This window comes from Vibrio sp. A2-1 (assembly GCF_021728355.1).
Lineage (GTDB): Bacteria > Pseudomonadota > Gammaproteobacteria > Enterobacterales > Vibrionaceae > Vibrio > Vibrio splendidus_K.
This window is the reverse complement of sequence record NZ_JAKKCO010000001.1, coordinates 173,015-634,387: the sequence shown is the minus strand read 5'-3', so window position 1 is coordinate 634,387 and position 461,373 is coordinate 173,015. Positions and strand designations below refer to the sequence as shown.

At 43.6% G+C, this 461,373-nt stretch carries 386 protein-coding genes, 11 tRNA genes, 3 pseudogenes and 1 riboswitch (1 of these 401 running past the window's edge); of the genes and pseudogenes, 161 read left to right on the top strand and 239 right to left on the bottom strand.

Annotated elements, in window-relative coordinates:
* Nucleotides 1-603 precede the first annotated feature (603 nt).
* The 3 genes from gcvP to L3V33_RS02745 all read right to left on the bottom strand — a co-directional run bounded on the left by gcvP (nt 604) and on the right by L3V33_RS02745 (nt 5,296).
* Nucleotides 604-3,483, bottom strand: a complete 2,880-nt coding sequence (gcvP, locus tag L3V33_RS02755; protein WP_237288913.1) for an aminomethyl-transferring glycine dehydrogenase — start codon at nt 3,481-3,483, stop codon at nt 604-606.
* A gap of 88 nt (nt 3,484-3,571) precedes the next feature.
* A complete protein-coding gene (gene gcvH / locus L3V33_RS02750; protein WP_004730871.1) occupies nt 3,572-3,952 on the bottom strand; it encodes a glycine cleavage system protein GcvH in 381 nt (126 codons plus the stop codon).
* A 51-nt stretch (nt 3,953-4,003) separates the two neighbouring features.
* Nucleotides 4,004-5,296 carry a serine hydroxymethyltransferase gene (locus L3V33_RS02745; RefSeq protein ID WP_171310553.1) on the bottom strand — a complete coding sequence of 431 codons (1,293 nt, stop codon included), beginning with the start codon at nt 5,294-5,296 and terminating at the stop codon, nt 4,004-4,006.
* Between the two features lie 441 nt (nt 5,297-5,737).
* On the opposite strand from L3V33_RS02745, the gene L3V33_RS02740 reads away from it, so the two are divergent.
* From L3V33_RS02740 to L3V33_RS02730, 3 genes are all read left to right on the top strand, one after another.
* The gene (locus tag L3V33_RS02740) at nt 5,738-6,361 is read left to right on the top strand and encodes an XRE family transcriptional regulator (RefSeq protein ID WP_017082298.1); all 624 of its coding nucleotides are present in this window, start codon (nt 5,738-5,740) and stop codon (nt 6,359-6,361) included.
* Between the two features lie 494 nt (nt 6,362-6,855).
* The gene (gcvT, locus tag L3V33_RS02735; RefSeq protein WP_171328528.1) at nt 6,856-7,989 is read left to right on the top strand and encodes a glycine cleavage system aminomethyltransferase GcvT; all 1,134 of its coding nucleotides are present in this window, start codon (nt 6,856-6,858) and stop codon (nt 7,987-7,989) included.
* Nucleotides 7,990-8,252: 263 nt separating this feature from the next.
* On the top strand, nt 8,253-9,317 hold the full coding sequence (locus L3V33_RS02730) for a trypsin-like serine protease (protein ID WP_171328530.1): 1,065 nt from the start codon (nt 8,253-8,255) through the stop codon (nt 9,315-9,317).
* A 100-nt stretch (nt 9,318-9,417) separates the two neighbouring features.
* On the opposite strand, the gene L3V33_RS02725 is transcribed toward L3V33_RS02730, so the two are convergent.
* Nucleotides 9,418-9,744 (bottom strand): hypothetical protein, encoded by a 327-nt coding sequence (locus L3V33_RS02725; RefSeq protein WP_054546918.1) that lies wholly within the window; start codon nt 9,742-9,744, stop codon nt 9,418-9,420.
* A gap of 201 nt (nt 9,745-9,945) precedes the next feature.
* On the opposite strand from L3V33_RS02725, the gene L3V33_RS02720 reads away from it, so the two are divergent.
* Complete coding sequence (locus tag L3V33_RS02720; protein WP_171328533.1) at nt 9,946-10,263, top strand: helix-turn-helix transcriptional regulator; 318 nt, start codon at nt 9,946-9,948, stop codon at nt 10,261-10,263.
* A 189-nt stretch (nt 10,264-10,452) separates the two neighbouring features.
* On the opposite strand, the gene arfB is transcribed toward L3V33_RS02720, so the two are convergent.
* Entirely contained in the window at nt 10,453-10,863 is a 411-nt protein-coding gene (gene arfB / locus L3V33_RS02715; protein ID WP_171328535.1) for an alternative ribosome rescue aminoacyl-tRNA hydrolase ArfB, read from the bottom strand.
* An 87-nt stretch (nt 10,864-10,950) separates the two neighbouring features.
* Here arfB and L3V33_RS02710 point away from each other — a divergent pair, with 87 nt between their 5' ends.
* Nucleotides 10,951-11,556 carry a beta-phosphoglucomutase family hydrolase gene (locus tag L3V33_RS02710; protein WP_065206072.1) on the top strand — a complete coding sequence of 202 codons (606 nt, stop codon included), beginning with the start codon at nt 10,951-10,953 and terminating at the stop codon, nt 11,554-11,556.
* Nucleotides 11,557-11,592: 36 nt separating this feature from the next.
* On the opposite strand, the gene L3V33_RS02705 is transcribed toward L3V33_RS02710, so the two are convergent.
* From L3V33_RS02705 to L3V33_RS02690, 4 genes are all read right to left on the bottom strand, one after another.
* Nucleotides 11,593-13,497: a diguanylate cyclase gene (locus L3V33_RS02705; protein ID WP_237288912.1), complete on the bottom strand. Its 1,905-nt coding sequence runs from the start codon at nt 13,495-13,497 to the stop codon at nt 11,593-11,595.
* A 237-nt stretch (nt 13,498-13,734) separates the two neighbouring features.
* Nucleotides 13,735-15,483, bottom strand: a complete 1,749-nt coding sequence (locus L3V33_RS02700) for a formate--tetrahydrofolate ligase (RefSeq protein ID WP_237288911.1) — start codon at nt 15,481-15,483, stop codon at nt 13,735-13,737.
* A 293-nt stretch (nt 15,484-15,776) separates the two neighbouring features.
* Nucleotides 15,777-17,081: an inosine/guanosine kinase gene (locus L3V33_RS02695; protein WP_054546914.1), complete on the bottom strand. Its 1,305-nt coding sequence runs from the start codon at nt 17,079-17,081 to the stop codon at nt 15,777-15,779.
* Between the two features lie 142 nt (nt 17,082-17,223).
* Nucleotides 17,224-17,700, bottom strand: coding sequence for a CreA family protein (locus L3V33_RS02690; RefSeq protein ID WP_017088239.1), 477 nt, complete (start codon nt 17,698-17,700; stop codon nt 17,224-17,226).
* A gap of 248 nt (nt 17,701-17,948) precedes the next feature.
* Between L3V33_RS02690 and L3V33_RS02685 the strand changes: the two genes are divergently transcribed.
* The 3 genes from L3V33_RS02685 (at nt 17,949) to L3V33_RS02675 (ending at nt 21,343) form a co-directional block, all read left to right on the top strand.
* The gene (locus L3V33_RS02685) at nt 17,949-18,443 is read left to right on the top strand and encodes a hypothetical protein (RefSeq protein ID WP_171308677.1); all 495 of its coding nucleotides are present in this window, start codon (nt 17,949-17,951) and stop codon (nt 18,441-18,443) included.
* A 60-nt stretch (nt 18,444-18,503) separates the two neighbouring features.
* Nucleotides 18,504-20,312: an HD domain-containing phosphohydrolase gene (locus L3V33_RS02680; protein WP_114635382.1), complete on the top strand. Its 1,809-nt coding sequence runs from the start codon at nt 18,504-18,506 to the stop codon at nt 20,310-20,312.
* Nucleotides 20,313-20,617: 305 nt separating this feature from the next.
* Nucleotides 20,618-21,343, top strand: coding sequence for an HAD-IA family hydrolase (locus L3V33_RS02675; RefSeq protein WP_237288910.1), 726 nt, complete (start codon nt 20,618-20,620; stop codon nt 21,341-21,343).
* Between the two features lie 458 nt (nt 21,344-21,801).
* On the opposite strand, the gene L3V33_RS02670 is transcribed toward L3V33_RS02675, so the two are convergent.
* Together L3V33_RS02670 and L3V33_RS02665 are read right to left on the bottom strand one after the other, a co-directional pair.
* Nucleotides 21,802-23,226, bottom strand: coding sequence for a methyl-accepting chemotaxis protein (locus L3V33_RS02670; protein ID WP_237288909.1), 1,425 nt, complete (start codon nt 23,224-23,226; stop codon nt 21,802-21,804).
* A 148-nt stretch (nt 23,227-23,374) separates the two neighbouring features.
* Entirely contained in the window at nt 23,375-24,598 is a 1,224-nt protein-coding gene (locus L3V33_RS02665; RefSeq protein WP_237288908.1) for an aromatic amino acid transport family protein, read from the bottom strand.
* A 446-nt stretch (nt 24,599-25,044) separates the two neighbouring features.
* Between L3V33_RS02665 and L3V33_RS23155 the strand changes: the two genes are divergently transcribed.
* From L3V33_RS23155 to L3V33_RS02655, 3 genes are all read left to right on the top strand, one after another.
* Nucleotides 25,045-25,173: a hypothetical protein gene (locus L3V33_RS23155; protein ID WP_004730901.1), complete on the top strand. Its 129-nt coding sequence runs from the start codon at nt 25,045-25,047 to the stop codon at nt 25,171-25,173.
* A 174-nt stretch (nt 25,174-25,347) separates the two neighbouring features.
* Nucleotides 25,348-25,959, top strand: a complete 612-nt coding sequence (locus L3V33_RS02660; protein ID WP_237288907.1) for an ACP phosphodiesterase — start codon at nt 25,348-25,350, stop codon at nt 25,957-25,959.
* Between the two features lie 57 nt (nt 25,960-26,016).
* The gene (locus tag L3V33_RS02655) at nt 26,017-27,288 is read left to right on the top strand and encodes a DEAD/DEAH box helicase (RefSeq protein WP_017088235.1); all 1,272 of its coding nucleotides are present in this window, start codon (nt 26,017-26,019) and stop codon (nt 27,286-27,288) included.
* Between the two features lie 127 nt (nt 27,289-27,415).
* Here the strand turns inward: L3V33_RS02655 and L3V33_RS02650 are convergent, their stop codons facing one another.
* Entirely contained in the window at nt 27,416-28,156 is a 741-nt protein-coding gene (locus tag L3V33_RS02650; RefSeq protein WP_114635377.1) for a TetR/AcrR family transcriptional regulator, read from the bottom strand.
* A 150-nt stretch (nt 28,157-28,306) separates the two neighbouring features.
* Here L3V33_RS02650 and L3V33_RS02645 point away from each other — a divergent pair, with 150 nt between their 5' ends.
* The 3 genes from L3V33_RS02645 to L3V33_RS02635 are packed head-to-tail and all read left to right on the top strand — an operon-like array spanning nt 28,307 to nt 33,506.
* Nucleotides 28,307-29,395: an efflux RND transporter periplasmic adaptor subunit gene (locus tag L3V33_RS02645; protein ID WP_146455685.1), complete on the top strand. Its 1,089-nt coding sequence runs from the start codon at nt 28,307-28,309 to the stop codon at nt 29,393-29,395.
* Entirely contained in the window at nt 29,395-30,450 is a 1,056-nt protein-coding gene (locus L3V33_RS02640; protein ID WP_237288906.1) for an efflux RND transporter periplasmic adaptor subunit, read from the top strand. The genes L3V33_RS02645 and L3V33_RS02640 overlap by 1 nt, the downstream gene beginning before the upstream one ends.
* Nucleotides 30,447-33,506: an efflux RND transporter permease subunit gene (locus L3V33_RS02635; RefSeq protein ID WP_237288905.1), complete on the top strand. Its 3,060-nt coding sequence runs from the start codon at nt 30,447-30,449 to the stop codon at nt 33,504-33,506. The genes L3V33_RS02640 and L3V33_RS02635 overlap by 4 nt, the downstream gene beginning before the upstream one ends.
* A gap of 208 nt (nt 33,507-33,714) precedes the next feature.
* Here L3V33_RS02635 and L3V33_RS02630 read toward each other — a convergent pair whose 3' ends face one another.
* Together L3V33_RS02630 and L3V33_RS02625 are read right to left on the bottom strand one after the other, a co-directional pair.
* On the bottom strand, nt 33,715-34,452 hold the full coding sequence (locus L3V33_RS02630) for an EAL domain-containing protein (protein ID WP_081279982.1): 738 nt from the start codon (nt 34,450-34,452) through the stop codon (nt 33,715-33,717).
* 575 nt (nt 34,453-35,027) lie between these two features.
* Entirely contained in the window at nt 35,028-35,663 is a 636-nt protein-coding gene (locus tag L3V33_RS02625; protein ID WP_114635373.1) for a hypothetical protein, read from the bottom strand.
* Nucleotides 35,664-35,948: 285 nt separating this feature from the next.
* On the opposite strand from L3V33_RS02625, the gene L3V33_RS02620 reads away from it, so the two are divergent.
* The 3 genes from L3V33_RS02620 to L3V33_RS02610 all read left to right on the top strand — a co-directional run bounded on the left by L3V33_RS02620 (nt 35,949) and on the right by L3V33_RS02610 (nt 37,485).
* Nucleotides 35,949-36,194 (top strand): DUF2164 domain-containing protein, encoded by a 246-nt coding sequence (locus tag L3V33_RS02620; protein WP_048660209.1) that lies wholly within the window; start codon nt 35,949-35,951, stop codon nt 36,192-36,194.
* A 185-nt stretch (nt 36,195-36,379) separates the two neighbouring features.
* Nucleotides 36,380-36,919: a cytochrome b gene (locus L3V33_RS02615; protein ID WP_146455689.1), complete on the top strand. Its 540-nt coding sequence runs from the start codon at nt 36,380-36,382 to the stop codon at nt 36,917-36,919.
* Nucleotides 36,916-37,485, top strand: coding sequence for a YceI family protein (locus L3V33_RS02610; protein WP_114635371.1), 570 nt, complete (start codon nt 36,916-36,918; stop codon nt 37,483-37,485). Before L3V33_RS02615 ends, L3V33_RS02610 begins: the two co-directional genes overlap by 4 nt.
* A 309-nt stretch (nt 37,486-37,794) precedes the next feature.
* Here L3V33_RS02610 and focA read toward each other — a convergent pair whose 3' ends face one another.
* Nucleotides 37,795-39,246, bottom strand: a complete 1,452-nt coding sequence (focA, locus tag L3V33_RS02605; protein ID WP_054546901.1) for a formate transporter FocA — start codon at nt 39,244-39,246, stop codon at nt 37,795-37,797.
* Between the two features lie 273 nt (nt 39,247-39,519).
* Between focA and L3V33_RS02600 the strand changes: the two genes are divergently transcribed.
* Together L3V33_RS02600 and L3V33_RS02595 are read left to right on the top strand one after the other, a co-directional pair.
* Nucleotides 39,520-40,425 carry a LysR substrate-binding domain-containing protein gene (locus L3V33_RS02600; protein ID WP_004730888.1) on the top strand — a complete coding sequence of 302 codons (906 nt, stop codon included), beginning with the start codon at nt 39,520-39,522 and terminating at the stop codon, nt 40,423-40,425.
* A gap of 204 nt (nt 40,426-40,629) precedes the next feature.
* Complete coding sequence (locus L3V33_RS02595; protein ID WP_171308667.1) at nt 40,630-41,124, top strand: DUF1097 domain-containing protein; 495 nt, start codon at nt 40,630-40,632, stop codon at nt 41,122-41,124.
* Between the two features lie 181 nt (nt 41,125-41,305).
* Here L3V33_RS02595 and L3V33_RS02590 read toward each other — a convergent pair whose 3' ends face one another.
* Entirely contained in the window at nt 41,306-43,111 is a 1,806-nt protein-coding gene (locus L3V33_RS02590; RefSeq protein WP_237288904.1) for an ATP-dependent endonuclease, read from the bottom strand.
* Nucleotides 43,112-43,349: 238 nt separating this feature from the next.
* On the opposite strand from L3V33_RS02590, the gene L3V33_RS02585 reads away from it, so the two are divergent.
* The 5 genes from L3V33_RS02585 (at nt 43,350) to L3V33_RS02565 (ending at nt 49,614) form a co-directional block, all read left to right on the top strand.
* Nucleotides 43,350-45,089 (top strand): bifunctional UDP-sugar hydrolase/5'-nucleotidase, encoded by a 1,740-nt coding sequence (locus L3V33_RS02585; protein WP_237288903.1) that lies wholly within the window; start codon nt 43,350-43,352, stop codon nt 45,087-45,089.
* A 638-nt stretch (nt 45,090-45,727) separates the two neighbouring features.
* Nucleotides 45,728-46,729, top strand: a complete 1,002-nt coding sequence (locus L3V33_RS02580) for a TerC/Alx family metal homeostasis membrane protein (RefSeq protein ID WP_029222116.1) — start codon at nt 45,728-45,730, stop codon at nt 46,727-46,729.
* Nucleotides 46,730-47,041: 312 nt separating this feature from the next.
* Nucleotides 47,042-47,230, top strand: coding sequence for a hypothetical protein (locus L3V33_RS02575; protein ID WP_017079198.1), 189 nt, complete (start codon nt 47,042-47,044; stop codon nt 47,228-47,230).
* A gap of 213 nt (nt 47,231-47,443) precedes the next feature.
* Nucleotides 47,444-48,184 (top strand): DUF1223 domain-containing protein, encoded by a 741-nt coding sequence (locus L3V33_RS02570; RefSeq protein WP_237288902.1) that lies wholly within the window; start codon nt 47,444-47,446, stop codon nt 48,182-48,184.
* A gap of 143 nt (nt 48,185-48,327) precedes the next feature.
* On the top strand, nt 48,328-49,614 hold the full coding sequence (locus L3V33_RS02565; RefSeq protein WP_237288901.1) for a DEAD/DEAH box helicase: 1,287 nt from the start codon (nt 48,328-48,330) through the stop codon (nt 49,612-49,614).
* A gap of 90 nt (nt 49,615-49,704) precedes the next feature.
* Here L3V33_RS02565 and L3V33_RS02560 read toward each other — a convergent pair whose 3' ends face one another.
* From L3V33_RS02560 to L3V33_RS02550, 3 genes are read right to left on the bottom strand one after another with little or no spacing between them, the layout of a single operon-like run.
* Nucleotides 49,705-51,060: an FUSC family protein gene (locus L3V33_RS02560; protein ID WP_237288900.1), complete on the bottom strand. Its 1,356-nt coding sequence runs from the start codon at nt 51,058-51,060 to the stop codon at nt 49,705-49,707.
* A 13-nt stretch (nt 51,061-51,073) separates the two neighbouring features.
* Nucleotides 51,074-51,934, bottom strand: coding sequence for an HlyD family secretion protein (locus L3V33_RS02555; RefSeq protein WP_237288899.1), 861 nt, complete (start codon nt 51,932-51,934; stop codon nt 51,074-51,076).
* A 10-nt stretch (nt 51,935-51,944) separates the two neighbouring features.
* Nucleotides 51,945-52,157: a DUF1656 domain-containing protein gene (locus tag L3V33_RS02550; RefSeq protein WP_054546893.1), complete on the bottom strand. Its 213-nt coding sequence runs from the start codon at nt 52,155-52,157 to the stop codon at nt 51,945-51,947.
* 237 nt (nt 52,158-52,394) lie between these two features.
* Here L3V33_RS02550 and L3V33_RS02545 point away from each other — a divergent pair, with 237 nt between their 5' ends.
* On the top strand, nt 52,395-53,309 hold the full coding sequence (locus tag L3V33_RS02545) for a LysR family transcriptional regulator (RefSeq protein ID WP_237288898.1): 915 nt from the start codon (nt 52,395-52,397) through the stop codon (nt 53,307-53,309).
* Between the two features lie 72 nt (nt 53,310-53,381).
* Here L3V33_RS02545 and L3V33_RS02540 read toward each other — a convergent pair whose 3' ends face one another.
* From L3V33_RS02540 to L3V33_RS02530, 3 genes are all read right to left on the bottom strand, one after another.
* Entirely contained in the window at nt 53,382-53,939 is a 558-nt protein-coding gene (locus L3V33_RS02540) for a PhnA domain-containing protein (RefSeq protein WP_004730927.1), read from the bottom strand.
* A gap of 224 nt (nt 53,940-54,163) precedes the next feature.
* Complete coding sequence (locus L3V33_RS02535) at nt 54,164-56,611, bottom strand: VolA/Pla-1 family phospholipase (protein ID WP_237288897.1); 2,448 nt, start codon at nt 56,609-56,611, stop codon at nt 54,164-54,166.
* 13 nt (nt 56,612-56,624) lie between these two features.
* Nucleotides 56,625-57,884, bottom strand: coding sequence for an outer membrane protein transport protein (locus tag L3V33_RS02530; protein ID WP_237288896.1), 1,260 nt, complete (start codon nt 57,882-57,884; stop codon nt 56,625-56,627).
* 356 nt (nt 57,885-58,240) lie between these two features.
* Here L3V33_RS02530 and L3V33_RS02525 point away from each other — a divergent pair, with 356 nt between their 5' ends.
* On the top strand, nt 58,241-59,323 hold the full coding sequence (locus L3V33_RS02525; protein WP_237288895.1) for a site-2 protease family protein: 1,083 nt from the start codon (nt 58,241-58,243) through the stop codon (nt 59,321-59,323).
* Nucleotides 59,324-59,408: 85 nt separating this feature from the next.
* On the opposite strand, the gene L3V33_RS02520 is transcribed toward L3V33_RS02525, so the two are convergent.
* Entirely contained in the window at nt 59,409-60,197 is a 789-nt protein-coding gene (locus L3V33_RS02520; protein ID WP_065206097.1) for a M48 family metallopeptidase, read from the bottom strand.
* Nucleotides 60,198-60,385: 188 nt separating this feature from the next.
* Between L3V33_RS02520 and L3V33_RS02515 the strand changes: the two genes are divergently transcribed.
* The 5 genes from L3V33_RS02515 to L3V33_RS02495 all read left to right on the top strand — a co-directional run bounded on the left by L3V33_RS02515 (nt 60,386) and on the right by L3V33_RS02495 (nt 64,198).
* Entirely contained in the window at nt 60,386-60,811 is a 426-nt protein-coding gene (locus tag L3V33_RS02515) for a hotdog fold thioesterase (protein WP_004730936.1), read from the top strand.
* A gap of 77 nt (nt 60,812-60,888) precedes the next feature.
* A complete protein-coding gene (locus L3V33_RS02510) occupies nt 60,889-61,122 on the top strand; it encodes a DUF3389 domain-containing protein (protein ID WP_004730938.1) in 234 nt (77 codons plus the stop codon).
* A gap of 154 nt (nt 61,123-61,276) precedes the next feature.
* Nucleotides 61,277-62,968 (top strand): SgrR family transcriptional regulator, encoded by a 1,692-nt coding sequence (locus L3V33_RS02505; protein ID WP_017079218.1) that lies wholly within the window; start codon nt 61,277-61,279, stop codon nt 62,966-62,968.
* Between the two features lie 48 nt (nt 62,969-63,016).
* On the top strand, nt 63,017-63,925 hold the full coding sequence (locus L3V33_RS02500) for a DMT family transporter (RefSeq protein WP_237288894.1): 909 nt from the start codon (nt 63,017-63,019) through the stop codon (nt 63,923-63,925).
* 21 nt (nt 63,926-63,946) lie between these two features.
* Entirely contained in the window at nt 63,947-64,198 is a 252-nt protein-coding gene (locus tag L3V33_RS02495) for a hypothetical protein (protein ID WP_017082269.1), read from the top strand.
* Between the two features lie 93 nt (nt 64,199-64,291).
* Here the strand turns inward: L3V33_RS02495 and L3V33_RS02490 are convergent, their stop codons facing one another.
* The gene (locus L3V33_RS02490) at nt 64,292-64,900 is read right to left on the bottom strand and encodes a DUF2238 domain-containing protein (RefSeq protein ID WP_171328587.1); all 609 of its coding nucleotides are present in this window, start codon (nt 64,898-64,900) and stop codon (nt 64,292-64,294) included.
* 202 nt (nt 64,901-65,102) lie between these two features.
* On the opposite strand from L3V33_RS02490, the gene L3V33_RS02485 reads away from it, so the two are divergent.
* On the top strand, nt 65,103-65,942 hold the full coding sequence (locus L3V33_RS02485) for a 2OG-Fe(II) oxygenase family protein (protein WP_004730947.1): 840 nt from the start codon (nt 65,103-65,105) through the stop codon (nt 65,940-65,942).
* Nucleotides 65,943-66,250: 308 nt separating this feature from the next.
* Nucleotides 66,251-66,871 (top strand): DNA-J related domain-containing protein, encoded by a 621-nt coding sequence (locus L3V33_RS02480; protein ID WP_171310524.1) that lies wholly within the window; start codon nt 66,251-66,253, stop codon nt 66,869-66,871.
* 241 nt (nt 66,872-67,112) lie between these two features.
* On the opposite strand, the gene mrdA is transcribed toward L3V33_RS02480, so the two are convergent.
* The 5 genes from mrdA to L3V33_RS02455 form a co-directional block, all read right to left on the bottom strand.
* Nucleotides 67,113-69,011 (bottom strand): penicillin-binding protein 2, encoded by a 1,899-nt coding sequence (mrdA, locus tag L3V33_RS02475; protein WP_237288893.1) that lies wholly within the window; start codon nt 69,009-69,011, stop codon nt 67,113-67,115.
* Between the two features lie 408 nt (nt 69,012-69,419).
* Nucleotides 69,420-71,075, bottom strand: a complete 1,656-nt coding sequence (locus L3V33_RS02470) for an ABC-ATPase domain-containing protein (RefSeq protein WP_237288892.1) — start codon at nt 71,073-71,075, stop codon at nt 69,420-69,422.
* A gap of 119 nt (nt 71,076-71,194) precedes the next feature.
* Complete coding sequence (locus L3V33_RS02465; protein ID WP_237288891.1) at nt 71,195-73,102, bottom strand: EAL domain-containing protein; 1,908 nt, start codon at nt 73,100-73,102, stop codon at nt 71,195-71,197.
* A 178-nt stretch (nt 73,103-73,280) separates the two neighbouring features.
* Entirely contained in the window at nt 73,281-74,480 is a 1,200-nt protein-coding gene (fabV, locus tag L3V33_RS02460) for an enoyl-ACP reductase FabV (protein WP_054546882.1), read from the bottom strand.
* An 81-nt stretch (nt 74,481-74,561) separates the two neighbouring features.
* On the bottom strand, nt 74,562-75,179 hold the full coding sequence (locus L3V33_RS02455; RefSeq protein ID WP_004730957.1) for an arylesterase: 618 nt from the start codon (nt 75,177-75,179) through the stop codon (nt 74,562-74,564).
* On the opposite strand from L3V33_RS02455, the gene L3V33_RS02450 reads away from it, so the two are divergent.
* The 3 genes from L3V33_RS02450 to L3V33_RS02440 all read left to right on the top strand — a co-directional run bounded on the left by L3V33_RS02450 (nt 75,178) and on the right by L3V33_RS02440 (nt 80,278).
* On the top strand, nt 75,178-75,852 hold the full coding sequence (locus L3V33_RS02450) for an ABC transporter ATP-binding protein (protein WP_004730959.1): 675 nt from the start codon (nt 75,178-75,180) through the stop codon (nt 75,850-75,852). The two genes, L3V33_RS02455 and L3V33_RS02450, sit on opposite strands and share 2 nt — an antisense overlap.
* A gap of 1 nt (nt 75,853) precedes the next feature.
* Nucleotides 75,854-78,292: an ABC transporter permease gene (locus tag L3V33_RS02445; RefSeq protein WP_237288890.1), complete on the top strand. Its 2,439-nt coding sequence runs from the start codon at nt 75,854-75,856 to the stop codon at nt 78,290-78,292.
* Nucleotides 78,293-78,823: 531 nt separating this feature from the next.
* Entirely contained in the window at nt 78,824-80,278 is a 1,455-nt protein-coding gene (locus L3V33_RS02440; protein WP_237288889.1) for an NAD(P)-binding protein, read from the top strand.
* Between the two features lie 133 nt (nt 80,279-80,411).
* Here L3V33_RS02440 and L3V33_RS02435 read toward each other — a convergent pair whose 3' ends face one another.
* The 3 genes from L3V33_RS02435 to L3V33_RS02425 form a co-directional block, all read right to left on the bottom strand.
* Nucleotides 80,412-81,371 carry a biotin-dependent carboxyltransferase family protein gene (locus L3V33_RS02435; protein WP_237288888.1) on the bottom strand — a complete coding sequence of 320 codons (960 nt, stop codon included), beginning with the start codon at nt 81,369-81,371 and terminating at the stop codon, nt 80,412-80,414.
* Complete coding sequence (locus tag L3V33_RS02430) at nt 81,355-82,122, bottom strand: allophanate hydrolase subunit 1 (protein WP_237288887.1); 768 nt, start codon at nt 82,120-82,122, stop codon at nt 81,355-81,357. Before L3V33_RS02430 ends, L3V33_RS02435 begins: the two co-directional genes overlap by 17 nt.
* A 176-nt stretch (nt 82,123-82,298) precedes the next feature.
* Nucleotides 82,299-83,042, bottom strand: a complete 744-nt coding sequence (locus tag L3V33_RS02425) for a 5-oxoprolinase subunit PxpA (protein WP_237288886.1) — start codon at nt 83,040-83,042, stop codon at nt 82,299-82,301.
* A 170-nt stretch (nt 83,043-83,212) separates the two neighbouring features.
* Between L3V33_RS02425 and L3V33_RS02420 the strand changes: the two genes are divergently transcribed.
* The 4 genes from L3V33_RS02420 to galE all read left to right on the top strand — a co-directional run bounded on the left by L3V33_RS02420 (nt 83,213) and on the right by galE (nt 88,874).
* The gene (locus L3V33_RS02420) at nt 83,213-85,276 is read left to right on the top strand and encodes a TonB-dependent receptor (RefSeq protein ID WP_237288885.1); all 2,064 of its coding nucleotides are present in this window, start codon (nt 83,213-83,215) and stop codon (nt 85,274-85,276) included.
* The gene (locus tag L3V33_RS02415; RefSeq protein WP_237288884.1) at nt 85,266-85,802 is read left to right on the top strand and encodes a YfiR family protein; all 537 of its coding nucleotides are present in this window, start codon (nt 85,266-85,268) and stop codon (nt 85,800-85,802) included. Before L3V33_RS02420 ends, L3V33_RS02415 begins: the two co-directional genes overlap by 11 nt.
* On the top strand, nt 85,802-87,775 hold the full coding sequence (locus L3V33_RS02410) for a diguanylate cyclase (RefSeq protein ID WP_237288883.1): 1,974 nt from the start codon (nt 85,802-85,804) through the stop codon (nt 87,773-87,775). Before L3V33_RS02415 ends, L3V33_RS02410 begins: the two co-directional genes overlap by 1 nt.
* A gap of 85 nt (nt 87,776-87,860) precedes the next feature.
* Complete coding sequence (gene galE / locus L3V33_RS02405) at nt 87,861-88,874, top strand: UDP-glucose 4-epimerase GalE (RefSeq protein ID WP_237288882.1); 1,014 nt, start codon at nt 87,861-87,863, stop codon at nt 88,872-88,874.
* 355 nt (nt 88,875-89,229) lie between these two features.
* Here galE and L3V33_RS02400 read toward each other — a convergent pair whose 3' ends face one another.
* Nucleotides 89,230-91,365: a TonB-dependent hemoglobin/transferrin/lactoferrin family receptor gene (locus tag L3V33_RS02400; protein ID WP_237288881.1), complete on the bottom strand. Its 2,136-nt coding sequence runs from the start codon at nt 91,363-91,365 to the stop codon at nt 89,230-89,232.
* Between the two features lie 224 nt (nt 91,366-91,589).
* On the opposite strand from L3V33_RS02400, the gene L3V33_RS02395 reads away from it, so the two are divergent.
* Nucleotides 91,590-92,477 carry a LysR family transcriptional regulator gene (locus L3V33_RS02395; RefSeq protein WP_237288880.1) on the top strand — a complete coding sequence of 296 codons (888 nt, stop codon included), beginning with the start codon at nt 91,590-91,592 and terminating at the stop codon, nt 92,475-92,477.
* Here L3V33_RS02395 and L3V33_RS02390 read toward each other — a convergent pair.
* Entirely contained in the window at nt 92,469-95,150 is a 2,682-nt protein-coding gene (locus L3V33_RS02390) for a bifunctional acetate--CoA ligase family protein/GNAT family N-acetyltransferase (RefSeq protein ID WP_237288879.1), read from the bottom strand. The genes L3V33_RS02395 and L3V33_RS02390 overlap by 9 nt on opposite strands.
* A gap of 216 nt (nt 95,151-95,366) precedes the next feature.
* Here L3V33_RS02390 and L3V33_RS02385 point away from each other — a divergent pair, with 216 nt between their 5' ends.
* Nucleotides 95,367-95,930 (top strand): SPOR domain-containing protein, encoded by a 564-nt coding sequence (locus L3V33_RS02385; RefSeq protein WP_004730988.1) that lies wholly within the window; start codon nt 95,367-95,369, stop codon nt 95,928-95,930.
* 179 nt (nt 95,931-96,109) lie between these two features.
* Nucleotides 96,110-97,105 carry a D-alanine--D-alanine ligase gene (locus tag L3V33_RS02380; protein WP_065206115.1) on the top strand — a complete coding sequence of 332 codons (996 nt, stop codon included), beginning with the start codon at nt 96,110-96,112 and terminating at the stop codon, nt 97,103-97,105.
* Between the two features lie 220 nt (nt 97,106-97,325).
* Here L3V33_RS02380 and L3V33_RS02375 read toward each other — a convergent pair whose 3' ends face one another.
* Complete coding sequence (locus tag L3V33_RS02375; RefSeq protein WP_237288878.1) at nt 97,326-98,294, bottom strand: tyrosine-type recombinase/integrase; 969 nt, start codon at nt 98,292-98,294, stop codon at nt 97,326-97,328.
* Between the two features lie 100 nt (nt 98,295-98,394).
* Between L3V33_RS02375 and L3V33_RS02370 the strand changes: the two genes are divergently transcribed.
* Both L3V33_RS02370 and yciH read left to right on the top strand, forming a co-directional pair.
* Nucleotides 98,395-98,763: a DUF3319 domain-containing protein gene (locus tag L3V33_RS02370; RefSeq protein ID WP_004730993.1), complete on the top strand. Its 369-nt coding sequence runs from the start codon at nt 98,395-98,397 to the stop codon at nt 98,761-98,763.
* 3 nt (nt 98,764-98,766) lie between these two features.
* Complete coding sequence (gene yciH, locus L3V33_RS02365) at nt 98,767-99,078, top strand: stress response translation initiation inhibitor YciH (RefSeq protein ID WP_009845368.1); 312 nt, start codon at nt 98,767-98,769, stop codon at nt 99,076-99,078.
* Nucleotides 99,079-100,221: 1,143 nt separating this feature from the next.
* Here yciH and L3V33_RS02360 read toward each other — a convergent pair.
* The 5 genes and pseudogenes from L3V33_RS02360 to L3V33_RS23230 form a co-directional block, all read right to left on the bottom strand.
* A complete protein-coding gene (locus L3V33_RS02360; protein ID WP_019822668.1) occupies nt 100,222-100,524 on the bottom strand; it encodes a type II toxin-antitoxin system RelE/ParE family toxin in 303 nt (100 codons plus the stop codon).
* A complete protein-coding gene (locus L3V33_RS02355; RefSeq protein ID WP_016787072.1) occupies nt 100,512-100,769 on the bottom strand; it encodes a type II toxin-antitoxin system Phd/YefM family antitoxin in 258 nt (85 codons plus the stop codon). The genes L3V33_RS02360 and L3V33_RS02355 overlap by 13 nt, the downstream gene beginning before the upstream one ends.
* Before the next feature lie 115 nt (nt 100,770-100,884).
* Nucleotides 100,885-102,819, bottom strand: coding sequence for an AAA family ATPase (locus L3V33_RS02350; RefSeq protein ID WP_237288877.1), 1,935 nt, complete (start codon nt 102,817-102,819; stop codon nt 100,885-100,887).
* A 591-nt stretch (nt 102,820-103,410) separates the two neighbouring features.
* Complete coding sequence (locus tag L3V33_RS23150; protein ID WP_267136818.1) at nt 103,411-103,542, bottom strand: hypothetical protein; 132 nt, start codon at nt 103,540-103,542, stop codon at nt 103,411-103,413.
* Nucleotides 103,527-103,717: pseudogene (locus tag L3V33_RS23230) on the bottom strand (hypothetical protein); the annotation flags it as partial. The pseudogene L3V33_RS23230 and the gene L3V33_RS23150, both read right to left, overlap by 16 nt.
* 394 nt (nt 103,718-104,111) lie before the next feature.
* Here L3V33_RS23230 and L3V33_RS02345 point away from each other — a divergent pair.
* A complete protein-coding gene (locus L3V33_RS02345; RefSeq protein WP_237288876.1) occupies nt 104,112-105,419 on the top strand; it encodes a GGDEF domain-containing protein in 1,308 nt (435 codons plus the stop codon).
* 814 nt (nt 105,420-106,233) lie between these two features.
* Here the strand turns inward: L3V33_RS02345 and L3V33_RS02340 are convergent.
* The 9 genes from L3V33_RS02340 to L3V33_RS02300 all read right to left on the bottom strand — a co-directional run bounded on the left by L3V33_RS02340 (nt 106,234) and on the right by L3V33_RS02300 (nt 114,888).
* Nucleotides 106,234-106,386 (bottom strand): YoaH family protein, encoded by a 153-nt coding sequence (locus L3V33_RS02340; protein WP_004731009.1) that lies wholly within the window; start codon nt 106,384-106,386, stop codon nt 106,234-106,236.
* 41 nt (nt 106,387-106,427) lie between these two features.
* Nucleotides 106,428-107,558, bottom strand: a complete 1,131-nt coding sequence (locus L3V33_RS02335) for a conjugal transfer protein TraF (RefSeq protein WP_145565385.1) — start codon at nt 107,556-107,558, stop codon at nt 106,428-106,430.
* 50 nt (nt 107,559-107,608) lie between these two features.
* The gene (locus L3V33_RS02330; RefSeq protein ID WP_017082176.1) at nt 107,609-108,496 is read right to left on the bottom strand and encodes a DUF2861 family protein; all 888 of its coding nucleotides are present in this window, start codon (nt 108,494-108,496) and stop codon (nt 107,609-107,611) included.
* Complete coding sequence (vxrB, locus tag L3V33_RS02325) at nt 108,496-109,155, bottom strand: response regulator transcription factor VxrB (protein ID WP_009845363.1); 660 nt, start codon at nt 109,153-109,155, stop codon at nt 108,496-108,498. The genes L3V33_RS02330 and vxrB overlap by 1 nt, the downstream gene beginning before the upstream one ends.
* Entirely contained in the window at nt 109,130-110,602 is a 1,473-nt protein-coding gene (gene vxrA, locus L3V33_RS02320; protein ID WP_102462008.1) for a sensor histidine kinase VxrA, read from the bottom strand. Before vxrA ends, vxrB begins: the two co-directional genes overlap by 26 nt.
* 355 nt (nt 110,603-110,957) lie before the next feature.
* Nucleotides 110,958-112,337, bottom strand: coding sequence for a Re/Si-specific NAD(P)(+) transhydrogenase subunit beta (pntB, locus tag L3V33_RS02315; RefSeq protein ID WP_017079246.1), 1,380 nt, complete (start codon nt 112,335-112,337; stop codon nt 110,958-110,960).
* A 10-nt stretch (nt 112,338-112,347) separates the two neighbouring features.
* Nucleotides 112,348-113,898, bottom strand: a complete 1,551-nt coding sequence (pntA, locus tag L3V33_RS02310; protein WP_237288875.1) for a Re/Si-specific NAD(P)(+) transhydrogenase subunit alpha — start codon at nt 113,896-113,898, stop codon at nt 112,348-112,350.
* A 300-nt stretch (nt 113,899-114,198) separates the two neighbouring features.
* Nucleotides 114,199-114,480: an HlyU family transcriptional regulator gene (locus L3V33_RS02305; RefSeq protein ID WP_004731023.1), complete on the bottom strand. Its 282-nt coding sequence runs from the start codon at nt 114,478-114,480 to the stop codon at nt 114,199-114,201.
* Between the two features lie 39 nt (nt 114,481-114,519).
* Nucleotides 114,520-114,888: a late competence development ComFB family protein gene (locus L3V33_RS02300; RefSeq protein WP_004731025.1), complete on the bottom strand. Its 369-nt coding sequence runs from the start codon at nt 114,886-114,888 to the stop codon at nt 114,520-114,522.
* A gap of 338 nt (nt 114,889-115,226) precedes the next feature.
* On the opposite strand from L3V33_RS02300, the gene L3V33_RS02295 reads away from it, so the two are divergent.
* Nucleotides 115,227-116,468 carry a GGDEF domain-containing protein gene (locus tag L3V33_RS02295; protein ID WP_171308635.1) on the top strand — a complete coding sequence of 414 codons (1,242 nt, stop codon included), beginning with the start codon at nt 115,227-115,229 and terminating at the stop codon, nt 116,466-116,468.
* A 32-nt stretch (nt 116,469-116,500) separates the two neighbouring features.
* Here the strand turns inward: L3V33_RS02295 and L3V33_RS02290 are convergent, their stop codons facing one another.
* Both L3V33_RS02290 and L3V33_RS02285 read right to left on the bottom strand, forming a co-directional pair.
* Nucleotides 116,501-117,511 carry a Solitary outer membrane autotransporter beta-barrel domain gene (locus L3V33_RS02290; protein WP_237290158.1) on the bottom strand — a complete coding sequence of 337 codons (1,011 nt, stop codon included), beginning with the start codon at nt 117,509-117,511 and terminating at the stop codon, nt 116,501-116,503.
* A gap of 77 nt (nt 117,512-117,588) precedes the next feature.
* Nucleotides 117,589-118,560: a diguanylate cyclase gene (locus L3V33_RS02285; RefSeq protein ID WP_017073502.1), complete on the bottom strand. Its 972-nt coding sequence runs from the start codon at nt 118,558-118,560 to the stop codon at nt 117,589-117,591.
* Nucleotides 118,561-118,691: 131 nt separating this feature from the next.
* Between L3V33_RS02285 and L3V33_RS02280 the strand changes: the two genes are divergently transcribed.
* A complete protein-coding gene (locus tag L3V33_RS02280) occupies nt 118,692-119,129 on the top strand; it encodes a DUF3069 domain-containing protein (protein ID WP_004731036.1) in 438 nt (145 codons plus the stop codon).
* A gap of 451 nt (nt 119,130-119,580) precedes the next feature.
* On the opposite strand, the gene modC is transcribed toward L3V33_RS02280, so the two are convergent.
* The 4 genes from modC to L3V33_RS02260 all read right to left on the bottom strand — a co-directional run bounded on the left by modC (nt 119,581) and on the right by L3V33_RS02260 (nt 123,780).
* Nucleotides 119,581-120,687 carry a molybdenum ABC transporter ATP-binding protein ModC gene (gene modC / locus L3V33_RS02275; protein WP_004731038.1) on the bottom strand — a complete coding sequence of 369 codons (1,107 nt, stop codon included), beginning with the start codon at nt 120,685-120,687 and terminating at the stop codon, nt 119,581-119,583.
* Nucleotides 120,684-121,382, bottom strand: a complete 699-nt coding sequence (gene modB / locus L3V33_RS02270; protein ID WP_004731040.1) for a molybdate ABC transporter permease subunit — start codon at nt 121,380-121,382, stop codon at nt 120,684-120,686. Before modB ends, modC begins: the two co-directional genes overlap by 4 nt.
* Complete coding sequence (gene modA, locus L3V33_RS02265; RefSeq protein WP_237288874.1) at nt 121,383-122,141, bottom strand: molybdate ABC transporter substrate-binding protein; 759 nt, start codon at nt 122,139-122,141, stop codon at nt 121,383-121,385.
* 172 nt (nt 122,142-122,313) lie between these two features.
* Nucleotides 122,314-123,780 carry a cobyric acid synthase gene (locus tag L3V33_RS02260; protein WP_171328630.1) on the bottom strand — a complete coding sequence of 489 codons (1,467 nt, stop codon included), beginning with the start codon at nt 123,778-123,780 and terminating at the stop codon, nt 122,314-122,316.
* Between the two features lie 288 nt (nt 123,781-124,068).
* Between L3V33_RS02260 and L3V33_RS02255 the strand changes: the two genes are divergently transcribed.
* Nucleotides 124,069-124,467 (top strand): NirD/YgiW/YdeI family stress tolerance protein, encoded by a 399-nt coding sequence (locus tag L3V33_RS02255; protein WP_237288873.1) that lies wholly within the window; start codon nt 124,069-124,071, stop codon nt 124,465-124,467.
* Nucleotides 124,468-124,566: 99 nt separating this feature from the next.
* A complete protein-coding gene (locus L3V33_RS02250; RefSeq protein WP_017087055.1) occupies nt 124,567-125,091 on the top strand; it encodes a hypothetical protein in 525 nt (174 codons plus the stop codon).
* Between the two features lie 205 nt (nt 125,092-125,296).
* Here L3V33_RS02250 and L3V33_RS02245 read toward each other — a convergent pair whose 3' ends face one another.
* The 4 genes from L3V33_RS02245 to L3V33_RS02230 all read right to left on the bottom strand — a co-directional run bounded on the left by L3V33_RS02245 (nt 125,297) and on the right by L3V33_RS02230 (nt 130,145).
* Complete coding sequence (locus tag L3V33_RS02245; RefSeq protein ID WP_171328635.1) at nt 125,297-126,904, bottom strand: ABC-F family ATPase; 1,608 nt, start codon at nt 126,902-126,904, stop codon at nt 125,297-125,299.
* A gap of 311 nt (nt 126,905-127,215) precedes the next feature.
* Entirely contained in the window at nt 127,216-127,902 is a 687-nt protein-coding gene (locus L3V33_RS02240; RefSeq protein ID WP_054546836.1) for a RimK/LysX family protein, read from the bottom strand.
* Nucleotides 127,903-127,913: 11 nt separating this feature from the next.
* Complete coding sequence (locus L3V33_RS02235; RefSeq protein ID WP_237288872.1) at nt 127,914-129,098, bottom strand: amino acid aminotransferase; 1,185 nt, start codon at nt 129,096-129,098, stop codon at nt 127,914-127,916.
* 210 nt (nt 129,099-129,308) lie between these two features.
* Entirely contained in the window at nt 129,309-130,145 is an 837-nt protein-coding gene (locus L3V33_RS02230) for an AraC family transcriptional regulator (RefSeq protein WP_237288871.1), read from the bottom strand.
* Between the two features lie 121 nt (nt 130,146-130,266).
* Here L3V33_RS02230 and L3V33_RS02225 point away from each other — a divergent pair, with 121 nt between their 5' ends.
* Entirely contained in the window at nt 130,267-131,694 is a 1,428-nt protein-coding gene (locus tag L3V33_RS02225; RefSeq protein ID WP_237288870.1) for an MATE family efflux transporter, read from the top strand.
* Nucleotides 131,695-131,834: 140 nt separating this feature from the next.
* On the opposite strand, the gene nrdG is transcribed toward L3V33_RS02225, so the two are convergent.
* Nucleotides 131,835-132,305 (bottom strand): anaerobic ribonucleoside-triphosphate reductase-activating protein, encoded by a 471-nt coding sequence (nrdG, locus tag L3V33_RS02220; protein ID WP_146455755.1) that lies wholly within the window; start codon nt 132,303-132,305, stop codon nt 131,835-131,837.
* A gap of 178 nt (nt 132,306-132,483) precedes the next feature.
* Nucleotides 132,484-134,604, bottom strand: a complete 2,121-nt coding sequence (gene nrdD / locus L3V33_RS02215; RefSeq protein WP_017081069.1) for an anaerobic ribonucleoside-triphosphate reductase — start codon at nt 134,602-134,604, stop codon at nt 132,484-132,486.
* 303 nt (nt 134,605-134,907) lie between these two features.
* Between nrdD and L3V33_RS02210 the strand changes: the two genes are divergently transcribed.
* On the top strand, nt 134,908-135,786 hold the full coding sequence (locus tag L3V33_RS02210; protein ID WP_237288869.1) for an endonuclease/exonuclease/phosphatase family protein: 879 nt from the start codon (nt 134,908-134,910) through the stop codon (nt 135,784-135,786).
* Nucleotides 135,787-135,942: 156 nt separating this feature from the next.
* Here L3V33_RS02210 and L3V33_RS02205 read toward each other — a convergent pair whose 3' ends face one another.
* The 5 genes from L3V33_RS02205 to L3V33_RS02185 form a co-directional block, all read right to left on the bottom strand.
* Entirely contained in the window at nt 135,943-136,374 is a 432-nt protein-coding gene (locus tag L3V33_RS02205) for a YeeE/YedE family protein (RefSeq protein ID WP_237288868.1), read from the bottom strand.
* Nucleotides 136,374-136,850 carry a YeeE/YedE family protein gene (locus L3V33_RS02200; protein ID WP_237288867.1) on the bottom strand — a complete coding sequence of 159 codons (477 nt, stop codon included), beginning with the start codon at nt 136,848-136,850 and terminating at the stop codon, nt 136,374-136,376. Before L3V33_RS02200 ends, L3V33_RS02205 begins: the two co-directional genes overlap by 1 nt.
* Before the next feature lie 226 nt (nt 136,851-137,076).
* Nucleotides 137,077-138,309: a glycosyltransferase gene (locus L3V33_RS02195; RefSeq protein ID WP_237288866.1), complete on the bottom strand. Its 1,233-nt coding sequence runs from the start codon at nt 138,307-138,309 to the stop codon at nt 137,077-137,079.
* 99 nt (nt 138,310-138,408) lie between these two features.
* Complete coding sequence (locus L3V33_RS02190; protein WP_237288865.1) at nt 138,409-138,873, bottom strand: GNAT family N-acetyltransferase; 465 nt, start codon at nt 138,871-138,873, stop codon at nt 138,409-138,411.
* Nucleotides 138,874-138,905: 32 nt separating this feature from the next.
* Nucleotides 138,906-140,003: a ketoacyl-ACP synthase III gene (locus L3V33_RS02185; protein ID WP_114635312.1), complete on the bottom strand. Its 1,098-nt coding sequence runs from the start codon at nt 140,001-140,003 to the stop codon at nt 138,906-138,908.
* A 122-nt stretch (nt 140,004-140,125) separates the two neighbouring features.
* Between L3V33_RS02185 and trxC the strand changes: the two genes are divergently transcribed.
* The gene (trxC, locus tag L3V33_RS02180) at nt 140,126-140,560 is read left to right on the top strand and encodes a thioredoxin TrxC (protein ID WP_004731082.1); all 435 of its coding nucleotides are present in this window, start codon (nt 140,126-140,128) and stop codon (nt 140,558-140,560) included.
* Between the two features lie 133 nt (nt 140,561-140,693).
* Here trxC and L3V33_RS02175 read toward each other — a convergent pair whose 3' ends face one another.
* Both L3V33_RS02175 and L3V33_RS02170 read right to left on the bottom strand, forming a co-directional pair.
* On the bottom strand, nt 140,694-142,343 hold the full coding sequence (locus L3V33_RS02175) for a GMC family oxidoreductase N-terminal domain-containing protein (protein ID WP_237288864.1): 1,650 nt from the start codon (nt 142,341-142,343) through the stop codon (nt 140,694-140,696).
* Entirely contained in the window at nt 142,336-143,940 is a 1,605-nt protein-coding gene (locus tag L3V33_RS02170) for a long-chain fatty acid--CoA ligase (RefSeq protein ID WP_237288863.1), read from the bottom strand. Before L3V33_RS02170 ends, L3V33_RS02175 begins: the two co-directional genes overlap by 8 nt.
* A 303-nt stretch (nt 143,941-144,243) precedes the next feature.
* Between L3V33_RS02170 and L3V33_RS02165 the strand changes: the two genes are divergently transcribed.
* A complete protein-coding gene (locus L3V33_RS02165) occupies nt 144,244-145,269 on the top strand; it encodes an AraC family transcriptional regulator (protein ID WP_237288862.1) in 1,026 nt (341 codons plus the stop codon).
* 270 nt (nt 145,270-145,539) lie between these two features.
* Nucleotides 145,540-146,691 (top strand): MFS transporter, encoded by a 1,152-nt coding sequence (locus L3V33_RS02160; protein ID WP_017079268.1) that lies wholly within the window; start codon nt 145,540-145,542, stop codon nt 146,689-146,691.
* A gap of 158 nt (nt 146,692-146,849) precedes the next feature.
* Here L3V33_RS02160 and L3V33_RS02155 read toward each other — a convergent pair whose 3' ends face one another.
* The 3 genes and pseudogenes from L3V33_RS02155 to L3V33_RS02145 form a co-directional block, all read right to left on the bottom strand.
* Complete coding sequence (locus tag L3V33_RS02155; RefSeq protein WP_017079269.1) at nt 146,850-147,185, bottom strand: winged helix-turn-helix domain-containing protein; 336 nt, start codon at nt 147,183-147,185, stop codon at nt 146,850-146,852.
* A 147-nt stretch (nt 147,186-147,332) separates the two neighbouring features.
* A pseudogene (locus tag L3V33_RS02150) lies at nt 147,333-147,691 on the bottom strand (winged helix-turn-helix domain-containing protein).
* A 148-nt stretch (nt 147,692-147,839) separates the two neighbouring features.
* Nucleotides 147,840-148,733 (bottom strand): AraC family transcriptional regulator, encoded by an 894-nt coding sequence (locus L3V33_RS02145; protein WP_237288861.1) that lies wholly within the window; start codon nt 148,731-148,733, stop codon nt 147,840-147,842.
* A 50-nt stretch (nt 148,734-148,783) separates the two neighbouring features.
* Between L3V33_RS02145 and L3V33_RS02140 the strand changes: the two genes are divergently transcribed.
* On the top strand, nt 148,784-150,181 hold the full coding sequence (locus L3V33_RS02140; protein ID WP_237288860.1) for an MATE family efflux transporter: 1,398 nt from the start codon (nt 148,784-148,786) through the stop codon (nt 150,179-150,181).
* Between the two features lie 142 nt (nt 150,182-150,323).
* Here the strand turns inward: L3V33_RS02140 and L3V33_RS02135 are convergent, their stop codons facing one another.
* Together L3V33_RS02135 and L3V33_RS02130 are read right to left on the bottom strand one after the other, a co-directional pair.
* Nucleotides 150,324-150,719 (bottom strand): nitrous oxide-stimulated promoter family protein, encoded by a 396-nt coding sequence (locus tag L3V33_RS02135; RefSeq protein ID WP_017079273.1) that lies wholly within the window; start codon nt 150,717-150,719, stop codon nt 150,324-150,326.
* Nucleotides 150,720-150,721: 2 nt separating this feature from the next.
* A complete protein-coding gene (locus tag L3V33_RS02130) occupies nt 150,722-151,237 on the bottom strand; it encodes a GNAT family N-acetyltransferase (protein WP_237288859.1) in 516 nt (171 codons plus the stop codon).
* Between the two features lie 96 nt (nt 151,238-151,333).
* On the opposite strand from L3V33_RS02130, the gene L3V33_RS02125 reads away from it, so the two are divergent.
* Complete coding sequence (locus tag L3V33_RS02125; RefSeq protein ID WP_065206160.1) at nt 151,334-151,564, top strand: DUF2986 domain-containing protein; 231 nt, start codon at nt 151,334-151,336, stop codon at nt 151,562-151,564.
* Nucleotides 151,565-151,715: 151 nt separating this feature from the next.
* Here the strand turns inward: L3V33_RS02125 and L3V33_RS02120 are convergent, their stop codons facing one another.
* From L3V33_RS02120 to L3V33_RS02080, 9 genes are all read right to left on the bottom strand, one after another.
* Nucleotides 151,716-152,639: an ABC transporter substrate-binding protein gene (locus L3V33_RS02120; RefSeq protein WP_171328664.1), complete on the bottom strand. Its 924-nt coding sequence runs from the start codon at nt 152,637-152,639 to the stop codon at nt 151,716-151,718.
* Between the two features lie 2 nt (nt 152,640-152,641).
* Nucleotides 152,642-153,517: a metal ABC transporter permease gene (locus L3V33_RS02115; protein WP_102314040.1), complete on the bottom strand. Its 876-nt coding sequence runs from the start codon at nt 153,515-153,517 to the stop codon at nt 152,642-152,644.
* The gene (locus tag L3V33_RS02110; RefSeq protein ID WP_237288858.1) at nt 153,517-154,251 is read right to left on the bottom strand and encodes a metal ABC transporter ATP-binding protein; all 735 of its coding nucleotides are present in this window, start codon (nt 154,249-154,251) and stop codon (nt 153,517-153,519) included. The genes L3V33_RS02115 and L3V33_RS02110 overlap by 1 nt, the downstream gene beginning before the upstream one ends.
* Nucleotides 154,251-155,186 (bottom strand): zinc ABC transporter substrate-binding protein, encoded by a 936-nt coding sequence (locus L3V33_RS02105; RefSeq protein ID WP_237288857.1) that lies wholly within the window; start codon nt 155,184-155,186, stop codon nt 154,251-154,253. The genes L3V33_RS02110 and L3V33_RS02105 overlap by 1 nt, the downstream gene beginning before the upstream one ends.
* A 49-nt stretch (nt 155,187-155,235) precedes the next feature.
* Entirely contained in the window at nt 155,236-155,814 is a 579-nt protein-coding gene (locus tag L3V33_RS02100) for a hypothetical protein (protein WP_237288856.1), read from the bottom strand.
* Nucleotides 155,811-156,146 carry a hypothetical protein gene (locus L3V33_RS02095; RefSeq protein ID WP_237288855.1) on the bottom strand — a complete coding sequence of 112 codons (336 nt, stop codon included), beginning with the start codon at nt 156,144-156,146 and terminating at the stop codon, nt 155,811-155,813. The genes L3V33_RS02100 and L3V33_RS02095 overlap by 4 nt, the downstream gene beginning before the upstream one ends.
* A gap of 115 nt (nt 156,147-156,261) precedes the next feature.
* Nucleotides 156,262-157,098, bottom strand: a complete 837-nt coding sequence (locus L3V33_RS02090) for a DUF4198 domain-containing protein (protein WP_065206166.1) — start codon at nt 157,096-157,098, stop codon at nt 156,262-156,264.
* A 100-nt stretch (nt 157,099-157,198) separates the two neighbouring features.
* Nucleotides 157,199-157,717: a DUF2271 domain-containing protein gene (locus L3V33_RS02085; protein WP_237288854.1), complete on the bottom strand. Its 519-nt coding sequence runs from the start codon at nt 157,715-157,717 to the stop codon at nt 157,199-157,201.
* Nucleotides 157,718-157,801: 84 nt separating this feature from the next.
* On the bottom strand, nt 157,802-158,431 hold the full coding sequence (locus tag L3V33_RS02080; RefSeq protein WP_237288853.1) for a PepSY-associated TM helix domain-containing protein: 630 nt from the start codon (nt 158,429-158,431) through the stop codon (nt 157,802-157,804).
* Between the two features lie 417 nt (nt 158,432-158,848).
* Here L3V33_RS02080 and L3V33_RS02075 point away from each other — a divergent pair, with 417 nt between their 5' ends.
* Entirely contained in the window at nt 158,849-159,169 is a 321-nt protein-coding gene (locus tag L3V33_RS02075; protein ID WP_237288852.1) for a hypothetical protein, read from the top strand.
* Nucleotides 159,170-159,344: 175 nt separating this feature from the next.
* Here L3V33_RS02075 and L3V33_RS02070 read toward each other — a convergent pair whose 3' ends face one another.
* From L3V33_RS02070 to L3V33_RS02040, 7 genes are all read right to left on the bottom strand, one after another.
* Nucleotides 159,345-160,523 (bottom strand): hypothetical protein, encoded by a 1,179-nt coding sequence (locus L3V33_RS02070; RefSeq protein ID WP_237288851.1) that lies wholly within the window; start codon nt 160,521-160,523, stop codon nt 159,345-159,347.
* Nucleotides 160,520-161,140: an energy transducer TonB gene (locus L3V33_RS02065; RefSeq protein WP_237288850.1), complete on the bottom strand. Its 621-nt coding sequence runs from the start codon at nt 161,138-161,140 to the stop codon at nt 160,520-160,522. Before L3V33_RS02065 ends, L3V33_RS02070 begins: the two co-directional genes overlap by 4 nt.
* Nucleotides 161,141-161,159: 19 nt before the next feature.
* The gene (locus tag L3V33_RS02060) at nt 161,160-161,564 is read right to left on the bottom strand and encodes a biopolymer transporter ExbD (RefSeq protein WP_004731145.1); all 405 of its coding nucleotides are present in this window, start codon (nt 161,562-161,564) and stop codon (nt 161,160-161,162) included.
* A complete protein-coding gene (locus L3V33_RS02055; protein WP_237288849.1) occupies nt 161,561-162,121 on the bottom strand; it encodes a MotA/TolQ/ExbB proton channel family protein in 561 nt (186 codons plus the stop codon). The genes L3V33_RS02060 and L3V33_RS02055 overlap by 4 nt, the downstream gene beginning before the upstream one ends.
* The gene (locus L3V33_RS02050) at nt 162,121-163,497 is read right to left on the bottom strand and encodes a MotA/TolQ/ExbB proton channel family protein (protein WP_237288848.1); all 1,377 of its coding nucleotides are present in this window, start codon (nt 163,495-163,497) and stop codon (nt 162,121-162,123) included. Before L3V33_RS02050 ends, L3V33_RS02055 begins: the two co-directional genes overlap by 1 nt.
* Complete coding sequence (locus tag L3V33_RS02045) at nt 163,497-164,264, bottom strand: DUF3450 domain-containing protein (protein WP_237288847.1); 768 nt, start codon at nt 164,262-164,264, stop codon at nt 163,497-163,499. Before L3V33_RS02045 ends, L3V33_RS02050 begins: the two co-directional genes overlap by 1 nt.
* 179 nt (nt 164,265-164,443) lie before the next feature.
* Nucleotides 164,444-166,540 carry a TonB-dependent siderophore receptor gene (locus L3V33_RS02040; protein WP_237288846.1) on the bottom strand — a complete coding sequence of 699 codons (2,097 nt, stop codon included), beginning with the start codon at nt 166,538-166,540 and terminating at the stop codon, nt 164,444-164,446.
* Nucleotides 166,541-167,088: 548 nt separating this feature from the next.
* On the opposite strand from L3V33_RS02040, the gene L3V33_RS02035 reads away from it, so the two are divergent.
* Nucleotides 167,089-168,393 carry a dicarboxylate/amino acid:cation symporter gene (locus L3V33_RS02035; RefSeq protein ID WP_017093555.1) on the top strand — a complete coding sequence of 435 codons (1,305 nt, stop codon included), beginning with the start codon at nt 167,089-167,091 and terminating at the stop codon, nt 168,391-168,393.
* Nucleotides 168,394-168,617: 224 nt separating this feature from the next.
* Here the strand turns inward: L3V33_RS02035 and L3V33_RS02030 are convergent, their stop codons facing one another.
* The 3 genes from L3V33_RS02030 to L3V33_RS02020 form a co-directional block, all read right to left on the bottom strand.
* Entirely contained in the window at nt 168,618-170,003 is a 1,386-nt protein-coding gene (locus L3V33_RS02030) for a sensor histidine kinase (RefSeq protein WP_237288845.1), read from the bottom strand.
* Nucleotides 170,000-170,665, bottom strand: a complete 666-nt coding sequence (locus L3V33_RS02025; RefSeq protein WP_054546803.1) for a response regulator transcription factor — start codon at nt 170,663-170,665, stop codon at nt 170,000-170,002. The genes L3V33_RS02030 and L3V33_RS02025 overlap by 4 nt, the downstream gene beginning before the upstream one ends.
* A gap of 80 nt (nt 170,666-170,745) precedes the next feature.
* Nucleotides 170,746-171,219 carry an NYN domain-containing protein gene (locus tag L3V33_RS02020; protein WP_004731130.1) on the bottom strand — a complete coding sequence of 158 codons (474 nt, stop codon included), beginning with the start codon at nt 171,217-171,219 and terminating at the stop codon, nt 170,746-170,748.
* A gap of 235 nt (nt 171,220-171,454) precedes the next feature.
* Here L3V33_RS02020 and L3V33_RS02015 point away from each other — a divergent pair, with 235 nt between their 5' ends.
* Nucleotides 171,455-172,006 carry a DUF4174 domain-containing protein gene (locus L3V33_RS02015; protein ID WP_065206174.1) on the top strand — a complete coding sequence of 184 codons (552 nt, stop codon included), beginning with the start codon at nt 171,455-171,457 and terminating at the stop codon, nt 172,004-172,006.
* 51 nt (nt 172,007-172,057) lie between these two features.
* Here the strand turns inward: L3V33_RS02015 and cobA are convergent, their stop codons facing one another.
* The 4 genes from cobA to nirB all read right to left on the bottom strand — a co-directional run bounded on the left by cobA (nt 172,058) and on the right by nirB (nt 177,130).
* Entirely contained in the window at nt 172,058-172,834 is a 777-nt protein-coding gene (gene cobA / locus L3V33_RS02010; RefSeq protein WP_017079292.1) for a uroporphyrinogen-III C-methyltransferase, read from the bottom strand.
* A 459-nt stretch (nt 172,835-173,293) separates the two neighbouring features.
* Nucleotides 173,294-174,109: a formate/nitrite transporter family protein gene (locus L3V33_RS02005; protein WP_017109568.1), complete on the bottom strand. Its 816-nt coding sequence runs from the start codon at nt 174,107-174,109 to the stop codon at nt 173,294-173,296.
* 123 nt (nt 174,110-174,232) lie between these two features.
* Nucleotides 174,233-174,556 carry a nitrite reductase small subunit NirD gene (gene nirD / locus L3V33_RS02000; RefSeq protein ID WP_004731122.1) on the bottom strand — a complete coding sequence of 108 codons (324 nt, stop codon included), beginning with the start codon at nt 174,554-174,556 and terminating at the stop codon, nt 174,233-174,235.
* 15 nt (nt 174,557-174,571) lie between these two features.
* Nucleotides 174,572-177,130: a nitrite reductase large subunit NirB gene (gene nirB, locus L3V33_RS01995; protein ID WP_237288844.1), complete on the bottom strand. Its 2,559-nt coding sequence runs from the start codon at nt 177,128-177,130 to the stop codon at nt 174,572-174,574.
* 621 nt (nt 177,131-177,751) lie between these two features.
* Between nirB and L3V33_RS01990 the strand changes: the two genes are divergently transcribed.
* A complete protein-coding gene (locus L3V33_RS01990) occupies nt 177,752-178,942 on the top strand; it encodes a hypothetical protein (protein ID WP_237288843.1) in 1,191 nt (396 codons plus the stop codon).
* Between the two features lie 157 nt (nt 178,943-179,099).
* Here L3V33_RS01990 and L3V33_RS01985 read toward each other — a convergent pair.
* The 5 genes from L3V33_RS01985 to L3V33_RS01965 all read right to left on the bottom strand — a co-directional run bounded on the left by L3V33_RS01985 (nt 179,100) and on the right by L3V33_RS01965 (nt 179,770).
* Nucleotides 179,100-179,173 (bottom strand) — tRNA-Cys (locus L3V33_RS01985).
* A gap of 66 nt (nt 179,174-179,239) precedes the next feature.
* Nucleotides 179,240-179,326, bottom strand: a tRNA-Leu gene (locus L3V33_RS01980).
* Between the two features lie 80 nt (nt 179,327-179,406).
* A tRNA-Gly gene (locus L3V33_RS01975) sits at nt 179,407-179,482 on the bottom strand.
* 44 nt (nt 179,483-179,526) lie between these two features.
* Nucleotides 179,527-179,600, bottom strand: a tRNA-Cys gene (locus L3V33_RS01970).
* Nucleotides 179,601-179,683: 83 nt separating this feature from the next.
* Nucleotides 179,684-179,770, bottom strand: a tRNA-Leu gene (locus tag L3V33_RS01965).
* Between the two features lie 349 nt (nt 179,771-180,119).
* On the opposite strand from L3V33_RS01965, the gene L3V33_RS01960 reads away from it, so the two are divergent.
* On the top strand, nt 180,120-180,908 hold the full coding sequence (locus L3V33_RS01960) for a lipase (protein ID WP_171308613.1): 789 nt from the start codon (nt 180,120-180,122) through the stop codon (nt 180,906-180,908).
* An 84-nt stretch (nt 180,909-180,992) separates the two neighbouring features.
* On the opposite strand, the gene L3V33_RS01955 is transcribed toward L3V33_RS01960, so the two are convergent.
* From L3V33_RS01955 to L3V33_RS01925, 7 genes are all read right to left on the bottom strand, one after another.
* Nucleotides 180,993-182,858 (bottom strand): methyl-accepting chemotaxis protein, encoded by a 1,866-nt coding sequence (locus L3V33_RS01955; protein ID WP_237288842.1) that lies wholly within the window; start codon nt 182,856-182,858, stop codon nt 180,993-180,995.
* 321 nt (nt 182,859-183,179) lie between these two features.
* A tRNA-Cys gene (locus L3V33_RS01950) sits at nt 183,180-183,253 on the bottom strand.
* A gap of 65 nt (nt 183,254-183,318) precedes the next feature.
* Nucleotides 183,319-183,405, bottom strand: a tRNA-Leu gene (locus L3V33_RS01945).
* Between the two features lie 80 nt (nt 183,406-183,485).
* Nucleotides 183,486-183,561: transfer RNA gene (locus L3V33_RS01940), tRNA-Gly, on the bottom strand.
* A 48-nt stretch (nt 183,562-183,609) separates the two neighbouring features.
* Nucleotides 183,610-183,683 (bottom strand) — tRNA-Cys (locus L3V33_RS01935).
* Nucleotides 183,684-183,880: 197 nt separating this feature from the next.
* A complete protein-coding gene (gene viaA, locus L3V33_RS01930) occupies nt 183,881-185,326 on the bottom strand; it encodes an ATPase RavA stimulator ViaA (protein ID WP_065105819.1) in 1,446 nt (481 codons plus the stop codon).
* Between the two features lie 11 nt (nt 185,327-185,337).
* The gene (locus L3V33_RS01925; protein ID WP_171308899.1) at nt 185,338-186,993 is read right to left on the bottom strand and encodes an ATPase RavA domain-containing protein; all 1,656 of its coding nucleotides are present in this window, start codon (nt 186,991-186,993) and stop codon (nt 185,338-185,340) included.
* Between the two features lie 287 nt (nt 186,994-187,280).
* On the opposite strand from L3V33_RS01925, the gene L3V33_RS01920 reads away from it, so the two are divergent.
* The 10 genes from L3V33_RS01920 (at nt 187,281) to L3V33_RS01875 (ending at nt 197,061) form a co-directional block, all read left to right on the top strand.
* Nucleotides 187,281-187,796 carry an NUDIX hydrolase gene (locus tag L3V33_RS01920; protein ID WP_065206181.1) on the top strand — a complete coding sequence of 172 codons (516 nt, stop codon included), beginning with the start codon at nt 187,281-187,283 and terminating at the stop codon, nt 187,794-187,796.
* 39 nt (nt 187,797-187,835) lie between these two features.
* Nucleotides 187,836-188,840, top strand: coding sequence for a low-specificity L-threonine aldolase (gene ltaE, locus L3V33_RS01915; protein ID WP_237288841.1), 1,005 nt, complete (start codon nt 187,836-187,838; stop codon nt 188,838-188,840).
* 771 nt (nt 188,841-189,611) lie between these two features.
* On the top strand, nt 189,612-190,136 hold the full coding sequence (locus L3V33_RS01910; RefSeq protein WP_339378937.1) for a hypothetical protein: 525 nt from the start codon (nt 189,612-189,614) through the stop codon (nt 190,134-190,136).
* Between the two features lie 77 nt (nt 190,137-190,213).
* Nucleotides 190,214-190,711, top strand: coding sequence for a hypothetical protein (locus L3V33_RS01905; protein ID WP_017080976.1), 498 nt, complete (start codon nt 190,214-190,216; stop codon nt 190,709-190,711).
* A 94-nt stretch (nt 190,712-190,805) separates the two neighbouring features.
* Nucleotides 190,806-191,531 (top strand): molecular chaperone, encoded by a 726-nt coding sequence (locus L3V33_RS01900; RefSeq protein WP_146457803.1) that lies wholly within the window; start codon nt 190,806-190,808, stop codon nt 191,529-191,531.
* A gap of 2 nt (nt 191,532-191,533) precedes the next feature.
* Entirely contained in the window at nt 191,534-192,220 is a 687-nt protein-coding gene (locus tag L3V33_RS01895; RefSeq protein WP_237288839.1) for a molecular chaperone, read from the top strand.
* Nucleotides 192,221-192,311: 91 nt separating this feature from the next.
* Entirely contained in the window at nt 192,312-194,696 is a 2,385-nt protein-coding gene (locus L3V33_RS01890; protein WP_237290156.1) for a fimbria/pilus outer membrane usher protein, read from the top strand.
* A complete protein-coding gene (locus L3V33_RS01885) occupies nt 194,686-195,567 on the top strand; it encodes a hypothetical protein (protein ID WP_171313564.1) in 882 nt (293 codons plus the stop codon). The genes L3V33_RS01890 and L3V33_RS01885 overlap by 11 nt, the downstream gene beginning before the upstream one ends.
* Before the next feature lie 94 nt (nt 195,568-195,661).
* Nucleotides 195,662-196,345, top strand: a complete 684-nt coding sequence (locus L3V33_RS01880) for a response regulator transcription factor (RefSeq protein ID WP_004731200.1) — start codon at nt 195,662-195,664, stop codon at nt 196,343-196,345.
* Between the two features lie 368 nt (nt 196,346-196,713).
* Nucleotides 196,714-197,061, top strand: coding sequence for a cytochrome c (locus L3V33_RS01875; protein ID WP_114635282.1), 348 nt, complete (start codon nt 196,714-196,716; stop codon nt 197,059-197,061).
* Nucleotides 197,062-197,107: 46 nt separating this feature from the next.
* Here the strand turns inward: L3V33_RS01875 and L3V33_RS01870 are convergent, their stop codons facing one another.
* The 3 genes from L3V33_RS01870 to L3V33_RS01860 form a co-directional block, all read right to left on the bottom strand.
* Nucleotides 197,108-198,553, bottom strand: coding sequence for a pyridoxal-dependent decarboxylase (locus tag L3V33_RS01870; protein ID WP_237288838.1), 1,446 nt, complete (start codon nt 198,551-198,553; stop codon nt 197,108-197,110).
* A gap of 196 nt (nt 198,554-198,749) precedes the next feature.
* Complete coding sequence (locus tag L3V33_RS01865) at nt 198,750-199,760, bottom strand: helix-turn-helix transcriptional regulator (protein WP_237288837.1); 1,011 nt, start codon at nt 199,758-199,760, stop codon at nt 198,750-198,752.
* 115 nt (nt 199,761-199,875) lie between these two features.
* Nucleotides 199,876-200,196 carry a hypothetical protein gene (locus L3V33_RS01860; RefSeq protein ID WP_237288836.1) on the bottom strand — a complete coding sequence of 107 codons (321 nt, stop codon included), beginning with the start codon at nt 200,194-200,196 and terminating at the stop codon, nt 199,876-199,878.
* 355 nt (nt 200,197-200,551) lie between these two features.
* Here L3V33_RS01860 and L3V33_RS01855 point away from each other — a divergent pair, with 355 nt between their 5' ends.
* From L3V33_RS01855 to L3V33_RS01840, 4 genes are all read left to right on the top strand, one after another.
* Nucleotides 200,552-201,658: an HlyD family secretion protein gene (locus tag L3V33_RS01855; RefSeq protein WP_114635278.1), complete on the top strand. Its 1,107-nt coding sequence runs from the start codon at nt 200,552-200,554 to the stop codon at nt 201,656-201,658.
* A complete protein-coding gene (locus tag L3V33_RS01850; RefSeq protein ID WP_237288835.1) occupies nt 201,648-202,643 on the top strand; it encodes a DUF2955 domain-containing protein in 996 nt (331 codons plus the stop codon). Before L3V33_RS01855 ends, L3V33_RS01850 begins: the two co-directional genes overlap by 11 nt.
* 216 nt (nt 202,644-202,859) lie before the next feature.
* Nucleotides 202,860-203,795: a ribosome biogenesis GTPase YlqF gene (ylqF, locus tag L3V33_RS01845; protein ID WP_054545545.1), complete on the top strand. Its 936-nt coding sequence runs from the start codon at nt 202,860-202,862 to the stop codon at nt 203,793-203,795.
* Nucleotides 203,796-204,079: 284 nt separating this feature from the next.
* Nucleotides 204,080-205,105, top strand: coding sequence for a GGDEF domain-containing protein (locus L3V33_RS01840; RefSeq protein WP_171329618.1), 1,026 nt, complete (start codon nt 204,080-204,082; stop codon nt 205,103-205,105).
* Nucleotides 205,106-205,254: 149 nt separating this feature from the next.
* Here L3V33_RS01840 and L3V33_RS01835 read toward each other — a convergent pair whose 3' ends face one another.
* Complete coding sequence (locus tag L3V33_RS01835; RefSeq protein WP_004731280.1) at nt 205,255-205,800, bottom strand: GNAT family N-acetyltransferase; 546 nt, start codon at nt 205,798-205,800, stop codon at nt 205,255-205,257.
* Nucleotides 205,801-205,966: 166 nt separating this feature from the next.
* Here L3V33_RS01835 and L3V33_RS01830 point away from each other — a divergent pair, with 166 nt between their 5' ends.
* The 6 genes and pseudogenes from L3V33_RS01830 (at nt 205,967) to L3V33_RS01805 (ending at nt 211,497) form a co-directional block, all read left to right on the top strand.
* Nucleotides 205,967-207,109 (top strand): fatty acid desaturase, encoded by a 1,143-nt coding sequence (locus L3V33_RS01830; RefSeq protein WP_171329620.1) that lies wholly within the window; start codon nt 205,967-205,969, stop codon nt 207,107-207,109.
* A gap of 259 nt (nt 207,110-207,368) precedes the next feature.
* Nucleotides 207,369-208,790: an endonuclease/exonuclease/phosphatase family protein gene (locus L3V33_RS01825; protein ID WP_186733138.1), complete on the top strand. Its 1,422-nt coding sequence runs from the start codon at nt 207,369-207,371 to the stop codon at nt 208,788-208,790.
* Nucleotides 208,791-208,972: 182 nt separating this feature from the next.
* Entirely contained in the window at nt 208,973-209,263 is a 291-nt protein-coding gene (locus L3V33_RS01820; RefSeq protein WP_146457789.1) for a putative quinol monooxygenase, read from the top strand.
* A gap of 30 nt (nt 209,264-209,293) precedes the next feature.
* Nucleotides 209,294-209,425 (top strand): annotated as a pseudogene (locus tag L3V33_RS01815) (transcriptional regulator); the annotation flags it as partial.
* 231 nt (nt 209,426-209,656) lie between these two features.
* A complete protein-coding gene (locus tag L3V33_RS01810; protein ID WP_146457787.1) occupies nt 209,657-210,553 on the top strand; it encodes a hypothetical protein in 897 nt (298 codons plus the stop codon).
* A 191-nt stretch (nt 210,554-210,744) separates the two neighbouring features.
* Nucleotides 210,745-211,497: a DUF481 domain-containing protein gene (locus L3V33_RS01805; RefSeq protein ID WP_171329719.1), complete on the top strand. Its 753-nt coding sequence runs from the start codon at nt 210,745-210,747 to the stop codon at nt 211,495-211,497.
* A gap of 100 nt (nt 211,498-211,597) precedes the next feature.
* Here L3V33_RS01805 and L3V33_RS01800 read toward each other — a convergent pair whose 3' ends face one another.
* The 4 genes from L3V33_RS01800 to L3V33_RS01785 form a co-directional block, all read right to left on the bottom strand.
* On the bottom strand, nt 211,598-214,675 hold the full coding sequence (locus L3V33_RS01800) for an efflux RND transporter permease subunit (RefSeq protein WP_237288834.1): 3,078 nt from the start codon (nt 214,673-214,675) through the stop codon (nt 211,598-211,600).
* Nucleotides 214,662-216,014 (bottom strand): efflux RND transporter periplasmic adaptor subunit, encoded by a 1,353-nt coding sequence (locus L3V33_RS01795; protein WP_237288833.1) that lies wholly within the window; start codon nt 216,012-216,014, stop codon nt 214,662-214,664. The genes L3V33_RS01800 and L3V33_RS01795 overlap by 14 nt, the downstream gene beginning before the upstream one ends.
* Before the next feature lie 194 nt (nt 216,015-216,208).
* Nucleotides 216,209-217,402: an outer membrane protein transport protein gene (locus L3V33_RS01790; protein ID WP_237288832.1), complete on the bottom strand. Its 1,194-nt coding sequence runs from the start codon at nt 217,400-217,402 to the stop codon at nt 216,209-216,211.
* On the bottom strand, nt 217,392-219,596 hold the full coding sequence (locus L3V33_RS01785; RefSeq protein WP_237288831.1) for an alpha/beta fold hydrolase: 2,205 nt from the start codon (nt 219,594-219,596) through the stop codon (nt 217,392-217,394). Before L3V33_RS01785 ends, L3V33_RS01790 begins: the two co-directional genes overlap by 11 nt.
* 357 nt (nt 219,597-219,953) lie before the next feature.
* Between L3V33_RS01785 and L3V33_RS01780 the strand changes: the two genes are divergently transcribed.
* The 3 genes from L3V33_RS01780 to dcuC all read left to right on the top strand — a co-directional run bounded on the left by L3V33_RS01780 (nt 219,954) and on the right by dcuC (nt 222,991).
* Nucleotides 219,954-220,673, top strand: coding sequence for a winged helix-turn-helix domain-containing protein (locus L3V33_RS01780; RefSeq protein ID WP_237288830.1), 720 nt, complete (start codon nt 219,954-219,956; stop codon nt 220,671-220,673).
* On the top strand, nt 220,666-221,172 hold the full coding sequence (locus L3V33_RS01775) for a hypothetical protein (RefSeq protein WP_237288829.1): 507 nt from the start codon (nt 220,666-220,668) through the stop codon (nt 221,170-221,172). Before L3V33_RS01780 ends, L3V33_RS01775 begins: the two co-directional genes overlap by 8 nt.
* 451 nt (nt 221,173-221,623) lie before the next feature.
* Nucleotides 221,624-222,991 carry an anaerobic C4-dicarboxylate transporter DcuC gene (gene dcuC, locus L3V33_RS01770; protein WP_065206214.1) on the top strand — a complete coding sequence of 456 codons (1,368 nt, stop codon included), beginning with the start codon at nt 221,624-221,626 and terminating at the stop codon, nt 222,989-222,991.
* Nucleotides 222,992-223,224: 233 nt separating this feature from the next.
* Here the strand turns inward: dcuC and L3V33_RS01765 are convergent, their stop codons facing one another.
* Together L3V33_RS01765 and narQ are read right to left on the bottom strand one after the other, a co-directional pair.
* Nucleotides 223,225-223,857: a response regulator gene (locus L3V33_RS01765; RefSeq protein ID WP_004731316.1), complete on the bottom strand. Its 633-nt coding sequence runs from the start codon at nt 223,855-223,857 to the stop codon at nt 223,225-223,227.
* Nucleotides 223,844-225,574, bottom strand: a complete 1,731-nt coding sequence (narQ, locus tag L3V33_RS01760) for a nitrate/nitrite two-component system sensor histidine kinase NarQ (protein WP_114635236.1) — start codon at nt 225,572-225,574, stop codon at nt 223,844-223,846. Before narQ ends, L3V33_RS01765 begins: the two co-directional genes overlap by 14 nt.
* Before the next feature lie 253 nt (nt 225,575-225,827).
* Here narQ and napF point away from each other — a divergent pair, with 253 nt between their 5' ends.
* The 6 genes from napF to L3V33_RS01730 all read left to right on the top strand — a co-directional run bounded on the left by napF (nt 225,828) and on the right by L3V33_RS01730 (nt 230,469).
* Entirely contained in the window at nt 225,828-226,307 is a 480-nt protein-coding gene (gene napF, locus L3V33_RS01755) for a ferredoxin-type protein NapF (protein WP_017078318.1), read from the top strand.
* A gap of 23 nt (nt 226,308-226,330) precedes the next feature.
* Nucleotides 226,331-226,636: a chaperone NapD gene (locus tag L3V33_RS01750; protein ID WP_004731320.1), complete on the top strand. Its 306-nt coding sequence runs from the start codon at nt 226,331-226,333 to the stop codon at nt 226,634-226,636.
* Nucleotides 226,633-229,122, top strand: coding sequence for a periplasmic nitrate reductase subunit alpha (napA, locus tag L3V33_RS01745; protein WP_054545564.1), 2,490 nt, complete (start codon nt 226,633-226,635; stop codon nt 229,120-229,122). Before L3V33_RS01750 ends, napA begins: the two co-directional genes overlap by 4 nt.
* Nucleotides 229,123-229,247: 125 nt before the next feature.
* Nucleotides 229,248-229,709 (top strand): nitrate reductase cytochrome c-type subunit, encoded by a 462-nt coding sequence (locus L3V33_RS01740; protein WP_004731324.1) that lies wholly within the window; start codon nt 229,248-229,250, stop codon nt 229,707-229,709.
* A gap of 29 nt (nt 229,710-229,738) precedes the next feature.
* Complete coding sequence (locus L3V33_RS01735; protein WP_017105877.1) at nt 229,739-230,320, top strand: NapC/NirT family cytochrome c; 582 nt, start codon at nt 229,739-229,741, stop codon at nt 230,318-230,320.
* Between the two features lie 11 nt (nt 230,321-230,331).
* Nucleotides 230,332-230,469, top strand: a complete 138-nt coding sequence (locus L3V33_RS01730; RefSeq protein ID WP_004731329.1) for a TIGR02808 family protein — start codon at nt 230,332-230,334, stop codon at nt 230,467-230,469.
* Between the two features lie 144 nt (nt 230,470-230,613).
* On the opposite strand, the gene phaC is transcribed toward L3V33_RS01730, so the two are convergent.
* From phaC to L3V33_RS01705, 5 genes are all read right to left on the bottom strand, one after another.
* Nucleotides 230,614-232,440, bottom strand: a complete 1,827-nt coding sequence (gene phaC / locus L3V33_RS01725; RefSeq protein WP_237288828.1) for a class I poly(R)-hydroxyalkanoic acid synthase — start codon at nt 232,438-232,440, stop codon at nt 230,614-230,616.
* Between the two features lie 75 nt (nt 232,441-232,515).
* Nucleotides 232,516-232,863 (bottom strand): phasin family protein, encoded by a 348-nt coding sequence (locus L3V33_RS01720; protein WP_054545566.1) that lies wholly within the window; start codon nt 232,861-232,863, stop codon nt 232,516-232,518.
* A 110-nt stretch (nt 232,864-232,973) separates the two neighbouring features.
* A complete protein-coding gene (locus L3V33_RS01715) occupies nt 232,974-234,185 on the bottom strand; it encodes an acetyl-CoA C-acetyltransferase (RefSeq protein ID WP_114635233.1) in 1,212 nt (403 codons plus the stop codon).
* Nucleotides 234,186-234,211: 26 nt separating this feature from the next.
* Complete coding sequence (locus L3V33_RS01710) at nt 234,212-234,952, bottom strand: SDR family oxidoreductase (protein ID WP_054545568.1); 741 nt, start codon at nt 234,950-234,952, stop codon at nt 234,212-234,214.
* Nucleotides 234,953-235,482: 530 nt separating this feature from the next.
* A complete protein-coding gene (locus L3V33_RS01705; RefSeq protein WP_146457773.1) occupies nt 235,483-236,160 on the bottom strand; it encodes an SH3 domain-containing protein in 678 nt (225 codons plus the stop codon).
* Nucleotides 236,161-236,256: 96 nt separating this feature from the next.
* Between L3V33_RS01705 and L3V33_RS01700 the strand changes: the two genes are divergently transcribed.
* Together L3V33_RS01700 and L3V33_RS01695 are read left to right on the top strand one after the other, a co-directional pair.
* The gene (locus tag L3V33_RS01700) at nt 236,257-236,832 is read left to right on the top strand and encodes a hypothetical protein (RefSeq protein WP_237288827.1); all 576 of its coding nucleotides are present in this window, start codon (nt 236,257-236,259) and stop codon (nt 236,830-236,832) included.
* A 269-nt stretch (nt 236,833-237,101) separates the two neighbouring features.
* A complete protein-coding gene (locus tag L3V33_RS01695) occupies nt 237,102-237,344 on the top strand; it encodes a hypothetical protein (protein WP_017062621.1) in 243 nt (80 codons plus the stop codon).
* A gap of 168 nt (nt 237,345-237,512) precedes the next feature.
* On the opposite strand, the gene L3V33_RS01690 is transcribed toward L3V33_RS01695, so the two are convergent.
* Nucleotides 237,513-237,971: an Lrp/AsnC family transcriptional regulator gene (locus L3V33_RS01690; protein ID WP_017078313.1), complete on the bottom strand. Its 459-nt coding sequence runs from the start codon at nt 237,969-237,971 to the stop codon at nt 237,513-237,515.
* A 149-nt stretch (nt 237,972-238,120) separates the two neighbouring features.
* On the opposite strand from L3V33_RS01690, the gene L3V33_RS01685 reads away from it, so the two are divergent.
* Together L3V33_RS01685 and L3V33_RS01680 are read left to right on the top strand one after the other, a co-directional pair.
* The gene (locus L3V33_RS01685; protein ID WP_054545572.1) at nt 238,121-239,050 is read left to right on the top strand and encodes a DMT family transporter; all 930 of its coding nucleotides are present in this window, start codon (nt 238,121-238,123) and stop codon (nt 239,048-239,050) included.
* A gap of 158 nt (nt 239,051-239,208) precedes the next feature.
* A complete protein-coding gene (locus L3V33_RS01680) occupies nt 239,209-239,664 on the top strand; it encodes a hypothetical protein (RefSeq protein WP_054545573.1) in 456 nt (151 codons plus the stop codon).
* Nucleotides 239,665-239,697: 33 nt separating this feature from the next.
* On the opposite strand, the gene L3V33_RS01675 is transcribed toward L3V33_RS01680, so the two are convergent.
* From L3V33_RS01675 to L3V33_RS01655, 5 genes are all read right to left on the bottom strand, one after another.
* Entirely contained in the window at nt 239,698-241,071 is a 1,374-nt protein-coding gene (locus L3V33_RS01675) for a HAMP domain-containing sensor histidine kinase (RefSeq protein WP_237288826.1), read from the bottom strand.
* A gap of 66 nt (nt 241,072-241,137) precedes the next feature.
* Nucleotides 241,138-241,869, bottom strand: coding sequence for a response regulator transcription factor (locus L3V33_RS01670; protein WP_146457768.1), 732 nt, complete (start codon nt 241,867-241,869; stop codon nt 241,138-241,140).
* Nucleotides 241,870-241,958: 89 nt separating this feature from the next.
* Complete coding sequence (locus L3V33_RS01665) at nt 241,959-242,639, bottom strand: spondin domain-containing protein (protein ID WP_017076070.1); 681 nt, start codon at nt 242,637-242,639, stop codon at nt 241,959-241,961.
* A 9-nt stretch (nt 242,640-242,648) separates the two neighbouring features.
* A complete protein-coding gene (locus tag L3V33_RS01660) occupies nt 242,649-243,332 on the bottom strand; it encodes a spondin domain-containing protein (RefSeq protein ID WP_237288825.1) in 684 nt (227 codons plus the stop codon).
* A 387-nt stretch (nt 243,333-243,719) separates the two neighbouring features.
* Nucleotides 243,720-244,061 (bottom strand): YggL family protein, encoded by a 342-nt coding sequence (locus L3V33_RS01655; RefSeq protein ID WP_004731398.1) that lies wholly within the window; start codon nt 244,059-244,061, stop codon nt 243,720-243,722.
* Between the two features lie 254 nt (nt 244,062-244,315).
* On the opposite strand from L3V33_RS01655, the gene L3V33_RS01650 reads away from it, so the two are divergent.
* A complete protein-coding gene (locus tag L3V33_RS01650; RefSeq protein WP_237288824.1) occupies nt 244,316-246,343 on the top strand; it encodes a PhoX family phosphatase in 2,028 nt (675 codons plus the stop codon).
* Between the two features lie 242 nt (nt 246,344-246,585).
* Here L3V33_RS01650 and L3V33_RS01645 read toward each other — a convergent pair whose 3' ends face one another.
* The 3 genes from L3V33_RS01645 to L3V33_RS01635 form a co-directional block, all read right to left on the bottom strand.
* Nucleotides 246,586-247,206, bottom strand: a complete 621-nt coding sequence (locus L3V33_RS01645; protein ID WP_004731394.1) for a LysE family translocator — start codon at nt 247,204-247,206, stop codon at nt 246,586-246,588.
* 136 nt (nt 247,207-247,342) lie between these two features.
* A complete protein-coding gene (locus L3V33_RS01640; RefSeq protein ID WP_054545580.1) occupies nt 247,343-248,629 on the bottom strand; it encodes a DEAD/DEAH box helicase in 1,287 nt (428 codons plus the stop codon).
* Nucleotides 248,630-248,810: 181 nt separating this feature from the next.
* The gene (locus L3V33_RS01635; RefSeq protein ID WP_102553565.1) at nt 248,811-249,794 is read right to left on the bottom strand and encodes a GTP-binding protein; all 984 of its coding nucleotides are present in this window, start codon (nt 249,792-249,794) and stop codon (nt 248,811-248,813) included.
* Nucleotides 249,795-250,366: 572 nt separating this feature from the next.
* Between L3V33_RS01635 and clcA the strand changes: the two genes are divergently transcribed.
* Nucleotides 250,367-251,773 (top strand): H(+)/Cl(-) exchange transporter ClcA, encoded by a 1,407-nt coding sequence (clcA, locus tag L3V33_RS01630; protein WP_171316755.1) that lies wholly within the window; start codon nt 250,367-250,369, stop codon nt 251,771-251,773.
* A 370-nt stretch (nt 251,774-252,143) separates the two neighbouring features.
* Complete coding sequence (locus L3V33_RS01625) at nt 252,144-253,091, top strand: TDT family transporter (RefSeq protein ID WP_004731381.1); 948 nt, start codon at nt 252,144-252,146, stop codon at nt 253,089-253,091.
* Nucleotides 253,092-253,224: 133 nt separating this feature from the next.
* Here L3V33_RS01625 and L3V33_RS01620 read toward each other — a convergent pair whose 3' ends face one another.
* The 7 genes from L3V33_RS01620 to hmpA all read right to left on the bottom strand — a co-directional run bounded on the left by L3V33_RS01620 (nt 253,225) and on the right by hmpA (nt 260,493).
* Entirely contained in the window at nt 253,225-254,040 is an 816-nt protein-coding gene (locus L3V33_RS01620; RefSeq protein ID WP_237288823.1) for a phosphodiesterase, read from the bottom strand.
* 4 nt (nt 254,041-254,044) lie between these two features.
* Nucleotides 254,045-255,127 (bottom strand): ABC transporter ATP-binding protein, encoded by a 1,083-nt coding sequence (locus L3V33_RS01615; RefSeq protein ID WP_237288822.1) that lies wholly within the window; start codon nt 255,125-255,127, stop codon nt 254,045-254,047.
* 13 nt (nt 255,128-255,140) lie between these two features.
* On the bottom strand, nt 255,141-255,929 hold the full coding sequence (locus L3V33_RS01610) for an ABC transporter permease subunit (protein ID WP_237288821.1): 789 nt from the start codon (nt 255,927-255,929) through the stop codon (nt 255,141-255,143).
* A 2-nt stretch (nt 255,930-255,931) separates the two neighbouring features.
* Nucleotides 255,932-256,744: an ABC transporter permease gene (locus tag L3V33_RS01605; RefSeq protein ID WP_237288820.1), complete on the bottom strand. Its 813-nt coding sequence runs from the start codon at nt 256,742-256,744 to the stop codon at nt 255,932-255,934.
* 48 nt (nt 256,745-256,792) lie between these two features.
* Nucleotides 256,793-257,830, bottom strand: a complete 1,038-nt coding sequence (locus tag L3V33_RS01600; RefSeq protein WP_237288819.1) for an ABC transporter substrate-binding protein — start codon at nt 257,828-257,830, stop codon at nt 256,793-256,795.
* 23 nt (nt 257,831-257,853) lie between these two features.
* A complete protein-coding gene (locus L3V33_RS01595) occupies nt 257,854-258,867 on the bottom strand; it encodes a substrate-binding domain-containing protein (protein ID WP_237288818.1) in 1,014 nt (337 codons plus the stop codon).
* A gap of 429 nt (nt 258,868-259,296) precedes the next feature.
* Nucleotides 259,297-260,493 (bottom strand): NO-inducible flavohemoprotein, encoded by a 1,197-nt coding sequence (hmpA, locus tag L3V33_RS01590; RefSeq protein WP_171329667.1) that lies wholly within the window; start codon nt 260,491-260,493, stop codon nt 259,297-259,299.
* 349 nt (nt 260,494-260,842) lie between these two features.
* Here hmpA and norR point away from each other — a divergent pair, with 349 nt between their 5' ends.
* Both norR and L3V33_RS01580 read left to right on the top strand, forming a co-directional pair.
* Nucleotides 260,843-262,435, top strand: coding sequence for a nitric oxide reductase transcriptional regulator NorR (gene norR, locus L3V33_RS01585; RefSeq protein WP_004731373.1), 1,593 nt, complete (start codon nt 260,843-260,845; stop codon nt 262,433-262,435).
* Between the two features lie 89 nt (nt 262,436-262,524).
* Entirely contained in the window at nt 262,525-262,884 is a 360-nt protein-coding gene (locus L3V33_RS01580; RefSeq protein ID WP_004731371.1) for a glutaredoxin, read from the top strand.
* A 112-nt stretch (nt 262,885-262,996) separates the two neighbouring features.
* On the opposite strand, the gene L3V33_RS01575 is transcribed toward L3V33_RS01580, so the two are convergent.
* Nucleotides 262,997-263,632 carry an OmpA family protein gene (locus L3V33_RS01575; RefSeq protein ID WP_029222001.1) on the bottom strand — a complete coding sequence of 212 codons (636 nt, stop codon included), beginning with the start codon at nt 263,630-263,632 and terminating at the stop codon, nt 262,997-262,999.
* 271 nt (nt 263,633-263,903) lie between these two features.
* On the opposite strand from L3V33_RS01575, the gene L3V33_RS01570 reads away from it, so the two are divergent.
* The 6 genes from L3V33_RS01570 (at nt 263,904) to L3V33_RS01545 (ending at nt 269,508) form a co-directional block, all read left to right on the top strand.
* Entirely contained in the window at nt 263,904-264,530 is a 627-nt protein-coding gene (locus tag L3V33_RS01570) for a thioredoxin domain-containing protein (protein WP_004731367.1), read from the top strand.
* Between the two features lie 95 nt (nt 264,531-264,625).
* A complete protein-coding gene (locus tag L3V33_RS01565) occupies nt 264,626-265,099 on the top strand; it encodes an FKBP-type peptidyl-prolyl cis-trans isomerase (protein ID WP_004731366.1) in 474 nt (157 codons plus the stop codon).
* 155 nt (nt 265,100-265,254) lie between these two features.
* Nucleotides 265,255-265,845, top strand: coding sequence for a TetR/AcrR family transcriptional regulator (locus L3V33_RS01560; protein WP_029222534.1), 591 nt, complete (start codon nt 265,255-265,257; stop codon nt 265,843-265,845).
* Nucleotides 265,846-265,983: 138 nt separating this feature from the next.
* On the top strand, nt 265,984-267,015 hold the full coding sequence (locus L3V33_RS01555; protein ID WP_237288817.1) for an NADP-dependent oxidoreductase: 1,032 nt from the start codon (nt 265,984-265,986) through the stop codon (nt 267,013-267,015).
* 38 nt (nt 267,016-267,053) lie between these two features.
* Entirely contained in the window at nt 267,054-267,674 is a 621-nt protein-coding gene (locus tag L3V33_RS01550) for a glutathione S-transferase (protein ID WP_237288816.1), read from the top strand.
* Between the two features lie 151 nt (nt 267,675-267,825).
* Nucleotides 267,826-269,508 (top strand): RluA family pseudouridine synthase, encoded by a 1,683-nt coding sequence (locus L3V33_RS01545; RefSeq protein WP_237288815.1) that lies wholly within the window; start codon nt 267,826-267,828, stop codon nt 269,506-269,508.
* A gap of 80 nt (nt 269,509-269,588) precedes the next feature.
* On the opposite strand, the gene L3V33_RS01540 is transcribed toward L3V33_RS01545, so the two are convergent.
* Nucleotides 269,589-269,969 (bottom strand): DoxX family protein, encoded by a 381-nt coding sequence (locus L3V33_RS01540; RefSeq protein WP_065605155.1) that lies wholly within the window; start codon nt 269,967-269,969, stop codon nt 269,589-269,591.
* A 104-nt stretch (nt 269,970-270,073) separates the two neighbouring features.
* On the opposite strand from L3V33_RS01540, the gene L3V33_RS01535 reads away from it, so the two are divergent.
* Nucleotides 270,074-270,970 carry a LysR family transcriptional regulator gene (locus L3V33_RS01535; RefSeq protein ID WP_237288814.1) on the top strand — a complete coding sequence of 299 codons (897 nt, stop codon included), beginning with the start codon at nt 270,074-270,076 and terminating at the stop codon, nt 270,968-270,970.
* A 110-nt stretch (nt 270,971-271,080) separates the two neighbouring features.
* Here L3V33_RS01535 and L3V33_RS01530 read toward each other — a convergent pair whose 3' ends face one another.
* The 3 genes from L3V33_RS01530 to L3V33_RS01520 all read right to left on the bottom strand — a co-directional run bounded on the left by L3V33_RS01530 (nt 271,081) and on the right by L3V33_RS01520 (nt 273,495).
* Nucleotides 271,081-271,374 (bottom strand): YkgJ family cysteine cluster protein, encoded by a 294-nt coding sequence (locus L3V33_RS01530; protein ID WP_017085602.1) that lies wholly within the window; start codon nt 271,372-271,374, stop codon nt 271,081-271,083.
* Nucleotides 271,375-271,541: 167 nt separating this feature from the next.
* The gene (locus tag L3V33_RS01525) at nt 271,542-272,726 is read right to left on the bottom strand and encodes a D-alanyl-D-alanine carboxypeptidase family protein (RefSeq protein ID WP_237288813.1); all 1,185 of its coding nucleotides are present in this window, start codon (nt 272,724-272,726) and stop codon (nt 271,542-271,544) included.
* Between the two features lie 178 nt (nt 272,727-272,904).
* Nucleotides 272,905-273,495: a DUF4136 domain-containing protein gene (locus tag L3V33_RS01520; RefSeq protein ID WP_102462795.1), complete on the bottom strand. Its 591-nt coding sequence runs from the start codon at nt 273,493-273,495 to the stop codon at nt 272,905-272,907.
* A 268-nt stretch (nt 273,496-273,763) separates the two neighbouring features.
* Here L3V33_RS01520 and L3V33_RS01515 point away from each other — a divergent pair, with 268 nt between their 5' ends.
* Complete coding sequence (locus L3V33_RS01515) at nt 273,764-274,018, top strand: YgjV family protein (protein ID WP_010430226.1); 255 nt, start codon at nt 273,764-273,766, stop codon at nt 274,016-274,018.
* 134 nt (nt 274,019-274,152) lie between these two features.
* Here L3V33_RS01515 and L3V33_RS01510 read toward each other — a convergent pair whose 3' ends face one another.
* Both L3V33_RS01510 and L3V33_RS01505 read right to left on the bottom strand, forming a co-directional pair.
* A complete protein-coding gene (locus L3V33_RS01510; RefSeq protein WP_017082077.1) occupies nt 274,153-275,616 on the bottom strand; it encodes a sensor domain-containing diguanylate cyclase in 1,464 nt (487 codons plus the stop codon).
* Between the two features lie 295 nt (nt 275,617-275,911).
* Entirely contained in the window at nt 275,912-279,079 is a 3,168-nt protein-coding gene (locus L3V33_RS01505; RefSeq protein ID WP_237288812.1) for a glycosyl hydrolase family 18 protein, read from the bottom strand.
* A 43-nt stretch (nt 279,080-279,122) separates the two neighbouring features.
* On the opposite strand from L3V33_RS01505, the gene L3V33_RS01500 reads away from it, so the two are divergent.
* Nucleotides 279,123-279,530 (top strand): hypothetical protein, encoded by a 408-nt coding sequence (locus tag L3V33_RS01500; protein WP_237288811.1) that lies wholly within the window; start codon nt 279,123-279,125, stop codon nt 279,528-279,530.
* Nucleotides 279,530-281,116 (top strand): BCCT family transporter, encoded by a 1,587-nt coding sequence (locus L3V33_RS01495; protein WP_054545594.1) that lies wholly within the window; start codon nt 279,530-279,532, stop codon nt 281,114-281,116. The genes L3V33_RS01500 and L3V33_RS01495 overlap by 1 nt, the downstream gene beginning before the upstream one ends.
* Nucleotides 281,117-281,236: 120 nt before the next feature.
* Here L3V33_RS01495 and L3V33_RS01490 read toward each other — a convergent pair whose 3' ends face one another.
* Nucleotides 281,237-281,599, bottom strand: coding sequence for a RidA family protein (locus L3V33_RS01490; protein ID WP_237288810.1), 363 nt, complete (start codon nt 281,597-281,599; stop codon nt 281,237-281,239).
* Between the two features lie 282 nt (nt 281,600-281,881).
* On the opposite strand from L3V33_RS01490, the gene L3V33_RS01485 reads away from it, so the two are divergent.
* The gene (locus L3V33_RS01485) at nt 281,882-282,328 is read left to right on the top strand and encodes a DUF417 family protein (RefSeq protein WP_237288809.1); all 447 of its coding nucleotides are present in this window, start codon (nt 281,882-281,884) and stop codon (nt 282,326-282,328) included.
* Between the two features lie 109 nt (nt 282,329-282,437).
* Here the strand turns inward: L3V33_RS01485 and L3V33_RS01480 are convergent, their stop codons facing one another.
* The 7 genes from L3V33_RS01480 to L3V33_RS01450 all read right to left on the bottom strand — a co-directional run bounded on the left by L3V33_RS01480 (nt 282,438) and on the right by L3V33_RS01450 (nt 287,862).
* Nucleotides 282,438-282,956: a GNAT family N-acetyltransferase gene (locus L3V33_RS01480; RefSeq protein ID WP_171329686.1), complete on the bottom strand. Its 519-nt coding sequence runs from the start codon at nt 282,954-282,956 to the stop codon at nt 282,438-282,440.
* 71 nt (nt 282,957-283,027) lie between these two features.
* A complete protein-coding gene (locus L3V33_RS01475) occupies nt 283,028-283,492 on the bottom strand; it encodes an acyltransferase (protein ID WP_237288808.1) in 465 nt (154 codons plus the stop codon).
* A 113-nt stretch (nt 283,493-283,605) separates the two neighbouring features.
* On the bottom strand, nt 283,606-283,755 hold the full coding sequence (locus L3V33_RS01470; protein WP_181258631.1) for a hypothetical protein: 150 nt from the start codon (nt 283,753-283,755) through the stop codon (nt 283,606-283,608).
* Nucleotides 283,756-283,849: 94 nt separating this feature from the next.
* Nucleotides 283,850-284,206, bottom strand: coding sequence for a hypothetical protein (locus tag L3V33_RS01465; RefSeq protein ID WP_171312947.1), 357 nt, complete (start codon nt 284,204-284,206; stop codon nt 283,850-283,852).
* A 224-nt stretch (nt 284,207-284,430) separates the two neighbouring features.
* On the bottom strand, nt 284,431-285,678 hold the full coding sequence (locus L3V33_RS01460) for a RidA family protein (RefSeq protein WP_237288807.1): 1,248 nt from the start codon (nt 285,676-285,678) through the stop codon (nt 284,431-284,433).
* Nucleotides 285,679-286,256: 578 nt separating this feature from the next.
* Complete coding sequence (locus L3V33_RS01455; protein ID WP_235451138.1) at nt 286,257-286,736, bottom strand: GNAT family N-acetyltransferase; 480 nt, start codon at nt 286,734-286,736, stop codon at nt 286,257-286,259.
* A gap of 241 nt (nt 286,737-286,977) precedes the next feature.
* Nucleotides 286,978-287,862: an AraC family transcriptional regulator gene (locus tag L3V33_RS01450; protein ID WP_237288806.1), complete on the bottom strand. Its 885-nt coding sequence runs from the start codon at nt 287,860-287,862 to the stop codon at nt 286,978-286,980.
* Nucleotides 287,863-288,055: 193 nt separating this feature from the next.
* Between L3V33_RS01450 and L3V33_RS01445 the strand changes: the two genes are divergently transcribed.
* The 6 genes from L3V33_RS01445 (at nt 288,056) to L3V33_RS01420 (ending at nt 294,001) form a co-directional block, all read left to right on the top strand.
* A complete protein-coding gene (locus tag L3V33_RS01445; RefSeq protein WP_237288805.1) occupies nt 288,056-289,204 on the top strand; it encodes an iron-containing alcohol dehydrogenase in 1,149 nt (382 codons plus the stop codon).
* Nucleotides 289,205-289,439: 235 nt separating this feature from the next.
* The gene (locus tag L3V33_RS01440; RefSeq protein WP_276573996.1) at nt 289,440-290,186 is read left to right on the top strand and encodes an amino acid ABC transporter ATP-binding protein; all 747 of its coding nucleotides are present in this window, start codon (nt 289,440-289,442) and stop codon (nt 290,184-290,186) included.
* Nucleotides 290,186-290,983 carry an amino acid ABC transporter permease gene (locus tag L3V33_RS01435; protein WP_237288804.1) on the top strand — a complete coding sequence of 266 codons (798 nt, stop codon included), beginning with the start codon at nt 290,186-290,188 and terminating at the stop codon, nt 290,981-290,983. The genes L3V33_RS01440 and L3V33_RS01435 overlap by 1 nt, the downstream gene beginning before the upstream one ends.
* A gap of 12 nt (nt 290,984-290,995) precedes the next feature.
* Nucleotides 290,996-291,805 carry a transporter substrate-binding domain-containing protein gene (locus tag L3V33_RS01430; protein WP_012600468.1) on the top strand — a complete coding sequence of 270 codons (810 nt, stop codon included), beginning with the start codon at nt 290,996-290,998 and terminating at the stop codon, nt 291,803-291,805.
* 132 nt (nt 291,806-291,937) lie between these two features.
* Entirely contained in the window at nt 291,938-292,864 is a 927-nt protein-coding gene (locus L3V33_RS01425; RefSeq protein ID WP_237288803.1) for an amino acid ABC transporter permease, read from the top strand.
* A 192-nt stretch (nt 292,865-293,056) separates the two neighbouring features.
* Entirely contained in the window at nt 293,057-294,001 is a 945-nt protein-coding gene (locus L3V33_RS01420; RefSeq protein WP_237288802.1) for an ADP-ribosylglycohydrolase family protein, read from the top strand.
* A gap of 204 nt (nt 294,002-294,205) precedes the next feature.
* Here the strand turns inward: L3V33_RS01420 and L3V33_RS01415 are convergent, their stop codons facing one another.
* Nucleotides 294,206-296,212: a TonB-dependent siderophore receptor gene (locus tag L3V33_RS01415; protein ID WP_237288801.1), complete on the bottom strand. Its 2,007-nt coding sequence runs from the start codon at nt 296,210-296,212 to the stop codon at nt 294,206-294,208.
* A 20-nt stretch (nt 296,213-296,232) separates the two neighbouring features.
* On the opposite strand from L3V33_RS01415, the gene L3V33_RS01410 reads away from it, so the two are divergent.
* Nucleotides 296,233-297,492: an AraC family transcriptional regulator gene (locus tag L3V33_RS01410; RefSeq protein WP_237288800.1), complete on the top strand. Its 1,260-nt coding sequence runs from the start codon at nt 296,233-296,235 to the stop codon at nt 297,490-297,492.
* Between the two features lie 42 nt (nt 297,493-297,534).
* Here the strand turns inward: L3V33_RS01410 and L3V33_RS01405 are convergent, their stop codons facing one another.
* A complete protein-coding gene (locus L3V33_RS01405) occupies nt 297,535-298,416 on the bottom strand; it encodes a LysR family transcriptional regulator (RefSeq protein ID WP_237288799.1) in 882 nt (293 codons plus the stop codon).
* Between the two features lie 101 nt (nt 298,417-298,517).
* Here L3V33_RS01405 and L3V33_RS01400 point away from each other — a divergent pair, with 101 nt between their 5' ends.
* On the top strand, nt 298,518-299,126 hold the full coding sequence (locus L3V33_RS01400) for a LysE family translocator (protein WP_237288798.1): 609 nt from the start codon (nt 298,518-298,520) through the stop codon (nt 299,124-299,126).
* 57 nt (nt 299,127-299,183) lie between these two features.
* On the opposite strand, the gene L3V33_RS01395 is transcribed toward L3V33_RS01400, so the two are convergent.
* The 6 genes from L3V33_RS01395 to L3V33_RS01370 form a co-directional block, all read right to left on the bottom strand.
* Entirely contained in the window at nt 299,184-299,741 is a 558-nt protein-coding gene (locus tag L3V33_RS01395; RefSeq protein ID WP_146457714.1) for a hypothetical protein, read from the bottom strand.
* 215 nt (nt 299,742-299,956) lie between these two features.
* Nucleotides 299,957-300,388 (bottom strand): GNAT family N-acetyltransferase, encoded by a 432-nt coding sequence (locus tag L3V33_RS01390; protein WP_146457712.1) that lies wholly within the window; start codon nt 300,386-300,388, stop codon nt 299,957-299,959.
* A gap of 120 nt (nt 300,389-300,508) precedes the next feature.
* Complete coding sequence (locus tag L3V33_RS01385; RefSeq protein WP_237288797.1) at nt 300,509-301,003, bottom strand: GNAT family N-acetyltransferase; 495 nt, start codon at nt 301,001-301,003, stop codon at nt 300,509-300,511.
* Nucleotides 301,004-301,050: 47 nt separating this feature from the next.
* The gene (locus tag L3V33_RS01380; RefSeq protein WP_054545607.1) at nt 301,051-301,473 is read right to left on the bottom strand and encodes an N-acetyltransferase; all 423 of its coding nucleotides are present in this window, start codon (nt 301,471-301,473) and stop codon (nt 301,051-301,053) included.
* Nucleotides 301,474-301,575: 102 nt separating this feature from the next.
* On the bottom strand, nt 301,576-301,914 hold the full coding sequence (locus tag L3V33_RS01375) for a zinc ribbon domain-containing protein YjdM (RefSeq protein WP_054545608.1): 339 nt from the start codon (nt 301,912-301,914) through the stop codon (nt 301,576-301,578).
* A gap of 179 nt (nt 301,915-302,093) precedes the next feature.
* Nucleotides 302,094-303,257, bottom strand: coding sequence for a threonine/serine exporter family protein (locus L3V33_RS01370; RefSeq protein ID WP_017058966.1), 1,164 nt, complete (start codon nt 303,255-303,257; stop codon nt 302,094-302,096).
* A gap of 526 nt (nt 303,258-303,783) precedes the next feature.
* Here L3V33_RS01370 and L3V33_RS01365 point away from each other — a divergent pair.
* Nucleotides 303,784-303,858: transfer RNA gene (locus L3V33_RS01365), tRNA-Gly, on the top strand.
* 38 nt (nt 303,859-303,896) lie between these two features.
* Nucleotides 303,897-303,971: transfer RNA gene (locus L3V33_RS01360), tRNA-Gly, on the top strand.
* A gap of 179 nt (nt 303,972-304,150) precedes the next feature.
* On the opposite strand, the gene L3V33_RS01355 is transcribed toward L3V33_RS01360, so the two are convergent.
* Entirely contained in the window at nt 304,151-306,436 is a 2,286-nt protein-coding gene (locus L3V33_RS01355; RefSeq protein ID WP_237288796.1) for a glycoside hydrolase family 9 protein, read from the bottom strand.
* 299 nt (nt 306,437-306,735) lie between these two features.
* Between L3V33_RS01355 and L3V33_RS01350 the strand changes: the two genes are divergently transcribed.
* Complete coding sequence (locus tag L3V33_RS01350; RefSeq protein WP_016788617.1) at nt 306,736-306,993, top strand: hypothetical protein; 258 nt, start codon at nt 306,736-306,738, stop codon at nt 306,991-306,993.
* A gap of 161 nt (nt 306,994-307,154) precedes the next feature.
* Here L3V33_RS01350 and L3V33_RS01345 read toward each other — a convergent pair whose 3' ends face one another.
* From L3V33_RS01345 to L3V33_RS01320, 6 genes are all read right to left on the bottom strand, one after another.
* Nucleotides 307,155-307,640, bottom strand: a complete 486-nt coding sequence (locus L3V33_RS01345) for a hypothetical protein (RefSeq protein ID WP_237288795.1) — start codon at nt 307,638-307,640, stop codon at nt 307,155-307,157.
* A 112-nt stretch (nt 307,641-307,752) separates the two neighbouring features.
* Nucleotides 307,753-308,358, bottom strand: a complete 606-nt coding sequence (locus L3V33_RS01340; RefSeq protein ID WP_016785334.1) for a cupredoxin family protein — start codon at nt 308,356-308,358, stop codon at nt 307,753-307,755.
* Nucleotides 308,359-308,465: 107 nt separating this feature from the next.
* The gene (locus tag L3V33_RS01335; protein WP_237288794.1) at nt 308,466-311,609 is read right to left on the bottom strand and encodes an efflux RND transporter permease subunit; all 3,144 of its coding nucleotides are present in this window, start codon (nt 311,607-311,609) and stop codon (nt 308,466-308,468) included.
* Entirely contained in the window at nt 311,606-313,345 is a 1,740-nt protein-coding gene (locus L3V33_RS01330; protein ID WP_237288793.1) for an efflux RND transporter periplasmic adaptor subunit, read from the bottom strand. Before L3V33_RS01330 ends, L3V33_RS01335 begins: the two co-directional genes overlap by 4 nt.
* A 3-nt stretch (nt 313,346-313,348) precedes the next feature.
* On the bottom strand, nt 313,349-314,785 hold the full coding sequence (locus tag L3V33_RS01325; RefSeq protein ID WP_237290154.1) for a TolC family protein: 1,437 nt from the start codon (nt 314,783-314,785) through the stop codon (nt 313,349-313,351).
* A gap of 99 nt (nt 314,786-314,884) precedes the next feature.
* A complete protein-coding gene (locus L3V33_RS01320; RefSeq protein WP_237288792.1) occupies nt 314,885-315,349 on the bottom strand; it encodes a hypothetical protein in 465 nt (154 codons plus the stop codon).
* A 233-nt stretch (nt 315,350-315,582) separates the two neighbouring features.
* Here L3V33_RS01320 and L3V33_RS01315 point away from each other — a divergent pair, with 233 nt between their 5' ends.
* On the top strand, nt 315,583-331,716 hold the full coding sequence (locus tag L3V33_RS01315) for a VCBS domain-containing protein (RefSeq protein ID WP_237288791.1): 16,134 nt from the start codon (nt 315,583-315,585) through the stop codon (nt 331,714-331,716).
* 96 nt (nt 331,717-331,812) lie between these two features.
* On the opposite strand, the gene L3V33_RS01310 is transcribed toward L3V33_RS01315, so the two are convergent.
* The 6 genes from L3V33_RS01310 to L3V33_RS01285 form a co-directional block, all read right to left on the bottom strand.
* Nucleotides 331,813-333,126: an HlyD family type I secretion periplasmic adaptor subunit gene (locus L3V33_RS01310; protein ID WP_048614198.1), complete on the bottom strand. Its 1,314-nt coding sequence runs from the start codon at nt 333,124-333,126 to the stop codon at nt 331,813-331,815.
* Nucleotides 333,119-335,371, bottom strand: coding sequence for an ABC transporter transmembrane domain-containing protein (locus L3V33_RS01305; protein ID WP_237288790.1), 2,253 nt, complete (start codon nt 335,369-335,371; stop codon nt 333,119-333,121). Before L3V33_RS01305 ends, L3V33_RS01310 begins: the two co-directional genes overlap by 8 nt.
* Entirely contained in the window at nt 335,368-337,014 is a 1,647-nt protein-coding gene (locus L3V33_RS01300; RefSeq protein WP_237288789.1) for an ABC transporter ATP-binding protein, read from the bottom strand. Before L3V33_RS01300 ends, L3V33_RS01305 begins: the two co-directional genes overlap by 4 nt.
* A 139-nt stretch (nt 337,015-337,153) precedes the next feature.
* Complete coding sequence (locus tag L3V33_RS01295) at nt 337,154-337,789, bottom strand: CatB-related O-acetyltransferase (protein WP_237288788.1); 636 nt, start codon at nt 337,787-337,789, stop codon at nt 337,154-337,156.
* A gap of 421 nt (nt 337,790-338,210) precedes the next feature.
* Nucleotides 338,211-339,323 (bottom strand): NADH:flavin oxidoreductase, encoded by a 1,113-nt coding sequence (locus L3V33_RS01290; protein ID WP_267136815.1) that lies wholly within the window; start codon nt 339,321-339,323, stop codon nt 338,211-338,213.
* Nucleotides 339,324-339,610: 287 nt separating this feature from the next.
* A complete protein-coding gene (locus L3V33_RS01285; protein ID WP_171317251.1) occupies nt 339,611-340,246 on the bottom strand; it encodes an SDR family oxidoreductase in 636 nt (211 codons plus the stop codon).
* 224 nt (nt 340,247-340,470) lie between these two features.
* Here L3V33_RS01285 and L3V33_RS01280 point away from each other — a divergent pair, with 224 nt between their 5' ends.
* Nucleotides 340,471-342,399, top strand: coding sequence for a winged helix-turn-helix domain-containing protein (locus tag L3V33_RS01280; protein WP_237288787.1), 1,929 nt, complete (start codon nt 340,471-340,473; stop codon nt 342,397-342,399).
* A gap of 103 nt (nt 342,400-342,502) precedes the next feature.
* Here L3V33_RS01280 and L3V33_RS01275 read toward each other — a convergent pair whose 3' ends face one another.
* A complete protein-coding gene (locus tag L3V33_RS01275) occupies nt 342,503-345,550 on the bottom strand; it encodes an efflux RND transporter permease subunit (protein WP_114635156.1) in 3,048 nt (1,015 codons plus the stop codon).
* A gap of 9 nt (nt 345,551-345,559) precedes the next feature.
* A complete protein-coding gene (locus L3V33_RS01270) occupies nt 345,560-346,783 on the bottom strand; it encodes an efflux RND transporter periplasmic adaptor subunit (protein ID WP_346730216.1) in 1,224 nt (407 codons plus the stop codon).
* Between the two features lie 172 nt (nt 346,784-346,955).
* Between L3V33_RS01270 and L3V33_RS01265 the strand changes: the two genes are divergently transcribed.
* The 3 genes from L3V33_RS01265 to L3V33_RS01255 all read left to right on the top strand — a co-directional run bounded on the left by L3V33_RS01265 (nt 346,956) and on the right by L3V33_RS01255 (nt 350,828).
* A complete protein-coding gene (locus L3V33_RS01265; RefSeq protein WP_102441451.1) occupies nt 346,956-347,216 on the top strand; it encodes a hypothetical protein in 261 nt (86 codons plus the stop codon).
* A 146-nt stretch (nt 347,217-347,362) separates the two neighbouring features.
* Nucleotides 347,363-349,081 (top strand): aspartate-alanine antiporter, encoded by a 1,719-nt coding sequence (gene aspT, locus L3V33_RS01260; protein WP_237288785.1) that lies wholly within the window; start codon nt 347,363-347,365, stop codon nt 349,079-349,081.
* Nucleotides 349,082-349,229: 148 nt separating this feature from the next.
* Nucleotides 349,230-350,828: a bifunctional aspartate transaminase/aspartate 4-decarboxylase gene (locus L3V33_RS01255; protein ID WP_171317243.1), complete on the top strand. Its 1,599-nt coding sequence runs from the start codon at nt 349,230-349,232 to the stop codon at nt 350,826-350,828.
* Between the two features lie 113 nt (nt 350,829-350,941).
* Here the strand turns inward: L3V33_RS01255 and L3V33_RS01250 are convergent, their stop codons facing one another.
* From L3V33_RS01250 to L3V33_RS01220, 7 genes are all read right to left on the bottom strand, one after another.
* The gene (locus L3V33_RS01250; RefSeq protein ID WP_114635146.1) at nt 350,942-351,631 is read right to left on the bottom strand and encodes a hypothetical protein; all 690 of its coding nucleotides are present in this window, start codon (nt 351,629-351,631) and stop codon (nt 350,942-350,944) included.
* A complete protein-coding gene (locus L3V33_RS01245; RefSeq protein WP_237288784.1) occupies nt 351,631-352,803 on the bottom strand; it encodes an outer membrane protein transport protein in 1,173 nt (390 codons plus the stop codon). Before L3V33_RS01245 ends, L3V33_RS01250 begins: the two co-directional genes overlap by 1 nt.
* Before the next feature lie 93 nt (nt 352,804-352,896).
* A complete protein-coding gene (locus L3V33_RS01240; RefSeq protein ID WP_237288783.1) occupies nt 352,897-353,709 on the bottom strand; it encodes a crotonase/enoyl-CoA hydratase family protein in 813 nt (270 codons plus the stop codon).
* 220 nt (nt 353,710-353,929) lie between these two features.
* The gene (fhuB, locus tag L3V33_RS01235; RefSeq protein WP_237288782.1) at nt 353,930-355,924 is read right to left on the bottom strand and encodes a Fe(3+)-hydroxamate ABC transporter permease FhuB; all 1,995 of its coding nucleotides are present in this window, start codon (nt 355,922-355,924) and stop codon (nt 353,930-353,932) included.
* Nucleotides 355,924-356,877 carry an iron-siderophore ABC transporter substrate-binding protein gene (locus L3V33_RS01230; RefSeq protein ID WP_237288781.1) on the bottom strand — a complete coding sequence of 318 codons (954 nt, stop codon included), beginning with the start codon at nt 356,875-356,877 and terminating at the stop codon, nt 355,924-355,926. The genes fhuB and L3V33_RS01230 overlap by 1 nt, the downstream gene beginning before the upstream one ends.
* A gap of 91 nt (nt 356,878-356,968) precedes the next feature.
* Nucleotides 356,969-359,098: a TonB-dependent siderophore receptor gene (locus L3V33_RS01225; RefSeq protein WP_102441443.1), complete on the bottom strand. Its 2,130-nt coding sequence runs from the start codon at nt 359,096-359,098 to the stop codon at nt 356,969-356,971.
* Nucleotides 359,099-359,304: 206 nt separating this feature from the next.
* Entirely contained in the window at nt 359,305-360,213 is a 909-nt protein-coding gene (locus L3V33_RS01220; RefSeq protein WP_237288780.1) for an AraC family transcriptional regulator, read from the bottom strand.
* 220 nt (nt 360,214-360,433) lie between these two features.
* On the opposite strand from L3V33_RS01220, the gene L3V33_RS01215 reads away from it, so the two are divergent.
* Together L3V33_RS01215 and L3V33_RS01210 are read left to right on the top strand one after the other, a co-directional pair.
* On the top strand, nt 360,434-361,195 hold the full coding sequence (locus tag L3V33_RS01215) for a siderophore ferric iron reductase (protein WP_171309409.1): 762 nt from the start codon (nt 360,434-360,436) through the stop codon (nt 361,193-361,195).
* A gap of 77 nt (nt 361,196-361,272) precedes the next feature.
* Nucleotides 361,273-362,058: an ABC transporter ATP-binding protein gene (locus L3V33_RS01210; protein ID WP_237288779.1), complete on the top strand. Its 786-nt coding sequence runs from the start codon at nt 361,273-361,275 to the stop codon at nt 362,056-362,058.
* A 175-nt stretch (nt 362,059-362,233) separates the two neighbouring features.
* On the opposite strand, the gene L3V33_RS01205 is transcribed toward L3V33_RS01210, so the two are convergent.
* Nucleotides 362,234-363,427, bottom strand: a complete 1,194-nt coding sequence (locus L3V33_RS01205) for a multidrug effflux MFS transporter (RefSeq protein WP_237288778.1) — start codon at nt 363,425-363,427, stop codon at nt 362,234-362,236.
* A gap of 270 nt (nt 363,428-363,697) precedes the next feature.
* Here L3V33_RS01205 and L3V33_RS01200 point away from each other — a divergent pair, with 270 nt between their 5' ends.
* The 5 genes from L3V33_RS01200 (at nt 363,698) to L3V33_RS01180 (ending at nt 368,654) form a co-directional block, all read left to right on the top strand.
* Nucleotides 363,698-364,783, top strand: coding sequence for a PQQ-dependent sugar dehydrogenase (locus L3V33_RS01200; RefSeq protein ID WP_237288777.1), 1,086 nt, complete (start codon nt 363,698-363,700; stop codon nt 364,781-364,783).
* Between the two features lie 449 nt (nt 364,784-365,232).
* Nucleotides 365,233-365,442 (top strand): cold-shock protein, encoded by a 210-nt coding sequence (locus L3V33_RS01195; RefSeq protein ID WP_004731543.1) that lies wholly within the window; start codon nt 365,233-365,235, stop codon nt 365,440-365,442.
* Between the two features lie 117 nt (nt 365,443-365,559).
* Nucleotides 365,560-366,099 (top strand): YaeQ family protein, encoded by a 540-nt coding sequence (locus L3V33_RS01190; RefSeq protein WP_004731545.1) that lies wholly within the window; start codon nt 365,560-365,562, stop codon nt 366,097-366,099.
* The gene (locus L3V33_RS01185) at nt 366,092-366,673 is read left to right on the top strand and encodes a hypothetical protein (protein WP_171309393.1); all 582 of its coding nucleotides are present in this window, start codon (nt 366,092-366,094) and stop codon (nt 366,671-366,673) included. Before L3V33_RS01190 ends, L3V33_RS01185 begins: the two co-directional genes overlap by 8 nt.
* Nucleotides 366,674-367,181: 508 nt before the next feature.
* Nucleotides 367,182-368,654, top strand: a complete 1,473-nt coding sequence (locus L3V33_RS01180; protein WP_237288776.1) for a C69 family dipeptidase — start codon at nt 367,182-367,184, stop codon at nt 368,652-368,654.
* A 66-nt stretch (nt 368,655-368,720) separates the two neighbouring features.
* On the opposite strand, the gene folE is transcribed toward L3V33_RS01180, so the two are convergent.
* The gene (folE, locus tag L3V33_RS01175; protein ID WP_004731548.1) at nt 368,721-369,374 is read right to left on the bottom strand and encodes a GTP cyclohydrolase I FolE; all 654 of its coding nucleotides are present in this window, start codon (nt 369,372-369,374) and stop codon (nt 368,721-368,723) included.
* A 216-nt stretch (nt 369,375-369,590) separates the two neighbouring features.
* On the opposite strand from folE, the gene moeA reads away from it, so the two are divergent.
* The 7 genes from moeA to L3V33_RS01140 all read left to right on the top strand — a co-directional run bounded on the left by moeA (nt 369,591) and on the right by L3V33_RS01140 (nt 378,807).
* A complete protein-coding gene (moeA, locus tag L3V33_RS01170; RefSeq protein WP_146457668.1) occupies nt 369,591-370,826 on the top strand; it encodes a molybdopterin molybdotransferase MoeA in 1,236 nt (411 codons plus the stop codon).
* 12 nt (nt 370,827-370,838) lie between these two features.
* The gene (gene moeB / locus L3V33_RS01165) at nt 370,839-371,588 is read left to right on the top strand and encodes a molybdopterin-synthase adenylyltransferase MoeB (RefSeq protein WP_146457689.1); all 750 of its coding nucleotides are present in this window, start codon (nt 370,839-370,841) and stop codon (nt 371,586-371,588) included.
* A 255-nt stretch (nt 371,589-371,843) separates the two neighbouring features.
* Nucleotides 371,844-373,979 carry an LruC domain-containing protein gene (locus L3V33_RS01160; protein WP_237288775.1) on the top strand — a complete coding sequence of 712 codons (2,136 nt, stop codon included), beginning with the start codon at nt 371,844-371,846 and terminating at the stop codon, nt 373,977-373,979.
* Between the two features lie 11 nt (nt 373,980-373,990).
* On the top strand, nt 373,991-374,608 hold the full coding sequence (locus L3V33_RS01155) for a hypothetical protein (protein WP_237288774.1): 618 nt from the start codon (nt 373,991-373,993) through the stop codon (nt 374,606-374,608).
* Nucleotides 374,609-374,833: 225 nt separating this feature from the next.
* Nucleotides 374,834-375,148, top strand: coding sequence for a hypothetical protein (locus L3V33_RS01150; protein ID WP_237288773.1), 315 nt, complete (start codon nt 374,834-374,836; stop codon nt 375,146-375,148).
* A 124-nt stretch (nt 375,149-375,272) separates the two neighbouring features.
* A complete protein-coding gene (locus L3V33_RS01145) occupies nt 375,273-376,121 on the top strand; it encodes a sulfurtransferase (RefSeq protein ID WP_237288772.1) in 849 nt (282 codons plus the stop codon).
* Between the two features lie 394 nt (nt 376,122-376,515).
* Nucleotides 376,516-378,807 (top strand): EAL domain-containing protein, encoded by a 2,292-nt coding sequence (locus L3V33_RS01140; RefSeq protein ID WP_237288771.1) that lies wholly within the window; start codon nt 376,516-376,518, stop codon nt 378,805-378,807.
* Between the two features lie 125 nt (nt 378,808-378,932).
* Here the strand turns inward: L3V33_RS01140 and L3V33_RS01135 are convergent, their stop codons facing one another.
* Genes L3V33_RS01135 through L3V33_RS01125 form a run of 3 tightly spaced genes read right to left on the bottom strand, consistent with a single transcriptional unit; the run spans nt 378,933 to nt 382,233 of the window.
* Nucleotides 378,933-380,123, bottom strand: coding sequence for a patatin-like phospholipase family protein (locus L3V33_RS01135; protein ID WP_237288770.1), 1,191 nt, complete (start codon nt 380,121-380,123; stop codon nt 378,933-378,935).
* Entirely contained in the window at nt 380,113-381,159 is a 1,047-nt protein-coding gene (locus L3V33_RS01130) for a DUF2955 domain-containing protein (RefSeq protein WP_237288769.1), read from the bottom strand. The genes L3V33_RS01135 and L3V33_RS01130 overlap by 11 nt, the downstream gene beginning before the upstream one ends.
* 9 nt (nt 381,160-381,168) lie before the next feature.
* Entirely contained in the window at nt 381,169-382,233 is a 1,065-nt protein-coding gene (locus tag L3V33_RS01125; protein WP_237288768.1) for an HlyD family secretion protein, read from the bottom strand.
* 98 nt (nt 382,234-382,331) lie between these two features.
* On the opposite strand from L3V33_RS01125, the gene L3V33_RS01120 reads away from it, so the two are divergent.
* Complete coding sequence (locus L3V33_RS01120) at nt 382,332-383,210, top strand: LysR family transcriptional regulator (RefSeq protein WP_054545651.1); 879 nt, start codon at nt 382,332-382,334, stop codon at nt 383,208-383,210.
* 171 nt (nt 383,211-383,381) lie between these two features.
* Here L3V33_RS01120 and L3V33_RS01115 read toward each other — a convergent pair whose 3' ends face one another.
* Nucleotides 383,382-384,386: a sugar-binding transcriptional regulator gene (locus L3V33_RS01115; protein WP_237288767.1), complete on the bottom strand. Its 1,005-nt coding sequence runs from the start codon at nt 384,384-384,386 to the stop codon at nt 383,382-383,384.
* 459 nt (nt 384,387-384,845) lie between these two features.
* On the opposite strand from L3V33_RS01115, the gene tal reads away from it, so the two are divergent.
* Together tal and tkt are read left to right on the top strand one after the other, a co-directional pair.
* Nucleotides 384,846-385,796: a transaldolase gene (tal, locus tag L3V33_RS01110; RefSeq protein WP_108117053.1), complete on the top strand. Its 951-nt coding sequence runs from the start codon at nt 384,846-384,848 to the stop codon at nt 385,794-385,796.
* 90 nt (nt 385,797-385,886) lie between these two features.
* A complete protein-coding gene (tkt, locus tag L3V33_RS01105; protein ID WP_065207112.1) occupies nt 385,887-387,878 on the top strand; it encodes a transketolase in 1,992 nt (663 codons plus the stop codon).
* 103 nt (nt 387,879-387,981) lie between these two features.
* On the opposite strand, the gene L3V33_RS01100 is transcribed toward tkt, so the two are convergent.
* The 3 genes from L3V33_RS01100 to L3V33_RS01090 form a co-directional block, all read right to left on the bottom strand.
* Complete coding sequence (locus tag L3V33_RS01100; RefSeq protein WP_114635096.1) at nt 387,982-388,596, bottom strand: hypothetical protein; 615 nt, start codon at nt 388,594-388,596, stop codon at nt 387,982-387,984.
* Between the two features lie 208 nt (nt 388,597-388,804).
* A complete protein-coding gene (locus L3V33_RS01095) occupies nt 388,805-390,367 on the bottom strand; it encodes a PAS domain-containing methyl-accepting chemotaxis protein (protein WP_237288766.1) in 1,563 nt (520 codons plus the stop codon).
* Between the two features lie 177 nt (nt 390,368-390,544).
* Nucleotides 390,545-391,012: an Lrp/AsnC family transcriptional regulator gene (locus L3V33_RS01090; protein WP_017086398.1), complete on the bottom strand. Its 468-nt coding sequence runs from the start codon at nt 391,010-391,012 to the stop codon at nt 390,545-390,547.
* Nucleotides 391,013-391,165: 153 nt separating this feature from the next.
* On the opposite strand from L3V33_RS01090, the gene L3V33_RS01085 reads away from it, so the two are divergent.
* From L3V33_RS01085 to L3V33_RS01075, 3 genes are all read left to right on the top strand, one after another.
* Nucleotides 391,166-392,131, top strand: a complete 966-nt coding sequence (locus tag L3V33_RS01085; RefSeq protein WP_171315853.1) for a hypothetical protein — start codon at nt 391,166-391,168, stop codon at nt 392,129-392,131.
* A 500-nt stretch (nt 392,132-392,631) separates the two neighbouring features.
* The gene (locus L3V33_RS01080; RefSeq protein ID WP_237288765.1) at nt 392,632-392,985 is read left to right on the top strand and encodes a hypothetical protein; all 354 of its coding nucleotides are present in this window, start codon (nt 392,632-392,634) and stop codon (nt 392,983-392,985) included.
* 55 nt (nt 392,986-393,040) lie between these two features.
* Nucleotides 393,041-395,797 carry an immune inhibitor A domain-containing protein gene (locus L3V33_RS01075; protein WP_237288764.1) on the top strand — a complete coding sequence of 919 codons (2,757 nt, stop codon included), beginning with the start codon at nt 393,041-393,043 and terminating at the stop codon, nt 395,795-395,797.
* Nucleotides 395,798-396,064: 267 nt separating this feature from the next.
* Here L3V33_RS01075 and L3V33_RS01070 read toward each other — a convergent pair whose 3' ends face one another.
* On the bottom strand, nt 396,065-397,240 hold the full coding sequence (locus L3V33_RS01070; protein WP_237288763.1) for an MFS transporter: 1,176 nt from the start codon (nt 397,238-397,240) through the stop codon (nt 396,065-396,067).
* 228 nt (nt 397,241-397,468) lie between these two features.
* Here L3V33_RS01070 and L3V33_RS01065 point away from each other — a divergent pair, with 228 nt between their 5' ends.
* The gene (locus L3V33_RS01065; protein WP_237288762.1) at nt 397,469-398,359 is read left to right on the top strand and encodes a LysR family transcriptional regulator; all 891 of its coding nucleotides are present in this window, start codon (nt 397,469-397,471) and stop codon (nt 398,357-398,359) included.
* Nucleotides 398,360-398,557: 198 nt separating this feature from the next.
* Here L3V33_RS01065 and L3V33_RS01060 read toward each other — a convergent pair whose 3' ends face one another.
* The 6 genes from L3V33_RS01060 to L3V33_RS01035 all read right to left on the bottom strand — a co-directional run bounded on the left by L3V33_RS01060 (nt 398,558) and on the right by L3V33_RS01035 (nt 408,514).
* On the bottom strand, nt 398,558-403,501 hold the full coding sequence (locus L3V33_RS01060; RefSeq protein ID WP_237288761.1) for a transporter substrate-binding domain-containing protein: 4,944 nt from the start codon (nt 403,499-403,501) through the stop codon (nt 398,558-398,560).
* Nucleotides 403,494-404,519 (bottom strand): two-component system response regulator, encoded by a 1,026-nt coding sequence (locus L3V33_RS01055; protein WP_237288760.1) that lies wholly within the window; start codon nt 404,517-404,519, stop codon nt 403,494-403,496. The genes L3V33_RS01060 and L3V33_RS01055 overlap by 8 nt, the downstream gene beginning before the upstream one ends.
* A gap of 289 nt (nt 404,520-404,808) precedes the next feature.
* Complete coding sequence (locus L3V33_RS01050; RefSeq protein WP_017066723.1) at nt 404,809-405,573, bottom strand: ATP-binding cassette domain-containing protein; 765 nt, start codon at nt 405,571-405,573, stop codon at nt 404,809-404,811.
* Between the two features lie 12 nt (nt 405,574-405,585).
* Nucleotides 405,586-406,536 (bottom strand): iron chelate uptake ABC transporter family permease subunit, encoded by a 951-nt coding sequence (locus tag L3V33_RS01045; RefSeq protein WP_016793444.1) that lies wholly within the window; start codon nt 406,534-406,536, stop codon nt 405,586-405,588.
* Complete coding sequence (locus L3V33_RS01040) at nt 406,529-407,482, bottom strand: iron chelate uptake ABC transporter family permease subunit (RefSeq protein WP_017094729.1); 954 nt, start codon at nt 407,480-407,482, stop codon at nt 406,529-406,531. Before L3V33_RS01040 ends, L3V33_RS01045 begins: the two co-directional genes overlap by 8 nt.
* A gap of 99 nt (nt 407,483-407,581) precedes the next feature.
* Complete coding sequence (locus L3V33_RS01035; RefSeq protein ID WP_237288759.1) at nt 407,582-408,514, bottom strand: ABC transporter substrate-binding protein; 933 nt, start codon at nt 408,512-408,514, stop codon at nt 407,582-407,584.
* Nucleotides 408,515-409,485: 971 nt separating this feature from the next.
* On the opposite strand from L3V33_RS01035, the gene L3V33_RS01030 reads away from it, so the two are divergent.
* Entirely contained in the window at nt 409,486-409,695 is a 210-nt protein-coding gene (locus L3V33_RS01030) for a hypothetical protein (RefSeq protein WP_004731601.1), read from the top strand.
* A gap of 231 nt (nt 409,696-409,926) precedes the next feature.
* On the opposite strand, the gene L3V33_RS01025 is transcribed toward L3V33_RS01030, so the two are convergent.
* Complete coding sequence (locus L3V33_RS01025; RefSeq protein ID WP_237288758.1) at nt 409,927-410,520, bottom strand: hypothetical protein; 594 nt, start codon at nt 410,518-410,520, stop codon at nt 409,927-409,929.
* Nucleotides 410,521-410,786: 266 nt separating this feature from the next.
* Here L3V33_RS01025 and L3V33_RS01020 point away from each other — a divergent pair, with 266 nt between their 5' ends.
* Together L3V33_RS01020 and L3V33_RS01015 are read left to right on the top strand one after the other, a co-directional pair.
* On the top strand, nt 410,787-410,948 hold the full coding sequence (locus tag L3V33_RS01020; RefSeq protein WP_165690356.1) for a hypothetical protein: 162 nt from the start codon (nt 410,787-410,789) through the stop codon (nt 410,946-410,948).
* A gap of 259 nt (nt 410,949-411,207) precedes the next feature.
* Nucleotides 411,208-411,747 (top strand): DUF3332 domain-containing protein, encoded by a 540-nt coding sequence (locus L3V33_RS01015; RefSeq protein WP_029222428.1) that lies wholly within the window; start codon nt 411,208-411,210, stop codon nt 411,745-411,747.
* A gap of 112 nt (nt 411,748-411,859) precedes the next feature.
* Here the strand turns inward: L3V33_RS01015 and L3V33_RS01010 are convergent, their stop codons facing one another.
* From L3V33_RS01010 to L3V33_RS00995, 4 genes are read right to left on the bottom strand one after another with little or no spacing between them, the layout of a single operon-like run.
* Complete coding sequence (locus L3V33_RS01010) at nt 411,860-412,519, bottom strand: potassium channel family protein (RefSeq protein ID WP_016796765.1); 660 nt, start codon at nt 412,517-412,519, stop codon at nt 411,860-411,862.
* Entirely contained in the window at nt 412,520-413,620 is a 1,101-nt protein-coding gene (locus L3V33_RS01005) for an AI-2E family transporter (protein ID WP_237288757.1), read from the bottom strand.
* A 22-nt stretch (nt 413,621-413,642) separates the two neighbouring features.
* A complete protein-coding gene (locus L3V33_RS01000; RefSeq protein ID WP_237288756.1) occupies nt 413,643-414,662 on the bottom strand; it encodes a DUF2955 domain-containing protein in 1,020 nt (339 codons plus the stop codon).
* Nucleotides 414,652-415,773, bottom strand: a complete 1,122-nt coding sequence (locus L3V33_RS00995) for an HlyD family secretion protein (RefSeq protein WP_054545666.1) — start codon at nt 415,771-415,773, stop codon at nt 414,652-414,654. The genes L3V33_RS01000 and L3V33_RS00995 overlap by 11 nt, the downstream gene beginning before the upstream one ends.
* 159 nt (nt 415,774-415,932) lie before the next feature.
* Here L3V33_RS00995 and L3V33_RS00990 point away from each other — a divergent pair, with 159 nt between their 5' ends.
* Nucleotides 415,933-416,928 (top strand): AraC family transcriptional regulator, encoded by a 996-nt coding sequence (locus L3V33_RS00990; RefSeq protein WP_237288755.1) that lies wholly within the window; start codon nt 415,933-415,935, stop codon nt 416,926-416,928.
* A 37-nt stretch (nt 416,929-416,965) separates the two neighbouring features.
* Here the strand turns inward: L3V33_RS00990 and L3V33_RS00985 are convergent, their stop codons facing one another.
* The gene (locus L3V33_RS00985; RefSeq protein WP_237288754.1) at nt 416,966-418,039 is read right to left on the bottom strand and encodes a sensor domain-containing diguanylate cyclase; all 1,074 of its coding nucleotides are present in this window, start codon (nt 418,037-418,039) and stop codon (nt 416,966-416,968) included.
* 118 nt (nt 418,040-418,157) lie between these two features.
* On the bottom strand, nt 418,158-419,162 hold the full coding sequence (locus L3V33_RS00980; protein ID WP_054545669.1) for a Solitary outer membrane autotransporter beta-barrel domain: 1,005 nt from the start codon (nt 419,160-419,162) through the stop codon (nt 418,158-418,160).
* Nucleotides 419,163-419,505: 343 nt separating this feature from the next.
* Here L3V33_RS00980 and L3V33_RS00975 point away from each other — a divergent pair, with 343 nt between their 5' ends.
* Nucleotides 419,506-419,973: a hypothetical protein gene (locus L3V33_RS00975; protein WP_004731619.1), complete on the top strand. Its 468-nt coding sequence runs from the start codon at nt 419,506-419,508 to the stop codon at nt 419,971-419,973.
* A 96-nt stretch (nt 419,974-420,069) separates the two neighbouring features.
* Here L3V33_RS00975 and L3V33_RS00970 read toward each other — a convergent pair whose 3' ends face one another.
* From L3V33_RS00970 to L3V33_RS00950, 5 genes are all read right to left on the bottom strand, one after another.
* Entirely contained in the window at nt 420,070-421,269 is a 1,200-nt protein-coding gene (locus L3V33_RS00970) for a carbohydrate porin (RefSeq protein WP_237290152.1), read from the bottom strand.
* 164 nt (nt 421,270-421,433) lie between these two features.
* Nucleotides 421,434-422,066 carry a DUF3299 domain-containing protein gene (locus L3V33_RS00965; RefSeq protein ID WP_267136096.1) on the bottom strand — a complete coding sequence of 211 codons (633 nt, stop codon included), beginning with the start codon at nt 422,064-422,066 and terminating at the stop codon, nt 421,434-421,436.
* A 119-nt stretch (nt 422,067-422,185) separates the two neighbouring features.
* The gene (locus tag L3V33_RS00960; RefSeq protein WP_237288753.1) at nt 422,186-423,562 is read right to left on the bottom strand and encodes an amidohydrolase family protein; all 1,377 of its coding nucleotides are present in this window, start codon (nt 423,560-423,562) and stop codon (nt 422,186-422,188) included.
* A gap of 357 nt (nt 423,563-423,919) precedes the next feature.
* Nucleotides 423,920-424,900, bottom strand: a complete 981-nt coding sequence (locus L3V33_RS00955; protein ID WP_346730222.1) for a helix-turn-helix transcriptional regulator — start codon at nt 424,898-424,900, stop codon at nt 423,920-423,922.
* 181 nt (nt 424,901-425,081) lie between these two features.
* Complete coding sequence (locus tag L3V33_RS00950; RefSeq protein ID WP_237288751.1) at nt 425,082-425,510, bottom strand: PACE efflux transporter; 429 nt, start codon at nt 425,508-425,510, stop codon at nt 425,082-425,084.
* Nucleotides 425,511-425,648: 138 nt separating this feature from the next.
* On the opposite strand from L3V33_RS00950, the gene L3V33_RS00945 reads away from it, so the two are divergent.
* Both L3V33_RS00945 and L3V33_RS00940 read left to right on the top strand, forming a co-directional pair.
* Nucleotides 425,649-426,551 (top strand): LysR family transcriptional regulator, encoded by a 903-nt coding sequence (locus L3V33_RS00945; RefSeq protein WP_237288750.1) that lies wholly within the window; start codon nt 425,649-425,651, stop codon nt 426,549-426,551.
* A gap of 418 nt (nt 426,552-426,969) precedes the next feature.
* Nucleotides 426,970-427,314, top strand: coding sequence for a thiamine-phosphate diphosphorylase (locus L3V33_RS00940; RefSeq protein ID WP_171309345.1), 345 nt, complete (start codon nt 426,970-426,972; stop codon nt 427,312-427,314).
* A gap of 182 nt (nt 427,315-427,496) precedes the next feature.
* Here L3V33_RS00940 and thiE read toward each other — a convergent pair whose 3' ends face one another.
* On the bottom strand, nt 427,497-428,114 hold the full coding sequence (gene thiE / locus L3V33_RS00935; protein WP_237288749.1) for a thiamine phosphate synthase: 618 nt from the start codon (nt 428,112-428,114) through the stop codon (nt 427,497-427,499).
* Nucleotides 428,115-428,374: 260 nt separating this feature from the next.
* Between thiE and L3V33_RS00930 the strand changes: the two genes are divergently transcribed.
* On the top strand, nt 428,375-430,318 hold the full coding sequence (locus tag L3V33_RS00930; protein ID WP_237288748.1) for a methyl-accepting chemotaxis protein: 1,944 nt from the start codon (nt 428,375-428,377) through the stop codon (nt 430,316-430,318).
* 137 nt (nt 430,319-430,455) lie between these two features.
* Here the strand turns inward: L3V33_RS00930 and thiM are convergent, their stop codons facing one another.
* The 11 genes from thiM to L3V33_RS00875 all read right to left on the bottom strand — a co-directional run bounded on the left by thiM (nt 430,456) and on the right by L3V33_RS00875 (nt 440,626).
* The gene (gene thiM / locus L3V33_RS00925; protein WP_237288747.1) at nt 430,456-431,241 is read right to left on the bottom strand and encodes a hydroxyethylthiazole kinase; all 786 of its coding nucleotides are present in this window, start codon (nt 431,239-431,241) and stop codon (nt 430,456-430,458) included.
* Nucleotides 431,242-431,269: 28 nt separating this feature from the next.
* Entirely contained in the window at nt 431,270-431,950 is a 681-nt protein-coding gene (tenA, locus tag L3V33_RS00920) for a thiaminase II (RefSeq protein ID WP_237288746.1), read from the bottom strand.
* An 8-nt stretch (nt 431,951-431,958) separates the two neighbouring features.
* Nucleotides 431,959-432,915 (bottom strand): ABC transporter substrate-binding protein, encoded by a 957-nt coding sequence (locus L3V33_RS00915; RefSeq protein WP_237288745.1) that lies wholly within the window; start codon nt 432,913-432,915, stop codon nt 431,959-431,961.
* Nucleotides 432,916-433,034: 119 nt separating this feature from the next.
* Entirely contained in the window at nt 433,035-433,775 is a 741-nt protein-coding gene (locus L3V33_RS00910) for an ABC transporter permease (RefSeq protein WP_346730221.1), read from the bottom strand.
* Nucleotides 433,776-433,842: 67 nt separating this feature from the next.
* On the bottom strand, nt 433,843-434,601 hold the full coding sequence (locus L3V33_RS00905; RefSeq protein WP_237288743.1) for an ABC transporter ATP-binding protein: 759 nt from the start codon (nt 434,599-434,601) through the stop codon (nt 433,843-433,845).
* Entirely contained in the window at nt 434,591-435,484 is an 894-nt protein-coding gene (gene thiD, locus L3V33_RS00900; protein ID WP_237288742.1) for a bifunctional hydroxymethylpyrimidine kinase/phosphomethylpyrimidine kinase, read from the bottom strand. Before thiD ends, L3V33_RS00905 begins: the two co-directional genes overlap by 11 nt.
* Nucleotides 435,485-435,580: 96 nt before the next feature.
* A riboswitch (TPP riboswitch) is annotated at nt 435,581-435,692 on the bottom strand.
* Between the two features lie 98 nt (nt 435,693-435,790).
* Complete coding sequence (locus L3V33_RS00895) at nt 435,791-436,708, bottom strand: EamA family transporter (RefSeq protein WP_237288741.1); 918 nt, start codon at nt 436,706-436,708, stop codon at nt 435,791-435,793.
* A gap of 85 nt (nt 436,709-436,793) precedes the next feature.
* Nucleotides 436,794-437,522 (bottom strand): AraC family transcriptional regulator, encoded by a 729-nt coding sequence (locus L3V33_RS00890; RefSeq protein ID WP_102487094.1) that lies wholly within the window; start codon nt 437,520-437,522, stop codon nt 436,794-436,796.
* A gap of 174 nt (nt 437,523-437,696) precedes the next feature.
* Entirely contained in the window at nt 437,697-438,725 is a 1,029-nt protein-coding gene (locus L3V33_RS00885; protein ID WP_237288740.1) for a DUF4382 domain-containing protein, read from the bottom strand.
* Between the two features lie 421 nt (nt 438,726-439,146).
* The gene (locus tag L3V33_RS00880) at nt 439,147-439,398 is read right to left on the bottom strand and encodes a DUF2999 family protein (RefSeq protein ID WP_009844829.1); all 252 of its coding nucleotides are present in this window, start codon (nt 439,396-439,398) and stop codon (nt 439,147-439,149) included.
* A 130-nt stretch (nt 439,399-439,528) separates the two neighbouring features.
* On the bottom strand, nt 439,529-440,626 hold the full coding sequence (locus L3V33_RS00875; RefSeq protein WP_146456367.1) for a YdcF family protein: 1,098 nt from the start codon (nt 440,624-440,626) through the stop codon (nt 439,529-439,531).
* A 483-nt stretch (nt 440,627-441,109) separates the two neighbouring features.
* Here L3V33_RS00875 and L3V33_RS00870 point away from each other — a divergent pair, with 483 nt between their 5' ends.
* Nucleotides 441,110-441,784: a glutathione S-transferase family protein gene (locus tag L3V33_RS00870; protein WP_237288739.1), complete on the top strand. Its 675-nt coding sequence runs from the start codon at nt 441,110-441,112 to the stop codon at nt 441,782-441,784.
* Between the two features lie 171 nt (nt 441,785-441,955).
* Here L3V33_RS00870 and L3V33_RS23225 read toward each other — a convergent pair whose 3' ends face one another.
* From L3V33_RS23225 to L3V33_RS00850, 5 genes are all read right to left on the bottom strand, one after another.
* Complete coding sequence (locus L3V33_RS23225) at nt 441,956-442,153, bottom strand: SEL1-like repeat protein (RefSeq protein WP_346730215.1); 198 nt, start codon at nt 442,151-442,153, stop codon at nt 441,956-441,958.
* Nucleotides 442,153-442,833, bottom strand: coding sequence for a hypothetical protein (locus L3V33_RS00865; RefSeq protein ID WP_237288738.1), 681 nt, complete (start codon nt 442,831-442,833; stop codon nt 442,153-442,155). Before L3V33_RS00865 ends, L3V33_RS23225 begins: the two co-directional genes overlap by 1 nt.
* Before the next feature lie 988 nt (nt 442,834-443,821).
* Nucleotides 443,822-444,865, bottom strand: a complete 1,044-nt coding sequence (locus L3V33_RS00860) for a GMP reductase (protein ID WP_004731658.1) — start codon at nt 444,863-444,865, stop codon at nt 443,822-443,824.
* A gap of 866 nt (nt 444,866-445,731) precedes the next feature.
* Nucleotides 445,732-446,169 (bottom strand): PAS domain-containing protein, encoded by a 438-nt coding sequence (locus L3V33_RS00855; protein WP_004731659.1) that lies wholly within the window; start codon nt 446,167-446,169, stop codon nt 445,732-445,734.
* 1 nt (nt 446,170) lies between these two features.
* On the bottom strand, nt 446,171-447,175 hold the full coding sequence (locus tag L3V33_RS00850) for a response regulator (RefSeq protein ID WP_004731662.1): 1,005 nt from the start codon (nt 447,173-447,175) through the stop codon (nt 446,171-446,173).
* Between the two features lie 81 nt (nt 447,176-447,256).
* On the opposite strand from L3V33_RS00850, the gene L3V33_RS00845 reads away from it, so the two are divergent.
* The gene (locus tag L3V33_RS00845) at nt 447,257-447,475 is read left to right on the top strand and encodes a hypothetical protein (protein WP_237288737.1); all 219 of its coding nucleotides are present in this window, start codon (nt 447,257-447,259) and stop codon (nt 447,473-447,475) included.
* Between the two features lie 27 nt (nt 447,476-447,502).
* Here the strand turns inward: L3V33_RS00845 and L3V33_RS00840 are convergent, their stop codons facing one another.
* On the bottom strand, nt 447,503-447,748 hold the full coding sequence (locus L3V33_RS00840; protein ID WP_004731665.1) for a hypothetical protein: 246 nt from the start codon (nt 447,746-447,748) through the stop codon (nt 447,503-447,505).
* 225 nt (nt 447,749-447,973) lie between these two features.
* Between L3V33_RS00840 and L3V33_RS00835 the strand changes: the two genes are divergently transcribed.
* Nucleotides 447,974-448,411, top strand: coding sequence for a Spy/CpxP family protein refolding chaperone (locus L3V33_RS00835; protein WP_017087288.1), 438 nt, complete (start codon nt 447,974-447,976; stop codon nt 448,409-448,411).
* Between the two features lie 183 nt (nt 448,412-448,594).
* On the opposite strand, the gene L3V33_RS00830 is transcribed toward L3V33_RS00835, so the two are convergent.
* The gene (locus L3V33_RS00830; RefSeq protein WP_237288736.1) at nt 448,595-449,947 is read right to left on the bottom strand and encodes an MATE family efflux transporter; all 1,353 of its coding nucleotides are present in this window, start codon (nt 449,945-449,947) and stop codon (nt 448,595-448,597) included.
* A 100-nt stretch (nt 449,948-450,047) separates the two neighbouring features.
* Between L3V33_RS00830 and L3V33_RS00825 the strand changes: the two genes are divergently transcribed.
* Nucleotides 450,048-451,040: a LysR family transcriptional regulator gene (locus L3V33_RS00825; protein ID WP_054545689.1), complete on the top strand. Its 993-nt coding sequence runs from the start codon at nt 450,048-450,050 to the stop codon at nt 451,038-451,040.
* 92 nt (nt 451,041-451,132) lie between these two features.
* Here L3V33_RS00825 and L3V33_RS00820 read toward each other — a convergent pair whose 3' ends face one another.
* Complete coding sequence (locus L3V33_RS00820; RefSeq protein WP_237288735.1) at nt 451,133-452,533, bottom strand: alpha-amylase family protein; 1,401 nt, start codon at nt 452,531-452,533, stop codon at nt 451,133-451,135.
* Nucleotides 452,534-452,802: 269 nt separating this feature from the next.
* On the opposite strand from L3V33_RS00820, the gene L3V33_RS00815 reads away from it, so the two are divergent.
* Nucleotides 452,803-453,702: a DMT family transporter gene (locus tag L3V33_RS00815; protein ID WP_081008954.1), complete on the top strand. Its 900-nt coding sequence runs from the start codon at nt 452,803-452,805 to the stop codon at nt 453,700-453,702.
* Nucleotides 453,703-453,878: 176 nt separating this feature from the next.
* On the opposite strand, the gene L3V33_RS00810 is transcribed toward L3V33_RS00815, so the two are convergent.
* From L3V33_RS00810 to L3V33_RS00780, 7 genes are all read right to left on the bottom strand, one after another.
* A complete protein-coding gene (locus L3V33_RS00810) occupies nt 453,879-454,295 on the bottom strand; it encodes a VOC family protein (protein ID WP_237288734.1) in 417 nt (138 codons plus the stop codon).
* Between the two features lie 356 nt (nt 454,296-454,651).
* A complete protein-coding gene (locus L3V33_RS00805; RefSeq protein ID WP_054545692.1) occupies nt 454,652-455,545 on the bottom strand; it encodes a DMT family transporter in 894 nt (297 codons plus the stop codon).
* A 155-nt stretch (nt 455,546-455,700) separates the two neighbouring features.
* Nucleotides 455,701-456,465: a Fe(3+) dicitrate ABC transporter ATP-binding protein FecE gene (gene fecE / locus L3V33_RS00800; protein ID WP_237288733.1), complete on the bottom strand. Its 765-nt coding sequence runs from the start codon at nt 456,463-456,465 to the stop codon at nt 455,701-455,703.
* A 2-nt stretch (nt 456,466-456,467) separates the two neighbouring features.
* On the bottom strand, nt 456,468-457,439 hold the full coding sequence (locus tag L3V33_RS00795) for an iron chelate uptake ABC transporter family permease subunit (RefSeq protein ID WP_016767317.1): 972 nt from the start codon (nt 457,437-457,439) through the stop codon (nt 456,468-456,470).
* Nucleotides 457,439-458,473, bottom strand: coding sequence for an iron chelate uptake ABC transporter family permease subunit (locus L3V33_RS00790; RefSeq protein ID WP_237288732.1), 1,035 nt, complete (start codon nt 458,471-458,473; stop codon nt 457,439-457,441). Before L3V33_RS00790 ends, L3V33_RS00795 begins: the two co-directional genes overlap by 1 nt.
* Complete coding sequence (locus L3V33_RS00785) at nt 458,470-459,447, bottom strand: Fe(3+) dicitrate ABC transporter substrate-binding protein (RefSeq protein ID WP_237288731.1); 978 nt, start codon at nt 459,445-459,447, stop codon at nt 458,470-458,472. Before L3V33_RS00785 ends, L3V33_RS00790 begins: the two co-directional genes overlap by 4 nt.
* Before the next feature lie 87 nt (nt 459,448-459,534).
* Nucleotides 459,535-461,373, bottom strand: the 3' portion of a protein-coding gene (locus L3V33_RS00780) for a TonB-dependent siderophore receptor (protein ID WP_237288730.1). 291 nt of this gene lie beyond the right edge of the window; only the last 1,839 of its 2,130 coding nucleotides appear in the window; its start codon lies beyond the right edge, outside the window; its stop codon occupies nt 459,535-459,537.

The following is a 461,373-nucleotide window of genomic DNA, read 5'->3' as shown; positions in this document are numbered from 1 at the left end:
TTAGTTATCCTTTTTATCATAGTGTATAACTTTCCTTTGATTTTCAGGCTATTCCCTCGTGACCACCATGAATCTATACTTATTGTGGTTATTGCTTTTTTAGTCGTTTATATATTTAGAATAATACTTAAAATATTTAAAATAAGGAGCGTAAAGATTTATATCAATGAGTCGGGGGTGTGGTGTTATTCTGGAATATTTCCGTGGAGTAAAGGTACATATGGAGTTAAGTGGTGTAATTTTGAACAGGCTGTATGTTACCAGAATTTTTTCAACTGGTTATTTAAGTCGTATACTATAAAAATTAGCCAGCGGTTTACCCAAAGTAGTGAAATCGTGTTATCGCATATGAGGCATGGAGATGTTGTCACTGCAGTTATAAATAAATATAAAAAAAATGTCTTGCATGATAGGAATGATGTGCGACGAGAACTTACGGATTAACCGTTCTATGCTAGCTTTTAGTTTATTTGTGTTTAGCAACAAAATACAACCCTATTAGTATAATTCAGCGCTAAAGTTAGATTAGTTAATAATTAAAATCTAGGATGTCAAAAAAGCGAACCAAGTGGTTCGCTTTTGTTTATCTAAAATCTACAAAAATTAGTCTTCGTAGTTGTCGATGCTTGGACAAGAACAGATTAGGTTACGGTCGCCGTATACGTTGTCTACACGGTTAACTGTTGGCCAGTACTTCGAGTTCTTCGTTGCTTTCGATGGGAAGCAAGCCAGTTCGCGAGAGTAAGGGCGATCCCATTCTGCGCCTGAAATGTCAACTTGTGTGTGCGGTGCGTTCACTAGAGGGTTGTTGTCTAGTGGCCATTCACCGGCTTTCACTGCTGCCATTTCGTGACGGATTGCGATCATCGCTTCACAGAAACGGTCTAGCTCTTCTAAATCTTCTGATTCAGTTGGTTCTACCATTAATGTGCCAGCTACTGGGAAAGACATAGTAGGCGCGTGGAAACCGAAGTCCATTAGACGCTTAGCAATATCTTCTTCGCTGATGCCTGTGTCTTCTTTAAGCGGACGAATATCGATAATACATTCGTGCGCTACGCGGCCGTTAGTGCCACGGTAAAGAACAGGGTAGTGAGGACGTAGTTTCTCCATCACGTAGTTCGCGTTCAGAATCGCTACTTTAGTTGCGTCTGTTAGGCCAGGTTCGCCCATCATCGCGATGTAAGCCCAAGAGATAGGTAGGATTGAAGCACTACCTAAATCTGCTGCTGATACCGCGTAGTCAGAACCTTGTACACCGTTTTCGATATGACCTGGTAGGAAAGGTGCTAGGTGCGATTTAACGCCGATAGGACCCATACCCGGACCGCCACCACCGTGTGGGATACAGAATGTTTTGTGTAGGTTCAAGTGAGATACATCTGAACCGATGAAGCCCGGAGACGTTAGGCCTACTTGAGCGTTCATGTTCGCGCCGTCTAGGTAAACCTGACCGCCCGCTGCGTGTACTTGTTCACACACTTCTTTCACTTGCTCTTCGTATACGCCGTGCGTAGAAGGGTAAGTGATCATGATGCTTGATAGGTTTTCTTTGTGCTTCTCGATCTTCGCTGCTAGGTCTGTCATGTCGATGTTGCCATCTTCATCACACTTAACAACCACTACCTTCATTGAAACCATTGATGCTGTAGCAGGGTTAGTACCGTGCGCAGAGCTTGGAATCAGACAAACGTTACGGTGAGCTTCACCGCGGCTTGCGTGGTAACGTTGAATCGCGATTAGACCTGCGTATTCACCAGATGCACCAGAGTTTGGCTGTAGTGAGAAATCGTCGTAACCAGTGATTTCACATAACTTCTCTTTAAGATCTTTTGCTAGTGCCGTGTAACCAGCCGCTTGCTCTAGAGGTGCGAATGGGTGAATAGAACCAAACTCAGGCCATGTTACTGGGATCATCTCAGCAGCAGCGTTCAGCTTCATCGTACAGCTTCCCAGAGGGATCATGCCGTGCGTTAGTGAGAAGTCTTTGTTCTCTAGCTGTTTTAGGTAACGCATCATTTGCGTTTCGCTGTGATGCGTATTGAATACCGGGTGAGTTAGGAACTCTGATTCACGACGGCAGTTTTCTGGAATTGCTGCAAACTCGTTTGATGCAATGTCAGAAGAGAGTGCTTGAATGTCTTCTTTCACGTCGAAGATTGCGAACAGTGCGTTCACGTCGTCGATCGTTGTTGTTTCATCTAAGCTGATACCGATTTTACCATCAAGTCGACGAAGGTTGATGTCTGCTGCTTGCGCTTTCGCGTAGAGTGCATCTGTCTTGTCTTCTGTGTTCAGCGTAATAGTATCAAAGAAGCTGTTGTTCGTTAGCTCGTAACCCGCTTTAGTCAGGCCAGCCGCTAGGATAGCTGTCATGTGGTGTGTACGACGAGCAATAGTACGTAGGCCTTCTGCACCGTGGTAAACCGCGTAGAAAGAAGCCATGTTTGCTAGAAGTGCTTGAGCTGTACAGATGTTTGATGTCGCTTTCTCGCGGCGGATGTGTTGCTCACGAGTTTGCATTGCCATACGTAGCGCTTGATTACCGTGAGTATCGATTGATACACCGATTACACGACCTGGCATTGTACGCTTATGCTTTTCACGAGTACCCATGAATGCAGCGTGTGGACCGCCGTAACCCATAGGAACGCCGAAACGTTGCGCTGAACCGATGACTACGTCTGCGCCCATTTCGCCAGCTGGCTTAAGTAGAGCAGAAGCAAGTAGGTCAGTAGCAACCGTTACCAGTGTTTTGTTAGCTTGAGCTTTCGCAATGATGTCTGTTAGGTCGCGAACTTCACCCGTTGTACTCGGGTATTGAAGAAGCGCACCAAATACGTCTTGCTCTGGAAGTGTTTCAAGAGCGCCAACCATTACTTCAAAACCGATGTACTCAGCACGAGTTTTAACAACTTCTAGTGTTTGAGGGTGAACATCGTCAGCAACGAAGAATACTTTGCTCTTGCTTTTGCCAGCACGCTTACACAGTGTCATTGCTTCGCCAGCCGCTGTCGCTTCATCAAGAAGGGATGCGTTCGCGATTTCCATACCTGTTAGATCCATTACCATTTGTTGGTAATTGAGTAGAGCTTCAAGACGACCTTGAGAAATCTCTGGTTGGTATGGTGTGTAAGCTGTGTACCAGCCTGGGTTCTCTAAAACGTTACGTAGAATAACGTTTGGAGTGAATGTGTTGTAGTAGCCTTGGCCAATGAAAGTACGTTTCACTTGGTTTAGGTTAGCGATCTCTTTAAGAGAGGTCAGCATGTCCATTTCGCTCAGTGGCGCAGCAAGTGTCATTGGTTTTTCAAGACGGATTTGTGCAGGAACCGTTTCGTCGATCAGTGCGTCTAAGCTAGTCGCGTTGATCGCATCAAGCATTTTCTGCTGGTCTGCTTTATTTGGGCCGTTATGACGAGCAACAAACTCGTTTTGAGTACCCAAGTCTTTTAGTAATTGGCTTTGAAGTAATTCAGTCATGATATGTTCTACTTTCTCTTTGGAGCCGTGAGCTAGCCCCTAAAATTAAGCTGCTCCAAAGAGCAGCTTTATCGTAATGAGGAACCTATTAGTCTTCTTCGATAGAGCTTAGGTATTCTTCCGCATCTTTAAGGTTGTTTAGTTCAGACGCATCAGACATCTTCACTTTAACAATCCAACCACCTTCATAAGATTCTTCGTTAATTAACTCTGGGCTATCTTCTAATTCTTCGTTGATTTCTACGATTTCGCCAGAGATTGGTGCGTAGATATCAGAAGCTGCTTTCACTGATTCAACTAGAGAGAAGCTTTCGCCAGCTTCGATTTCGTCTCCAGTGTCAGGCAGGTCAACAAACACAACGTCACCTAGCATCTCTTGAGCGTGCTCAGAAATACCGATAGTCACAGTACCGTCACCGTTGTCTTTTACCCACTCGTGGCTGTCTGCAAACTTTAGTGTATTGTCCATTGCTTATTCTCCAAAAATTTATGAGGTTTTAATTTAAATCTTAAAAACGGTTTAACGATAAAGAGGGAAGCGTTTGCAAAGCTCTTTAACTTGCTTGCGAACACGTTGCTCAACTTCAGCGTTGCCTTCAGGGCTTTCAACTAAGCCATCAAGTACATCGCCGATCCATTCACCGATAAGTTTGAATTCTTCAGTGCCAAAACCACGACTGGTTCCAGCTGGCGTACCTAAACGAATACCCGAAGTAATCATAGGCTTCTCTGTGTCGAATGGTATGCCATTCTTGTTACATGTGATCCCTGCACGCTCTAATGCTTCTTCAGTTACGTTACCTTTCAAGCCCTTAGGACGAAGGTCAACCAACATTAGGTGCGTGTCTGTTCCGCCAGTCACAATGTCACAACCGCGAGTTTGCAACACTTCAGCAAGAACTTTTGCGTTGTCGATCACTGAATCAATATAAGTATTAAATTCTGGGCCAAGTGCTTCGCCAAACGCCACTGCTTTAGCCGCGATAACGTGCATTAGTGGGCCGCCTTGAAGGCCAGGGAACACTGCAGAGTTGATTTTTTTGTTGATGTCTTCGTGGTTCGTAAGAATCATACCGCCGCGTGGGCCACGAAGTGTCTTGTGCGTTGTTGTAGTAACAACGTGTGCGTGTGGTAGTGGGCTAGGGTGAGCACCTGTCGCGATAAGACCCGCGATGTGTGCCATATCAACCATTAGGATAGCGCCAACTTCATCAGCGATTTCACGGAACTTAGCGAAATCAATAACGCGTGGGATAGCACTACCACCAGCAATAATCATTTTAGGTTGGCTTTCGATAGCTAAAGTACGAACTGCTTCGTAATCGATTTCTAGAGTATCGCGGTCTACGCCATATTGAACGGCATTGAACCATTTACCAGACATTGCAGGGCGTGCACCGTGTGTAAGGTGACCACCAGCGTCAAGAGACATACCCAAAATAGTGTCGCCAGGTTGAAGCAGAGCAAGTTTAACTGCACCGTTTGCTTGAGCGCCTGAGTGAGGCTGTACGTTTACGTATTCGCATTTGAATAGTTGCTTCGCACGTTCAATTGCAATCGCTTCAACTGTATCTACATGTTCACAACCACCGTAGTAACGGCGGCCTGGGTAGCCTTCTGCGTATTTGTTTGTTAGGCAAGTGCCTTGAGCTTGCATTACTGCTTTAGAAACGATGTTCTCAGAAGCAATAAGTTCGATTTGTTCATTTTGACGAGTGTTCTCTGCTTGGATGCCAGCAAATACTGCGTCGTCAGTACCAGATAGGTTCGTAGTGAAAAAACTGTCTAAGCTATGGTTTTGGTAAGCGTTCATTGTCGAGACCTTTCATTAAGCTAATGGTGATTATTTTTATAGTCCATTAGGTCTTACGTTGATTTCTGCATCGGTATCGTTTGCGCTATATAGGTATAGATAAACGTGAATTGCGTTATAAATATACTCTTACAGCGTCTAAGCGATCGTTGTAGGGTCAATGCAGCACGAATTGTTTCCCAAAAAGTTCGGGTAAAAAACAGCTCTTACAAATGTTAAATCTATCATTTGCTGCAAGCTGAAGTAGCATCTCTTCATCTAACAAGTCGATAACATAGCTCCGATAAAATCAATTTTCAACAAAAATTTCCAATAGGAAACAACTTTTCTTGTTTTGCTACGGGGAGCACGCTTTATTTCTCTGTGTGCTCTTTAATCAACAAAGCGCTTCATGCAACAATGAAATTAATAGACAGGAAGCAAGAATTTAATGAGGGACCTATGTCAGAAGACATTTATGATGAGTACCCATCTTTAACGTTGGCGAAGGAAACGTTAGACCAGAATATCGAACCACTTAGGCTTGGCCAGCGCATTAAAGATATCCGCGGCAAGCTTGGGATTACGTTAGAAGAAGCGAGCCAACGTACTGGTTTAGCTCGCTCTACGCTCAGCAAAATTGAGAACGAGCAAATCTCTCCAACCTTCCAAGCGATGCAAAAGCTAGCGATGGGCTTACAAATAAATATGCCCCAACTGTTTGAGCCACCAAGGAAAAAGGTCGCAACAGGGCGTCGTGACTTAACTAAGGCCGGTCAAGGTAAACCTCACCCAACCCCAACGTACGAGCATGAACTGCTTGCAACAGAGCTGTCTAATAAGAAGATGATGCCCTTTAAGAGTCGCGTGAGAGCGCGTACTTTTGAAGAGTATAACGATTGGGTACGTCACGACGGTGAAGAGTTTTTGATGATCATCTCTGGTGATGTGATGTTCTACTCAGAATTCTACGAACCTGTGCCAATGAGTGAAGGTGATAGCATGTATTATGATGCCAATATGGGTCACATGCTTATCTCGACCAGCGCAGAAGACGCGCTCATTTTGTGGGTGACAGCAAAATAAATTAACAAAGTTGGAATTTCTTATAGTGAATGCAACCGTTTGCTATTGTTTCTAACGTTAGCCAACAGACGCGATATTGATGTGATAATCATCAATATCGCGTTTTTGTATGCATCGAAAAATTGTTTTTAAATTGTTAAATGTCACATTTTGAACTGTTTTACTATTGTTAAGGGTGTAAAACTGACTCAGGCTTGTTTATTATAGTGAACACGGTTTACTCATGTTGATTGAAGTTTACTGAAGTGAATTCTTAGAAAGTGACTTGTAGAGCTTTTGTACAGCTAACCTGATTTATCAAGCTAACGATATAAGCCTATATAAAAGACATCACTTTTTACTATCTACTGTTTCTAAGGTTAAGACGTCAAGGTGACTAACGCGAATACGCTGAGGTGACTAGTGATGAGACTTATCGTTAGAGGCGACTCTAAATAGAGATATAAGCGGCAGGCTCGACTTTGGACAGCCTGCAACGCTTCATGGAGAAGAAAATGACTCAAGAACACGCTAATCAAGACCTACTAACAACACCACTGCATGCACTTCATGTTGAAGAGGGTGCAAAAATGGTTCCTTTCGCTGGCTACGATATGCCAGTTCAGTATCCACTAGGTGTAAAGAAAGAGCACTTACACACTCGTGATGCTGTCGGTCTTTTTGATGTTTCTCACATGGGGCAACTTCGTCTTCATGGCGCAAACGCAGCAGCTGTCTTAGAATCTTTGGTTCCTGTAGATATTATTGACCTTCCTTCTGGTAAGCAGCGCTATGCGTTCTTTACTAACGAGCAGGGCGGCATTATGGATGACCTAATGGTTGCAAACCTAGGCGATCACCTGTTTGTTGTTGTAAACGCGGCTTGTAAAACACAAGATATCGACCACCTAACTGCGCACCTTCCAGCTGACGTAGAAATGGAAGTGATTGATGATCGCGCTCTATTAGCACTTCAAGGCCCTAAAGCGTCTGAAGTTTTAGCTCGTTTCCAACCAAGTGTTGCAGACATGCTGTTTATGGATGTTCAAAAAGTCGATATCGACGGCGTAGAGTGTATCGTGAGCCGCAGTGGTTATACCGGTGAAGACGGCTACGAAATCTCAGTACCGAACGATCACGCTGAAGCACTTGCTCGTAAACTAACATCAGAAGCAGAAGTAGAGTGGATTGGCCTTGGTGCTCGTGACTCACTTCGTCTTGAGTGTGGTCTATGTTTATACGGTCACGACCTAGACACAACGACAACTCCAGTAGAAGCTAGCCTTCTATGGGGTATTCAAAAAGTTCGTCGTACTGACGGTGAGCGTGCAGGCGGTTTCCCAGGCGCTGATATCATCCTTGAGCAAATCGCAACGAAAGATGTTCAACGTAAGCGTGTTGGTCTAGTTGGTCAAACTAAAGCACCAGTACGTGAAGGTGCTGAATTGTTCGATGCTGAAGACAACAAGATTGGCGTTGTAACAAGTGGTACTGCTGGCCCTAACGCAGGCAAGCCAGTTTCTATGGCGTACGTTCGTACAGACCTAGCAGCAATTGGCACTGAAGTATTCGCTGACGTTCGTGGCAAGAAGCTACCAATGACAGTAGAAAAAATGCCTTTCGTACCTCAGCGTTACTACCGTGGCTAATCTCTTTTAAGAGAAACCACTAAGCTAAATCAAAGCCTATTGTTTACCTCTTTATACTAAGATGTTTGACGGTAGGCTTTTTTGTTTTTCGCAACGTATAAAACTTAAGATGATGAGCTGAGGTAAGTTGTTTATAAATTCGTTTATAAAATGAGATATGTGGCTGTATCGTTACAATTACTTACTATACTCAGGGTTATGCCGTGTTATGGTGCCACACATCATTTTTATAAATAAGTCGTAGTGGTTACAAGGAGTTGACTATGAATGTGAACTATACAGTGAGTCCGGTTCGTAAAGCCGTTTTAGTGCTATTGGCACCGTTCATTTATACATCTAGTGTATTGGCGACGGAAAACACGGCTGAGATCAATCCTGATATTGGTGTCACTCCTTATATTGTGAATGGTAGTAACGCTTCAGTAACGGAATTCCCTTCAATGGCTAGCTTGTTCATCGATCGAATAGATTATGATGGCGTGTATTCGACGGGCCCATACTGCGGAGCGACAATTTTAGATCCAACGCATATTTTAACGGCTGCACACTGTATTTATGGAGATGAAAACGCTCAGCTATTTACTGTCGTAGTCCCTCAACTACAAGACACTTCTCAATTCCCAAAAGGAAGCATTGAAAAAATCCGAGTCTCAGAGGTGTTCTATCCTAGCGATTATTCTAATAGCTTGAATGTTTTGTTACGTAATGACGTAGCCATTTTAAAACTTGAAAGTGCACTCAATGTCGATTCAATTAATGATATTGTTAAACGACCAATTTCTGAGGGCTATCGTAGTTCTTTAGAGACGTTTACTGCTGTGGGTCACGGTGATACACGTTCTGGTTTTGACGGTACTACCTTGCTACAAAAATCCGATCTTAATTATGTAGATAACGCGACTTGTGCAACGGCCGATTTTATTGATGATGCAGCTTTAACTAACAAACAGATCTGCTTTAACGGCAACTACAGCTCATCTACCGGACTATTCAATGGTACGTGCCAAGGTGATTCAGGTGGTCCAGTGTACTGGAGAGATGGTGTTGACTATAGGCAGGTTGGAATCACTAGCTTCGGTCCAGGCACATGTGGTGGCACCTCCACCATAACTTCTGTGTTCACAGAAATCTATGACTATAGAAATTGGATTGACAGTGTTATTGCTGGTACTGAAACCGCTAAGTTTGTTTCTACTGATGCTAAGCGAACAGCTTATGTGAATGCACGTACATCGACTGGCTCTGGTAGCAGTGGTGGTAGTGTTTCATTTGGTTTGCTAGGCATGCTGATGTTGTTCGCGGGTCTTAGAAAAGCCGTGTTACGTTAGAACTTCAATGTTTTGAACAAGTCGACGCTGTATCTAACGATAGCGTCGACTTTTTTATGTCTGCAGGTTTAGCTGTTTAGTCATTTACCCGCTTAGTTGCTTAGTTAGTCAGTTCTACAAACGTTTTTCGGCTGTACCTTTCTAGAATCTCATCCATCTCTTTTATTGCATCATTGATGCTTTTGATACCAGCTTGCGCGACATCTTTTTCATTTTGGTTCAACGCAGAAAAAGCCTGTCTTAATTCCTTATCTTCCAACATGTTCCCGTGCAACAACACTTCTTTGTAAGTGAGTAGCCTATGCTGTACCGCGATAATTTGATTGCGGGTATTTTCTGATTCTAATGCGTGCTTGATGCAAGGAAATGCCAATGTATAGCGATTCGCAATTTCCAATTTGACGCCTTCATTATTCGCAATTTGCAATTTTTCTTATTTCCCAACACTTGAATATTCAAGTTTACTAGCCAGTACGCTCACGACCGATCTAAGTGTCAAAGTTTATGAAACGTAACGTTTTTTAATAATCGAATAATATGCCTTTAATGGCGTATGTAAACCGTTGCGAGTCAATATGGTCTGCTTCTTGCTGAAATTAGGTCATAACTGTCTATTGAGGATAAGCTTATGTCACAAGAACCCATAATCATGGCGCTGATTGATCGCAGGAAGCTCGCCAATTTGTCCCAGGAAAAATTAGCCTCAAGTGCGGGAATGAGCTTAAAAACCTACCAACGAATCGAGCGTGGTGAAGCTGATATCAAAATGTCTCAGTATCGTTCGCTCACTAGGACGTTGAAAGTTACCGATTTGGATGTAGTACTGGATGTTGTTGGCGCATCACAAGCGACAGCGAAAGATGTAGCGGCGGTCAGTCGTTTACTGACCAGCGAAGAGCGCATGTTGTTAATCAAGCTGATTTTGTCGGTCAAAAAACAGCAGTAGAGTTTTGTTCCATTAGGTTATTTTGGAATACCTAGCTTGCGCATGCCTAGCGTTCGAACTAATAGGCTTCGAATCAATACTTCGAACAAATGCCCTGCGAATAAATAGCGTTGGGTATCGTTTTTGTTCAAGCAAATAGAGTTAGAACGGCTGTTTGATGGGTGACGTGTTCACTGATGAAATCAAAAATTATTCTACTCTTCCACGCAGTTGCTTGGTGGAGCTTCTTTGTTTCTTTCCTTCTAAACGTCTTTTCTGAGAGCCACGCGTCGGTTTAGTTGCTCGTCTTACTTTTTGAACTTTTGTTGCTTCCAAGATCAGTTCTTTCAAACGCACCAAAGCATCGTCTCGGTTTTGTTCTTGAGTTCTATACTGCTGCGCTTTAATGATAATTACGCCATCTTTCGTGATGCGGCTATCTTTGTGCGCTAACAGTCTTTCTTTATAGAAATCAGGTAGTGTGGAGTGATTAATATCAAAACGTAAGTGTATCGCGCTCGATACTTTATTGACGTTTTGACCGCCAGCTCCTTGTGCTCTGATCGCAGTTAACTGGATTTCCCAGTCTTGAATTGAAACAGAGTTAGATATTTGTAACATAAACATCCATTTTGAACGGTAATATGGGGCCATGATACTGAATATTGGTTATGGTATCAGTAACTTTCTCAAACAGTGGTAGTAGTGATGAAAATAGATTTAACGGCATATGATGGATTAATCTTTGATATGGATGGTACGTTGATCGATACGATGCCAGCACATGTAAAGGCGTGGCAGCAAACGGCTGAAGAATTCGGTTTTCATTTTGAAGCGTCTTGGCTGCATAGCTTAGGTGGCATGCCGAGTTATAAGATCGCCAGTGAAGTGAACAGTAAGTACGGTTTATCGCTCGACCCACAAGCGGTTTCTACGTTTAAGATGGCGTCGTTTGCGGCTATTGAAGATAAAGGGGACATTATCCCTTGTACTCATTCTCTGTTGTTAGAGCATTTAGGCAGCAAAAAGATTGCGGTTGGAACGGGCAGCCAACGTAAAAGTGCCGAACAGTTGTTGGACAAAACAGATATCTTGAGCAAGCTCGATATCCTAGTGACAGCAACAGATGTTAAGAATCACAAACCCAATCCAGATACCTTCTTAGATGCGTGTTTTGGTATGGGATTACAGCCAAAGCAGTGTGTTGTGTTTGAAGATACGAACTTAGGTAAACAAGCCGCTCATGCTGCGAAGATGGATTGCATTCTGGTGGTAGAAGGGAACAAGTTAGAGTTTTACCCGGCCCCAAGTTGATCGAGAGCCTAACAAGAGTGCTTGTACTATCTTTTGTTAGGCTATTTCACTCATTTCTTTGTCTAGGAATAAGCATACATTGTTTCTACCTGCTGCTTTAGCTTCGTATAACGCTAAATCAGCGCACTTGTAGTTCAGTGCTGGATCATTGGTGATGTTAGTAATGCCGCCACTCACAGTGACTACGTTATCGAGTTCAAGGCTGACTGCAATTCTCAGCCTGTTGAGAACGTATTCAGCTCCTTCCGTTGTGGTGTGAGGAAGAATAACACCAAACTCTTCGCCACCAATGCGAGCAACAAAATCTGTTTCACGGCATTCACGCTGAAGTACTTGAGCGACTGTTTGAATGACTCGATCACCGTAGTCGTGCCCAAATCTGTCGTTAATGCGTTTGAAGTAGTCAATATCCAAGATAGCTAAGCAAGATTGCTCGCGAGTAGGGTAACGATTAACACGAGAACATTCGTCGCGAAGTTCAAGGTCAAATTTTCTTCGATTCCAGCAACCGGCTAATGCGTCCTTTTCACTTAGATTTCTGAGCTTTTTCTCGAGTTCTTTGTGCTTACTAATATCGACAAAAGAAGCGACGTAAAACTGAATCACATCTTTCGAATCTTTGATGGTTTGGATTCGTAGTATTTCGGTAATCAATGAACCGTCTTTGCGACGATTTATCACTTCTCCCTCCCACATGCCTTTCTTCTGGATTACGCTCCACATCTTGATGTAGAACTCCTGATTATAGCGCCCAGAGGCAAACATCGATGGTTGGCGACCTTTTACTTCTTCCAGTTCGTAGCCACTGACTCGAGTAAATTCTTGGTTAACTTTAATGATTCGGTTATTTCTGTCGGTAATGACCAGTGCAGACATACCGTTCATTGCTGCTTTGGCCAGTTGGCTATCGATGCTGTTCTTTTTATGGTTACTGTTCCACAAAACAAAACCAGCAGAGATCATAGAAATTAGGAAAGATAAGGTGATGACCTGCACGAATATAGCTTGTTTTTCTTGTAGGTACTGGCTGCTGAACCGTTGGTTTTCAACATGAAGAACCAAATAAATTGGTCCTTCAAATTGCTTTATTTTAGGGCTGATATCTGAGTGGAAATACCAGTTTTTACCATCAAAGTAGCTAGAAGAGGTATTTTCTTGAATGGCTTTCCAAAGTTCAGGGTAAAGCTTCGCGTAGGTTTTATCTGAACGAGATTCAATAAGATGCCCAAACGATTCTTCGATATCCGGGCCCATGATGACATGTCCGGTCCTGTTAAGAATAACAGGGACGGCGGATGACGTACCGATTTGATAAAGAAGGCGGTCGTAGACCTCGAGCATATTCAGGTTAGCGATAAAGTAACCAATAATACGATCTTCTGATGCGACTGGTGTCATTATCCTTAGGGCTGGCATCAAAGGATGGACAACCTCACCATTTTCAATCTCTAAATCGATACCGTTGGAGCTTACGTCTCCAATCTTCAGTCGGTGGAGATCTTTAAAGTAGCTACGAGCTGATTTGTTCTGCAGTTTATTCTCAGGAACTATTGTCGCTTTATTGTTGTTGTAATTGATACGGTAAACCTCGTTACCTTCTAGGTCGAGGTAGCGAAGTTGAGAATAGTATTGTTGTCCGCGAGCTAACATCACCCACAAATCTTGCAGAGCTTGTTTATGAACAATTGATGGTTCTTCAATTGCGCGAAGCAACGTTTGAGAGTCTGCGATGGAAGGAACAGAATTAGATATTTGCTCAACAATAACGGCCAGTTCGTGGAAGCTGTATTCAATTTGGTTTTGACTTGATTGCTTAATATTTAGCGTGTGCTGAGCGTCTATCCGATCAAATTCAGAGTTAATATAGAGGGCAGGGACTAGTCCTAGGGCAAAAATGGTACATAGAAATTGGCTGACTAGTTTTTTTATACTCGTATTCATCACTGTCCTCAAAGAATCAGCGCAATACTATATATTTTATGGGGTTTTTAATGTGATCTTGACCCAGAACTTAAAACAAGCTTTGCATATAATTATGGTTTTAGTGCAACTTTTTGCAATTAAGCTTGATTGTTGAGCAATCACTTCGTTAAAAAATGATTGCTCAATATAGAACGCCGATCTGAAACTTGAGCCCAATTAATCGCGATTAATTGCCGTTTATCTAGCTATGAGCAGCTAGCTTAGGCCGATAATATTTCCATTACTATCAATATCTAATGACATGAAAGCCGGTTTGTCAGGTAAGCCTGGCATGGTCATTACGTTGCCGCACAAAGCGTAGATGAAGCCGGCACCAGCACACAGTTTCAACTCTCTAACGGGTACGTCAAACTGAGTGGGTGCACCCTTTATTTGAGCTTCTGTTGAAATCGATAATGGCGTTTTTGCCAAACAAACCGATAGATCGCCATAGCCGTGTTGGTTGAACTCAGTTAGTTGTTTTCTTGCCAGTGGTGATAGCGAAATACTTGCTGCGCCGTATCCGACTTCAGCGACTGCCATCAGTTTCTCTTCTAAGCTTTGCTTAGAGTAGTACAAAGGCTTAAATTTACTCTCTGTTTGGCATGCTTTTACCACGGCGTGAGCCAACTGAACTGCACCTTCACCACCCTGACCAAAGGCTTCACTTACTTCAACGCTGACACTTGGGTCAAAGTCGGTGATCATTTGTTTCAAAGTATCGAGCTCTTGAGCTGAATCTTGTGGGAATCGATTGATCGCAACGACAGTAGGCACTTGATATTGTTTAACGTTGTTGATGTGCCATTTAAGGTTCTCAAAGCCTGCAGTGAGCGCGTCTTGATCGTCATTAAAGATTGAATCAGGCAATGGAGTACCCGGTCTCAAATCGTATAAACCAGAGTTGGCTTTTAATCCGCGTAATGTTGCGACAACTACGGCGCAATCGGGCTTCTTGTTCGACGCTTTAACCTTGATGTTACACGCCTTCTCAAACCCCATGTCAGAGCCGAAGCCGCCTTCAGTCACAACAAAATCACTGAGTTTTAGAGCAATCTTATCGGCAATAATTGAAGAGTTACCATGTGCAATGTTTGCGAAAGGTCCTGCGTGAATCAACGTTGGCACACCTTCAAGGGTTTGCATCAATGTTGGTTCAATAGAGTCCTTCATCGTTACTGTCATAGCGCCCGCGACGTTAAAGTCTTCTGCGGTTAATGGCGAACCTTGATTGTTATATGCGAGTACGACATGGCCGATCCGCTTGCGTAGGTCTTGTAGATCATCGGCCAGCGCGAGAATAGCCATCAGCTCTGAAGCGGCTGAGATATCAAAACCATCTTCGCGTTCAAGGCCATTAATTGTTTTGTCTGCTTCGTTTTTGCCTACTGTGATCATGCGCAATGCACGGTCATTATGGTCGAGTACACGGCGCCACACGATTCTGCTTGGGTCGATGTCTAATGATTTTAAGCCAGAGCGTGTTTCAAAGGCTTCTAATCCTTCACGCTGCTCATGATACAAGCGTGCATCAATGGCTGCAGAGGCGAGGTTATGAGCGGCTGTCACAGCATGAATATCACCGGTGAGGTGCAAGTTTAATTGTTCCATAGGGGCGACTTGAGAGTAACCACCACCGGCTGCGCCACCTTTAACACCAAAAACTGGGCCCATTGAAGGCTGGCGAATGCAGGCCATCGCAGATTGGTTAATCTTTGCGAGGCCTTGTGCTAATCCAATAGTAGTGACGGTTTTGCCTTCGCCAAGAGGCGTTGGTGTGATAGCGGTCACCACGACCAATTTACCATCTTGTTGGTTGGCGAGGCGTTCAAGTGATGTCAGAGACACTTTAGATTTGTATTGCCCTAATGGCTGATGTTCGTTGTGTTGCAGGCCAGCTTGTTTGGCAACTTCACTGATGTTTTTAAGGGGAGTAGAGCGACAAATATTAATATCAGACAGCATATTTGATCCTTATATCAGAACCGAAAGGTTGTACGTAAACGTTTGCGTGGCGATAGTACTGTATAAATTTGCCAAGTAAAGGCAAACCACACGAATTATGTGCTGGAAGATAACAGATCTAAAGAGTCATTGCGCGAGATCAAATGTTAAACGAGCAAAATATTCGATGTGACTACCTTCAGCTGCAGTTATATTGGTGCTGAATACAAAAAGGGCTGCATATAGCAGCCCTTCAGGAATGGAAAATCTAGCTGGTCATCAACTTTGATGAGTTAACAACCTGGCATGGTTGATTATCGATCCCAGTATGTTTCTTCTAAGCTATCTTCGCGTTCTGGTAGTGCACGAGAAAGGCGAGGAGAGTGCTGAGTCAATACTTCGTAGCTTACGCGGTTTGCGTACTTACAAATTTGAGACAGTGACGAGTAAGTTAAGCACGCGTGCTCGTGTTTCTCTGAATTCGGTACGTTCACGTGATGGTAACTGTTCGCTGCCATGTCATGTAGAAGTGCCGAAAGCGCGCCATCACCAGCACCGTTTGTGTTTTTAATCTCAAGTGGGCCACCTAAGTAAGGGCCGATGTGAGAGTACACTTTTACTGGGTCTTTACAGTCTTGCTTACGCATCGCACGGCTGAATTCGTATTTGTTAAATTCAGGAATATTACCCGGTAACAACGGTAGTGTGGTTTCGCGTTTCGCTGGCTCGTCAGTGTAGCCTGCCATGTATAAGCCGACAGGGCCTGCAGTGCAGAGAACTAGGTCAACCCACTCAAGCGCTTTGTTCGCCGCTAGCAAAGGATCTTTTTCACCGGTTAAGGCTTCACCTTCATCTTCGTTCATTGCGACGATGGTTACGTTCTCTTTCAGGTATTCTTGCCACCATTCAGCGTTACCTTCGATCACGTACTTCGTACCAAGCGTCAGTACAACTGGCACATTGTGCGCTTTCGCGTATTCAATCGCTTTTTGTACCGCTTTTGGCATCGGATCTTCAGGCTTACCGCGCATTAAGTATGAAGACACAACCAATGCAGACGCTTTTTCAAAAATCTGTTCAGGAATACTTTCAGGGAGTAGTTGGTTCATGTGTCCTTCGTTGATCGCAAACGTACGTTCGCCATCTTCGGTAATGAGCGTGTAACAACGACCAATTGGACCATCAACGGTTTGTAGGTGGTTTAAGTTCATACGAGAAGAAGTGCGGCAAAGGTAGCGGTAACCAAATGAGCCAACTTCAATCTTCTTAGACATTACGCCAAGCAGGACAGATTTACTGTCTGCAAGTACGGAATAGTTGTGCAATGTATTGCCGATAGTATCGCCAGGGTATTGATGCGTGATCAAACCGCGTTGAACTAATTCTTCATACAGCGCATCTGCTTTACTTTCTTCCAATACTAGTGAGTGACCTTTACTCAGCTCGTATTTTTCTAGGAACGCGTTGTCAACACGGGCCTCGATATCAACAATAGTTTGACCCACACCGACAATTGTTGCGCGGTGAAGCTTAGGTGTTTGTTGAATTTGGTTGACCAACGGATCACGGGCGTGAGTTGGAAAGTAGTGCTTAGATTTACGCTGTCCAGGAAATTTCATATGACAAATACAGTGAAAAAATTTTGCCGCATGATATCACATTTTGTTTCTGTTTCTTTCATTTTTATTACATTTTGAATCACCTGCGCAATGTCTGTACAGGTGATTCAGCTTACTCTTGCTTCAGACCATTCGTGTGAGACTATTCGACTGGAACGAGTGTTGCCGGATCTACGTAAGCCTTTGTACCCCATAGCGGAACGGTTGAAAGGCTATGTTTGAAACTGCCTTCTGTTTCTTTGGTTGTGTAAGACAAGTAAAGCAGCGATTGATTCTCAGCATCGTAGATACGACGAACCTTCATCGTTTTAAAAAAGATACTTTTCGACTGCTTGAATACCACTTCACCTGATTTACTTTTGTCTATTTTAGCAATCATTTCTGGAGTGATTTCGCCCGTTTGACGACAAGAGATAGAGCTATCGCTTGGATCAGAAAGGCTAAGATTTGCTTCGATTGATGCAATGTGACAAGTCACACCTTCGATCTTATCATCATCTAAAGATGACATTTTGATATCCTTCATTGTGAAGAATCCCAAAGAGACGTCGCCAACCTCGTTGTCCGAACAGCCTGCCAACATTGTGATGATACCTGCTGCTATTAAGGCTTTTTTCATAAGAAGTCCTTTTTATTTATATAGTTCTGTTTACTATAAGGATATTGAAAGCTTGAATACGAGTGTAGAGCTTTTCACCGAGTTCTTAAAGGATGTTATGAGAGAATGAAAAATATGAAGCATTTAAAGTACTTGTTGGCGTTAGTCATGCTCTGTATCCTTTCTGCATGTAGCTCGGCTCCTACGCCGACCATATGTCTCCCAAATAACTGCGATATTTGGGGTTACTAATCTTAGGTACTAAAAGAATGAATAACGAAATACCTGAAAGCGCACATAAGAAAAACCAATGGCTGTTTAGCCAACTCGACATTGCTTATCCCGCAAAGGAGAGCTTGCTAGGTCGAGAACTTTATAAAAGCAGACTCCCATCCAAGAATTACCAACTCCTCGCTCAAGATCAAATTCCTTCCCAAATTGATGAACTGCATAAAGTCGATTTCCATAAACTGACGGTACTTTTTTCACTTAACCAAGCCAGTGTTTATCACGATGAAACCGAAAGGGCACATATGCTTGAGTTCTTGAGTCAGATTATGTTATCTAATGAGCATGTTTTATACATTGGAACTCAAAATGGTGATGTTGTGGCGAGTGCTATTGTCACAGAAGTGGAAGACTCTCTGTTGATCTCCGACGTGATTATTGAAAACGGTCAAGATATCAACGGCTTTGCCAAGCAGTTACATGATTTTTGGGCACAAGATCATGCTTCTCACGATAAAGTGTGGGTCGAGAACTAAAGATTCTTTGAGAAAGCGTTAATCTAAGTACAATACCCCATCTTTTATAAAGGGTTTTGTATGTACAAGCTATTGATATCAATCGCTGTATTGTGTGTTAGCGCTTTTTCTACAGTCAGTTTTGCTACCGACTGGGATATCAAACGCATCCTAGTTTTACACTCATACGAACCTTCTTACCAATGGACTGCTGACTTTCAGAAAGGGATAGACAGTGCGTTCAGCCAATCTCAAACCGAAGTTAAACTCTCAATCGAGTATTTGGATACAAAGCGCGTCCATAGCTCTGAGTACTACCACTCTCTCACCGATTACTTACAAGCCAAATACGCAGGTTATAAATTTGATGGTGTTATTGCGACTGACGATAACGCGGCTAATTTCCTTGAATCACTGAGTGCGTTGATTGACCGTGCGACACCTATTGTTGCGGCGGGTATCAATGACATAAGCACCGATATGTATGCGGTGTCTGATAGAGCGACTGTGCTTTATGAAAACGATCAGATAGACGTTAATATTAAGCTGATCTCTAAACTAAGACCTAATCTAAAGAACCTCTATTTCATCAATGATTACAGTGTCACTTCTGAGCTAATCCGTAAAGATATAAGCCATATTATGGCAGACTTTCCATCGATTAATTTGGTAGAAATACGCGATTTGTCGCTCAAGCAAACAAGTGAGTTCTTGAAAGGGGTCTCTGTTGACGATGCGGTCTTACTGAGCCACTACAATACTGAGTTAGATCAAGGTGTATATCATACCTATCAAGAGGTCGCGGAAACCTTATCTGCATCGAGCGCCGCACCAGTGTTTGCGTTATGGCAGTTTAATATAGTCGGTGATGTACTCGGAGGTTATGTAAACCACTCGCGAAGTATGGGCGAAGAGGCCGTTAGTGCATTGGATAAGTATGTGCCTCTTAATTTTTCTACACCTTTAGTTCCCGGTGACAACAAGCGTTTTGTTTTCAATTATCCGGCGCTTAAAAAGTTTGGTATTGGTGATAACGTACTGCCGACAGGATCTGTGATTGTTAACGAGCCTTCCTCCTTTTTACAAAAGAACTTTCAATTGTTGTTGGGCTTAATCATGGTCATTACAGGGCTGAGCGTGATTATCGTGATGCAATTTATTACCCTGCGCCAAAAGAAAGAGTTGGCAAAAAAGAACAAGCGAATCCTTGCTCTACAGAAACAAACTTTGAATGTTCAAAAGGACATGATTCATGTGTTGGGTGAAGCCATTGAAACTCGCTCTGGCGAGACGGGTAATCACGTTAAGCGTGTAGCCAAGTTATCCGCATTGCTTGCCAAGTATCGTGGCTTGAGCCATCGCGAGGTCGAGATGATTGAGATCATAAGCCCGATGCATGATGTAGGTAAGATTTCGGTTCCGGAATCTATCTTGGATAAACCAGGTAAATTGACAGACCAAGAGTGGGATGTAATGAAACTTCACACCACTGCGGGCTACAATTTACTGAAGAGCGGAGCGGGTGATATTACCAACCTCGCAGCAATCATTGCTAACGAACATCATGAGCGTTGGGATGGCACTGGATACCCTAATGGTAAGGTAGGTGAACAAATTCATTTGTTTGCTCGCATTACTGCGGTAGCCGATGTATTTGACGCATTGCTTAGTGCCCGCTGCTACAAAGAGCCATGGCCATTAGAGATGGTCGTCGATTTGTTCGATAGAGAGTGTGGCTATCAATTTGACCCTAAACTAACCAAACTGCTACTGAAACACTTGCCCGAGTTTGTCGCCATCCGAGATTCGTATCCCGATACTGGAACTGTAGAATATGCGTCTGTACCTTCGATTGAAGTTAAGGTATTAGAAGAGTCGGTTGTTAGCTAACTCTCGCTCTATCTGAATAGTCTATAAGTCTTGGTTTCTTTATCAATTCGCCATAATCCGACTAGGACGTGGCAATTTATATTTTCCACTGAAATTAAGTCGTTTATGTAAACCTTGCAGTATTTGGTTTGGCAGATTCTGGGTTAATTTGATGAAAGCTGTTGCTTATGTCGAGCCATAAGGTGATCAAGCCCATATTTCGCGAAGAGAAATAAGCCTGCGTCCGTAAACTGTTATCTTAATCATCCCACGCATTGAAAGAACACTATAGGATAAAACTTGAATTCAATGCGAGTGAGAGAGCTATGCGGTTAGAACAGACTAAATGTGTAATTTTCGATTGTGATGGAACACTCATCGATAGCGAAAAGCTTTGTTGCCAAGCCTTGGTGAATGTGTTCACCGGCTTTGGGGCGGAGCTAAACGTTAATGACTGCTATGCGCACTTTCAAGGTGGAAAGCTGGCCGACATCTTAATGGATACACAGGAACGTTTAGGGCTATCTATCTCGATTGATACGCTTGAGCCGTTATATCGTATTGAATTAGAAGCCTTGTTCCAACATCATTTAAAGCCGATGGATGGTGCTATCGAGCTCATTGAATTTCTAAAGCGACAGGACATCGAATTTTGTATCGCTTCTAACGCGCCTAAGTCTCGGGTTGAATCTTCATTGGCCATGACAGGAATGCTTGATGACTTTAAAGGTAAAGTGTTTTCAGCTTTTGATGCCAACAGCTGGAAGCCAGAACCTGACCTGATTATGTATACAGCCATGAATATGGGCTTTTTACCCAATGAGTGTATCTATGTGGACGATACTTTAAAAGGAATTGAAGCGGGTGTTCGTGCGGGTATTCAATCATTCCGATTGCGCCCAAGTATCAATGAATCAGTCGTAGATCCCGAAGCCGACTCATCAGAGGTAGCGGCTCAGGATATCTACAGTTTGGAAGAGATTTCGGTTTGGATTAATGGCAAACACTGCTCAAGTGGTGGAATACCGAACCCTGCAGCTTTGGTGGGGTAGAGCCTAGCTGAAGGCTGACTACCTTACTAAATTGTTTAGTATGAAAACCGCAAGAGGCACAAGTAAACTTTTCTCCACTTTCTGAGAGTAGATATTCGTCGTGTTGGCATAAAGGGCATGTAATGTCGTCGGTGTTTGGTGTTTCTGTTTTATTCATTATGTGTCACCTGCAGCAAGAGGGTAAGCGAAAAAAGACCCGTTTAATTAGATTACCCCTAAGCTCGAATATTAGACAGTTTTGACACTTGATAATCTCGCCTTTGCGACTTGCTTCATGGTAATGATAATCTCATCGTTAAAGACCATGTGTTTCCTGTAGTTATTAAGGGAAGTTGTTATTAGTGAAAGTTGCTATTAACGGACGCTGCTATTAACGAACGTCGATAAAAAAGGACTCATGATGAGTCCTTTTTAGTTTCGCTGAATTTAACTTGGTCAGCCTAAGTCATCACTCAAACCTAAGTGCGGTATCTTGCCAAAGTTTTAGACAAAGAAACTGATGCGTCTGTCAGTGTCGACACGCCATTTGAAGAGTTTTGAGCCACTTCTTTAATCACATCGGATTGACTGCGAATATCGTTAAGTTCAGCTGCGATGGTGTTCGCTACGTTGCTTTGCTCGTCCGCTGAGGTTGCAATCTGAATACTCATATCCATTAGCGCTTGAGCTGAGTCAGCAATCGAGTTTACATCGTCCCCAATGTTTGAAATCAGTTGGCTGCTTGTTTGCGCTTGGTCGACCGTTTGCTCGGTGATCTTAGCGATATTTTGGCTTTCTTGCTGTAAGCGTTCAATCATCGCTTGGATTTCAACCGTAGCCGACTGAGTGCGACTTGCCAGTGTTCTTACTTCATCCGCAACAACTGCGAAACCACGGCCTTGTTCGCCCGCACGAGCGGCTTCAATCGCGGCATTCAAAGCAAGCAAGTTAGTTTGCTCTGAAATAGCGTTGATCGTCGTGATCACTTCATTAATTTGGCTCGTGTTCACATTCAAGCTGGTAACTGAAGATGAGGTTTGCTCAATCAAAGAAGAGAGTGTGGTGATCTCTGAGATGGCTTGTTGAACTTTCGTATGGCTGTCGTTGATTTGCTGCGCGTCTTGTTCAGTTTGTTCAGTTGAACGTGCTGAAATGTTAGAGACTTCATTGGCTGAAGCCGTCATCTGATCCATGGCAGTAGCAACAGAGTCTAGAGACGCATTCTGGCTCATAATTTGTGTTTCACTGCGCTTCATCTCTGCTTCGAAAGAAGCCGATGTTTCGCTTAGTGTCGCTGCACTGTGGTTTACATTGTTGACTAGCTCACTAAGCGTGTCCATTGAACGGTCAAGTGCACAACCAATCGTACCAAACTCATCTCGTCCTGGGTGGAAACCAAGGCGTGATGTTAAGTCGCCATCACCAATTTTTTGAGTAGTTGAGTAAAGCACCCACAATGCACCGCCTAGAAAAGTCGCCACCCAGTAACAGAAAAGACCAAAAGGCACACACCATAAAAAACTGAGTAATAAAGAGTACAGTGCTTGCTGCTTTTGATTCTGTGTATCGATATTTGAAACGGTAAGAGAGTAGTAGTTACCATCTTGTGCAATGGCTGTTGCTGTAACTGCACCACTCTTCAATATGGTTGTTTCTTGAGGACGTGTTTGTTGGCTAACTGAACGCACGGAAGCAGGGGAATCTGACGCTGATAAGATGCCTTGCAATTGATATTCAACCTGCTGTTTTGCACTTGCGTCAATTTGTTCCATATTGTTGACGTAGTTGAGGCCAGCGAGGCTTGCCACTGCGGCAAAAAAGATCAAGAAAATGACCCAAAACTTGTCGTTGATAGACATTTTAATAAACAGTTTATCTATCGTTCGAAATTGTACTTCTTTCATAAAAACTCCACGGTAAATCCTTTACCGTGGACTCTAAATAACCGACCTCAATAAAAATGTGATGCCAATCGACTAATTGTGAAAATTAATGATACCAACATATCGTTTATGAGATATCTATCAAGTATTTTTGTTCTCTATGGGTTTATTAGCCTAGAGAAGGCAATAACCCTACTGAAATAAGGATTTGAATCGCAATGATAAAAACGCCTACGCTGCCAACTAAAAACAACGCTTTACTTCCACCGAGCACTTGGTAAGTCGCTTCTGTGCCTTGAGGTTCTACAGAGAAATCCGTGTAACGAATCTTGTATACCATCACTGTCGGCAGCAAAATTGCGAGCACTGAAAGTGCTATGGCTGCGTAGCCCAGAGCTGTAATGAAACCCTGTGGGTAGAACAAGGCAAAACCTAATGGCGGTAAGAAAGTGATAGCGGCCGTTTTAACGCGTTTTGCACTGCCTAGTTTCTTGCTCAGTGAATCCCCCATGAATTCAAATAACCCCAAGCTCACACCAATAAAAGAAGTCAGCAGTGCAAGGTCTGCGAATGCGCCAACGATCACGCTAAGGTTTGATTGATGAACGGTTTGTGACAATGAGACTAATAGTGCGCCTAAGCTTGTATCCGACAAAAGCTGCTCTTGGCTGATCACACCTAGAGTCACACTCTGCCAGAAAACATAGATGACCAAAGGCAGTGCAGAACCAACAATCATGACCTTACGTAGAGATCGAACGTCACCATCTAGGTATCGAACAATTGAAGGGATGCTGCCGTGGAAGCCAAAAGAGGTAAACACAACTGGAATTGCAGCAACAATCAGCCCTTGCTGTAAAGGCATGCTCATTAGGTATTGAGAGGTGATGTTTGGTGCTAGGAAGCTGAGTACCAGTACCATCGCAATCAGTTTAAGTCCGAATAAAACGCGGTTAACTTTATCAACACTGTGCGTACCAATCGTCACAACGCCAGCAACTAACAGTGTGAATAGAAGGGTTGTAATTTGGCCATTAAGCTCAAAGCCTGAAATATCCGAGATACGCTGATTAAACTGCGCACCACCACCTGCGATATAAGCTGCACACAGAGCGTAGAAAAGGAACATAACTGCAAAGCTAGCGATCCACTTACCTTTTGTCCCTAAAATTTTGTCAGCTAGCGTATGTAGGGTTGCGTCAGAATCAGCGAATTGATGTAGTTCTACCATTAACAATGCAGTAAAGGCCATTAGAGCCCATAAGCCAAGCATTAGAAAAAGTGAGGTTGAAAAGCCAATACCTGCAGAAGCAAGTGGAAGAGCGAGCATGCCAGCACCAATAGTGGTGCCTGCAATGATCAAAGTACTACCAAAAACCTTTGATTTATTCATTGTATATAATTCTTTACGTTAGGGTGTGTTTTCATTGTAATTCTTCTAGCTTAAGCGCATAAACCCAAAGAATATCTCGATTTTAAAGTATTCTGATTGAGTTTAATTCCAAATGCAATGTCTAATGTAATTAAAAATATCCACTGTAAATTATAATTTACGACTGGTGGGTTGGAAGCACTCAAATGCCCGAAGCAAACGTTTGACCATGATCTGCTTCAAAATTTGTAGAGTAATTTGTTGTACTTGGTGTAAGGTGACAGTACATATGTCGTTCGCGTATACCCCTTTAGCGTAAACAAGCGCTAATGATCGCGAGTAGCTTCAAGCTATAAATATGGAATGGGTAGAGTAGAGTGCGTTCATCAAAGTGACATAATATAAGTCCAAGATGGTGCACTAGTTAATCGGACATCATGTCCGCATCAAGGAATAGAGGGGGCACTATGAGTGACCAATCTTTTAATGACGAAAGTCTTGAGTTGTTAGATGCCATGGAAATTGGCATTGATTTATCTGACTACGAGCAGGCGGTTAAACAATTAGCAGAAGAACTTTTTAAGTCTTCGAACTAGGTTTTACCTGAACTAAAGGTTTCTGTAGTTCAACGTTCTCAAATTAGACAATTCTTAAACTGAGCAAATCTCATTCGCTCACACGTCATAACAAAACTATCCTCATTAAAGTTCGCGAAGATAAACGAGTACGTTTACCATGTTACTTAGTTCTCGATACTTTAATGAGGTTCAATGAACTTTCTTGCACACCTCCACATCGCTCAACACTGTAAAAGTAACTTAGCTGGTAATCTGTTAGGTGACTTCGTTAAAGGCGACCCTAATAAACACTATTCAACCTCGCTTTCAGACGGAATAAGACTTCATCGATTCGTGGATAGTTACACAGACCGCCACGATGTATCCCGATCGGCAAAATCGCTTTTTTTAGACCAAACGCGTCGCTTTGCACCTATTGCACTGGATGTATTTTGGGATCACTGCTTAGCCAATCATTGGACTCAGTTCTCGCAGCAGACGTTAGAGCATTTTTGTTTCGATAGTCATCAACAGATCTTTGAACATCAAGAGCCTGACTGGCCTGAGAACTTCATTACGATTCATCAGAAGATGGCTGAACAACGTTGGCTGGAAAGCTATCAAGACATGTCTTCCATAGAGGTGGTATTGCAACGTATGGCGTTGAGAAGGCCCAAGTTAGGCATGCTCAAAAATTGTTACGACGACCTCGAACGTCACTATGATACGTTGCAGTGTCACTTTAATGAGCTGTATCCCAACGTTTTAGAAGAAGCGAAGCAGTTTAATGCACTTCAAATGAAGAAAAATCAAAAGGAAAGGTAAACAGCGTAATGCAGGTTTGCTACAATCCGCGCCTATTTAATCTTTGAGCATCATACTATGTCTGAATCTACCCGATCTTTTAACCAACTAGGATTGTCTGAGCAACTTCTTACAACGCTATCAGAGCTAAACTTTACGGCTCCGACTAGTGTTCAAGAACAAGCTATTCCATTGGTACTGGAAGGCAAAGATGTACTGGCTGGTGCGCAAACGGGTACCGGTAAAACCGCGGCGTTTGGTTTGCCGATTATTCAAAGATTAATCGAGACTAAAGACAATGTTATTCCGAACCCTAAGCTCGTTCGTGCACTTGTGTTAGTGCCAACGCGTGAATTGGCACAACAGGTGTTTGATAACGTAACGAGTTATGCGAAAGGCACCGATATTAAAGTTGTGGTGGCTTACGGCGGCGTTAGCATGAAGGTTCAAACCGATAACTTACGTGGAGGCGCCGACATTCTTGTAGCGACACCTGGTCGTCTTATTGACCATATGTTCACCAAGAACATAATGTTGAGCCAAACGGAAGTGTTGGTATTAGATGAAGCCGACCGCATGCTAGATATGGGCTTCATGCCTGACATCAAACGCATTCTTTCTCGCATGAACGACGTACGTCAGACGCTGTTCTTCTCTGCGACGTTCGACAATAAAATTAAAGCGCTTGCACATCGAATGATGCAGTCACCAAGCGAAATTCAAGTTACGCCAAAAAACAGCACCGCTGACACCGTTACCCAGATGGTTTATCCGGTTGATAAATCGCGTAAAAGTGAACTGTTGGCCTATTTGATTGGCTCAAAAAACTGGCAACAAGTGTTGGTGTTCACGAAAACTAAGCAGGGCACTGATGCTCTAGTTAAAGAGCTTAAGTTAGACGGCATCAAAGCGGCATCAATCAATGGTGATAAGAGCCAAGGTGCGCGCCAAAAAGCACTGGACGATTTCAAATCAGGCAAGGTGAGAGCGTTGATTGCAACCGATGTGGCAGCTCGTGGTATTGATATCCAGCAGCTAGAACAAGTTGTGAACTATGACATGCCATTTAAAGCTGAAGATTACGTTCACCGCATCGGACGTACTGGCCGTGCAGGTAATACCGGTTTAGCGATTTCTTTGATGAGTCAGGATGAAGCGTACCTATTGGGTGACATTGAACGCTTACTTGATACTCGCTTACCTCAAGAGTGGTTAGAGGGCTTTGAACCAAGCCTAGAAAAAGATGTAGCCCCTGATCGCGGTGGTCGAAGTAAAAGTCGTTCATCAGAAAAACGTAAGATGAAAGCGAAGCTTAAGATTCACCAAAACCGCGGTAAAGCACGTCGCTAACAAGCTGGATAAAGCTCCAGTTTAAAGATCTATAGATATAAAAATGCGCCGTTACAGTTGGTTCTGTAACGGCGCATTTTTGTTTCAAGTAAATCAATTTATGACCAAGGAAAATAAAAACACTGGATTAATGATGTTCTTGATTGCACTTCCATACACAGGGCACTTCATAAATTAGCTCATCTAGGCTAATTGGGTTTAGCACCCATTGGTCTTCGATTCTAAACTTACTTACCATTTGTGAGTTGAATAGTTGCCAATGCTTAAGTAGGGCATCTTCGGGCGAGGTGACCATATCGCCTTCGTTCCATGTGCTTTCCATGAAGGGAGTTAGGCATACCGCTCCGTGCGCATACATGATCATTTGCCATTTAATCTCATAAATGTTGATCAAGTTCTTTGGATTCGCATCGTTATATTGTTCAGCTAACATGTTGATTTCTTTTTCGACATCGCCAACATTGTCGATAAAATAATCGACCAAGTTGTCTTTTTGACGAACAGAGTCAGTGATAAGTTGCATCGGTTTTCGTGAGTGAATCATGTTGCTAAAGAGGCGCATACTAAATAAATAGATAGTAATGTTTGGTGCGACGCCTTTTGGTAACTCTTCCACTATCTTAGCAATATAAGACTGAAAATAAGCGTGTAAACAATCACTTATCGCATGCCAAATTTTTTCTTTGCTGCCAAAGTGGTGGCGAATAAGGCTATGCGATACGCCTGCTTTTTCACTGATGTTACGAAGCGAAACGCTATCATAACCATGCTCACAGAACATATCCGCGGCAACACCCATGATCAAAAATCTCGTCTCTTCAGCGTCTTTTGCGCTTCTTCTGCCTTGTTTCTTTTCAGTCATCTTCATTTCACACATTTACCTGATTACCACATTCTACACTGTTTTTACTCAAATAAAAAATACTGCACAGGTGGAAAGTAAAGCTTGTGGATTATGGATTTTTGAATATACTGCCCACCTGTGTAATAAATCATAATAATTAAATGGAGAGACATCATGCAGTCCAATTTGTCTATCAATGCCACATCGAGCAAGCGCATGGGAGCTGTGATTGCAGCACTATTGCTCGCAGGCTCTTTGACCGGATGTAATAAGGTTCAGTCAGAAGAAACGGTTCAAGTTGTTAAGCCTGTAAAGCTGTTTGAGATTCCTTTGCAGACGGATATCGAGCTTGATAGCTTTATCGCAAAAGTGGATGCAACCGACCGTGCTGCGCTTTCCTTCCAAGTAGGAGGCGACATTGAAACCTTCGATGTTCGTATGGGACAAGAAGTGAAGAAAGGTCAGGTGCTCGCCGTATTAGATGCGACGGATTACCGTATTGCGGTTGATGCAGCACAAGCCAAATTTGATCTTGCGAATAGCCAATATAAACAAGCTTCTGAGTTGTACGCGAAAAAGTTAGTCAGTACCGATTACTACGACCAAGCCGTGAACACTTTTACTGCCGCTGACGTTGAGTTGGACCAAGCAAAAACAAACCTTGGCTACACCACCTTAGTTGCTCCATTCGATGGCGTGGTATCGATGGTGTTTGGAAAACAATATCAATTGATCGCAGAAAAGCAGCCTGTACTGAATATTTTGAATCACAGTGAAATGGACGTGACGTTCTCTATTCCAGTATCAAAGCTTGAAGATCGTTCTATTCAAGACCTAACGAGCTCAAACATGTGGGTTGTGATGGATAGCCACCGTGGTATTCGTATCCCGACTCGCTTTAAAGAAATCTCTACACAACCAGATGAAGACACCAACAGCTACCAAGCGGTTGTATCCATCGAAAAGCCGAAAGGCATCAATTTACTTTCTGGAATGACAGCGCAAGTTGAAGTTCAGAAGCATAAATCTGACTACGGTATTGGCATTGTTGATTCAGCTTGGTTAACCAAAGAAGCTGACCATGGTGAGCTATGGCGCTATAACCCTGACTCTCAATTGATTTCTAAAGTACAAGTCCTTCTTGATGAGCAAGGCAAGGTTATTGACGGATTGTCGTCTGGCGACCTTATCGTTGAAGCGGGTGTGGATGTGTTATCCGATGGACAGCAAGTAAAAGCTTGGTTACGTGAGGGCGGTATTTAATGAACCTTTCCAAATTATCAATTGTTGTCGCGTCGGCTATGTTGCTTCAAGCCTGTAACAGTGAAGCCGTACATCGTGAGCAACCCCCTCTGCTAGTTTCTACCTTTGAAGTTGGCGCGCCGCTGACTGATCAATTCAGAAGTTTTAACGGTCAGGTAATGCCCGCTGAATTGACCCCCTTGGCATTTAAGCTCGCAGGCGAAATCCAACAAGTCTTGGTAGAAGCCGGTGACAACGTCGAAAAAGGGCAGTTACTTGCGACCTTAGACAACGCAACGTATCTCCAAGATCTTACTGACGCTAACTCTCAATTCAAACTGGCGAGCAAGCAGTTAGCCCGTGGTACGGAGATGTTTGGTAGCAAGATGTTGTCGCAGTCAGAGCTAGACCAACTAACGGCTAACTATAAGCTGGCATCAGCGAATTTGGCGGCTGCAGAGCGCAAGCTAAGTTACACAGAGCTTTTAGCGCCATTTTCCGGGACCGTTTCTACCGTGGACAAGCAACGTTTCGAAAACACGACACCGGGTGAAACACTATTAAGCGTGTACCAGAACGATAAGGTGTATGTGCTAATTCAAGTGTCAGATTCGATCTTGGCATCGATCAGTCCAGACATGCGTTCAAATAGCTATCGTCCTGAGGCGACCTTTGGCGGTCATACAGGGCAATATCCATTGACGTATTTGGAGCACACTAGTGAATTGCACCCGCAATCGCGTACTTACGAATTTTGGATGCAGATGCAGCAACCTAAAAACGAAATCCTGCCGGGTACCAGCGTTACGGTGAACGTGGATATGGCGAAAGCCGGCTTGAGCGATGTTCAAGGCTACCAATTACCAATGACAACTTTAGAAGCGGGTTCTGAAGCGAATCAGTTTTATGTGTGGAAAATGGAAGACGGACTAGCATTCAAAAGCGAAGTAGAAGTCGACAAGATCAGTGGCCAAGGCGCATTAATCGCTCATGGTGTTGAGCAAGGTGATCGACTCGTAAACTCGAATCTAAGAAAACTCCGTGACGGAATTAAATTGTCAGGAAAAGCAGAATGAACATCGCAGAATATTCAATAAAGAACAAAGTAATCAGCTGGCTGTTTCTCGTCATATTGGCCATTGGTGGTGTTACGTCTTTTGGTAATCTATCCCGTTTGGAAGACCCAGCTTTTACCATTAAAGATGCAATGATTATTTCAACTTACCCTGGCGCTACGTCAATGGAAGTTGAAGAAGAGCTGACTTACCCGCTTGAAAAAGAGATAAGACAGCTGCCTTATATCGACAAGATTACCTCAACGTCGTCGAATGGTATGTCTCAAATTATGGTGAGCATGAAGATGGACTACGGTCCAGACGAGCTACCACAAATATGGGATGAAATGCGTCGCAAGATCAACGATCTACAGCCCACGCTTCCTAGTGGCGTCAACTCAGTTCAGATCATTGATGATTTCGGTGATGTGTTTGGCGTGATGATTATGCTGACGGGTGATGGATACGATTACGTCGAGCTCAAACAGTATGCTGATTACCTCACACGTGAAATCGAACTGGTTGAAGGCGTAGGCAAAGTAAGCATTGCAGGAGACCAACAAGAGCAATTGTTCGTTGAGATGTCACTTGAGCGTTTAGCGGCGTTAAACCTAGACATGTCGATGGTAACGTCACTGTTAGCACAACAAAACAGTGTGGTATCGGCAGGTGAGGTAATGCTCAATGGTCAAAGCCTAACGATCAAACCTAACGGTACGCTGAGCACAGTTGAAGAGCTAGAAAACCTAATCATTCATGGTCGTGACACTGGCAATCTGATTCGTTTGAAAGATGTTGCTGAGGTCACTCGCGGAATCCAAGAAAAACCGGGCAATGTCTTAACTTACAACGGCAAGCCAGCTATTAACCTAGGTATTGCGTTCTCTTCAGGCGTAAACGTCGTCGAAATTGGTAGCGCGTTAGATGCCGAACTGGATCGTTTAGAAAGCATTAAGCCAGCCGGTGTTGAGTTGAATTACTTCTACAACCAAGCACAAGAAGTGGACAAGTCTGTTGCTGATTTCTTGATCAGCCTAGTGGAAGCGGTCGCAATTGTTATCATCGTACTTCTGTTCGCGATGGGCTTGCGCAGTGGTTTGATCATTGGTTTGGTTCTGTTGCTGACTGTATTCGGTACGTTCATTCTTATGGACTACAACGATGTTGAACTGCACCGTATCTCGCTGGGTGCTTTGATCATCGCACTGGGTATGCTGGTGGATAACGCGATTGTTGTCGTTGAAGGTATTTTAGTTGGCTTGAAGAAAGGCAAAACCAAGCTTGAAGCAGCGAAAGACATCGTGACACAAACACAATGGCCACTATTGGGTGCAACCATTATTGCTATCACAGCCTTTGCACCTATCGGATTATCAAAAGATGCAACGGGCGAGTTCATGGGTTCATTGTTCTGGGTTCTGTGTTTCTCGCTATTCTTGAGCTGGGTAACGGCGCTAACATTAACGCCTTTCCTGGCTGAGATGTTGCTTAAAGAAGAAGACAAGGTTGATGAAAACGTAGACCCTTACAAAGGCATCTTGTTCGTTGTATTTGGTGCGTGCCTGAAAGTAGCGCTTCGATTTAGATGGCTTACTGTTGTCAGCATGGTTGCGCTATTAGCGGTTTCCGTTGTCGGCTTTGGTATGGTGAAACAGCAGTTCTTCCCGCCATCAAACACGCCAATGTTCTATGTAGACATGTGGATGCCGGAAGGTACTGATGTTCGTGAAACGATCAAGCAGACAGAAAAAGTCGAAAGCTACATTCGTCAACAAGACGACGTAGAGTTTGTAACCACAACGGTTGGGCAGGGCATGCAACGTTTCGCGCTGACATACCAACCAGAGAAAAGCTACGAAGCGTACAGTCAGTTACAAGTAAGAACCACTGACCGTGACACCATGTTCGAAGTCCTAGAAGAGTTAGACAAGGACTTAGCCAACAAATTTGAACAACCTACGTTCCAATTCAAATTGATTGAGTTTGGCCCGTCACCAGCTTCAAAAATCGAGGCTCGTATTAGTGGTGCCGACCCACAAATCTTGCGCAGTATTGCGGTTGAAGTGGAAGACATCTTGTTAGCGGACCCTGGCTCTCGAAATGTTCGTCACGACTGGCGTGAACGTACCAAAGAGTTAGTGCCACTGTTTAACGAATCAAAGGCTCGTCGTCTTGGTATTTCAAAGACGGATCTGTCCGAGACGTTACAGATGGCGTTTGGCGGTTACAACATCGGTCTACTGCGTGATGGTACTCATATGTTGCCTATTGTTGCGCGTTTACCTGAAGCAGAGCGTTTTGATTTTGAATCACTGAACAATGTGAAGATTTGGAGCCCATCGTTACAAACCTACATTCCAGTTGAACAAGTGATTGATGGTGTAGAGCTTCAATGGTCTGAACCACTGATTCAACGTCGTGATAGAAAACGTACGCTAACCGTACTGGCTGATCATGATGTATTGGGTGATGAAACGCCGGCTAGCTTGTTTGCTCGTGTTAAACCAAAGGTAGAAGCATTAGAGCTACCAGCAGGTTACAACATTAGCTGGGGTGGTGAGTACGAAAGTTCGAAAGATGCACAAGAATCTCTATTTGGTTCACTACCAATGGGTTACTTGTTGATGTTTATCATCACCATGCTTTTGTTTAATTCGCTTCGTAAGCCACTTGTGATTTGGTTTACGGTACCACTTTCTATCATTGGTGTTTCGATTGGTCTGTTAGGTACCAATATGCCATTCAGCTTCACGGCGTTCCTTGGCCTACTGAGCCTAAGCGGCATGATTTTGAAAAACGGAATCGTCCTGCTTGACCAGATCAACACCGAACTCTCAACAGGTAAAGACCCATACCTAGCGGTTGTCGACAGCGCGATTAGTCGTGTACGACCGGTATCTATGGCAGCATTGACAACTATCTTGGGTATGATTCCTTTGGTATTCGATGCATTTTTCGGCTCGATGGCGATTACCATCATGGCAGGCTTAGGCTTTGCTACCGTACTAACGCTAATAGTAGTACCAGTGATGTTCGCTATTCTATATAGAATCAAACCGTCCACTGCGGGTTATTAGGGAATGATATAAAACAGATTCTTTTAAGCCAGCCCAGTGAATTTTGACTGGGCTTTTTTATGGGTGTGATTTGGCGACTAAGGGACTATAGCGTCAGCGAACGTTGCGTTAAGAAAGAGATAGGTATTAAAAAGCCGCTAACCAATGGTAAAGCGGCTTCCTGTAGAATAGAGAATAGAGAATAGGGAATAGAGAATAGGGGGCAGTTCTAGATTGCGAGGCGGAGATCTAACTCAATCGGCTTTGGCATGGCTAAGTGATAGCCTTGATACATATCGAAGCCTAAGCTTTGCATTGCTGCGAGCTGTTGTTCGGTTTCGATACCTTCGATTACGGTCTTAGCACCAATTTGATTAGCAAGGCTAAGAACCAATTCCATCTCGCTTGTGTCGCCTTGTTCAAAATCCAACATGACAGAGCGATCTATCTTGATGATATGAGGATTAATATGACGAACGCGCTGTTCTGTTGACGCTTGTGTTCCAAAATCATCAACAGCAATTTGAAAGCCGTTCTCTGCGAGAGAGTGAGCAGCATCTTTCAAGCGTTCTTCACTTTCTGCATTTAGTTCTACCAGCTCCATGACGATTTGTTCGCATGAAAGGTTAAGTTCATGCAGGCGTTTAGCCAACAGGCTGTCACTGACTTTTTCTGCGGCAAACAGCTCACCAACGTTTGGAAGAACGTTTAGGAAGAGGTGTAAATGACGAATATTCGATTGCGCGAAGTTACGGATATGGATAGCGCGACTCAGCCTTTCTACATTGATCTTGTCAGTGCACAAGGTATCGTCGGAATGGAAGAAGTGATCAGGACGAACAACATCCCCTTTGCTATTCGAAATACGAACCAAAGCCTCAACGCCTATCTGAGTCATTGAACTGTCAAATATAGGTTGATAGACACTTCTAAGTGTTAAGTCTTGATATTTCGCAATAAACTGCATATCGGCATCCACAGATATACAGCTAATAAATTCACTTCTGTCTGATAAAATCATAGTCGCTAATAAAGGTGTTTATTTAATGACGAAAATATACGTCATGGCTGTCACAATATTGACAGGTGTAAGTAAATTGTCAATTAATAAAAATTCATTTGTAGGGTCAATATTTAAATAAATATAATTAACGAAAAATCAGCATGATAAATGACATTAGCCATTAAATTTACTTATCATTCACTATATTTGATAGTTGCAGTGAATTTAATGGCTAAGTAACGTCTCTCATATTAACCCCAGCCAATATAAGGCTAGAATGCTGATACACCAGAGAAAAGTAGGGTTAAAGGCTTAGATTGTGGGGGAATGTCAAAGTTACAAAACAGAGAGACTAAGCGAGTTACATAGAAATGGTATCTATCTCTCAAAATCGAGACGGCAAGTACAACAACTATTAATAATTAAAACAGAAGGTTCGAATAATTAATGAACAAGGAATGAGTTGTCTTTTATAAAATATTGGGATGAAGGTCTAACAATTTACTTTCAATATTGAATGAAAAAGTTGACCCGTATTATCACTGCCATTGAAGTACCGCATAAAGTTGCAGGTATTTACGAACCAATTGTTGATTTCCTGACCGTTTGAGTGGGTGGCTGAATTTAATAAAGCAAGGGCTGATTCTGAAATTGTTATTTAAATCGGAAGCGAATTGAGAATCACTCTCTCTTAGAGTGATGCCTTGCTGGCTGTATTCCGTTATCTCGTCTGGGAGTTCTCCCATCCACCAATGTAACAACTCACTACTGTTTTTACTTCGGCTTATCCAATGGTCGGAGACAATGATCAAAACGTCATTTGGCTGAATGGCAAATCCATACTCTTGCTGCCAGTTATGAATGTCTAGCATCAACTTTTTACGACAGGTTTTTCCTGCACTCACCATATGATGGCTGATCATCCAAACGGTACCGATTTCAGAAGAGATTCGGAAGTGTCGAGGGTTTTCACCAGAAGAGAGTATTTCGAGTGGGCTGATGTTGCTTGCATGGTTAAAGCTAACAAAGGTGTGTTCCATTCGTCGGGCAAAGGCTTTGCCGATGTGATGCTCACTGATTCCTTGATTGTGTACCGTAGGGTAGTGGCGTTCACATAGCTTTAGGCAATCATCTTGAAATTGATTGACGCTTTTAATCACTAGATCTAATAACAATGAAGTCCCTTATACACAGTTACTATCTTATTGATGGGCAATAGTACGGTAATTGAGGTTCCGTTACCTATCGCCAAAGTGCGAGTTCTTGATCCCTCTATCAAAATTAGCTATTGCCGAGCGATTTTATGGATAGCACTGGCACTTCAATTGTCTGTATTCTAAATTATTAGGAATTCTAATTAGTTAGAAGGATTATGCTTAGTTAGCAAAGTTACTGGTGGCTAGCTTAATCTTAGTCAGCTAATCACAATTGATCTACTTACTCTTTATTTGGAAACATTCATGACCATTCAATTAGATTCGAAGCAAAAATCTGAGCTTACCCATGCCCTTCAAAAGTACCTTCAAGATGAACTTGATGTAGAACTCGGTCAGTTCGACACAGAATTCTTGGTCGACTTCATTAGCAAAAAGTTTGGTGCGGTGTATTACAACAAGGGGATAGAAGATGCTCAGAAAGTCATGGAACGAAAAATGTTGGATATCTCAGATGAGCTCTATGAAATTGAACAAATCGTTGAAATATAGACCCAGTAAACGATTGTTCGACAAAGAAATTTGTCAATAAAGCAACTTGTTCAAAAATTTTGAATAACTTGTTTAATTTGAAATGATGTAACTAATGTAAAGCTTGGTAAATAATATGTTACACAAACTTAGTGTAGGGTACGCTTTTCAAAATTACACGACTCGTTAACATTCGGAACAGATGCATGGACAACAACGTTAAAAATTACAATCCCTTAGCAAGAGCAATGCATTGGATTTCAGCACTCGCAATATTTGGCTTATTTGGTGTAGGCCTATGGATGGTTGATCTTTCATACTACAGCGAGTGGTACAAAACAGCACCAGACTACCACCGTTCGGTAGGCATTCTTTTGGCTACAGTTACTGTTCTCCGCTTGCTTTGGAAACTAGTTACCGCGTCACCTAAGGTGGAAGGTAAAAGCTATGAAGTTGCAGCAGCGAAGATCGCTCACGGCTTTATGTACATCAACTTAGCAGTTTTATTTGTTTCAGGTTATTTGATTTCGACATCAGATGGCCGCGGGATCGAGGTTTTCAATTGGTTCACTGTACCAAGTATGGGTGAACTGTTTGCAAACCAATCTGATCTCGCAGGTACGGTTCACTACTATGCTGCATGGGTACTGATCATTATGGCATCAGTGCACGCCTTAGCGGCGATAAAACACCACGTTATCGACAAAGACGATACGCTACGAAAAATGATAGGAGCTTCAAAATGAAAAAGTCAATTATCGCTACAGGATTAGCATTTGCTATGGCAATGCCTTTCGCTGCGAACGCCGCTGATTACGTGATTGATACAAAAGGTGCGCATGCTTCAGTTAACTTTAAAGTTAGCCACCTAGGTTACAGCTTTATCCAAGGTCGTTTTAACACGTTCTCAGGTGATTTCTCATTTGATGAAAGCAACGTTGAAGCGTCTAAAATAAACGTAACGGTTGATACTACAAGTCTTGACTCAAACCACGCAGAACGTGATAAGCACATCCGTAGCGGTGATTTCATCGATGCAAGCAAGTTTTCTGATGCTACATTCAACAGCACGAAAGTGGTTGATAAAGGTGACGGCAAACTTGAAGTAATGGGTGACCTTAAACTTCATGGCGTAACTAAGCCTATCGTTATCGAAGCTGAATTTATTGGTGCTGGTCAAGACCCATGGGGCGGTGAGCGTGCTGGTTTCGTTGGTACAACTCGTCTAGAGCTTGCTGACTTCAACATTCCAGTAATGGGCGCTTCAAGCTATGTAGACATGGATCTGCACGTTGAAGGTGTAAAGAAATAATCTAGCCTTCAATATTCGCTGACAGGTATCAACATTTTTTAGAAACATCAAAAGTTTGGTCGATACTAAAGAGGTCAGCAGTTGGCTAGTTAGTCATCGGGAAAGTAGTAAAACAGCTAGAAATAGAGAAAGGCGCAAAGTTTTCACTTTGCGCCTTTTTTATTGAGGTAAATGGCCACGCGTTTAGGTCTGTTTTGTGTCAAACCTTTTACTGCGTCTTAAGCCACCATTTACTTCTGCCAGTCAACGTTGCCATGACTGAGTTATCTAATTGAACTACTAACCCCTAATAGTTCAACTTACGATTAGTTAAGCCGTTTCTAGTTCAGCCTTTGGAACCACGTTTAGTCGGTCACCGTAAATTGGACGTAGTGCTTGCATCACTTCAATGCGAGTTAACACACCGACCATTACGCCATTTTCTAACACTGGCAGCATATGTGGTTGGCTTACTTTCATCGCTTTTGCACGCTCTTCTAGAGAAAGAGAAGTCAGGCGAGTGGCGTAGCCCATGCTTGTAGTAGGGTAAAGTTGCTCTTTGTCGATACATAGGAATTCAGCAACATCGACCAACTTATCACTAGCAGAGATAGCGACTACGTCACGGCTCATTAGGTCTACGACTTTCTGACCTTTTGTCGGGATGTAATCTTGGCACCAAAGGTCAACCATTACGTCGTGAACAGAGAAGATACCCACTAGACGACCTTCAACATCGCAAACAGGAGCGCTAACAAGTTGAGCGTCTAGAAGGGAATCAATTGCTACTGATGTAGGCATTTCTACGCTCAGTGTAATTGGTTGAGTGTTCATGATTTGCTTGATAGTCGTTGCTGTGTTCATAGTGATTTCCTTAACTGACGTAATTTCTGTTGTTTGTGTAATTGCTGTAATTTTTGCTGCTTTCAGCTGCGGGCGACGGTAAATGCTCCAGTTAGCTAAGCCGACCAATACTGAACCACCTACAATGTTGCCGATTGTCACCGGTATTAAGTTTGCGGTGACAAATTTCATGATGTTTAAGTCTGCGTACTGAGCAGGCGTTGCTCCGATTTGCATCCAAAAACTCTCTGGTGCGAATGTTTGAATCGTGATGCCTAGTGGAACCATGAACATATTCGCCACACAGTGCTCAAAGCCTGAGCTAACGAACATTGCAACGGGTAATACGGTCATCATTGCTTTGGTCATGGCGTTCGCAGAGCTGAACGTTAACCAAATCGCTAAACACACCAATAAGTTACAAAGCACACCCAAAGCAAAAGCTTGAACAGGGCTGTGGTGTAGCTTGTGTTGAGCAATGTTCAGAGCGTTTAAGCCCCATTGACCGCCATCCAGTTGATATAAGCCTGCTGCGCTTACCAAAGCCAATAGGAACATGGCACCGATAAAGTTACCGACGTAGACCTTGCCCCAGATAGACAACATCTTGGTGAAGGTTATCTGCTTGTTAGCCCATGAAATGCTTGATAACACTGAACTGGTAAACAGCTCGCCACCGCAAATCACAATCAGGATTAACCCCATACTGAATGCAAGACCGCCGGCTAAACGACTCAATCCCCATCCAGCATCAGCGCTACCCGTGGTCACCGTGATGTAGAATAAAAAAGCAAGCCCGATGAATGCGCCAGCCATGATTGCCAAACTCAATGTCATGCTGCTGGTTTTATTTGCTTTGCTTAATGCAAACTTCTCGGCTTCCGCCATCATTTCTGTTGGCGAGAACAGTTGCTGATTTTCAGAAGTGCTGGTTGCCATATCCCCCCCTTGAACAATCCGTCATGTGTAATTCCTAGTGTTAACGACTTGGTTAATCCGTAATGGTTAATCAGTGATTTTTTGCAGGGCTCGTTGTGTCCTGCCATTCCAGATTAGGGGGTAGAGGGGTAGAGGTAAAATTGATAATTTTTAGAAACCACATCAAATTTATTGATATAGATTGGGTTACGCGTAGAATGAAATTGATTGCTCATCGGCTTAAGAAAAAACGAGCAACAGGACACAAGTTATTAAAAGAATTAAGGATGAATTTTGCGTTATTCATTAAAGCAACTCGCGGTATTTGATGCAGTGGCAGATTCCGGGAGTGTAAGTCAAGCAGCAGACAGATTGGCGTTGACTCAATCGGCGACAAGTATGTCTCTTGCACAGTTGGAAAAAATGCTCGGCAGGCCTTTGTTTGAAAGGCAGGGCAAGCAAATGGCCCTTACTCATTGGGGTATGTGGCTAAGGCCTAAAGCGAAGCGTTTACTGCAAGATGCGCAGCAAATTGAGATGGGTTTTTATGAGCAGCACTTACTAAGTGGAGAGCTCAAACTCGGTGCAAGCCAAACACCAGCGGAACACCTTGTTCCTGACCTCATCAGTATTATTGATAACGACTTTCCTGAGATGCGAATCTCGCTCGGCGTACAAAGTACCGATGCGGTTATTGATGGCGTATTAGATTATCAATATGACTTGGGTGTTATCGAAGGTCGTTGTGATGACAACCGAGTTCACCAAGAAGTGTGGTGTACTGACCATTTAACGGTGGTTGCATCGGCTCATCACCCGTTTGCCAAGCGTGAACGAGTAAGCTTGGCGCAATTAGAACAAGCAAAATGGGTATTACGTGAACATGGTTCGGGTACTCGCAAAGTTTTTGATAGCTCTATTCATCATTTAATTGGTGATCTTGATGTTTGGCGAGAGTATGAACACGTTCCTGTTTTAAGAAGTTTGGTTGCAAACGGCCCATATTTAACGTGTTTACCTTATCTCGATGTCGAACAGTTTGTTGAGTCTGGCCAACTGGTCACGTTAAATGTCCCTGAGCTTGAAATGGAACGTACGCTTTCGTTTATCTGGCGTGCTGATATGTCTGAGAACCCACTTGCTGAGTGTATTAAGCGAGAAGGTAAACGCATGATGAAAGGCAAACCGTCGGTTCTGTAGCGATAAATTGATAAAAGACTAATAACCATTTATGTTGAATAAGCGATTCCGGTCTCCATCTGGTGATAAATGCATGTTCGCATACATTATTAATGTGATCATGATCGGCTAAAAGAAGGCGTTCTTCCCATAATATGCTTACTTGATTTTAAGTGAGGCTAAATCCGGTTGCGATGAATTACGTAATTAGGCTTTAGAAATAGTATGAGTACATTAGTCGCGATTTCATTAACAACAGGTATTTTGTCAGGTCTATGGGGATGGATTGCTATCTTTTTCGGCTTATTGTCATGGGCAGGTTTCTTAGGTTGCACCAGTTATTTTGCTTCGCCAACAGGCGGCGTTAAAGGACTAGCCGGTAGCTTACTGACCAACATGACAGGCGTATTCTGGGCAATGGTGATTATCGAAAGCTCAACCTTCGCAGGGTTAGAGATTTTAGGCTATATGATTACCGCTATTGTGGCTTTCTTTATGTGTATCCAAGCGAAACAAGCGTGGCTAGGTTATATCCCAGGAACCTTCATTGGTTGTTGTGCGACGTTTGCTGCAGGTGGCGATTGGCAACTTGTAGTACCATCTTTACTGCTTGGTGGTGTATTTGGATACTTGATGAAAGCAACGGGGCTATGGCTTCACGAGAAATCGACTCAATCTTCGGAAGTGGTTGAACAACACACTAAGCAAGCTAAGGCCTAATTAATACGTTAAGCCGTAGTTTAGTGACTGTAAACTCTTGCAAGATAACCCCCAATTAATTTGTATATCGATTTATACAGGCACACCACTTGGTGTGCCTTTTTTGGTTCTTGGTTAAGCCAATCAGTCAAAAAATTCATCTGCAGAAGAACCAATAGCATCTATCAATTAATTAAAGCGCTTAGGTGTTGCCGTTTGCCATGGTGATGACACGTTTTAGCGTCCACCTTAATAACAAGGGAATACAGTCTTGTCCTTGATTCTCACAATGAGACACGATCGCTAAAGCCAGATCTGGTTTTGCGTGTTTCTTAAGAACTTTAGCCACGACTTTTTTCGCTGGGATAGGGTGATCGTAAGGAATCTTAACCATGTCTCTGAAAAAGTTCTCAAACCCATTCATATACAAGTAGTGCTCGATGTCCCTATCAGGCAGTTCTGTGAGGCGATGTCGCTCTTGATCGTTCCCAAGTTTAGATAGCACTGTTGCCGCATATTTTTTGCCTGCTGCATCACCATCGGTGACGACATGCCAATCGATGCCAAACTCTTGCGCGACTTTGATTAATGCCTTTAGTCCTGATTGAGCGAACTCAATAATCTGAACGCCTTCCGCAGCAAGGTTATACCCACATTGGTTGGCTAGCTCGTTAAACAACCAAACTTCAGTCTCACCTTCTACCAATAACCAACAGCGAGCATACAGAGCACCTGAACGATGGAAACGAATATGAAAACCAATTCGACGAAGCTCATCTTTGCTAAAGTGGTTCATGTTGAGTTGGTTAGCGATGGTTTTATCGGACTGACGCACCAAACGACGAATCGATTGAAGTGGTACGGCAGCAAGTAGATCGCCACTGTTGGTGGTAAGGATTTTTTGCATGGGTAACTTCTGCATTAGGCTCCAAGCCCTTGCTAGGTGCGTTGGGTGCAGTCGACCTTCTGGATCTTCAAGGATCAAAAGAGGGCGAGCGCATCGTCTTAAGTCAGTCGGCCCTTTAGCCTGTAGATATGCGTTAAGTAACCCCATGAATAACAGTCGAGTTTGCTTATTCTTGGTCTCCTCGACCAATTGATGAATGCTCTTGTCGTTCGCGCCAGCGGAGTACAGTAGCCCGTCACGTGGTTTTCTCGGATTCTTACGTGAGACACTCTTAAACGAGAAGTAGTGTTCTATTAAGCTTTGCATTGACTCAAGACTACTGCGCATTTCACCTTTATTAACATGTCCGGGTATCGCCATAAGACGGCGGCAGGTGTTGTCGATGCGCTTTTCTATTCTTGCCTGACGGCCATTGCCGTTGCCGTTGCCATTGCTGCCATTTCCATTCGAGCTATGACCATTGGTCGTGTGATTATGTCCGTTCCCATGTCCGTTATTTGGGTTGTTGTTCCCATTTCCGTTTGCATTGTTAGCGTGACCGTTATTAGCGTGAACATTAGTCGGCAGGTGAGCATTGTGGTTGAGTGAATTTCCGTTGAAAGGGCGATCAAAGTGCCTTGCGTCTCGTAAACGGATCACAGGATGTAAGGTCATTAATTCTTGAGCGAGCTTTTCTGAGTGGTGGAGTTTGAGCGGATTACCGTCTAAACCTAAAAATGCGTAGTTTGTGGTCGTTTCATATTGTTCTAATGTGGCACTTATTCGGTAATAGATACGATAGACGCCAAATTCATCTTGAACCCAGATAGGTTTGAGCTTGCGATAACGACCAGCGTTGAGTTCGCTCTTGTCATTGGCTTTTAATGCGAGAACAATTTGAAGATGTTGAGACTGTGGATGTGAAACCGAGTAATCGACATGAAAATCAGTCATTTCGAAGTGATATGGCACACCGTCAGAGGGAAGAACGACGGAAAGGGCATCCAATAATGAAGACTTACCCCAAGTATTTTCACCAATCAGCGTGGTTAGCTCATCAAACGCGAGTGACATACGCTTAATACCTCGAAAGCCAGAAATCTCGATTCTTTCTAGTTGCATAGGCTTACTCCTAACGGAAGGCTCTGCTAATTGTTTGAAAGCTAACAGATATCTTTAATCATAATCGAAAAATACCAATCCGGTATGCTCACCTGTCACAAAACCCGTTGTTTATTTATACGGATCGAAACGAGATTTTTGATCTATCTCGAGTATTTTTTTGCAGTGCAGTTTCATAAAATTCACGATTCTGTCATGATTCTCGACCTAGTATGAAGGGACAAAGAGAGAAGAAAATATGACTAAAAAGAATAAGCCGACAAAAATAGTGTTGGCACACATCAACGACACCCACTCATACTTTGAACCAACCTCGTTACAGCTATCACTTAAAATGAACAACCACATCATTGAACCTTATGTGAGTGCAGGTGGCTTTGCTCGAATTTCAACACGCTTTAAACAAATAGAACAAGATGCCCAGCGTCAGAAGGTTGGAACCCTGTTCCTACACGCTGGTGACTGCTTCCAGGGGACTTTGTACTTTTCTCTGTTCAAGGGAAAAGCCAACGCCGATTTGTTGAATGCCCTTAATATAGATGCCATGACGCTTGGCAATCACGAGCTAGATATGGGTAATGAGCCCGTTGCGATTTTCGCGAAAAGAATCAAATTCCCATTGTTGGCCGGTAACTGGAATCTATCGAATGAGGATATCAATAAAACTCATACCTTAGCGGACAACGAAATTGTTAAGCCTTATCTGACTGAAACGCGAAGTGCTTCTTTTATAACGAAAGAGTTTGATGGCGAGAAGGTTGCAATATTCGGCTTAAGCATCGACAAGATGGCAGGCATTGCTAATCCAGATATCGATACACCATTTGAAAATGCTTTAGAAACAGCAAAAGCGACCATTGAGCAGATTCATAAAGCTGGCATCAACAAGATTGTGTTACTTAGCCATCTTGGTTACGAAGCTGATTTAGAGTTAGCAGCCAACGTAACAGGTATTGGTGTCATTGTTGGTGGTCATAGTCATCGCTTACAAGGTGATTTCTCTGATATTGGCTTAGTTAAAGATGATGATTACGGCGTGAAAATCGGTGACACTTATGTTGTGCAAGCGGGTTTCCATGCAATGAGTCTAGGACACTGTGAAATCGAGTTCAATGCTGAAGGCAAAGTGACTCACTTCAACGGTAAGAACGAACTGCTGTTAGGCCGTCGACTGTTTATAGACGCGAAATTGAGTGAAGTAGGGCAAGACGATGCCCACGATATGGCGTGTGAGTTTTTGAACAACCACCCCAATATTGCGGTATGTAAAAAAGATCCGGAACTTCAGAGCATTCTTACGGATAAATATCAGCCGAGAGTTCGAAAGCTTCAGCAACAAGTTATTGCTCATGCAGATACAAAACTGCGCCACATACGCATCCCGGACGAGAAAGGCCCGAGCCAACTAGCGCCCTTAGTTGCTCAATCATTTCACTACCTAATGAACAAAAAAGGGCATCAGGTTGAATTTGCCATTCACAACGCAGGTGGTGTTAGAAATTCACTGAATAGCGGCGACGTCTCTGTTGCCGATATTGCCGGAAAACTACTACCGTTTGCCGTACCCATTGGTGTGTATGAAGTAAAAGGTGAAACGATCGCAGGCATGCTTGAAGGTGCAATCAACAATGCTTTGGATAATGGCGTTGTAGGGACTGGTTCAGGCAGCTTTCCTTATACGCATAACTTGAGGTTTTGTTACCACAAAGAAGCACCTCTAGGGCATAGGGTTCACCATTTAGAAATTCACTCTGAAGTATTGGGCTGGCAGGCTGTTTCTCGTGACCGTATTTACCGAGGCGCGTCGTCAGCCTATACCATGAAAGGAAAAGAGGGCTATAACGCCGTCTTGGATATGATAGGTGATGGCGTGGTTACGACCGACTCAATGGCAGACTGTTTCATCGAGTTTCTACAAGACCACCCAGAGTCACTGCAACACAACGAGCCGCTGAATTGTTTGGAGTGTTTTAGATAGTCACAGGTAATACTTGTGATTGTTATTATTAGTTCTGACTATTTATAAATTTGGCATTGTTTATGCTTTATTCCTGCAGGTCGCCTTCTTGTGGAGATAAGCATGGATAAGAAAGATTGGTTAGATGCGGTAGCGGTGGTTGGTTGGGTATCGGTTTGGTCTGCGTTAGTGTACTTGGTACCCGCTGCAGGTTTATAATGTAGCGTGCCTTGAAGTGAACTGTCAGACAAAGCGCGTACCAGACTCGTTCGTTATTCGCATCATTGAATAACGGATTTGTATCATGAGTAATGGTAATAGGGGTTAATCCTCTCAGTAGCATTCTCAAAATCAATACGAATGTCGTTTTGACAAGCCTATAGAAATAAATGAGGAGCGTTTTGCTCCTTTTTTATTTATTTCCGAAAATTTTTCTAGACGAAACAAAGATAGAGGAATATTATCCACGCGTTTGGGGAGTAGTTAGCGCAAGTTTACATATCGTCATCTCGTTAGGCCAAGAGTCTATCCGGTATGTAAAGGTGAAATCCCATATTTCACTTCAACGAGACCAACGCAATCACAATCAAGATCCGTCGTGGAACTTGATAGTTTTGTTTGCGGAAGGTCTTTGTACAGTTCTTCCGCCCGGAGGAATAATGAACTCAACTCAATCTCTATTATCTACGAATAGTGAATCCTTTTTTTCATCGCCAATCATGACGACTTATGCGGGCTTTTTCCTGCTGACAGTCATTCTCGTCTCTATTGATATCTATCAGACTCGTGGTGGTAGTGTAACCATCAAGAAAGCGGCAATTTGGAGCGTTTTCTGGTTTGTGCTCGCGTTTTTATTTGCTGGTTCCATTTACCTTTTTTGGGACATCTATGCGCCGAATAGTGAATACACAGCCCAAAAAGCAACCGTGTCATTTATTACCGGTTACTTGCTAGAAAAATCATTGAGCGTAGACAACTTGTTTGTTTTCGCGATGATCTTTGCTCAATACCAAGTTCCTGAGCATCTAAGACCTCGTGCGCTTCTTTGGGGCGTAATTGGTGCATTGGTGCTTCGCGCAATTATGATCGCATTAGGTGCTCAGCTATTGGCTGAATACCACTGGGTGCTTTATGTATTTGCTGCGTTCCTAATTGGTACGGGTATTAAACTGGCGCTAGACAAGGGCGAAGAGGAGAGTGTGAATACGCTACCTGAGAAGTTACTTCGTAAAGTGATGCCTGTGACAGAAGACTTCCATGGTCCCGCGTTGATGATCAAGCAAGGCACTAAATGGGTACTCACGCCAATGATGTTGGTGATTGGTGCCATTGCGGTTATGGATGTCATGTTTGCACTGGATTCTATTCCTGCAATTTTCGCCGTTACGCGAGAGCCATTCTTAGTACTGGCTGCAAACGTATTTGCATTGCTTGGCCTTCGTTCTTTGTACTTTGTTCTGCAAGGCATGATGGATAAGTTCATCTACTTGAAGCCTGCACTGGCATTCATCATGGTGTTCATTGGTGTGAAAATGCTATTGGTTGACAGTGAGTGGGCTATCCCAACGTATTGGTCGTTAGCTGTTCTAATTTCTACTATGACGATTGCGGTTATAGCGTCGATTTATGCGAAGAAGCCAGACATTGAACAAGTAAATTAAAACAAAAATAACTTATCGAAAACTCGATAATAATTAGGTGGTCAATGAAGCTTGAAATTTATTTATGTAAATTTTTTGTGATATTGACCGCTGTTGTTTGAGGGTTATTTGTACTAAATGCATGATTTAGGCACTGCTGTGAATTTTTACTCATCAAGCGTGAATATGTATTTCGAGTTGTTGTTAATGATTTGTTTTATTAGAAAAACTAATCTCAATTTCTAATTTTAGTCATTTTTTAACCTGCAAAAGATCACCTATTATTCTTGTCATCAGAACGAACCACATAAACAAATTTATAGAGAGGCAATCATGGCTCAAGCAATGCAAATGAATACTATCGCTGTTCCTAACTCTATGGATAAGAAGACCTACTCGGTTAACATCAAAGGATTGATTGCACACATTTTCGATATTCTTTTCGTAGACAACTCTCCACGTAGTTACTACGCAAGCGACCTATCTGGTCACATGCAACGCGATATCGGTATCAACCGTTAATCTCTGCGTTAACATGTAAAAATATAGAATTTTAAAAAACGCCAGCTTCTAAAGCTGGCGTTTTTGTATCTGAAATAAGCTGTGCATCTAAAACAAGCTGTGTATCTGAAATAAACTACACATCTGAAATAAACCCAGCACCTGAAAGAAATACTTAGGCATAACGGTCTTTGTTTGAGCGCCAGTAAATTCGCTTTGTACGAGGATCTCGGTATGTCACACGCCACACGCAATTCATCATTGATTAAACTTTGTTTATTTGCCTTACCGATCGGCGCCTATTCCTCTGTGTCGTTTGCACAAATCTGGAGTAACGAAGGCCAGCCTGCTCAGGTTATTGAGCTGTTTACCTCTGAAGGTTGTTCGAGTTGTCCGCCTGCTGACACGTACCTTAGTACTTTTGCAGATCATCCAAAACTTTGGACCGAGGTCATACCGCTTGCTTATCACGTAGACTACTGGGATTACTTAGGCTGGGGAGACAAGTTCGCCAGCAAGGCATTCAGTCAGAAGCAGCGTTTATACAAAGCTTATGGGGTAACAAGTGGCGTTTATACTCCGGGCTTTGTTGTCGATGGAAAAGAGTGGCGTGGTTACTTTAATTGGCTAGACAGAACGTTGCCTTCGCTCCAACAACAAACTAATCCCAAATTAACAGTGCACCATAAAGGCGATACGTTCAACGTGAGTTACGAAGGCAAAGGGGATTATGTCGCTCATATTGCCTTGTTGGCGATGAACGAAGTCACCAGCGTTAAAGCGGGCGAGAACAGAGGTAAGAAACTTGAGCACGATTTTGTCGTGGTTTACGACGGCTATCAACGTGGTGAATCCAAATGGCAATTCAATATCGACTTCTCCCCGTTAGTCGCCACGCCAGATGCTGTAGCCGTATGGTTAACTGAGCTCAACTCATACACGCCAGAGCAAACGGTAGCAGGGTGGCTTGACTAAATTTGCGATAACTTGTTATCTGGATGTGTTTTACAGGGGCTTAATCGCTGAAACACGGGAGAAAGGGGCGATTTAGTTACGTAATACTGCTGAAATACGTTAATATAGCGCGCTATTATTTTAGCTTTGAGTTCCTGCAATTAATGACTAACACCACAACACCACCCAACTTCTCTGATCTTGGCTTAATCTCTCCTTTGATGGCTCGTTTAACAGAGCTTGAATACCAACAGCCAACGCCTATCCAAGCGCAAGTTATTCCAAGTGTGTTAGCAGGACGCGACCTAATTGCAGGGGCAAATACCGGTTCAGGTAAAACAGCAGCCTTTGCATTGCCGCTGTTACAACAAATCCATGAAGATGCACCTTTAGACCGAAGAGCAGGCAAAGGTAACTTTGTGTCTGGTCTTATCTTAGTTCCTACTCGTGAGCTTGCTAAGCAAGTGGCCGATAGTGTTAAGTCTTACGCTGTGCATTTCAATGGTGCGATCAAAACGGTTTGTGTATTTGGTGGTGTATCGGTAAACACTCAGATGCAAGCGCTACGTGGCGGCACTGATATCTTGGTGGCAACACCGGGTCGTTTGTTGGATCTGATCTCAAGCAACGCTATCAAGCTAGATAAAGTAAAAACGTTAGTGCTTGATGAAGCTGACCGAATGTTAAGCCTTGGTTTTACAGAAGAACTAGACGCGATCTTGAAACTTCTGCCAAGCAAAAAACAAACCTTGTTGTTCTCTGCGACTTTCCCCGAGCAAGTTAAAACGCTGACTCACGAACTACTGAATGATCCAATTGAAGTTCAACTTCAAAGTGCCAATGCGAGCACTCTGGTTCAGCGTGTATTCGAAGTAGAAAAAGGTCGTAAGACCGCATTGCTAGCGCACCTGATTCAACAACACGAGTGGCGACAAGCACTGATCTTCGTAAACGCGAAGAACAGCTGTGAGCACCTTGCAGATAAGCTTTACAAGCGCGGTATCATCGCAGAAGTATTCCACGGCGATAAAGGGCAGGGTTCACGTACTCGTATTCTTGAAGATTTCAAATCTGGCGAGATTGACGTTCTTATCGCGACAGACATCGCTGCTCGTGGCTTGGACATTGAAAAACTTCCAGTTGTAATCAACTTTGATTTACCAAGAAGCCCATCGGATTACATGCACCGTATCGGTCGAAGTGGTCGTGCAGGTGAGGTTGGCCTTGCGCTATCTTTGATCGATCACGAAGATTACCATCACTTCAAGATCATTGAGAAGAAGAACAAAATCCGTCTTGAGCGTGAGCAAATTGAAGGTTTTGAAGTGGATGAAGAGGCAACCGCTGAACTTGTTGCTGCATTAAAACCCGTTGCGCCACCGGCTGGTACAGGCAAGAAGAAAAAGAAGAAAGCACCTAAAAACCAAGATGTTTGGTTGAGAAACAACTGATATTGAGTCAGTAAAAATAGAATTTCTAAAGGCGCTTAATTGCGCCTTTTTGTTTTCTTATTCCAAGTTTAGCGCATCCGCGTAACGAGATTAAACGACACTCTTGATTCTAAAGAGGTCAGTAAATAATTTGCCTATCATTAAAATGATGAGCAGTGTGGTTAACATCAGCAAAGGTGTTTGAATCTGATAAACCGGTGTTAGATTGAGCGCGCCAGATGTAAGGACGACCAACAGGTTAATGCCAAGTATTCGGTGTACCATCAGTTTAGGCGTTGCGAACACTTTCCATATCACCATGCTATTAATGAAATAAAACAGTGCCAATTGCCACAATTCAGTCATCATCGGCATGATAAAGATGTATTGAAGTAAAATAATGGTACCTGTGCCTATCACCCCGAAAAACGCATCTTTGATAACACTTGGTGGCATCGTCGGCAACATGGAAGAAAATACGCCTGCAATCATCGGAAAAATAAAACCACCCGGCACAGGTAGATATATCCAAACCAGTAGCGACGTTACGAACATCGAGACTCCTTGTAAGACTTTTCTCCCATCTTCATCAAGGTGTTGAACAAAGGTACGGTGCTCATGGTGCCAAGAAACGTTTTTCTTCTCACTCTTCACAAACGGCACATCATCAATCAATGATAAGTGCGGCGCCATTAACTCTAGTTTTTCCATTTTTTCTGTGAGAATTGGCCAATCAATAGGTTGAGTCAGTTCATCCGAGGCGAGTTCAAGCAGACGATCTTGAATATGAGCCATTTCACGGACTCGTAAACGCCACGCATGGATATTTTGTTTTAGGTGATAACTGCCAGTGAGCGGTAAATCCAACAGTTGATAAAGCTTCTTAATATTAGCGGTATTGGACTCCAATGCTTCTATATCTAAGTTGTTAGTGTTGCTCATTGCTGTTATCAGCGTTTCTCTGCTTGTTTCAAATCGTTGTACGAAGTTTTGTTCAGTGTTTACCGGCCAGATTAGACGATAAACAATTGAGAAGGTGATAACGCCTAGCAAAGTTTCTTGTATTCGTAGTACCGCAAAATAAAATGTAATTTGGTTATCGAATCCGCCCATGCAAGAGATGATGGAGCAGACAGCAAAGCCTATAGAAAAGACATAACAGTATTTTTCATCACTCGACATGAAGATGCATGTACCGAGAAATAAGGTGAAAAACATCAGAAACAGAAAGCGGTCCTGAGAAAACATCGCAATTAAGAAAAAGGCATAACCCGTCCCTAACAAGGTTCCCATTAATCGGTTATGGCCTTTGTTTATTGAATGGGCAAAACTCTCGTTCAATGCCATGACTGCAACCGCAATTGCCGCCCAATAGGGCTTCTCCCACTGAAACCACAACGCAAGGCAGATAGAGATAACAATCGCGAGAGAAGCCTTAATTGCTTCTTTGGTCGATGCACTGAACATAAATGCCATCCAACTATTTGATTATTTTGATTGAAGCTGTCATGCCGACACGAAGTTGCAAGTCTTCAGGCACGTTATCGAGTACTACTTTAATTGGTATACGCTGAGCGAGGCGAATCCATTGAAAATTTGGGTTCACGTTGGGAAGAAGGTCATTACCAGTACTGCCATCTTGTGTCGCAATGCCAAAACCAATACTTTTAATATGGCCTTTTAATTGAACATCATTGTGCATCATGAGCGTGACGATAGCTTTGTCGTTTGGTGCAACGTTCACAAGATCAGTTTCTTTGAAATAACCTTCAATCCAAAAACTATCCTCATCGATTAATGCCACCACAGGTGTATTAGCAACAACTTGAGAACCTTCACGTAGGTTTAAGTTCGTGATGAAGCCATTCGTTGGAGCGTACACCTTGGTGTATTTGAGATTTAAATGTGCCTCTTCAACACTGGCCTTTGCTAGTGCAACGTTAGCTGCATTTGTCTCAACCGCGTTGTTCAGATTATTCAAGGTCAGCACAGGCAGCGCGCCAGGCGTTCTTTTTTCTAAGTTCAACGCGCGTTGCTCTTCGTTTTTAGCTTTTGCTAAGAGCGCGCGTGCCTGTTTCTGTGTCGCGAGTGCTTTATTGTAGGCTGCCTGATAAATGCTTGGGTCGATCTCAAACAGTAGATCCCCTTTAACTACCTGTGAGTTGTCTTCAATGTGGACTTTAGTTACTTGCCCGGTGACTCTAGGGGTAATAGAAACGATGTATGCGCTGACCTGACCATCTCTAGTCCAAGGATTACTTGAATAGGATTGGTAATAGTTATAAGCCACAGAGCTTGCGGTAACGACCAGTAGTAGGGTGATGAGATAACGTTTAATCAAGGTGAATGCCTCAGAAAATGGTAATAAATTGGCCGATAACGCCGACGAAAATAACGATTAAGCTTATTTCGGCTATTGCAGGAAAAGCGACATATTTATGTAGCCCAAGTTTTGTCGCGATTGAGCCAGTCAATATCGTCAATACATACGCTAACGCGATAACCAAAAGCAAAGGCGGGAAGTAGATCTCACCCCACACGAGTTCATGTGGCATTGTGTTCATGGGTCTGTCTCTATCGTTTGAAGAAGGTTACGATAAAGGAACTATGGCAATGTTGATAATCGTATATAGAGGATCGGATCCATCAAACGTAGGTAGGTTTAGGTATATACTAGAAACAAGAGTTAGCAAAAGGCACAAATCATTAGCTATTTAGCTCTGTCTTTTTATCATTATTATTCTGATGCAGTAGATATTTTTCTATCTCATATGCATGACTAAGAAAGTAAGCACATCAAAATGAACTTCAGTATTGAACAACTTCTCGCGTTTGTGACCGTTTATGAACAACGGTCATTCAGCAAAGCAGCAGTAAAACTCAACAAGCACAGAACGACCGTCGGCCAGGTTATTACAAATTTGGAAGATCATCTTGCTGTGCATCTTTTTGAAAGAGTTGGCCGCTCTGTTGAACCAACGGAGGACGGGCACCTCCTTTATCACTACGCAAAACAGACGATTGAGCAAGCTCGTACTTTTGACAAAGTAGCGTTGAGCCTTTCTTATGGTGGGTTAGAGAAAATAACAATCGCGTATTCTAGTTTCGTTCCACAACGTGTTTTGGTGGATATACGTAAACGACTTAAGCACGATTTCCCAATGATGCGAGTGAACTTTCTGGTTAGGAATAAGAACGAAATTAAACAAGGAATACAAAGTGGGGAATATCACTTTGGACTTGTGAATGCTCACAATAGCCGGGCGATGCATAGTTTTGATTCTACTTTCCTTGGGCATTTTGAGTTCTACCCATTCGGACAGAAAGGTGGAGAACTCTCACATATAGATAAAGACGAAGTATTAGTCGCACTAAGGAACTCTAAACAGTTCGTATTGAAGTCTCTGATTGACGAAGGTATGTCTGAAAAGATTATCGTGAGCTCTGACTATGAAGAAATCGATCAGCTTTCGTTAGTGATCAAAATGCTTGAAGAGGGTTTTGGATGGGCACTTCTTCCTAAGGCATTTTTTACCGACTCTGAATTTTCAAAACATTCAATTGAGCCCATTCACTCTGCGCAAATGGTGGAAGGATTCAAATTTGGATTCGCGTTGTGGTGTCCGCACTCAAAACAAGTCAGTGGTATCAAAGGCTCTTTGGTGTCTGTTATTAAAGAGTACCGCGAGCAACTTATTGATAGTTTTAAGTCGTGAAAATTTGAGATATTAAAAAGGCGCTAATTATTCATTAGCGCCTTTTTAGATTTTGTTCAGCGAAAAGAAGAATTACTTCTTACGGCAGAACTCAGCGATTACGTACATTGATTGACCGCCGTTTGTTTTACCAGAAACAAGCTTAGGATCGTCACCAACGCTGATGCCACGGATAACAGTACCTTGCTTAATCACTTGGTTAGTACCTTTGATTGGCAGGTCTTTGATTACTGTTACGTCGTCACCTTTTTTAAGTTCAACGCCGTTCACATCAAGAGGCTTGTCATCAGCAGACATGCCGATTTGTGCCCAAACTGATGTTTCTTCTTCAAGGTACATCATGTCTAGCGCGTCTTGAGCCCAGCTTTCAGAGTTCAGACGAGTAAGTTGACGCCACGCCATTACTTGAACTGGCGCTTCTTGGCTCCACATGCTGTCGCTTAGGCAACGCCAGTGGTTGATATCTTTTGGATCGTCAATCTCACCCAGGCATTTGTCACATACCATGATGCCGTGATCCACTGTTACGTGGCTGTGTGGCGGTACTGCGTATGCAGTAAGAGAAGAATCAGAACCACATAGTTCACATTTAGATTGGCAGCGTTCTAGCATCGTAGCTTCAGAAGACATAATGGACTCACATTTATTAGGTATTAAATTACGGGGCTATTATCCACTTTATTTACAATAAAGAAAGAGGTCGTACGGTATTCTGTCTTGATTAATTTTAGCTGAGATCAACCATTTGTGTTTTAAGGTTCTATGCAAACGGTTAACTAGGGACGATGAGATGTCGATAGATACAAAAATGCCAGCGGTTAGGCTGGCATTTGGTGTGGATAGAAAGGTAAGTTTTATTCCAAGACAGAGCCTACGTTTGATACTGAATCCAGCTTGTTGTCAGAGAAGAAATCAACCAGTTCTCTTTGAATTTCCAAGTAGTGGTCGTAATCAGCTGGAGGAGTTCCTTTATCTTGAGGTGCAATTGCGGTTGAGTGCTTAGCTACTGCATTAAACTGAATAAACTCGCGAGTAACTGACGTAGAAGGAGTTGCAGCTGATGCACTTATACTGTTCAAAACAAGCTTGCTAGCTAACGGCTCAGTACCAGCAAATGGCGCACTCCCAATCAAAGGATTATTGATAACAGCGTTTGGTACAGTTTCATCCCCGTCAGCTTGAAGCATTAGCGTAGGCAATGTGTCACTGTAATCTCCCGCATTGGTATAAGGATCGATTACATCTAACACCGTTTGGCTGGAATAAGCGAACTGAGCGAGTAGGGCTTGGAGGCTCGCCTTATTCGCAGAGTCTAAAATAAATTCATCCACACACTGTGTCATCGTGTAGCTATTCGGTTCACATGTTGTTGTGTTGTGTGCTACATAACTTGCTAATCCTCCAAGCGCGACGTTGTGTATAACAGTGCCGCCAAATGAGTCTGACCCCAATAATAAGTTTGAAATTTGACCGCCGGAATTAGAAATTACACCAGATGAAAACGCATAAATTGCATCTCCCGTAGGGTCACCAATTGTTTTGTTAGCTTGTGCTAACGCAGTAACACCAACAATTCCACCTAGTGAATGTCCGAATAGTCTAGGGTGGTTGGTCGTTGTGTTATCTATAGTTGCTAAAGGTGTTGATGTGAACGCGCCCTGACCTTGGTTAGAGGATAATGCGACTCGTAACCCAAGCACATCCAAAACACTTTGTCGTACATTGTCACGCGCGACAGGTAAGTTAGTAAGGTTTAGGTATGCCAATAGGTTAGCATTCGCTGAACGTTCATTTGGTATTTTATCTAAGCTACGAGTTCCATGTAGTGGCATATCGATACCTATCACAGCAATACCTTGTGCAGCAAGATTCGCAGCAAATGCATAAGCGTTTTCTTTAAGACTAGTAATACCGTGTTGATAAATAACGATTGGCATTGGAGTGCTAGGAATGGCTACAGGCGTAAACAAGATAAACTCTACATCTTGCAGTGATTTAACTTGCGGTACGGGAGCATATCGAGTGATGACACGTTCGGTATCTAATGCATTGCCGTTACTCAAAGTTAGATTTGCACCAACAAGTTTAAGTTGTTCTGCGGGGTCTGTAGCAAGCTTTGTAAGATCTACACCTAAGCTTAAAAGCTGTGCAGCCATATTTGCTTTTTCATCGGTGTCTGCAATAGCTGACGACACCTTGACAAGGCTTGGCATGCCTGACTCAAATGGTTGCGAATTCCATTCGGTTGTTCCTGTTTCCAAGTAGTAGGGTAGTTTTACATTACCCTTGGTGACGTTAACTGTGCCATTTAACGCTCCTCCCGTATAACCTGCTAACATAGCGGCTTTAGTGGAAGCCTCCATAAATGTATCAACAGTAGTATCCGCGGCTAATGCAATCGCCAATTCTTGTGTAGTACCAAATGTCATTTGGTAGGCAGATGTTAGGTCTATATTATTTGGATTAGCACTGCCTTTCCATACTTGTGCCATTCCACCCTGAGCTAAAGCGGATGCGGTCGCTGCTTTTGTTGAATAGATGGAACTACCGACAGACTCTGTAGTAAACCAAGTAGAGTAAATGATGTTCTCAGTATCAAGAGTAATAGCACCTTGAGCGTTCGCTCCTGCGAAGATTTTTTCAACGCCTTGAGTTACTTGCTGCGCTTGAGCAAGGCTACCTTCGGTATAGGTTACTACACTTGATTTCAGGGCTGCATAACTTGGTGACATGCCAACAGGATCGCCATTAACATCCGTTAGTTCATTGGAAAGTGCCAATACGTATTCACTTGAAGCATCTAAGGATTCATTGAACACAATTGTGAATGTGTCAGTTGAGGCGCTAGATAGAACTTTAAAGTCAGTGCCTTGTGCCAGTATGCCAGTAACAGTTGGTGCTGTGTCTGAAGTCAGTGAACCGCTAAGCTTTAATAGGTAAACACCACCTGTAGCGAAACCATCAGCTAAACCAGTACCTTCAAAGTTCATGATGATTGGCATCGAAGTTGACCAACCATCCATTGTATTCATTGCTGCAATAGGGTTGGTTAATGAGTCATCACCACCGGTCGGCAAGCCAAGTGTACCGTCGGTAGCATCCATCAACGCGAAACTAGGAAGAGGAACAGCAATATCAGCACCCGTTAATTGAAACTTGATGCTCGTCGCTTGTGTGAGTGAATCTTGAATGTATTGCTCATATTGAATCGCTGTTGAAGCACCTGAACTCGAAGAGTCATCACCACAACCAGCAAGAAACATTGCTGAAGCGAGCAGCGAAACATTAAATAACTTTTTCATGTTTTAATTCCGTTTAGTTGAAGGTGTAGTTCATTTGAATTGCAGATAGGTAAGCGACTGCATCACCAGAGAATTGAAGTTCCTGATCAAGTTCATTGGTTTCAGTGAAATCACCTTCTTTACTTTGAACAAGAGCGAAACCAGCATCGATTGAAAGGTTAGGGCTGTACTGATAAGTCAAACCTGCGCTGTACCAGAAACGGTCGCTGTCTGGAATACTCAATGTCGCTTCACCAGCTTGCTCGTCATAAGCTAAACCCGCTCTTAAGGTCCATTCTTGGTTTAACTGGTAAGTTGCACCCAGTGAGTAACGGTTATTGTCGTCGTAGTCTTCGGTCTTTTTAAAACACTCGCCATTTGCGCAATCTGAACTCGTCGCTTTAAGCTCTTTAAAGCTACTCCATCCAGTTTGTTGCCAGCCGTAGTGAATTGCCCATTGGTCGGTCAATTGGTGGAAAGCTGAAATTTCAATAATTGAAGGCAACGTGATTTTTAGACGGCCTGTTGTTGTCGTAGCACTACCTTGCACGATGCTGCCCGTGTAATCAGTAAAGTCACCATCATCAAAGTCGAGGTCTACCTCTGAACGATAAGCGATAGAGAATCGGTTGTTTTCATTCAGTTCATATAACGCGCCTACGTTCCAACCAAATGCAAATGTTTCACCTGTCATGCTGATCAGTTTTGTAGAGGCAGAGTCACCAGTAATGTTAGAGATAGAGCCTTGGTGACGATTAAGTTCAGCTTCTGCGTAAACGAGATTTGCACCCGCACCGACACTAAATTGATCATTAATACGATAAGCGACATTAGGGTTTACGTTTACTGATATAAGTGAAGTATCACCAGCAAGATCACCCGCATAAATATCATCTGGGTAATCGGTAGCAACTCCATAGTTAGAGAACATACCGATACCCCAAGCCCATTTATCGTTGATTGGGCTGATGTAGTAAGCAGCAGGAACGACTTGCAGTGGTGCTACGTCTTTGGATACTTGGCTCTGTCCGCCTGAACCTGGAACATTGTTTTGAGTAATATCCACCTCTGGATCAACGATAGAAACCGCGCCTGAAAATTGGGCTGTATCAAATAGGGTCATTGCGGCGGGGTTTCTCGCTAGTACACTCGCGTTATCAGCTACAGCACCTTCACCTGAAAATGCACGACCAAGACCTGAGGCAGAGTGCTCAGCAACTTGGAAACCAGCCGCAAGTGAATTACATGCAAATAGCACAGAAAGTGAAACGAGAGAGCGTTGTATTGTTTTCATCCTTGACCCTCCTAGGGCATCAAATCTCATTCTTATTGTTGAAAACACACTGAGCGTTGTTGGTGTTTAAGCTCTAATGTAAATGGCATGTTAAATTCATGTTTAATATAAAGTCAAAGAATGAGTTGTCATTTTGTGAAGTAATATTTTTAAGGGGCGGCACTCTAACACTAATAATATAACTACAATCAATGATTTATGGGTGGTTGGAGGTGTGACCAGAATGTTTATGTTAGGTGCTGGTATAAATAGTGTTCAACTGCTCAATATGTAACAACTTTGTTTATGTTTACCGTTAATCGCTAAATCGGCATAATATCGGTTCATATTGATAGTCATTAAATTGGAATTAAAGTTTGGAATTACTCGCGATAGAGTTTCTTGGAAAACCACTTCGTTTAGAGGGGTCAATGGCAGGGTGGCAACAGTTGTATTGGGACAATACTTTGGTGTCCCAATTAGATGCAACCACAGATCAAGATGACGCTCGAACTCATGCATTTACTTTGCGCGCAGGTGAAGAAACGTTGCAGTGTCACGTTGAGGCGGTCGTTCAGTGGCAACCGTTTGAGATGACCTATAAAGCGACCGTGAATGGCCAAACCGTTACCGAAGGCAATCGAAACACCAAAGATATCGAGCAACAAACCCCGGTTGTCGCACCAAAACCAGAGAAGCGTTTTAGCTTAATCGGGTTAGTTTCGCTGGGAATGAAAGCCCTCAAGAGTGCCAAGTTAATCAAGGTGGTACTTGCCTCTGCGAGTTTAGCGGCTTATTCGTGGCTATTTTCAATTCAGTTCGCTTTAGCCTTGATCGCTTGTTTAATGTTCCATGAATATGGCCACATTAGAGCTATGAAATACTTTGGAATGAAGACCAAGGGTATCTATTTAATACCGTTCCTTGGTGGCTTGGCGTTATCCGACGAAAAGATCAATACGCGCTGGCAAGATGTGGTTATCTCGATCATGGGACCATTGTTTGGCTTGATATTGTCGTTGATATTTATGGTGTTGTATTGGGCGACTGGCGAGATGTTCTTTGCCGGGCTTGCGGTATTTAATGCCTTGTTAAACCTGTTCAATCTACTGCCGATTTTGCCTCTTGATGGCGGTCATGTACTAAAAAGTATCAGTTTCTCGATGAACAGTGTACTTGGTATTGTCCTGTGTGTTGCGGCAGCTATTGCTGGCGTGGTACTGAGTTATCAGTTGAATTTGACCCTGTTTGGCTTCTTATTGATTATGGGCAGCGTGGAAATACTCTTCGAATGGAAAGGGCGTCACCACAGTCACTTGTTGCCATTAGACAAATACGGTCAAGTCGTGTCGTTTGTTTGGTATGTAGGTCTAGTGAGTAGTTTGATCGGTGTTATCTGGTATTTTGCATCTACGGGTGATCAGCTATTAAGCCTACCATTGCAAATTCTTGGTACTTAACAAGAATCAAAAACAAAAAAATGCCCTAACCAATACGGATAGGGCATTTTTGTATTCGAAGTTTAGCGTCTAAACGAATGTTAGATTACGCTTTGCAATTTGGTCTTAGTGAACCCGAACTAGGTAACGTTTTTATCGTCGCCTGTAGATCTTTGATACGCGTACTGTGGGAAGGGTGCGTAGACAGCAATTCTGGCGGTTGGCTACCACCTGATGCTTTCGCCATGTTTTGCCACAAGTCGACGCTCTGTTTAGGATCGAACCCTGCCTGAGCCATATATTCTAAACCAACAACATCGGCTTCTGATTCCTGAGTTCGGCCATACGGTAGAATAACCCCGTATTGAACACCTAAACCTAGGGCAGCCATTGTCATTCCTTGGTACTGTTTGTATTCTGATGCGCCTAACGCAACACTGGTAATGGATAAACCAGTATTAGCGATTTGAGACTGAGATAGACGCTCATTACTGTGGTCAGCGAGAACGTGAGCCACTTCGTGTCCGATAACCGTTGCGAGTTGGTCTTGATTGACCGCTACCTTAAGTAACCCTGTGTACACGCCAATTTTGCCACCCGGCAAAGCAAAGGCATTCACTTGGTCACTATCAAAAACAACAACTTCCCATTCACTAAAGCCTTGTTTTGGAATATGTTGAGTAATGCTATTTGCAACGCACTGTACATAAGCGTTCGTTTTCGCGTCTTTACTTATTGGCTGTTCTTTCTTCATTTGTTCAAAAGATTGCGCCCCAAGTTGAGACATGTCTTGATCAGAAAAAAGCAGTAATTGGTTTCTTCCTGTCGGGGAAGCGCTACATGCGGTTAGGCCTGCAAGTGTGAGAAGCGAGGCAAACTTCATCCATGACGTCATACAATATCCTCTGTGTATTCGGTTTTTATGCATGTTAACATCAACTTGCGTAATAACTAAGAGCTGTAAGATAAGTATTGTATTTAAAAACATTGTTATCGTTAAGATCACTATTAACGATAATGAAGCTATTCACTTACTAATAAAGCGATTCACGCACTAATAAAGTCAATAATTAAGGAACCCATATGAGTATTTGGAAAAAGCCCGTTGACCTAGATACCTTCAACGCGACCTCAAAAAATACCTTAATTGAGCACCTCAACATTGTTTACACAGAGGTAAACGATAATTCCTTAGTGGCAACCATGCCGGTTTGTCATTTTACGCACCAACCACTAGGCATGCTTCATGGCGGCGCATCGGTTGTGCTAGCTGAAACGCTTGGCTCATTGGCGGCTAATTTCTGCGTACCAGAAGGCTACTATTGCGTTGGCTTAGATATCAACGCGAATCACGTAAGATCAATGCGTGAAGGCCATGTTATCGGTACGGCTGAACCTATTCACCTGGGTGTCTCTACCCAAGTATGGCAAATCAATATCACTGACGAGCGTCAACGCTTAGTGTGTACGAGTCGATTAACGATTGCCGTGAAGAAACATAAGCGATAATAGAGTAGGAAGCAGTTAACTGTGTACTATTTAGAATAATAGTAATTTGTATTTAAAAGAAGTAGCTAGAGAAACCGATGGTCATAACGTTTAAAAGTGGAAAAGTTATCGCAACCGCACATGAGCTGGTTGTTCGTTTAGATGGTGAACATAGAGTCACGCTGCAAGCCCAAGTTGATGCGATTCAATTAATTGGAAAAGGGGCAAATGTCATTTCGGCGAATGGCTCTGAGTGCAAGTGGTCAATTAAATTAGATAATGAACAACAGCTTCGTGACATCGCCAATGAAATCGGCTGCGATGTGATGTAACCGTATGCTGCAAAAGTACTTAGCCATTCTGTTTGAATAACATCTTGGGACGTCATACCCAATAATTCGCAATAAAAACACGTCAGTAAGATTGATTTTACGTCTTAAAATAGGGAAACTGAATTCAATGTCCTTTGAATAAGTTTTCCTCTTTATGAGCAGCCCAAGACTTCGCGTTCAATTTGAAACCCTGTTTGAATACTTCGATGGTAAAGATTCTGATGTTCAGCTCGATGACATAACAGATGTACTCTGTTGTACCCGTCGTAATGCAAGAATGGTACTCAACAAACTTGAAGAACAAGGCTGGGTAGAGTGGCTACCGGCGGCTGGCCGAGGTAAGTTATCTCAACTTATCTTTAAGCAGAATCGTTGCGATGTCAGTGAAAACTTAGCGAGGCGGTACTTACAGGAAGGTAAAATTGGTCAGGCGCTGTCAGTGCTTGACCACAATGCTGCCAAGCTTACTCAGGTTATTCAAAACTATTTGGGTGTGCAATATCAAGAAGGTGAGCAGGTCATTCGTTTGCCTTATTACCGACCGCTCTCAATGCTTAACCCGACAAAATCGATGCGACGTTCAGAGCAGCATATTGCCTGCCAAGTCTTCAGTGGGTTAACGCGATTGGATGAAAATGATCAGTTACAACCCGATCTTGCTCATTCATGGCAAAAAATCAGTGACTATCAATGGCGATTCTTCTTGAGGCCGGGTGTTCGTTTTCATAACGGGGAGCCTCTATTAACGAATCATGTTGTCGACACGCTTCTTGCGCTCGAACCACTCAATTTGTTCTCGCATATTAAAGATGTCTCTTCACCCGCAAATTGCGTGGTCGATGTCTTCTTAACACGCCCAGATAAGTATTTCCCACTCGCGCTCACGGAATCGGTCGCTAAGGTCACTTTACCGATGATTTTACGTGGCGAAGACTACGATATTCGACCAATTGGTACGGGGCCGTATCGCATTGAAAAGAACGATGAGAAGCAACTCGTACTAACGGCTTTCAACGGATACTTTGGTTTCAGGCCGTTGATTGATCGCGTTGAGGTTTGGGTGGTTGATGAAGCGTATTCCTCTATGGTTTACCCAAGCCTTTCGAAACCGGTAATGGCCGACCGTGGTGATAGTGATGAAGTAGAGCTTGATCCCGGTTGTACGTATTTACTATTGAATAGAAAGAAGGGCATCGCACAAGATCCCGCATGGGCGGAGTTTTTGTCTAACGCATTGAATGCAGCTGATCTGTTTGTTCATATCCCAAAAGAGACCGTCATCGATTTGGGCGTTCTACACGCCTATGGGATAAAACCTGGCTGGTATGACATAAAGTTAAACACGCCAGTCTGTCCACCAGCAAATGCGAAACCAACCATTAGATTGGCGTACCAATGCCAACACCCGATGTTCCCAACACTTGCCAAAGCGATTGTCACCGTGTTGAAGCAATATAATGTCGATGTTGAGCTTATCGGTTACGAAACTGATCCTCCACACGCCGATAATGTTGATATTTGGATTAATCCAATGGGTATCGCTAACAACAGAGACGATGCATTGGCCGGCTGGTTGATGGATTACAGTTTTCTTGATGAATCTAGCCCAGCTGAAGATTTCGACCAATGGTGTCACATGATTGATCGTTGGCGTTCGGGAGAATTCGAGCAATTCCCAGCACGACAGTTAGGTAAACAACTGGTGCAAAGCAATCAGTTAATTCCGATGTTCCACTGTTGGTTGGGCGTTAACAAAGATCAATGTGGTACGTTGCAGAACGCAAAGTGTAATGCATTAGGTTGGTTCGACTTTAGTCAAGTTTGGGTGAAGCCTGACGTTGATTGAAAACCAAGAACACTTATTAGGACCAAATAACTCAATTAGGACAACACGATGCAAACTGTGATGGTTACATTTATTACGCTGGTGGCCTTTGCTGCTAATTCAGTTTTGTGTCGCTGGGCTTTAATGGATCAAACGATTGATCCTTTGAGCTTTTCGATCGTGCGCATCTTGTCTGGTGCGCTTACACTTCTGATTTTATTCACTTTATCTTCCCAACCTAAGCATAAACAGGAGTTAGCAAACAACAGCACATCGGTATATACAAAGCTAAAGTCACAGTTTCAATTCACATCAATATTGTCACTGCTTGTGTATATGTTTGGCTTTTCATTCGCCTACTTAAAGCTTGGCGCAGGTCTCGGTGCGCTGGTGCTGTTTGTCGCAGTACAATTTACGATGATTGCCGCGCACTTGTTCTCTGGAAACAGAATATCATTACTTGAGTGGGGCGGATGTTTGTTATCTGTGGCAGGGCTTGTTTACTTGTTAATGCCAACTGAATCGACACAGGCACCAGACTTAGTTTCTATCATCTTGATGTCTCTGGCAGGAGTTGGGTGGGGTATTTACACATTGGCAGGAAAGAAATCTTTAAACGCACTGCAATCGACGACCGCTAACTTTGGATTTAGCTCGCTAGTTATCCTTGCAGGTTTAAGCCCTCTAGTTGTAATACCTAATGCAATGCCTCAAGTCTCTATCACTGAGCAAGGTTTGATTTACGCGGTTATATCGGGCTCAGTGGCTTCTGGTGTGGGTTATAGTTTGTGGTATTACGTGGTGAAAAAGCTGAATACAGTGGTCGCATCCATTGCACAGCTTTCTGTGCCGGTTATCGCGACACTCGGTGGTGTCTTGTTACTCTCCGAGCCGGTCACCATGCAATTTATTATCTCATCGACCGTTATTTTACTCGGGATAAGCTTGGTTCTTGTCGCACCTAAACTTAAGAAATAAAGAGTTCAATCATTAACTTCTATGGCTAAACCAAACAAGAAACAACCAACCAAAACGGTTCAGATTTTCTGTGCGAAATGCAAAACGCAACTTTTTAAGTATCGGAAAGGTGGCAAAGGTGCCCTCGTGAAGTGTTTTAAGGAACGTATTGTTGAAGATTTCACTAAAGAGCCATGTGTGTGCCCTGAATGTGGGATTGAATTCGCGCGAGATACCTTGGTTCGAGGTACGCCAGCCTACAAGTTTGTGGGTGGCAAGGTGACTATGAAGTAGAAAAGAACAAATGCCACGACACAGTTTCTGTGTCGTGGCATTTAAATCGACTTATTAGCTTATAATCAAGAAGTTGAGCGGGCTATCCACGAACTATTGAGCTCTAACTCGCCCTTGAAGTTTCAGAAGTAATAGCGAGACAATAGCACCCGTTGTATCACACAGCATGTCTTTCTGCGCATCCCAAATATCACCTTGTGAACCGAGGAATGCGATGCCTTCATCACCACCTGCAATCTCCGCGTACCACCACTCAATAATCTCATAACCTGCGGCAACACTCATGATGGCAAATAAAGCAAAGAAACAAGCTAATGCAGGTTGAGCCAATTTCTTACGAATCAAATACTCGGCGAGCGGGTAAGCGTAGAGACCAATCGAAAAGTGCGCCACGCGGTCAAAGTTATTACGCTCAGATCCAATCAGGTTATTAAACCAATCAAAGGGGACTTCAGCGAAAGTGTACTTAGCGCCAATCGTATGCAGAACCAACCAGATGAACATTAAAACGTAAGCCGTCTTTGAAAAGGTGAGCTTGGTGGATAGCCACCAGATACCTACTAATATCGCTAGAGCAGGAACAATTTCGGCAATCCATACTGCTCTTGAAGAGGGAGCAAACGCTGAAAATAGAAACACAATCAGATAAAGCGTCGTTAATGAAAGCAATGGTCGATTTTGAGCAAGTGGCGTAATTGTCATATCGAGATCTCTCGTCGAAGTTTTTAATAGTGTTACACAATACTGAACAGTGTTCAATTGAGCTCTAGTACCCATATTTGTTGAAAACTGGCGTTATCGCCCAGTATCTAGACAAACGGTTGCGAGAGTTTCACAAAAGTTTGATTTACAACAAAGCGATCCTTAAAATCGCTTTATCACTACATAACAAGAAAGAAAAGTCATGAAACTGGAAACTGTCGATTACCTTGCTGACGACGCAGCAGAACAATTTGTTCGCTCTCTACGTGAAACTGGTTTTGGTGTTCTTAAGAACCATCCAATCCCAAAAGAGCTTGTTGAGTCTATTTACGAAAACTGGTACCAATTCTTCATCTCTGAAGAGAAAGAAAACTTCCACTTTAATGTTGAAACACAAGATGGATATTTTCCACCATCAGTGTCTGAAGTTGCTAAGGGCCACACTGTAAAAGACATCAAAGAGTACTTTCACGTATACCCTTGGGGCCAAATTCCTGAGCAGCTGAAAGAACAGATTCTAGATTACTATCAACGCGCGAATGCTTTTGCTCAAGAGCTTCTAGGATGGGTTGAAGCTCATGCTCCTAAAGAAGTACAAGAGAAGTTCTCTATCGCGTTGTCTGAAATGATCAACGGCAGTGAGCAGACTCTGCTTCGTGTTCTTCACTACCCACCGATGCAAGGTGACGAAGAGCCAGGCGCTATCCGTGCAGCAGCACACGAAGACATCAACTTACTGACTGTTCTTCCTGCAGCAAACGAGCCGGGCCTTCAAGTTAAAGCTCAAAACGACGAGTGGTTAGATGTTCCATGTGACTTCGGCAACATGATCATCAACATTGGTGACATGCTTCAAGAGGCATCGGGTGGTTACTTTCCATCGACAACTCACCGTGTAATCAATCCATCAGGTGAACGCCAAGAAAAGTCTCGAATTTCTTTGCCTCTTTTCTTGCACCCGAAACCAGAAGTGGTTTTGTCTGAGAAGTACACGGCAAACGAGTACCTAATGGAACGTCTAAGAGAGCTTGGCGTTATCTAATTAGCGAAATATGTCGTGCTAAAATTGGTATAGATATCAAAGGTCAGCTAAATTGCTGACCTTTTTTGTACCTGTACTTCAGGATCACTTCTGCATTGATGGCAGTTGCACTCACTTAATGACTTTCAGTTTCATGATGAAAGGGTGCCTTTGAGCCAAGCGTTTGAAAGTTGTTGGTCCATTAGCTCGACAAATCACAGAAAATCGCTTTCAATTAAAAGAGATACGCCAATGGTTATGATGTAGGTTGCTCATTGTATCCAATGCCCTAGTCATCCATTAATACAGAAAATCTAACTGAGTCCACTATGTCGAATCATCAAGAGGTGAGAGCAAACTTTCATTGCCATATGGAGAACCCATTGCTTTGGCCGATTATGGAAGTGCTCAAGCAAAAGCCAAGCGGCTGGAAAGTACACACATTGGCGGCTCATCTTAACGACCTTGGGTTTGTGCCGGTGCTAGACCCAGCACCTGAGAAAGAGTTGTTTAAAAAGAACTTCCTCATCATGAATGCGCTTTATCAGCTTCAAGAAACCTTACACCCTGATGGTTGGCTACAAGTCCAAGCGATGGATATTGAATTGATGAATGGTCGTTATCACGGAAGCAGTCACAGCATCGATCATCAAGACCCACTGCGAGAATACTACATTAATTGGATTAACTATGAAGCGGACGAGGGCGAAGTCAAAAGGCTGCTGAACGAGTTCTGGACTCGGTACAGAAAGTTTGTCGGTGGCGATGAACTCGATATGGATAGAAGCCGAGCGTTAAACTTGTTTGAGTTACCGTTGGACGCGACTCACCATGAGATTAGAAAGCGCTGGCGACAATTGGCTTTGCGCTGGCATCCAGATCGGGACGAGGGAAATACGGCGAAATTCCAGACGCTCTGTGAAGCATGGAATGTATTACGAGGCTCGTAATCGAAAGTAACTCTTATTGCGCGGTTTATTGACTCTTAGGAGAGAAATTTAGGCCCTAATATATAAAATTGAAAAGCCCCACATTGTGAGTGGCACAAGTGGGGCTTTGTCGTCATTAAGCTATGTTCTGTAACTATATTATGTTTTGTAAATACGTTATGTGTTGCTTTTACATTATTCGCTGTTTCTACACTATGTGTTGCAACTAGATTAAGTGTCGTTACTACTTCATTTAATGGTGCTACGACTGGTCTTTGCTTTCACCACTTTTATGCTCAAATGCATAATCGAGTACTTTACGGATATATGGCGCGCCGACTTTTGAGCCACCGTTACCGTGTTCAATGACCACCGTCGCGACGTATTCAGGGTGCTCATAAGGTGCAAAGGCCGTGTAAAGCGCATGGTCGAGTAAATGCTTAGCCAACTTCTTCGAGTTGTAGACTTGATCTTTCGCAAGATCAAAGACTTGTGCCGTACCTGATTTTCCGCCGCTAGTGTAGTTGGTTCCCTTAAATGCACGCCTGCCGCTACCTCGACTGCCGTGGTTTACCAGTCTCATTGCATTGATGGGTACATCCCATATTTTGTCAGGGACTTCAGTGATAGATGGCATAGGTTCAGGTTTAACGAGTTGTTGTGTGTCAAAGTCCTCACCATGATCCAAGATTGCTCTCAGGATATGAGGTGGCATCACCTTTCCATGATTGACCAACACTGAAGTCGCTTTGGCAAGTTGCATTGGTGTCGATGTCCAATAACCCTGACCAATACCAATAGGGACTGTGTCACCTTGATACCAAGGGGTACGATAGCGCATCATCTTCCATTCTCGAGTTGGCATATTGGCGGTACTCTCTTCATAGATATCGATACCTGTAGGTTCACCAAAACCAAAGCGATTCATCCAGCTTGAGATACGGTCAATGCCCAAGTCAAAAGCGGTTTGATAGAAGAACGAATCCACTGACTCTTCAATGGCTTGAGTAACGTCGACAGGGCCGTGACCCCAGCGTTTCCAGTCTCGCCATGATTTAGAGCTACGCTTAGAACCAGGGATTTGCCATGAACCGTGATCATCACGAATCGTATCCTCAGAGATGACATGCTCTTGCAAGCCAGCTACTGCCATAAATGGTTTGATGGTAGATGCCGGAGGATAAACGCCGAGAGTAGTGCGGTTTACCAATGGGTGAGCAGGATCATTCAATAAACGCTGATAGTTCTTGCTAGAAATACCGTCGACAAAGAGGTTCGGGTCGTAGCTGGGGCTTGATGCCATTGCAAGTACACTGTTGTCTTTCGGGTCCAGAACGACTGCGCTGCCTGTTCGGTGATCAAGCTGGTCGAATACGTATTTTTGTAGTTCGAGATCGATATTTAATACGATATCTTTTCCTGCTACTGGAGCTACATACTCAATGGTGCGGACGACTCGCCCACGGCTGTTTACTTCAACTTCTTGATAACCTTTGGTGCCGTGCAAAATGTCTTCGTAATAGCGTTCGACACCAAGCTTACCGATAATGGTCGTCGCTTGATAATTCGCTTCGATGCCTTTTTCTTCTAGTCTCTTAAGATCGCTATCATTGATGTGTGCGACATATCCTAAGACATGGGTAAGTACCTCTCCATTTGGATAAAATCGTTTCAAGCTGGTATCGATCGATAAGCCGGGGAATTGGTACTGGTGCACTGAGAACTTAGCAATTTCTTCTTCGCTTAGGTTCTCTAGTATCGTGACAGATTTGAAACGGCGAGTGTTGTGATAACGCTTTTTGAAACGAGCAATCTGCTCAGCCTCTCGCGGGATGTATTTGTCCAACTTGGTAAGCATTGCATCGACATCATCAGTTTGCTCTGGAATCATCGTCAGATTAAAGACAAGTTCATTCTCGGCGAGCAACACACCATTGCGGTCGTAAATGAGCCCGCGAGTTGGGGGAATAGGTAATACTTTGATTCTGTTGCCGTCGGCACGAGTTTGATAGCTTTCAAAATTTTCGACTTGAAGTCGGTAAAGGTTGCCGACTAAGACAAGAGTGAACAGCAAGATCCCACAAAACGCAACGGTTACACGGTTTTTGAACAGATTTACTTCTTTTTTATGGTCACGCATCTTAACGCGTTTATGATTCATTGAAGCCTCAAGGGTTTGTTACATTTAGTTACACCTATCGAGTCGGAACTTTATATGAATATCGCCATAGTTTTGTAAAAGCTGTGTCATGATTTTTAGGATAAGCACAATATTGGTGGGTTTTATCGCTAAACAAGAAAAGTGAGGCAGGAGACGGTCTTAAGGCTGTATACCAATCGTAGTAAATAACTGGTCACCCTAGCTTGTTAAAAACCTCGACAATTTCGTTAGAATTTTTGATTATAGAATAACTACTTATCGAAAATCCTGCCTTGTTCTCAAGCTTTTTTCCTACGCTATTTTTGATCACTTACTTACTGTGATTGGTATTAGATATAGAGCTAGCGAATAAAAAAACGGCCCTCACAATGAGAGCCGTCCATACAATTTATGATGCTTGGATCTAACTTAGTTCGAAGGTTTGAACTGAGATTTACGCATACGGTTTAGTGCGGCCATTACATCCAATACTCTTGGTTTCGCTAAATCACCGTAGTTTGGCATATTAACGTGCCACTCATCGCTTAAGATAGCGCTAAACTCTTTAGCAGGGTTGTTTGACCAACCCGGAGTTTGTGCAAACTGGAACCATGCCCAACCAATCGCGTTCACTTCTGATGTTGACTCTAACTGCTCTAATGCAGAAAGATCAGCGAATTCCTTACCAAAACGCAGTGACTCTTTGCCTTTCGCGTTAACTCGGAATTTGCCGTCAGTAAGAATGTTCATCAGTGCAGCACGGTTTAACGAGCGAGGAACAAAAGTTTCTAATGCTGTCTCACATTCGTTAGTTCGTTGAGTAGGGTGTTGAGCGATGACTTCTTGTGCTTTTTCAGTGACGTCTACCGCTTGGTAGTCGTGCATTTGAATCACAGTGTCAGCCACATCTAAGTAATCACCAGAACCACCCATTACCACGATAGTTGAGATGTCCATCTCTTCGCGAAGTTGGCCAATACGGTCAACAAGTGGAGTGATAGGCTCAGCCCCTTTTGATACAAGCGCTTGCATACGCTCGTCACGAATCATGAAGTTAGTCGCTGACGTATCTTCATCAATAAGTAGCGTTTGAACGCCTGCTTCAATTGATTCTTGTAACCAAGCCGCTTGCGATGTCGAGCCAGACGCATCTTGTGTACTGAAATCAGACGTGTCTTTTTGCATCGGCAAATGGTTGATGTAATTTGATAGGTTCAAGTTGTGAACACAGCGGCCATCTTCAGCGCGGATCTTCATTGTATCAGTCGCTGTCACGATACCTTCACGACCGTCACCAGGAATATGGTTGTAGATAGAACGTTCAACGGCGTTCAACAGCGTAGATTTACCATGGAAACCACCACCAACGATTAGCGTGATACCTTTTGGAATGCCTAGGCCAGTCACATCACCTTTGTTCGGTGTGTTTAACGTAACACTCAACGATTCTGGAGCAGAGAAAGGCACAGCACCTTTCATTGGTAGGTCACAGTTACCAGCAATACGAGGTAATACGCTGCCATTTGCTACGAATGCCGCTAGGTTGTTTTCTTCCAATTGAGCACGCAACGCGTCTTGGTCTTCAACGGCTTCACAATGCTTAATCATCGCTTCAATGTTGAGTTCGCGTTCAAGCGTTGCACGACGAATAAACTTAGGCAAATAGAATGTAATGATGTTGATTGCTTTCTTTGCAAGAATACTACGACCATCAGCAGGTAGGTTGATACGAAAACGGATTTCGATACCGTGCTCAGTGAAAACCACTGAGGTGTTATCCAAAACAGTTTGGCCTGTTAGTGCGATAGACACAGTCGTTTCTTGCTTAGCAAATTCAGAGAAGCTACGTGCAATGAAATCACGCGCTGCTACTTGGTATTCGTAAGACTTTTCTTTCAGCCAACCTAACCCTGTTAACGACCAGGCGCGTGTTGCGCGAAAACGTGAAGAAGATGCGTACGGGTCACCTTGAACGTGGTCGATGTGTAATTCGAAATCAGCAAAGTCGTATTGACCTTTAATTTGTTGATATGCGCGGAAGTTTTGTTTTTCGAGCTTTTTAAGCTTTGCAGTCAACTGATCCATAACGAGGAATGCCTATATAAAGGGAAGATTAAAACAGAAAGGCGGCGATTATAAAAATCACCACCTTTAGAGTAAAGAGAAAGTAGGCCTAAATCCAAAACAAACTGCTCTTTTTTGCTTTAAGCGTAACGGGTTGTCCCCAAATAGTTTTGATTGATTAAACTGTGTTCGAATTCTTGGCTCGGCATTGGCCGCCCATAAAGGTAACCTTGGCCCACATCGCAGCCCTCGTTGATAATAAATTGCTCCTGAACTTCCGATTCTATCCCTTCAATCGTGACTTTTAGGTCGAGCTTCTTCGCGATTTGGACAATAGAACGAACGATTTCCGAGTCTTCGTGTGAGTTAAGCATCTGATCGATGAAGCTCTTATCAATTTTAATCGTATCGAACGGAAATTTCTTGAGATAACTGAAAGAGGCGTAGCCCGTCCCAAAGTCATCCAGTGACAATGTAACGCCAATGTCATGCAGCGATTCTAAGGTATTCTTAGCGACAACTTCATCGGCAATCAGGCCACTTTCTGTCACCTCGAGTTCCAAAAAATGAGGTTCTAGGTGATAGGTTTCGAGTAGGTGAACCACTTGTTCCGCAAAGTGCACGTTCTTGAGTTGAATTGCAGACACATTCACAGCCATCTTGAAATCTTCAACGTATTCGGACCACTCTTTCGCTTTTTCAATCGCATTACGCAGAACAAAGCTTCCGACTTCGAAAATCAAGCCGTTTTGCTCGGCCATATGTATCAAGGTTTCGTTGGAGATATCACCTAATACTGGATGGCGCCAACGTAGTAGGGCTTCAGCACCAACCCAACGATGCGTTAATGGACATACCTTAGGTTGAAAGTAAAGCATGAGGTCATCATTACGGACAGCTTGAAGCAAATAACCTTCGATCTTATTGATGTGACTTTGTTGTTCAGTATGAGATTGAGAGTAGTAAGCGAATTTTTGCCCGGAATCTTTACAGGCGAGCATGGCTTCTGATGATTTCTGGAGAATGCTCTCCGCATCATCTTCGTTATCAGTAATCGCGATCCCGATAAAGGCATGCAAATGTACTTTGTCACTGTCGATATCGAACTCTGAATGGCCGACCTTAACGAGCGTCTGGCAAAGTTCTTCTAGGCGTTGGTGCAAATCTTTTACGCTGAACGCCAGTACGAGATCGATAGAAGTAGGGCGTGCAGTTAGTACCTCGATATCAGAGACACTGTCGATACGTTTTCGGTATTCAACCAACACCTGGTCTAACGCGTCATAGCCATATCGAGCCTGTATGCGCCTTCCATTCGTAAACCCTATATGAATAACAGCAAATGAACTGTCCGTCAGCCTTTGTTGTGACGATAGTTTGTTATTTAGGCGAGACTCGAATGCGGTTCGGTTCAAAAAACCGGTGCCGATGTCATGATTCTTTTGGAAGTTTATCTTTTGTTCAGCCGCTCTTCGCTTATCAATTTCTTGGTTTAAAGAATAATTGAGGCTCGCGAGATCTTTAGTGCGAGTGTAAACCCGGTTCTTTAAGTCACGATTCATTTGGGTGAGTTTAGCGTGCTGAAACAAGGTTTTAAGCTGGGATTCTATCGAGGTACGAAAGCTTTCTAATAGCTTGATATAGGTAGGTGTATAGTGATTCTCTTTCGAGTCCAAGATACAAATGGTGCCGAATAATTCGCCGTTAGGCCAAAATAGCGGAATGCCACAATAAGAGATTAAGCCAAGTTTTGTGTCGGGGTTGTTTTCCCAATCAGGATCGGCAAGCGCATTGGGCACCACAAGCTGTTGCTGAGATTCCATCACCGTTTCGCAGTAAAGCCCATTACCTAAGGTTTCAGAATCGCCTTTGTTGTAAGGGTTATCCTCACTGCGACTGGTAGAGAAAACTTCAATGTAGTTGGTGTGAACGCGCATGATAAGTGCGGCGGGAACTTCAGTGATTTGAGCCAAGAGGTCGACAATATTCTGCCAACTGGAGGCCATATCGTCAGGGATATCTAAGTCTATCGTTTTTATCTTCTTCATATGACTCCGAGTCAATTATGCTAAATGCATCAACACATCCTGTGTTAATTAAGATGAACCAAATAAACTGTGAATCTTACTTTTACTAAGTATAAGAAATGTTGCACAAAAAAACCTCTGCAATTTTGCAGAGGTTTTCAAATGTGAATCTGGGTCTCAGTAATGAGATAAGTTTCGATTAAGGCTTTAACTTTATAAAATCATCAGTGTTAAGTTTCTCTTTATAGTCTACCGACGGTTGAGCAAAACCGTTCAACTGTAAAAACTCTTCTTTGAATCCTTGATAGTCGCCAATTGCTTGAAAGTTGTTTTCATCCATAGCTTCAAGTAGCTCAGTCACATGGGCTTGGGTTTCTGGATCGAGTTCCCATTCATCCATCCGAATTAGGCGTTCGCCGTCCAGAGGGACTTTTGATTGACCATAGAGTTTGCTACTAAACAGACGCTGCATTTGTTGGATACAGCCTTCGTGCGTCTCTTTCTCTTTCATCACTTTATATAAAGCGAGTAGGTAAGGGCTTAATCCCGGAATGAATACACTGGCTTTGGTGACAAGTGCCTTACACACAGTCGCGTAGGCATTACCGCCGAAGTTTGCTAGTTCAAGATTCAGCGCATGGCTGGTTTGGTGAAGGTCTATTTTAGCGCGTCCCAAAGTGCCGTCTAAGTAAATAGGGTGCGTGACTTCTGGACCAACATAGGAAAATGCGATGGTTTTACAACCAGGGGCAATGGATTCAGCGTTGATGAGCTCATCTATCCACTGTTCCCAATCTTCGCCGCCCATGACTTTGAGTGTACTTTCGGCTTCTTCTTCTGTCGCTGCAGCAAGTGTGTCTGTCACCCAGTTGTCGTGCTCTAGCGAGATAGTCGCGCCGGTAACGCTTTCACCAATAGGCTTAATGGCAGAACGCCAAAGCTCATCAGTATTTGGCTTAGGTCTAACGCCAGCCGCTAAGCTATAGATAATCAGATCCACTTCACCTTCGAAGTAGGTTTCAATGGCTTCGACAACTTGTGTACGTGTTTCTTGTGAAAATGCATCGCCAACGATGTTGATAGCAGTGCGTTGCTCTCGTTCGGCTTCTTTCTTGAAGTAGATGTTGTTGTACCAACCAGCACTACCGAGGGACTTTTCGTTAGGACCGCGCTCGAATGAGACGCCGATGGTGTCAGCTTTTGCACCGCCAAAGGTCACGGCAATACGAGCGGCAAGGCCGAAGCCTGAGGAAGCGCCGATAATCAGTACTCGTTTGGGGCCATCTTTGATTTGCGGCGCACTCTTAACAAACTTGATTTGTTGCTTTACAGCTTCTTGACAGCCAAGAGGGTGAGCGCTTTTGGCTACCACACCCTTGATAATAGGTTCGATCAGCATAAATAACCTTACAGTTAACGGTGATATGCACTCAGGCTAACGTAAAGCTGTGTAAAATTTATTGAGCTAGACCATTAAAACTTAAAGATACTGATATAATTCTTCGGCGACGAATTCAGCGATCCAAGGTTGAGCTTCTGGTTTTGGATGCAGTCCGTCGTTCATCATCCACTCAGGTTTAAGGATGATATGCTCTAGGAAAAACGGCAAAAGCGGCACATTTTGTTGATCAGCAAGCGCTGCAAAAACGTATTCAAATTGCTGGTTGTAACGCTTACCGTAATTCGGTGGGATTTTAATCTGCATCATAATTGGCTTGGCGCCCGCAGCTTTTATCTGCTCAATGATTTGATCAAGGTTCGCAGACATCAGCTTAGGTGGGAAGCCACGAAGGCCATCATTTGCACCGAGTTCGATAAGAACAGTGTCTGGAGCATGTTCTTCAAGTAATTGTGGCAAACGAGCTAACCCGTTGCCAGTTGTGTCACCCGAAATACTGCCGTTTACCACGGTAACTGTTTTGTCATGCTTCGCTAATGCGTTTGGCAATAGACTTGGCCAACTCTGTTTGATGTCCATGTTATAACCAGCACTCAAGCTATCACCAAGTACCAGTAACTTAGAATCTAACTCGGTATCTTGAGCCAAAGAAGCGGTTGAAAATATAATAAAGAATAAAAAGGAAATTAGTCGAGTCATGCATACATCCATCATTAAAGCTGAAGCTGTTTCGAAGACAGTGTCTACTAATCAAGAACATTTAACAATCCTAGAGCACGTCGATATTGATATTCGTGAAGGTGAAACTGTCGCGATTGTCGGCACCTCTGGCGCAGGTAAATCAACCCTAATGACATTGCTTGCAGGGCTTGATGTGCCAACGAAAGGCGAAATCAGTTTATTAGGGCAGCCGCTTTCACAGCTTGATGATGAAGCGAGGGCTAAGATCCGCAGTGAGTCTGTCGGGTTTGTATTTCAGAGCTTCTTATTAATTCCAAGCCTTTCTGCGCTGCAAAATGTCACGCTTCCTTGTCTACTTAAAGGGGAAGACGAAGACATCGAACGTGCGACGGCTTTGCTTGAATCAGTGGGCTTAAAAGACAGGCTTGATCACCTGCCATCTCAACTATCAGGCGGTGAACAACAAAGAGTCGCTTTAGCTCGAGCTTTTATGATCAAGCCAAAAATCCTTTTTGCTGACGAACCCACAGGCAACCTAGACCAACAAACTGCAGCCAAAATTGTCGAGCTGTTGTTTGAGTTGAACTCATCACATGGCACAACGCTTGTTCTAGTGACGCATGATCCTAAACTCGCACAACGTTGCCAGCGAACACTTAAGATGCATGTCGGTCAGATAGAGGAAGTCTAAATTGAATTCATCAAACGGACTGAATAAACGCCTGTTCTCATGGAGTATCGAAGAGATTCGACACGGTCAATTGTGGCCAGTTTCCATAGCATTAACACTGATCATTGCGTGTGTTTTTGCATTGTCGGCGTTGGCCGAACGTATGGAACAGGTGATTGTTAAACAGGGCAAGGATGCGCTTACTGCCGATAGCGTGTTTATCTCAGCAAACCCAATCCCGCAACCCTTGCTAGACCTCACTCAGGTTGAACAGTTAGAAAGCTCTCAGTTGACCCGTTTTTCAACGATGGCATTCAGTGATAACTCGATGCAGCTAGTGACGGTGAAAGCGGTTGAAAGTAATTACCCATTACGTGGAGAAATGATACTAGAAGGTGCGGACAATGTGTCTAGTAACCATGTTGCGCCAGGTGAACTTTGGTTAGACGAGCGTATATTTGCACAGCTTGATGTTGAAATTGGTGACAATGTCACTATTGGCGATGCCGATTTAACGATAACAGGGCGTATCACCCAAGAGCCAGGTTTGAGCTTTAACCCATTCCAACAAATGCCTGCTGTGCTAATTCATACAAGCGATATCGAGGCCACTGGAGCGATTCAACCGGGCAGTCGTGTAAGCTTTAGGCTGTTTCTTAACGGTGATGATACAAAACTGAAAGCCGCGCAAGACAGTGTAGAATTGACACCGAGCGATCGCTGGCGCACGCAAGACTCTGCGAGTCGCACTAACGACATGTTCGAGAGCACAACTCAATATCTTTCGCTAACGGTTGCTATCGTTGTGATCATGGCGGCGACCACTTTGGTGCTCACTTGCCAACATTATGTGGCGAGTCGCCGTAAAACCATCGCGATGCTTAAGAGTTTGGGCGCGAGCAAGCAATGGATCATTAAATGGTTGTTTGTACAGGTGTCTCTGTTAGTGGTCATCGGCGCTGTACTGGGAATTACAATAGGGGTCGGCTTAGAGTTTCTACTTCGTATACCATTAGGTGATTTGTTGCCAACACCACTTCCTAGCTATGGCATTGAACCTGTCATTTTGGCGATTTTATCAAGTATCCTCATTGGTGTACCTGCGCTTGGAATTCCGTTAATTGGCTTGGTCAACACTTCGGCAATCAGCGTGATTCAATCAAGTCATCAGTCCAATGAAAGCTACAAGAAATACCTGTTGTTGCTGGTACCTATTATTCCAATGATGCTGATGTACGGCGATAACCTGTTGGTATGGATAGTTCTAGCGGGTATCGCATGCCTGTTCTTAGTGCTCGCGATTGTCAGTACGTTTGTTCTGCGTTTGGTCGGCAAGCTGCCGACGTCGACATCTATGCGTTTGGCATTGAGCCGAATTAATCGCACACCATTAGCAACAGGGATTCAATTTGGTTCTTTAGCACTGTCTTTGATGCTGCTATCGATCATATGGCTAGTGAGAAGTGACTTGCTGTCGGATTGGCAGCAAACCTTACCTGAAAACGCGCCAAATGCGTTTGCGCTGAATATTGCGAGCTATGAGAAAGACAGTTATCTCGAGACGATTGATGCAAACGAAGTAGAGCGTACTCAAGCGTTTCCAATTATACGAGGAAGACTCACAACCATTAACGGCGTTGAGGCGGCAAAATACAGCGAGACCTCAGAAGAAACAGACGCACTAAGCCGCGAAATCAACTTCACTTGGGGGGATAGCCTGCCTGAGTACAATGAAGTGTTAGAAGGCAGTTGGACACAAGAGCATGGCGTATCTGTGGAATCCGATGTCGCGGAGCAGTTGAGTCTAAAGATTGGCGATGAGCTATCGTTCACAATCAACAGCCAGAATGTCTCTGCCAAGGTGAACAGCATCCGAAAAGTAGAGTGGCGAGAAATGAAGCCGAATTTCTACTTCATATTTACGCCAGATGTTTTGAGCTCTATTCCTTCTACTTGGCTCGTGAGCTTCCGACTGGAAGAACAACATAATCAGATACTTAACGAACTCTCTCGAAATCACCCAACCGTGAGTTTGATGGATATTCGTAAGATGGGTAGCAAGATCCAAGAGTTGCTCAAGCAGATTGTTTGGTCGATAACCGTACTTGCGGCTTTGGGTGTGGTAGCAGGGTTGTTGCTAATCTTTACTCTGTTGCGATTGAGCTTGTCTCAAAGACAACAAGAGATACGTTTGTACCGCACTCTAGGTGCGAGTAAGAAGCGAATTCTCAACACGATTTGGTGTGAATACGGGTTAATGGCGCTAGTGGCTGGCTCGATTGCTGCGATGGGTTCTGAGCTCAGTGTTGCAGGGGTAGTGAACTTTGGCTTCGAGTTAGAACCTTCACTCCACCCAATGCTGTGGATAGCGCTACCCGTGCTAACGTTTATCACATTGGCCGCGGTAGTGAATAGCTTAATCAAACGTTTGTTGGCACCAGTAAACAAGGATTTTGGCTAGTCTCTAGCGAGATCTCACAAATGCTTAAAACGGTCTAAAAGTGACATTATTTATATTTAGTCATGCACTATTTATAAGGCGTCGCTTTAGACCGTTTTTTATTTGACCAATTGGTAGCACAAGTAACGAATATCGCACCTTAATTTTCCAATTTTTTAGTGTTTTTTAAAACTAATCGCACAATAATGCCGATTTAATGAACAGCGGTTAGTCCCTGTAAACAAAGGGTTTGCGCAACTTAGCAAGAACGTTATCAACAGTTATCCACAAAAACGGTGGATAACTTTAGGGATAAGTTAACATCTATGTTTTAAGAGTACTGAGGCAGCCTTTATGTGGCGTCACTTAGGACAATTTTGACTGTTAGAATAACCTTTAAAACTCTATCTGGAGTTATTGAGTCAAGAGATTATTTATGTTTTTTACATAGATATTAAATCCCACTGAACTAAGACCTTGATAAAAATGTGTTTTAATTCATCGCAGAACAAAAGTAGAATAGCGGCAGTTAATCTTATTCTACAGAACACGATGAACCACAACAAAACGGATACAAATCAGCCTTCTATTGCCATTGTTGGTGGTGGTATTGCCGGAACAACGAGCGCGATTCACTTTAGTGAGTTGGGTTTTAAGGTCACTATCTTGGAAAAAGGGCCGAGTTTGGTTAATGGTCCACCAATTTGCCACCTGCACGCTGGCGGCAATTTGTATCGGGATATTTCTGTAGAGCAGTGTCTTCAGTTGCTCACTCAGTCAATTGATACTGTCCGCTTGTTTCCCCACACGATCAATATTCGTCCGACAATTATTGCTGTTCCACACAGTGATGGTGGAGAGCCGTTGGATCTACTTCCGCGTCTAAAGATAATCAAGAACGCTTATGCTGAGCTTGTTAATCAAGATAAAAGCAACCAAGTGCTTGGTAAACCGGAAGAGTATTACAAGCTGTATGGTAAAGAAGAGTTACTAGCACTTGCTACCCGAACACAGCCTCTGAAACCAACATCGCTTGATGATTGGTGTATTCCTTTTGCGAAACATACGGATCTAGAAACCCTTAAGTATCCTGTTGCTATGGTCCAAGAGTATGGCTGGAGTGTATTCCGCTTATCTGCAACTGCTCAACTGTCTTTGGGGCAACAATCGAATTGCTCAGTATTAACCAACAGCCGATTACAATCTGTTGAATCGTTAGAGCAAGGCTGGTCTTTGACTTATACAGACGCTGAGAACCAAAGCTGTCATCTAACGACCGACTACTTGATTAATGCAAGTGGCTTTGAGACGGGCATCGTGGATGACTTTGTCGGTTCTAAGCAACAAAGGCTTGTTGAGTTCAAAGCCGCATATGTTACAGAGTGGCCGTATTCGCAAGAATGTAAGGAAGAGTGGCCAGAGGTGATCTTCCATGGGCCGAGAGGCACACCGCAAGGTATGGCTCAGCTAACGCCGTACGCTGATGGTGTATTCCAACTTCACGGTATGACAGAAGGGATTACTCTGTTTGAGGGGGGGCTTGTTTCATCATCAACAGATTCATCACAACCTCAACTGCCTTCTAAGCTTCTTAAGAAAATCGTATCAGGTTGGAGTGAAGAGCAGCTTGAATTAAGAACTCGCGCTGCGATAACGCATATGTCTCAGTTCATCCCAAGTTTTAGCTCTGCACTGGTAGGTGGTAAGCCTCTATTCGGTGCACAGCAGATTCCGGGAACCGATCCGAGCTTAAGAGCTTCAGATGTTTCATTCTGTGGTGAGCGCTATGCTCGACTTGAAGTAGTCAAAGCTTCCTCAACCCTTGAGGCTGCACAAAAGGTTGCTGAGCATTGGTTTGATGTCGCAGAGTCAGTATCGATTGAAGATACGCACTCGATGACAATGTCACTTAATCTAAATGCTATTGAAAACAGAGCGATAGATTTGACACAAGAACGTGGATACCCAGAAGCGCTTGCAAAGGTGTCAGGTCAAGACCACGCTTAATACTCAGTCATAATCGACTACGCTCGGCTTACTTTGACAGGTAAGCCGAACCTTTAACTGAAACGCCTGCTAAGATACCGAAAATCATCCGAACTACATGTCTAGGCAATTACTCTTAGCTACAGAGCAAAAACTAATAGCCGAAAAACTGAGCCCATTGGCACCACACATCTTGTAATCCTAAGCGATCGCCTTTACTAAACGAGACCTCATGTCCAGGTTTGGCTTGTGCTAAGCGTGGTAAATCGATTCTGGCGACACATCCAATCTTTGGGTAGCCACCAATGGTTTGTCTGTCATTAAGCAACACGATAGGTTGCCCATCTTGGGGGATTTGAATCGCACCTAAGGCAATGCCTTCTGACAATAGCGAAATATCAGGTGAATCAACCGATTCACCACTCAGTCGATAACCCATGCGATTTGAATTTTGGTCAACGTGATACTGTGCGTTATACAAAGTCTCTTTTGCTGACTCGGAGAATAGTTCGCTTTGATAGCCTTCAATCACTCGCAGGTTCACTGGTAGGTTGTAATTAGGCGTGTATCGGAAGGTGACACTCAACGCTTTAAACGGGCGAGAGAGTTTGTGTTGGGTAAACGTAATTTGTTGCCCTTGCTGGCATGGCTCTCCATCTTGCGTTAATCCACCAATCTTTTCTCGAGTCACCGTAGAACAGCTATGAAGAGTTGATGGAACATCGAAGCCCCCCTTAATGGCTAAATACGCCCTTAGACCATTTTTAGGTAAACCAAATGAGAGAACTTGCCCTGCGAAAGCTTGAAAAGTACGCCAGTTCGACTGTGGTTTGCCATCAAGCTTCGCTTGTAAATCGCCACCACATAACGCCATCTCACAATCAAAGTCGATTCGTAACGCGCATTGCCCAAGAGTGATTTCCAACGCCGCTTGGTTGACTGGGTTTCCGAGCAGGTGATTGGCCCAGCTATATGAGTAATCATCAACAGGGCCACCTTGTGTCAACCCGAGATGAGCGACACCAAATCGTCCGAAATCTTGAATCAAACTCAACGGGCCGGGTTTAATCACTGTTAGTGTTGGTTTAGCTATTGTATTAACCATTAGCGACATCTCCACTAATCTCCATAAGCCTAAGCTCTACAAATTCTTGTTTTGAAATCGCGATGAAACGGACCGTATCACCGACATTAAGTAGAGACAGCGGCGTTTGCGTGGTATCAGCGTTCTTCAATTGGCTGTGATCAAACAGTGCGATCGGGCAATTGCCAATAATATTCCAACCGCCCGGTGAGTCCGAAGGATACACCGCCGTTTTCGTATCCGCGATGGCGATGCTGCCTTTCGGTACACTTAAACGTGGGGTTGAATGACGAGGCAAAGCAAGCTCGCTGACCACATTAGACATAAACGCAAAGCCAGGCGTAAACCCAATCGCACTGACGCTGTATGTTTGTGAGGTGTGATGTTGAATGATTTCATCCAGCGAGATGCCTTTGGCTTGATATCGGTCTAAATCGAGTGCTGTTTCTGGTGAGTAATAGGCGGGAAGCTCGATAGTGTTACGCGTGTTAATAACACTAGAGAAGGACGAAATAGCATGACTCAACAAGGCGTTGAGTTGTTCCATGAGCTGCTGTTCTGATATTCGATAAGGTAGGTAATCGACCAATATTGTTTGGTAAGCCGGCGTCACATTCATCAACACCGATGCTAAATTTTGGCGAATGGCATCGGAAAAGTGAGCCATGTACTGCGCATATTCGGCGCTAGACTGATTATTTGAAGGCGATAGCGCCAAGGTGACCAAAACACTGCATTCTGCGACTGGCGCTATATTGAATTCAATTTGATTCGTCGTCATTTCGTTTCCATACGTTTGTTTGCCTTTGATTTACTTACTGCCTTTTATTTGCGTATTTGGCGTTTCTAACTTCCGTGTCCAAACCAATACAAAGCAATTAGACCTTACGAGCAATTGGTTAAGTGCTCGTAAGGCGAGCGATAAGGCCATGCGCCATACCAATCACACGCTTCATATTAGTTAAAAGCGTTGAGGTCTTGTCTGATTTTTCTAATTAGTGCGATGGATTGGGGGTTATCACCATGAACACAGATGGTATCGGCTTCAATAGGCAGTCTTTCACCTTCAATGGTCGTGACCGAACCGTAGTTAATGATTTGCATGACTTGGTTGTAGATGTCGTCTTGATTGACGTAAACCGAGCCTTTTTGTGTTCGCGGCGATAACTGCCCATTATTCAAGTATGCACGGTCGGCAAACGCTTCAAACAAGAGGGGTAAGTCATGATCGTCAGCAATATCTAAATACTGCTGATTGTCTGACGAAGAGAGGATCATTAAGGGGATGTTAAATTCAGCGACGGCTTGGGCAACGGCATTAAACACATCAATATTCGCCATCATATCGTTGTAAAGGGCGCCATGAGGTTTCACATAGCCAACAGAGGTGTGGTGATAGCGGCAAAGCGCTTGTAGTGCACCGACTTGATAACAAACCAGTTCACTGATCTCGTCCATAGTATGAGGAATAGAACGGCGACCGAACCCAACTAAATCTTGATAACCAGGGTGAGCACCTATTTGGGTGTGATAGTGCTGTGCCAGTTTAATAGTCTTGGACATAACGTGCGGATCAGACGCGTGAAAGCCGCAAGCGATGTTTGCCATATCGACCCATTCCATGACCGACTCATCATCGCCCATCTTCCAAATGCCGAAACTTTCTCCCATGTCGCAATTAAGCAAAATCTTCGTTGTCACGTGGTGCTAATCCTTTACGTTGAGGTAAGTAATGACGGTCTTATAAATGCCATAAATAAACAGTGACCTGACTCAAACTTTCGATACCGAAAATTTACCAGTATGGCATTTCATATATAGTTGAACTATTGATTAAAGGATTAATATCTATCTGTATATTAGGTGAGCACATGATATCGCGCCAGGTTTGCTTAGGACTAGCATTAACGACACCTGTTTTTGTAGCTGCTCAAGAAAACTCTTTAGACCAACTCATGTCGATGAGCCTTGAAGAGTTGTCTATGTTAGATGTTGAGATGGAAACGGCTTCGAAAGTGACACAAAAACTTGCCGACATTCCCTCATCGGTTTATGTACTTTCTAATGAGCGAATTCAACGCAGTGGGGCGAAAACCATTGCGGAAGTGCTGACGCTAGTACCCGGCCTCAAAGTGACTAAGTTTAACGAGACCTCGTGGTTTGTTTCGACGCGCGGCTTTCATGATGGGCTGTATAACAAAATGCTCGTGATGATGGATGGACGAAGCTTATTTAGCCCAGTCTATGGCGGCACGTATTGGAGCGATGTTGACTATATACTTGCCGACATCGAACGTATCGAAGTATTAAAAGGCCCCGGTGGAACGATTTGGGGAGGCAATGCAGTTAATGGTGTGGTGAATATCATTACTAAGTCTGCCAATGATACTCAAGGGACGTATCTCTCTGGTGTCGCTTCTAATACTGATAATTACGAGTTTAGTGTTCGTCAGGGTTTAAGCTTGAATGACGATGTGAATGCGCGTGCATTCTATAAGTACCGAGAAGAACCCACGTATCGCACAAACGAATCTGAAAAATGGAAAGCGCAAACGGCTGGGATGGTGTTTCAACCAAGTAATACTGAAGAAAACTGGTCATTGCGTATCGGCGGCGAGAAAAGCTTTTACGAGTCGGAACTCTATACGTTCCAATATGATAACTCAGGCTCGTTTGTCGGTTCACAAGCCAATGATTTCGATAACAAGAGCCAATCTGTTTACGTCCAATTCAACGACTCTCGCCATTTTGATGAAAGTTCGACACTCTCATACTCGTTATGGGGGGAATATAATGAGGATAACGCGCCAGATGCTCCGGGAAGCTACTCGACCCTCGATTTTGATTCGACCTATATCAACCAGCTATCTGTAAAGCATCAGATGACACTCGGTGGTGGCCTGCGATATATGTATCTTGATTTCTCGTCTAGCCAAGTTTCGGACGTTGATTGGTACAATCCCGATAACGAAGGTCGAGCCTACAATATCCAATCTGCCAACGATTATATTGCGAACGCTTTTATACAGTCTCAAATTCAAATGACGGAAGCGCTATCTATTACTATTGGTGCCAAGGTCGAGCACTTTACACAGAATGATTCAACTGAGCTTTCACCTCAATTGCGAGGTTTATATAAGTTAACTCAACGTCATTCTGTGTGGGCGGGGCTCAGCCGTGCAGTGGTTGCACCATCATATATGGATTCAAACTCTACATACTACTTCAACAGTTATAATACCGATTCAAACGACAGTTATCTGGATGTCTATAAATCAAACTCTAACCTTGAAATAGAGGACGTCATAACGGCTGAAATGGGGTATCGTTACTCTAACAATTCAAATTTCGAGCTCGATGCAACAATCTACCTGAGTGAACATGACAATCTACGCTTCCACAGCTATGACCCGAATGATATCCCCGCGAATCATGTCTATGTCGGTGCATTATCTGATGATTATAAAGCGAAAACCTATGGCTTAGAGTTAGGCGCAAGTTATCAAATTACAGAAGATCTCACCAGTTACCTGAGTTATGCCTATTCAACGTTAGAGGGTGAAAACAAGGGTGATGACCCTAAATCTAGCCCACAAACTGGCGTCTATCATGACATTGATAATGAACATTTAGCCACGGCACAGTTGATGTGGAATATCACCGATAGCTGGCAATTCGATGTTATCGGCCAATACATTAACGTGAATTACCCAGACTATTGGATAGCAGGCGATGGCACTCAATACGAATGGCAATCTTACCCACATGAAATAACTTTTGATGCACGTCTTGCATGGAAAAAATCATCCGCAGCACCTTTAATTGAAGTGGTCGTTGAAAACATTGGTAAGAGTGACGGTTATCAAGCTGAGTTCACGTCTGAAAAAAGTGTTAACCAAGAGTCCGTATATGTGAGGGTCTCTCATGAATTCTAAGTGGCGCAAGTACCGTATTAAGCTTGGTTTTACTAAGCTCAGCCTTGCCACTTTAGCTATGTTTATTGTGCCTTTGAATACATCGGCGGCTAGCTTCAAGCCTTATGAAGTGAAAGCGGTGTACCTATTTAGAATTGCCAACTTTATTCGTTGGAACGACGAAAGCACCATGAATACGGTTAACTTCTGTGTGATTGGCGATGAGAAGGTAAGCAAAGCACTGACGTCGATTACACAAGGAAAATCTATTCGTTCTCTTGCTATTCAAGTTCATCAATTGGTGACTCCTAAGTGTGATATCACTTATCTATCTGATCTCGATAATGATGAATTTAGCCGTAAAGCCCACTCACCACATACTGTGACGATTAGCGATATCCCAAACTTTACGGACATGGGAGGAGTCATTGAGCTAACGCACATCGATAATAAGCTAAAGCCTAAGATCAACTTAGTGAATGCAAGACGCGGTGAATACGTCATCGGCTCAAACCTGTTACGAATCGCTATAGTGGAGGGCCAATAATGTTGTCTTTCATTAATAATTTATCGATTAAAAACAAGCTGATATTACCGATTGTCATCTTCATCGCGGTTACTTTTGTGACGATTCAATCAGTTAATTACACTGTCACTTTTGAGCGAGAGAAAGAGAGTCTTATTCAGCGAGTTAAAGTGTTGGCACAAGGTGTTGCTTATAACCTACAAGCTGCGATTCTATTTGAGGATAAATCTTCGGCTCAGGAGATTTTGTCAGCCTTCGTTGCGGATAAAGATATCGTCAGGGTGAAGCTCTATGACATTAATGAACAGCTTTTTGCGAGTTATCAAGTCAGTAATACGCTAGTTCCAAGACCGAATACAGATGAATTAAATGACATCGCGGATCACCAATTTGCCATCTCCGAGAATTTCATCTTTTTGCTTGTTCCGGTGACGCTGGACGACGCTGTGATCGCTAACTTGAGGGTGACAATATCAAAAGAAACGTTTAATACGATCTTAACGAATATTTTTAAGGTTGCAGCCGTCTATTTGCTGTTTCTAGTGATCTTAGGCGGGGTACTGGTCAAATTGGTTCAACGCTTGATTATCGAACCGATGTTTGACCTTAATGAGGCGATGCAAGCCTTTGTTGAACGTCGTTCAGAACAACAAAAATTAGTCGCAACGAACCACGATGAGATAGGGGATCTGGTCCGAGCTTTTAATACCATGCTCGAAAGACTTCAACATCGTGACAACCAAATCAATTTTACGCTCGATAAACTACAAGAAGAAAAGTCGTTTGCAAATGAGGTAATTGAAACTGTTCAGCACTCGTTGTTGGTAGCCGATGAAAAAGGGTTCATCGTTCATGCGAACGCTGCCACTCGTGACATTTTTAAATGTACCGAAGCGTTTCTTGAAAATTTATTGATCCAAGAGTTGATTGCGACAAAGCAAACTGGGCTCTTACAAGAGGTTATCGACGCTAATATTGAGCTCAATGACGAACTACTCGAAACCACCGATCTCTTTCACTCAAAACGCTGGCTTCGTGTGAGTAGCCGTTCGTTGTCAAAGCACGGTCGTATTCTTTATGCAATCCAAGATGTCACGGGGATAGAAACGGCCATGAGTCGCCAGCGTATAGCAGCGGGTGTTTTTGAGAACAGTAAAGACGGCTTAATCGTACTGAATTCATCCAACGTAATTACCATGGTCAACCCAGCGGTCACCCAACTTCTTGGTTATCACGCTGATCTGCTGGTGGGCAAAACACCATTTGACGTTTTTTCTTGGCAACAGTTTTCATCCCTAATGCCGACAATTCGCAGCTCATTGGAAAATTATGGCCAGTGGCAAGGCGAGGTATGGGAGAAGAGTGCATCCGGCACTTTGGTTCCAATGTTTGTAAAAGTGAATCGAGTTTCGTCAGACAACGAGAAAGACGAGTTTGATATGGTACTCACATTGTCTGATTTATCTAATGTCAAAGAGATGGAAAGGCTCGAACACTTGGCTCATCACGACGCATTAACGGGTTTGGCCAACAGAGCTCAGCTGTATAAAGTTATGGATGATGTCGTCACGTCTAGCCATTATTCTAATCAACACTTCGCGGTTATCTATTTGGATCTCGATGGCTTTAAACACGTTAATGATAACTATGGACACGATGCGGGCGACGAAATCCTCAAAGCAGTATCGAGCCGGTTGTTATCTCAAGTTCGTGCAGGAGATTTGGTAGCACGTTTGTCGGGTGATGAATTTGTTCTTATTATTAAACAAACCAACAAAGTCTTGTTAGCAAAGTTAGCGGAGCGACTGTTGGAGCTGATCGGGCAAGAAGTAACCCATAAACAGCGCTCGCTTCATGTTGGAGCGAGCTTGGGCATACACTTAGTTGATGGTTCAGAGCGTGATATAGACGTGATCCTAAAGGTTGCCGATGAGGCGATGTACCAAGCAAAACGCAAAGGAAAAGGTCAATTTGTGTTCTCTCGTGATAGTTAATAGCCGTAGGCGTTTGTGACCTCTACCTAAGTTGTTGTATCATAAGTGATAGGTTGAATATTTTTAATTAAAAGGTCTGCTAAACATGAATGTTTTAGTTACAGGTGGCATGGGTTACATCGGTAGCCATACAAGTATCCAGATGATCAACGCAGGAATGACACCTGTACTTTTTGATAGCTTGTATAACAGTAAACCAAGCGTTCTAGAGCGTATCGAAAAAGTATCTGGTGTTCGCCCTAATTTCATTGAAGGTGACGTTCGTCATAAAGCGCTTTTGACTGAAACCATGAAGCAACACAACATTGAAGCAGTTATTCATTTCGCTGGCCTAAAGGCGGTTGGTGAATCTGTGGCTAAGCCTCTTGAATACTATGACAATAACGTCAACGGCACGTTAGTCCTTGTTGATGCAATGCGTGACGCTGGTGTGAAAACCTTAGTATTCAGCTCTTCAGCAACGGTCTACGGCGATCCTGCGAGTGTGCCTATCACCGAAGATTTTCCAACAAGCGCAACCAATCCTTACGGTCGTAGTAAGCTAATGGTTGAAGAGTGCTTAACCGATTTCCAAAAAGCCAATCCAGATTGGAGCATTACGCTGCTGCGTTACTTTAACCCAGTAGGTTCACACCCAAGTGGTGAGCTAGGTGAAGACCCGCAAGGTATTCCAAATAACCTAATGCCATTTGTCTCTCAAGTAGCCGTGGGCCGCCGTGAATTCCTATCGGTATTTGGTAGCGATTATCCAACAAAAGATGGGACTGGTGTTCGTGATTACATCCACGTCATGGATCTGTCTGATGGTCATATCGCAGCGCTTGAGAAAGTAGGGCGTAAAGACGGTCTTCATATCTACAACCTTGGCACTGGTAACGGTTCGAGTGTATTAGATATGGTTAAAGCGTTCGAGAAAGCGAGCGGTAAACAAGTCCCTTATCAACTGGTCGATCGTCGCCCAGGTGATATCGCAGAATGTTGGGCAGACCCTGCTAAAGCTCAGAAAGAGCTCGGCTGGAATGCGACGCGTACATTGACTGAAATGACCGAAGATACATGGCGCTGGCAGTCAACGAATCCTAATGGTTTCCCTGGCTGATCTAGTAGTTTCATGAATGATTAATATACAAAAAGATGCTTTAGGGCATCTTTTTTGATCTAAATCGAATAAAAAGTGAATTAGTGGTTAAAAAGTATCATTCTGTATCGGTTGTTGTTATCATGCTCGCGAATTATATGTTTAATGTTAATTTTCTTTGGAGTTAATCATGGAACTAGGCCTAATTATCACTTTCATCATTGCTGCTGCAGTAATGGTTAAGAAAGAGATGGCAGAGAAGTAATTTCACTTTATCCCTTTTTTATACAATTTTTAGTGAAATAATAAAAGCCAGCGTTTAGCTGGCTTTTTAGTATCTGCTGTATACGTTTCTGTGGTTCAGCTTACTAACGAATTAGAATTCGTATTTAGCGGTGATTGACCAGTTACGACCAGCTTGCGTGTAATCTTTATCTTCTTGTGAGAATCCACGAACATCATTCCACGAATAGTACTCTTCATCCGTAACGTTGAAAAGACCAGCTCTAAGCGTAAGATCCTTCATCGGCAAGTAGTATGCAGTTAGGTCAACTACTGTTGCAGAATCAGTCGGTAGAATTTCGTCTTTTAGACCCGCGCTATTTATATCACTAGACTTCTTGCCAGCTGTATAACTAATGTTAAGTGATGTACCCCATAATGCTGAAGGAGCATCATAGTTAAATCCAACTACAGCATTCCAAGGGTTCACGCTGTTAAGAGGGTTACCTTTACCGTCTTCACCTTCTGTGTACGTAGCTGCAACACGGGTACTCACACCTTGTACCGGCATGAAGCTATTCCAAGACAACGTGTTTGAAGCCTCGATACCTTTGATTACTGCTTCATCAATGTTGATATTCTTATAGACTGTCGGATCCATAGGAGAGCCAGAACCACTAACAGGCTGAGTATCAATAAAGTTATCATAGTCGCTGTAGAAGATAGCGATTTCACTTGATGAATAATTTGTGTTGTGGCGCCAACCTAGCTCGTATGAAATACTTTCTTCAGCTTCTAAATCTGGGTTAGGGGCATTAACATAACCGTGAGCTGGATTACCAAATGAATAGTAAAGCTCTTGGAAATCAGGAGCTCTGAATCCTTGGCTAATTTGACCGAAGATCTTATTTTCGTCATTAAGCGTGTAAGTTGTACCTAAGCGTCCAGTTACAGCTGAGTCTGAATATTTTGCATAAGCTTCTTCAGGGTTTCCACTTGGGTTTTGGCTTGTATTACCAGGATCCGTTTCAAAGCCGTCAAAACGAACCCCCGGAGTAATCATCCAATTTCCGATCGTCATTTCATTTTGTGCAAAAAATCCATACTTTCTTTCTGATGCTGAAGGAATATAGAAGATAACTTGGTCTGCACTGATTGAGTTATATTCGTTATTAACGTTTTTAATATCTTTGTCCGAATATGAAGCACCATAGATAAAGTAATTTTCTACATTACCTGTCATGAAGAACTTATCGAATTGCACATCAAGCTGGTAACCTTTATCTTCGTAGATATAGTCCTTTTTCTGAACGTTGCCAGCTGGCGGTAAGAACATACTACCACCCTTAGATGTACGATTAGTTACGCCATTTTCTTCTTTGCTCAACCAGTCAGCTTGCCAAGTAACGGTGTCGGCAAACGCTAAGTTAGCATCCCAAATATGTTTGATACCAATTTGTTGTTGACTAGTCGAATCTTCGCCAGTGTAACCGGTGTAGCTTGAGCTATTTAAATCGGTATCACCTGAATTCTCGATAAAATTACCTGAGAATTCTAAACGATGTTGTTCATTTAATTGATATTGAAGCTTAACCAGTAAGTTGTTGTTTTGAGTGTCTTGCTCATTAGGTGTACCGAAGTTTTCAGTTTGCTCACCATCCCTGCGAGTATAAGCAACTAGCGTTTCAAGATCTCCAATACGATTCGCTAAGGCAACAGATTCGCTAAATGTGTTATCAGATGAAGAGTAGTTGAACTTCGCGTGCCCCCCGAAATCTTTGCCTTTTAAAAAGTCACTTGGGTCTTTTGTTTCAAACGCAGCAATACCACCAATAGCGTCTGAACCGTAAAGAGAAGAAGCCGCACCTTTAACTATCTCTACAGACTTCAACATGTCCGTATCAATATCAACGCGCGAAGAGTTGATGAAGTTATATGACTGAGTACCACTCGGGGTAAATTGGCTAGTTTGTGATACTCCATCAACGATAACCTTTACTCGGTTACCTTCCATACCACGAATATTAATACCTTGAATCCCCTGACGAGAATTCGTAGTGACGGTGACACCTGGTGTGTACTTAAATAAATCGTTTACATCCGTTACCATGTTTTTTTCGATATCTTTATCGTTAATCACAGTTACCGATGCAGCAACATCTTCAAGTTGTTGATTAGTACGAGTCGAAGATACAACAACCTCATCAAATAGGGCATAATCGTCAGCAAAGGCTGATGTTGATGAAAGCGCTAAAACGATTGAAGCAGAGAGTAGGGATTGCTTATACATCTGATAGTTACCTTAGTTCCATAGTATTATCTTGATTTGCGAAAGATAATATTGGATCTAAATGATAATTACTATTATTTGCATTTAAATAATTTTCAATCTTATCAACTAATTCATAATTAATAATCTTAAATATCTGTATTAAAAAGACTTTTACAGTTCCATTCATAGCCTGAATGCTTCTGTTTTTGTGATTCAAGTCTCATTTATAAAGTAGGAAAGCTATGCATAGTCCAATAACACTTGAAGCATTACACATATTAGATGCCATTGATCGTCGTGGGAGTTTCGCAGCTGCAGCGAATGAACTGGACCGAGCGCCTTCTTCATTGAGTTATCAAATACAGAAGTTAGAGCAAGACTTAGATATCATGATTTTTGATCGCTCAGGCCACCGTGCAAATTTCACGGAAGCGGGGCAGTTAATATTAGAGCAAGGTAGAATCATTCTTGGTGCCACTGAACAACTCGTTAACGATGCGAGTATTCTTGCTAATGGCTGGGAGCTAGATTTAACCATTGCCTTTGATGGCATCATTCCTATTGCCAATTTCTTCCCGTTGGTCGACGAACTAGGGAAAATCAGCAAAACACGTGTTCGCTTACAAGAAGAGATCTTAGCCGGATGTTGGGAATCCCTGACAGATGGCCGAGCCGATTTATTGGTATGTCCCAAGCTCGACACGATTCCAAACGATATGAAAAGTGACATCATTGGTAAGATGGAAATGGTATGGGTTGCTGCAACAAACCACTACGTTCATAAGCGCTCTGGCGATTTCGATCAAAAAGCGAGGGAAAGTTACAGGGTTATTGCAATTGCGGATACTGCACGCGATCAACCGGCATTAAGTATCAATATTCTAGAGAAACAACCCCGTTTAACCGTAACGAGCTTCCCTGCAAAGGTGGAGGCTCTAACAACTGGATTAGGGATTGGCACCTTACCGAGTGTTATTGCCGAGCCTTTGATTGAATCTGGCGTTCTACAGCAGATTTCGGGTACAGAACCACAGCCGATCGATATCGTCATGGCTTGGCGACGCAACAAAATGGGCGACGCCAAGTCTTGGTGTATCCAACATCTTAAAAAGACATGGGCGTTAAAGTAACGGTAACACCATATCTGCAGTACCATCTTCAAAACTGATATCTAGCTCGAAGCCGAGCTTTTGAGCTAGTGTCAGCATCCCTCTATTCGTTGGCATCGTCATGCCCGACATCTGTTTAGTCTGCTTCGCACGGCAGTAATCAATAACCTTAGTCATAAGAATACGACCTAAGCCGACACCTTTCAGATCGGAACGTATCAGAATCGCGAACTCGGCATCGGTGTTCTCTGGGTTAATTAGCGCTCTCGATACACCAATAATCGCAGGCACACCTTGTTCCTTACGAACCACCACAAACGCGATTTCTCTATCAAAATCAATCTGAGTAAAATTTGCCAATGCCTCATGGTTGAATTCACCAACATCACTAAAGAAACGCTTATAAAGATCCTCTTTAGAGACGCGATTAATAAAATCGGCATGAAGCGGTTCATCTTCAGGAAGAATAGGGCGTAGCAACACTTCGGTGCCGTCCTTGAGTACGATATTCTCTTCAAGCTCGACCGGATAAGGGCGAATCGCAAGACGTTCTTGTGGATCGCCTTCGTACGCTTTCAAGATGATATCGGCATCTAATATCGTGAACTTGTCACCATTGGCCAGTACTGGGTGGATATCCAAATCATGTATTTCGGGGCAATCCACTACCATTTGCGATATACGAACCAGCAACTCAGAGAGACCTTCAATGTCGATCGGGTTAGGCAGTTTTTGCAGGCGAATCTTGCCACTTTTTATCGCCCTAATGATCAAGTAACGCGCCAGTGTCATGTTAAGCGGTGGGAAAGCAGCCGCGGCATCAATTGATTCGTCCCACTCAGAGCCACCTTGGCCAAGTAAAATGATAGGGCCAAAGGTTTCATCCGTTGTAACCTTAACTCGCAGTTCTTGGCCGCCTGCAAGCTTGGCCATACCTTGAATCAACAAGCCATGGATATGAGCAGTAGGGAACGACAATTGAGATCGATCGAGAATTGCCTGAGCGGCATTCGCGACTTCACTACTGTTTCGTAAATTGAGCATCACACCTTGAACGTCCGACTTATGCGCAATGTCTGGCGAGCGAAGTTTTACGGCGACCGGGTAACCGATCGTTTCAGCAATGTGCACCGCTTCACTTGGGTCGGAAGCTATCCAAGTTGGCAACACATCAAGATTGAAGTGCTTGAAAAACTGGCTGTTTTGATGGGTATCAAGACTAACTGTTTCTTTATCCAGTAGTTGGCGCTCTATCCAATGTTTGGCATCTGCCAAGTCTTCAATGTGCACTTTTTCTGCCGTGGTCGGCGTTTCCATTAACTGACGTTGGTTGCGTCTGTACTCGACCAAGTGCATGAATGCGACCACTGAACTTTCAGGCGTTCGATAGGTTGGGAAACCCGCTTCCGTAAACAGCTTTCTCGCTGGCCTTGCGGTTAACTCCCCAGACCAATTCGTTAAGATATTAAAGCGCTTGTGGCGAGGATGCTTTTTAATCGCCTCAATAATTCGCTCTGCTGTTTTGGCTGAATGTGCGACCGCAGAAGGGCTGTGCATGATAAGAATGGCATCCGCTTCATCACCATCGAGCAAGATGTTTATGGTGTCGATATAGCGTTGATCGCCGGCATCGCCAACAATGTCGATAGGATTGCTATGAGACCAACTCGATGGCAAAACCTTACTGAGTTTATCGAGCGTATCTTCAGATAATTCTGCGAGCTTACCGCCGCGGTCAAATAGGGTGTCCACGGCCATAATTGCAGGGCCGCCACCATTGGTAACAATAGCCAAACGCTCGCCACGCAAGGGCACTGAATGAGTCAGTGTCTCTACCGCAGCAAACAGTTCATGTAAGTTCTTAACTCGTAACATACCGCTACGTCGGATCGCAGAGTCATAGATAATGTCTAAGGTATCGGCACCACCGGTATGTGCCATGGCCGCTGCTCGGCCTTTCGCGGTACGCCCGCCTTTTAGTACTAGAATTCGTCGATTGCGTGACGCTGCACGCGCTGCAGAGATAAAGCGCCTCGCATCAGTAATGCTATCGACATAAAGCAATATCGCTTCGGTGTGAGAATCGGTACTCAGATAATCCAAGAGTTCCGAGAATTCAATGTCACTGCCATTGCCTATCGAGATAAACGCTGAGAAGCCAATCTCTTTGTCGTTCGCCCAATCGAGAATCGTGGTACACACTGCAGCCGACTGAGAAACAAAGGCGATTTTACCTGGCAGCGCAGTTACCGGAGAAAAAGAGGCATTCAAATTTAACCAAGGGACAATAATCCCCAAGCTATTGGAGCCAAGCACCCGAATGTTGTGTTTTTTAGCAATCGCTAGGCATCGTGCATCATACGTTTCGCCATTATCGCTTTGTTGCTGCATGTCGGAAGAAAGCACAATGACAGAGGCTATGCCTTTCTCGGCCAGCTCTTCAAAAATGGCCACATTACGGGTCGCATTGGTACAGAGAATCGCAAGGTCAGGCACGATAGGCAGTGACAAAATGTTCTTGTATGAGAGTACGCCTGCCACCGAGTCATATTTTGGCGTAACGGGCATCACCGCACCTTTAAAATCCCCGTGCAACAAATTGTTCATGACGATATATCCCGCGCGCGTTTCTCGTTGAGAAGCACCAACAACAGCGATTGAACGGGGTTTAAGGAGGGGATCAAGATGATTCATAGACATATCCTAGCAATGCACGTAAGTTCATCGTAACTTACTTTTCACTCGCGGGTTGATGGCAAATTCACCGAATTCAGATGAATAAGCAAACACTGCATAAAGTTTGTGAAATAGGTCACCCACTAATGGTGTATAATCTCAAAGTTAACTTGATTCTAAACCGACGTATCGGCATGATTTATAGTAATTATTATTAAGGATATAGAGCTTTCCATGAAAAAATTTGCAATTGTGACTTTGCCACTGCTCTTGGCTGCATGTGTATCTGACGACTACGTTACAAATGTAACTTCAGATAGTTATCAAGAAGAGTACAAAACGGCAAAAGTTGAAGCTCCAGTTGTATCTCAATCTGAGCAAACAGGCGTTGTTGAAGAAAACGTTGTCAACGTGATCAGAACCGAACCTGTTGAGCAGAAAGTCACTCAAACGACTAAAGCTAAGCCAGTTGCAGTAGTAACAGGCCCAACGAAGAAACAACAAGATATGAACCAGCGTTTTGGTTACACGGTTCAAGTTGTTGCTGTTGGCAGCCAGAGTAAAGTCGATTCTTTCGTGAAAATGCTACCTACGACTTCTCAACCAGTTTGGGAAAACTACAAAATGGTTAACGGCACTAAGTGGTTCACCGTACTTTACGGTGATTACGCAACACGCTTAGAAGCTAAAAAGGCAATCTCAACGCTGCCAACCACTTTCCAAAACTTGAAGCCGTTTGTTAAGAGCATTGATGACATCAAGAACTCTGAATACCCAACGCTTAACAAGTTGAACTAAGTTTTAATTCAGAAAGAGGGAGCAAATGCTCCTTCTTTTGTTTTAAGACCAGCAGTTTTGTTTAATAGTTAATCGCTCGATCTTTCGAACACAATTTTAACGTTCAAAACACTGTACCTATTTCGACTTTTGTTTATCATTGAAGTCAGTATTCCTAGTTTCAAGGACCGAATTTACCCATGAACACCATTAACATCCTTCTACTTTGTGGCGGTGGATCTTCAGAGCATGAAGTCTCTTTAATTTCAGCCAATTACCTTTTTGAACAACTGAATAGCGTTGCAGATTTTAACGTTGTCAGAGTTGAAATTAAAAACGAAGGCTGGTGTCTTGATTCAGGTGAATTGGTTTATCTAGATATCAATAATCAAACCTTACGTGGCGACAACCTCGAGTCTAAAGTCGATTTCATTGCGCCTTGTATTCACGGCTTCCCGGGTGAAACCGGTGACATTCAATCATTGTTTGAAATGGCTAAGATCCCGTACTTAGGCTGTGGTTCTGAAGCGAGCAACAACAGCTTCAACAAAATCACTTCAAAGCTTTGGTACGACGCACTCGGCATCCCAAACACGCCGTATCTGTTTTTATCAGACAACAACGACCAAGCTCATTCACAAGCGACTCAAGCTTTTGAAAATTGGGGCAAAGTGTTCGTGAAGGCGGCTCGTCAAGGTTCTTCTGTAGGTTGTTACCAAGTTAACCAAGTGGAAGACTTAAGCGAAGCGATCAATAAGGCGTTTACCTTCTCTGATCAAGTGCTGGTTGAGAAATCAGTTGTGCCTAGAGAGCTAGAAGTTGCCGCTTATGAAATCGATGGTGAGCTACACATCAGCAAACCGGGCGAGGTGATTGCACCTAATGGCGCATTTTACTCTTACGAAGAGAAATACAGCTCAGACAGTCACTCAATTACCGAAGTTGAAGCAAATAACTTAACAGACGAACAACTAGAGTTAATTGCAGACAGTGCACGCAAAGTATTCACCCAAATGAAGCTTCGTCACTTGTCTCGTATCGATTTCTTCTTAACACAAGACAACGAGATCTACCTGAATGAAGTCAACACCTTCCCAGGTATGACACCAATTTCCATGTTCCCTAAAATGGTTGAACATGATGGCCACAAATTCAGCCAGTTCCTAGAGAACTGTGTGAGAACAAGCATTTCTTAGTTGTTCCAAAATATCTTAGCGAGTCTTACACCACTGGCTAAATAAAAAATAGCGCCTTGAGCTTACCCGCCAAGGCGCTATTTTTTTAAGAGTCCGAGCTTTTTTTTTAAAGCCAGTCGTTTATTGATCACACCGTTTTTTAACTAGCTGTCTATTAAAAGCTAACTATTCAAAAAGTACAGCCAAGGTACTATTGGTTTAATGCCAACAGGTAGTCAGTTTATTGCCAAGGCACTAGTGTTTTAAACTTCACCTTCTCAGTCTCAGCCGTCCCCGAGTAACCCACATATTGCGCAGGCATTGCAGGGCTGAGCCAACGACCAAAATCCTGAATCTCCCTCACCTTAAGACCTTGTTTTGACAACTCTTGTGCGGCACCCACACGAATCGAATTCCCTGAAAAATGGTGGTTTTCTGCGAGTTGAAGTAAGTCGCTTGCACTTCTTAGTATCCTATAGATCGACGAATCATCTAAAGGTTGCAGGCTGATATTCTCATGCTTGTCTATCGCTCGAAACACGGGTAACTCATCTTGTGTTCCAGTAAACGCAAACCAACGCTGAAGTGCAGCACTGGCTACTTGCGACAGCCGATACGCTGAATCTTTTACTGTAATCAGGTAATCAGTTTCAACGCACTCGACATTACCCATTGATAACGCCTTAAGTTCTGATCGTTTTAAAGCACACTCAAACATCACATTATAAATGGCGATGTCTCTGATCTCTTTTAAGCTCGATTTCTCATTTGAAAGTAACGTGTTTAACTCAGCGAGGTGTGCAGATGTCATGGCATTGGTTTGCTTAGCGTCGCCAGCCATTTGAGCTTGCAAGTGGAGCAGGGCAAAACGAACTTGTCTATGCTTGATTGGGTTGGCAAAGCTCAACACAGTATGCAACAAACTAAGCGTTGCAGTGTAACGTTTTAAAGATGCGTATTTTCTGTCACTGGATTCAGTCTCTAGAAAACGACGAACAGCAGTAATAGAGGCTGGGAGAGTGTTGATACGGTTTTTAGTACAGAACGCATGGTAGCGATTCCAATCACTGTAGATACCCAGCAGTGAGTTACGAGAGTACTGGTATCCTGTTAACTCATCTATAATTTCAATTGTCGCGTGCCTGTTCAATTTTTCAACAAATGAATTAATTGTCACAGAGTCGGTTAAAATAGGGACTTTTTTTCGCAAATTACCGTACCTCGACAGGTGTTTTTACCATATTATGCTTGATATCATTATAAGTATACTTATGATTAATACAGTGAAAACAAAAAGATGATTAATAGATATGGCTAATTCAATTTACCGTAGCGTCCATCTGCAATCGATGGATGCGAATAACACCATTTGGCGTGCTAAGTTAAAAAACAATGTGATTCAGGGCAACCTAGCTGCCGTGAAGAAGAGTATTGATTGGTGGATTGACACGGCGTCTATTATTGACCCTAAAGAGTTCACTGCATTAAATAAGTCGAGAGGAACTGGTGGCCTAACTGAAAACTTCAACGGCTATCAGATCAAGAATGACACCGGTGAGCCTAACGCGTGGTATTGCATGTTTAACGGGCGTCTTATCAAAGGCGGCAAGATTGCAATCCAGCGTCATATAGAAGCTTACTTACTCGCAAAACAAAAAGCAGAGCAACAAAAGAAGTAATTTATGAGCCTAGTATATTCAACAGAAACAGGTCGCATTAAACCTGAAGAAGAGAAAGTCCAACGTCCTAAAGGCGATGGTATCGTTCGAATCCAAAAAGAAACCAAAGGCCGTAAAGGCAAAGGCGTTTCTATCGTAACGGGCCTAGACCTAGATGACGCACCATTAAAACTAATGGCAGCGGAACTCAAAAAAGTGTGTGGCTGCGGCGGCTCAGTAAAAGATGGCAACATCGAGATTCAAGGCGACGCTCGTGACAAGCTCAAAGCGCACCTTGAAAAGAAAGGCTACAAAGTTAAATTTGCTGGCGGTTAAGCTCTAACTAATGCCAGGGGTAAAATCGAAGATTATTATCACTGGTTATTAGGTATTTTATGGTAAATAGCCAATATGGTTAAATACACAGTATAAATCAGAGAATATCGACACCAAATAAAGGCAGGGCATCACATAAAGATACCTGCCTTATAAACACCAAAACCAATTTAACATAACGTACATAATACGCACTGAGATTGTAAGCCCCAGATAGTAATGTCACTATTTTCTAAAGCTATTCTTTTCATCGTTTCCCCTTAAACCCTTAATACAACTGGTGCCTCAAGCATATTGAGTTCGCCAGCATTCTCTCAATGTTCTCTTAACCCAACCGTTATATGTGTGGCAAACATCTTCTTGTACTAATGGTTCCCCGTGCTGTGTGTAAACCTTGTGGGTATTGCTGTCGTTTCTTTTTCAGATTTTACACACGCCACCGTGTTTTTTGTTGGCTGCACACGTTGAATACTGTTTTGAGTTATCTACTTAGCCAGTTAAGTTTTCTCACACGAGCTCGTCTGTAATTTTCCATGCTGAATTTTTTTAACTCAACTTACAGCTCGCTCTAAAGTTTGTGCTTGTTGGTTAGATTATTGGATTACTCTGTATGTTCCTCAGAACTAAGTAATGTCACGAACAGATATGTTCAAATCAGTTAAGTCGCTTTACTGAAACCACAAACATTCACGCTCGCGGTTACTTAACCTTAGATCATCGTTGGAATGGATTTAGCTACACTTTGACCGTGCTACCTTGGTCACGCCTGAATGTGCGACCAAACTTAACCTAACTAATCCTCAATAGTTTTGACTGATAATCTATAAGGCTATTTAGTCTTCGACTCTTAACACGACGTTGCCCTGCTTTAGCAGAGCAGAAATCGCTTGTTGGTACGCTTCTTCGACAAGACTTTGTTCCAAACGCGCTTATAATTAGGTAAGACTTGCTGCCGAAAGATAGTCGATACGCCGACGCTCAATTCACCCTCAATACGGTGTCGTCGAATGGTGACCAATTTGGCCTCAGTCCATGAAGGCACTGGTTTGGTGGGACGTTGAGAATGAAGTGCTTTTTTCTTTTTCACCATGTCGAACCCTCGTCTGCGTAGACCATCAGCCTCCCAGAGGTGGCAAAAACGCTTTACTGTTTACTCAGCAAAAATCGACGTAAATCTCGCTCAGCGCGCATCACAAACAAGATGTAAACCTTGTTATCTTGCTGCTTGTAAAAAACACGACAAGGGTTGACCACGACTTCACGATAATTGAGGTGCTCGAGTTCGGGAGGCAGACGCCCAGATTCAGGAAAGTCGACGAGGCGTTCGACTTTGTCGAAGACGTTTTGAACGAGTTGTTTGGCCGCGACCAAATTTTCAAGAGCAATGTATTCCGCGATATCGTTCAGGTCCGATAACGCGGGCTCACTCCAAATCACTTCAGCCATTTTGACATCTTGTCTTTGGCTTCGTCATGACTCAGCGCTTTGCCTTCAGAAATGGCGCGCTCACCGCGGGCGATCCCTTCCAAGATAGCCAAACGGTTTTGCATAAACTGGTAGTCATCAACGTCAACCAAATACGCAGAAGGTTTGCCATGCTCGGTGATCAACACGGGCTCTTTGGTATCGTGTAGGTCGGCAAGGATTTTGGTCGCTTGACGCTTAAGGGAAGTAACGAGCTCGACTTTCATGAGAATGACTCCAACAGAAGACTAATAAAGTGATACTATTGTACCACTTTTAATCTTACAAGTTTATCTTGAAAAATAAGCGCGCCAAATCACATTTGAAACGCTTGTTATCAGCCTACTCCAACCAACCTTTAATTTCTTCAATCCATTCAGGAACTATATGAGTTTCATTCATTTTTTCTACGTATTTCTCAGCGAAAACAAACTTATTATTTTCATAATTAAAGAATTCATCAATTAATCCCCATTCACTGGTACGTAAATCAAGTGATATTTTAGAACTACTATGTGCTATTTCCGTTGGAAATCCAGACGCAGATAGAAAACCCAACAATTCGGGATAAGTACTTTCAAAAGTTTTTAATGTATCAAGAAACAGTTGCCCATTTAGAGCATCTTCAATTTCAGTTGCAGGAGATACAGGGTTAGACTGAATATTAACTAACTTTGTTTTTCCTGAAGCATCACAGTTAACCATACGCTTGCAAATTAAATTATTATGTTGAGCTACGTCATAACGAACTAATTCTGCATCAGTGTCTGATATCAAAATAATTTTCCCTGTAACCTCATCTTTAAAGTCTTCATAAGATGTAGCTAAATGGTTATATAATCTTTTTATTTCTTTTGCCCCACCAACAGGTACAATTCTCAGTTTCTTCGTTTCAATGAGTTCTTTTAGATAAGCATTCAAGTATATTTTTTCTGAAGAACCTTCACAAATAATCCAGTTATAAGGTTGTTCTCCAATAGAACTTGTAATAACTGATTGAACAAAATCATTTATACTTTTAAGTCTAATATCATAAGGTAAACGCCCTCTAGAACCTGCAGTTAATTGCTTAATTTGTTCACGATACCCAGCCAAGTTTATTTGGTCAAAAACATGATTACCATCCTGTGACGAAATAATTGTGGCGCTTCCTGTTTCTATAGTTGGTAAAAAACCATACCAATGTGAAGAAAAAATAACTTGTCTACAATCGCGGCTTATTTCATATAGAGAGTCAAATTGATCAAAACATGCAGACATATGCAGTGAAGACTCAGGCTCATCCACACCTATAATAAGATTTTCACCACTAGCACGATGGTTTGTCAACAAGCTATGGGCAACATCAATTATAGCTTTTTGTTTTTCACCTGAGCTTAAAGAACTAATCTCTAGCCATGTATCACCTTGCTTTTTGTGCAATTTTCTAACATTAAAAAACGCTTGAATAATAAGGTTGTATACATCAGTTTTTCTTAAGTTTTGTTGCCTTTCAGTTGGTGTTCTATATGCGTATATGTTTAACTCATCTGCTAATGTATCTATAAATTCATTTAAACTATTATTAATATCTGCGATTTGCCTTGCTGGTACTCGTTGGCTTAAAATTTCAGTTAAAGTTTCCCCCATTAGCACTTGAATTTCATCCGTTTCAAGTCGTGTAAAGGATTCAGGATCTATTTCCCTGGGGATGTAGATATACTCTATTTCAGATTTTATTTTATCTAAAAGAGGATTGAATACTTTTAAATCCTCATCGCTTAAGCTTGTTTTGCTTGACTCAAAGTCCTCACCTAATAATTCCTCTACAAGTAAGCGATTATTGAAAGCTGATACCGTTACATCTCCCTTGTAGTCAATACCAATAGGTATCAAGAAAAAATCTTCAAGGTCTTTCCTTAATAATATTTGTTCTCGATGTGTTACAAACCTTTTAATATGTGACTTTAATGATGGCGACACATTGTCTTCGGCAATTGACATAGTGACTTTATTTAAAATTTCAGCTTTTTCTAAGATATCACCATCAAATTTACTTTTTTCAATGCAAAATATAGGAACAATTTGAGGTTTAGTTGTTGATTTACCACTACGCTTAGTTGCACTGTTAAAATTCCAAGGTTTTGCATTAAATAGAGTATCCAACGATTCAAGTATTGAACTTTTACCTATACCATTATTACCAACTAACCCACAAAATTGATCATCATCAGTTAAAGGAATGTAGTTTATCCCTTGATAAGTTTTGTAATATCGTAAAAAAACACCAACTATCATTATTTATTCTCATTATTATAAAGTTTACATTACTATTTTAAGACTTATAACACCGCAGTGAGCAGCCTATCACCACACTTAACCGTTGGTTATGTCAACCCTTTTTAAAAACAAGTAGCCTAGAATGTTGAGTAGCTCCTCTTTCTTCTAATGCCTCAATAATCTACTTATAGCTTGTTTTCTTCAAATCCATTTTATTCACCTACTTGCTGCATACTTATTGATAAAAACAACATCTATTAGACAACAAACTTTGCACTTAAATACAGAGCAACAGACCGTTACCTGACTTATAGGATGAATTATAACTATAAACTTGATTTATAACAGTGATTTAAATCATCAGCACTAAAACTAAATGCTAAGTGTCTAATTACTTATAGATGAGATGCAAAAAGAGCCACTTTTATAAGAAAGGGGCTCTTTTATTGGTTAGGTTAGCGTCGTTTCTTATAGCGTTTTCGTGTGGTATTCGCCCTCACTACGCGCCCATTTTTGATCGTGTAACCTTTCTTAAGTTGGTCGTTTGGTCGGCGCCCTTTGCACTTGTGTCCTTTCATTCGGTATCTCCAGTTTTCGTATCCGTTGCTCTTAGTCTTGTTGTACTCGTTTTATCCCGTCGATGTCTGTTTTCAAAGCCGCAATTGTGCCAAGGCTTGAGACTCCACCGGTAATCAGAGCGATGATTAACGCATCAAGGAACACCATCACTTCGTTTTCCATCGAGATGCGTAGTATTCAAGTAGGTATCGCACCATGGCGCGCATGCCTAGCGTGTCGACTACAACTGCACCGACGACAAACCAGTAAGGGTTTTAGGGGATTTCTGCAGTGCATTGAAGCCTTGTTCGACGTATGGCGCGTAATTGGCAATGAAAGACAAGACGAGTGGTACGAACGTTCTCTTAGACAACTAAGTGTTTCGATAAAATTGAGGTTAAAAAGTGACACTGCAACATAACGGCCCTCGACTTTAATTGATGAACAGTAAACAGTGGCCTTGTGACTCGTTATCACAGCAAGCCATAAAGCTCGCACAAACCGCTCTGATTACACAAACCGAGCTACTTTGAATTTAACTGTATAAATATACAGTTAAATTATTACCCCCGTAAAAACCGCACTTATTGAGCAAATAACATTCAGAATCAAGGCTCTGCGTTCAAATTTTAAACTTGAATTTGGTCTAATGGTGCGCTTTCCTGTATAACCGTCAATTCTGGATAAGTTCTGGGTGTAGCAATTTTATCAATGCTAATACTCTAATCTCCGATTGCGCCAACTCTAAGGCATTGCGCATTACATTCGAATCACGTGTACGGGTTAGTATCATGAGCGACAAAGCATTCCGAAAACTCAACATATTTCTTTCGATTTTTTGCCTAGCAATCACGTTAGTGTCGTTGATCTCTTTTAATACGCTCATGAATAAGAGCTACGTTATTACACCAGACAAATACCCGACACGCGTTAACACAGACAGAGACCACGATGGTGGCACCGTAGGCTCATTACATAAGTCAGAAGATGGAATTGAGTTACAGTGTGACTTTGAACGAACCTATAGCTTACCCTTCTGTGAAATTGAATTCGTTATATCGACACAAGGTAAAGGGCTCGATCTCTCTACGTACGATTCGGTCACCATTAATATGGATTACCAAGGCCAAGAAGACCCAAGGTTTCGCTTCTACATTCGTAATTACGCCAAGAATTACAGCGTGAAAGGCGATGCTATGTCGAATAAGTTCAATCGCTTAGACTTCTCGTTACCAGATAAAAACAACATCGACTTAAACTACTTCAACGTCCCTTTTTGGTGGATTGACCATTACAACCAACCTATTACTAGTAGCGCGGTAGACATTACCAACGCGGTGTCTGTTGAGCTCGGGCTCGGAGCCAGCACGCTTGATGGGCACCATTCAATTAAGATCTCGAGCATTGTTTTCCACGGTAAAATCATCAGCAAAGCTTTGTTAGGTGAACTCTTAATTGGATTATGGGTGACCTATGCCATCTGTTATGTAGGTTGTGCGTTACACATCGCGCAGCGAAGCAGAACGCGTGCAGCAGAGCAACAACGTCATTTGACCGAAGAAATTGAAGAGCTCAAGGTAAAGGCAACAACCGATCCGTTGACCGGATGTAGAAACCGAACCGAAGCGTTAGATACCTTCTATGATTTCGAATGGCTGGCGCAACAAGGAAAAACCATTCACATCGCGTTGTTTGATTTAGACCATTTTAAGCAGATCAATGATCAACATGGCCATGAAGTGGGTGACAAAGTACTTATTCAGTTTGTCGCAACGGCGAACGAGAGCCTTGGTGAGCAGTACTTGCTTTATCGCTGGGGTGGTGAGGAGTTTCTACTCGTTTGCCTCGATCAAACTGCGCTACAGTGTAACGAATCTATCGATAATTTTTACCTAGCAATGGACCAAAGCCCTTGGCCTAAAGCACTTAAAGTAACGGCTTCGACGGGAGTAACGCAGCTTAAAGAGCATGAATCGATACGTACTGCCATCAAACGTGCAGACAAAGCGCTCTACCAAGCGAAAGACAACGGACGAAACCAAATCGTTACGTTTTATTAAGGCTCGCTAGACTGGACCGCAGCTACACATTCAACTCTGGGCCACTACTCAATCAACAAGCCATTAATACCCAGTCGATATCTACTCTCCACTTAAGCACCCATCAAATTTTTAACCGCTGACTAAACAAGCCCATAAGCTTTGCTGTCTCATCAGAACTCAAATCGATTCGTATGCCTATAAGCGCACTCTCGCCATCTGCTATAACACCGTTTGCTTGCTATAACGCCATCTGTAATAACGCCATCAATAGCATTCTCAGGTTGATACTTATCGTTCCTGAATCACTCTATAAACAGCTCTTCCGTACGCCTCTAAGTTTCCTAACCACTTGTTTAAAAAAATCCACACATTTGGCTAGTAAAGCGCGCTCTAACCAGTGGTTAGTCAGTCGCGGTATCGGTTTTGAACATTACCGTCGTCACTTATCTCGCACTGTTCTTCGATGAAATCCTCATTTGTCTGCTTCTGAACATTCACGCACTCGTATCCTCTAAAAATAAAAGTTACAACGTTACTAGCCTTAAAAAACGCTATATATTGAACCACTTAGGCACAGCGACATAAATACTGACACCTAAAGTGGCAATTGTTTTACTTTCATATCTTGCTGTAATTTAATTACAACTCAAAGCCAAGGAAAGCCTGAAAAGTGGATTACTCCGACGTAACTGACTGAATATAAGGCATTTAAGGATTTTTGGAAGATCGGGTTTTAGGGTAACTAAAGAGTTCGGATGTACGAGATAATATACTAGAGGGTAATATATTTAGTTATAGTGCACTAAGGTGTTAAAAAAGAAGGGCTGATGCCCTACTCTTCTTTATTACTCATTTCTTCACGAATTTGCTCAGCAACGATTTTGATAGCTTGTGCTGTGCTGATGCCCTGAGTCATCATTTCTTGAATTCGTTCAACAGCTTTCTGTTGTTCTTCGTGAGAAAGGGTTGGTAAGTCGTTTAGCATGCTCTGCTCCTTTATTTAGGAGCAGAACTATATAAGGACTGTTAGTAACTAGCAAGGAAATTGATTGAAGCACCCATTGCATTTTCGTTTGTGTAGTTTGCACTTAGATCTAACTGGAACAAGTTGAGTGGCGAGATACCAATACCGGCTGTGACTGTTCCTTCCGAATCAGAGTAAGCTAGGTTCTTGTAGTACCCTCCCCTTAACTTAAGCTGACGCAGAAGATCGACTTCGGTACCAACACGAATCATCTGTTCGTTATCAGCAAACGAAGTAAACTTCTCAGCTTCATTCAAATCATAATCAACACTCAACGTAAAGTAGTCAGAAACGATACCCGCCCCTACAGTGTAAACAGGCTCTAATTTGTAGGCGTATTTGCCCCCAACTGAATGTCCGGGAACGATTTCTTTTGTAGAGTCTTTTGTCTCGATGTCTCGAGAGATTAAGTTAGTCGCTGCGAATCCAACTCTAAACGGGCCAAAAAACCACAGTGCGCCAGCATCAACGTTAAACGTCGTGTCACCATCACCATTTTCACGTACGTCAGATAAGTCATAGTCGTTTACCGACGCAACATAATTGTACGTGTAGATACGCTGGAGTTTTGGTGAGATGCCAAATGATAAGTGCTGCCCCATAAAAGTTTGATACTTCGCTAAGGATATACCAACTTCAGCGACTCCAATTGAAACCGCTTCTACTGCCGAACGCTGCAAATTATCCGCGTCACTTCCTGCCGTATACACATCTGGTGTTACAAAACTTTCAGTGTACGCTTTACCAAATATATTCGCAGCGACAAATTGATTAGGCAGTGCAAAAGCTACGACGCCACCTAAGTCAAAGTTCGCTTGATTACCATCAAGCTTCTTCAATCCATCTGTAATATCACTGCCTGAAGCATCAAGCACTGCATCGATGTTCGATTTCATGTCGTTGGGGTCGTTATAGCTACCACCAAAACTTGGCGTGATCATTCCCATATCATCGTTACGACGATAAATGGCAACAAGTGCTGGGTTATAGAATGGAGCGGTTAGGAAGTTTGCTGAAACAACACCAACACCACCCATCGCATCACCACGCGCTTCAATGGCGTAGTTTGCTGCTGAAAGAGGAAGACTGGCGAATGCAATTGATGCTGCGAGTAGTTTAGTCGTATTTTTCATGCCGTTTATCTTTGTTAGATCCCTTACATAGTTAACGGCTCAATTCTAAATTACTTTAACTCTTCTTCGCTAGAAATATCATAAGTTTTACTGATAGTTTGTGCTTGTTCTATCGCTATGTCACCTTGCCAGCGTGAATGCACCATTGAAACCGCCAAAACATAGCGATCATTTGGAAGTTCTTCGCCAGTGAGGTTCATTGGATAATCAGATTCATAGCTCTTGCCCCACACCTGCTCATAGTGTTCATCGACGTAATCGTACAAACCAATTTCGAGCTTAGGAAGCGGACAATAAGGGTTCAGCAGTTCTTTTTTATCGATGCGCCACGTGTCTTTTGATGCCCAACGAACTTGCTGACGAAAAGCAACGTCACCAAGAATAATCCAAGTACTCCATGAATTACCGCCATCGCCTTTCACACTTAAACGATACAGGCCTGACTCAAGTTGAGATGCTAAATTGTAACGCTTGCGGTATAGGCTCACCGATGCGTTGTTTACCACTTCACTGTCTTTGGTTAGCTCACTGTCCGATGAAACAATCTTATCGACCCATTTCTCGAAGGTAATATCTTGAATGTTGTTTTCGGATTCAACATCAATCGATACGCGAAAAGTATCTCGGCCAGGGCTTTGAATGATGTGTCTTTTAACGACGACTGAACTGATCCAATCTGGGAGTGTTTTTCTGGTGAGGGTTTTACCACAATCTTTGTTCAATGCTTGATCGAACAGCTCATTGAGGTGATCTTCTCGTGATTGAGAAGAGTTGATTTGCCAAACTTCCACTAGTGAATCAAACATCTGAGGTAAGTCATTATCCAACAGATGTTTATGAACTTGAGTTAGAGTATCGCTACTCTTAAACCAATCTGCAGCTTGCGCGGTATTCACCACGCAAGACAACATTAATAGTGGAAGTAAGGCTTTTTTCATTACGCTTTCATCTTGTAACCAACGCCACGCAGCGTTTCGATTTCTAGACCCGGCAGTTTCTGTCTTAGTTGCAGAACGTGCGTGTCTACCGTACGTGTTGTTGGGAAGTGGTTGTAACCCCATACATGGTCAAGCAGCTCATCACGTGTGAAAACACGGCCAAGGTTGCTTGCCAAAAATAGCAGCAGGTCGAACTCAGTACGCGTTAACGTGACTTCCAGTTCATTGAAAAACACTTCACGTGTCGCTTTATCGATAACCAGATTTTGAGCCATCACTTTTGATGCGTCTTGATCTTCAGCATCAGGCAGGCGTAACTGCGCGCGAATTCGAGCAAACAATTCAGCTTCAGCGAAAGGCTTAGTTAGGTAGTCGTTTGCACCTGAGTCTAGGCCCGCAACTTTGTCTTTTACTGTTACGAGAGCCGTTAGCAAAATAACTGGGATGTCTTTCTTTTTTTTCCAACCTGGAAGTGAATCTACTGAGTCACCATCAGGAAGTTGACGGTCTAGAATCACTAGGTCCGCTTGTTCCCAGTAGCCTTCAACTTCAGAGATCAGTTCTGCATGCAAACATTCATATCCAGCTTGCTCAAGGCTAACTAATAAACCGTCAGCTAAATTTTTATCATCTTCAACGAGAAGCAATGTCTGTTTCACAAGGTATCTCCAAAATAAATGTTGTTGGGGGGCCTATAAGCGTCATGTGACCGCCCATTTTTCCGACCATAGATTCCACTATCGTCAGACCTAAACCGAGTCCACTCTTACTTACGAATGGCTTTCTTAGTTGCCCCCAATCTTTGCGGGACAAGTCTCCATTATCTATAACTTTGAATGTCAGCTTCTTGTCAGAAGTATTCAGTTCTAGTATCACTGGTGCGACACCGTATTTCACGGCGTTCCTGATCAGGTTGTCGATGCACGTTCCTAACCAATATACGTTTATTTTTGCAGCAATATCTTTGTTTACACGGAGTTCAATGCCCGGTGCAAATTCTTCTTCAACTTTGTATTGAAGCCACTCTTCTACGCTTGGTACCCACTCTGTTGCGAGCGGTTGGTTGTCTGATTGCAAATAGTCTTTACTTGCTTCTGCCAACTGTCTTAAACGGCGTGTATCTTCACACAGCCTACGAAACTCATCATATACCGATTCTGGTAAGTGTTCGAACTCACGTCTGAACCCTTCAACCGTCAATGACAAACTTGCAATCGGCGTTCTTAATTCGTGCGTTAGGATTTGAAGCACCAGCATGCGGCTCTTCATCTCTTGTTTCTTACTGTTCCAACGGTAAACCGCCCACCCCAAAACAAGCATGATGTTGGCGAGCACCAAGATAAACATAGCGACTTGCAGAAGCTCTGAATGATCTTCTATCTCCCAACATACATTACCGCGCTGAACAAAACAGCTTTTGCCTTCTGAAGATAAACTGAACGATAAGCCGGCAAGTGTCGCGTTTTCATTCCAGTCTGATTCTTTGTACAGGTAATATCTGTCGCCGCGTTTTACCCACATTTCGTCAAGCTCGACAAACATGCTCGAACCGGCTAACAGTGCCGTGATGGCCTCACTGTCCATATTTTGTAAACGAGATAACAGTTCATCATGTTCAGTGTTTGGACGCTCTTGAATATGCATAAAGCGTTTCAAAGAGTCGAACTTGTCAGGATACTTCTCTACGTATCGCGCCGCATAAGAACCACCACCAGGGTGAATCAAGCCACTACGGCTAAACCAACGATCAGAAAGCTTCGTTCCTTTACACATTGCACGAGTAAAGACCAATGGTTCAGTGATCAACGGGCTTAACGGTAATTTCCCGCTACAGGTTTTTGATAACTGGTATAAGCGCTGTATGTCTTTTAATGGGTACTCTGCGGTTTGTGGCAGCATAGAAGACGGCATGATCAAACGTGTTGGATAATCAGCCTGCAACAATCGAATATCATAAGATTCGATTGCGGTTTCATGATCAAAGAGTTTGGTGAAATTATCGATACGCTCAGGTAAAGAGTCAGCAAGCGCGTTTGCAGACACAGATAACGTCGCGATAAGAAGAGTAAATGTTCTTTTGATGATCACAAACCAACGCAAATTCATATAGATCAAACAAATATATACCATTCGCTATCAAAGATAAATTTTTAACCGCATGAAAAACAGTGGGAATGGTGAGTTATAGCGATAAATTCCATCATATTAGGATTGTGTTGCACAGGCGTACTCGCTAGCTGATTGATGAATCCAGCCATCATTCGAATGGGTTTCCTTGCCCTGTTTGTTGTGGGCTTGGATTAAGACTAGTTCTGAGGATCAAAAAAAGGAGCTCAAATGAGCTCCTAGTCTGATTATTACATGGTGCTTAGAAAACACTTAGAAAACTATTAGAAAACCCCTCAGAAAACTCTTAGAAAACTATTAGAAAACTTCTTAGCAAGAGATTAGAAAGTGCTTTCTATAGATGTTCTAGAATGCCTAAACAACTCTGTTTAGCATCACCAAACAACATCTGCGTATTCTCTTTGAAGAACAGTGGGTTTTGCACACCGGCGTAACCTGTGTTCATCGAACGTTTGAACACGATAACATTCTGAGCATTCCAAACTTCAAGTACTGGCATACCAGCTATTGGGCTGTTTGGATCTTCAAGTGCTGCAGGGTTCACGGTGTCATTTGCACCAATAACCAATACAGTATCTGTCTCATCGAAGTCATCATTGATTTCGTCCATTTCAAGAACGATATCGTAAGGTACTTTTGCTTCAGCAAGCAGTACATTCATGTGACCCGGTAACCTACCAGCAACTGGGTGGATACCAAATCGAACTTTGATACCCTGCGCTCTTAGCTTGTCAGTGATTTCATGCACTGGGTATTGAGCTTGAGCTACTGCCATGCCGTACCCTGGAGTGATGATCACTGACTTAGAGTTTTTCAACATGTCTGCCACATCTTCAGCTGATGTTTCGCGGTGTTCACCCTGCTCTTCATCGCCATCAGACACAACGACGTCTTGGCCGAATCCACCAGCGATAACACTAATGAACGAACGGTTCATCGCCTTACACATGATGTAAGACAGAATCGCACCTGATGAACCGACTAACGCACCAGTTACGATAAGCAGATCGTTCGCAAGCATGAAGCCTGCTGCCGCTGCTGCCCAACCAGAGTATGAGTTCAGCATAGAAACAACCACTGGCATATCTGCGCCGCCAATCGATGCCACTAGGTGGTAACCGAATGCGAATGCGATAAGAGTCATCACCATTAATGCGAACATACTGCCGTCAGCTTTAACGAACATAATCATGAGCAATGTAGAAGCAACGATAGCCGCTAGGTTCCACTTATGCTTATGAGGGATGTTCAGTGCCGACGAAGAGATAACGCCGCGAAGCTTACCAAATGCAACAATAGAACCGGTGAAGGTTACCGCACCGATAAACACGCCTAGGAACACTTCCACTAAGTGGATAACGTGCTCTGCATGCGTTGCCGCTTCTGGTGCATCAATGTAGCTGTTGTAACCAACAAGTACCGCCGCCATACCTACGAAGCTGTGCAGAATTGCCACCAGCTCTGGCATTTCGGTCATTTCTACTTTCTTCGCGAAGTGGATACCAATACCACCACCGATCACCATAGCAATGATGATCCACACAATTCCTGCAGAATGAGGGCCAAAGATCGTCGCGATCAACGCGATTGCCATACCCGTAATACCGTAATAGTTACCTGCACGTGCAGATTCCTGTTTCGATAACCCGGCCAAGCTCATTATAAAGAATACAGCAGCAACAATATAAGCTGCTTGTACTAATCCTTCAGACATCTGTTACTCCTTAGTCTTTACGGAACATTTCAAGCATACGTTTGGTCACGGTAAAGCCACCAAAGATATTGATACTTGCAATTAATACGGCAATAAATGATAAGAATGTGACGACGCCACTTCCTTGTCCTATCTGTAACAGTGCGCCTACTACAATGATCCCTGAAATCGCGTTAGTTACGGACATCAGAGGTGTATGCAGAGAATGGCTTACATTCCAAACTACGTAATAACCCACCACACAAGCGAGAACAAAAACGGTAAAGTGAGATAAGAACGCAGCAGGAGCAACCGAAGCTATCCAAGCGAAAGCACCAACAGCAACCGCCATACCCGCCACTTTCTTAATTGGAGAGACAGGTTCTTGAACTTTTGGTTCAGGTCTCACCGCTTTAGGCTTAGCTTGTTGTTGTGGTTGAGCAGAAACTTGAATTGGTGGAGCTGGCCAAGTCACTTCGCCCTCTTTAACCACCGTTACGCCACGTAAGACGACATCTTCAAAGTCGATATTGATGTTGCCATCTTTCTCTTTGCAAAGCAGTTTCAGCAGGTTAACTAAGTTAGTCGCGTATAGCTGAGATGATTGAGTCGGCAGTCGACCAACCATATCGGTGTAACCTACCACTTTCACGCCATTAGCGGTTGTGATCACTTGATCTGCAACCGTGTATTCACAGTTACCGCCATTCGCAGCGGCAAGATCCACAATGACGCTACCTGCACTCATGCTGTCTACCATTTCTTTGGTAATCAGTTTAGGTGCCGGGCGACCTGGGATCAGTGCCGTTGTAATAATGATATCGACGTCTTTTGCTTGAGCCGCATAAAGCTCTTCCGCTTTCTTGTTGAATGCTTCAGACATCTCTTTTGCGTAGCCATCACCCGCGCTGGTATCTTCCTTGAAATCAACTTCCAAGAATTCAGCGCCCATAGATTCGACTTGCTCTTTTACTTCAGGACGAACATCGAACGAACGAACGATCGCACCCAAACTACCTGCAGCACCAATCGCCGCTAGGCCAGCAACACCCGCACCAGCAACCAATACTTTCGCTGGTGGAACTTTACCTGCCGCCGTAATTTGACCCGTGAAGAATCGACCAAACTCATGTGCCGCTTCAACAACGGCACGATAACCGGCGATGTTTGCCATAGAACTCAATGCATCTAGCGCCTGAGCTCTCGAAATTCGTGGAACAGAATCCATCGCCATCACGTTGATGCTACGAGTGGACAATTGTTCCATTAATTCTGGATTTTGAGCAGGCCAAATAAAGCTGACCAATGTTGCGCCATCTTTAAGTAGATCGATTTCGTTTTTAGACTCGTCAACGATCGGAGCGTTAACTTTAAAGATAATATCGGATTTCCAAGCTTCGTCTGCAGTAACAACTTTTGCTCCAGCTTGTTCATAAGCTGCATCTTCAAAACTTGCTAACGCACCTGCTTGTGATTCAACACAAACTTCAAACCCTAATTTTAGAAGCTGTTCTACCGATTTCGGCGAAGCAGCGACTCGCGTTTCACCTGCGAGTGTTTCTCTTGGTACACCAATTTGCATAGCGATTCCTTGACTATTGGCACGAATGACTTATTCGTTTGTATCTAACGACAACTAATACTTCAAGCGTTTTGTTCAAAGAACAGGAAAAGTTATTACTTATAACGATTTGGATGGAATTTGAGCGCTTCATTTGAAGAAATGACGACCGTCTCGAACTAAGAGGTCAAACCACTTGCAAATAATCCTTTAAATAACAACTTACTAGCTGTTCTTTGTCCCTAAAACTAAAAAGAGCTTTCAGCATATACACTGAAAGCTCTCTAAATTATGACCAACATCAATTCTAACCCTATTTGGTTAGCTAAATATATTGTCGCCCATTTGGTCGATGAACATCTGCGATTTTTTTAGCATCAATTCATCGGCATCTTGTTTGTTTGAAACAACATCTGAACGAATAAAACGATGAGTTTTGATTTCACCGTCGAATTCTTTCTCGATTCGCCCAGCAACACGGTATTGACCAGATTCTGCAATGGCATCTTGATAGATATTGAAACCTTTATATTCGACTGGCTCAATCTCTACTTTTTGTTCGGTTTTTTCTTTGCCACCAAATAATCTAGAAAAGAATCCCACGTTTTTTACTCCTTAAATGACCGTATTAACCCTAAACTATCACGACTGTTTACGGTTCAACAATGGCTTTTCATACCACTGCAATTCTACGTCATCATCAAAATTGTGTTGACTAAAGATAACGGGCACATTGTCGTCACGTTCGCGTCTTCTATCGTCAATGATCATACTTTCTGCATTCTTGACCGCGATCTCACTATTTCGTTTATAGAGTACCAATTTGTCTTCTGGCAATGCCGAAAGAAAATCGATATCGAAACGAATATAGATGGGCTTAAGTTGACCTAAAGCCAAACACGCGAGATCAGCCAACTGTTCGTTGTTATAACTAGACACATACTCCTCGGTAGCCAAGACCTGACCCACCAGCGTTTCCATATAGTTGTGAACATCAACACTAATTTGCATACCACACCTCCATTTGTAGCTATCACGACAGATCGAGTTCTAGCCTGATTGGCAACGACCTACATATTGTTACCTTACTATACCCTACTCATTACTACAGATTTACTAACTGCATGTTAACTAACTATAACGACTAATTAATTTCTCATATATACTGTGTAGTTGGTTCTATGGTTAATAGCAACTCAAATACATATAAAAATGGTTGCACTATTAGCGGCCTATGACTATGTTTTTGCTCTAATTTAAGTAAAAAGCTTGGCATTCGCTTGTTTAACCGTATCCTACGTATAAAATTAAATTATAAGATCATCAGTATAATTAGGCTCACCACGTAAATGGCATCTTCTTTTGTAACGTCGAGCATGTTTCGATTTTGCTTCCCTCTATTTTTATTGGCAATTTTACTCGCTGGTATGAACAACGTCATTCTTGTGACGGATTCAAACCTAGGGTTTGCTAGCAACCTTCCATATATCTTATTGAGCGTTGCCGTTTTGCTATGCCATACATTCAGACAAGGGCGCATGGCCATGGTGTCATTAACCATGCTAGTAGCCTATTTGATCATCCAAGTTCGCTTACAGACCCCTTTAAACACCGGAACCACCTTATTAGAGCTGTCGTTACTTGCGGCATTAGTACCGGTTACTTGCTTATTGGTGTATGCCTTCCCGGATAACGGTGTCAATTCAAAGTCGATGCTCCTCTACGCCATCGTTCTCGTGCTGTTTATGGTTTGGGCGCAATTGATCGTTTCTCATTTCCATGCTGGCGGTTTTGAATCATGGAGTGAAGGCCTACTGTTCATTGTTAGAGACTTCTCCAAACTGCCTTTTGTTTTGGTGTTGTATAGCCTTTGCTTGCTTGGCCTTACAGCCATCCTAGTGCTGGTGTACAACCGTTCTATTGATGTTGTCGTTTATAGCACTATCTTGCTGTCTTCTTGTACGTTCATCTTCTTTGACGTGCAGTACATCTCTAGCACTATGTTCTCCTTATCAGGCACGTTGATCATCGTCTATGTGATGTCTGCTAGCCACGATATGGCGTTTAATGACCAACTGACTAACATCCCAGGTCGACACGCCTTAGAAGTCGATATGAAGCACTTAGGTCGTAAATATTCGATGGCTATGGTTGATATCGACCACTTCAAGAAATTTAACGATACCTATGGCCACGACATTGGCGACGATGTGCTGAAACTGGTGGCTCGTATTCTTAGAGAAACCACCGGTGGTGCGAAAGCGTATCGCTATGGTGGAGAAGAGTTCACGATTATTTTTAAAGGCAAATACACGGAACAGGTGAAAGAGCACCTTCAAGTTCTGATTTCAGAGATCCAAAACTACGACATGACCATTCGAAATAGCCTCGAGCGCCCTGATGACCATGAAGTGGGTATCAAAAATCGTGGTCAGAACGGGAAACCATCGGAAGTGGTAAACGTGACGGTAAGTATTGGACTGTCTGATAGCACAACCACCAAGCATCCTGAAGAAGTATTGAAGCTTGCTGACAAGGCACTCTACAAAGCGAAAGAAACCGGCCGAAACAAGCTGTGTGTTGATAGCTAAACGTAAGTGTCGATAACTAGACTAGAGTGAGATTAATCTTGGTTGAAGAAGATAACTAAGCTCCCTCCTTTCAGACTACTTCCGTAATTGATCGTAAACCCAATTCCAACATTATCAACCCAGTCGTTAAATAGATTTGGGTTGAGTAGCCAACCTACACTGCCTTCGTAGTATGACGTTGTACCCATAGAAGCAACGGTATCACCACCGATATCAATTCTTCTTATACTGGAGTACATAGAAGTAATGTTCTTATCCCAGCGTATTAAGTCATAGAAAATCTTGGCTTCATTGGCGATATACCAACCTTCGGGATATCCAACGTTGCCATTATTAGCCTCTCCCCAACCTATACCATTGAAGTAATGCCAACTAGTACTTAACTTGTATTTTCCCCAGTCATTCTTGTCTTCAAAGGTCATTTTAATTTTAGGTTCAATGATGTAAGCCCATGCATCGGTATTGAGATAAACGTTATCCAATTGATCTTTAATAGTCTCAAGCAATGATGAACGATATTCGAAGTCGTTACGGTAATAAGAGATGTGGTTACCAATAGCAGAACTGAAACTCCAGTGCTCATCTAATTGGGATACATTCGCAAATTCTACATAGCCAGAAATGACTGATTCTTTTTGAAAATCGCTTTTCACCGTAGACGCGTACGAAATGTCCTTCTCAATACGCAGTGCAGACAAACGCAATGTTATATCTTGATGATTATCTTCAATATATTCAGGTAGTTCAAACGTATACGGAAGGCTGATTGAAGTAATATCTTTTCTGCGACTTACAGAGTCTTTTGAACCAATATCTTCGTTATCTAAACTAAAGACTTTGTTTGGATCAAAATTATTAATACCAAAGGTAAACACGTCGGTGTCGTTAAGCAGTACGCTCGTCGCGAATGTTCGTTCGATGTCCTTTCTGAATGCATCTGTCAACGAATTTGCATTACCTATTGTAGGAAAGATAAAACAAAGCAGTGGAAGTATGGCTGCCCTATTTATATTAACCCTAGAGCATAACTTTGAATGTGGCATTTCTTTTATCACTAAATCGGCTTCCTAGCTCAATGCTATTAGAAGTATAAATTCAATTATCTAAAAGAGCTCACCAACTAACGTGCAAGCTCCAAAATAGTTCGCTGTATAAAGGTATTTCTACCACTTTGCTTTGCTTGATAAAGCGCCTGGTCAACCTTGTCGTAAATAGAGGCCGTAGATTCATCACCTCCGGGTACAAATGACAACACACCTTGTGACACTGTCACCCTATCAGATACCGTTGAATGATCGTGTGCATAATTCATTTCATGCAGCGCTTCTTTGACTCGGATAGCTTGTAACTTAGCCGTTTCACTGTCGGTATCACTCAGAATCAAAACAAACTCTTCACCGCCATAACGCCCTACATACTCACCCGCACGAACGAAGAGTTGCTTTAAGGTCGTGGCAAGGCCTTGCAAGCAGGTATCCCCTTGAATATGCCCGTAATTATCGTTGTAAGGCTTAAAGAAGTCTACATCTAATAAAATGACTGTCATGGGTATATTACGCCTTCCATGCCATGCAATACTTTCTTCAAGCTTAGTGTCCATATATCGACGATTATACAGTTTGGTGAGACCGTCTTCGTTTGCTTGTTGCTGTAGGAGTATGTTGAGTTCTTCGAGTTTGGCAGTACTCTGCTTTAATTCTCGTCGCATGTGCGCGATACGCTGCATTGCGATCAGCTTGGAATTCAAAACAACTTTGTTAACTGGCTTAATCAGGTAATCGTCACCGCCCGCATCAATCGCCTTAGCGATCATTGCTGGCTCTTCGTGACCACTCAAAAAGATGATAGGAACCCATTCAGGGAATCGACTGCGAACCTCATTAGCTACTTCAAAACCATCCATGTCTGGCATACTGATATCGAGCAATACGAGTTCAGGATCAAAATCAGAATAAACATTCAGGGCTTCCTTTCCGCTGCCAACAGCTTCAACAATATGTCCTAATTGCTTAAGTCGAATAGCAAGTTGCATCCGGTCGAGTTGAACATCATCAACCAGCAATATGCGCATCGAAGATCCCTTTTCTATCATCACATCACCTTTATCTAGTGTTGAATATTCAAAGTAGCTCAAATTTGGGCTTAAATCATGCCCTAATCTCTATATTATATTGACTTTTTTACAGATCTTTTTAGCATTGTTTCTTTTTAAAGAGAAATACTATGTCAGACGCTACAAACAACGAAGTACAAGAAATCGATTTAACCACTATCTCACCAGAGCTTCGCCAAGTTATCGAATTTGATGAAGTGCCTAAAGAGATGCACAACATGGTTACTTCTATTCATGAGGTGTCTGAAGAAGCAGTGCGTGAAACTTGGAGCAGCCTTCCAGCAAGCGCACAAAATGTTTTAGACAACTTTGAGCAATTCCACGCTCTAATCTCTGTTAGCCAAGCTTTCGCTGGTGTAAACATGATGGAGGAGTTCCCTACTCTTAAACTTCCAGAAGGCATGTCTGATGAAGAAAAAGAAGAGTACCGAGCTCAACTGCTTGACCAAATTTTACATAACTGTGTAAAAGACATGGCTAAGCAAATCAAGAAAGCGCGCCGTGATGCTATCTTGAAGCGTGATTTCAAAGAAGTTTTCATCCGCTAAGCTATTCATCGCACCTAAATTTAGGTTGAATGTTTAACGAAAACTTAATGATTAAGCCGTATGTTATTTAAAACATGCGGCTTTTTTGTGCCTGCAGCTTTTTCTGTTCGTTGCTTGAGAGCTTCGCTCACAATATCTTTGTGTTTTTTGCCACTGAAGCTCTTGTCAGTGTCGCTTTTGACATTCTACAAATAATTAATATGCCTTAACACTCATACAGTGTGGCGTAAAGCTGGCAGTTATACCGTAAAAAAATGACGCATGTATCCATTCATGGAATCAAGATCAATATTCATATCGCGGACAAGTATTCATATTGCAGACAAACAGTAAGTATCGCAAACAAGCAGTAAGCATCACTGACAAACGTTAAACCCGCTGAAAAGCAGTAAACATAGAAAAGACAATGACCGAACTTATCTCACTCATTGCCTCAAAGGTCGCGCCTGAATCAGTGCGTGACGGCAATATCTCGCTGAGCGACACTCACGCCTTTAATTTGAGCGTAGACTTGCTGACCGATTTCCAAACTCAACTCGTCCAGAGCCCACAAGGTTATGGTCGCCCACAAGTAACAACCAGGCTCTAGCTCCAGCTCTACCGCAACACTCTGCTTATTTGAGCCTTGCTGGTGCGTCTCTACGCTTTTAATGGTCACAGGAAGGATATTACGTATCGAAGTGCCTTGCGGCTGTTCTAGCGTGATAGAGACATCATTTGCCCTAACTTGTAACCTTACTGCGGCCCCAATGTCGCTCGACACCTTCTGAACCCACAACGATGTCGATTTACCAAGCTTCAGTCGCGATAGTGCGTAATCGTCATTGTGCTCAGCCAGCGTCCCCTCAAACAATGAACTTTGTTCTGAGAATGATTGCCAAGGCTGCATGGCTCTTGAAGCCCACACTTCTTCCGTCACACCCGACGAAATGACTTTACCTTGCTCTATGATCACAAGGTGATTGGCCAAGCGTAGGATCTCATTAAGGCTGTGCGTAACGTAAATGATTGGAATATTCACTGTTTCAGAAAGGTTTTCCAGAAACGGCATCACTTCACGCTTACGAGGTAAGTCGAGAGAGGCCAATGGTTCATCCATCAACAAAATACTCGGCTTAGACAACAAAGCACGTCCAATTGCCACACGTTGCTTCTCACCGCCAGACAGACGAGCTGGATAGCGATCAAGCAATGAGTCCAAAGACAACAGCGAGACTATTTGCTCAAAGTGCGCTTTGTCAGCACCTTTCATGCCGTACTTAAGATTCGCCGCGACTTTCATGTGCGGGAACAATCGCGATTCTTGGAACACATAACCAACGTTGCGTTTGTGGGTTGGCAAATTAATGCCATTACGACTATCAAACAGAGTGGTTCCAGATACGCTGATCAAGCCTTTGTCCGGCTGTTTAAGGCCACTGATCGCATTGATGAGGGATGTTTTCCCCGCACCAGAACGACCAAAAATCGCCGTAATGCCGCTACTAGGGAGTTCTAAGTCGATATCGAAAAAGGTTTCACCAAGCTGTTGCTGATATTGAAGGATCAAAGCACTCATGCATTTCCTCCCAAGCGTTTTGCTGACTTTTTGTTGAGCCACTCAGATAGCATTAATGAACCAAGCGCTATCACAATTGAAATGACACACAAACGCGCCGCTTCCATTTCCGCGCCAGGGGTTTCAATAAAGGTATACATGGCCAATGGAATGGTCTGAGTTTCACCGGGAATATTTGAAACGAAGCTGATGGTCGCACCAAATTCACCTAGGCTTCTTGCGAATGAAAGCATGGTGCCGGTAATGATCCCAGGGATCATTAAAGGTAAAGTGATGGTGAAAAACACGCGAAGAGGTGAAGCGCCCAATGTGGCTGCGGCCTCTTCCAGTTTACTGTCTACGGTTTCTAGGCTCAGGCGAATAGAGCGAACCATCAATGGCAGCGCGACAACAACACACGCGAGTGCCGCGCCCTTCCAGCTAAAACTGAATACGATACCAAACACGTCATTAAGCCAAGAGCCAATAACGCCTTGCCTACCCATCATCACTAGCAGCAAATAACCGATGACCACAGGTGGAAGTACCAAAGGCAAATGGACAATACTTTCTACAATGCTTTTACCCACAAATTGTTTCTTAGCAAGCAACCATGCTAAGCCGATGCCGATAGGAATAAGCCACAAAATGGCAAAACCAGCGACTTTCAAGCTCAGCATTAAGGCTTGGTATTCGTATTCCGATAAATACATCATTTAACGCACTTCAAATCCAAAACTGTTCAAGGTGTCCTTCGCTTTTTCGCTATTTAGGAAAGTATAAAACTCTTCTGCGACGACTTTATCGCTCAATTTCGCTACAGGGTAACGTATTGGCGTATGTAAATTTGATGGGAACGTCGACACTAGGTTCACTTCTTTAGAAAGCAACGCATCTGTTTTGTAGACAATGCCAAGCTTAGCTTCACTACGCTCTACCAAAGCCAATGCCATACGAACATTGTTACTTGGTGCCAATCGAGTCTTCACATCGTCCCATACACCTAAAGTTTCTAGCGCTTCTTTCGCATAGATACCCGCAGGAACCGACATGGTGTTGCCAACCGCAAGTCTTTCATTCGTTAGTAGTTTAGCCCATTGGTCACCGTTTGAGAGATCCAACGATATTGGCGTCTCTTTCGGGGAAATCAGCACCAATTTGTTTTCGCACAAGTTTGTGACATTGTCACTAGAAACCAATTGACGATCAACTAAATGCGTCATCCATTTTTCGTTTGCCGAGATAAAGATGTCTGCTGGCGCGCCTCTTTCGATTTGGCGTACCAAAGATGACGTGCTCGCATAGACTGGAATAACATCGACAGAATGATCTTTCTCAAACTCTTTGACCAATAAGTTAACCGCATTCGTCATCGACGATGCAGCGTAAACTCGTAGCTTTTCCGCAGCCAAAAGATGACTAGAACTCAATGCCGAAGTTAAGGCGATGGTTAAAAGGATGACTCGCTTTTTCATTGTGATCACTTATCTATTGTTCGTTTCAGTTCTTGAGCTCGCTTTTAAGTCAGACTCAACGGTTTAACGTAAGCTCAAGCTATTAACGCAAGCTAAAAGCTTTTAACTCTGACTGAAGCTATTAAGTCAGACATAAGCTTTTGAATTCAGGCTAAAGCTTTTAAATTCAGACCTAAATTGTTAATTCCGGCCAAAGCAAATCAAGATTTAAATGCTCTTCGATGGCATCAGCGATTCGATTAATACCCAGCTCTTTAAGCTGTTCATGGTCAATCGCTGTTACATCGTTGGCTCCTGCCCATTCGCAAATAAGCGACAACGCATCGCTGTTATCGAATACGCCATGCAGGTAAGTACCAAAAATTGAGTTATCTTGATTCACAGCGCCATCAAGGCTGCCTGATTCTAACTGAACCGGTAATGCTATTTCTTTGACATCAGTCCTACCTACGTGGATCTCATACCCTTTTACTTGTGCTGTTTTACCATCAAGTGTCATGGTGCCGCGCATGTTTGTTAAGGTTTTCTGTTGTGTTAGCGTCGTTTCAGTATCGAGATATCCTAACCCTTCGCTGCTTCCTGGCTCACCTTCAACGCCATCTGGATCGTGGATGATATTTCCTAGCATCTGGTAACCACCACAAATACCCATCACTTTGCCGCCCAAGCGTAAATGACGCTGAATATCTTTATCCCAGCCTTGTTGTTTTAGGTAATCCAAATCAGCTCTTACCGATTTTGTACCCGGCAAGATAATCAAATCTGCATTGTTTATACGTTCACCTTTACCGACATAACGTAAATCAATGGAAGGATTAAGTCTTAACGCGTCGAAGTCCGTATGGTTGCTGATTCGGGTTAGCACTGGCACCACCACCTTAAGCTTAGCTTCTCCGTCAGACTCTTGAGCTGAGGTAATGGCATCTTCCGCTTCTAGGTTAAAACCATGGAGATATGGCAATACACCAATCACTGGCTTGCCGGTTTTCTCTTCTAGCCAATCAAGTCCAGATTGAAGTAGCGCGATATCGCCTCTAAAGCGGTTTATCACAAAGCCTTTTACGCGAGCTTGTTCAGATTCAGATAACAACTCTAATGTGCCGTAGAGGTGTGCAAAAACGCCACCACGGTCAATGTCAGCAACAATGATCACAGGGATATCCGCCTTTTCAGCAAATCCCATGTTCGCAATATCATTTTCGCGGAGGTTAATTTCTGCTGGGCTACCCGCCCCTTCAATCATCACGCTTTCGTATTCGTCAGAAAGTCGGTCAAATGAGTCAATAACGGTATCCATCGCCACTTTCTTGTAATCGTGATAGCCCGTAGCTTCCATGTTACTGATCGCTCGGCCTTGCAGAATCACTTGTGCGCCAGTATCTGAATTGGGTTTTAGCAATACCGGATTCATGTGAACAGTGGGTTCAATGTTACAAGCTTGCGCCTGAACGGCTTGAGCGCGACCAATTTCGCCGCCATCTTTTGTCACCGCACTGTTTAACGCCATGTTTTGTGGCTTAAAAGGTGCCACTTTGATTCCTTTCCTTGCCAAAACACGGCATAAACCTGCCACCAAAACACTTTTTCCGGCATCTGACGTTGTCCCTTGAACCATAAGGGCGTTTAACGGTGATCGCATCTGTACTTAAATCCTTAATTTCTTAATTTCTTAATGTTCAATTTATAGCTGTACGCAATATTTCTCTGCCTCCATCTTAACGTCATTGCCGAGTAGATGCTCAATAAAATGAATGGAAAATGAATGTGTTACTCACTCTGGATTCAACCCCGGTGTTGTTTAATGGCTCCATCGAAACGAAGCTTATGAACAATAAGCAGCGCATCAACAAATAAAACGTACTAACGAAAAGAAACGTTTCAAATTCAGAAAAACGTTTCTACTAAAAACAACATTAAGGGATTCACCATGAAAAAAACTGTATTAGCTATCGCATCTACTATTATCCTTGCCCCTACTTTCGCAATGGCTAGTGACCACAACAGCAGCAATACCCACAACAGCAATAGCAAGCACGAGAGCGCTATCGCTTACACAGGGCCGATTGAAACCGTTTCTGTTGCGACACTACTTGCAGACACAGGCATGTTCGCAGAGCAAGAAGCGATTGTAGATGGCAAGATTGTTCGTCAGCTAAAGAATGATACATTTGTCTTCTCTGATGGGCAGAGTGAAATTCAAATCGAATTGGATGATGATATCCGCCTAGCACAACCGCTAACTGCTGATACTAAAGTACGCATCTTCGGCGAATATGAAGGCGGCAAGACACCGGAAATCGAAGTGGATCATATCCAAGTTCTATAAGCGATAAATACAAAACATACTGACTTCAAGTAATTGGCCTGCATATTGCAGGCTTTTTTGTATTATACTGCCGAAAAATACAATTTATATGGAGTCACCATGCTAGGTTGCACGAATAAGACTGTCCTTTTAGGACTAGCTGCACTGTGTTCATTCTCTGCGTCTGCAAACAACTTTAACTACAACACATTCGAGCTACGCATGGGGGCTAGCCCTAGTACGTTTGGTGGTGAGTTCACAACACTATTTACTCAAAATGCTCATTTTATCGGTCGTATTGATAGTGGTTTCGAAAGTGACTGGGATGCTGCAGCTGGTGTTGGCTTTAATGGTCCGATTGGACAGTTTGCCGATATCTATGGCCAGATGCTATTACACAACATCGAGCGAAACGATGAAAACGACATTAAAACGGAAGTAAATATCGGCGTAAAAGCCTGGATCATTGCAAATGTTGAAGTCAACGCACGCCTTGGTCAACTGATTGATAACGATAACAGCAACTCAATTGTTGGTTTTGGTGCTCGTTTTCACTCAACCGATCAACTTTCTGTTGGTGTAGATCTGCGGAACAATGGTACTTATGGCCACCAAATCTTAATGTCTGCTCGATTCGGCTTCTAAACTGAATCGGCTGCTAAACTGAATTAGTTGCCTTAGTTAAGTTCTGTTTCTAAGCTAGGGTCGACTTTTAAGCTAAATTCCCTTTCTAAGTAGTGATACAGAGATACTATTTAAAAAGCCCCGAGCACAATCATGCTCGGGGCTTTTTATTATTCGCTGTTATCGCTCGCTTTAGCCACATTAAGGCTTCGCGAGCAATTTGCATCTATAGAGCAACCATCAGCATCTTTTTCTGATGATCTAAGTACTCTTCATAAGTACCTTGGAAACTAACCAGTTGCTTGTCTTTCACATCAATAACGTGTGTCGCCAAAGAAGAAACGAACTCACGGTCATGGCTTACGAAGATAAGTGTGCCAGTGTAAACCTTCAACGCATCGTTAAGCGCTTGAATTGCTTCCATGTCCATGTGGTTCGTTGGTTCGTCCATTACAAGCACGTTGATGTCTTGCATCATTAGCTTGCCGAATAACAGACGGTTCTTCTCACCACCTGAACAGTTACGCGCTTTCTTGTTCGCGTCATCAGCAGTAAACAATAGACGACCTAGAATGCCACGTACCATAAGGTCATCGTGCTTCACTGTGCGCCATTGAGAGATCCAATCGAAGATGCTCAGGTCGTTGTCAAAGTCAGTCGTGCTATCTTGTGGGCAGTAGCCTACCGATGCGTTTTCAGACCATTTAACGATACCTTCGTTTTGCTCTAGTTCTTGAACTAGGCAACGTAGCAGCGTGGTTTTACCCACACCGTTCTCACCAATAACAGCAAGGCGTGTACCCGCTTCAAGCAGCAAGTTACCACCAGCAAACAGTGTTTCGCCATCGAAGCCGTGACCAAGCTCTTTAAGTTCAAGCGCTTGACGGTGTAATTTCTTGCCTTCACCAAAATCAATTGATGGGCTCATACGGCTCGATGATTTCACTTCATCAAGCGTGATTTTGTCCATTTTCTTAGCACGTGAACTTGCTTGCTTCGCTTTAGATGCATTTGCGCCAAAACGGTTAACGAAATCTTGAAGTTCGCTAATTTCAGCCGCTTTCTTAGCGTTGTTTGCTAGAAGTTGCTCGCGAATCAAACCAGAAGCTTCTAGGAAGTACTCGTAGTTACCAGGGTAAACACGTAGCTCACCGTAGTCGATATCAGCCATGTGCGTACACACAGAGTTCAGGAAGTGTCTATCATGCGAAATGATGATCATTGTACATTTACGCTGGTTTAGCTCTTCAGCAAGCCAGTTGATCGTATGAATGTCCAAGTTGTTGGTTGGTTCATCAAGAAGCAGAATATCTGGGTTTGCAAATAGAGCCTGTGCCAGAAGCACACGCAGTTTCCAACCTGGAGCAACTTGCTGCATCAGGCCGAAATGGAACTCTTCTTCGATACCCGCTTGAATTAGGATGTCACCTGCACGGCTTTCTGCTGTGTAGCCATCCATTTCAGCGAATTCACTTTCAAGTTCAGCGACTTTCATGCCATCGTCTTCGCTCATTTCTGGCAAAGAGTAAATACGGTCACGTTCTTGTTTTACTTCCCACAGTTTTCTGTCACCCATGATCACAACGTCGATAACGCTGTATTGTTCAAAAGCGAACTGATCTTGGCTTAGCACACCCAGTTTCTCTCCTGGAGTGATAGAAACGTTGCCCGAGCTTGGCGTTAATGCACCACTTAGGATTTTCATGAACGTTGACTTGCCGCAACCATTGGCGCCGATCAAACCATAGCGGTTGCCGTTACCAAATTTAGCAGAGATGTTTTCAAACAGCGGCTCTGCGCCAAATTGCATTGTGATGTTCGCGGTAGATATCAAAGAACTAATTCCTAAGCGTGTACTGACAGATAATTATTAGGCTATTTCAAGAACCTAAATAAGAAGTACGAAAGTATGGATTAAACAAAAATCGAAGCGCGGATTATATAGAGATCTCGATCACGTTGTCGAGGCCAAACCGTAAACGAATGGTAAACATAGACCATTTAGATGCTTTTCATACGTTATTAACGTGTAAATAGAAAAATCCCCGCCAGTTGAACTGACGGGGATTCTATTTATCGACACTAAAGTGTTCTGTTAAAGCTATCTCTCTTCAAGTCTAAAAGCCTTGATTATGAGAAGAACCGTTATTTAGTAATTTTCTTTTGAACGTACTTTTGACTTACATCCACTACCGCAACATCTCTAAAGAAGCTTCTACCCAATAGAATAGGGAAAGAAAGATGCGTTCGGTCTGCTAGCGTAAACTCAGTTTTGTCTTTCAGATCGCCGATTTGAATTGAAGCGACGACAACAGCACGTCGCTGTGTGCCTTCCGCGCTCGACTGCTTGATCTTAACCCAACGCTCTACCGGTAAACTGATCTCTTTGGTTGTGATACCGTCATGCTCAATTTTAAACTTAACCCAGTCTTTTCCATCACGCTCAAAATCAACGATATCTACAGCACTGATCGAAGATGTTGTTGCGCCTGTATCAATACGAGCTTTAAATGCTTCTTTCAAACCAGGAACAAACACCCACTCTTCTTCGCCAAGAATCAGTTTTCCATCATCCGTTTTTAACGGTTTTGCTGGTGGCTTTTCAACTGGCTCAGGTTTAACTTCTGGCTCAGTTGGTTTTACTTCTTCAGGCTTCTCTGTAGGTTCCGTTACTTTCTCGCCTTCAGTTGCTTCAGTCTTTGAAGAGTCATCCACAACGGGTTGTTCTACTTGAGGCTTTTGCTCTGGCTCGACAGGAACTTGAGTCGTCGTCGAACAAGCAAACAGGCCACCACTTAGCATTAAGACTACAATCGCTTTCCAATTATACATTCAGTCACCTTCTATTTCGAAACGTTAGCTATCGCTTTAGCTACATAAGGAATATGGGATTCAGAAAGGCCTGCAATATTGATGCGTCCATCACCAACACCATAGACTCCATATTCTTCACGTAATTGATTCATTTGAGTTTCTTTAAAGCCTAGTACACTAAACATACCTTTATGGCTTTCAATGAAGTCAAAGTGTGACGTGTTGTAAGTATTTCGCAATTCATCACATAAACTTTGGCGCAGATTTAACAAACGTTGCTGCATTTCACTCAACTCTTGCTTCCAAATCTTCGTTAGCTCTTGATTCTGAAGAATTGTTTTAACCAGAGCAGCACCGTGATCAGGCGGCATAGTGTAAGTTGAACGAGCCAGCGTAAGAAGCTTGCCTCTTGCGTTGCCAACGTGTTCGCTGTTCTTACCGATAACGATCGCAGCACCCGTTCTTTCACGGTACAAACCGAAGTTTTTTGAACAAGACGTAGTAATCAGCATCTCTTCTACGTTGTTAGCCATATGTTGAAGACCTTTTGCATCTTCTTCTAGGCCGTCACCAAAGCCTTGATAGGCAATATCAACGAACGGTAAGAAACCATTCTTTTGCGATAACTTAGTGATTTCCTGCCACGCTTCAAAGTTGATATCAGCACCCGTTGGGTTGTGGCAACAACCGTGAAGAAGTACCACGTCTGATGAACCCGCTTTTGAAAGATCATCCAACATTTTCGCAGTATCAACTTGCTTCGTTTCCGGACTGAAGTAGTTGTAGTATCGAACTTTTAAGCCCGCCGCTTCCATCACCGGTTTATGGTTAACGTAGCTTGGGTTTGAAATCCAAACCGTGGTGTCTGGTTGAGAGACTTTCATCAAGTCGCCCAACATACGAAGTGCGCCACTTGCACCTGGTGTTTGAATCGCAGCAACACGATCCATTGCTGAAGTCCCTTTAAGCAGCAGATCAACCATACTCTGGTTAAACTCTTCACAGCCTGCTAGGCCAACGTAAGCTTTGGTTTTCTGAGTATCGACAACAATGTCTTGAGCCATAGAAACGGCTTTCATGATCGGTGTTTCGCCTTGGTCGTTTTTGTAAACGCCAATGCCCAAATCGACTTTGTCAGTACGAGGATCGCCGCGGTAAGCGACAGAAAGAGATAAAATTGGATCTAAAGTTGGTTTTGGTAGATGTGAAAACATGAAAGTCACAACCCTTTGAAATTCAAGTATTGAATTTCACGTTAACATTTTCGTACTAAAATCAGAAACATTTTTTAATAGAAGAGCTTAGTTACCATAAGTAATCAGAGATTGGTCATTTTAAGCCAAGATAATGTGAAAATTTCGGGCGTTTAATAACCAATCACAAAATAAACGGGCTTATTGTTAAGTCTTTTATTACGACTTCAATTAGGTGTTCTGTTTGAATTGCCTCGGTGTCACTCCCGACCAAGCCTTGAATCGAGTACTAAAGTTAGCCGCATTCGGGTAACCCACGATCTCGCCGATGTGTTGAATCGACCAATCACTCGACTTCAGCAAGCGTGCTGCGTACTCCATCCTCATACGCATAATATGAGTCATTGGGCTGTGTGAGTAATAGCGCTGGCACAAACGATGGAAATGCGGCTCTGAACACGGGAATAAGCCTGCCAGCTCATGAACGTTCCATTCCTTGTGGAGCTGCTTTTGTACGTTGTCGAACACTCGTCTTAAACGAATCAAATTGCGTGATTGTTGCTGAGGTACCGGCGCATTAATCATGTGTTCTATTTGAGCCACACTATGATTAGCAATTGCTCCACCCAAATCGATCGGTAAAGCAATGCTTCTCAACAGAGTATGAATGCACGACGAGACGACTTCTGCTGCGGGAGACAGCGTATAACTCACTTCATCACTGAAGACATTTTCCCATTGTTTATCGGGTGAGAGAAAGATCCATGCGATTTGCCATGTTTCTTCTTCAATCCCGAATCCATTCTCAATGCCCGCAGGCACGGTAATACACGACCCTGGCTCTAGAATGTAGCGACACGCCCCACTTTCTAACCAACCCTTTCCTCTCACGGTATACAGCAACATGTGTTTTTGTTGGTTTTTCCGATACACCGAAAAGAAATCACGACACGACGCCGTCCCACACTGAACGATACCTAGCTCTTCGAATGCCAATACATGACTTTGGTCGACAAACTCTTGATGCGTGTTTTCAGAAATCTCATACCTTTCTTGCTTCTCACTCATTTCTCTTTTCGCTCATTGGGTTTGCCTGCAACTGAGTCGCCACGTAAGTAGTTCGATAATTTTGGAAAATAGATAGTTTGGCAAAAGTTTGTGATGAACAGGAACAATACAGGCAAAACAAATGCCGATAAACTTCTCGCATATTAACCACAGGAGAAATGCGATGCTCTCGACATATCGTCATTTGGACAAAGAGTTTTGGCAAAAACTGTTACACATTGGTTTACCTGTCTCACTGCAAACCATGTTGTTTTCATTGCTAGGCGTGGTCGATATCTTTATGGTCAATCAGCTTGGTGATTCTGCAACCGCCGCTGTGGGCGTTGGCAACCGCATCTTCTTCTTCAACTTGATCATGGTATCGGGGATTAGCGGCGCCGTCAGCGTGCTAGCTTCGCAATATTTTGGTGCGGGTAATTTCAAGGGGATTAGACGCACACTAGCGCAATCGTGGGCATTGTCGATTGTCGCCATTATCCCGTTTGTGTTGATTTATACATTGGCTCCTGAATCAGTGGTGTCTGTGGTGGCCTCAGACCCTGATTACATCCGCTTGGCAACGGATTACCTTTGGATAACAGGAGCCAGCCTTTTTGGTACCGCGATCGTAGTGCCCTTAGAAAGCGCACTGCGATCGGTCGGCGAAGCAAAGCTACCTACCAAGATCAGCATCTGGGCGATCATCATCAATGCGATCCTCAATGCCTTTTTGATCTTTGGTTTATTTGGATTCCCAGAACTGGGTGTGGTTGGCGCGGCAATCGGTACTACGGTGTCTCGATTCTTTCAAACGATTGCCCTGCTTGTTATGGCAAAGAAACACTACGCCCACCTTTTCCCAACACTAAGTAATTGGCGCGATGCAATATTGCCTAAGCATAGAAAGAAGTATTTCAAGATAGCAATTCCGATGTTGGTTCATGACACGGCTTGGGCGGGTGGCATTCTGATTTATAACGTTATTGTTGGTCAGATGGGTGTTGGCGAGCTTGCGATAATCTCATTATTATCACCAGTAGAAAGCATCTTGATCTCGGCGTTCATGGGCTTTGCCGTCGCTGCTTCGATCATTTTAGGCAACGAGATCGGTGCAAAGAACTATCAACGTGTTGAGAATACCGCTTGGGGATATGTATTGGTCAGCTGTGGGCTTGCGGCTCTGTTAGCCTTGATGTGCTGGTTTGCTAAACCCGCGATCATATACATGATCGGCCTTACTCACTTAGAGCTAAAAGACACGGCCGTAAACGTCACCTTAGTCATGGCGCTCGGCATGATACTGAGAGTCTTCAATATGGTTGGTATCGGCGGTGTGCTGAAAAGTGGTGGAGACATCAACTACAGCATCTTCATCGATCTGTTTGGCCAATGGGCGATTGGTATTCCCCTTGCCTACTTTACTGCGGTAGTGTTTGGTTGGCCGCTAGAATGGGTTTTGATGATTGTGTTACTCGAAGAGCTAGCCAAAATAGTTCTGACCAGTCAGAGGATTCAATCCAAGAAATGGATAAACAACCTAATCGATGAACCTGAGCACATTCCTATTTAAACAGGCGCCAAACCGACACTTACGTATCGGGCGATAGATTCAAAAGAACTCACACCCAAGGGCTGATTTGTAGCATTGCGCTAACGATGAAGCCCTGTTTCTGTTTACGAGAATACTGAATCAGAACAAACCTTATAAGTTTATAAGTCAGTAAATCGATGGATGATTTGGTTCGAGCTACCACGCCAATCTAACATTGGGTCCGCTTTGTCTTGCTCGAAGCGGCCGTCAATCAAAGTATCTACGTATTTAAGCACTTGCTTCTGTTTCTCGTCAAGTTCGTCTAGCTCGTAACCCGTCCACATCCAGATGTCTTTGCCTTCGCACTCCGCTTTTACACGCTGAACGAGCTTAAGCACTTCAGACACATTTGCTGGATGCATTGGATCGCCACCAGAAAGCGATAAGCCACGACGTTTGATCCGCGGATCGTTCAGATCAGCAATAATTTGGTCTTGCAGTTCTTGAGTAAACAAATGCCCAGAGTCCAATCGTTGCGTCGACTGGTTATAACACCCGCGACACTGGTGCACACAACCCGACACAAACAAAGTGCAGCGAGTACCAGGGCCATTTACAACGTCGATTGGGTGATATTGGTGATAATTCATAAGGCAGTATTGAAAACTCGTTATTGCTTAATAGTTTGAAGTGAAGTGCTGTAACAGCTGAAACGAAAGAATTGGCATCGACATAGCGCCGATACCAATCTTATGTCTTGAAACGTAGCTCTTCTAAGTGAGTGAGCTAGCTAAAGATCTCAGATCTTAACTAAGATCCTTCGTTAGATTAAAGATGCTTCACGCGGCGTTTAACTTCTTCTTGCTTACCGAAGTTAAATGGTCGTGCATCTGGGCTACCAAGGTAACCACAAACACGGCGTGTTACCGATACTTTGGTTGAGTCGTGGTTGCCACACTTAGGACACGTAAAGCCCTTACTTGTACAGTCGAACTCACCGTTGTAACCACATTCGTAACACTCATCAATCGGCGTGTTGGTTCCGTAGTAAGGAACACGTGTGTAGCTGTAATCCCATACATTTTCTAGTGCTTCGATGTTCTTCTGCATGTTCGGGAATTCGCCGTAACAGATAAAACCACCACTAGAGATTTCAGGATAAGGCATCTCGAAATCGATCTTGTCGTATGGGTTCACTTTCTTCTGCACGTCTAAGTGGAAGCTGTTTGTGTAGTAACCACGGTCTGTCACGCCATCAATCACACCAAACTCTTTGGTATCAATGCTGCAGAAACGGCTGCATAGGTTTTCACTTGGTGTGCCGTATAGGCTGAACGCGTAACCTGTTTCTTTGGTCCAAGATTCCACTTCACGCTTCATGTACTCCACTAACTCAAGCGCTTTAGCACGCATTTCGCCGTCGTCATACAGGTGAACATCTGTGCCGTAAAGCGCAGTCATTGCTTCGTGGATACCAATGTAGCCGAGAGAAACAGAAGCACGGCCGTTCTTGAAGATATCGGCAATAGAGTCGTCCGCTTTCAAGCGAACACCACATGCACCTTCCATATATAGGATTGGAGCAACACGTGCTTTGACGTTTTCTAGACGAGAGATACGAGTCTCTAGAGCACGACGAGCCAGCTTCAATTTTTCATCAAGCAGTTCGTAGAACTTAACCATATCTTGCTTCGCGTTAATCGCGATACGTGGCAAGTTGAGGCTAACTACACCTAAGTTGTTACGGCCTTCGTGAATCAACTCACCATTTTCTTCGTAAGTATTCAAGAAACTACGACAACCCATAGGCGTTTTAAATGACCCTGTCACTTCAACTACTTTGTCGTAGTTAAGAATGTCTGGGTACATACGCTTAGACGCACACTCAAGCGCCAATTGCTTGATGTCGTAGTTTGGATCTTGCTTCTGGTGGTTCAAACCATCTTTAATTGCAAACACCAGTTTAGGGAATACCGCTGTTTTGCGGTTCTTACCCAAACCTGCAATGCGGTTTTTCAAGATAGATTGCTGGATAAGTTTCGAACCCCAGCTTTCGCCTAGACCAAAACCAAACGTAACGAATGGTGTTTGACCGTTAGCCGTGTGTAGCGTGTTTACTTCGTATTCCAGAGATTGGAACGCGTCGTAACACTCTTTCTCGGTACGAGAGATAGCAAAAGCTTCTGGGCTATGAATGTCCCACTCTTTCGCTAGTGATAAATGCTTCTCGTAGCTCGCCATAACGTAAGGCTCTAGAACCTCATCGATACGGTTAATCGTAGTACCGCCATAGATGTGGCTCGCGACTTGCGCGATGATCTGCGCGGTTACCGCTGTTGCTGTAGAAATAGACTTAGGCGTGTCGATCTCCGCGTTACCCATCTTGAAGCCATGCGTTAACATGCCTTTCAAGTCGATAAGCATACAGTTAAACATTGGGAAGAACGGTGCGTAGTCTAGATCGTGGTAATGAATGTCACCACACTCGTGAGCTTGTACGATGTCACGCGGCAAAATGTGAGTTTTTGCATAGTGTTTAGCCACGATACCCGCCAGCAAATCACGCTGAGTTGGGATAACTTTACCGTCTTTGTTGGCGTTCTCATTGATCAGATCAACATTGCTTTCTTCGATCAAACCTTCGATCTCGCGAGTTAAAGCGCTTTGCTTCTCACGTGCGATGTCTCGGTCATGACGATACTCGATGTAGGCACGAGCTAGAGACTTATATGGTCCCTGCATTAGCTCGTTCTCAACCAAAGTCTGAATTTCAGAAATATGAACTTCATCGTAGTCTTCGAGCTTCAACTCAACTGCTAATGCCACATTCAGAGCATAAATAGCAATTTCCTTATCGGCTTTGTCTGATGCTGCTTCCACTGCAGCTTGGATACGATCTCTACTGAATGGAGCTCTTGAGCCATCACGCTTGATTACGATTGATTTCACCACTTCTCCTTACTCTTGAGGTATTCACAGACTTATCCACAAACACACTATATAGAGCGATTTATCGTTTAACTAACACTAGATATTGTGGCGTATTTAACGAGAACCACCAACTTTGAGTATTGATTTGGATCAATAAAACGCGCACGCTGAACAAGATAAATCCAATATTATTACGTGAGTTCTCAAGTCGAAAAGAAACAATGTAACAATAAAAAAACTGCTAAAAAGAGTTGAATTTTTGGTAAGTGTTGTAGGATAACGGCTCAACTATATTGGACACCAAAATTAGGGATATTTGGGATGAAACGACTTCAAAAGTGGATAATGTTAGCTTGCTTACTCAGTAGCCAGACATTTGCTGAACCTTTGACCATATCCAGTTGGAATATCGAATGGTTATCAACCAACGAGGCTGTGAATAAGTTTTCTTCCAAACGAAACCAAGCAGATTTCGATAAACTCGAACAGTATTTCCAATCCTTAAATGCGGATGTGGTCGCTTTTCAAGAAGTCGATGACGTCAATGCCATTCAACGCATCGCTGGCGATCAATACAAAATCTTGATGTCTGATCGTTCATTGCCCAAAAACAGTAACCGACAATTCAAAGAAGTGAACCAATATACGGGCTTCGCGGTTCGTAAAGGAATCACACTCACCGACTACGCTGACTTTCCTCTGGAAGCGAGTGCTAACAGCAAGCTTAGGTTTGCAAGCTATATGGTTGTAGAAACGGATACAAAGCCAATTCACATGTTGTCAGTGCACTTAAAGGCCGGATGCAGCGGCGCTTACAAGTCGAACCGTGACTGTTCAAGACTTAAAGACCAAGCTAAGCAACTGAATAAGTGGATACAGCAAAGAGAACGTAATGGTGAAGACTACGCGATTCTGGGCGACTTTAACCATAACCTCTCCTATTCAAGAGATTGGACGTGGAAAGATATGACGCAAAATACCGATGCTCAGTTGGCAACAAGAAAAACTCGAGCAGATTGTAAGGTACGCTCAAACCGCAATAACCATCGCACGCATCAATTTCGTTCGGTGATTGACCATATTGTTGTGAGCAAGTCCTTGGATGCCTCTCCTGCGAAACAAAAGGTGTTTGAAACGCAAGATGTGCTGGACTACAAACTCAGCGACCACTGCCCAGTTTCAACAACGATCAAACAGTAAGTTATAGATAACTGCAGATTGTAGATAAGTGCAAATAATAGAAAACAGTAGATATAGAAAGAGGCTGACTGGCTTTTACTGAAAGCGGGTCAGCCTCTCTGTTTGGTCAGATAAGATCGAATCCTCTCAGCCATGCAAGAAATGGTAGGCGTACTGCTAGCAACCTTTATTGGTTCGACCCGCTAGCCACATCCCCACCAGCATACTTAAGACGAACAACCATACCGTAGGGTTACCGCCACTAAGGCTGGTTACTGCAGGCCCTGGGCAAAAGCCTGCAATCCCCCAGCCTAAACCAAAAGAAGTTGAACCTAAGATCAACTTTCTATCTATTAGTGGATTATTACTGCTATCTAAAGGTTCACCATTGACGGCTTGAGAGCGCTTTTTAATGACCAGATGGTAAAACGGAGCGAAGACCAACAGCGCGCCACCCATAACGAATGCCAAACTAATGTCCCAGTTACCGGTAATGTCTAAGAATCCGAGTACCTTGTTAGGATCAACCATGCCTGAAATGATCATGCCAGAGCCGAAAAGAATACCTGCGAGCAAGCCGATAACGATAGTAAATGAAGAGTTTTTCATTATGCCCCCAAGCCAATCAGGTTTTTAACCAACACTGTTGCCATCGCGACACCCATAAATACAAAGGTCGCGACAATTGAACGTTTAGACAAGCGCGCCATGCCCACAATGCCATGACCGCTAGTACAACCGTTCGCCATCTTGGTACCGAAGCCCACCAATAGTCCGGCTATGATAACCGCTGCGAAGTTGATCTCTTCCAATTGCGGAAGTTGGTAGCCCGTCGGAATCAATAACCAACCGCTCACGACCATTCCGACAATAAAAGCAAGTCGCCAATGTTTTTCGGTTTTCTCTGTGTTGGTTTCCGAGCTGGATTCAGATCCTGATTCTAATCTTTTGTTCTTTCTAGACGGTAATAAGCGGCTAACGATTCCACTGATCCCCGCAACTCGCCCGATACCCAACATCAGAACAATTACCGACGCGCCTAGCAGCATGCCACCCAAAAATGCATCCCAAGGTATTAAACTCATCACTGACCTCTCCCATCCACAAACTTAAATTTAACTCGTCGCACTTTAAATCAGGTCTTACTAATAAATATAAATTAGAGTTTACTAATAAATATAAATTAGTCAATGCTAATGTAATGGCGTTATGTTTCGATTTGTAAGTTTGGAATTTAAAAGCGTCCCACATGAAAAAAGCCCCTAGGCGTTAACCTAAGGGCTTATGATTTGATTCGGTTTATTGTGTCAGTTACTTAGTCTTGTTCTTTTCAGCTATCCATTGCGACATGTACTTGGTACTCGCCATGCTGTGGTGCTTGAGCATCGAACCAAAGAAGTTATCCAGTCGATGAGATTCAAGATCAGACTCTAACGCAGTTAATCGCTCAATCAATTTGTCGCCGAGTTGATTCTGCTCGTAGTGCGCTTCAAGGATTGAATGACATTGGCTTTGTGCCTTAAGCCACTTCTCTTCATCTTTATAGAGAGCTACAGCTTGCTCAACAAACTCATCAATATCATCAGCCACCGCGCCCGGCCATTGTAGTTCACCTTGCGGTAACATGCCTTCACTGCCGATTTCGCTGGTCACGTTCGGAGTTTGTAACTTCATCGCATCAAGCAATTTACCTTTAATGCCCGCGCCAAATCGTAGAGGTGCAACACAAACTCGTGCCTGCTCCATCACTTCTTGAGCGTCTTTAGCCCAACCTTTGATATGGAAACCGGTTTTAGGGTTGTGTAATGCGGTCGCTTTTGGCGGCGGATACGATCCATAAATATGAAGTTCAGTGTCAGGTAGCTGTTTGCGAATCTTCGGCCAAATCTTCTGTAACTGAAGTACAGCATCCCAGTTAGGTGCGTGTCTAAAATTGCCTATCGTCATGAAATGCTTACGTTCTTCAAAGCTTTTCGTGCTTTCAGGCAGCGTATTAAGATCAACCATGAACGGCAAGTGATGAAGCAATTTTGGATCGATATTGAACTCAGATTGAAGAAGTTCCATCTCGTAACTTGAAATGATCAACGAAAGATCACAGCGCAGAATCGCAGCAATTTCACGTTTCGCTAAGTCACTGTACAAATACGCTTTGGTCAGTTCAGTCTCTTTCTTAACAGCTTCATGCCGCGCGTTACGTAGGAACTGTAAATCTTCAGTATCCAGTAACTTAAATGCATTCGGGCATACTTTCTCAACACGCCAACCAAACTGCTCTTCCATCATAAAACGGTCGAACATCACGACATCGGGTTGCAGCTCTTCAATGTATTGGTCAAAGCTGTCGCAATTCAACTGTATAGATTGGCTTGTGATGCCCTCTTCAGAAAGATCGATCATGTGCTCGGTTTCTTGAGCTGGCGTTGCAAATTCAACTGACCAACCTTGTCTCTTGAACAGGCGTAAAAGTGACATCATATGGCTACCCGCCGCCGATGAATTCGGTTCTGGCCAAACGTAGCCAATTGCTAAAACTTTCTTCAAAACACTTCCTAAGAAATAACAAAAGGGACTGTAGAAGTCCCTAATTAAACGTAAGTCGATTTATACCGCTGATTATAATTAGTTCTAAAAACTCAGCGATCAGATTCGCTCACCTATGTTGCGAGCGATCATAAGTACTTCATCAGCAGAATACAGGTTTGAAATCGTGGTTTCGACTTCTGCACCCAACGTAGATTGATAAAGCTTTTGTGCAAAGTTGTCTGCTCTGGTGGTCACTAGCACGTGTTTGAGCGTCGAGCCTTGCTCTGCTAGCTTCTGCTTCACTTGCGGCAAAGAGTCTAGAATCAGCGTTTTTCCCAATCCTTGCCCTTGCACGCTTGGTAACACGGCAAGTTGCTCTAGTTCTAAAACAGCTTCAGGTCTAAACCCGCTTTTCTGAACCCAGATGATGTAACCCAAGATCTCGCCTTCACTCTCCGCAACAAAGTTAATAAAACGCGGTGCAGCATTTAAGTTACATTGTAACCAACTTCTAGAGTGCTGTTGTCGAACAAATGCAGCTTGGTGGACTAAAGCCGCCTCATCAAGGTCGGCTTTAGTCATAAGACGTACTTTGACGACTGTACCCATCAGCGTTATTCGCTCGCTGAATTCGGGTGTGTTTTACAGTGTAAAATGGCTCTTTCTAGAAGCTCTAAAGCGGATTTATCAGCTTCTGGAAGCTTAGCATCTGATTGACCTAGCGGTTCAACACGGTTACCCCATTTAATGTGGCCAGCACCCCACGTTAAACCCGCACCAAACGCTGCAACAAGAATATTGTCGTTAGGCTTAACGAAACCTTGCTCTAGCGACTCACATAATGCAATTGGCACAGTAGCGGCCGATGTGTTGCCGTAGTTTTGGATGTTAACAAACGCTTTCTCGCGATCAATACCCGCCATATCACACAGAGTTTGGATGATTCGGATGTTTGCTTGGTGCGGGATCACAACGTCGATATTGTCGGTTGAGATACCTGTGCGGCTCAAGACTGTGTGTGCCGCTGCGCCCATGCCTTTCACTGCACGTTTGAAGATCTCTTTACCAACGAAATCGAAGTCCCAGTAACCGTTGTCAGCCGCAAAGCGGTCCATAGAAGTACCGAATTTTGGTACCGCTAGAATATCGCGGCCTTCGGCGTCACAACCGATTTGAGCTTCTTGTAAGCCGACTTGTTCTTCAGTGCGAGATAAAACCACAGCGCCAGCGCCGTCACCGAAAAGAACCGCGGTATCACGCTTGGTCCAATCAATGAAGAATGACAGACGTTCAGCACCCACAACGATGGCGTTGCGGTAATTACCCGCCTGAATCAGTCGAGTTGCCGTTTCAACGCCGTAGATGAAGCCAGTACACGCTGCGTTAAGGTCGAAAGCCGCTGCACTCTTAATGCCTAAGTTCTGTTGAACCTTAGATGCGGTATTTGGAATAAGGGAGTCTGGGCTGCACGTCGCGATAATCACGAGATCGATATCTTCGGCTGTTAGGCCAGCACACGCCATGGCATGTTTCGCTGCAACAGTCGCTAGCTCAGAGGTATTTACATGACTGATACGACGGTTTTCGATACCAGTTCGAGTTCGAATCCACTCGTCAGACGTATCAATGAAAGTGCTTAAATCATCATTGGACAGCACGGCTGGTGGCAGACACTTTCCCCAGCCAGTAATTTCAGCGTAAAATTTTGTCATCATTTACCTGTTTATTGTTTGTTTTTATTTAAGTATCGTATTCTAGTTTTAAACAGTATAAGCGCTCCGTGCGTGATTCGTAAATCGCGTTAGACACGGAGTTACAATAAAAAGAGAAAGTTATGTCTACATTCAACACACGTTGCCCTTCTTGTAATGGCGTAAACCGAGTTCCTTCAGAAAGAATTTCAGAAAGCCCAACCTGCGGTAAATGCAAAACAGCATTGCTCGATGGCGCTCCTATCGAGGGAACGTCACTTAATTTCCAATCTATCTTGAACAGTTCACAGCCTGTGGTTGTCGATTTCTGGGCAACATGGTGTAACCCGTGCGTGGGCTTCGCACCCGTGTTCAGTGACGTTGCTAAAGAGCGTTCGGGAGATGTTCGATTCGTTAAGATTGATACTGAAGCTCAGCAGCAGCTTGCCGCAATGTATCAAATCAGAAGTATTCCGACGGTGATGGTGTTTAAAGATGGCAAACGTGTCGATACGATTAACGGTGCGTTACCAAAAGGCCAATTTGATCAATGGCTTAATCAAGCTCTAACCAAGTAACACTATTGTTTAAGCTATTGAATTAGCTTTTGCTTTGTTCTAAGTAAACACACAAAAATAGGTTAGAGAGTCTTATCAAATCAAGACTATCTAACCTACTGTTTTATTTATGGTTATCACTTAACTTCTTGAATTAAACCACAGCTTCGCCTTTCGCTTGAATACTAGATTCTTGCTGACCTAACCCGTATTCCTCTTTGATTTGATCTGCGATTTTTTCAGCAATCATAATGGTTGGCGCGTTGGTGTTTGCCCCAATCAATGTCGGCATCACAGAAGCATCAATGACTCTCAAATTATCCAATCCATAAACTTTAAGATCGTTATCTACCACGGCTAATGAATCACTGTTAGGGCCCATTTTACAGGTCCCGACCGGGTGATACTGAGTGTCTGCACGGTTACGAATGTCTTGCTCGATAGCCTTGTCATCACTGGCGTCCACTGGGTAGAAAGCATTGCCACGGATGTCATCAAACGCCGAACTCTCTAACATTTGATACTGCTTCTTCCAGCCCTTAATCATGATCTCCATATCTTCAGGATGACTGAAAAACGCAGGATCGATCTTGGGCGGATCATAAGGATCATTACTATTCAGCGTTACGCAGCCATAGCTCTTCGGTCTCAACAAGGTGACATGAGAGGTAAAACCATGACTAGTATGGATTTTTCGTGCATGGTCATCCACAACAGCGACCACAAATACAAACTCTAAATCCGGCACGGCGATATGATCTGCGGAACAAAGAAAACCAATCCCTTCAGCAAAGTTGCTACTCATCTTGCCACGGCGTTCTTTGTGCCATAGCGGCAGAGCTTTGGTCATTTCAGAGGCCATTTGCAACGAGATACCGAAGGTTTCACGCTTTTCACTGCATTTGTACGAATGCACTAAGTCGATATGGTCTTGTAGGTTCTTACCTACTCCAGGCAATTCATGAACCTGTTCGATGCCATGCGTCTCTAGTTCAGCTTTAGCGCCGACACCCGACAGTAACAGTAATTGGGGAGAACCAAATGCACCCGCAGATAAAATCACCTCTTTGTTGGATCTGATCTGATAACGCTGCCCGTTAGAGCCATATTCAACCCCGACCGCCTTCTTGCCTTCAAACAAGACCTTATGCGTGGTTGCCTTGGTCACGACCGTAAGATTTGGTCTCGAAAGGTTTGGCGTTAAATAAGCCTTGGCAGCACTGCATCGTTCACCATTAATTTGAGTCACCTGAGTCGGCATCGCCCCAAATTGTGCCGCACCGTTGATGTCTTCATTACGAGGAACCCCTATCGACTCACACGCTGTTAAGTAACGTTCCAACATTGGGCTCGGCGATCGAAGGTTCGCCACATTTAATGGACCACCTTGACCATGAAACTCATCTTGATGAACTTCGTTGTTTTCGGCTTTCTTGAAGTAAGGCAGACAAGAATCATAGCTCCACCCTGTGTTACCCAAGCTTGCCCATGTGTCGTAGTCGGAACGGTGCCCACGAGCGTACATCATGGCATTGATAGAACTAGACCCGCCAAGTGTCTTACCTCTTGGCTGATAACCTCTACGACCATTTAAACCCGGCTGTTCAACGGTTTCGAAAGCCCAATTATTGAGTTTGGTTGGCATCATAGCCACCACGCCAACGGGTGTATGAATGAATGGGCTCGTGTCTTTACCGCCCGCTTCTAACAAGCAAACAGTGACATTAGGATCTTCCGACAACCGAGAAGCCATGACACACCCCGCAGAACCACCGCCAACAACAATAAAATCATAACTATCCATTAGTCATCTCCGCTATTTCTAGTGGGTGCAATTCGCGCTTCAATATTTTGCCGGTTGCTGTCATGGGTAAGGCTTTGCGAATAAATACCTTACGCGGATATTTGTAATCGGCCAATTGCTCACGACACCATGTAATCAGAGCTGCACTATCACATTGCGTATGTTCGTGAAGCACCACATGAGCGTGAATCTCCTCGCCCAGGCGATCATGATGTTCACCCACAACCGCGACCATTTCGACATCAGGATGACACATCAATACTTCTTCGATTTCGCGCGGATATACGTTGTACCCGCCACGGATGATCATGTCTTTAACGCGATCAACAATGAACAAGTTGCCGTGCTCATCGGTGCGTCCAATATCTCCAGTTAGGAACCAACCGTCTCTGATGGCTTCTGCTGTCGCCTCTGGTCTTTGATAGTAGCCTTTCATGACACTTGGACTTTTGATACAGACTTCACCCAGTTCACCCATTACAACAGAGTTGCCTTGTATATCAGTGATCTTGATAAGGTGACCACACAAAGGTTGACCCACACTGCCAGACAATCGGTCACCGTCAATATGATTAAAGGTCGCAACTGGCGCTGTTTCTGATAAACCATAGCCTTCTAATACTGGAAGCTCAAAGCGAGACTCAAACTGTCGAATAACCTCAAGTGGCATAGAAGCACCGCCAGAAACACCCAACCTCAAGCTGTGTTTAACCTGTTCAGAGCGTTTGCTTGTGTTTTCTAAGCTATCAGGAGACTCTTCTCCCGCCTTTAATAGCGCGATATACATAGTAGGAACGCCCGCAAACACGCTGACTTTATGGTTAATGATCTGGTCGATCACCAGTGACGGTTCGAAACGCGGAATCAACACCATGGTGGACCCTGTTAGCACACTCGCGTTCATCATGACCGTCTGGCCGAAGCTATGGAATAAAGGCAGTGTGGCCATTGTGGTATCGCTGTACTCCAATCGCATTAGATACTGTGACGACATCGCATTGGTTTGCATATTGGTGTGAGAAAGCTCTGCGCCTTTTGGCTGACCTGTCGTACCTGAAGTATAAAGAATCACAGCGGTATCATCACCATGGCAAGCCACAGACTCAAAAGGAGTCAAAGGTTGTTCTAACCAGTCAGTGATTGATTCATGCTGCTCGTTTCTTTCTGAAGTCGTGTCTGCGCCGGTTGGGATGGGCATCTCGACAAAGTGTTCACAATGGTTTGCCTGTTCGAAACCTTGTAAGCCATAGCGACCTATGGGCAGCTCTTCACTGCCCTCAAAGCATAAATAGGCTGTCGCGTGCGAGTCATTAAGGTGGTAAGCGATCTCTCTTGCTTTAAATAACACGTTCAAAGGCACCACGACGCAGCCTGCTTTCAGAATTCCATAATAGGCAATAGGGAAATACGTGACATTCGGACACGACAACGCGACCTTATCTCCTTTCTTGAGCCCCAGTCTCTTTAAATTAGCGGCGACGTTTCCAGAAAGTTGTTCCAACTGAGAAAAGCTGACTTCATCCGTCCCCATTCGCAGAGCGACTTTATTTGGGAAAAGCGAAGCGCTGCGCTCCAAGTTAACAGCAAGATTGTGCATCCATGATCTCCTTATTCGGCTTAGACCTATTAGTCACGGTCACCGTAGACGTTGTTGTGTTTTGTTTCGAATATGTGTTTAACCTATGTTCATTTGCTCTTTGCTTTCGTTTCTAATCTATTGTTATTTCGACCCTATGCACACGTGTCCGTGTATGACTTATTAAATTACAACATTTTGATAACATCCTGCAAAGGTTGCAAAAAGACAAAAAACGGTGATATTCGGACATAATTGCAACACAGCCGACGAAAAGATGTTCGTGGTTAAGATAGAATAAGAACACTCAACAAGAGGCATATTATGGAATACACCGCAGTTTACGAACCGGATATGCAGGCATTTGGTATTCTTGATCTTCAACTATTGTCTCGCTATTTTTCATCATCCTTGACGGTCGATACGTTATTGAAAGGCAGTAACATCGATGAGTTCCAGCTCAATACGCCAGATACCCACATCACGCTCGCACAAAAATTAGCGGTGTTCAGTAACGCGCTTGAGAATTCCAACGTAGAGGGGCTAGGACTAAAAGTTGGACAGGAAGCCCGATTTAGTGATTTTGGTGTGTTGGGTTACGCAGTGTTCAGCAGTGAGACACTGTTAGACGCTCTTTTAATGGGCTTCAAATATCTGCGTCTTGCGGGCCCTGTTCTCAAGAAGACCATGTCCGTTGAACATCAAACCGGATACTTTCGCGCTGAGCAACTTATCGAGCTCGACTCTTTGTTGCCTTTCTGTTGTGAGTATTGGTTTTCCGCTATTCAAAGTTTGTGTGAAGAAGTGCTACAACAGCCGTTTCCCTCTCTTGTGATCCGCTTCCCTTATCCTAAACCTACCTACGGCGATCTCTATCAGGAGATTTTCCGTTGCCGGGTAGAGTTTGATTGCGAGCAGCTTGAGTGGCAGTTCGATGCAACACGCCTATATTCACCTTTACCAACGGCTAACCCAATCACCTTACAAATGTGTTTGAAATCTTGTGACGACATGTTGGCTAGAGTCAGCGCGCCCACCAGCCTAAAAGAGAAGATCTCACAGATGTTTATTGAAAGGCCTGGCTGTTACCCTTCCATTGAAGCGCTATCCACAGAATTGGGAATGTCTTCGAGAACACTACGTAGACACCTCAAAGCTGCAGACACGAGCTATCAGAAAATATTGGATCACGTGCGATTTCACCTCTCTAGGCACTATCTTTCATCGACGCATATGAGTATTGAAGAGATCTCCGATAGAGTCGGATTTTCAGACAGTGCGAACTTTCGGCATGCCTTTCGTAGGTGGAGTGGAAGCTCGCCCAGACAATACCGAAAAGAAGTGGTCTAACACGATTAAACGCCCTAAATTAAAATCTGATGAATACAACGAATCTCTCTCCGTCTTTCAAATTAAATAGTCGTTTGAACAACGCTTTATCGGCTATTTAACCGCAGAAAATATCGCGAAAACATGAAATATCACAACGGTATTTTAGCCAACAAACACGATAGATTTCTTTTATCTTAACGACCATTTTTATTCGTTTTACCCAATTCAGTTTCTCCCCCATAGTCGCGGAAAATTCATCGTTTCTTTTACTATTTAGAGGCTCCTGCATTGGACAACATCCAACCAACAACTCGCATAACTGTTCCTGTTATTGCATTGTCTTTTTACGCGATCGCTTCAGGCTACTTAATGAGTTCATTACCATTAATGCTGTCTGAGTATGGCTTAGACAGTAATCTATCGAGTTGGTTGGCGAGTGCCTTTTATGCAGGTCTTTTAGCGGGTACGTTATTGATTGAGCGTGCGATCGCTCGCGTTGGTCACAAAGACGCGTTCGTCATTGCACTTAGCGTATTTATCGCAACAATTCTTGTATTACCATTGGCGCCACATCAATCAGTTTGGTTGTTGGCTCGTTTCGTCGCGGGTGTATCAGTCGCTGGGATCTTTGTAATTGTGGAATCTTGGCTAATGAGCGGTGAAGAATCTCAACGTGCGAAACGTTTAGGGGTTTACATGTGTTCGTTATATGGCGGTTCGGCCGTTGGTCAACTTGGCATCGGATACCTTGGTATTACGGGCGGCGTGCCTTTCATTGCAATGTTCACCTTGCTGTTTGGAGCAATCATTGTATTGATGTACGGACAAGCAACAGCACCACAAATTCACGATGCGCAGTCTTTATCACTGAAACAAATCAGCAAGCTAAGTCACAGCGCTTTGATTGGCTGTATTGTTTCTGGGTTAACACTTGGGTCTATTTACGGATTGATGCCTGTAGAACTCGCTCAGCGCAACATCGCACACCAAGACATTGGCGGTTTGATGGCGTTAGTGATTATGGGTGGTATGGCCGTTCAACCGATGGTGACGTGGTTGTCTCACCACATAGGACAAGTGTTATTAATGGCTCTGTTCTGCCTGCTAGGGGTTGCAAGCATTGGTGTGCTCACTATCAACCATGATTTTTACGTTCTCGGTATGAGCTTGTTTGTTTTAGGTATGGCGACCTTTGCACTTTACCCAATTGCGATTAACTTGGGTTGTCGTAACTTAGACCCGAGCTACTTAGTTTCAGTGACTCAAGTTATGTTGTTGTGCTACAGCATCGGCTCTGTAGCAGGGCCATTGGTTGCGGATAGCTTTATGGATTCACAAGCAGGCTTATTCACTTACCTGTTCGCGTCTCTACTCGCTACAACCATCTACATGCTAATTGCTAGCCTAAAACGTTCTCCTCTACAGATTGCAGGCGAGTAAATCGAATAGACAGGCACAAGAACTGTATCACTAGGGCTCTTAGTTATGACTTCCCGTCTAAATTAAGAGCCCTTTTTGTTTTATGTCGTCTGGAGGAAAGATCGACAAAAAACCAATAGCAAATAGCAAATAGCAATAAAATCTATTATTTCAAAAGGTTAAGGTTGAAATACGTAACCTTCACCAGTAATCGTGATGATTAATCCGTCTCCGAATAATGATCTAATTTCGGATATCGCAACAATCACAGATGAGTTGGTCACTTTCTCACTTTCCCAGCCAATCTTCTTTAATTGGCCAACACTGAACAGTTCACCTCGATGTCGATTCATAAATAAAATGATCTTTCGGTACGCCAAAGGCATGGTAGCCAGTACGTAACCATTTTCAACATTGCGAATGAGTTTGGTGTTGAGTTCAACAATTTTACCGTTTAGTTCAAGTACTACGTTGTTTTCAGAGTGGTTCGTTTCTATTGCAGGATAAGAGTCCATTTTTATATCATTCCCTTACTATATAGCCAGCGACAAAGTCAGATTCGATCGTATTTATATAACGTCGCTTATAAGTGGACGTTTTAGATTTGACGATAATCAATGGAATTCGTACGGTAAAGAGATTAAATTTTTATTATTAATATATTAACAGGATATCAATAGAAGATTATTTATTACTCCATGACATACCCTTCGTTGGAAACGGTTTGTATACAACGGCAGTCAAGAATCCTCCTTATCTCGTAAATAGCAACCAACACAGATGCAGATGTCACCGCTTTACCTGCCCAGCCTACACGCTTCAAAATTTGCTTGCTCACCACTTGGCCTCTGTTCAGGTAAAGATAGAAAAGTACTTTACGATGAGGCTCAGCAAGCGTTCCTATTATTGAACCACAACCCTGCTTGCGTACGATTTTAGTGCCTGATTGAAACTCTTTATTGTTTAAAATGAGCTTCGACGGAAGAGCTAAATCATCCGTCTCACTGATAACTTGGTGCATTAATTCCTCGCATTGCATATGCAGTCACCCTCTTGGATATTTCCAATAGTACCGAATAGAGTAAAAATACTAAATTGATAGATAGCTCAATACGGTAATATTACTGCAAAGCTTGATCTTGCGTAATTGATCGAGGAAATAAGCAAGGCTAACCAAGAAGTCGATGGCTTTTTCGATACTGGCTGGGTGACAGACCAAAATGTTTTTTGAAACGATGTGAAAAGTTATAAGGATCTTTGTAGCCCAACCGATTCGCAATCATAGAGACTGACCAATCTTGATATTTCAGTAAACTGGTGGCTTTATCCATGCGTAATTGAATCAATTTACTGCGTGGTGACAGGTTGAATAGCGTCTTGGTGACTCTATTGAGCTGCTCTTCACTGATGAACACCCTTTCGGCCATCCCTGCGACGGTCCATGGCTGGTGCAGACTGCTTTCAATCTCGTTATAGAGTGCTTGAACACGTGCTGTGGTGCTGGTCGATTTGGGTTCAAACCCCGTCAACGTTCGGATGATTTCACTCAAAAGTAACTTACGGTAACTGGCTCTACCGCCTATCTCAAAGTAAACCAAGTTCATTAATGACCAGATCTGCTCACACTCTCCGAACGGCACTATCCCCTGACCTAAACTTGCTATGTGCTGCCATTGCTGCGTATCGGGCGTCAGCATCCACGCCATTTTCCAATAATTGTATTGAGGATCGAGTTCAAAACGAAATGGGGTTTCAGCAGGAAGAACTACCAGCGTATAAGGTGTAATCGCTTGTACCGAGGTTGAAGTGGTTAGAATTCCGCCCCCTTCTTGAGTAAAAATCAACGTATGAACATTAACGGATTCGCGCTCAACCCAGTAGCCATCATATAGCTTCGCCATGCCGCCCATATAGACACCAAAGCTTTTCATCTCTGGAATATCTTCAACGGTCAAAAAACGTTCTTTGCACTGTTCAGCGAGAAAAACATCATCGCGCCAAGTTGATTTTGGTCTCATTGAATCAATGACGGATTTGCACAGGTTTTGTTGTTTTTTAAACATGTTGTTACTTCGCTCAAAACACTATAGTTCTGCCATAAATCGGAGAGCTTATGACAACTAACATCAACCCTAACTCATCTATGAATAACAAGCCAGAGAGCATCTTACCTCGTATCGTTAAACTTGGTTTACCTGTTGCTTTGCAAAGTGCGCTTGTCGCTATTCTTGCCCTTGCTGACGTATTAATGGTCAGTGATTATGGTATGGAAGCAGCTGCAGCTGTGGGAATTGCATCAAAATGGCACTTCGTTGCGATTATGATTATGGCAGGGTTGGCCTCAGCAAACGGTACATTAGTCGCTCAATACTGGGGAAAGAATGACCGAAAAAGCGCACGAACAGTATCATCGATTGCGATGATATTTGGCTTAAAAGTTCTGTTGCCTGTTACTGCAATCATCACTCTTGGTTCTCAGTTTTTAATGATGTTGCAAACCAGCGATCAAACCGTGATTGAACTTGGCGCGACTTACCTATGGTATGGCTTCCCTGTTCTACTTCTGACTCACATTGTTGTCGTGGTAGAAGCTAGCATGCGCTCATCAGGTGACACCGTAACTCCGCTATTATTAGGTGGCGTTACCATCGCACTCAACATTGCGCTTAACTTCGTTCTTATTAAAGGTGCTTTCGGCATTCCAGCAATGGGCGTAGCAGGTGCGGCATTGGCGACAACCTTAGCGCGATTGATTCAAGTGGGCTTAATGTATAGCTACATGCGTATGCGTAAACATTGGCTATTAACGACACCGAGCTCACCACATCGCCCGTCATTGTGGTTGTCTTACCGTCGCATTGCTTTGCCGTTGACGATGAATGCTGTGTTGTGGGCAATGGGTACCATGGCATATCAAATGATTTTCGGTCACATGGGCACGACCGAGCTTGCAGTATTCTCGATGCTCGCACCATTTGAATCGCTGTGCTACTCGATCTTCTTTGGTATCTCAGTGGCGTGTTCTGTTTTGTTAGGCCATTCACTAGGCCGTGATGAATTTGATGACGCGATGAGCATGGGTCTAACATTCATTAAAGCCGTCGTTGGTTTTGGCGCGGTCGTTGGGTTACTACTGTTTATGGGTAAAGAACATGTTCTATCATGGCTAAACCTTTCTACCGATGCATTGTACCCACTCGCTGCACCTGCAATGACTATTATGTGTTTTGCGGTAGTCATTCGTATGCTCAACATGGTGATCATTAACGGTATTATTCGTGCTGGTGGTGATAACGCTTTTTGCCTGCGAATGGATTTCATCGCGATGTGGATGGTGGGTATTCCAGTATGTGTTTACGGTGCGTTTGTCGCTGGATGGGATTTCAAATACATCTATGGTCTGATGTTGGTAGAAGAAGTGGTGAAGTTAGCTATATGCTCGCACCGATACTTGAGCCGACGCTGGATCAACAACCTCACAGTGACCTACGACAAGCCTCAAGCGGCATAAGTTACCTGTCTAGCTACCTAGCTACCTAGCTGCATTCAAGCTTAGATAGAAGTGTATCTACATCAAAAAGGTCTGAGTAATCAGACCTTTTTTGTTTCGATTACTTTCATATTACACATACTTTCACACAGTAAACAATGTGTTACTTCTTATTCATTCGGATATGGCGGTTCGACACATTCGGCAATGGCTTCTCTGGCACTTTCCGCTTCTCATGTATCAAATGTCGTATCGCTAAAATCGGATGCTTGAGTAGCATTCTTGGCCCGGCATATCGCATCACTAAACGCATCTGCTCTTTAGGATCAGGCTTATAGCAATGAATTGGACACTTATTGCAGGTTGGTTTCGCCTCGCCATAAGGACAGCGATCAAGTCGTGTTTCGGCATAACGCAACAGTTGCTCGCACTCTTCACATAACGCGTTGTCCAAACGAACAGCACCGTGATGATCTTTGCAATAGATGTGCACCATAGCAATAACAGTTTTGTACTCGGTTGCGAGTTCGCCTTGCAGAATGTTGTTATGTTGAAACATGATTAATTACTCAGTGATAGACCGTACAGGTTGAGATTGACGCTTTCATTGATCGCCTCTTCAACTCGCTCAAACACAAAACCCAACTTAGTCAGCAGTGCGATGCTTCGAATATTATCAGAGGTCGTGATGGCAACTAAATGATCGATATCAGCATTATGTTGAGCTTGTTCAATTATCGCTTGTGCCGCTTCCTTTGCATAACCTTGGCCATAGACTTCAGGTACAAAACCATAACCAATATCATGCGCCTCTAGTGTGTCTCTTTTAATCAAACCACAGACACCGATTGGCGTTGAAGACTCTTTAATCTCGACCATCAGTAAACACACACCCTTCTCTCTATACATCTTAAGAATGTTGTTTTCGATGTATTCAACAGCCTTGCAAGTATCTGTAATTTCCTTGTCTCCGATGTAACGCAGGAAATCTTCTGAGCTATATAATCGCTGGATAAACGCCGCATCTTGAGGTGCGATCATTCTTAATCGTAAGCGTGCGGTTTCGACTGCCTGCATAGTGATATTTTCCTTGCTGGATGCATGTAAATATTGAGTTCTAGATCTAAAATGATTATCCTCCACCGCATAAACTAAATACAAGGCTATGCAGCAATGAACCGTAAGAAAAAAATCAATCAAATTCTAAAGAAAAGACAGAAACAGGCGACGTCTAAACTGCATGGTAGCAACAAGCCTCGCTATATTTCTAAAGCTGACCGCGCAAAAATGGAAGCTGAAGAGCAAGCAAAAGCCGCTCAAGAGCAAGCGGAAGGATCGGTAGAAGCTTCTGTTGAATCTGAAGAAGCTGGTATCGAAACTAAAGATACAAAAGCTGCAGAGTAAGTTTTAACTCACGATACTCTTGCTCAGCACTCTTGCCCAAAACTCTGACCAGAGCCTACGGACAAGAACAAAAAAAGCAGCCTCTATTTGGGCTGCTTTTTTGATCGTGTTTTTTGAACGAGCGGTTTATTAGCTAACTTGTTTTAGCCACTTAACCTTTGAAAGGCTCAACTTCCCAGCGAGCAAATGGCGCTTTTGCGTTAATCCCTGCTCTTCCCCAGCGGTCTACCGAGTCAACTACCAGAATTCGCTCATTAGGCACCAGTGACTTGATCAAAGTCGTCGGCTTTTTCGCTGTGACTAACCAAAGCGCATCATCTTCCGAAAACATCGATTTGAGCTTCGCTTTATCTTGCTCTGTCCATTCCAGTTCTGCTTTGAACATACGCGCTTCAACAAACAGTTGGCTACCCGAAGCAAAGTCTTCCAAGCTTTCTGAAAGCAACAATACTGAATCTACGTCGTTATCCAGTAACACCGCTTGTTGCTTGTTAATCAGTTCACGAACATCAAGCATCACGCGCTGCAAATTACTATCAATAATTTCAGCTTGTGCTGGCCACAATAGCTTAAAGTCATCAGCCACAATTGCCGCCATACGCGTTAAGTTTGTCGGGTTTAACCACGCGTACTTAGACACATCACCGCTCGATAACGTTAACGCAGCGACACCTTGTGCTCGTGGAGTAGTCGCTTGAGCCGCATCCACCTCTACCAAACGGATGTTTCCCTGCCTTGCGTATACAAATGTAGGGTCAGCTTGCCAGATGGACGACAGCGTTAATGCTACGGTCGCCTTTTCTCCTGATTGAAGGACTTTGCTCGCCCCCTTAGTGCCAAACCAATTAGGCAAGCGATCAATACCGTAGCGTTTTGGTGGTAGGTATTCAGTGGTAATATCGGTGCCTTTGGTTAACTCTGTCGCTAATGCATAAGTCACAGGTGTACTGGTTAGGATATCTTCCGCATGAACGTTGAGTGACACCATTAAGCCACCTAACAGCATGCTGCTAACTGCACTCACTTTAGCCGTAGCTTTTACTGAGCTTGAAATACGATTAATTAAACAAGTCATGATTACGCCTTTCTTACAATTCGGTATAGCGTTGCCGCTAGGAAAAACGTCGCGGAAACGATAATAATTGAAGCGCCGGATGGTACCGGTAATTTTAATTCCATAGGCAACACCGTTCCAACCAAACACGCGATGGTTGCCAAGAGTGCGGACAGTAGTACAAAGCTACCCATGCGTTTAGTCAGCAATCGAGCCGTCGCACCCGGGATCAGCAATAGTGCACCAACCAGAACCGCCCCCACGATCTTCACAGCTGCAATCGTCACTAATGTAATCATCATGACAAACAAGTAGTCGTAGAAGCTGGTGTTGTAACCACGAACCTTCGCTATATCAGGGCTGATACAAGTCAAGAGAATGCGATTGAATGTTGGTATCAAGAGCAGAATAATGAGTGCGCAGCTGCCTGCAAGAATCGCTAAGTCTTGGTCTGTTACCGTAAGAATCGATCCAAACAGTACGTTCTCAAGCATGTGAATATTGATCTTACGTGCCACGTACATCAGTAACGCCGCACCCACTGCCAATGCTAGCGCTAGAAACACACCAACTAAGGTGTCATATGGCACGTTGGTTCTGTTTCTTACAAAGTGAAGAAGCAAAGCGAAGATCATACAGAAGCTAAACAAGCCAATAATTGGGTTTTCTGGTGGCTCACCAAGCAGAACACCGATAGCGATGCCGGTTAAAGCCGCGTGGCCGACAGCTTCAGAGAAGAAAGCCAGACGCTTTGCAATCACCAAAGTACCAAGGCCACCTAGTAACGGGCCCAGTAATAATGCAGCAACCAGTGCATTCACCATGAACGCATACATGAAGCTGTCTGATAACCAACCCGCTTCAACGCCACTTACGGCAAGTTGTCGTAACCATTCCATTACGCAACCTCCTTCGATTTAACGATGGCAGCACCACTGCTGTAATGCTGAAATAAACTCTCAATTTTACTTGGGTGTAGCACTTGTTCATGTAGGCCACTATCCACCAAGAATCGATTCACAACATGTACATTGGCTTCAAGGCGACGCACTGCGGTTACATCATGGTGAACAGCAAGAATCGTACGGCCTTCATCAACACATTCACGAATCAGCGATTCTAAATAACGAACGCCCTGCTCATCCATGCCAGTCGTAGGTTCATCCAACACCAATAGACTTGGGTTATCCAATAAGGCTTGAGCAAACAACACACGTTGTTGTTCACCGCCCGATAGCTGGCCCATACGGCGGTCGCTACGAGTCGCCATACCCACACGATCCAATTGCGCCAATGCAAGATCCAATTGCTTAGATTTACGACGCCAAAATAGCGGAATTCGAGTTTGGTTAAGCAACACGAAATCCATTACCGTTAGAGGTAAGCTAGATTCGAAGGTCGCTTTTTGAGGGACATAACCAATACTTGGCTTTTCAGGCCAATGAATATCGATTTGCCCAGAGAAAGGAGTAAGGCCAAGTGCAGAGCGCAGCAAAGATGTTTTGCCTCCGCCATTTGGCCCCATGATGACATGGCACTCGCCCGCTTTGAGTTCTAGTGATATGTCATCAAGAATCACGTTGTTGTCGTATTGCAGACCGAGTTGATTGATTGAAATTGATGGGCCGAGCATTATGCATTCCCGCTCTTCGCTTGGTTAGCCGCCGCAAATTTCATTGCTTCGATTAACGTCTCGAGGTTCTTCTTCATCTCAACTTCGACTTTGTCGTCTTCATATTCGCCATGCGTCATGTGAGAAAAACGGTAAAGCTGAACACCTGTTTCCGCTTCAATGGTGTCAACAAAGCGATTTGGCATATTTAGCTCATAGAACAGAACATCAATACCCGATGCGCGGATCTTTTCGATCGTATCTTGTAGTTGGCTCGCACTTGGTTCAACACCGTGCGCAGGCTCAATCACCGCCGCCACATCAACACCAAACTCTTGAAGGATGTAGCCATACGCATTGTGTGTTGTGGCTACTTTCATGCCTGACGTATCGAGTTCGCCAAGTGACAACATCGCATCACGCTTCATAAAGCGAAATTGTTTAGCGTACTTACGTGCGTTCTTGCGGTAAAACGCGGCATTGTCTGGGTCGAGCTTAGAGACTTCGCTCGCGATGGTGTAAACCTTTTGAATCGTTGTCGAAAGACCAACAAACGTATGCGGGTTCACGGCACCTTGACCAACAGACTGGCCTAATGCTGGAAGTAGAGGCACTTCTTTGTTCGCTTCGATCACCACTAAGTCATCACGTTGCGCGGCTGAAATCACTTTAAGCGCGAAGTCATCGTGACCAATACCGTTTACCACAATCGCATCCATCTGGCTCAATCGCTTTAAATCATTGGGTTGCGGTAAGTAGTTATGAGGATTAAACCCAGCATCAACCAAAGGAAGAATGTTCACTTTGTCACCCACCACGGCTTTTACGTAGCTGAAATAAGGCTGAAGGGTTATGCCAATCGTCAGCTTATCACTGTCGATCTTATATTCTTTTGCTAATGCATTGGGTGTCATTAACACCGCCAATAACGACATGAACAGAGTCATAATTCGCATAGTAAATCTCTTATTATTTTTGAACATTTTGTTTTTCGAGAATCTGGGGTTAATGAGAAGAAGCATCATGCTGATCAGCAACTTCTGACTCATTCACCACCAATTTCCAACCGGTAGACTCAAGCGTGTGTTGGTCAAAAGTATCTGGCTGTTTCGCTACACCACCAAAGAAAATCCAGATTTCAGGAGAGACACTGTTGGCGTTTAAAATAAAGGAGTCAGCAAAGCCATGTTCGCTTTGTGCAGCGTATTCGCTTGGCGTCGAAAAGTAGTAACCACGCTCGTCCAATAACCAATGATGAGAACCTTTGCGCTTCCAACTCTGGTCTTCAACAAATGGCGCGACCCATTCATCTTTCAATGACATAACACTTGGCCATTCGCCATCAGAGTCCATACGCAGGTCGCGAATCTCTTCATGAGCTAAACGTAGCTCTGATAACATTGCCAAGTTTTCTTGCTCAACATCGGTCACTAAGATTTGATGATCAAGTACCGCTTCGATATGCGATTCTGCTTGATGAAATGGGATAGCGACCGTGGCAAAGCTCAGGATGAATACAATGATCAGCCCTACCCATTTGCCTTCTCTGCCACCCGTGTCAGCACGTACGCCTTGAATCATCATTTCTCGCTGATCTCAACGACATCGACTTCAACAGGAAACTCATGGCCTGAATCAAATACAAGGTAGAACTCAGTGTCAGGATTTGGGAATTCAACGATAGAACGTTTATCTGTCATCTCTTTTGCAATCAAGTTGTCTTCGTAATCGTACATCTCAACCGCGTAATCAATCGCTTTGCTGCCATCCGAATAACCCGCTTCACATGCAACGGTCTTGCCTTCAAACCAGCAGCTCATCAGTGGAAAGTGTGCTTGCGCAGGTAATGCAGCGAAACCAAGTCCCAGTGCCAAGCATGGAGTGATTATCGATTTTAGTTTTGTTTTTATTCTCATGGTTCGTACCCTAGCCACAGTGCAAATTCTCAGAAGTTAACTGAGCGATAAAGGGCTCAAATGAGCCCTTAAGTTTTTAGTTGCTTAATCAGGAATCGAGCCCCGATATCACAGATTATTGAAGCAATGCTTCGAACGTTAGGTGAACGTTCGCGCTTGCTTTGTCTGCCAGTGGGTTGTCAATCAACTCACCTTTGTAGTTCGCTTTCATTACGTAACGACCCGCTACGTCTGGAGTGAAGGTAATTTCACCGTTCTCGTTACTCACAACATCAATCTGCTCTTGGTGGTTACGGTAAAGCGTGCCTTCTCGAGTGATCTCCGCTTTCACGTCTTTCTGGATTTCACCGTTGTAGAAGAATTGGAAAGTCACTGGTTCACCTTCAATGATGTCTGAAGGGTGCGTTACTGGCTTCATTTCAAGTAGCTTGCCTTCAATTTTGAAGACTGAATCCGATGGCTTGCCCACTGTGATGTAACTTTCTGCACGAGTGAAGCTGATTTGTGTTACCACGTCACGCGACTTTTCAGGAAGAACTGAATCACGTTCCGCTTTGTTTGCTTTGATCCATTTCACTGTGTCACGACGACCCGCTTTGTATTGTGTGTAGTAAGAAGGCTCATTGTTGATCGCAACTTTATGCGTACCTTCTTCTTCGAAGTAGAAATCAAAGATTGAACGACGTTTGCCGCGAACAACAAAGTTTGGACGTTCACTGCGACCATCTGGCATGATGACATGTGCGTTTTCGCTGCCTGCAGGTTTATCAAAAACAAACGTACCGTGAGACGCAGTCACATCGAACGTTAGCCAGTCACCGCCTTCTTTCGATACAGTAAAGTGAGATGGTAGTATCCAACGCGGGTGAGCTTGTGCTGTTGTCGTTGCGGCTAGGCCGAATGCCATCACACCCGCTAGTGCAAGTGCCTTGATTTTTGTCTGTTTCATCATGTTCAATTCCATTATTTATAATTGTTAGCCGTGTCGCTCTATCTGAGCCTACGATGACGACTGTCTATTCTGTTCAGTTTGCTTTTGCTATTCGTGCTTACTATTTAGCGATGTAGTTCAGAGTGATTTCACCCGTCTCTTCTGTCGCCTTTAGCTCATAAGAAGCATTTACATCCGTTAGTGATACTTTTTGACGAAGGTAATTACGGCCACCGTGTTCGCGAACCACTTCGATATGGACCGTGTACTCGCCCTGCTCTAGAGTTTGGCCATCATCGCTCTTACCATCCCAAACGAAACGGTACTGGCCAGCAGGACGCGTTGCAGACGTCACTGCATCAACCAATTCACGATCATAACGTCCCACCTTTCTCCACCAGCTACGTAAGTCTTTAAGCCATTCATCTTTGCCGACCCAGAGCTCAATGGTTTTCACTGACTTTCGTTCGCTGTTCTCTACCCATACCGCCACATAAGGACGTGCGTACATAGAGGTATCGATCTTTGGAAGCTTAAAGTTCACATCAAGTTTTGCCGTATCAGGGATCGCTTGTGCCATACCTATGCTTGGCAAAAGAGATAAAGCAAGAAGCGCCTTGCTCCAGTTCATTTTTTTCATGTTTAACAACCTTTTAAATCCGTTTAACCTTTAGTTCGTTCTTCAAGCTGATTCATCAAACAGACTCATCAACCTAATGGAGGGTTAAGGTACGGCGACAAAATAGATAGCAAGTGAGATTGCAGACCCAAACACCGTCCATTTAATGGAGGTATTGAGCGTTTTTTTCTTAGGTAACAGTAAGCACACGCCAGTAAGTACAAAGAAGATCATCAGTAGCGCAGTGATATCGATGAACCATTTCCAAACTTCACCGCTATTACGCCCTTTGTGTAGGTCGTTCAACAATGCGATAACGCCGTAATTAGTAGTTTCGACTTCTACAAATTCAGACGTCACGTCAACGAACACAGAAGCGTTGTAGCCTGGTCCTTTGAAGTCCATAGACACTTCGCCGATGAGCAACTCACCGTCTTCAATCTCTGCGTAGATATCTAAACCTGAAGGAACGCCCGATAGGTTGGCTTCTTCAAACAGAAACGTTTCAAAGGCCGTTTCATCGGCTTTTAATCGCCCGTCTTGGATTGAAAATAAACTTGTAGGAAGCGTTAACGTAGACCGTTGGATATTGGGTTGTGTTGATTCAAATAACTCAGGGCGATTAAGGGTGATGCCTGTCACTGAGAAGAAAAGAACAACGAACAGAAGCGCCATTGAAATATAAACATGAAGTCGACGAGCCCATGATTGAACTGCCCTACTTTTTAACGACATACAAACCAATACCTATAAATTTTATGGCGTCAATTTAGTTGATAATCATTCGTATTGGCATTCAATTTACATTGTTTACGTTTGCCGAGCAGCGTAAGGAAATTTACATAACATTACATGGGAAGTAATCGAACTGTTTATCTACTCTGTTAACATGTAAATCTTGTTAACGTTTAGAGTTGGCGGTAATAACTGGTTAAAACGTAAATCAAGGGCACAAACGTCAATCTGATTCAGCCGAAAGATCATAGATAGAAACCAATAGGTGGATACACCGTGCATTCAAGGAAAGAAAACTGGAAGTATTTAGAACTGAGATCACTATCAAGATCATTAACATCACGATCTGTTCAAGAGTAGTTTAAGCTTATTGTCTATAAAACGAGCATGGCGATACATGTTTAAAAGGATTTTGAAATGCGTATTATTATTTTAGCTTTTACCCTGTTGGTAACGGCTTGTACTAGCCAAATTATCGGCACTGACGAACATATCGAGAGTTATATCGGCTCCAATATTGCCGACGCCCAAAAGTTATATTTAACGCCTCACTCTCAAGCTGTTTCATTTTGGGAGTCGCGCACGTTTGCTTGGGTAGAAACTCAAACCCCACTCGAGAATGGCGAAACACAACATGCTTTCAAAAATCCCTATCGTGACTGCACTATCAACTGGGTTGCTGACCAAAACGGAATGATCGTCGCGGGATCGCACAGTGGCGAGATGTGTAGCCCTTAATTTTGCCTTTGCTCATACCTCGATCAAACACCAAGGCCTAATGAAGTACTAAGGCTCAATTTTATTCAATATATAAAAAAGGGCGTCATTTGAACGATCAAATGACACCCTTTTACTTTTCTTATTTCTAGCTTCTATGAGCTGTCTCTTATCTTCTTTTTTTAGCTATCAGCAGTTAGACGTTTCCGTTATCACTAACTGTTCTTAGCTGAGTCAGATATTTAATCCAACCTTTTGCTTCAGAAGATGGTTCAATGTTGTTCGCACGCTTCGCTTGAGCAAGGGCGTTATCTAAGTTCTTTAACTTATACCATGAGCGCACTTTTGCTAATGCAACGTCGGCCTGTTTGTTTTTGTCTTGCACTTTGTCTAAAACAACAAGCGCTCGGTCGTAGTAACCTTGCTGAACCAATAGTTGAGCTACATTCCAATGATATTGAGTGTCTTTTTTAGACGCTAGCGTCCACACTTCAATCGCATTGTCCCACTCTTTCGCTAGCTGCCAGTAAGTTGCTTGCTCCGCCAGAAGTTGAACGTCGCTGTTCGCATCATCTAGCTTGCTAATTTCTTGTGCTGCGCGTTCTGGAATGCCGCGTTTCGCGTAAAGCTGTGCCAACAAGCGGCGATCTGAGTTTTTCAGCTCAACACCTTGTAGATCAGCCAGTGCTAATGTGTTCAATGCATCACGATTACGTTCTAATCTTAGCTGAATACCAACAAGTTGACGCCACCAATTATCTTTCTCAGGTTGAAGTTCGATGAGGCTTTCCAGTGTCGGAATAGACTGCTTCCACTGTTTTAACTGAAGCTGTGCGCCCAATTTTAGCGATAGAGGCGACAACTCTGCTTTTGAATTGAATTTGTCTCGATTACCGATGGCAACTAGGACTTTCGACCAATTTTCAATTTGGTATTCAGCTTGTGCAATTCGCATCCAAAGCGTATCTTTCTTTTCTTTTTCTGGCGCTGTTTTCACTAACTGATAGTAGTGCGGAAGCGCGTTTTCAAACTGCTGATCGTTCAACAACAAATCAGCCAGCATGCGTTTCGTTATCCAAGCCTGTTCATCAACCAGCAAATTGCTGTCGACCGCATAAGTAAGCTGCTTAATTGCCGTGTCGGTTTTGCCATCTTGCCAGTAAAACACACCAAGCATACGAGCTACGTACGCTTTGTCGTAGCCTTTAGAAAGCTCCAAGCCTGCAAGAACGTCAATCGCCTGTTTAACCTGTTCATCTTGAGCAAGCTTATGCGCCTTTTGAACACGAATAGCAGTATATTGAGTTAGCTCTTTTGCTTGTATTGTAAGGGGCATTAACAACAAACCCACTAATATCCATATCTGTTTCATCATTTTGCCAACTTAAACTCTAGTTTCACGGTTTGACCAACCTGAGCTATCGCTTTTCCATCGACGACTTTCGGTTGATACTTCCATTTTTTAAGTGCTCTCATCGCTTCACGTTCAAACATACGACGTGGGTTCGCGTCAGTGACTTGAATGTCAACTGGGCGTCCCGTTTCATCGATGGTAAAAGACATAATGACATGCCCTTCAGCACCACGCTTAAGCGCTTTTGCTGGGTAACGAGGTTCTACTCGATACAAAGGCATTGCCTGTTGGTTTGACCCAAAGTCCGAAAATGTCGGCGCGTTAATCGCGAGGCCATCAACCGATGTATTCAAATCCAATGAAGGCAGTGAAGACATCGAGTTCAGAGGCGTGACTTCAGCTTGTGACTGAGACGTTTGCGCTTCTGGCGGTGGCTCTGGCATTTCTGGCTGTTCAGGAACTGCACGTTGTCTTCTCTGGACTTCTTGTTCAGCTTCAACCATCACCATGTTGAAACTTAACGTCTCACTGTTGTCTGGTGAACGTTTGTGGCCATTATCAACCATCCAAGCCATGAAAGAAAACAGCGCTAGACCCAATGCCCCCGCTAGCGGTAAAGCAAGAAATAGGCGAATCATTTATGAAGATCCTCCAAGATCATCGCTTTTCAGCAGCAAGCGCAATGTTTTTAACACCCGCACCTTTAGCGGCGTCCATCACTTTTACGACGGTTCCGTTATAAGCGTGTTCATCCGCTTGAATGACCAAAGAAGCATCAGGTTGTTCTAGTAATAAATGTTCTAACGTCGCTTGAACACGTTCAACATCAACGACACGTTTATCAATGAAAATGTCATTCGCAGACGTAATCGCAACAAAGATGCCCGCATCCTTTTGGCTTACTACGTTAGAAGCTTGTGGGCGATTGACTTCAACCCCTGATTCACGAACAAATGAACTGGTCACAATAAAGAAAATAAGCATGATAAATACAATATCAAGCATCGAAGTAAGGTCTATTTGAGCCTCTTCGTTTTTAGAATGACGTCGACCGAGTCTCATCGTTGACTCCTTAAAGATTTTTCTAATTTCAATTCTAAGCGGTTACACACTTTCGCTAAGCGAGCGTGAACAAACATGCCCGCTAGTGCAGCAACCATACCCGCCATGGTTGGCAGCGTTGCCAACGAGATACCTGAAGCCATCAATTTAGGTTCGCTGCTGCCTTGTGTCGCCATGACATCAAAAACAGAGATCATACCGGTTACGGTGCCTAACAAGCCCAACATCGGACAAATAGCGACTAACAGCTTAATAAAATTCAAGTTTTGGTTAAGTAAGATACTCGCTTGGCCTAACCAACCTTCACGAATGGCTTTAGCATGCCAAGAAGAGTGATCTTCTCTTTCATGCCACTTTGCAATCCAAGCTTGGCGTTGCTTTGGAAAATAGAACGCAAGATAAAGCACGCGTTCTACCACAAGCACCCAATACACTAGGACAACAGCCGCTAGCCACCACAGGACAAAACCGCCCTGTTCCATAAAGCTTGATAAAGACAGCAGCCAGTCACTCGTTAACCAACTCGCTGGTAATAGAGAACCCGACAAAATATCCATTACGCAGCAGTCCCAACTGGTGAAACGACAGCTTTTGATTCAACTGTTTTTTCTGCCTGCTCAGCAACAAGGCCAATACCCTGCTTCTCAAGAATATTACGAATGTTCTCTGACTGAGTGCTAAGAATGTTATGTGCCAATAGCAATGGCATTGCAGCAACTAGGCCAAGTACCGTTGTTACAAGCGCCATCGAAATACCACCAGCCATCACTTTAGGGTCACCATTACCAAACTGTGTGATCACTTGGAATGTTTCGATCATGCCGGTTACGGTGCCCAACAAGCCAAGCATAGGTGCAAGTGCTGCTAGAAGTTTGAGCATCGATAAACCTTTCTCTAAATGAGTCTGTTCATCAACGACGGCTTCTAAAAGACGCAGCTCCAGTGCTTCAACCGTTTGGTTTTGCTCTTTGTTGTAAACTGCAAGAACACGACCAAGAGGGTTGTCGCCCGCTTGTTCAGGGTTCTTAAGTTGTGCGCGAATCTTCTGACGAGCGATAGCCAAAGAAATACCACGAACCAATGCGATGATTAGGCCAATAGCCAACAAGCCAAGAATCACTTTACCAACGACACCACCCGCTTGAAGGCGGTCAACTAGGCTTGGGGTTAAAGCTAGTTGTTCAAGCATGAATCCACGAGAAGGATCGACAACGACATTAGATATGTCACCATTCGCAAGTGAAGAAAGTGACGCTAACGTTGGACCATTTGATGGCTGTTTCAGATACGCAATTGCATCTTCACGCTGAGTGTTCCAGCTAACATAGCCTTGGTCTGTCACTAAGCCAATTGAACCTAAACGATAAGCGTCGACAGACTGTGTGTTGCCTTCGCCATTGATGAATGCAATTTGAGATTTGCTAAGCTCTGAGCTTGCTTGGATCTGTTCCACCATGCTCATCCACAAACCAGAAAGTTGTGGCATTGATGGCAGGGATTTAGCATCGATAATTTGGTCAACGGTCGCTGTGTGCTCAGCACGATCAACGCTATTTACTGTTGAACTAAGCTCTGCACCTAGTTCTTTCGCGTTTTGACGAACGACACCGAACAACTCACCAAGGCTACCCGTTTCTAAACGCAATTTTTCTTCTAAACGAGCAAGCTTGTTTTCGTTGTCGCTGAAGGTTTGAGTAAGAACGTCTGTCGCATTTTGAACCGATGTACGTTTCGCTTCAAGCTGCGCCTTGATCGCTTTCAGCTCTTGTTCTGTCTTTTTAAAGTCAGCTTCACGAACTACGTTGTGAGAAGCTTGAGTACTATTCTCTGATTTAGCCTTGTTAACTAGCTGAGCAGTCGTATCAGAAGCTGAGAAAGCAGAAAATGAAATTGAAGTAATACAAAGCAATGCTGCTAATGGCTTTAAGTTCATTACTTAACCTCCGCAACAGTTAAAGAAACAGGTAAAGTAATCAAGCTTGGTGCCGCTTGTTGACCAGCAATATCGTAGGCTTTATCTAGCTCAGACTTCATCGAATGATCAAGCTCTTGCCACTGAGCATTTGTTTGATTCCAAGCCCAGTACTGGCTGCCATTTAGATTGCGAGCGACTAAAGATATGCGACCTAGGTGCAGTACATCAGCCTCAATCGTTTTTTCACTGGTCAATGCTACGCGACCTTGATAGACACCCAGCTTGATACCGTAATCCATCTCAATTTGATATACCTCCAGGATACGACGATACTTTTCTGCATCACTTACGTCAGCGCGAGTCATCATAGCTTGAAGCTTTTCAACTCTTTCTAGACGCTGTTCTTTCTTGATTGGCACATCTTGCTCAACTAACTGCTGAAGGCCATCAATCATCTGGTACATCAGAGGCACAACACCTTGACGTGTATATTTGATTTCGTCGATCTGCGCTTCAATGCTCTGAGCTTCTTGATTCTGGCTCTCAACCAATGCAGCAAGATGGTCGTGATAGATTTCTAAGTTTTTAACTTCTTCTTGCAGACGCTCAATCTCAGCTTGCAGCATTAAAGTCGCTTGTGAGCTTTTATCAATAACCTTTTGGCTCGAAGCCGACGCGTTATTGGTCTTGTTTTGAATTGATTGAGCTTGATCCAAGCTGTTTGCCATCGAAGACGTTGCAACCAAACTGATGGCAAGCGCTAGGCTAGTTTTTAAAAGATTCATAATTGTCGTCATTTACTATAAGAAGAAGGTCAAATGAGTTTTATTGATAAGCGGTCTCATTATCATTAAAAGTCACTCGCATTACTAGGGATATTTTTACTAAATAGCAGAATCAAGAAAGGGGAAAGTCGAAACCTTCCCCTTAGTATTTAAGCTATCAATGACACCCTACAAACAAATTAGTATTTAACCTGCAGTGTTGCCATGTAGTTGCGGCCTTCGCCAATGACTACGTCTTCTGCAAATTGGTGTTTTGAAGAAGTTGAACCACCACCCGCTAGGTATTCTTTATCAAATACGTTCTCTACTGTTAGGCGAGCAACGAAGTCTAGAGAGTCGTCGTACTTAAGTGTGTATGCTGCACCCATATCGACACGAGCATAGCCATCTTTCTTGAACGTGTTCGCACTATCACCGTAACGAGAACCTTCGTAGATAAGACCTAGGTTAACATCAACTTCGTTTGTTGCTGCGTAAGTAGACCAAACGCTTGCTGCAAACTCAGGTACGTCAACTGGACGGTTACCTTCATAGGTTTCATGGTTCGTGATTTCAGCGTCTAAGTACATTGCAGAACCAGACATAGAGAATTTTTCTGAGATAAAACCTTGCGCTGCTAACTCAGCACCACGGTGAACTTGTTCGCCACCTTGTGTCTTCGTCCAATCGCCTGATGAAGTGTCTTCTACATCCATCGAGATGTTTTCTTGGGTAATATCGAATACCGCACCTGAAACGAATAGACGCTCGTCCATCAGTTCCCACTTAGTACCAACTTCGTAAGACACACCTGTCGCAGCATCAAGAAGTTCGCCATCGTTCGTGTAATTACGGCTACCGCTAGAGACAACACCTTGTGGCTCAAAGCTTTCGGAGTAAGAAGCGTAAATGCTACCGTTTGATGCTGGGTGGTAAATCACGCCAAGCTTAGGTGCTACGTTTTCTTCTGCAACGCCATCACTTACTTTACGGTCGAAACGAGCACCCGCAAGAACTTGCCATTCGTCATTGATAGTAATCAGATCTTGGATATAGAAACCCCAAGTATCGTAAGTGCTCATCTTACCTAGCGATGTTGACCCCACTGACGGTGCTGGTACCGTTGCATCTGGTGCGTATTCACCGCTGCTGAAGCGATCCATACCACGATAATAGCTGTAACCTAACCAGTTAGCGCCGAATAGTAATTGGTGCTCTGTGCCAGCAAGATCAGCGGTTGTAGTTAGATCGACGTAAGCCGTTCTGAAACGCCATTTATCGTGACGATAGTTACCACCTTGAGTGACTGTACCCGTACCATCAGGGTTCATATTTCTAAAGCTTGGGTAGCTTTCCATATCAATGCGTTCGAAATCTTGGTAGTTGAAACCTGTTTTTAAAGACCATGTGTTTGTCAGGTTAGCAGCAATATCAAAACCTACGTTCTCAACATCGTTTTCAATTTGTGACCACTGCGCATCCCAAATGTGCTTGTCGCTACCCACTCGGTTGCCGTCTAGTGTGTATAGTGCACCAGAATCTACGCTACCTTCGTCGTTAGTCTTGTCGTAGTGAACAGAAACCGTCACGTCTTCAGATACATCGTAATCAACGAAGACACCACCAACAAAACGCTCTGTTTGTGGTTCAGTACCATCACCGTATGTTCTCCAAGAGCCGTAGCTTTCTTTAGATAGAATTGCGCGGCCGCGTAAAGTTTCGGCATCGTTTAATGCGCCACTTACATCTAGAGTCGTGCGAGTGTGATCATTAGAGCCGATGTCTTGGCTAAGGCTTACTTGTGTATCGTAAGTAGGCTTCTTGCTTACCATGTTGATCAAACCACCTGGAGCAGAAATACCGTAAAGAAGACCTGATGGACCTTTAAGTACTTCAACACGCTCTAGAAGTTCGATTGGTTGGCGGTAGTGAGACCAGTGTTGTTGACCATTTTTGAGGAAGCCCGAAGAGCTCTGTACAGAAAAACCACGTAGAGAAAAACGCTCACGGTTACGGCTTGTGCCACCAGCACTTACACTCGCGTCATTCTTAAGAACGTCACCTAGCGTTGTTGCACGCTGTTCATCGATGATTTGCTCATCGATTACTGAAACTTGTCCCGGAGTCTCTAATTGAGTGGCCTCCATGCGCATTGCTGTTGTGTTTGTGTCGGCCTTGTAACCGTAGTCACGACCTTCAACAACCATGTGCTCGTCTGTTTTTACTGTTTCTGCCAATACTGCTGGTGAAGCTAATACTGCGCCGATCACTAAGGCCAATGGGCTCTTTGAAAACATGTCCTTTACTCCGCTTTTATTCTTTTGTACGAGCACTTTGTTATTTATTCGATGTGCTCGGTTGAACCGTTTCCGGTACCACTGAATCATTTCGGGAGTGAATATAAGTGATAATTATTACCATTTGCATTAAATTTACATTCTTTGCATTCGTAAAGATTTGTAAAGCCCACTGAACGTACACTTTCTTTAGCTCAACAAAATCAATTCAATACGTTAATTGAGCGTGCAGATCTGTAAACATGAATTCAACATTTCACTATTAGGTTATTTGTCTGATCAATCTAAGCAGCCAAAATCAATACAAATACTGTCTTGTCTTATTTACTACCTTTGAAACGACTGATTGATGTATAAAACCCTCGATAAATGTAAATAAATGGTGAATTGTTTTGTTTTTATTTGTTTAATTTACACAATTATCAGTGATTTTGATCACATCTATAATTTCAAACTCATTTTTTGTTTTTCGATTTGATCAACCGACTGCTAATCTCCCGCTCACTTTGAAAAGGTATCAAAGTTATAAATAATAAGGAGTGTTCTAAATGAATACCAAGAAACCTATGTCTCTAACTGGTCGAGTTATCCTCGGTATGGTCGTGGGCATATTAACGGGATTTGCCATTCAATCCCTTTTTGCAGACAGCGGATTTGTTAACAACTACATCGTTAACGGACTCTTTGAAGTAGGCGGACAGATTTTTGTCGCCAGTTTAAAAATGCTTGTTGTGCCACTAGTCTTCGTTTCACTAGTGTGCGGTACAAGCTCTCTTAAAGACTTATCAACTCTTGGCCGTATGGGTGGCAAAACGCTTGCACTTTATATCGGCACTACAGCCGTTGCTATCACTCTAGCACTTACTATCGGCAACCTGTTCCAACCTGGAGCTGGTGCGGATCTTACTGCTGCGAGCTCTTTCAAATCAGCGGATGCCCCTTCTTTGGGCCAAGTAATCATCGACATGTTCCCAACCAACCCTATTCAGGCGATGGCTGAGGGCAAAACGCTGCAAGTTATCGTATTTGCTGTGTTGTTTGGTATTGCAATCAGTGCAGCGGGTAAACCTGGCGAGCGTATCGCTGCGGTTTTCTCTGATTTGAACGAAGTGATCATGAAGCTTGTTGCGCTACTGATGAACCTTGCGCCTTATGGTGTGTTCTTCTTGATGGCGAAGCTGTTCTCCGGCCTTGGTTTAAGCGCAATCTGGAACCTAGCAGAATACTTCTTAGTACTTGCAGGTACCCTACTCCTACACGGTTTGGTTACTTACAGTGCGATGCTAAAAGGTTTCACAGGTTTAAGCCCTATTACGTTCCTACGTAAAATGGAAGATGCCATCATGTTCGCATTTTCAACGGCTTCTTCGAATGCGACGATTCCAGTAACAATGGAAACGGCTAAAAACCGCATGGGCGTTGACAACAAAGTCGCTTCTTTCACTGTACCACTAGGTGCAACAGTGAACATGGACGGCACTGCTATCATGCAGGGTGTTGCAACGGCGTTTATCGCACAAGCCTACAACATTGACCTTACTATGGGTGACTACTTGATGGTTATCCTAACAGCGACATTGGCGTCTGTTGGTACTGCAGGTGTTCCTGGTGTTGGTCTTGTTATGCTAGCAATGGTATTGAACCAAGTTGGTCTACCGCTTGAAGGTATCGCGCTTATCATGGGTGTTGACCGCCTTCTTGATATGATTCGTACCGCAGTAAACATCACAGGTGATAGTGCCGTAACTATCATTGTGGCTAAGTCTGAAGGTTCTTTTGACGAAGCTCGCTTCAATGACCCTGCGGCTGGTGAGAAAGAAGAAGAAGTTAAGCTAACACGCCAACAGGCATAATCTAGCTTTTCCGTCGCTCTTACCTTCAAGCTGAGGCGTAATTAATGGCTATGCCTTAGCTGATAATGAAAAGCGTATAAATAAAAACGCCACTGCTGATGCAGTGGCGTTTTTTATTGGGCTATGTTTCTAAGCTATATTACTTAGCTATATTTCTAAGTAATGTTTCTCAGCACGCTTTCAGTCATCGTTATAGATGGAGCACGACAGGTAACAACAAGAGGCTAGTCGGCGATTGGGAACATAAGGTTCACTCTAAGCCCTCCACCGTCTCTATTCTCAGCAGTAACATGCCCATTCATCACTCCCATGGCTTCCTTCACGATCGCTAGCCCAAGACCGTAACCACCAGACTGTTTATCACGGGCTGACTCTATACGAGTAAACGGATCGAAAATCCCTGCAATCTTGTTATCAGGAATGCCATGGCCGTCATCTTCTACAGATATGACACTGTAACGTTTATCGGTTAACAGTTCATAGGTAGTCACGACAACATGAGCATTCTCACCCGCATATTTGATCGCGTTACTGACCAAATTACCGATAACTCGCAGGAGCAACCTTTCATCAACATTAACCATTGATGTCGGCGTCTCTAAATCGCCCACTAAGATTTGATTCGGCTTCAAGTCGTTTTGCATCTGCGCGATGAGCATCGAACAGTAATGCTCAAGATGCATCAAGCTTAACTTTGAGTCGTAACGAGACGTTTCTAGGCGGCTGAATTCAAGGATTTCCCCCACCAGCTTGTTCATCTCTTCCGTTTCGCTTTCCATTCGCTCAAGCAAGCCAATACTCTTATCATCTACCTTGCTGCGCAACAGGTGCAATGCGAGGTTTTGCCTTGCCAATGGTGTTCTAAGTTCATGAGACACATCACGAATCAAACTGCGTTGCTTTTCAGCCAAAGACTTAATCTCAACCGTCATATGATCAAAATCATGAGCAAGTTCGTTGAACTCCCGCGTCGTAGAATTTAACTCAGAAACAACACTGACAGTGAAGTCGCCTTGCGCTAATCTTCGGCTCGCTTCTCTTAATCTATCCAGCGGCTGCTGCAGGCTTTTCGCCATGATGATTGAGAACAAAGACAACACGATCAAAGCTATTACCGCTTTCAACATGTAAGAATATGGCGCAAAGGATTTAGCCGGGTGAAACTGGTGTGGGAGTTGGATAACCAGTGTTTTACCGTTATCGAGTGGCAGGCCGAATATCGGCTTACTCACACGGTCACTAAGTTGATGATCTAAAGTACGCAGGTACTTGAGTTTGAATTCAAAGTGCGGATGCATGTGTCGATGGGTAATTGGTCGATTATTTTCATCAATCACAAATAGATAGTAACCTTGAGCATTGCCCCAGTCAGCTAACTCATCCATATCCCCTTCTTCGATCAGAACATTAGCTTGATACGCAAGATCCAACATTTCAGCTTTGACGGATTCTGGTACCTTCAACAAAGCCTTCATCAACGCTCGTTCAGCCACGCCTTGAAGGATTAATATACTTACCAGAATCACCGTCAGGTAACTGAACAACTGGAACGTTAAGCCATCCTTACGCTTGGCAATAAAATCAGGGCAACGCAGCAGCTTCTGACTCATACCCCTACCGACTCTAGGTAGCTATAGCCTTTACCACGAACGGTTTTGATATGTTGCTTAGACAAGCCAGCTTGAACGAGCTTTCGACGTATATTACTGATATGCATATCTAAATTACGATCGAAAGGACAGAGTTCTTTCTTTAGAACATGGATTTGAAGGTCAGATTTAGATACAACAATACCGTCGTTTTTGACCAAGTAATCAAGCAGTTCTTTCTCAGTACCCGTTAACGGTAAACGAGAAAGTTGTTCACACAAGCCTTGATTAGGTGAAGCCAAAGATTGCCTTTGACGTTCAAAACCAACGCGGCGCAAGATCACCTTGATTCGGGTTAGGAGCTCAGGAACATTGAAAGGTTTGGCGATGTACTGGTCGGCTCCAGCTTGGTAGCCATCCAGCATAGAGGCATCGTCGTTCAGTGCAGTCAGCATAAGAATAGGAGTAGCAAAACGCTGACAAATACGCCTCGCCACTTGAATTCCGCTCAAGTTTGGAAGCATTACGTCTAGTAGAACCAAATCGACAGGGTTCGATTGAATAAACTCTAGCGCAGATTCACCACAATGAACGGTATCGACGTGATACCCCTCATTTTCCAATACTTCACCCAGTAACTCACACAACTGGATATCATCATCAACAACTAAAACGCGAGACATTGCACACACCGATAAATAAGAACAGTTTGCATTCTAATTATCGTTATTATTGATTTCAATTATAAAGTGCAGGATTTCCTCTATAGAAGAAAATCTTTTTCAATCGGTACAAATTTTGAGGCAGAATCGATAAGATTTTGAGCAGTTAACCCCGGTACACCATACACTTCAACAGGTTTGCCAAAACGCTCTTTGATTCGCTCTACAAGGATTTCGAAATCACCGTCTCCAGATACCAAAACAATCGTATCAACCGTCTCTGCGAGTTCTATCGCGTCTAACGCAATACCCACGTCCCAGTCGCCTTTTGCACTGCCATCTCGACGCTGAATAAAGGGTTTTAACTTCACATTAAAACCAACACCACGAAGGATATGATGAAATTGACGCTGCTTTGGATCTTGGCTTGAGATTGCGTAAGCATTAGCTGCCACAACGTTACGCCCTTCCGTGGCAACATACCAAAACTGGTTATAGTCGAAGTTAGAACGGTATTTGTCGCGCGTTGTGTAGTAAACGTTCTGAACGTCGACCAAAATTGCTATGTTTTCCATAATTTCATACCTTTAGATTTTCCGTATACCCTATTCTATTCAACTCTAAAATGCGAGCCGCTTTCTTTAATAAAAATGAACTCATTGGCTATGCTTAACGTAGCTATTATTGGCTTAACGCAGATGTTATTGGCCTAACGTAACTGTTATTGGCTTAACGTCGCTACTATTAGCTTAACGTAGTTGTTATTAGCTTAACTCAGAGCTTGTTTGAGTTTATCAAGGAAGGTGGAACATGCAGTACCGACAAATAATCAGATCGTACGTTGGCAGCAACACCAATGGCTCAGTATTGCCACGTTGCTGCGCAGCGATAACCAAAGCAATATCCAACCCATTGAAAACTCTATTAACAAGCGCGGTTATGTTTATGATTCTGTCAGTCAACTCGTTGCACGCTTACCCAGCCTACTCTCACTCCAAGGCCTTGCCGCACCGCAGTGTGATCTATTTTGCACCGAAGGAGGACTCTGCCGTCAAAGAGTTTCTCAATGAAGTGTTGATCAATAACTGTCAATTGGATGAACGAGACGTGGTTATCATAGTCATCGCGGAAAGCGGCTACACAGTCCCTACTTGGCTTGAAGAAGAATTTAACTTAGAGGCGGTAACCGACAGCTATGGAATACCGAAAGGCTCACATACTGCTGTTTTGATAGGTAAAGACGGAAAAGAAAAGCATCGATGGAATGGGAAGACTGATTGGAACCTTATCACCAACATTATTGATGAGATGCCTATGCGCCAAAAAGAAATGCAGCGACAAAGTAGCCGCTGCAGTATTTGATTCTTAGTCAGCTAAGCGGTCGCTTAACACATTAACTTGTAAATTAATCAATTAAGCTTGCTTGTTAAACCAAGCCAATTTTTCATGAAGCTGAGCAACGCTACCTACCACAATCAATGCTGGGCTTTTTGCGACACTCGCAAGGTTGGCTAAGTCACTCAAACCACCACGGAACACTTTCTGTTCTTGGCGCGTACCATTTTCAATAATCGCAACAGGCATGTCTGCTCGCATACCGTTATCTAGTAAATTTTTCTGAATGTTCGGGCTCTCTTTTAAACCCATGTAAAACACGATCGTGTGATTGTGTTGAGCAAGCGAACGCCAATCAATATCTTCACCATCTTTCTTTAGATGACCAGTAATGAATTGAACGCTTTGTGCGTGATCTCTATGTGTAAGCGGAATACCCGCATACGCGGTCGCGCCTGCAGCTGCAGTAATTCCGGGTACCACTTCAAATCTCACACCATTTTCAGCCAGAGTTTCGCACTCTTCACCACCACGACCAAAGATAAACGAGTCACCGCCTTTGAGGCGAACAACATGTTTATTTTCTTGCGCTTTAGTTACGAGCAGTTGGTTGATCTGATCTTGTGGTACACAGTGATGGTCGAGCTTTTTCCCCACATACAGCATTTCTGCATCGGAGTTAGCCATTGCCAAGATATCTTTAGATACTAAGCGGTCATAAACGACCACATCAGCCTGTTGAATAACACGTGCCGCTTTTAGGGTAAGTAAGTCTGGGTCTCCAGGGCCTGCGCCTACTAATGAAACCAATCCTTTGGTTACTTCTTTAACATTCGATGACGATACTTCTGACATGCTGTGCTCCGAAGGTTTGCTTGTTTTATCTCAAGCTTCAATCTATGTGATAAGTCACTGTATTCATGATGACTTATCCAAATCCTTAACCCTTAGACTATCAGGTGTTGAGTTAAATATTCAGTCTAAATACTAACGAAGATAGAAGTAATTATAACAAAACAGTCTATTGCAGGTATTTGATACCAATCGTAGTAAATAACTGTTCATCCTAGCTGGTTAAAACGCTCGATAACTTCGTTAGAATTTTTGATTGTAGAATAACTACTTATCGAAAAATTCCGCCTTGTTCTCAAGCCTTTTTCCTGCGCTATTTCTGATCACTTACTTACTGTGATTGGTATTACTCAATAAAAATCAACGCATTGATGATGTTTAAGGCGTTCGAACTAAAAAAGCCCCAAACATGTTGTTGGGGCTCTTAATCTCATACTAAATTACGTTTCACCGTATTCAGAGTTACTTGGCACCTAGAGAAGGAGCGGTTCTAGCGTGTGTTAGGAACAAAGGAACACATGTTAAGAACAAACCACCTACGATGTTACCTAGGATTGTTGGGATAAGGTTGAAGTTCAACCATGTCGCGATACCGAAATCAGCGCCTAGAATCATACCTAGTGGGAATAGGAACATGTTTACTACTGTATGCTCGAATACTAGTGCGAAGAAGATAAAGATTGGGAACCACATCATTGCTACACGACCAGACACAGTACGTGCTGTCATGTTACCAATCACGCCTAGACATACCATTAGGTTACAGAAGATACCGCGTACGAAACACGTGATCCATCCGTCCATACCCATGTTTTCAAAACCTAGGCTACGAGCTGTAGAAACCGCAATGAACTTTTGTGCTACTGCGTTTGGATCTAAAGAGAAGTTACCCGTTAATGAGATAGCAACCAGTACCGCAACGATTAGAGAACCGATGAGGTTACCAAGGCCAACAATACCCCAACAACGTAGAACACGACCCCAAGTCACACCTGGGCGGTTATCAAATTTAGCTAAAGGAGCAAGGCCAAATACACCCGTTACTAGGTCGTAGCCCATAACACTTAGAATAACGAAGCCCACTGGGAACACAAGAGCGCCAACAATACCAATGCCTGTTTGCACGATAGTCGTAATTGCCACAACAACAGCAAGAGAAAGAATGATGCCTGCCATTGTGCTTCGAATCAGAAGATCGCGAGTACTTGTTTTCGTTTTCGCTTCACCCACATCGATCATCGTTTGAACGAATTCAGCTGGTTTAAAATCAGGAGACATAAGGTTGTCCTTAAAAAGTTAAAATTAAAAGTTAAAATCGGATAGGAAAAGGTTCTAGTTGCCGAACTAAGGCAATGTCGATAACTAGAACCCTTGATCTATCAAATCTTGTTACGTATTCGATTATGCTGAGATTTCAACAGCACCTTTGGTAATTCGAGCTTTATACGCTTTCACGCTGAAGTTCTCGTCTTCCATACACACACCTGTTGCTAAGTTAAAGCGTTGTTTTTTAAGTGGGCTCGCCACCCAAAGCTCACCTTTGTGCTCAACCGTTAAACCGCGAGATAACACGTTTGATTGGAAAAACGGGTCAGTATTACTAATAGCGAACACTTCTTCGGCTTTAGTTGGGCGGAAAATAGCAACTTGCTCACCACCAACCAATGCACAAACACCGGTACCTGGAATAATATCTTCGATCTTACAAACTTTGGTAAATGCCATGATGTCGTCTCCCAATTAAACCAGTTCAACGTGAAGGATGTCGCCCTTCGCTTCTGGGTGTTTTTCTGTAAATGTTGCTGGGCGGTGTTGTTCACGGCCATCGTTAACAAACACAACGTTTTCATCACGGTCATCAGCATTGATAAAGTGTGAGAAGCGCTTAAGTTGAGCTTCATCGTTGATAGTGTCAGTCCACTCACAAGCAAAGTTACCCACTAGGCCAGCGACGTCAGCTTCAAGCTGGTCGTTGATGCCAAGTTTATTATCAACAATCACTTCACGTAGGTAGTCAACGCCGCCTTCTAGGTTATCCATCCATACCGAAGTACGTTGTAGTGGCGCAGCCGTACGGATGTAGAACATCATGAAACGATCGATGTATTTCAGCAGTGTTTCTTGGTCTAGGTCGCTTGCCAATAAATCTGCGTGACGAGGCTTCATACCACCGTTGCCACACACATACATGTTCCAACCAGCGTCCGTTGCGATAATACCTAAATCTTTACCTTGAGCTTCAGCACACTCACGAGTACAGCCAGACACACCAAACTTCATCTTATGAGGAGTACGGATGCCTTTGTAACGGTTCTCGATCATCACGCCTAGGCCAACTGAATCTTGAACGCCGTAACGACACCAAGTTGAACCGACACATGTCTTAGCCATACGCAGTGCTTTTGCGTAAGCTTGACCCGTTTCGTAACCGGCTGCGATTAACTTCTTCCAGATTGCTGGTAAGTCATCTTTCTGAGCACCGAATAGACCGATACGTTGTGCACCAGTGATCTTCGTATATAGGTTGTATTCAGCCGCAACATCCGCAAGAACGCTTAGAGCTTGAGGCGTTACTTCGCCACCCGCCATGCGAGGGATAACCGAATAAGTACCATCTTTCTGAATGTTACCTAAGAAGTTGTCGTTGGTATCGTGCAGTTTTACTAACTCAGGCTTAAGGATGTGTTCACCCCAGCAAGAAGCAAGAATAGAACCCGCAAGTGGCTTACATACTTCACAACCGTAGCCTTTACCGTACTTCTCAAGTAGCTCGTCGAATGTTTTGATTTCTTCGATGCGGATTAGGTGGAAAAGCTCTTGGCGAGAGTAAGCAAAGTGCTCACAAACGTCGTTCTTCACTTCCACACCCGCTTTAGCAAGTTCAGCGTTTAGCACAGAAGTCACAAGTGGAATACAACCACCACAACCTGTACCTGCGCCAGTCACTGCTTTGATATCACCAATGGTGTGGTGACCTTCAGCAACAGCTTGAGCGATCTTGCCTTTGGTTACGTCGAAACAAGAACAGATAACTGCAGTTTCCGGTAATGAGTCAGCGCCAAGCGTTGGTTTTTCACCGCCAGCGTGTGCTGGAAGAATCAATGCATCTGGATGTTCTGGTAGGTCAATTTCGTTCAACATAAGTTGAAGAAGGTCACCGTAATCAGAAGTATCGCCAACCATTACTGCGCCAAGCAGTTTCTTGTTGTCTTCAGAAACGATTAAGCGTTTGTAAACTTCTTGCTCTTCGTTTTGGTAAACGTAGCTTTTACAACCAGGAGTACGACCGTTTGCATCACCGATTGAACCTACTTTCACGCCCAGAAGCTTAAGCTTCGCAGACATGTCAGCACCTTCAAATGTGCTTTCGTTACCAACAACGTGGTCAACAGCAACGGTCGCCATTTTGTAACCCGGAGCAACAAGGCCGTAGAACGTTTGGTTCCAAGACGCACACTCACCAATCGCATAGATGTCTTTATCCGTCGTTTGACAGTGATCATTAATCTCGATACCGCCACGAGGTGCGATACCCAAGCCCATTTGACGAGCAAGTTTGTCTTGTGGGCGAATACCAGCAGAGAATACGATGAAATCTGTTTCGAGCTCTGTTCCGTCTGCAAAACGCATCACGTTACGAGCTTCAGTGCCTTCAGGAGCAATCTCAAGCGTGTTCTTGCTTGTATGTACGTTTACGCCCATACGTTCGATTTTTTGACGAAGTTGGTTACCACCCGCTAGGTCAAGTTGCTCAGCCATTAGCTTAGGAGCAAACTCAACAACGTGTGTTGTCACGCCAAGTGCTTTTAGTGCACCAGCCGCTTCAAGACCTAGTAAACCGCCACCAACAACAACACCAGACTTAGAATTCTTAGCGGTTGCTTCAATAGCTTTTAGATCTTCGATTGTGCGGTAAACAAAACAGTCTTTACCTTCGTTGCCTTTAATTGGCGGAACGAAAGGGAAAGAACCAGTAGCAAGAACAAGTTTGTCGTATTGGATTTCACGGCCAGTGCTTGAGTAAACCGTTTTTTTCTCACGGTTAACGTTGATTGCACGTTCACCGATCAGCATGTTTATGCCGTTTTTCTCGTAGAAGCCTTCTTTAACTAAAGAAAGTTCGTCTGCAGTGTGGTGTGAAAAGTAAGAAGAAAGGTGCACACGGTCATACGCAACACGTGGTTCTTCACAGAACACCGTAATGTCCATGTTCGCAACATCTGTCTTCTCGACTAAATCTTCGATATAGCGATGACCGACCATCCCGTTACCGATTACGACTAGCTTCATCTTGCTCATAAGAATTCCTGAAGGTTATATATTTCTTAACTACACGAATAATGAATTATGAAAGAAAATGAAAATATGATGTAAATCAATTACGAAAACGAACTACCCGAAAGGGGTAGAACAAAAGAGGTAGATCTGCTTATTTATCGAGCTAAGCAAACGAATAACCTTGGTTTTGATAGGGTTTAGCGGGATTTTATATACACTTTGGCGCACTAGAAAGAGTGTTGTAAAGTTTCATAATAGGTTAGCAACAACGTAAGTAAATGACAATCATTTTCATTTACTGTTCCATTTTCTACTCTACAAATTGCCAAACCTCTTACTTCATGAAGAAGTGTGAGTAATTGTGAAGAGTCATATGATCAATTAATGGTGACAAAGCAAATACCATCTCCTCCACTATTACGCATAACGTGTCTATGACAGACGAAACTATTACCTTCGCCATTTTACTCATCCATACCTCGACACTACTCGCGGCCGCTAACAACTTAAAATGATAGAACGGTTAGGATCACGGGCTTTGTCAGACATTGTATGGATATGTATTACAGCAACTGTAATCACCCAATATCACGCGACATTTCGGTATATTAGCACTACGTTCAAAATCATAAGATGTGTCCCATGAAAGTGTTATCTTTAACTGCATTCGCTGCCACTGTTCTTCTTGTCGGTTGTAATAGTTCAAGCCAAAGCAAGCCTGTGGCAAGCCAAGAAAATGTCAAACCATCCGTTGTTCACGGGATCACAATAGAAGCAGTCCCTTCTCAGTTCTCTGCGTATTCCAAAGCAGGTTATAACCGACATGTCGCGGTCAATGCCCCCAATGGCAAATCTATCCATATTCTAATTATGGATCGCCTGAGCGATTATCAAATAGTCAAAGCAGTCAATGTTCTCAACCACTATCTAACCCCCGTTGATGGCACTAAATACGGGAGCGCTGACTCAAAACGCGATATTGCAAATGCTATGGCGAACAATGGCGCAATATTGAAGCTAATGAATTACCACGATGAGCCCCAATATAACGACGATTTGGATGGCCAACCCTTGTTCGAAGAGGAAATTCAAGTAGAAGGCGGAGAATGGTACGTTCGACAGGATTATGAAGAGCATCGCGATGCGTCTTACGAGGAAATTCTCCACCTAGTCCATGACTATGGTATTGGTGTTCTTAACTCACCTCAAAGTGGTGAATCGGCATTACCTTTATTTCAAAAAGAGCTGAATACAATACAGACTCAGGCTTTACATAATACCTACACACCTCCAGTTGACACTTTGGAAGAGTGGCAAGAAGAAGTCAGTGTTGACCAAGAGTACTTTGCAGCCGTCATTGATAGCTATTACGGGCTTTGGGGGGCGTATAGTGGCGAAGGTATGTGGGGGTTATACAAAGTTAAAACTCGCGACGACTTCTCTACAAGAGATCCTAACGCGCAATATATTACGGAACAGATTTTCGCTCCAACACTGGCTTACGACGCATACATTGCAGATACATTCACCGGCACTTTTAAAATGCAATATGACCCAGCAACACCCTACACTCATCACTCTCAATATCTGACGAAACTAACGCTATCGGGCAAGAATAACGCAAATATTGAGATCAATGGATATGATAATAAGGTAACCGGAAATTTAGGTGTTAATACGGTTGTAGTACATGGTCCTAAAAGTGAATACCAAATCCACAATCTTGGGGGCGGTAAATTTCAGCTCAATGACACCGTTACTTCACGCGATGGCTTGAATACCCTATCAAGCATTGAACAAGTGCAGTTCACTGATCAGCGTTGGACTCTTTGATTCACATACACGTGTTTACTAATCAAACGGAGATATGATTCAAAGTACTTGCTTCCTTAATGATTCTGAACAAAGACAGAACAAGAAATGTTTTCTAAGTACACTTTCCTACAGACGTAAAAAAGCCCGATCATTTCTGATCGGGCTTTTAAAAAAATGGAGGCGCCTCCCGGAGTCGAACCGAGGTCCACGGATTTGCAATCCGCTGCATAGCCACTCTGCCAAGGCGCCTTCAATAGTGTTTAAAGAGAACAACTCTCTTGAGTATTACCTAACAAAAAGTAACAATCAAATAGATGGTGCCCCGGGCCGGACTTGAACCGGCACAGCGCGAACGCCGAGGGATTTTAAATCCCTTGTGTCTACCAATTCCACCACCAGGGCACGCAATTCTTTATTGCGATGCCGATTACTGAAAAGTAAAACACCATCTTAATGTCAAAATGAATCAACATTACAAAATTTGGAGCGATACATCGGGTTCGAACCGATGACCTCAACCTTGGCAAGGTTGCGCTCTACCAACTGAGCTAGTATCGCAATTTCATTCTTTTAATTTCTCATTAATTAAATAAGAAAGAGAATGGAGGCGCCTCCCGGAGTCGAACCGAGGTCCACGGATTTGCAATCCGCTGCATAGCCACTCTGCCAAGGCGCCTTTATCAACATAAAAATATATTGAAGTGTTTAAAGAGAACTACTCTTTGTTCAACACTCTACTTAAAGTAGAAACTAGATAGATGGTGCCCCGGGCCGGACTTGAACCGGCACAGCGCGAACGCCGAGGGATTTTAAATCCCTTGTGTCTACCAATTCCACCACCAGGGCAACGCAATCATGCGATGCTGATTACTGAAGAGTAAAACACCATCTCTCTGCGACCTAAGCCGTGAGAACGAGGTGTACTTTAACGGATAGAAAAAATTCGTCAACAGTAAATTTTATCTTTCAATTCAAGTGATTAATTATCGAACTCAAACGAATGAATTTAGTGCAGCTTGTACGGTTCTTATACGTAGATTTTGAGTTTTAACGGGAACTCATAAGCCGAAATCTAGTTCGAAGATTCATTAAATACTGTTGATTCCATAGAATGAACGAAACACGCCTTCGTTTTCATGTGCTTTTCACATTCAAAGACTAAAGTTTTAAGTAACGACTATTACGAAATGACAACGTGAAGCCACTAAAACGATACCAATATGAACGCTACGCCGTGCTCTGCAACCTCGCCTACCCTAGAGTATTTAAACAAACTCGTTACGGTTTTGATCCTAATGGACAGCGCATCATAAAGAATCAGTTTGGCAAAACCATGATTCGAGTCTTATGGAGCAGCGACAAAGATGAAGTTGTCGTGGTTATCAAGGGGTCACACAGCGTTTCTGACTGGCTACTCACTTTTGCACTATGGACCAGAAGCTGTAAAAGGATTGGGTTGAACTATCGGGTACACGCTGGCTTCTATCATCTTATGTTCCAAGAAAGCCAACCGGGTCGTAACGAAGACAAGCTTGGGCAAACCGTTATCGAACGCTTAGAAGCCACGCTCTTGCCTTTGCTAGAGCAAGGGAAAAGAGTTTCTATTACTGGGCACTCTTCTGGTGGCTCTATTGGTTGTGTATTTGCTGACTACCTAGACCAAAAGTATCCAGGCTGTATCAAACGAATTGTGACTTTTGGACAACCTGCAATTGGTGATTGGAGTTTTAAAAAGAACTACCGTTTGAGCAAGAAAACCTACCGTATCTGTTGTGACATCGATATTGTCACCTTCATGCCGCCCGTGCCACTGCTGTATTGGCATGTAGGGAAAGTACTTTGGCTCTATAACGGCAGGATCTATGAAAACACACCAACGTTAATACGCCTTGGACGCTCAATTTTCAGTTGGTTGATCCGGCCTTTCTCTTATCACCTAATGAGCAAGTATATTCGTAACAAAGATTTCTTCGATAAGCACTGAGGCAGTGAATTAAGTTGATGCTGGCTGGATAAAAAAAGAGCACAAGCCTGTAATGACTTGTGCTCTTTATGGTTTTAACTGCACTTAAAGTTTAAATCTTGATAGTTCCTGTTTGAGATCGTTAGCTAAGTGGCTGAGCTGATCGGCTTGCGAAACTGCATCTGTCGCATCAAGCGCCATCACATCACTGACTTCACGAACAGACTCAGTATTCGCATTGATTTCCGCGGTAACTAAAGATTGTTCTTCAGCGGCAGAAGCAATCTGAGTCGCCATATCACTGATCATCTGAATCGCTTCACGGATTTGAGCTAGGCTCTCTCCGGCCATGTCCACGTCATGTACGCTTGTTTTCGCCATATCATGGCTTTGTGTCATCACTTTCACCGCACCATTGGTCGCTTGTTGTAAGCGTTTGATCTTGTCTTCGATCTCTTCTGTTGAAGCATGAGTACGTTGAGAAAGCACACGAACCTCGTCAGCCACCACAGCAAAACCTCTGCCTTGTTCGCCTGCCCTAGCCGCTTCAATGGCCGCATTGAGCGCGAGTAAGTTAGTTTGCTCCGCTATTTCACGAATCGTCGCTAAGATAGACGCGATTTGTTGACCATGCTCTTCAAGCTCGCTGATGATAGACACAGCGCTTGTTAGCTCAGTAGCAAGTTCATTGATCGATGATTGGCTTTTGGCCATCTGTTGGAAACCTTGCTCGCTCAACTCCACCGAATGAGTCGCACTTTTGGCCGTACTCTCAGCATTCGTGGCGATTTCGGCTGTTGCTGTCGCCATTTCTGTCACAGCCGTTGCTACCATAGTGATCTCATCTTGTTGTCTGCTTACACTATCACTGCGCTTCAACGCACTGGTATTAGCATGCTCGGCACCGCTGTTCATCGCGGTAGAAACTTGAGTGACGTTTTGCATCATTTGATGGAGTCGATCAACGAAGACATTAAATTTATCGGCAAGTTGACCCACCTCATCTTGGCTCGACACTTGTAGTCTTTGGGTGAGGTCGCCTTCCCCTTCCGCAATATCAGCTAATGCTTCACTCACTCGACCCAGTTCAACTAATTGACGAGCCACAAACCATGAGGTTGCTACAGCCATAACGATCAATACAATCAAACCTGTGGTAATTTGGCTAATCAACATATCGAACAGGGGCTGCTCTAGTACGTCTTTATCCATTTCAATCACAAGTAACCAGTCAGTGCCTTTAATTGGCTCAGCCATGATGACTCGCTCGGCACCATCCACTTGCGTAAAGATCGTCGTCAAGTTCTGCGCAGCACTGTTTAATCCAGAAACACTTAATTCAGGTGCTATCTCTTTGACTTCCTTAAGGATGAAATCTTTATTCTTATGAGCAACGACCGTGCCTTGCTTATCAATTAGTATCGCTCGTCCATTACCTGGAACCTGAATAGCCAACACATCTTCAATTAGCTTGTCTAACGCAAGATTAGATGCCACAACACCGATGATTGAACCATTTTCGGTCACAGGATCGGTCAGTGTCACCACCAAGGTTTGCATCGTCACACTCACATACGGCTTTGTTGTCACAGCTCGATTTTCAGCCAATGTTTGTTTATACCAACCTCGGACTCTTGGGTCGTAACCCGCTTTATTCAATGAAGGATCATGGCGAAACATCTCACCTTCTTTGTTACCGTAATAGCTCAATCCAAACCCACCAGATACCAAGGTTTGACGTAAATGAGGAACGATATCTATTGAAGGGTTAAGCTGTACTTGTTGCTTAAGCCCGTGTACTGCTTGCTTCTTATCGTAAAACCAGTCGCTGATGCCTTTTGCATGAGCTTGAAGCGTATTGCGGCTTTCACTTTCGATTGCTTGCCAGCTGTTTGTTTGAAACGTCTTATAACCCATGAAAAGAAGAATGGGAGATGTAACAGCAATCGCCAAAACTACAGAGAAAACCATTTTCCTCTTTAGACTAAATTGCATATTTAAGAACCTCTTATAGAACAATTAAAGAAATATAAAAGAGGGACACTATCACTCATACACATGTTTTAATTTGGGTTATCCCATAAAACAATGAAACAAATTGAGCATTATGGTTAATTGTGACTTTGGTTTATTTACCTGTCTATCAACAAAGGTTCAACTTAGGATCTCATCAAAATAGAGTGGGTCTATGAAAGGTAAAGGGGAGAAATGAAGAGGCAAGGATGGAGAAACAAGAAACAAAGAAGCCAGAAACGAAAAAACCAGCCACAAGGACTGATTTCTTCTAAATGATGGAGGCGCCTCCCGGAGTCGAACCGAGGTCCACGGATTTGCAATCCGCTGCATAGCCACTCTGCCAAGGCGCCTTCAAGTCGTGTTTTAAGAGAACGACTCTGTTGATCACTACCAAACAAGATAACAATCAAATAGATGGTGCCCCGGGCCGGACTTGAACCGGCACAGCGCGAACGCCGAGGGATTTTAAATCCCTTGTGTCTACCAATTCCACCACCAGGGCACGCAATTCTTTATTGCGATGCCGATTACTGAAAAGTAAAACACCATCTTAATGTCAAAATGAATCAACATTACAAAATTTGGAGCGATACATCGGGTTCGAACCGATGACCTCAACCTTGGCAAGGTTGCGCTCTACCAACTGAGCTAGTATCGCAATTTCATTCGTCTAATTTCTCATTAACTAAATAAGAGAGAAAGAGAATGGAGGCGCCTCCCGGAGTCGAACCGAGGTCCACGGATTTGCAATCCGCTGCATAGCCACTCTGCCAAGGCGCCATTTTTCAACACGTTAGAACCGACTAAACGTTAGCCCCGCTGTGTTCGGGTGCCTACTTTACGGATTGAGTGAAGATAGTCAAACAAAAATGTGAATTTAAATTCTGTTTGCTGACATTTAAATCAAATTGCTGCATGTTCGATCTTTTTATTCAAAAAGCATACAGCAAAGTCGATTCATTTAAGGAGTTTGCGCACTACCACTTTTTCATGAAGCGGCCAACGAGGCTTGGATGATACGACCAACAGTGATCAAACATGGTCATAAGTTGAGGGTTACCATACTTAGAAAGACTAACTGCATGGAAACGGTTTTTGTGCGTTTTAAGTTTCTCGACTTGAGCAATCATTTCATCAGACTGCTTTGGTGCGATAAAGTCAGAAAGAACGATCAAATCAGCATTCTTGTACTTGTCGCCCATCATCAAATCTATCGACTTCATTAGCACTGGCTCAAGGTCTGTCCCGCCGTGGAATGAGTAACTTAGGAAGTCACTGGCTTCACGTAGGCCGTCTTGTCGCGTCAATTCATAAGTAATGTGTTCTGAAGAGAACAAAATCACATAACAGTCGCGTTCTTCAGCTAAGGCGATTTGCATCAAGGCATAAGCCATCGCTTTTGCCGACTGTTCTGGGAAACCACTCATTGACCCCGAAGCATCAACACAAACAATAAATGGACCTTTTTCAATGTCCACCGATTTGCTGTCTGGCTTTTGAGCTTTCACCTTACGTAGCGTTCGAGATTTACCTTGCGAACGATAGCTAAGCAAACGCTTATCAGCCAAGTGTTTGTAGAAAATCACTTCTAACTCTGGGTACGCTAAGAACATGGTCTCGTTCGGCAGCATTTTGTTGAGGTCATCACTTTCATGAATCCCAACAATATCATCGACTGCCTCATCACTCTTCTCTTCAACCATCTGTAGTTCTTCTACAGGGGCTTTGTGCAGAGAAGGATCATCTTCTAAGCCAGCCATGCGACCGAGTTTTTCCGCAATTTCTTGAAGGCCTTTGTGCTTATTTAGAAACTCCGCATGACGCTTCATTACTGTTAGGTCGGTTTTACTCAACTTAGCCGAAGCCATGTCCCACAAGCGCCCTACACTGCCTTCATCACCCGACTCCGTCACTTTATCCATGTTTTTCATGGTTTCCATGCGTTGATAAAGGTCAGCTAAGACTTTTTCTTTGCTTGTTTCAAGTTCGGTTACTTGAGCTTGCTTAATCGCATCTGAAAGCGATTGATACCACTGGTCGCAAAAGTAGTGTGGAAACATTGCGTTATAAACGCCTTTGTTGTTTTCCATTAAACGTCTTGCTTGAAGGTAGAACGCTGAGTGCCACTCCAATTTTTTGATGACACTGTCAATCTCATCAAAAAACTGGGGTTCATCCCAGTAGATAACCTCTTGGTACAATGCAATTTCTTCTTGGAAACGATCAGTTTCACACACCTTAGTGACACGTTTCTTCACTTTACCGCGCCACTTAACCAAATGGTTTTTAACCGACGTTTTCACGCCCTTGTTCTCAGCAGCCATCATGACTTGAGAACGAGCGATGAGATCATTCATCGCTGTATCAATGATTCCTGAGTCAGCTACCATCAAAGCGAGGTTTAAGCCGTCTGCTCCTAACATATGCTCTCCCCTTACTCGAAGTACTGACTCATGAACTTAATGCGCTGTGCGATCTTACTGCTCTTCACTTTCGTGGTTTCAAGATCTTGCGTTACAGCTTGCAAGCTTGCTTCCATTGCCTTCGGTAAATCAGGATCAATATAGTTGTGAGGCAACGCATCATGGAATTCAGTTCGAACTCTCTTTAACTTAAATTCAGCCTCAGTTAACTGTTCTAAGGCTTTCTCAGCGCCACTCAACCACTTGTTATACAATTCTTGGTCTAAACCGTCGGTAGTAACCACACTCACCAATACAGAGCGATTGGCAATATCTTTAATCACTAATTGGTTCGATGCATCCAAGTCGAGTTTTAAACGGCATAGGTTTTTATTTTCATTTACGTAACCGTAAATATCGCCGTGGCCTTCTTTAAGCGCACGGTCAAAATCGTCTTTGGCTACATATACCCAACGGCTATCGCCTTTCTCAGATTCAGAAACCGACATGTTGCTTTGCAGCATAACCAGTTTAACTAGGTTGTAAGCGCTGCCGACGCTGTACATTTTCGCGTTCTTGATATCATTTTGGTAAACATCTTTACGCAGTAAGCCGCTGGTTGATTCCATAGAGAGCGACACCGATAACGTTGATTCAACATCATCTTGAATTTCTTCAAGCTCTTCACGTGACATTTCGATTTGAGATTTCGACTCTTGTTGGTCAAACGCTCGGTTCAATGCAAAGTCTTTTACCACACTACGAACCACATCACGCGATTCTGGGCTATGCCATAAACAATCTTGCAGTAGCATAATATCCAGCGGGTTTACGCTATCACGACCACTGAAGAATGCGCTTGCCTTCAACAGCTTGACCGCTTTCTTCCAGCGTCTGTCCGATACATATAGATCAGTTTCAGTAGCCGAACTTTGCTTTTTGACAGTCTCTTCGAGCATGGTTTTCAGTTCAAATAGCTTGTTAAACGAGTTATCCGTCAACTCCAAGTTATCGAGCTCTTTCTGCCATTGATGGTATTCAATATCAGTAATCGCCAAACCTTTTGGAATCACAGCTTCCTGAGAAGTACCCGTCGTCAGCATCGATTTGAAGTTTTGTTTGTTTTGAATACGGTTTACAAACACACGAACCAGCATCCGGTCGTAAAGAGCTTCTAAGCCGCTGTCTTCATCTGGAAGTTCGTTAGATGCAGACACTAATAAACGCATCGGCACGCGCTCGATGTCTGCGCCATTTTTGAACGTCTTTTCGTTAACGACCGTGAGCAAAGTATTTAGGATTGCAGGACCTGCTTTCCAGATCTCATCAAGAAATACAACTTGTGCGGTTGGTAGGTAACCCTCGGTCAGTCTTACGTAACGACCGTTGTCTTTTAATTCTTGGATACTTAGCGGGCCAAACACTTCCTCTGGTGTAGAGAAACGTGTCATCAAATATTCGAAGTAGCTACTGTTGTCAAAAGCTTGGATGAGGCGTTTAGCGATAAGACTTTTTGCAATACCCGGAGGGCCTAATAGGAACACACTTTCACCGGCAAGAGCCGCCAGTAAACAAAGCTTAATGGTGTCTTCTCTTTCGTAAACGCCATCTGAGAGAGCATGCGCTAATTTGTTGATTCTTTCAGAGAGTAGCGCCTTGTCAGCATGTGAGGAAATAGAAGGGTTCATGCGTTACTCCGAAAATCTTTGAACAGTTGAGAGTGTAGATACGTTTTTATACATTTGTTAGCACTTTGTTACAAGTATCTTTTATTATCGAGTTGTCTTTATATCAGATGGTTACGCTGCAATTTTCGCGTAATCATAGATTCCAATTATGAGAGTAACATCACGAACGACGTCAAATTAAATCTATTGCTAAGCCTAATTTTTCTTTTATTTTCGACACCATAGACGTTATGGTGGTACACGTCTTCAGTTATACGAAAAATTGGCAAGGAATGTGGCCAAATTGCATGAGTAAAGTTATCCATCAATGGAAAAGTATTTCTCTCATCGAAGAGAACGTGACGCTCCCTACGAACGTCGTGGTAAAACATACAACAATACACCACCCTGGCGCGGCCGTTATTCTTCCTATCACTTCGTCAGGAAAAATCATCCTCATTAATCAGTTTCGTCCTTCTCTTAAGAAATGGCTTTTGGAGCTACCTGCAGGCACGATGGAAATTGATGAGACACCTCTTCAATGTGCCCAGCGCGAACTGGAAGAAGAAACCGGTTACAGTGCAACTTTTTTTCAGAGCTTAGGACAAGTCACACCTTTGGCTGGATTCTGCGATGAGATTCAGCATTTATTTGTCGCAAAACATCTTAGCCTCACTACCCGATTTGAATGCGACGAAGATGAAGTTATAGAAGTGATAGAGCTGAGCTTAGAAGAGCTGCACAACAAAATACGACACGATCAAATCACCGATACAAAAACTATCGCTTGTTTAAGCAAAGCCCAACTATGTGGCTATCTATAGCCAATTATATGACTACCTAAAGTACTCTAGGAGAGAAGCATGGACTTTCGTTCTGATACCGTAACTAAACCTTCGCAAGCTATGCGTGACGTAATGGCAAATGCAGAAGTGGGCGATGATGTTTATGGCGATGACCCAACCGTAAACGAATTGGAACAGTGGGCTGCCAATGAAACCGGCTTTGAAGCAGCGATGTTCACTTCTTCAGGTACACAAGCCAACCTACTTGGTTTAATGGCACACTGTGAGCGTGGTGACGAATACCTTTGTGGCCAACAAGCGCATAACTATAAGTATGAAGCTGGCGGTGCTGCAGTGCTCGGCTCGATTCAACCTCAACCCATCGAGAACAACCCAGACGGCACACTCGACTTTAAAAAGCTTGCCGCTGCGATTAAGCCAGATGACAGCCACTTTGCTCGTACTAAGCTTCTTAGTTTAGAGAACACGATCAATGGTAAAGTGCTGCCAATGTCTTACCTAGCGGAAGCACGTGAATTCGTAAACCAACACGGCTTACAAATGCACCTAGATGGCGCGCGCGTTTATAATGCAGCAGCGGCGCTGGATGTACACATCAAAGAGATCGCACAGCACTTCGACTCTATGACAATTTGCTTATCAAAAGGTTTAGGCGCTCCAATCGGTTCACTACTCCTTGGCAACAAAGAGTACATCGCTAAAGCTCGTCGACTGCGTAAAATGGTCGGAGGCGGTATGCGCCAAGCGGGTATTCTAGCCGCCGCAGGTAAAATGGCGCTGACTGAGAACGCAGCTCAACTTAAAAATGATCACGAGAACGCGAAAAACCTAGCAATTGGCCTAAGTAAACTAGAAGGTTTCTCTGTTAATCCTGATTTCATTCAAACTAACATCGTGTTTGCTAAGTTAGATGAATCTGTGGATATTAACCGAATCGCAAGCGAGTTAAGTGAGCAAGACATTACTATGTCGCCTGGTAATCCAGTACGTTTTGTTACCCATAGAGATATCAGTTCAGAAGACATCGTTACTTTCCTAACAAAGCTAGAAAATGCGCTTTAACTCTTGACGAGATTAGCCTCTATAGCAATTGAGATTTGGGCTTCCCCTGTGGGAAGCTTTATTCTTTCAGCAAAATCATTAACCCATTCCACAACCCAAATAGCCTTCGACACCTGCTAATTTTCTAATAAACACACTTGATTGACTGGAACAGAACGCGATCTCGTTTTGGCCTATGAGAATACTTTCTGAAAATTATTCTAACATTTAAACATTAAATTATTGTTTAAGTTGGATTTACATTAATGGCTTATCAGCATTGTATTGTCACTAAAGGTAAATGACTTAGTCATAATAGCTTCAAGTTTTTAATCACCACGCACACGATAATCAAAACTAGAACACATCAATCCTAATAGATTCTTGTAAAGAACTAATTTCAATAAAGAAACAGTAGATATTCGCCCTCCATTATTACAATCTGAAATCGCTACAATCAAATTATAAATTAAATAATCAAATTAGTGTTTTCGTTAATAATGCTGTCACATTCATGATGACAGTAACCCATCAAAAACTCCAAAACACCCGTGTAGACCATAGCTCTATTTTAATCAATTAAATAAAAAATCTCCGTCAATATTAGTATTGAGTAAAACCAACCTATCTAATTGAATATTAAATTATTATCTAATAACTTCGCTTCTACCTCTCAGCTTAAAATCATACTAAAAATCATACTTCTCCTAAATAATAAACTTTTTTTACTACTTCACCATTTTTTAAAGCACTTATAGTTTTGAAAGTTAAGCAACAAGTTACATTCAATCAGTGAGAGGTGAAATTATGTTTAGAGTATTTCGGATTCTTCATAGCTTCACCGTCTTCGTGTTAATTTTGGTTCTGTCAATTTCATTTAATGTCAGTGCCAATACTTTAACGTTAGGAATTAACGGCAAGATCAAAGATCGATGCGAAATAAATTTTTTCTCTGGCAACATTATGAAGTTTACCGAACATATCGATGAGCAATCGTTGCCTTTTAATGTGTATTGTAACCGCCCGTTGGGTATAACGATTAACTCAAAATACGGTGGCCTAAAATATCAACAACAAGGCGTTGATATTATTGAAACTTATAATTTGTCATTACAAATAGATGAGCTTCGTCTTTATGAAAGTCGACACAGCAACCAACTTATATCATCAGTAATGATAGACAGTTCTGGTGTTATTCCTTTCGCTCAACATGGGAGCCTTAGGGTAGCACTCGAAAATAGCTTGCGTTTCGCAGGTTATTATCAAGACGTTATCGAGATCGAAGTTTACCCTTCGATTCATAGCGTGACAAAGTGAAAACTCTGCAATGTATCCGCAGAACAACAAACGCTCAGCAGTATTCGAGCCAATCATTTAAGATAAAGGAATTTCTAATGAAAAAGCTAACACTCTACGCAGCAACAGTCACTGCTATTTTTGGTGCTCAAGTCCAAGCCGCTCCTGGTGATGTCCAGTTAGTTGGTTTTGTTTCACCTGTATGTGAAGTTACTGGTCTTTCAACGCAACTGATGGACTTCGGTAACGTATCTCAAATTCAAAACCTTTCTGTTAGTGGTCTTAACATGAAGTGTAATGACGTCGATGGTGCAACTGTGACACTGACAAGTGCTGAAGGTGGTCTAGAGTCAGACGATAGCGAAGACTACGCTCTTACCTACGATGCAACATTTAATCCTTCAGGTTTAGCTCCTTTCACGCTTAATGCACCAGGGGGCCCAGGTCTAAATGACGTTTCAGTCAGTAATTCTTATGGCGGTTCTGGAGCATTAGCGACAGGTGTTGCCGCATCTATTGATATTGTGACAACAGAAACCTCCCCATGGGCAGGTGGCTACTCAGATACATTAACCGTAAATATCACCTCAAATTAGAGGTTAATAAGTCGGGGGCTATTATTTGGCCTCCGACTTAATCTCATCTCAATATCAATATCAAAGACATAAGTTTAATTTGGAGCTCTTCGCTATGTATAAATGGATCATGCATAAATGGATCGTTCTTTTCCTATTGTCATTCACTTCTCTGTCCGCTCATGCGTTCAAAGTCGAACCGATGTCTATGGAAATGACACCGCTTGGCAAAAGAGCTCAAATGACCATGAGGGTTGAGAATTCGTCTACCGAACCACTCACGGTTGAATTGTCTCCAGTATTTATGACAATGAACGAATATGGGAAAGAGACCACGACGCCTGCAGATGACGAGTTATTAGTGATACCGGTGACCGCAATAATAGAACCTGGAAGATCACAATCCATTATGGTGCGGTATTTGGGCGATCCTTCCATCACAGAATCTAAAGCGTATCGCATTGCTGTTAAGCAAGTAAAAGTTCAAAGAGCGAGCAGTAATCAAGGGCAAGTAAGTCTTTTGCTTCAGTTTAATACGCTTATCAACGTACGACCTCAGAACACAGCTTCTCAGCTAGAAATTAAAAGTATCGAACAAAATGACAAAAAGAACAAATGGGTTCTTGAGGTACTTAACAGTGGTAATAGTTATGGTCGATTAACCAATACAACATGGAAAATATCTGATGGTAAAAATTCAACATATTTAAAAGGCGTAGAAATCGCTAAACGTATTCCGGGTACTTTAGTCCTACCCTACTCCACTCGCTTTTTCGAAATGCAGCCTCTTAAAAATTATGATGTGGACACCCTATCGATTGAAATAGAGCAGGATCAATAACAATGAGACGTTATATCTTGGGTGGGCTCATTTGTTGCTTTCTGTGTGCTCAAACGTTTGGCATAACATTGTTTCCAACCGTCATCGAGCTCAACACAGATCACCGGGCAACATCGCAACTGGTTGTAACTAACAATTCAACACAAGCTCTCCCACTTGAAGCTAACGTTCGTCGTTTGAACTTCTTATCTGATGGCACGTTCCAAACATCAGATCTATCGAGTGAAGAGATGTTTGTGTTTCCACCAGCCGCAATGTTGGCACCAGGTGCACGCCAAGTATTCCGTATACAGTGGTTGGGAAACCGACCACTCGAAACCTCCCAGAGTTACTTCGTTCGCTTCAGTACCGTGAATATTGGCCAGAACAACGCGAGGATAGACAAACCCATCGGGCTAACAACCGGTATCAATTTACAAGTTCACTACAATGCGTTGTTGCACATTCACTCGTCCTCTTTAGAGCCTGACGTGAAATTACACATAGATGAACAAGGTCAACTGACACTCACTAATTCTGGGTCGCGATTTACCTATACATCGTTACTTCATTTTGCGGGGCTCGAATCTCAGAGCCAAAAAGTACATGAGGCTTTAGGTGAGCAGTTTATTCCACCACGCTCCATTATTACTTTGCCTTCTTCTTTAAATTATTTACCAGTGGGCACTTACCATGGGCATGAAAACTGAAACCTATCCCAAGATATGGCAAGTTTTGTATGTCTTGGTATTAGTACTTTTTTATTGTGCTGCCTTAAGCCCTGCTGCTTGGGGTCAAGAAATGGTCTTGAACCCGACAGGACGAGATATTCAACTTACCTCTTTGTTAAGAATAAGTGACACCATACTTGGAGAAGCGGACATTATCATTACCGCAAACAATGAAATCTTGTTACCGAAGGAAAGTACGCTTTCTCTCCTTTCGTCCGTCGTAACTCAAGAAGGTATTGGGAAACTCAATGACACGACACGCGATAAAATGCTGTCTCAGCACCATTTTGAGAGCGTAGGATTAGGTCTTAGTTTCGATTTCTCTTCATTAGAATGCATCGTGACGGTACCGCCTGAATTTAGCTTAACCCAGCAATTGTCTATGAACGGTGCAGATGATTTTTATAACTATGCCGAGCCAAGTTTGCTTAGTGGTTACGTTAACTTTGCCCTTTCGGCTAATGAGAGCCAATATGTCGATCAGAATTCGTCAAGGCAGGACCTCTATCGCAGTCAGTTTGACTCAGCACTTAACATTGGTTTTCTAAACTTTGAATATGAATCCTATTTAGAAAACAGTTCATCACAAGATTCGCGATACGTAAGAGAAGGATCTCGTCTTAATATTGACTTTGCAGAACAAGGCACACGACTTGTACTCGGCGATATGTACAACAGTGGTCAATCTTTTCAGGACAGCACCGACATACTTGGTATTGGCTTAACTCGAGATTTCACACTCATTCCAACCAGAAACGCTCGACCACGGGCCAATCAATCATTCACGCTTCAAAGAGCTTCAAATGTCGATGTCTATATAGATGGGATTGCAGTCCAGCGATTAACGCTAGGCGCTGGTAGCTATAACCTTAGTGATATACCCCTGGCGCAAGGTAGCAATGATATTGTACTCGTCATCACCGACCGCTCCGGGAATGAAGAACGCATCGAGTTCTCTGTTGCGACCGGTAACGACTTGCTCAATAGCGGTGAGTTTGAATATAGCGTCATGTATGGAGCGCCTTCTGAATTACAGAATGGGCAAATAGAATATCTAACCGACGAACGTATTTTGCATGGTTATATCGATGTGGGTATTAACCCTTGGTTAACGTTAGGTACCAACTTCCAAACCCGTGAAGATCTTTACCAATATGGAGCCACCGCTTTACTCGCTTCTACATGGGGCGTCACTGAACTCAATGCTTCGCGTAGCGAACACCCTACATTTGGAACTGGCGACGCTTACAAATTTGCGTTCGATGCGGAATTTTCTAATACGAACACGCTGTCCCCACAACTGAGTGTGAGTTATGAATATCTGACCAACAATTTTACTGGGGTCTCAGGGTTTGATGCTTCCGATATCGATATCAATTTAACCACCCATTATGTATCTGCATTCAGCTCGATTTACCTTGGTCAGTCTTTACGTGCCGCCATGACCCTCAATTATCGCTCAGGGGTAGACAAAGAGAACGATTATTGGTTGATTAGCCCGAGTTTATCGGACGGACTATTTGATACTCCCGCCACCTGGAGTGCACGCGTTAACTATCGGCATAACGCAACCGAAGACGATGATATCAGCACGACTGTCACCATAAGCTGGCCTCTCAGTCGACAAACTCGTGTTGTCGGTCGTTACACCACAGAACTTAATGAAGCCGCCTTAGATTACAGCTATCAGAATAATATTGGTAACACAGGAGGGATGTCGGCGTTTGCGAGTGTCATTACTAATGAAGAAACGGATGCCGATATGGATGCTGGTATTAACTACACGGCCAACCGTTATGAATTAAACGCGACCCACGCTTCGCGGCTTGAAGACATTAATGGTGAAACACGAAATCACAGTACTGACGTGACTATAAGTAGCGCCCTTGCTTTTGCAGGCTCATCTGTGACGGTCGGCAGACCGGTGCGCGAAGCATTTGCTATTGTTAGCAAGCACGAAAGCCTCGCAAAAAATGACGTCGCTGTCGACCCAACAAAAGATGGTGAGTACGCACGCGTTTACCTTAAAGAAGATGCAAGTGCCATGGTTCCTGACCTTGTTGCTTATAATGGCCAAGTAGTCGGTTACGAAGTCGATAACTTGCCACCAGGGTATGACTTAGGTGATGGTGCTTTTTGGATTAAGCCTGGTTATAAACGGGGATTCCAGCTACAGATCGGATCGGATGCGGTATTAACGGTTATTGGCAAGCTATTCGATCGTCAAAGTAACAACCCTATTTCACTTGTCGCTGGTGTCGCACATTACCTTGGTGATGCAAAACAGTTACCGATTGACTTCTTTACCAATCGTAACGGCATATTCGCAATCTCTGGATTAAAGCCGGGGAAATATCAATTGGTACTCGACACTAAAGAACAAGAATCAGTCATCATTACCCTCAGTGAACGCAGTGACAACTTGATAAGACTAGGAGATGTTTATGTGGAATAAACAAGTTCTTTGGGGATCCTTGTTCCTCATCGCCATAAACCATGTACCTTCGGTATTGGCGTGTGAAGCCAGTGCCTTGGCTATTCAACCCGTCTCATCGAAATCACAATATGATGTTTTCAGCGCAGGAACTTTCGCAACAATAAACACTTACCGTATAGATGCGATCATAATTGGCGAACCCTGCAAATTAGACTTAATTTTACAACTTAACGATACCAGTCGATCGTTAAAAGGGGTAAACCAAGCAAAACTCGGCTTTGAATGGAGTGGGCAGATTGGTATGTCAGTGGCTAATCAATGGCACTTATCATTAACCGAAAACCAACCTTCGGCAACGATACAAATGCGTTTCCCAAGTAAACAATGGTTAGCGTCAGGAACCTATCGAGGGTTATTGGAAGTCTCGCCTTCTTATACCTCAGATAGTAAACAAATAGAAATTAGCCCTAGTTCACTCCCGGTATCTGTTAACGTTCCGCCTGCTGCAAAAATTCATTTTTATGGATTGACCCAACAACATTATGACCTTGATCTAGGGACTTTATATTCCAACAAGGTTATTCGTTCCGCACCTAACCTATGGGTTCAAAGCAACACAGCTTATACCATTGTATTGGAATCAACCCATCAAGGAATGCTACGTCATGAATCTAATGAGGAAAAATGGGACATTCCATACCAACTTTCCCTTGAGAACGACAGAGTAAACCTTGAACAACTGGATGCAAAAATTCAACGTCTTTCCGCTACGATTGGTCAGCCTATTCCTTTGAGTTTTGTCATCGGTGAGACAGAGAACAAACCAGGAGGACAATATGACGATACATTACAAATTTCTATCGAACCCCAACTTTCACAACAACCATAATTATGTAATTATATAAAAAGTGAGATATGCAACTCAATTATATAAAATCTATCATCATACAATCAAACGTGATTTTTCAGTTTCGGAGTAAATTATGTATGAAAATAAAAATAATTTAAAGCACATACTCCTGGTAGGTGACAACGGTATTAACAACCAGTTTATTCAACGAGAAATAGGGAAATACAGTGATTTTTCTTTTAGCAGAGAATGTATTTTAAGCATTGAGCGCTCTCGTAATCATAAAACGTTCGATGTCGTTCTCATTAGCTACTTACTCTTGGAAAATATCGAAGATATCAACATCATCTTATCAAAAATAGAGTCCAGTAAATGGGTAGTCTATGACGTTCCCTCAGATATTACCGGACAGAGTATTACCGTAATGCAACTATTCAACCTGTTTAATATAAAGGGGATGATTTATCAAGATGCTCCTATTGAACACCTTACACGTTGTTTAAAAACAGTATGTGATGACGATCTATGGCTACCTAGGAAGTTAATGTCACATATTTTATCCAATGCGTGCTCTTATACTTTCAAGTCTCAGGTAATACTGTCTAACCTGACGAAAAGAGAGGCTCAGATATTTAAACGAGTTGTCAGAGGAGATTCAAATCTAGAGATATCAAGCGAACTATTTATTTCAGAAAGCACGGTAAAAACGCACGTATACAACATATACAAAAAAATAAATGTCACCAATAGAAAAGAAGCGATAAGAAAAGCACATTTTATCAATAGTTTAGAGACTATTATACAACCAGACATATAGTTGAAATTATGAACATAAAAATGCCGATTGCAGTTTTTTTTCAAACAGACGTATTAGAATTTAAGCCCTTGAAAGGTGACCTGATATTATTCAGTTCCTCATAGAATCACTGTCAGGCTAATAAACGAAGTTTAAATCGAATCGTCTGTGGTTTAATCACATTTTAAAAAGTAGAAAAACATCCCGCCCTATAAAATACGAGTCGAACCTGTTAACTCACGGAAACATCACTTCTGCAGCCCCTCTACTTACCTAACAGAGCAAAAAGTACGCTTTAACTGTTAACACCATTAGCATCTATAGCAATTCAGACTTGAGCTTCCCCTTAGGGTAAGCCTTATTGTTATGTTTTTAACTGGAGTAAAAACATGACTTATCAATCCTTCGCTTTACTATTACTCACTCTTTCCCCTAGCCTTCATGCCTCTGATTTTGGCGATCCTGAATTGGGTAAAATGAAATCACCAAGTTGCGTTTTCTGTCATAACCCCACGGGTGAAACAAGTAACACTGATTACCCCAAACTTTCGGGTCAAAATTCAACTTACCTCTATAACACGATGAAAGCATACCAAAGCGGAAATAGACAAGGCGACTACGCAGAAATGATGCGAGTTCAGCTCAGTAAGCTCGATGATCAAGACTTGAGAGATATAGCAGCTTTTTATTCATCTCAAGATAGTGGTTCCATAACTCATGTATTAGATGGAAATTAGTAAAAAGTCCCAATATTCAATTGGGACTTACTCTCTGAGGGATGAATTAAGAGGCTGCATTATCCATAAATTCTTTCTCCGTCAGGTATGCTTCAACAATCTTCTCAGCAGATAGGTCGATGTCTTCAGTCGAAGTATGGCAGCTCAGAACAGAGAACAGCATCGTCTTCAAGCCTTTGTAACCCGAAGTTGATGGATATAATGTTCCCTCTTCCTGTAAACGGTGAACTACTCGATCTGTTAGTTCATTGCGGTAAGTGTCATCGCCTTCACCAAATTGTGCTGAGAAACGATTAGAAATAACATCATTCAAAATCGTAATACCTTGCACGGATGAAAGCTTATTCGCCATACGCTGAGCTAACTCAGTACAACGATCAATGTGTTCAACAATCCCTTCTTTGCCTAATGATTTGAACGCTGCATACACAGGAACTCCACGTGCTCTTCTTGATGCAGAAATACCAAAATTAATCGCATTTCGATCTGGTTTTTCCATTGCATCATTAAGGTAGTCACCCATGTTACTACCGCCCATCGCTTTAGATAGTGCCGCTGCATCTTTTACGATGATCATTCCACTGTCATACGGCATGTTGAACCATTTATGCCCGTCAGTATCAATAGAATCTGCGCGTTCAATACCTGCTAATAAGTACTTTTGTTTATCACTTGCGGCAGCCCATAAACCAATTGCACCATCTACGTGAAGCCACGCGTTGCCGTGGTTCTCGACAGCATCAGCCAATTCATTAAATGGGTCGAAAGCACCGGAATCAATACAGCCAGCTTGAGCGCAAACAAGCGTTGGGCCTTCTAAGCCTGAAATAATTTCTTTTAAGTTATCTGGGATAATACGTAAGTTATCGTCGGTTGGTACTTTGACAATCGTTTCAAGACCAATGCCAATCATGGATAGCGCGCGCTTGATCGTTGAATGAATTTGATCACTGACAACAACGCTAATACGAGGAGCTCCAAACAAGCCTTTTGTCACCACATCCCAACCAGCGCGTTCAAGCAGTGTATTGCGGGCAGTAATCAAACCGGTGTAAATCGCTTCTTGAGCACCAGAAGTGAAACCTACCGCCGTACCTTTATTTAAACCTAGTAGCTCAACCATCCACTCTGCAGCTGTTTCTTCAACAACAGACATAGCAGGGCTAGAAACGTAATAAGGCACATTTTGGTCCCAAGCACTCACGAGCCAATCGGCTGCTAGTGAAGCGGGAAATGAACTGCCAATCGCGTACCCAAAGAAACGTGCACCACCAGATGCCATTAAACCAGCATCGACATTCTTTACCATGTCATTAATCACTTGTGATGGGTCTGTTGGTCGCAATGGTAAATCCCCGCCGATAGCTTCACGTAACGCTTGTGAGGTTGTACCTTTGTCTACCGGTCTATCTGCTAAAGATTCTAGGTAAGAAACTGCATGTTTGAGAGAGCTTTCAAGTGGTAAGCGATATTCATTAAAACGGTGTGACATGATGATTCCTCTATTTGTTGTCTACCCAATCATGTTATTGGATCAGAGCGTTTAGGAATTGTCATATCGCGCCACGGGAATGCGATTTAATAAAGTTCATATATCCAGCACAAAAACGAGAAACCAAAGACGAACTTTTCTAATCAATGTATAGAGTTTTGAGTCAATCATATAATTACCCCTCACTGACAGAAAACTATAAACCTTGATGTTGGCTGCGGAACTGTGAAGGAGTAAACCCTGTTTTGCGTTTAAAGAAACGAGTGAAGTTAGCAGATTCACCATACCCGATATTGGTTGCTATTGACGTTATTGAGTCGTCCGAGTACTTCAGCCGAACCTGAACTTCATTTAGAATAAGATCATCCAATACTTCGCGATAAGTTACACTTGCGCCGAATAAGCGCCTCTGGATAGTCCTAGGACTCATTCCCAGTATGTTCGCAGCCGTTGATATGGGTAACTTTCCCATCGACAAATATGGTTGCATGGCATGTTTGAATGAGCACAAAAAATCACTAGGTATACTTTCTCGATCTATGACCTCTCTTCCTGAATTTTTTATTAAGTTAACTTTTTGACTCAAAATTTTGTTATTTAGACGAATACCTGTGACTGAGCGGAGTGTAAAAAACTGAACATGTGCTAACTGTGAGCATTCAAAAAAGCACTCCGTATGTGGGCTGACAATTGTCACATACTTTTCTTTGCTGTTGTGTTTTGTCAAAGCTGTTATCAACTCATCCAGGAAAATGAACGAGAATATTTCCGCGTACTTAAACCAGTCTTGTGTCGCACCCTCTTTTTCGCGAACTAACCAGTAACAATCATTATGGAGCTTTAACGATATTTTAACTCCGCTTGAGTAATATCGAATGATTTCACAGAATTCTTCTAGCGCTTCTTTTACAGTGCCCTCCCTTGCTTTAACCAACTGAGCAATCACGCCCGGTATATAGGTGTTCTTACACATTAACCAAACACGAGTCACAAATGTGTCCAACGAAACACTTTCACCAAACATTCTGATTATGTTGAGTAAAACAGTCTCAGGTATAAACGGGAATTCACATCTTTGTATGTCAACCGGTGCTTTAACACCAGTAATCAAAGAATAAACATTAATATCTCTTTCACTAAAGAGTTCAGCCAGGTCATGAACACAATCTGTGCGAACAAGTGGTACTCCTCTATTCGGTAACGCCATACGTTAGGACCTTCTTTATAATTAGATGTTTCTCGTTTGATATGTTGACAGTCGTGCCTAAGAATTAGAAAACCCCTTACTTGGCAAATCAAATAAGGGGTTAGATTCATACTATTTAGTTATATTTAATATAAAGCACCTTTCGTAGGCTATTGCATCGACTCTTATCCAGAGGGTCTCCTAAATAATCGCCACCTTCTGCAGCCCTTTTCATTAATAACGCTCTTGCACGTTCATCACTAAGTAGATCTCGGTACTTTTCATAGGTTTTCAGTTTGAGAATTTTATATTTCGAATTTTGGCTAGGGTCAGAAAAGTTATCGTAGCAGTAATTCATAGCACCTGAGTTTGCGCCAATCTTACTGGCATCTGTGATTGCATACGCGTTGGAAGTCAACACAATCATAGAGAATGCGAGAATCTTTATCAGTTTCATATCCAGTACCCTTTAACGTTAATCTTGTTTCAATTGCAGTTCTCGAACCTCTTAATTGGCTGCAATTGATGTTCAAAATCCATGTTAATCATTCATCTAACGTCATGCTTGCCATTTGGTGACACATCAAAAATAACCAATTTAATTAATACCGATTTGACTCTGCCTAGCATATGTTTCAATTTCATCACGAAAATAAAAAAACCAATGTCACGACATGGCCATTAAATCAAGATATTTGATCTTATTTTTATCTTAAAAATGGTTCACTCTCTCATTAATAACGTGATGGTTCATTGATGGGAGTAGAACACCTAACTCCCTACATATCAGAATCTTAAATTGAGAGCCTCACATGTCAGAAATAAAAAAAATCGGCACTGAAACGCAAAAAAAGAAACCAATCAATAAAGTAAAAATAGCGACAAACAGTCTGTTGGCATTCACCATACTTTCTATTGGTATCGCTGTAGTTTCAGACAGGATTATTCCAACTACCGACAACGTTAGAGTTGAAGGCAACGTCATTTCCTTAAAACCACAAGTATCAGGTTTAATAGAACAAATTAATATTACAGCAAACACTAAAGTAGAGAAAAATGACGTGTTGCTCAAAATTGTCTCTACCGACTATGAGATAGCCGTTAAACAAGCAGAAGCAAAATTGAAGATAGCCGGACAGCAAGTTGGGGCGCAAATGGCCAGTATTATTTCCGCTCAAGCACAACTCACGACATCGTTAGTTGCACAACAAAATGCTCGGCGTCAGGGTCAACGAGTATTAGCGATGGCAGACAAAGGGGTTGTATCAAAGTCAGATGCAGATACAACACGTGCCACGATTGATAAAGCTAATGCTGAGGTCATGAACGCTCACGCTAATCTAGAAAAAGCTAAAGCTCAAGTGGGTTCAGAGGGAGAGGAAAATGCACAAATACAATCAGCACTACTTGAATTACAAAAAGCCCAATTAGACTTATCGCGCACAACCCTATCAGCGCCTTCAGATGGTGCGGTAACCAACTTGAATTTATCAGAAGGTTCATACGCTTCTTCAGGCTCTCCATTAGTCACCTTCGTCGAAAGCGACAATTTATGGCTTGAAGCTTATTTTCGAGAGAATAGTCTCGGTAACATAAAGCCAGGCGATGATGTTGAAATCGCATTAGATCTTGCTCCAGGCACTACGTTCAAAGGCACAGTTTCTTCAATCGACCTGGGAGTCACATGGGGTAAAAACGAACAACTTGGCGACCTTGCGAGTGTACAAAACCAAAATGGATGGTTAAGAGACACACAACGTATTCCAGTTACGATCAAAATAAACGAACCATCAGCGATCCAATCAATGCGAATTGGAGGCCAAGCAGATGTCATCGTTTATACTGGCGAAAACACTCTATTCAACCTACTTGGAAAATTCTGGATTAACGTAGTGAGCTTGTTCTCTTATGTTCGATAAAATAGAACAAGCACAAGAGCGTAGGATTTTTCGCTACGTCACGACAGTCGGCTTGGCAACATTCCTTGCACTATGGTTTAACTGGCCATTAGCTTTTTGTACGCCACTTCTGACCGCAAAATTTATCACTGGTAAACCTCAATTTCATATTCTCCATGTCAAACAGTTGGCCTATGCGCTTCTATCCACCGCTGTAATTGGATTCGTAGTATCAACGGGGCTACCTGAGTATAAAATTGCCTTTCTTTCTATACTCACACTCGGGATGCTTTGGGCATACTATTTATTTACCGACCCTAAATGGGTCATGTTCGCAACATTCTTAATGATCGAACTGATATTACTTCCATCTATAACGATAATCGATCAAGCATCCGCGCTGAATGTAGGAATCGGTTTTGCGTTTTCAGGCACTTTGGCCGTCGCTTTGTATGCCCTTTCACACGTTTATTTTCCCGAAGAAGAGAAGACGGACTTTGTTGGCTTTCCCGTATCTCCACTTACCAAAGAAATGCGATGGACAGCCGCTATACGCGCATGGGTGATTTCATTTCCACTCGTATGCTTTTACTTCTATTTTCAACTTTCACAGATACTGCTTACCGTTGCATTTGTAATGTTATTATCGTTAATGGCAAGCAGCGAAACGTCCGGTAAGACCGCGTTATTTTTCACAGTAAGTAACATCCTCGCAGGCCTGATTTCATTCGTCACTTTTCTCATCATATCTTTAGCACCTAATATGTATGTATATATGATGGTTGTACTCAGTGTCATTGCGCTTTTCGGAATAAAGATTTATACCGTTCCACAAAAGGCGCCTATATATATTACGGCCTTTACCGGATTCAATGTACTTATGGGAACATCAATAAGCAGCGGCGCGTTGGATGACAAGTTTTACGTTCGTATTTTCCAGCTATTTTTAGTCTTGCTATACATGGTATTTATGACCTATTTCTTAGAGTCACGAACTAGGAAATAACCCGTCAAAAATCAACTTTCAGTCGTTCGTACAATCTCATCCATTGTTACTAGGTGTTGTTAAATGGCTGGGAAACTCCTGCCATATCTAGTCATGTGACAGCCACAGCCCCTAGATAACACCGTAAAGACATAGCTTCAGGTACAACATAGCGCTTTACACGCCCTAGCGAACCCTTACAATGTGCAGCAAATATATTTATCAAGGTTTATCTCTATGTCTATTCAATGGTTTCCGGGTCACATGCATAAAGCCCGCAAAGAAATCGAAGAAGTTATCCCACAGGTTGATGTGATCATCGAAGTACTGGACGCTCGTATCCCGTTCAGTAGTGAAAACCCAATGATCTCTTCACTGCGCGGCGATAAGCCTTGTGTAAAAGTGTTGAACAAGCGCGACCTTGCCGATCCTGAGCTCACTGAGCGTTGGATTGAGCACTTCGAGAAAGAGCAAGGCGTTAAAGCGATTGCGATTACTACTAGCGTAAAAGAAGAAGTTAACCACGTGATGGAGCTGGTACGTAAATTAGCACCGCACCGTGAACAAATGGGTAAGAACATTCGCACGATGATTATGGGCATCCCTAACGTGGGTAAATCGACCATCATCAACTGTTTGGCTGGACGTACGATTGCGGTAACGGGTAACCAACCTGCTGTAACTCGTCGTCAACAACGCATCAACCTGCAAAACGGCGTGATCCTTTCAGATACTCCTGGGATCCTTTGGCCTAAAGTAGAAAACCCACACAGCGGCTTCCGTTTAGCTGCGACTGGTGCGGTAAAAGATACAGCAATGGAATACGACGAAGTGGCATTCTACACAGTCGAGTACTTAGCGAAGCAGTACCCTCACCTTTTACAAGAACGCTACCAAATTGAAGAGCTGCCAGAGTCTGACATCGAATTGATGGAAGCAATTGGTCGTAAGCGCGGTGCACTTCGTGCAGGTGGTCATATAGACATTCACAAGTGTTCGGAAATCCTACTTCACGAACTTCGCAACGGTACTTTAGGTAAAGTAACGCTAGAACTACCAGAGATGATTACCAAAGAATTGGTTGAAGTAGAAGAAGCGGCTGCGCTGAAAGCTGAGCAACAGATTAAGAAGAAAGAAGAGCGCCGTAAACGTTACTTGAAGAACAAGCGCTAATCGCTATTAGTTTTTGTTAATCTGCATTAGTTTCTGTTAACCAGTCTTACACCAACCTCTAATATATTCACGCTCTATCGATAATAGGGCGTGAATATTGCGTTCTACCGTTTGTTGATCTAGCTAACATACTGACAAATCTATAGAAACGGTCATTTACAATCCCAAAGACTGTGACATACTACGCAAATTATTGTGTATCAATCTCGGTTAGTTTCTCAATGCGCTCTTATTCTGGGTTCAAGAATCAAAGATTTAAAACCTATTTCGATAATGAAATTTATTTGCCGTATATAAATTTCATCTACATTCCAATCTCAATATTCTGTGCTTTCATTGTTACCGACTACATCCACTTTGGTACAGAGTGCGTAACCCCTATCATTTTCCGAGTCATACTTTTTCTATTGATGATGGCCGTCGCCAGATACTGCATTACAAATAAACCCAACGTTTTAGAACTCGTAGAAAGTACCTTCCTTGTAATTAGCTCGCTTTTCTTGGTCTATGTAGGTCGACTCGCTATTGAGTTGAACAATTTCGATTACCAAGGTGGCATCATTCTCGTAATGATCTACATCGGAACCTTTTCAAGACTGTCTGCTAAATACAGCATCACTACTCTGTCGTTTATGTTTTTGGCTTATCTCATCGGCCTTGCTCCAATACTTTATGAGGCAGAGCCAAAGCATGAGATCGAAACAATTTCCGTTTATATTTCAGCTTACATCCTAATCTCAGCGGCCTGTATAAGGCGAGACTTAGAAGTACACAAACGTTTTGCTCAATCCGAACAACTGCGTAAACAAGCAATACAACTCCGCAAGCAATCTAATATGTTTGAAGCCCTTTCTTATCAAGATGCGCTAACGGGTTGCTACAACCGCCTTTATCTTCATCAGGTGATCGAACCAAGCATAGACCGTCAGTTATCCATAACATCGATCATGATAGATATTGATCATTTCAAATCGATTAACGACACCTACGGCCACCAAATGGGTGATATGGTGATCAAAGAACTGGCCGATGAGATTCAAAAAAGGCTACCAACCAGCAGTAACTGCTTTCGATACGGCGGTGAAGAGTTTTTAGTGATGGTCCAAGGAGAAACTGAGGCTTCAATTGAATCGCTAGTTAACTCCCTATTAGGATCTCCTTCTCTCCTTCGGTTAGAAGTAACGATTTCAATCGGTGTGAAACATGCGTCACAGGCTCTCGGCTCTGTCGAACAACTTATCGACGATGCCGATCAAGCACTCTACATTTCGAAGAAAAGCGGTAGAAATAAGATCACATGGAGTGATTAATCACACAGTATTTCACGCGCGTTAGCGATTCATTATAACGACCATTAATCCAATCAAAAAAGCCCCGAACAATTGAATGCTCGGGGCTTTTGTCTTCGTTCTTCGGCTTTAAAGTGACTTCAGTATATAGTTACTTAAATAAGAAGCTACTAAGAATACACAACGCTCGCTGTTTTCTGTTCAAGTTCAACGGGAGAGCTCCAAGAAATCACTTTTTCATTCACTTGGCTGCCACATGGTGCGTTCCAAACTTGCTCTAGTTCTTCTTTGCCACCAATTGCCTGATAAAAAGCAATCGCTTGGTGGTTCTCAGACATCACCTCTAGGTAAAGCCCCGAATCAGAATAGTATTGCTGCAACCACTTTGATAATTCAGACAATAGACGCTTGCCAACACCACGACCGTGGTAATTATTGTCTACGTGTAACGCATCAATGAACGTGCCACGTTCAAAGTTGTGATTACCAAACGCGCAGACGAAACCAACCAGTAAACCGCCTTCTTCAAGCAATAAAACATGTTGGTTGAAAGGAGGATTAATCAAACGAGTCTGCCAAATAACAGATCTGTCCTCCAGAACATCATTTTCTAGGTAATCATCAGCAAGAATGCCACGGTAATATAGCTTCCAGCTATCCGCGTGTAATTGGGCAATCCGCTCATAATCTTTATATTCAGCTACCTTAATTTCCATTTATTAGCCCTTAGTACTTCCATTTATGACTTGCTACTACATTTCACACTACCTTTATACAATATTTAAGCAAAACATACTAATACACGTTTACACTTTCAATATTGACTTACACGTGTACGCTGATATTCTAGCGAACAGATGTAAGCTCAATGGAAATTTACTAATGAATAGTGCCGATAAACCATCAACAAAAAAGCCACCACTAATCTGGCTCAATATTTTTGTATTCTCTTTTAGCATGCTGTTAGCTGTTGTCGCGGCTCCCGTTTATGGCTACTTTTTTGGCTATGGTATGGAGCACTGGATATGGCTAGCGATCTGTTTTACGTTCTGTAATCTTTCTATCACGACGGGTTATCACCGCTTATGGTCACACAAAGCATTTGAAGCGCATTCAAGCCTAAGATTTCTATTTGCATTAGGTGGCGCATTTGCTCTACAAAACAGCGCGCTACACTGGTCTTCTGATCACCGTGTGCACCACAAGCATGTCGATAACAACGACAAAGACCCATACTCAGCAAAACGTGGCTTTTGGTATTCGCACATCGGCTGGATGATTCGTAATTACAATACTGCAATGTACACAGATTACGAAAATTGTCGCGACCTGAAGAAAGATAAGATTCTTATGTGGCAGCACAAGCACTACGTTTCATTAGCATTGCTTATGAACTTCGGTGTTCCAATCGTATTAGGTGTAATTTACGGAGACGTACTTGGCATGTTGTTAATTGTGGGCGCTGTTCGTTTGGTACTTAACCACCACACAACTTTCTTCATTAATTCTCTTGCTCACATCTGGGGCAGCCAACCTTTTACCGACAAAAACACAGCGCGTGACAACGGTGTGCTAGCGGTACTCACTTTTGGCGAAGGCTACCACAACTTCCACCACATCTTTGAGAACGACTACCGTAACGGCATCTACTGGTGGCAATACGATCCAACTAAATGGTTGATTAAGAGTGCTTCTTTAATGGGCTTAGCAAGCAAGCTTAAGAAAACGCCTCAAGCTCGCATCGAAAAAGCCGAAGCATCAATGTTATTAAAGCGCACGCAGCAAAAAATCATGCACCGTGCCGATAAGCAACAAATCGCGGAAAAGCTTCAACAAGAATTCGATGCACTTGTATCAAACATGAACGAATACTACGAAGTCAAAAAGCAGCTAATTGAAAGTAAACGCGAAGATGTTGTGAAAAAGTACGAACACTCAGTACTTAAGGTTCGTTACCAACAAATCAAAATGAATTTTGAACAGCAGAAGAAAAATTGGGCTATGACAGTGGAACAGTACGCTTAACCTTTTAATAACATATTCTTTTTTATCAAGCGCCTAGGCTCAAACTGTCTCGGCGCTTTCTGGTTTTTATGACCCTATTGGCGATTTGGGTTGAGTAAAAACTCTAATCAAAAATGGACCAATGTCAAATATCACACATACAGTGTAAGAAAACGTTTTCTTACATTACCAACTGTGACAAGAGTCACTTACAGGATTTCATTTTGTAACATAAAATGCGCGCCCTCCTATTCCACGGACTACAAAAGCGAATCATTTTATGAAAATGTTAAAAACATCACTAGCGCTAGCAATCTCTACTACCCTTTTATTCGGCTGCGGTGACGAAACAACTAATAACTACTACCCTCAAGAACCAACCGTACCATCTTCTACAGAAGCTAAAATCGCCGTATTCAACCTGTCTTTTGACCGTTATACCTACGAAGATCTTGTAGCTGAAATGAAACTGACTAAGCCAGAGCAAGACGCATTGGTTGAAGGCTGGGAAAATGATACTTTGTCTGAAGAAGCCAAAGCCACCGCTCTTAAAGTAATCCAGATTCGTAACGTAGCTGCAATCATCCAGACTGAACGCCCAGAAGTAATCATGATGGCGGAGTTTAACAACGATGGTACCGCTGAAAATAACGATGCTCTTATCGGTTTCCGCTTGAACTACCTATCTGTATCTCAAAATTCAAATAGCTTTGATCAAGACGGCACTCAGTTAGATCCAATCGTATTCCAGTACTTTGCCAACTTCGCGACCAACACTGGCCTTTTAAACGAATTTGGTTTTGACCTAGATAATGACGGTAATCCGGGGCAACTACCAGGCGATGCATGGGGCTTTGGTACCTACCACGGACAATATGCGTTCGCTCTAATGTCTATGTATGAAATTGATCACGACAACATTCGTACTTTCCAAAAGTTCAAATGGAGCGATATGCCTTCGGCTACCATGCCAACTATCACCAACTGTAACGATTCTTGGAACCCTATCCCAGATGGCATGGAGTGTGGTGACGACTGGTATACTGCTGAAGAGTGGGCAGAAGTTCGCCTTTCTTCTAAAAACCACGTTGATGCACCAATCCTAATCCCTCAAGAAGACGGTACCTCAGAGACGATTCACCTACTTATGTCTCACCCAACGCCACCTATTTTCGACACGGGTAAGAACAAGGTTCAAAATGCAGATGAAGTTAATTTCTGGGTCGATTACATCGATGGTCAAAGCTACATGTACGACGATAAAGGCGTGACTGGCGGATTAAGTACAGACGCTAAATTCGTTGTTATGGGCGACCTTAACGCTGACCCTCTTAAAGGTGATGGTGATTTGACAGCAATCAATGCACTGATGGACCACGACAAAGTTAATCGGTTAGCGACGTTCGGTCCATTAGCACCTGCCAGCCTTGGTGGCCCAGAATGTCTAGCTCTTGGCGAATGTAAAGAAGCAAACTGGGATACTCCATACCCTGGTCAAGTGACCAGCACGAGCGGACTACGCCTTGATCATGTTGTACCATCAGAAAACCTAACGATTTCAGACTCTGGTATTTACTGGCCAGCAACGTTCGAAGACGGCCGTCTATTAATGAATGACGAACGTGTAGGTAATTACGGAAACGGTAAGGACATATCTTCTGACCACCGTATGGTTTGGATTAAAGCAGAAATCAACAACTAATACTTTCGAATAAACTCTATCATCCATGTCCGACTATTATAGTCGGGCATTTTTTATTAAAGAGACTGGCTTTAATTATGGATTAAAGTATCCATAGTAATTGGATCTAGCCAATCTTTACCCCTCTCATTCAACTGCTTATATTAATTACACTTACCGAGTGGAACACTGAGGAATAAAGAATGAGCAAGCTGACTATTATTGCAACAATCGTATCTAAAGAAGATAAGATTGAGTTAGTTAAATCAGAGATGATTAAATTGATCGACAAAACCCGTGTTGAAGATGGTTGTATAAATTACGACCTGCACCAAGATAACAGTAACCCAGCTCATTTTGTATTTCATGAGAACTGGGAGTCGGAAGTTCATCTAGAGAAACACTTAGCGAGCCAACACATTGCAGAGTATGTAGCTGCGACTGAAGGTTGTATTGAAACCTTCGTGCTTAATAAAATGACGCACATAGCCTAACTAGCCAATGCAGCACTGATATAAGTGACAAACCCTGCTCAACCGATTATTGAAAAGCGCACTCGTGGTTACCTTGCCAATAATACGGTGTTTGAATACAGCCGTAACTACTTCACGTCTAACGATTACCGATTTACTTTGGTCGCAAGACGCCAAAGATAATACTCATCAGCGAGTTTCTATAGTCGTAATATGACCAACACAGAGAGCGCCTGTTCTCTGTGTTTCTATGCTGTTATCTCAATCATAAACCTAACTTTCTCCCCAAAATATTCCTAAACCAATGTCAAGCAACCTCACGAAAGATCATTCACGTTCATTTAAATACTGTTCGCGCACTTTGAACATAAACTAAGCGCCAAATGACAAAAACAACAGTCGACAGGAATGTAGATGAATACCAAACAACTTGAGGACGCTGTAAGCGAAGTGAGCTTATTCAATCAACACCTCCACTTAATCCAATCCGTGCATACCATTCCGACCCCAAAAATGAATTGGGAGTCGATTGCGATGGAACCTGCGCCGGCAATGCCAACGGTCCGATTCGATCATAAAGTCAAAGCCATGGAAGCACTCGATGAGTACAAGCCTAACTGGCTAGATATGCTGTTGGGCAGCAAGTCGAAGTTGTACACACTGACCAACAATATTGAGCGTGCCGCCGAGAAAGACATCGAACAATACAAAACTGAGTTTGTAAGTTGGGTTCAACACTACAGCTACTGGGCCAAAGGTAATCAGTTGTCGAAAGGCATTTTAAACAACGATAGTGGCGCCAAGCTTTCTGCCCTTTCAGAAGCGCAACAGAACCCTATAAACGCCGCGGTAGTCGACACCAAGCTGATAAACCATAACTTTAATACCTATAAGAATGGGCACCTGTTAGAAGTCAATATTCAGGTTAATAAGCACAACGTGATCCCAAAAGAAAAAAAGGTATTGTGCCAAGGCGAAGTAAAGTTAGAAACCTTATCCCTTTCAGACAGCAACACCTTATATCGTGAGTATGTGTGTAGCTGTATTCTTAAATGCGCGCAAGATGCTTTCAACGTCTTGCCTGAGACGAGCGTCTTAATCAATGTTGAACAGGTTTTAGCTGACTATTCGAGTGAGACCATTGTTTCATGCCATGTCGAACAGGGATTACTCGAGTTCCTATTAGTCGAAGATGATAAACCCTCTGAGATACTTGAATTTTTCGTTCACATTGAAGACTTCAATCCTCATCGAGGTAACGGGTTTTCAGCGATCAAAACGATCTTTTCGCCTTTGCCTATCGCGTCGTAACTCACTCGACCTTACGGTTCAATCATTGACTGCTCATCACGACTAACTCTTGGTTGGTCGTGTTCAATCACCTTATAAACCAAACCATTATGTCAACACACACTATCTCACAAACAACGCGCCCATTAACAAGCACAGTTTCATACACACGTTCCCTAGCAAAGCTACCTATAGTTCTAATCGCTATCTCTATGCCCGTATTTGCCGAAGAGGTTGATGAAGTGGTACTCGAAGGCGACGTCGTATTAAGCGAAGGTTCTGAGTTAAAAGAAGAAGCTGAAGAATCTCCTTTTACAACCCTGACTAAGCTTGGGTTTATCTACTCGCAAAACACCAGTTCATCCTTGTCTATCAATTCTGGGATATCCGTTGGCTACAAGAAAGAAAACTGGGGGCAGCGAGTTCAGTTCGACACCTACTATACCGATGCTGAAAATGATGAAGATGGTACTAATCGTTATACCACCAACTATGGCATCAGCTATGACTTAAACGAAGTCACCTATTTGGTTGCGACAACACGTTTTGAACACGACCACTTTGGTACCTATCGTAAGCAGTTCATTGCAGCTACCGGACTAGGTCGTCACTTTTACGATACCGAAAGAATTAAGCTTCAAGGATCGGCGGGCCCGGGTTATCGAATCAGTAAACGACAATCCTCCGATGAAGAGTTCCCCAACAAAGAGAACTATGAACTGATCGTTAATGCCAGTGTTGATGGCTCGCTAACGCTCACAGAAACTTTTTCTATGGGTGCAACCGCTAACATGGCTTACGGTGAAGAGAACACCAACTACAACCTTAAGGGCTATCTAAAGAACATTCTGATGGGCAATTTAGCGCTAACCTTTGATACTGAATATATCTACAACACAACTGTTGCCTCAGACCAAAGCAACGCCGAAATCTACAGCTCAATGAATCTAAACTACGATTTCTAACCGTCCGCACCGCTCATTTCGCTTAATCTAGAAACCCCCATAGCAAAAGGCCCTCACAACGAGGGCCTTGAAGTATCTAGCTTAAACTTAAAGTATATCGCTATGCTGCTTTCGTTCTCAAGCAAGCTAATATGTCCGTCTGTTTTAGGTTCGCCATACCGACGTAAGCCACTGGCACTAAGAACAGCGAGAAGAAAGTTCCGGCAGTCAAACCTCCGACCAACACTAAACCAATATTGATACGGCCTAATGAACCCGGACCATCCGCTAGTGCCAGTGGCAATGAACCGAGGATCATAGTGAGTGATGTCATCAAGATAGGACGCAATCTTGAACGCGCACTGCTGATCGCCGCCTCTTGAGCACTTGCACCCGATTTACGTTTCTCGTTAGCAAATTCCACCAGCAAAATACCGTGTTTGGTCACTAAGCCTACCAAAGTCAGCAAGCCGATTTTTGAGTAGATATTAAGGCTTTGGCCAAATATCGATAGCGTCAGAATCGCACCCACGATACACAACGGAACCGTTAGCAAAATGATCATTGGATCAACAAAGCTTTCAAATTGCGCCGCCAGAATCAGGAAGATGAAAATTAACGCCAATACAAACAACACCTGTGCACCGGCTGTTGAATCAACGAGGTCTTTTACAATTCCATTGAATTCGTAGCTCTGTGCAGGTTTCAATAGGCTTGGAACGGTATCATCAATGTAGGCTTTCACATCGCTCGCTGTGTATCCGGGCATTAAGTCAGCCGTAATTTCAGCGCTGTCTTTACCCATAAACGTCTTAAAGTTAGATTCTGATGTCACTTGTTTAATCGATACAAACTGAGATAAAGGAAGCCTTTGGCCAGACTGTGAGTCCACATACAGCTTATCGAGCACCTTGAAATCGCCAAGATCACTAAGATTTACTTGAACTTGAATTGGGTACGTATAGCCATCATCCGCTTGTAGATCTGCCGCCTTCACTGATCCTAAGAAAGTAGATAGCGCATTGGTGACATTACTGTAATCCACACCAGACAATACGATAGCATTGCGGTCAATCGACAAGTCATAACGCAATTGGTCACGCAACATCGAATTTTTAATGTTGGTCACGCCCTCATAACTCTCAAGCGCCTCCACCACCTCATTCGCCGTTTCCGACAATACGGTGGTATCACGGTTAACCGTCGTTAACTCTAGGATCATATTAGTGGCAATGTTCAAGTTATCAGCCGAGCGAACCTTGAAAGACATGCCATAAGCAGAGACCGAACTTTGCGCTTTAGCGATAAACTCGTTCACCAACTCATCAGCTGACTGGTCACGCTCGCCCCATGATTTCAATAAAACGTGATTGGTCGGAGTCCCTTCGATGTAAGATAAATTCGCTTCTACTGAATTATCACCTTTGAACACACTGTTAAGTTGCTCGTTGTTGTCTAGGTGATACTGACGTCCGACTCCTGTAGGAGGCGTTGAAGTGACCTCAACAAAACCAGTATCTTCCGTTGGAAGCAACACTTGAGGCATTGTCCAAACCGCCAAAGCAGATAGAGCAATCAATGCCAAGGCAATACCACTCATCAGTGTTTTACGCTCAAACCATTTGCTAAGTTCCTTGGTGTACAAGTCAGACAGAACATTCAGCTTCGCATCAACTTTTTTGTACCACCTTGCCGGCTTTGTAACTGGCTTCATTAAGTAAGCACACATCATGGGTGAGAGCGTTAAAGCCACAAACCCAGAGATGATCACTGCTGCTGCTAACGTGAAAGCAAATTGTCTAAATAGGTCGGCGGTTAAGCCCGACATCAAACCAATAGGGAGATACACGACCGCTAAAGTCAGCGTCATCGCTATCACAGGAAAGACGATCTCTCGGCACCCTTTGATTGCCGCATTAAAAGGGGTTTCGCCCTCTTCGATATGTCGGTAACAGTTTTCAGCCACAACAATGGCATCATCGACGACCAAACCAATCGCAAGAATGATGGCCAAGATAGTCAGCACGTTGATACTAAACCCAAGCACATGCATAACTGCAAACACACCAATCACACAGACTGGGATCGTGATAATAGGAATCGACGCCACACGAACTGAACCAAGGAACAACACGACAACGGCTGAAACAAGAACAATCGCCTCAACTAAAGTCATAAAACCTTCATCAATCGCAGTTTTAATGAAGTCGGCTTGGTTATAAACCATCTTCATCTCAATGCCTTCTGGCAACTGAGGCTGAATCACGTCTATTTGCTTCTTAACCTTATTGGCAACAGTCACTGGGTTTTCACTTTTCAGTGGCAGTACCTGAATCGACATTGCTAAGTTGTCATCGACTCGAAGAATACTCGGGGTTAAGCTTTCTTCTCCCATTTTAACTTCTGCAATATCGCCGACACGAATGATCTTGCCGTTATCAACACGAATCACCAAATCTCGCACATCATCAACACTGGTCACTTGGTTGACCGGGTTAATAGAGAAATCTCTCACCTGACCTTTGATAGTACCCGCGGTAAATGTCGCGTTGTATGAGCTTAATGTACCAACTACATCCGATGCACTCATGTTAAGCGCCATCATGCGATCGGGTTGAAGCCAAACACGCACCGCCTTTTCACTGCCGCCGTACGGTCCCCAAATACCGCCAACGCCTTGTATATGCTTAAACTGAGGCACAACCTGTTGGCTAATGTAGTCGTACATATCTTGCTTCGACATCTTGCCAGTATTGACAAAAGTGATGATGTTACTGGGCATACTGGTGTCAGAAGAGTCATCCGTTACCGTTGGCTTATCCGTCATACTTGGTGGAAAATCGCCAATCGCTTCGACACTGCTGCGCAGGTTGTTCATCAAGCTGGTGTATTCGACATCATCAATGTCATCTTCAAAGATGATTTTTAGATTACACGTACCTTCCTGACAGTCCGTCGTCATGGTTTTCACACTGTCGAGACCGGTTGCAGCGGTAATCAGTTTGTCGGCCACGTTACGTGACATGAACTCTGCGCTCGCACCATTAATCGCCGCGGTTACGGTCGCTGACGGTGTTTTATGTTCAGGGAAATATTGGATCGATAATTTCTGAAATGACAGCAGGCCAAATAAAACAATTGCGATACTCAGTACTGAAGCAAAAACTGGATGCTTAATACAAATCTCAGGAAGCCTCATTCGGATTCTCCTTCGTTACGGCTTCCTTGCTCTGGGTTTCCTTACTTTGGATTTCCTTGCTTAACGTTTCCTGGCTTAGGGTTTCGCTCGATAACGGCTCAACAGTCGCGCTTGCCTCTGCTTGCTCGGTGTTTTCGTTGATCGCTTCGTCTACACCTTTCGATGCATCTGTCCAATCAACCGAAGGCTCTACCGGATGTTGTTCATCCACCTTTGTTACGCTCTTTTCTACTTTAGGCTCAACAGTCTGCTGAGTGTTTTCTTTGCCTGTCGGTTCCGTTATTAGCTCAACGGTTTTCTGCTCCGCATTAGGGTTCATTACCTTAACTAGAGACGCTTTCTTTAGGTTCTGTTGTCCCGTCACTACGACCTTATCACCCAGTTTCAAGCCTTTCTCGACAACAACGTATCCGTCGTTAGTATTTACGCCCAATTCAACAATGCGTTGTTCGATCTTTTCGCCATTCACAACCCACACAAAGCGCTCAGCATCTTTTGCTTGAACGGAATTTTGGGAAACCACCATCTGCGTTGTGTCTTCGCTCGTCATTTGGCTTACTTTGGCAAACATACCTGGAACCAAACGATGGTCTGGGTTGGTTACGTGCGCGTGTACTTCTACACGGCCTGAACTCTCATCCACCGCGGGGGCAATGTAATCCACTACGCCAGAAAAGGCTTCATCGACAAAAGCATCAACTTGGATGGAAACGTTCTGTCCAAGCTGCGCGTTACCTAAATCCGACTGTCCAATGGAATACTGAACTTCGACAGGATCGAGTTTGATCAAACTCACCAACGCGGTTGCGCTATCAATCTTACTGCCCACTGAGTGGGTAAAATTAGTTAACTGCCCATCAAATGGCGCTACCAATAAATAGTCATTCATCAGCGCTTCTTTCTGACGGTAATCCGCTGCTGCTAGATTCGCCTGCTCTCCCAGTTCTTCCACATCTTGTTGAGACATAGAGTCAGGCTGTTTCTTTAGTAATTCTTGTACTCGCTTTAATTTCGACTTTGCTAGCGCGAGCGAGCTTCTTGCTTTGTCTAAATCGGCTTTCGCTTTGGTATTGTCCAATTGAGCGATGAGTTCGCCTTTTTTAACTGAATCTCCATCTTTGAAATGGATGTTGAGAATTTTTTCGGAGGCACTAAATGTCAATGCAGCAGAGTCCGTTGCCCTGATTTTTCCAACTTCGTTGATTGAAGAAGTGAATGCTTGTTTGTGCGCTTTTTCGATAGTCACAGGAATCAAGTTCGAGTCTTGGGCAAACGATGGAGAGATATGTAAGGCAAACAGTGCCAGACAGATTGTTTTACTAAGCTTTGTAAATTTCATTTTTAATAACCATAACCGTTGAATTCGTCTGAATTAAAACGTTTTTCTAAGCAGCTATTTCTTACTTAATGAGCTTCCAGCTATTTAAATAATGCTAAAACAGCTAATAATGAGAAAAGGGCTCAACTCACTGTCGAGCCCTGCAATTTTTATATGATTCCTAAATTTTTACGTTCTGAACTCCAAAGTAAAAGTTAAAAACGATGCTGATATTGAACACCAAGCAAGAGAGCATCGGCAGTCACATCAGCAGTTATATTGGAACTCGTTCCTGGAATCGTCGTCAGGTTTTCGTCAATATCTTGTGATTCTCCGATGATAAATCCGACTCCAACGTCCACAGAGCTGGCAGCCGTGAAGCTATATGTCCCTCCAAATGTGAGCCAGTGTCGGTTTACATCAGGTATAGACAAGGATGTAAGTTCATCGGTCGGTGAAATGTCGTACATGTAGCCCGCTCGTAGAACGATGTCCTTTGACATGCTGTATGTACCACCGACAGAAACATGCCCTGCATCTTTCCATTGATACTCTTTGATCGATTCGTCATAAGAGTCAGATGTTAGCGAGTCAAATTCAGACCAGTTCACCCACTGCAGGCTGTAGTGAAAAGCCCACTGATCGTTGAGTTGGTGCCAACCGGAAAACTCTAGAGTGTCTGGTAACGGGACATTCATTTTGTCAGCAGAAACGCCTGCTTTAGTGATGTCACCTTCCACTGCGATATCTGGGCTGTAACGGTAACTAATACCGAACTTGTTATGTTCGTTGACTTGGTAAGTCGCACCAACATTCGCACCCAGACCGAAACCGTCCGCATCTACATTCAACAAGCCCTGACGGTAGATCTCACCCTCACCGTAGATAACATCCAGCCCAACACCTAAGTTGATTTTTTCAGACAACTCATAAGCAACAGCAAAGCCAACGTTGATACTGGAAAGCGCCGTTTTGCCCCCAAACTCATCGGCTTCGAACGAGTTATCAAATTCGACATCGGTACCAAAGTTGGAGTGAACCGTCGCACCTAATGTGAACTTTGAATCTTCGATAGGATGAACATAATGAATGTTTGGAACTAATGTCCCTGCGTCTAATGATTGGTCATCCAACATTTCAGTATCACCAATCATTGGTGTGTAGCTAACACTCGACACATCAATACCACTATCGATATAGATAGCGCCGACAGAGAGTGTTGGTTGCTCGATGTAAGCCATCGCAGCACTGTTCTTAGCAACAATCGCAGCGCTATCGGCTATCACAGCATCACCCGCGAATGCACGACCTAACCCTGTTGCGGACTGTGCATTAAGTTGAAAACCGGCCGCGTTAGTCAGGCAAGGAACAAGAGCAACTACAGTACCCAATAAAAGTTTATTCTTCATTTTGAGGCACCTCTGTTTCGATATGATCTTCGTTCACTATTTCGATTGAGGCACCCTTTGTTGTTACCATAGAGGCAACGGCGACCTGCTGAGTATTGGTCGCATCCCAAACAAAATTAAGCTCTTCTGAATCTGGAAACCCGGGTAATCCTGATTCGTCCATCGTTCCTTCATAAGGGAACAGGTAAGTACCATGTCCTCCCGTGGTCGTTCGAATGACCCCGCGAGTTTCAGTAGTAGTTAATGGTTGTCCTGTCGTGCCCGTAATTGGGGCCAATCCCAAAGCCTTAATAAGTGGCTCGGTTCCCGTTCTTATATTGTCTGGAGCTGAGTTGGGAACGACACTGTCTGGAATGTAATCCACGCCGACATCACATGAGTCACCGCAGTCACCTACAGCCGCCAACAATAACGTTGGTTGTTCGTTGTTGGCTTGACGAGATGTAAAACTCGCAGGATCTGAGCTGTCGATGGCAGCCTGAACTCCCTGCTTTAAACCAGTCACAAGAAGGTCATAAATATCATTTTCTAACTGGCTAACCGTAAGAGCATTTTCGGAAGATAAACTGACAAATTCGTTCAACGCCGAGATACATTGTTGATTGGTCGTATATGTCACGCAGCTTTCAGGAACAACTGTCTCAGCAATACTGCGCTGTACATCTGGGGATTTCTTAACACCCTCAGACATCTCAGGCCCTAAAGTTTGAGATGCTAAAGTTAGATTGGTGAGCCCCTGTCCTGGTACGACGAAGTTAACTGTTTTAAAACCAAACAAAGGGGAGTCTTGACTGAATTCACTCACCATGACAGACATGATTCCACCCAAGGAGTGCCCGACTAAGTGAATGTTTTTCTTATCAACCCATGGCTGACCATTCAAAGCAAAACGTAAACCTAAAAAATCCGAAACCGACTGTTGTAAATTGGAGCGAAGAGCAAGAGGCGAGTCGATATTGATGAAGAAAGATTTGTTCGCCTTAGCACTAATTTCAAGCCCATTTAAATCGTATCTCATGCGCTCACCATGATAAGGCATATCAATAGCCACCACCGCAAAGCCCTGTGTTGTATAATCTTTTGCCATTAGCGAAGCGGCAGACTTATCAGCTGTAACGCCATGAACAAAAACCACCGTCGGTAGCTGCTCGATTCCATCCCAACGAGCTGGGGTGTAGATATCAGCATTGATAATTTGTGACTCTACGGCAATTGGAAGTGGGTCATCTTTAGTAGGAAAGCCACCAGAGCTTGTTTTCATCCATTCATATAACGGTGGGCATGATGCTTTAGGCTCGTATTGATCATAATTACATTCAGCCTCACGACTTTCAGTAAAAGGTAAATAAAATGGAAGCTTCAATTTTTGAGTATAAAGATCATATTTAGTCGTTTTATCTTCGACTAAAATGAGCTCTCGTGAGAAAGTCGTTCCTTCAGAAATATGGTTATCTCTCATCGCATCTAAAGTCGAATAAGCACTCTGCGTTGTAAACTGAGCGGCATACACAGGAACACCTTGTTCAGGAAAGTGCTTGTAGTATGCGTCCATAGCACTAAGTACTTGTTTCTGTAATTCAATATCTCTTTCACTTTCAAGGGGAACACCTGAATATAAAAGGTCATTGAAAGATTGCGCAGCTTGAAGCGACTCTCCAAATTCTGTTTTCACACCATCAGTTACAACGACTGAATAAATTTCATGAGGTTTGAGACTAGCTTCACATTGAATCTTAATATTTGAACCATCAGCTTCGACGCGAGTTGCAACTAATTCCCCACTCTCATCAATTAACACGACATTATTTAATAAAGAGTTGTTATCTAATGGATAACGTTTATCGGAATTAACACTTTGCAGAGGAATTAAAATCGGTTCTGCACAAAGGCCCCAGCCGTCTAATGCTGCGTATGAATTGTTGTAATCTTGATAATAGGCATCGTTAGCCGATGACATTACGACAGCGTCTTCTCCAATTCCCGAGATAGTTCCGTCTTCGTCATACCCATACCCATCATTCGGTTTTGGTAGTTCGTTAATGTTGTAAGGAACCAAAACTGAAACAGGTTCTTGAGTCGAGTCTTCAGACTGACAGCCGAGTAAGGCAAGCGTAATTAGTCCACATATATATGGCTTATTGAAATCTTTCAAAACAGCTCCTTCGTAGCTTTCGCATTTAACTGGTGTGGTCATGCGATTTATCGTTATTTGAGTTGCCAATTGAGTCGGAGGTAAGATCGACTTTTATTCGTAGAGAGCAAGGCAACACAGAGTTGGAATGACACGTTGATAAAACTACGTAAGAAATTTGAGCAGTTAACCCACACCCACTAAATCAGCGTCACCCGTTAATGATCCAATAGCTACTAACGGCAAGCACCTGAAACCGCATTAAACAACCTCAAAAAGGTATATAAGGAAATATAATTAGGTAAATAATTTACATTAATTCAGTCACTTAAATATAAAAGACAATGAAATCAGTAAGTTTATGTTTGTTGTAATATTTGTTATATTTAGGTTAGAACGCTTATAACAATGAGAACCCAGATGTCTGCTGAATTTATTATCAATGATGATATACAGATCAATTTAGAAGAGAGTGAAATCCATCACTTTAAGACGGGCCGTACCTACCCAATAGGTTCTAATGAATCAGAGCTGCTTAAGTTTTTTATCTCGAGACCCAATGAGGTGATCACTCGCCAAGTTCTGATTGAACAAGTTTGGGTGTCTAAAGGTATCTACGTTGAAGATGGCAGCCTAATGCAGACCATCTCGATTTGCCGAAAAGCATTAGAAGATAAGAGCGGGATGATCATCGTCACTGAGCGAGGTAAAGGCTACCGATTTGCAGGACAAGTGACACAAGACAAAGAACGCGCGCTGAGTAAAATTCAATCACAACCCAAACAAGAAATGAAACAACCTGAAGACAACACAGCGACAGATAGCATAGCGACAGAAAATTCAACAACCGAGAAAACGGCCGCAGCGATAAAAACAAACAGTGTACTAGCGCTGGTTGCATTATTTGTGGTGACTGCAGGTTTATCCCATTATTTATTTTCTTATTTAGATAGAAATAGCCTAGGCGAAGAGCTCGTGGGTCAGCATTTTATCTCTTGTAAAATCGAATCCGACGAATTCACTTTTAACGAGTTATTCAACGTCACGCTTTATGAATATAAGGAACGAAAAATCATCATCGATAATTCAGGAAAATCTCTGAGCTTTCCAGCAGGATTTAAAGGAGTGACTTGTGAATAACAAAAAGAATACAGCAATTTTTGTGGTACTGCTTGGCGTATTAATCGGTTGGCTTTCTACCTTTATTCCTAAGTCACACCTTGAAGGGCATTATTTAGCAAATACAGCATCGATTATTAACCCGTCCAATAATATTATTCATAACCAGTCTTCTATTAACATCGAATTTAAGAAGAATGACAGTTATGACCTATTATACGTGTCGACCAAGCAAGTCGGTTTTACTTCATCGGGATCTTACTCTGTCACTCAACACGACATCTCACTCGATGAGAACCAACACCAGCAAATCATCCCGAATCGCGAGTTATCGTTTTACGAAAAAGTCATGATAAGTGAAGGTTCTACCCTATCTTCTGACGCGATGCCTTACATTCCATTGAATAGAGAAGAGTTTTTACTGGTGACGCGCTATGGGATGATTCATTTTTGTAAGAAGGTAGTCTGCTCTGAGCTGTCAACGTATTCAAATGACATTCCTGACGTTGATATGAACTAAACTCACTCGCTATTTTTAACCCTAATTATACTTTAGTGCTAGCTTGTGTTTTAACGCTTACTTAGGGAAATAAGTAGGCGTTAAGCGTCAAAGCTAAGTAATCGTCAAAGCTAAGATTCTCACCTCTTTACTCCGATAAATACCCACTTCGTTACACATTCCCTTCCAAAGTACAAAAAACACTCAAGATTTATAAAATAACGCATCCATATGCAACTAGAACAACCAAAAGTGATCCAAGTTATATTCTAACGAGCTACAAAATTTGTTTATTAACATCTAAACAACAGTAGTTAATCACGATTTACAACCACAATTAACATCGAAAAAAATGTTTGTCTTAGATCATATCAACCTCAACTATGCCTCGTGCCACAGTGCAGTTTTCTGTACATTCATTGTCATATTCTGAAACACTTTCTTATATTTTTTAAACTTTGTGGAGATTTCTATGTTAGAGCTCTTGATCGGATTAGTGATTACTATCGCTGTTGGTTACTTTATTGTGAAAGGCTATAAAGCGGCAGGCGTATTACTAACTGCTGGCCTTGCCCTACTTCTTATTACTGGTCTTATTGGTCACACAGTCTTACCAGCTAAGGTCGCTTCAACAGGTAACATGGTTACCGACTCACTAGAATTTGTTAAGTACATGCTTCAGTACCGTGGAGGCGGCCTAGGCATGCAAATCATGCTTCTTTGTGGCTTTGCTTCTTACATGACGCACATCGGCGCAAACAACGTGGTAGTGAAACAATTCTCTAAACCGCTTGCTGCTATCAAATCTCCATACGTACTTCTTGTCGCGGCTTACATCGTAGCGTGTCTAATGTCTCTAGCAGTAAGTTCTGCAACAGGCCTTGGTGTGTTGTTGATGGCTACCCTATTCCCAATGATGACGGCAATGGGTATTTCACGCCCGGCAGCGGTTGCAGTTTGTGCGTCACCTGCAGCAATCATTCTTTCACCAACCTCTGGTGATGTGGTTATTGCAGCTGAAAAATCAGGCATGTCTCTTGATGTATTTGCCGTTCAAACGGTACTACCTGTTTCTATCTGTGCAATCATCGTGATGGCTGCGGCCGCTTTCTTCTGGAACAAGTATCTGGATAAGAAAGAAAACACACCAATGGAAAAAGTAGACGTTTCAGACATTGAAACAACGGCTCCCGCTTTCTACGCTGCACTGCCATTCCTGCCTATCATCGGTGTATTCCTATTTAACGGCCGTACGATTCCAGGCCTTTCACTTGATATCTACACCATCGTCGTGGGTTCTATCTTCGTGGGTGCTCTCATCGATTACGTTGTGAAGAAGTTCGACGGTGAGAAAACATTAGAAGACCTAGATTCTTGCTACCAAGGTATGGCTGAAGCATTCAAAGGCGTGGTAATGCTGTTGGTTGCGGCGGGCGTATTTGCTCAAGGCCTAATGTCTATCGGTGCAATTGATAACCTAATCGGTCTTGCTGAGTCAGCTGGTGCTGGCGGCATCGCGTTAATGCTTATCCTAACAGGTCTAACGGTTGCAGCGGCTATCGCGACAGGTTCTGGTAACGCACCTTTCTATGCATTCGTAGAACTGGCTCCGTCACTGGCTGCGAAAATGGGCTTGAACCCAGCATTCCTAATCATCCCAATGCTTCAAGCATCGAACCTAGGTCGTACCATCTCGCCAGTCTCTGGTGTAATTGTCGCGACATCTGGTATGGGTAAGATCAGCCCATTTGAAGTAGTAAAACGTACTTCTGTCCCTGTAATCTGTGGTCTCATCACGGTTATCTTCGGTACGCTTGTTCTAGTACCAATGGCAGCTTAATTGTCAGTAAAACAGATATGATTATTTGGATATAAAATGCCCTAACAAAAAGGCGCTGAACTTAATAAGTTCAGCGCCTTTTTTAATGTCACGTGTTCAAAATCATTAGAGGCTATTTAGATGCTAAATTAGAAGTTATCGCAAGGAACTGTCGTTAAAATCTCACGCTTTTGCCCCTAACATTTGAAACTAACAGTACGGCTTGAAATAGTTTTATTTCAAAGGAACAAGCCCTACTTCATGTCACCATAGCGTTCTAGATACAGAACCGTTGCTGCAGTACGTGAAGGAACTTGTAGCTTTTTCAGCAAACTCTTCATATGTACCTTAACTGTCGATTCAGAAATGAACAGATGGTCTGCGATCTGTTTGTTGCGGTAACCTTTTGCAACTTCTTGAAGGATCTGCATTTCACGTTCGGTCAGTTGGTCGAAGATATCGTTGCGGCTCTCAGCATCATTTAAGTAGCGAGATACAACACTGCTGTAGGCTTTGTCGCCATGGTGAGCTTGTTTCAGTAATTCGATGAGTTCATCGGGTTCAGTGTCTTTAAGCAAGTAACCATCAGCGCCCGCTTTTACAATTGCTTCAATATCTGCTGGGCTGTCAGAAACCGTTAGAATAACGATGTTAGCGCTTGAGCCATCAGTACGAAGTGCCTTCAGCGTGTCAAGGCCAGACATGCCTTTCATATTAAGATCCAAAAGGATCAGGTCCGGTTCTTCTTCATGGGCAAGAGCGACCGCTTCAGTACCGTTACTTGCTTCTGCAATCACTTCGAATTCATCTTCAAAGCTCAGTAATTGGCTTATACCTCTGCGCATCAATGGATGATCATCAACCAGCATTACTTTACAAATCGTCAACTTTAACTTCCTTCAAACTTTTATATTTCAATATGACTGTACAGCCTTCACCTTGAGCCGCTTCAATCGTTAAGTCGCCATTCAGTCTTGCCGCACGCTCCTGCATAATGCTCATCCCGTAGTGGTTCATCTTCGAACTACTTGGGTCAAAGCCATCTCCATTATCTTTAATCACGACGAATACTTCACCTTCCTCATCGATACAACATACATCTATCAAGTCGGCATTGGCGTGTTTTATTGCGTTTATTGTTGCTTCACGAATCAATTGAAGCAAGTGAACCTGACTGTGCGCATCAAGCTCAATCGATGAAAGATTATTGGTTAGGTTAATCTTCGCTTCTGTTCTTTCGCTGAGTTCTTCAAGCATGGTGCTCAAAGCCTCTCCGAAGTTGCCCTCTTTTATCGTCAACCTAAAGGTTGTGAGCAACTCTCGTAACTGAGTATAAGCATCAGCCAAACCGTTACCGATCTCCGACGCTATTTGTTCCGACTGCTCTCGGTGTTGTTGCTCTGGCAGTTTGCCAATCACACGCTTCAGCAATGTCACTTGGATTTTCAAATACGACAGTGATTGAGCCAGTGAATCATGCAGTTCACGTGCAATTGTTGCACGCTCTTCCATAATAATAAGCTGCTCAGCTTTTTTTTGCGCACGATTATAATAGATAGCTCGCGATAAGAGTTGGATAAAACTCTCAATCAGCGTTCTGGTTGAATGGCCATGATGATATGAACAATATAAATAGCCCAAGATAAGCTCATTGTCATCCAGCTTCATTTCAAATTTTTCATAATCTAAGTTCGAATCGTACCCTTCATCCATAATCAGTGAACGACCTGAGTTGTCTACAATCTCTAGCCTTAGCGATTCGATGCCCTCTAAGCTCACGAGGTGTTGCAGGATAGCTCGGAAATTCTCTGGGGCGATACGTGTTACGGTCAGCTCTTGTGAAGAGTGATACAACGCCTGGAGTGATTGGTTAGCGTTTTGTAGCTCTATTGTCTTAGCATCCACAACGTCTTCAAGATTTCGATAGAGCGCACCCAAGTCTTTCGCCATTGAGTTAAATGTCTTGGTCAAAATACCCAGTTCGTTGTTATTGGTGACCTTCAACTCGACTGCAAAATCACTGTTTTTGATTCGCTGACTGGCGCCAACGAGTGCATGTAACGGCTTAACAACTTGTTTACGGACAAAGTGAACAACAAAAAGAGATATGACGAGAATTCCCCCTAAGCCAATACCACCAGCCCACGCCAACTTTATCAGCTTATCTTCAGAGAACTCTTGCAGCTTAAAAACGAAGCCATCGATTTCAGCAACGAAGTTTTCAACTAATACGAGATAGTGCTTTCGGTCTTCGCTGCTTAATACCTGTTTAAGTTCGTGCCAACGACCAATAATTAAATAGTAATCTTCGGTGATGTCTGTAGGAACTTCCCAACTGACCAAGTTGGCCATTGAAGGGGAATAAAGAGAACTTTCGAATTCACGAATATGAGAATCATAATCAGCTGATTCTATTTGAATATCATGCGCTAAACGATAGCTTTGCATACGCATTGAGCCAGCCACGTTAACCGCCTCTGCGTCGTTGAGACTTGACGCCAATGTGAAGATAGCAAAACCAGTAGTGGCAACCGAAAGGAGCAGTATGGACAGTAATGATTTAGCTATTGTACTCGTTACAGATGAAACTGGTTTAATAAGCAAAATCAAAATCCTGAAGGTATATAAGTGGCTGTCCGAAACCTATTGTCACACATCAAAAAACAGAGCTCCATTCAATATGTGACCAAACGCTTCGTAATTTATTGATCTAAGACAATATAGGATCCTATTTAGCCCTTAAGGGGTATTTATACAAATATTTCTAAAACTACACTACTTGTGAGGATAAATGACAAGATATTAACAAAACAATGATCTACAATTACAACATCTTAGCAACATTAGTAGGCATTTAGTGGTAGACCTATCGAGACGACGCCTATTTTCTAGGCGAAAAGTAGATTCAAGCCAGATTCGATTGCCTTGGATTAACAGCCTAGAAAGCTTTACAGATGACTGCACTCGTTGCGGTAAATGTATCGAAAATTGTGAGACTAAGATAATCATTGTAGGCGATGGTGGTTTTCCTACTGTCGACTATTCAAAAGACGAATGCACTTTTTGTTATCAATGTGCTGACGTTTGTCCTGAACCAATTTTTAAACCCAAGGAAGAAACACCTTGGCAAGCAAAAGCAAGTATCTCTGATAAGTGCTTAGCGCAACAAAATGTTGAATGCCGAAGCTGTGGTGACATGTGTGAACCTATGGCCATTCAATTTCAACTTAGAGCAGGCAGTGTTGCTCTACCAAAAATCGAGTTAGATGAGTGTAACGGTTGTGGAGCCTGCGTAGCAGTTTGCCCTACTTCAGCTATTCTTGTGAGTAATGCATAAAACAAAAATAACGAGAGCAATTTATGGCACTAAATGAAGTGCATATATCAAGTTTAGTCGTGCATGTGAGCCCAGAGCATCTAGACGAGATCAAAGCACAAATCGAGAAATTCGATAACGCAGAGATTTACGGCAGCAGCCCTGAAGGCAAAATCATAGTAGTCCTAGAAACCGAAAACCAAGGTTTTGTAACGGACACCATCGAAGAAATTAATAATATTACGAACGTTTTAGGCACAGCTTTGGTTTATCACCAAATCGAAACTGAGCTCGACGAAACGGATTTAGAAACTGGAAGCAACAATTCTCAACTTGAGGGTGAAGTATGAAAATGACAAGACGCGCGTTTGTGAAAGCAAACGCAGCTGCATCAGCGGCAGCCGTTGCAGGTGTAACTCTGCCAGCAACAGCAACCAACCTGATTGCTAGCTCTGATCAAACAAAAATCACGTGGGATAAAGCGCCTTGTCGTTTTTGTGGTACGGGCTGTTCGGTACTAGTTGGTACTCAAAACGGTAAAGTGGTTGCGACTCAAGGCGACCCAGAAGCACCTGTAAACAAAGGCCTTAACTGTATTAAAGGCTACTTCCTTTCAAAAATCATGTACGGTAAAGACCGTCTTGAACAGCCTCTTCTTCGTATGAAAGACGGCGAGTTCCACAAAGATGGTGATTTTACACCAGTATCTTGGGACCAAGCTTTCGACGTCATGGCTGAGAAATGGAAAGCCGCTCTTAAGAAAAACGGTCCAACAGGCGTTGGTATGTTCGGTTCAGGCCAGTGGACTGTAATGGAAGGCTACGCAGCCGTTAAGATGATGAAAGCGGGCTTCCGTTCAAACAACATCGATCCAAACGCTCGTCACTGTATGGCTTCTGCGGTAGGTGCATTCATGCGTACCTTCGGTATCGATGAGCCAATGGGTTGTTACGATGACTTTGAACACGCAGACGCATTCGTTCTGTGGGGTTCAAACATGGCAGAAATGCACCCAGTACTATGGACTCGTATTACAGACCGTCGTCTAAGCCACCCACACGTTAAAGTAAACGTACTGTCTACTTACTACCACCGTTCTTTTGAGCTTGCAGACACGGGTTACATCTTCGAACCTCAATCAGATCTAGCGATTGCTAACTTCATTGCTAACTACATCATTCAAAACGATGCCGTTAACTGGGATTTCGTGAACAAACACACGAACTTCAAACAAGCAACGACAGACATCGGTTATGGCCTTCGTGATGATGATCCTCTGCAACAAGCCGCTGCGAACCCTAACTCAGGCAAAATGACTGATATCAGCTTCGAGAACTACAAAGCTTCTGTTGCTGAATACACCGTTGAAAAAGCGTCTGAAATGTCAGGTGTATCTCAAGATGACCTTATCAAGCTGGCTAAGCAATACGCGGATCCAAACATCAAAGTAATGTCACTTTGGACTATGGGTATGAACCAACATACTCGTGGCGTTTGGATGAACAGCCTTGTGTACAACATCCACCTTCTAACAGGTAAGATTTCTACTCCAGGTAACAGCCCATTCTCACTAACTGGCCAACCATCTGCGTGTGGTACAGCTCGTGAAGTGGGTACGTTCTCTCACCGTCTACCAGCTGATATGGTGGTTGCTAACCCTAAACACCGTAAGATCGCAGAAGACATCTGGAAACTTCCAGAAGGCACTATCCCGGCTAAACCAGGTGCTCACGCTGTTGTTCAAGACCGTATGCTTAAAGACGGCAAGATCAATGCGTACTGGGTAATGTGTAACAACAACATGCAGGCTGGTCCAAACATCAACACTGAACGTCTGCCAGGTTACCGCAACCCAGACAACTTCATTGTATGTTCTGACCCGTACCCAACGGCCACAGCTCAAGCGGCTGACCTTATCCTTCCAACAGCAATGTGGATCGAAAAAGAAGGTGCTTACGGTAACGCTGAACGTCGTACACAAGCATGGTACCAACAAGTTAAAACGGTTGGTGACGCGAAGTCTGACCTATGGCAAATCATGGAGTTCTCTAAGCGCTTCACTATTGAAGAAGTTTGGGGCGAAGAACTTGTTGCGAAAATGCCTGAGTACCGTGGTAAAACCATGTACGACGTGCTTTACAAAAACGGCAACGTTGATGCATTCCCACTGTCTGAAGCTCAAGAGCTTAACGACGATGCACAAGCTCAAGGTTTCTACGTTCAAAAAGGTCTATTCGAAGAATACGCAGCCTTTGGTCGCGGCCACGGTCACGATTTAGCACCATACGATCGCTACCACCAAGTTCGTGGTCTACGTTGGCCTGTTGTTGACGGTAAAGAAACACTATGGCGCTTTAAAGAAGGTTCAGATCCATACGCTAAGAAAGGTTCTGATTGGGACTTCTACGGTAAGCCAGATGGTAAAGCGCTGATCATCAACGCTCCATACGAAGCGCCACCAGAAGTACCAAACGATGAATACGATATGTGGCTATGTACAGGTCGTGTTCTTGAGCACTGGCATACAGGTACTATGACTCGTCGTGTACCAGAACTTTACAAAGCAGTACCGGATGCACTTTGTTACATCCACCCTGCTGACGCTAAAGCTCGTGGCCTTCGCCGTGGTGATGAAGTTCTTATCGAAAACAAACGTGGTGAAGTACGCGTTCGTGTTGAAACTCGTGGTCGTAACCGTCCACCACAAGGCTTGGTATTCGTACCATTCTTTGATGCAAGAATTCTGATCAACAAGTTGATCTTGGATGCAACGGATCCTCTGTCTAAGCAGACGGATTACAAGAAGTGTCCAGTTAAGATCACTAAGGTTTCTTAAGCGCCAATTGCTTTTGGAACCTAGATACAAGATCTAACGTATTTAATATTGCGACTACTTTTTTCATCACTTTTTGAAAGAAGTAGTCCACTCAAAGAATTAGCCTTTAGGCGGAGAAATTAACCATGAAAAAACTGATTACTGCCCTACTATCAGCTGGTCTTTTGCTAGCTGGTGCAGTTCAAGCTCAAGCTGAGCTGGATAACCCAGGCGGCATTGGTGGCGTAGAATCTCTACGTGGTGCAAGTGAACTTGAAGCTACTCGTGCAGCAGATGACTTCAAAAAGTTCCCTCGTGACCAAGTACTCGAGAGTGACTACGTATACCAACCACCTCTAGTGCCTCATACTATTCGTAGCTATGAAGTTTCTCTTAACGCAAACAAGTGTCTTTCTTGCCACAGCTGGAAAAACGCAAAAGAAATGGGTGCGACTAAAGTGAGTGTAACTCACTACATGAACCGTGAAGATGCGGTACTTGCAGACGTATCACCTCGTCGTTATTTCTGTCTACAGTGTCACGTACCTCAAGCTAATGCTAAACCACTAGTTGAGAACGAGTTCAAACCTGTAGATTCACTGCGTTAATCGTAGCCAGACGGTAAGAGAGGCTATATATGATAAAATTACTTAAAGCGTTTTGGAAAAGACTCGCGACACCAAGTAAAGCAGCGGTAGGCGTTGTACTTTTCTTGGGATTCGCAGGCGGTCTTTTGTTCTGGGGTGCATTTAACACAGGTATGCAAGCAACCAACACAGAAGAGTTCTGTTCTGGTTGTCACGCTCCTATTGTTGCTGAAATCCAAGAAACAATTCACTACTCTAACCGCTCAGGCGTTCGTGCTATCTGTTCAGATTGTCACGTACCTCACGAGTGGACAGATAAAATTGTTCGTAAGGTTCAGGCATCTAAAGAGTTGTACGCGCACTTCATTGCAAAAACCATCGATACTGAAGAGAAGTTCAAAGCACGTCGTGCTCACCTTGCTGAACGCGAGTGGAAACGTATGAAAGGCAATGACTCACTTGAGTGTCGTAACTGTCACCAGTTCGATTACATGGACTTCTCAGAGCAGAGCCCTCGTAGTGCGAAACAACACTCAACTGCGCTAGCTTCTGGTGAAAAAACGTGTGTAGATTGCCACAAAGGTATCGCACATAAACTACCAGACATGCACGGCGTTGAAGGCTGGCAATAAGGAGCGATTGAATGAGTACTTTAGAAAGCGTAATTTGGCACATCCTAGGTTACAGTGCTATGCCAGTTATCATTCTTGGTGGCTTTGCAGGTGTTGCAGCCGTATCTCTTTGGCTTTTATCTATGACTAAAGACAAAGAAATCGATTAGAAATCGAAATTACGTCAACTTTTACCAGTTATTTTTGAAATGAGTTGATACTAGAAAGCCACTGAATTCAGTGGCTTTTTTATTGTCTGGCATTTCTTACTTCTACTGTTGAGGTATTTCTACTGTTAAGTAAGAGGCAAAACGTTAAGCTTGATTTTCCGAAGCTTCTGGATCGACGCTCTCTTTATCGACATCTTCCTTATCAACAATCGGCAGTACCTGTTTTACATAGTTACCCGGTGCTTTACCAATTACAGGGTGAAGCTCGGAACCTTGATTGAAAGGTTCGATTTTCTCGTCAGCTTCAAAGCCTTGTAACCATTGATCCCAGTGTGTCCACCATGAGCCTTCGTTGTGACTTGCGTTATTTAGCCATTCGTCAGCGGAATCGTCTAGGTTATCGTTCAACCAGTAGCCGTATTTCTTTTTCTCTGGATGGTTAACAATGCCGGCAATATGACCCGACTCACCCAGAACAAAAGTTTTGTTTCCACCAGTGTTCAATGCACCACGGTAAGTCCCTTGCCACAAAGCAATATGGTCTTCTTTGGCTGAGATAAAGTAGCTTGGAATTTTGATCTTATTCAAATCAATCCAAACACCGCCTACTTTTACGCCTTTGTCTTGAACCAGTTTGTTTTCAAGATAAAGCTCTCGCAGCAAGAAGTTATGGCATTTAGCCGCCACGTTAGTGCTATCACTGTTCCAGTACAGAAGATCAAACTCCATCGGGCTACTGCCTTTGAGGTAGTTATCGATGTAATAGTTCCAGTATAAGCTGTTCTCTCGAAGCAAACTGAACGTCACGCTCAACGAGCGACCATCCATATAACCTTTAGCGTCGTTCTGTTTCTCAATAGCGTCGATTATCGTCTCATTGATGTACGCCCCAACCTCACCTGGCTGCGAGAAATCTAATAACGTGGTAAAGAAGGTCGCCGTTTTTATGCGCTTCTTCATACGCTTAGCCGCATAGTAAGCCACTGTAGATGCGAGTACCGTACCGCCAATACAATAACCTGCGGCATTGATTTGCTCTTTGCCGGTGATGTCTTCAATAGCGGTGACCGCCTTAACGACACCTTCCGTGACGTAGTCTCCGAATTCTTGGTCTTTCTGTGCCACACCCGGATTGCGCCAAGACATCATAAATACGCTATGCCCTTGTTCAAGCAGCCAGCGCACCATCGAGTTCTTTTCTCGAAGGTCGAGAATGTAGTACTTATTGATAAACGGCGGAACGATCAACAATGGTGTCGCATTGACTTGTGGGGTCTTCGGGTGATACTGAATCAATTCAAACAAATCATTTTGGAAGACGACATCACCTTCTGTATTCGCAACATCCACACCCAATCGGAATGCATTATTGTTGGTCATACGGATCTTAAGGATGTCGGCACTCGCTTCCACGTCCGCTTGCAACTGCTCTAACCCATCAAGAAGGTTCTCGCCATTTCTCTCAAGAGTCAGCTTCATCAGCTCCGGGTTAGTCGCGATAAAATTACTTGGGGACATGGCATTGATAGCCTGACGTGAAAAGAACGCTACACGCTCTTTGGTTTTCTCGTCAATGCCTTCAATCGAGTTGATGGTATCGATATAGCTTTTACTAAACAGCAAGTAAGATTGCTTGATGAAGCTATAGAAAGGGTCGTTCTTCCATGCATCATCGATAAAACGCTTGTCACCACGATCTTCAGCGATAACGCTCTCGGTGTTACCCATCAGTGCAGCGTTTTGCCAGATTTGCAGTTGCTGTTCCCACCATTGGGATTGCAGTTGAAGTAGAACGGCTGGTTGGTTTGCGGCTTGCTCAAAAATTTTCGATGCATCATTAAAATTCAATTCTTGCATCGCTTTATTTAGGGGAGATTGCGCGGCTTCCTTGTTTTGTTCAAAATTTTCCCACCATTGCTGGTTCGTTTGTTGAAGCTTAACAAGGTAGTCCGAAAAGAAGTGTTGAAACATAACATGACTCCAATAATCGGAAAATCGCCACCAAGCGGCACAGGCCAACCTGTACCAACTTGAAGGCGACTAATTTTATGCAGGTGTAACTGTTTTCAAGTTTTCAGTTGTTAGTGTTTCAACATCTTCTTTGAACTCTTTTGCAGCAGCTTGCATTTTTGAGCTATCAGTCATCATCTGTTGAGACAATTGAGTGAGTGCCGTTAGTTGCTGGCCGTTAAAAGCGGTGAGGCTATTTACGTCTTTAATTTCACTGACTGCTTTCATTTGTGCAAGACCCATATCGGTATAAGTCTGCAACGCATTCATTTGAAGTTCAGTCATTGTTTGAACGTTCTTTGCAACCAACTTATTGAATTTCAAGTACGGTTCGAACTGCTTTTCAGTTTGGTCTGTGATTGTTTTGAAAATATCCGTGTACATAAGTAACTCCTGGTGAATACATAGTTAGTGAAGAAATAGCTTAATAAAGAAATAGTTAAAAAATAAATAGCTTAAAAAACCAATTTGGCTCGCCTACGGCACATCGAGTTCTAACCCTCGATACCTTTCAGCAAAACAGCGGTTCCCATTCCCCCGCCCACACAGAGTGAAGCAACACCATAATTGGTATGTTGCTCGATCATCTCGTGGATGAGTGAAACAATAATTCGGTTACCTGATGCCCCTAAAGGATGACCAAGTGCAATAGCGCCACCGTTGACATTAACTTTAGATTTGAACGCTTCAAGCGGCAGATCATGTTGTTCAGACAACTGGTACATTACGCCTAACGCCTGTGCAGCGAAGGCTTCATTCAGCTCAAATAGCTCAACTTCTTCTAAAGTTAAATCCGCTTTATCTAGCGCTTTAGATACTGCTTCTACTGGGCCCAATCCCATGATCTTTGGGTCTAAACCCGATTGTGCGTAGCTGCTCAGCTCTACCAGTGGAGTCAGGCCGTATTTCAAGACCGCAGATTCAGACGCTAAGATAATGGCACTTGCGCCATCATTGATGCCCGAAGCATTACCAGCGGTGACCGTTCCTTCTCGGTCGAAGGCTGGACGAAGCTTTTGTAGAGCTTCGAATGTCGCGTCTGACTTCGGATACTCATCGGTATCAAAAGTGACGGTTTGTCTGCGTTGCTTAACTTCTACAGGCACGATTTGCTCGTTGAACTTACCCGCTTCGATTGCAGCTACTGCTTTCTGTTGGCTTTCTAACGCGTAGTTATCTTGTGCGAGACGCGAAATATTCAAAGCGTTAGCAATGTTTTCAGCCGTCATGCCCATGTGGTAGTGATTGAACGCATCGGTTAACCCATCACCCACCAACAAGTCTTTCATCGAGATGTCACCCATCTTGTGTCCGTTGCGAATACTCGGTGGCACAATAAAAGGAATCTGAGACATCACCTCAACACCCGCCGCAATAACGACTTCAGCATCTTGTGCTTTGATGTGCGACGCTGCGTCCATCACCGATTTCATGCCGCTGCCGCAAATCATGTTCACACCGTATGCAGGTGTTTCCTCAGGTAACCCTGCATAGATGGAAGCCTGACGAGCAACCCCCATACCTTGACCTGCCGAAATCACATTACCAACGATCACTTCATCAATCGCATCCAACGAAAGATCTACGGACTCCAACGCACCTTTGATCGCAACGCCAGCCAACTCACCCGCAGATACGTTTTTTAGCGACCCGGTGAATGCACCAATAGGAGTACGTTTAGCCGCAACAATAAATACTTTTTCCATGATTCTATTCCCTTCAGTTTCGCCAATTAGTGCATGTACAAGCCGCCATTCACAGACAATGTTTCGCCTGTAATGTACGCGCCAGATTCACTTGCTAAAAAGCCCACTGCGTCTGCAATTTCTATAGGCGTCGCTAAACGTTTCATTGGAATTTGGTTTTTAATTGAATCAAGGACTTCAGGCTTCATTTGCTCAACCATAGGTGTGCCTGTGTAGCCAGGGGCAACCACGTTTACTGTCACTCCACTTCTTGCACCTTCAGCAGCCAGTGCTTTTGAAAAACCAATCATTCCAGCCTTTGCTGCGGAATAATTGGTCTGTCCGAACTGACCTTTAAGACCGTTCACTGAAGAAATGTTGATGACTCGGCAATTGCCCTTTTCGCACATAGGTGCAAACAGAGGCTGTGTCACATTGAAAAGGCTGTTGAGGTTAGTCTCAATCACATCTTTCCAAGCTTCGGCATCCATCTTTTTGAAGACGCTGTCACGAGTAATACCTGCGTTGTTGACCAAAACATCCACCGTGCCTTCTTCTTCTAACAACTTGCTTAAGCTCTGTGCACATTCAGCGGTGTTGGTGACATCTAATTCAAACAATCGCACTTGATCTTCAGTAAATTGCTTTTCATTAAACCAATCCAGTGCGCACTGATAATTCCCAGTAAAATAGGTCGCGATAACACGATAGCCATCCGCGACTAATTTAGAAGAAATTGCTGAGCCGATACCGCCTTTTGATCCTGTAATTAGAGCAAGCTTTTTCATTAATGGTTCCATCCCTTACAAGCGATTAAATAACAATGATGTTAATAAGATAATGTCTTAGTCGATAATTAAACTTTACGTTTTTCTTTAATTAAACCCTACAGATCAAAATCAAAAATTATTATTACAAATATAAAATATTTTCGTATCATGATTAAAAACTAGACTTTCGTCCCAAAATCAATGAAATGTTACATGGATGTAAAGCTACACAATGATTTGATTTTAATAAGGTTTATTTGATTTCACTTTTATCACCAAGCAGATAAGTCTTTGTTAATACGAGACAAACCTATATCTCTCAGCTTGTTTCAAGAAGAATGCAATGTGGGGATTTGAAATGATTGATCATGAGAATAATAACAAAACTCTAATTAGCCATTAATAAATGGTTCCTTATCATTCTATATAAACCTCAATATAATTAACGTTCTGGATTGGAAAGCTGAACATTATGAATAGACAAAAAAAGCCCACTCAATCTATGAGTGGGCTTAAGTAAATGTTATTAATAAATAGAGCGCAGGATTCTACTTCGTAAATATTTCATTTGTATTTACATCTAAATAAATTTTATTTTCAAGCGATAGTCCGCCGCAATAAATAAAATAGACATCTCGGTCACTGTACTTTACCGATTTCACCCAACCACCCAATTCTTCGAAGTCACTTGGGTCACATTCGCCATCAGAGATCAGCTCAGCAACCGTATTGCGGAACTTCTCTTTATGGATCTTAAGATCGTCGGATTTAACCAAATATGAATCCAATATCTCTATGCTTTCTTTCTCGGAAATAATCACTTCATCATTAGATAGGCCAGACATCGAAACCCATTCGGCTGTCTGTGGTCCGCCTTCTTTTAGAACGATATAGTCTGAGATACGTACCCATTCACCCTGTTTTTCGAGTACTTCGACTTTTTCGCCTTTGTAGAGGTAATCTGTTATCAAGCCATCAACTTCTGGTTGTTCTACCACTTCAAGCTTTCTATCCAGAACGTAAAACTCTGTCTGTTCTGGCTCAGGTTTAAGTTCCATGATCGGTTTTAAATCAGCTTCAGGCTGAGCAACTTCTTCAACGGACTCTTCGGTTTTGTCTGCTGGTGGTGAGTCTTTCTTCATAACAAAGAAGTAGTACGCTGCTCCTCCTCCGCCCAATATTAACAACACAAGTAAAGCGATCAGCGCTTTTTTCATCAAATCCACCAGCTCTTCCGTCTTAGGTATCTTTTAAGTGTACATCAACTCATGCTGCTGCTCATCTATACTCTCAATAGAGAACGCAGTAAGTAGAGGAAAGTCATGAGTTTTTGGGTGAAGGTTATCATTGTGAGTGTACCTTTGAGTGCTAATGTCGCGCTAGCAAACCATTGTGACCGTGAAAACTGGCAAGTACTGTTGGACCGCCAACTCTCATTTGAAGGGCGGTACAACCAATACACTAAAGAATTCAACCAAGTTCTCTCAACCTATGAATCACAAACTCTGCTATCTAAACACTTCAACGAAACACAGGTCATTGAGCTTTGGGCAAAATATGAAGAAAGGTTTAATGTGCAGCTCAATAGTCATATGAATACCGCTTATGATGTCTCTGAGATTTTGTTAAAGCAGGCATACGTAGTCTCTACCGAATTAGATGGAGCTCAATCTCTCATTCACTCATGGCAAGCCGTGGCTCAACACTGTGCTAAAGCAAAGCTACCGCGCCAAACTGAAAGCGCACAGTTGCACGTAACAAGCTCGCAATCGCTCTCCAAAGATCTCCATACACTCAGTGAAAAGTTCCGTCAGCTGTCTTCAAAATACCGCAAAGAAGCCACGATGATTGACGAAGCACGCCACACAAACCAACCGACAAACGATGACCCAAACTGAAAACATTTCTAGGTTTCATCGCTTTCTCGACTGGATTTTTCCGATAAATATGCTTCCCTCAAGCCAAAATAGTCAGATAAGTCGTTAATCAAAGCTTTATCAATAAGTTGTAAAACTAATGTGCGAACTATCAACAATAAAGTTCAATTTCCGACCAATGCAAGCGAGCATATGAGATATTCATCACAAAATAGATTTACAAACGCCAAGAAATTGTTATCATGATTATTCATATAACTTAATAACAAGAAACATTTTGGCTAGGTAATATGCAAAAAACTATGGCTTTCAACTGCTTGAGTAACACGGAATGGACTGCGGAGATAAGAGGTAAACTTTTATCTGTAGCTAAACACATGGAAGAGTTCGGTTCAGTAAGTGAGCTAGAGCTATGTAAGATATTTGGAGAGACGATTTGGAATGACGGTGTGGATTATCATTCACATGCTTTCTCATTCAGAATTAACGCTCAAACTGGGGATTGTTCAATCTCTAACTTTAAGTATCACTAAGTTTTGCACCTATCATATGCGGAGTGCCTTTCTCGAGGCGCTCCGTTTTTTATTGCTGCGCATCTGGTATTTGACGACAGTCTTTAAGAGCAGCGGCACCCTAGTTTAACAACGAAAGTCATTTCGTTTTCAGCTCATTTCACCCAAAGACGTATCCCCTACTACTGTTCAGTCAGTGTAAACCGGAAGTGGCGCATTGCCTTTCACCTGCCTAATCGCAAGGTGAGTATGTATATCTTTTACGTTAGAGAGACGCTGTAGCTTTCTTGTAAATGCTTCATAAGCCATAAGATTTGGGCTGACAACTTCTAAAAGGTAGTCATAAGCTCCGGATACAACGTGGCAGCTGATGACCTCTTCCATCTCGACAATTGCACTTTCAAATTTATCAATCGACACTTCTTGGTGGTTGTTTAAGCTCACCTCAACAAACACACTCATTGCGATGCCGACCTGTTCTCGCGACAGGCTCACGCGATAACCGTCAATGATTCCTTTCTCTTCCAGTCTTTTGATGCGCCTTGCGCACGGTGAAGCCGACAAGCCAACCTCATCAGCTAGCTCAGCCGTGGTTAGCCTACCGTCTTTCTGAAGCAACTCAAGAAGATGTCTATCAATCCTATCCATAGTAAATACCGATCATTGGTTAAATTCATTAACAATTAGGAAAATATTAGCAGAAATCATCAACCATGACTCAAGTTAGAACAAAATTTGCCAACCTGTGGCACACCAAGTACCCCATAATGAGTCATCATCCACTTTCCTTGTTTATTATGAAGCTTGGCTACCTATCTATTATTGTCACTCTGCTCATCTGGGCGAGCTTTTTCCTTTCTCTTAAAGGCGGCGCAAATTCAGACTTAACACCTGCAGACATCGCACTGACTCGATTCCTCATCCCTGCATTAGTGCTATTACCTTTGATGTGGAAAGCACGCAGCACGATCGCTGCTGTCCCGAATCGATACTTGGCCGGTATGTTTGTGGGGTGTGGGTTGCCTTATTTACTCGTTGCTGGGATAGCCATGCAGTTTGTTCCGGTATCACATGGCAGTGCTTTGGTTCCGGGAACGCTTCCTCTGTTCGTAACAGGCATCGCGGTACTCCTTTTTAAACAACCGCTTAGCCGACACCGTGTCGTTGGTTTAGGTCTTGTTTTACTCGGGATATTGTTGTTTCTAGGAAATAGCTTAAGCAGCTTCAACTTTGAATACACCAAAGGTCACTTGTTGTTTTTGTGTGGCAGCTTAATGTGGGCAACTTTTACCATCTCAGCACGTGTTGCCAATCTTAATGCGCTTGTGAGTGCGGGTTTCATTTCATTCTGTTCCACTTTGCTATTGCTGATCCTTATCCTTACAGGAACCCTCCCTAGCCATTTAATGAGCACACCAATTGCTCAATGGCCAGTCACAGAACTTGCCATACATTCAGCGGTACAAGGCGTTGGTGCAGGTTTAATCGCGGCTTTCACTTATTTATATGCTGTAAACACGTTAGGGGCAGAGCGTTCAGCCGCCTTTGGCAGTGCAACACCTGCCGTTGCAACGTTGTTGGCGATCCCTCTGTTTAACGAGATTCCGGATACGATGACTTGGTTAGCACTTGGTTCAATTTGTATCGGCAGCTTGGTCGCGAGCAACATTTTCATGAGAAACGACCAGTCTATGCAGTATCAACCGCCAAGCCATAGTAAAGCCTGATACTGCGTTCCAACCTAAATACAGTTCCCCTAAACATCAATTTTAGGGCTTGTAGTACACAGATAAGCCTACAAACGTAGGCTTATCTAAAATCTCCTTTTTCTGAGCTCGCTTCTCCATTAAACTGTCCGACCTTTTTGCAGATCCAAGAGAACACCATGCAACGCGATTACACTTTAACTTGCTTAAACAACATGCCTCGTGAAGAACTAGAAGAATTTAGTTTAAGAATGATTCATCGCCTTGTCCCTGAAGATGCAATGACGGAACTGTTTACGTTCGAACAGGAAGAAGTGACCAATGAAGAGCGTATGCAATCAGCGAAGTTTGATGCGATGCTTAGAATGACTGCAATCGCGCTGAGTGAAGTGAATCTTGCGTTTAGTGAGTCGGATAACTCGCAACAAAACATCGAGCGCATGACTCGACTATTGCTTTGGCACTTCTATGCAATGTCGTTCAACCTTGAGCAAGCGATCAGCCTTGAAACTCACTGTGATAAAGTCGAGAAGATTTTGTTGAAAGCACCGACAGAAGCGTTTGGTTGGGTAAAAGAGCTAACAGAGTTGCTTCACTTCTATGCCAAAGTGAATGACGACAAAGAAAACGGATAGACTCGAATATTTCCGAACCGAAGGCAGACAGGGCTATACCGAAGGCAAGTAGAAACTTTGCTGAAATGAGTTCTCTGCCTTTGTTGTTTCTAACACGCTGTGATGCAACATCAGTATCGACTGGGCGATTTTAGTCCCAATACCCAGCGATCCATTGGGTGCTTCCAACTCGATCTCATTGTGTATAACCACTTTCACCCGTTTTGAATCAGCTTCTAGACCAACATTCATCGATACCACCGTTCCACTTGGACTATGCCTCAATGCATTATCTAACAGATTCAAGATCAATCTCTCAAGCAGATCACTGTCACCTACAGCCTTAATCCCATCTGGTATTTCGATATTGATCTGAACATTTTTCTGCAAGTATTGGCTTTGTATCGTCTCTAAGCACTCTCCCATCAACACATTGATATCAATCGAAGCATACTGATAGGTTGGCACAGGGTTATCAAGTTTGGCGCTGTCTAACAGAGAATGCAGCTGTTGAGATAGCTTGTTACCATTACGGTAAGCAACGTCAATCAACGGGTCTGACTTCGGATTTTGAATCTTCCACGTTTCTAAATAACCAAGCACACTGGAAAGCGGCGTTTTCAAATCATGACTGAGCTGTAATAAGCTTTGTCTACGATGCGAGGATTGATATTCAAGTTGCAAGAATTGTTGTTGAATGTGTTTCGCCATCAATTGATAAGAACGTGCTATGGGCACTAATTCTGGTACTTGGTGTGTGAAATTAGGTTCTAACCTAAAGTCTTGTTCAGCTTGTTGCTGCAATTTATTGGTTACCGCCTCTATTGGGTTCAACAAGCTGCGTTTCACTAACAGATACGCACCAATTGCAAAGCCCAAGATAGAAACCAGCACAAGCCCTGCTAGCGCGATATATGGCGTATCAACCTGGGAATTAGTAATCACAGTATGGCGATTACTTCCAATAACCACATACAAATAGCCGACAGTAGAACCAAGCTCTTCAATCGCCGCAACAGAAAAGACTTTAGGTGACTCGGGGTTAATCGGGTCCTCTCCTAAGATAGGATAAGCCCCTTCATTTAAAAACTGTTGGATAGGCGCTAAATCGATTTGGCTCGATAATTGGGTACCTTCAGGCGCCGCATGTGTAGTGATATTGCCCTGACTATCAAGAAAATAGATGTCGAAATCAGGTCCTATCAACATCAATGTATGGAATATAGATTTGAGTGCTTTGGGGTTGTAGTCGGTACCAATCATGAGAGGATTATCATCACGCATATGAACTGCCAGATCTTTATGTAAGCTCTGCTTGGTTCTTTGTTCTATGGTCTCTTTTTGCCAATGATAAGTGTAGGCGATGACCACACTCACCAACAGAAACCACAAACTTGTGAACAATACTAAACGCGATTTAAAACTCATGTTCTCTCCTCTATGGCTCGTAGATCTTACTGACTTTTTAATAAGCTTAGAAAGCGATACATAAACCTATACTTTCGATTCAAACTTGTATCCGACACCCCAAACGGTTTTAATGAAATCATCATCGTTATTGGGCATGGCAAGCTTGGTTCTTAGACGGTTGACCGTGCTACACACAGTGTGGTGGTAGCCAGAGTGATGAGTGTTCCAAACATGATCGAGCAACTCGTCTTTGCTGTATACGCGTCCCGGTCGGGTGGCTAAAAAGTGAAGTAAGGTAAATTCTGTTGCAGTCAACGGGACATCTTGGTTGTTAAGTGAAACCTGATGGCGCTCAGGTTGGATGGTGAGCCCACCAAAACTCATAATCGATTCTATTGTTGAGGTAGACTGGCCGGTTGATTCAACATGGTTTAGACGACGTAGTACGTTCCTCACGCGAGCTTGAAACTCCAGCACGCTAAATGGTTTAGTGATGTAATCATCGACGCCAGCTTCTAAACCCGACACCTTGTCTAGCTCCGCATCTCTTGCCGTTAGCATCAATACAGGTGTCCAGTCCTCTTGCTGACGTAACATTCGACAAAAATCGAGCCCATCTCCATCAGGCAAGCCTCGGTCAAGTACAACCAAATCAAACTGATCATTACTGTATAACGCGTTAGCTTTATCAATTGAGTTGGTTCTTGTTACGTCATGACCTTGGAACTTGAGATGCATTTGCACCAGTTCTGCCAAGTCATCATCGTCTTCGACCAACAATATGTTTGCCATCAAATTTACCGCAGCACTATTCATGATCCCTGCTCTATTCGGAGTCTGCCCACCTAAGATTGACCGGAACAGAGCAGGAATTCTTTCATTACACCTTTAACTCAGTTAATCGGCTACTCAGTTCGAGTAATAGTGATTCTTGCGCCTGGGTTAAGGAAGCGATGGTTGCCACTTAATGCCGACGTCGTCAGGCCATCATCTTGGCTTATTACACCTGCATGGAAGCTCACTACATCCGTGTCATTTCTTGTAGTGTTAAAGCCTTCACCACCGCCGGCAGGCCCCGGAATAGTCGCAGCAAGCTCGTCATTCAGCTCAGTCCCCGAATCCCAAACATTCATGTTCATGACGAAGGTATCACCCACGGCTAATGACTTGAGCGACAAACCGGATTCACCAACAAACGCATCATTAGTGTTTACCAGCATTGAAGCGACGGAGAGGTAGCCTTCTTGGTTAGGATCGACACGGATTGAAACAGTGTCGCTTTCACCTGAAAGAATCAAACCATTGCCAGAGATGCCTTGATAAACATTGGCATCACTGTCGCTTAGTGCCAGCAATTGAGCATTGCTGCCACCTTCCGCTAAGTATTCAAGATCCACCGAGGCACTTTGCCCGATTTCAAACAGATTGAAGCTATTATTGTGAGTCAATACCGCGAGTGGCGACATCGGCTGGTTTGGAGTGAGGTTAGTCACACTCACATCATAGCGATAGTAATCGTCGTCATCGTCCGGACAACCTGCTAACACAGCTACTGATGCAGCAATAAATAGAATTCTAGCTTTCATACATCCCCCTTACTTCACAACAATGGTGATAGTTGCAACAGGGTTTAACCAACGATGGCTGCTGCTATCGAGGTCACTGATGCCGCCCGCCGCATCACTATCACCAATGTTACCCGGATGAATATGAACTTTAGCGTTTGACACTGCAGTTTCAACTCCGGTACCACCAGCACCAAAGGTAATAAATGGCGGGTTTGGCATGCTGCCCGCTAGCTCATCATTGACTTCTGTGCCTGCGTCATAGCCATTGAGGGTCGCTTTATAGGTGCCCGCTTGAGTTGGGATTTTCCAACTGTCTAAGCCAACAAAGCCGTCGTTGGTTGGCAGCAGCATGGCACCCAATGACAAGTAAGCTAAATCACCGGTGTCGATATCAAACGTAGTTGCGACGCCCGGATTAAGAATACCGCTAGCTGGGTTTTCAACCACCACACCACCCGCGTTTGCAATCAAACTCGATAGACCTGAAATATCGCCACCTTCGGCCATCGATTCCAATTCCGCAGAAGCACTCTCACCCGTTCTAAACATGAACAAGCTGGAGTCATGAGCGGCTGCCAAGATAGGCGTAAAGTAGATCCCTTTCGTTGCGTTGGTAACGGTCACCTCAAGCTCTGCAGCCTGAACCTGAGCTGCTCCGAGGGTCAACATAGCCGAGCTGATCACTAAGCTGATTTGAGTACGTTTGTTCATTTTGATTCCATCCTTTATCGAGTCCTATCGTTGCCAACAAAACGAATAACAGCGATATACCGTTACCTTTGCCAGAACGAACTGTGGTGTTGTTAACTCTAAGAATGGCGATCAAATCTATCAGCAACTTCATTGAATTCTCATAAAACTCTCACAAGTTTATTCAAACTTCTTACCATCCAGAAAGACAGACCTAAAATACTGATATGTGAATAGAAACTCTCGTTCCAGAAATGAGAGATACACCAGGAATCATGGTTCAAGAATAGCGCAGACCAAACGCAAAAAGGCCCAATCGATATACCGACTGAGCCTTTCACTGATGTATAAAGCTTATCTCAGGAAAGCTCTATTCGCTTCCAACTGAGTTCGCCGAACAACACCAATTTAGAATGCGTAGTTTGCGTCAACAAGTTCGCTTACTTCTACTTTGCTTACTTCTGCGCGAGCTTCAAGCCACTGCGCTACTTGCAGTTGCTCTGCTTCTGTCACTGAACGATAGCGCTCAATAGAACATAAGAAACCTTCGAACAGCTCTAAACCACCGCCACCAAAGCACAGGCCGATGCTGTCGATAAAATCGATAAATTCATCGATGAACACATCGTATTGGTCAAAATCAGCAATCGAAGTCGTGCAGCTTACTTCAAAACCTAGAATAGCGAATTCACCTAGGTATAACTTCTTGCGTAGGCGGCGATTTTTGTTTTCGATTTTATCTAATTTCATAACTGTCTCTCTTTTCGTTTGATAAAGCATTTATACACAGTTCTTCGTTAATTCCCAAGAGTTTTGTATTGCACGAGAGGGTTAGCAGCAAAAATCGTGCTACAGAAACAAAACCTTAATCAAAACTATAAAAATCTGTCACTTAACTGCTTCACGATTGCTCACACATCAGCCCAAGTTATTAACCAATTCATTAGTAAGTGGGTAAGTCATAAATAACGAATAATAAAGTCAGCCAACAGGAAGCAGTCCCGATGAGCAAGGAAACATTTGATAGCACTCGATTCAATAAGAGTAACAACAAGCCTTTCGAAGAAGTTCTAGATGCAAACCTTTCAAGAAGAAACGTTCTGAAAGGCGGTTTAGGCATCAGTGCAATGACCGCATTTGGCGCGTTTGGTTTAGCGGGTCACAGCACGGCTAACGCTGCGACAATGCAAGCAACGGGCGCACAAAAAAGCACTGCAACACTTGCATTCGAATCGGTTAAAGGATCATTGACAGACAGTGTCGTTGTACCAAAAGGCTATACAGCACAGGTATTGGTTCCTTGGGGTACTCCACTCAACAAGCAAGGCAATGCTTGGTTAAAAGACGGCACCAACAATGCACAAGATCAAGCCAACGCATTAGGCATGCATCACGATGGCATGCACTTCTTCCCGCTTAATGGCAACAGCAATGATGGCTTATTGGTAATCAACCACGAATACATCGACCAAAAAGCACTGCACGCTAATGGTCCTACATACGATGAAGGCAACCGCCCTAGCCTTGATGAAGTTCGAAAAGAGATCAACGCGCATGGCGTCAGTGTGGTTCGTGTGAAACTTGAAGGCAACCAATGGGTGATGGTCTATAACGATCCTCTGAACCGCCGCTACACAGGCGCAACAGTAATGGACCTGTCTGGCCCTGTTGCTCACAGTGAATTTACCAAAACCAAGTTCTCACAAGACGGCAGCCAAGCTCGTGGCACGTTGAACAACTGTGGTAATGGCTACACGCCATGGGGCACTTACCTAACGTGTGAAGAAAACTGGCCGGGTTATTTCGTAAACAAAGGCGAGACAACACCGGCACAAGAGCGTATTGGTATCGCAACCGACAAAACACGTTACGGTTGGGACACACTTTCAGGTAACAAACAAGAACGCTTAGACGAGTTTGCACGCTTTGATGTGACGCCAACAGGTGAGTCAGCAATGGACGACTACCGTAACGAAGCACATGGTCACGGCTACATTGTTGAAATCGACCCATACACGGCGAACTCTCGCGCGAAGAAACGTTCTGCACTGGGCTGCTTCCGTCATGAAGGCTGTGCGTTCGGTAAGTTGACCGAAGGCGAGCCGATCGTATTCTACTCTGGTCACGATTCTCGTTTTGAATACCTGTACAAATTCGTTTCTGAAGAGAAATGGGACCCGCGAGATGCAGAGCCGAGCAATCGCCTAAGTGCGGGTGACAAGTACATGGACAAAGGCACACTGTATGTGGCTAAGTTCAACGATGATGGTTCAGGCACTTGGCTACCACTGACTCTGAGCAGTAAGACCACAAACGGCGGTAAGCTAGGTGATTCATTTGATTCTCAAGCAGCACTTATCATTAATACCGCAGGCGCGGCCGACCTTGTTGGTGCAACGCCAATGGATCGCCCTGAATGGTGCTCTGTTGACCCGATGACAGGTACCGCTTACCTAACGCTGACTAATAACAACAAGCGTAAAGAAGCGAACTCAGCGAACCCTCGCGTAAACAACAAATTTGGTCATGTTATCCGTTGGGATGAAGGCAAAACAGCAGGCGAGTTCGATTGGGATATCTTCGTATTTGGCTCTCCAGCTGTGGAAGACAAGTCTATTAACCGCTCTGGTCTAACAGACATGAACCAATTCGCGAGCCCTGACGGCTTAGCGTTTGATGCTCGTGGCATCTTGTGGATTCAGACAGATAACGGCGCAGATGAAGTAACGGGTTACACCAATGACCAAATGCTGGCAGTGGTTCCATCTCAGTTAACGGATGACAACGGCAACAGCGCGGTGATTGATGCAAACAACCAAGCACAGCTTAAACGCTTCTTTGTTGGTCCTAACGGTTGTGAAGTAACTGGCTTTACCATTAGCCCAGATTTCAAATCACTGTTTGTAAATATTCAACACCCTGCAAACTGGCCATCGTCAGACGATGCGACGGCTCAAACTCAAGGCAATGTTCGCCCAAGAGCATCTACGGTTGTGATTCGTCGTGAAGACGGCGGTGAAATTGCCGTTTAATCAGGGAACTAAAGCTGGTCTCTTTGATATCTATAGTGACTAAAAACGGCTCACTCTAAATACGTTACAACGAAAAAGAGCGATAAGGTTAAATACCCTATCGCTCTTTTTATATTCTATTCATTCTTCGGTTTAAGTAAGAATCCGAGCTTTCAAAACTCCTCATCAGCCCAAGTACGCGTCATCCTCGAGAAGGAGGAATGACTGACCCGAGGAGCTGTACCCGTTATCGCAGCTCAAAATTAGCTAACGAACAACCACACACCAACGCCCATCATCAGCGTACCTGCGATACGGTTCATCAACTTGACGTTATCGGCTTTACCCAGCATATGTTTTAAGCTCTTTCCGCCTGTCGCGTACAAGGTCATGCAGACAAATTCAGAAACCAGAATAATAGACACTAAAATCAACAATTGCGGGGCTAAGTCTTTATTACTGTTAATGAAAGGAGGCAATAACGAAATCATGAATGCCCAGCCTTTCGGATTCGCAATCGCTGTCACGAAGCCTTGAACCACCAAGTCCCAATCATTGCTGACTTTTGTTGTTTGGTTGTCAGTGCTGATCGCCAGTTTGCCTCTCGAACGCCACATCTGAACGCCTAAATAGAACAAGTAAGCTGCACCAACAAATTTGAAGCCCGTAAATAGCCACGGGTAGTTCAACATAATAGATGCAATACCCAATACCGCAGCAATAGAAACCACCGCAACACCAGCCAATTCACCGATCATCATCCATAATGTACGCTTGTATCCAACACTCATTCCTAGCGTCAAAGCCAAGGTCATACACATACCGGGCGTAATTGACACAAAGAAAAATGTGGGAATAAAAGCCCAAAGTAGCGCGCTGTCCATATTATTACCTTATCGACTTATTTTTATTTGAGTGTTTAGCTCGTTGAGCTGTCTTTGTAAGGAGTGACCTTGTATTTAGCTACACAACGAAAAAGAGCCACAATACAGTGGCTCTTTTTCATTACCAACCGTAATTTTACTTACGACGGTTTTTAATTCGCTTCATCATAGTCAAACGACGTTCAGCGCTTGCTTGATCTTGAGGCTCTTCGCTCGCGTTGTTCTTGCGACCTTGACGGTTTTTGTAAGCCGATTTTGTGTTCAACTTCTCGATGTAAGCATCACGTTTCTTCGGTTCATAACCTGGTTGTTCGACACGGCGAATACGTTGTTGGATCAGTGTTTCAACTTGAACAACAGTCAGCTCTTCTTCGCGGTTAACGAAAGAAATCGCATGACCTTGTTTACCAGCACGACCTGTACGGCCAATACGGTGAACGTAATCTTCCGCTAGGAAAGGCATGTCGTAGTTAATTACGTGTGGTAAGTCTTCGATATCAAGACCACGAGCCGCAACGTCGGTTGCTACCATTACGCGCGCTCTGCCTTCTTTAAAGTCATCCAGAGCACGACGACGAGCGCTTTGCGCTTTATCACCGTGACAAAGTACCGCTTTAATGCCGTCTAGCTTAAGCTCTTTTACCACATCATTCGCTGTTTCTTTGTAGTTCACGAATACAAGAACTTGGCGCCAGTTTTTACGGCCAATAAGCTCAGAAAGCAGTTCTGTTTTACGCTCTTGATCTACTGGGTAAACCACGTGACCAACAGTAGCAGCCGTTGAGTTTTCACGCTCAACACTAATACGTTTTGGTTTACGTAAAATATCAACAGACAATTGGTTTAACTGAGTAGAAGTCGTTGCCGAGAACATCATAATTTGCGGCGATGTTTCTACATCTAGCATGATCTTACGAACGGCATTGATGAAGCCCATATCAAGTATACGGTCAGCTTCATCGAATACTAGGAATTCTAGGTTAGCAATAGACACGTTACCCGCTTCTAAGTGCTCTTCTAAACGGCCTGGTGTTGCAACCAAAATATCAACACCCAGTTCTAATTGACGAACTTGTGAAGACATCTTGTTACCACCGTAAACCGCAGAAACGCTTAGTTCAGTGTATTTAACGTAGTCTTTAATGTTTTGAGCGATCTGCGCAGCTAGCTCACGAGTTGGCGCAAGAATTAGGCCACGAGCCGTACCACGAGATGCTTTTTTACCGCTATTCAAAAGACTCTGAATAACAGGCAATGAGAATGCCGCTGTTTTACCCGTACCGGTTTGAGCAGTAGCAAAAATATCATGGCCTTTACGAGCCATTGGAATCGCTTTTTGTTGAATTGGAGTGAGTTTTTCATAACCACACTCAGTCAACGCTTTGACTAATTCAGGAGCAAAACCTTGAGAAGAAAATGACATTGTTACGGGTTCCTTAAGCAGACAGCCTACATTCTTATTTCAGCCGAGCACTATAAAGTAATTAGAGTGATTTATCTCACATTTATCGTGATATAACGCAAACTTTCTCATTTAATCTGGTGTTTACTTCACCATCCGCGAAGCAAACACCAGAATCATCGTTTCAAACAGGATAATTGGGCTATTTGATACCACACAGCTTGAGCAAAATCTGTTCGAGCTCAGCCCAAGGCATCTGTTGTGAGTCAATCACTTCAAGTCGAGATTCGAAGCCATCAAGTGTTATTTCATTCACTGATACGACTTGATTCGCCACGTTAAACGCGTAACAACCTTGGTCAGTATTCACCACCGCTTTTACACGCTCAGCCGTTAGATCCGACAACATAGAGAATAGCTCATCAAAATCAAATTTATGCTCTGCGCCAAATAGCCAACCACAACTAAAGTAGCCTTGTCCTTTGTTCTCTTTTCGGATGAAAGCTTCACCGGGAGGAAGTTGGAATTGAGGCTCTTGCTCAGCGTGATCATGATGGTGCGACTCAATGTGAGATGAAGCACTGCCATGTACCCTTTCAATATCTAAGACTTCTAAGGGTACTTCACCGTCATGGATTAACTTATGAAATACCTTTGATGGTGATTGGTTAGTTACCCAGTCATTGAATACATCGATATCTTCAGAATGCACTAAATCGACCTTGGTTCCTAAAATCACATCGGCACTGTCTAGCTGATCATTAAAGTTCTGATTAGACGTGTACTTTTCGTTAGATAGGTTTCTTGGGTCAACCAAGCCTAGCGTCGCTTTTAAATCAACATACGGTGTGTACTGTTCTGAAGTCAGCGTAGCAATAACCTGTTTGGGATGGCCAAGCCCAGTCGGCTCAATCAATAAACGATCTGGCTTTTGGCGCAGCAAAGCATTGATGCCTACCGACATAGGAACGCCGGCAGTACAACACATGCAACCACCCGGCACTTCTTTAATCAAAGCGCCTTGATCTGTCATCAATGCGCCATCAATGCCGATTTCCCCGAATTCATTAACCAGAACAGCCCAGTTTTCATTCTCAGGTTTGTTTTTTAGTAGGTTCAAAATAGCGGTCGTCTTACCGACACCCAGAAAACCCGTAATTATGTTTGTAGGAACTTTTTTGGTCATATCAGTTCTCCTTTTTCAGGGAGTATATACTCAATCACCGAAAAGTTGACCCCAATCGATTGTTTATACTGAGATTCATTAATAGAGATATGGCGCAAATATAATCAGAAGAGATAAGAGTAGAGATAAATAGAAGGTAAATAGAGAAGTAGATGCGAAAGTTGGATGCTCCAAACGAACTAAAGGCGTACTTTATCAGTACGCCTCACCCTCGTTACTCAATCGTGAGTTCGCGAATCAGGAAGCCTTAAATATCGACCTGAACAATTAACGAGGAACTAAAACTTTGTTTCTGAATCCATCCAAATTGTGTGTAAAACCTCACTTCTCCTTGCGGTTTGTTATGTTGCTTTACGATCTAACTATGGTTCATTTTTGGGGATATTCAAGCTACCACCAGATATTCGATCAAAATTGTGACAGTGATTCCACTATTGTCCATAGATTCCATTTATGAAATGAGTATATTCCATAAATGAAAATCAACTTTTCATCTTTATTGCTATAGGATATGTATAGGAGGCGTATAATTCAGTACAGCCCTCCTTTAACGACTCAGGAACCTAGCCTCAATGACCAGAAGAGAGAAAATTAAGCAGTCCTTGCTAGCAAAAATGCCAAGGGATGCTATCAATCAATTTCTCTCAAGAGACAAAACACCCGCTTCTGTTCTCTTTCTTTCTTGTATCGTTGGCGTACTTGCTGGGGTTGTTGGCACCTATTTCGAAGTAGCCGTTCATTTCATTTCAGAAACTCGTACCGATTGGCTAAAAGATGAAATCACCAATTTTGTTCCTCTTTGGTTAGCCGCTTTCATTATCAGTGCTGCATTTGCCTTTATTGGATATTTCCTTGTACATCGCTTTGCTCCAGAAGCCGCAGGTTCAGGTATACCTGAAATTGAAGGGGCGATGGACGGAATGCGCCCTGTTCGATGGTGGAGAGTATTGCCAGTAAAATTCTTTGGCGGTATGGGCGCATTAGGTTCTGGTATGGTTTTAGGTCGAGAAGGACCAACCGTTCAAATGGGCGGCAGTATTGGTCGCATGGTCACCGATATCTTTCGGGTCAAAGATGACGACACTCGCCACTCACTATTAGCTTCGGGTGCCGCAGGTGGTTTAGCCGCCGCATTCAATGCACCACTGGCTGGCATCATGTTTGTAGTCGAGGAGATGAGACCACAGTTTCGCTACTCACTCATATCAATTAAAGCCGTCATCATCTCCGCGGTTTCAGCCAACATCGTTTTTCGATCAATCAACGGACAGTCTGCCGTTATCACAATGCCTCAATACCAACCGCCTGAACTGGATGCTCTGTGGTTATTCTTGTTGTTAGGTGTGTTGTTCGGCCTGTTTGGTGTGATTTTCAATAAGCTGATTACACTTTCGCAAGACCTGTTTGTGGCAATACACAAGAATGACCGTAAACGCTACTTAATGACAGGTTCCCTGCTGGGCGGTTGCTTTGGCTTATTGCTGCTCTATATACCGGAGTTGACTGGCGGTGGTATTGGTATCATCCCGAATATCACTAATGGCAACTACAGCGCAAACGTGCTGCTGTTAATCTTTTTAGGGCGCGTGCTCACCACGCTACTTTGTTTCGGCTCTGGTGCACCGGGTGGTATCTTTGCACCAATGCTTGCTCTAGGAACGCTCTTTGGTTACGCGTTTGGGCTTATCGCGGCGGCATTCTTCCCTGAACTGAATATAGAGCCGGGTATGTTTGCGATTGCTGGCATGGGCGCATTATTTGCCGCCACCGTACGAGCGCCTATCACTGGCATACTGTTGGTTATTGAAATGACAAATAACTACTATCTCATCCTACCGTTGATCATCACCTGCTTGGGCGCAGTAATCATTGCTCAGATGTTAGGAGGTCAGCCAATTTATAGCCAATTACTCAACCGTACGCTCAAAAACGAGAAACTAAGACAGCAAGACCTCCCTCAGCAAGAGGAAGTACGTTAACGACATTGAGAACGGTAGTTCAAATGTGGAACTTAAACGTAACTCGTCAAGTTCCACTAATACAGTCAAGTTCCATTGATACATGAGCAAACCCAGCTCGGTATTTATAAATCACTCAAAAAATAAAGCACACTTTCCTCGTGCTTAATGTCCCGATTTCGTATCAAAATCAAAAAAGCAAACGTTAAACTTGCTATCATCCACTCAAAATTATTTGAGTGTCCTTAACATCTATTGAGGACACAACTGAGCGCTCACTCTAGAGCAAAAATTCTATAATTGACTCAATATTATATAAACAGCTCACATTCTATAAATAACTAGTTGGAGAAAGACGTTGAACTGGAGAAGGTTAACCCAAGTAAAAAATGTGCCGCCATCTCAGGCGTCTTTGGCACTTGGTGTTATTGGACTAGGACAAGCTTGGGCATTATATCTGCCTGGGGTTGGTGAGATCATTCGCCCTTACCTTGCTGCATTTGGCGCACTGTTATTGCTACCCGTTTTACTTCGTTATCTCACCAGCTTTAATACTTTCATCAATGACATTCGTCATCCGCTTAGTGGAAGCTTGATGGCACCAATGAGCATGGCGTTATTGATTCTATGCGACTATTTAGCCGAAATCTCTCCAGTCATTGCTTACCCAGTCTGGTTCTGCGCGTTGTTATTACATTTTACCATGATGGTGTTGTTCTTTAGTTTCCAGATCATCAACTTCAAAATGTCGAACATTGTACCGAGTTGGTTTCTGTATCCGGTGGGGTTAATCAGCAGTTCCTTAGCAGGTTCACAATTTGGGCACACCGTTTTTTCAGAAACACTTGCGGCCACTTGTATCGGTATCTATTTCCTAATGCTGCCAGTGGTGTTGTACCGATTGGTATTCGAAGGAAACCTGCCACGCCGAGCAAGACCAACCTTAGCCATCATGGCAGCACCTGTGAACCTGTCTTTAGCGGCTTACTTGGTTAACTTCGACAACCCAGACCCTATTCTAACAGGCGCGTTGGCTGGCATTGCCATTACCATGACGCTACTGATCTACTTGTGTTACATACGATTGATGCGTCTGAAATTCCAACCTTCGATTGCTGCCGTCACTTTCCCTTCCGTGATCAGCGCTATTGCCATGCATCGTCTAACTACGTTTTTCGGCGCGGAATACCCACAATGGTATTGGCTGCACAAGTTTGGTTTCTTCGAGCTAACCATCGCGACTATCCTAGTGATTTGGGTTGCAGGTGGTTACGTGAAGATGTATTGGCCGGAGTTTTTTGATACTGACTACATGTCTAAAAAGGTCAAACGTTCTTAGCGTTTACTTAATGAAATTCTGTTGCTTATCTGTGCTAACAAAACTTAGCGCCTAGTCCCAAAAATAACGCCATTTGTTACATGTAACAAATGGCGTTATTCGTTCGCGCTAAATCAACTTACAACAATAATGTTTAATCGATCAAAGCACCATATTCGTCAAAGAATGGATAAGGACCATCACTATCTTCTATATAACTAATATGAGAAACCACGGACTTCTTAGCTATGGTCAGAAGTTGTATCGCTTTAGGTTCTAATGAAAAAGATGAATTTGCCTTTGGGTCGAGATCTAATGTGACTGAATGACTATGAGAAGGCCCCACCCAAACTGGAATTGAATTCCAAACTGCTGTAATTGGTCGATGTAGGTGGCCAGCACAAATACCCAGGATATTGCTAAAAGGCTTAATGACTTCGTAAAATTCATCAGCATTCTGTAAGTTCTGCACATCCATATGATTCAATCCTACGGCCATCGGAGGATGATGAATAAACAACATTATTGCCCTATCTCGATATTGTTCTAAGACCAAACTAAGCCATTCCAAAGTATCCGCAGTTAAATATCCATAGGGTTTACCAAGAACTGAAGAGTCTAATCCAATAAGTACCTCGTCATGACTATCTACGACAAAATTACAATATTCATCGTGATCAAACGAAACAAGATTCGACAACCCCTCACGCAGATTGTGTCTATCATCATGATTACCAGGAATGACATATAACGGCATGTCGAACTTCTCAAGAGCTTCGTTGATCAGTTGGTATTCTTCGATCAAACCAAAGTCACCTAAATCACCAGTAACTACGACACAATCAGGTCTCGGGCGTAAGTCGTTGATATGGTTTACGGCATCATATAAACATTTCAACGTATCAACTTTCTTATAGGCCTGCTTGCCCCCCTGCTTGATGTGCAGGTCTGTCAGTTGTGCAATTAACATAGTATTACTTCTTTAAAAGAATTAGCCGCTCAGGGGCGAACGAGATAATGACAACTTGACCAATTTGATAATCAACTCGAGCAAAACAATCAACCATCAGAGTTCTGTTTTTCTGTAAGCCCGACAACGTTACGCGCGTGCGGTCGCCAAGAAATACAGTACTGATAACCGTTGCAGTTAGTGCGCTGTTTTCATCAGTTACTTGCGTTAGTAAAATATCTTCAGGCCTTAACATTACACTGATTTCTTTATTAGTAGAGACCTGTGAGAGCACTTGATCAGACAAAGTAATCTGTTTGCCTGTATCCAACATCAGTTGTCCATCACCCACACTCCCTTCGAGTCGGTTCATTTGACCAATAAAATCGGCAACAAAGTTGTTAACTGGCTTCAAATAGATATCTTTTGCTGAACCAATTTGCGCAATTTCTCCATGGTCTAAAACCGCAATGCGATCCCCCATAGCCATTGCCTCTTCTTGATCATGAGTGACATATACCGCTGTAATGCCGAGTTTTTTTAAGAGATTTCGGATATCACCACGTAACCTTTGTTTCAACAGAGCATCTAATGCAGATAACGGTTCATCAAGTAAAAGAACATCGGGTTCAGTGATTATTGCTCGTGCTAAAGCGACGCGCTGACGCTGGCCTCCTGAAAGCTGATGGACATTTCGACTCGCATATTTTTCTAAGTCGAACATGCTAAGCATCTCTTTTAGCTTTCCGGTTATCTCAGACGGAGCGACTCCACGAACCTTAAGCCCATACGCAATGTTTTCGCTAACATTCATATTCGGGAATAGAGCATAAGACTGAAACACCATCCCAACTTTACGCTGTTCGATTGGCAAACACGTAACATCATGATCACCAAACTCAATCGTGCCGCCATTTTCATCCGCAAACTCTAGGCCTGCAATCATACGCAACGTAGTTGTCTTTCCGCATCCTGATGGGCCAAGCAAAACTAAGATTTCGCCCGCCTCAATTTTGAGATTTGTCGGCTTTAACGCCAAGGTTCCATCTGGGAATGTCTTCGTAATATTATTTAGCGAAATTTCCACGCCATTTTGTTGCTCTAACATATTGATTTTTATCTTAATTATTTACCACTGGTTTCTTGTTCAATGCTTGAGCCAAGACCAATAGAGGGAGAATTAAACAAAGGAAAATAAGTGTGTACGCTGAACTTATCTCAAGTCGCATAGAAGCATATGAATCAGCAAGTCCAACAGGCAGCGTTTTCGTCAATGGTGTGTGTAGCATCCACGTCAGGTTAAACTCGCCAATAGACAAAGTGAGTGTCATCAACATACCAGCGACAATACCAGCCTTGCAGTTGGGTACAATCACATCAAAAAATCGCTGCCAAAAAGTCGCTCCAAGACTTGCCGCTCCTTCCTCAAGAACACGGAAGTTAATACTCTGCAAAATTGATAGAACAGACTTAACCATGAAAGGCAGTGTGAAAATCACATGACCAACGAGAATAAACATCCAACTTGATCGGAAGTCAGTAAACCCTCCATACGCTAGAATCAAACCTAACGAAATAGCCATTCCCGGAATTGCAATGGGGAGTGTAAGTAGCTCGTCAAAAATAGAAGCCCATCGACTTTTACTTTTCGCAAGTACGTAAGCACACGGTACACCTATGACAACATTGATTAACGTGGTTGTAATGGCTATTTGTAGGGTTAACCAAATCGTATCTGAATACAGTGCCCATACTTGTTCAACCCAACGAAAGGTAAACCCACTTTTAACACCAACAAAATAGTTATTTGTGAGACCAGCAACTACCGACATAAACACTGGCACAATTAAGAATGCACATACCGTCAATGTGAAAAACAGCTGCATGTAAAAGTATTTATCTTTTTTCATTATTATCCCCCCATCGCTGCAGATGCGTTGCCATGACGCTTAGCAAACGCCAAACAAAACCAAGTCACTAGGCCGAGAATCAAACTCAGTGCAGCTGCCATTGCGAAATTGGCATTGAGCGTAAATTCGGTATATATCGTCATAGGAAGAACGTTGATATTAGTCGCCAACGTAAACGCGGTACCAAATGCACCCATAGATGTAGCAAAACAAATCGAACCCGAAGAGATTAGGCCAGGGGTTAGCGCCGGAAGCGTCACGTCTTTAAAGATCTGCCAACGATTTGCACCTAGGGATCGACCGGCTTCAAGTAGATTGTGATCGAGCTTTTCCGCCGTTCCCATTACGGTCAATACAACCCGTGGAATAGAAAAATATAAATAACCCAAAAACAGCCCTGCCATCGTATAAGCAAACATCCAACGTTCACCCGTCAGCATCAAGCCAAGCTGAGCGAAAAGCCCCTGCCGCCCTGAAAGCATGATGACAAAAAAACCAATAACAACACCAGGGAAAGCCAATGGGAAGCTCAGCATTGCAACCAAGACCTGCTTACCTTTAAAGTCATAGCGAGTTAAAAACAATCCTGAGATGGTCGCTATCGCTAAACTAACCAGAGTTACTAAAACAGACAGTCCAACTGTCGAAATCAAACTTTTTAAATAGATAGGTCTAGTTAAAATATGCCAGTAACTTATAGCACCGCCATCTATTAGCGAAACCTTGATTAACTGCACGACTGGCAATAGAAAAAATGCACAGCTAACGGTGATGGCTGGCAAAATCAGAAATAAGGAAATACGATCATTTTTCATAGAGATATTGGCGGGTGTAACCCCGCCATCCAACATTTTAATAGGCTATTAGTTCACTTCTCGAATATACATATCCGCAAATGTAGATTGATTTTCAGACATTTTTGCGAAATCAACAGAGCCTACTCGTTCGTACTCTGAAGCTGGGAGGAACTTACTTTGCGCCTCTTCGCTCATCACACCATCAATTACTGGGCGTAAGTAGGCTTCTGCCCATAATCGTTGACCTTTATCTGACAAGACAAAGTCTAAAATCTTCTGAGCATTCTCTGAATTCGGAGCATTCTTCACTTTACTCATTACATAAGGAACAGCGATAGAGCCTTCCTTGGGAATAACAAAAGCCGCATTAGTAAAATCGTTGTATTTTGCGCGATACGCATTGAAGTCGTAATCAATTAAAATAGGGATCTCACCAGAAATCACACGGGCATAAGAAGTTTGTCGAGGTACAATTGGTCGATTATTCGCTAACTGTTGAAAATACTTAATGGCTGGTTTGAAATTATCAATATCGCCACCCATAGCCTCATTAACTGCTACAGCACTTGCGTAACCAACAAAAGCACTCGTTGGATCTAAATACCCAACCATGCCTCTATAATCAGGCTTCAACAGGTCTTCCCAGCTCGTCGGTACTTCTGCGCCATCAAGAGCATCAACATTCACAAAAAAGCCAATCGTGCCGGAGTGGATAGCAAACCAGTTCCCGTTAGGATCTTTCATACCTTCTGGAATCTGGTCCCAATTTTTAGGCTTATATGTATCAACAACGCCTTGTTCTGTTGCGTTAATACCAAAAGAAACACCGTAATAGACCACATCAGCAACTGGGCTATTCTTCTCTGCAACCAACTGAGATAAAGACTGACCTGAGTTCTTATTGTCCATAGGAACTCGGATACCCAACTCTTTATTAATTAACTGAAGTTGTCCTCCCCAGTTAGCCCATTCCGGTGGACAGTTGTAACAAATAGCATCAGATGCCTGCGCTTGAAAAGCGACGCCAGCAAAACCAAGAATTAAGCTCGCTAATTTTCTAGTTTTTGATGACTTGTTAACTCGTAGTAATTGATGTTGTGCCATTATGTTCTCCAACGAATTTTCCATTAATTAAATTGGGTTATAACGGGAACCGCACCAAGCGATCCCTTCATTTGTAATTCATACTTCAACGCAAATTCAAACCGCTCGATTGAGCCTGCTTTTGCGTTAAACAAAATATCGACGGCCATTTTCCCCATATCAATATGAGGAACAGCCACAGTAGCCAAATTCGGACTCACCAATTGCCCAAGCCCCATACCATCAAAGCCCACAACCGAAACGTCTTGTGGGATTCGTCTGCCTGTACTCTTCAACGCATTCATTGTTTTCAGCGCAAGTAAATCATTGCTGCAAAACCAAACCGTAGGACCACACTCACCGCTTAATAAGCTCATCTCAGAGTCAGTGAACGGAACAAGTTTGTTTTGGTCGACTTCAAGAAGCTGGCTTAATTCACCCCCCTTCTCATAGAGACCTTGTTTGAACCCTTCATAACGCTTTTTTGCACGGTCGGATGAGGTAAAGTGCCCTGTAATCATTCCTATTTTGATATGGCCATATTCTAGAATTTTCTCTGCAACATCCTTACCTGCTTGATAGTTATCAACATAGACACAAGGTTCATTTTCAACAGATTGGTTGTGAAGCAAACAGTAAGGAAATTTAAAACTGCGGAGTAATTCGAGTGCAGCATTATCAGACACATCGGCTATCGTTAAGATCACACCTTCCACTCTTTGACGGATCAGATCGATAGCTGCTTGTTGTTCTTGTTCACTGTCATATTGGGTGTCCAGCACTATAGTCGAGTAGCCAAAATGCCGTGCGCGCTGCTGAATACCTGCAACAACTTCTGAAAATACGGGATTCAATAAACTCGGAATCAATACGCCAATCGTTGGGTTTTTATTGAACTCAAGAGCATGCGACTTCCTGTCTATTCGATAACCTGTCGTATCGATGACACGCTCGATTTTTTGAGCTGTAGCAGAAGCCACAGATTCTGGTGTGTTAACGAATCGGGAGACTGTCGCAGGGGAAACACCCGCGAGAACTGCCACATCCTTGATATTCATTCGTTATCCCTAGCCATCCCGTTAATTGATGAACGCAAGACTAGATGACGGGTGTGACAGTTTTATTAATGAAAATAGGCAACATCTATACTTTTAACCAACGTTAAAAGCACTTTCAAAGAAAATAGCGACATTTTAATTCATGAAACAAATTCGTTTCACTCAATAACACGGATTTTCTAATGATTTATTTCGAGTGAAAAAAAGTCATTTATAAGAGATGTAAGCCAATAAGATCAGCGTAAACGATTCGACTAACTAGCACTGGCGATTTCTGCGACTCAATCTAAATTGCGTGTCGCATGTCGCTTAGTCATGACGAACACTATTTGAAGAGACGAAAACCAAAAAAGGCCTCACAATGTGAGACCTTTGAATAGGCAAGGTGTTAATAGTTCAGGCGAGTGTTAATAGAACTGGCGAGAGCTATTAGAAGTTAGCGTGAGGGCCAAATACTTCGTAGTGTACGCGTGAGCGATCTACTTTAAGTGCGTCTAACTGCTCTACGATGTTCTTCATGAAACCAACAGGGCCACAGATATAGAAATCACTCTCTTCAAAGCCTTGAGTATCAGAGATAGACGCTAGATCCATCTGGCCTTGATGTGTGTTTTCACATGCAGATTCGTCTTTGTTCATGTACCACGTTTTCGCTTCCCAACCTTTGTCGGCAACAATATCTTTAACACGAGTCGTGAAAGAGTGTTGGCCTACGTTTTCACAAGCGTGAAGGTAAAGAACCGGTTCGTTTTTCTGCTCGTTGTTCAAGAACTCAAGCATAGACTGCATTGGCGTTACACCAACACCTGCAGAGATGAGCGTTACTGGCTTGCTGCGCTCTTGATACATAAAGTCACCTGCTGGTGCGTATAGGCTAACTTCATCGCCGATAGCAACGGTATCGTGCATGTGGTTAGAAACAACACCTTGCGTTTCTTGACCTTGGCCTTCACGCTTCACAGAGATACGGTAGTATTTTCCGTTCGGCTTATCTGACAGTGAATACTGACGAATTTCGCTGTATTGTGCGCCTTCAGGTTTTACTTCAATGCCGATGTATTGACCTGGTGTGTAATCCAAAACCTCACCGCCATCTTTTGGCTGTAAGATGAAGCTTGTTACGAGTGCTGACTCTTCGATCTTGTCTGCGATTACAAACGCACGTGCTGCTTCCCAACCGCCAACAGCCTGCTTGCGCTGTAGATAAAGTTCAGCTTCACGGTCGATGAATACTTGCGCTAAGAATAGGTAAGCGGCAGTCCATGCTTCTTCTACTTCTGGAGTAAATGCCTCAGTAGCTAATTCACGCAATGTTTCAATCAGGTGCAAACCAACAATTTGGTAGTGCTCTGGTTGAATGTTAAAGCTTGTGTGTTTCTGTGCAATACGTTCAACCGCGGTGGTTAGCGCCGCTAGGTTTTCAATATTTTTAGCATAAGCCGCGATAGCTTCAAACAGTGCCACACCTTGGCGACCTGTTCTTTGGTGAGTCATATTGAAGATATCTTTTAATTCAGGGTTATGCGTGAACATACGTTGATAGAAGTGTTGAGTTAAAGCAGGGCCTGCGCTTTCTAAAAGAGGAATCGTCGATTTGATGATGTTGATATGTAGATTGTTTAGCATTGATTTACTCCGAACACTTAGTCTTTTGACCACTTGAGTCAAATTGACTAGTTTTATTTAAAGATGACTTTATACCAATTCATTCTCAATGAGCTCTCTGGCTGCATTTTTTATGAGAATCACGTGGACTGATAAATGGGCATTAATTGATTCAAATCAACTATAGGTCAGTTATTCAGTCATATAGACAACACGTAATGGACACATTGCACAAACGGTGCCAACATGCGAAAGCTTGCTGTGTCTGGCATCCTTTCAAAAATTCACTTCAAACTTTAGTCAAAAAGACCTTTTTTTTGTGTCATAAAGACTCTACCATGTATAAAAATACAAACAGTATGAGCCCTTTATGCAAGACATCTCAGCATCCACTCTTATGGAAATGACCATTGGTTTAGCCAGCGGTGTGAACGATCAAGACCGTTTTAATCGCCTAATCGATGCCATTCGTAAAACCATAACGTGTGATTGCGTCGCGCTTTTAAGCCTTCAAGGCGACACGCTAGTACCCATCGCAATGCAAGGGCTCAGTCGAGATACATTCGGTCGCCGCTTTATCATTTCGGAACACCCACGCTTTGATGAGATTTGCGCATCACGTTCTCCTGTTCGTTTTGATGCTGATAGCTCATTGCCTGATCCTTTCGACGGCTTACTAATCGACCACGACGGCGATTTACCCATGCATGCCTGCATGGGTTTACCTCTGCTGTTTGGTGACAAATTGTTAGGAGTGCTAACCCTAGACAGCCTAAAACCTGATGTCTTTGCGAATATTCCTGCTCGTAACCTAGAAGTTCTCGCTGCTATTGCGGCTTCAACCATGCAGATGGCGATGACTTTCTCGCAACTTGAGCATCAAGCAAAACAGTCAAAGCAATTACTGGAAGAGTTGAACGTAGAAGCGTGGGAACGTGACGGCGGCGAGTTGATTGGTAACAGTGACACCATGGTCGCGCTTAAGAACGACATCGCGGTTGTAGCACCGTCTGAGTTTAATATTCTGATTCATGGTGATACTGGTGTTGGTAAAGAGCTCGTTGCTCGTACCCTGCACCACCAATCGCAACGTAAGCGTAATCCGCTGGTCTACGTGAACTGTGCTGCTATTCCTGAGAACTTGGTAGAGAGTGAACTATTTGGTCACGTTCGTGGCGCATTTACTGGCGCAGACAAAAACCGCTTAGGTAAGTTTGCTCTAGCCGATGGCGGCACGCTGTTCTTAGATGAAATTGGTGAATTGCCTTTGGCAGCACAAAGTAAGTTACTGCGTGCGCTGCAAAACAACGAAATCCAACCGGTAGGCCAAGACAACATCCAAACCATTGATGTTCGTGTTCTGGCTGCAACCAACCGAGACTTAAAGCAAGAAGTTGAAGACGGTCGATTCAGAGCCGACTTGTATCACCGACTTAGTGTATACCCTATCGCGGTACCTGCATTGAAAGAGCGTGGTGACGACATCAGCTTATTAGCTGGCTTCTTCCTAGAACAAGCGCGCCGTAAGCTTGGCATCAACCAAGTTAAGTTCCGTTCTGATGTTCTGGTATTCCTAAACCGTTACGGTTGGCCAGGTAACGTTCGTGAGCTTGAACACGTTATCAGCCGTTCAGCACTGAAAGCATTGGCTCGCAGCACTAACAAAAACCTCGTGACAATCACTAAAGAAGATTGTGGTCCACTCGACCAAGATCAACCGATTGCGACGACACAGGTAAAAAACACACCATTATCGACACCAACGATCGACCTATCCGCTGGTTTACGTGGCGCGACGGACGATTTTCAACGCAGCATCATTACTGAAGTGTTGGAAGATGCCAACTTTAACTGGGCGCAAGCAGGACGAGTTCTGAAAACAGACCGAGCAAATCTGACTCGACTGTCTAAGCGTTTAGGACTAAATGTGGCTAAGTCTCACACGATCGAACGGACAAAATAGATATTAGCGGTTTGTTGCGAGCATCTAGCAAAACTTGTGTATATAATGCTGCAAATTGTAACGCTAATTTTAAATATGTAGAGAGAGTTATGAAGTTTATCCGTTGGTTCTTAGGTCGTGTCATCTTGTTATTGAATTTTGTATTCAGCCCACGTGGTGTGAAGCGCTCTCAAGAAGAGCAAAGCAAAGTGAATGAGCAAGCAAAGACGCACACGTTATACCAATTCGAAGCGTGCCCATTTTGTGTAAAAGTGCGCCGCGCGATGAAACGTCAATCGGTTCAATTTGAACTTCGTGATGCAAAGAACAACGATCAACACCGTGCAGAGCTTGAAGCTGGTGGCGGTCGCGTTAAAGTGCCTTGCCTACGTATCGAAAAAGACGGCAAAACTGAGTGGATGTATGAATCTTCGGATATCGTTACTTACTTAGAAAAGCAGTTCGCATAAGCTAACCTGCGTAACGAAAGTCAGATACAAAAAATCCCTCAAATATGAGGGATTTTTTATGTCTATTATTTGGAACTCGTCGCTTTCAATTTAAGGAAGAAAGCTCAAATGACTACTTCGACACAATCAGCATCAATTCTACACGGCGATTACACGCCTTGCCTTGCGGAGAAGCGTTAGTACAAGCAGGTACGTATTCGCCAAAGCCGCGAGTGTAAATAGCACGACTCGAAACATAGTTACTTTCCAAGCGCGCTTTCACTTCTTTTGCACGTAGCTCAGAAAGCGGATCATTAACACGATCACTGCCCGTGTTATCAGTATGGCCCTCAATCACCACATCAATGTCTTGGCGTTGAGAAAGGTAACTGCCTAAAGTATCCAGCCATTGATTGTAGGCTGGCTCAGGGAATGCCGAACCCGTTTTAAAGTTCACGTGCTGTTCCAGCTTTACCATCACATGGTTGCCCGGCAGTACTTCAAAGTCGATACGGTTTTGTCTTAAAAAAACTTCCAGTGGGTCATTAGTCGAGACACCACGTCCATAGTTGGTTGTGATGGTTTTTTGTTGATGAGTGCTGTTCTGGACTGAGTAACTGCGATTGCTCGCTACAGATGTCGTTTGAACCACACCCCATTCAGGATGCATAAGGTCGTAATCGGTTTGCGGAGCAGTTTCTAGCAGATCGTCACCTAACATACCCGTTGGTAACGTCGTTTCACACCCTGCCAAAGCTATGCTTAACATTATCGCTAAATATCTCATTACTTCACCAACCACTCATGCAGATAAACCATTCACTAATGTCTATATCGGCACCGAGGGAAAAACTTTAGACAAAAACTTTATACGAAAAGAAAGCACATCCAAAAAAAGTGCTTTTGATCACAGTTAACCGTCAACTAGCCTGTCATCAGCCTCTAGTTCGAACTGTTTGCATTTATTTACCTTATAATTGTTTTCCAATTCGTACTAAATAGTTAGAATCTCACGACTTCTCAACGCTAGAGCAAACATTATGTTTAAACCATTTACTAAATTCATCACAGCACTCGCTGCCGTACTTATTATTGCGGGTTGTAGTGAAACAGACGAGCCACAGAAAGGCGTTCAATACGAAGCACTTCCTACTGCTCTAACTGAATTTAACCTGTCTCCGATCACTGAAATCTTCTCTTTAAACTGTGGTCACTGTCGTCAAATGGAAAGTGCAATTCCAGAGATTGAGTCGCTAACAGACCAAACTATTGGCAAGATGCACGTAACGTTCAATGAAAGTGCTCAAATCAGCGCAATGATCTACTACACAGCAGTGATGCAACTTGACGCGACACCTGACCACGCGTTCATGGACGACCTATTTGGTGCCGTTCAAATGGGTGCAGATGCAACGCCAGAACAGCGTCAACAAGCACTAGAGACAGCATTCACTTCTCGTGGTTTGGTTAGCCCATACCAACTGAATAAAGAACAGCAAGTTGCTCTATTTGACTACGTTAAGAAAGCAGAAGAGATCTCAGTAAAAGGTCAAATCAACTCAGTACCAACATTTATCATCAACGGTAAATACCAAGTACTCACTGCAGGTCACCAAGACGTTGCTGGCATCGCAAAAACGATCAACTACCTTTTGACTCAACCCTAATCACGGCTTTAGCCCATTGATTAACACACTCTGTATTAACTGCGAAATTCTGCATTAACTATCAAATACAGCATTAACTATAAATAGGTTTTACTATGTCTAAATTTATCATCCCGGTCATTGTCTTTATTTTGGCTGGCTTCATGATCTACCGCACTTGGATGAATCATAAATCTGGCGAAGAAAATATCGAGCAAGGCCAACAGTTCCTTGTCGAAAACGGTGCTAAAGAAGGGGTTGTTACGACTGAAAGCGGTCTTCAATACCTTGTACTTGAAGAAGGTACAGGCACAGAGCACCCAACTAAGAACAGTAAAGTAACGGTTCACTACCACGGTACACTTATCGACGGCACTGTTTTCGACAGCTCTGTTGAACGCGGCGAGCCAATCTCATTTGCTCTTAAGCAAGTAATCAAAGGCTGGCAAGAAGGTTTGACTTACATGGTTGAAGGCCAAAAAGTTCGCCTGTTTATCCCGAGCCAATTGGCTTACGGTAAAGGCGGTTCAGGCCCTATCCCACCGTCATCAACTCTGATTTTTGATGTTGAGTTAATCTCTATCAAATAACCGAAGTGACTGATATAAGCCCCAACATACAAGCTATGTTGGGGCTTTTTTATATGTGAACATTTGAATAGTTGAAGCCACTTTTACAACGACGGAATATACCGTCAAAAATCGATAACTAGACGACTGGTCTAATTTAATTTATAGTACTGTCCATGAACGAAAAAACGAATGACACACGCCTGCATGTTTTAGATGTTGGCTACCAATTAATAGTGAACAACGGCTTTAACGGCGTTGGCTTATCGCAATTGCTTAAAGAAGCGGACGTGCCGAAAGGGTCGTTTTACCACTACTTTAAATCGAAAGAGCAATTTGGCGAGGCTCTGATCCAACACTATTTTGAGACCTACATCAGCAGAGTTGAAACTATTTTGGTTCATGGCGAAGGAAACCATTACCAGAGAATTATCAGTTATTTCACTCGATGGTCACAGATTGAAAACGGTACCTGTAACGCTCATAAATGCTTAGTCGTTAAGCTCAGCGCTGAAGTTTCTGATCTTTCTGATCCTATGCGTCAAGCCTTACTAAAAGGGGCTGAAAAAGTGACCTCTACGATACAACACTGTGTTGCTGGTGGTATTGAAGATGGCTCCATTAAAGTTGAAGACAGCCAAGAAACCGCTCAAAATCTATATTCTATGTGGTTGGGCGCAAGTTTGTTAAGCAAACTAAGCCAGAGCTCAAGCAGCTTAGAATCAGCTTTAAACCTAACCCAACAGATTTTAAAAGGTAAAAACTAACCACGTACTGTGTTTAGTCTTTATTAACGACAGATAACCCGCCCTCTTATCAATTTGATGACGGCGGGATTTTTAGATAACAAGACTAGACGACTGGTCTAATTCAAAATAAACATAATATAAAATTAAGGATATCCAATGACTCAACAAGACAATCGCCGCATCGTATTGGCTTCTCGCCCAGTTGGCGCACCGACTCAAGATAACTTCCGTTTAGAGTCAGTAGCCGCACCAACAATTCAAGATGGCGAGATGTTACTTCGCTCAGTTTATCTTTCTCTCGACCCATACATGCGTGGCCGTATGAGCGATGCTAAATCTTACGCAGACCCAGTTGCGATCGATGAAGTGATGGTTGGCGCAACCGTATGTCAGGTTGAAGAATCAAACCACGCTGATTACGAAGTTGGCGAATGGGTACTGGCTTACACTGGTTGGCAAGATCTTGGTGTGTCTAATGGTGAAGGCCTCATCAAACTAGGTAAAGAGCCAACACACCCTTCTTACGCACTGGGCATCATGGGTATGCCTGGCTTTACAGCTTACATGGGTTTGCTTGATATCGGCCAACCTAAACAAGGCGACACTCTAGTCGTTGCGGCGGCAACAGGTGCAGTAGGCGCAACCGTTGGCCAAATCGGCAAACTAAAAGGCTGTCGTGTTATCGGCGTTGCTGGTGGTCAAGAGAAGTGTCAGTACGCGAAAGACGTGCTTGGCTTTGACGAATGTATCGACCACAAAGCTGACGACTTCGCGGAGCAACTGGCTAAAGCATGTGACAACGGCATCGACGTTTATTTTGAAAACGTTGGCGGCAAGGTTTTCGATGCCGTAATGCCATTGCTTAACACCGGTGCTCGTATTCCTGTATGTGGCCTTATCTCTCAATACAATGCGACATCACTGCCTGAAGGCCCGGATCGCATGTCTAGCCTTATGGGTACACTGCTGGTCAAGCGTATTAAGATGCAAGGCTTCATTATCTTTGATGACTACGCGCACCGTTATAACGAGTTTGCTGTTCAAATGACAGAATGGTTGTCTCAAGGCAAGATGCACTATCGTGAGCACCTAATTGAAGGTCTAGACGAAGCGCCACAAGCATTCATGGGTCTTTTAGAAGGCCAAAACTTCGGTAAGCTTGTTATCAAAACAAACGAAGCTAAATAAATTCAAAAACTGAACCCGTTAGTTAACTAGGTAGAATCATGATTACTTTGCATCACCTGAATAAATCACGCTCAAAGCGCATCATCTGGCTGTTGGAAGAGCTTGGGGTAGATTACCAAATCAAACCATACCAACGAGACAGTGTCACTTTTCTTGCGCCACCAGAACTTAAATCCATTCACCCATTGGGTAAATCTCCTGTCATTGAAGACGATGGCGTCGTGATCACTGAATCTGGTGCGATCACGGAGTACCTAATCGACAAATACGGTCAGGGTAAGTTCGCACCTACACGCGGCACAGCTGACTACGTAGAATACTCACAGTGGCTTCACTTCGCTGAAAGCTCAGGTATTTTGCCAATGTTGCTTAAGATCTTTGTAATGAAAGACGGCTGTGAGACTAACTTCCTAGGCGGTTATGCCGACGACGAAAACCAAAAGATCTTAACTTACGTGAATAATGCACTTGAAGGTAAAACCTACTTGGTTGCAGACACACTAACAGGTGCAGACTTTATGATGTCGTTCATCGTAGAAATCGTTGGTAACTTTGGTGCAACTGCGCTTTACCCTAACATTGCTAAATACGGTAAGCTTTTGGCTGACCACCCTGCTTACCAAAAAGCAGAGCAAGTAGAGCTAGAACACTCGAACTGATCGAGTTTCAATCAAGCTCGGACGCGCTTAGGATAAGCACAAGCAACTAAATGAAGCCAAAGCCGATTTATCTTTCGCTTTGGCTTCTCATTTGCCTTCATTTCGTCAACAATACCGAACTCTAACTGAACAGCCATAGAGTTTGATCTTCATGTCAGCAAACCTTGCTCAATACACTCCACTGCACGCTTTAAACCAACCAGCGAACCAAGACTTATCGCTACCCACTCGGTTTACGTTTCCGTATTACTATACTCCGCACCCAATGTGTGAGTTAGCAATGCTGCAGCTTCAACAGTCACTGCTCGACTGTGGTGTGAATGAAACATCGCAAGGCAACCTCTATGCCGTACTTCTTGTTCAGGAGCCAACAACTCAAGAGCTAGGGTACCTTTCTGCATTTTCAGGTTTGCAGTTAGATCCGTCTTTGGCCTCTCAGTTAAACAACATTAACTTTGTTCTACCAGCCTTCGATTCAGAACAGTTTCAATCTCACAATAGTGCAAACCTCGCTCGCCAATCACAACTAGCGGATGACATTAAGAAGCTACAACAATTGCACAACCTAGACGTATTAGTGGCTGAGCTTGAAGAGTTAACAGTCGAATCAGCACAAGCTATCGAAGCCTTTCAGTTGGCGATGACCATGAATAAAGCTCAACGTAACGAACTCAGAGAGCAAGCCAATCAAGAAAAGGCATTGGGGAATCTAGAGTCAGCGGCGAATTTGCTCAAACAACTGGGCAATCAAAGTAGCCAAGAGAAACGCGACCTAAAAGCGCTTCGTATCGAATGGAAGCAAAAGATCGCAGAACGCCAATCACAAGTTGATTTGATCGAAAGCGAACTGAAAAACCGTAAGCAAGACCACCAAGCCATTTCAGAACAGTTAGAAACTCAACGTCTCTCTCACTATCGCTTTATCGATCAAGCTCTCGAATCAAAGAGCCTACTTGAATTGTTAGATGGCAAAGACGCTCTTGAAGGCTCTGGCGACTGTTGCCTGCCCAAGCTGCTTAACTTTGCTTTTGAACACGGGTTTAAGCCATTAGCTTTGTCTGAGTTTTGGTGGGGATCACCTCCAACAGCTGTCATTCGCCAACACGCAAACCTATACCCGGTTTGCCAAAGCAAAAGCTTCGAGATCCTCGACCACCAACTGAGTGGTATTGAACTAGAAGATAACCCGCTTATCGTGAACCCTGCTGTAGGTAAGTCTTTTGATATTGTCTATGAAGACGACGAGATCGTGGTGGTGAATAAACCTGAGGAGTTCTTGTCGGTCCCTGGTAAGTTTATCGAAGACTCAGTTTACACACGCATTAAAGCGCGTTACCCGAATGCGACAGGGCCTTTGATCATCCATAGATTAGACATGTCGACGTCAGGCTTGTTGATCTTGGCGCTCACGGCGGAGTCAAACAAGCACATTCAGAAGCAGTTCATTGATAGAACCGTAGAGAAGCGCTACACAGCTCTGTTAGATGGTGAAATCGACGGTGAATCTGGCGATATCAGCCTGCCTTTGCGCGGTGACATCACAGACAGACCAAGACAACTGGTTTGCCATGAACACGGCCGAAACGCAGACACCTATTGGGAAGCGATTGGTACCAGCAATGGTAAAACCAAGGTTCATCTGTATCCGAAAACAGGCCGTACCCATCAGCTGCGTGTGCATTGCGCTCACCCGTCAGGCCTTGGTGTACCGATTCGTGGTGACGACTTATACGGATACAAACGCGAGCGCTTGCACCTACATGCGGGTTACCTAAAGTTGATTCACCCAACAACCGGTGAATGGATGGAATTTGAAGTACCTTCTGAGTTCTAAGCCGTTTCCATTTGGTAGGGCTTCGTGCCCTACTCTTATTTCCTTTGCCTCTCATAGCTATCGCTACATGTCGAATAAACTTAGTACGAAGCAATGACCAAGAAGCCAGAACCCAACAGAGTAACCATCGCGGGAATACCATCTTTCCACGTATCAAAGCGTAAGTGGAAATAAAGCGCCCCTATCGAAGTAGCCCCCAATATTGCACCACCCATCAATTGAGTCTGTGCTGGTGAGATGTCACATAGGGCTAAAATCAAGAGAGCCGCTCCGGTCAATTCGACTAACCCCACGAGAAACATGATCTTTCTATTCAAGCCATAGCTTTTAAAGAAACCAAGCTGAATTTCAAAGACCTTCTTTTGCCAACCAAGCGTCTTGATTGAGCTCGCCAACACAAAGAACATCACCATCAAAATACTTATTACTGTACTCATTCCGCCTACCTCTATAAGAATCATTAATTTCAACGATGTTATTTAATCATTCATAATTAAGGTGATAAATGCTAGTTTCATAATAGTAAAGATTCCAAATTGGAATAGATAAACACAAGGTGAGTAAGATGGATAAGATTGAGTGTATTCGTATCTTTGTGGAAACCGCGCAACTGAGCAGCTTCACCGCAACCGCCAATAAGTTAAACATGACACAGGGTGCGGTTAGTAAGAAAATCGCATGGTTGGAGAGTGACTTAGGGATGACTCTGTTTCAACGAAACAGCCGCAAGATATCCCTCACTCATGCAGGAAAAGACTACCTAGAATATTGCTCTCGTTTACTCGAAGAGATGTCTGCCATAGAAAGCAGGCTCAAACGTGAGACAGAATCCGTAGAAGGTGAGCTTAAGATATCTGCGCCAAGTGCCTTTTCATCGATGTTACTCAGTGAGCCGCTTCAAGCTTTCATTGAACAGCACCCAGGTATCCGCATTAACCTCAGTGTCGACGACCGCATTATTAACCTTAATGAGCACAATATAGATGTCGCCATTCGAGCATCACAACTTGCAGACTCAGGGTTAAAAGCTCGCTTTCTTTTCAACAATAAAGTTCAGTACTTTGCATCGCCCGATTACTTAAAAAATCACGGGAAACCTATACGTCCGCAAGATCTTAGCCAGCATAAGTGCTTAACTTATTCTCTGATGAATCCAGCAAACGAATGGCGTTTCACCGACAAAGATCGCCAAAGCACCAGCGTAAAAGTAAACCAAACTTTAACCTCAGACAGTCCAGAAATGTTACTTAAGATGGCTAGACAAGGTTTAGGTGTGGTTGCTTTACCGGATTGGATGGGCAAAGAATTTGTAGAGACTGGGGAGTTAACGCAGTTATTAGAAGATTGGAGCAATGACTACTTGCCGATGTACGCGGTGTACCATGCAAGTGATTATTTGCCCCAAAGAATTCGAGTATTTATCGATTTTATTGCGGAGTGTTTAAGTTCTACAAACAATTAAAGCTCAACCAGAAATCAATCAACCAATCGATCAATCAATCAATCAATCAATCAATCAATCAATCAATCATCAAGCCTCTATAAGCGACTAATCAAACATTAAGATGGTACTTAGCCCATCACATCTGTACGTTGCTCGACGCATTCGAAAGAGCCCATTTCGAACTCACGACAGATCCAAGGTCGGTTTTCGTAGATAGTACACATCAGTGTTTCTCTATCAACGGCCGAACACCAGCCGTCATCTAATCTCAGCATGGTCTCGCCGCCCCATTCGTCATACGCAATATGCTCTTCAGGAACGCCGGTATCTGTGATGATCATAACCTCTAAACGACAACAGCATGCCTGACAATTGGCACATGTTACTTCGGGTTCGGTTACGTTCTTTATCTCTATGGTCATAAGTGACTACACTGCTAAATTTTGCGTATAGTAATCGAAACCGCTCGCTACGGCTAATAAAGAAAGCGAGATGCACCGTTTTCAGGTGGGTAAAAATAACAATAGGCGTTGTGATTTGCTCACAACGCCTATTAAGTTTTCTCGTTTTAACCGAATAGCGACCCTATTTAGAATAGGCTCGCGAAGAACAATTTAATGTAGTCCATCAGACGTTTGAATATGCCACCTTGTTCAACAGCCTCTAACGCAATCAATGGTTGAGTTTGAACATCTTCACCGTCTACTGTGTAGTGAACCACACCTAGAGTTTGGCCTTCTGCAATCGGCGCCTTTAATTCAGAATCAAGTTCAATCGATGCCGTTAGCTTTTTACTGTCTGACTTAGGCAAAGTAATGAACGTATCTTCCGCAACACCCAGCTTCAACGTATCTTGTTCACCAAACCACACCTTCTCTTCAGCCACTTGGTCGCCGCCTTGATGTGGGTTTAGCGTGTCAAAGAATCGAAAACCATAGCTCAATAGCTGCTTACTGTCTGACTCACGGCTCTTAACGCTCGATGCGCCCATAACCACCGCGATCAGTCTCATTTCACCCTGTGTTGCCGAACTCGCTAAGCTGTAGCCTGCGCCAGAGGTATAGCCCGTTTTCATGCCATCAACCGTCAAGCTTCTATCACGCAGTAAGCCATTACGGTTGTGTTGTGTGATGCCGTTGTAACTGAACGAACGTTCGCTGTATAAGCCATAAACATCCGGTAAGTCACGAATAATCGCACGACCTAATAATGCAATATCGTAAGGAGTCGAATAAAGATCGTCAGCGTCTAAGCCATGCGCATTAGCAAAGTGGGTATTTTCTAATTTTAAAGATGTTGCCCAAGAGTTCATAAGATCCACAAATGCATCTTGTGAGCCCGCAACGTGTTCCGCAATCGCAACACTCGCATCGTTACCTGATTGAATAATCAAGCCACGGTAAAGATCCATCATCGCCACATCGGTGTTCACTTCAATGAACATCTTCGATGAGTCTGGGAATTTTTTCGCCCACGCGTTCTCACTGATTCGTACCTGATCGTCAGCAGAGATGTTGCCTCGCTTCATCTCTTGCCCAGCCACATAGCTGGTCATCAGTTTGGTCAAACTCGCTGGGTTTAACTTAGTGTGTGCGTTTTTTTCTACCAGCACATCACCAGAATTAAAATCAATTAACACATACCCTTTTGCGCCTAGGCTAGGTGGGCTTGGTACTATAGAAGGTGCTGCGATAGCTGCATTACTTACCATCGCTGCGTTACTTACAATGAATATACTTAATAGAGGGAGAGAGTATTTGGAAAACAGTTTCATTGAATCAAACCTAAGTTAACGTTTTGAGCAGTATAGACAAATGCTAGCAAAAGAAGCGCGAACTTTACGTTGCTTTACGTATTTGTACCATTCGTTACAAATAAAAAAGTATAATCTGCGATCTGACCATATTTTCAACAACTAATATTGACTCAACGAATGCATCTAACGGCTTATTCTATCGCTCAGGCATGCGTCTAAATAACATTTCAACAAAGCCAGTAATGCGCTGTTTGCTCTCGCTTGGCTCTAAATCAGGTTGAATGCCAGACTGTGCTAATGCTTGCCATTGTACGACCTGAGAGTTAGGTACGAAAAAAGCAATGTACAGCGATCCTTTCTCGGCGACCTTCCCGTCACCATCATAAAATGGCACCCCCGTTGAAAGCTTAATCGCATCGAAAATCGAGTCATCATTTAACTCTGATTCTTCGGCCAATCCAAAACCGACAACAACATCACCAACTGCACCATTTTGATTCAGTTGATAACCTTTCGTAGCGAGTTGATCTTCAATCGCATCACGCACCAGATCGGTTACTACGGTCTCATCGTATTTTTGAGAAAGGTAAACCTGCTCTGATTCAGGGTGCCACGAGTACGTCGTTACTCCGTGTTTCATGAACTCAAAATCACCACTGGTGACCACACCATAATTGTGTGTTGGCGGCATTTCTTGTGTGGTACATGCTGTCATTCCAATCGCTATCAAAGCCAATAACACTGCTTTTTTTATGCTTTTTGTTGCACAAATGGATCGTTTTATCATTCGCGGCTTCCTTACCTATATAAGAATAAATATCAATTAGCCTCCCAACATAAATAGTAATTATGTTAATAGAAAGGTCATTAAACGTTTGCGTAATCGCTAACCTTCACTTCTGCCCGTTTTGGGGGTTTAATCACAAAAACAGAGTTGGTATAGTCTACCTCGTTAAACATAACCAGACCATTCGAGGCACGGAGCTTCCTCAATCATCTCATGAAGAGAAGAATTGGTACCGACAAAGTATCGGCAAATTTAAGAGGGTCAAACAATGGAATTCAATATGGTTGAAATTTTAGGTTACGCGGCATCTATTATGGTCGCAATTTCATTAACAATGAAAGATATCGTTCGTCTGCGTGTCCTTAACTTTATTGGCTGTACTCTCTTTACAGCATACGGCGTTATGATTGACGCATGGCCAGTGGTCGCGACCAACGGTTTCATCGCTTGTGTAAACATCTACTTCCTTGCAAAAATGCAAAAGGAAAAAAAAACGGAAGCGATGAAAGCAGCGAAAGCTTAAATTAGCGATTAGCATTTCAAATATTTCTGAAAAGCCCAAATAGAGCGATCTATTTGGGCTTTTTTGTGTCTGTCGTTCTCAAGAGCATGATTTCCAATCTTCCAGCCTTTGAAGACATCGATTCTTTCAACTGATCACATATAAGCAACGCGATATTCGTTCTTTTGATACGTCTGAGTGTTGTTACGTCCTCTCTCTTTTGCTTGATAAAGCGCTTTGTCAGCTTTATCGATCGCTGTTTCAATATCAGTGAGCGCTCGATCGTGACAACAGCCAGCACTGATTGTGACAGGTGACACCAAACCTTGCAGTTGCTCTACACTTCGTCTTAGTTCCTCAGACAATTCGAATAACTCACGCTCATCACAATCAAACGTCACCAAAATAAACTCTTCACCGCCATAGCGTGCAATCAAGCGACGACGATTAACAAATCTCTTCAGTGATTTTGCGACCTCACAGATAACCCTATCGCCTTGAGCATGACCATATTGATCGTTCACTCGTTTGAAATGGTCAATATCAAGCAAAATGACACCGACATTTGTTAGCGGATAAGGCGACCTTTGAGCAATTTTCAGCTTTAACTGCTCAATAAAACTCCGTCGGCTAGGAAGACCAGTGAGGTAATCGAGGCTCGCAACATCCAATATTTTGAGATGACGATGCCGCAGGTAAAGCACCAACACGATGATAATGCTCAATAGGCTCACGACTAAAGCCATCAAACTAATGAACAGCAAACTATGATTTCTATTGAGCTCTTGCTCTAAAATACCCGCGGAAATGACCCAATTCAGATAGGGGTAAAATTTATAGAAGACGTTTTTGTTGGTCGTACCATTGTCACTGGAAATTGAATAGCTAAAGTGACCTTCTGGCTGGGTTGCGATTCGATCAATTAGCAGTTCGGACGAGTAGCCTATCAAGGCTTTCAATGACTTGTGTTCATAATCAGGATGAAGCACTAAGTTACCCTGAAGATCAATAATGTACACATATCCGCTATCACCGAACGCGTACTTTCTCAGCTTATCTTTTAAGCCTTCAAGATCGACCAAATACATCAATTCTTCTTTATAGGTCGTCGCGACCAAAGTATTGCCACTCGGTAGCCTCATCGAATAGGCAACTTTTGCACGCCGACTTATCTCATGAGGATTAGCGTGAAAGTATTCGATCATACCAGAGTCGATACTGAGTTGTTTTTGGATATGAGTAAGATGCCCGCGCTTCTTGCCTTGCAAGAAAGGATGGTAGAGGTGAACACCTTGCGGTGACATCAAATAGATATAACCTGATTGTCCAATGTGCAGTTCACTGGCGATCTGGCTTACTTGTTCAATTTCTTGTTCCGGTGTGGCATGCCATACATGGGACGCAACGGTATCGGTAATTCCTTTGAGATATGTCTTTATCGCCTCATTAACTGTTGTGTCGACAATATCGTAACTCGCATTCACAATCGTTCGAAAAAATAGCTGGTTGGATTCCAACAGTGACCTTTCAGTTCGGTTAAATTGAAAGGCCGAAAGAATCATCGACACAATGGCGAGCGCAATGGAAAAACTAAGAATGTATTTACGTCTGACTTTCAAGATTACCCCATAGATTTATAATTTTAGGTAACGCTGTGACTTCTCTTATATACAGACTGTTTTATATCATGGTTTTATTTTTTACTGAACGAGTGTCGATATTTTTAAGGGTTTCTATACGCAATCTGTGACTTAAAGCAAAAACGCCGAACTGGATTCAGTTCGGCGTTTTAATTTTACGTTGAAGTTGATTACTTAAATTACACTAAAACCCTGATAAATAGACTTAAAAGCATTCGTATTTACTGACTATCAACGCAACCTATTGTCTATAAATGGATCAGTTAGCATTAAATTAAGAACAAACCTGAGTCCAGCTACCATCGCTACCCGGTTCAGAACTTGTCCACCAGTTCGCTTGGTAAATACTACCGTTATGGACCACTTGGTCGCCAGTGTTTGCATGGCTTGGGTTACCCGCCCAATCTTTCTGAGGTAAGTCTGGGTAAACCGCTAAACCGGCTGTATCACATGTACCTGGGTTGGTGCCACCATCGCCAGGGTTACCGCCACCTGAACTGATATCACCTAATGGTAGGTCTGGTTGTTCAAAGCTAAAGGCATAATCGATACCGTTCACGCTTACTGCATAGTTAGCAGGGCCTGAGATTGGCAGGTAATACACCATATCTAGCTCATACACGCCACCTGCTGGAAGCTCTTCCCATGTAGGCAAAGTAAACGCCACTCGGTGCATGGTTCCATCTAATCCACCAATGTTATCCGCACGAGTATGACCCGAAGCAATCACCGTTAAACCACCACCCGATTGATCTTTTGCATTGTCAGGCGCTGACACTGGGATATCGAACTGGAACTCAGTACCGCCCGGAAGTGCTTGACCTGTGTTGTTTGTAAACGTGATCTTAGGGTTAATTGGGTAGTTTTGGTCACCGACTTTGAAGCCACCAACTGACACCGTAATATCTAGTGCTTCTGTCGGGATAGCGCCCGTCGCTACCTTGTTTCCATATGGGGTCGCAGACTTAAACTTATCGTAGATAGCTTTCGTCATGGTGTTACCCATGTGGAACTCACCGTTACCGCTGTTACACGCTTGTTCTGTCGTATCGATAGACGTTCGGTTGCCACTTGCATCGAGTACATAACAGTTGTAATCCCCTGCCAGTTCCCAGAACATGATACCGCCGATCTCTTTGTCGATAACGTAGTCTGCTTTCACGTTGATAGAATCTTTATCTTCCGTTGAAAGGAATACGCCCTTCTCTGCGTTCCACAACCAAGGGGCAACCGCTACACTGTCGTAGTTACGCGTGTAAGTGCCCGTTAGAATATCAGATGGATCATTAACAGGATCAAGCTTGTAAGCCTCTGCATAAGAACCCCAAATGCCTTTCTCTAGGTTCTTCGCGTGCCACATAGGGTTAGAACCCGCGCCCATTTCGTTACCTTTTGGATCGGTATCGTGCCACATGTTGTCGATACCAATTGCACCATGACCACAGTTATTCTTCTCACCTTCCCCCGTACCTGCTGAACATTCAGCTTGGTTTGGAAGTGCAGCTCGGCCCCAAAGACCATTTTCGCCTCCGGTTACACCTTGCCAACCACGAGTATAGTAAGGCACACCGATATTAATACGACCTGCTGGCATAGAACCACGGAAGTAATGGTAAGCCCAATCCGTGTTCAGATAACCGATACCACCGTAAGCCGCAGTGCCGTAAACGTTCCACTGTGCTAATTCCGAATCTTTACCTGTATCGAACAAGGCTGCGTTATGACCGACGTGATCGTTCCACGCACCGTGAAGGTCGTAAGACATGATGTTTACGTAATCGAGGTACTTAGTCACATCGAATGTTTCCATACCGCGTAACAGGTAACCAGAAGAAGGCGCCGCGATAGTTAACATGTAGTGATTGCCATCTTGCGCAGACGCCGCATCAAGCTTCTCACGTAATACTTTCATCAACACTTGGTACGAAGCCCATAAGTATTGACGACGTGGTTCCATAAAGTCTTTGTCGTATGGGTTACCTGCGCCCGCCATAGAGGTTGGGTATTCATAATCGATATCTAAACCATCAAACTGGTACTTACGCAGCATTTCAACCGCTGAAGTGGCGAATGTTTCGATACCTTGATGGTTAATAGAACCGTCGGCGTTGGTCGTCATTGTGTAGAAACCACCATCAGCTACTCGGCTACCGTCAGTGGCGAAGTGACCACCCGTTTCCGCCCAACCACCGATTGAGATTAAAGTCTTAACATCGTGTTTTTTCTTAGCGGTCGCTAATGCACCGAAGTGACCTTTGAAGCCTAAGGTAGGATCAACTTCAACGCCCGGCCACTCTTTACCAACCGCTGCGTTATTCGGATCGTTCACATCACCCACGTTTACTTTGCCATCTGAGCCAATGCTCACGAAAGCGTAGTTAATGTGTGTGAGTTGTTCCCAAGGGATGTCATTTACTAGGTAAGCAGCTTGTGGGTCGTCCCCTGCACGCCAACTGGTGAAGTAACCAATGACACGACGTGGGTGATCCGCGCCCATTTTCTCACGGCCTTCATCATCGTAAATAGTACAGTAAGGAACATCGACACCTTGAGTTTGATATAAGCCATCAGGTCGACAAGTGCTCACCGTTGGTGTGCCATTCACCGTCAAAGAAGCCAGCGCTGAATCTGTCGTTGCGCCTTGATTGTCAGTCGCTTTTGCGTAAACCGCTAAAGAACCCGCTTGAGTGGTTGTGTAATCAAGCGTGTAAGGGTTAGTTGCAGCTGTTCCAATAAGAGCGCCTGCCACATAGAAATCTACTTTATCAACCGTGCCATCGCTGTCTGCTGCTGTTGCGGTAAGCGTTACTACACCACCAACATCGACCGAAGCTGCTGAAAGCGCAACCGAAACTGTCGGTGCTTCATTTCCTGGCATAGCTGAATCAACAACCACTGCAACTTCACTAGCAAGGCTTGCCGCACCTTCGTTGTCTGTCGCGACAACAGAAACCTGATGGTTACCCGACGTTGCAGCCCACGTTGCTTCAAATGGTGCCGCTGTCACAACCGCGACCGAAGAACCATCAACAAAGAATTCTACGGAAGCAACACTACCATCAGCGTCCAGTGCTGTTGCGCTTAATACGACATTGTCGCCTTCAACAATCACATCTGATGCTGTAGGCGTTGTTAATGAAGCCGTTGGTGCTTCGTTTGGTGTACCACCACCGCCATTACCACTACACACATCGACTTTCTTCCATTGTGCGTAATCGCCTTCAAATTGGCTTGGGTTGTTATTTTGATTCCAGTAGTTTGCTGAGTACGCGCTGCCGTCATGTGAAACCTGATCACCACCGGTATAAACAGTGGCAGAGTCCCACGTTTCTAACGTTGAGCAATCAACAGCCGCATAACTGTTGAACGCCATCAAGCATGACGCAGTGAGAGTACTGAGTGTAAAAACCTTCTTGGCCACTCTTCCTTGGTTTAGGTGCATGTTGGCTATCCCTTAAGTTGTTGTTTCAAGATGTTTAATTTAAATGAGACTTTACTCACCACTTAAATCTCTTCGCAAAACAACTGTAGGTAACAACGCAAATTTAACACCTAAAATATTCTCTATTTATAAAATGACTCGCATTAATTTGTTTATAGCATGCAATGAGTCGACACTTATTTTGCACCAACAACTAATATTAATTTATTTCGGAAAGCTAAAAAATAATGTCTCAAAAATCAGAAATGTGACTCAGCGTTGGGAAAAAATTCGTATCAAAACTGACCAAAAAGTAGAGATTTACAGTCGATTTGGCTTTCTTTTTGGAATTCGCCCACCTTTTGATAACAAATGTGTTAGTATCTGCGGCTTTTTTGACGAACCTCACACTTCTATGCAAGTGTGGGAGAAATACATAGGCTTGAAAGAGCCAAATATAGCGAAGAAATAATGTCCAACTTGACGCAAGTCGCCAACGAAAACATCAACGCAGAAGCTACTTCTATCGATTTCAATAAAGCTCAATCTTTGGGTGAAAAACTGGAACTCGGAAACCCAGTATTTTGGCTTAGTGGGAGTTTTTTAACCCTCTTTGTCGTCCTTGCTTTCACCAACACCTCCGTGTTGTCCGAACTTGTAAACATCGGCTTTAGTTACTCAACTAAGTGGTTCGGTGCTTTCTGGCAAGTCCTACTACTACTCAATTTCATTATCGGCTTAGTGCTTGCACTAGGACGCACAGGCCACGTTCGTTTAGGAACGCTTGCTCTCCCTGAAATGACCACCTTTAAATGGATGTCTATCGTCCTATGTACGTTGCTAGCCGGCGGTGGTGTGTTCTGGGCAGCCGCAGAGCCTATTGCTCACTTTGTTTCAGCTCCGCCACTTTATGGCAACGCTGATCCTCAAGCGATGGCGTTCAACGCCCTATCACAATCTTTCATGCACTGGGGCTTCCTTGCATGGGCAATCTTAGGTGGTTTGTCTTCCATCGTGTTAATGCACCTGCATTACGATAAAGGCCTTCCCCTTAAGCCTCGTACTCTTCTTTACCCAGTACTTGGCGACAAAGCAATCAACAGCTGGATCGGCAACGTAGTCGACGCGTGCAGCATCGTTGCAGTCGCTGCGGGTACTATCGGTCCTATCGGCTTCCTTGGTCTTCAAATCAGCTACGCACTGAGTGAACTGTTTGGTATTTCAGACACATTCGCAACGCAAAGCGTCGTGATCATTTTTGCTATTGCTATGTACACGCTGTCTGCATTGAGTGGCGTTAACAAAGGCATCCAACTGGTAAGCCGTTACAACATCATCTTATCAGTGTGCCTAATCGGCTATATTCTGTTAGTAGGCCCTACAAGCTTCATTATTGATGGCTACCTGCAAGGTATGGGCGAAATGGTCGATAACTTCATCCCAATGGCACTGTACCGCCAAGATACAGCGTGGCTAGGTGGCTGGACGGTATTCTTCTGGGGTTGGTTCTTAGGCTATGGTCCGATGATGGCGATCTTTATTGCTCGTATCTCACGTGGCCGTACGATTCGCCAAATGATCGTTTCTATCAGCATCGTTGCACCGCTAGTAACATGTTTTTGGTTCAGTATCGTTGGTGGTAGTGGTCTAGCGTTCGAATTAGAGAACCCAGGCGTAATTTCTAGCGCGTTCGAAGGCTTTAACCTTCCTGCTGTGCTACTGGCAATTACCGCTCAACTGCCGTTCCCTACTTTGATTGCGATTCTGTTCCTTATCCTGACGACCACGTTCATCGTGACAACAGGTGACTCGATGACTTACACCATCAGTGTGGTAATGACAGGCACTACAGAGCCAAACGCAGCCGTACGTACCTTCTGGGGTATCATCATGGGTGCAGTAGCCATTGCTCTTATCTCAATGGGTTCTGGCGGCATCTCCGCTCTACAGTCATTCATTGTAATCACTGCGGTTCCTGTATCGTTCATCTTGTTGCCGTGTCTATGGCACGCACCGAAAATCGCGAAGCAGATGGCCAGAGATCAAGGTCTCGCTTAATGCCTGACCCGATTTAGTTTTGGGTAGCGTATAAAATTAAAGAGCCACTCAAGTGATTCACCTGAGTGGCTTTGTTGTATTTATAATGTTTTATAAGGTTATTGGTACCAGTATCTTCAATTACTGGAATTTTTCACCCGCAGCAACCATAAACGACATCTCAACCAATAGCTCAGGGTTAGCAAGTTCAGCTTTCACACATGCGCGGCTTGGCGCACAGCCTTCAGGGAACCACGATTCCCACACTTCATTTAACGCGTCAAAATTGGCAAAATCTGTTAAGTAAATCGTTACCGACAATACGCGAGATTTGTCACTGTCTACCAAACTCATCATTTCTTCAGCTTGATCAAAAATTTGCTTAACCTGACTCTTAATTCCTGCAGATGTATCCGTCTCTGGTACCTCAACAAAACTTGCGATGCCATTAAATACAGTTACATCTGACCAGCGTTTGGTCGGGTTAATTCTATGGATTTTCACGAGCGATTCTCTTCTTATAATTAGGGATTTACGTCAAAGTAATCTAATCCAAATTCCTAATATTGAAAACAAAAATTAGAAAGCTCGCTGTACCTTTTGAACAGCACTATCGCCTACACATTGCCTCGGTTCTAAACATCACCAGTATTTAAGTTCATATCGAGACAACAAGTCTCTACCTGTAAAATCTCTAGATAGATATATTAATTATTATTCTCAATGCGAAATTTAACCTGAACTCCTGCGGTCATATTCAGGGATTTTATTAAATGGAGTACTTTTATGCATGTTCAAACCTATGATTTAAAACAGAGTAATGTCGGATACAACCTAGGCGTGATTGGCGTAGCATTAGTGTTAGCTTGGATTGGTATTTACAAATTTACACCAACTGAAGCGATGCTTATAGAACCCCTAATCACAAACCACCCAGCAATGAACTGGCTTTACAATCTGTTCTCAGTGCAAGCTGTGTCTAACATGGTGGGTGGTGCAGAGATCATCGTCGCGATTGGATTGATCGTTGGATTTAAGAAGCCGACAGTCGCATTCTATTCAGGCATTGCAGCAGCGGCTATCTTTGTTGTGACACTCAGCTTCCTGATTACAACGCCAAATGCTTGGAAAGTATCGGATGGCATCTTAGTCACTAACTTCTTCCTAGTGAAAGATATCCTGTTTTTGGCTATCGCGATTAGCGTAATCGAACGTAACAAACCTCAGCAGTAACCGTAAATCTAGAAGTGGCCAAAACCTAGAAGTAACCTTGAAATAAAAAGACTCGAAGCTGGCTAGAAGGACGCTGCCAGCTTCTAATGTAAAAGGCACTGATAGTCACCTAGTCAGCTAAAACCTTACGATAATAATGAGCATCTTGATCCTTCCCTTTGAACACGGCGTAACTTTCAACGCGCTCAACTAAATCAAAGCCTGTATTGGATAAGATTTTGTTTGAACCAACATTACCCACTAACGCATAGGCATCAACATATTTAAGGGATGAGTGCTCGGCCAAGTAGATAAGTAACTTCCTAACCGCGTTAGACGCAATGCCTTTTGAAGCAAAGGGTCGACCTACTCGATAACCTAGCTCCCCACTTCCAGCGTTCTGGTCGATATCACGAACATTGATTCGCCCACAAATAGTGCCATTAGCGTCTTTAATCAACATAGGAATCATCTCGCCATTGTCATACTCTGTTAGAAAGCTAGTGACTTGCTCGACAACACCCGTATTAGAATAGAAACGGTCTTCCCGAGCTGGGACAAATTGCTCAAACCACTCTCTATTTTCAACTTCAAACTCCAATAAAGCACTGGCATCGCTTGGATGAAGTACGTGTAAAAATACATCCATAATAAATACCCTGTCGCTTATCTAAAAAAGCCGCACCTTATGATTCATACAGCTCAGCTTGTCTTATGAATCTAAGGTAAGTCTCTTAACTTCTTAGCAGGGTTGCCAGCATAAATACCTTTCTCGGTGATGTCTTTTGTCACCACACTGCCCGCACCGATTACCACTCCTTCACAAACACTGACAGACAACATTGTCGCATTAGAACCGATGGTAACGTTATTTGCGATAACGGTCCGTCCCCAACTGTCTGGGTTTGGATCTGGTTTGCCATCTTTGAACAAGTCATTGGCAAACATCACCCCGTGCCCAACAAAGCAGTCACTTCCGATAGTCACATACTCGCAAATAAAGGTGTGAGATTGAATCTTACTCCTCTCGCCTATCACGGAGTTCTTTTGAATCTCAACAAAAGGGCCAACTAACACATCATCTTTAAGCTCACAGCCATAAACGTTGCTTGGTTCGATAATCGTGACATTCTCGCCACAGGTAATGTCAGTAATCTGTACCTTTAACACTCTTGGACTGGCCATACTTCCTCTCGACATTAGCGTCACAATTCAACCTAAGCGATTGTGCCGTGTGCATTAAATCGCATCAAATAGAGATAATGAGAGTTAGTAATGGGTCAAAGATTCTGCATAAATTAAAACAACCCAACCAGCAAAACTGACAATACCACTCCACTGATAAAACTTGGCGCATGAAATGGGCGAGCTTTAGATTTTACGTACTCTTTCTGAAGATCTTCTTGATAAGTTTTAACAGCGAGTTCTTTTACGTAGTTATTTTGCATAATAAGCTCCTTCTTAATCAGTAAGAGAAGCTTAAGACTTGAAGTTAGGTTGAGGTAAAGCAAAAATTCAGATTAATTGAACACTTTAGTTTTGTTACTCGAGGATTACCCTGAACACATCGTTATTCACACCGCCAACATCCACTAATTCGCCCTGCTTCATAACAAGCGAAGCGTTTAGTTGTCGTGTTGAACGCGGCTCTTCCTTTTCTCGAATCACGAGTATATCGACGAAGTAGCCAGAATCTTGCTTACGTATTGCCCCTGAAAAAGTCACGCTTTCAACCCTATCCGCGAGCACTGAACTAAATGTTTTATCTTCTAAAACACCCGAAGAAATCGAAGTGTCACCATAAAAAAGAGTGATAGTTTTTGGGTCAGGAGCTAGCTCAGGTTTGGATGAACAACCCATCAGGGCTAGGCACAGCATTAAAATAACTCGAAATTGCATAAACTGGTATTCTTACGTTAAGCGTCTGTTTTTCATATTAAAACACTTCACATCAATAAACACCATATGTCGGGCAGAAGCTTGTTTAGAATGAACTATATAGCAAGGCTTAATGATGGGGTTACGTCTTGGGATGGAGTTCGCGAATCAGAGAATCGGCTCTGGTTCCTTGTTAGGAACTAGAGCCTTAATTTAATTGCTTTTATCGAAGGGGTTCAATGGTTCTAAGCAACACCGTCTTGTGGAGGCGTGCCTTCACAGTTAGAAACAACAGCATCAATTTGTACTAAAGCATTCATTGGGATTTCTGAAACCCCTACTACGGTTCTTGCCGGCAAATCAGCATTAAAGAATGCGGTGTAGATTTCGTTTACCGCATCAATATCTGAAATATCCTTAAGTTGAATATTAATTTTCACCGTATCGTCCATGCTATGGTCAACACTTTCAATTATCGCCTTAATATTTTTTAAACATTGCTCAGCTTGTTCTTTTAGCCCACCAGCAACAATTTCATTTGTTTTTGGGTCTAAAGGTAATTGGCCTGAAATATGATTGTAGTGAGAGAAAGCAACAGTATGCGAATAAGGCACGAATGGTGCAGCAGCAGTATTATTGGTTTCAATAACCAGCAAGCGAGTGTCTTCTGGTAATTGCGGCGGTGTACCGTCGCCATGTGAAACGGATGTATCAATTTGAATTAAAGCACCCATTGGTAATTCAGCGGCATTAACAACGGTACGAGCAGGAACATAGCTTGGGAAGAATTTAGCACATACTTCATTTACCACTTCCGCATCTGCGATATTTTTTACGTAGATAGTCGTTTTAACCACATCATTCATGACATGTCCGATGCTTTCTAAAATAGCTTTAATGTTTGATAGACATTGGGTCGTTTGCGCTTCGATACCACCATCAACCAACTCACCTGTGGTTACATCTATCGGTAACTGAGCTGAAAGATTGTTGTAGTGAGAAAAAGCCGCAGTCTGCGTGGACACAGCACTTTGAGGCGCATTATCCGTATTTCTTGATACCTTAACTAGTGCGCAAGGTGCTTGTGGTTTAGTGCCTTCGCCGTTTGAAATAAGAGCATCCATTTGAACTAAAGCGTCACTGTTCGGTAGCGCAGCGACACCCACGACTGTTCGTGTAGGAAGGCTGTTGTGGAAGAAGCTTTTGTAAACTTCATCAATAGCATCGATATCAGAAATATTCTTAACGAAAACATTAATCTTCACGACATCATCCATAACATGGTCGATGCTTTCAACAATCGCTTTAATATTATTTAAGCATTGCGTTGCTTGGTCTTTAATATCACCAGTTACTATTTGACCTGATTTAGGATCAACAGGTAATTGAGCAGAAAAGTTATTATAATGAGAAAAAGCGACCGTTTGTGTAGATACAGAATTAATTGGTGCATTTTCAGTATTTCTTGAAATCTTAATGATATCGCTACTCATCGGTATTATCCTTTTAATAAAATAGGCATACGTATTTATATTTAACAATCGTATTGGAAAGAATGATTAAAGTAGCGCCATGTTAAGTGAATTATTTTAGGGTAAACGTGATATCCATCAGACTCTCAGTTGACTATAAATCAGCAAGTTACAGAATAATTAGTCATCGAACGACTAATTATCCGTAACACTAGGCTTTATCAACTGCTAAATTCTCTTTAATTTTAAGTCTATTCAATAATCCTGAATACTCTCTCTGAGAATACGATGAGTAATTCCTAAACTTTAGATAATATTTGATAGGTTGTTCACACTAAAAGTCCTATAACTCTTTTACTAGCCTAATTATTGAGCTTACTCTCTTATATACGTGCATAAACTCTTAGGCTGTTTAACTAATTATTTTAGAGAGCTATTTTTATATAAATACGTTAATAATATACTCGACAATCAAATACCAACACACTGAAAATGCCCACAATTAGATACATTTACTCACTTAATTCAACAAGACAACTGTGTTCGTTCAAGGTATCCGATAAGTCGGCCTAGAAGTAGCCACTGTAATTTTCAAAACATTAACGACGAGCGCCTAAGAAGCTTGACCATTTGTCTTTTACTTCAGGCGTTAAATCTAGCGAGAATTCGTAGCCTAAATGATTTTCACGTGTGACCTCAAAACCTAGATGCTTGTGAAACCGCACCGACAACTCATTAAGACGTAGGACATTACTCACTAACACAGTTGAGTGATTGTTCTTAAGTTTATCGGCAATTGAACGAAACAAAGAAAGGAAAGCCGCCTTACTACGATAGTTTGGGTGTACCACAAACATAGGTACAAACCACTGACCATCGCCTAAATCACGCAGTGTCGTATAACCAATTAACTTGTCGCCTCTACGATATTCAAAAAGTAACCCCTGCTCAATTGATTCAGCACGTGACGCCAAATAAACATCTCTTTCGATCGGAAACCCGGCTTCTTTAGAAATTGACTCCAACGTGAGCATATCTAGTTCCAAATACTCTTCCATTACTTCCTTGTTAGCTAACATCTTATGGTGAACCTTTAAATATCATGGATGCACAAAACACACTTCAAGCTAAAAATTCCAAGCATTAAGTACCGTTGCGACGCATTTTTTCTGCTGTGACTCAAAGAAATTGAAGAACTAAGCAAGTAATAAAAGCAGGTAAGCCTGCAATAAATAACACTTCTCGATCAACCAAAAGATATACGTGATATCGCGCAACATGAAATACCGCACGTTTCAGAACATAAATATTGGGTAAAGGCTAAACAGCTCTTGGAGTAGTGTTGAAGTGGCGCTTAAATTCGCGGCTGAATTGAGATGGGCTCGAGTAGCCGACTCGGCGGGCAGCATCGCTGATGCGCAGGCCTTCTAGCTGAATCAATTCTTTGGCTTTGTTGAGCCTGACCTTCTTCAAGTATTGCAGCGGTGATTCGAACGTTACGTTACGAAAGGCGTTGTGGAACGCAGACACACTCATGTTGGCTTCGTCGGCAAGCGATTGAACAGTGATGGTTTGGTCGTACTCTTCATGCACTTTAGACAGCGCTTTAGCGACACGTGCATAGTGTCCGTCATGATGAGCTAAATCAAACAGCACACGCCCTTCTGAACCTGTTAATGCGCGGTAGACAATCTCCGTCACCATGGCATCTCCCAATATATTGGCTTCAATGTCACAATGTAGAGTTTTGACCAATCGAGTAAAGCTCTCCAGCATTTGCTCTTCCATCGGCGTGGACTCTAAGCCGCTAGAATTCTGTTTGTGCTTATTGCAGTAGCTCTCAAGAAAGCCTTGGTCTTCTAACTTTTTTACCAAGCTGTGCAAACGTTGAGAGTCAATGTTGATAGATAAACCAAGCAATGGTTCACCATTAACAGGCAAAGCCTCACACTCCAACGGCATTGGCACACCGACTACAAGGTAATCACCAGCTGCGTAAGTGACTGGGCGTTCGCCAATATAGATATTCTTTTTACCTTGCCCCAGCATTATGATGCCAGATTGGTAAGTAAAAGGCTGACGCTGATTGCCGCCGCTGCTTCTATATAACCACACGCCGTCAATTTCTGTTTCTCTGATCCCTTCAAGATCATTCCAACCTTTGTGTTCAACGTAAGACTGTAATAACTGCGCGAGTTCTTTCATAAGTGGCGACTTTCCATTCCAAGTGCTAAGAGTATGTAAGCTAAAGCAGAGGAAGAATATCAAGTTTGTAGAAATAGGCAATTTATTTGGAGAAACAGCCCTTCATTACCCCGAATGACTGTACTAATATGCAAATATAGAAATTGAGCAATAAACCAAAATAACAAATTTAGCTTTACACAAGGAATCTCTAATGCAATTTACTTATGTTAACCCTACAGTTATCCACTTCGGCCAAGGCCAAATCAACGCTATCAGCCAAGCGGTTGATACTTCGAAGAAAGTACTAGTCATTTACGGTGGCGGTTCAATCAAAAGCAACGGTGTTTACGACCAAGTTGTCGCTTCTCTAAAGGATCACGCTTGGATTGAGTTCGCTGGCGTTGAAGCAAACCCAACCAAAGAGACGCTAGACAAAGCCGTCGCTCTTGTTAAAGAAGAAAACGTAGAGTTCATTATCGCTGTTGGCGGTGGTTCAGTAATCGACGGTTCTAAGTACGTTGCTGCGGCGGCTAAATACGACGGCGACGGTTGGGATATCCTAGCGGGTAGACACCAAGTAACAGAAGCGACACCAATTGGTGCGGTGCTGACACTTCCTGCGACAGGTTCTGAATCTAACATGGGTGCGGTAATCACTCGTAAAGAAACTCAAGAGAAACTGGCATTCATGAACCCTGCGGTACAGCCTAAGTTTGCGGTTATGGATCCAGATGTAATGAAGTCTCTGCCAGAGCGCCAACTGATCAACGGCTTAGTTGATGCGTGGGTTCACGTATGTGAGCAATACATCACAATGCCAACAGACGCGATGGTTCAAGACGGTTACGCAGAAACACTGCTTAAGAACCTACTTGTACTGGGTAAGCAATACGACGAGCGTGACAACGACGCTTGGCGTGCAAACCTAATGTGGACAGCAAACCAAGCGCTTAACGGCCTGATTGGTACTGGCGTTCCTCAAGACTGGGCAACACACATGATTGGCCACGAGTTCACAGCACTATGGCACGTAGACCACGCACGTTCTCTTGCGATTGTTCAACCTTCACTACTTCGTAATCAAATCGAAGCGAAGCGTGGCAAGCTTGAGCAAATGGGTCGTAACGTGTTTGGCCTAGAAGCGGGTGCGGATTTAGCAGAGCGCACTATTGCTGCAATCGAAGCGTTCTACCACAGCCTAGACGTTCCAACCATGTTCGACGGTTACGAAACAAACAAAGCAACTGCGATTGATAGTGTTGTAGCGCAACTTGAATCACACGGTTACCTAGAGCTTGGCGAGAACAAAGCAATCACGCCTCAGAAAACACGCGAGATTCTAGAGTCTGCGATTCAATAACGGTCAAAATTAGAGCAAGGAAGACAAGGTTCTAAAGAAAATCACCATAATCTAAAAATTTATTCCGTGAAACTGAACCAAATTCTTTGCCTTTGCGTATATCCTCAAGCAGCGTCCAAATCAGGCGCTGCTTTTTAATTTGCCCTACAAGATGCTATTAAATTCTCATAAGTCCTTAATTTTATGTGCATTCAGATTTCTATATTGGTAAGGTAAACCTGTCTCTTTACTAGGTATGAACAACGATTTGAACAATCTCAAGGAAATGGTTAAGTTTAAGTCACTTAACAAGTGGTATGGTGATTTTCATGCCCTAAAGGATATCGATTTAAATATTGATCAGGGAGAAATAGTGGTGATTTGCGGCCCATCAGGTTCGGGGAAATCAACTTTAATCCGCTGTATCAATCAGCTAGAACCCTTCGAAAGTGGCGAGCTTTCTGTGCTAGAGCAAGTGCTTCCGAGCAAGTTCAACACACCAGGTCAAGTCGGAATGGTGTTTCAGCACTTTCATTTGTTCCCCCATCTTACCGTGCTTGAGAACCTAACTCTGTCGCCGATTCGTACGCTTAAAAAAAGCAAACAAGAAGCCGAGAAGATTGCAATGCACTATCTCGAACGCGTACACATTGCAGAACAAGCCAACAAATACCCTGTACAACTTTCTGGTGGCCAACAACAACGAGTGGCTATCGCACGTTCACTGTGCATGAAGCCTGAATTGCTGCTTTTTGATGAACCAACTTCAGCGCTTGATCCGGAGATGATCAACGAAGTGCTCGACGTGATGGTTGAACTGGCGAGCGAAGGTATCACCATGGTGTGTGTGACCCACGAAATGGGCTTTGCGAAACAAGTGGCCGACCGCGTTATCTTCATGGATGAAGGACAAATTGTGGAATCCAATACGCCTCAAGCGCTTTTTGAAAACCCGCAACATGAACGTACTCAAGCGTTCCTAAATCAAATCCTGACTTATTGATGTTGATTCGAATTATTAAACCCGCCCTATCCGCTTTGGTACAAATTATTGTGCTCGTGGCTTCGGTTGTCTGGATCCTCGATTCTGGCGCACAAACCATGGGATACACCTGGCAATGGGAGCGCGTCCCGGACTATATTGCTTTCTATGAAGATGGTGAATGGTGGCCAGCAGAGCTGATTGAAGGGCTACTGGTTACCATCAATATCTCTTTGATTTCTTTGGTCGCTACGTTGATCATTGGTTTAACGACAGCGCTATTGAGAAACTCAAACTCTGTAGTCGGACGCACCTTAGCCACCAGCTATGTTGAGTTGATTCGTAACACGCCGTTATTGGTACAGATTTATTTGCTCTATTTTGTATTTGGCCCCGTATTAGGGCTGGATCGCTTTAGCACTGCCGTTTTAGCCTTGGCACTTTTCCAAGGTGCTTACACCGCCGAGATATTCCGTGCCGGTTTAAATGGTATTGCGAGAGGACAATTTGAAGCAGCTCAATCCTTGGGCTTATCAAAGACCTATACTTACTGGGATGTGATTCTTCCTCAGGTGGTGCAACGCACCTTGCCACCTTTGACCAATGAAGTGATCTCTCTAATTAAAAATTCTTCGATTGTGAGTGTCATGGCTATTTTCGACCTGACAACCGAAGCCAGAAACATCGTTTCTGAAACCGCGATGCCATTCGAGATTTGGTTCTCTGTGGCGATCATTTATCTTGCTCTTACACTTTCACTTTCTTCCGTTGCTGCTTGGCTTGAGCATAAGCTCGGATCTAACTGGCGAACACAATAAGGATTTATCAGCATGAAGCTATTTAAAACCGCGATTACAGCCCTACTTGCGCTTGCCGTAAGTTTGCCTGCACTTGCTTCTGAAACGCCTAACCTCGATAAAATCAACGAACGTGGCTCACTGCGCGTTGGTATGTCGACATTTGTTCCTTGGGCGATGCGTAACAAACAAGGCGATCTCGTTGGCTTCGAAATCGACGTGGCGAAACGCCTTGCCGAAGATTCAGGTTGGAAAGTCGAATTTGTACCTACGGCATGGGACGGTATTATCCCTTCTCTATTATCGAAGAAGTTTGATGTGATCATCGGCGGTATGTCTATCACTGAAGCGCGAGCTAAAAGCGTGCTGTTCACTGAACCTTACTCGCACTCTGGTGTTCAACTGGCGGCTAATAAAGAGCTAGCGGAAGGTTTTACTCAGATCTCTGATTTTGATTCTCGCCGTGTGAAAATTGCAGCACGTCGTGGCGCTTTCACTGTTCAAGTCGCTCGTGAAACCTTCCCGAAAGCAAAAGTACTTCAGTTCGATGACGATGCTCAAGCATTCCAAGAAGTGTTGAACGGCAACGCACACGCGGTTATTGCGTCTAGCCCGAAACCAGAACACGAAACGATCAAAAACGCAGACACGCTATTTATTCCATTTGAAGAGCGTCTATCAAAAGGTAACGAAGCATTTGCAGTTCGCCTAGGTGAAACTGACAAGGCAGAATTCTTCAACGAATGGATCAAAGCACGTACTGAAGATGGTTGGTTAAAAGAGCGTTACGAGTACTGGTTCTCTACTCTAGATTGGCAAGACCAGATTGCTCAAGGTCAGTAATCAGAACTTTTGCTAGTGAATCGAGGCAGTGCATTGTCTGCACTGCCTTTTCATCGGCAACTTGACGCTTTATTGATGATCTAAAACTCAACAAAACAGCCTACTAATTATTATTGTTTAAACAGGAATGACGTGAGTAGTACTAGCGCATTAACAACACCTAAGCCCAACTTTCATATGAAGCCTTGGTATCAACGCCTTACTCTTTTGGATGGCGTGTTACTCGCCGTCATTTGTGTGTTTGCAGGCTGGCTTTATTATCGTTCGGCTGTTGGTATTAATTACCAGTGGCGCTGGGAAGATGCGTTTACACTAATTTTTATTCCACCTTCTCAAGGCAGTATTCCCTATTTTTTCCAAGGCTTGATCGCAACGCTGCGCTTAAGTTTATGGAGTATGGTGTTAGCACTCTCTTTTGGCACACTGTTAGGTGTGGCAAGACACTCAAAGATCGCTTTTTTCAAAACACCGGCACTGATTTTCATTCAGTTGGTTCGTAATATTCCGCCGCTGGTGTTTGTCTTTATCTTTTACTTCTTTGTTTCTAACCAACTGATACCATTGCTTGGTTTAGAAAGTATCTTGCGTGAACACAATGGCGAGATTAACGCTGTTCAAGATTTCCTGTTCGGCCCAGCTAACCTTTGGGAAAACTTGGCGTCTGGTGTTATCTGTATTGGCTTGCTCTCTTCTGCTTATATTGCTGAAGTGATTAGAGCTGGCTTAGAAGGTATTCCTAAAGGCCAATGGGAAGCGGCCGATTCACTCGGTCTGTCTGCATTATCTAAGTATCGATTTGTGGTCGGTCCACAGGTATTAACGGCTATCACACCGCCATTGGCTGGCCAAGCAATCTCCTTGGTTAAAGACACGTCGATTGTGTCTCTGATTTCTATCCAAGAGATGACGTTTGTTGGTACTGAGATGGCAAACTCTTCAGGTTTGATCTTTGAGATCTGGCTGATTATAGGCTTCGTATATTTTGTTTTGTGCTTTGCGCTTTCACGTCTTTTCAAAGTGATTGAGCAGCGTTCTAGCGCCTACCTTAACCATCAGTAATACCATTAATCAAAAGTATCGACTCGCCCGACTATTCATTGCCCTTATTAATTTCACCTGATTGGTTTAAGTTATTGACCAATCAGGATTTACCCCTTCATATTTCTTCTTAGAAACACAGCAAAATGCTCGCCTAATCACTATACTTAACGTACCGAACTACGTTGATTCATCTCAAGGACATTGCTCAACATGGACAATCATAAAGAAAGAGCTTTTTACGCCGTTGTTGGCGCATTGGTTGGAGACGCAGCTTCAATGGGGCTGCACTGGCTGTATGACCAAGAGAGGATCTTACACGTGGCTGGTTTTGAGCCTGAATTTCGCTCACCGAATCGGTTCGACTATCAAGACAAAGGCTACTTTGCGCACCAAGGTAAAACCGCAGGTGAGCAATCGCAATATGGTGCTCAGTTACTGGCGATGGTCGACAGCTTAGTCGAAAACCAAAAATACGATGAAGCGAGTTATATCCAGCATTTCCGTTTCTGGTTTGATTTTGGTGGCAGCTGGAATGGTTACATCGACAAAGCGACACGTGTGAGCTTGTTGAATATCCATCAATTAGAACTAACTAACGCCTCAATTACCGCATGCGGCGCAGACGACACTCAATTACCTGCTGTTTCTAAGATCATCCCGTTAGTCGCATGTACTTATACCTCTCATACTTTGCCTGCCATGGTTGAGAGTGCGGTGCGAGTCACCAACAACAACGACAAAGCTGTAGAATGGGCACATGCCATCACCCTATTAGTCCAAGCCGCTATCCAAGGTAATTCGCCATTGCAGTCGGTTGAAATGGTGCGACAAACTTGCAGCAAATTTATCCACGACCAAATCGATGAAGCACTGGCTGAACCGGAACTATCAATAACAGAAGCCGCCACAAAGTTTGGGTTACACTGTGAACTCAGTGCTGCCTTTCCATTGCTTATTCGAATCATTGCGGGTGCTCAGAGCTTTAAACAAGGTATTCGCGACAATATTTTGTGTGGTGGTGACAGTTGCGGACGTGCCATCGTTATCGGGGCGGTATTAGCGGCCTGTTTCTACGAAGAAGATGGCGCGATTCCAACTGAATGGCTCAGTCAGGTAAACCTTAAAGGTGGTGTATTGTCTCTGCCGATTGAATAACGTACTGCAACTACTGTCCCCAGTGACCAATAGCCAATAGCCAATAGAAAAACGAAAAAATCGCCTCTCGATACTTTGTCCGAGAGGCGATTTTATTTGCGGCAATGTCTTTAACCTAAAATTAGAGTGCTAAATGAGAAAGCAGTCTGGTTTAATGCAACCGTTAGCTTATCGTTCCAACCGGATCTACGATCCCAAACCTTTCTAAAACTGATACGCGGCTGAAAGCTTGTAGTTACGACCTGGTTCATAGTCATCAAGGGTGAAACCTCTAGCGGTACCAGAACGAGATGCGTGTGAGGTGTATTGTTCGTCAAAAACGTTATCTATACCAAAGGTAACGGACAACCCATCCACATTTGAAGGCACCCACTGCGCGTACAGGTTATGAACATCGTAACCTTCTTTGATTGGTTGACCATCGAATACATTGTCTTCGTCTTTAACAAACATCGAGTTCCAACCGAAGATCGTTTCAAGGACTTCAGACTGATAATCCAATGTTAGCGTGATGCTGTCACCCATATCAATACTGCGACTATTTCCACCCGCGACAGCACCACCTGTATCTTTGTTCTTAGTATCTGAACGCGCATAAGATAGTTTGCTATTAAACATTTCATAGCCGTAAGACATACTTGCTTCGAAGCCTGTTATCTCGACATCACCGAGGTTGTAAATCAGATAGCTTTGACTAGCACCTTGGTATTCTTCTGTAATGTAATCATCGATATTTGTTTGGAACACGGTTAGGTTGGCGCCAATGAAATGATTATCCAAGCGTTTGTCGAAGCGGAGACCACCTTGTGTGTTTTGCCCTGTCTCAGCTTTTATATCATCGGCTAAGTAAGCGACGTCTTGGTAGGCAATGAAGGTCTCCATTAGCTCGGGGCCTTTAAATAATGAACGTGTGCTGGCGAATAATGTCCAATCCTTCGTAATATCCCACTGCGTCGCCAAAGACCAAGTCACGTCATCAAAATCATCATTACCTGTTTCCGCTTTACGTTGGTAATCATCAAAGCGAAGTCCTGCTGTGATTGAGAAAGCTTGGGTAAAGTAGAACTGGTCTTCAACAAAAAGTGCGGTGGAAATTGCTGACTCGTCCATAAACTTACTGCTGCCATAATAACTGCTAGATGACTTATCCATATAATCAAAGCCATATGTTGCGATATTATCAAACGACATAAGGCGATAGTCTGATTGGAACTTAGCATTCAGGCCAAAGTTTTGGTTTTTAGCCGTATTCTTGGACAAACGATTAGAAGGCCAACGAGGAGCCATCACAGATTCGTCTCGCTTAATCTCAGTTTCTGTATTGTACAGAGTAACGTTACCTTGATGACTTTCGCCACGGAGCTCATAGCTAGCCGTTATCGTGTCACGGTCGTAATCGGTAGGAATGAGAATGTCATTAGACAAACCTTCATTCGCACCGCCAGACATATCTGGACGTGGACTGTAATCACCGCTATCACGATATAAGTCATAAGAGAGTTCAAAGCGGTGTAGGTCATTCGGTTCAAAACCAATCTTACCGAGAATGTTGTACACATCCCCTTCTGAACCAAAGGTTTCATTGCCGTCGCCGTCTTCGAAGTCATCTCGACTCATGTAATGGCTATAGAGCATGGCATCGACCTTATCCGACAATAAGCCATATACAGTTAATGAACCTTGTTGGCTTGCATTCGTGGCATAGCCACCATAAACACGAGCGCCAAAAGTTTCGTCGTAACGAAGTAGGTCTCTCGCATCTTTGGTTTCAAACAGAACGGAACCGCCTAATCCATTTTGCGTCACAGAGTTGTTACCCACTTGGATATCGGCCGACTTCAAGATGTCTGGGTTAAGAGTCAGGTTGCCGATATGGTGGAACATATTAGCGTGCTGAGAAGCACCATCTAGTCGAATATCTAAATCCGTCTCACTTAATCCGCGAATAGTAATTCGTTGGTTCACCGAGTGCGTCCCCCCAACATCAACACCAGGGATCTCACGTAATAAATCAGACATGTGATCGGCTTGCTTTAGAGACATGTCATCGGCAATGATCGATTCAGTGTTGCTCGATACCTTCGTTCCCCACACCACGACCTCATCAAAGTGCGATGTGTTTTCTTGTGCAATAACGGTGCTGCTAAACGCACTGACAATTGCAATACAGAGAGCTGAAAGCTTAATTGTTGAGTTGACTGGGCTTTCCATAAATTCGATCCTAGATGTAAATGATAATAATTCTCAAATATGATAAGGTCGTAATCTATAAATGCACAGGTGATTTGCTTATGCAGAAACGCATAGGTGTTATGAGGAACGGTCAAATGAGTGAAGTAACATCAAAGCGAACTAAACTCGCTGAAACAGTTGCCGTGAAAACAGAAGTATTGACCAAAAAACCTGTATTACCAAGCAAGCCTGAACTAAGAAAGAAAACAGCGTTGACTCAAAGAATCGCATTAACCAAAAAGTTAGAGCAGACTGAAAATCAAATCATCGTGACACAAGGTCAAGCCAAGCAAACTTCTCTAGCTGAAGGGAAGTTCCTTTCTTATCAATATAATGGCCAAATTTTTGTGCATGGCGGTCGCTGTATTGAATTAGTCGACAGTAATATTGTATCGACAGCCCACTCTGCAATCCTGATTACTATTCTTCTGGAGGGAAAACTGACCTTTAGTTATGACGATCTAGAGTTCGATCTTGATGCCAGCGATGGGCCGCGAGGTGTGGTAGTTAACCTTGCGAAGCCAGCTAACTTTAGGCGTTCGTTGATACAAGGGAATAAAATTAACAAGGTCAATATCTTGATAAAGCCACAATGGGTCGAGCCGCGTATCAGTGATCACTGTTCTAGCAAATCATTCCTTGATTCACACAAGGCGTTTTACGACTTACAAATCAATGCTGACATCGTTCAACTAACGAGTTCACTAACTAGCCAAGCAACACCAATCAACTTTCAAGACAAGCTAGTCGTCGAAACTCTGACCCAGCAATTGCTTTCTCAAACGCTATCGCAGATGCCAATTCAATGTTGCCAACAATGTATTTCTGAAGATGTTAATGTCAGCTCATTAAACACCAGTTCAAATAGCACTTTGAGGAGTTTAGATTTAAGTGAAAACACTGATGAGATCACCACCTCAAAAGGGTTTGATACTAAGATAGAAGACATCATCAGCTACATTGAAATCAATTTGGATCAGCCGCTCAGTCTTGAAAGCATCGCGAGTAAGTTCTCGATGAGTATTTCCAACCTTCAGCGTCGCTTTAAGCAATCATACAACCTAACAATCAACGGCTATATCCGCTACCGACGCCTAGATATTGCGCGTCAGCATTTAGAACGAGGATTGGTTTCAATAACCGAAGCCGCCTATGAAGCGGGTTATCAGCACCCTTCCAATTTCACCAGCGCTTTTAAGAAAGCCTTTGGTGTGCCGCCTCATGCACTTGCTAAGCACTCCACATCAAGAACGAGTTAGCTTCTAAAGTAACAAAGATATCGGTTGTTAGTTTTTAAGCTATCAAAAGCTTGGAACACACCGCGACAACTCATTCCTCAGCCAAGTCACAAACGGGTTTTCTGGCTGATCATGCTCGCTGATTTGTGTGAGCAATATGTACTGGTGACCAGAAGGTACAAAACCAAACGGCGCGATCAAGTTACCTCTTTTAAGATCATCGGCAACTAAAGGATAAGACCCAAGCGCCGCCCCTAAACCATCAACTGCGGCTTGAAAGCAAAAGTAGAAGTGTGCAAATGTCTGGCTGGAAGCTGCTTGTGACAATACTCCGCTATTAACTGTGCCTTCAGTGATAGACGCCCAATGACTCCACGCATCTGGCCGCGTACTGCTGTGAAGCAGTTTTACATCGGCTAGATTATCTTTAACCTGTTGCCAATAATCAGGCGAGAATACAGGGCCAACCCACTCTTCCACTAACGGCGTCTGTTTGTAATTTTCGGTTAAGTTAAAGTCGTCACGACGAATCGCCATATCAAGACCAGTCGCGCCTAAGTTCACAGGTCCACCCGCAGTAGACAAGCGTACATCGATGCCCGACTCGGCGTAGAACTCACCTAAACGTGGCATCAACCAACGCATGGTTAATGTAGGCTCGCAGGACACCTCAAGTGCATGGTTGTTCAGTTGGTTGAGCTTTTTTACGCCTGTATCCAAAGCCTGAAACGCTTGCTCTGTGTAACCTTTGAGTAACTCACCCTCTTTGGTCAAACATACATTGCGACCCTGCTTATAAAACAGAGTTTGAGACAGGTGGTTTTCCAGAACCTTGATCTGTTTGCTCACCGCACCATGGGTAATATTGAGTTTTTCTGCCGCGTCGCTGTAACTCGTAGAATGAGCCGCAACATGGAAAACATGAAATGCTTTAAGATGCCTCATGTGTGATTATTTCTCACAGGTCAATGGAATTCATTTCGATTATAGGCAGCAATTAAAAACCATACAATGACAGCTCATCAAATAAGAGAGTTGGAGTATTTATGGAGTGGTTGAGCTTAGTGGTATTAGGACTATTGGTTGTTATAAGCCCTGGTGCTGATTTCGTTTTAGTTTTGAAGAACAGTGTTAATCAAGGTAGACAAGCTGGCATTTGGACAGCATTAGGGGTTAGCCTAGCGATTTGCGTTCACATCAGTTATTCAATGCTAGGTATTAGTTACTTAATCTCACAGAATGAGCAGCTTTTCGACATCATTCGATACGCAGGTGCCGCTTACCTTATTTACCTTGGAATCAAAGGAATATTGAGTGCAGACAGTAAACTCGCACCTATGGAAGGAGCGACACAAAGCATCAGTGTTTGGCGCTATTTGGCGCAAGGCTTTTTATGTAACGTACTCAACCCTAAAACCATGTTGTTCTTCTTGAGCATCTTCAGCCAAGTGATCTCACCTGACGCTACGAACCAACATGTCGCTCTCGGCTATGGACTTTACATGATTGTTCTTCACGGTTTGTGGTTTGGAATTGTCGCTATGCTGTTTACTTCGAATACATTGCAAAAACATCTATTGAGAGCAAAGAAACAACTCAATCAAGTTTGTGGAGTTGGATTGGTATCTTTTGGCTTAGCGCTAGCATTAAAATAACCCGATGGGTCACAGTATCTATGGCAGCAATAAAAGCTGCCATAGTGATGAACTTATTTAGCCTTCAAAGCCACCCACTTCCCATTTATTACTCACTTCGTTCGTTAGTAGATTCTGGAAATGCACAACATCTTGCGATTGCCAAATACCAACGTTTAAAGCAAAAGACCGATCTTCATCTTGAGTCGCGTGAATGAAGTTTGAAGACATCGTTATTGTGTTCGCCTTGATGGTATGTTCAGTTTCTAGGTCAAGACTGAGATACGACCTGCCATCGTTAGCAACAAGGCCACGACGCATATTGCATCGAAACTGAGTTAATACATAGTTGCCCGGTTTGATACCATCAAACAGTGCGTACTTCGTGTCTTCATACACAAATACACGTAAGGTTTGTGGTTCAGAGTCAACTAATTTACCATCAACTTTTTCTTGTATATCAAACGAAAATGTTTCGCATGGGTAACTTGAGTCGTACTTAGAGATGTTGGTCGCAATAGCTAACGCCCCGTTACCTTGAGGTTCTGACAATGTGTCCGTAGCCGAATTAGGAATACTTTTGCACCCTGAGATACTCGCAGCCGCAGATAACGCAACAATCAGAAACTTATTCATATAAAGCCTTTATTCTTATCAATATAATTATTCGGCGACCCTATCATTAAAAAACCGGACCGAAAACACAGATTCATAAAATATTGATATAGTTGGCATTATTTTATAATTCAACTGACAATTCTCTTATTTACACGACCTCTGTTGGCAGATGAAGGCAACTATCTGATAGAGATACAGGCTAAAAAGAATGAGTTCATCTCTATTATTACTAACTATTTGCGGCACATATAGACAAACTGATCGTTTTGCGAGGTGATTTCAAAGCCAAACCTCAAGTACAACTCCCCAACTCGATTTCCTTGCAGGTAACAAAGTTCGACGGGTTTATTGAGGCTGTCAGCCTTAGTTAAGCAATCTTTCAATACTTGGCTGCCAATGCCCTTTCCATGATACTCAGGCAATAAGAAGAATCGGCAAAAATAGAAGTGCTCACCTTTGTCTTGCAACAACACACTACCAATCGCTTTACCTTGATATTCGATGATTTCAGGCCGTTCTTCTGCCCACTCTTCGGCGTGTAAATCTCGTTGAATCTGCTCATCCCAGCCAAAAACAGCTTTGATTGGCTCAAGTTCAGCCGCCTTTTTTAGCTCGAACAGAAATTCATAATCTGATGACTGAGTGGGTCTTGTCGAATACTTCAAAATATCTCCAACAATAATCAATGAACTATAACCAATGAATAAGAAACAACAGCGGCTTCATTTCCAAAAAGCTCGCTCACGACAAGTAAGTGAGAATGAAGAAGTGCCATGCTTAAGTGTTTATTTTGGGTCTAGTTGATAACGTAAAACTTCGTGTTTATCTTGCTCTGAGTAAAAGGTATTTAAGAACTGCCCGCCACACTTCTCAATCACTTTTTGCGAAGCAATATTGCGGTACTCACAGGTAATAATAGCGTTTTCGGTCAGTACGTGGTGTTGAACCCAAGACAACATATGACCTGCGATACCTTGCCCTCTCGCTTGTGGCAAAGTCTCGTAGCCTATGTGGCCGATAACGTTATGAATGTATTCACTGGTACCATGACGAACTCTTATCACACCAAGGATTTGACCAGAGTCGATACAAAAATACGTAGAAGCAGGTGTCCAACCTTCTGGCAGATTCTCACCTTTTGAATAAGCGACTCGCCTTTTTAAATACGCATCACTACTGTCAGAAATACCTGTATAAATATCTAACCCATCCTCAGAGCAAGCATTCACATAGCTATGAAAGGCTCTTGAGTGCGAAATATCAGCTTTGACCATGTCCATATAGTTTCGATTCCTAGTTACTGCTCTTTCGGGTTTAGCTATCAAGTCTAAGCTAAGTGCATGGTGTATTCTTGATACCCTGTATGTTCATCAACTTGTTCCCTCACAATAGAAAATCCTTGGGACAAGTAGAATTGAATCGTCGCTTGGTTCTCTTTATACACATTCAATGACAAGTTCGGGCATTCAAGCTTCGCGTGATGAATAAGCTGCTTACCAATACCACTGCCTTGATATTCTGTACTGACAAAGATCGCCGCTAAGATCCCTTCATAAAGCGAATAAAAGCCACGAACTTCCCCATCAACTTGGAACACGTAGGTTTGTGAGGCAGGAAGGTAGATATCGCGCATATTGCCCACTTGTGACTCCCAAAATTCAGGCGCTATAAAGTTATGTGCCTTAATAGAAGCCGCGAGCCAAATATCTAGAACCGTTTCGGTGTCGGCTGCGCTGTATTCTCTGATCATGTTGATTCTCTAACGTTTGAATTTGACTCTATTTTGCGAGTCAGTATGCTCAGAAACGGCCTAATAATATTGAAGATTTACGACAATTGTTCGAAATAATGGTTACTGTTTTTTCACGTATTTAGATGTCACCAGCATTTCACCGCCACCATCAAGCTTACAGTCTAGTTGGTGATCTTTGCCTTCATTGATTCGTCTGATTACCGCTTTAGTGCCGATTTTCAATACAGAAGAACTGCCTTTAATTTTTAGATCTTTAATGAAGGTAACTTTATCGCCACTTTCCAATACAACGCCATTCACGTCCTTAACACGCGCGGCTTCTCTTTCTAAACGCTCTTCTTCTGGGTTCCATTCATAGGCACACTCAGGACAAATTAGGTTGTTTTGGTCTGGGTAGACATATTCAGATTGGCATTGCGGACAAGGAGGTAAAGACATACGTTAATACTTCATTTAAATAGAATTTGTCCCCATTTTAATGACTCTTGTTAGGCTTAGCGAGCACAAATCGAACCAATTTTCGGTAGCATAATTTAACGTAAAAAAGAACAGCACCTAAAACGAACAAACACAGAAGTTAAGCTGTGTTTGTTTAAAGGTTTGGGAAGCGAAACGGATTAACGTTCTACTTTTGGCGAGTAAATTGAGTAAGCGGTGATTTGCCCTGCCACGATTGCAGAGAACATGAATAACGCCGACAAACCAATACTTGGAATAGGCAAAATAGATTGTTCAAACACCGACTGGCTGGCACTCACTAATACTCGGCTACCCGGAACCAAAATGATAATACCTTGCACGATATAAATAGAGCCCGTGAGCTCCATCTTCTTGGCAATCCAAGTTCCGTACAAAGTAATAAGAACCGTGGTTACCCAAGTGCCCACAACCCAACCACTATCAAAACCGAGGTAGAACGGCCCCCACATGCCAAGAACCGCGACTGGCAAGCCAAGCAAGATGTCTTTAGGGCGCGCATTGAACATCACACCGATAGATACTGAGATCAACACCAAGCCTGATATGTGCATCCACATCGGTACCGCATTGGTATAGTCGATAGAGACCGCTTGTCCCCATATTGCTTCACCAATATTGAGACCCATAATAATCCCAACAAACAGCTTGATCAGCGTTAACGCACTCTGCCCTAGCAAGCTGGTACCAGAGACGAGATCGTTAAACGCCAAACACTCTAATGCGTTGGCTATGGATAATCCGGGGACAAACAAGACGATCGAGGCGATACACAATGCCCACACCGGAATCGGCAAGCCTGTACTCGCCAAAAACGCCACGAAGATACCCGTTAACAATGCAGAGATGAACTCAACCGCTATAGCGCGACGTGAATGAAGAACTTGCTGACATACCCACACCATCAAACCCAATAACGCAGAAAAGCCCACCGCTTCCAACGTACTGCCCACCAGCATCAAATACGCAGGCGGAATCCCCATATTGGCTAGTGCAGTCACAAATTTAGAGTAACCGACAGGCTCTGGTACGGGCTCACTGCTCGGTTGGTTAATACGAATGATCGTATTGGCCAACAAACTCAGGTTAATTGAAGCAGGCTTTAGACGCTTAAGAATCACAGCGTTGTTATCGTCTGGAAACTGATAATTAATCGCGGTTGGCGTTGCTTGGATCATCACATCCACACCATGCTTTTTAGCATAATATTGTGTATATTTTTCAAGCTTATACGGAGCGCAACCACTGCGGTGAAGAGTGTCACCAATTTCAACAATTTTGTTAATTCGGAACTGAGAAGGCATGGGTATTTTAGCGGAGACAAAATGTGCGGCAAATGTACCAAACGACAGACGGAATGACGAGGCTTTTGCGTGAATTATCAACTGAACTCGTTACTTTTTTCTGCAAAGGCTTAGAAGTCTCTATAACTCTACTCATTTGGGATTAGTTTACTGAATGTTTTGACTGGCTAATAAGTTAAATTTATGCATTCAGATTGTTATTAACGAACGCCGAAACACGAATAAAAATCAGTTTATGTTAACACTCCAAATACCTTAATTTTTATTAGATTTATGACAACTGAGAACCACTAAAACAGGTTTATAAATTAAGTTGGATTTATCGAAAAAAGCGGCATGACATTTACTATTATTTCTCGTCCTCCTTTTTAACGAGATTTTAGTCACATTTTATTCACTCTCATAACGCCAGATATGATTGAAAAACTAGCGGAGTGGTGGTTATGCGAGCACTTAGAATAAAAATGAAAGAAAAAGGTTTCGTTTTCAGTTAGATGTGGCATTATCAAACTCGTTAAGACGATGTGCGTACATCGTATAATGGCTATTACCTCAGCCTTCCAAGCTGATGATGCGGGTTCGATTCCCGCTGTACGCTCCAGTCTTCTTGATGCCTCAGTCTTACTCTTAAGACAGTGTGCGTGCATCGTATAATGGCTATTACCTCAGCCTTCCAAGCTGATGATGCGGGTTCGATTCCCGCTGCACGCTCCAACTTCTGTCTAGTTTCAAATTCTCTTTAATTACAATATCCCTTTAGATTCACCATCTCCTCTTAGCTTCAAAGCCTAAAATAATTAAAACTGCGCACTTCATTGTGTGATTTTTTGTATTAAAAAAGAGCAATATCAAATGATATTACTCTTTGAATATTCTTAATTTAATTGGTTACCTCAATCAAGCTGCCCTTCATCTAAAGCAGAAGTAACCCATACTAGCGGCGCATTCCAGTTGATGGTTATCTCGTTCAACGTCCAAGCTCCAATATTATCGCGGTAACACGTTTGTCCAACACACTTGCCTTTCATCACAGCGGCAATAGGATCACTAAAACTTACCGAATTTGGGCCTCCAATTAACGCACCCGGTGCTGGTTTTGGTGAACTTTCATCAGCAGCGTAAGCCCAGAATCGATGATGAGGGTTCTCAGCAGGTTTCGTTCCATAACCAGTAACATAAGAGATATTCATCGGGTTACCTCCGAGGATATAATCCATCGCACTAGCCGCCGCTTTGATGTATCGAACATCATTAGAAAAATCGTGAGCGTAAATCAAAAAGATACTTCGGTTTACAAGGTTGGAGTTTGAGCCCCACGAGTACTCTTCGACGGTATAAGGAATGTTATAACCTTCATTGGCAACTTGCTTGGTATAAGATTCTGCCGTTTTAATGATGTTCTTACGTGCTTGTTCAATAACTTGGTTGTCTAATGAATTAGGTACCACGGCTAAACTCACGGTGCCCGCAGGCGCTATATACTGCCAATACATGTCACCATCTGCATTGATGTTCCCCTTCGGCACTTCAAGATAGTGCGGGGAATCAATCAATACTTTTTTGTAAACCTCATCATTGGTTGTGATAAAGAGCTCGGCCGCAGCCCAGTATCGCTCATCACTCAATTCGATATCATCATACGGCCCAGAACCGGTGAAGTTGTCGTAAGCATAGATATCTTGATGTTGATTTGCGGCGTTCCATGCTTTGGTCGCTGAATCCAAACATAACTGTGAGAAGTCGCTGTCGATATCTTTCCAAATACGTGCGCACTGAGCACCAATGGCGGCCAAATTCAATGAGGCCGCTGTCGTAGGGTAACCAACATAGCGTTTCTGAGTATCTTTGTGCGGTGGTAATGGCATGCCAGTCCAAGACTCATCTGCGATCTTGTGGAATGCCAGCCCTCTCGCGTTAATTTCGGTAAGTTTGAGGTTTTTACTCGCAGACTGATTACCAACAGGAACGGCGATAGGCGTGTCAGAATCAACTTGCATCGCTAACATGAACTCTATGTTCCAGCGAGCTTCAGACAACAGCGGGTTAACGCCATTGGTTGCTTCAGGGATTTTTACTTTGCTCTCTGAAAAAGGAAGCGATTTGTTTTCTAGGAACTGGCTTCGCTCGTATAAGTTCAGAAGTGTCCATGTTGAGATGCCACTGTTCACCGTATATTTACCATGATCGCCTGCATCATACCAACCACCAGTCGCATCAATCGTCAGGTCGCAGCCAGGCCATTTATTTCCCCAACTATCGACTTTATCAAAGCATGTTGCAGTATCGGACATGTGGCCACCGGGCCTCGCAAGATCCTCACGTTGAACGAACTCTGGCTTTATTTCAATGCCGCTACGATTTTGATAGAAGTAAGACAACGCATCGAGCTTCAACTTACTATAAACATCGTTTCGAATATCGAATGGATAGCTGACATCGTCGTCGACCTTGACCGTTAAACCTTTCATCGTGTCTGTATATTTTGAAAGGTTAACTCGGTGAATGTGCTCACCCGACGCTTTATTCAAACCGAATACTTCTGTTTTACCGAGATCAAGGCTGATCCCGGAATGAGATACTAATGTCCATTTCAAAGGTGTCGTCGACGTATTTTCAACGAAGACAAATTTATCGGATTGAGGTAAGAAGCCAACTTGGTTAGCTCGAATTGGCATCTTAGTCGCTACTTTTACAAATGGCTTACCTACAACAGAAACGTTATCAATACAGATGACCCCCGTTTTCTGTGCGCCTAATTGAAACTGGAATTCTGTATCGGCGTCACTATCAAGTGCTTGTACAAAATCAAACGTATAGATTTGCTTGTCTGTTGATACACCCACGTCACTTAGAAAATAATGCGTATAAGGAGGCCCTTCATGTTGGATCAAGGCTTTCATCTCAGTATCAATATTTGCATATGCATCGAACGATACCTGATATTTCTGACCTTGCTCTAAGCCAATACCGCTATGGCCTAAAATAATATCCCAAGAATTTTTCCCTGGGTTTTTTATATCAATACACGCTTCATTACTTTCTGTTGCTATGTTGGCGCCAGCATTCCACCAACCATCCATATTGCCTTTAAAGTGACTATTCCTAATCTGCTCTTCTGCATAAGTTACTCCAGAAGATAAAATCATGACAACCGCGAGAGATAACGTTCCTTTTTGCATCATTATTCCTTAAAGATGTTTCATATCTCCAAGGAAACTAGCGAAATAGATTCAATAATAGAGAGTTAACATTCGCAAAAAATAGACTCGTAAAAATAAATATTATGATTTCTTGTCATGTTTAACACTAAGGAACAAGCTCATGAATCAATTGCATGGATAGACAAAACGATATTGTGCTAGTGCTTCTCAATTAAACTCAGATTTCATAAAAGTGTGGGTTTAATAATCTTGGTCAATATCCGAAAAAACAGTTGTGTTAATGTGCGCGCATTAGCAACAATCAAAAATAATTAAAAATGTTTAAAAGCAATGAGTTAACAATAAACATCGAAGCAATCAATGTCGCACTGTCAAAAGTTGAAAATGCGAACAAGATTCAGCTTAATACGTTGAAAGGTTATGTGAGCAGCGAACCAGAACAGGCCGTGCTTGCGTTTCGTTCTTTGAATGAAGTGGAATCGATCGACGACAAGCTTAAGAAGATCATGTCAGAGCTACCACACCTCAGTGGCGAAGCTCATCATCTGCTTGAAACTTCTATCTTGCTACAGTGATTCTAGCTACAGATAAGCCTCAGCCAATACAAGTTAGTTCATGTATTCCTGGACAGGTTGAGACTTATCTTTAACTGGTCACAGCGTTTAACCAATGACTTACCCGTTACACAAAGCTGTACTGATAGGTTGAAATGAATTGGTGATGTAAGACCCTCGCATTACTCCCAGAAGTTCCACCATTTTTTGCTGTTTTCCTCACGCTGCTGTTGGCCTTTTTCTGAACCTTTCCCCTCTTCTTTACGCTCTTGTTCCGCTTTTTTGTCTTTCTGCTTTTCTAATCCCGACTTTTCTTCGTCCTTATCCATATCATCTTTAAGCTTCTCTTTCTTATCTTTGAGCTTCTCTTTACTCTCTTCGAGGGCTTCTTTCTCGTCTTCTAAATCATCAAGCTCTTTATCTAACTTCTGCTTATCTTTTTTGTTCTTACTTTTTTTCACTTTCTTCTTTTTCTCTTCGATCATCGAATCAAGCAGCTTCTCACGATCATCCATTTCGCCTTCAACTTTTTTTGCCTCAGCGAATGTTTTTACTTCTTCTAAATCGGGTTTACCTTTACCAGCCCACTCAGGTTTAGCAGCAATGCTGTGGGTCGACCACGTTATCAAAGCACCCGTTACTGCAAGTACTAGAACTGTCTTATTCATCCTTAAACTCCTATTCCTATAGTCTTTTAAAGCTAATACCTAAATAGCACTAAAACAAGGTAGCCATACCTAGCACTCATCCCTTTGAACTAGATATGGCTTGTGTATCACCTTATAGCGTTAATGCTTTGACCATACCCGCTTCAGCGTGACCAGGAATATTGCACGCGAACTCTACGTTATTATCACCATGAAAATGCCACAGTAATTGCTTCGCTTTACCCGGCTCAACTGTAACTGTGCTACCCGAATCATGGGCGTGATTCCCCATATTTTTCATCATTTCACGATGCTCCAATTGCTCTGAAGCAGAGCCAATCGAGAATTCGTGATCAATCTTGCCGGTATTCATCACAACAAACTGCACTACGTCATTTGGCTCTATATCGACCTTGTTTTTAAATGTGATTTTCATATCATCACTTAGCAGCACATGAACCACTTTATCGGGCTTCGCGCCTTTAGCTGGCATCCCAACTTCTGACATACCTTCCATGTCCATCATTCCATCCATATTCATCATCTTTGAATGGTCCATCTTTCCACTCGTCATCATACTGTGATCCATTTTTGAATGATCCATTTCTCCGCTCTTCATCATCGAATGATCCATACCTGATTGATCCATATTTGATTGGTCACCAGCTGAATGGTCCATTGCAGCAAACGCGGTTGCTGTAGTCAGTGTTAGAGCTATAGCAATTAGTGTCTTTTTCATGATCGTTCCTTAGATTAATTCAGTTATTTATTTGTTAGTTTCACATGTTCATGTGGTGCACCCTTACCTACTCTTGTTTTGGCAAGTAAGGGCTAATAATCAAGACTTTATTTGTTTGTCTCGCTTTGGCTGTGCGTAATCTCACGCTGTTTCCAGAGCTTAAAGATTGCAGGCAACACCAGTAGGGTGAGCAACAGCGCAGAAGCCATACCGCCTATCATTGGTGCAGCAATTCGTTGCATCACTTCTGAGCCCGTACCCTCGCCATACATGATTGGAATTAGGCCGATAATCACCGTAAGTACCGTCATCATCACAGGGCGCACACGCAGTCCTGCGCCTTCTCTAATGGCATCGGTTAGATCAGCTTGTTGAAGCGTTTGTTGGTTTTGTTCTGCATCGAGCTTTTTGTAGTGCCACGCTTGGTTGAGATAAACCAACATGATCACGCCTATCTCGACCGCTACGCCTGCAAGTGCAATAAAGCCAACACCCACGGCAATCGAGAAGTTGTAATTTAGGTAATGCATCAACCACAGTCCGCCCACCATAGCCAAAGGAAGTGTTGCCATGATCATCATCACTTCACCGACGCGGCGGAAGCTTAGGTAGAGCAACAACATGATGATGGCGATGGTAATTGGCACAACGACACTCAAACGCTCCTTCGCACGCTCCATGTATTCGTATTGACCAGACCAAGCGAGCGAGTAACCCGCCGGTAATACAACTTGTTCGGCAACGACTTTTTGCGCTTCAGCCACGTAAGAACCTAAGTCACGCCCATCAATGTCCACGAACACCCAACCGTTAGGGCGTGCGTTCTCCGTTTTGATCATCGGTGGGCCATCTTCATAACGAATATCCGCAACATCAGACAGTGCAATACGAGCTCCGTTTGGTGTCACCAATGGCAAGTTCTGCAACTTAACGACAGAATCACGATAGCTTTGTGGGTAACGTACATTGATTGGATAACGTTCTAGCCCCTCAACGGTTTCGCCCACATTCATGCCACCAACCGCAGTCGAGATAACCTGTTGCACTTCTTTAATGCTCAAGCCATATCGCGCAGCCGAGCGACGTTTGATGTCTATCGTCACATAACGACCACCAGCCACACGTTCGGCATACACAGAAGCCGTACCACTGACACCATTCAAGATAGGTTCAAGTTGCGAACCAATATCTTCAATCACGCTCAGATCCGGGCCTGCGATTTTGATACCAATGGGGGTTTTAATACCAGTCGCTAACATGTCGATACGGGTTTTGATTGGCATCACCCACGCATTGGTCAAACCTGGGAACTGAATCAGATCATCAAATTCTTTGCGCAGCGACTCTGTAGTGACACCGTCACGCCATTCGTCACGTGGTTTAAGCTGAATAACCGTTTCAATCATGGTCAGTGGCGCAGGATCGGTTGCCGTTTCTGCGCGTCCGATTTTGCCCCATGTGGTTTCGACTTCTGGAATGGTTTTGATGAGCTTGTTGGTTTGTTGCAACAACTCACGAGCCTTACCTATTGAGATACCCGGATACGTGGTTGGCATGTACATCAAATCCCCTTCGTCCAAAGGAGGAATGAACTCACTACCAAGCTTGCTGGTTGGGTAATAGGCAGACGCCATTAAGCCAAGTGCGATAACAATCATCACCTTTGGATATTTTAGGCTGAGGTTTAGAAGCGGCTTGTACATCGCCACTAGGCTGCGGTTCACCGGGTTTTTGTGTTCAGGTAGCACGTTGCCGCGAATGAAGTAACCCATTAGCACAGGCACAAGCGTGATAGCCAAACCAGCTGCGGCGGCCATCGCATACGTCTTGGTAAACGCAAGTGGCGAGAACATCTTGCCTTCTTGTCCTTCTAACGCGAACACAGGCACAAAACTCAAGGTAATGATGATGAGCGAGAAGAACAGTGGCGCACCAACTTCTTCTGCCGCTTTGCCAATTACCTGCCAACGGTTTTTGTCAGTGAGCGGAGTCCGTTCAATGTGTTTATGAACGTTCTCGATCATTACTATGGCACCATCTACCATGGCGCCAATCGCAATCGCAATCCCTCCAAGAGACATGATATTGGCGTTAATACCCTGCCAATGCATCACAATGAATGCACCCAAGATACCGACAGGCAGACTTAGAGCGATAACCAACGACGAACGGATATGGAACAGAAACAGCGCACACACGATCGCAACCACGATGAACTCTTCAGCCAGCTTCTTCCATAGGTTTTCAACGGCTGAATCAATCAAAGTTGAACGGTCATAAGTCGCGACAATCTCGACACCATCAGGTAAGCCCGCTTGCAGTTCAGCGAGTTTGGATTTAACCGAGTCGATCACTTCACTGGCATTTTCACCAAAGCGCATCACGATAACGCCGCCAACCGCTTCGCCCTCACCATTGAGTTCAGAGATACCACGACGCATTTGCGGGCCAAGGTTAATGTCAGCAATGTCACCTAATAGCAGCGGAGTACCTTTGTCGGTCACTTTTAACGGCAGAGATTGAATGTCTTCGATGCTTGTCAGGTAGCCGGTCGTACGAACCATGTGTTCGGCTTCGGCAATCTCAACAACAGACGCTCCTGTTTCTTGATTACCATCTTGGATTGCCTTGTTGACTTGCTGAAGCGTCAGGTCATATGCACGTAACTTGGCAGGATCAATCTGTACTTGGTACTGCTTCACCATGCCGCCAACGGTCGCCACTTCAGACACGCCTTCTACGGTTTGCAATTCATACTTCAAGAACCAATCTTGCAAGCTGCGAAGTTCCGCTAAGTCATGCTGACCGGTTTTATCTTGCAACACGTAGCTGTAAACCCAGCCCACACCGGTTGCATCTGGCCCTAGTGTTGGCTTGGCACTCGATGGCAAGTTAGGTGCAACTTGGCTTAAGTACTCCAACACTCGTGAACGCGCCCAGTACATATCGGTATCGTCGTTGAAGATGATATATACATAGGAATCACCAAAGAACGAATAGCCACGAACCGTTTCTGCACCCGGTACGGCTAACATCGCCGTTGTGAGCGGATAGGTCACCTGATCTTCGACTACTTGAGGCGCTTGCCCCGGATAGCTGGTTTTGATGATCACCTGGACATCTGACAAATCAGGAATGGCATCGACGGGCGTATTTTTAACGCTGTATAAGCCGCCAAATACGATGGCTACAGTGGCAACCAGCACTAAGAATCGGTTACTGATAGACCAGCGAATGATTGCATTGATCATAGTTCGCCCTCACCCGTGCTATTCGTCGGTTCGAGAGATTTGAGCACATAATCAGAACCTTGCTTCGCCACTAGAAACCGAATGGTTTGACCCTCGGTAAACTCAGATAAATCAAGGTCATCACTGGCTTGGAAATTCATTTCACCCGCTTTCCAATTCCACTCAGAGACTGGCTGATGTTTTACGGTGATCATGCCAAAATCTGCCATCAACATAGTGATGTCACCTGTTACCCAAACTTCGCCAGCGATCTTGTGTTTGTTGACCTTGTAATCAACAACCTCGTACTGCCCTGACTCTGTCTTTCTCATCTCAAAATCAATCGCCTTACCACGTTGCACGTCACTCATATCCAAGCCTTCCGCAAAGGTGAAATTCATCACCATGCCCGGCCAATCCCATTCAGGAACAGGCTGATGGTTAATCGTCACCATGCGACTGCCTTTCATAACATCGGAAATTTCACCGTTTGCCCATACGGTTTCAGCTTCTTCCTCAACACCATTGATACGTGACAGATCAGCCGATTGGCTCGATTCAGAGTCCAACATAAAGTGCGCAGAAGTCACGATATGTTCACCTTGTTCAAGCCCTTGCAACACCTCGATTTTCTCGTCAGCTTCACGCCCGACTTCAATGCGTGCTGAACGGTATTTGCCCTCACCTTCGGACAACACTACTCGTGTCATACCACCAGAATGAATCACCGACGATCTTGGGATAGTAAGAACAGATTCATCACTGATTGGCTTCAACGCAATATTGGCGAACATGTTCGGTTTTAGCTCGCCATTAGGATTCGAGAACTTCAAACGAACGCGTAAAGTTCGAGTTTTCGGGTCAAGAATTGGATACACATAATCAACGTTGCCCTGCCACTCTTTGCCCGGAATCGCATCAAGTGTCATCTCTGCATTACTGCCCGATGAGATCCAGTGAGCTTGGCGCTCAAACACTTCGGCATCAACCCACACCTCGTCTAGAGGGCCTGCGCTGATTACCGCTTGCGCAGGCGAAAGATAACCACCCTCACGAATATTGAGGCTAGCGATAACGCCATCTGCAGGTGCTTTAATTTTTATGGTTTGCGAGGCTTTACCTCGGCGAGTGATCGAACGAATCTGAGCTTTATCGACACCCAAGGTGATCAAGCGTTCAGTGGAGCCCTTGACCAACCCTTTGCGACCCGTTTTGTATGCACTAAGTAACTCTTCTTGTGCCTTAACCAGCTCTGGAGAGTAAAGAGTGAACAACACATCGCCCTTATTCACCTTCTCACCGACAGCATTGATATAAAGCTTCTCAACCCAGCCAGCTGCTCTTACGTTGGTTTGCCACAATGTACTTTCATCAAACGCCACATAACCCACGGTTTCAATCCGAGGAGACAACGCTTCAAAGTTAACTGTTGCTGTTTTGACACCAAGATTATTTTCTACCGACGGGTCGATAAACACAGTTCCCGCCTTGTCTGCTCCCGCACTTGAGTCATCCGCATAAACAGGAATTAAATCCATCCCCATAGGCGACTGACCCGGCTTATCACGCTGATAATTGGGGTCCATCGGAGCCACCCAGTACAGAGGCTCATCCTTGGTTTGTTTACTTACTTCGGCGTCTGTACTCGTTGCCATTTCTGACATGTTATGTGCTGACCCAACGACAAAGTGATTCACTCCAAAACCCAATGCACCACCGACCAATAAAGCGATTGTTGCTACTTTTACTGTATTCATTGTCTATTCCTTTACTGATTGGCTGTTGTTTTGAGTTACGGTGGGATTGAGTTGCGGTTGCTTAACTTGGTAGTCAAAACCACTGACCAGTGAGGCCAGTTTGCTATTTACGATGTTGAGATCAGTGATTAGGCGTTGTTGTTCAAGCTGGAGTGCTAGTTCATCCGTCGTTGCTGCAATAACATCGTTAAACTGTGCGGTGTTGTTTTGGTAACCTCTTTCGACCGCACTAATTCGAGCGGCAGTTTGAGGAAGCAAAGTGCTTTGGTAGCGTTCTAAACGCTGGGTGAGGTTCGCCTTATCCACCAATAATGCATTCACTTGCGCGTTCATTTGGGAAAGTAAGGTGTCTTTTTGGGATTGAGCTGCGCCAACTTGGTACTGAGCCGCAGACAAATTCTTGTCTTGTCGGTTTCCCGTAAACAGAGGGATATCGACTGTTAGATAAGCACTGACAAGATCAGAAGCCGGTTCGCCCGCCATGTTGTTCGCTTGTCGATGGGCATACATTACTTCGACACCAAACTGAGGTGTATACGCTTGCTCGGCTAACTCAACTTGAGTTTGATTGGATGAGATAGTCGCATCTGTGATCTTAACGAGCGGATGCTCCATCAATAGTTGATAATGCTTGGTTGAATCGCGGTTAGTCGCCAGCTTGCTCTCCAATAACGACCAATCGATTTGGTTAGTTGCATTCAGTGTGCCCTGAGAATCAAGAACCTGAGAGCCTAGCCAATCAGAACCCAGCCACTCAGACAGTTGAGAGATTAAACGGCGTTGAACTTGTTGGTTGGCTTGCAGTTTCTCATCAAGCTTGCTGACTTGAAGTTGAGCATTGAGTAAGTCTTGGGCTTCGCTTTTACCAATCGAGTAGTTGGTCTGCACATAGTTTTCTAGCTCAACCAATAAGCGTCGTTTCTCATTTATGATGCTTTCCGCAACTTGTTGGTAACCCAATTCAAGCCAAAGCTGCGTCATGCTGTTTGCGACGGTCAGTTCGCGACCCTGCACTTGAAGAGCCAAACCATCCGCTTGCTGCTCCGCTTTTTTCTGCTGTAGATCCAGCGTATCGCCACGTTCAAATTGCTGCATCAGACCAACAGAGATATTGGTCATTGGGTCTTCATCAAATTGGAAGCTATCGACTGGCAGACCACCAAATCCGACTTTTAGTTTCGGATCCATCAAGGTTGCGCTGGCAATACCGGTTTCTCGCATCGCTTGTGACTGAGCAAAGTACTGCTTGCGGTTACCGTCTTGGCTTAAGGCTATCTCAATCAGTGTATTGAGTTGCTGTGACGAGCTTTGCTGATCAACTTGTGTAGAAACAGGAGCCGCAGCCAAAGCACTACCTGAAATAAAAGCAGAGCTTGAAATTAAGGCAGCAGCAACCACGACACTCGCGTTTATTTCAAACACGGAGTTTGTTGGTTTTATATTCACAATGAATGTCCATATCTAGCGTTAAATAACGCGTATAAAAGATTGGCGCATCAGATTTATGAATCTGATATCGCTATGTTTTTAGATATAGATTTATGCGGCAGGTGGGCGTAGCAAAGATTGAGCGCGTGCGACTTTCTGGCCAATAGTGACCGGCTGAAAACGAGCTAATGAAAAGGAAAGTTGATCAACGGCTTCAACAGCCTGAATTGGATAGGGACTTGCAGAACACATTGAGGCACAGCAATCGGCACTCGAACAATGGTTACCCATCATCGAACTGCCGTCTTCGCTCATTGAAGACATGTCGCATTGAGCCATCAAAGCATGGGCACTCATGTTAGAGTCTTCAGCGTGTACTTTTTCACTCATCACATGACACCCTGCCATTGAATCATTAACCGAAGTATCGCTGTGGTAACAAGCCGATTTGCTCGACCCCATTTCCATCATTATTACTTCAGTCATCAAGGCTGAGGAGCTTGAGGCATAGCTAGACATCAACATCGCAATGATGCTGAAAACAATAATCCAAGTTTTTCGGAATGTGTTTGTCATAGTTTACCTTTGAATTTACACCGCAACTATAAACGTTACCCTTAGGGTAAGGTCAATGCCATTGTGCCGATATTTATCTGACCGTCGAAAAAGTATTCATCCTCTCTTTCATCAAAATGAGATAATTCTTCGACTTTGCAGTTTTTTCTTTAAAAATTATCCAATTAGCTAGCGAAACCTCTATCTGTGTATTTTACTTAAAATAGTGCAACCACGATTCACGGATGATAAAAATGGCTAACAAAAAAAACGTCGAAACAGACAAGAAAAATACAGAAATCAAAAATAAAAAAAGTAACGAGCTAGAACAAAAGAAACCAACACAAAGAAAGAAGCGCAGACTGCATTCACATCTAAAAGTGAATATCCCACTTTTTCAGTCACTCATGATGATTTTGCCATCATTGGCTAAACACGCTGCTGCCGAAAGTATAGACAATTCCAGCGACGCTGCAGATCAAGTAACCGCAAATAACGTGACCGAAAAAGATGTCACCGATGACCATAGCAAGGCGGACTCATCTGCGGTTGCTCATCAAGAAGCTCAGACAAGTGACAGCGATGTAAACTCGAGCTTAAGTGCAAGTCATGCCCCCCATGGTTCGAGCTCTCACTTGGTTCCTTCTCATCATTTGTCGACGCTTTCTCACCCGCAAGTCCATTACATTCCTTCGGTATCGATGCCGACTATCTCCTCAGGAAGTAACGGTCAGCCGACTCATTCGAATGCGCCTACGACGCCCGCTTTACCCGTCACCTTCATGCCAGAAGTCATAAAAGGTACGTACGGAGAGCTTCATGTTGATGCAAATGGTCAATACACATTCATATTGAATCCAAATTCTCCTGAATACATCCAGTTAAATCAGCACCAACCAGGTACTGACCATTTTGCGTTACATCTATCTAATGGCTCGAGCATCATTGTTCAGATACCAGTAACAGGTAAGCAAGACACGCCAAGTATTTCTGGAGACCTAACAGGTGTCGTAACAGAAGATCACAATATTGATTCACAAGGCTTGTTACATGCGAACGGCAAAATCGATGTCATAGACCCTGACCAAAATGAAAGTTCGGTTACGCCGGAAGTTATCTCAGGAAAATATGGTTCATTAACTATCGATGCTGATGGACACTGGCAGTATCAAGTTGACAACTCTCTTTCGAATGTTCAAGCGTTAACCGCAGCCACTTCATTGCACGAAAGCTTCACTATTCACACCAAAGACGGCACACCGCAAACCATCGACATGACGATTGGTGGGAACGACGACAACGCCGTTATCACAGGTGTAGATGCTGGCACGGTAACTGAAGATTTAACGACACAAATCCAAGGACAGCTTTCGGTAACGGACTCAGATCTTGGAGAGGACCACTTTCAAGCCTCACAAGTGACTAGTAATTTCGGTACGCTAAGCATCACCAAAGACGGTGCATGGACATACAATTTAGATAACAATAACCCTGTAGTTCAAGGGCTTGGCCAAGGATCAACTGCGACAGACATCGTCACTGTTCACTCTGCCGATGGCACAGCACATCAAGTTACGGTTACGATTAATGGCACCAACGACCATGCGGTAATCACGAGTAGTACAGCAAATTCACCAAGTTCGTTTTTCGCTATCAGGAAAAGTAATGGCTCAAGCCAAGTTACTGAAGATAAAGACCTAACGGTTTCGGGCCAACTCAACATCACCGATATCGACTCAAAAGAGGCGCATTTTTCTAATTCCGACCTCAAGGGGACACTGGGTACTTTACACCTTAAAGACAATGGTGATTGGACCTACGATCTAGATAATAAAAATCCACAAGTTCAGGCTCTTGGTAAAGGGTCTGCGACAACAGACATCATCACCACCCACTCCGCTGACGGCACTCCTCATCAAATCACTATTACCGTTAACGGCACCAATGATAAAGCCGTGATAAGCGGAACTAGTACCGGCGTGGTAACCGAAGAGTCCCAACTTCAGACCTCGGGCACACTTGCGGTAACGGATGTGGATACTGGCGAGGCACACTTCTCCAACACCGATATCGTAGGCTCGTTTGGTACGCTTCATCTGACCGATACTGGTTCTTGGACGTACGATCTTGATAATACAAATCCTAACGTTCAATCATTGGGCAAAGGAGCAACCGCTACCGACACCATCACCGTTCATTCCGCTGACGGCACGCCGCATCAAGTGACTATCACAGTAAATGGCACTAATGACAAAGCGACTGTTAGCAGTGCGACCGTTGCCATCGATGAAACCGACAAAGCAGTAACAACATCAGGAACACTAACCAGCACCGACGTAGATAACCCAGATAATGCGTTCACACCGGATTCAATTGCTGGCACTAACGGTGATCTCACTATTGACGCTAATGGGCATTGGGTTTTCACCGCGAGCAGTGCGTTTAATCAATTAAACGTCGGTGACAAAGTCACTGAAACCTTCAATGTCTCTTCCATCGATGGCACACCGTCGACCATCAAGGTCACGATTAATGGTACCAATGATAAGGCAACGATCAGTACCACAACGGTCAGTGTGGATGAAACGGACAGCGCTATAACAACCTCAGGCACCCTAACCAGTATCGACGTCGATAATCCAGATAATGCATTTACGCCAGACTCCATTGTTGGCTCTAACGGCGACCTAACTATTGACGCTAATGGCCATTGGGTGTTCACCGCGAACAGTGCGTTTAATCAATTGAACGTTGGCGATAAGGTTGAGGAAAACTTTACCGTAAATTCTGTTGATGGCACACCGTCGACCATCAAAGTGACGATTAATGGCACCAACGACAAAGCGACGGTCAGTACAGCAACAGTCAGTGTAGATGAAACTGACAAAGCGGTAACCACATCAGGCACCCTAACCAGTACTGACGTGGATAATCCAGATAATGCGTTCAAGCCAGACTCCATTGTTGGAGCTAATGGTGATCTCACCATTGATGCCAATGGCCATTGGACGTTCACTGCCAACAGCGCGTTTAATCAATTGAATGTCGGCGACAAGGTTGAAGAAACCTTCACCGTCACGTCTATCGATGGTACCCCATCGACAATTAAGGTCACCATTAATGGTACCAACGATGCGGCGACCGTCAGCACGGCCACTGTTGCGTTGGATGAAACCGATACGGCTATCTCGACGTCAGGCACGTTAACCAGCACCGATGTCGACACCCCGGATAATGCGTTTACTGCGGCTTCACTTACTGGCACCAATGGTGACTTAACGATTGATGCTCATGGCCATTGGACGTTTACCGCCAACAGCGCGTTTAATCAATTGAATGTCGGCGACAAGGTTGAAGAAACCTTCACCGTCACGTCTATCGATGGTACCCCATCGACAATTAAGGTCACCATTAATGGTACCAATGATGCAGCGACAGTCAGCACGGCCACCGTTGCGGTAGATGAAACCGATGCGGCTATCTCGACGTCAGGCACGTTAACCAGCACTGATGTCGATAATCCAGATAACACGTTCACGCCAGATTCCCTTACGGGTAGCAACGGTGACTTAACCATTGATGCTCATGGCCACTGGACGTTCACTGCCAGCAGCGCCTTTAATCAGTTGAATGTCAGCGATAAGGTCGAAGAAACCTTCACCGTCACGTCTATCGATGGTACCCCATCAACAATCAAAGTGACGATCAACGGAACCAACGATAAAGCTACTGTCAGCAGTGCAACTGTCGTCATCGATGAGACTAACAAAGCGGTAACAGCTTCAGGAACGCTAACCAGTATCGACGTTGATAATCCAGATAATACGTTTACACCGGATTCTATTTCAGGCACCAACGGTGACCTGACTATTGATGCTAATGGTCATTGGGCGTTCACTGCGAATAGTGCGTTTAATCAATTGAACGTCGGTGATAAGGTCGAAGAAACCTTCACGGTGTCATCTGTGGATGGCACACCATCAACCATCAAAATCACGATTAACGGCACCAACGATAAAGCCATGGTTAGCAGTGCGACCGTCGCTATCGATGAGACTGACAAAGCGGTAACCACATCAGGTACGTTGATCAGCACCGACGTAGATAACCCAGATAATGCGTTCACACCGGATTCAATTATTGGTACCAATGGCGACTTAACCATTGATGCCAATGGCCACTGGACCTTCACCGCCAACAATGCCTTTAATCAGTTGAATGTCGGCGATAAGGTTGAAGAAACCTTCACCGTCACGTCTATCGATGGTACCCCATCGACAATTAAGGTCACCATTAATGGTACCAACGATGCGGCGACCGTCAGCACTGCCACTGTCGCTGTGGATGAAACCAATACTGCCATCTCCACGTCAGGCACATTAACTAGCACCGATGTCGACAACCCAGACAACACCTTTACGCCAGATGCCATAACAGGTACCAATGGCAACTTAACCATAGATGCGAATGGCCATTGGACGTTCACCGCCAACAGCGCCTTTAATCAGTTAAACGTCGGCGATAAGGTCGAAGAAACCTTCACCGTCACGTCTATCGATGATACCCCATCGACAATTAAGGTCACCATTAATGGTACCAACGATGCGGCGACCGTCAGCACAGCCACTGTCGCTGTGGATGAAACCAATACTGCCATCTCCACTTCAGGCACATTAACCAATACCGATATCGATAATCCCGATAACACGTTCACGCCAGATGCCATAACAGGTACCAATGGCAACTTAACCATCGATGCTAATGGCCACTGGACGTTCACCGCCAACAGCGCCTTCAATCAGTTAAACGTCGGGGATAAAGTCGAAGAAACCTTTACCGTAAATTCTGTTGATGGCACACCGTCCACCATCAAGGTGACGATTAACGGGACTAACGACGCCGCTACTGTCAGCAGTGCGACAGTCGCCGTCGATGAGACTGACAAAGCGGTAACCACATCAGGTACGTTGATCAGCACCGACGTAGATAACCCAGATAATGCGTTCACACCGAATTCAATTATTGGTGCCAACGGCAACCTAAACATTGATGCTAATGGCCACTGGGTATTCATCGCCCATAGCGCATTTAATCAATTGAATGTAGGCGATAAAGTTGAAGAAACTTTCACTGTCTCGTCTATTGATGGCACATCCTCGACCATCAAGGTCACGATTAATGGTACCAATGATAAGACAACGATCAGTACCACAACGGTCAGTGTGGATGAAACTGACAAAGCGATAACCACCTCAGGCACCCTAACCAGTATCGACGTCGATAATCCAGATAATGCATTTACGCCAGACTCCATTGTTGGCTCTAACGGCGACCTAACTATTGACGCTAATGGCCATTGGGTATTCATCGCCCACAGCGCATTTAATCAGTTGAATGTCGGCGATAAAGTCGAAGAAACCTTTACGGTGTCGTCTGTAGATGGCACACCGTCCACCATCAAAGTGACGATTAATGGCACCAATGATAAAGCCACCGTCCGTAGCGCAACTGTTGCTATCGATGAAACCGACAAAGCAGTAACTACCTCAGGAACCCTAACCAGCACCGATGTTGATAATCCAGATAATGCGTTTACGCCGGATTCGATTACTGGAACCAACGGTGACCTAACTATTGATGCCAATGGTCACTGGAGCTTCACCGCCAACAGCGCGTTTAATCAATTGAATGTCGGCGATAAAGTCGAAGAAACCTTCACTGTCTCGTCTATTGATGGCACATCCTCGACCATCAAGGTCACGATTAATGGTACCAATGATAAAGCCACGGTCAGTACAGCAACAGTCAGTGTGAGTGAAACCGACAAAGCGATAACCACCTCAGGCACAATAACCAGCACCGACGTCGACAACCCAGACAATACGTTCACACCGGATTCCATTTCAGGCACTAACGGTAACCTAAACATCGACACCCATGGTCAATGGACGTTCACTGCCAACAGCGCTTTTAATCAGTTGAATGTGGGCGATAAGGTTGAAGAAACCTTTACTGTGTCGTCTGTGGATGGCACACCATCAACCATCAAAATCACGATTAACGGCACCAACGATAAAGCGACCGTTAGCAGCGCAAATGTGGCAGTTGATGAAACTGATACAGCGGTAACTACCTCAGGTACGCTAACCAGCACCGATGTTGATAACCCAGACAATACGTTTACACCGGACTCCATTTCAGGTACCAACGGCAACCTTACCATTGACGTTAATGGTCATTGGGTGTTCACCGCCAACAACGCGTTTAATCAATTGAACGTCGGCGATAAGGTCGAAGAAACCTTCACTATCTCTTCCGTTGATGGCACACCCTCGACGATCAAAATCACGATTAATGGTACCAATGACAAAGCAACGGTCAGTACCGCAACTGTCAGTGTGGATGAGACTGACAAAGCGGTAACGACATCAGGAACATTGACCAGTACTGACATGGATAATCCAGATAATGCGTTCACACCAGATTCAATTATTGGTGCCAACGGCAACCTAAACATTGATGCTAATGGTCATTGGACGTTCACCGCCAACAGCAAATTTAATCAATTGAACGTTGGCGACAAGGTCGAAGAAACCTTCACGGTGTCGTCTGTTGATGGCACCCCCTCAACCATCAAAGTGACGATCAACGGAACCAATGATGCCGCCACAGTAAGTAGCGCTAGCGTCGCTATTGATGAAACCAACAAAGCGGTAACAACATCAGGAACATTGACCAGTACCGATGTTGATAACCCAGATAATGCGTTCACACCGAATTCAATTATTGGTGCCAACGGCAACCTAAACATTGATGCTAATGGTCACTGGACGTTCACCGCCAACAGCGCATTTAATCAACTGAACGTTGGCGATAAAGTTGAAGAGACATTCACAGTATCGTCTGTTGATGGAACGCCATCGACGATTAAAGTTATGATTAATGGCACCAACGATAAGGCCGCGGTTAGCAGTGCGACCGTCGCTATCGATGAAACCGACAAAGCGGTAATCACATCAGGTACCCTTACCAGTACCGATGTAGACAACCCCGATAATACGTTCACGCCAGATTCCATTACTGGCTCCAATGGCGACTTAACTATTGACGCCAATGGTCACTGGACGTTCACCACCAACAGCGTATTTAACCAATTGAACGTCGGCGATAAAGTCGAAGAAACGTTCACCGTAAATTCTATCGATGGCACACCATCAACGATCAAAGTCACCATCAATGGTACCAACGATAAAGCGACCGTTAGCAGTGCAACAGTCGTAGTTGATGAAACCGATACAGCGGTAACCACATCAGGCACACTAACTAGCACCGATGTCGATAATCCAGATAATACGTTTACGCCAGATTCAATTGCTGGCACTAACGGCAACCTAAACATCGATGCCAGTGGCAACTGGACATTCACCGCCAACAGCGCGTTTAATCAATTGAACGTCGGCGACAAGGTCGAAGAAACCTTCACGGTGTCGTCTGTAGATGGCACACCGTCCACCATCAAGGTGACGATTAACGGTACTAACGACGTCGCAACTGTCAGCAGTGCGACCGTTGCCATCGATGAAACCGACAAAGCAGTAACAACATCAGGAACATTGACCAGTACCGATGTTGATAACCCAGACAATACGTTCACGCCAGATTCCATCATTGGCACGAACGGCAACCTAAACATCGACGCCCATGGTCAATGGATCTTCACCGCCAACAGCGCATTTAATCAACTGAACGTTGGCGATAAAGTTGAAGAGACATTCACAGTATCGTCTGTTGATGGAACGCCATCGACGATTAAAGTTATGATTAATGGCACCAACGATAAGGCCGCGGTTAGCAGTGCGACCGTCGCTATCGATGAAACCGACAAAGCGGTAATCACATCAGGTACCCTTACCAGTACCGATGTAGACAACCCCGATAATACGTTCACGCCAGATTCCATTACTGGCTCCAATGGCGACTTAACTATTGACGCCAATGGTCACTGGACGTTCACCACCAACAGCGTATTTAACCAATTGAACGTCGGCGATAAAGTCGAAGAAACCTTCACGGTGTCGTCTGTTGATGGAACACCGTCCACCATCAAGGTGACGATTAACGGCACTAACGATGCAGCGACAGTCAGTACCGCAACAGTCAGTGTGGATGAAACGAACAGCGCTGTAACAACTTCTGGAACCCTCACCAGTACCGATGTAGATAACCCAGACAATACCTTCACGCCGGATTCAATTTCAGGCACTAACGGTGACCTCACCATTGATGCCACGGGTCACTGGAATTTCACCGCCAACAGCGCGTTTAATCAACTAAACGTTGGCGATAAGATCGAAGAAACCTTCACGGTAACTTCGGTTGATGGCACACCCTCGACTATCAAAGTGACGATTAATGGCACCAATGATAAAGCCACCGTCAGTAGCGCAACAGTCGTAGTTGATGAAACCGATACAGCGGTAACAACATCAGGAACATTGACCAGTACCGATGTTGATAACCCAAATAATGCGTTTACGCCAGACTCCATTGTTGGGTCTAACGGCGACCTAACTATTGATGCCAATGGTCATTGGACATTCACCGCCAACAGCGCGTTTAACCAATTGAATGTCGGCGATAAAGTCGAAGAAACCTTCACGGTGTCGTCTGTTGATGGCACCCCCTCAACCATCAAAGTGACGATCAACGGAACCAACGATCAAGCGACCGTTAGCAGTGCAACCGTCTCGATTGATGAAACTGACAAAGCGGTAACAACCTCAGGCACCCTAACCAATATCGACGTCGATAATCCAGATAATGCATTCACACCGGATTCGATTACTGGCACCAACGGTGACCTGACTATTGATGCCAATGGTCACTGGAGCTTCACCGCCAACAGCGCGTTTAATCAGTTGAACGTCGGTGACAAAGTAGAAGAAACCTTTACTGTGTCGTCTGTTGATGGCACACCCTCGACCATAAAAGTCACGATTAATGGCACCAATGATGCTGCCACGGTTAGCACTGCCACTGTTGCTGTGGATGAAACCGATACTGCGGTGACTACCTCAGGCACGCTAACCAGCACCGATATCGATAACACTGGTAATGCGTTCACACCAAGTACAGTGTCTGGTGCTAACGGCGACTTTAACATTGATTCAAGTGGTCAATGGACCTTCACCGCCAACAGCGCATTCAATCAATTGAACGTCGGTGACAAAGTCGAAGAAACCTTTACTGTGTCGTCTGTTGATGGCACACCGTCAACGATCAGAGTGACGATTAACGGTACTAACGATGCAGCGACGGTCAGTACAGCAACAGTCAGTGTGGATGAGACTGACAAAGCGGTAACGGCTTCAGGTACGCTAACCAGCACCGATATCGATAATCCAGATAACACGTTCACGCCCGATTCTATTTCCGGTACTAACGGCAACCTAAACATTGATGCTAATGGACATTGGGTGTTCACCGCCAACAGCGCATTTAATCAATTCAACGTCGGTGACAAAGTCGAAGAAACTTTCACTATCTCTTCCATCGATGGAACACCATCAACGATCAAAGTTACGATCAACGGAACCAACGATAAAGCTATTGTTAGCAGCGCAACCGTAGCTATCGATGAAACTGACAAAGCGGTAACCACGTCAGGCACGCTAACCAGCACCGACGTCGATAACCCAGACAATACGTTTACGCCGGACTCCATTTCAGGTACCAACGGCAACCTTACCATTGACGTTAATGGTCATTGGGTTTTCACCGCCAACAGCGCGTTTAATCAATTGAACGTCGGCGATAAGGTCGAAGAAACCTTTACGGTGTCGTCTATTGATGGCACACCGTCAACGATCAAAGTGACAATTAATGGCACCAATGATAAAGCGACGGTCAGTACCGCAACGGTAAGTGTGGATGAGACTGACAAAGCAGTAATCACCTCAGGTACCCTAACCAGTACCGATCTCGATAACCCCGATAATACGTTCACGCCAGACTCCATTACTGGCACCAATGGCGACTTAACTATTGACGCCAATGGTCACTGGACGTTCACCGCCAACAGCGCGTTTAATCAGTTGAACGTCGGTGACAAAGTAGAAGAAACCTTTACTGTGTCGTCCGTTGATGGCACACCCTCGACCATAAAAGTCACGATTAATGGCACCAACGATAAACCAACTATTGCTGCGCAATCGCACTCGGTTACCGAAGATGGGCAATTACTCCAAGGTCAAATGGCCGGCACAGATATCGATAATGGTGCCCAGTTAACTTATTCAGTAGCAAATCCTGTAGATGGATTGACCTTAAATAAAGACGGTAGCTACAGCTTTGATCCTTCGAATAGTACCTACCAACATCTGGCAGATAAACAAACTCAAACCCTTACGATTCCAGTCACAATCACTGATGAGCACAACAGCAGCTCAACAGAAAACCTGACGATTATTATTACTGGTACTGGTGATTCCGCCATTATTGGAGGTGTGGATACGGGTTCTGTCATTGAAAGAACAGCGGGTGATAATATGTCACCCGATTTTGCTCACTCCGGAATGGCAACACTGGGAAATAGTGTTTTATATGCCGATGGACAATTAACCATTGTTGACGCAGATAAAGGCGAACAAGGTTTTGCTTCCCACACCAATGCCTATAACTACCATGGTACTTATGGTGATTTAATTTTAAACCCTGATGGTAGTTGGCATTACGTTGCCGATGCAGGCAGTGTCAGTCATATTGGTGGGCGACCAACCACCAGAGGGACCGCCATCGACCAACTTGGTAAAGGTGATACGTTAACTGACACCATCACTGTCCATTCTATAGATGGCACTACGCACGATATTGTAATTACCATAAACGGTAGCAATGATCGCCCGTATTGTTCATCCGAAGTACAACTAAATTCAGGCAAAGAAGAGGCAGTTCAAACCATAACAACCCGTGAACTGCTTTCGAATAGCGTAGATGTTGATGCAAACGATGCAGGTAAGCTGTCTGTCGCTAACCTTCATGCCGATCATGGTTCAATTCGGGATAATCACGACGGTACTTTCACCTTTACTCCCAACCATAATTACAACGGTAACATCCATTTTACCTATGATGTCGTCGATGCACATAGTGGCACCACTCATACTGGTGCAAATACAACGATTACTGGTACTCCAGATCAAGCCACCATTACTGAGGTGACAACAGGAAGCGTGACTGAAGATGGCACGCATGCCACTCACAACAACGGAATCACTACAGAGCTGGCATATGGGCAACTTCAAGTTATCGACCCTGATAGCGGTGAAAATAAATTCCAATACAGTCAGTTTGGTGAAACCTCTATTCACGATCTATTTGGTGGCATGTTGCGAATCGACAGCGCCGGAAATTGGGGTTATAGCGTTGACAACGCAGCTCTACAACACCTTGCTCAAGGACAGACTGAAACGGTGGTGTATCGTGTTCATAGTTATGATGGGACTGCTTACGATCTGCATATTGATGTAACTGGAACCAACGACGCTCCTGCGGTGAATAAAGTTGTTCTCAGCAACGGCACAGAAGACACACATTACCAAATGCAAGCAAGTCAGTTTGGTTTCACCGATATAGACACCAAAGACACGTTGCACTCGATTTCGATTACAGACCTACCACCAGCGACACAAGGTAAGTTTGTTCTTGACGGGCATGACATCTCTTCAGGTCAGAGCATTGCCACCGCAGACATCAGTAAACTTCAATTCGTCCCCGCGCAAGATTTCAATGGTGATGTTCAATTTAAGTACACAGTCAATGATGGTCATGTAAACTCACAAAAAGCGACGAATACTCTTCACATAGATGCCGTTAGCGACGCTGCAAAAATTACAGGAACAGATACTGGTGATGTGCATGAAGGACACACTTTTACGGCGCCAGACGGCAGTATGTCGGGTTCGAGGGTGAACGATCGATCGCCCGATCATCAGCATCACAATACTGGCAAATTATGGAATGATCAGATCCATACCAAGGGCCACCTTAATATCCACGATGCCGATAGTGGCGAAGCTCACGCCCAAAATGGTGTTTACCACGGACATTATGGTCAGATCATATTGCAAGAAAACGGTGATTGGAACTATTACGCTTCAATTGGCCAAGATTCAACGGGTAGAGCAATAGATAAACTCGGTCAGGGGCAAAACCTAACCGATACAATCACAATCAAGTCAGCGGACGGTACAGCTCATAACATTGTTATCACTATTCATGGCAGTAATGACCGCCCGTATTGTTCATCAGAAGTGCAACTTAACGCGGGCACAGAAGATACCCGCCAGACCATTACCATCGCACAATTGCTGCAAAATACTGTCGATGTCGATAACAACGATGCTGGGATTCTAACTATTGAAAACCTCCATACAGATCATGGTTCTATTGCGACTAACCCTAACGGCAGCTTTTCATACACGCCAGAGAAAGACTACAACGGACAAGTGCATTTTACTTATGATGTGAAGGATGGACATGGTGGTATCACACATACTGGTGCAACAACAACCTTAACCGCAGTCAATGATAACCCCGATGCCACCCCTATCACTGACAGCGTAACGGAAGATACAGATTCACATCACTCGGTAAACTTACTTGGTACAGCCACGGATATAGATGGTGACCCATTAACTATCAGCCATATTCAAGCCACGTTTGAAGGACACACTGGACCACTTCCTGTTGGCGTTGGTATTGCATCAGACGGCCACACACTGATTATTGATAGTCATAGTTCAGCATTTCAACATTTAAGCGCAGGTCAAAAGTCAGACATTACCGTGCATTACATGATTGACGATAATCATGGAGGGCAAACCCCTGCAGTCTCTACTATCACAATGGTCGGCGCAGATGACAAAGCGAACCTGGTGTCTAACATCATTCAACTCACTGAAACCCAAGCGCTTGATAGTCAATACCATACCTACAAAGGTGCACTTCAGCTCGTTGATCCCGACACGGGATCTAACACTCAATTTGTATTCAGTGGAACTTACTTAGGACAAGGTTATGCTCCGGGTACTCTCGATGTATTTCCAGATGGCTCATACCAATTTAGATTACAAGGCGCATTAAACCGTCACGCGGATGACCTTGTCGCGAGTTTGCATTCTGGTGAATCGAAAGACTTTCCATACGAGATAAAAACGTCGGATGGGCAAACCCTAACAGTGATGGTTAAAGTAACCGGAGAAGACAGCAACGCACAAATTCATGTTTCGATGCCAAATTCATTGCCTGCTAATCAATCTGTTACTGAAGAACACTTTGTTCCCGCGAGTGCAACGAACCTCTATGCTGGCGGGCGTTTACGGGTGGTTGATCCTGACCATGACCAATCTTATCTGCAAGCCGAAACAATCAATACCGCACACCATGGTCAGTTCAAGATCAGTGCTGATGGAGGATGGAGCTACACCATTGATAACTCCATCGATCCAGTACAAAAACTCGGTGCCGGTGAATCATTTACCGAGACCCACACCGTCCATTCTCTAGATGGCACCGCTAGCCAATTGCTCACTGTGACAGTTCAAGGTACCAATGATGCACCAGTGGTATCTGCTGCTGTTAAATTAGCCCCAGGAATAGAAGATACCGATATTCAGCTAAACAAGTCTGATCTTCTTTCAAATGCTACAGACATCGATCACAACGACATAGGGCACTTAAACATAACCAACTTAGTCGCTGATCACGGCGTCATTGTTGATAACAAAGATGGGACATTTAACTTCCATCCCGAACCCAACTATAACGGACAAGTCCATTTCTCTTACGATGTCATCGATGGGCATGGTGGAGTGACACACACGGGTGCAAGTACCACACTAGCCGCCGTCAATGATGCAGCTGTATTTTCAGTAGACGATACCGGATCGGTAAAAGAAGATGTCCACGTTCAAGGAGACTCACAACATACTGTAGCAGTATCGGGAGTACTAATTGTTTCCGACCCTGACGCAGGAGAAAGTGAGTTCGTCGCCAACCGAAATGTACATGCTGTAAGTGACCAATTTGGTGGTGATTTAAGTATTGGCCGAGCCGGCGACTGGACTTACTCGGTTCCGAACAACAATTTAAATAGGCTTGCTGAAGGCGAAAAACATCAAGTTACATATGAAGTGGTTTCTCGCGGAGGAGATAAACACCAAATAGTCATCACCGTCGTTGGTACCAATGATGACCCTATACTATCCGTTACCCAAACCACCCCAACAACGGGAACCCTCACTGAAAACGATGTTGACGTTAAAGATATGCATACTTTCTCTGTCGTCAGGTCAACAGGCCAATTTGGTTCGCTCTCCGTCGATCCGGATACCGGTGCCTATGTGCACACGGCAAACTCTTCGGTTGCAGGGATGACTTATAACTCAGCTACACACACGTATCACGGAACCGATGTGTTTGAAGTGAAAGTGGCTGACAATCATGGTGGTGAATCATCGAAGTTCATTACTTTTGATACCAATGGTCATGTTTCCGTTGTCTCCGGACAACAACCAACGATTTCAACAACGGTGCCTGTTAATCCGCTGATTACTACAACTCAACCAACCTTGCCTTCAGGCACTAACGTCGCGCCAACGAACACCGTTACTCTGGAGCTCGCGTCAACAAGCGATTCAGGTTCATCGCAAACTGACAACCTTACCAACGACACTTCGCCAACGATTAACGGACACACTGATATTCCATTCTCGAAAGTCACGATTTACGATGGTTCCACACCCGTTGGACACTCGGTATCTGATGCCTCTGGCCAATATAGTGTTGCAGTAAGCAGCTTATCGGAGGGCGATCATAATCTATCCGCCAAAGCATTGGCTCCTTCGTCAGTGCTACCAGCTACCTCTTCGCTTCTTTCCGTCCATATAGATACACAAGTGCACGTCGGTATTCAAACAGACCCGATTACCGCCGACAATGTGATTAATGCTCAAGAATCCAACAGCTCAATTGACATCACCGGATCCGTTTCTGGCGATTTTAATGCAGGCGACATTGTGACTTTAGATGTAAATGGGACACAGCATACTGGCGTTGTAGATGCTCAAGGCCACTATTCTATTGCTGTTTCTGGGAGTGAGTTAATAGCGGATGCTGACCAAAAAATAGAGGCATCAATAGCGGTAACAGATAGCGCAGGCAATAGCACTCAAGCTACTGCAGATGTTACTTACCAAGTCGATACACAGGTTAGCGTTCCTACTATCACTTTTGAAAACGCAGGGGCAGACAACTTATACAGCAAAGCTGAAATCGCCCGAGGACAGGCAAACACGATTACAGCAACCGTTACGCCTCCTGGTGACGCCAAAATCGGTGAGCATCTTGTCGTTAACGGACAAGATCATGTATTAGATGCTCACACTCTTCAGCATGGAATACAAATTGAAGTTCATCCGGGTTCTAATGTACAAGCAACAATGACTGACGAACACGGTAATACCGCAGGTAGCCAAGGTTTTGCTGCAAGCGCTATTCCTGAACCGATCATTGTCAGACCGCCATCGGGAAGCCACCAAGTGTCTGGCACACTTGGGGTACCACCATTGTTACCATCTTTAACTCCGGTACCAACAGCACAAAGCGGTTGGCGAATCCATTTACCTAATGGACAATATGTCACCAGCCATCATGGGCAATATGGAACATTAACCATTGACCCTCAAACTGGCCACTTACATTACCAAGAGCAAGCCCAAATTCACACGGGCCCTCATGGTAGCGCTTCGGGTATAGGTCAACATGAAGATAGATTTGAAGTAGCATTGCAAGGGACAAATCAAGATGAAGTGGTCGCCCATGTAAACATCCAAATACTCAGTCATGGGCCAGGGCATAGTGGCAAGCTGACAGTTGGAACTGAAGTGGTTGATATGACAATCACTCCTGTCGTCCATACATCACACCCTGCACCACCACCACCGCCTCCTGTTCAACATGACGAGCCAGACATGACTTCGCAAGCCGACTTTACGGTCACACTAAGCGATGATAGTAATCTAGATTTAACCCAGCAGACCCATCAAGAACCAGATGAGAAAACCAGCCACCATGGTGCAGCAGCTTATCTGGATGCATTGGGCATTAAACCCGATGCGACATCGACAACGGTTCACGATCAACCTGCGGATATGGATATCGTACTTGCACAAGTCGACCAACCAGATGCAGCAACACATGACCAAGCGCACTTGGATATGTCAGACGCGCTTGAACACCATGACGTGAACATCAACCATAACCAAGATGATGAGCACCATCATCACAACGACGTAGACGGGCTGCCGGACATTGATCCAAATAGTTAACCGATAACGAGACTAAACAGAAGGGAGCACATGATGTGCTCCCTTTTTATTATTTGCTGTTGTTATTCGTTTACTCTCAACGACTCTTTATAACGATTACCTTTCACCAAACGCGACACTCACGTTGGTGTAAATCGGCTTCCATAGATACTGGAATACAGATTTCTCACCAGTGGTAATATCTACCTCGCCCGTCATACCTGGCAAGATAGAAAAGCTCTCAGGATTATCACGGAAATAAGGAACATCCACCGAGACGACTACTTCATAATAGATCTCGCCACGTTCACTTTGACTTGTGGTCGGTGAAATACTCTCAACCGCTCCTTTTAGCGCCCCAAAGCGGCTGTAATCAAACGCATCAATCTTGATACGAGTCGGCTGCCCTACACTCACAAAACCAATATCTCTTGGCGACAAACGGGCTTTAAAATCGGCTTTCCCACCAACAGGAACAATTTCAACAACAGTGCCACCCGGCTGAATAACACCTCCGTTCTGTGTACTTGGCAGGCTTTGCACCAAACCTTGTAGCGGCGACACTAACATGGTGTTCGTCAATTTCGCTTGGCTTGAACGTACTCTGGCGTTCAGGGCTGACAAGTCAGAGACAGCTTTAGAACGATCATCGCTCACTTTAGCTTTCGCCTCCGCAAGAAGCTGTATGATTTTTTGATCATTACTGTCAGCTTGTCTAATCAATACCGACTTCTTGCCACGAGCTTCTTCAATTTTCTGCTCAATGCTGGCCAGTTTTTGACGCATTTCAAGCACACGTAAGCGTGAAATGTTGCCCGATTTATAACCCTTTTCTAGTATGTTCAACTCTTGCTTGGTCGCATTCAACTCTTTCTCATAACTCGGCAAGGCCTTTTCTACACTACGAAGCTGCTCTGCAATTTGCTCACTCTCTTTCTCAAGCACCACTCGCTTTTGGAAGTACAGGGCTTTTTGCGCGTTCAGCTGCGCTTTTTGTTGGCTGACGATCTCTGGGTAATCGACCTCGAACTCAGCAAGGTTAGGCTCGCGTTGTTCAAGCAGCGCATTCATACGCTCCACACTGGCTAGAAGCGTCACTTGTTGAGACTTTAGTTCCTCGAGGGCGGTACGCTGGAAAGTGGCATCAAACTCAACAAGCGGCTGGCCTTTCTCAACCAACTGGCCTTCTTTTACGAGAATTTGCTTTAACTTACCGCCAATCGCACTTTGTAATACTTGCTTCTCGCCTTCCGGAATCACAGCGCCTTTGGCTTTGGCAATTTCATCAACTTGAGTGACGACAGACCAAGTGGCAAAAGCAATAACACATAAGGCAACCGACCATGTGGCCAGCGCTAATGTACGAGCCGTATTTTGTGATTCTACAAGTTCACCGTAGCGCTTGCCCTTCTCGATAGATTGTTTAGTCATTAGCGACTCCTTGCTTAGACTCTGATTGTTCTTGTTGGGCTGCATTTTGTTGAGCAGACGAATCTTGAGTTGACGGCTGTAGCTCTTGAGATAACGGTTGCTCAGATAACTGCGGTTCTTGAGAAGCTTGAAGTTCTGAAGGCTGTTCCTGATTCGAAGACTGCTCCGGCTCTAATGGACCGGCATAAACCACTGCACCTTCATTTAATACCACAACTTTATCGGCAAGCTTGATTAAATCCGGATCGTGGGACGTGTAGATCACGGTTGCTTTTCCTTTTTTCGACTGCACAAACTCACCAAATATACGTTTAGCATTTGGGTGAGCATCCGGCACAGGATTATCCATTAAGAACATAGGGTAGTCATAAACCAGCGCTTTCGCGTCAATGAGGATCTGCGCGACGCTGCCAGACAACATGTCAAAAAGGCTGTCCGGCTGAATACTGCTGATGGAAGTATCGAGCCCACCTGATAATGTCTCGAACCAACGCTTTCCGCCCACCATTTCAATTGCAGAGATCATTTTCTGATCTTCGACTTTATGGCCGTCGTTTAGCCACTCTCGAATACTCAGCGTAAGCAAATCAGGATAAGCGGCTCGAATGAAACACCAGTGACGATAGAGCTGCGGGTCGTATTGGACGAGGTTAACGCCTTCAAGCTCGACCATGCCGTTTTGGATAGGCTGCAAGCCAGACAGCACTTCAATTAATGTTGATTTACCGCTCCCAGAAGGGCCGGTAATCGCGACAATTTCACCGGCTTCAATATCAAAGCTGACACCATTCAAGGCAGGGCGACTCTGTTTGGGATAGCGCAGTGTCACTTGGTCTAATTTTAAGCTAGGCGCTACCACAGGCAACGGGTGATGCTGGTAACTGAATTCACGCTCAGACGGCTGAGACAAAATACGGTTCACTTGCAGCTTGGATTGATTAAAGCTATTAAAACGCATCGCGCTGTTTGCCAACACCTGAGCAGGACCCGTCACCTTAGATATCAACATCATTGAAGCAATCAAACCACCAGGGGTCATCACTTGTTCAAAAATAAGTCCTATACCTAACCCCATCACGGCTAATGTCGAACCAACCCCAATGAAATAGTAAATCGAAGTGTACCGGCTCTGGAGAACCGATTGATTAAAGGTCACTGTTGAAGCAAGAAGATTGGCCTTTTTGAAGCGTTGAATCCAGTGCTCTGAGAATCCGGCACTGCGAATAAAGGCAAGCTTGGATGACAATTCATTGGTCATATTTTGACGATTCGTACCTGCTACCGTCGATTGCATTGAGCGCTTGCTACTTGAGCATATCGAACGCTTAGCTAATAGGTAATAAAGAACCAAAGAAACGATAGGAACCAGTACTAACCACCCACCTAACACACCTATCGCAAGGACAAAAATTAGAATGAATGGCAGATCAAACAGCGCATTTCCTAATGGCCCCGATAGCACACCTGAAATACGCTCTGACAGCATCACTTGGTTTTGCTGACTAGAGGAAGCTGTTTGCTGATTTTGCGCATAGCTATTTCGAAGCAGACGCTGCACGAGGGATTGAGAGATCTCACGACTTACTCGGTTGGAAACTGAAGCAAACACTCGGCTACGCAATGTTCTCAGCCAACCCATCATCACAAACAATAACGCCGCACCAATGGCGATACCTTGCAGCTCATGCCCTGCATCGCCGCCAATCACATGGTCATAAATTGACATCGTGATGAAAGGAACGGCAAGCGCAAATAAGTTAGTGATAAAACTGACTAGCAGCAATTTAGGAATAATGGGGCGAAATGCATGTAGCCGTTCGCCAACCCAATCAGGAGAAGCCTTCTCTAGTGGTGGACCTTCGACAACAATACAAAACTGTGGGATCTGGGTAATGTCTTCATTGGTATCAAAAGCAATAAACTGTTTCGATTCTATATGACCAGAGACCAACTCATGTTCACCAAGCACCAGTAATACTAATTTATGTTCGCCAACTTCATCTAGGTTGGCAACCAAGCGATATGGCAATGCAAGCCTGTCGAACAGGGCAAACATATCATCTATTGATTCAATCCGATTCTCATCGACCCATTGATGGGCGAACAACTGGATATTCGCATTCACTTCCAACTGCTTAAGAACGGAAAGGCTCTCGGTTTCTAAATGATTCATCACCTCTTGTCGACAATTCGTATCTGCACGGTTGTTCGTACCTGAAGGGTTACCAATATCTAAACGATTCATACGATAGCCTCCTGATTGCTCTCGCTGTCGACCGTAAGAGCTCGACTTTCCACTGTAATGATTCGATTAGCCAATTCGCGAAGCTTCGAATGGTAGCTCACCATCAGTATCGTGCGTCCTGCCGTCACTTCTTCTTCCAACACCTTAGCTAGGTTTCCAAGGGCGTCTAAATCAAGTGAAGAATCCGGCCTTTCCAACATAATTATGGGTTTATCACTTGCCAATTGAGCCGCGATATTGAGCATTTTCACGTTACCCATACTCAACAAAGAAGCACTCGAATGGCCGATTTGTGTCTCTAGTCCATCAGGTAATCGAGTAATTTCCTTGGTTAAACCCAAACGCTTTGCATAGTCACTGGCGCTTTGCGTTTTCTCAGGGTCAAAGCCACACAGGTTATCAAGAATGGTCCCCGACACCAGTTGTCCTTTAACGCCACAGTAGGCAGCAATGTTGGTTACCGATGCGATTGAAACGGCAGCTCCGTTAATGAAGCACTCACCCGCTTTTAGATCATCAATACCTGCAATCGACGACAATAAATGACTGTTGGTGTGGCGATCTTCACTCTCTAACAATACCAACTCACCTTTACTCAGTGTGACATCAGCATGAGAGAGTTCACCGTATCTTTCAACGGTCGCTTGCTTAATTTCCAACGTCTCAAAGTCAGATAAAGGGAGCTTAGGTTGCTCAGAATCTGAAGGCTCAGATAGTGATAAGTCACTCAACTTTTCTATTGCCTGATTAGCACTGTGTATTGAATTAAGCTTAATTCGAACTCCCACCAAAGCACTTAAAGGTGCGACGGCTCTGCCCGACAAGATAGAACATGCCGCTAATCCACCAGTAGTTAACTGCCCATCCAACACCCATAAGCTCCCCGTAATCACCAGTAAAACTGACGTCGCTAATGCGGCAAGTTGAATACACTCTTGGGCGAAGGCGTTCTGTTCTTCTTCTCTCGCTTTAGACTGAGAGCGAACATTATTGAGGGATTTAAACTGATTGAAGATTCGAGACTCAACGGCCTGACGTTTGATTCCCTGAATGGTTTGGCTCAGCAAAATCAAGAACGCTTTTCGCTCCTGCTCATCTTGAGAGGCTTCTTCACTTAAGCTTTTAACGCGAATAGAAGATAACCAAACGATTCCGAGCGTAATAAGCCAAACTGCCAAAGGTATCGCCACCAGCTCACCGCCGATGTAAGCCACTAAGCCCAAGAAGATCAATGCAAAAGGTAAATCAATAAAGCCTGCAATCACACCACCCGAATACCAATCTTTGACTTTTGATACTGAGCCCAGCCCCTCTTCCACACCGCCAACACCAATGTGGCGAAGATGGCCTGATGAAGCCGTTGTTACTCTTTCAACCAAGGTTTGATAGGTCGCTTTCTCGGTATTGCTGGCCGCGGCTGACAAAAGCCAAGTACGCACAAACCTGATCAATGCTTCCATGGCAACAGCCAACGCTGCACCCGCCAACAACAAAGTGGCAGTACCGTAACTTTGGTTAGGTAAAATACGATCATAAATTTGTAAAACCGTTAACGGAACGGCGAGAGAGAGAAGATTTATGAGTAAAGAAGGCAGTAGGACTTTTCCTACCACCCCTTTGTTTTTCATTGAACTTGCGGGCATACACAATCCTTATCCATGCTTATGAAATAAGATTGGTACACCATGTTGAGTATTGCAAGGTAACGGACTGATTTAACGTGTTTTTCAATATAACTATGACGCAGATCTTCCTACACAAATCTTCCGTTCTATTCGTGCTCTACAATCTGTTGTCATAATCCTCAATCGCCTGCTTTAACTTTGTAAAATCCGAATCACACAAGTGCTTTCTTAATGACTCAAACTTCTCTTCAGGCCAGTCGTATATTTTCATCGAAATCAGTTCTTCGATAACGGACTTGTCAAAACGGTACTTAACGACTTTCGCAGGAGAACCACCAACAATACTGTAGGGTGCGACGTCTTTTGTCACAACGCTATTCGCTGCAACCACAGCGCCTTCGCCAATCGTAACGCCGGGCATCACCATCGCTCGCATGCCTAACCACACCCCATCTTCAATATGGGTATCGCCTTTGCCGATATAGGCGTCTTCAATCACATCCATAAATGGATACAGTGAAAACCAGTCGACTCTGTGGGTATGGTTACCGCCCATGAGAATGACCACTTCTGCCCCGATACAAACATAGTCACCAATATAGAGTTCGTCGATTTCCCAACGAGGCTCCCACTGACGACTGACTTCGTCACCATGAAGATAACGGACAACTGAACCTTCAAACCCATTGTCCCAGCAATCACTGTAATAACTGTGTTGACCTTTTACGTGAATATTGTGGTTGGTTACGACTTCATGCAGCAACTCGAATTTGGACCAATGCTTCTTTTGCATTTTTACCTCTGAATGATCTATTTAGTTTTATTCGTTTAAATATCAAAATGTTCGACGATGCAAATCCAAGGTGCATAAACTAACGCCCCATAAATACAGGGTTCACTGGGATGAATAGTGAGTATCACGCTTAAATCATAGCAATGCCGCTAAAACGAAAAAGGCGTCAGTGGATTCGAGGTTGCTTTAAGAGAGGAAGTAATTTCAAAGTTTGCTCAGTTTGTTATCGATAACTTGGTTAGATAATTTACAGGTATATTGTATCCGTTAATGCACACTCATTTGACAGAAGAATGTGATTAATAAGGTTACAAATATCGTTTCGTAGAATACGGAATGAACAAGAGCCTGCGCGATTACACAGGCTCAAACTTAGACTCGCTTATAAATTTAGGCTTACGCTTGGGTCTAGGATCAGCGGTTACATGCGAGCAAGTTGTACTTTTCTGTCTTTATTCACGACACAGAAGTTACCGCGCTTGGTACGACACTTAGAACATCGCTCACATTCTACAGGGCTTCTATCCCCCTCCTTCCAACGCTTAACTAAATGGGGTTCAGAAAGCAGTGGTCTTGAAAGCGCGAAGTATTCAATGCCAGTATTGTTTGCAATCGCTTCGATAGCATCAAAATCCGTTAGGCCACCAACCGTGATAACTGGGATATCAACGTCTTGGCTGATTGCGTGACCATACTCCTGGAAGTAGCCTTCTGCCTGAATGGTAAAACCATCGTGCGACTCGCCAATCATAGTGTCTGCTTTGCCATGAATATTGCCTGACACAACAATGCCATCCACACCAATTTCTTCAAGCTTCTTGCACACCAAGCGAGTTTCATCAAACGTCACTCCGCCCTCGAAAAACTCAGAAGCTGTAAGCTTAACTAAGATTGGGAAATCATCGCCAACTAGCTTACGAGTCGCGGTATAGATCTCTAACAAAAATCTCATGCGGTTCTCAAGGCTACCACCGTATTCATCTTCACGTTGGTTGTAATAAGGGCTTAAGAACTGGTTAATTAGGTAAGTGTGAGCGGCATGAATTTCAACGCCATCAAAACCTGACTTCTGTGCTCTTAATGACGCTTGAGCAAAGGCATCAACAATGTAGTCGATCTCATCTTTGGTCATCGCTTTGCCTAGTGTTTGAGTTCCTTTTTCTGGAACCTCACTTGGTGCGTAGATTACTCGCTCGCCAAGATCATGCGTGGTTTTGGTGCCACCATAAGCCAATTGCATCACGATTTTAGAGTCGTTGTCGTGCACCAGTTGAGTCAGCTTCTGATACTCTGAAATGAATGAGTCGTTATACATACCCATCATGCCCGCATTCGGCTTTTCTTCTTCAACGATGTTCGCGTAACCCGTCACGATCAGGCCGACTTCACCTTGAGCCAACTCTTCATAGATAGCGTACAGTTTATCTGTCATATGCCCATCTTCGGTGGCCATATTTTCCCACGTTGCACTTCTCATGAAGCGGTTCTTTAGTGTCATCTTGCCAATGTGGGTTTCTGTAAACAAAGTGCTCAAGTGTCTTCCTCTCAAAATCGTGTTACGCGAGTTACCCATCAAGCATGGGCACTGATTCAGGCGGATACTACAGAGAATAAACTAGGGAAAACTTAATCTAGATTAAGAGAGCGGCACTCTCACATGAGAAAAAGGCAGAAAGAGACAGCAAAAGAATAGAAAGACAGAAATTAGAGAAAACTGAGGAAGCAAACAAAAGCCGCTTAGTTTATCTAAACGACTTCAGGGATTTATAAGCTTATAGCTATATAGCTTGAAGGCTTTACTAAAATTCAGACTTAACAGCGTTACCCATATTTAACCGTAGGATCAACACACTGATAGATCTGCCCAATGCTCGCTTCATTGGTTAACAAGGCTTCGATAAGTCGCGCCACTTCTTGCCGGTAAATCACACCATGAACTTCGACCTGCTGGGACAGCTCACCGTTGCCAGTCTCCTCGCCGTCTAACAAGCCACCCGGACGTAAGATTGTGTAATCCAGAGAACTTGAGGTTAGCCAAGCTTCAGCCAACGACTTTTCACGAACCGCCGCGCCAAACCCTTTTCTAGATCGCTCAGACAAATACTGCCAAGAGTCACCACAACCTAACGACGTTACCAGCACAAATCGAGCGATACCATTGGCTTCAAGCGCATCAGTCAGATGTCGGTGTCCAATATAATCAACGGGAACATCCGCTCTGAAGCTGCCCATACTAGAAACGACCAGTGCCGATTTAGGTAATTGAGCGACCACAGATTCAACCTGTTCTTTATCGGTAGCATCACAACGCAGTGTGGTGATACCAAGTTCAGCCAAGCGCGTGTTCTTCTCTGGGCTTCTCGCAATCGCTATCACTTGATAATCTTGTTTGTGAAAATGCTCAACAATTGCAGCACCCAATCCACTTCCTGCTCCCCATACAACGACCGTACTCATAAAAAACCTCATAATATTCATGTTGTAGTGATACTAACCAGACAATTTAAACCGTTCCTTTATTGAGATCAACAAATGCGAATAAGTCTCAATATTATTTTTTGCTGGATCTTACTAATCCGCTCAAAAGCACGACCACTTATCATAATTAGACATTGGTTGATTGAATTGCCCAAACATGTCTACTAAAGTAATTTTAATACAATGACTTAGTCTCGGTGGTTATGAAAAAAGAACGCATTCAATACTCTTTCGACGTGTGGTTATTTATTCCTGATGAAGACAAACTCATCATGAATGATGAAGACGTGATCATCGACAATCGCTTGTCCAAGCTACTCAACTTTTTCTGCCAAAATCCTAAGATAGTATTCTCACGAGATGAGCTGATTAATGAAGTCTGGAATGGCTCAATCTTGACAGATCAGGTGATCACGCAAGCCATTTTTGAACTGCGCAAAATACTCAAAGCGGCTGAACGACATTCCATGGGACACATCATCACCGTGCCCAAACGCGGTTATAAACTCGATGTTGATGTACACAAAACCATCTTAGTACCTGCAAGTATCACCACAGATACCGTGTCAGTTGCAGACATGAATCATGCACCTAATGCTTTTGGTTCCTTTCCTTCAACTCAATCAGACGCACCAGATACATCGCCAGTTTTGGATGAGGATAAAAAACAACAAGTCGAACCAAAAGCAGAATCGGTTACTGGTGAGAACCTAATAAGCGATCAAGGCTCAGAGGCCAAAACCGTACTCGAAGAACCTAAAGAGAGTTCAATCGATGCAACCTCAGAAAAACCTGCTTCACAAGAGCCTGTCCAGCCTGTTGATCCGCAACCTAGCGCTTCGAGACCTAGCGATTCGAGCTATGTCGATCCAAGCCATACCGATTCGAGTACAGCACAGTTCATTCAACAGTCACCTGTAAATAAAACAGCAAACGACAAACAAGCGCCTATAGCAGCCAATAAACCTCAGAAAAGAACGTCTCGTGCTGTGATGTTTGGGGGCGCTATAGTTATTGCGCTTGGACTTATTTGGTGGACGTTAAAACCGACCAGCCCTAAATCAGACGCCTTCGATTTGAGCAGTTTAAATACCGCCGCTAATGAATCAAACCAACCACTCGCTGACTCAAATCAATCAACGGAACAAAATCGTCTTAATCAAACAGCAGACAGCAAAAATCTAGATGCCCACAAAGTACACGAATCTGTGCACTACTTGTCTTTAGAGCCTAGATACATCTACGTAAGTATCGATGACAACTTGAAGACGGATGCCTTTAAGCGTGGGATCATCCATAAATTAATGAGCTACTTGACCACCTATCGCGATTTTCGTGTCGTAATCGATGAAACCTTGGTGCCAAATTCAGCCAACGTGATCAGTTTCAAGAGTGAAATTGATGGTGATAGAGAATACCTTGATATCACCTACTTCAACCGAATTTCTAACTTCAGACACCTAGGTCGAGATTACCTGATTGACCCAGCTTCACTCCACACGACCATGCGTTCAATGCTCGATGACCTGTTGGATTCATTTAGTTTGGATATTCAAAAATCGATATTAAAGCAACAAATCTCTGAGTTACCCAAACAAGAAGAAGCCTTAAAGCTCACCCTTGAAGCGCTCGGACTCACCTTCATGACATTAGACAGAACCGACACCTTGTCTAAGATCGCCCAAGCCAATGAGCTAGAACCCGACAACCAATTCGTTATGTCGAACCGTTACATGTATGAGCTTGCCGACATTTTTATAATGAGATCGAAGAATAAGAACAAGCAGGTTGAAGCGCTCAATAAGAAATTCAAAAAACAGTTACTAAATGCTCAGAACAATGCTAACTCTTATCGAGTCTATGACGCGTTAGCAGCCTACTTCCTCACTGAAGATAACCCTGACCAAGCCGAATACTATCTGAGCTTGATCCCGAGGAATGAATACAGTGTGATGTCTATGATTATCTTGGCAAAAATTGAAGAATCTCAAGGCAACCCTTCAATGGCGGAAGAGTATTACTATGAAGCGATATTAGAATCTGGCCACCCTGTGGTTTTGAAAGTCGCTCAAACACTGTTTTTCAAAAGTAACATCACCGAGATTGAATCCAAATTGGGTATCAAGCATTGATGAGTTTATAATTCTCGATCATTAAGAAGCACACAGCCCATACAGGCGATGTGCTTCTTGTGAGCTAAATACTAGTGAATAAAATAACAAACTGGATAACGGACTAAACTTCTTGCTCTTGCCCGCGGTGATCCGCAGCCAAGTAGGTATAAATCGTTGGTACCACGAACAGCGTAAACAGCGTGCCTACCGACATACCCACCGTGATGACCAAACCAATCGAGAAACGGCTTTGAGCACCGGCTCCGCTTGCAATGAGCAGCGGTACGACACCGACAACCATCGCAGCTGTGGTCATCAATACTGGTCTCATTCGAACAGTCGCTGAACGAATAGCGGCCTCGCGTCGGCTGCATTTCAATTCCTGTTGCATTTGGTTTGCAAACTCCACAATCAAAATACCGTGCTTACTAATCAAGCCTATCAAGGTCACCAGCCCCACTTCGGTGTATATGTTGAGCGTATCAATGCCTAAATACAGTGGCATCAGGGCACCAAAGATAGACAATGGCACACTGGTTAATACCACTAGTGGGTCTCGCAAACTTTCAAATTGAGCAGCCAGCACCAAATAAATAATCACAAGAGCAAGAAAGAACGTCGTAACCAGTGACGAGCCTTCTTGTAGGAACTGTCTCAATTGGCCTGAAGTATCCGTCGTATAAGATTTAGGCAATATCTTCGCTGCCCCTTCTTCCATCACTTTATAGGCTTCACCGATACTGATTCCCGGCATCATTTTCGCTTCAATCATGGCGCTATTAAGCTGTTGAAACTGATCCACTTTCGATGGCTGTACTGATTGGCTAATTTCAATCAATGACGCCAGCGGGACCATCTCATTGGTGTTAGAGCGTACGTGGTAGCTCTTCAGATCATCCCAAGAGTTACGGTTCTCGTTAGGTACCTGAGTGATAACTTGATAGCTGCGCTGATCCATCGAGAAGTAATTCACGAAGCCTTCACTGATAAAGCGAGACAACACGGTACCGATGTCTTGTGCGTTCACGTTCATCTGAGCCGCTTTATCGCGGTCGATGCGAATCTCTACCTGTGGCTTATTAAAATTCAGGTCGTTTTGCACATAGATGAACTTGCCACTCTTCTGTGCGTACTCTTTCAGTTTTTCAGCGTACTGATAGAGATCCTGATAAGAACCCGTTGGCGTTTTCAGAACCATTTGGAATGGCAGACCTTGCGGCGTGCCTGGCAAATCCGGTGGAGAGAAGGTATACACCTGCAAACCCGGTAATACAGAACTCTCTTTTTCGAAACGTTGCATTACCTCTTTTGCCGTTGCGTCACGCGAATCCCAATCTTTCAATACACCCAAACCAAAGAACGCATTGTTGTTCATGTAACCGTTATCTAGCATGGTCATTTCGACTTCATCGTTCTTGCTGATAGAGTCAATCAGAGCCGGAGTAAAGTGGCGAATGTAATCGGTATTCGCTTGTGCAGGACCTTGTCCCATCACAATCATCACGCCTTGATCTTCTTCAGGTGCCAGTTCAGATGAAGTATTCATAAACATGAACACCAGACTGATCAGCAACGTTCCTACCACAGGCCAAATATAAACACGGTTATTCAACACATGTTCGAGCACTTTACGATAGCGCTCTGTTACGCCTTCAATTACCGCATCGATTTTCTTAACCAGTTTTCCGTCGAGAACCGATTTATTAAGCAGTTTTGAACACATCATCGGCGTTAGCGTTAAGGCGATGAAACCCGAAATTAGTACTGAACCCGCCAAAGTGAATGCGAACTCAGTAAACAACTTACCGGTGAGCCCCCCCATGAAACCAATCGGCGCATACACTGCGGCCAATGTAATGGTCATCGCGATAACCGAGCCTGCAATTTCACGAGCACTGTCTATAGCAGCCTTAATTGGGCTGGTACCATCTTCTAAGTGACGAAAGGTGTTTTCCACAACAACGATGGCATCATCAACCACCAGCGATATTGCTAATACCATGGCAAGCAGCGTCAACAGGTTAATACTGAAGCCCATGCTCAACATGAAGAACATAGAGCCAATCAATGACAAAGGAATCGTTACAAGTGGTATCAACATCGCTCGCATTGAGCCCAAAAAGGCGAAGATAACGATGACTACGATCAGTGCGGCTTCGATTAAGGTTTTTGCTACTTCATCAATTGAGGTTTCGATAAACTTAGTCGAGTCATAGATTACATCCGCTTTAATACCTTCAGGTAAGCCTGCTTGGATCTGTGGAAGCAATTCGTAAATGCCTTCAACAACGGTCAATGGGTTAGATGTTGCCGTATTACTGATCGCCGTTGATACGGTAGTCACACCATTGAATTCAACGTCTGAGTCATAGTTTGCTGCGCCTAGTTCAACCGTCGCCACATCTTTTAAGTGCACCAGTTGCCCGTCGTGCGCTTTCAAAGCCATGTTCTTGAAATCGTCTACCGAACTTGAATCGGTATGAGCGTTAATATCAACTTCGATATAAGGGTTTTGCAACTTGCCCGCCGCACTCACAATGTTATTTGCACGAAGCGCGTTTTGAACATCTTCAGCCGTCAGACCATATGAAGCCAGTCGTTGAGGGTTCAGCCAGATTCGCATTGCAAAATCTTCTTGCCCCAATATGTCGACCTTTGACACCCCTTCAACAGTAGAGAAAGTCGGCTTAACTACGCGGCTCACATAGTCCGAGACTTGCTCCGTCTTCAATGTGTCACTCGAAAATGAAACATATAAGATCGGAGATTGAGACGTCGATTTAAGAATACTCGGGTCCAATACACCCGACGGCAGCTTATATTTCACTTGCTGCACGAGAGACAAAATCTCGGTCAAAGCACTATCAGACGGATACCCTAGCTTCAAATAAACCGTGATAACCGACTTGCCCAGAGCACTATCCGATGTCATGTAATCAATGCCCGCTGTTTGGGCAATTTCTGCCTGCAGTGGCTGCGTCACATACCCTTGAACGCTGGATGCACTGGCACCTGGATAACTCGTTGTAATGGTAATAACGCCCGTTTCAATTTCTGGATATTGGCGCACTTGCAGTGATGTAAAGGCTTTAAGACCTAACACCAACAGTACAAGGCTTAATACCGTAGCCAAAACTGGACGTTTGATAAATACATCAGTAAATGTCATGGGAGTTTCCTAGTTACTTTGCTTAGTACTTTTGTCAGTAATCAGCGGATGTTGGTTATTAACCAGAACCCATCCACTATTCTTGAGTTGGTGTTGGTTTGAAGTCACAACCACATCCCCCTCTTTCAAGCCCGAAACCACACCAACATAACCGCCTTGTTTTGGGCCGACTTCAACAGTGCGCTGCACAACCTTGTACTCGTAAAATGGTGATGCATCGTTGCTCGAATGTTCGCTGGCCTTTTTAGTCGACGTATCCAACACAAACACGGTGTTCCCATATAAGGTGTAACTGATCGCAACAGAAGGTACCGCCACGATAGTGTCCGATTCTGATGTGATTAACGTAGCGTCGACATACATACCCGCCTCTAACGGCACGGCTTGGTTAGCCATGGCTCTCAATTCGATATTGTGCGTGTTGCTGTCTGAGCTCGGTTCAATGGCAGAAATAGTGCCGTGAAAGACTTCGTCGTTCGTTGCTTCTGAATTAAACTGTAAATCTTGCCCTACCTTCACATCGTGTAAATAAAGCTCTGGAATAGAGAAATCGACATACTGCTTTGATTTGTCTTCCAGCTCGACAATTGCTGTGCTTGAATTAATAAAATCACCTACATCGATATGACGAATCCCAACGCTGCCAGAAAATGGCGCTTTCACTTTCATGTAGTCAATTTGCGTAGCAATATATTCCAACTTTGCACCTTCAGCATTAAATTGAGCTTGTAGCTTATCAACCGAATTTTTTGAAACACTGTTATTTCTAAGGAGCAATTTATTTCTCATCAATTCGACTTTTACCAATTCAACTTTGGATAGCTGACTCTTATAGTTGGACTTCAATAACGCATCATCCAATTTAACAAGAATATCACCCTTATTTACTTGCTGACCTGAAGTAAAGAGAATCTCTTTTACTTGGCCTGACATTTGGCTCGTCACATCAATAGATTGATTAGAATGAATGTTACCAATGACTTTTAAACTTTTATCCCAAGTATCTTGGTTTACTTTTTCCGTTGTTACAGATATAGCTGGCAATTTAAAATTATCGACCTTCTCTTTGATCATTTCACCTTTTACATAATGAAAACCAAATACAAAAGACAGTAATATAAAAAGAGCTGACCCGACGATAACGCCTTTATACTTACTCATGTGTTCACCTTGTTTTTTAAGTCTGGTCATTCTACCTATCGACACTGCCAATAAATCAAACTCATATAACATCCACCCAATCTTATATAAAATAAAAATCAAACTTTAAAAATCAAATACTTATGATGAAAACATCAATCGAAACTCAATTTTTGTTTTATTGCTATTTTATTTGAACATGATTTATCTATTTTCTCGATCGATATAATTCTCATCGTTCCTTAAACAAATAAACGAGTTAACTATGTCGAATAAAATTAATCATACTAAAGTCGCTATTAAAGAAAAGATGAAACGTATATATGGAGAAGATGTTACCCATAAACATAATAAAGACCATTTAGAATATAGAGAGCATCAACCTTCTCATTCTGGTCAACATGGTGGCGCCCCAGAAGGTCATAAGCATTTAGTCAATCACCATTCTGATGGTCATCATGATAAACATCACAAAGATAAAATTCATGACCATAAAAAATCATCGCGACTGCATCATAAAAAGTAGAAGACTGGATAAAGTCCAGATTATTAAAAATAAAGCATTAAATCAGTTCTTCCACAAAATATGAATTAATGCTTAATCAAACGTTAAACCAAATTAAAAAATGAAATAGAAAGTCAATGATGATGCTATTTCATTCAAGGATTACTATGTCATTTATTATTGAACAACTTAGAGACTATCCGTTTATAGCGCTCTTTTTATCACTCGGTCTCGGTTACTTAATCGGTAAAATTAAAATCGGTAAGTTTGAATTAGGTGGAATTGCAGGTTCACTGCTTGTTGCTGTAGCACTTGGCCAGATCGGCGGTATCGCGATCTCTAACGAAGTAAAAAGCATCTTCTTTGCTTTATTTATTTTTATGGTGGGTTACAACGGCGGTCCGCAGTTTTTCTCGTCATTCCGCCTTTCATCGCTAACACGCTTATTCGCTTCGTTTGTGATGACGTTTGTAGGATTAATCACGGTTGTATTGCTCTCTAAATGGGCAGGACTAGATAAAGGTTTAGCGGCGGGCCTTGCGGCTGGTGGCTTAACACAATCGGCAATCATAGGTACTGCAGGTAATGCTATCGATCAGCTGAACCTAGCGCCAGATGTCACCTCAACACTTAAAACAAACGTGGCTGTGGGTTACTCAATCACCTACATCTTCGGCTCTCTTGGTCCGATTCTAATGATGTCACTCATTCCAATGGTAATGGGTTGGAACATAACCAAAGAAGCGAAGAAGCTTGCGGAAAAAATGGGGGCTGGCAGCAAGCAACTAAACGAGGGTGAATTCTCTGCATTGAACCGCGTATCTTCTCGTGCTTATCAAGTGACCGCGAACTCTATGTTTGTTGGGAAAAGTGTTGTCGAGTTAGAAGAAGCATTCGATGCTGACCTCACAATTGAAGCTATTTACCGCTCACACCAAGACACAGAATCAACGTTAGATTTGGCGAAGAACCCTATTTTAGCGGCGGGTGACAAAGTTTACCTTACTGGTCTGACTCAGGCATTTCCTAAAGTGACCTCATTGGGTATCGAACTCGGTGAATTTAGTGAAGAAAGCAATGTTGTCCAAACACAACAGAAGGTCGTACTCACGAATAAGAAACTAGCGGGTATTACGCTACGTAAGCTTCACGATGAAACGAACGCACGTATTCGTCGTGGTGTTTATATCACTCAGCTATCACGCATGGGCCATGATATTTCGACATTGCCAGAAACTGAACTGCACATTGGTGACGAAATCACCTTAGTTGGACAAAAAGAAGACATAACTAAAGTCATCAAAAAAATTGGTTACAACAGCCCACAGCCTAGTGTTACTGACTTCGTAACAATGTCTTTCGGCATGGTGCTTGGCTATCTGATTGGCGAGATTGGTTTCACTATCGGTGGTTCTCATATCGCTCTAGGTTCAGGTTTAGGTTGTCTGGTTTCCGGCCTACTTGTGGGCTACCTAAGAATGCGTACACCTCGTTTAGGCAGTGTTAACCACGGCGCAGCCAACTTTATGCAGACATTCGGCCTTGCAGTATTTGTTGCGGTTGTTGGTATTAATGCAGGCGCTCCAGCGCTGACGGCAATCAAAGAGAATGGCATAACGCTCTTACTGCTAGGTGTGTTGGTCACTCTAATTCCTCAAGTACTGACGTTCCTATTCAACTACTACGTACTCAAAATCAAAAACCCAGTAGAAGCGCTAGCGGTTATCGCGGGTAGCCGCAGTGCAAACCCTGCATTCGCATCGCTACTAGAAAAAACACAAAACAGCACACCAGTACCGAGTTTCACGATGACTTATGCGGTTGCCAATATCTTCCTCACCTTATGGGGTCCGATCATCATCAACCTCATTACCAAAATTTCGTAATCAACACCGAATCAGGCAATTGATGATTCAACTTATTAATTAACGATTTAACACAGTAGCTAGCCAAGCAGGCTAGCTGCTCAAAGAAATTAACTCATTTATATATCCAAAAAACTTGGATCTTAAACAAATTTAAAGAGAAACGACTATGAAACGCACAGATGAAAAACGCCTAGAAACACTAAGCCCATTCGAAGTAAAAAACACACTGATCGACCTTGCTCAACATTCACATGAAAAAACCATGATCAACGCTGGTCGTGGTAACCCAAACTGGGTCGCGACAGCGCCACGTGAAGCCTTTTTCCAATTAGGTATGTTTGCACTAGAAGAATCAAAATCGAATTTCTCAGGGTATGAAGGCTTTGGTGGAATGGGAGTTCAACAAGATATTAGCCTGCGCTTTCTTCAGTTTTGTGAGAAATACGAAGACCAAGAAGGTGTGCAATTCCTCATTGAAGCCTTCCAGTTTATTACGGATCAATATCAGGTAGACGGTGATGCGCTTATTTATGAATGGGTTGAGGGGATTCTAGGTAACAACTACCCAGTGCCTGATCGCATGCTCAAATATTCGGAACTCATTGCTCGCAAATACATTGAGCAAGAAATGGCGGGGTCGCAGCCATTACCTGCTGGGAAGTTTGACCTATTTGCTGTTGAGGGTGGCACAGCGGCCATGGTTTACATATTCAACACGCTAAAGAGTAACCGACTATTGAACCCTGGTGACACCATCGCGATTGGTGCGCCGATTTTCACTCCGTATATTGAAATGCCAGAGCTTGAAGATTACGCGCTCAACAAAGTAGAAATCATGGCGGATGAAGCGTCTGCGTGGCAAATTCCAGACTCTGAGTTAGAAAAACTGAACGATCCAAGTGTTAAAGCTTTCTTCCTCGTTAACCCAAGCAACCCAGCTTCGGTTCGATTAAGCGATGAGACACTCTATAAGATTGCAGAGGTTGCTAACCGCCGCCCTGACCTCATCCTTCTTACTGATGATGTTTATGGCACTTTCGCTGATAACTTCACATCATTAGCAATGTTGGCTCCGAAGAACACGATTCTAGTGTATTCGTACTCTAAGTACTTTGGTGCAACAGGCTGGCGTTTAGGCGTGATTGGCGTACATGAAGACAACAACTTCGACCGTATGATTGCTGATCTTCCAGAGGAAACCAGAGGCACACTAACGGCAAGATACCAAGGCATTGCACTTGAGCCGAGTAAGATTAAGTTCATTGATCGTTTAGTGGCAGACAGCCGTGCAGTAGCACTGAACCATACGGCCGGTCTTTCAACACCTCAGCAGATTCAGATGACAATGTTCTCGCTACTGTCTTTGATGAAGGATGGTGAAGAATACAAACGACTCGCGAAACAAATTGTGCGTCGTCGCTACCACACTCTAATGCAGAATAACTTAGCCGCGCCAATCGTTGCTGAAGGCGATCAAACCGGTGCATTCTATTACGTGGAGATTGATCTGAAAGAGATTGCTCAAACGATTCACAGCAACGATTTCTTCGCATGGTTAGAAGAAACGTATGAGCCGCTTGATTTCTTGGTACGCCTTGCAGAAGAACATGGTGTGATTGTGATGCCTGGGGCAGGTTTTGATGCGCCAACGTGGTCTCTGCGTGTGTCTCTCGCGAATCTAGAGGAAGCACAATACGCAAATATCACCAAAGCGATGAACGCGGTAATGCAAAGCTATGTTGAACGTTACGAAGCGGCTTGCTAACACGACCTCAACACTAGAAAGCTCATAGAAGAGCGATAAGTTCTGAGTGTAGATTCACTAAATTAGTGGGCCTACACTCAGTTCTTTTTATCTAAGACGATATGTTAGAAAAGCTATTTGAACTCATAGGTATAAGAAGCGCCAACACTGTTATTTTCACCGAAGTCATCCTCAGCAAAAATAGTGAAGAAGTTGAATGATTGAGCATCACTCAACTTGTAGCTAGCACCGACGCCTGCCCAATACCCTGAATAATCATCAGACCCCATTGAACCGCCACCGAAGCCCATGATCGACCATTCATCAGTAATCGTTTTTAAACCAAACGCACCAATGTAGCCACCGTGTGTTGAGCTCGGCATCAACACATAGTCAGAACCAACGTTATCGTCATCGAAAACAGCTACTTCGCCGTCATTATAGCTGTAACCAGCCATAGGGAAGATTTGCCAACCGAACGGCTCAATATCGAAATAGCTCAGTGGTATAAATGTGCCAATACTGTAGTTGTTCTTATAAGCATCGTTGTCATATTCAGAACGGCTAAAGTTGAAGTTCACAATACCCATAGGCAACAGCCATGAACCGCCTAATCGCCACTCTTCACCGTCGGCATTGACACGAGCATTGATCATTCGCGCTTCATCTAAACCAATAGAGCCTGAAAACTGCAAATCTTCGTTATAAGCAACGCCAGCTTTTGTCACGATTTTAGTCGGATCATCAGGGTGCTTCTCTTCAGCCAAAGCATCCATCGATCCGAACGTTGCCACAGCAACAAGTAATAGATTACGTAATGTCATTAGAAGGTCGCACTAACGCCAACAAAGTGGATACGGCCATCGAAAGAGCCATCAACCATTAAACGATCCATTTCAACCGAACCCAAATCCGCGTATTCGTAGAACACGTCGATCAAGATATCATCCCAATACGTTGAAGCACCTACTGAGTAGCGATACTGTTCGCCAACAGGGAGGTCAACCCATTGCATTGACGGATCATCTTGTGGCGAGGTCTCGTAAGAGAAGCCCGCTTTTAAACGCCAGTCTGAATTCAATTGATAATCAGCACCAACCGCAAATTTCCAAACATCATCCCAGTCACGCTTGATTGGAATTCCGCCTATAGGGTCACCACCAACTGATGCACCAAAGTCTAGTACTGTCTCGTCCCACGCGCTCCAACGATGGAACTGAATACTTGCCAATAGGTCAAGTTGTTGGTTCAAGGCATAACTAGCACTGACATCGACAATCTCAGGTAACGCAATATCCGTAGATAAAGAACGATTGCTACCAGGTAATGGGCCTTTTAACTCATTCTTAAACTCATGTTCTAGTTTCGAGCGGTAGCTGGCACCCAACTTAAATTTATCCGACGGCGTAAACATTACACCTAGGTTATAACCATAAGCCCAGTCAGTGTCTTGCTTTGCTGTAAAAACAGAGGATGACTGTTGTAACGCAGCCCAACTTAACTGGATACCGGCACCAACCGACCACTGGTCATTCAGTTGGTAGCTTAGTGATGGGTTCACTTGCATTGCTGTGAGAGTGATATCTTCTAGAAGTGCAGCACCCGCCCATTCACTGCCGTAATCAAGGCTTGAACCACCGACAGCACCAATCGCGATACCAAGGTGTAATTTGTCGGTGACTTGATGTGCATGAAACGCGCCAAATGAAGGCAACACTGAATGGCCTTTACCATCCTGCTTGTCCCCGTTATCTTGATATTTCATCTCAAGATCAAACGCCATAGTATTAATGGTCGTCTTGCTTTCGCCCATGTGTGACATGGTGGCTGGGTTGGTCCACATCGCCGCAGCCGAACGAGTGTAAACACCATCACCGGCACCAGTAGTACCGGCATTGGCGACAACAGCTTCTTGCAAAAACAAACCACTTGCGAAAGCATTTAAGCTTGTAAAAATTGCGGTGGCAGCTAGCGAGTAAGTAAAAGTTTTGTTCATCAGATTGCTCATTTAGCCTTAGACATTAAATTGCTCTAAGGTTACCGCAAAGCCCCATAAACAAATGGAATATCCGTTATTCCTGTACAAACGCTATTTGAACTTTCTCGCGACGTATGAACGTGGCTTGTCTCGATGAATTTCACGTTGAGCAGCAATTGCTCTGTTCTTACCTAACCCTACCTTTATCTGATACCAGGTCTCGTAAAATACGGCCATGCCAGGGCTTGACCACCAAGTCTTGTTGTAAAGTTTCTTATTAGCTGCGACGACATCTGGCGACCGATTCGCACATTCAAGTGCCAACGCATAAGCTTCAGCGTAAGGGTCTTCGGCAATCTTGGTTACCAGCCCATAGTCTTTCGCTGTTTCACAGTCGATCACTTTAGCGGTCATCGCCATTTCTAAGGTGTGATCTTTACGCATTAACTCTCGAAATGCGATGGCGCCTCCCATGTCAGGAATCAAACCCCATTTGGCTTCCAGTATCGAGAAAGTCGCGTCTGGACTGGCCATCCTAAAATCACCACCACTGGCTAATTGAAGGCCGCCTCCCCAACAACGACCATGAATCACAAAAATGACAGGACATGGGATCTCTCGCCAACCAAGCGAAAAATGCTGCGCAGCATTAGGTAATGTCGGTAACCATTTGAACAAAAGCTTCATCGCCCCAACTTTACTGTTCAATAACGATTTAACATCTAAACCAGAACAAAAATCTGAACCACTGCCTTTAACAATAACAGCTCGAATATCTCTGTTCTTCTTGAGCTCACTTATCATGTCATTAACAGCTTCAAACATCGCCATATCAATAGCATTGAGCTTATCGGGTCGATTCAACACAACCGTCGCAATTTGGTTTTCATCGATAGAACAAGTAATACGATCGAGGTTTGGCATGGTGGCTACCTATAAGTGGTCAGACCTTTAGATTATACATTTTATTAACATATGCCAAACTTGCACATTAAGAAGCGAGACCTGTGTTGCTTAACACCGCCCCTTTACACAAACGACATCAATAAAAAAGCAGTGATGGATCGCTCCATTCACTGCTTTTTATTCGTAGCTTTGAATACCAGTAGCTTTGATAATCAAGGACTCTCAGTTTTGGGAGAACCTATGTTCTTCGAGATTTCAGTAACAAGAAGATGAAGTAGCTGCCACCAATAATGGAAACTAACGTCCCTGCCGCAAGCTGCGCCGGAAACACCACCACTTGCCCTAACCAGTCAGCAAATAACATGAGTGCAGCACCAATTAAAAACGACAAGATGATCTGTTCTTTAACCAAACGCGCACCCACCATTGCCGCAATATGCGGAGCCAACAAGCCGACAAACGCGACTGGTCCCATGGTGGTTGTCACGACCGAACATAAGATCGCAACAATACACAACAATGCCACGTAGGCGATATTGATATTCAACCCTCTGGCACTCGCGAACTGACGTCCCGTCGCAATTAAGGTCACCCAACGACTCAACAGCAGAGCCACACCAATACAAGCCGTTATCACTATGGCCATAATCATTGCTGACTCAGGTTCAACACGATAGGTAGACCCTGCTAACCAAGCCAATAAAGTGTATTTCCCCTCACCCACTCGCGTTAGAGAGAATTGCACCAAAGCTTCCAATACCGCGGTCAGCGAGATACCAGTGAGGATCAAAATCGATGGCGCGAACTGATGCTTCTTACCAAGGAACAATAACAAACAGAGTGCAATCGCACTGCCCAGAAACGCAACCCACGGGCTTAGCGAGTGAATCGAATAGCCCATGAATAAGCTACTGAAAATCAACGCCAGAACTGCACCCGCCGACACACCAAGAATATCTGGGCTTGCGAGCGGGTTGTAGACCAATCTTTGTAAAATCACACCCGCCACCGCTAAGCCGCCACCAGCGAATATCGCGGTTAACATTCTCGGCCAACGAATAGACCATTCAAATGCGTCTGGAATAACAAAGTAGCCCATATCAGAAGAAGGCTGAGACAATGTACTCAACGCCAACAGCCCCAAGATCATCGTCCCCAACAAGAAGTAAGCCACAGGTGAAATAGACTTTGGACCTTTAGGCATCGAGAAAAACAGCTGATCTTGAGCCGATAATTGCTTTCTCGCAATAATAATCAACGCAGGAGCACCAACCACAGCAGTTGCCGTTCCTGTTGGAATCATGTCCAAAGACCATTGCGCCAAGAAAATCGCCAAGCTGTCAGTGACACACAGCAGTAACGCACCTAATACACAGCTTGCGATGAGTTCAGATTTCGTCTTTAGAAAACCTAGATGTCTAGCAATGTTCGGAGCAATCAAACCGATAAAGCTGATCACGCCCACTGAGGTAATCGATACTGAAACCAACCAAACGCCAACCACCATCAATACAAAGAATGTGTTGCCAATATTGAGCCCGCGCGCTGCTGCCCCTTCTGTGCCGATGGAAAGCAAAGTCAGAACTCGCGGAGCTAAGAAGAATATGGCAAAAATCGGCAACAGCTTAGGCATCAACCAAAGCACTTGTTCCCAACCATTCTGTCCTAGGTCGCCCGCTCCCCACACAAACAGATTTTGTGCGTACTGATCGTTGAGCAGAATAATCGCTGTCGCAAATGCCCCTAGCAACAAGTTGACCGCCATACCCGCCAATACAATTGGCAAACCGCTCATGTTTTTGATTCCGACAATCAAAACAATCAGCCCCATCGCAAGCAGCGCACCAATTAGAGCAAACCAAACTGAATACTGAGCGACCAACATCGGCGCAACCACATTCAGAATAACCAGACCAAGCCAAGCGCCTGATGATGTACCGAGTGTAAGCGGAGACATCATGCGGTTTTGCGTTAACTGTTGGAACAAACTACCGATAGTACCAAGTGTTCCGCCGACCAAGATCGCGATCACCAAGCGAGGTAAATTGACATAGGCTAACGCCATCAACTCGAATGAATCATCGACCATTGAGTTGAACGTAGTGATATCACTGATCTGTGAGACTTGCTGGAGCAACTCACTAATAGGGCCAAATTCCGACTGCCCTAACCACAAATGAACAAGGGCAGCGCAAAACAGCGCAGCCCCCATCATAAAACCACTGGATTTCATTACTGCTCCGCTACCGTCAATAGCGATTTCGCCATGGCTTCTGCGTTATACAAAATCGACATTGCACCGCCGTAACTCCAACTTGCCGCGACTGGGCTAAAATGACCCTTGCGAACGAAAGGCATGCTCTTCCAAACCGGAGAACGGTCTAGCTTGTCTTGATATGGGAAAGGTTCAAAGTAAAGCGCAATACCGTTCTTCACGTTCTTAAGCTCGGTCATGCGTTTTTGACTGATGCCCCACTGACTTGCAGGAAGATCCATCGCATTGTCAAAGCCTAGCTGTTCAAGTGCGTATTGTGGAATAGAGTTATCGCCGTAAATGAACACCGATGTGGTGCTCGCAAAACGGAAAGAAGTGACTTTCGGTTTATCGCCCGGATACGCTTTGTCTAACTCAGCTTTTAAAACCGCGATACGCTCATCCATTACGGCCAGCTTTTGGTTCGCTTGTTCTTCTTTACCAAGCAACTGTCCGATCTTCTTGAAGTTCTCGATAGCAGCCGCTGCATTGCTGTGCTGGTCACTGTATGTTTGGTAGTAAAGCACGGGCGCAATTTCAGAAAGTCGTTCCTGAAGATCTTTCTGAGGAGAAGCGATAAGAATCACATCAGGGTTTAGCTTCTTCAAAGCAGAGAAATTAGGCTCAGTTCGAGTGCCAATGTCCGCCACGCCTTCTGGAATAGCAGGTTGAACAACCCAATCGGTATAACCTGCAATATCAGGTACTGCTACTGGTGCTACACCGAGTTCAATCACTTGTTCGGCTATGTCCCAGTTCAGCGCAGCCACTCTAGCCGGTTGTGCTTCAAGGGTTTTAACACCCTCACTGTCTTCAACTTGAAAGTTGGCCATCGCATTAAACGATAAAGCGCTCGCTAATACGGTTACTACCAGATTTGTATTCAAGCTCTTTGCTTTAGAAAAATGGGAAGCGATTCGTTGTAAATTCATACTGTTGCCTACTCAATCTAAATTCTATATTTCTTCAAACGACAAAAGCAGCCCAGTGAAGGCTGCTTTAAAATTAATAACCCTAACCTAATTAGAATTCATAGTTGACATTGAATTCAACGGTTTGCTCTTGTCCGTACCAACAGTAGCTCTCATTCCAGCAAGTGTAATATTCTTCATTGAAGATATTGTTGGCAACAATGTTAGCTGTCGCATTCTTTAAAGAACTGTTCATCTCACCTAAGTCATAACCAAGTGACAAGTCAACTAACGTATATGATGGAACTTTGCCTTTGTTTTTATCTGACGTGTCGTTTAGTACTGTTTCACCCACATAACGTACGCCGCCACCAACTCTAAGGCCATTCATGACACCGTCACGTACAAAGTAATTAGCCCAAACATTTGCAGTATGATCTGGTACGAAAACAGGTGTCTGTCCAATGTTTGAAGCGTCTTTATCTTCAGTAATTTCCATGTCGGTATACGTATAGTTGGCCAACAAGTCTAAGTTATCAGTTACTTGAGCACGTCCCTCTAACTCAATACCTTGCGAGCGAATCTCGCCAACAGCTGTCCACGGCGAAGCTCCGTCAGGACGAACGCCCACATTTTTTTTCTTAACTTGAAACAGAGCCATGGAGCCTGACAACATGTTTTCGTATGAGTCATATTTAAGACCAAACTCTACTTGCTCTCCTGTCTCTGGATCCAAGTTATTGCCGCTAGCATCCAGCTTTGCACTAGGTTCGAAACTAGTCGCAAAATTTGCGAATGGGGATAAACCATTATCAAATTTGTATAGAGCACCTAAGCGGTACGAAAAGTTAGTATCATCGGTTTTAGTTTTACTTGGAGTGCCACCAAATACTGATACTTTTGTCGTTGTTTCGACTTTGTCAAAACGACCACCAGCAATGAACACCCAATTATCAATCAACATCTGATCTTGGAAGTAAAGACCAAGTTGACTCATTTCAATGTCGTCATTTTGATAATACACTTTTGTGAAATCGTCCGGGTTCAGCTTATCGTTATTTGGGTTATAAAGGTTAATTCCATCAACATCTGCAAAAGCGTCGTAAGCTACATCACCTTCAATGTTTCGATAATCTAAACCAAAGAGTAGATAATGATCCAATGAGCCAGTGGACACTAAACCCGATAGTTGGTTATCAACACTGATGCCCTTAGAGCTTTCATCAGTACTATATGCCGAGCGTTCCAACTCTCCAGTTGATGCATCAAAATTGCCACTGCTCGTACTTTCTTGATAGAAATCAGCCTGCATATAGCGGAAGTTTTGTAAGAAAGCCCAGTTAGAGTTGAAGTCATGATTGAATTTGTAACCAGTAATCAAGAAATCTCTTTCAATAGTGTTGTAATTAACATCACCAGCAAATGTCGACGGTGAGATTTTACCTGATTCAATCGCGGCTAATGGGAGTGTCACGTTTTGACCTAGTGCGGGATCATTCTGATAATAGAGATTGAAGTTAATAAAGGTTTTATCAGACACATACCAATCAATTGAAGGCGCAATTACATAGCGCTCTTCCTCTACACCGTCAACTTGCGTATCTTTTTTACGACCAAGAGCGACCAAACGATAAGCAACGTTGTCACTCAAAGCGCCCGTGGTATCAATTGATGCTTCAACTAGGTTATCTAAACCCGTTGCTAAACCAATTTTCGTAGATTCTTCGAACTTAGGAGCTTTCGCAATGATATTTACCATGCCTCCTGGTGGCATACTTCCATAAAGAACAGACGTTGGACCTTTAAAGATTTCTAAACGCTCCATCGCAATTGGATCAATTTGAGGTTTTACATTCCAGCCAGGAAGAATTGGCAACATCATTCCGTCGTAATAGTTATTTGAAGACTCAAAGCCACGAATTTTAACCCAATCACTAAGAACCACTGCACCACCTTTGTTCTCAGTTGAAACACCTGGAGCATAACGAAGAGCTTGCATAACAGACTTAACACCACGTTGTTCCATCTGTTCACTTTCGATAACGTTGAGAGTCTGTGGGGTTTCTTCTGGATCTAAAACGGTTTTCGTTGCTGTATTACGATAGGCTTTACCCATAACAGTAATAGTTTCTACATTCGAATCTGCCGCAGTAACGGTTTCTTCCGCCAATGCTTGCGCTGAAAACGCAGTCAGTAACGCTACTGCCAATGATGAATACTTAAAACGAGTGTGAGTGGTCATAATTCCCTCGGTACCAATGCTTAATATAAATAATAATAAATCTCATTTGCATTGTATGTATCTAGATGTGGGATAATTAACAATTTGGTGCAAATTCAAAAAGAACTTGACCTATTTTTAGTCGAAAACGGTCAATTGATGATTAAAAAGACAATTGACCCTATTGATAGGAAGGCTTTGCTAGAAGAGAGTGAGCGGGAATATGACTACGATTTCATAATAGGAACCCAGTACTCCATTTCAGCGTCAGAGGCATGTGCTTGATAGGCAAACGGGTACACTTCAAGCTCATATCCATCGACGCCACGATAACCTGAACTTGGCATCCAATTCAGCACAAACCAACTCAAGGTGTGTCGTAAATTCTCAATTGGACCACAGTGCTTCACTACAGCATAAGTTTGCTTAGGAACCGTCAGTACCTCTAATCTTTCAGAGATAATACTCGGTAATTGCGGGATTGAAATTCCTTCCTGAAGTTCTACCCCTGCCCAATAGTGAATATTCGTCCCGTCAAAGCAAGACTGAGTCAGGTCAACCACGCCAATGAACTGGAGCACGTTGTCGTCAGGGATCTCAACTTCACCTTCTAAACGTGACCATAGCTGAGGGACTTTCTGAGCGAAGTCTTGCGTGAGTGAAAACAAACCACTGATTTCTGATGTCATGCCTTTCACTAGGAAAGACTCTCTTTCATCAATGCGCACTTCCACAAAGCTTAACGCCCCTTTTTCAGAAGTACTCGCTGTTTCAGATACTTGTATCGGCTTTCTTAGCCCAACTCTTTTGCCTACTTTTCTATACTGACTTGGGCTAGACCCAAACATCTGCTTAAACGAGCGGCTAAAGCTTATTTCTGAATTGAACCCGAGCCCAAGAGCAATATCTATCACGCGCTCTTTTCCATCAAGCAGGTGTTCTGCAGCTTGGCTTAACTTTAGCTCTCTCACATAGTTAGCCACAGTAAGCCCTGTTTCGGCTTGAAACACTCTCTGAAGCTGCCAACGAGACCAACAGCTTTGTGTCGCAATATCTTCTAACGATAGCGAGGAGCTAAGGTTCGAATGGATATAGGTCAAAACGCGACTGATACGACCAAATGCAGGTGTGTTCATATTTAAGCTTTCATATTCTCTATAGTTGGCAGCGACATATTCGATTCACCAATACTTTTATCATTTAAAACGGCTTTTATCACTCAAAAAAAGAAGCACTCATGTGTGTTCTATAAAATGACCAAAAGACAGAGGCACCGAGTAGATGCTCCATTTTGTATGGTTATCCTCGATTATGTCCGTTATGATAACGCTACTGATTCTCATTTAATGGTTTATGATGCTTTCCCAGCTGCACAATATTATCACTCGTCGGAGAGCCCCGTCTCTACATCAGAAAATCTTCGCTCACTCAAAACAAGTGACACCTTATTTAAGTGGAAGCTTTGGTGCTCTGCATAGCAAGAGCATTGCAATAACGAATGATGATAGCCATAAAGAAATCAAACGCGTTTACGATGGCCTTGCGCAGAGCCACCCTGAAGCAGGCAAAGCCTATTGGTTAACCCGAACGTGGGATCTGGTTTGCTGGCAACCAATCTACGTGACCTTTATATCTATCTACGGCCTTCACTCACTGCCTGATATTAAGAATATCGGCCAGTTTAGGTACAAAGAATTTGTCACAGGCTACCGTTTCTTTAATGGTGATCATGAACACGGCTCACCAGAAGAACTGATTCCACAAGCGGGCGAAGCTATTCTTGCACTAACAGAGTTTTATCGTAGCCAGATTAGTGAATGGACACGTATTCGTCCGGGGTTTACCAATCATCTACTTGCTGATCTATTACTAGGCAGCTTGATAAAACTACAGCAGCACGAACCGAGCCTAACCAACGATTATATCACTGAACAAGCTAAGCTTTGGTTAGAAGCATGCCAGTTACCTGAAAATCATTTAGACAGCCTTAAAATAGACGCCGATTCGGGGATGCTAAAACTGATCAGAATCAGCTGCTGTTTGGTTTATAAGTGTGATTCAAGAAAGTACTGCGACGATTGCCCAAGACACCCCGACAACAAAAAAACAGCTCAATAACACCCTCTATTTTTAAAAGCCAATAAAGCTCGTTTAATTTCACTGAAGCGCTTTATTGGCCTAGGCACAGGACTGACATGTTTCAGCTTTCAAACATCAAAATTGTTCGTGATGAACGAACGATTCTCTCAATCGAAGACCTCACGATTCCGACCAACGAACTGACCGTCGTTCTTGGCCATAATGGTTCGGGTAAATCTACACTCGTTAATTTGCTCTCAGGGCAAATGTCTCCGGATCATGGTAGCGTGGAACTAGACGGTGCTTCCCTTTCTTCATTCAAAAGCAAAGAGTTAGCAAAGAAGATTGCTTATTTACCGCAAAAGCTTCCTGCTTCTGCAGGCTTAACCGTAGAAGAGCTGGTTCGTTTAGGGCGTTTCCCATGGAGAGGCGCACTAGGTCGTTGGAATTCAGAAGACAAATCGATTATCCAACAAGCGATGGAAAGAACAGGTGTCACTAAATTCTCTCAAGCTTTGGCGGATGATTTGTCTGGAGGAGAACGTCAACGAGCATGGGTCTCTATGTTACTAGCTCAGCAGTCACCGGTATTGATCCTTGATGAACCGACCTCTGCATTAGATGTTCATCATCAATTCCAGCTTATGGGTTTGTTGTCTGAACTCAACAAAAAGGAAAACGTCGGGGTTATCGTTATTTTGCACGATTTGAACCTAGCGCTTCGTTACGCGACGCATATTGTCGCCCTGAAAAAAGGTCAGATTGCGTTCGAAGGCAGCGCGGATAAGTTGCTTGATGAACAAGCGCTATCGGCTTTGTATGAGTCCCCTATCCGACTGATCGATCATCCAGTTCCAGCCAATACTGCAGCAAGTGAGAAGGTTGCAGTCGTCTGTGAATAGTTCGGGCATTTCAGTTTAAGTCCAAGCGATAAACTCTAAGCTCTAAGCTCTAAGCTCTAAGCTCTAAGCTCTAAGCTCTAAGCTCTAAGCATAATAAAGGCCATTGAAATCATAAACTTCAATGGCCTTTTCGTTTTTCACTCGCTAGCTAGCTAAATAATAAATAATTAAATAACTAGCTAAGCTGGGACTGTCTCGCTTCTTGGCTACTGAAACCACGTAAAATATTAAACAGGGTAATCAGTGTGAACAACATGATGACAAGCGATAGATGCCACGCTTCTCCTAGCCCTAATTGAACTAGCCCCATACTCACCATTGAAGACACCACCATCTGCCCTCCGCCGGACATCGCAGCAGCCGCGCCAGCGTTCTTCTTATAAGGCAACATCACCAAGGCCTGAGCACAAGGTAACGCAATACCATTGCCAAGAATCATCAAGAACTGGCCAAGCATTAAATACAGTGGCTCAAGTGGACAAAAGAAAAGCCATAACGCCGCAGCAACATGTAATACAGGTGTGCATAACAGAGTTTTCTTGTTGCCCAGCATAGGGCGAATACGGTTACATAAGCTTGTTCCGCCCAGCATGCCTAATGCAGGAATCACCGCCCACATCGCGTATTCATCTGACGTCATGCCAATCTGGTTTTGCATGATAAATGGCATCACTGATACGGTGGTGATCATCAAGCTAAAGTTAAGCCAACCGATACTCGCAAAGCTCATAAAATAACGAGAAGTAAGTAACTCTTTATATTGAGAAACCATTTTCTTCGGTGAAGGGATAGCTGAAACCTGAGTGACGGTTTCCTTAAACTTGAACGCCAATACCACCCAAGCCAATGAGACATAGCCAAGTAGTGAGATAAACACCATACTCCAGCCAAAGTGGAAGTTAATAAACCCACCGATAACAGGCGCGATCAAAGGTGTTATAGACGCAACCATTGCAATATAAGACATCGCCAAAGGCAAGTCTGCACCGTTGAATCTATCGCGCGTCGAAGCGCGAGCAAGTACAGCGCAACAGCCGGTTCCTAGGCCTTGCAGAAATCGCCCCATAACCATATTGGTAAACGAATGGCTGAAGAAAATGATCATCAATAGTCCCAGCATGGCGATTAGTAATCCGCTCAGCAGTACTTTCTTGCGCCCGAGAGCATCGGAAATAGGACCATAAATAAACTGGGAAGGCCCAAAACCTAATAGGTACACGCTCACCAAAAGCTGAGCTTGCTCTAGTGATACATCGAAGTCTTTGGCGATCCAAGGTAGTGATGGGAACACAAGACCCATACTGAGCTGACCGATACTGATGACCAAACACGCAAGTAAGATCGATTTAAAATCAAATCGACGACTCATCGTTTAATACGTCCGTTCGAAGAAAAAACGTGCGTATCTAACTCACAACATAAAAACAGAGAGAATAGTGGAAACGCTGCTGGCGAGTTGTTCATAATGCTCCGACTGGATCAAATAGAGAAAGGCACAGTAAACATACGTGAGCTTGTATAATCATACAATAGACGTTCAACTAAATATGTGAATAGTCACTTTTCAGTAACCTCAACTTTCCGCCTATCGACCACAGGCGCTAGACTAACACTAGACGCTCATAATCAAGAGACTTCAATGAACACTCATCACCGTATTTTCCCATGTGCTTTGGCGTTGCTTGCCCTTGCTCCTATAACGTCAGCCTTTGCGTGGCAGGCAGAAAAGCTCACCGACGGACTCGTGATACCTTGGGGGTTGGCTTATATCAACGACAACTCCATGCTAGTAACAGAAAAATCAGGCGTCATTAAACACATTGATTTAAAGACCGGCGATCAAAACACATTGTTCAGGCTGCCAAATGTTTGGGCGAAAGGCCAAGGTGGATTATTGGATATCGCACTCTCCCCTTTTGAAAACGGAAGGTTCTACGTCACTTATAGTAAAGACGTCGATGGTGAAGGTGTAACGACACTGGCTTCTGCTAATTACAGTAATAATGAAATCACTAATTGGACAGACGTGTTTGTGTCGAAATCCAGAACGGACACAGGGCGTCACTTTGGTAGCCGTATCACCTTTGATGAGAACCACCTGTATTTTTCAATCGGCGATCGTGGTGACAGGGACAACGGCCAAGACACCATGACTCATGCTGGCTCAATATTGCGATTAAATGCCGATGGAAGCACACCAAGCGACAACCCATTTACTGATAACAACAAAGTACTCAATGAGATTTGGAGCTATGGCCATCGTAATCCACAAGGGTTGTTCTATGATGCCCCGACTCAAAAACTTTGGTCGATTGAACACGGCCCGCGCGGTGGTGATGAAATCAACCTAATAAAAGCAGGCGGCAACTATGGATGGCCAGTCACATCACACGGAAAAGAGTATTGGGGCCCAATTAACGTTGGCGAGTCTGAAACCAAAGATGGTATTGAAGCGCCTAAAAAAGTCTACGTTCCTTCAATCGCTCCGGGGAGCTTGATTGTTTACCAAGGCGATAAATACCCAGAGTTAAAAGGAAAGTTGCTGGCTGGCGCACTTAAGCTTACTCACATTAATATTGTGACAGTCAATGAACAAGGTGAGGCAATCAAGGAAGAGCGTATTTTAGAAGACTTAGGCGAAAGGATAAGAGACATCGAAACTTCACCAAGCGGCGACATCTTTTTCAGTACCGATAATGGCAACCTGTACCGCTTGAAAAAGTAGTCTAGTTCTCGTTCAAGTAAAGACATTTTCTTTACAACGACAGTTATAAATATAAGCCGTTAAAAGTGGGGCTAAGCTCCAACTAGCAACTTCTAAACTTGGAAAAATTAACGTGCCAAAACAGTGCATTCACTCCAAATTTGTCATCAATTTCGACCACCATTTTCACAAAAACGACAACAAATCACCATACAACTGTAACTCCATGATATTTAAGGAATGCAAAGTTTGACTACCCCCAAGTTTCTGCAACCTTTCACTATGGATTCGATTGACTATCCCCTGATTTGATTTAGACTTCATCTCGGCTAGAAAGAAAGTTCTTTGTATATAAACATTTCGTTGGATTACTAGTAACCCCGTTGTGTTGTACGCAATAGCAATAAACTTTTCCACGCTATCAGTGCCACAATTGGCTCATAATAAAAATTTAATTTTAGGATATCATCATGTCTAACACAGTTACTGGTAAAGTAAAATGGTTCAACGAAACTAAAGGCTTCGGCTTCATCGAGCAAGAAAACGGCCCAGACGTATTCGCACACTTCTCTGCAATCACAGGCGACGGTTTCAAAACTCTTGCTGAAGGCCAACAAGTTGAGTTCACTGTATCTCAAGGTCAAAAAGGCCCACAAGCTGACAGCATCAAAGTACTTTAATTTAGTATTTTAAAGCTTTCTAAAAATAGCCAGCCTCTGCTGGCTATTTTTTTACCCGCTATTCAGAGATTTAAGGTAATATTCCCCCTCACTATTTCTACCTAAGACACCCTATCAATGGCTCTTAAACCGACAATCTATAAGTTTCGTATCTCTTTAACCGATATGAATCGCGACTATTACGACTCTTTTAATCTAACGGTTGCACAACACCCTTCTGAAACAGAACAGCGCATGATGGCTCGTATTATTGCTTTCTGTATCAATGCATCTCCTGAACTTGAGTTCACTAAAGGGTTGTCTAGCATTGAAGAACCCGATTTATGGCAGAAGTCGTTAGATGACCAAATCTTAGAGTGGATTGATGTTGGCGAACCCGATCCAGAACGCGTTAAGAAAGCGACTCGCTTATCTAAGTCTGTGAGCGTGTTCAGCTTCAACACTAAATCGAATGTTTGGTGGGAACAAAACAAAGGTAAGTTCGGTTACCTGAAAGCTCAGATCGTTCGTCTAGACAACGATGGTATTGAGCAACTAGCAGCGATGACACAACGTACTATGGACCTTTCAGTAATGCTGTCGGGTAACTCTGCGTTCGTAAACAGCGACACGCAATCTGCAGAAGTAACGTGGGAAGAGCTACAGAGTAATGACTGAGATCCAAACTCAGACTGAACCTCAGCGCCAAACTAAGCTCGAAGCGTGTTTGCAGCTCGCTGGTCTCGATTCAGTAAAAGCGCTCTCAACAGGCTACGAGAAAGAGCTATCATCATTTATTGATGAAAACCATGCTCTTTTCAGACATGCTTGTGAGAATAAGCCTGATAACTCTGCACGTCAGACGTTGCTTGGTCTGTTAACCAAGGTACATATCGATGCAAGCTATCGCTTTGAAAGCAATAAAGAAGCGAATGAGGCGATGCAAAATGTATTCGATAATACAGTGGGCACTGAGTACAGCGACAAGTTTCAAAACTCTAACGCCCAGCAGTTAAAATTAGTGACGCATTTGTGGTTGTTCATTCAAGGACGACTAGGAATGGATTACAGCCTTGCCAATGATCATGCTGCTGTAGCCGCTACGCTGTTGTCTCGCATATCGAGAAGCAGTGATGATGAGATTCGCGTTGAGTTTATGGCCAGTTTTTATGATGGTTTGAACCTCTATCAAACTGAGAATAAGCCGTCCGGTTTTGTTCACCACTTTAAGCGTTTGTTTAATCTTACTTAAGCATTCCACCAGCGGCTTTACCCAAATTTGCGCTTTATAGATTCTGTAGAGCGCATCTAATTTCCGTTCCAACCAACCCACATCGAAAATGCAGATTCCCTATTACGCTCGTTCCTCACTTTAGGGAATGACGACACTTCATTACAAGTACAAAAAAGCCCCCACAAGATCCTGCGCTTCAGCATCGTTGTTTATCCGATTGCAATCCAAAAACCATACGTTAGAAACGAACAAAGTTTTGTTGTGATAATGATACTTCCCATAAAACGACGAATTAAAGCTACGTATATGGCAAGGTTATTTTACAAATGTAACTTATCAATTTATTCAAAAAGTGCATATTTTTCAGATAATTATTCTCAAATGAAAATGATCATTTATGTGACGAGCGGAAGCATTTTTTCCTATGATGATAAGTACACTGACTTTTATAAAATGATAATAAAAAACCTGCAAATACAACTAACGTTAACTTTAAATTATCTTGTTTTATAAGCGGAGAATTAAAATGAAAATATGGTCTGTATCCTTTCTTGCAACTGCAGTAGCTGTCGCTCTAAGCAGTAATGCGATAGCTTGTACTGGGCTTATTGTTGGCAAAGGAGCCTCGAGCGACGGTAGCATTATGATTGCTCGTAATGAAGATTTTGGCATTAACAACTGGAACAAATACCTAAAGTTTCGACCTGCGCAAGATAACCAAGAAGGTGACTGGCAGTTAGGTAACGGATTAATTGTTCCAATGCCAAAGCACTTCTTTGCTTACTCTGCGATACCAGACTGGGATGCGGATACCGTTAATCGCGATGGAAAGTTCTATGAAGAACGTGGGATTAATGAACACAACGTTGCCATTTCAGCAACAACCAGCGCAGAAATAAACGACAAAGTCGCCAAGGTAGATCCTTTAATCGACAATGGCGTAATCGAAGCCATTATACCTACGCTAATCCTTCCTCAGGCAGAAAACGCAAAACAAGCCGTAGAGTTACTCGGTCATTACATCGAAACCTATGGTGCTGGTGAAGGTAACAGTCTCTATATTGCAGACACCAATGAGGCGTGGTTATTTGAAATTGGTTCAGGTCACCATTGGATTGCTGTAAAAGTGCCAGATGACAGCTACGCCATGATTGCAAATGGCTTGCGTGTACATGATGTGAACTTAGCAAACAAAGAGGTACTGCATTCAAAAGACATATTCGAGTTTGTAGAACAGCACAAACTGCTTGATAACGCAGATAAAAAATCTTTCAATTTTGCTAAAGCATTCGGAGTTATTGGTGATGAGTATAATATCGATCGTGAATGGCTAGGCCAAAAAATGCTGACACCTTCGCTGCATCAACAAAGTCGCATGACGCAATACCCTTTGTTTGTGAAGCCAGATACAAAAATCTCAGTTGAAGATGTGGCGGAAGTACTTAGCGCGACTTATAAAGACACGGTTTTGGAAGGAAAATCGAAACGACCAATTAGAGTTGAGCGTCAACTAGAGTCGCATATTATTCAGCTTCGCCCTGAGATGCCAGAAGAGCTTCAAGGTATTATTTGGCAAAGCTTCGGCGTGTTACCAGAATCTGTTTTAGTGCCGTTATACTCAACCCTACAAGATTACCCAAAAGCGTACCAAGTAGGCGATGATAACTACAGCGATGACTCTGCTTATTGGCAGTTCCGTAGCTTAACCGCCCTCGCTTCTACAAATTCAGATAAGTATTTACCAATACTAAAAGCAACTTGGGACAAAGAAGAAACTCAACTATACAAGCAGGTCGCACACTTAGATAAAACGTTAACAGACATGTATAAAGTAGATAAACAAGCGGCTCTGAACATGGCTGCCGACTACTCATACGGACAGCTTAAGCGTACCTTAGATATGGCAACTGAGCTTAGATACAAAATGATTACAGATTTGACTAAAAGCACAGAGAAGAAATACTCAGAAGAAGAATTTAAGAAAATAGTCAATCTGTAGGCTTATGAAGCAACCAATAAAAACGGAGCATAATGCTCCGTTTTTTTGTTCTTAATAGGTTTAGTTCTAACGCAGGCCGTGTAAGAACTCATGCCGCGTTGCTGGGTTTGATCTGAAGATACCACCCAGTGCAGTTGTTGTCGTTTCGCTGGTTGCGTCCATAACACCACGAGATTTTACGCAGTAGTGAACCGCATCCATGGTGACAGCAACATCATCCGTTTCTAGTAGCGTTTGCAATGCTACAAGGATTTGCTGTGTCATGCGCTCTTGAACTTGTGGACGCTGAGCAAAGAAACGAACGATTCGGTTGATCTTCGAAAGACCAATGATCTTACCTTGAGGAATGTAAGCTACTGCGGTTTTACCATCAATGGTGACTAAGTGATGCTCACATGTGCTGGTTACGGTAATGTCTTTTACTCGTACCATCTCACGAACACCCATCTTGTTTTCGATCACGGTGATTTTAGGGAAATTGGCGTAATCCAAACCAGAGAAAATCTCATCCACATACATTTTCGCAATACGTTGTGGTGTTTCTTCCAGACTGTCATCTGCAAGATCAAGTTCAAGGAGAGTGAGAATCTCACGCATATGGTGTTCGATTCGTTCCTTTTTCTCTTCTCGGCTAACCTGGTTAGGACGCATTGGTGTCTCTAATCCGCGGCTTGCTAGCGCATCTTTAACCAACTTCGCTGATTCGCTAAGACCTGACATTGAACTTCCTCTTTTATTGCCCCTTCTGGATGGCAAACAAGGATACTCGGAATTTTGAATAAATACACCCATATTTTAAGGGAGGTCATTATTTACGGGGCTTAAACTATGCTAAAGTGGCTGCAATTTCGTTGGCGAACAACCGTGATTTGATAATTATTAAACCACCATTGCCAACCACTAAATCAAAATAATAACGACCAAAGGATTTCAATTATGGGCTGTTGCGACGCTCCGGGCTTAATGCCAATTGAAGAAGCACTAGATAAGCTGCTATCACCAATTAAACCAATCCAAACGACTTTATCTCTACCTCTTGCTGAAGCATTAGGTTATGTCCTTGCTGAAGATATTCTTTCCCCTATTTTCGTACCTCCTTTTGATAACTCAGCAATGGATGGCTATGCATTGCGCTTAGCAGATCTAGAAAACGGTAAAGTACTACCATTAGCAGGCAAATCTTTTGCAGGCCAACCGTTCGAAGGTGAATGGCCAAGCAATACCTGTATTCGCATTATGACTGGCGCAAAGATCCCTGAAGGTTGTGACGCCGTCATCATGCAAGAAAATACGGCCGAAACTGAGGCTGGTATTGAGATTCAACAAGACAACATAAAGCTGAACAATAACATTCGCCCTACTGGTGACGACATCAAACAAGGCGATATCGTTCTTAGTCGCGGTGAGCGTTTAACACCTCGTGACATTCCAATGATTGCTTCACTGGGTGTGAGCCACGTGACAGTGTTACATAAGCCTAAAGTCGCTTTCTTCTCTACTGGCGATGAACTAAAACCATTAGGCCAACCTCTTGAAGACGGTCAGATCTACGACAGTAACCGTTACGGTATTAAACCATTAATCGAAGCCTTTGGTTGTGAAGCTATCGACTTGGGTATCATCCCAGATTGCCCTGCAACGCTTAAAGAAACGTTCGAGAAAGCACAGCAAATAGCAGACGTTGTCGTGACTTCCGGTGGCGTAAGTGTTGGTGAGGCGGATTACACCAAAGACATTTTGGAAGAGATCGGCCAAATCGGCTTTTGGAAACTGGCAATCAAACCGGGCAAACCGTTCGCATTTGGTGAATTAGATAACGCGTGGTTCTGTGGCTTACCGGGTAACCCTGTATCAGCGATGATGACCATGTACGTGTTGGTTCAACCTATGCTGGCTAAACTTTCAGGTCACACCGCATGGACGGCACCAGAGTCGATCCCTGCTATTACTAAATCTGCATTCAAAAAAGGCCCAGGTCGTACTGATTACCAACGTGGTATTTACTCGATTGAAAACGGTCAATTTGTTGTAGAAACAACAGGCAACCAAAGTTCAGGCGCTTTCCGCTCAATGAGCTTAGCAAACTGCTTTGTGGTTCTAGAGCGTGAACGTGGCCGTGTTGAAGTCGGTGAAACGGTTCAGATTCAACTGTTTAACTCAACGCTTTACTAACGAGGCTTGATGATGGAAATACTGTCTGACGCAGAGATGCTTCGCTATAACCGTCAAATCATTCTTAAACAGTTTGATTTTGAAGGCCAAGAAGCGCTGAAACAGAGCTCAATCTTGGTACTGGGTGCCGGCGGCTTGGGTTGCGCCTCTGCTCAATATCTAGCGACTGCCGGTATTGGTAAGCTGACACTGATCGACGATGATGTTGTCGAACTTTCAAATTTACAGCGACAAGTGCTTCACACCGATGCTGATATTGGTAAAAAGAAGGTGGATTCAGCCGCTGAATCGTTACAGGCACTGAACCCTCACCTGACGATTGAAACTGTTGACCACAGGCTTGATGACCAAGCACTTGGCAAGTTGATTGAAACACACTCGCTTGTTCTTGATGCCAGTGACAACGTTGAAACGCGCAATCAACTCAACCGCTTGTGTCACGCCTCTAAAACGCCACTTGTATCAGGTGCAGCGATTCGCATGGAAGGTCAGATCAGTGTGTTCACTTATCAAGACGCAGATGCACCGTGCTACCAGTGCTTAAGTGCCCTATTTGGCAACGCTGCTCTAAGCTGTGTTGAAGCTGGTGTGATGGCGCCTGTTGTTGGTATGGTGGGCGCGGCTCAAGCTTTGGAAGCTATCAAGGTTATTGCTAAGTTTGGACAACCAAAACAAGGCAAGCTTTTAATTCTCGATGCCATGTCCCACAGTTGGCGCGAAATGAATTTAATGAAGATGCCTAATTGTTCAGTGTGTGGATAAACTAAATCATATCCCCTATTATCGAAAACCTAAGCCTTGACTATATGTCAGGGCTTTTTTAGGTCTCAACATCAGCTTCTCAAATCGCTTTATCAATTTGAAAGACTTTATGAGAGATTAGTTTCATTTGAGTTCTCATTTTGAGAATACAATAAAAAACTCAAAACATTAAAATATAAACATTAAAAATCAACAAGTTAAAAATGGCACGTAACTTGTAAAAGTACCTATACCTTCCATCACAAGGATGTAGATATGAGAATTACAACGTTAAGTTTGCTATTAAGCGCGCCATTGGTCGCCAACGCAGCGCCCTTCGATACATGCCCTAGTAAGGCTTACCTCTTTCAATCGACCCCAGTGCAAGTTTGGGGGGTTAACCTAGTGACCGGCTCAACAACTCTGCTGGAAGACGACACGGGAATGAGCGCTAACATCAATGGTGTCGGTTTCGACTTTCAAGACAGATATATCTATGGCTATGACACAACCAACAAACGCTTAGTGCGCCTTGGCCAGGATTTCCAAGCCGAAGTAATTAACGCTAGCGGCTTACCAACCGACCATACCTTCTATGTAGGCGATGTCTACGACCATGTTTACTACCTCTACCGCACCGGTAAGGGGCTGTTCACTGTTGATCTATCCCCTCTCGATTCAGATCCTAATGCAACTGTTACGGTCAACAAAATCGCAGGAAGCCCAGCAACTGTAAGATTGACTGATTTTGCCTTCCACCCAAGTGATGGCTCTTTATATGGTATCGACAATAACTCTGGTGGTTTGTACAGCTTCAACCCTACAACTGGTGCAGAAACCTACATCGGTGATACTGGAGAAACTGGCACATTCGGCGCAGGTTATTTCGATGTAAACGGCTACTACTACGTATCTCGAAATCAAGACGGTAAAATATACCGTATCAACTTATCTCCAGACAACGCGGCCAACATCGCAGCTGGGATTGTTCCTGCCGTTGAGTTTGTATCGAATGGCCCAGCTTCTGGCCAAAACGATGGTGCTCGCTGTGCTAATGCCCCAGTTGTTGATGAGGATTCAAATATCGACTTCGGTGACGCGCCAGATAGCTACCTGACTCTTTTAGCAAGTAATGGCCCTCGACATGAACTTGATGGCATCACATGGTTAGGTACAACACCTCCAGATGCGGATTTGGATGGTTATGTCACACCACAATCAGACGAAACCGTTGGAGTGGATGATGAATGGGCAAACGGAGGTATCGGTTTTGTAACCGCACTTGAAGCCGGATTTGATTCAAAAGTTGTGATTGAAGCTTCAACAACCGGTTACCTTTCAGCTTGGATCGACTGGAACCAAGATGGCAGCTTCGATGGTGCCAACGAACAGGTGTTTACAGATTACGCGCTCGATGCTGGTGAAAACGATCTGTTCCTTAATGTTGATATCAACGCGCTTACCGGTACTACGTGGGCTAGATTTAGATTCAGCCAACAAACCAACCTAAGTTACTTTGGCGGTTCAACCTCTGGTGAGGTGGTCGATATTCAAGTCGATGTCCTTAACGATGGTGCCACCGCTCGTTACTTCCCAAGTGCTTCTGGCTACGCAACGCTCGCGTACGAAGATAACTGGCCATACAAAGCAGATTACGACATGAACGATGCTGTTCTTATGTATCGTATTACCGAGATCCTTAAAGATGGAAAAGTAGTTAAATCCACTATCGACGGACGGTTAGCTGCTGTCGGGGCATCGTACAGAAATGGTTTTGCTGTTCGACTTCCTAACTTAGACCCGAGCTTAGTAAGTAGTGGTAACTCTTACATGAAACACAACGGTGTATTCACTGACCTCGACTTAGAAGATGGACGTAGCGAAGCAATATTTGTAATCGCCAATGACCTGACAGAAAAAATCAGCACTGGCTGTACCTTCTACCGCACCAGTAATGGATGTAAAGAGGATGAGCAGTTCTCATTCCAAATTGGTATTACTTTAGCCGGTGACGGTGTGAGTACTGGCAGTTGGACCGATATGCCTTACGACCCGTTCATTTTTGCAACGCCTGGGTATTATCACGGTGAAAACCTACCTCTACATCCAGGGCGCAGCTGGGAGGTTCACTTGCCAGACCAAGCGCCAACCGAGGCCTTTGATACTACTAACCTCTTTGAGTCTGGATTAGGCGTCGATGACAGTAATCCATCAACAGGTAAATACTTCAAAACATTAGAAAACCACCCTTGGGCGCTAATAGTGACTTCGGATGAAGAATGGGAGTGGCCTCTAGAGTACGTCGATATTGTGACCGCTTACCCAGAGTTTAAAGAATTCTCAGAATCCGGCGGTGACACGAACCAAACATGGTACCAATCACCTGCAGACAACCAACGTTACGAACCATAAGGAGAGACGTTATGACTATTCACACTAAACAATATCGAGACAATCATTGCGTTGATTCAAGTCGCAATCTCTCTGAGGAAAAACGTATGTCTGTACAAAGCACTTGGAACATGAAGAAGTCACTAGCCGTTATTTTAGCTGCAGCTCCATTAGTACTAGCCGGTTGTGGGGGCGGCGGCGGTGGAGGCGGAAGTGCATCTACTCCATCGCCATCTACACCCTCGACACCTGCAACCCCTTCGACTCCGGTAACAGCAACGCCTTCGCCGTTTCCCGCGACAAGTGCGGTAGCTGCGCAAAGCTATACGATGAGTGATTTGGTGGTACCTGACGGGTTTGACTACAGCTCTGTTGAACAATTTGATCTCGACATCGACATCAGCAGCATTTCGACAGACCGTTCTTTTGTGACCGTTTATAGCCGATTTAGTACAAGAGATGATTCAACCTTGAAGCCGGATTACTCCAGTAAAGTCATTGCAGGCCCATTAGACAATGGTGTGCTCGCCTCGAACTTTGCAGCACCGGTAAACCATGAAGCACTCTTGATAGAGATTTGGTTCTACGATGGTCAACCTCCATTACAACAAGTGGTTTCTAGCGGCAATTCTCAGATTGTCTGGCAGTAAGTCGTTAACAGCAGGTAAGTCGTTTAACAGCAGGTAACTTGTCGTCAGCGAGGTCTATGACGAAACAGATTCAAAATTGATTCTTTGTAGGTAGAAAGTGAGCAGAAATGTTCACTTTTTTGTTTTCGCCGAAGAGCGGTTAATTCAGTTTTCTTAGCTAGTAGCATTCACTTTTCCGCCAATCTCACTTATATTTTTCAATATAACCTTCAAAGACTTACTCTCATGAAACAGTTTAAAATAGGTCTATTTATATTGATGTGTGGTGTGGGGGCACTATTGGCCCTTACCTATTTCCCGCTAACATCTGAGACGGGACAACGCATTCAAGCCAAAGTAATTTCGAACACGCTCACTCAGTCCTTAGATGGACACAGGCGTTATCTTACGGTTCAGACAAAAGATAATGACGTATTTCGCGTCTCTATTACTCCAACCACAGACTGCCCTATTGATTCTGTGGTCGCGCTTGATACATTAAACAATCAAATAACCGGACAAAGCAGTTATCAGTTCATCCACTGTCGAGCTGCACAGTAGTAATCGACGCAACAACTGTATTCGCAAAAGCAACAGTAATCTCTCTAACACGGTATTCGCTAAAACAGCAGTAATCTCTCTAACAATAAGAATCGCTATAACAACAAGAATGGATATAACAATAATGAATCAGCCACTCATCTCACCAGAACAACTTCAACAACGTTTGCTAGAAAAAGACAACATCATCCTCCTCGACGCCAGTATCGAATTTCAGATTCCAAGTGAGTCAGAAAAGATCAAAGGACAAATGATTCCTGGCGCGATTCGTTTTGATTACGACAAAGACTTTTGTAATAAGCACACTCTGCTTCCTCACATGTTCCCGACAGAAAAACACTTCAACATACGTGCACAAGAAATTGGCATCAATCAAGACAGTACGATCGTGGTTTACGATAACGCCGGAACCTTCGCTTCGCCCCGTGCGTGGTGGATGTTTATGGCAATGGGACACAACAACGTATACATCTTAGATGGTGGTTTACCAGCGTGGATCGAAGCCGGTTACGCGACAGAGACTGACTATCGAACCGAAGTGAAAACGGGCAACTTTGAAGGCAATATTCAAGACAACTATTTTGTAAGTGCTCATCAGATTGAAAGTTACTCAACTAACAAGAGCGCAAACATTGTCGATGCGCGTTCTCAAGCTCGCTTCGATTCAGAAGTTCCTGAACCACGTGAAGGTTTACGCAGTGGCCACATCCCAAACTCAGTTTGCTTACCGTTCGCTCCGGTATTAAATGATGGCAAATTAAGAACTCAACAAGAGTTAATTGAGATATTTTCCACCATAGAGATCGCCCCTTCTCAACCTATGTTCTTTAGCTGTGGCTCTGGAGTAACAGCCTGCATCATATTATTGGCCGCGAAACTCGCTGGCTATACAGGTGAAATGGGCGTTTACGATGGCTCATGGACTGAGTGGGGCGCTAACGAGAAGCTACCTATCGCCATAACTGAAAAGTAATTAAACTTCACTTAGTACCACTGTTAATCTTACTGCTAGAACATACTACGTGCGCATAAGAAGCTTATTCACAGTGAGAATAAAACCTCATGGAGTAAGCTTTTTACTCTGTAGCTAACGGCTACCTCCGCTTAAAGCCAGAGCTCGATTAGCGTTACTGCTATAAACGACGACTGTTTGCTAACTATAAACTGTGATTAACCATGGGTTATTTGTCATCAAAATTCTGAATACTAATATTTCGCTCAAGAATCTCTGCTCGTAGTCGTTACACTATTTAATCATTAATACTTTCATTATTGATATTTGTATCCTTCGTTACATGAATCACGCTGACAATCCACTAGTTTGTCACTTGCTCTCTGTTTAAGTAGTAATTAACAAAAGGCATCTCATGGCTCTATTTAAGAAAAATATCTGGTCGCTGTATGTTCTGATCGTACTTCTTACCCTGATACTTTTCGCTGTGTTGGGCATAAGCAAGTGGCAAGCAAACAGAGACGATTTCACGGAGCAACAGCACATTCAGGTAGAACTTTTTTCTAGCTCTGTTAGCTCGCTGATGACCAGCCAAGAAGCACTACTTGAAGTTGTTGGGCACCAGTTAGCCCAACAATCTGACTTTACTCGCACGGCTTCTATCCAGATTCGACCAATATTAGATAAGCTACTTGATACTCACCCCGCGATAGCCGCATTTGGGTTACTTAATCCTGAAGGTGATTACCTTGCAATTAGCTCGAACCTACAGCTATCCGATCAGCATAATTTGCTTAACGACTCATACACCAGAGATTCATTTCTCGAGGCCATGTCTAGCGAAAAAATGGTGTTGGGACGTACCTATTTCCAGGACTCACTTAACAGCCTAGTAATTCCGCTAAGAAAGTCGATTTCAATCGATGGCAAGCACGTCGATGCAGTCATGACTGCGGGTTTGCGTTTGGACAGTACGATCGTATTTGAAAGCAACGCACACGCAGGTAGCTACAACACGCTAACCTTGCTTAGAACAGACAACTATCGTCAGTTCTTTTCTAGCGACATCGAATCTCTTGACGCCTATTTGAAACCTGTTGCTAACGACCTGATGAAACGCATTACCAAAAATTTTTTAGAACAAGTAAATGTCAGTGTCAAAGAAGCAAAAACCGGTAAAGACACGTACTCTTTCAGTATCAGTGACGACACATACCACTCGCTCGTTAGCGCTAAATACATTCCAGACTACAAGCTTTGGGTGGTCGGCCGTACAGACCTATCGCACGTCGATGTCATATTCGTAAAAGAGTTTGGCATTCTTTTTGTTGCCTTTATTTTTCTTCAATTTGGTTTCTACTTTTTAGTAAAATCGATTGCCAAAAACGAACAACGCACTCGAAGCCAACTCATCTACCAAGCGAATCATGACCCGTTAACCTCTCTACCCAACCGTTTATACATGCGTAGAAACATTGGTAAATGGATTGAAGATGAGTCAGAGTCGTTCTCACTATTGTTTATCGATATCGATAACTTCAAGTGCGTCAACGATACCCACGGACACGACTTCGGTGACAAGGTGCTCAAGCAAATCGCTTTACGTTTGATGAGATTCCGCTCTCGAGTCAGCCTTTTAGTGCGCGAATCCAGTGATGAGTTTTTATTCTTAACGCCTTTATCGAATGAAGTTGAAATTAAACGACTCGCCAAGCGGATTATTGAAGTGCTGTCTCAACCTTATGAAGTCGAAAGCGCGCAGTTCTTGTTAGGTTGCAGCATTGGCGTAGCACGTTTTCCTGAACACGGAAAAGATTTAGATAGCCTGTTACGCTCTGCCGACATTTCGATGTACAAAGCGAAGCAGCAGCAAAACTCGTACAGTATTTTTACAACAGAAATGCAAGACGCTCACCTCTACAAAATGAAAGTAGAACAGAGGCTACGTATCGCGATCGAAAAACAAACTCTGTTCATGGTTTTCCAACCACTGGTCCGTGCTGATGAAAGTATTCACGGTGTAGAAGCACTCGTTCGCTGGATTGATGACGAGCTGGGTTTCGTTCCGCCAGATGTCTTTATACCGGTGGCTGAAAACACTGGCTTAATGCAAAAGCTCGGCACTTTTATTATTGAGTCCAGCATTATGCAGATCGCTCATTTGCACCGAACGACGGAACAAAAGATCGGACTTTCGATCAACATATCTGTTCGACAGTTTTCTCACCGATCTTTCTCTGAGCATTTATTTACAACGCTGGAGAAGTATCAGCTCTCTGCAAGTTGTCTAACATTAGAGATCACTGAAAGCCTGTTCATTGAAGACGTAGACATAGTAAAACCTATTTTCGAGGCCTTACACGAAAAGAATATTAAAATATCTTTAGATGACTTCGGTACAGGCTATTCATCACTAAGCATGTTGAAAGCACTCCCTATCGATGAGCTTAAAATCGATAAGAGCTTTATTGAGAACATTGCAGTCGATCAACAGTCTCTTACCATGGTTCAAAACATCATCGCGATAGGTAAGAATTTCGGCATGGTGGTATTGGCTGAAGGCGTAGAATCGAACGAGCACTTCGCGATTCTAAAGGCATGTGGATGTGACTTAATGCAAGGCTATTACTTCTCTCGTCCTATTCCTTACGGTGAGTTGTACGAATTTTTATCTCCAGCCTCAGTCAAGGAAGTCGAACTGGCATAAACCGCAAGTTAACCAATAGCACCACTATTTCTACCCCTGGCTATTGCGACCTCAGAGTCTAATGAACCAAGAAAGTGAATTTACTGCCATGCCCCCTCAAAAGCATGGAGGTATTCAAATATAACTCAACCTGGATCCGGTAAGTTTCTACGCCACAAGTCACTATCTAGCGTTTTTTGATACCCATAGTCATACAATTTCTGCACATACTCTAAACTGAATGAACTTAGATCATCCTTCGAAAAATCATCATCGATATAGGCAAGATTAAAACCAATTTGGTTACGCTCACTGTAGTTATAAATATGCTCTATATCACCGATACTTTGACGACGAATCAATATTGATAACGCACGATAAGAAACTGATGTTAAGCCATTCTCTATCTCTTCAAACTCAGGTTTAAGAAAACCATTACGTATAACGTAAATGTTCTTTTCTATATTTTTGGGAACAAAGGTTTTTTGGAAACCCTGTGGAATAAGAAAGACTTGCCTTGAAACACCTCCATCCACATGCAATTCGTCGACCATTCCCCCTCGATATGGCAATGTAATTCGAGTGGCAGGGAATAGCCCAGGAACGGCACTGCTCGCAATAATGATATCTTGTATCAGCTGTTGGGCTTGAGGCGTTCCGATCTGGGCAATTTTTCCAACGTCCCAAATCGCCATTTTTTCATTGTCTAAGCTTGTTGTCGCGATAAGTAATATCCGCCCTTTGCTTCTCTCAACAGCAAGTTGATTGACCATTATAGCGTCGACAGCATCACGGACTTTGAATTCAAAACCACTAACATCCACCATTGAATTTCGAAAAGGTAACTGAAAAATTGAGTTACGTTTAAACATTTCATCGGCTGTCGTTCGCGTATAGTAACCCTTCAGTTTTTGATCGTATTCACTGCCTAAAAATGCAAATATCGACACAATCGCACCCGTTGATACACCTGTAACAACATCAAATTCGGGTCGAGTTCCACTTTCACTCCATGCGTTCAAAACGCCCGCGGAGAAAGCCCCATTAAACCCACCCCCTGACAGCGCAAGATGGTTTGCCTGCCCGGACTTGTTACTGTGTTCAACAAGAGATTCTATAGCGTGACTAAAGTCGTAATTATCAGTCGAGATGACGGACTCATCCCAAAACCTCAAACCCGGCGTGTCTAAGGGGTTTAACTGCTCGGAATTTAATAAGACGTTACGTTCAGGTGTATAGGCGCAACCCGATACCAACAACACGAATATTACGATAATGAACAACGCAGGTTTTGGTGTCATCAATGCTGTGTCTCTTTCAGGCGGCTTATACAGCACGATTTACCACCTTATACTCGAGTATTTTCTGCATCAATAAGATAAATAGAGCGCTGATCACTACAGCGATAAAAATAGAGCTAAATCGATATAAAATCGAGAAAAAGGCATCTTGTTCACCGGGAACAAGCACGGTTGTCAACGGCACCGTTAATGAAGCCATCGCAGAAGATGCTAATGCCGACTTGAGCTTGCCTTGTGTGTGCCAATAACAAAATGGTCCCATCGCAACCGTGAATAAAAGCCAGTATAAAAATGCATTTGCGTACCATTGCCCTAATGTTAACTGCACCACTAAGCCTGCAGCACATCCTGCGGCAGTGCCAATCACTCTCACTTTGGCCATATCGACCGCGCCAGCACAAGTTAAAGGAGCTAAAATCACCAATATTGATGCGTAAGCCGCTGATGAGTCATACAGATCGACGACTTGGAAAACAATAAAAGATAGCATCACGACAACCCAAATCACCATAATTTGCGTGACGTCATACTGAATAGGGAGTTCTACCTCACCTTTCAGATTATCAGCGGGTTGATCTTGCTGTTGTTGATGTACCTCTTGCCGTTGCTGATATTGCTCCTCACAAATCGGATCAGGAAAGAGCCAATACGCTATTGAACAGATAACAATATTCAATAAGCAATAAACCCCAATGGTAATAGAGATCTGCTCGACATCGATAAAGTCATAGCTACTTAGATGCAGTAATATAGAGACAACAATTAAGCCCATATAACCGACGACAAAGGTCTGCTTTTTTGTCATGGCGATACATTTAAACAAGAACATCACGGCCACAGCAGTCAGTAAAATAAGGGGATAGCTACCTAAGACTCCCCACAACACATTGGCCTGAATGATTGACCAAATAGCACTGACGAAAATGATCAGTAACAATGGCAAGTTCAAGCTATCGCTGATACTAAGGACAAAAAGAGGCAGCAAAATTGCCAAGAAACCCAGCTCCCAACCCATGGCCATACTAACAGCCAGACCAAAAGAACAACCAAACCATATTCGAAATGTCTTCATCGCAACCGCCTAATAGATGAAATGAAACCAACTAATCAAACGGATACGCGTTTTTGCTACGAATCGCCAAAAACGGTTGTCGTTTGAATATAAAGCAAGCGTTGCGCGCGAACCTACGAATAACGGGCTTGGCAGTGCATCATCGCTTTGTAGGTTAATTCGAGTGCGCTGTGCATCTCGTACCCAACGGTTGTTCCCTTCAATCTGAGTCAATGTACCATTTGGATTTTGGTGTCCAGAAGCGACACCTAAGTCTCGACTCGCTACGCTGTAGTCAAAGATCTTCCCGGGATGAGCATCAAACGTAACCAGCGCTCGATAACGTTCTTGTACGTGAGCGACTGACTTTTCTCTGAAGTCTGCAGCGACCCACATAGAACCGTCAGAGATTAAAGTAATCAGCGGCATATTCGCGTTCGCCATTGCGCCAACTTCTAAACGCAAGTTAGTCACTACCCCCGCACTTTGTGAACGTACCGTCGTATTAGTCAAATCAAGCTTTGCTTGTCTTACACGGTTTTCAGCTAACAAGACATCTGTTGTTGGTATACCCGGCTCTCCTAAGCGCGCAACTAAAGTACCAAGATGATGTTGCTCAATTTCAAGAACTGAACTTGCCACTTGATACTGCTTGAACACATTATCCAAATTCGATTTTGATACGGCTTGGCTCTTAGCAAGCTCAGCAACTCGTTGGTAATCTGCACGCGCGTTTTCGTAGCCTGCTTCAGCTCTGGAGATACTGGCCATCGCCATCTTCTTTTGAGCGTATAGAGATCTTTCCTGCTCTTGAGCTGCTTTCAATGCGAGTTCAGCTTGCTCTAGTGCTATAACATATTTACCAGGGTCAAGAACAAACAAGATATCGTCCTTTTCTACCGCTTCGTTGTTTTTGACGAGGACTTCTGTGACCCTGCTAGTCACTTCAGGCGCGACTTGCACAACTTGACCATAAACACGTCCCTCTGTCGTAAAAGGAGCTCGACGATCAGCGACAATTAAATACACAAACGAGACAATAAACACGCTACCCAAAATTTTCATGACGCGTTGAAATACTTGCTTTTGCTGCATGATTTATCCTAAGCCTATAGATTTTGTGCAATTATAGTCATAACAAGGTCATTCTGGTATGCTCATAAAAAGCCCCCATTTGAGCTAAAAATAGGACAATGAAAGCAAATTTTGACGATATCCGACTTTTTTCACAAGTCGTACTTCATGGCGGAATAAGTGCTGCAGCTAAAGCAAACGATATGCAGCGTTCCAAGGTCAGTCGTCGCCTAAAAGCTTTAGAATTTTCGTTGGGTTCAGAGTTGCTTATTCGCACGACACGCAATATTGAATTGACAGAATCTGGGAGACATTTTTACGAATTGGTGGCTAAGCAGGTTTATCATATCGAACAAGGAGTAGAAGCTTTACAGGAGAGCCAGAGAGATTTTAATGGTCTTTTACGTCTTGCGATTCCTTCGGCTTTGATGAGCTCAAGCATCTTTAATTCAACTATTGATGACTACTCAGCACAATTTCCCAACGTACAAATAGAAATTGAAAATCACCAAGACAGTGTAGATTTAAAACGATATGGTTTTGATCTACAAATACTACCTAATGTTGTTGAAGTCATTGATGATAGTTATATTCAGTTTAACGTACTGCAGTACGGTTCTCGGCTCGTAGCGACCAAAAAATACCTAGAATCTCACCCATTCTGTGATACGTTAAATGACCTGAAACTCCATCGTATTTTATCCAATAGATACAGTGCAGACTTTCTTGATAAGTCCATTAAAATACACTTAAAATCTGATGACCTAAACCTCTTACTCAAGTTAGCCTTACAACACCGCGGTATTGCTTTTCTACCTGATATATACCTGACACGTTCGGTTGACGATTCGAGCCTAGTACATGTATTACCCGATGTTGTTTTCCCAAAATTGAGCTTAACTATGCTCTACCCGTCTGCCAATTCTTTATCAAAAAAGACCCGTTCCTTTATCGACTTATTCAAGCTCAATTTAGAACAGAGTATTTCAATAGGTTAGAGGTCACCCTGACTATAATAAAGTTAATTTTATCAGTGTTTTACATCTAAATTATAAACAGAAATGCAAAACGGGAACCTAGATAGATTCCCGTTTTAGTAACGAATGAAGCTCATTTTCGTAAGAACAACAAGGGATAGGACAATAAAGTATATCTCCTTTGTCTTCTCTTTAGTTTTTATCAATCAATTCAACATGCTTCATCTGCTCATCCAAGTTAAGTACCGTTAATGCATTACTTACACTGGTCGCAATCACGTCAACCACGCCAGTTCTTAACGCACCTAACAGAGCTAATGGCTTACTGTTCTCGGCAGCAATGGCGATTACTTCAGCGATAGGACGAAACTCTTCCAAACCTAAGCCGATGACTCGATCACTCATTACTGTGTTTGCTGCTTTGCCGTGTACGTCGAAAAAGTCATAACCCGCAAAGTCACCGACGACACCTTGTAGTAAACGAGACTGTACTACCTCACCCGCGGTAAACCAGCCTAAGTCGACCATATAGCTGTTTTCACTCATATCACCGATACCCACTAATGCGACATCCGCTTTACGAGCTAGATCGAGTGTTTGCTTAACAGTACTGTTTTCCATGAACGCGGATTTTTGTGCTTTGTTTTCAGCATAAGCAGGCGCGTACAAGGTTTCAGATGATCCGCCGTACTTCTTAGCTAGCTGTCTGCATATATGGTCAGCGTTGAACATACCGCCTCTTGGGTGAATGCCGCCGATACCACATACGAATTTACAGTCACGTGGTGTAATGACTCCAGTGTGGTGAGCAACTGACGATACGTTTCGACCTTGGCCTACTGTCACCACCATGCCGTTTTTCAGTGTACTGGTAAGATAGTTAGACACTAAACCAGCAACCTGTAATCGCTGCTTCTCTTCATTCGGTTGGTCTAGTGCCACAAGAGCACGCTTTACACCAAATCGTTCGATCAAACGTTGCTCGATCTTCGCACTAAAGACGGGGTGGTATTTCACGGTGATCTCGACAATCCCTTCATCGCGGGCTTGCTTGAGCATTCGACCAACCTTTGCACGAGAGATAGAGAACTTTTTAGAGATCTCTTCTTGTGTAGCGCCATCTTGATAGTAAGCAACGGCTACTTCAGTGAGGAGATCAGTGTTTTCTTCGGAAACATCTTGGATATTCTTACTCATATACCACTCAACCAATATTTAACAATTATTTTACCTGCTGTACTTCCTAATATAGGAGAGCTCAGTAAGTGATACACAAGCTTACACTCTGAACATATGTAACAACAAGGAACATTTGCTCAGCATCATAACCATAGTTTTGTTGTTGATTAATTCACCTCACTTTGTTCGTTAAACGTTTGCTTGCATACCCCATGATTACTAGAGCGAAATATATTTGACTGAAGTCACCATACAGCACTATTTACCGTTGACTTTGGGGCTAGATCGGATAAATATGGCTACATCATTTACTCATCGAGCGAACAAATGTTCTGTGCAAATGTTCGTTCGGAGAAAAATTTAAATTAATGTAAGTTAGGCTCACTGGTACAACCATGAGGAACTTCATTAGTTCGCTTGCAAATGCCCACACCTCTCCCATTAAAGGGGTGTTCTGCGATACATAGGATGATCAAAATGAGCAATAAATTAGAGCAACTTCGTAAACTAACAACTGTTGTAGCTGACACTGGCGATATCGAAGCTATCAGCAAGTACACTCCGGAAGATGCAACAACTAACCCATCTCTAATTCTTAAAGCCGCTCAAATTGCTGAGTACGCACCTCTAATCGATGCTTCTATCGAATACGCTAAAGCGCAAAGCGCTGATAAAGCACAACAAGTTCAAGACACTTGTGACATGCTTAACGTGAGCATCGGTAAAGAAATCCTTAACGTTGTACCTGGCCGTATCTCTACTGAAGTAGATGCTCGTCTTTCTTACGACATGGAAGGCAGCGTTGCTAAAGCTCGTCAACTTATCAAAATGTACAACGACGCTGGCATCACTAACGACCGCATTCTTATCAAGCTGGCTTCTACTTGGGAAGGCATCCGTGCTGCTGAAATCCTAGAGAAAGAAGGCATCAACTGTAACCTAACGCTTCTATTCTCTTTCGCTCAAGCTCGCGCTTGTGCTGAAGCGGGTGTATTCCTAATCTCTCCTTTCGTTGGTCGCATCATGGACTGGTACAAAGCGAAAGAAGGTCGCGATTTCGAAGCTTCAGAAGATCCAGGCGTAATCTCTGTTTCAGACATCTACAACTACTACAAAGAGCACGGTTACAAGACTGTTGTTATGGGCGCAAGCTTCCGTAACATCGGCGAGATCCTTGAACTTGCTGGCTGTGACCGTCTAACTATCGCTCCTCAACTTCTAGCTGACCTAGAAGCAGCTGAAGGCGAAGTAGTAGAGAAGCTAATCGACTCTAACGGTACTAAAGAGCGTCCTGCTGCAATGACTCACGCTGAGTTCCTATGGGATCACAACCAAGACCCAATGGCTGTAGAGAAGCTAGCTGAAGGCATCCGCAACTTCGCCGTTGACCAAGGCAAACTAGAAGACATGATCGCAGCTAAGCTGTAATCACTACTGAATAAATAAGAGGAACGAATTTCGTTCCTCTTTTACATCTATCCACGAATTTTTAATTTCGAATCAATTTTGGAAGCAATTATGAACCGCAAACATCTAGCTAACGCGATCCGTGCTCTAAGCATGGACGGCGTACAACAAGCAAACTCTGGTCACCCTGGCGCACCTATGGGCATGGCTGACATCGCTGAAGTACTTTGGCGCTCTCACCTAAACCACAACCCGTCAAACCCAGAGTGGGCTGACCGTGACCGTTTTATCCTGTCTAACGGCCACGGCTCTATGCTGATTTACTCTCTGCTTCACCTAGCAGGTTACGAGCTTTCAATTGAAGACCTTAAGAACTTCCGTCAACTGCACTCTAAGACTCCAGGTCACCCAGAGTACGGCTACGCACCAGGTATAGAAACAACGACTGGTCCTCTAGGTCAAGGCATCACTAACGCTGTTGGTATGGCGATGGCTGAGAAAGCGCTAGCAGCACAGTTCAACAAAGAAGGCCACGACATCGTAGACCACTACACTTATGCATTCATGGGTGATGGCTGTCTGATGGAAGGTATTTCTCACGAAGCATGTTCTCTAGCAGGTACGCTAGGTCTTGGTAAGCTGGTTGCTTTCTGGGATGACAACGGCATCTCTATCGATGGCGAAGTTGAAGGTTGGTTCTCTGACGATACGCCTAAGCGTTTTGAAGCTTACGGCTGGCACGTAATCCCAGCAGTTGATGGTCACGATGCTGACGCTATCAACGCAGCTATCGAAGCAGCTAAAGCGGATCCTCGTCCTACTCTAATCTGTACTAAAACTGTAATCGGCTTTGGTTCTCCAAACAAAGCAGGTACGCACGACTGTCACGGTGCACCATTAGGCGCTGATGAAATCGCAGCAACTCGTAAGCAACTAGGTTGGGAGCACGGTCCTTTTGAAATTCCGTCGGAAGTTTACTCAGAGTGGGATGCGAAAGAAGCAGGCGCAGCTAAGGAAGCAGCGTGGAACGAGAAACTTGCAGCTTATGAAGCAGCATACCCTGAGCTGGCAGCTGAATTCAAACGCCGCGTAAACGGTGATCTTCCTGCTGAATGGGAAGAGAAAGCATCGGCAATCATCGCTGATCTTCAAGCTAACCCAGCAAACATCGCATCACGTAAAGCATCTCAAAATGCACTAGAAGCTTTCGGTGCTATGCTACCTGAATTCATGGGCGGCTCTGCTGACCTTGCGCCTTCTAACCTGACTATGTGGTCTGGTTCTAAGTCTCTTGAAGCAAATGACTTCTCTGGTAACTACATCCACTACGGTGTACGTGAATTCGGTATGACGGCTATCATGAACGGTATCGCTCTGCACGGTGGTTTCGTACCATACGGCGCAACGTTCCTAATGTTCATGGAATACGCACGTAACGCAATGCGTATGGCTGCTCTGATGAAGACTCAGAACATCCAAGTTTACACGCACGATTCTATCGGCCTAGGCGAAGATGGTCCTACTCACCAACCGGTTGAGCAGATCGCATCTCTACGTCTGACTCCAAACATGAGCACATGGCGCCCATGTGACCAAGTTGAGTCTGCTGTTGCTTGGAAACTGGCAATCGAGCGTAAAGATGGTCCTTCTGCACTTATCTTCTCTCGTCAAAACCTAGCACAACAAGATCGTGACGCTGAGCAAGTAGCAAACATCGCTAAGGGTGGTTACATCCTGAAAGATTGTGCTGGCAAGCCAGAGCTAATCATCATTGCAACGGGTTCTGAAGTTGAGCTAGCGGTTAGCGCTGCTGCTGAACTAACAGCTGAAGGTAAAGCGGTGCGCGTAGTATCTATGCCTGCAACTGACGCTTTCGATAAGCAAGACGCTGAATACCGTGAGTCTGTGCTTCCAGCTGACGTAACAGCACGTATCGCAGTAGAAGCTGGCATCGCTGACTTCTGGTACAAGTACGTTGGCTTCGGTGGCAAGATCATCGGCATGACAACGTTCGGCGAATCTGCACCAGCAGGCGAGCTATTCAAGATGTTTGGTTTCACTACTGAAAACGTAGTAAACACAGCGAAAGAGATTCTTGCTTAGTCTTGATTAAATTGCCTCACCCTTAAATGGGTTGATGCATACTGAAAGCCCCGTATAAAAATGCGGGGCTTTTTTGTATCTGTTGTCTGTTAGAGACTAAAGACTAGAAGCTAAACCGCGCACCGACTCTAACGGTGTTTTGCTTTAGGTTTTTGCTATAGGTGTAGTCATAACCTGCATCAACGGCAAGCCATGAGATAATCTTAACCGAACTAACAACCCCCAAGCTATTTAAACCATGTTCATAGGTATCTGTATAACTGTAAAACGGTTGTAGCGACCAACGTTCGTTAATCGAAACCACAGAGCCTACTTCACCGATAAACCCTTCATCGTAGTTTTTACTGGTTTCCCTGTTACATGGGTCAAGAATGCTATCATTTCGGCACGAAGAGCGTCTCTTAGGTTTCACCCAGTTAACGCCTACAGAAGCGTACAGTTCAACCTGTTGAGTGATCGACTGGTACCAACCCAATTGAATAGACATATCGGACAAAGTCGTTGAAGATCGTGTGGTCTTCGAAGAGTCGAAACCAACAAACAGAGAATCCGTTACAGCATAATTCCCCCCGAAATAGCCGCCGTAAAGTTGCTTACTGCCTGAGTTATTGTAAGAACCTTCAAAGTAATCTTGAAAGCCATCGTCACTGACTCGTGTATTCTGATATCCCGTATAGAGATAGTGAGAACCCTTTGAAGCTAAGCTTGGGAAACTCATAAGACTGAAACAAAAAACGGTAAAAATAAGGGGGCGCATCTCGGTAACTCAAAATTTGATTAGGATGTTAGAAGTGTAACTCAACGGTAATTGAACGGTGTTCTATTTTTGTTTCAAAGATTTACAAACCGATAATACTAACTTATAAAAAAGCCCTGCAAATTTCGCAAGGCTTTCTCTTATCTCTCATTCAGCTTGTCTTTAACGGTTATTTCTCTTCGAAGCGCTTCGCCAAGTGATAGAACTCATTCACTTGCTCTTTTAGCTCAGTGGAGTGATCTTTCACGGAATGCGTTGCCACTAAGTTTTGCTCGGCGGTCGACGCGATAGACTGCATATGCAGGTTTACATCACTCGATAGCTGACGCTGTTTATGCGCGGAGCTTTCAACCGACTGCATCAAATCGTTCATCGATTGCATTAAGGTTTCGACTTCAGACAAGCGCTCTGCACTCACCTTCGCCACATCCCCACACGCGTCCGTTTGCTCTCGGTTCGCCAGAATATCCTTTTGCCAGCCTTCAATCGTCGCTAGCATGGTGTCGATACTCTCTTTGATCTGAACCGTCGCCTTTGACGTGCGACCCGATAGTGCACGTACTTCGTCGGCAACCACCGCAAAGCCTCGCCCTTGCTCGCCCGCTCTAGCCGCTTCAATTGCTGCGTTTAGTGCCAATAAGTTGGTCTGTTCGGCGATTCCACCAATCTCTTCCATTATCTTGCTGACACTTTGCGCTTGGTCGCTCAATTGGTAAGTCGTTTGAGTCGCCTTTTCAGCCTGTGAAGCCAAGCTTTCGAGGTTACGGTGTGTTTGATTAATACTCTCTTTCGCACCCGCACAGGTTTGCAGAGTAACGTCGACAATTTGATGCGCTTCTTCGGTACGAGATGACACTTCATTCGCGGTTACTTCAACTTCTTCAGTCGCCTCTCGTACTTGAAGGATGTCTTTTGTTTGTTGGTCTAAGGCTTCTGATACTTCAAATGACGTGGCATTCAGGTTGTCCGCCAAATCCTGCAGTGGCTTGGCTGAGTCTGTCATACGGCCTAACACTGTTCTGATTCGAGCAGACAGCAACTTCAGATGGAAATCGGCAATAGAGAACTGACTATTGCCTGAATAGACAAGGCGACTGACACTATCGAATTTAGATTGCAGCTTTTTTAACTGCAATGGAGTATCAATGAGCTCTTGTCGGAAAAGCAATGCTAATGCGGAAACAGGAAGTAAGCTCAATAACCATTGCGATACTTGCCCTACTTCGATTAGGTTTGAAATCAAAGGGGCAGCTAAAGAACCGAGTAACACTGCGTAACGAACACTGTCACTGATCTGTAACGACCATTGACGACCCGACTTCTCAGCCTTCAATAAGCTTTGGTAAGCCTTATCCGCGACTTGTACCCATTCGTTTTTAGGCTTAACACGAACCGATTGGTAGCCACTCACCTTCCCGCCATCATAAATAGGGGTAACGTAAGCATCAACCCAGTAGTAACCACCAGATTGGGTTTTATTTTTTACGATACCGCGCCACGCTTTACCCTGCTTTAGGTTAACCCACATATCGGCAAAAGCCGCTTTCGGCATATCATTATGCCTCACGATATTGTGGTGTTGCCCTAGCAATTCTTGTTGGCTGTATTCTGCGATGCGACAAAAAGCATCATTACTGTAAGTAATCACACCTTTAAGGTCGGTAGTCGAGACAAGTTGTTCGTTTTCGCTTAGAAGCGTTTCACGAGATTGAGAAGATGAACTGACAGTCATTTATATTAACTTTTGTTAATTATTGTTTTAGGCGAGGAATATATACAATTATTAAAGTTATGACAAAATGTGAACGTCACATTTTATGTAAATGCCTGCTATTTATACAAAAATACGCCTGACACCTCACAAAGCTCAAAGCTTCACGTCTTTTCTCTTCTCTTCTCAAATTAGCGGTCATGACTCATCTAAGTTAACTGCAGTGGTAAATTTCACGGTTCTCATAGAAACAGAGGTATGGAACTTGCGAATGTTTAAATCTTTGCGCAGTACTCGTTCAACAAAATCTTCGTAGGCTTGAATGTCTTTGACCGTGACAATCAACATGAAGTCAAAACTGCCCGATATCTGATAGCACTGCGTGACCTCTGACGCCTTAGAAATAGAATGGCGAAAGATCTGATAAATATCCCCTCGGTCTCGTTCCATTTCTACGGACACAACCAAAGTCATCTTACTGCCTGTAAGTTCTGGGTTGATGATAGACACATCACTCACAATCACGCCTTCCTCTCTCAATCGTTTCACTCGCTTTAAGCAAGCCGGAGGCGATAACCCAACCATCTCAGCCAATGTGAGGTTGGGGATTCGGTTGTTCTTCTGCAGTTCAACGAGAATATTCCTATCTATACGATCAATTTCCATAATTTCTCAAAGCTCTAATTTCGTGGCCAATAATTTCGAATACTACGACAAATAAAAAATTCGAGTCGAATATTGATGTGGATTTTGAAATAACCATCACAACAATCAAGGTAAGATCTTCTCATTCCAAACAATCGAACCATGGTCGTAACTATGAAATCAATCTATCAATTTTTTAAAGAACTCCTCAGAGAGATTTTCGATGTCACCTCGACTCTTTTCCGAATCATGATTCCAATCATCATCGTGATAAAGGTCGTTGAAGAACTTGGCGGCGTCGTAATTCTTAGCGAATGGCTAAGCCCAATAATGGAAAGCGTCGGATTACCGAAAGAAATGGGCTTGGTATGGGCAACAACCATACTCACTAACATCTATGCGGGGCTGATTATTCTTATTAATTCCGATGCTCCCTTAACGGTTGCTCAAGCCTCGGTTTTAGGCAGCATGATGCTACTAGCGCATTCATTACCGATTGAGGGTGCAATAGCTAAAAAGGCGGGTGTGAGTTGGCTGGCTACCCTATCAGTGAGAGTCGGTGGTAGCTTGGTGCTGGCATGGTTACTCAATCTCGGTTATCAATACGGGGATTTGCTCAACTACCCAGCAACCGTGCTTTGGCAGCCTGAAGTATCTGGAGACACGAGCTATCTTGGATGGGCTATTGAGCAGCTAAAGAGCTTTGCCGTCATCTTCATGGTGATTTCAGCACTATTACTGCTACTCAAGATTTTAAAAATTCTAGGCGTTGAAAAGCTCATGGCAATATTGTTAAGACCATTCTTGATACTACTCGGAATCAGCAAGGACGCGACTAACCTAACCATTATTGGAATCACGCTTGGTCTTTCGTTTGGCGGCGGCTTATTGATCAATGAAGCTAAAAAGGGACATATCTCGGCGAGGGATGTATTCACTGCAATCATGCTGCTCAATCTACTCCACAGTTTGATTGAAGATACACTTTTGATCATGTTAATTGGGGCTGATTTTTACACCATATTTTGGGGAAGGTTAGTATTCTCAGTGCTAGTTATCGCCTTAATATCAAACGTCATTAAGCGCATGAATCCACGTACTTGTGAACGTTATTTTTATCGTGATGTCTCTCAGTCATAAGTAAATCGCCAACGAGAATAAAAGGAAAAGAGCTCAAGTACGGGCTCTTTTTTACGACTTGGTGCTCCTATCACCTCCGCTATTGTTAAATTTCACGCCCTTGAAACACTGAAAATTATTCTCAACACCCCAATTATTGATATTTAGAGTGAAAATAATTTCAGTATGTGTATTTACTAAACACTCAATTATTAAATGCAATTTTTAAACACAGATAATAAAACACGTATCTTATTATTTATCACCCCACACCTTGTATAAAGCGGTCTCAAGATAATAAACACTTACCAACCAATGTTATTAAAAAACCAAACTATCAGCTATTCATTCAACAAAACGCATTAAATAGCTGACAATAAAATAAATAACCATCCTTATTTGATATTAACTCTTAATGTTGAAACCGGAACGAATAATGATTTGTAATGATTATTCATTTGATTGGTTAATTTTATAAATATATTTTGTTACATAATCAAAACTGATGGCTTGATATAAGAATGTCACACAAAACAATGGCTTTAATGGTTCTCATTTTTTCCTCACTGTCACAGGCTTCCACTATTGAGAACGACGAACTATTGCTGAAGTCATTGATTGAACGAGGCGTTATCTGCCCTGGCTTAACCTATGAGGGCAATCAAGAAGCTTTGCGTATCTATCTAAACGCCAAAAAAGTAAAGAGCACTCCGTTTGATTCAAAAAATAGAAAAGAGACAACCAATACAAAAGAAATAGAAAGTATAAAAGAGATAGAAAGTATAAAAGAGATAGAAAGTACGAAACATACAGCACACACACGTCAGTTAAATAAGACACCACAAGAGTGTATTAGGCCAGACTCGGACAACTGATTCGAATAAGGCAGTTGATACTGATATCGACATGGAAATATAAAAAGGAAATACAATGAAAATGATGAGAAAAACATTGTTGGCTTCAGCAATGCTTACTCTATTTAGCGTCAGTAGTTATGCAAAAACACCTATTGATTTAGGCGTTGTCAATGAAGATAAACTCATTGAAATGCTAGTTAGACAAGGCTTAGTAGACCAAGATGCAACCGATGTGGAAAAACACAACGCACTTGACCGTTACTTAAAAAATAAGATCAATTCCGGTTTTAAAGGCGACGCTCAATTCGGTAAAAAAGCACTTGAGCAACGAGCGAAAATACTCAAAGCCATCGAAAAAGGATCCGGTGTTAAAAAAGCGAGTGTCTTTGCTTTAGAGGTGGGCACCAAGCGTACCGATAAAGTACTGGCTCTATTGGTGGATTTCCCTGACTTGAACTGGGATGACAACAAGCTGACCGAAGAGCACACCCAAATGCTCTACGAGAGCTACAACCCAGAACATTATCAAGAGTTGCTGTTTTCAAACTCTGGCTACACAGGGCCAAACGGCGAAAACCTAATCTCGATGCGTCAGTATTACCAAAGCGAATCGGGTGACAGTTACAGCGTTGCAGGTCAAGCTGCTGGTTGGTATCGCGCCTCTAAGCCTGCGTCTTTCTATGGTGGTAACTCCCCGACGACCGACAACGATCTCAACGCACAAGAACTAGTTCGCGAAGCGTTGAATCAACTGGCTCAAGATCCTAGCATCAACCTAGCCGATTACGATATTGAAGATCGTTACGATTACGATGGTGACGGAAACTTCCGTGAACCCGATGGTGTAATTGATCACTTAATGGTATTCCACGCATCTGTTGGCGAAGAAGCCGGTGGTGGCGTATTAGGCCCTGATGCTATCTGGTCTCACCGATTCAACCTTGGTCGCACACATGTGCTTGAAGGTACCTCTAGCTCTCTTCCCGATCGCTTTGGTGGCCAATACGCGGCCTTTGATTACACCATTCAACCGATTGATGCCGCAGCCGGTGTCTGTGCTCACGAATATGGCCATGATTTAGGCTTACCAGACGAGTACGACACGCAATACACAGGCAAAGGTGAACCGGTTTCTTACTGGTCAATCATGTCTTCAGGCAGCTGGGCTGGCAAAATTGGTGGCACACAACCAACGGCATTCAGCTCTTGGGCAAAGCACTTCCTACAAAAATCGATTGGTGGTCGCTGGGTTAACGATGATCAAATCTCGATTGATGACCTAGAAGACAACCCACAAGTTTATACACTGTTCCAAACAACGGATAACAGCCGTCCGAACATGATTAAGGTCGATCTTCCTGAAAAGCAAATTGAAAGTCTGAAACCCTTTGAGGGAGAGTATTCATTCCACTCTCAAAAAGGCGATGACCTGAAAAACAGCATGACACGCAAGTTGGTGATTCCAGCCGGTGATTCTGCATTGCTTTCGTTCAAAACGTGGTATGAAATTGAGAAAGACTACGACTTCGCTCGCGTGCTTGTGAATGGACAAGCAATAGCTGGCAACATCACCTCAATGGATGACCCATACAATACTGGCCTCGTTCCTGCTATTGGCGGCGAATCTGGCGGGTGGATTGACGCTGAGTTTGACGCTTCACAATGGGTAGGCCAAGAAATAGAACTGTCATTTGAGTACATCACCGATGGTGGCTTGGCGATGGAAGGCTTCTATCTGGATAACCTCAGTGTGGTCGTTGATGGTGAAGTGACCGAAATAGACGATGGTGAAAGCAACTCTACCTTTGCCCTAAATGGCTACAAGCTGAGTAATGGTTTCCACCAAGCACAACACTATTATTTGCTGCAATGGCGCAGCCATACGGATGTTGATGAAGGTCTTGCGAACATCAAACGCATGGGCCAGATCATTTCATTCGAACCGGGTCTCATTATTTGGTACGTAGATGAATCCCTCACCGACAACTGGGTAGGTAAGCACCCTGGCGAAGGTTGGTTAGGTGTTGTGGATGCTGACCAAAATGCCATGGTGTGGGCGAATTCCGGAGAAGTCGCTCAAACTCGATTCCAAGTGCGTGACGCTGCATTCTCACTCAAAGATCATACCCCAATGCGTCTTGTGAACAGCGACAATGATGTACTTGAAGATACCAGTTTGCTTGGTAACGCTAGCTTCTCTGACGACCAAGACTACACGTCTCCTCAAGCGCCTGATTCAGGACGTATCCTGACGGAGTTTGGTTTAGCCGTTGATATTGTGAATCAGAGTGACAACAACGAATACGGCGTGGTTCGCTTATCGAAAGTAAGCCAACACAACGTCGCCCCTACTGCGAACTTTGAGCTTAATGTTACTGGCCTGAACGTGTCTGCACGTAACTTCAGTTCTGACCAAGATGGCGAGATCACCAGTTATCTATGGGACTTTGGCAACGGCACAACAAGTAACGAAGTGGCACCAACTTGGTCTTACGAACAAGCCGGTGAATACACGGTGAGCTTGACTGTTGTTGACGACAAAGGTGCTACCGATTCATTCAGCTCCGTAGTGAGTGTTGAATCTCCAAACGCCCTTCCAGAAGCGAGTGCAAAGTACATTCACTTAGGTCGTTGGGTAACCATGTGGTCAACAAGTTCAGATAGCGATGGTCGTATTGTTGATACCGAGTGGACACTTCCAAACGGAAAGGTGAAACGAGGTCGCACATTCACTTCTATCTTCCCTTCATACGGAAAGCACGAGGTGACCCTGAAGATAATCGATGACCAAGGTGGGATTACGACTAAGACAATTTTGGTCGACCTGTAGCTCATCTTAGGTCTTAGGTTTTAGGTTTTAGGTTTTAAACGATAGACCATAAAAATAAGTACGCGGCTCTATCACACGTACTTACAAGCAAGCTTAAGCACTGTTGTCTTCGAGCATGAGCCAAGACAGCAGTTTTAAGGAAACGTTATTATTTAAGCCGTAAGCAAAAGCCCTACCGATTTGGTAGGGCTTTTTATTGGTCGCAGTTCGAGATACTAGGGTTCTAATCACAGTAACGAATTTACTGAACCACCATTCGATGAGCCATTACACAGGCTGCTTTTGAATACGCGATTTACGAGCACTAAATACGAACAGCAAGATAACAGCTAACACGAATGGTAATACGTAGATGTTGAGGTTCTGCCACCCTGCGGTCGATTCTAGCCAGCCAGAGAGCATCGCTGTAATAGTCACACAGCCAAAGACAATAAATTCATTAAACGCTTGTGCCTTAGCTTTATTCTGCGATTGGTAGGACTGACTAAACAAACCTGTTGCCGCGATAAACATGAAGTTCCAACCCACACCAAGCACAACCAAGGCCGCTCTGAAGTGCCAAATAGATTCTCCATGAATGTTAATCGCGATACAGACGACGAACAGAATCCCGCCCGCCAAGATCATCATTCTTGAGCCAAACCTCTCGATAAGTGATCCGGTAAAAAATGCAGGTACAAACATCCCCAACACGTGCCACTCAATCACGCCAGCAGCTTTAGTAAAGTCAAAACCACAGCCAATCATTGCCAATGGAGTTGCAGTCATCAAAATGTTCATTACAGCGTAAGCAACCATGGCTGCAAAGACCGCACCAATAAAGTTCGGTGCTTTAACGATCACACCTAAAGGATCGGCTTTGGGAGCCTGACTATTAAAAGAGGCTTTAGGAAACTGAATGGTTTGTAAGATGAGTAACGCAAGAATATTCAACCCAATCAAAGAAGCAAAAGCACCAATGTACAAGCCATCTGCTGACCATTGTTGAGACATGATCGCTAAGTTAGGCCCGAGTACTGCAGCAAGAACGCCACCAGCCATCGATATAGAAATTGCGCGATGTCGTGCATTTTCATCACACACTTCGATAGCAGCGAAACGATAAAGCGTACCAAAACCAATACCTATCCCAAGTAAGAACGTGGCGAAACAAAACAGATAGAAATTTTGCTGAGATAAAGCGTAAGTTGCAAGGCTCGCCCCTGTAATGCCAACCACATTACCGATACTGAACCCTCGTTTTCGTCCTAATTTTCCTGAAATTAAAGATGCAGGAATAGTGGCTGCCATTAAACCCAAAAACTGCAGTGCTACCGGCAAGGTAATCATGCTCACACTGGGCGCAATCTGCTTACCGATCAAACCAATCACCGAGATCAACAATATGTTACCCGTCATCAATAAGGCCTGACACAGTGAGAGCAGCCAAACATTTCTATTCATCTTCGTTCCTAAATATGAGTACAGTGGGTCAATAGACCAAATAATCAACAAAGTCGCAACACATTGTTACTCATAGCAACTCTACAAAGCGGCCAATAGACCAATATAAATAGTTATCACCATATTGACTTTGATTAGCGTTACTAACGACGCTAGAGTTGAAATTATCATTACTTAAGATAATAATAATTTTCTGTTATTTATAGGCTTTAGCATTTGAAGGTGAGTATGATCAATCCACTTTGGCTCAATACATTTAAGACTCTGGTTGAAGTTGGACATTTCACCCAAACCGCAGAAAAGTTGTACATGACACAACCAGGAGTGAGCCAGCACATCAAGAAGCTTGAACAAGCTTGCAATTGTGACCTGCTTTCTCGGGAAAATAAAAGCTTCGAGCTGACCGAACAGGGTCGGATTATGTATCGCTATGCGCTCAAGCTAGAAAAAGACCAAGAAGATCTCTTTGAGTCTCTGAGTTTTGATAACCCTTATGCAGGACAATGTCACCTGTCTTGCTCTGGTTCACTCTCTTTACGTCTGTACCCCAAGCTTCTTGAACTTCAGCAGCAACACCAAGATCTGAGCATTAACTTAGAAGCGGCTCCAAACAAAAAGATATTGAATGACCTGATCCAAGGCACCACCGATATCGGCATTGTTAGGCACTCCCCAAACGACAGTTACTATCAAAGCCAAGTCATTGGTAAAGAAGCACTCTGCCTCATCGTTCACAGCAGTCTGGCTCACTTAGAGATAACACCACAAGTACTGCACGACATTGGCCTGATTGCGCATCCAGATTCTGCTCACTACCTGTCTTTGTATTTCGACCTGTGTGGAGACAAGGATCTCGCGAACATCAACGTTAATGAAATACCAAGATCTGGCTACATCAATCAGCTTCACCAGATCTTGCTGCCAGTATCGAAAGGGTTAGGCTTTACCGTATTACCGGCTGGCGCAGTTGAGCACTTCCCGGAAAGAGACAAGTTGCACGTTGTGCCACCAAAGGTAGAAGTTGAAGAAACGCTGTATTTAGTTCAAAAACGAAACCGAAAACTGCCGCACCGATACGATACTGTCATTGATCTAATCAAACAAAACGTCAGCAATTAGGCTTTCTTATTGGCTTGTTTAGACTCTTTAGCTACATTCGCCCTTTTAATTACATTGCACCTTTAAACACATTGGCCTCTTTAATTACATTGGGCCCTTTAAACACATTGCACCTTCAAAAGCATTAAACCCTTTAACTACGATAGTTAAAGGGTTTAAGTTTTTGAGTGCTGATGTGAATTAATACCGATTATGTGATTATTGATAACTTCGAATTACGTCAGTTGCACGCTCGAAGTCATAGCCCTCCAACGCACGTTGCACCTCTTTGAGTTCGATAGAGTTTGGATGCAAAACAATCAACTCAGATACATATTGCGCCGCTTCGTTATCATAGGCTTTGAGTAGCGCGAGTAGCTGCACTCTTTGTTCCTCTGTCACCGTTGACGTCAAAGCACTTGAATCGACAATTTCTGTTGTATGTGATTTATCAAATTGGTCTTCAATCGCCTTAATGAGCTCAATTAAACCAAGCTTACCTTCTTGGAGATCGAACTCATGACACTCGTGCTCATGGGCTTTTCTTTCTAAACCACCAAGTAAATCAGTTAACCGTAATCCGCCAATCGATGCGGCCATGCTTTTCAAGGTATGTAGATTGCGCTCTAGAACGACCCATTCATCTTGGTCCAAACTCTCAAAGGCCTCAGCCATGATCTTTGGTGCACTACTGTCGAACTTTCTAAGCAGTTTATCTTGTAGTTCAATGTCAGATTGAGTGAGTTGGTCAAAACGCTGTTGCGAAAACACAGGAGAAGCGACAATATTGTTGAGGGTAAGATTGTCGAGGGTGAGATTGCCATCGATCTCAGCTGGACTCACCACTTGCTCCGTTAAAGGTGCCGTTTTCCCTTCTACCATAACCTCTGGCACGATGTACTTGATAAGCAAAGAGGTCGCTTTATCAATGATTATCGGCTTATCTAAGAAATCCGTTACCCCTGCGTCTCTTGCTCTCTGTTTTGCATCAGCGAATACATTGGCCGACATCGCAATGATAGGAACTTGCGTATCAAACTCTCTAATTTTTCGTGTCGCTTCGAAGCCATCCATAATCGGCATTTGAAGGTCCATAAAAATCATTTCGTAATCGTTAGTTTGAGCTAACGCCACGGCTTCTGCACCATTTTCGGCTAGATCAGCCTTCAATTTAGCACGACTAAAATATGCCAGAGCTAAATCTTGGTTCAGCTCGTTGTCTTCAACCAACAATACCCTCTGCCATTTAAACTCAATATGATAATCCAGTTTAAGTTCTTGCGACTTAAAGTCCGCGAGTTCCTCTGTGTTCGATCTAGGTAGCGTCAAAGGGAAAGAGAACTCACTGCCCTGTCCCAATATGCTCACTACTGAAATTTCACTGCCCATGGCTTGTACAAGCTTTTGACTGATATTAAGCCCTAAACCTGTGCCACCAAACCTACGTGTGGTGGTACTGTCTGCCTGGCTAAACGCTTGAAATAGTTTATGTCGGTTCTCTTCTGATATGCCTATCCCAGTATCCGAAACCATGATCTTCATGCTCACACTGTTCTCGTCAGATTTGACCAGTTCAACAGCTAAGGTTACTTGCCCATGCTCTGTAAATTTAATGGCATTACCAATAAGGTTCAGGATTACCTGAAATAGCCTCAATGGGTCACCAAGCATTGGCGTCTCTAGTTCCGGTGCAATCGACATTGATAAATTCATCTGCTTTTCGATTGCTTTCGACTCCATCAACTCAATAACATCTTTGAATGTCGTTACAGGATCAAATGGAATACTATCAATAACAAGCTGACCCGCTTCTATCTTTGAGAAATCAAGAATATCGTTGATGATAGTTAATAATGAATGACCCGAACGATGCACTTTCTCAATATAATTTCGAGCAACCGGGTTAGATATTTCCCCAATCGCTAGATAAGATAAACCAATAATCGCGTTCATCGGCGTTCTTATTTCATGGCTCATGTTAGCTAAGAATTCAGATTTGGCTTGGCTCGCCAAATCTGCTCTCTTTTTCTCTTCTTCTAGTTGTTCATTTAGGCGTTTCATTTCTGAAATATCAAAAGCCCAAAATAGAGTCGCGACTTCCCCATCAAGCTCGAGTAGGTAGTAACTAACAAGGGCGACAAAACGACTGCCATCAAATTTCCGAAGCACTAACTCCCTATTCACAACCTTACCGTTAAGGCTCAGTTCTTTATACAAATCATCACGATCGGATAAAGTGTTGTAAACGACTTCAACATCAATAGAAGAGAGCTCTCTTCGTTCTACTCCAAAAAGACGTTTCGCCGTATCATTCGCATAACGAACTTGTTCGTCGACAATAACACTCGCTGCTATCGGGGACGTGTTCAAAATGTTGTAAAGCTGATTTTGTGCTTTACGAAGTGCTTCGGTAGCGTTATTAGCAATAGTGATTTGCTTGGATAATTTCCTATTCCAAAATACAATCAACAACACTATCACGACGGAAAATACCGAGATGGTATAAACGAGTTGGTAATCAACTTTTTCAATTGCTTTAGGTGCCGCCCATTTAGCGGATATTTTTTGGTGGTCTTCCGCAGAGATACTTCCTATTGCTTTGTTAACAATAGACAGTAATAACGGCTCTGATTTAATGACGTGTAAGGTCGGCGACAAAAAGAAATCCAATCGACCAATAATTCCGATACCTCGATAACCAAATGAATTGATCAAATAATTCAACACATCGACAGTATCAATAAATCCATCGAGCTCACCAGATTCAACTCGGTCCAACCCTTCTTTGGTAGATTCGACAAGATCCCATTCAATATTTGGGTAACTTTCAACAATGGCTTCGGTATTAGCACCACTGGCTAATATTCCAAGCTTCCAACCTTGAGCTTCTTTAAGCACAATACTATTTACATCACGTCTTGAAGCTATCGCAAGGCGACTAGAAAATAGCGCTTTTGCTGGTTTTACACTTTCGCCTAGTGAGCGATTCTCAACCGCAGCTGACACTAAATGTACTCGTCGATGATCAACGAGGCGACGAGTTTCTTGCCAACTTTCAACGTCGACATGACTAAGGCGCAGTCCGGTTTTTTGTTCAATTAACTTGAGGTAATCATCAATCATCCCTATATATTCATCCTTGTTTGACAAGGCTTCATAAGGTAATGAGTTTGGATCGATACCTATCTTTAGTTCGGGATGGTCTTTGATCCATTGACGCTCTTTCTGACTTAGGTTAAGAAGTTCACCAGTCAGGCTGTTCGATTGGTAAACATCTGAGATATAACGCTGAGCTCCTTCACCAAACGACTCAAATTGGTCAATTGAAGGGAAATACACATAATTACTCTCAACCGAATTGACATCAAAATAAAATGTCATGAAGCCCGCATTAATACTTCCTGTTTGCGTTTTATAACCAGCACCTTTGGTAACAGATGATAATTCAGACGTATTCTTTTTACTCAGCGAAGAGTCTAATACTTCGCCTAAATACCAAGATTCAATAGGTCTTTTATTATTATCCGCTTGAGCAGAAATAACCTTGAATGTGTGCTCAGCATCGAATATGTCAAAGATCTTAGGGAGTTCTTCGAAGCGGTCATTCACAATAAAGTAAGCGGAGATTTGAGCGATAATATCGGCTTTTCTAAGTACAGGAGTAAGATCATTCTTAACTTGGGTTTCAAGTATCTGTTCAAACTCATCATCAGTTTGCTTTAAATATTTAATCGCTTCGTTAAAACTGTCTCTTAACTTGGGCGTTCTAAAATCAACATAAATTGGATAATCGACTTTAAAATCTTCGTGTAGTTCGATTTCACGCATTTCAATGAAACGAGTATTTGTCACAAACCATCTTAATACCCGTTTTTCGACCATTAACAAATCAACATTTTGTGCTCGTAGTTGAGAAAATGCAGACTCTAAGCTATCAATATCTTCAATTCGATCGATGCTCACCTTATCTTTAAGTAGTTCGACAGAATTTTTTATTGGTGATGTTTCATCGAATAACAAAGCACCTAAAGATAGGTTCTTGGCAGATTTGAGGTTCAAGTTACGTCTTTTTAACGAAACTGGCACGAATTCAACATCCATGACTTTGTCACTCAAAAAGTGCACTGAAGACCCGTCAGCCTGTATCCCTGAGACAAACGATATCGAACTATTGTTATCGATGGCTTGATTCGCAGCACTACGAGGCAACGTGACAACGTCACCAAGTCGGTAGCCCATGTTGTTTAGAGCCCTTTGCATAATGTCGTGTTCGATACCGACAGAAGTGCTATCCGGGTACATATATGGTGGATTACCAAAACCAAACACCCCTTTAACTGGAGTTCGGTAGGGTGAGTCTTTTAACCAATGCGATAGGATCCGGTTTTTCTTCCCAATCTCAAACGTTGCAATTTGTTGGTTTAACAAAGCAAGCAATTCGGTGTCCTTAGTTCGAACAACCATTGCAGCTTCTATGTATTTCCAGCGGTCGAGAACGTAATTGACCGCTAAACTGTATACACCACTCTTGTGAGCAAGATTTAATGTTGTAACGGGCTCGGCGAGCATCCCATCGACTGAACCATCTTCCAGTGCTCGGATAGCATCAATCGCAGTATCAAATTGGACTCTTTCGATTGAGCTCAGTTGTACCCCCGACTTTTCTAGATCGATACTATCTTGAACCATCGCGATACGCCGCTTATCGGACTGCTCAATGTTGTCGGTAGTAGGGTCGTCGGTAGGAAGAATCACCGCGATTTGGTAAGGGATGTAAGGATTAGTAGCGAGAAATCGCCCACCTTCGCTCGGATCAAACTGTTGGAAAGGGAAAACATCTCCTTTCCCATCAAGTAGCGCTTGTTTCGCGTCAGAATTAGAGTTTACGCTTATAAAATCCGTTTCAATTCCATACTTAAGTTCAAACTCGTTCGCCCAATCCCGAATGATACCTGACACCTCCCCTCTATCATCAATAAACGAATAAGGATAATGACTGGAAAGCGCGATAAAGGTCACTTTAGGTTTACTTTCTAACCACCGGGTTAAATCATCTTCACTAACACTCACGGCATGAGCATGTGGTAAACCAATGAGAAGAAACAACAAACTAGAAATGAGTATAAAGCACTGCTTAATCCATATAACAAAGCGCTTATTCATCTTTGAATTTCTCTTTAATCGCTAGTATTTCGGGCAAGTTGACGAAAAAAAGATCGACGATAGTCGGATCAAAATGCTTGCCTTTCTGTTCTTCAAACAAGCTCAGCGCCTCATCGACACTCCAAGCTTTCTTATAAGGACGCTCTGCTGTCAGGGCATCAAATACGTCAGCAACGGCCGCAATTCGTCCGACCAATGGAATATCTTCACCGGCTATCTGGTTTGGGTAACCACTGCCATCCCACTTTTCATGGTGATACTGCGCGACTTGAATGGCCATACGCATCAGTTTGGAATCGCCCTGCCTACCAAGGATTTCAACACCGAACTCGACGTGTTTCTGCATGGTAGTCCATTCATCGTCATCCAATTTTCCTGGCTTCAGTAACACACTGTCAGGAATGCCAATCTTGCCAATATCATGCATCGGCGCTGCATCGCGCAAGGTCTCGGCATCTTCGTCTGTCATGCCCAAGGCTTTGGCTAATATCTCGCAATAATGGCTCATGCGCATAACATGCATGCCTGTTTCGTTATCTTTAAATTCAGCGGCTCTACCCAATATGTTGAGCGTTTCTAGTTTGCCGAGATTGATCTCTTGGGTTTTCTCTTTCACCTGACTAAACAAAGCTCGTTGCTGGTCATAAAGAGCAATATGGGTTTTTACACGTTGTAGTGCAATTTCAGGTGTAATTGGCTTCGTTAAATAATCAACTGCACCTAAGGACAAGCCTTTTACTTCGGCTTCAGGGCCAATCTTTGCGGTAACGAATATAATGGGGATATGCGCAGTATTTGGCTGAGCTTTTAATTGACGGCACACTTCGTAGCCATCGATGTCAGGCATCATGATATCAAGGAGAATAAGATCTGGCTGCGGCACCATCTTCGCTATTTTGATACCGATAGTACCGTTAATCGCGACCTTAACTTGATAGGTATCTTTGAGGATTGCCGTTAACACATCTAAGTTACTTGGGGTGTCATCCACGACTAACACTATAGGTTTACGACTCATTGACACCTCTTATAAAAATCAAACAGTTATAAACATAGTGTAGATGGGTTTTCGTACCTCTCAACATGAAAATGACAAATGATTGTTAAAAATGAAGAGTCGATCTTCGAGTGACATCAAACTAACGGTTTGATCCTCGTCTGATGTCAAAAATACGGCAGAGATTAGCGTATAACACAAGAGGGAATATACTGTCTTGGACATATGAACCATACGAAAAGAGCTCCTCATATGGGAGCTCTTTTCATTTCGGTAACTAAGGGGTTAAGCAGGCTAGAGACCCAGCGACCTAACGACCTGAATAATACATACAGATTCGAACACCATCGAACTCGCGAATCTCAAATGGGATCTCGTAGATAGACTCCATCACGGACTTTTCAACCACTTCCGAAACCTTACCTGACTTAACCACTTTTCCTTTCTTCATCGCCACAATGTTATCTGAATAGCAAGAAGCAAAATTGATGTCGTGAATCACGATCACCACCGCTTTATTGAACTCATGCGCTAAACGACGCAGCGTCTGCATGATTTCGACCGAGTGTTTAATATCAAGATTGTTCAGTGGTTCATCTAGGAACACATAATCTGTATCTTGCGCCACAACCATCGCGATAAACGCCATTTGACGCTGACCACCACTCAACTCATCAAGGTATTTGTTTTGGATATCGGTAATGCCAAGGTGTTCTAACGCTGTATCGACGATCTTATGATCTTCGTCTTTCAAGCGACCTTGAGAGTGTGGGAAACGACCAAAACAAACCAACTCACGAATCGTAAATCGCATATTGATGTTGTTTGACTGTCTTAACACGGCAAGGTGCTTGGCTAGCTCTTTGGTATCCCACTCAGCCAATAACTTATCGCCAATGACCACTTCACCCGCGTCACTGTCTGTTAAACGGCTTGCCATTGAAAGCAGTGTACTTTTACCCGCACCATTTGGGCCAATGATAGAAGTCACTTCTCCTTTCGGGAACATAGCACTGGCATCATCAACCACGAGTGACTTGCCATACTTCTTAGTTAAACCTGTTAATTTAATCACTACTTACTACCTTTACTGAATTCTGGTGCGTAACAACAAGAACATAAAATACAAACCACCGACCAAGTTAATGATCACACTCACTGTGGTTTCAAACGCCATTACTTTTTCGATGAACCATTGACCAGACACGAGCAACACTACCGCTAACAAGCTGCTAGCGATGATTAGAGTACGGTGCTGATAAGAGCTGAATATCTGACGAGCCAAACTTACTGTGATTAAACCGAAGAAAAGTACCGGGCCAACCAAGGCAGTTGATACCGCGACCATCACTGACACAATAACCAAGGTAATCTGAGTCAGTCGCTTGGTATTCACGCCCAAGCTTGTTGCGTTATCGACACCAAGCCAAAGCACATCAAGCTTAGGTGCTAACAACCACAGGCCAAGCAAGCTCAAACCTAATGGAATAAGGCTGAGGTAAACCAGTTCGCCTTTCACGTTATTGAAGCTTGCAAACATCACATTCTGCAACACCGCAAATTCATTGGGATCAATCAACATCGCAAGGAAGTTCGCTAAGCTCGAGAATACGCTGCCACACACGATACCAATCAGAAGCAGTGTGAATACGTTATTTCGCTTGCTCTTAAAGTAGAAATGGAACAGAGCAAACGAGAACAAGATCATCACGGTTACAGACATCGAAAAGTTTGCGATTGAATCAATGACCCAGAAGCTTGTACTGCCAAACACAAACAGAAGCACCGTTTGAACCAGCATATACAAGCTGTCAAAGCCCAAGATGGATGGGGTTAGAATTCGATTATTAGTGATGGTTTGGAAAACCAATGACGACGCCGAGATCGCCACCGCCGCCAACACAATCGACAGCAATTTTGGTAGTCGCAGAGACAAGAAGAACTCATAGTTATCCCACGTAAGTCCCTGCCCCACAAATACTGCCGCCATACACAAAGACGCGATGGCCAGAATCGCAATTTTTACTGAATCACGCATTCGACTTGTCTCTCATGATTAGGTAGATAAAAATCAAGCCACCAAAGATGCTGATTACCATCGAGATTGGAATCTCATAAGGGAAGATGACGATTCGAGCTAACAAGTCACAAACCAATACCAAGATCACGCCCCAATAGGCTGTCCAAGGCAGAATCTTCTTCATGTTATCGCCCATCATCAGCGACACGATATTCGGCACGATAAGGCCAAGGAATGGGATAACACCAACGATCATCACCACAGAAGAGGCACAGATAGCGACCAATGCAACACCAATGAAGACGATCTTCTGATAATTCAAGCCGATGTTTTTCGCAAAGCTCTCGCCAATACTCGCCGCACTGAACTGACTCGCGAAGTAGTAAGCCAACACACAAGCAGGCACTGCGAGGTAAAGAATTTCATAGCTGCCTTGCAACACACTCGCAAAGTTCGCCATTGTCCATGCCGACATGGTTTGTACTAAGTCGTACTTGTAAGCAATAAAGGTTGTTAGAGACGAAACAACGTTGCCATACATGATGCCAATCAAAGGCACCAACACCGCATTCTTAAACTTAAGGTGTTGTAGAAAGCGGACCAATAGCATGGTTCCGAAAACCGCAAACGCGAAAATGAAACCTAAGTAGCTCCATTGCGCTGCATTGCCCAGAACCAGAATACCGACTATGTAGCCAAGCATGGCGCAGTCAATGGTACCCATAGTCGAAGGCGCGGCAAACTTGTTCTGCACGATCTGTTGCATGATCAAGCCAGCGACACTCAAGCCCGCACCGGCAAGTACAATCGCGAACAGTCGAGGGATTCGACTAACAACATAAATAGAGTTGGCGTGTTGGTTGCCATTGAAGAAGTCGCTAAAACTGATTTCAGCGACTCCAATCATCAATGACATAACGCATAACACAACAAGAAATACAGCAGCGGCAATGGGTTTCAACATAGAAATAATACTAAAGGTAGGGCTCTTTGAGTCCGTATGAAAAGTGAAAAAGGGCTTATAAGAACGCTCTTATAAGCCCAAAAATCTGATGATTGATGACTATTGAATCGTTCGTTCAATATCACCCAACATTCTGTGAATCGCTGTCACGCCACCACCCGCCAAATACCAAGCACTTGAATCAAGGTAAACGATGCTGCCTTGCTGCGCTGCAGGCGTCGCCGCAACTAATGGGTTATCAAACAGCTGTTGTGCGCGCCCTTCTGATTTGCCAATCGCTTTTTCGCGGTCAAGAACGTAAAGCACTTCAGGTTTTGCGTCAGCAATGTATTCGAACGAGATTAGGTTGCCGTGAGTCCCTTTAATTGGAGCCACTGTCGCACTCTTTGACTCCTCGAAACCAAAATCATCAAAAATGATCGAGAAGCGACTGCCCTTATTGAACATCGCAATGTTGTTGCCGTTGTTCATCAGCATCATTGCAGACGTTTCGTCAGACGCAACTTTGTCGTTTACCGCCGTGATAGACGCTTGAGTCTCTTTGATGATCGCTTCTACTTCAGCTTGCTTACCAAAGATGTCACCTAGCGCGCGCCAGTTTTGCTGAGCATCAGCCCAGTATTTATCACCTTCAATAGAGAACATGACCGTTGGAGCGATTTGTGCCAGCTTGTCGTAAACCTTAAGCATACGGTTTTCCGCGATAATGATGTCAGGCTTCAACATGTAGATAGCTTCAAAATCCGGTTCACTCAATGATCCTGTATTTGCTGTCGTTTCTTTGTACGAAGCTAGGTAATCAGGCAACAAGCTATGAGGCGCACCAACTGGTTGTACACCAATTTGATCAAGCACATCCAAGCTACCAAAGCCAAGTACCACAACGCGCTGTGGTACTTCAGTAAACTGCACCGTGCCCTTTACGTGTTCAATGGTCACGGTTTTCGCTTGAGCGGTCATCAGTAATGATGATGCAAGAACGATGGCAAGCCCGCTTAACAACTGACGAACTGAATTGATTGTTTTCTTCATGTTTCTTCCTTTGCCATTGATACTAACCACCACTCATGACAATGAAAGTCACACTACTCATAGGCGAGCATGGGGCGAACACAACGGCTAAATAACGATAATTTAAAGTCTGTCATTGCTTTGACAACAAACTCGTAACGCAAGTGAGAACTATTATCAATTATATTTGCGTTAAACTGGCGACACAACAACTTTATTATTCAGAAATGTAAAAGTGAGTATTCATATTTTGCGTAGTCAGGAGAGATACTAGGGATCAGAAATAGCAAAAAGACGCGAAGAGGAAAATGATCATTAATCTGAAGAATAAACTGATGGGGGAAAGTGGCCGAAAACCCTGTAATTACAACGCTAAATCACAGAATTACGACGCCAAACCCCAGAATTACAACGCTCAACCTCAGAGTCAAGAATTGCAATTTACAATGTAAAGACAATATATAACAGGTACTTAATCATCAATAAATTAGCTAAACAATTAAAACCACTAATGACAAAGAACACAAAGCGGTGCAAAGCCAAACATCGGTCAGGTATCATGGTGAATTACCTGCCCATCGCTCATTTAACTCTCAACAAGCGACGGCAAATCATTCAAAAATATTTTTGAATTTAATTTAAAATAGGGTTGTAATTTCAAAAACTAGGCGTATAGTTCGCCACTTGGCTCTAATCTATAGAGCTGTTAATGCTAAAGTAAGTCCAAGTTCCTCAAAGACAGTTCTCGATTACCTCGTTACACCATCTCTGCGTCAGCTTTCACCTAGATAGTCATTCAATAGCTTTTAAATTCGATCCTCACTACCGATCTATCGTCATTCGCTCTCTTGTTAGCGAAGTCAAAATAGATCGACCACTTAAATATAAATGTAATAAACACAAGGCACAGTTATGTCACGCAGAACAACACGACAAACCCATTGGTACCAACTATCACGCGACAAATCAGTCAATAAACTAAAAGGTAATAAATGCTCAAGATTAAAATAGACTTACACAAAGAAGAAATTTCATGGGTCACAGAGATTCGACAGCTCAATAGCGATATACTCCACCGCCACATATTGCCCAAGCTACAACATCACAGTTATCTCATCGACTTTGAATTTAATGAACGAGAAAGCATCGGAACTATTGTTTCAGGCAACGGAAACACCCTAGGACATTTCACACTCCTATAGCATTTCCCATAGGCTACAAAAAGAAACACCGTTTAGTCCCAAAGATGTAAAAGATGTCACCCTCAATTCGCTCTAGCAGAACAAAATAGAGTAGAAGTAAAACAGATCAGAAACCTAGCCCTTTTTGCATTTCACGCGCGGCTAACGCTAGCTAGGTTATCGTACTTCTATTGAAACCAACTTATATCAAACTCTGAATCACCAATGAGTCATTATCAGTGCATTCATGGACTAATAAGTTAACGGCATCGACCTTAACTTTTGATCAAGAGTATATAAGTGTTCTGCAGCTTGCATGTGTTGAGGGTAATCACTGAATTTCTCACGATTTTCCTCATTCATCTTACATGTCTCATCCACCAGCATTAATTTCCAATACAGCTTTGTTGTATGCAGCATAGCCAGTAAAGGTTTGAATACCTCTTTTTCATAAGCTTGAATCAACTCTTCAATCAATTCGTCACGCTCGTCTTCACTTGCGATTGAACCATTGGTTGCCGACAATACTTTTTGATACTTCAGGTTTTGTTGAAGCTTATCCATGACTGTTTGGTTTTCTTCCGCTAGCTCAACAAGTTTCGACTTAATGATATTTACCCAATTGGCTTGGCTCAGTACCGCGTCATCAACGCTGGCAAAGTCTTCTCGTATCTGTCGCTCTACGTCTTTTTGAGCTTTCTTTAAAACGGCGCGCACCTTTTGAAATGGCAGCTGATATTCCTTACTTAGATCGATAATCAGTTTATGAAAACCACCATTTGGAAGGTGTAAGTTTTCCTTAAACGTCGCCATTGCAGCTTCTTGCTGATCGGTAAGGTGAGTCATTCTGTTTCCTATTCTTTATCACTTATGGTGCTGAGCCCGCGATCATACCACTATATAACCTCGTTTTTTCGGTAACTTGATAGGTTACATCTAGGTACGTACTTAATTTCTCTCAACACGTTATCTTTTGGCTAGTTTTCACACTACTTGGCATTAAATGGTAAGTTTCTATCGATGAATATTCGTACATTAGTCGTACAGGGTATATCGCCAGACAGGAGTCATTACTTACATATGAAAGACAACAGCGAGAAATGAGAAACCATATGACCTATTCCGAATACAAAGAATCCGATCTGCATAAGTGCGTTAGCATTGGTGCAGAAGCAACGGTATCAATCGCCAAGTTTACCGTTAAAGCCACTACCCTTTTATTTCGATTTTTCCGCTGGCTTGTCGTATCGGCCTATTCTTATGTGATGAAGTAATTCTGTATTGGAGTCGTTGTTTTCATTACGACTTATCCAAATACTCAAAAGCGCGCCCTATTAGGTCGCGCTTTTTTTATGCTCCGATTTTTATAGCCAGCTTTTCTATGTCTGGTTTTCTAGATCTAGCTTTTGATACTTAAAGTACATAACCAATTTTCTATCGTCAGTGGCGCTAAATGGTAAAACTCTGAATCGAATAAAAACCATACTACACCTGTTCCAACAAAACAGACTTCTAACTTATACAGGTACTAAAATGAAAAAGATTGCACTTAAAATTGTAGGACTAACGGTTTTGGCTTCTGCGCTAACTGGTTGTATCGGCAGCAACGCCGTAACAGGGAAAGTGATGAAATTTAACGTTGAAGTTGTCGATAACCGCTATGCTCGTGCAGGTGTAAACTTCTTATTAGCGCCTGTGTACGGTATTACAACCGCAGCCGACTATGTCGTATTCAACTCACTCGAATTCTGGACAGGTAAAAACCCAATCAGTGGTTCACCACACGTATTTGATACAAAAACAGATACACACTTCGAAGTGAACGACGACCTAGACCCAAGCTTGAAAGAAGCACCTGTTGGGCCAATTTCAAACAATCGCACGATTGAAACGGGTGAGATGATTAAGATTGACGAAAACACGGTTCAAATGGACATCGTCTATACCTCTGGTGAAACGGCAACTCTGACAGGTATCAAAGAGGGTCAAAACGTTAGCTATTACATGGATGGTCAGCTTGTGTCACAAACGACCATCGCTGAATTAGAGAAGATACAAGGCACTGAAGCGTAAGATTCATCGCCCACACAGAGTTCAAACTTAAACAGACTTTAAAGCTCACAAAATAGAAGAAGCCCAGCAACTGCTGGGCTTCTTCGTATGTGCTCTATTATTTGTAAATGCCCTATTGAGATTGAGACTGTGTTAGTCGAATGCTCACCAAACTCGCCACCATTATGGCCAAGTAAAAACTGCCGATAATGGATTCCATAAACACGAAGAACTGAGCAATAGGTAATGCCGGTGATATGTCACCATAACCAACCGTAGTCAATGTGATAAAGCTAAAGTACATCGCATTAAACAAATTGGTTAGCCAGATTTGCTCTTCTAACCCATTAAAGGCGTTGGGAAATATTTCTAAAATCAACAAGTAGATGGTCGACCAAGCGAACCCCAACAACAAGTAAATACAGATCGAGCCGATAATGTGATTGGGTGTTACCGTTTTTGCTTTCATCACCTGTTTTAACGCCGAGTAAATGTGTGAAAACAAGAACACAGCCAACGCCGATAGGGTCACTATCGACAGGTTATAGCCTTCCAAAAACGAAAACACACCAGACACCAATGCCGTAATCAACAACATCCCATACCAAGATCGATACAAAGCTCGCTCTTTATGGATACCAACAATTGAACTCGCCAGAGTAATGATGATGAGAAATAGTATTGTTTTCTGGCCTTGCGGATAAAACTGCTGCATCACCGCACAACCAAAAAACAACACCAACAGTGCATAGAATAAGAAGTAGAAGTTGTCGTCTTTAGAGACTGGCTTCATCTATTTTTCCTCTGCCTCTACTGGTTTTTCCTCAGTTTCTTCTTGGTTCTTCTCTTCAAGCCCAAGCCACGCCATCATCAGCTCATAGCTTAAACTCAGTATCACAGCACCAACAAACAGACCAACGATTCCTGACATCGCCATTCCGCCCAACGCACCAAGCAAAATCACCAACATTGGAATGTGAGAGCCACGGCTCAGTAGTACTGGCTTCAAGATAGCGTCACTGCCGCTCACCAAAATACACCACACTAAGAACAAGCTCGCCGCCAGTGTCGATTCAACACTGAACATGTAAATAATGGCAGGTAACAAAGCAAGAATCGGAGGCAACTGAATAATAGCGACCAGTAACACCGCTAGCGCCCACAATGCCGCGGCTGGAACACCCGCGATAACCAAACCAATTGCCGACATGATAGATTGAATCACAGCAACGCCTATCACACCCTGTACAACACTGCGCACGGTTGATTTAGATAACTGCACGAGCTCTACACCTTTGCCATCCGTTAAACGAACCACTAAGTGAGTCACTCCGGTTTGACATTTATCGGCATTACTCATGAACGCACCTGCAATGATGGTTGAGATAATAAATTGGACAAAACCACCACCCAATGAGCCTAAGATCGATGCCATTTTAGAAGCAAATACCTTAAGTTCGTCTGCATACGTGATAAACACGCCCTCTATATTCGAAGAAGCATGGACCAAGGCGGCATAGACTCTTTCGCCAACTAATGGGATATCTTGCAAGGACTCTTTGGGTTTCGGCAGAGACAAGGTTCCGTCCTGTAGCCCTGTCATTAGGTCCGAAGCACTGGTGTAAATACCGGAAGAGAGCGCAACTAAAGGAATGAGTAGTAACAGTACTCCGATAAAGCTCAGTAACGCACTGGCTTTTCCTTTCGACATTCCCGTCTTATTTGAAATGGCGACAGCAACTGGATAGAGCGCAGTTGCAATGATCGCCCCCCAAATAACCAATAGAATGAATGGGCGCAAAATCGAGAAACACCAATACACGAGCATGGCAATCGCTGCGATTTTGATGGCAGCGTCTATCGCCTGTTTTGAAAAATCATCGGTTAACTTCATGAGACGTCCTTGTAAGACATAATTAAGGCTGATTTTGTAGGAACTTCCAATTCCGAGTTTCTAGGAATAAAGAAGCCAAAATCATATATATGCCAATTAACACTAATTGGAATATGCGTATAAGAGTGTTGCTATCGATGTCGCCTGAGCTCATCAAAGTGCTACCGACAAGTACTAACAACGTACTAAATGCAGTGGCGAAAATCGGCGCTTTTTCTGGAACGGTATAAATTTTTGTCGCGATAAGAATGGCGATAAGGCCTATAAATAAAGAATAGAAGACAATATTGGGAACAATAGAAAGGATTGAAAAAGCAGCAATCGCTAGCAAGCCTCCAATACCATTACTGATCACCAGAAAAGCGCTCAGTTTTACGGATTTTTCTGAGGTAATCATTAACGACAGCAAAGCGATAAACATCATGGTAAGCAGTGCTTCAGATATCTGAAAGATAAAGAAAAAGCACACCACAGGGTAAGAGATGATCATCGCTCTAAAAGCAGCATACCAACGTTGTTTCTTTTCTAGCGGCGCTGCTGCGAAACCTGAAAACTCCGATTTGGGCTCTGGAAAAAAGATATGCACCAGAGCAAAAATCATCACAGAAACAACACCAGAAGTCGCCAAACCTGATGCCAACAGCACGGACATCCCAGGATTTGAGATAGCCATGAAAGGCAGCATCAACACGGCAATCAATAAAATGGTCGCAAACAGATTCCATTTAGGGTCAACGAATAAGTAATAACCCCACAACATCATCAGCCCCACTAAAATCAGCAATGGGATTGGGTAATGGGTAATTCCTCGCGACAGCAATAAACCTAACCCCATAGTCACCACAACTGCCAAGAGCAATTCGTAGACCGTTTCCTTATGGAGATTTGTTTTATCAATTAGGAACTTAGCAGTGAACACTGGCGCCACAAACGCAAGTGGCCAGTTTATCCATGCCGCCAAGAAAACAGCCAACGTGACCCCAACCGTATACCGCAGGATCCGTTGCTGTGTTTGCTGGTCAAGAATCGGCTTATCGGACATAAGACAATACGCTAATCAGACGAATCCAAACTTTGCCTATCGCGTTGAACACAAAGTTGTCGCCGCTATAAACAATCACATCCGCTTGGCCACCCACTCGAAGCATGCCTTGCATCTCATCTCGTTCAAATTCAATAGTGATAGGAAGCATCTGTGTTTGACGCAACCAACCCGTTTGTTGGCTAGCTTGCGCAAGCTTACCTGCTTGATCATTTTGCCCCCAATCAACACCCCAATCGATACTACTTACGCGCCCTTTTACCACTTTGCCCGGTGCGAAATCTAACGCCACTTCAACTTCATCACCGACCGTTACATTACCTAGGCTGTTCTCTCGATAATAAGCTTCAATCCAAATATCTTCGGTTGAAACAAAGGTCATGATTGCTTGCCCTGCCGATGCATAAAACCCTTCAGACAGGCTAAAGTTAGAAACACCACCTTGTGTCGGCGCGGTAATCACGGTGCGCTCTAGGTTCAATTGAGCTTGTTCAAGTGCCAGCAACGCCGCTTTCACTTGACTGTTTTCTTGTCCCTCTTTACCCATTTGTTGCTTCGCACCTTCAAGATCAGCCTCTGCATTCACAACAGCCGCCCGAGAGGTCGCTAATGCTGCTCGCGCTTTATCTGCATCTGATTTAGAAACCACACCTTTATCGGCCATCTCTAAAACCCGCTTGGCTTGCAGCTTGGTGTTTTGTCTTTCAACAATCGCTGAAGTAAGTTTCGCTTGAGCTGAAGCAATGCTCGCGGTTTGAGCACCGACATTTTGGCCTGCAATCTCTAAATTTTGCTCGGCTTGTTGTACTGCAATTTTGTAATCAGACTCATCTAAAATGGCTAACTTGTCGCCTTGATTAACCAGTTGGTTAGGTTGAACCAGTATATCGAGTACTTTACCCGACACCTCTGGCTTGATTGGAACGATATAACCTTTTACACGAGCATTATCAGTAATAGGGATGATGCGGTCTGAAATGACACTGAAGATCAACATGAATGCAACAAACAACAATAGGTAGTTTGTGACCTTTCTTACTTTGTCTTTTCCATTTTCTTGCTGGCCAACTTCTTCATTGGCTTCTTGCTTATTCCCTTTGGCTTCTGACATGGGACTCCCTTCTAGATAACTAAGATCAACAAAATTAATACTTTAAAAATAAACCCAGCGATGGAAAACTCAAGTAAATAGGGTTAGATTTAGTAAACAAAACGTTGCAAATGATATGCACGTCTAATAATGCAACAATATATACAGGATTGTATTCCAATGACCTCTAGTCACTACCAAGTCCCGGTAATTCAAACGAACTACGCTAAAATTTTGGTTCAGGTTTTTTCTGACTATGGTCTTGATTTACATCTGTTGCTCAAAGATTCCGGTTTACCACCCGACCTTATCGAATCAGAAAGTGATTTTGTGCCATCGGAATCCATTAAGCGTTTGATTTATCTGACATCAGCACAACTCGGCGTATCTCGGTTCACCGATATTCTTGGACTCGCATTTCGACGTCGAATCATCCCAAACGTCTTGCATCAATTTACCGAATTCGAAACCATTGGTGATGCTCTAAAACAGATCAATTCAATCTTTGCCTATGACTCCCCAGGCAGCAAAGTCGAGTTTATTCAAGAACACGGTCAGAGCTGGTTTTGCCGTACTGCCCCGGAAGACAACTCCCCTATGTTTCAATGGGGCGAAGCTTTTGCGATTACATATATCATTGAATTAATAACCACTTTATGCCAATCGCCATGGTTACCTAATAAGGTGCGTCTGCAAGGACATGACATCGATGTCGTTAAAACACTGGTGCCAAGTAGCTGCCAATTGTTTGTTGATCAGTCGTCGACGGCTGTGCTTATTCCTGAAGAAATCTTACAACTCCCAATTCGCCTAACCTCTAAAGAACTCAGTGCTAAACCGACGCTGATTGAGTGGCACACCAGCTTTACCGATAGCGTTTATGAGCTTCTAAAGCCGTACATGAAAGAACAAGATCTCTCTCTTGAAGAAGCCGCTGAGCTACTCAACTTTTCGGTGCGAACGTTCCAACGCAAACTCAAGAACGAAAACACCACTTATCGAAAGATCAAAGAAAACCTGATGTTTTCGGTAGCTTGCGAACTGATGGAAGAAGGCCACACGCTGACCTACATTTCTAGCCAGCTCGGTTACACCAACATCTCGCATTTTTCTCGTGCGTTTAAGCGCGTTTCAGGGTTAACACCCAAGATCTATCAACGCTCGATTTCGGCTTAGATACCGCTCTCACCGATTAGTTAATTGCAACACACGCCTAACCAAGGACAATGGGCGCTGCACTGCCCGAGCCTGAGCTAGAACTAGAGCTACACACTCTATTTCGCCCATTACCTTTAGCGCGATAAAGCGCCTTATCCGCACTGCGATAGGTCGCTTCGGCTTGTGCCTGTATTTCAGACACACCACTGCTCACAGTCAGGTTCAGTGTTGTTCCTTTGGCAATCACTTCTTTCAATCGATACATCGCCTCAAACGCTTCTGCTAAATTAGTTTCGGGCATCAAGATAGCGAACTCCTCGCCGCCTACTCGCGCGACGATGTCGGTGTCTCGACTGTTATTTCTCAACAGTTCAGCGACCTCTTTCAGCGCTGAATCACCTTGATCATGACCATGATTATCATTGATGGCCTTGAAATGATCTAAATCGATCAACGCCAAACAAGAGTGTGTATAACCATAACGCTCCGCTAAGTTTGAATAATGGTTGAGATCTTTATCAAAACGGCGGCGGTTCCAGCACCCTGTGAGAGAATCTGTGTCCACCAACATTCTTAATCGACGTTCTAATACTTTGCGTCGACTAATATCCGTAAAGGTCACCACATATTTATTATTGTGCGACAGTATTTCAGCTAACTTTTCGACAACCACATTCACAGTAAAATGTTCGCCAAGTCGACTGACTCCACTCAACTCCCCCTTCCATCTCTGGTTTTCCTTGAGTGAGCGAGTAATGGTCGATATTAAACTGCTGTTATTCATAAAACAGAGATCAGAAATCGGGCGAGACTCGACTTGATTAAAGGCATAGCCTGAAACTCTAGAGAACTGTTGATTAACTTGTATTACCCTCAATTGACTATCGAGGATGATAAAACCAGCGACGCCATCAATGATCGCTTCAGACAAGCTATTCTTGCTTTGAGCCATTTCATGTCGATATAGGCGTGCAGTAATGAGGGTGCTGAGCAAAAACAACGCGCACACAGAAAAAGCCATGACTGCCGAAGAAGCCATACTCAATAACCACAAGCTAACTGCCATATTAAGGGCAAGTGTAGACACCACGTATAGCGGCATTTTTCGGTCAAAACTTAACTTATTCATAGTCTGCTCTAGTGATGGGCGAATGACTATGATGGCTAAGTTTTCACTAAGATATTTACCATTTTACGACACATACAAATTCAAATTATATGAGTACCATTAAGATCAATAACTTATGCTAATTATTGAGTAAGAATAGCAAGCTACCACCACTGAGTGAGCTGCCATAATTGAAGTTAATTCCAATCCCGAAGTTGTCAAAAAAGTAAGAGTCGTAAGGCACATCAAATACTAATCCTGCCCCGAACTCATAGTAATAGTGCGTATCTAAAGGAGCAGTCAAATCACCCGCGACATCGATTCTTGTTAAGTTATAGTGGATTTGAGGGTTATTAAGCGACCAGGCATCGAGCGCTACATTTTGCCTAAACTCTAGTTCATTAATGAATCGCATCCCTTCTGGGTTACCGATATCGCCATCGTTCGCTTCGCCCCAGCCTGTTCCATAAAAGTAACGAACTCTGGAAGACACATTCCAACTGCCCCACTCCTTTGGTTGCAAGTATTGAAGTTTGACTGAAGGTTCAGCAACAAGCGCCCATGCTGATGTATTCAATGCGTAGCCATCTAGCTGAGATTGAAATGCTTGAGAGTAGCTGTTGTTGTATTCGTATTTATTGCGGTAATAGAGCAAGTGAGTGCCTAACCCATAGGCGATAGACCAATGCTGGTTTAAATGGTTTTGCCCTCCGAAAAAGCCATACAGGCCCAATACCGAGTCTTCATTTGGGTTAACACGACGGTCAGGAGTCACATCTGATGAGATCTCAATATCCTGTTCAGAAAGCGCATAAGACCCTCGCACAGACCAAATAAGGTCGAAGTCAGGGTCATCCGTTTTAATCACGGAAGAGTAAGGGATGGAGCCCACACTCACTTGGCTTCGAGTATCGATGGTTTTATCGGATCCAAAACCACTGTCGTTTAAATTGATAAACGAATTAGGATCAAAATCCACAAAGCCAATTGAAATGGCATCGCTGTCAGTCAGCGCAATTGACACAGAAAATATCTTCTCTAAGCGGTTCTGAATCAATTCATTGGATGCATAGGCCGAGGAAGAACTGAGGCCCATTAAGAGCAGAATAATAGAACGGGGATAGTGCGATAGGGGTGAAAGCATTAAGTTGACTCCATTCAAACTTATGCTTCAAGTGTAATTGGTAACTTAACTAATTCAATCAGAGAGTTAACGGTGTGGTTGATACTGCTCTCAGTTCCAGCTGCAAGAGCGTTGCTAAATCGATGGCTCCCCAAAGTTCTTCTACGTCTTGGATTCTAAAATGAATAATCATATGCGCCTCTGTCTAAATTGAAGTCTTATCATGAATCATTCTTAAAACGCTTACTTACCATAATGCGCCAAACTGACTTTAAGACCTATTTCGCATATAAAACAATAAGCGCTTGAAAATTATAGGATTATCTCCTAAGTTTTTTATAACCCTTTACTCAGGAAGAAGTAGATGAGCAATATAGAAAAAGTATATGGATTTAATACGCCCCAACGACTCTTTGTCGGATACACGCTTGCGGTACTCGTCGATTTAACGGTTCTTAATTTTTTTGATGAATACTGGGACTTCGTCAATATCGAGTCTTTCACCATCTCATTTGCAGCTGCGATTCTGCTACAACTCCTGCTCAAACTGTCTATTGGCTTAGAACATAAGCTCGCAGATTACTTCAAATCTAAACCGGGTACAGCGCCTAAGATTTATCGCGGTTTATCCAGTTACGTGATTTTGGTGGGCTCTAAGTTTGTGATGTTGGAAGCCATCAATATCTTGTTTGGCGACAAGGTAGACTTCACAGGCCCATGGAATGGTGTGGTGGCATTCTTCGCTGTGGTATTCACGATTTTGGTCGCAGAGATTATTGTTTCAAAAATCTACTTCGCACTCGATGACACGCCCAAAGCCGAAAAAGCATAGCCGCTTTTGATACAGACCTAAGACAAAAAAAGTGAGCCAAACAGGCTCACTTTTTACATCTATTCTTTACGTTTCAGCGATTAACAAACAGAGAAGTTAGATAAAGACTCTCGCTCTAATACCAAACACCCAAGCGCTACTTTCATTGGAGAAAGCTGGATCTTTAATGTATTGAATATCAGGTGTCACTTGGATGAAATCGTTGAGTTGCATGTTGTAGTAAATTTCAGCCGTCCACTGCTCTGTACTGCCACTTATCACCTTCGCATCAGCTGCAAAAGAATCGCCATTCACCTCCGCCCAGTTTAACGCTACACCAAGGTTGTTCGTCGGTTTTCCTAACCCGAAATATCCCATACCAACCGAGATAGATTTATCGTAAAGGGCAACATCACCTTCTGAGAAACCACCTCGCACAAACGGCATAACTTGAGGCGTGATAAACTGACTCCATGAGAAATTGACACCTGAGCCACCTTCAGTTGCAAGGCTATTACTGTGGCGAGTATCGTCACCAAAATCCCAGAACGTCACATGGAAGTTGTCTGTATAAATCAGGTCTTGTGAAGCCGTCCAACCTAATTCAAGTGTTGTAAAGTAAGACGCATCACTACCAAAATCGCTATCAAAGCCATCAAAAATATCATCTGACTGACCATTTGCATCAGCGATACCACCGACCACATAAAAGTTTTCGCCTAGCATATGACCGGCAGAAAGGGCCAATACACCGTCATCCGGTAAGCCCATCGCACCTGAGCCTGTCGAGAATGCCAAGTTAGTAAAGCCAGACCACGGGCTTGCTAAAGCGTAAACATCCGCATAGTTCGTTACATCCTGCCAACCGACGACAATGGTGCCTTTGCCATCATTGATTTTTTGCTTCCAGTTTAAGTCCGTAACACGAAACCCTTGGTCGCTGTATGCCGGACCAATTGCACCGACATAGCCAAGCGGGCCGAATGAATAGTCTTTTGGCGGAGTATCACCATAGGCATGCCTATGTTCCACCTTCCAAACTAAGCTACCTGAGTTCTGTGTGCCGTTTCCTAATAGATGCCATGAACCGTATAATCGTGCCACACCCGACGATGCATCAACGCTATCGCCGCCAACCCCATCCCCAGAGGTCAGCCCCAAAGCAAAGTAATCTGCACCAAATGTAAAACCATCTTCAGCTAATGACTCCCTCCAAGATTTCTTTTGTGCTTTCTGCTCTGCAATTGTATTTTCAACAGAATCTGGGCCTTCAAAGTTAGCGCCGTAAACAACGCCGCTCATTGGGCTAGCCGCCATAACAATAGCCATACTTACTTTAGAGAATCTTGAGTTCATCATGTCACCAGTGCTTTTTAAGTTAGTTTTATTTTATTCATTACTCACATTGAAAATTGTCATTTGATGACACTGAGTTATTTAGATACTTCCAACAAGAGATTGGATTCAACTAAATGCACTAGCTAAGGTTGATACTGTTCTATACCTTCCGCTTTCATCGCATACACCGACTGCACATTGGCTGCGCCGTCAGAGTAATTCACATTTTCTTTCGATTGATGACCCGTTAACTGCCCTTCAACCCAGACTGGTGTCATTAAGCTGACCAATTCAATGCCCTCAGGAAAATCAATCAATACAAGCTGGTTCGCTGGAGGCGGTGGTGTATGAATACACGCTCCAGCAGAAGGCACTAAAAAGAACTTAGTCACCTTAGTTCCATCCATTTCAATCGGCGTGATGTAACCAGGAATACGATGTTTACTACCTACTACCTCTGTATTGGGTTTCGAGCCTAACGCTTCGCGTTGCTTCATGATCTGAGCACGAGCAACGAACAATGCTTCTACATCTATATCTTGCTTTTTTAATCTTTCAGTAACTTCGACGATTTCTTGTCTCGCTTTATCACTTGCCACAAAACCGTCTTCAGCCTGAGCCTCTTTAAAGCGAGCAATAGTCGCCATGTCAAACATCTGATTTCTATCTAACTTTTGAAATGGATCCTCCATTAACTCCATACTCGGAACTAACTCATCCCAGTACGTCACTTTTATTTCACTAGCCAATGATGAAAATGACAAACAACAGAACATAAAAAATGAGCCTATTGATTTTAAATCAACCATCAAAATCTACTCCAACCAAACACAACAAAAAGGAAGTAGGTAGAGGAAAAGCTCCTCTACCAAATGATTAAAAATCGAATCGTAAATTACATTTCGTTGCGGTATACAACGCCATCTTTCATTACCAATTTGATAGTATCGATAGTCTTGTATTCAGGATCAGCGTCAAACCATTCCGGAGTCGCGCCTATCACTGCCATATCTTCCAATGGGTTACCCTCAATCAATAAGATGTCTGCAACCGCTCCATTTTCAATAACGCCTAATTTCCCTTGTGTGGTGCCTCTAGGGCCTGACATCGCCAACATTTCACCAGCCGTTGAAGTCATTTGTTTCAACACTTCAAAGTTGCTGCCGAAAGCTTGTGTGCGCCAATAAATTTCGTAACGACGAGCTCGCTCGGCATCGGAATCTGCTCCGACATAGTCAGAGGCGAAAACGACCTTCACATTGTTCTCTAACAGTCGTTTACCGTAATCACCGTATTCTTCTTGAAGTTGGGCCACCATTGGCAATTTCTCAGCAGGCATCAGCGGATTTTTTGCTAGGTCTGGTGATAATCCCCACATTTGTGGAACAATATATCCGCCCTCTTTGGCAATTCTCTTCATCGTGTCATCATTGATAAAGAACCCATGTTCAAAGGTTTTAACGCCACAATCCAATAGGCGATTTACCGATCGATCGTTAAAAGTGTGTGCCGCGACATAGGTATTCCAATCTTTAGCAGCTTCAACAATCGCACATGTCTCATCGATCGAGTATTGAGTGGTATCTATTGGGTCAAATCGAGATGAACCACCGCCACCAGCCATGATCTTGATTTGAGTCGCGCCATTTCGTAGGTTCAATCGTGTTGCTTTCAATACTTCAGGAACGCCATCGGCAACTGCACCAATCCCCATACGTTCAAAGTTAGAAATGTCACCCACAGAATTTGGAGAAAAACCTGAGTCACTTCGGTCTCGGAAATCACCATGACCTGAGGTTTGAGAAATAAATGTACCAGAAGGGTAAATACGCGGGCCGACAACGTTACCCGCCTCAATTTCACGAGTTAGACCAAAGGCTGGACCGCCCATATCGCGGACAGTAGTAAAACCATCATCTAAGAAGCGTTTAGCAACTTGAGTCGCATGAATTGAAATGTCAGTCAGGTCTTTATTAGATTCGATATCACCAAAATTATAATTAATCATGATATGAGCATGGCCATCGATCAGACCCGGCATTAAGGTTTTACCCTGACCATCAATCACATCAGCTTCACCTGCTTCAATTGGCGTTGCGGAGATTTGCTTGATCAGATTATCTTCAACCAATACGTGATGATCTTCGTACAGTTTATCTTCTGTACCATTGAATATGTCGACGTTAGTAAACAACGTTGACGCCGCATTTGCAGAAAGAGCAAACGCGCACGAAAGAGCCACAACAGAGAGCTTTAAGCCAGTATTTTTCATTTTTACACCTTGTTATCCATAAATGAGTGGAATCCACTTCCCATAACGATTCCGTAACTACTAATGAGTGTTATGAGGTTTCAAAGGTGTTTTTATTAGCCGCGATAATCACAAAAATCTAATCAAAATTCCGAGAAAAATCGAGGCAAAAACAACTCATCAACATTCAATAACTTAGTAGTGATACTGCCAGTGTTCAAGGTTCACAAATGGCCATTTGGTGACAATAAATAAATCTGCGTTCAGGCTCCGGTTTCGGCTTAATGGCTGGAGTTATTACTTATTGGCTAGAGTTTCGTGGCGGAACTGTTATTGCCGGATCTCTTACTGATAGCTTTGTACTGTTGCTTACCGACGTTAGCTGTGCTCTTTTCGGTACTGTCTTGGCGTCATGTTCATCTGTCGTTTAAAGGCTCGGGTAAAGTGGGAAGAATCGGAATAGCCCATTTTCGCGCCTACTTGCGTGATCGATAGATCTGAATGCTTAAGCAATTCCAAAACCTGCTCAAGAACCATCTCTTCAATCAAGGTTTTGTAGACCACCCCTTCACTTTCCAACCGACGCTGGATCGTTCTAACATGAATATTCAGAATCTCAGATGCTAAGCTAATTGGGAGTTTCCCCATCGTGAGATAAGGTTTAATAACAAGCTTAAAAGCGCTCAGGAATGAGCTAGGTAAAGGCTTAGTGAGGTCTGATACTTGAGCAATTTTGGGTAAAACAATCGGTGCAAGCATGATGTCTTCAGGGATCTCAAAGGCAGTGACCGGTCTATGCGTATAAAACTGAGCACTGCCCATTTGTGGTAGAGATTGAAAACATTCGAGATCACCATTCTGAATTCCGACCTCAGACGGCTTCCAACGACCTTGCGTTAATACTGAAAGTAGCTCGTTAATGAAAATAACAGAGAACAGTTCAGCGAACTTAAACCAAGGTGCGTTAGTAAATGGCTTCTCACGAACCAACCACCACTTGCCTCCGGATTGCTTGGTATAGACATTCGCACCATTGGATACTAGCTTAAGCTGCTCACCAAATTGGTCTAGCGCGATTTTTAATGAACCCTGCTGGCTTAGCTTAGCCACAAACCTTGGCACATAGGTTTGCTTGCAAAAACTCCACATAAACAGCGAAAACTCTTCTCTCGACGCAGATTCCCCCATAATCTTGACCACGTTTTTAATAGTGGTCTCAGGGAGATAATCGTAATGGTCATTACTGATGAGAATATCGTTAGGGATTTGGGCACTGCGTAGTAAGGTGTAGATTTCACCATCAATATGTTTGAACAGTTCCGCGAACAATTCGACTTCTTTCTTATCAACAACCGTCATTGCCTGAGGGGTATTTGGCATCCTTTCCTCTTATCTATTCGTTCACGAACTCAAATTATCACCTTCTTTAAGATAGCAGAACAAACGCCGCGTTACCTAGAGTTACTAACCGAATATACCCGTCAAAATAACGAATAAACAAACGGTTAGTCGCTCAAATTACATTTACTGACTTGGTAGTTTACTGAGCCACTAAATCGCCTTTTCGTACCCAAAATGCTCGCACATGGTCGTAAATCAGATTAAACACAAACGCGTAAATGGTAATAAAAATGGTCACGCCGATGTCCATCAAAAATGCCTGCCATAACCCGACGTTGAGCAAGTACGCCATCACAGGGATCGTCGCCACCAGCAAGCCTGCCTCAAATAACACGACATGAAAAACACGTAACTTGAGCGAACGCTTTGATTTTTCACCCGTGAAATAACGGTCAAAAATGCGATTGAAACAGTAGTTCCAAATCATCGCGATAGTGGCAACGACTATCATGGTTCCTGATAAGGCATTCACATCGTGATCGGTAAATATCGCCAAGCCCATAATTGAAAGTGTTACGGCCAAAACTTCGAATAACACCGAGTGGAACACTCTTTCTGATGTACTCATACATTCCTCTAAATAATCTAGTCTATGTTGGGTTAGCTCGAATTATGTCATCGAAAATAATAAGAGAAAGTTAACAGCCATCACGAACAGTGATAGCCTAGGAGTTATCCCCCCCTTTGGTATTGAGCGAGAGATAGAATGTACAGTTTTGAGCAATTAAAAGTCTTCGTCACCGTGTGTGAAAGTGGCTCTTTTTCTGCTGCTGCACGCAAGCTGAAACGCGCTCAATCCGGCGTCAGCCAATCGATCGCCAATCTCGAAATAGCCATCGACCAAGAGCTGTTTAACCGCGAGAAAAACATCCCCGTTTTGACCAACACAGGCAAAGCCTTATTGCCTGTTGCCAAGTCGATTCTCGACCAACAAAAGTACTTCGACCAAAAAGTAGAATCGCTGACGCAAGAAGATGAACACGAACTGATCATTGCCATTGATGAGAGCATCATAGATAAGAATTTCATTAAGATAATCAGCTCACTAGCCGATCAGTTTCCAATCACACACTTCGATATTATTACGACATCTACCTTCGATGTTGAAGACTTAGTAAGGCGCGGAAAAGCACAGATTGGCATCATCTATGCGGATGGTGAGCTTAAGGTGGATATGGACTTTTTCCTACTTGGCCAAGCGCGCTTTCTTACTGTCAGCTCTGCCACGCACGAGCTGAGCCAAATGCCCGTCGTTCAAGACTCAGACCTAAAGCGCTACCGCCAATGTGTGCATCGTAGTTCGAAGCAGCACGAATTGTGGTTCACCTATGGCATCAGCTCCATGCTTTGGTATGCCAACAACCACAAAACGATCATCGATCTCGTTGAACAGAACGTAGGATGGGCAAATGTGCCTGAAATGATGGTGATGGAAGGAATTCGGAAAGGCGATCTCGTTGCACTGCCAGTGGCACACGAGCATGGTGGTTGGATTACTCCAGTGGGTTGCTTAGTGTCTCGCAGCCATATCAATGGGCCAGTGTTAACAAGTTTACTTGAAAAACTAAAGGGCCACTCATTAGAGAACAATCAATGGCAAGCCAACTAATCTTCCCCAATCCTTGAGTTCAGCCTATTTCAGCAACGGAATCCTAAACCAATGACGGTGGTGTTTTCTCCAGCACTACCTCATTTCCGCTTTTCGTGCCGATAATTTTCTTTGTCGTGTGGATAAAACACCCTAGTTGATATCCCAAAGTGACATAACTAGTATGCGATCCCAAAGGGTTTGTCTTATCAAACTGATATCGACAAAACCAAATCGCTCTTTAACACCACTGACCCAACTTCAAATCTCCCACATAAGTGCCCCTGCCCTGTAACCACTTGTGAAAGCTTCAAATAGATCACTTTTGAATATTGATTCGCACCCAGTTTATGAGCCCTCTTCGAGTGCTTTTTTATATCTAAATGAACCTTTTGGAAAATTTGTCGTGAACGTTTTAAGAAATATTTGCCCTGAGAAAATGGGCAAAGAGCGTAACAAACGAGAGTATGATTTACGCGTACTTAATTGTGTCAGTGAAAGCGAATATGAATCGCGTATGGCAGTTTGGAATAGCTTAACTTTGGTTGCTACTCCGTCTGTTTCAGAAACAAAAGGCTTCATCGATGAGGCTTTCAACAAACTTCAGCAAGACTTGAAAGAAGCGAGCCGCGAGTTATCGATAAACTACACAGACTTCATTGCAATGGCGCATGAAGAACTCAACTACATTAAGGTGTTTGTTGCTGATAAGACCGCACAATACGGCTGGTATGCCGCGATCGTTGTTATGATCATCGGTACTGTTGCTCTGTGTGCTCAGTAGATCAAACTGTGCATTCAATAGACGCTTTCAGGCTCAATAAAAACGTTATGCCTCACACACAGCATAGCGTGCTTAATAGTTTGCCTTAAAAGCTCAAGCGATAAACATAAGCACATCTCTGTGCTTATGTTTTAGCTAAAAAACAAACAGTTAAAATCATTTATTTTCTAGTCTAAAAGACTTCACTCTCCCATTAGAGACAACAAATCCTGCGTCGCTTTTTTTGGATCTTCAGCGTGACATATCGCAGATACCAGTGCTAACCCATGAATACCGCTCTCAACTAACTGCGGGATGTTCGACTCGTTAATTCCACCAATACCGACAATCGGTAACTTCGTTGTCTCCAACGCCATTTTAATGCCGTCATAACCCCAATGTTTCTTAAGGTTTGTCTTAGTCGGTGTGGCAAAAAGTGCACTGAGGCCAATGTAATCAATAGGCAGACTATCGGCTTCTTGAAGCTGTTGTTCAGTTTCGATAGACAGACCAAGAATCTTGTCTGGGCCAATCAACTGACGGGCTAACTCAGCAGGCATATCTGATTGACCTAAATGCAAGCCGTCAGCATCCACAGCCAACGCAACGTCCACTCGGTCATTAATAATCAACGGCACATTAGAACCTGCCAAAATCGACTTAACAGCTTGTGCTCGTTCAATGAAAGCTCTCACATCCCCATGTTTCTCTCTCACTTGAACCATAGTGACACCACCAGCGACCGCTTGTTCAACCACGAACTTAAGTGTTTCTAAATCTTGTTGGTCATCCGTTACTAAGTAGAGCTTATAAGGGTTCATATCGTGCCTTTGGAGTCGGAGTCTAAATAGAGTTGCTACCATTTTACCGACAAATCGCATCATGTGCATGGAAGTTAATACTAAATTAGCTCAATTAAGCGCGTGCCATTGAATATACAACTCGTTGAAAGCATGCCAAAAATCCTGAGATTTTTAACTAAAGCGTTACTTATTACACAAACTATTCACTTAAGCCTGTCCAGAACGCTGTTTTATGGAATACTTCGCTATGAAGGAATCAGGTAAATATAGGGATAGTTATGCGCCACCTTTCTATAGCGTTTAAGATCAAGCTGGGTTATGCCATCTGCTTACTCTTTTTCGTCATTTCAGGCTTTGTGAGTTACAAAGGTATCCAAACCTTGTCGAACGGCTTTAGCCAGTACAGTGAGCTCAGTCAGAAAGCGACACTGTCAGGCAACATTCAAGTGCATTTTCTTCAGATGCGCTTAGCCTCTGAACGTTACTTAGAGTCATTGGATGAGCAATACGAAACGAATTATCAATCAAGCAAACTCGCGATTGATGAACTGCTGAACAACTTAATCCAAACCACCACCAAAACCGATAGCCTAGCTAGCCTGCAATTAGTGCAAGACAGCGTGGCGGCATTTGACACGGCTTATGGCTCAATGAAACAGAGCCAGCTACTCATCGACCAATTGGTGAATGTCGAGATGGTCAAACGAGAAACCAACGCCCTCAAAGCCGCTCAGAGCTTGTTGTATGAGTCGTACAACAACAACGATCCAAACGCGAGCTTATACGCAGGTATGTTGATGGAGAACTTTCTCGCAGCCAAGATCACCGTACTCAGTTATTCAAACAACAACGACCTAAAAACCTATGAAGCGGGTAAAGATATCTTTGAATACGCGCTACCAGGTATTGAAGGCGACATTGAATCTCTCAAATCATCGCCTTATCAAAGTGAACTGATTGAAGACTTCTCTAACCAGCGCGAAGCGTATGCAAAAGGCTTTGAACAAGTTCATCAACAAATGATTGAGAACACCCAAAGAACCGCAACCCTCGCCTCTATTGGTGACAGTTTAGCGATTGCAGTCGCGGATGCTCAAAGCATTCTAGAGCAACAGAAACAAGCATTGACGCCTGAACTGCAAGCCAGTGAAAAACGTTCGATTCAAATCATCTTCTTGCTAACGGGTGTGGCTTTGGTGATTGGCATGACGAGCGCTGTGTTGGTGACTCGTTCTATTACCAAGGGCATCGCACAGGTTAAACAGATCACCAATGAGCTTTCTCAAGGCAACCTGAATGTTGAAGTGAACATCGAGAGCAAAAATGAGATTGGCGAGCTGCTGACCAACATGGAGATCACCATCGAGTCTCTGCGCGATATTGTTGGTCAAGTGAACCGCTCTAGCGTGCGTATTGGTGAGATGTCGGAGTCGCTGAATCAAGTGACCAATAATAGCTCCACCAACGCGACACAGTTGAACAATGAGATGATCAATATCTCCTCTGCCGTTGATCAATTGGCTTCGAGCACATCAGAAATTGCTGCAAGTGCTAACCACGCGTCTCAAGTTGCAAACCAAGCAACCGAGAATGTGGCGATGGGACTTAAAGAAGTAGACAAGACACTGCATGAGATTGGCAGCGCCGATGAAAGCATGCAGGTCAGCAGCCAGAAAGTGACCGACCTGCACAAAGAGTCGATGAACATTGGTGCCATTCTTGAAGTGATTAAAGGCGTCTCTGAACAAACCAACCTATTGGCATTGAATGCAGCTATCGAAGCCGCTCGTGCGGGTGAACAAGGTCGTGGATTTGCAGTCGTAGCCGATGAAGTAAGAACTCTAGCTAAGCGTACTCAAGATTCTGCTAGCCAAATTGATGAACTCATCACCTCGTTACAACGTGGCGCTAAAGATGCGTTAGAGTCGATCAAAGAGAGCCACAGCACGGTTTCAGATGCTTCAACTCAGGCACAACAAGCCTCTCAGAATTTGCATGTGATTAACCAACACATCCAAGATTTGAATCAGGCCAACAGCCAGATCGCAGTATCGGTTGATGAACAGGATTGCTTGACTAAGTCGCTGGGTGAAAATGCGCAAGGTGCCAATACCATCGCGCAGAGCAACCAAGAATCTGTCAGCAGCATTTCAGGTGCAGCGAGCGACTTAACCGAAGTTGCTCATCACTTAGAAAGCCAAGTGAATCGATTTAGAACCTAACTAAACCAATTGCTCATATAACGAGATAGCTAATACGACGACGAGTTAATACGGTTTTGAAGCAATAATAGAAAAGCCCTCAACACATATGTGTTGAGGGCTTTTTCATAAGCTACGAATGCAGATCTAGATTGAATCTACTGAATTTTCAAACGTTGGATCAACGTATCTTCATCCAATTGATATAACTCATCAAGTAAGTTCATTTGCAAGCTACCTGGGCCGCGTGAGTTCTCGGCTGCGATTTCACCAACCACACCCAATACTGCAGCTGCCGCCAAACCACTGTCATCACCGACAGCCGCGAAAGCACCCGTCAGCGCTGTTAGCGTACAACCCATGCCCGTCACATACGGCATCATTGGATGACCATTGTTTAACATCACAACACTGTCTTTGGTGACAACGTAATCTGTCTCACCAGAAATAATCACATTCGCACCGTATTCAGCCACTAAGCATTGCGCTGCGCCTAATGCAGCATCACTGCTATCTAGCGCATCAACGCCTTTGCTCTGTGCTTGCTCACCCGCTAACGCGATAATCTCAGACGCGTTACCACGAATGATCAATTTATCGGCTAAGCGTGCAATTTCACGAGAAGTCTCGGTACGCAGCGTACTTGCGCCACAACCTACAGGATCAAGAACCACAACCTTGCAGTTTGCATTCGCTTGTTCAACGGCGAAGCGCATTCTTGGCGTCCACACACTGTCGAGCGTACCGATGTTAATCACCAGCGCGCCAGAGAAAGACATCATCTCAGCCAATTCTTGCTGTGAGTGCGCCATGATAGGAGAAGCGCTAATCGCCAATAAAGCATTGGCCGTATTGTTCATCACGACGTAGTTGGTGATATTCACAACCAGCGGTTTTTGCTCTCGTACTGCGCGCAGCGATTGGATGATTTGTTCAGTTAGCATGGGTAAATCCTTATTCGTAAAAATCGCTTTAAGCCGCGGTTGAGTCATTAAGTGCATTCAGACCTTGCTGCCAAAAAGCCACTTCCATACGCGTTGCGGTTTTAAAGATATGAACGATGTTCTGGCCGCGCTCGCTGTTGATATCGATTTCAGCAATCAGTTGATTGAAGTATTCCGCGCCCGTTGCCACGCCAGACTGGAACTCTTCTCCACCGTACAGTTGCAGCCAGCTTGCGTATGGGTTGCCTTCCAAAACGGTTTCACTGCTTTCTAACAGCGCTTTACCAATCACAGCGTAACCAATGGAACACGGAGCCAGTGCCGCATATAAGTCGACAAGATCACCTGTCATACCCGCATCTAGAACGTAGCGCGTGTAAGCAACTGTGCCGAAATCTTCAGGTTCGTTTTCCAAGTCAGATTCAGTTAAACCCCACTGACCACAGTAAGTCACGTGGTGTGAAATTTCAGAATCTAATAGAGCATGAACACTTGGCAGTGCACGACGCATATCAGCCAAGGTTTTAGCCTTGTAAATTGCCAATGCATAAGCGCGGGCATACTGTTTTAAGAACAGAAAATCTTGCTTCAAATAATGCAGAAAACACGGCTGGGCGAGAGTGCCGTTTGCCAGCGTTTTAACAAAAGCGTGCTCGGTGTAGTCTTGCCAATCTTGCTGACAGGCTTGGATTAAGTCTTGGTATTTCATGAGATTCCTTAGTCAAAAGTCGGTACGTAATCAGCGGCTTTTGGTAGTGATTTGATAATGCCTTTGTCGAACATGAATTGTGCGTAATCGTCGTAACGCTTTAGGTCAACAGCAGAAGGGCGAAGTGCAAAACGAGTCAGTGTGTCGTTCCATGCGCGTTGGTTAAGCTCGTTATTCAACGTATCTGGTGAATACGCCACAAACTCACTCCATGACTCTTGTGGGTGGTTCACAATGTAAGTGGTTGCTTGCTCAAGTGCTTTGTTGAACGCTTTGATTGCTTCGTCGTCGTGTTTCTTTGCGTTCGCCACAAAGATCAGCTCGTCGTAAGCGGGTACGCCGTGCTCTTCTGGGAAGAATGCTTTCGCTTTAAAGCCTTCAAGTGCTAACTGGTTAGTTTCGAAGTTACGTAAGCCACCCCAGATTGCGTCTACCTTCCCTGATGCCAATGAAGATGAAAGTGCCCAGCCGACATTGATGGTTTGCACGTCTGTAAACGCAACATTTTCTTGAGCTAGCATGGTGCCGATGGTCGCTTCTTCGTTACCCGCAATCGCAATACCGATCTTTTTGCCTTTCAGATCCGCTAGTGAATCGTTCTTGCCATTATCCAAAACCATCAACGTATTCAGTGGCGTTGCGATAAGAGTAGATGCACGAACGAGAGGCAAACCTGCCGCTACATCCATGGTTAAACTTGGTTGGTAAGTTACCGCTAAATCGACCTTACCTGCCGCAACCAATTTTGCTGGCGTGCTTGGGTCAGCTGGTTCTTGGATTTCAACCTCTAAGCCTTGGTCAGCAAAGTAGCCACGCTCTTGAGCAATCACAATTGGGCCGTGGTTCGGGTTCACAAACCAATCCAACATCAATGTCAGTTTCTTTTGTTCAGAATCCGCCAATGCATGACCTGAAACCAATGAAGCAAGCAGTGCCACTGCACCTATCAATTTTGTATTTTTCACAGTTAACCTTTCCTTTTGAATATTATTATTGTGTTTGTCGATCTAATTTTTAACGAGGTTTGTTTAGATAAATAGCCTTGAGCGAAGCTTTATTAAACAAAGAGTTATTGAGCTAACCATCACTGGTTCTCCCAAGGGATAGCTTTTTTGAGTAATTTGTCTGTGACAAAATAGAGCGATATCGAAAGCACCGCCAAGATGAATAAGGCCGCAAACATCTCATCGATGATCATGCGCGCGTTGGCCTGTAGCATTAAATAACCTAACCCTTCACTCGAACCCACCCACTCGCCAACAACCGCGCCAATTGGAGCAATCACCACAGCCACACGAATGCCAGACGCCAGTGTTGGCAGCGCCGCAGGCAGTTGGATATGGCGGAGCAGTTGCCATTTCGATGCCCCCATGGTCTTGGCAAGATCGAGGTAGCCTGTCGGAGTATTTCGCAGGCCGTCGTAGCAACAGGTCGTTACAGGGAAGAAGATTATGATTGCAGCCATCACGACTTTTGAAGCGATGCCATAGCCAAGCCACAGCATCAGTACTGGCGCGATCGCAAATACAGGAATCGCTTGGCTGGCAATCAAGATAGGCAACAACCAGCGTTTCAATGGTTCAAACATCAACATCTGCAGGGCGAAAAACAGCCCCATGGATAAACCGAGTAACAGCCCAAGTAAGATCTCCTGCGCAGTCACCCAAGTGTGTTTGAGTAGCACATCGTAACGTTCAATTAGCTTGATGAAGACTTCTGCGGGAGCTGGCAGAATGAAGCTTGGCATCTCGAAGATAACCACCACCAGTTGCCATAAACCGAGAATCACGGCGCTGCTGATAAGCAAACGCATAACGGGATTCATCTGACGAGGAGGTGTAGTGGCAGTCTGTACGTTAGCTGAACGAGCCACAACTTCGCTTCGTGTTAGATCATTCATAATCACGCTCCAACTGATCTAAGATCGCTTGTTGTAGCTCAGCACATTCACCATCTAGCACTCGTGGTGTCGCCGTGTTAGGCACAGACAAAGACTGAGCATTCGCAGGTGTGCCTTGCAACACATACAAGTTGTCCGCCAAACGCACCGCTTCTTGTGGATCATGGGTGATCAACACAACGGTTTTACCTTTTAGCAGTTCACACGCTAAACTTTGCAGTTTGTGTCTTGTTACCGCATCCAGCGCAGAGAACGGTTCGTCCATCAGCACCACTGGCTTGTCTTGCATTAAGGTTCGAGCCAAAGCAACACGCTGACGCATGCCACCAGACAATTGATCCGGCAGAGTAGACGCGTGATCAGCCAAACCAACCGCAGCTAACAACTCTAGTGCTTGATTGGTTTGCAGTGCTTTATCAGAAGCTGAATTTTGAAAACGATGACTTAGGCAAACATTGTCGATAACCGACAACCATGGCAGTAACAAGTCTTGCTGTGCCATGTATGCGATGCGATCCGTTAGAGGCAATTCATCAGACGTTGCCAAAGTGCCCTGCCACTCCACCTTATCGTCCAGTAAGCCTGCCAGATAACGCAATACCGTGGTTTTTCCGCAGCCACTTCGACCTAGCAATACCGTCCACTTACCTGCGTTTAAGCTAAGCGACAACCCAGATAAGGTCGCGTGCTCACTGTCGTTATAACGCAAGGAGGCATTGCTGAGTTGAACACCAACTGTATTAACGGACATTACCGTGTCCAGCAAAGAAGTGATTTACAGGCCCATGACCTTGGCCAACTTGCAGCTCATCAGCGTGAGCAATCGCGCGAGAAATGTATTGTTTGCCTAGGTCGACAGCCTCTGAAAGCGTGTTGCCTTGCGCTAAGAAAGAAGCAATCGCAGAAGAGAGCGTACAACCCGTGCCGTGGGTATTTTTAGTAGGAAAACGCTTCGCACTAATCAAAGCAGAGGTGGTTGGCAGAATCAGTAAGTCGTTACTGTTCTCATCCTTCTCTAAGTGGCCGCCTTTGAGAAGAACGGCTTTCGCGCCCAGTGCGCGTAAGTCTTCAATCATGCCCTGCATTTCAGCTTCGCTTTCAGGTACCGGCTTGCCTGTTAGCGCCGCTCCTTCTGGCAAGTTAGGAGTAATGATGTCTGCCAGCGGAATCAGCTCTTGTTTTAGCGTGGTGATAGCCGAGTTTTCTAACAGCAGATCACCACTGGTCGCGACCATCACAGGGTCAATCACTAAGTGTTTAGGTTGGTACTGCTTAATTTTGTCTGCAACGACTTTGATGATTTGCGAATCGGCCAACATGCCGACTTTTACTGCCACGATATTGAGATCAGTAAACACTGCATCTAACTGACTAGCTACATGGTCGAGTGGAATAGGGAAAATGGCTGACACGCCTTGAGTGTTCTGAGATGTGATAGCGGTAATTACCGAACAAGCAAAACTACCGGTAGCAGACATGGCTTTAATATCAGCTTGGATCCCTGCACCGCCGCCGCTGTCTGAGCCTGCGATCGTCAATACAATCGGAGTGTTCGTTCGAATCGAACCATCAGCAGAGTGCTGTGAAACTGAGGCTTTGGGCGTTAAATCTTTTGAAATAGAACTGTGTGTCATTGTCGCTCCTACTATCTTACAAGACGTAGGAGAACGAACACTGATCGAAGGAGAAGTCGCATTAGGCTCATGAAAATTTTCATGGGTGCAGACGTAGATCGAGTGCTTATAGTTCCCTACGCCAGTGTTAACTGAATCAGGTTCAACGGGTCTCGATTAACGATCTCAGCAAACACCAAATAAGGTATATGCCCCCCGACTATTGATAGCGATAGTAACAGCACTCTCACAACTGAGATACTGATTTTATTCAATTATAAGAATTACTCATGAATAAATTTCAATTAGGCTCAACAAAACAAATACTTATAACGTTCCTTTAGATGGCTTCGACTGTATCAACAAGCACAGCACAATCAGAAACATACCTAACCAACCTATAAAAGGAATCAGCTCACCGACAACGCAGACGGCAAGCACCGCTGCGACTACTGGTTCAAACAGAGTCAGCAGATTGGCGCTACTCGCGGTCACATGGCGTAAACCAAAACTGAACGCGATATAGCCCAAGCATTGTGGAATTAACGTCAGATAACTGATGACCAATACGTTAATCTGCGAGGAAAACAGGTTATCACCAGTAAACCAGAGCGTTGGCAGCAACAGCATCGCACCCAGGCCAAAAATACTGCCCATCGCCGCTTGTGACTTAATCCCTTTGTCGATCAGTGCTTTGGTCGCCCAAGAATAAATGGCGTAACACAACCCAGCGAGCAAACCTAAAGCAATACCGAACAGCTTGAGATCATCACCGGATTCATTCGTCGATGAAGATTCTGAAAACACCAACAACCCAATACCCACCACACCAATCGCAAAGCTAGTGAGCCAACGTTTGTTGATATTATTCTTTTTGCTAATCAGACACTCTAATAGTGCCGAAAAGAAAGGGGCGGTCGCAATCGAAACCACTGTACCAATCGCCACACCTGATAATTTCATTGAAGAATAGAAAGCTAAGGGATAGACCGCCAAAGCCAAAGCACTCACTGCCAACAACTTCTTGTTCTGCAAAAGCTTGTCGAAAGCGAATAGGATTTTTCGATACGCCAATCCCGCTTGCATTAGGCCACCGATGCCCATAGAGAAAGCACCAATCGCTAATGGGCTTAGATCAGGTGCAAAACTTGCGGCGGTGCCTGTCGTGCCCCATAAAATTGAAGCAAACAAGATGGCCAAAGTGCCCGTTTGGAATTCGTTAACGCGATTGATGGCAAGATTCATTTCTATTACCCAATTTTCATTTCTGAAATAGATAATAGTGAAGATTGATATAAGTTAGTTTGCCGAAAGGACGCTATTGTTGTTTCTAAAGACTGTCTTTCATTGAGCCTAGAAACGCCCTTGGAGACATCCCAAAGTGCTGAGAGAAGCGGCGACTGAAAGCAGAAACATCACTATATCCCACATTTTCAGCGATCAATTGAACAGGTAAATCTGTGTGGGTTAACAAGGCTTGAGCTTTCTCCATACGATATCGAGTGATGTATTTAAGCGCACTGATACCCAGGCATTCTTTGAAGCGTTTTTTGAATTGAGTGGGACTCAAACAGGCCGTTTCTGCAAGTTGAGATATAGAGAGAGGTTGGGCGTAATTATCCGCGATCAGCCTTTGTACCGCACGAATACGAGGGTCGATGCTCTTGCTGACTTGTTGTTGCTCTAACAGCAATGAAAACACATCCAAAACTGATGATTCAATACCACTATCGACCTGATATTCCAGCTGCTTCTCAACAAACAGCAAGAAGCTCATCAAAGGTGGCGTTATCGTGAAAACCGAGAGCTCATGTTCTAACAAGTGCTGCGGCAACTCTGCCATATCTGCGACAATAAACCGCGCTGCTTCATCCGCCTTAAACGCATGCGCGGTGGTTACCGGAATTACGACACATTCGCCCACGGCCACTTTGCCGACATACCCCACCATCTCGATATTGATACTGCCTTGGATCGGCAATACCAGTTGATGATGATCATCATGAGCATGGGTATTAAATTGCTTGGTGTAAGATCGAATACTTAAGCTAGATTTCATGAGCAACGCCGGAGTACATTTCGCTAAGTTAGAGTAAGAGATACAACGTTACATTATCACTTCCCTAGAGTCACACTCAATGCGCATCAAATTCATGCTAATTAGGTGACATGATCAAAAACGGCCTCCAAATAAGAGGCCGTATTTATTCGAATGCTAAATCACGTCAAAGATTTAAAACGATACTTGGTTATCCTGACCAACCACTACCTGAACACTATTTTGAACATCATAGATTTCAAAACCATCAGCAACCGGATCAGCATTGTCTTCATCACTGTCGTGTTGCGCAGTACAGGTATAACCTAATGAGTAAGTACCTGGGTCGATGAAACCAAGGGAAAACTCATAGTTAGTCTGTGCTTCATTCATTGCCACTGAAGCTGAAGTAATCGGTTTTTTCTCCGCTGTACCACCAATTGGTGCCATGTCAGCTTTAGCGATGTCACCTTCATACAAATAAACCGATTGAACGAAGGTATTATCATTTGTAGGGTTACAAGCTTCAAAAGTTGTTGTCGCTACAGTACCTTCAATGTTTCCTGTTTCAACCGTATTGATAAGGCTTACAGACGTTCTTTGAATGGTGTAATCAGGGAGAGTTGAACTGTTCTTTAGGCCACGTCGAAGATCGAACTCAACAACAAAATCGTTACTTTGTTGGTTCACATCGAATGAGTTGTTGAAGTACAGCACGCCAGCGTTATCTTCTTTACCCACACCTTGCGGGCACGCGCCTTCACCTTTCACCGTTAACTCACGATTCGTATCATCATTTTCTACCACGTAAGATGGATCTGTTGGGTGATCGCCATCATTCGCAAACACACACAACTTATAGCTACCTACTGGAACTACCTCATTTTCAATCAAAGGAAGCGCCTCGCTGCCTTGGTAATCCAATAAATTAACACTTAACGGAATAGGATCTGCGCCATCAGATAATGGATCGCCATTTTCATCAACGTAGTCGCCGTTTTCGTCCGTTTTATACACATCATAAATCAGTGGCGAACCTCCCCCTTGAGGAAGTAAAGCCACTTTGCTGAATGTCACCGTCACATCTTTAACATCATCGACGGGCGCATCACTCACACTCAAGGTAATGGGTGTCGTACTGCTTGATGCTCCTGAGTCTCCGCCACAACCAACAAGCCCTGCCAACACAAGGCTCGCTAAAGCCGTTTCCTTTAAATATTTCATAACTCATTTCCTATAAAATCACTGCTCAATAAAGGGCTTATTCGAGTGCCCTCTTATTCTTTTTCTTGTTGTGACCCATAAATAAACAGCGCTATTGTTTGATGTTTATATCCCTACTATTCAAGGCATTCCTCATCCAAAAAACACTGTTCATCAAGGTGCACATATCAAGTCGCACATAGGTTAATTAAGTCTAGTAAGTAAATTGTCAGTAGCAACGCATATTTGGCAAAGGTGCTGTCAATTGTGTTGAAATAGTCGTTGAGTAGAAAATGGGAGGCAGGGATTGAAAGCAACTTGATCAAAGTGAATAATCGCCACTAAGATCAAAAAAGGCCGTTAAGACAGCCTCTTGCTGAACTTAAACGACCTTTTCATTGAATGTGAATAAGCTAAGACGATATCAGCTCATTCAACTCACTTATTTTTGAAGTTGCTCTTTAGCCGCTTCAACCTTAGAAAAATCTAGGCCAAGCTCTTCAACTGCTTCTTTGATTAGCGCAGGGTTTTGCATTACCTGACCCATCAGCATTTGAAGCTTATCTTGTGGTAAACCAAGTTGGCTGATTGTCGCCATTGCTGCAAGAGGGTTCTCGGTCAACGTCTTGAATATCTCGCTGATCTGCTCGTCGCTAATATTGTTCTCTTTCAACATTGCTAAAATCGGGTTCATTTTTTTGCCTTTGAAACACTAAATTAAGTAGGAGCACAGCATACCATCTAGCTGTGCTCGATTGTACTAGCAAGTGAAGCTTTGGTTTAACACGAACTGTGCTTTTCCCAAACGCAAATAATGCTTGGGCTTAGCGAGACTCTAATGGGTAAGAGCGGTAGCTCCACATACCATACGTTCTCAGTGCGTCACGGTAGATGCCTAGAAGCTCACCACTGCTCGCTTTCTTAAGATCTTCTAGCGGCTTATCTGGGTAAGAAACCGTATCGAAGGTAATGCCCTGAGGGCCAGTTTGCCAGCTAGCAATTTCAAACAGAGTTTGACCACGACGAACATGGCTTGCCGAGCTAATAATGGTCGCGTGCTTAATATCATGACGAGCAAGCGCATAGCTACTGAATAAGGCATTGCCTACCGTGCTGGTCGCGTAGTTCTCTTCAATGATGCGGTCTTTGCTTACCCCTTTTGAGATAAGCCAATCCGCCATTAACTTGCCTTCTGTCTTATGGTTCTTTGGCACGCCGCCGGTTAAGACGATCATCGCGTCTGGGTTAGCTTTAGCCATCGCCAATGTTGTCTCAAGGCGCTCAATCAAGATTTCATGCATAGAACCATCAGGGTTAAGCGCGTAACCTAGAGTAACGATAGCGCCATGATCATCAAGTAAGCCTTTGTCCGCAGACTCTTTAAGCGGTGTTTCTAACACACGGTCAACCGTAGCAAAAATACGCTTGATGTCTTCTGCTTTGCCTTTATTCAAGCTTTCCAGTTTTTCCATGTGCTTATTGGATTCACTTTCATTGCCTTCAAATCGTTGCCAAACCGCAAGATACGCGTGCAAGTCGACATCGTCTGGTGCAACCGTCAGTGCTTGTTCAAATAACTCAATAGCGCGCTCTGCGTTCTTGTTGTAGATCTGAGCGTTCGCTGCCGAGATCAACAAGTCAGTACGGTAAGGTTCTAGCTGGTACGCTTCTAACAGTCGGTTAGTCACAATTTCCATGTTGCTTGGCATTTTAGCCGTGAAGCCCGCGTGAGAAATTCTTGCCGGAGACTTAAACGCCTGCAACGCATCAAGAAGTAGTTGGTCGACAACTTGTCGCTTAGTCACCAACTGCGCATAATCCGCTGAAGCTTGTACTGCGCCATCGTTAGCAGCAAAAGAATAAGGTGTTGCGCCAAAAGCAAGCATGCCACCAAGAGCGAGGGCGATAATGTTCTTTTTCATGGAAAGATCCTGTGTCGTTAAGTGTTCACATCAGATTTGCTCCCCAATGTAAGCCCCCAAGATTAAAAAACCGTGAACCAAACCTTACTCTCCAAGGTTAATATTTATTTGTTGCATAAGATGTGGCTGCAGATCACGATTTTATGCGCCAGAGTAGGCTCAAATATCCAGATAGCTTCGAGTTATGAGGAACTCCCTTGATTACTTTGGAATATTTAACTTCGCCCCCACACGCCTATTCCATCTAGATTCGTAAGTTTCGAAGCTCAACATCAAACTTAAATGTGCATTTTATGTTCATTATTTCAGCAACTTAAAACGCTATCTCTCTACAAGTCGACGCTCATTCACGTTTGCTCAACCAAGTTCAAAAAGCACAGAGTGTGATATCAAGTCAGTCAATTCACAGAAAATTCAAAAATCAATCATTGAACGATCGTTCAAGTGGTGCTTTAATAAATGACCAATACAAGGAGTTACCCCATGCTTAAGTTCTATTTTCACCAAACACCCAACCCAATGAAGATCGCTCTGTTTTTGGAAGAGACAGGCCTAGATTTTGAACTTGTTCCTGTTGATACCTTAAAAGGCGAGCAACACACACCAGAATATCGTTTGATTAACCCGAACGGTAAAACACCAGCCATTGAAGACGATGGGCAACGCGTGTTCGATTCGAACGCTATCCTTCTGTACCTATCAGAGAAGACGGGCAAACTAGGTGGGCAACCGGAAGACAGAGCCGAACTACTCTCTTGGATGATGTTTATCGCGAGTGGCCTTGGCCCATACTCCGGCCAATCGGTACACTTCCGTCATGCAGCGCCAGCAGGCCTAGACTACGCTGTGAACCGTTACCTACGTGAAGCACAACGTCACTATGAAGTGTTAGAAAAGCATATGGAAGGTCGTGAATTTATCGTCGGAAATGAGTACACCATTGTCGATGTCGCGGCATGGGGTTGGATTGATAAAGCACCTTTCGTGCTTGGTGAAGAAGGCCTAGAACCTTACCCGAATTTGAAGCGCTGGTTTAACGCAATCAACACTCGCCCTGCGGCACTGCGCGCTCGCGAGATTGGTAAAGGCATTGAATTTAAAACCGAACGTGATGAAGAAGCGAAACGAGCACTGTTTCCTTCAAATTACGCTAAGTAGTAAAAGTTTGGTATTTAATACTCACTTTAGTGATAATAATCACTGATTTTAAGGCAAAAAAGAGCCGTTAATAAGTGGCTCTTTACGCCGATAATAATACTATTCAAGCATGTAACTTACAGTCAGTTCCGGCAATTTACACTTAGATTTATATCCGGAGCGAGATCATACTCAACCACAATTTGTGTAGTTTGACTTCAAACACTCTTTAAACATTTCTCGAGCTTGCTTTATATCTTGTGGGTTCATTTTCTTGATCAGAACATCAAAAGTTGATTTAGTTACTTTATGTCCACTATGCTTCACCAGATCAAGCCACATATATGATTTTCTACTATCTTGGGGAACACCTTTACCTGTCTCATACATCACCCCGAGATTGTGTTGAGCTTAAGTGTCCCACTGCCCAGTCGCTTTTCGATGTAAACTCTAAAGTAAATAATATAAGTGAATATCATTAAGCTGTATGATATTAATCCACGTAGAGTTTCAGTTACAAAGTACAGTAATGTAGAAGCATCCTCAGGCGGTTCTATGGTAAAACTGATAAAGATATCAAGTCCACAACTCAAAACGAAGATCAGCATCAACCTACCCACTATCCCTTCAGTATTTTTCCAACTTTCACTTAACGATAAGAATATAGGTTTATCGTTTAAAATAACATCAAAGTCTGCAAGCGCATATTTAGATGCAATATATAATCCCGGTATGATCAATACAAATGTACCCAAAATAATTGCTAGACAATACAGAAATTGTACAAGAAACAACCTCAAAAACTCCCTCCAAGAAACAGTTTCATCTTTTTTATGTATAGAAGCCTTAAAAGCCATGAATTTAATAAAACGGACCATTAAATAGGTTTGGACAGTAAATATTAAAATCCAATTAATGAAGTTGACCTGACTATAGTTAACACTCTCCAAAAATAATTCAATGGAGGGGGTAAGCAAGGATGTAAAAATCATATAAGGTCCGAATATTCTAAAAATTTCACCAAAGTTGGATTTGGTAAAGTAAAAACATTCCGCTAAAAGTTTGTTCATAATATCCACTTATTTGAATAGATAATTTGTTCTTCTAATTTTTGAGTGAGCAAACCATATCCTTAACTCCTCGGCCAAAACTACATCAAAAGCTAAATGAACAACTTTCAATATTTAACTTGATTACTACTTTGGGTTCAGTAAATCAATATCACCATAGAATCTAAACTCATGGAGCGTAAACTTACCGCTATTTTTAGTACCCAAAATGTAATCATGTATTATTTAATGATCACCCCTTCCGCTAGATCATGTTTAGGTTACTTTTTATGGCGTAAATTAGTTCCTTGCCCTGAACCCTTTTAAAAAATGAGTATAAGTTAGTGCTAAATCTCGACGTAATATCTGTATAACCATCAACAAGAAGTAAATCGCGGGAAGACTCCTCTATATATTGATCTTAGCTGGCCATTAGATGTTAGGTTTATAATTCCTTGTTAAAGAAGGCTGAGTAAAAAACCACTAGGTAACTGCCATAAAGAAGTAGCATCCCCCACAACAATTCCCTTTACTTAAATACCAGCTTTCCCAATAATCAGAACAATATCGTGGAATATAAACTTAAGACTAACACTTCGTCAATAAATTTAACTTATTGATATTTTAATAAAAAAGATTATTGGAACAGAAAGTTAAACTACAAATCTATAAACAATGACCAATCTACCCTCACCCTATCTATGGCCTCGTTAACTGCTTTATCACATTAGTTTTCCAAGCTTTCAATTTTTCTATTCACTCTACAGTTAATAGGCTCACCAGCAAGTACCTACATCATTTTAGATTTATTTTGGTGTCAAGAACGCTTATAACATTTTTATCAATTACATTACTTGCCTTTATTTTATGTCCAATTCACAACTTATAGCCTTTCGCCACTCTTCAGCTGTCTAAAATATTATTCCTGCCGCCATTTCATGTTTTTCAAACAAAAAAAGAGCCGCTAAAAAGCGGCTCTTGATTTTCAAACTATTCGAACTCGTTCAGATTACTCTTTACCGAATACGTTGTTCTCTTGCTCTTGTACACGGATGAAAGTCGTACGCTTAGTTAGCTCTTTAAGCTTTGCTGCGCCTACGTATGTACAAGTTGAACGTACACCACCAAGGATGTCAGAAATCGTGTAATGAACTGAACCACGGTATGGAAGTAAAACAGTTTTACCTTCTGCAGCACGGTACTTAGCAACACCACCTGAGTGCTTGTCCATCGCCGACTGAGAAGACATGCCGTAGAACTTCATGTATTGCTTACCGTCTTGCTCTACCACTTCGCCGCCTGACTCAGAGTGACCAGCTAGCATGCCGCCTAGCATTACGAAGTCAGCACCGCCGCCGAACGCTTTAGATACGTCACCCGCACATGAACAACCACCGTCACCGATGATCATGCCGCCAAGGCCGTGTGCTGCGTCGCCACACTCGATGATTGCAGAAAGTTGAGGGTAACCTACGCCTGTTTTAACACGTGTAGTACAAACAGAACCAGGGCCGATACCAACCTTAACAATGTCTGCGCCCGCTAGGATTAGCTCTTCAACCATGTCACCCGTTACAACGTTACCAGCAGAGATAACTTTAGTCGGGAATTCAGCTCGTACTTTCTGTACGAACTCAACAAGGTGCTCTGAGTAACCGTTAGCGATATCGATACAGATGAATACAAACTCTTCGCTAAGCGCCATGATCTTCTTAACTTTCTCGAACTCAGCTTCAGAAGTACCTGTTGATACAAAAACGTTGTTCAGAGTTTTCTTGTCTGCTGTTTTAGCGAACTCAGCCCACTGCTCTACTGTGTAGTGCTTGTGTACTGCAGTCATAACACCGTGCTCTGCTAGAGCGGCTGCCATTTCAAAGCTTGCTACCGAATCCATGTTCGCTGCAATTACTGGAGTACCAGACCATTGACGACCGCTATGCTTGAATGTAAAATCGCGGGTTAATTCAACTTGAGAACGGCTTTTAAGGGTAGAACGCTTCGGACGGAAGAGTACATCTTTGAAACCTAACTTAAGTTCTTGTTCGATACGCATGGTGTTTTCCTTGATTCATAAAATTATGTGTCTCTCGCGAAATGCGTAGTAAAACCGTTGGCAGACGAGTTTACTTTTCTTCGGACACAAAAAAACCGGAGCGTTGGCAGACGCTCCGGTTTTCAGCATTATAGGTCGTGATTTAGTAACAGCAAGTCTGATATTTCACTTTTTTTTGTGCTATCCTCTCAAAGATTCCATACCTGCTTCAAACCCCTCAGCTTTACTTTTCCACTAAATTCTTATTAATTAATAACTTAGCGAACTATTCACGCAAACGCTGTCGGTTTATTGCGCAATCGTTTTCCTCCCTATCTCACTCAATATCACCCTCATTAAGCAATAATGTGAAGAAAGTGCCTCGAAATCACATAAAAATCACACTTTTCTCCAACAAAAAAATGTCTTTTTTCTTAAATAAATTCGATTTTTTCCCAAATTTTCTTTGTTTTCGACCAAATCCGGCAATCTCATCACCTTGTCAGTTCGCCTCAATTTGGAAAAGCACTGTGCAATGGGCTCGATTTTTAGGTCGAGATTCACTTGGGTTTGAGAATCCAGCCCTCGCACTCCATTAAATAATGCTTTCAAGCTCAAACTTTATAAATCTAATTTCTATTAACCCGTAGCATTACCGTTCCAAAAGCACATTTCGTGGCTGCCCTTTCGTTCATTTAACCAGGAACATTCAGCAAAGCGCTTAGTAAAAGAGGATTGGTTGACGTGAAAAACTAGGGGAAAGATTAGATTTGAAGAATAGAAAGCAAAAAAATGGCTAAAGTGGTTAACCTTAGCCATTTTTATTCGCTGATCAGACTGATGCTAATACGCACATAGAAAAGTGCTGTTTAGTGAATAGAGCAGTGCTAGTTCTTTTGAGAAACTAGCGCTTCAGCGGTCGCATCTTGAATAGATAAGAACAATGAGCTGACTTGCCCTGTTGGTGAGCGCATTGGGTTCAGCGTCACGTTCTGGTACATGAAATCGGCTTGTTGAGTTACAGGGCGAACATTGCGGCACTTAAACAGATAAGGCCTTTGTTGCCATGTAATGAAGCTGCGGCAACCTAGATCGTAGACTGGCTTGGTTTTGAGCCTAAACCACTCTTCAGGGATCTCAGGGAATAACTCAAAGATCGACTTACCGATCGCATCATGCGATTGCTTACCGCTATGGTGCGTCATAAAGCCATTCCAAACTTGTACCTGAAAGTCACGGTTAATGACCACCAGCCCCATATCGACGTTTTGAACCATGTCCACCATCCAGTGGAACTGTTCAAATTCAGCAGGAAGATTCAGCATATTAAAACTCCTCCATTAGGTAGGCCAATTTGTTGTCTAGAAGAGGCAGAGACTCATCGACAAACATAAACAGAAGGTCACAACGGATAGAAGTGCCATCAATGTTGTAGCTGACTTCAAAGGTCATGGTCTTTTTGAACGAGCCGCTGGTATTTTCAATCACCGAATCAATCGAGATGTGTTGCCCAAGCAGAACAGGCGAACTCTGGAAGAAGCGAACCTCAGATTGCTCCCCTAGCCCGTTAAGGAAAGAGCCAACTAGGATATTCGATACATCCATCAGCAGTTCTAATTCTTCAAGCTGTTCGCTTTCGGTTGGCACTTTCATTAGCTTCTTAAGATCGCTCACGCTGGAATCACTCAACAAGACTAATGCTTCGCCTGCAATGCCTTCTCCGCTAAAACCTTGGCAAACACCCGACACTTGGTCGTTGTCTGCTAGGTCACGAAGCGCCATGTGCAATTCACTCACTTCGAAGATGTTGACGTTCGGCAGTGGTAAGTGGACAAATACATTAAAGTGACGAGCCAGTGCATCAGCAGCACGGCCTATCGCTACGTTCGCCACTTCCATATAGATATCGCGTCTGCGAAGTATTGGCAGTTCTAAAGCGGTTGGAGTAATGATCTGAGGCTGTTTTGGCGGCTCAACATGCTCACGTAAAATAGCTTTTAGCGCTTCTTTATCGATCGGCTTTTGTAAAAACGCTTTGGCGCCGAGATCCAACACCTTCTGTTGTGCTTTTGGTTGTATGTCACCCGAAACAACGACAACAGGTGTGGTATCACCCAAACGTTGCATCTCTTCCAATGTGCCATAGCCGTCTAATTCCGGCATGGTGAGGTCGAGGAACATCAATTTAAATTGGTTTTGAGCGAGCTCTTCAAGTGCATTGAGCCCATGAACAGCAAAAGTTATATCTGCATTTAGAGAACTAGGCAGTGATCGAGCCATCTGCTTCCTTGCTAACGCAGAATCATCACATATAAGAACTGGGAACGACATAAATGCACCACCGACAAATTAAAGCTAATTCGGACGAGTGTAACAGAACATTATGGTATCAGGTACGGGGTGAATGGATTTATGTGTAGATTATTAGTAAGAATGATGGAACAAGCAGGTAAGCTATTATCTGGCATTATTCTTCATGAAAAACAATATGCTACAAAGGTAATAACCGTTCGTCATTATAGAGTAATAGCACTTTTTTATGAAACAACAGCACTAGTTTATGAAATGGCAGCCTTAATAAGTGACTTTATTAAGGCTCGGTTTGCTCATTCATTTATCGGCTTTATGTAGCCATGATAAGAGACGCAGTGTGAAGAACTAGAACTGGTATGAAGGCCATAAGATCAGTAAAGCGAAACGAATGACCACAGCAAACACCAATAAAGCGATACCCAAACGATACCATTTGTATTCCGCGATACTCATTGGGATACGCTTATAAAACATCGTAATCACGCCCTTCCAATCACTACTGCGTCTTCCGTACTGCATCATGCTAGTCAAAACAAACAGTGCGCCAAGCACTAACATTCCTTTTTCAGCCCAGAACAATCCAACTTCCATTTGTGTATTCCTTGATAAAACGGTGAGCAACTCAAATCATTCTAGTCACCTTTGCGCTCGGTTTCTGTAAGACCAAGGTCTAACCCGCCCTATACTATCTGAACATACCAATCTGGACGCTCTTAGTTGAACGTAGTTAGCTGCGTGTACTTAACTGAACAGCGTGTTCATATCGAGTTCAGCTTCGCCATCTATACTCATGTTTCCACTAACAGGAGAAATTCAATGAAATCACTGAAAAAGTCGCTTTGTGTATTAACTGCTTCAGCTCTACTCGTTACCGCTCCGTTTGTGAGTGCTTCATCACCACAACAACCGCCACAGCCAGCAGTGAGCCCACTGCAAATGGTTATTGCTTCTTTAAACCTGAGCGAAGAGCAACACGCGGAAGTCATCTCCCTTGTTGAAGGCTACCAATCGGATAGAACACAGATTGACATGGATAGCGCGATCGAGCTCAAGAAGAAACAGATCAGCCTTGTGACTCAACCTGATTTCAATGAAGCCGAGATGGAAAAGATCATCGACACCGTTCAAGCAACCGAGAAGTCGATGGTGATGCAAGAGATGCGTCTAAAGAACAACATTTATAATGTGTTAACTGAAGAGCAGAAAGAGCAATTCAAAACCATGATGAAGTCTGCGCTGTCTGGTGGAAAATAGTTTGGTAGAAAGCAGTTTGGTAGAAAGTAGCCTGGCAATAAATCGTCTGGCAGAAAATAGCTGCCCCTAATCCTGATATTGATTCTTCCCCCTCCCCCAAAAGGGAGAATCTGAATAGATAACAAAAAGCCGCAGTCATTATGATGACTGCGGCTTTTTTGTGTTCAGTACAGCATCAGCAAATCACGTATAAGCATGATTCGACAAATCTAGAGATTGGTTGTTCTTTTGAATGACACGCATCAATTGGATAAGCAATAGAATACCCGTTACACCTAAACCAACGCCGATTCCGCCCCAAATCCCTGCAAGCTGGAACTTATGCATCAAATACCAAGCAGCAGGTAGGCCAAATACCCAGTAACCAATGGCTGTCATCACGGTTGGCATTGAAACAATCTTCATCCCTCTCAATAGGTTAATTGCCAGTAACTGCCAAGCATCAACGATGAAGCACAACGCGACTACCCAGATAACAGAAGCCAATAACGAAGTCATCGCGCCCGTGCCATCGTCCAGCTTAAAGATAGACGCGATCATTTCCGGCCATATGATGAACACGGCAGACAACGCAACGCTCAACACCGACACCAAGATAAAGCTGAGAATTGAGGTTCTTTTGATACCTTCGTAGTTTCCCGCACCGAAATCACGCCCCACCAAAATCGCCGCAGCTTGTGAGAAACCGAAATTGAAGTTCCAAGTAAAGCTTAAGCATTGCAGCAGGATTTGGTGTAAGGCTAACGAAGCAATACTGATCGTTCCCGCCATCAAGGTGCCGCCGTAAATAAGGCCATGTTCGAGTAATGCTGCTAATCCGATAGGTAAACCCATCATTAAAAGCGGACTCATCAACTTAATTGAATACTCTTCTGTGTTTAACCAAGGGGCGAACTGCCTGAATTCGTCACGTTTGAATACCCAAACCGTGTATCCAACCATCACGATAAATGCCGCGATAGCCGTACCTAAGCCCAAACCGGTTAAGCCCATATCTAATTGGAAGGTTAAGAAGTAGCTGACTGGCACATTCAGAATTACGGTGATAATCGACATCACCAGAATAGAGCGCACATTACCGAAGGCACTGGTTAATCCACGTAGTACCAACAAAATAAGCGAAGGCAGCATCACCCATTTCAAGGCGTGTACATATTCCATGGCTAAGGTGATCACTTCTGGCGGCTGTTTTGCTGCTTCCAATACCAACGGAGCAAACCAGAAGCTGGCCATTAAGGTCACACTGAGCACGAATGCCAACATAGTTGCGCCTTTCACAGCCAATCTAATTTGCGTGTTACCAAACTCTGGACGAGCTACGCGCTGACCATAAGCGATCGCGATCAGGTTCGCGACACAACCCACGGTGCTGCTCGCAATAATGAAGATGAAAAAGTAGATAGAGGCGCCTAAGCCACCAGCCGCAAGGGCTGACACACTGATACGCGACATCATCCAAACATCAGTAAGGACTAAAGCCATGGAGATCAGCTGTGAAATGATCAAAGGGAATGCAAGAGTGAGTATTTTTTTCATGAGCGCCTCAGGTAATTTCGCCCAAAATACGATCGATGAGACTAGCGTTCAATTGATAAATTTGCGACTCTAACATTCCATAAACTCATGCGAACGAATTATGACCCCATATCCTAGCTTGCCATCCTCACATAATGGTTTCAAAGCCTTTGAAGCTGCAGCAAGGCTGATGAGCTTTACTCTGGCTGCCGAAGAGCTGCATGTGACACAAAGTGCGATCAGCCGTCAGATCAAACAGCTTGAAGATGAGTTAAACGCATCACTGGTTATTCGTAAGCATCGAGCGATCGAATTAACGGTACAAGGTCATGATTTGTATGTGGCTTTGCGTGAAAGCTACGGCAATATCGAAGCTGTCATTGCCTCTTGGAGTGAGCCCAAGCAGAAACGTATTGTGATCAAAGCGACCCTGAGTTTCGCGACGCGAGTATTGATCTCTAAAGTGCGGGAATTAAACGAGCGTTACCAAGATCATGAGATCGTCATTGTTCCTGTGATTGAGGAAGACGAATCGATTAATAGTAGCGAATATGACCTATTGATCTTCCACACGCGCTTCAAAAAGCGCTATGACAAAGCACCTGACATCACCTTCTTGCGTGAAGAGTTTATGGCACCGGTCTGCTCGACTAGCTTAACTAATTCTGCCAATTTAACTAATTCGACCAACTTAACGAATAAAGACACCGACCTCGATTCGATCTTAACCTTGCCAAGGCTGCATCCAACCTTAGATCACCACGACTGGAAAGTGTGGTTGGCCGATGTTGAATTCCCACCAAAGAAACCCGTCAGAAATACCAGTTTCTTGTCCTTAGATATGGCGCTCAGTGCCTGTTTATCCGGTGAAGGCGTTACGGTCACAGATCTATTGCTAGTACAACAAGAGCTCCAACGAGGCTTCTTGTACTGCCCTAAGAATGCAAAGATTCAACACAGTGCTTGGACTTACTTTATGCATCAGCGTACTCACACGCCTATCATCAATGACCTTATTGAATGGCTTAGGGAAGAGACAGCAAAAGAGATCGAGTTGCTGAAATCATTAGCTCACCAGAATCATTGGTTTGGTGTTATAAGCGATCATCAGTAACGGTAAGCCGTAAGCCCAGATACAACTAAGCCGCAGAACTTGCTGCGGCTTATGCTTTCTACCAGTCGTTTATTGCTTTTATTTAGTGAGCATTAAAGCTTAAACATACGCGCACTGCGTGGTGGTAAATTGAAGGTATGGTAGCGAGAAGAAATGGTTTCTGTCGCGCTGCTTAATACGTCTTTGTATTGAACATTCCAGTTAAACTCATGTTGGTAGGTATCAACCGTCACGCCACGAGTTTCACCACACTTGTTAATACCAACAACGCCTTCTTTGCCACGCTTAAACAGCAAAGTACATTGGTCGCTGGAAATCATCGTCATCGATTTACCTTGCATCGCGTTATGGAAGCTCAGCATATTCTTCATATTCGAGCTATTCCAAACATTGCCCCAACGACCGTTATCCTTATCTTCAGAATCAGGAAGGTCATCACTGTAGATCAACGGCGTACCGCCATCTTTGCCAAGGATGTAAGCGTAAGCAAGCTGCTCGTCTTGTGGATCCATAATTTGGTAACGGAAACCGTCATTGGTTGGAATATCATGTGTGATCGCAAAAGTAATTGAGCGATTATCATCCAATGCTTGGCCGTAGGCTTTAGGATCATGCAGCTGATTCAAGCCACCGCCCATTGAGAATGCCGAGCGAATCGACGCAAACAGCGGGAAATCGTACGCGGAGTGATTAGTGTTATTCAGGTACGGCGCTAAGAATGACTCATAGCCGCTGTTCCCTGCTCCACCGCTGGTAATGACTTCACCGAACACATGCATGTTCGCAGTAATTTCAGACGTGAATACCTGATCGATTTGGTACTGGCTCATGTGTTTTACCGCATCAATACGGAAACCTTTGATCCCCATATCTTTTAGCGCTTTCAGATATAAACGTTGCTGTGAAACCACCCAGTTATTCGGATCAAGGTCAGGTAAACCTACATCGCCATCGGCACCACACAAACGCCAGTACTGAACGTGACCAGGATCGTTCCAATCTGAAATACAACCTGCGGCATGGAAATCGTTAGCCGAGACAAAACCTTGCGCTAAGTTGCCAAACAGAGTCTGGTCAGCAAAGTAGCTTGAACGGCTCGCATAATCGTTTAGCACTTCTGTGCCAGGGTAATCCAAGTCACTTCGCTTCCAGCTTTCATTCGCCATATGGTTCAACACCACATCGGCATACACATCAACACCCACACCTTTAAGTGCGGTAATCATTGCGGCTAAATCTTGTTTGTTGCCGAGAGGTGAATCAATGGCACGAAGGTCTTGAGGTTGGTAACGCGCCCACCATTGGCTGCCACTCGATTTCATTGCCGGAGCGACGAGTACTTTCTTATAACCAGCTTGTGCAATTTGATTCGCGTTGGCCGTTACGTCCGAATACTTCCAATTGAAAGCATGCAAAATAGTGTCAGCATAAGTGGCTGAGCTAAAAGAACAAACGGCAAGTGCGGATATGAGTAGGGTATTGATTGGTTTCATAGAACATATCTCTCATTATAAATTCACAAGAATGTTATGAATAAGAAAGACAATTAAAACGACGGATAAATCAGAGTTGAATTAGCGTCACCTTCTGTTGATGGTGATTTTATAAAACTGAGCTATCGCCGATGTTATGCGGGATGAATTTTGAAAAGAACTGAAATGAGAATTAATTGAATCAAGTTGACCGGAACAAGACAAAGACTTTGGTCGGCTCTTCTAAACTACGTTATGATTCCTTTTCCCCTCAACCAATTGATATTTTTATGCCTTCTTTCTCTTTTTCACTGATCCCTGTAGGGGTTCGGTTCATGATCCTTTCCGCTTTTGGATTCGCACTGATGTCAGCGTGTGTGAAATACGTTAGCAATTACGGCATACCTGTATTTGAAATTGTTGCAGCAAGGGCTTTGGTGTCTTTGATCATCAGCTACATCGACGTTAAACGAAAAGGCATTTCTATCTGGGGCAATAACAAACCTCTGTTGTTTGTTCGTGGCGCTGTTGGTACCGCAGCCTTGATGTGCGTTTACTACGCTGTAACCACTCTTCCGTTAGCAGAAGCCACCATTCTACAATACGTGCATCCCGTATTTACTGCGTTACTTGGCGTACTGTTCCTGAAAGAACGCGTCCAAAAGTCGACCATGATATGCATTGTATTCTGCCTAGCGGGGTTATCCGTAATGGTACAGCCAAGCATGAACAGCAGCGCGAGCAGCGAGTTGCCGCTATTCAGTATTATGCTGGCGTTATGTGGCGCGTTTGGTAGCTCAATTGCTTATGTGATTGTAAGAAAGCTTAGCCAAACTGAAGACAGCTCAGTCATCATCTTCTACTTCCCACTGGTCGCTCTGCCAATATCGACCGCCCTTATCTGGAACGACTTTGTGTGGCCTAGCCTTTTCTTGACCATGATGCTGGTTCTGGTGGGGATTTTCACACAAATAGGCCAGTACGGTTTGACCAAAGCAATGCAAACTCAAGCGGCTGGTAAAGCTTCAGCTTACTCATACGTTCAGATCGTATTCTCAGCACTATTAGGTGTTTGGGTGTTCAATGAGATTCCATCAGTTTGGACATATCTAGGTGGTGGGCTGATCGTGACAGGCGCACTAATCAATGTGTTTGGTAAACAGTTATTGGTGCCATTTAAAGCTAAGTAGATAGCCAAATAACAGAGCTGAATACCAGTTAGCCAATCAGCGATTAAATAGATCTAAAAAGGGCATTGCGGAGTATTCCGCAATGCCCTTTTCTGTAAGTCTTTCCTAGCACCCTTTATTGGACGTTTTATTTGAACAAACTCGCTCTAACACACCAACTCGATTAATGAGTTTTATTACGTGGCATTGCGCAGTTTAGGATCATCACTCAGGTATTCTACGAACTCGATTTCAAAACCTGCCGGATCCACAAAGTAGACGTTTTTACGATAAGGTTCTTCCGCTCCGGGTTTGGCTATTGGGAAGCCCGAATCAATAAGGCGTTCAATCACACTCTCAATATTATGGGTCACATAAGCGAAGTGAGCGAGACCAACAGAGTGTCCGGCTAAGTCTCTATTTTCACCCTCTCCATGATCACTCATTGCGATGTATTGATACTCATCGCCAAAGTGCAGCCAGTTACGTGGCTTGCCTGACCATTCACCTTTCCCTTCATCACGGACATACCAATGAGGGAACGCCGCTTTATAGAAAACCAGCATTTCAGGGATGTCTTTGACGACTAAATTTACATGTTCAAGTTGGATCATTCTTCTCTCCTTAAAGTATTCTCATAAGCAACGTTGTACATGCTAATACCTCAAGTTAAGTTGAGGTAAAGGGTTAATTTACGTTTATTTTCGAGAACGTTTTTAGAGTCCAAATTGTTCTATTTTTTTGATGCTATACAAACTTTAAGCATGAGAACTTTAATCACCTAAGTTTTAAACAATAGACGTTAAGTTTAGACGACCTACCCCAAACTGACTTCCTAATCATGCGGCTTGTTAAGCTCGTTTCTTAAGTCTTTAATGATTCATAAACAAAAAAGCGAACCACTTAGGTTCGCTTTTCTTTCATCTAGCACGTTTCGTCTTTGCAATACGCGGCGGTTAAGCCACAGATATTATGACTTTGGCTGATCCACCTCTACATCGAGAGATGCTCTGTTCCCTAGACTAAAGAACTTCTTCCATTTAATCGGCATCATTGGAATAACAATGAGGCTGATACCAACCAGTGTCAGAATGTCGGGGATCTCGTCAAACCACATCACGCCAAACAAGGTTACAAACACTAACCCCGAGTATTCTGCGAGCGCAATTTGGTTTGCTGGAGCCTTTTTATACGCGACCACCACCAATGCATGATAACCAAGAACAAATAGATTGATTGCCATGATCCACCCCACATGACGCCATTCAATCTCGGCCCATGCCGGCAATGCAAACGCCAGTGCAAGTGGCAGAGTCATAACACTAGTCCAAAATAAGGTCGAGATAATGTGTTGTTCGGCGTTCAAACGCTTGATCAAAATATTACCAACACCCATTGCAAGCGCACTGCCTAGCCCTGCAATCGCCGCCCAGTGAAATTGCTCTGGACGCAACACAATTAGCACACCCACGAAGCCTATCAGTGTCGCGATCACTTTTGATGATGTCGGCCTTTCTTTCAACAACACAATAGACAGAGGAAGCATCAGGATTGGCCCAACATAGAACATCGCGTTCGCTGTCGCCAAAGTAAGGTGTGTAATGGCAATCATCGCACAACCACTGCCCACTAATATAAATTGAGCCCGTAAAAAATTGATGCGGCAACCGCCTTGCATGCGAGTTTCTTTAGGGAGCTTTAGCCAAAAAGGAAGCAGTAAGATCACGCTCAATAGCTGGCGGATAAACACATACTGAAATGTGGGAACTTCACCATTAAGTATTTTTAGTGAGACATCGGAAAAAGACGCCAATAGGTTTGCAAATACCAAAAGCAAGATGGCGTGGTTGGTGACTTTATTCATACGGAAACAGAGCTACACATTTGTCATACAATTATGGGCAGGCATAATACATGAGAATGGAAAATAAGTAAGAACAAAGTTTCCGGATACTTATTACCAAAAACCAAAGGTATTAAGGAATAAGTATCCATCCTTTCCAGCTGCCTGATAGTCTCCTAAATAGCAACACACATTGGCGTATTTGAAATAGGGTCACGAAACACGCTCGCTTTGAGATCAAACACGTTACTGAGCATAGTTTCGGTCATCACCTCATCAGGCGAGCCTTCTGCTATTACGCATCCCTTTTCCAAAACCACTAAATGGTCGCAGTAACGACTGGCTTGGTTAAGATCATGCAGCACAACAACCACCGTTTTTCCTTTGGCATTCATCTGTTGCATCAGGTTCATTAATTCCACTTGGTGAGACATATCAAGGTATGTGGTCGGTTCATCCAACATCACTACATCCGTATCTTGTGCAATTACCATCGCGATCCATGCTCTTTGACGCTGCCCACCAGACAGAGACTCAACCGGCTTATCAGCAAACTCAAGCACACCTGTATCACGCATAGCTTGTTCGACAATCATTTGATCGTCCTGCCCTAGCCTCCCCCAATGAGACACATAAGGCGAACGGCCATATTCGACCAACTTTCTTACCGTGATCCCCTCAGGGCTGACCAAGATTTGCGGAAGAAGTGACAACGAACGAGCAAGCGCTTTATCGCCATAGCTTGATAGCGGTTTGTCTTCAAACAACACCTCTCCAGCCACTGGCTTGTTAATTCTGACTAACGTCTTTAACAAGGTGGATTTACCGCACCCGTTAGGTCCTATCAATGCGGTGATTTTTCCCTTAGGGATAGAAACCGACAGGTTCGGTATGATCGTTTGTTTGCCGTACGCGACGGAAAGATTCTGCGTTTTAAGCATGGTTACCAACCTCGATAACGATAGAGAAGAAAGATGAAATATGGTGCGCCAATCACAGACGTGAGAACGCCTGCTGGCAATTCAATAGGTGGTTGTAGACCTCTGGCTAACCCATCAGCGCTGGTAACCAGGATTGCCCCCACCAGTGCAGAGGCTGGGATTAACAACTTATGATTATGCCCAAACAACAAGCGTGCTAAGTGAGGTGCCAATAAACCCACAAAACTGATCGTTCCAGCAACAGAAACACTAACACTGGCAAGCAAAACCGCGGCCAATAGCGCAAGAGCCTGAATCTGTTTTGGCTTAGTACCCAATGTGGTCGCACTTTCCTCGCCAAGCCCCATCACATCTAATCGCCAAGCAAGCCACAATGCCATGGGTAACAACAAGAGCAGTACGCTCCAAATAAAGGGAACTTGCTGCCAGTTTCGTCCCCAAAGGCTGCCAGTTAACCACACCATGGCCGTGTTGATCTCGATCGGATTGGTAACCAGCAAGAAGTCGATACAACTGGCCAGAAACGCACTCACCGCAATACCAATCAGCGCCAACTTGGCGGGTGTTGGCCTTGACCACCATGCCAATACAGCAATCAGCCCTGCAGCCAATACCCCACCGAACATAGCTACAACAGGAAGCACACTGACTGGTGCATTGGGAAACCAAACTAAACTCGCTGTCGCAGCAAGGCCTGCCCCAGCGCTAATACCCATAAGGTCAGGCGATGCTAACGGATTACGTATCACGCCTTGCACTAATACCCCAGAAAGCCCTAACCCTGCGCCCACGCTTATCGCGAGCAACATACGTGGTAACCGATACTGATGGATAACAAAGTCGTCACTGGAAAACGCGACCAAATGTTCGATGACTTGAGGGATAGAAAGTGACGCTGCGCCAACAAACAAACCAGCAGATGCCACTAATATGAGAATCCCTGATAACAAAACTATCTTAGTGTGATGATGCATTAAGATCTCCTCGTAGCAATCAAAATAAAACAAGGTGTCCCGAGCAAAGCAGTAATAACACCAACGGGTGTTTCAGTCGGGAAAGCAATCGCTCGCGACAGCGCATCTGACCAAGACACTAATGCTGCGCCTGCCAATGCTGAAATAGGAATCAGTAAATGGTAATTGTGCCCAACCATAGGTCGAACCAAATGAGGCACTAACAGTCCTACAAAGCCAATTGGCCCTGCGATAGCGACGCTTGCTCCGGCAAGCAACACGATCGTCAGTCCACTCACGAGGCGGGTAAACCTGATGTTGCTGCCCAACCCCACAGCTACCTCTTCGCCAAGTGCCAGCAAGTTGAGGTTGCGAGCAAGACTCATTGCCAACACCAAACCAATCACTACAGGCGGCCAAAGCTGTTGCCATTGCCCATCATCCACACTAGACAGTGAGCCAGTAAGCCAATGCAAGACGCTATAAGCCATGTCGTCAGCAAGAATCAGCGCCGCTCGTGTCAGTCCTAGCAATAACGCCGTAATGGCGATCCCCGCGAGAACCAAACGTAACGGATGAGAACGTGCGGAGAAAAAACCGCCTAGAAGCATTACGACACCGCCGCTTAGCAATGCACCAAGAACCGCATTAAGGATTGGGTTTAGCTCGCTAACCACAGGTATACCTATTGCAGATAACGCCATAAAACAGGCCGCGCCTGCGTTAATACCAAGAATCGACGGAGACGCGAGTGGATTACGCGTCAAGCCTTGCATCAATAACCCAGCGACAGCCAAACTCGCACCAATAAACAACCCTGCGTAAGCTCTTGGCGCTCTTAGCGTCGCCAATATTTGATGCGTCATGCTGCTTTCATCAAACGCAAACCAGTAGTGAATTAAGTCACTCAATGTTAGAGAGAAATTAGACCACCCGGTCATAGAGGCCGCGTAACCAGATAGTGCCAAACACGACACTAATGCCGTAAATAACGTGACTCTCCACGACAGTATTGGCCAGGATCGCTTACTTTTAGAGAACAACATCGTACTCATGATGGGTCCAAGATCTGCTCAAGATTTTTCGCCATTTGTTCTGCCGCTAACATGCCTCGATTCAGTGACCAAAGTGCTGGTGACACTTCTATAACTTGCTGACTTTTTGCAGAGGTTAGTACATTGAATAACGGATTTTTCTGCCAATCATCAACAATATTAGGATGAGAATAAGCGCCAAGGAGCAACCAATCCGGATTGGTTTTCAACAACAACTCAAAGCTGGTTGGTAAATATGCCTTCTCTGTTGGTTTCACAATAGGGCTCGCAATGCCTAATGTGGTCAGCACGCCCCCTGCGTAAGATGCAGGGCTATGTAACCACATACCTTTATCCGACACGACAGCGAATTGGACGGTTTGTTTGAGCGAGAAATGACTTTTAAATTCAGCCATGACGTGTTGATGTTGTTGAATTCGTTGTTCCATTGACGATTGCTTGTCGAGAGCGATGCCAATCTTGAGCGCAGACTCCAAATTCTCTTGATAAGTCTCACCACGGCTTTTAAGCAGTAGAGTTGGTGCGATGCGTTGTAGATCTTGATAGACCGTACGATGACGCTCTGCATCGGCAATGATTAGATCAGGCTTTAATACCGCAATGGCTTCTAGGCTGGGCTGAGAACGCATGCCAACTGATTCCCATGGTTGAACCAATTCACGTACCGCCGGAATCACTCGCGAAGCATCATTGTCATCAGCAACACCAACAGGAGAAATACCCACCGCAGCGAGTGCATCTACAAATGAAAACTCCAACACCACAATACGTTGCGGGGTAGTCGCTATCTCAAACTGACCCTGATCGTCTTGTATGATCCTCGTTTGTGCTGAACTGGAGAATGAGAACAAGCTTAAAATCAGCAAAGCTAAGGTTATTGCTATCCTGCTGAATAAAAACGGCCGATTAAACGACAGCAGTCCGCTCGACAGCTGCAATGGATTCGAAAACAAGAGTCGGGAGCTGTTTTCCATATTTAATTTTCCTTAAACGCTAGAACCGTGAAAGCCGCCAAGAGTATTGGCGACTTTTATTCGTTATTACTTTCAATAAATTACGTATTAGAACTGATAATTCAGATCCAAAGTGTAAGAACGTCCCGGTGCTGGATAACGACCAACTGGGCTAGTATCAATACCGCGGAAGTAATAGTCCTCATCAAACAGGTTGTTCACCGCAAAGTTCATGCGCAGCTTACTGTTTTCATCTTTGTACAAATCCGAACCTAGGTTGAAGTTCCAGACCATGTAGGCAGGCACTTTACCTGTCGCGCCCGTTGCATCTTCGGCACTTGTATTCGCATTGTCAGAATAAGATTCGCTAAAGTAGTAACCAGATAAAGTCGTATCTACCTTGCTAAACGCGTAAGTCGCATCCCAGCTAAATTGATGTTTAGACGTATAAGGAAGTTGATTACCTTTGTTTGCGCCCTCTTCCTCGATCGTTGCATCTAAGTAGTTATAGCCAGCGCCCAAACTCAACGCTTGCATCGCTTGAGGCACGTAACGACCTGAAAGTTCAACACCTTGGTGAAGTGTTTTGCCAATGTTGTGAAAAGTTTGAGTTGCACTTTGCCATTGCAGCTGATCTTCAAAATCGATTCGGTAAAGCGCCACATTGAAGCTGGTTGAATCTTGGTTATAACGTGCACCTAACTCGTAGTTCCATGCGAGCTCACTGCCCTCTTTACCATTAACCTTAATGTTAGATATCTGTGGTGCACGTAAAGATTTCTGTGCATTAGTGTATCCAACCCATTGTTCAGTCAGATGGTATGCCACAGTCAAGCCCGGCAACCACTCAGTCACCTTATTGTTTCTATTCTTTCCTTGGCCTAAATCACTATATGCCATATCTATTGATTCATAGCGAATACCCGGCGTCACTTTCAGTACATCATTAAACAAGCCAATTTCATTGCTGATATAGCCTGCGAAAGCGTCGGTATCCAAATGCCAATCGCGCGGCGTTGTTGTTACTCCAGTAGAAATTGATGTTTGAGTGAGCTTGTAATCGATATCTTCGTTGACGTAGCGTGCCCCAACAATCACGTTTTGGGTCACAGTATTACCGTCAAAATACATCGCGATTTTAGGCTCAACGCCATAAACGGAAAACTCACGTGGTGAAGTGCGAATATCGGTTGATGGTAATGCCGGATCGGCCCAGTGACCGCCCGCACTATTAAAGCCCCATTGGAAGAAACGCTCAGAACGGTGGCCAAATGTCAGTATTTCTAGCTCTGCACTATCGGCAATGTTCAAATCATGTAAATACTTTAGGCTCCAACGCGTCGATTTACCTTGGTATTCATCATATGGTCGCTTCGATTGAGTACGATCGTTCTTGTAATCTTCTGGCGATAAAGCACCCGGCATCTGCGTGTCTGCATCATAACGCTGAACGAAAGCTTGTAACTCTTGAGTATCACTCAGTAACCATTGCAACTTCGCTTGGAAGTTTTTGACATCGGTGTCGGAGTGTTCACGGAAGCTTTCACCTTTTAAGAAGTTCCCCTCAACTTGAAGTGCTAGCGTATCGGTTAACCAACCGCCCGTGCGCAGGTAAAAATCATTAAGTGGCGTATCGCCACCCTCGAATACAGTAAAGCGATTACTGATTTCCGTTTGCCACTTATGTGGGATCGGCTTGGTCACCAAGTTGATCACACCACCGACGTTGTTTGGCCCGTACTGCACCGCAGCGCCGCCACGTACGATATCAATTCGGTCAAGCATCGACAGAGTCGCAGGGAAAATAGATTGTCCGGTATGACCATAAGGCGCAAGAGTCAGTGGCACACCGTCCATTAGAAATTGAGCATGACCACTGCGGCTGGCTTTCAAGCCACGCACCGAGATGTTAGGCAATACACCCGTACCCGTTTCGTCTTGAACCTT

Bases quoted from the DNA above. Each gene is read 5' to 3' on its own strand.
- gcvP (WP_237288913.1), bottom strand. From the start codon at position 3,483: ATGACTGAATTACTTCAAAGCCAATTACTAAAAGACTTGGGTACTCAA.
- gcvH (WP_004730871.1), bottom strand. From the start codon at position 3,952: ATGGACAATACACTAAAGTTTGCAGACAGCCACGAGTGGGTAAAAGAC.
- L3V33_RS02745 (WP_171310553.1), bottom strand. From the start codon at position 5,296: ATGAACGCTTACCAAAACCATAGCTTAGACAGTTTTTTCACTACGAAC.
- L3V33_RS02740 (WP_017082298.1), top strand. From the start codon at position 5,738: ATGTCAGAAGACATTTATGATGAGTACCCATCTTTAACGTTGGCGAAG.
- gcvT (WP_171328528.1), top strand. From the start codon at position 6,856: ATGACTCAAGAACACGCTAATCAAGACCTACTAACAACACCACTGCAT.
- L3V33_RS02730 (WP_171328530.1), top strand. From the start codon at position 8,253: ATGAATGTGAACTATACAGTGAGTCCGGTTCGTAAAGCCGTTTTAGTG.
- L3V33_RS02720 (WP_171328533.1), top strand. From the start codon at position 9,946: ATGTCACAAGAACCCATAATCATGGCGCTGATTGATCGCAGGAAGCTC.
- arfB (WP_171328535.1), bottom strand. From the start codon at position 10,863: ATGTTACAAATATCTAACTCTGTTTCAATTCAAGACTGGGAAATCCAG.
- L3V33_RS02710 (WP_065206072.1), top strand. From the start codon at position 10,951: ATGAAAATAGATTTAACGGCATATGATGGATTAATCTTTGATATGGAT.
- L3V33_RS02705 (WP_237288912.1), bottom strand. From the start codon at position 13,497: ATGAATACGAGTATAAAAAAACTAGTCAGCCAATTTCTATGTACCATT.
- L3V33_RS02700 (WP_237288911.1), bottom strand. From the start codon at position 15,483: ATGCTGTCTGATATTAATATTTGTCGCTCTACTCCCCTTAAAAACATC.
- L3V33_RS02695 (WP_054546914.1), bottom strand. From the start codon at position 17,081: ATGAAATTTCCTGGACAGCGTAAATCTAAGCACTACTTTCCAACTCAC.
- L3V33_RS02690 (WP_017088239.1), bottom strand. From the start codon at position 17,700: ATGAAAAAAGCCTTAATAGCAGCAGGTATCATCACAATGTTGGCAGGC.
- L3V33_RS02685 (WP_171308677.1), top strand. From the start codon at position 17,949: ATGAATAACGAAATACCTGAAAGCGCACATAAGAAAAACCAATGGCTG.
- L3V33_RS02680 (WP_114635382.1), top strand. From the start codon at position 18,504: ATGTACAAGCTATTGATATCAATCGCTGTATTGTGTGTTAGCGCTTTT.
- L3V33_RS02675 (WP_237288910.1), top strand. From the start codon at position 20,618: ATGCGGTTAGAACAGACTAAATGTGTAATTTTCGATTGTGATGGAACA.
- L3V33_RS02670 (WP_237288909.1), bottom strand. From the start codon at position 23,226: ATGAAAGAAGTACAATTTCGAACGATAGATAAACTGTTTATTAAAATG.
- L3V33_RS02665 (WP_237288908.1), bottom strand. From the start codon at position 24,598: ATGAATAAATCAAAGGTTTTTGGTAGTACTTTGATCATTGCAGGCACC.
- L3V33_RS23155 (WP_004730901.1), top strand. From the start codon at position 25,045: ATGAGTGACCAATCTTTTAATGACGAAAGTCTTGAGTTGTTAGATGCC.
- L3V33_RS02660 (WP_237288907.1), top strand. From the start codon at position 25,348: ATGAACTTTCTTGCACACCTCCACATCGCTCAACACTGTAAAAGTAAC.
- L3V33_RS02655 (WP_017088235.1), top strand. From the start codon at position 26,017: ATGTCTGAATCTACCCGATCTTTTAACCAACTAGGATTGTCTGAGCAA.
- L3V33_RS02650 (WP_114635377.1), bottom strand. From the start codon at position 28,156: ATGAAGATGACTGAAAAGAAACAAGGCAGAAGAAGCGCAAAAGACGCT.
- L3V33_RS02645 (WP_146455685.1), top strand. From the start codon at position 28,307: ATGCAGTCCAATTTGTCTATCAATGCCACATCGAGCAAGCGCATGGGA.
- L3V33_RS02640 (WP_237288906.1), top strand. From the start codon at position 29,395: ATGAACCTTTCCAAATTATCAATTGTTGTCGCGTCGGCTATGTTGCTT.
- L3V33_RS02635 (WP_237288905.1), top strand. From the start codon at position 30,447: ATGAACATCGCAGAATATTCAATAAAGAACAAAGTAATCAGCTGGCTG.
- L3V33_RS02630 (WP_081279982.1), bottom strand. From the start codon at position 34,452: ATGCAGTTTATTGCGAAATATCAAGACTTAACACTTAGAAGTGTCTAT.
- L3V33_RS02620 (WP_048660209.1), top strand. From the start codon at position 35,949: ATGACCATTCAATTAGATTCGAAGCAAAAATCTGAGCTTACCCATGCC.
- L3V33_RS02615 (WP_146455689.1), top strand. From the start codon at position 36,380: ATGGACAACAACGTTAAAAATTACAATCCCTTAGCAAGAGCAATGCAT.
- L3V33_RS02610 (WP_114635371.1), top strand. From the start codon at position 36,916: ATGAAAAAGTCAATTATCGCTACAGGATTAGCATTTGCTATGGCAATG.
- focA (WP_054546901.1), bottom strand. From the start codon at position 39,246: ATGGCAACCAGCACTTCTGAAAATCAGCAACTGTTCTCGCCAACAGAA.
- L3V33_RS02595 (WP_171308667.1), top strand. From the start codon at position 40,630: ATGAGTACATTAGTCGCGATTTCATTAACAACAGGTATTTTGTCAGGT.
- L3V33_RS02590 (WP_237288904.1), bottom strand. From the start codon at position 43,111: ATGCAACTAGAAAGAATCGAGATTTCTGGCTTTCGAGGTATTAAGCGT.
- L3V33_RS02585 (WP_237288903.1), top strand. From the start codon at position 43,350: ATGACTAAAAAGAATAAGCCGACAAAAATAGTGTTGGCACACATCAAC.
- L3V33_RS02580 (WP_029222116.1), top strand. From the start codon at position 45,728: ATGAACTCAACTCAATCTCTATTATCTACGAATAGTGAATCCTTTTTT.
- L3V33_RS02575 (WP_017079198.1), top strand. From the start codon at position 47,042: ATGGCTCAAGCAATGCAAATGAATACTATCGCTGTTCCTAACTCTATG.
- L3V33_RS02570 (WP_237288902.1), top strand. From the start codon at position 47,444: ATGTCACACGCCACACGCAATTCATCATTGATTAAACTTTGTTTATTT.
- L3V33_RS02565 (WP_237288901.1), top strand. From the start codon at position 48,328: ATGACTAACACCACAACACCACCCAACTTCTCTGATCTTGGCTTAATC.
- L3V33_RS02560 (WP_237288900.1), bottom strand. From the start codon at position 51,060: ATGTTCAGTGCATCGACCAAAGAAGCAATTAAGGCTTCTCTCGCGATT.
- L3V33_RS02550 (WP_054546893.1), bottom strand. From the start codon at position 52,157: ATGAACACAATGCCACATGAACTCGTGTGGGGTGAGATCTACTTCCCG.
- L3V33_RS02545 (WP_237288898.1), top strand. From the start codon at position 52,395: ATGAACTTCAGTATTGAACAACTTCTCGCGTTTGTGACCGTTTATGAA.
- L3V33_RS02540 (WP_004730927.1), bottom strand. From the start codon at position 53,939: ATGTCTTCTGAAGCTACGATGCTAGAACGCTGCCAATCTAAATGTGAA.
- L3V33_RS02535 (WP_237288897.1), bottom strand. From the start codon at position 56,611: ATGAAAAAGTTATTTAATGTTTCGCTGCTCGCTTCAGCAATGTTTCTT.
- L3V33_RS02530 (WP_237288896.1), bottom strand. From the start codon at position 57,884: ATGAAAACAATACAACGCTCTCTCGTTTCACTTTCTGTGCTATTTGCA.
- L3V33_RS02520 (WP_065206097.1), bottom strand. From the start codon at position 60,197: ATGACGTCATGGATGAAGTTTGCCTCGCTTCTCACACTTGCAGGCCTA.
- L3V33_RS02515 (WP_004730936.1), top strand. From the start codon at position 60,386: ATGAGTATTTGGAAAAAGCCCGTTGACCTAGATACCTTCAACGCGACC.
- L3V33_RS02510 (WP_004730938.1), top strand. From the start codon at position 60,889: ATGGTCATAACGTTTAAAAGTGGAAAAGTTATCGCAACCGCACATGAG.
- L3V33_RS02505 (WP_017079218.1), top strand. From the start codon at position 61,277: ATGAGCAGCCCAAGACTTCGCGTTCAATTTGAAACCCTGTTTGAATAC.
- L3V33_RS02500 (WP_237288894.1), top strand. From the start codon at position 63,017: ATGCAAACTGTGATGGTTACATTTATTACGCTGGTGGCCTTTGCTGCT.
- L3V33_RS02495 (WP_017082269.1), top strand. From the start codon at position 63,947: ATGGCTAAACCAAACAAGAAACAACCAACCAAAACGGTTCAGATTTTC.
- L3V33_RS02490 (WP_171328587.1), bottom strand. From the start codon at position 64,900: ATGACAATTACGCCACTTGCTCAAAATCGACCATTGCTTTCATTAACG.
- L3V33_RS02485 (WP_004730947.1), top strand. From the start codon at position 65,103: ATGAAACTGGAAACTGTCGATTACCTTGCTGACGACGCAGCAGAACAA.
- L3V33_RS02480 (WP_171310524.1), top strand. From the start codon at position 66,251: ATGTCGAATCATCAAGAGGTGAGAGCAAACTTTCATTGCCATATGGAG.
- mrdA (WP_237288893.1), bottom strand. From the start codon at position 69,011: ATGAATCATAAACGCGTTAAGATGCGTGACCATAAAAAAGAAGTAAAT.
- L3V33_RS02470 (WP_237288892.1), bottom strand. From the start codon at position 71,075: ATGGATCAGTTGACTGCAAAGCTTAAAAAGCTCGAAAAACAAAACTTC.
- L3V33_RS02465 (WP_237288891.1), bottom strand. From the start codon at position 73,102: ATGAAGAAGATAAAAACGATAGACTTAGATATCCCTGACGATATGGCC.
- fabV (WP_054546882.1), bottom strand. From the start codon at position 74,480: ATGCTGATCGAACCTATTATCAAGGGTGTGGTAGCCAAAAGCGCTCAC.
- L3V33_RS02450 (WP_004730959.1), top strand. From the start codon at position 75,178: ATGCATACATCCATCATTAAAGCTGAAGCTGTTTCGAAGACAGTGTCT.
- L3V33_RS02455 (WP_004730957.1), bottom strand. From the start codon at position 75,179: ATGACTCGACTAATTTCCTTTTTATTCTTTATTATATTTTCAACCGCT.
- L3V33_RS02440 (WP_237288889.1), top strand. From the start codon at position 78,824: ATGAACCACAACAAAACGGATACAAATCAGCCTTCTATTGCCATTGTT.
- L3V33_RS02435 (WP_237288888.1), bottom strand. From the start codon at position 81,371: ATGTCGCTAATGGTTAATACAATAGCTAAACCAACACTAACAGTGATT.
- L3V33_RS02430 (WP_237288887.1), bottom strand. From the start codon at position 82,122: ATGACGACGAATCAAATTGAATTCAATATAGCGCCAGTCGCAGAATGC.
- L3V33_RS02420 (WP_237288885.1), top strand. From the start codon at position 83,213: ATGATATCGCGCCAGGTTTGCTTAGGACTAGCATTAACGACACCTGTT.
- L3V33_RS02415 (WP_237288884.1), top strand. From the start codon at position 85,266: ATGAATTCTAAGTGGCGCAAGTACCGTATTAAGCTTGGTTTTACTAAG.
- L3V33_RS02410 (WP_237288883.1), top strand. From the start codon at position 85,802: ATGTTGTCTTTCATTAATAATTTATCGATTAAAAACAAGCTGATATTA.
- galE (WP_237288882.1), top strand. From the start codon at position 87,861: ATGAATGTTTTAGTTACAGGTGGCATGGGTTACATCGGTAGCCATACA.
- L3V33_RS02400 (WP_237288881.1), bottom strand. From the start codon at position 91,365: ATGTATAAGCAATCCCTACTCTCTGCTTCAATCGTTTTAGCGCTTTCA.
- L3V33_RS02395 (WP_237288880.1), top strand. From the start codon at position 91,590: ATGCATAGTCCAATAACACTTGAAGCATTACACATATTAGATGCCATT.
- L3V33_RS02390 (WP_237288879.1), bottom strand. From the start codon at position 95,150: ATGAATCATCTTGATCCCCTCCTTAAACCCCGTTCAATCGCTGTTGTT.
- L3V33_RS02385 (WP_004730988.1), top strand. From the start codon at position 95,367: ATGAAAAAATTTGCAATTGTGACTTTGCCACTGCTCTTGGCTGCATGT.
- L3V33_RS02380 (WP_065206115.1), top strand. From the start codon at position 96,110: ATGAACACCATTAACATCCTTCTACTTTGTGGCGGTGGATCTTCAGAG.
- L3V33_RS02370 (WP_004730993.1), top strand. From the start codon at position 98,395: ATGGCTAATTCAATTTACCGTAGCGTCCATCTGCAATCGATGGATGCG.
- yciH (WP_009845368.1), top strand. From the start codon at position 98,767: ATGAGCCTAGTATATTCAACAGAAACAGGTCGCATTAAACCTGAAGAA.
- L3V33_RS02360 (WP_019822668.1), bottom strand. From the start codon at position 100,524: ATGGCTGAAGTGATTTGGAGTGAGCCCGCGTTATCGGACCTGAACGAT.
- L3V33_RS02355 (WP_016787072.1), bottom strand. From the start codon at position 100,769: ATGAAAGTCGAGCTCGTTACTTCCCTTAAGCGTCAAGCGACCAAAATC.
- L3V33_RS02350 (WP_237288877.1), bottom strand. From the start codon at position 102,819: ATGATAGTTGGTGTTTTTTTACGATATTACAAAACTTATCAAGGGATA.
- L3V33_RS23150 (WP_267136818.1), bottom strand. From the start codon at position 103,542: ATGGAAAACGAAGTGATGGTGTTCCTTGATGCGTTAATCATCGCTCTG.
- L3V33_RS02340 (WP_004731009.1), bottom strand. From the start codon at position 106,386: ATGCTAAACGACTTACCAACCCTTTCTCACGAAGAACAACAGAAAGCT.
- L3V33_RS02335 (WP_145565385.1), bottom strand. From the start codon at position 107,558: ATGAAAAATACGACTAAACTACTCGCAGCATCAATTGCATTCGCCAGT.
- L3V33_RS02330 (WP_017082176.1), bottom strand. From the start codon at position 108,496: ATGAAAAAAGCCTTACTTCCACTATTAATGTTGTCTTGCGTGGTGAAT.
- vxrA (WP_102462008.1), bottom strand. From the start codon at position 110,602: ATGAATTTGCGTTGGTTTGTGATCATCAAAAGAACATTTACTCTTCTT.
- pntB (WP_017079246.1), bottom strand. From the start codon at position 112,337: ATGTCTGAAGGATTAGTACAAGCAGCTTATATTGTTGCTGCTGTATTC.
- pntA (WP_237288875.1), bottom strand. From the start codon at position 113,898: ATGCAAATTGGTGTACCAAGAGAAACACTCGCAGGTGAAACGCGAGTC.
- L3V33_RS02300 (WP_004731025.1), bottom strand. From the start codon at position 114,888: ATGCAAATTAGTGTTGATGTTCACAACTATATGGAAACGCTGGTGGGT.
- L3V33_RS02295 (WP_171308635.1), top strand. From the start codon at position 115,227: ATGGCATCTTCTTTTGTAACGTCGAGCATGTTTCGATTTTGCTTCCCT.
- L3V33_RS02290 (WP_237290158.1), bottom strand. From the start codon at position 117,511: ATGCCACATTCAAAGTTATGCTCTAGGGTTAATATAAATAGGGCAGCC.
- L3V33_RS02285 (WP_017073502.1), bottom strand. From the start codon at position 118,560: ATGATAGAAAAGGGATCTTCGATGCGCATATTGCTGGTTGATGATGTT.
- L3V33_RS02280 (WP_004731036.1), top strand. From the start codon at position 118,692: ATGTCAGACGCTACAAACAACGAAGTACAAGAAATCGATTTAACCACT.
- modC (WP_004731038.1), bottom strand. From the start codon at position 120,687: ATGAGTGCTTTGATCCTTCAATATCAGCAACAGCTTGGTGAAACCTTT.
- modB (WP_004731040.1), bottom strand. From the start codon at position 121,382: ATGATGTATTTATCGGAATACGAATACCAAGCCTTAATGCTGAGCTTG.
- modA (WP_237288874.1), bottom strand. From the start codon at position 122,141: ATGAAAAAGCGAGTCATCCTTTTAACCATCGCCTTAACTTCGGCATTG.
- L3V33_RS02260 (WP_171328630.1), bottom strand. From the start codon at position 123,780: ATGCGATCACCGTTAAACGCCCTTATGGTTCAAGGGACAACGTCAGAT.
- L3V33_RS02255 (WP_237288873.1), top strand. From the start codon at position 124,069: ATGAAAAAAACTGTATTAGCTATCGCATCTACTATTATCCTTGCCCCT.
- L3V33_RS02250 (WP_017087055.1), top strand. From the start codon at position 124,567: ATGCTAGGTTGCACGAATAAGACTGTCCTTTTAGGACTAGCTGCACTG.
- L3V33_RS02240 (WP_054546836.1), bottom strand. From the start codon at position 127,902: ATGTATAATTGGAAAGCGATTGTAGTCTTAATGCTAAGTGGTGGCCTG.
- L3V33_RS02235 (WP_237288872.1), bottom strand. From the start codon at position 129,098: ATGTTTTCACATCTACCAAAACCAACTTTAGATCCAATTTTATCTCTT.
- L3V33_RS02230 (WP_237288871.1), bottom strand. From the start codon at position 130,145: ATGAGTGAGAAGCAAGAAAGGTATGAGATTTCTGAAAACACGCATCAA.
- L3V33_RS02225 (WP_237288870.1), top strand. From the start codon at position 130,267: ATGCCGATAAACTTCTCGCATATTAACCACAGGAGAAATGCGATGCTC.
- nrdG (WP_146455755.1), bottom strand. From the start codon at position 132,305: ATGAATTATCACCAATATCACCCAATCGACGTTGTAAATGGCCCTGGT.
- L3V33_RS02210 (WP_237288869.1), top strand. From the start codon at position 134,908: ATGAAACGACTTCAAAAGTGGATAATGTTAGCTTGCTTACTCAGTAGC.
- L3V33_RS02205 (WP_237288868.1), bottom strand. From the start codon at position 136,374: ATGAAAAACTCTTCATTTACTATCGTTATCGGCTTGCTCGCAGGTATT.
- L3V33_RS02200 (WP_237288867.1), bottom strand. From the start codon at position 136,850: ATGAGTTTAATACCTTGGGATGCATTTTTGGGTGGCATGCTGCTAGGC.
- L3V33_RS02190 (WP_237288865.1), bottom strand. From the start codon at position 138,873: ATGACTAAAGCCGACCTTGATGAGGCGGCTTTAGTCCACCAAGCTGCA.
- L3V33_RS02185 (WP_114635312.1), bottom strand. From the start codon at position 140,003: ATGACAAAATTTTACGCTGAAATTACTGGCTGGGGAAAGTGTCTGCCA.
- trxC (WP_004731082.1), top strand. From the start codon at position 140,126: ATGTCTACATTCAACACACGTTGCCCTTCTTGTAATGGCGTAAACCGA.
- L3V33_RS02175 (WP_237288864.1), bottom strand. From the start codon at position 142,343: ATGGATAGTTATGATTTTATTGTTGTTGGCGGTGGTTCTGCGGGGTGT.
- L3V33_RS02170 (WP_237288863.1), bottom strand. From the start codon at position 143,940: ATGCACAATCTTGCTGTTAACTTGGAGCGCAGCGCTTCGCTTTTCCCA.
- L3V33_RS02165 (WP_237288862.1), top strand. From the start codon at position 144,244: ATGGAATACACCGCAGTTTACGAACCGGATATGCAGGCATTTGGTATT.
- L3V33_RS02155 (WP_017079269.1), bottom strand. From the start codon at position 147,185: ATGGACTCTTATCCTGCAATAGAAACGAACCACTCTGAAAACAACGTA.
- L3V33_RS02145 (WP_237288861.1), bottom strand. From the start codon at position 148,733: ATGTTTAAAAAACAACAAAACCTGTGCAAATCCGTCATTGATTCAATG.
- L3V33_RS02140 (WP_237288860.1), top strand. From the start codon at position 148,784: ATGACAACTAACATCAACCCTAACTCATCTATGAATAACAAGCCAGAG.
- L3V33_RS02135 (WP_017079273.1), bottom strand. From the start codon at position 150,719: ATGTTTCAACATAACAACATTCTGCAAGGCGAACTCGCAACCGAGTAC.
- L3V33_RS02130 (WP_237288859.1), bottom strand. From the start codon at position 151,237: ATGCAGGCAGTCGAAACCGCACGCTTACGATTAAGAATGATCGCACCT.
- L3V33_RS02125 (WP_065206160.1), top strand. From the start codon at position 151,334: ATGAACCGTAAGAAAAAAATCAATCAAATTCTAAAGAAAAGACAGAAA.
- L3V33_RS02120 (WP_171328664.1), bottom strand. From the start codon at position 152,639: ATGACTTGTTTAATTAATCGTATTTCAAGCTCAGTAAAAGCTACGGCT.
- L3V33_RS02115 (WP_102314040.1), bottom strand. From the start codon at position 153,517: ATGGAATGGTTACGACAACTTGCCGTAAGTGGCGTTGAAGCGGGTTGG.
- L3V33_RS02110 (WP_237288858.1), bottom strand. From the start codon at position 154,251: ATGCTCGGCCCATCAATTTCAATCAATCAACTCGGTCTGCAATACGAC.
- L3V33_RS02105 (WP_237288857.1), bottom strand. From the start codon at position 155,186: ATGCGAATTATGACTCTGTTCATGTCGTTATTGGCGGTGTTAATGACA.
- L3V33_RS02100 (WP_237288856.1), bottom strand. From the start codon at position 155,814: ATGATGATTCAAGGCGTACGTGCTGACACGGGTGGCAGAGAAGGCAAA.
- L3V33_RS02095 (WP_237288855.1), bottom strand. From the start codon at position 156,146: ATGAGAATAAAAACAAAACTAAAATCGATAATCACTCCATGCTTGGCA.
- L3V33_RS02090 (WP_065206166.1), bottom strand. From the start codon at position 157,098: ATGATGAAACAGACAAAAATCAAGGCACTTGCACTAGCGGGTGTGATG.
- L3V33_RS02085 (WP_237288854.1), bottom strand. From the start codon at position 157,717: ATGAAAAAAATGAACTGGAGCAAGGCGCTTCTTGCTTTATCTCTTTTG.
- L3V33_RS02080 (WP_237288853.1), bottom strand. From the start codon at position 158,431: ATGTCGTTAAAAAGTAGGGCAGTTCAATCATGGGCTCGTCGACTTCAT.
- L3V33_RS02075 (WP_237288852.1), top strand. From the start codon at position 158,849: ATGCGTATTATTATTTTAGCTTTTACCCTGTTGGTAACGGCTTGTACT.
- L3V33_RS02070 (WP_237288851.1), bottom strand. From the start codon at position 160,523: ATGATGAAACAGATATGGATATTAGTGGGTTTGTTGTTAATGCCCCTT.
- L3V33_RS02065 (WP_237288850.1), bottom strand. From the start codon at position 161,140: ATGATTCGCCTATTTCTTGCTTTACCGCTAGCGGGGGCATTGGGTCTA.
- L3V33_RS02060 (WP_004731145.1), bottom strand. From the start codon at position 161,564: ATGAGACTCGGTCGACGTCATTCTAAAAACGAAGAGGCTCAAATAGAC.
- L3V33_RS02055 (WP_237288849.1), bottom strand. From the start codon at position 162,121: ATGGATATTTTGTCGGGTTCTCTATTACCAGCGAGTTGGTTAACGAGT.
- L3V33_RS02050 (WP_237288848.1), bottom strand. From the start codon at position 163,497: ATGAACTTAAAGCCATTAGCAGCATTGCTTTGTATTACTTCAATTTCA.
- L3V33_RS02045 (WP_237288847.1), bottom strand. From the start codon at position 164,264: ATGAATCTTTTAAAAACTAGCCTAGCGCTTGCCATCAGTTTGGTTGCA.
- L3V33_RS02040 (WP_237288846.1), bottom strand. From the start codon at position 166,540: ATGTTTTCAAAGAGCCCATTGGCCTTAGTGATCGGCGCAGTATTAGCT.
- L3V33_RS02035 (WP_017093555.1), top strand. From the start codon at position 167,089: ATGAATACCAAGAAACCTATGTCTCTAACTGGTCGAGTTATCCTCGGT.
- L3V33_RS02030 (WP_237288845.1), bottom strand. From the start codon at position 170,003: ATGAGTCAGAAGCTGCTGCGTTGCCCTGATTTTATTGCCAAGCGTAAG.
- L3V33_RS02025 (WP_054546803.1), bottom strand. From the start codon at position 170,665: ATGTCTCGCGTTTTAGTTGTTGATGATGATATCCAGTTGTGTGAGTTA.
- L3V33_RS02020 (WP_004731130.1), bottom strand. From the start codon at position 171,219: ATGGAAAACATAGCAATTTTGGTCGACGTTCAGAACGTTTACTACACA.
- L3V33_RS02015 (WP_065206174.1), top strand. From the start codon at position 171,455: ATGCAGTACCGACAAATAATCAGATCGTACGTTGGCAGCAACACCAAT.
- cobA (WP_017079292.1), bottom strand. From the start codon at position 172,834: ATGTCAGAAGTATCGTCATCGAATGTTAAAGAAGTAACCAAAGGATTG.
- L3V33_RS02005 (WP_017109568.1), bottom strand. From the start codon at position 174,109: ATGTCTCCTGATTTTAAACCAGCTGAATTCGTTCAAACGATGATCGAT.
- nirD (WP_004731122.1), bottom strand. From the start codon at position 174,556: ATGGCATTTACCAAAGTTTGTAAGATCGAAGATATTATTCCAGGTACC.
- nirB (WP_237288844.1), bottom strand. From the start codon at position 177,130: ATGAGCAAGATGAAGCTAGTCGTAATCGGTAACGGGATGGTCGGTCAT.
- L3V33_RS01990 (WP_237288843.1), top strand. From the start codon at position 177,752: ATGAAAGTGTTATCTTTAACTGCATTCGCTGCCACTGTTCTTCTTGTC.
- L3V33_RS01955 (WP_237288842.1), bottom strand. From the start codon at position 182,858: ATGGTTTTCTCTGTAGTTTTGGCGATTGCTGTTACATCTCCCATTCTT.
- viaA (WP_065105819.1), bottom strand. From the start codon at position 185,326: ATGTTAGGAGCAGACGGCTTAAACCTCGCTTTGATGGTAGCTGACTCA.
- L3V33_RS01925 (WP_171308899.1), bottom strand. From the start codon at position 186,993: ATGAACCCTTCTATTTCCTCACATGCTGACAAGGCGCTACTCTCTGAA.
- L3V33_RS01920 (WP_065206181.1), top strand. From the start codon at position 187,281: ATGAGTAAAGTTATCCATCAATGGAAAAGTATTTCTCTCATCGAAGAG.
- ltaE (WP_237288841.1), top strand. From the start codon at position 187,836: ATGGACTTTCGTTCTGATACCGTAACTAAACCTTCGCAAGCTATGCGT.
- L3V33_RS01905 (WP_017080976.1), top strand. From the start codon at position 190,214: ATGAAAAAGCTAACACTCTACGCAGCAACAGTCACTGCTATTTTTGGT.
- L3V33_RS01900 (WP_146457803.1), top strand. From the start codon at position 190,806: ATGTATAAATGGATCATGCATAAATGGATCGTTCTTTTCCTATTGTCA.
- L3V33_RS01895 (WP_237288839.1), top strand. From the start codon at position 191,534: ATGAGACGTTATATCTTGGGTGGGCTCATTTGTTGCTTTCTGTGTGCT.
- L3V33_RS01890 (WP_237290156.1), top strand. From the start codon at position 192,312: ATGGTCTTGAACCCGACAGGACGAGATATTCAACTTACCTCTTTGTTA.
- L3V33_RS01885 (WP_171313564.1), top strand. From the start codon at position 194,686: ATGTGGAATAAACAAGTTCTTTGGGGATCCTTGTTCCTCATCGCCATA.
- L3V33_RS01880 (WP_004731200.1), top strand. From the start codon at position 195,662: ATGTATGAAAATAAAAATAATTTAAAGCACATACTCCTGGTAGGTGAC.
- L3V33_RS01875 (WP_114635282.1), top strand. From the start codon at position 196,714: ATGACTTATCAATCCTTCGCTTTACTATTACTCACTCTTTCCCCTAGC.
- L3V33_RS01870 (WP_237288838.1), bottom strand. From the start codon at position 198,553: ATGTCACACCGTTTTAATGAATATCGCTTACCACTTGAAAGCTCTCTC.
- L3V33_RS01865 (WP_237288837.1), bottom strand. From the start codon at position 199,760: ATGGCGTTACCGAATAGAGGAGTACCACTTGTTCGCACAGATTGTGTT.
- L3V33_RS01860 (WP_237288836.1), bottom strand. From the start codon at position 200,196: ATGAAACTGATAAAGATTCTCGCATTCTCTATGATTGTGTTGACTTCC.
- L3V33_RS01855 (WP_114635278.1), top strand. From the start codon at position 200,552: ATGTCAGAAATAAAAAAAATCGGCACTGAAACGCAAAAAAAGAAACCA.
- L3V33_RS01850 (WP_237288835.1), top strand. From the start codon at position 201,648: ATGTTCGATAAAATAGAACAAGCACAAGAGCGTAGGATTTTTCGCTAC.
- ylqF (WP_054545545.1), top strand. From the start codon at position 202,860: ATGTCTATTCAATGGTTTCCGGGTCACATGCATAAAGCCCGCAAAGAA.
- L3V33_RS01835 (WP_004731280.1), bottom strand. From the start codon at position 205,800: ATGGAAATTAAGGTAGCTGAATATAAAGATTATGAGCGGATTGCCCAA.
- L3V33_RS01830 (WP_171329620.1), top strand. From the start codon at position 205,967: ATGAATAGTGCCGATAAACCATCAACAAAAAAGCCACCACTAATCTGG.
- L3V33_RS01825 (WP_186733138.1), top strand. From the start codon at position 207,369: ATGAAAATGTTAAAAACATCACTAGCGCTAGCAATCTCTACTACCCTT.
- L3V33_RS01820 (WP_146457789.1), top strand. From the start codon at position 208,973: ATGAGCAAGCTGACTATTATTGCAACAATCGTATCTAAAGAAGATAAG.
- L3V33_RS01810 (WP_146457787.1), top strand. From the start codon at position 209,657: ATGAATACCAAACAACTTGAGGACGCTGTAAGCGAAGTGAGCTTATTC.
- L3V33_RS01805 (WP_171329719.1), top strand. From the start codon at position 210,745: ATGCCCGTATTTGCCGAAGAGGTTGATGAAGTGGTACTCGAAGGCGAC.
- L3V33_RS01800 (WP_237288834.1), bottom strand. From the start codon at position 214,675: ATGAGGCTTCCTGAGATTTGTATTAAGCATCCAGTTTTTGCTTCAGTA.
- L3V33_RS01795 (WP_237288833.1), bottom strand. From the start codon at position 216,014: ATGAAATTTACAAAGCTTAGTAAAACAATCTGTCTGGCACTGTTTGCC.
- L3V33_RS01790 (WP_237288832.1), bottom strand. From the start codon at position 217,402: ATGAAGAATAAACTTTTATTGGGTACTGTAGTTGCTCTTGTTCCTTGC.
- L3V33_RS01785 (WP_237288831.1), bottom strand. From the start codon at position 219,596: ATGACCACACCAGTTAAATGCGAAAGCTACGAAGGAGCTGTTTTGAAA.
- L3V33_RS01780 (WP_237288830.1), top strand. From the start codon at position 219,954: ATGTCTGCTGAATTTATTATCAATGATGATATACAGATCAATTTAGAA.
- dcuC (WP_065206214.1), top strand. From the start codon at position 221,624: ATGTTAGAGCTCTTGATCGGATTAGTGATTACTATCGCTGTTGGTTAC.
- L3V33_RS01750 (WP_004731320.1), top strand. From the start codon at position 226,331: ATGGCACTAAATGAAGTGCATATATCAAGTTTAGTCGTGCATGTGAGC.
- napA (WP_054545564.1), top strand. From the start codon at position 226,633: ATGAAAATGACAAGACGCGCGTTTGTGAAAGCAAACGCAGCTGCATCA.
- L3V33_RS01740 (WP_004731324.1), top strand. From the start codon at position 229,248: ATGAAAAAACTGATTACTGCCCTACTATCAGCTGGTCTTTTGCTAGCT.
- L3V33_RS01735 (WP_017105877.1), top strand. From the start codon at position 229,739: ATGATAAAATTACTTAAAGCGTTTTGGAAAAGACTCGCGACACCAAGT.
- L3V33_RS01730 (WP_004731329.1), top strand. From the start codon at position 230,332: ATGAGTACTTTAGAAAGCGTAATTTGGCACATCCTAGGTTACAGTGCT.
- phaC (WP_237288828.1), bottom strand. From the start codon at position 232,440: ATGTTTCAACACTTCTTTTCGGACTACCTTGTTAAGCTTCAACAAACG.
- L3V33_RS01720 (WP_054545566.1), bottom strand. From the start codon at position 232,863: ATGTACACGGATATTTTCAAAACAATCACAGACCAAACTGAAAAGCAG.
- L3V33_RS01715 (WP_114635233.1), bottom strand. From the start codon at position 234,185: ATGGAAAAAGTATTTATTGTTGCGGCTAAACGTACTCCTATTGGTGCA.
- L3V33_RS01710 (WP_054545568.1), bottom strand. From the start codon at position 234,952: ATGAAAAAGCTTGCTCTAATTACAGGATCAAAAGGCGGTATCGGCTCA.
- L3V33_RS01700 (WP_237288827.1), top strand. From the start codon at position 236,257: ATGAGTTTTTGGGTGAAGGTTATCATTGTGAGTGTACCTTTGAGTGCT.
- L3V33_RS01695 (WP_017062621.1), top strand. From the start codon at position 237,102: ATGCAAAAAACTATGGCTTTCAACTGCTTGAGTAACACGGAATGGACT.
- L3V33_RS01690 (WP_017078313.1), bottom strand. From the start codon at position 237,971: ATGGATAGGATTGATAGACATCTTCTTGAGTTGCTTCAGAAAGACGGT.
- L3V33_RS01685 (WP_054545572.1), top strand. From the start codon at position 238,121: ATGAAGCTTGGCTACCTATCTATTATTGTCACTCTGCTCATCTGGGCG.
- L3V33_RS01680 (WP_054545573.1), top strand. From the start codon at position 239,209: ATGCAACGCGATTACACTTTAACTTGCTTAAACAACATGCCTCGTGAA.
- L3V33_RS01675 (WP_237288826.1), bottom strand. From the start codon at position 241,071: ATGAGTTTTAAATCGCGTTTAGTATTGTTCACAAGTTTGTGGTTTCTG.
- L3V33_RS01670 (WP_146457768.1), bottom strand. From the start codon at position 241,869: ATGAATAGTGCTGCGGTAAATTTGATGGCAAACATATTGTTGGTCGAA.
- L3V33_RS01665 (WP_017076070.1), bottom strand. From the start codon at position 242,639: ATGAAAGCTAGAATTCTATTTATTGCTGCATCAGTAGCTGTGTTAGCA.
- L3V33_RS01660 (WP_237288825.1), bottom strand. From the start codon at position 243,332: ATGAACAAACGTACTCAAATCAGCTTAGTGATCAGCTCGGCTATGTTG.
- L3V33_RS01655 (WP_004731398.1), bottom strand. From the start codon at position 244,061: ATGAAATTAGATAAAATCGAAAACAAAAATCGCCGCCTACGCAAGAAG.
- L3V33_RS01650 (WP_237288824.1), top strand. From the start codon at position 244,316: ATGAGCAAGGAAACATTTGATAGCACTCGATTCAATAAGAGTAACAAC.
- L3V33_RS01645 (WP_004731394.1), bottom strand. From the start codon at position 247,206: ATGGACAGCGCGCTACTTTGGGCTTTTATTCCCACATTTTTCTTTGTG.
- L3V33_RS01640 (WP_054545580.1), bottom strand. From the start codon at position 248,629: ATGTCATTTTCTTCTCAAGGTTTTGCTCCTGAATTAGTCAAAGCGTTG.
- L3V33_RS01635 (WP_102553565.1), bottom strand. From the start codon at position 249,794: ATGACCAAAAAAGTTCCTACAAACATAATTACGGGTTTTCTGGGTGTC.
- clcA (WP_171316755.1), top strand. From the start codon at position 250,367: ATGACCAGAAGAGAGAAAATTAAGCAGTCCTTGCTAGCAAAAATGCCA.
- L3V33_RS01620 (WP_237288823.1), bottom strand. From the start codon at position 254,040: ATGTTAATTGCACAACTGACAGACCTGCACATCAAGCAGGGGGGCAAG.
- L3V33_RS01615 (WP_237288822.1), bottom strand. From the start codon at position 255,127: ATGTTAGAGCAACAAAATGGCGTGGAAATTTCGCTAAATAATATTACG.
- L3V33_RS01610 (WP_237288821.1), bottom strand. From the start codon at position 255,929: ATGAAAAAAGATAAATACTTTTACATGCAGCTGTTTTTCACATTGACG.
- L3V33_RS01605 (WP_237288820.1), bottom strand. From the start codon at position 256,744: ATGAAAAATGATCGTATTTCCTTATTTCTGATTTTGCCAGCCATCACC.
- L3V33_RS01600 (WP_237288819.1), bottom strand. From the start codon at position 257,830: ATGGCACAACATCAATTACTACGAGTTAACAAGTCATCAAAAACTAGA.
- L3V33_RS01595 (WP_237288818.1), bottom strand. From the start codon at position 258,867: ATGAATATCAAGGATGTGGCAGTTCTCGCGGGTGTTTCCCCTGCGACA.
- hmpA (WP_171329667.1), bottom strand. From the start codon at position 260,493: ATGCTAAACAATCTACATATCAACATCATCAAATCGACGATTCCTCTT.
- norR (WP_004731373.1), top strand. From the start codon at position 260,843: ATGCAAGACATCTCAGCATCCACTCTTATGGAAATGACCATTGGTTTA.
- L3V33_RS01580 (WP_004731371.1), top strand. From the start codon at position 262,525: ATGAAGTTTATCCGTTGGTTCTTAGGTCGTGTCATCTTGTTATTGAAT.
- L3V33_RS01575 (WP_029222001.1), bottom strand. From the start codon at position 263,632: ATGTTAAGCATAGCTTTGGCAGGGTGTGAAACGACGTTACCAACGGGT.
- L3V33_RS01570 (WP_004731367.1), top strand. From the start codon at position 263,904: ATGTTTAAACCATTTACTAAATTCATCACAGCACTCGCTGCCGTACTT.
- L3V33_RS01565 (WP_004731366.1), top strand. From the start codon at position 264,626: ATGTCTAAATTTATCATCCCGGTCATTGTCTTTATTTTGGCTGGCTTC.
- L3V33_RS01560 (WP_029222534.1), top strand. From the start codon at position 265,255: ATGAACGAAAAAACGAATGACACACGCCTGCATGTTTTAGATGTTGGC.
- L3V33_RS01555 (WP_237288817.1), top strand. From the start codon at position 265,984: ATGACTCAACAAGACAATCGCCGCATCGTATTGGCTTCTCGCCCAGTT.
- L3V33_RS01550 (WP_237288816.1), top strand. From the start codon at position 267,054: ATGATTACTTTGCATCACCTGAATAAATCACGCTCAAAGCGCATCATC.
- L3V33_RS01545 (WP_237288815.1), top strand. From the start codon at position 267,826: ATGTCAGCAAACCTTGCTCAATACACTCCACTGCACGCTTTAAACCAA.
- L3V33_RS01540 (WP_065605155.1), bottom strand. From the start codon at position 269,969: ATGATTCTTATAGAGGTAGGCGGAATGAGTACAGTAATAAGTATTTTG.
- L3V33_RS01535 (WP_237288814.1), top strand. From the start codon at position 270,074: ATGGATAAGATTGAGTGTATTCGTATCTTTGTGGAAACCGCGCAACTG.
- L3V33_RS01530 (WP_017085602.1), bottom strand. From the start codon at position 271,374: ATGACCATAGAGATAAAGAACGTAACCGAACCCGAAGTAACATGTGCC.
- L3V33_RS01525 (WP_237288813.1), bottom strand. From the start codon at position 272,726: ATGAAACTGTTTTCCAAATACTCTCTCCCTCTATTAAGTATATTCATT.
- L3V33_RS01520 (WP_102462795.1), bottom strand. From the start codon at position 273,495: ATGATAAAACGATCCATTTGTGCAACAAAAAGCATAAAAAAAGCAGTG.
- L3V33_RS01515 (WP_010430226.1), top strand. From the start codon at position 273,764: ATGGAATTCAATATGGTTGAAATTTTAGGTTACGCGGCATCTATTATG.
- L3V33_RS01505 (WP_237288812.1), bottom strand. From the start codon at position 279,079: ATGCACCTAAACCAAGGAAGAGTGGCCAAGAAGGTTTTTACACTCAGT.
- L3V33_RS01500 (WP_237288811.1), top strand. From the start codon at position 279,123: ATGAGACTTTACTCACCACTTAAATCTCTTCGCAAAACAACTGTAGGT.
- L3V33_RS01495 (WP_054545594.1), top strand. From the start codon at position 279,530: ATGTCCAACTTGACGCAAGTCGCCAACGAAAACATCAACGCAGAAGCT.
- L3V33_RS01485 (WP_237288809.1), top strand. From the start codon at position 281,882: ATGCATGTTCAAACCTATGATTTAAAACAGAGTAATGTCGGATACAAC.
- L3V33_RS01480 (WP_171329686.1), bottom strand. From the start codon at position 282,956: ATGGATGTATTTTTACACGTACTTCATCCAAGCGATGCCAGTGCTTTA.
- L3V33_RS01475 (WP_237288808.1), bottom strand. From the start codon at position 283,492: ATGGCCAGTCCAAGAGTGTTAAAGGTACAGATTACTGACATTACCTGT.
- L3V33_RS01470 (WP_181258631.1), bottom strand. From the start codon at position 283,755: ATGCAAAATAACTACGTAAAAGAACTCGCTGTTAAAACTTATCAAGAA.
- L3V33_RS01465 (WP_171312947.1), bottom strand. From the start codon at position 284,206: ATGCAATTTCGAGTTATTTTAATGCTGTGCCTAGCCCTGATGGGTTGT.
- L3V33_RS01460 (WP_237288807.1), bottom strand. From the start codon at position 285,678: ATGAGTAGCGATATCATTAAGATTTCAAGAAATACTGAAAATGCACCA.
- L3V33_RS01455 (WP_235451138.1), bottom strand. From the start codon at position 286,736: ATGTTAGCTAACAAGGAAGTAATGGAAGAGTATTTGGAACTAGATATG.
- L3V33_RS01450 (WP_237288806.1), bottom strand. From the start codon at position 287,862: ATGAAAGAACTCGCGCAGTTATTACAGTCTTACGTTGAACACAAAGGT.
- L3V33_RS01445 (WP_237288805.1), top strand. From the start codon at position 288,056: ATGCAATTTACTTATGTTAACCCTACAGTTATCCACTTCGGCCAAGGC.
- L3V33_RS01440 (WP_276573996.1), top strand. From the start codon at position 289,440: ATGAACAACGATTTGAACAATCTCAAGGAAATGGTTAAGTTTAAGTCA.
- L3V33_RS01435 (WP_237288804.1), top strand. From the start codon at position 290,186: ATGTTGATTCGAATTATTAAACCCGCCCTATCCGCTTTGGTACAAATT.
- L3V33_RS01430 (WP_012600468.1), top strand. From the start codon at position 290,996: ATGAAGCTATTTAAAACCGCGATTACAGCCCTACTTGCGCTTGCCGTA.
- L3V33_RS01420 (WP_237288802.1), top strand. From the start codon at position 293,057: ATGGACAATCATAAAGAAAGAGCTTTTTACGCCGTTGTTGGCGCATTG.
- L3V33_RS01415 (WP_237288801.1), bottom strand. From the start codon at position 296,212: ATGGAAAGCCCAGTCAACTCAACAATTAAGCTTTCAGCTCTCTGTATT.
- L3V33_RS01410 (WP_237288800.1), top strand. From the start codon at position 296,233: ATGATAATAATTCTCAAATATGATAAGGTCGTAATCTATAAATGCACA.
- L3V33_RS01405 (WP_237288799.1), bottom strand. From the start codon at position 298,416: ATGAGGCATCTTAAAGCATTTCATGTTTTCCATGTTGCGGCTCATTCT.
- L3V33_RS01400 (WP_237288798.1), top strand. From the start codon at position 298,518: ATGGAGTGGTTGAGCTTAGTGGTATTAGGACTATTGGTTGTTATAAGC.
- L3V33_RS01395 (WP_146457714.1), bottom strand. From the start codon at position 299,741: ATGAATAAGTTTCTGATTGTTGCGTTATCTGCGGCTGCGAGTATCTCA.
- L3V33_RS01385 (WP_237288797.1), bottom strand. From the start codon at position 301,003: ATGGACATGGTCAAAGCTGATATTTCGCACTCAAGAGCCTTTCATAGC.
- L3V33_RS01380 (WP_054545607.1), bottom strand. From the start codon at position 301,473: ATGATCAGAGAATACAGCGCAGCCGACACCGAAACGGTTCTAGATATT.
- L3V33_RS01375 (WP_054545608.1), bottom strand. From the start codon at position 301,914: ATGTCTTTACCTCCTTGTCCGCAATGCCAATCTGAATATGTCTACCCA.
- L3V33_RS01370 (WP_017058966.1), bottom strand. From the start codon at position 303,257: ATGCCTTCTCAGTTCCGAATTAACAAAATTGTTGAAATTGGTGACACT.
- L3V33_RS01355 (WP_237288796.1), bottom strand. From the start codon at position 306,436: ATGCAAAAAGGAACGTTATCTCTCGCGGTTGTCATGATTTTATCTTCT.
- L3V33_RS01350 (WP_016788617.1), top strand. From the start codon at position 306,736: ATGTTTAAAAGCAATGAGTTAACAATAAACATCGAAGCAATCAATGTC.
- L3V33_RS01345 (WP_237288795.1), bottom strand. From the start codon at position 307,640: ATGAATAAGACAGTTCTAGTACTTGCAGTAACGGGTGCTTTGATAACG.
- L3V33_RS01340 (WP_016785334.1), bottom strand. From the start codon at position 308,358: ATGAAAAAGACACTAATTGCTATAGCTCTAACACTGACTACAGCAACC.
- L3V33_RS01335 (WP_237288794.1), bottom strand. From the start codon at position 311,609: ATGATCAATGCAATCATTCGCTGGTCTATCAGTAACCGATTCTTAGTG.
- L3V33_RS01330 (WP_237288793.1), bottom strand. From the start codon at position 313,345: ATGAATACAGTAAAAGTAGCAACAATCGCTTTATTGGTCGGTGGTGCA.
- L3V33_RS01320 (WP_237288792.1), bottom strand. From the start codon at position 315,349: ATGACAAACACATTCCGAAAAACTTGGATTATTGTTTTCAGCATCATT.
- L3V33_RS01315 (WP_237288791.1), top strand. From the start codon at position 315,583: ATGGCTAACAAAAAAAACGTCGAAACAGACAAGAAAAATACAGAAATC.
- L3V33_RS01310 (WP_048614198.1), bottom strand. From the start codon at position 333,126: ATGACTAAACAATCTATCGAGAAGGGCAAGCGCTACGGTGAACTTGTA.
- L3V33_RS01305 (WP_237288790.1), bottom strand. From the start codon at position 335,371: ATGAATCGTTTAGATATTGGTAACCCTTCAGGTACGAACAACCGTGCA.
- L3V33_RS01300 (WP_237288789.1), bottom strand. From the start codon at position 337,014: ATGCCCGCAAGTTCAATGAAAAACAAAGGGGTGGTAGGAAAAGTCCTA.
- L3V33_RS01295 (WP_237288788.1), bottom strand. From the start codon at position 337,789: ATGCAAAAGAAGCATTGGTCCAAATTCGAGTTGCTGCATGAAGTCGTA.
- L3V33_RS01285 (WP_171317251.1), bottom strand. From the start codon at position 340,246: ATGAGTACGGTCGTTGTATGGGGAGCAGGAAGTGGATTGGGTGCTGCA.
- L3V33_RS01280 (WP_237288787.1), top strand. From the start codon at position 340,471: ATGAAAAAAGAACGCATTCAATACTCTTTCGACGTGTGGTTATTTATT.
- L3V33_RS01275 (WP_114635156.1), bottom strand. From the start codon at position 345,550: ATGACATTTACTGATGTATTTATCAAACGTCCAGTTTTGGCTACGGTA.
- L3V33_RS01270 (WP_346730216.1), bottom strand. From the start codon at position 346,783: ATGTTATATGAGTTTGATTTATTGGCAGTGTCGATAGGTAGAATGACC.
- L3V33_RS01265 (WP_102441451.1), top strand. From the start codon at position 346,956: ATGTCGAATAAAATTAATCATACTAAAGTCGCTATTAAAGAAAAGATG.
- aspT (WP_237288785.1), top strand. From the start codon at position 347,363: ATGTCATTTATTATTGAACAACTTAGAGACTATCCGTTTATAGCGCTC.
- L3V33_RS01255 (WP_171317243.1), top strand. From the start codon at position 349,230: ATGAAACGCACAGATGAAAAACGCCTAGAAACACTAAGCCCATTCGAA.
- L3V33_RS01250 (WP_114635146.1), bottom strand. From the start codon at position 351,631: ATGACATTACGTAATCTATTACTTGTTGCTGTGGCAACGTTCGGATCG.
- L3V33_RS01245 (WP_237288784.1), bottom strand. From the start codon at position 352,803: ATGAACAAAACTTTTACTTACTCGCTAGCTGCCACCGCAATTTTTACA.
- L3V33_RS01240 (WP_237288783.1), bottom strand. From the start codon at position 353,709: ATGCCAAACCTCGATCGTATTACTTGTTCTATCGATGAAAACCAAATT.
- fhuB (WP_237288782.1), bottom strand. From the start codon at position 355,924: ATGAAATCCAGTGGTTTTATGATGGGGGCTGCGCTGTTTTGCGCTGCC.
- L3V33_RS01230 (WP_237288781.1), bottom strand. From the start codon at position 356,877: ATGAATTTACAACGAATCGCTTCCCATTTTTCTAAAGCAAAGAGCTTG.
- L3V33_RS01225 (WP_102441443.1), bottom strand. From the start codon at position 359,098: ATGACCACTCACACTCGTTTTAAGTATTCATCATTGGCAGTAGCGTTA.
- L3V33_RS01220 (WP_237288780.1), bottom strand. From the start codon at position 360,213: ATGAACACACCTGCATTTGGTCGTATCAGTCGCGTTTTGACCTATATC.
- L3V33_RS01215 (WP_171309409.1), top strand. From the start codon at position 360,434: ATGCTTTCCCAGCTGCACAATATTATCACTCGTCGGAGAGCCCCGTCT.
- L3V33_RS01210 (WP_237288779.1), top strand. From the start codon at position 361,273: ATGTTTCAGCTTTCAAACATCAAAATTGTTCGTGATGAACGAACGATT.
- L3V33_RS01205 (WP_237288778.1), bottom strand. From the start codon at position 363,427: ATGAGTCGTCGATTTGATTTTAAATCGATCTTACTTGCGTGTTTGGTC.
- L3V33_RS01200 (WP_237288777.1), top strand. From the start codon at position 363,698: ATGAACACTCATCACCGTATTTTCCCATGTGCTTTGGCGTTGCTTGCC.
- L3V33_RS01195 (WP_004731543.1), top strand. From the start codon at position 365,233: ATGTCTAACACAGTTACTGGTAAAGTAAAATGGTTCAACGAAACTAAA.
- L3V33_RS01190 (WP_004731545.1), top strand. From the start codon at position 365,560: ATGGCTCTTAAACCGACAATCTATAAGTTTCGTATCTCTTTAACCGAT.
- L3V33_RS01185 (WP_171309393.1), top strand. From the start codon at position 366,092: ATGACTGAGATCCAAACTCAGACTGAACCTCAGCGCCAAACTAAGCTC.
- L3V33_RS01180 (WP_237288776.1), top strand. From the start codon at position 367,182: ATGAAAATATGGTCTGTATCCTTTCTTGCAACTGCAGTAGCTGTCGCT.
- folE (WP_004731548.1), bottom strand. From the start codon at position 369,374: ATGTCAGGTCTTAGCGAATCAGCGAAGTTGGTTAAAGATGCGCTAGCA.
- moeA (WP_146457668.1), top strand. From the start codon at position 369,591: ATGGGCTGTTGCGACGCTCCGGGCTTAATGCCAATTGAAGAAGCACTA.
- moeB (WP_146457689.1), top strand. From the start codon at position 370,839: ATGGAAATACTGTCTGACGCAGAGATGCTTCGCTATAACCGTCAAATC.
- L3V33_RS01160 (WP_237288775.1), top strand. From the start codon at position 371,844: ATGAGAATTACAACGTTAAGTTTGCTATTAAGCGCGCCATTGGTCGCC.
- L3V33_RS01155 (WP_237288774.1), top strand. From the start codon at position 373,991: ATGACTATTCACACTAAACAATATCGAGACAATCATTGCGTTGATTCA.
- L3V33_RS01150 (WP_237288773.1), top strand. From the start codon at position 374,834: ATGAAACAGTTTAAAATAGGTCTATTTATATTGATGTGTGGTGTGGGG.
- L3V33_RS01145 (WP_237288772.1), top strand. From the start codon at position 375,273: ATGAATCAGCCACTCATCTCACCAGAACAACTTCAACAACGTTTGCTA.
- L3V33_RS01140 (WP_237288771.1), top strand. From the start codon at position 376,516: ATGGCTCTATTTAAGAAAAATATCTGGTCGCTGTATGTTCTGATCGTA.
- L3V33_RS01130 (WP_237288769.1), bottom strand. From the start codon at position 381,159: ATGAAGACATTTCGAATATGGTTTGGTTGTTCTTTTGGTCTGGCTGTT.
- L3V33_RS01125 (WP_237288768.1), bottom strand. From the start codon at position 382,233: ATGCAGCAAAAGCAAGTATTTCAACGCGTCATGAAAATTTTGGGTAGC.
- L3V33_RS01120 (WP_054545651.1), top strand. From the start codon at position 382,332: ATGAAAGCAAATTTTGACGATATCCGACTTTTTTCACAAGTCGTACTT.
- L3V33_RS01115 (WP_237288767.1), bottom strand. From the start codon at position 384,386: ATGAGTAAGAATATCCAAGATGTTTCCGAAGAAAACACTGATCTCCTC.
- tal (WP_108117053.1), top strand. From the start codon at position 384,846: ATGAGCAATAAATTAGAGCAACTTCGTAAACTAACAACTGTTGTAGCT.
- tkt (WP_065207112.1), top strand. From the start codon at position 385,887: ATGAACCGCAAACATCTAGCTAACGCGATCCGTGCTCTAAGCATGGAC.
- L3V33_RS01100 (WP_114635096.1), bottom strand. From the start codon at position 388,596: ATGAGTTTCCCAAGCTTAGCTTCAAAGGGTTCTCACTATCTCTATACG.
- L3V33_RS01095 (WP_237288766.1), bottom strand. From the start codon at position 390,367: ATGACTGTCAGTTCATCTTCTCAATCTCGTGAAACGCTTCTAAGCGAA.
- L3V33_RS01090 (WP_017086398.1), bottom strand. From the start codon at position 391,012: ATGGAAATTGATCGTATAGATAGGAATATTCTCGTTGAACTGCAGAAG.
- L3V33_RS01085 (WP_171315853.1), top strand. From the start codon at position 391,166: ATGAAATCAATCTATCAATTTTTTAAAGAACTCCTCAGAGAGATTTTC.
- L3V33_RS01080 (WP_237288765.1), top strand. From the start codon at position 392,632: ATGTCACACAAAACAATGGCTTTAATGGTTCTCATTTTTTCCTCACTG.
- L3V33_RS01075 (WP_237288764.1), top strand. From the start codon at position 393,041: ATGAAAATGATGAGAAAAACATTGTTGGCTTCAGCAATGCTTACTCTA.
- L3V33_RS01070 (WP_237288763.1), bottom strand. From the start codon at position 397,240: ATGAATAGAAATGTTTGGCTGCTCTCACTGTGTCAGGCCTTATTGATG.
- L3V33_RS01065 (WP_237288762.1), top strand. From the start codon at position 397,469: ATGATCAATCCACTTTGGCTCAATACATTTAAGACTCTGGTTGAAGTT.
- L3V33_RS01060 (WP_237288761.1), bottom strand. From the start codon at position 403,501: ATGAATAAGCGCTTTGTTATATGGATTAAGCAGTGCTTTATACTCATT.
- L3V33_RS01055 (WP_237288760.1), bottom strand. From the start codon at position 404,519: ATGAGTCGTAAACCTATAGTGTTAGTCGTGGATGACACCCCAAGTAAC.
- L3V33_RS01045 (WP_016793444.1), bottom strand. From the start codon at position 406,536: ATGCGTGATTCAGTAAAAATTGCGATTCTGGCCATCGCGTCTTTGTGT.
- L3V33_RS01040 (WP_017094729.1), bottom strand. From the start codon at position 407,482: ATGTTGAAACCCATTGCCGCTGCTGTATTTCTTGTTGTGTTATGCGTT.
- L3V33_RS01035 (WP_237288759.1), bottom strand. From the start codon at position 408,514: ATGAAGAAAACAATCAATTCAGTTCGTCAGTTGTTAAGCGGGCTTGCC.
- L3V33_RS01030 (WP_004731601.1), top strand. From the start codon at position 409,486: ATGCTCAAGATTAAAATAGACTTACACAAAGAAGAAATTTCATGGGTC.
- L3V33_RS01025 (WP_237288758.1), bottom strand. From the start codon at position 410,520: ATGACTCACCTTACCGATCAGCAAGAAGCTGCAATGGCGACGTTTAAG.
- L3V33_RS01020 (WP_165690356.1), top strand. From the start codon at position 410,787: ATGACCTATTCCGAATACAAAGAATCCGATCTGCATAAGTGCGTTAGC.
- L3V33_RS01015 (WP_029222428.1), top strand. From the start codon at position 411,208: ATGAAAAAGATTGCACTTAAAATTGTAGGACTAACGGTTTTGGCTTCT.
- L3V33_RS01010 (WP_016796765.1), bottom strand. From the start codon at position 412,519: ATGAAGCCAGTCTCTAAAGACGACAACTTCTACTTCTTATTCTATGCA.
- L3V33_RS01005 (WP_237288757.1), bottom strand. From the start codon at position 413,620: ATGAAGTTAACCGATGATTTTTCAAAACAGGCGATAGACGCTGCCATC.
- L3V33_RS01000 (WP_237288756.1), bottom strand. From the start codon at position 414,662: ATGTCCGATAAGCCGATTCTTGACCAGCAAACACAGCAACGGATCCTG.
- L3V33_RS00995 (WP_054545666.1), bottom strand. From the start codon at position 415,773: ATGTCAGAAGCCAAAGGGAATAAGCAAGAAGCCAATGAAGAAGTTGGC.
- L3V33_RS00990 (WP_237288755.1), top strand. From the start codon at position 415,933: ATGACCTCTAGTCACTACCAAGTCCCGGTAATTCAAACGAACTACGCT.
- L3V33_RS00985 (WP_237288754.1), bottom strand. From the start codon at position 418,039: ATGAATAAGTTAAGTTTTGACCGAAAAATGCCGCTATACGTGGTGTCT.
- L3V33_RS00980 (WP_054545669.1), bottom strand. From the start codon at position 419,162: ATGCTTTCACCCCTATCGCACTATCCCCGTTCTATTATTCTGCTCTTA.
- L3V33_RS00975 (WP_004731619.1), top strand. From the start codon at position 419,506: ATGAGCAATATAGAAAAAGTATATGGATTTAATACGCCCCAACGACTC.
- L3V33_RS00970 (WP_237290152.1), bottom strand. From the start codon at position 421,269: ATGGCGGCTAGCCCAATGAGCGGCGTTGTTTACGGCGCTAACTTTGAA.
- L3V33_RS00965 (WP_267136096.1), bottom strand. From the start codon at position 422,066: ATGTTCTGTTGTTTGTCATTTTCATCATTGGCTAGTGAAATAAAAGTG.
- L3V33_RS00960 (WP_237288753.1), bottom strand. From the start codon at position 423,562: ATGAAAAATACTGGCTTAAAGCTCTCTGTTGTGGCTCTTTCGTGCGCG.
- L3V33_RS00955 (WP_346730222.1), bottom strand. From the start codon at position 424,900: ATGACGGTTGTTGATAAGAAAGAAGTCGAATTGTTCGCGGAACTGTTC.
- L3V33_RS00950 (WP_237288751.1), bottom strand. From the start codon at position 425,510: ATGAGTACATCAGAAAGAGTGTTCCACTCGGTGTTATTCGAAGTTTTG.
- L3V33_RS00945 (WP_237288750.1), top strand. From the start codon at position 425,649: ATGTACAGTTTTGAGCAATTAAAAGTCTTCGTCACCGTGTGTGAAAGT.
- L3V33_RS00940 (WP_171309345.1), top strand. From the start codon at position 426,970: ATGGGCAAAGAGCGTAACAAACGAGAGTATGATTTACGCGTACTTAAT.
- thiE (WP_237288749.1), bottom strand. From the start codon at position 428,114: ATGAACCCTTATAAGCTCTACTTAGTAACGGATGACCAACAAGATTTA.
- L3V33_RS00930 (WP_237288748.1), top strand. From the start codon at position 428,375: ATGCGCCACCTTTCTATAGCGTTTAAGATCAAGCTGGGTTATGCCATC.
- thiM (WP_237288747.1), bottom strand. From the start codon at position 431,241: ATGCTAACTGAACAAATCATCCAATCGCTGCGCGCAGTACGAGAGCAA.
- tenA (WP_237288746.1), bottom strand. From the start codon at position 431,950: ATGAAATACCAAGACTTAATCCAAGCCTGTCAGCAAGATTGGCAAGAC.
- L3V33_RS00910 (WP_346730221.1), bottom strand. From the start codon at position 433,775: ATGAATCCCGTTATGCGTTTGCTTATCAGCAGCGCCGTGATTCTCGGT.
- L3V33_RS00905 (WP_237288743.1), bottom strand. From the start codon at position 434,601: ATGTCCGTTAATACAGTTGGTGTTCAACTCAGCAATGCCTCCTTGCGT.
- thiD (WP_237288742.1), bottom strand. From the start codon at position 435,484: ATGACACACAGTTCTATTTCAAAAGATTTAACGCCCAAAGCCTCAGTT.
- L3V33_RS00895 (WP_237288741.1), bottom strand. From the start codon at position 436,708: ATGAATCTTGCCATCAATCGCGTTAACGAATTCCAAACGGGCACTTTG.
- L3V33_RS00890 (WP_102487094.1), bottom strand. From the start codon at position 437,522: ATGAAATCTAGCTTAAGTATTCGATCTTACACCAAGCAATTTAATACC.
- L3V33_RS00885 (WP_237288740.1), bottom strand. From the start codon at position 438,725: ATGAAATATTTAAAGGAAACGGCTTTAGCGAGCCTTGTGTTGGCAGGG.
- L3V33_RS00880 (WP_009844829.1), bottom strand. From the start codon at position 439,398: ATGAACCCGATTTTAGCAATGTTGAAAGAGAACAATATTAGCGACGAG.
- L3V33_RS00875 (WP_146456367.1), bottom strand. From the start codon at position 440,626: ATGAAAAAGAACATTATCGCCCTCGCTCTTGGTGGCATGCTTGCTTTT.
- L3V33_RS00870 (WP_237288739.1), top strand. From the start codon at position 441,110: ATGCTTAAGTTCTATTTTCACCAAACACCCAACCCAATGAAGATCGCT.
- L3V33_RS23225 (WP_346730215.1), bottom strand. From the start codon at position 442,153: ATGTATGAGACAGGTAAAGGTGTTCCCCAAGATAGTAGAAAATCATAT.
- L3V33_RS00865 (WP_237288738.1), bottom strand. From the start codon at position 442,833: ATGAACAAACTTTTAGCGGAATGTTTTTACTTTACCAAATCCAACTTT.
- L3V33_RS00860 (WP_004731658.1), bottom strand. From the start codon at position 444,865: ATGCGTATCGAACAAGAACTTAAGTTAGGTTTCAAAGATGTACTCTTC.
- L3V33_RS00855 (WP_004731659.1), bottom strand. From the start codon at position 446,169: ATGCTGAATCTTCCTGCTGAATTTGAACAGTTCCACTGGATGGTGGAC.
- L3V33_RS00850 (WP_004731662.1), bottom strand. From the start codon at position 447,175: ATGTCGTTCCCAGTTCTTATATGTGATGATTCTGCGTTAGCAAGGAAG.
- L3V33_RS00845 (WP_237288737.1), top strand. From the start codon at position 447,257: ATGTGTAGATTATTAGTAAGAATGATGGAACAAGCAGGTAAGCTATTA.
- L3V33_RS00840 (WP_004731665.1), bottom strand. From the start codon at position 447,748: ATGGAAGTTGGATTGTTCTGGGCTGAAAAAGGAATGTTAGTGCTTGGC.
- L3V33_RS00835 (WP_017087288.1), top strand. From the start codon at position 447,974: ATGAAATCACTGAAAAAGTCGCTTTGTGTATTAACTGCTTCAGCTCTA.
- L3V33_RS00830 (WP_237288736.1), bottom strand. From the start codon at position 449,947: ATGAAAAAAATACTCACTCTTGCATTCCCTTTGATCATTTCACAGCTG.
- L3V33_RS00825 (WP_054545689.1), top strand. From the start codon at position 450,048: ATGACCCCATATCCTAGCTTGCCATCCTCACATAATGGTTTCAAAGCC.
- L3V33_RS00820 (WP_237288735.1), bottom strand. From the start codon at position 452,533: ATGAAACCAATCAATACCCTACTCATATCCGCACTTGCCGTTTGTTCT.
- L3V33_RS00815 (WP_081008954.1), top strand. From the start codon at position 452,803: ATGCCTTCTTTCTCTTTTTCACTGATCCCTGTAGGGGTTCGGTTCATG.
- L3V33_RS00810 (WP_237288734.1), bottom strand. From the start codon at position 454,295: ATGATCCAACTTGAACATGTAAATTTAGTCGTCAAAGACATCCCTGAA.
- L3V33_RS00805 (WP_054545692.1), bottom strand. From the start codon at position 455,545: ATGAATAAAGTCACCAACCACGCCATCTTGCTTTTGGTATTTGCAAAC.
- fecE (WP_237288733.1), bottom strand. From the start codon at position 456,465: ATGCTTAAAACGCAGAATCTTTCCGTCGCGTACGGCAAACAAACGATC.
- L3V33_RS00795 (WP_016767317.1), bottom strand. From the start codon at position 457,439: ATGCATCATCACACTAAGATAGTTTTGTTATCAGGGATTCTCATATTA.
- L3V33_RS00790 (WP_237288732.1), bottom strand. From the start codon at position 458,473: ATGAGTACGATGTTGTTCTCTAAAAGTAAGCGATCCTGGCCAATACTG.
- L3V33_RS00785 (WP_237288731.1), bottom strand. From the start codon at position 459,447: ATGGAAAACAGCTCCCGACTCTTGTTTTCGAATCCATTGCAGCTGTCG.